The organism is Vibrio sp. Isolate30 (genome assembly GCF_022397975.1).
In the GTDB taxonomy this organism is placed as follows: domain Bacteria; phylum Pseudomonadota; class Gammaproteobacteria; order Enterobacterales; family Vibrionaceae; genus Vibrio; species Vibrio fortis.
Genome location: NZ_JAKEUS010000001.1, coordinates 749315 through 1210687 on the forward strand (window position 1 = coordinate 749315; position 461373 = coordinate 1210687).

Below are 461373 nucleotides of genomic sequence, written 5' to 3' on the forward strand. Positions count from 1 at the left end.
ATAAGTAATATTACTTTCTGGTGTGGTGGTTGAAATAAGACTATCCGTATCTGAAAAGCGAACTCGTTCATCATGATTGTTCATTACGTACTGCCTTGTATTTGTTATAAGAATTTATTGTTTTATAAGGCGCGTATTATCTTATAAGTGTCAAATTAATGCCTTATCAATAAATTGACGTCAGTCATTTTTTAACCAATTGAAAATTAATATGAGTTGATCTGGATCAATACGGAAAATATCTAAATAAAATATCCGTGAAGTTAATCGATAAATTGAGATTAATTGGCGTTAGAAATGGAACCAATATTCGATATTTTTAATCATGTTCGCGCTTTTCCGTTATGGGGATTTTGGAATAATGCACCACTTTGGAGCATGCTCTGCATCATAATTGGGAGTGTAATTGCTTGAACTGTATATAAATTAATCATACAAGTTAATTAATCCCCCTCTTTTGTATGTGGTCTATAAATTGCTTTGTTTTATATATATAAAATAAAACAAGGAATGTAGATGAACCTTACGGATCAGGAACGTCATTGGCTTAAATGGTTTGGCGCAACAGGTAAGATTGCGATGAGAAAGGCCTGTTTTCTAAATCGAACGCGAACTCGGGAATTAGAGCAGACGTTTGAAAGTATTGCAGAGACACGAGTACAGTTGCTCAATAATTGGGTAAAAAACCAATGGGATTTTCTTGAGGATGCCGCGCTATATGTTGCGAGCAGAACGGAGGAACAGACGACTGAAACTTTACAGCGACTGCTCAATCGCAGCCCAGATATCTCAGAGTTGGCAGTTGTTGATGAAAGAGGCATAACCCAAGCGTCTAGTTACAGCAATCATGTCGGATGTACCCTCACAGACCCTAAAGCACTTACTGAAGGCTTAAAAAAGCGTTACTTACATGGGCCATACATTGATGAACGCACGCTAGCCGTCGGCGCTTCAAGTTCTTCTTTTCATGATCAAGTTACCCTGATGTTCTATGTGCCATTTTCTCGCGAAGACGGCAAGCCTCTGTGTTTGTGTGGTCGAATTCCTAATGATGTGATTGGTGATATTATTCAGCGTGAAGCTGGACATATTTATAGTGAGTCGGGGGACAACTATATTTTTATGGTGCAATCGAACCATGACCCACGTATTGAGTCTGGAGTTGCACTGTCTCGCTCTCGGTTTGAAGACAATACCTTTTCTCATGGTGAAAACTTAAAGCAGGGGATTAACACGGATTGGGGCGTGGTGAAAGTTCAGCATCACACAGAGTTTGAAATTCGATTTACAGACCCAGCGACCAAGCAATTACACCCTGGCGTGAGGGAGACGATCAAAAACGGGAATAATGTATTTGTTGAGTACCCAGGTTATTCCGACTACAGACATATTCCTGTGATTGGTAAGGGCGTCACGTTTCAGCTCGACGGCTCACCGGATAAATTCGGCATGATGTGTGAGTCTGACTTGGAAGAAGTGTATCGAGACCGCAGCCTGAGCTACACCTTATCCAAACATTTTATCGGCAGCATGCTCTTCACTCTTTTCTTACCACTCTTGCTCACCCATATGTTTGATTTGTCACCTCTAATTCAAGTGGGCTTGATGTCGTTATGTATGCTGTTGAGCCTTGGTTTGTTTCGAGCGTTCAGTGCTAAACCTTTGGTCAATAAAATGAGTAAGATGACGATGGTGATGCAGACGCTTGCAGAAGGAGACGGCAATCTTAGCCGTAGACTCGACCCAACGACTTTTAGTAGCGATGAGTTAGGCAGTTTAGGACGTTGGACCAATAGTTTTATAGATAACCTCGATGGGATTATCAGTGAACTTATTCACGCAAGCAGTGAGGTTCGCCAAGTATCTGAATCGATGTTTAGGCGCAGCGTAGTGATGAATCAAGCCAGTGATGATGCCTCTCATTCTCTTCATAACATGTTGGAATTGAGTCAACATCAACAGAGCGAGATTACCAACGCGACGGTTTCCGCAACCCAGATGGATACGGTGATGAAGCACGCAGTGGAAAGCGCTGAAGAGGAGTACAAACAGGCTGCGCAAGGAATGGAGTCTGTGCGTCATATTGTTGAAAGTTCGGCAACCAGTGTTAATGAAGTGAACAATGAGATGAGTAAAGTCTCGGATATCATCAACATCATTACCGACATTACAGCTCAAACGAACCTGTTAGCGTTGAATGCTGCGATTGAATCAGCAAGGGCTGGTGAACATGGCCGGGGCTTCTCGGTTGTTGCATCAGAAGTAAGAACCTTAGCCGATCGTACTTCGCAAGCGGCCAATCACATTGGGGATCTTATGAAAGAGTTACATGCTAAATCGCGTAGCGCGGTCGCATCTATGGAACAGGGCGTAGAGAACGTGAGCAGAGGCAACTTGATGGTGGACTCTAGCGCGCGTAGTGAGCAGATGCAGGCCGCCGTCGCCGAATTGTTTGCGACCATGTCGAAGCTGGATGAGAACAGTCAAGAGAACGGTCACACCGCAGATAAAGCTCAACGTTCGATTTCGGATCTGCAAACCTCGACTCAGCAGTTGGCACGTCGCGTGACGCTTATGGGGAATGCACTAGGCCGTTTAGAACAACTCATCGGTCGATTCGAAGTAAGTAAAAAAGCGGCTTAACACAGCGGTTTAATATATTTATTCTTCGACAGAATGGGTCGATTCCCTCACACCTACAAGTTATATCACGAGCAGTGGTAATGGCTTGTAGGTGTCTTTCTTACTCACTTCTCGACAACACCATACCAAGCATTCTGCTCAGCGAGGCTTTTCAACTTGGCGAGCTCGTTCTGATTCTCTTCAATAAGCCACTCAATGAGGTCATCGATGACTGCACTCTTGGTATTTTGATGTAGGTAATATGTCCATGCGCTGTGTTGGATTTTTGCGTTTGGCGGGCAATACAAAAAACCACGCTCCAGCTCGGGGATGATCAACAGTAGATCCGTGACAGTCACTCCTTGTCCAGAGAGGCATGCATTTAACGCCAAATCAAGAGAGAGGAAGCTGGTGTTTCTGACAGGAGTCGTTGGAGGGCGCAATACATCAGACAGCCACATCTTCCAGTCGGTATGATCAAGAGTAGGGTGCAACCTTGGTAATGTTAGGATTGAGTCTAAATCTAGATCGTCGGTCACGAGAGTGTGCGAACAAACTGGTGCCATAAACTCTTCTCGCAATACGCGAATGCCGGGTTTATTGTCATAGTGGTTTTTCAGCTGGGTGTGAAAGACCAATAAATCATAATCGGTATAGTTAAGGGCTTCGTCCTCTTCAATGACGGGAATGATTACGATCTCGTAATCTGGATACCTTTCATTGAGTTGTCTGACTTTAGAAATCAGTACACGAGTGGCATAGCTTAACGCAGCCTTTATCACGATCCTTTTTTGCTTGGGTTCTTTCCAACTCGCTAATACGGATTCAATATTGCCGTAGCCCTCCCGCAGCGCAAGGTATAACTCATTGCCTTGTGGAGTCAGTTCAATAGCGCGATGCTTGCGGCGTACAAGCGAAACCTCTAATTCATCCTCTAACTGTTTAACCTGTCGGCTAACGGCGCTTTGCGTTACGTTGAGCTCATCCGCAGCGAGAGTAAAGCTCATCAGTCGAGCAACAGACTCAAATGCTCGGAGTCCATTGTGTGAATAGGGCAGGTTTGGATAAGGGGTCATAAATTACTCGCATGAGTTTTTGGAATGCTAGAGTGGCAGATATATCAATTGAAGGCTAGCCTCAAAAGCCTTAGGGTTTGTGGAAATCTTAAGAGGCTATCATGAAAAAAATACTCGCGCTTGCATTCCCACTCATCATTTCACAACTAATATCAATGGCATTGGTTCTTACTGACGTGTGGATGATGTCTCGAATTAGCGTATCTGCGCTGGCTGCAGGTGGTTTGGGTGCTTCGATCTATTTCTTCATCTTTCTTATCGCGAGCAGCACAGTAGGTTGTGTCGCGAACCTGATTGCAATCGCATATGGTCAGCGAGTTGCTCGCCCAGAGTTCGGCAACCAACAGATCCGCTTGGCGGTAAAAGGCGCGGTCATGCTTTCGTTTGTGATGAGCGCTGTATTGATGTCTGGCTTCTGGTTTGCACCACAAGTCCTTGAAATGGCAAAGCAACCGCAGGAGGTCATTACTCTCGCGATGGAATATGTCCATGCTCTTAAGTGGGTGATGCTGCCGTCATTATTACTGCTGGTGTTGCGTGGCTTAACCAGTGCGTTTGGTAACGTTCGATCTATTTTGATTATGTCTATCGCGACGGTAATTCTGAATGTACCGGTCAGCTATTTCATGACTTTCAAATTGGGCATGGGGTTGACGGGGCTAGGTTTAGGGACGGCGATTGCAGCGCTGGTGGTGATGATTGGTTATACGTTCTGGGTATTTCAGCGTGATGAGTTCAAACCGTTCGCCCCCTGGCTTAACTTGGATGAGTATTCGGTCAAGTTGATGGCTCCGCTACTATTGATGGGTTTACCTATCGCGGTAGCGGCGATTCTGGAGCATGGTCTTATTTATGGCGGCACTTTGATGGCAGGAACCATCAGTATTGCGTCATTGGCACTACATCAAATTCTACTTCAGTGTTTGAGTTTTACTTGGAACTTTAACTTTGGTTTCTCACAAGCCGCGGCTATTTTGGTCGGGCGTGACTTCGGCGCAGGCAATATTGAGGGCATTAAGAAGACGTCATTTCAAAGCTTCATTCTTGTCTCTTTATTGAGTTTAGTTCTGTGTGGTGTCTTTATTGCGTGGCCTGAAGCAATTGCGGCGCTGTTCCAGCTTGATGATGACACAGATGCGATGTCTACTCTACTTACCTCGGTGATTTGGGTGGTCGCACTTTGTTTTATTGTTGATGCTTGGCAGCTACTGGCTATTAACCTACTGCGTGGAATGAAGATTGTTTCCATGCCAACCGTGATGACAGCGATTGGTTACTGGGTGTTTGGCTTGCCAGCAGCATGGTATCTAATGCCTGACTATCAGCTTGCAGGCATTTGGGGTGGCATTGGAATTGGCCTTGGTGTCACGGGTATCCTATTGCTTATCCAACTCATGGTTGAGATTAGAAAGCAACGCAGCGTGGGTTGTTCAGCGCAATTGGCGCATTGATTTAATGAGAACAAAAAAAAGCCTCTACTGCTGTAGAGGCTTTACAGATATCAAACTAATTGTTTCTAGTCTTGGACACGAACCATAGCTTCTGGTTCACGTTTGTCTTTTGATCTGTAGAAAACATTCGCATCGATACTTGGATTCCATGTCCACTCGATTAGATGATTACTCACCCAACCATTGTCGTAAACATCGTTCCACTCGTAAATTGCGTTCATCTCGGCAAAGCTACAGGTATGGTCGTCTTCTACCAAACACGGTAAATCACTTGGATAGTCAGCCCAGCTCAGTTCTTCAACTTCGTTGCCAAAAGTAATGATCGCACCGCTTTGTGTGTAGGTATAAGTGACAGTCTCCCCATCATCTTCACTCATCCATGTGGTGCCAACGAAGCTGATCTCTCTCGCGAAAAGATCTTCAATGAACTCTTTACCTTCAGTCTCAGAGTAAAATGCTGGTGAGCTTGTCGCATCCTCTTCAGCATCTTCTCCTGCTCGTAATAGATTTAATTTGTCATTACTCATCCATAATGACCACGCCTCGTTTGAGTACTCTTCTCCTGGATAGTTGTATTCGCCGTCATTGTAGTAGTAATAACTTGCTTGGTACATTTGTTCGCCATTACTAGCGATATATGGAACAGCAGTGAGTTCGCGTTTCTCCATATAGATTGGGTACCAAATATGCTCCGTACTTAGCCTTGGCTCTGGTACGTAATACCATTTTTGTCCGTATGATAGCGTGTCACCTTCTAAAGCCATTTTTATCAGAGAGGCACTGGTTGGAGAGTTGAGCTCTTCGCTTTGATCAATATATTGAGTTCTTTTTACTAGCTCATAACCATAAACTGGATTTTCATTGAGATGTAATGATTGATTTGGTTCGATTTCTAAATCACGGTCGATAAAGGTACTCAATAAAACATCTTCAAAGTTTGCATCGGTAGACTTTGCAAACACTGCAATATTGTCACCTGCGTAAAGTAACGGCATACCTTCTGTGACAGTGGTATCGATATCAATTGCACATTCGTCCGCATCAGTACCATAGCTATCAATTTTACTGAAAATGTCGTAGTTACTAACTGAGTAACGACCGTCTTCGAATCGCTCGTTGATTAAAGCAAAGCTGTATTTCGCTTGCCCTTCATTGGTATAGCCGTATGTGCCTTCATAACCGAGTTGGTCATTCTTAACATATCCTAGAGATTCACAGCTTTGTGCGAACCAGATATCAACATCTAAGGGCTCGTTATATTCCATGCTGCGCTTGTTGTGGATGCTTTTAGATTCTGCCTCAATAGAGGTCAGCTCTCCGTTCACATAACCATAGGCGTGGTTTCCTGCCCAGTAGTTTGTGGCTGCTTCTTGGCCGTATAAGAAAGTAACGGGTTCTGAGGTTGCAATATCAGTTAGAGCATAACCTTCGCCTTGCGCTTTAGTAATGGCCGTTGTCGTCTCTTTTACGAATAGGTGAAGACGTGGCATGTGGCTATCTGATTTATCTTCATTTAATGTCATCTGCACGGTCACGCCATTGAGTGTCATCTGAACATCATCACCAGCCGTTTGCCATGTACCTGCTGTAACAAAGCTATCAGCACTTGGACAGCTTGCTCCTTCTTGCTCTGCTTCTGCGAAAGTACCATCAGCTTTTAATTGTGAACCATAACAATATACGACAGTCTTTCCGTTCTGGTTGCTATGACCATAGCGGTAAGAAGGCTTCGCCATCAACAGTGCGGCCAATGTGTTGGTTGGCTCTGGAACGAATGCAGGCTCTACTTCTGGAAGGTTGAGCGTAACATCCGCATCGAGAGCCCCATCGCTTGCAACGATAGCAACTTGGTAGCCTGTACCTGATTCTGACGGTGTGCCTGACAAGACCAGAACATCACCCGAAATGTTCGCATCTAGGCCAGATAGTGTGGTTGTCGCTTGATAGTTGAGCTCATCTTGTTCTGCGTCAGTGAACAATTCTTTCAGAGAATATGTCGATGCCGATAACTCGATATCTTCTTCCAGGTACAATGCGTTAAAGCGTTCTTGCAGTGCTGACTTTTCATCTGTGTTGATAACAGGAGCTGTGTTGGTTGGTGGATCAATAGGTGTCCAAGCCATAGGTAAAATTTCAGGAAGTTCAAGCTCTGTGGTTGCGATTAGCTCGCCATCGCTTGCTTCTAAGAGAATCTTATAACCAGTACCAGCTTCTACAGGAGTGCCTGTTAAGTGAATAACATCACCGATGACCTTGACCTCTAGGCCAGACGCGTTGGTAGTAGCGCTAACGGTTAGTTCATCGTTATCTTGGTCTACGAATAGGTCGATGATGTCGATCTGTTGGTCTGTTACTTCTGCTTGTTGAAGAGACAGTTTGTTGACTTCAGTTTGAATACTATCTTGGCGAGCGTGGTCTACCGTAGGTGCATTATTTACTGGAGGTGCTGGGAGTTGAACCTCTGGTAGTCTGAACTGAGCTTGCAGTTTGTTATTGTCTTCATCTATAGCCGAGATGTATAGTTTGAAACCATCTCCATCAACTTCTGGAGTGCCTGTCAAAGTGACGATGGTTGAATCATCGTTTAAATTTGAAGCTACACCTGCCAACGTAGTTTCTGCAATGATCGTTAGTTCATCGCCATCTTCGTCATAAAATAGCGTCGAAATATCAATAACTTCAGGGTTCATTTCTAATCCCTTTGTCAATGACAAGTTATCAAGTACTTCGAACTGAATGTAGCGCATAGTCACAGGGTCAGTGCTTGGTTTAGTATTCAGAGGTTCAATGGTTAATGAAACCACAGTTCTAACATTACCTACGACCTCACCTTTTGAGTTAATGTCATCGCTTTCAAGCACAATCGAATATTGGCCATTGGTGACTTTAGAACGCCCTGATTCATCGTTAACACTTTTTAGGGTTAGTGTGCCGTTTTCAATCGAGACAGAAATATGTTGTTCATCAAGCGCCTCTGCATTTGCAACTCGAACCGCTAGCGTTTGGCCTTGTTGGTCTTTATCGGAAAATAGGTTATTGACGTTTGTATTGAGGCTATGTTCAAAAGCGTGAACAGTGGTTAGAGATAATTCTGAAAGTTCTTCATTGAGTGCGTCTACTGTATCGCCATCGACCTTGGCTTGGTAGTTGCTCACAGGCGGCTCAACGACAACCTCGCCATCTTTTTCACTCACAGGGAGCACTGGTTTAAAATCTGGGTCGTCGATTTCGGTAGGACTTGCATTGTTAACCGTGTCGACAGCTTGTTCTGTCACTTCTAGAGCAACGCTATCGTAATCAACACCTTCATCTTCAGCGTTACTTTTGGTTTCGGTCAGCACTTGAGCCGTTTTGTGCATCTCTTTTGCAAGTTGCTGCTCTTCTGGTGTTGCGGCTGAATCGTGTTTCAACGCAACATAATCTGCATAAAGATCAATCGTACTTTCACTGTTGGTGGTAACCAAACCGTCCGTACCGTTGAGACCACTGAGCTTCTCAGCAACCAAAACTTCTGCTTCTTCCTGTGTGTTGCCTTTGTTCATTTCAGCGACAACGAGGTCAGTAAATGGGTTAGCAACGGTTTGGCCTGCAGGAGTTCGGAACACGATGTTTTTGTCCATAGGCTGGAACTCGTGATCCATGTCGACTGTATAGATACCAGAATCAACACCGAAGTTTGAATTGTCTTCATAAGGTTGGAGCACTTTAACTACGATAGGGTAGCTTGCAATGCTGCGTTGTTGATCTTGCGTAATCTTACCTTCTAGGTTGAGCTGACCATTTGCGTCGGTCAATAAAAGTTGCCCGTCGTGTGTTTTGATCTCTTCACCTGAATCACAGACACCGTTTGAATCGACATCAGAACAGACAAGGGCGTTTTTTAGGTATCCGTCCATCGTTGTGATTACGACACCACCCATTTGCGGGTTATTGCCTGATGAAGGTGAGGAGCTATCGCTACCGCATCCGCTCAATGTGAGCGCCGATAACAGAGAGGTTGTTAATAGGGTTTTGTTAAAATGCATATTTTCCAATTTATTCCATTAATTGAATTAGAAGACATTGGAATGCTATTCCCATTATATAAAAAACAGTGTTTTATAAATCGGTATGAATTGACGTGTCGCAAAGAAAAAAGCAATCAGTATACTTTGTAAGCAGTTTGTTGTTATCACCCTGTTTAGCTATATAACTTTATAGATAATACGTAATTTATTCATATAGTTATGTTCTATTTATACGGCGATTACCATTTAGCTATATTCAGGGGTTATCATTATTGTCTGCTTTGATAATTAGTGTGACCTGAATCAAGGCTTAAGCAGTTACACCATTTAGACCAACGTCGTACAGAAACCCTTGCCTAAGCTGATTACACTGTAGTGAGAATCCAAGGAAAGAGGTTGTACAAATGGAAGTAGGGTTGTTTTGGGCCGAGAAAGGGATGTTGGTGCTGGGTGCTCTCTTTGTACTGACGAGCGTGATGCAATATGGCAAGCGCAGTTCCGATTGGAAAGGGGTGATTACGATGTTTTACAAGCGTATCCCTATGAGTGTCTCTGAATACAAGTGGTACCGTTTAGGCATTGCACTGTTGGTGCTTGCTGTGATTTTGCGCTTTGCCTTACTCATTTTATGGCCTAGTTACCAGCTGTAGCTAAGTTCTATTACTCGTTTCTATTGAGAGATTTGACGCCGGATTTATCAAACCTTATCGGTGGGGTGGAGTATTTGGATAATCTTTGAGCATTTATTAAGAAACCCTTTGTTATTAAGGGTTTCTGACTGCATATCTTCACTTCTCAAACATTGAAAAAACTTGTATTTATCTAGTCAATAATCACCATATTAATAGATTGCCCCCGTACCTGATACTATAAGAATCTGTTACACTCGCTCATATTCGCTTCAATCATTGGTGGTACATTAATGTCGTTTCCAGTTCTTATATGTGATGATTCTGCCTTAGCCCGCAAACAGATGGCGCGCTCTCTGCCGCCTTCGTTAAATGCGGACATAACTTTCGCCGTGCACGGATTGAATGCGCTCGAAGAATTAGCGAGTAATCAGTTTAAATTAATGTTCCTTGACCTCACCATGCCAGAGTTGGATGGTTATGGAACATTAGAAGAGATGCAACGTTTGGGTGACACAACTCCTGTGGTGGTTGTGTCTGGCGATATTCAGCCAAAAGCCAAACAAAAGGTCATGGATCTTGGGGCAAAAGCCTTCTTACAAAAGCCGATTGATCAAGATGCTCTTAAGGCAATCCTGCGTGAGTTGGTCGATCCACCAAAACAGCCGCAATTAGTGACACCAGCCCCGCTAGAGCTTCCTATTCTGCGTAGACGCGATATCTATATGGAAGTCGCTAACGTGGCGATTGGTCGAGCTGCGGATGCGTTAGCGCGTCACTTTGATGTATTCGTTCATCTGCCATTGCCGAACGTGAATATCTTCGAAGTTAGCGAACTTCATATGGCATTGCGCGATCTGGCTGATAACGACCAGGTATCGGGTGTATGCCAAGGCTTTAGTGGTGAAGGTATAGCTGGTGAGGCGTTAGTTTTACTTAGTGATTCCAGCGTAAATGACCTGAAGAAACTGATGAAGGTACCGACAGACAGTGAAGAGCTCGAAGAGTTAGAGCTGCTGATGGATGTATCTAATATTCTGGTTGGCTCTTTCCTCAATGGACTAGGTGCGCAGTCGGAAGTGCGTTTCTTCCAAAGCTCACCTGTGCTGCTTGGTCAGCATATTCCGATTGATTCTGTTATCGCTAATACCAGTGGGTCGTTCAAAAAGACCATGACCTTCGAGGTGAGCTACAACATAGAGGGCACCTCGATTCGCTGTGATCTGCTGTTCATGTTTGTTGATGAATCATTGCCATTGCTTGATAACAAGCTTGCTTATTTAATGGAGGAGTTCTAATTATGCTTCAGTTACCTGCAGAGTTTGAACAGTTCCATTGGATGGTTGATATGGTTCAAAATGTCGACATGGGACTTGTCGTGATTGACCGTGATTTCAACGTGCAAGTTTGGAATGGATTTATGACACACCACAGCGGCAAGCAGTCACACGATGCGATCGGTAAGTCGATCTTCGAACTGTTCCCTGAGATACCGGAAGAGTGGTTTCGACTAAAAACCAAACCTGTTTACGATCTTGGTTGTCGCAGTTTTATTACATGGCAACAGCGTCCATACTTGTTTAAGTGTCGTAACGTACGCCCTGTAACGCAGCAAGCTGACTTTATGTATCAGAACGTCACGCTAAACCCAATGCGCTCTCCGACAGGCCAAGTAACATCACTGTTCCTTTCTATTCAAGATGCTACTGCAGAAGCGCTGGTGGCTCGTCAATAAGTGTCGTGGAACAGGCTAATAAAAGAAAAAGGCACGCGGTTATGCGTGCCTTTGTCGTTTTAGCGAATTCGATTAACTTTTAGAAATTTAAGTATGCGCCGCCATAAACTGAAGCCGCACCTTCACCACTTGGTAGCCATTGGTAGCTAATACCGGTATCTAAAACTAGCGGTGAACCCATCAAAGCAAAAGTAATACCTGTGCTTGCATAAGGCTGAATGCTGCTGTCTGTGGTGGTTTTGGACACGCTGTTCACGGCATCCCAACGAGTGACTTCTGAGTCGATGTAACTCGCACCACCCGAACCATATAGGTTAAACCCACCGAAACTCTGCTCCAATTTTAATCCAGCACTGTAAGAGTTGTACTTGGAAGCAAAACCGTCAGATTCTGACGTCACAGTGCTATCTAGCGTCGCGGTGTGACCAAAGCTGAAATCAAGCGACACCATAGGTGACAGGTAATAGTTATAGCCTAATTGAGCGAAGTAGGCTGTTTCAGAGTCTGAACCATCAGAAATCGCTGTTGCACCTAAATTGGTATAAAAAGAGCCAGGGCCATTCTGTGCTAAGGCTGTGCCACTGATACATAGAAGCGCGAGTAGAGGGAGAGTTTTCTTCATAACTAACATCCTTGTAAGCCATTCAATGCGCTCTTGTTTAGAATAAAGAGCATCTTCAATAAGCAACTTATACCTGATTTTAGACGGTTTGGCTCGCAACATTTGTCTACAGCGTGACAGCATTTGATCTTTGCAACACTCAATATTATCTCGTAGCGGTGTTTTTTTAGGCACTCAAACTAAAAAATCGAAAAATTATGATTTTCTGAGCTGAAATTGTTGATAGAAAAATGAGCCAAACCACACACTTTTCTCTCAGAAATACGAATAAAACGACAAAGTGGTAGTAGATGGGTGGAAAACGTTTGCGCAAATGTTGCGTGAGTTTGCGTCACGCTGTGCGCTTAAGTCGTTAATATCTAAGTAAATAGCTGAAAAATAGGGAAGGAGAGGGGAATCCGGATATGGAATCTTTGGAAGGATAGCATAAAAAAAAATGAAATATCAGACTTGCTGTTAATAAATCACGACCTATAATGCTGAAAACCGGAGCGTCTGCCAACGCTCCGGTTTTTTTGTGTCCGAAGAAAAGTAAACTCGTCTGCCAACGACTTTACAACGCACCATGCGAGTGACACATACATTTATGAATCAAGGAAAAACACCATGCGTATCGAACAAGAACTTAAGTTAGGCTTTAAAGATGTACTGTTTCGCCCGAAGCGTTCAACACTAAAAAGTCGTTCTCAAGTAAATTTAACCCGCGAGTTTACATTCAAGCATAGCGGTCGTCAATGGGCTGGTACTCCTGTTATTGCAGCAAACATGGATTCTGTTGCAAGTTTTGAAATGGCAGCGGCTCTTGCAGAGCACGAAGTAATGACAGCTGTACACAAACACTACACAGTAGAGCAGTGGGCTGACTTCGTTAAATCAGCAGACAAGAAGACGCTAAACAATGTTTTTGTATCAACAGGTACTTCTGACGCTGATTTCGAAAAAACAAAAGAGATCATGGCGCTATCTGAAGAGCTAATCTTCATCTGTATTGATATCGCAAACGGCTACTCAGAGCACCTAGTAGAGTACGTTCAAAAGGTACGCGCTGAATTCCCGAACAAAGTTATCTCTGCAGGTAACGTTGTAACAGGTGACATGTGTGAAGAGCTAATCCTAGCGGGTGCTGATATCGTTAAAGTTGGTATCGGCCCAGGTTCTGTATGTACGACACGTGTTAAAACAGGTGTTGGTTACCCTCAGCTTTCTGCAATCATCGAGTGTGGTGACGCAGCACACGGCCTAGGCGGCATGATCATCGGCGACGGTGGTTGTTCATGTGCAGGTGACGTTGCAAAAGCATTCGGCGGCGGCGCAGACTTCGTAATGCTAGGCGGCATGCTAGCGGGCCACGAAGAGTCAGGCGGTGAAGTAGTAGAGCAAGACGGTAAGAAGTTCATGAAATTTTACGGCATGTCTTCTCAGTCGGCTATGGACAAGCACTCAGGTGGTGTTGCTAAGTACCGTGCAGCTGAAGGTAAGACTGTTTTACTTCCATTCCGTGGTTCTGTTCACGGCACTATCTCTGACATCCTTGGTGGTGTACGTTCAACTTGTACATACGTAGGCGCAGCAAAGCTTAAAGAGCTAACTAAGCGTACGACTTTCATCCGTGTACAAGAGCAAGAGAACAACGTATTCGGTAAAGAGTAATCTGAACGAAATCAAATAGTTTGAAAATCAAGAGCCGCTTTTTAGCGGCTCTTTTTTGTCTCTACTGAAACTAGATCATTGTGATACAGCACAATCATGCATATGATTCAAAGCTTTATAAGTTGTCGTGCTTTGTAAGTAAGGATAAACATGCGTCGTCTGATCGGCTTAGTTCAAAAATATTGGTTGGCAATTACCTTGTTAGTCTTGGTTGCTGTCACCATTCTTTCTCTTCTTCCTGCTCCTAGCCTGCCGCCAGTGCCGGGTACAGATAAAACACATCACTTTATTGCTTATGCTGCATTAACGTTCTCTGTCGCACTGGCGAGGCCAAAGAACTGGTTGTTGATTGCGTTTTTCTTCGTTGTTTGGAGTGGAGCGATTGAAATACTCCAACCTTATGTGAATCGCTATGGAGAGTGGTTGGATTTAGCGGCTAACGCTGGTGGTGTAGCGTGTGGGATCTTGTTAGCTAAAGTTGTGAACTTAGCCTTTCCTATGGATGAGAAAAAGCGCGAAGAAACATACCAATAGCAGTGTGACCTCGTTGTAAGTGGACTAAGGTTTTAAATCCAATACAGGTAATTTTGGGACAACTAAAGGATTAGAAATGTCAAAAATACTGGTTTACGCCACCGCTGTTTTCTTTATCGTATATGGTGGACTGTTCCTTCTAATTCCCACGGGGATGGCGTATTGGATAACAGGAGTAGAGCTGAATCCAGCATCCGCTGTGATAGATGTTAGAGCGACCTATGGTGGTGCGCAGTTTGCAATTGGGCTGATGATGTTTCTTATCGTGAAGCTTAAAGATGATGTGGATCTTGGGTTGGTTTTCGTTGGTGTGGTTCTTTTGGCAATGGCATTTGGAAGAGTTGTTGGCTTATTGAATGATGGTGAGGCGAACTTAGTGATGTATTTATACTTGGTTGGTGAGCTGCTATTTGGTGCTCTAGCCTTAGTGCTGAGGAACAAAAACGCGATCAAATCCTAGATTGTGTAATGGATGATTCTTGATTGAGCGCTAATCTTTTTCTCTAACTTCTGAATACCTTGCGTGATCTCGCTAACAAATATCCCTACTACTTTTGTGTATTAATTAAAAGCCATTGATTTGAGTCAATGGCTTTTTCATACCATCCTTTATAGATATCCAAAATACTTCAGATTATTGACTATGAGCTTTTCACTCAGTGGGTTCGTAGGAGAAGTCTATGGATAGCAAATAATAGCGAGCAAGAGTTGTTAGTGTTTCGCTCGTAGTGGGTGGTATATGAAGTCATCAAAACCAAAATTCTCCGAAGGTCGTCGCCGTTTTCTGCGCGATACCGCCAGAACTGCCGCTGGAGTTGGAGCCGCAGCGACAGTGCTAGGACTGCAATCTATGCAAAGTAAAGCACGAGACACTACCGGCCTGCCAGTAAGGCCGCCTGGCGCTCTAGAAGGTGAAGCCTTTGAATCAGCCTGTGTAAGGTGTGGCTTATGTGTTCAAGCTTGTCCGTACGACACTTTAAAGCTAGCGACTTTGCTTTCGCCATTGCCATCAGGCACCCCTTATTTTAATGCTCGTGATATTCCTTGTGAGATGTGTGAAGACATACCTTGCGTTGTTGAATGCCCAACTGGCGCGTTAGATCCATTGCTTAAAGACATCGATGATGCGCGTATGGGGACAGCGGTATTAATCGACCATGAGAACTGCCTTAACTGGCGAGGTTTGCGTTGTGATGTGTGTTATCGAGTCTGTCCTTTAATAGATAAGGCGATCACGTTAGAGCACGTTCGCAATGATCGAACCGGTTACCATGCTAAGTTGATACCAACCGTTCACTCTGATGCTTGTACTGGTTGTGGTAAGTGTGAACAAGCGTGTGTTCTTGATGTATCTGCGATCAAAGTGATCCCGACCAACTTAGCCATGGGTAAGTTGGGTGAACACTATCAGTTAGGTTGGGAAGAGGTCGATAGAGATCTTAACAACGCACCAGTTGAAGATGTGATTCCAACTGATGCACTTGAGTCTCTGAACTCCTTGAAGAAGGGGAATCTATAATGGCTAAGAATCTGGCAAAGAATGCAGGCAAAGAAGCGACCGAGACTTTAGGCTGGTGGCGAGCACATCGGTTTCTTATTCTGAGACGGTTATGCCAAATCGCGGTTATGGTCTGTTTTGTCGCTGGCCCAACGTGGGGAATATTGCAAGGCAATCTATCATCGAGCCTGCTTTTAGGAACGGTGCCTTTGAGCGATCCCTTGATTGTGATGCAGACCATAGCAGCGGGTCATATTCCTGAGCTCACGGTGCTTGCGGGCGCGGGGATAGTGATTGCTTTCTATTTGATCGTTGCGCCACGCCTCTTCTGTGGTTGGGTCTGCCCAATGAACATTGTTACCGATGCAGCAGCTTGGCTTCGCAGAAAGATGGGCTTGAAAGCGAGTTATCGTTGGTCGCCACAAATCCGTTACTGGCTAATTGGTGTCTTGCTGGTAGGTAGTGCTGTAACTGGGACCGTTCTATGGGCTTGGCTTGATCCAGTTGCGACTCTGCATCGAGGTTTAGTATTTGGCATGGGCGCAGGGTGGATTCTAATTGCCTTGGTGTTTATCGTCGACTTGCTGCTTGTTGAACACGGTTGGTGTGGTCATTTATGTCCATTAGGTGCTATGTATGGTGTGATTGGCCGTAAGAGCGTGATTCGCGTAAAAGCGGTTCGCCGCGAAGACTGTGATAAGTGTATGGACTGTTTTTACGTTTGTCCTGAGCCAGAGATACTTCGTCAGCCTTTGAAAGAAGGAGATAGACGAGTGATGTCGCAGAACTGTATCAGCTGTGGTCGCTGTGTAGATGTTTGTGCTGAGAAAGTCTTTGAGTTTAAAAGCCGATTAGAAGATCAGTAACTGAAGATGTAAACACGTTTTAGATTCCTCAAACCACTTGAACTCTCAAGTGGTTTTTATTCATATCTATAAAAAATTCGTTTCACTTAATGTCTGATTTTCCACCTTAAAAATTGAGTAGTAACTCGAATAAAGTGAAAGTTATGTGGAGTATCAACATTTATTTATCATTGTTCTCAAAAATGAAACACATTCAAATTTTAAATGGTTGAACAAATGTAACAAGAAATTTATAAAGTAGTAACAGTTTGGCCAGGTGGTCTTTAATAGAAGCGACCAAAACAAATAATAGATGCTTCTGTCGGTATTGCTGCTTTGGAATTGCTTGATGAAAATAAGACATAAACTATTTGGCCTGACTGGCCTAGCGATCAGTGCGCTTGTCGTTATTGTATTGATTAATAAAATCAGTAACTTAAAACTAATAAAGCTAGAAAAAACATTGATTGAAGTGAAAGATTTAGAACTTTCACTTCAAGACATGAAAAGGATAGAACTTCAGTTCTTGAACTCATCAGAAACCAGCTTGTCTGCTCAGTTTTCGAAGGAGTATGATCATTTCAATACTCTCTCACAATCTTTGCTCGCCCACCTTGTTGAACTTGAGGTTGTGGTAGATGACATGCCAAAGCTGCTGAAAGAAATAACCCAATACCAACAAGGGTTTGAATCATTGGTCTCCATTTACGGGGCTGACGAAACCAAAGCTGCCAGCATCATCGCTCAGTCGGACTACCTCTACAACGACATCTATAAGATCTTTAAAGGTGTCGAGAAACAGTTCGAGCAAGAGATCGACTCTGCACAGTCCTCGATTAACCAGTTTATTTTGTTCTCGCTTTCCATCGTCGTTGTGGCTCTTGCTTTGTTGTCTTACGCCTTGATCAACAGCATTCAACGCAGTATCTCTAATCTAAATCGGATTACCAGCCAAGTTGCGCGTGACCATGACTTAACGCTACGAGCTACGGAATCGAACGATGAAATCGGTGATATTGCCAAGGGTACCAACAAGCTGATTGTGAGTATTGAGAGTCTGATTACTCAGGTACAAAGCAGTGTTGAGAACCTAGGTGCCGTTTCTATCCAGCTTAAATCCAACAGCCACCAAACAGAGCTTTCACTACAGCAGCAACAGCTTGAAACGGACAGTGTTGCAACAGCGATCACCGAGATGGGAGAAACCATCAAAGAGGTCGCGGCAACGACAGAGCATGCAGCAAGCAATACACAGAAAGGTTTCACAGTTGCTCAACAAGGCTTGGTGGAAATTGAAACCACAAAGCAGACGGTGGCAGAGCTGTCTAATGAGTTGGAATCAGCTGAGAATGAAATTGAACATCTGTCAGAGCTTTCTTCAAAGATTAGCTCTGTAATTGGTGTAATCCACGAAATTGCTGAGCAGACCAACCTTCTAGCATTGAATGCTGCCATTGAAGCGGCACGAGCTGGTGAACAAGGTCGTGGGTTTGCAGTCGTAGCTGACGAGGTCAGAACGCTCGCGAGTCGAACTCAGACGTCGACAGAAGAGATCTCTAGCATCATCACTTCAGTTCAGAGCCAGACTCAAGCAGTTGTGTCGACCATGAAAGGTTGTCGTACCAAAGGCACAGTCAGTGTTGAATCTTCACAAGTAGCTTATCAACAGATTGAAGCTGTAATGGATGAAATGCAGAAAATCTTGGACAGCAGCACTCAAATTGCAGCCGCTGTAGAAGAGCAGAGCATGGTGTGTAATGAAGTCGCGCAGAACATAGTGGTGATTCGAGACACGACAACCACCAACGTTGAAGGTGTATCAGATAATACACGTTCAACTGAGATCGTTAGCCAGCAAAGCTCCGACCTTCAAAGTGCGATTGAAGCGTTTAAAGTTCATCGATAACACAAACCATTATTGAATTGTGCTGAGCCTAGTCAGAAATTGGTCAAACTTCATGTCATGGACAACAAGTTTGCAGGTTTCATGCTAGGCTCATGTTTTTGTTCAATAAAGGTAAAGTTATGTCAGAAATGTATACCAAGCATGCAAGCAAGTATGCCGAAGTGGTTAAGGACAATATCTACAACGCGCTGTTAGAGCGCCCGTCTACTTTATCGTTATTGGATGATGTGAAAGGTCTAAAGGTACTCGATTTAGGTTGTGGTCCAGGTGAGTACGCTCAGTGGTTTATGGAACAGTCAGTCGCAGAGTTGACCTGTACCGATTTGTCTGAAGAGATGGTTAGCTTGGTGACAGAGCGTTTCGGCTCAAAGATAAACGCGTATTCTCAAGACCTTGCAATTGGGCTTCCCAATGAACTTGACCAGAGCATCGATGTAATTGTGTGCCCCTTAGTGCTGCATTACATTGAAGACCTCACTCCAGTATTTAAAGAAGTGCAAAGGGTTCTGAAGCCTGGCGGTTACATGGTCTTCTCAACTCATCACCCATTTGCTGACTTTGAATGCTCTATTAATGGTAACTACTTTAGTCGTGAGTTTATTCAAGAAGAGTGGAATACCATAGGCGAACCTGTGCAAGTGAGCTTTTATCGTCGTTCACTTACTGAGATCTGCAATGCGATTGCTGCATCAGGGTTAGTGATTTCAAGGATAACCGAAGGTGAGGTGGATGAGCGAGTGCGTGAATTGGATGAAGCTAGTTACAATCACCTGAAAAACAATCCAAACTTCATTTTTGTTCGTTGTGATAAGCCAGTTTAAATAAAACACTGGTTGTTAGCGAACTCACAGGTTTAACACCCAAAGCGGATTTCGTTTTGGGCGTTTTTGTATCTTATTTTGCGATTAACGGATAGAACGGACGCTGGTCGTCATCAACCAAAACGCAGTCAGTAGCTGTGTGATAAAGCATCCGACGAACAACCACTCAATACCAATCAGTGATGTTAAATACCCTGATCCTGCTAAACCAATCGGCATTAAGAGCTTAAACAATGAACCTGTAATGCCATTGACTCGGCCTAGAACGCTGACATCGAAGGCTTCTTGGCGATAGCTCCAGATACAGATGCTGCTATATAACCCTACAGCGGACACCCAAAAGAACCCTGCAATTAACGCTGTTTGATTCTCCATTGCCAGTGGAATAACAAACCCGATGGATTCGAGTGCGATAGAGATAATGAGAAGCCATCCTAGCCCCCATCTCTTGCGTAGTTTATCAGCGCTGAATGCACCAATGAGACCACCAAGGCCAGAAGCGACGATGAGGTAACTGACGCCAACCGCATTCAATCCTAAATCTGCTTTGGCATAGTAGATTGCCTGAATCCAGAACACGGCACCTGTTGTGTTGATGACCATGACAGCAAGGGTAATTAACCACATGTTATGTTCATTGCGTAGTGCGTGCCATCCCTCTTTTATGGCGCTGAAAGTACTTTGTTTGTCTTTGTTGATGGGTGTTTTTACGTCGAGTCTTTTAAGCTGCCAAAACGCCAGTAACATCAGAAGCGCAACGCCGATAAAGACGTTATGAATGGTCGCCAGCAACATAATGGCCCCTGAGAGCACAGGTCCAACGGTTTCCATAAAACTACCCAAGGAGCTCATTCGAGCTGTCGCCACATTCTGAGTTTCATGGGAAAGCGCGCTTTTCTGAATCGACATTCGCGCATTATGGTAGCCGTAGTTAAACGCCATCATCAAGAACGCACATGGAAACAGAACCCATAATGGCTCTGCAAGGAACTCAACCGCGAGGAACGAGATAAACACCGTCATAGCCTGACCAAGCAACATGGTCAGCGACCACTGCTTTTTATCACTGCGATCAACCCACACGCCAATAAACAGAGCCAGTAATAGATTGGGCAGAAACTCAACGGCTCTCATCCAACCCATCCATTCAGAAGACCGGGTGAGTTCATAAACTAACAGCGGCAATGCAAGCGTGTAAATTTGGCTGGCGAAGCTCACAAACAGAGCACTGCTAAACAGTGTAACGAAGGTTCTATTCTTCCAGATGGAGCTATGAGACTCGGCTAACGTATTCATCTAAATGTCCTTTTTATTTTTGGTAACACGGCTATTATTTGAAAATAAAAGATGAAGAAAAATAGAAATATAATTTTAGGACTTCACCTTTATGCGCTATTGGTTAGCTTTGGTATTTTTGCGAGATTTTGGATTTGAGATAGGTAAGTGGACAACGATTTCATTGGATGACATTACGAAAGCGTTGAACTGCACGCGTCGTAACGCTCAGCTAGTCATCAAAAGGCTGGTGGAAGAGTCAATAATCGATTGGAAGTCGGGTGTTGGCAGAGGTAACTTGCCTCAGCTTCTTCTCAAAGAGTCGGTACACACCACATTAATCGAACAAGCGAAGTTTTGGATGAATGAGGGGAAAGCCGATCAAGCATTGAACCTAATCAGAAACAAAGATCGTGATCAGTTTATTGCTGAGTTCGTTAGTCAATATCAACAGCAAGATAACGCTCAAGACATTCTCCAAATCCCATTTTATCGAGCGACGCACAGCTTGATACCTTATGAAATATCAAGGCGTACCGAGCAACATATCGCTGATTACCTCTACGCTAAGCTGCTTCGCTTTAATAGAGGCTCAGGCCAGTTGGAAGGCGATTTAGCGCAAACTTGGGAACATACTGGTGATACGCTTAAGCTTCGATTGCGTAAGTCACTCAAGTTTTGGGACGGCTCAGCACTTACTGCATTTGATGTGAAGGCGGCCTTTGAATCGATCATCTCGTCAAACTCGGTGAGTCGAGGTCTGTTCTTACTCATTGATGACTTTTCTGTGGTCGATGAGAGCACCTTGTTAATCCGATCTAAACGTTTGTCTCACTATCTGCCAAGGTTGATGGCGCATGGTGCGCTGTCGGTTTCCAAATTGAACAGCGACGGTTCGATAGTCGGAAGTGGAGCATTTCGATTAGCCGAGCAAACCGATTACCGAACGCTACTTACTGCATCTCCTCATTATCACGGCTATCGACCTTGGTTAGATGGTGTCGAGATCTGGAATATGGGTTTATCGGCAAAAGACTTTCAAATGCACTGCGATATAGTGCATGGCAGCTCTGCCCCGGATATTGCCGACGAATTCACACAAGTACAGCAGTGGGAAGAGGGCTGTATCTACGCATGTTTAAACAGTGAAAACAACGCATGGATGAAGTTGGCAAAACATCGTCGATACATCCAACAGTTGCTGCAATCTTTGCCGATGAACGGTGTGAAAGACACTATGATTTATCGACGAGCGTCAGGGATGACAAGCCTTGAACCCTTAAAATTAGGAAAAGCAGTGGACTTCTCTTCCGTAAATCAGGTACCGCTGGAGGTGTTAACTTATCAGCTGCCTGGGCATATTGAAGCCGCTGAAAATATCACTGAACTACTGTGTCAGCATGGTTTAAATTCCAACCTTACTGTGCTGCCATATCCTGAATTTGATCAAGTAGAGCGACAATCGAAAGCGGATATTATCGTTTCTGGTGAAGTGTTTGGTGAACACAAAGAGAGTTCATGGCTTGGGTGGTTGTTGTGTACCAACACTGTGACGGCTAGCCTGAATAAGCAGTCAAAGTTATGGTTCGAGCAGCAAGTGTTTGATAATTTGGCTCAACCTGATGAAAATCAGCGTGTTGAAGGGTATCAGCGAATTGAACGCGAACTGATTCGAAAAGCGATTTACATGCCTCTGTTTCAATGCGCACAGGACATGAGAATCTCTCGTAAAGTGAATGCGATGGATCTTCTCACTAATGGCTGGATCGACTTTAATCAAGTTGTCTTTGAAAACCGTTAGGCGAATTTCTGCGGTTAAATAGAATCAAAAAGAAAGGTGGTGGGTTTTGTCTATTCCTCAAGTTGGTTTTAGTCATCAACAATCGAATCAAGCCGAACTGCAGATTATGGAGCTATCCGATTTATATGAACAAGATAGGCTAGACCATAGCCCGGAGCGTGCTCACCGTATCAACTTCTTTGGGATCATATACATAGAACAGGGAACGGGAAACCACATGGTGGATTTTGAAGAGTATCCGTTTGTTCAAGGCTCGGTTCTCTTCGTGCAAAGAGAGCAGGTTCATAGCTTTGATTTTTCCAATCGCCCAAAGGGGAAAATCTTACTGTTTACCCAAGCGTTTCTCGATCAAGTGCATGCCAATATGAAGCTGCCAAACTATACGCCGACGCACCTCAATGAACAGCACTCGCCCTTGTTGCAGCTAGAAGCTCAAGATCAAACACCAACATTGATCTTTATTCGCCAAATGATCGAGGAAATCAACAGAGAAGGCAGCGAGCCTTTAATCGTGATGTATCTGTTCTCTGCCTTTGCTCTCTCTTTACATCGATTAAGACCTGAAATAAGGCAAGATAAACTGACTCAAGAGCAGAGCATTAGATTCGCACGCTTTTTTGAATTAATGCAAAGTCACTTTCACCAAATAAGAGATGCAAACTGGTACGCTCAGCAGATCAACACCACCTATAAGACACTCAATATCGTTTGTAAATTGGCGACGGGGTTGACCGCGAAACAGATGATCGACGCATTTACTATTATCGAGATCAAGCGTCGCTTGGTGGTGAGTCACACTCCATCCCAACAAATGGCGTACGACTTTGGATTTGAAGATGCCAGTAACTTTGTAAAATATTTTAAGAACTTAACAGGGCTTACTCCAAGTCAGTTTAGTCAAAAATACAGAACTCCCGTACTTTAGGTTCGACATTCACCATAATTTAGCCCATTTTCACTCTAACGCATTCAGAGTTGCCCAATTAAGCTGTTAATAACAAAAACGAGAGGGCAACAAAATGATTACATATCCAATTACTTCTTTCTTTTCTCGCACAGTACTTGCTGCGAGTATGATGAGCCTCGCTGCATGCGCAAATGATTCCATGGTGAAAACCGATGACCTTTCTAACAAAGATAAGGCCGTTGCGGTGATATCAAGTATTGAAACCGGCGATGCCAACGCAATTAGTTATATTAATCCTACCCAATACACGCAGCACAACTTAGCGGTTGGCGATGGTTTAGAGGGCTTTGGTGAAGTGATGAAGGCACTTCCTGCAGGTAGCGCAAAAGCCGATGTAAAACGCGCTTATCAAGACGGTGATTATGTTTTTCTACATACGGAATATAACTTCTTTGGTCCTAAAGTCGGTTTTGATGTGTTTCGTTTTGAAGACGGAAAGATTGTCGAACATTGGGATAACCTAGCCGAGCTAGCAACCCAACCAAATCCAAGTGGCCGAACTCAGCTAGATGGGCCAACAAAAGTAACCAATCTTGATAAGACAGAAGACAATAAAGCCATTGTTGCAGACTTTGTTAATACCATTTTAATGCAAGGCGACATGTCTAAAATCAACCAGTTTATCGACAACGAAGATGACGCTTATCTTCAACACAACACCATGGTCGCAGATGGCCTAAGCGGATTAGGAAAAGCGCTTGGAGAGTTAGCAAAAGCTGGTATGCCAATGGTTTACAAAAAGAATCACAAAATCTTGGGTGAGGGTAACTTTGTCCTTGCGATTAGCGAAGGCGTGTTTATGAATAAAGACGTCGCCTTCTATGACTTGTTCCGTCTTGATAACGGCAAGATCGTTGAGCATTGGGATGTGATCGAGAATATTCCGCCTCGCGAAGAGTGGAAAAACGACAATGGTAAATTCGGTTTCGAGCACGATTATGTGGTGGAAGTGGCTTCATTCAAGCTTAAAGACGGTGTCGATCCACAAGAGTTCGCAAAACTTGATAAAGCCGTTGCCGATGGTTACGTGTCAAAACAACCAGGATTTATTCAGCGTGAATCTGGACTAGTGGATGGTGATACATGGCGCGTGATTGTGCATTGGGAATCGCTGGATGATGCGGATGCATCGATGGAAAGCTTCATGAGTGCTTCTGCCGCTCAAGGTTTCCTAGCTGGCGCTGATACATCAACCATGAAGATGCAACGTTACGAAAACTAGCCGAAATAAATTAAAAAAGACCTTATATCCGTAACTGTCCGTAGTTATAGGATATAAGGTCTTTTTGTGTCCAGCATGCCTAACACGCGAACGTAGGCTATTTTCGAGCTTATATAGATCGTGATCTTTGAAATCAGTTTGGTGATCTTTGATTAATTAACCAAGCATTGTCCCATAATCAAAAACGAACAGCCTATTGCAACCGCCCAACAGATCGAGCGCATAACCCCAATATTGACCAAATACAAAATGTGGTAAGCCACTCGAAAACCGATATGGAGAATTGCAAACAACTGCACGCTCTCGTTGACAGTGTCAGTTGCTATGGCGAGAAGTATCGCAGGTGAAAATACGATGAGAGACTCAAACGCATTTTGGTGCGCGGCAAGTGCACGAGCTCCAAATCCCTGCAATTTCGCCTGCTGGTCGCGCGGATGATTATTGTCGTAACCACCGAGTCGGTTCATAGCGACAGCAACCGGGATTTTCGCTAGATAGGGAAGCAGAGCTGCGGCGATTAAACAGTAAATTAGCGTATTCAATGGATATCCTAAGATCTATTCGTTGGTCAATTTCCATGATGATATCAGCCAGTGTTATATAATGTTAATTGGTATCGTTTAAAGGAGTAGATTATGAGACCAATTAAGATTATTTCTTTAGTTAGCGTTCTAATGTGTGTTTCTCCAGTCGCCTTTTCGGAAAAACCAGAATGGGCGGGAAAAGGGAAACCAAACTTAGAAGAGATAAAGTCGTCCTCCGACCTTGAAAAGGCTGAGAAGCAAATAGAGGACCGCGATGAAGAACTCGAAGAGTTAATCGAAGAGAAAAAGAAAAAAGCTAAGAAAGTTAAAAATAAAAAAGATAAGAAAAAGCTAGAGAATGAGATAGAAGATTTAGAGGTTGAACAAGAGGAAGTTGAAGACCTAAAAGAGAAACTAAAAGATAAGAAATCTGGGCTCGACAAACAAAAAGAGAAGAAAGCAGAGCAAGTTCGCAAAGAGGAAGGCAAAGGCTCAGAGCAAGGCCAAGCCAAAAGAGAAGAGAACAGCCAAAAATGGTGGAAGTTCTGGGAATAGACACACACATAGACTTAATGAGTAAAACTAACGCTCCAAGATATTATCGCCAAAGCTGATGGTTTTATGCCCGAAAACGCTTTCGTTCACGCTTTGGTAAATAATAATCTGCAAAATTATTACCTCCCTCGTGATAGTGCTGTTAGTATGGCTGCAATAGTCGGGGGGCAACTACATCGTTTTGTATTTGCTGAGATCGAATTTCGAGACCCGTTGAACCTGATTCAGTTAGTACTGGCGTAGGGAACTATTGACACTAAAACCTATGCGGTACTTCGATTCGTTATGTCTATTTTTGCGATCTCTAGTGCCTATTCTTCTCAGTTTTAGTGCGGTTCTCCTGCGTCTTTTCGATGGTAGGAGCGACCATGACCCAGCATTCCAGCACAAAAATCGACACTCAATCTATTCCTTCAGACACACCTATTGTATTAACCATTGCGGGTTCAGACAGTGGCGGCGGCGCAGGTATTCAAGCTGATATTAAAGCGATGTCTGCAACAGGCAGCTTTGCTTGTTCAGTGATCACTGCGATCACGTCTCAGAACACTCAGGGCGTTTCTGCTATTTTCCCCATTCCTCTCGATCATGTCTCTAGCCAGCTTGATGCTGTTTTCAGTGATCTTAACGTTGCTGCAGTGAAAGTTGGGATGTTGGCCGATTCAAGCATCATCAAGGTGGTCGCGGATAAGGTTAAGCAGTTCCAACCGAAGCATCTGGTTATTGACCCAGTAATGGTAGCGACCAGTGGCGATCTACTGCTTGAGCAGTCAGCGATCAGCACTTTGAAAGAAGAGCTGATTCCACTTGCTGACATCATCACCCCAAATTTGCCGGAGGGTGCGGCACTGACAGGAAAACCTGTTCCTGAAAGCGAAGCTGACATGCAAAACATGGTTGAAGAGCTTCGAACATTAGGCGCGAAAGCGGTGTTGTTGAAAGGTGGGCATTTAGAGCAAGACGAAAACAGCAATGACCTACTGATTCTGCCTACAAGAACAACCCTCATCAGTGCAAAACGATTCCCAACCAAGAACACACACGGTACTGGCTGTACGCTCTCTTCGGCTATCGCGTCTTACCTTGCTCAAGGTAATGACCTTACTCAAGCCGTTGAGTTAGGTAAGCGCTATATCTCTGAGGCGATCGCGCATGCCGATCAATTGGACGTAGGTCAAGGTCACGGTCCAGTGAATCATTTTTACGCAGGCCATGCGGATGTGCGATAAGCCTCTTGGCGTTGAGTTGACCAACGCCAGCATTCGCTACCTCGATAACGAACGATCGACACTGCAAGGTCTTAACTTGTCGGTTGCGGCAGCGCAGTGGACGGTATTGCTTGGACGAAGCGGTTGCGGAAAAACCACAATTCTTCGTTATCTAGCTGGTTTACTGAGTCACAATATCGAGTGGCAGGGTGGGTTATACACCAGTGACGGTGAGCCATTGGAAGGTCGAATCGCGTATATGGCACAACAAGACCTTTTGTTGCCTTGGTTGTCGGTGATTGACAACGTTTGTCTTAGTCAACGCTTCTCAGGCAAAGGTTGGCGAGATATGGAGAGCATTTCACAAAGCAGTGAACAGATTCAGCAGCGCGCAATGTCGTTGCTTGAATCCGTTGGGCTTGCTGAATACGCCCACGCTATGCCGCAACAATTGTCTGGTGGTATGCGTCAGCGAGTGGCATTGGCGCGTACGCTGATGCAAGACAAACCGATCGTGTTGATGGATGAACCGTTTTCAGCGTTAGATGCGGTCACAAGACACAAACTGCAAACGTTAGCAGCTCATCTGCTGCAAGATAAGACCGTTGTCTTGATTACTCATGATCCACAAGAGGCGGTTCGACTCGCTCATCATCTTTATGTGCTGCAGGGAACACCTGCTTCAGCTCAAGCGTTGAAAGTGCCGACAACACTGCCACCTAGAATCATCGACGGCCAATGTGCCAGCATTCAGCAACAGATCTTGGAGCAGTTGGAGCAAGACTATGAATAGTTCTGAAACGCTAACCGAGCCGCAATCCTCTTCAGCTCACAACACAAAAACCTTAAGCCCATTGCTGCGTGTGGTGATCAGTACGTTAATCATACTCGGCCTGTGGCAACTGGTGGTTGTGGCGTTTGAAATGCCGAGCTTTATTCTGCCAGCGCCTGTGGAAGTGTTTAACAAGCTAATTGAACGCTATGACGTATTGCTCAAGCACACGTGGGTAACTGCACAAGAGATCCTACTTGGGCTTCTACTTGGCCTTTCAATGGGGCTGTTCTTTGCATTGCAAATGCTGCTGTTTGAGCCTTTAAAGCGTTGGTTGTTACCGATATTGATTGCCAGCCAAGCCGTGCCTGTGTTTGCTATCGCTCCGGTCTTGATGCTGTGGCTTGGTTACGGCATTGCTTCCAAGGTGGTGATGGCGGCGATCATCATCTTTTTCCCCGTGACGACTTGTTGCTACGACGGTTTGCGTAATACGCCTCGGGGTTACCTCGACTTAGCTCAAACGATGGGGGCGATTAAGTGGCAACGGCTTCGCCATATCCAACTGCCGGCTGCATTGCCGACCTTGGCGTCGGGTGTACGTGTGGCGGTGGTGATTGCACCTATCGGCGCGGTAGTCGGCGAGTGGGTCGGTTCGAGTGAAGGGCTTGGGTATCTAATGCTGCAAGCTAATGCACGAATGATCATTGATGAAATGTTCGCTGCGCTGTTTATCTTGGCTGTGCTCTCTATCTCTCTTTACTTCATCACTGACAAGTTACTGAAAAAGGCGATCCCTTGGGAGAACCAGCACTAAATATCAATCGAGCTAAAAGGCTAAACCAGTTTAAAAACGGCGAGGGTAGATAGGTGTAACGCTGACACTCTGCTCGCCAACACACTATAAAAATCGAGAAAGTTCAAAAGGAAAGGTTAACTGTGAAAAACACAAAATTGATGGGTGCGGCAGCACTGATTGCTTCATTGGTTTCTGGCCATGTTATGGCGGATGAGACAAAAGTCACACTGATGCTTGATTGGTTTGTAAACCCGAACCACGGCCCAATCGTGATTGCTCATGAGCGTGGTTACTTTGAAGAGCAAGGCTTAGAAGTTGAAATTCAAGAGCCAGCGGACCCAAGCACACCCGCTAAGCTTGTGGCCGCAGGGCGTGTTGATCTTGCTGTGACTTATCAGCCGAGCCTGACGATGGATGTGGCTGCGGGACTGCCGTTAGTGAGAGCATCTACGCTTATCGCGACACCATTGAACACGCTAATGGTTTTAGATAACGGCAAGAACGATTCGTTAGCTGATCTAAAAGGCAAGAAGATCGGTATCGCTATCGCAGGCAATGAAGAAGCGACGATCGGCACGATGTTAGCGCAAGAAAATGTTGCCTTTACTGACGTTCAAACCATCAATGTGGGTTGGGCACTCTCTTCATCTCTGGCTTCTGGCAAAGTAGATGCGATTTGGGGCGGTCTACGTAACTTTGAAACAAACCAGTTAGCACTTGAAGGTTACAAAGCAAAAGCCTTCTTCCCAGAAGAGCATGGTGTGCCAGCTTACGATGAGCTAATTTTTGTTGCGAATGCTAACAAACGTGATGAAGCGGCGATCAAAGCATTCAACAAAGCGCTTGAACAAGCGACGACCTACATTGTGAACCACCCAACTGAATCTTGGAAAGAGTTTGTAGCTTACTCACCAGACACACTAAACAACGAGCTTAACCAGCGTGCATGGAACGATACTCTCACTCGCTTCGCTCTTCGTCCATCCGCGGTTGACCTGAAACGCTACGATGATTACGCACAATTCATGTACGACAAAGGCATCATCAAATCACTGCCAAAAGCGGCTGACTACGTACCGACGTTCGAATAAGGAACATCATGAAATATCAAGATTTAATTGAGGCATGTCAGCAAGATTGGCAGGACTATACCGAGCATGAGTTTGTTCAAAGACTGGCACAAGGTAGTTTGCCTCAGCCTTGTTTTCTCCATTACTTGAAGCAAGATTTTCTGTTTCTAAAGCAGTATGCCCGTGCTTATGCGCTAGCTATTTACAAAGCGAACACATTGGCCGACATGCGTCGTGCTCTACCAAGTGTGCATGCGCTTTTAGATTCTGAGATTGGGCATCACGTGACTTACTGTGAAAAGTGGGGATTAACTGAATCTGACCTTGAGAATGAACCTGAAGATTTTGGCACCGTTGCGTATACGCGTTATGTACTCGATGCAGGTATGACTGGGGATCTGGTTGATCTCTACGCAGCGCTTGCACCGTGCTCTATCGGTTACGCGGTGATTGGTAAAGCTTTGTTGGAAGATTCAAAGACAGTGTTAGAGGGTAACCCTTACCGCAGCTGGATAGAATTGTACGGCGGTGAAGAGTTTCAAACCGGTGTCGCAGCGGGAGCGGAGTATTTCGACCAGTTGCTTGCTGAAATTGATATCAACAGCCAGCGTGGTCAAAAGCTGATCCACATTTTTAAAACTGCAACACGCATGGAAGTGGCGTTTTGGCAGCAAGGGCTGGATGCCAACAACTTAACGTTTCCAACGTCTAACTAGAGGTTTTTATGCTTATTGAACAGATCACGCGCTCGTTGCAAGCGTTACGAGAACAGAAGCCATTGGTCGTAAATGTGACCAACTATGTGGTAATGAACAACAGCGCAAATGCATTGTTGGCTTTAGGTGCTTCTCCGATCATGGCGCACTCAAAGCAAGAGATGGCAGAGATGATGTCTTTTGCTGGCGCACTGGTGATCAATATCGGCACGTTAGACAGCACTTGGACGCCACGTATGGAGTTTGCCGTAGAACAAGCGAATGCCAATGGCAAAACGGTTGTTCTGGATCCTGTAGGGTGCGGCGCAAGTCTGCTGCGAACTGAAACATCGCGCCGTATTGCACAATTAGCAGATAGCTTGATCATCCGTGCTAACGCCTCTGAGGTCATCGCATTGGCAGGTGAGCAAGCGCAAAGCAAAGGTGTTGATGCCTTAGACAGCAGCGAAGCGGCTCTGGGGGCTGCCAAGTTCCTCGTATCTGAATATAACGCTAGTGTGGTGATTTCTGGCGAGACTGATTATGTAGTGACTGCAGAATCAGTAACCCAGCTCAATAATGGCCACGCCATGATGCCTTTTGTGACGGGCATGGGTTGTACCCTATCTGCATTAACGGGGGCGTTTGCCGCGGTTGGTGATAAGAGCGGTTTGGCGGCAGCAGCGGTATTGGGGGTCGCTGGTGAAATTGCGGCTGAGCAGGCTCAAGGTCCGGGTAGTTTGCAGCTCAATATTCTTGATGCTCTATATCAACTAGATGAAGAGACACTAGCAGCCCGCCTAAAGTTAACGGCTTAGTTGGCTGATTGGAAGAACTCTGAAATCTAAAAACAATAACCCCGAGTTTTATCAACTCGGGGTTATTTTAATTGGTGGTAAATGACCTGTCGTAGTTAGGGCTCAAATTGAGCACTAGGCACTTCTGAATCGGTCAACTTGGCTCTTAAGGTGATGTGCTACCTCGGTTAAGTCGCTTGCTGCTTCTGAAATCTTAGCGACAGATTCTTGGTTGCTTTGGGCAATGGTATTGGCACCTTGGGCGTTATCACCTAGCGAGCGGGTTAGGCTATCTTGCTCATCGACTGATATTGCGATCTGGCTGTTGGCTTGGTTCAAATCTTGAATGTGTTGATTGATGACATGCAAGTTTTGAGACGCTTGCTGAGCCTGAGTCGATGCCTGAGATACCGTACCATGACTCTCCTTAATCGATTCTAGAGCGTCTTTAGCACCGCGCTGCAGTGAGGTAATTAGATCATTAATTTGGCTTGCTGACTCTTGAGTGCGTTGCGCTAGGGTACGAACTTCATCAGCAACCACGGCAAAGCCTCGACCTTGCTCGCCAGCTCGCGCTGCTTCTATCGCTGCATTGAGAGCAAGTAGATTAGTTTGCTCGGTAACACCTTGAATTACTTCCAGAATTGCACCAATGTTCATCGACTCTGCATGCAGGTCGCTTACTTTTTGGCTGCTGAGTTGCATCTGTTCGTCGGCTTGGCCAATCTCTTGTAAGGTCTTATCTACTTCGGTTAAACCCATAGCAACGTTAGAGGTAGCATGGCTCGCAACCTCAGACGCATGGTTAGCGCTAGACGCGATCTCTGAAGTGCTTGATGCAAGTTGGTTAACGGCGGAAGAGATATTGATGATCTCATCGTTGAGTCGTGCTGCGTTATTAGAGCCTGTTGTCGTCACACTATCGAGCGATTCTGACATTTCGCCAATGCGCAGGCTAGAAGCGTTCACTTGCTGAACGATATCGCGCAGAGACTCAATGGTAGTTTTCATGTTTTCGAGCAACTGGCCTATTTCGTTTTGGTCAGTGACTTTGACGTCAACGCTCAGGTTGCCTTGTGCCAGTTCATTGGTGATCTCTTTAACCTGTGCAATACCCTTGTTGATTGAACGCGTTACGAAAATCGCACTTGTTGTGCCGACTAATAGAGCAATACCAGTAAGTAACACTATGATTTGAATAGAGCGTTCCTCACTGAGTGCTAGCTCTGGGATAAGCGCGTTCTTTTGTTGTTCTAAGATGGACTGTGCATCGAGTACCACAATCGCAAGCGTATCACCTAGGCTAGTTAACTGAATTTGAAGCTGCGCGTTTTCCAACTTTTGCTGGTGCACTTGGTCAAATCCTGCAGCATAGGCTTCTCGCTGAGCGGTAAAACTGTCGATTAACTCTGCTTGGTAGTCGGACGATTCTAGAGAGCGAATGTCACCTTCAATGCCGGGTAGGGCGTACTCAAATAGATCTTGGCCTGTTTCGTAGGTTTTTGGGTTACCGTCGTTGGAGTAGCTTAAGACTGCGATTTTCGCCGCTAAGAAGTTCTCCATTAACATACCTGCGTATAGGCTCGCGTTAGAGTCATCGTTGTTATAAGACTCGTAAAGTAAGCTCTGAGCTGCTTTAAGCGCGTTCTCTTCTCTTTTTACCATCTCAACCGTGACGAGTTGGTGGATCAATTGCTGGCTTTGGCTCATTAATTGATACGCTTGGTCGAATGCAGTAATGCTTTGCTGCACTTGAGACAGTCGCTCTAAGCTGTCGACATGTTGAGTTTCACTAAGTAGAGATTGTAGCTGCTGATCGATCTCACTTTTATTGGCGAGGTAAGCTTGCTGGTATTGATCATCAAGCGTTGCAAGGTATCGCTCAGACGTGAGGCGCATCTGTAAAAAGTGGGTTTCAATATTGCTGGATTCTGCTGCTTGTCCACTCAATAGACTGTAATCTTTGAATCCGTTAGACAGGGTTTGGATCCCTTGAAAGCTAACAAAGCCCGAGATGATGAAAAAGAGTAAGCAGATCGCATAACCCAGTTTCACTCTTAAAGAGATAGATAGTTGACGCATATACATCCTTATAATCCGCGTTTCACTGTATTCTTGCCCGTAAGTACTCGCAGAGTATTTCACATTTACTATGTAAGAGCATGCAAAATGTAACATTTTTGTGTCACTTGTAGGCGTTTTGTTGTGTTTGGATGTTGCTGTCAGAGTTTTTGAGATGTTTTATGTGTGTCTAGTGACATATTGTCAGGCGTGTGGCGGTAGAGAGCGGACTATGATCTGGCAGCAAACATTTAAAGACGAGTATTTGATGTCTCTAGCGCACTCAAACGGTAAACTAGATGTTCAACAACAAAGCACCGCAATAAACGGTTTGTGCGTTTAAAGGATACCAAATCAATGAGCAACCCATACAAACTCTACCTTGTTACCGATGACCAACAAGACTTAGCCACTCTAGAACATGTGGTAGAGCAAGCCGTCGCGGGTGGCGTGACCATGGTTCAAGTAAGAGAAAAGCATGGTGACGTAAGAGCCTTCATTGAACGTGCACAGAGAGTCAAAGCTATTTTGAAAGGTACAGGTGTCCCTTTGATCATTAATGACCGAGTTGACGTGGCATTGGCGGTGGATGCAGATGGACTTCACTTGGGGCAATCGGATATGCCAGCGACGATTGCGCGCCAATTGATAGGTGAAAATAAGATACTTGGATTATCGATTGAGAATGAACAGCAGCTGGAAGAATCCAATCACCTGCCGATCGATTACATAGGCCTGAGTGCGATTTTTGCAACGCCAACCAAAACCAACACTAAAAAGCACTGGGGTGTGGAAGGACTAAAGAAGGCACTTGAAACAACCAGGTTGCCAATTGTCGGTATTGGTGGAATCAATGAAAACAATATTCCAGAGTTGATGGCGACGGGCGTTCATGGGCTAGCATTAGTGTCTGCGATTTGTCACGCGGATGACCCAAAGGCTTCATCTGAGCATCTACTTTCGTTAATGCGCTAATTCGAGGTCAATTGACTAGAAAACAACGCTTCAACAAGAGCAACCTGTTTTCTAGTCATATCTTAGTGAGATCTGAATTAGCTCAACTCAGCTTATTGAACGCAGAGAGCAATGGTGCCAACAATCATAAGAGCGATAGCAACGTACCAACCGATTTGTGTCTTGTTGTCCGCAACGAATATCTTGATGTAATTCACTTCTTCATGAGCCATTGCGATAAAGTCGGTGTAGTTAATCGACAATTCGCGACGTGTCTCACGTAGTTCATTTTGAAGCTTGTTGAAAGCCTCATCCATAAACCCTTTCATTTCACTTGCTGCTGGCTTACCCATTAGCAGAGTGTCCCAAATTGCCATGCGTGAAGCGTACTCACTATCACTAACACAGTTCAGTACACGCAAGTCATACTCGCGCTTGTCACGCTCTTTCCCCATTTTTAGTGGGCAAATATTCTTTAAAACGTTCACAAATAATTCCAAAGGTTCATTCAGGTAGAAACGAGCTCCAAAATGGGCTCATAAACTGGGGTGAATCGAAATTCAAAAATTGACCTGAGCAATGAACATGATTGACGTAACGCATTTAAGTATCTGAAGATTCCTTAACCAATCAGACGCCTTGCATAGTAATTTTGAGACCCAATCACATCAACTAGGGTGTTTTGTCTAGACGACAAAGATAATTGTTAGAAAAATTGGTAGTTTGTGTGTTTGGTGAGCGATCAATCAATATTCGGACTATATTTGTCATTATAAGGATTGACCTTCCCCTTGGGGTAACCTTTATAGTAATACTTCACGTTATATGGATTGGTTATGACATACTCACTTAAGACATTCTGGATTACGATCTTCAGCATCCTTGCGATGTTGTTGTCGACGGGTGTTTCTAGTGCGTCAACCATAGAAATGCAGATGATGGATAAAGAGACCATGGCTTGCCCGCATGCAAGTATGATGACTCCTGAAATCGCTGCAATGTGTTCGGTCTCGGACGCTCATCAATCCATGCACGACATGACTCAACATGAGCCTGGTCATTGTTCACATGGGGGTGATGGCTTTGCCAATTGTTGTGTCTCTATCTGCCTGAGTTGGTCCTATCCGCTCCAGTCAATGACTACCTTATCCACTTTTGCTTACTCGCTTGCTCCCTATCATGACGTGATCATCGGTAGCAAGGTTGCGCGTATTCAATTTATTCTTAGACCGCCTTCCGCTTAATTCACTATTCCACAATTTCATTACCTATCGGTCCGTTGTAACGACTGTCCCTAGGTGCGATCTATGCGTTTTTTAACGCCATAAAATGGATTTATTCTTGTGAATATTGAATCAAGATGGTTGGTGCTACCGATTTGCATCAGCTTATTGGCGATGCCTGCATTTGCTTTCGCGGCATCGTCGAATACGATGGTGACTTCGATCAGTGCGAGTCATTTAAATAATGGCAGCGACAATGAATCTCAACGAGTGTATGAGCGTGAGCTTTCACTGCTCATTGAGCAAGCACTGCTACGTGATAGCGGTCGCCAGCAGATCATTGCCCAATCTCAAGCTACTCGTCACGCGGGCATCGCGTCGGCGACGTTGAGCGATCCCAAACTTAAAGTGGGTTTTGGCGGTTTGCCCGTTGATAGCTTTAAGTTTGATGAAGACCCAATGACCAACATTTCTGTTGGATTGATGCAGCAGTTCGAGCGTGGTTCGACGTTAGACTTGAAAGAGCGTCAATCAAGTCAACAGGCTGATGGCATCCAATTTCAAGTTGCCGCTAGAGAAAGAGAAATCACTAATACCATCACCACTCTGTGGCTAGAGCTTGGTTATCAACAAACAGCGCGTGCAACCTTGTTGGAAAGTCGTCGATTGATGGCAGAGCTAGAGCGATTCATCGAGACCAATTACGGAATCGGTAACAGTGAAGCGCAAGATCTTCTTAATGCTCAGCTTAACGTGGTGAAGTTTGATGAAAAACTGCAAGCCAACCAACAGCAGCAACGCCGTATCATTGCACAGCTATCCGAATGGTTGGGTGATGAATGGTTGAATGCTTCTTTGGCTTCAAGCCAAACGCCTGCCAAAGAGTCGTCAACTAAGACTATTCAAGCCAATAACGCGTTGGGTTGGCAAGATCTAGAGACGCGGTTAACGCCTTACACGGGTAATTCTCAATTCTACCCATTGTTGCAATCGCATCCTATGGTGCGTGCGGCGGATAGCGCTATCACCGTTAACGAAACTCAAGTAGAGATCGCAGAGCAAGCTTACCTACCTCAGTTCGGTGTCGAGGTGATGTACGCCTATCGCCAAGCCAATAACATGCAAGGAAATCCTGCCTCTGATCTTGTAAGTGCGTACGTGACCATGGATATCCCACTGTTCACAGGTAATCGTCAAGACAAAGGTGTAGAAGCGGCCCAATATCAAGTGGGTTCAGCACGCGCTCAGAAAGAGACGATATTGAGCCAAATGAACGCCAAAGTAAACGCGCTTTTGGTAGATAGAGATAATCTGTCTCAGCGTATTGAGCGTTATCAAACAAGCTTTATTCCTCAAGCCGATGCCACCACACAGGCGGTCGAGCGTGGCTATCAAAATAATACCGCGCAGTTTAACGATGTGATCACTGCCATGACCAATGCGCTCAATATTCAGTTAGAACAACAGAGACTGATCACGGATCTCAACATCGTCAATAGCCAGTTAGCGGCGCTTGTGGGTGGGTCATACCACCAGCCTTCACAATCACAAAAGACAACGTCTCAGGCGCAATAAGGAATCTTCATGAAATCATTTAAAGTCGCAAGCATTGCACTAGTCGTTGGCGCTGCAATCGGTGTTGGTGCGAGTCAGTTTTTCTCAATGAACCACGCTGCAATGAGCAGTGAATCATCTACCAGTGGTGCAGATGAACCGCTCTATTGGGTGGCACCTATGGATCCGAACTATCAACGCGATCAACCGGGTAAATCACCGATGGGCATGGACTTAGTCCCAGTTTACGCCGATGACTTAGCAGGCAAGAAAGACAAGCCGGGTACGGTAACTATTGATCCTGCGGTTGAAAATAACCTTGGGGTGAAAAGTGAAACGGTGAAATTAGAGCCTCTGACCCCAAAGATCGAGACCGTTGGATACGTTGCGTTTGATGAGAGCCGTTTATGGCAGACCAATGTCCGTGTTTCTGGTTGGGTTCAAGAGTTATTTATTAATGCCGTGGGTGAGAAGGTATCAAAGGGGGAAGTGTTATTCACGCTCTATTCTCCTGAGCTAGTAAAGGCACAAGAAGAGCTGCTCAGTGCTTATAAAACCGGTCGAAAAGGGATGATTGGAGGTGCGAAAGAGCGATTGCTTTCACTCGGTGTTGATAAGTTGCAAATCAATCACATCGTGAAACGGGGTAAGGCCTCACAAACTATTGAAGTAAAAGCGCCTGCCGATGGTGTTATTGCGACCTTGAACATCCGAGAAGGGGGATACCTTTCCCCAGCCCAAGCGGTGATCAGTGCCGGCCCACTCGATGAAGTCTGGGTGGATGCCGAAGTATTTGAGCGCCAAGCGCATTGGATCTCTCAAGGTACAGCAGCTTCGATGACGCTAGATGCTGTACCGGGCGGTGAGTGGAGTGGTCGTGTGGATTACGTCTACCCAATTCTCGACCCTACAACACGTACTTTACGTGTACGCCTCAAGTTTCCAAATCTAGATGGTGAGCTAAAACCAAACATGTTCTCAAACATCACTCTTAAGCCTGAAAGCGAAGATGATGTGTTAACGGTAGCGCGCTCTTCTGTGATCCACTCAGGAGGCATGACGCGAGTGGTGCTTTCTGAAGGCGACGGAAAATATCGTTCTCATCGTATCCGAGTGGGTCGTGAAGCAGGTGATCGTGTTGAAGTGCTAGAAGGGCTAGAGCCGGGTATTGATGTGGTTACGTCTGCTCACTTCATGATTGATTCAGAATCGAGTCAAACAGCGGATCTGTCCCGTATCTCTTCAGTTAATGATGAACCAGACCAAATGGTTAGCTCTGTTTGGGCGAAGGGTACGATCACTAACTTGATGGTTGGACATCGCATGGCAACGATAGAACACCAACCTGTTCCTGAGTGGGATTGGCCGGGCATGGTGATGGACTTTACCTTCTCTGAAGACGTCGATTTATCGGGACTAGCGAACGGTCAAGCGATCGACTTTGAGATGGAGAAGACAGAATCAGGCCAATACCAAGTGACGGATGTGAGTCAGAGTGATGAAGTAATGGCGACAGAGGTTTGGGTTGAAGGCGATATCACGATGTTGATGGCAGACTTTGGGATGATCACGGTGAACCATCAAGCCGTTGATGAGTGGCAGTGGCAAGCGGGAGAGATGAACTTCACCACAAGCGACGACATTCCACTTGGCGATTATCAAGAGGGACAGAAAGTACGTTTTCTAGTGGTGAAATCGGGCACAGATTATGTATTGAAGCAAATTGAGTCGGCTGAGGATTAGTGATGATAAATGCAATTATTCGCTGGTCGATTAGCAATCGATTTTTGGTACTCGTCGCCACTATCGCGTTGACTTTGGGGGGGCTCTACAGTGTTAAGAACACACCTGTTGATGCGATTCCTGATCTCTCTGATGTACAGGTTATCATCAAAACTAGCTATCCGGGTCAAGCGCCTCAGGTAGTGGAAGATCAAGTAACCTACCCATTAACCACGGCAATGCTTGCGGTACCCGGCGCTGAAACGGTGAGAGGCTACTCGTTTTTTGGTGATTCTTACGTTTATATCATCTTCAATGACGATACTGACATGTATTGGGCGCGTTCAAGGGTGTTGGAATACCTGAGCCAAGTTGCGCCTAAGTTACCAGCCAGTGCCAAGCCAACACTTGGTCCAGATGCGACTGGTGTGGGTTGGATATATAGCTATGTTTTGCAAGATAAAACGGGTCAACACGATTTAGCTGAGCTGCGCAGCTTACAAGATTGGTTTTTGAAGTATGAACTTCAAACTGTGAATGGTGTGTCTGAAGTGGCGACCGTTGGCGGCATGGTGAAGCAGTATCAAGTGCAGATCGACCCTGCCAAATTGCGTGCTTACGACCTGACATTAAAGCAGGTGAATAGCGCTATTCAGAGCGGAAACCAAGAAACAGGCGCTTCAGTGATTGAGGTAGCAGAAGCGGAACACATGGTGCGTACATCGGGTTATCTAACGGGGATTGAAGACCTAAAAGCCTTGCCTTTAAAGGTGACGGCGAAAGGGACCCCTTTGCTGTTAGGTGACATTGCAGACGTTAACCTTGGTCCACAAATGCGCCGAGGCATTTCAGAGCTAAATGGGGAAGGTGAGGCTGTTGGCGGCGTCATTGTGATGCGTTTTGGCGAGAATGCCAGTGAGGTGATCTCTGAGGTAAAAGTTAAGCTGGAAGAGCTGCAACGAAGCCTGCCGGATGGTGTCGAGATTGTTGCAACCTATGACCGTTCAACTCTGATCGATTCTGCGGTTGAAAACCTTTGGCAGAAGCTTGCCGAAGAGTTCTTAGTGGTCGCGATTGTGTGTGCCTTGTTCTTGTTCCACATTCGCTCATCGTTAGTGATCGCGCTAAGTCTCCCGGTGGGTATCTTGTCGGCATTCATCGTGATGCACTGGCAGGGTATTAACGCAAACATCATGTCGCTTGGCGGCATCGCGATTGCAATAGGCGCTATGGTGGATGGTGCGATCGTGATGATTGAAAACGTGCATAAACATATCGAACGCACGCCACTTAATGACAACAATCGTTGGCAGGTGATCGGCAAAGCTGCGGAAGAGGTGGGTGCACCGCTGTTCTTCTCATTACTGATCATTACATTGAGTTTTGTGCCGGTGTTCGCCTTAGAAGGTCAAGAGGGCAAGATGTTCTCGCCTCTTGCGTTTACTAAAACCTACGCGATGGCAGCATCTGCTGGTTTGGCAATCACATTAGTCCCTGTGCTTATGGGTTACTTCATTCGCGGTAAGGTACTTCCTGAACATAAGAACCCGATCAATAAGGGTTTGGTTGGCTTGTATCGTCCGCTTCTGAATCTAAGCCTACGCTTCCCTAAAACGATTATCGTTGTGGCAGTTGCTTTGATGGCATCAGCGTATTACCCAACCAGCAAACTTGGTAGTGAGTTTATTCCTCCGCTCGATGAAGGGGATTTGATGTACATGCCAACGACCTATCCAGGGATCTCGATAGGTAAAGCGCGTGAGCTACTCCAGCAAACCAATAAGCTTATTAAAACCATTCCTGAAGTGGAAACGGTGTGGGGCAAGATAGGTCGTGCTGAGACAGCGACGGATCCGGCACCACTAACCATGATTGAGACGGTTATTCAGTTTAAGCCTAAAGATACATGGCGTGACGGCGTCACCTCTGAGTCTTTGCGTGATGAACTCAACAGTCTGATTCAGTTCCCCGGTTTAACCAATGCTTGGGTTATGCCAATCAAAACCCGAATTGACATGTTGGCTACAGGTATCAAGACACCGATCGGGATCAAGATTGCCGGCCCAGACCTTAAGGTGATTGAGAAAATCGGCGCGGATATAGAGCCGATCTTAAACGAATTGCCGGGAACAGCTTCAGTGTATGCGGAGCGTGTAGCGGGTGGTCGTTATGTGACCATCGATATTGATCGTCGTTCGGCTGCGCGATACGGCTTAAGTATTGCTGAGATCCAACAGGTTATTTCAACTGCTGTTGGCGGGATGAACGTTGGTGAAACCGTCGAGGGGCTTGAGCGCTACCCAATCAATGTGCGTTATCCACAAGCCTATCGTGATTCAGTGATTAAGTTGCAGAACCTACCTCTGATCACCGCGAATGGAGCGCGTATTGCTTTAGCCGATGTCGCCGATGTGCGCTACGAGGACGGCCCTCCAATGATCAAAACAGAAAACGCACGACCAAATGGGTGGGTGTTTGTTGATATTGAAGGACAAGACTTGGGGACTTATGTCGATAACGCTAAACGTGCGGTCGCAGAGCAACTAGAGCTTCCAGCTGGGTATTCACTGGCATGGTCTGGTCAGTATGAATACATGGAGCGAGCAAAAGAGCGCTTGAGCATTGTGGTGCCGATTACCATTGCCATCATCATGCTACTGCTTTACCTAAGCTTCCGCCGCGTTGGAGAGGTGATGGTGATTATGCTGACTCTGCCATTGGCGATGGTGGGGGGCGTTTGGTTGATGCACTACCTTGGCTATAACTTCTCAATAGCGGTAGGGGTTGGCTTTATCGCGTTAGCGGGGGTTGCCGTTGAGATTGGCGTGATCATGCTGGTTTACCTAAACCAAGCTTGGAACTTTAGAAAGCAAGATCATGAAACGACCCATACGCCATTACAACACCAAGACCTCTTGGATGCGATTCGTGAAGGGGCTGGGTTGCGAGTGCGCCCCGTGATGATGACAGTACTGACAGTCATTATCGGTTTGATTCCAATTATGTATGGCGAAGGAACAGGCTCAGAGGTGATGCAAAGAATTGCAGCTCCTATGATTGGTGGCATGGCATCGGCCTTACTGCTGACCTTACTGGTTATCCCAGCCATTTTCGTGCTTTGGAAACAACGAGAAATTAAGTAACTCTTTATTAAACGACTGAATTTAAATGGCCCAGTTATGTTCACCTGGGCCTTACTGAGACTAGGAATTATTATGAAAAAGACAATTATCGCTTTGGGCTTAGCTCTGTTTACAACTTCTGCTCTTGCTCAGATGGACCATTCTAAAATGGATCACGGCAAGATGGACCATGGCAGTATGAATCATGGTGAGATGGATCATTCAAATATGGATCACTCCAACATGATGGGAATGCAACGTACCTCAAGTGTCGGTATGCCGGCCAATGGTGCTAAACCCGATAAGGTGATTCACGTTATTCTTAGCGACGATAAAACCATCACCTTCAAGAAAGCTGTTGATATAGAGTCAAATGACGTAGTGCAGTTTGTTGTGATGAATACGGGAGAGCAACCTCATGAGTTCTCAATTGGCAGTAAGGAAGAGCTGCAAAGTCATCGCAAAATGATGTCAGCAATGGCTGGCATGGAGCACGATACCAAGAACTCGATCGTCGTTGAGCCAAAGAAAGCCCGTCAGTTTATGTGGCACTTCCACGGTGATAGTGACGTCGAGTTTGCTTGTAACTTCAAGGGTCACGCTGAAGCTGGGATGACAAAAACGATCAAGCTTTAACTTGATTCGAGTAGAACGTTACTCGATGTTAAATGGATTGGGTCGCGTAATAGCGGCCCTTTCTTTTGTTTATTTGTATATGGGGCAGGGACAATCGAAAGTCATGTCTAAATAAACGGATGGCATAAAATGGTAAGTAAGTAGTTTGGTATCCGGCAATATGGATTCCAGACGACTTTTTAATTACAACTGAGGGCCATCCATGATCATTCATTTCCGAATTCAAGATGTTGAAGAGCTTGCTGGATCCATCGACCTAGCAAGTTATTTGCAACTCGCGTTGAGAGAGGTTTCTACTCGCCCCTTAAAGCTCTGATTGAAGTGATACTTCGCTTATGGTGCTTTCCAGTATCACGCTATCCATTCTATTGAGAGGATGAGATCGAGCGCTGATAGATTTTAGGTGTGAGTCCAGAGACACGTTTAAAGGCTCTCGAAAAATGCGAAATATTGGTGTAGCCAAGCTGACTTGAAATGTAGGTGAGAGAGTGGCCTTGCTCCATCAATTCACAGGCTACCGAGTACATTAGATTCTCTTTGATCTTGCGAAAAGAGGTGTTCTCTTGCTTAAGTTTTCGTTGGAAGGTACGCACTGAAAAGTTGAGTAACTGTGCGGCGTCTTCGATCGAAAGATCTTGTTCTTTCATATACGGCTTGAGCAGCTCGTAAACACTGTCAGTAAAGCTGGTATGCCACTCAACCAGAGCGGGTTTTGGGCTTAAATCCTTACTAGTGAGTTGAATGGGCAGTTGTAAAATATCATTTGGGATCAGCACTGCCGTCTGCCCTTGCTCAACAAATAGCTGACAATGGCTGGTGGTTATGGTGCTAACCACGTCGCTCTCATGGCCCTGAAGCCGAATCTTCATAGGTTGCCAAGGGCGGTTTGAAAGTATGCTGATGAGTTCAATAATGTAAATGATGGCAAACGCTTCTCCCCATTGGAAACGCGGGGAATCCTCATCAAGTACTCGCCTGCAAAACCACACTTGGCCGTGTTCTTCAACCAGTGTTATCTGACTTCCCGGTGAGTCGCTAGAGAAGATTTTACTGATGTTCTGTAGTGCATCTCCGACAGTTTTGTAATCAACAAACTGATGCAAGACATGTGGGATGATGCGACGTCGAAAGGCTAAACCAAGTAGGTCGGTAAATTTAGAGACGCCCAGTTGAACCGAAGTGAGGTAGATAAGGCGTTTTATCGATTCAGAGGGCACAAAATCGCTGTCGGACTGAATCAAATCTGGTGGCAGTCCCGACTCCTCTAGTAGTTGGTGTAAATCTAAGCCGTGTTCAGAGAACATTTGCACCAGAATCTTTGCATAATTCGTTTGAATCACAGGAACTTGGTAACTCGAATCTACCATAACGAAACAATCCTTTGCGTCCAGATGCATTAATTAGACGTACTTATCAATTACAGAATGCTACTTGATAAATCTAACTCTAGTGTCTTGAGTTTTCCACGACAAGGATTATTTTTAAAGTACTAATTTTATTAATGTTACCTAGTTAAACGGGAGTGCTATGTCTGAAGCCAACGAACCAGAGGCGTCTTCAAACGACGAGCCAGTTAATCAACCAAACAAGAAAGATAAAGTAAGGAAGGTCACTAACTATTTATTGACCTTTGTGGCTGTGACGCTGGTGTTTAGCATCGTGTCTGACCGACTCATTCCTATCACCGATAATGCGCGTGTTAAAGGTTACATCGTCCCTATCAAACCCGAAGTATCGGGGAAAGTATTGGATATTCGCGTTCAGCCCAATCAATTAGTTGAGCAAGGTGATGTATTGGCTGTTTTGGATGACTCAGATTATCGAATCGCCGTGGCACAAGCTGAACAAAATCTAGAGATAGCGGGACAGAATGTAGGGGCGCAAACGGCTAACATCGCTTCAGCACAAGCGAGGTTAACCTCAGCAATCGTCGAAAGACAGAACACCGATCTACAAGCCAAGCGTGTGTTAGCGATGGCGGACAAAGGTGTAGTGTCTAAATCGGATGCAGATCAAGCAAGGGCGGCCTTGGCGACATCAAGAGCCGCAGTGGTGAATGCTGAAGCCGATTTAGAACGTGCTAAACAACAAATGGGTAAAGAGGGCAAAGAGAACAGCCAAGTGAAAGCTGCTCTGTTGGCGTTAGAGCAAGCACAACTTAACCTAGAGCGCACCGTGATAACCGCACCGACTCAAGGTGGGGTTTCCAACTTCAGTCTTTCTGAGGGATTTTATGCCTCTTCAGGACAACCGATTATGACTTTTGTTTCGACGCAGGATATTTGGGTTGAAGCTTACTACCGAGAGAACAGCTTAGGTAATGTCGCGGTAGGTGATGAAGTAGAAATCGCCCTCGACTTTGCACCGGGTAAAGTCGTCTCAGGGCGAGTCAGCAGTATCGACTGGGGTGTCGATTGGGGACAAAACGATCAGGCGGGCAAGCTTGCTCAAGCTAATCAACAAACAGGATGGTTGCGTCAAACCCAAATGCTGCCAATTACTATTGAGTTCGAGCGTGACGAAGTATCAGGCATGCTGAGAGTTGGCGGCCAAGCAGATGTGATTGTCTATAGTGGGGATAACTTTATCTTCAATTCGATCGGCAAGCTTTGGATTCGATTGATTAGCGTGCTTTCCTATGTTCGATAACGTCATCATAGATGAACAAGCTCAGCGACGGATTCTACGCTTTACAGTAGGCGTGATTCTTGCGGTTTTTCTGGCCGCATGGATCAACTGGCCACTTGCGTTTGTCGCTCCGGTGTTTACCGCTAAGTTTCTTATTGATAAACCAGATCTACACAAAGAGACGGTGTATGAGTTGCTGCTCGCTCTTCTCGCCACCATGGCCTTGGGGTTAGTGCTTTCTCGGGGGATAACACATTATCCGATCCCATTGCTGGTGTTAGTCGGCTTGGTGATGCTGTGGGGTTACTACTTATTTGTAGACCCCAAATGGAACCTGTTTGCGACGGTTTTATTGATCGCTGTGTTGATGCTGCCGTTCATGGCAATTGATAACCCAGGCGTGTCAGTGATGCTTGCTTCTGGACTAGCGACATCTGGGGTGGTTGCTGTAGCCATTTTTGCTTTGGTGCATATCTATATTCCCGAGCCTAAATCCGACTTTTCTGGCTTTGCTCCCGCGCCGTTGGACAGGAAGCAACGTTGGTATGCGGCATTTAGAGCCATGTTCATCTCGTATCCCGTCGTCTGTTTCTTTTTTATTTTTCAAATTTCAGAAGCATTGTTGACTATGATGTTTATTGCACTTCTCTCTTTGATGATCACGGCTGAAAAATCCGTCAAACTCAGCGCTTTTTTGGTGATCAGTAATGGGATAGGAGGGCTTCTGGCCATCGTTGCGTTCTCTATTTTAGCGATTGTGCCCAACATTGTTTTTTACTCGCTGTTTATTGGGCTGGTGGCGATTTTTATGGCGACAAAAATCTATACCGTGCCAGATAAAGCGCCCGTTTTTGCGACGGCATTCAGCACCTTGTTGGTGTTGATAGGCAGCACTTTGATGAGTTCTGGGGATATCGATAGCAACACTCTGACACGCATTGTTCAATTGGTATTAATTGGTGTTTACATGATTTTGGCTTCGCTGTTTCTTGAAACACGGAATTGGAAGTTCCTACAAAATCAGCCGTAATTTTTATTAACAAGGATGTCTAATGAAGTTAACTGAAGATTTTTCGAAACAAGCGATTGATGCAGCGATAAAGATCGCAGCGGTAGCAATACTTGTCTATTGGTGTTTCTCGATTCTAAAGCCGTTTGTGCTATTGGTGATATGGGGTGCAATCATTGCTACAGCTCTGTATCCCGTGGCTGTGGTGATTTCCAACAAAACGGGCATGTCGAAGGGGAAGGCGAGTGGCCTATTGAGCTTTATTGGTGTTCTGTTACTGCTAATTCCTCTCATTGCACTGTCGTCGGGCATCTATACCAGTGCTGCAGATTTGGTATCTGGATTGCAAGACGGTACTTTGTCTGTCCCTAAACCTAAATCATCCCTGCAAGATATCCCTTTTGTTGGCGAGAAGATCTACAGCGCTATGGTGTACGCTTCTACAAACATTGAAGGAGCATTTGTAAAGTATGCCGAGGAGATCAAGCAATTTGCGGCTAAAGCAGCCTCGATTCTTGGGTCTTTGGGTGGTGGTTTTGTGCAGTTTATTATCTCAACCATCATCGCTGGCGTTTTCATGAATAACGCTGAGAAATGTCAGATAGGTCTGACTCATTTGGTTGCACGATTAACGGATGGTCGCGGTGAAGAGTTAGTTAAGCTATCCAAAGTGACAGTAAGAAGTGTTGTTCAGGGGGTGATTGGGGTGGCTGTTATCCAATCGGTACTCTCTGCTATTGGTTTAGTTATTGCGGGTGTGCCTGCAGCGGCATTCTGGGCACTAGCTGTGCTTCTGGTCGCCATTATTCAATTGCCTCCAATTCTGGCTTTGCTGCCTGCGATTATCTACATGTTTAGCGTCGAGTCGACCATGGCGGCTGGTCTTTTCTTGGTTTGGTGTCTGCTCGTGAGCGGCAGTGATGCATTCCTTAAACCGGTTCTATTGAGTCGTGGTTCTCACATTCCGATGTTGGTGATTTTGCTCGGCGCTTTAGGTGGTATGGCGATGTCTGGCATCGTCGGTTTGTTTGTTGGTGCTGTGGTATTGAGTTTGACTTATGAGTTACTGATAGTTTGGCTCAACTTAGATCAAGAAACCCCAAAGGATAAAGAAGAACAACAAGAGGCGAACTAGATGAAGTCAGTTTCTAAGGACGATAACTTTTACTTTTTGTTCTTCGCTTTGTTGGTACTGTTTTTTGGTTGTGCCGTAATGCAGCAGTTTTATCCCCAAGGGCAAAAGACCATCTTGTTTCTGATTATCATCACCTTAGCGGTTTCTATCGCCGGGATTCATCAAGAGCGAGCACTGTATCGCTCTTGGTATGGTCTGCTTTTGTTAACGGCCGGGGTGTCGGGCATATTTTCATTTTTTGAAGACTACAATCTTTCAATTGTTACGCTATTAGCACTGGCTGCGTTTCTGTTCTCCCATATCTATTCTGCACTTAAACAGGTAATGCAGGCGTCGAATGTCACCAAAAATCACATTATCGGTTCAATCTGTATATATCTACTGATTGGTTTGGCGTGGGCAACAATCTATCTGTTGATCTTGGAGATCTTACCCAATGCGTTTAATGGGCTAGAAGATCGAGAATGGTTAAGTAATCTGTTTAATGCGATGTACTTTAGCTTTATTACGCTAACGACAGTAGGGTATGGGGATATTTCTCCAGTGCTTCCTGTTGCTCAGTTCTTTGTATTTATGGAATCGATTATTGGTAGCTTCTACTTGGCTATCATGGTGGCAAGTTTAGTGAGCATTCGATTGAATCAAGGGCAGGATAATCAGAGTTAGTTAGAAAGGCGACAATTCCTTCTCTTAACATAGTAAAAAGGCCGTTGAGAGCACCTTCGCTCTCAGCGGCCTTCATGTTTTTGAAACTAAGTTATGCCTTACCGTTGTTTAATGCTTCTAGCTCACTGATGGTTGTTTGGGAAACTAATTCGCCATTCATGTAGTAGCTCACGTCTTGACCTTCTTTGATGCCGGTAAGGGTCGCGCTTTCACCTGTGTTGTAGACGATGTCCATTTGAATGGTGTTTTCATCAATCTGAATCATTTCGCCTGTTTCAATCGTGCGATTGTTAGACAGCGGCGCAACAGGCGCCTCTTTTAGGCTTGGATCCAATTCGTCATTCATTTTGAAATGGGTATCTGTTTTGGTATCAAAGACGTGTGGTGCACCACTGATAGGGTTTTTACCCGTCCAGAATTCAAGAGAGTTGAACACCACGTAGTCGGCAGCAGTAGTGATACCGTAGACTGGAGCAAGTAAGAAGTTCACTCCCGCACGAGCGTAGCGGTTATCTACGACTTCTACGTTGAATTTCATCACTTTCCCTGTGACAGCATTGCTGCCGACACACCCCGTTAGCGCAGAAGCTAAAATAGTGAGTCCTACAATCTTTAGTGCCATCTTTTTCATCTTAGTACCTGTATTTTTTGATAAGTCTGTTTCGTTGGAACAGGTGTAGTATCGGCGATTTGTTTTGATGAGTTTTACCATTTAACGCCACTGGTTGGATAAACTTTCATCGCTTTAGGTTCTACGAGATTGTTAACCTGAATAGTGAAAAACGAAAAAGCGCTACCCTTCATCAGGTAGCGCTTTAGGAAATATCTGGTTGAGACGCTCGACGCGTTTAAGTCTATTTCATGACATATCGATAAGCCTTAATGGCGATCCAACGGAAACATTTGAATAAAGTGGCGCAGGCTTTGATAACAAACTGGGCTGTAGATGCGAGTAGCTCACCCGCAACGACAACGCATTTATGTAGGTCGGATTCTTTGTAGTCTGAGTATGTCATGGTGTTCTCTTATTTAGTTGGGAGACTCCTGTCTGCGATACAACCCTTGTGTATGTAATGTACAGATTTTAGCGGTTCAGGATTTACCATTTAATGCCATGAGTGCTTATTATCTCGTCACTTAAAGAGATATTTGGACTCATAAGGCGGACTCGATCCAAAAACAAAAGTGATTGATGTTATGCTCGACAGTCCGTTGAGAGTTAGAAGAGATTAAAAGGACAGAGAATGAGTAACCTTACACCTGAGCAAGAGGCGGCTTTGGCGACATTTAAAGAGAACCTGCATTTACCAAATGGTGGTTTTCACACTTTGATCACCGAGCTAGGTAAGGAGTACCAACTTCCTTTTCAAAAAGTCCGTTCTGTCGTTAAGCAAGCGCAAAAGAACGTTGAGCGTCGCATTAAGTCTGATTTTGAGACAATTGACGCTGATGCACTTATTCAAGCGAACTGGATTGCTGCAATTAGAGCAGAGCTCGAAGAGCTAGCTAAAGAGACAGAGTCTGTTATGGACAAGCTCAAGGCCAACCCAAAGTACTTAAATGTCAGTGCAGCGATTGAAGGTGTTATTTCAACCGAAGACGAACGTGATGAGTGGATCGAGCAGCTGATTCAAGTCTACGAAAAAGAAGTGCTCAAGCCGCTACTGGCGATGCTGCGTACGACTAAGTTGTATTGGACGCTAATGCTGGTGGACGAAACCTGTAAGATGACACCAGAGCAGCGCGAGAAGTTTGCGGATTACCCACAGCATATGGAAGCGGCTGAACACCTTTACGAGCTAGATAAAAAGCTTAGAGCGAAAGCCCTGACGGAATAGAGCTCTGGCCATAAATGTCTTTCCGTTCATGGCATTGAAACTATCGTCATGACATTGAAACTCTCGTCATAGCAAAGAAGCTCTCTTCATCGTAAAGGAACTATAAAAACGCCCAAGCATTTCTGCTTGGGCGTTTTGATTTCAAAGGTAATAGTTACCTAGGAATAGTACTACTTCATTGCCGCTGGCTCATTGAGCTTTTTTACGCCACCGCGAGAGGCGTTAACCAGTAACACACCTACCGACAATACAATCGAACCACACAGTAGGAATAGGGCACGACCAGTGATGTCATTTGGAATTAGAGCCATTGCTAGGATACCGAAACCTGCAGTACAGATTAACTTACCAAGCATTGAACGCTGTTTAGTGTCTAGGTTTTGCTGCTCTTGAGACTCTGCCACAACCGGAGTGTTCCAGTTCTCGAATAGCTTCTCAACTTCCGCTTCACGCTCAGGTGTACGACCTTTGTAAACCAGTGTTGTTGCTAGGAAGAAGCCACCAGTGAACACCACGTGTGCTGCTAAGCTCAGTGCCACTTTCAAGTCAGACCATTCGCGACCTGTTAGTGCGTGTTCTAGGTTAAACCAGTTTTGAACGTCTTCAGCTTGTAGAGAGATACCGAAGATGTAAGAAACGAAACCACCTACAATCAACGTTGCCCAACCAGCCCAGTCTGGAGTCTTACGAACCCACATACCTAGAAGTACAGGGATAAGCATAGGGAAGCCAATCAATGCACCCACGTTAAGTACGATATCGAACAGGCTTAGGTGACGCAGTGAGTTGATGAACAAGCCAATACCAATGATGATGAAGCCCATCATTACGGTTGTTGCTTTACTTACTACAACCAACTCTTTCTGTGTCGCTTGTGGGCGAACGATAGGGCTGTAGAAGTTCATTACAAAGATACCAGCGTTACGGTTTAGGCCAGAGTCCATAGAAGACATGGTTGCCGCGAACATTGCAGACATAAGAAGACCAACCATACCTGCTGGCATTACGTTTTGTACGAATGCTAGGTAAGCGGCGTCTGCTCCCACTGAACCGTATTGCTCAGCGAAGTCAGGCATGAATGCACTTACGTACCAAGCAGGTAAGAACCAAATTAGTGGGCCAACAATCATTAGTACACATGCAAGGCCAGCTGCTTTACGTGCGTTTTCACTGTCTTTTGCACATAGGTAACGGTAAGCGTTGATGCTGTTGTTCATTACACCAAACTGCTTGATGAAGATGAACACAACCCAAAGGATGAAGATGCTCATGTAGTTCAGGTTGTTACCAACCATGAAGTCGCCATCAAAGTTCGCAACAATATTACTTAGGCCACCACCGTGGAAGTAAGCCGCTACCGCACAGGTAATCGTTACTGCCATGATAACAAGCATCTGCATGAAGTCAGACGCTACAACCGCCCAAGAACCACCGGTTACAGCCATTAGCATCAATACTAGGCCGGTTACAACAATCGTTGCTTCCATTGGGATGTTGAATACAGCGGCAACAAAGATTGCGAGACCGTTCAACCAGATACCTGCTGAAATCAAGCTGTCAGGCATACCAGCCCAAGTGAAGAACTGCTCTGAAGTTTTACCAAAACGCTGACGAATTGCTTCGATTGCGGTAACTACGCGAAGCTGACGGAATTTTGGAGCAAAATAGATGTAGTTCATGAAGTAGCCAAATGCATTGGCTAAGAATAGGATTACAACGACGAAACCGTCGCTGAACGCGCGTCCTGCGGCACCTGTAAACGTCCATGCTGAAAACTGTGTCATGAAGGCGGTTGCACCAACCATCCACCACAACATTTTGCCGCCCCCTCTAAAGTAATCACTTGTCGAAGTTGTGAACTTACGGAACATCCAACCAATGGCTACAAGAAAGAAGAAGTAGGCAAGAACAACAAGAGTATCAATAGTCATTTTTTCAGCCTTTTAAGTGTGATCATTAACTGGCTCCTAGATTACTCTTTTATGATTATATTTGTACTACAATATGCTTTTATTGTGATCCAAACCAAGAGCTTTTCTATATATGAAAATTCTGACAAAGCTATGACATACGGGGCTTTCAAGCATTTTTGTAAAATTCAAGTTACGATAATGATTCCTTTAAAATGTAACCATTTGTAATACTATTAAGTTCTTTTTAAATCAGTGAGTTAGCTGTAAAGGCGCTGGTTTTAACCTTTGGGTGCCATAATCCGAATCGATTATTGGATGCTGTTTAACTTCTCAAGAATGATAAGTATAGTTCGTTCTGAAGCGTTACTGCGCTACGACGGTTCAGGCTAATTGTATTGATATCATCATACTATTAGTAGATGCAAAATTCGTGTTAGCACCATCCTAAACGAAAAAAGCGAGCCAATAGGCTCGCTTTGAACATAATCTGTCGTCAGATAAATTATTTTGCGACGTGATTCACTGCATCACGTACTAGAGCACCTAACTCGTCCCACTTACCTTCGTCGATAAGTTTTGTTGGAACCATCCAAGTACCGCCACACGCCAAAACTGAAGGAATAGATAGGTATTCATCAACGTTCTTCAAGCTAACACCACCAGTTGGCATGAATTTCACTGGGTAAACGGCTGTCAGTGCTTTAAGCATGCTTGTACCGCCTGAAGGTTCAGCAGGGAAGAACTTCAGTGTGCGTAGGCCCATTTCCATTGCTTGCTCAACTAGGCTTGGGTTGTTTACACCAGGAACGATAGCAACGCCTTTGTCGATACAGTATTGAACGGTGCGTGGGTTAAAGCCTGGGCTCACGATGAAGTCCACGCCCGCTTCGATAGATGCGTCAACTTGCTCGTTAGTCAGTACCGTACCAGAGCCGATCAGCATATCTGGGAACTCTTTGCGCATGATGCGAATCGCTTCGATTGCACACTCAGTACGTAGCGTGATTTCAGCACACGGCATGCCGTTTTCAACAAGTGCTTTACCTAGAGGGATAGCGTCTTCAGCACGGTTGATAGCGATTACAGGGATAACTTTCAGGTTAGCAAGTTGTTCATTTAATGTCGTCATGGATAATATCTCACGTCAAAATTGGCCGATAATCACTGAATTATCAGCATTTTAAAATCTATTGGTACGTCTCGTTCACTATTCTAATTGAGCATAGCATGACGCTAGATCAGCGTCATGCTTGTATCAAATTAAGAAGACAGAGACAGTGTAGGCATTGCTTCTTTAGGAATAATCGCACCTTGGTGCTGAATCACCGCACCGGCAACGCAGTGGCCTGCAAATGCTGCATCACGAGCATTACCACCACAGAAACGTTTTGCTAGGAAGCCAGCACTGAATGAATCGCCCGCCGCTGTGGTATCGATAACGTTATCCACTGGGTTTGGTGCAACATAATGCGCTGCATCGGCTTCAACGACGAGGCAGTCTTTGCTACCGCGTTTAATGATGATCTCTTTAACACCACTCTTTGTGGTGCGTTCAATACACTGCTCAATGCAAGTGTCACCGTAAAGCTCTTGTTCGTCATCGAACGTTAGCAATGCAATGTCTGTAAACTTAAGCATCTTCATGTACCAAGACTGCGCTTCTTGTTGGCTATTCCAAAGCTTAGGGCGGTAATTATTATCAAAAATCACTTGGCCATTTTGCTTTTTGTATTCTTCTAAGAAAGTCAGAAGTGCTGAACGGCCTTTTTCTGTAAGAATCGCCAGTGTAATACCGCTCAAGTAAAGCGCATCGTATGAAAATAGCTTGTCTAGAAGCGAAGATGCATCATCGCCATCAAGCAGGTATTTCGCCGCAGCGTCATTACGCCAGTAGTGGAAGCTACGCTCACCCGTTTCATCGGTTTCGATGTAGTAAAGGCCAGGCTGCTTTTCGTCAATCTGTTTTACTAGGCTGGTGTCGATGCCTTCAGCGTTCCACTTCTCAAGCATGTCTAGGCTAAATGGGTCATTACCCAGCGCCGTTACATAGCTGGTTTTGATATTTTGCTCTTGGGTTAAGCGAGATAGGTACAAAGCCGTGTTTAGTGTATCACCACCAAATGTTTGCTTAAGCCCATCATCTTTTTTCTGTAGCTCAACCATACATTCGCCAATGACCGCGATATTAAATGATTTCATGTGCTTACCTTAGCAACTGAGGTTGCGCTATTAATTATTTTAGGAAATCTTCGCGAGCAGGGTTGAAGATATCAAGAAGAATGCTGTCTTGCTCTAGAGCAACGGCACCGTGCATCATGTGTTTGCGAGCAAAGTATGCATCACCTTCTTTAAGTACTTTCTTCTCACCTTCAATTTCAGCTTCAAAACTACCTCGAACGACATAACCGATTTGGTCATGGATTTCGTGTGTATGAGGGTGACCAATTGCGCCTTTGTCAAAAGATAGGTGTACAGCCATTAGATCGTCTGTGTATGCCACGATCTTACGCTTGATGCCGTCGCCCAGATCTTCCCATGGTTGTTCGTTATTGATAAAGAATGCGTTCATTGTGTCTCTCCAAAGCGTATAAATTTTTTATATGTTCATTAAGTTGTGTTCATCATAAGGGATTAGGTTTAATTGTAATACAATATATCCAGAAATGTGTGATATTGATCAAGTGCTACTTTTTATAGCTCTGTAAAATCAATGACTTAACACAACTCTGATAAATGTTATTGGCTTTTTAGATCAAAGGTTTAGCGAGATTTATGTGATTCTGCTCATCATTTGGCGATGAATAGGTAGGATTAAACCTCATATTGTATTACTTTATATAAAGTTTAAGAATTAGATTGAAATTCAAATACAGAAACTCTTCATCGAGGGTGATAAAGAACATGACTACACAACCAATACTACTAACGGACGCGGAAATTGAAGCACTTCATTTAGAAGTTGGCCGTTCAAGTTTAATGGGTAAGACGATTGCAGCGAATCAAAAAGAGCTGGAAGCCTTCATGCGCCTACCTATTGACGTGCCAGGGCATGGCGAAGCGGGTGGTTACGAGCACAACCGTCATAAACAAAACTACACATACATGAACCTAGCTGGTCGTTTGTTCCTTATCACTAAAGAGCAGAAGTACGCTGATTTTGTTACTGAACTACTGGAAGTTTACGCAGACAAGTATCTAACGTTTGATTTCCATGTTCAGAAGAACACTAACCCAACGGGTCGTCTTTTCCACCAGATTCTAAACGAACATTGCTGGTTAATGTTTACTAGCTTGGCGTATTCGTGCGTTAAGTCTACTTTGACGCAAGATCAACGTGACAACATTGAGTCTCGTATCTTCGAACCTATGTTAGAGATGTTCACGGTGAAGTACGCACACGACTTCGACCGCATCCATAACCACGGTATCTGGGCTGTAGCGGCAGTTGGTATTTGTGGCCTAGCATTAGGTAAGCGTGAATACCTAGAGATGTCTGTATACGGTCTTGATCGTAACGACACAGGTGGTTTCTTAGCACAAATTTCTCAACTGTTCGCGCCTTCTGGCTACTACATGGAAGGTCCTTACTATCACCGTTATGCGATTCGCCCTACGTGTGTTTTCGCTGAGGTGATCCATCGCCATATGCCAGAAGTCGACATCTACAACTATAAAGGCGGCGTGATTGGCAACACAGTACAAGCAATGCTTTCAACGGCTTACCCTAATGGTGAATTCCCAGCACTGAACGATGCGTCTCGCACTATGGGCATCACGGACATGGGCGTACAAGTTGCTGTTAGCGTTTACAGCAAACACTACGCAGTTGACGGTAAGGTTGATGAAAACATCCTAGGTATGGCGAAGATTCAAGACGCAGTATGGATGCATGGCTGTGGTCTAGAACTTTCTAAAGCATACGAAGCGGCAAGCGCTGAAAAAGAAATCGGCATGCCTTTCTGGCCAAGTGTTGAGTTGAACGAAGGTCCAGAAGGTCACAACGGTGCTCAAGGCTTCATCCGTATGCAAGATAGCAAAGGCGATGTGTCTCAGCTAGTGATGAATTACGGTCAACACGGTATGGGTCACGGCAACTTCGATACGCTTGGTATTACCTTTTTCAACCGTGGTCAAGAGGTGCTACGCGAATACGGATTCTGTCGTTGGGTGAACGTTGAGCCAAAATTCGGCGGCCGTTACCTAGACGAAAACAAGTCTTACGCACGTCAGACTATCGCGCACAACGCGGTAACAATTGATGAGAAATGTCAGAACAACTTTGATGTTGAGCGCGCAGACTCTGTTCACGGCTTACCTCACTTCTTCAAAGTAGAAGACCAAAAAATCAATGGCATGAGTGCGTTCGCGAACGACCATTACGAAGGTTTTGACATGCAACGCAGTGTGTTCATGCTAAACCTTGAAGGTCTGGAATCTCCGCTACTATTAGATCTGTACCGCTTAGATTCAGAAGATGGCGAGCACCAATATGACTACTCTCATCAATACGAAGGTCAGATTGTTCGCACTAACTTCGATTACCAAACACACAAAGAGCTCCACACATTAGGCGACGACTTCGGTTATCAACACCTATGGAATGTAGCAAGTGGTGAAGCGAACGAGACAGCACTAGTGAGCTGGCTACAAAACAACACTTACTACACATGGTTAGGTACAAGCTCGAACGACAACGGTGAAGTTATCTTTACTCGTTCTGGCGCGAATGACCCAAGCTTCAACCTGCGTTCTGAGCCTGCGTTTATTCTGCGTAGCAAAGGCGAAACAACGCTGTTTGCTTCAGTTCTAGAAACGCACGGTTACTTCAACGAAGAGTTTGAGCAATCAGTGAACGCTCGTGGTCAAGTACAAGACATCAAAGTACTGGCGCACAACAACATCGGTTCTGTTGTTGAAATTGAAACGAATACCTCTTGTGTCACAGTGATGATCAGCAACCAACTGGGTGCAACTGACACTACTGAACACAAAGTCGAATTAAATGGCAAAACGTACAGCTGGACAGGTTTCTACTCTATAGAAGAGAACCTAATTGACTCAACTTCAGCTGGTCAGGAGAAATAAGAATGAGCTATCAACCACTTTTACTGAACTTTGAAGAAGCAGCAGAGCTTCGTAAAGAACTTGGCAAGGATAGCCTATTAGGAAAAGCACTTACTCGCGACATCAACCAAACTGACGCTTACATGGCGGAAGTGGGTATTGAAGTTCCGGGCCACGGTGAGGGCGGCGGTTACGAGCATAACCGTCACAAGCAAAACTACATTCATATGGATCTAGCGGGTCGTCTGTTCCTTATTACAGAAGAGACAAAGTACCGTGATTATATCGTCGATATGCTAACGGCTTACGCGAAGGTGTACCCATCGCTAGAGAGCAACACTAGCCGTGACTCAAACCCACCGGGTAAGATCTTCCACCAAACACTGAACGAAAACATGTGGATGCTGTACGCTTCGTGCGCATACAGCTGTGTTTACCACACGATTTCTGAAGATGAAAAAACGCTGATTGAAAACGACCTATTCAAGCAGATGATCGAGCTGTTCGTTGTAACATACGGCCACGACTTCGACATCGTACACAACCACGGTCTATGGGCAGTAGCGGCTGTAGGTATTTGTGGCTATGCAATCAACGATCAAGAATCGGTAGATAAAGCGCTTTACGGCCTCAAGCTAGACAAAGTGAGCGGCGGTTTCCTAGCACAGCTAGACCAACTGTTCTCGCCAGACGGCTACTACATGGAAGGTCCGTACTACCACCGTTTCTCGCTGCGTCCTATCTATTTGTTCGCAGAGGCAATCGAGCGTCGTCAACCTGAGCTTGGTATCTATGAATTCAACGACTCAGTCATCAAGACAACGTCTTACGCGGTATTTAAGACCGCATTCCCAGACGGCACGTTGCCAGCATTGAATGATTCATCGAAGACGATCTCTATCAACGATGAAGGCGTGATCATGGCAACATCTGTGTGCTACCACCGCTACGAGCAAACTGAAACACTACTGGGTATGGCTGATCACCAGCAAGACGTTTGGGTTCATATCTCAGGTAAAACACTATCAAACGCAGTTGAAGCGGCTGACGACATCAAGCCATTCAACTGGGGTAGCTTATTCGTGACTGATGGCCCTGAAGGTGAGAAAGGCGGCGTGAGCATTCTTCGTCACCGTGACGAGCAAGACGATGACACAATGGCTCTGATTTGGTTTGGTCAGCACGGCTCAGATCACCAGTACCACTCTGCACTTGACCACGGCCACTACGATGGTCTGCACCTAAGTGTATTCAACCGTGGTCACGAAGTGCTGCACGATTACGGCTTCGGTCGCTGGGTAAACGTTGAGCCTAAATTTGGCGGTCGTTACATCCCAGAGAACAAGTCTTACTGTAAGCAGACTGTGGCGCATAACACAGTAACGGTTGACCAAAAAACTCAAAACAACTTCGACACAGCACTGGCTGAGTCTAAGTTTGGTCAGAAGCACTTCTTTGTGGCAGACGACCAGTCTCTACAAGGCATGAGTGGCACAATCTCTGAGTACTACACAGGTGTAGATATGCAGCGCAGCGTAATTCTTGCTGAGCTTCCTGAGTTTGAAAAACCACTGGTGATTGATGTGTACCGCATTGAAGCTGATGCTGAGCACCAATACGACCTACCAGTTCACCACTCTGGTCAAATCATTCGTACTGATTTTGATTACAGCATTGAAAAAACGCTGAAACCACTTGGCGAAGACAACGGTTACCAACACCTATGGAACGTTGCTTCAGGTAAAGTGAACGGCAGCTCTTTGGTTAGCTGGTTGCACGACAGCAGCTACTACAGCTTAGTAACAAGTGCTAATGAAGGCAGTGAAGTGATTTTTGCGCGTACTGGCGCGAACGATCCAGACTTCAACCTGAAGAGCGAACCAGCACTTATCTTGCGTCAATCTGGTCAAAACCACGTGTTCGCTTCTGTACTAGAAACGCACGGTTACTTTAACGAGTCTATCGAAGCCTCTGTAGGCGCTCGTGGGCTTGTAGAATCTGTGTCTGTTGTGGGCCATAACAGTGTCGGGACTGTTGTTCGCATTCAGACCACCTCTGGCAACACTTACCACTACGGTATCTCTAACCAAGCTGAAGATGTTCAGCAAGCAACTCACACCGTTGAGTTCGCAGGTGAGACTTACTCATGGGAAGGTGCATTCGCGAAGCTGTAATTTTTCAGAAAGCGAGTGAGGTTCTAAACGGGTGTCTTCGGATGCCCGTTTTTTTATTCCAAGTTTTGTGAATGTGATGGAGTGTTGGAATAGTTCTTTAATTAAAGAGAGTAGGCGATATGTATTGAGAGTATTTGGAATAACAACCTAGTTAGCGGTAAGCCGCGATGTGAAATGCAAATGACTAGGTCTGTCTTGGTGTTGCTGCTACGAATGAAACGTGGCGATGTTTCTAGTGGAGGAGCGATTTGGCTCTAGAGGATTGTGAAATGTCCTAGCTTCTGTCCACTGTTCGAGATAATGGTCCCGATACTCTCTCTTTCATCAAATTCGAAGTCGATGAGATAACTTGTGTGTTGCAGCCTCGGTAAGATGTGGCGATGCAAAATGTCACTGTTTAATTGTCGTATCTCGGTGACCCAAGAGATGTTTTCTTTTAATAAGTCTATTTTGATTTTGAGCATTTATGGCCTTTAAATTTATTGAGCGATTTCTCGCGAGTTAGTTGGTACCAATGGATTTGTCGTGTTGTTCTTCTAGACATAATGTGCCTCGTGTTTATTACAATAATATGAGATTAACCAGATAGTTTTACGGCGATCAGTGGATCAGTTGTGCAAAACCAAATGGGATGTTTGGACAAAAATGACGCTATTGAATGACTATCGAAGTAAAGCTGACGCAGAGATGGTGTAACGATGTATCGTGAACTGTCTTTGTGGGAACTTGGACTGGGATGTTGCATTAACAGCTCATATTTTGAGCCAGATGGCGTAATATACGCCTCGTTTTTTATATTTCAAGCATTATTTCGAACATTTTCAAAATAAATACTGCGATTTTTCCTATGCAAATACGTTGAGTGCATGTTTCGCATAAATATTATTTGTTCTTCACAGAAAAGTCGCCAGTAATTTCTATACTGATCATTAGGTTATAGATAAATCTAATTCGATTGAGTGATTGAGTGATTGAGTGATTGAGGATTATTGAATGAAGTGGATTGGTGCTTTGCTAGCCGCAAGCTGTTCTTTCAGTGTGTGGGCTAATGTTGAACAGTTTGTACGTTATCAATATCAGGATCAAGTGAGTTACGGCCTACTAAAAGGGGATACGATCACTCCGGTAAAAGGGGATCTTTTCGCGGAACACAGTTTATCTGATAAATCCGTTGCGCTTGCTGATGTTGAAGTATTGCTTCCGACACAACCTGAGAAAGTGTTCGCAGTGGGCATGAATTTTCGCAGTCACGCGGCTTCTCATCCTGATCTTCCACCTCCTATGTTTCTCAAACTTCCATCTTCTTTGATCCTTTCAGGGCAACCTATTCATGCGCCATTTGATGCGCGTAACGTGCACTATGAAGGTGAGTTAGTGTTGGTGATTGGTAAGACGCTGCACAAAGCGGATCAAGAAGAGGCAGAAGCTGGGATATTTGGCGTGACGGTTGGTAACGACCTTACAGAGCGTTCATGGCAGGGCAGTGACCTTCAATGGCTTAGAGCGAAAGCGTCTGATGGTTTTGGGCCCATCGCCAAAACCATATCACGTGGGGTTGATTACAATAATGTTGAATTGACCACCAAGCTCAATGGAACGATTGTCCAACAAGAAAACACGACCTTTATGATTCATAGTCCTAAGAAAGTGGTGAGTTATCTCAGCCATTATTTCACTCTGAAACCGGGTGATTTGATCTTTATGGGGACGCCGGGTAAGACTAAGGCGCTTAAAGATGGCGATATGGTGTCTGTCAGTATTAAAGGCGTAGGAGAAGTCTCTAATACGATCTATTTTTAGCATTATACAATCAATTAGTTAGATTGAATTTACATTGTAAACCACACTGCGGGTTCCCCACCTAGCTTATACAGATTTTATCTATTGTTCGGCGAAATGAGATCTAAATAATTTGGGTTTTGTTTCGCTTATTTCTTTTCTCGAAAGTTGCCCTGCTCAAGCAAAAGTAAGATCACGCGGGCACTATTCTCTTTTGTAATACTCATATTTACATTTCTAAATGACAAAGTTGTTGTAGGGCATGTTTTGCGAGAATATTATTGATAATAATTCTCAGTTGCGTTACAAATTTGTTGTCAAGTTAATGACATTCTTTAACTAATCGTTATCTCGCAGTTGTACGGTGAATTACACGACCGTTCTTTTCGTGTGTTTGATAAGTAGCCGTCATAACAGCAAAGGAATAAAAATGAACAAAATACTTAACTCAGCTCGTAAGCTGGTGACTGGCTTAACTCTGGTTTTGGCGTCGTCTGTACTGATGACAGCTCATGCAAAAACAGTGACGGTAGAACACATTAAAGGCACTACAGAAGTCTCTGGTGTACCTCAGCGTGTTGTTGTTCTTGGTCACGGTAGCTTAGATGTATTAGATCAAATCGGTGTCGCTCCGGTGGGTGCTTCACATTCACTATTGCCAGATTATTTACAGTCTTACCTAAAAACGACCAAGAATACGGGCTCTTTAAGTGAACCTGACTTCGAAGCGATCTTCATGCTCAAGCCGGACCTGATCATTGCAGAAAATCGCATGCTTAAGGTGTACGAGCAACTCGCTCAAATTGCTCCAACCGTTATGTTCTATGTAGAGGGTGACAAATACTGGGCAGATACGCAGAAAAACTGGCGTACAATGGGTGAGATTTTTGAAAAGCAATCTGAAGTCGAAGCTCTGATTGAAAAGACTCAACAGCAGATTTCGGCAGTCAATGCGAAGGTCACTCAAGATGAAACAACGGCAATGATGCTCATGAACAACGGTAGCAATATTGCGATGTTCAACAAAGGCAGCCGTTTCTCTATTATTTTTGATGACTTTGGATTTGTTGAATCTAAGAGTGCGAAAGTAGCACCGATCAAAGGCAGCCACGGTAACCTTATCTCTTTTGAATACATCGCTGATGCGAAACCAGAAGTCATTTACGTACTTGACCGTGAGCAGGCGATTGGCCGATCTGAAGGTCGCGCTAAGCAATTGTTCGACAACGCGTTAGTGGCAGAAACTCCAGCCGCTAAGCTAGATAACATTGTGTTTATCGATTCTAGTGCGTGGTACTTGGCAGGTGGTGGTGTGACAGCAACTCAACGTATGCTGAATGACATCGACCGCACAGTTAAGCAATAAGTCTCCACTTAATTATCGGGCTTATAAGTGTTTTGCTTATAAGCCCTTTTGAATTTTATACCGGTTAACCCCAACCCTCCTTAGTATTACTTTTTATGTTTAAACCCATTGTTGCCGCCGTCTTTCTCGTCGTGCTGTGCGTTGCTTCTTTGATGATCGGTGTTGCTGATATCAGCTTCAGTGATTTTTTTAGCGGAAGTGACCACGCCAACTCTATTTATGTTGTAAGCCGAATTCCTCGATTACTCGCTATTGTTCTTGCTGGCGCGGGGTTGAGTGTATCAGGGCTAATCATGCAGCAAATTGTCCAGAACAAGTTTGCTGCGCCATCGACGATGGGCACCATTGATTGTGCAATGCTTGGCTATATTGTTGGTTTGGTTCTGTTAGGCAGTGCTGCGCAATGGCATTACTTGGGGTTCATTTTTACGTTCGCTGTGTTGGGTACTATGCTGTTGGTGCGCTTTCTACAGCATTTGAAGTTTAAGAATGCGGTATTAGTGCCGCTGATTGGCATTATGTACGGCAATGTTGTTTCTTCTCTCACCACTTTCATTGCTTATAAGTACGACTTAGTTCAAACGATGTCGGCGTGGACGATGGCGAACTTTGCAAGTGTTCTACAAGGTAGCTATGAGATTCTTTATCTAGCCGTACCTGCTTGTATCTTGGCATACATTTTTGCTAGCCAGTTTAGTGCGGCGAGCATTGGTGAGAGCTTTGCTCGCAATATCGGTTTGAACTACCAGAAAATCGTCTTTATCGGTGTCGCGCTGGTGGCGGTGTGTGCTTCATCGGTAGTGATGATCGTGGGGGTTATTCCCTTTCTTGGTCTGATTGTGCCAAACATTGTCTCGTTGATGATGGGGGACAATATGAAGAAGATTCTACCTTGGACGGCGTACTGGGGCGTGATCTTGGTATTGGCGTGTGACCTGCTCGCTAGGGTGATTATTTTCCCTTATGAAATTCCGATCTCTATGGTTATTAGTGTCTTCGGTGGTTTGATTTTCATTTTCCTAATCCTGAGAGACAAGTCCAATGCGTGATTCCATTAAAATGGCGCTATTAGCCGTTGTCTGTATTGTCATGGTCGTTGTGTTTATTGGGCAGGGGTTAACATGGGACAACTACGAGTTTTTCCTAAAGTTGCGTACACCGAAATTGTTGTCGATCGTATTGGCCGCAATTGCCATTTCGACATCATCTTTGGTTTTCCAAACGATTACCAACAACCGCATTCTGACGCCTTCGATTTTGGGTTTTGATAACCTGTACATGTTAGTCCAAGTCTCACTGCTGTTTGTATTCGGTAGCCTTAGCTTTTGGGTGGTCGATGCCGTCGCGAACTTTACACTTTCTGTGTGCATCATGGTGCTCTTCTCATTTGGTTTGTTCCATTTCTACTTCAAGAGTAAACGCAACAATGTGTTCACGCTGCTTCTCATCGGTATTGTTTGTGGTAGCGTTTTCGGTAGCTTGTCGAATTTTTTAGCGATGACCATCGATCCGAATGAGTTTTCGGTGTTGCAGAACGTGATGTTTGCAAGCTTCAACAATGTCAAAGGGGAGCTGGTTTACCTAAGTGTTATTCCGCTTGGCTTGTGTTTGTTTGCTTTGTGGTGGATGGCTCCGAAGCTTGATGTGTTATGGCTGGGTGTCGACAATGCAACCAGTTTGGGAGTGAATACCAAACGTCTAACACAGGGCATCTTGGTTATTGTGTCGATTATGGTGGCGGTCTCTACGGCGCTAGTCGGCCCTGTGCTGTTTTTTGGATTGATTACCGTCAGTTTGGCTCGTCAGATGTTTAAATCCTATCAACATCGAGTGCTGATTGTTGCGAGCAGCTTGCTTGCAGTCGCGTTGCTGGTTTCTGGACAATGGTTCGTTGAAAAAGTGATGAGTTTTGAAACCACGGTGAGCGTCATCATCAACCTAGTGGGTGGTTTGTATTTTATGTTCTTGTTGTTACGCACCAGAATTCAATAAAGGTAGTGAGAAGTGATTAAGTTAACAGGTTTAAGTAAGAAGTATGGCAAGACAACCGTTGTTGATGACGCCAGTGCACTGTTTCCAAAAGGAGAGGTGACTTCTATTATTGGCCCGAACGGTGCGGGGAAAAGTACGCTACTTTCTATGGCGAGTCGTCTTACAGACAGTGATGCCGGCGAAGTCCTAATTGGCGATAAACTCCTCGCTGAATGGGACACCAAAGAGCTTGCAAAGCATCTTGCTGTATTAAGACAGTCGAACAACATCAATATGCGATTTACTGTGCGTGAACTTGTCTGTTTCGGACGTTTCCCTCATTCACAAGGCAGAATGCAAGATAATGACCATAAGGTGGTGGACACGGCTCTAGAACATTTGGGTATTACCGATATCCAAGATAAGTATCTCGACCAATTGAGTGGTGGTCAGCGTCAGATGGCGTTTATCGCTATGGTAGTGGCGCAAGATACTGACTATGTCTTCTTAGATGAGCCGCTGAACAATCTTGATATCAAGCACTCCGTTGAGATTATGCAGACTCTGCGCCGTTTAGCGCATGAGTTTAATAAAGCGGTAGTGATTGTTATCCATGACATTAACTTTGCTTCGAGCTACTCGGATAACATTGTCGCAATGAAGCGTGGGCAGGTGATAAAAGCGGGCAAAGTAAGCGAAGTTGTCGACAAGGACATTATGGAGTCTATCTATGAGATTCCATTTGAGATCCGCGAATTTGATGGTGTGAAGATCTGCATGTATTACTCAGGCCGATAACGCCAGCGGTCAAAGGATTCAAAAAACGAGGTAGAGCGCCAGTGTTAGGCGCTCTTTTTGTTAGGAAAAAGTACTCTATCTATAAGTTGATAAGTGAGAGGTAAGTCTTTCTCGTGGTTTGCATTTGTCAGTTTGAAGCGTTCTAATGGATTAGATATGCAGCTTGTTTTATTTCTCTCGTCAAGAGAGCTATCAAGCGATACCAAATTCAGGATGAGTTCGAGAACTGTCAATGGACCTAAAAAAGTTTGATCAATTTTTAGAATTGTTAGATGCAGAGCAGCGAGTCATTATTCAGGCCCATGATTTCCCCGATCATGATGCGATCGCGTCGGCCTTTGCAATGGCGTATATACTGACGCAAAAAGGCTTTCGTCCTTTTCTTTCCTACCAAGGCTTTATTGACCGCGTCTCACTCCACAACTTGATCGGTTGGCTAGATATTCCGATCGTAAATTCGCACCAACTCGATTTAAAACCCAGCGATAAAATCATTGTGGTTGATGGTTGTATTGGGGAAGAGAACATCACCGATTTACCCGGTTTAGAAGTGGCGGTGATTGACCACCATGAGGTTAAGGTACCAAGTTATGTTTGGTACTCAGATGTGCGACCTAATTATGGTTCGACGGCAACGATCATGGTGGACTACTTCAATTACTACAATATTAAAATTCCGAAGAAGATCGCAACCGCGCTGCTTGTGGGTTTGACGTTTAATACTGATAGCTTTACGAAATCGATAGGTGAGATGGACATTAAGGCACTATTTCAATTGCAGAGACGTGCCGATATGGTGACTGTGAATGGAATATGTCGAAATCAAATTGAGTATAAAGAACTTCATTATTTTGACTCAATGCTTGCCACAATGAAGCGGGACAAAAACAGCGCTTTTGCAATTGCCCCTGAGGGTTGTCCTGAGAATATGCTTGGGGTATTGGGGGACTTTCTGCTGACCGTCGATGAAATCGATGTGGTTGTGTTGAGTGCGCGATCTTATCAAAGGACGTTTGTGTCACTTCGTTCTGAGTGTCAGGAGAATGATGTTGCTGAGGTGGTGCGAGAGGCGTTGAATGACCGGGGTATTGGTTATGGCGGAGGCCGAGCTCACAAGGCTGGTGGTGTCATTAACCAACGATTCAGAATGGCTGATGAGCTCGCCTACCTTTATGAATTGATTCGGCCTAGGCTGACACTCGGATAGTATTGAAACGATGATATCAAAATGCCCTATAAACTAATTGGATAGGGCATTTATGTTGATTGGAGTGACATTGCGCTTCTACCTAGTCATACATCAACTCTTTCGCTTTTTCTTCATCAAACTCGTTTAATGACTTCCTGGCAAGATGCCTAAACGGCAGCGCTTTGACTATCTCTTCGAAGGGCTGGATTGCGAACGCCCAGAAGATAGAGCCATCAAAACCGAAGATAATCAACGCACATAGCGGTATTGATATGATCCATTGACCGGTAAAATTAATTTTGAATACCTCAGTCGTTTTACCTAGCGCTCTCAATACATGTCCATGAACCGTGTTGTAGCCGCGAACAAAAGGCAAAAAGATGTAGAGCGGGGCGATAACGGTCAGAGCGTCATAAGTCGGCTCGTCTAAATCTGGATAGATATCACCAATAAAGAAGCTGAGTGCGACAAAGAAAAACATCGATAGGATGGAAATAATCACCGCAATATCGATGCTAGCATCAACGTTCTTTCTTAAGTCCGCCATTTGACGTGACCCAATCGCTTGACTGATGGTGATCGCAGAGGAGTGCGCCCAAGCGGTGATAAATTGTGTACCTGCGCGTATCCAAGGCATGACTAAGGTAATGGCTACATAGGCGTTAATGTTGAGCTGCGTATAGAGCAGCTGATAAATGGTCGCACCGATCGACAGCATGGTGACATTGGCTGCGACAGGGAATATCTCTTTGAAGTGGTTAATGACATTGCGTGAAAAGTTTGTGCCAAACGAATTGAATGACACTTCAACACAGTTCTCTAAACGGATGCATAGGTATAGATACACAGTGCGAATGATGATTGCCACCAGACTGCCAATTGCGGCACCTTGGACTCCTAACCCTTCAAAACTCGACCAGCCATGAATAAACAGATAACTCACAAGTGCGTTGATTGGTAGCTCAATCAGATAACCTCTAAATGGCACCTTTGTTTTGCCCAACCCGTTAAACAAAGCGATGATCACTTGTGTGATTGCCGTGAATAACACGATGTATTTGGAGAAACTGAGGTACACCGCAATTTCGTCATGTAGAGCAGTATCATCGGTTAACGCGCTGATCAGTGAATCGTCGAAAGCGGTTAAGGCCAAGAAAAACAGTAGAGCAGCGCCAAAGTTAATCAACATACCCGCAAGAAAAGAGCGTGACAACGTAGCCTGAACGCCAGAACCTACCGCACGGCTTAGCACCAATTGGGTACCGTTGGCGAGCGCCATTTGAATCCCAAGAATAAATGCGATTACAGTCGTCGCAATGCCCATAGCAGCAAGTGAAATTTCACCTAATGGAGAGACTAAAAGGGTGTCGATCATTAGCATAGATTGCATTAACAGGGCGTTAAGAGCTAATGGCCAAGCAAGAGATAGGTTCTTTTTGACGTAAGATTGAGAAAGCACTGTGACCTCGTAAGGAGCGTACTCATGACATAAACGCGTTATGCCATGAGCGTTTCAAGTCGGATATATCGGTAAAGTGACGTTGTTTACCAGTTATGCTATCGCGACCTGTTTAAGAGGTACTTTGGATAGCTTTTGGTTATCGTCATTTAACAGGCTTTGAGAAGCTATCCGTGCTCCCTCACTATTCCCTGACATAATGGAGTCATAAATCGCTTTGTGCTCCGCTAAACAGAAGCGTCCACCTTCTGCAGAATGATCAATAAATTGTCGGAAAATAGCTGACAAGATATTGCCAAACGGAATATAGAATTGGTTACCTGTAGACAGGAATATCGTGCGGTGGAACAGGTGGTCGTTTACCGTCCAACTTCCATAATCGAATCCTTCAGCCGCGAGGGTCATTTTTTGGAAGAGAATAGAAAGCTCTTTACGTTGTTCCACCGTCGCATTTCTAGCTGCAAGCGCACACGCTTCAGGCTCTATGGCTTTACGAAGGCCTAGGAATTGCGCCAGAAACGGTTTTGTGTCTTCCAGATCTTGAATCCAATCGAGGAGTTGTGGGTCTAAAAAGTGCCAGTTAGAACGAGGCATAATGCGTGTGCCTACTTTGGGTTTTGATTCTATAAGCCCTTTCGCTGACAACAATTTGGTTGATTCTCTCAACGCGGTACGACTTACGCCGAATATTTCACAAAGCTCCATTTCACTGGGTAATTTTTCTTCTTCTTTTAGTTCACCAGATAGGATTTTGCGGGCGACCTGTCTTGCAACTTGGACATGAATGCGGCGGCTAGAATCTTCCACCAGCGTGAATACGGACATGTAAACCACCTATTTAAAAAGGGTCAAAGCCAGAGTGAACTGGCCTTGGGTTGTCAGTGCTACGTCGTCGGTGTTCGAAAGGGCAGTCAGTATAAGATGTGATAAAGAGAGTTAGCTCAACCAAATTCACCATTTCAATATGCTGCTGACCACATTAAATACTCTATGCGAGTATTTAGACGCATCACTGCAAATCATTGAGATGTAATAAGGACATCTCGGTTATGGCCCTTAACTGGACCTGACGTTGTTGTATAAACGATTAGCGAGTTTTTAATAGACCCAATGAAATATCGCAATTTCGACCGAAACATATGCCGTTAACAAGACTGAGAATATAAAAACAAGCTTTAATTAATAATACAATAGCATGTATTTGAATCAAGCAGTACATGACCAAAATCCACCATATATGGCTATATACGGTGAGAAAGATACATATATGTGACATTAGTCGTACAAAATAAAGCGCTAGATAGAAGTGAGAATCATTATTAAGCTATTAGTTGATGGGCAATTTTGAGCGTATTATTTGCGTAATCTAATTTATGCTATTTGTTTTGTTTAAATCTGGGACGGAGCGCAGCAACGATATTTGGTAGTTGAATATATAAGTGATATAGTAAGGATTAAATAATACATAAATAACAACAAGTGAACTTATGGTCGGAACATTCAATTCAATCTCAGGCTCTAAACGTAGTCTGCACGTGCAGGTTGCTCGTGAAATCGCTCGCAGTATTTTATCAGGTGAGCTGGCTCAAGGCTCTATCATCCCTGGTGAAATGGCACTATGTGAGCAATTTGGTATTAGCCGTACAGCACTGCGTGAAGCGGTTAAATTGCTAACATCAAAAGGTCTATTGGAGTCTCGTCCAAAAGTTGGTACTCGTGTTGTTGATCGCGCTTACTGGAACTTTCTCGATCCTCAACTTATCGGTTGGATGGATGGTTTAGCTGACACAGACGAATTCTGCTTCCAGTTCTTAGGCCTTCGTCGTGCAATTGAACCTGAAGCATGTGCTTTAGCTGCGAAAAATGCATCAGCAGAACAGCGCATCGAGCTTTCAGAGACGTTCCAAGAAATGGTGGAAGTTTCAGAAGCTGAAGTATTTGACCAAGAGCGTTGGACGGATGTGGATATGCGATTCCATAGCCTAATCTTTAACGCAACTGGCAACGATTTTTATCTTCCGTTCGGTAATATCTTAACAACAATGTTTGTTAACTTTATTGTTCACTCTTCGGAAGAGGGTAGTACGTGTATCAATGAACACCGTCAGATCTACGATGCGATCATGGCTGGTAATAGTGAAAAAGCACGTGCTGCTTCTGCAAATCACTTGCAAGAGTCGAACCACAGACTACCTGTAGCAAGCTAATGCTATCCACTCTTTAGGATGTGAAGAATGAGAAAAGCCAGCAGATTTGCTGGCTTTATTGTATCGTGAGCAAAGATATTAGAAGCTGTAAGTGATACCTACACGGCTTCGTAGTTGACGGTCAGAACTATCTTGAACGTTACCGAACTCTACATATGGACGCCAGTTCCAATCAGACTCTTTATAGCCAACCTTAAAGTTGTAATCCCACTCGTAGTCAGCACCGCCGCCGCCAGTCCATTCATTGTTTGCAAAGTCTTCCGCATAGTTGGCTTCAAAACCAAATTGGAATGCATTCCAATTGTAATCTAGGTTACCTGTGATTTTACTGCGGTTTCTGTTGTCGTTAGAAGAGTCCGAAGTGTAATCACGGAATTCGTGGCGGTAGCGTAGTTTCGCTTTTAGTCCGGATTCAAACGAGTATTGAACACGTACTTGCGGTTTGTAAGTGACGCTGTCAGAACCGAAGGTGACAGGCATACTTGGTTGGATCATCCATTGATCATTCAGTTTGAATCGGTAGCCGTACTCAAATTCGTTATCTGCAGCTTCCCACTCAGAAAACGGCTTACCTTTTTGCTTCATCTCAGCACCAAAGAAGTGGTTATCGACTGAACCGCTCATCTTGATACGGCTTGCCCAGTCTTCCGAACCATGTTTGTACTCTTGGCGAGCATCAAGAGATGCAGCTGAAAGGCTGCCAGCAAATAGAGTTGCTGTAATAGCTAAAGCAATTTTATTTTTAGAAATCATAATGTTGTTCCACTGTAATTAAAAGTTATGAGGGGTGGGTATGTGTTGACCCACCCGTGGGGGATTTATGGTTTTGGGTAAAGCAGCTCGATATCACGTTGCGCCCAAACCTCTGCTAGGTTCTTTTTCACCGTGAATTCGCTAAAGTCAGTTTCTGTTGCGAGCTTGACCCATTCAGGCTTGTCCATTGCAACGCCTGCTTTTAGATAAAGCGGTGTCATGCGCTCAATGCGACGGCGCTTATCTTTTTGGGTATAAGGCCACTCTTTGTCTAGATCGTGGTAAGTCGCCATCAGTTGAATACCTGTCTCTAAAGAACCGCCTTTTTTATTGGTGTAGTTCCAAAGGTCGATATCGACTTTTTCTCCGATCTGAGCCATCCCGACAAGCGGATCTAAGCTGAAGTAGTGGTAGTGGTACGCGCGAGTACGTTCGATTTCATGTGGTTGAGAGCCGTCTTTCTCGAACTGAGTGTCGATGCGCATCTTGCCTTTCTGAACCATTTGTTTTGCTAGTGGTTCGTTACCAATGAAGTAGGCAATGCTGGCAACTTGGTAGTCATACCAAGTACCGTGGTTGTTCGCGGCGTAGGCTTCACCTTTAGGGCCTCCGGAAAGGTCGTCGACAATTAGCCAATCTAGGTAATCGCCATACCATTGTTTGATTTGTGCTTCATCGTTTTCTGTCCATGCAGGCGATTGAGAAAGCATGGCAATAGAATCAAGCATGCGATCAGCAAGAGAACGGGTATCAATGATGCCGCCACGACGGCCTTCCGCGACTCCCGGCACACCTTGGCCGTAATTCACGTTAGGGTTCATCTTGGTTTCTTCGTTAATGAACCAAGTTCTAATGTAATCAATACCTTGCTGAGCATATTTTTCGTCTTGGCTAAAGTAGTAGGCAATCGCTAATGCACGAACAGAGCGTGTGAAGTGGCCGATTCGTTTTGAATCTGTTTCGTCAGTTTTTGAGGCTGGATTGGTTTTGCCATCATGACGAATCCAAGGTAGGCCATCCTCTTTGTTTTCGTCTGGCCACCAGTATGGGCTGATACTCATGTAGTCGTTTTTGTTGCCGCTTGGTGGGGTCATTCCTTTGTCTGCAACACTGAAAGGGCCATCTTTCATCGCTAAGTCAGCTTCTTCCAATAGCCGTTCATAGGTGACTTTCATTGTGTCTGATGCTTTGTCAGATTGAAGAAGGGTACGATTTGCTTCTAACGTTGCTTCGTCTAGGAAAACGAAGTCGGCTGCAATGACATTTGAACCAAACGTAATTGCTCCAATACAAGCGGCTAAGTGTAGGGGACGTAGGGCTTTCATAAAGTGCCTTTTATTATTGAGTTAAGATAATACAAATATGCTATCCCAATAATTTCATGACGATCTGTGAAATGGATCTACTTGTGTTTATAAAATGGTAGGTAACAAACAGTTACATTCTGACATGATTGTGATAAGGCTATGTTTTATATGGTATTGCTGTATTCATTAGGATCGTTGTGCAATAAATGCACATTTAAGAATTGTGCTCTTAATCATGAAATTGGGAAGAGGGGGGTTTAATGTTTATTTGTAATACATTAATATTATTTTAGCTGGCGCGAGACGGTTACTGATGGTGATTCGTTGTCATTAAATTGATTCGTTCCAGTTATCGGATCTTAGGCATTGATTGAAGTGCCTTACCCCGGTATTTCTATTCTTGCTCCCAACTATACTAATGACGACTTCTATTGAACTGCGTTGAGATAGAAGAAGGTGGTGGCAATACTGCCTTTGCGCCCATGTTGATACAGGCAACATGGGCGTTTTTTTTGACCATCATTCCTAGATTTCCTCTAATAGTATTATTTATATGTCGTTTGTGATTGTGTTTTAGTCGCGAGTTGTAGAAACAGTAACCATGTGTCAATTGGATACTCTTTTCGATGAAAGTTCTATTTATAATATGGTTACTTTGTTCTTTATTGGTTTTATGAATCAATAAGTCTCTGTTATTTATTGTATTTATTCTTTTTTTGGTTTGTGTGTTTATTTGGTCGTCCAAGTGAATATTGATTTTGAAGTCGATCACTCATCTTGCTTTTCTAATGTGAAAACTAAGATTTGAATCACGCATTTGAGTTATTGTAGTACAAATGTGGTTGAGTGGTATCTATAGTCGACCTAACAAAAACACAAATAAAGGTCTCTACGATGGAACTCAATACACTGATAGTAGGAATTTACTTTCTATTCTTAATAGCGATAGGGTGGATGTTTAGAACATTCACTAGTACAACCAGCGACTACTTCCGAGGGGGAGGTAGTATGCTCTGGTGGATGGTGGGCGCAACCGCGTTTATGACTCAATTTAGCGCCTGGACCTTTACTGGTGCTGCAGGTAAAGCCTTTACCGACGGTTTCGCGGTCGCCATCATCTTTATTGCTAACGCATTTGGCTACCTGATGAACTACCTATACTTTGCTCCAAAATTCAGACAGTTACGTGTAGTAACGGTAATTGAAGCGATTCGTATGCGTTTTGGTAAGGTCAATGAGCAAGTGTTTACTTGGTCTGGTATGCCAAACAGTGTTATTTCAGCGGGCATCTGGTTGAATGGTCTTGCAATCATCGCATCAGGTATCTTTGGCTTTGATATGACAACAACCATCATTCTTACTGGTTTGGTTGTATTGGTGATGTCGGTAACAGGTGGTTCTTGGGCTGTTATCGCGTCTGATTTCATGCAGATGGTTATCATCATGGCGGTAACTGTGACCTGTGCTGTTGTGGCTATGTACCACGGTGGTGGTGTTACGAATATCGTTAACAACTTCCCGACTGACTCTTTCATCACGGGTGATAACCTCAACTACCTAAGCATCTTTAGCATCTGGGCGGTGTTTATCTTCCTGAAGCAGTTCAGCATCACTAACAACATGCTGAACTCATACCGTTACCTAGCAGCAAAAGACTCGAACAATGCACGTAAGGCTGCACTGCTTGCATGTATTCTGATGACACTAGGCCCAATCATCTGGTTTATGCCTTCTTGGTTCATTGCTGGTCAAGGTGTCGACCTAGCTTCTCAATACCCTGAAGCGGGCAGCAAAGCAGCCGACTTCGCTTACCTTTACTTCGTACAAGAATACATGCCGGTTGGTATGGTGGGTCTGTTAATCGCCGCTATGTTTGCAGCCACTATGTCTTCTATGGACTCTGGTCTAAACCGTAACTCTGGTATCTTTGTTAAGAACTTCTATGAACCAATTCTACGTCCAAACGCGAATGAAAAAGAGTTGGTGATTGTTTCTAAACTAACATCGACCTTCTTCGGTATCTCCATCATTCTTGTTGCTCTATTTATCAACTCGCTTAAAGGTCTGAGCCTGTTCGATACCATGATGTACGTTGGTGCTCTAATCGGCTTCCCGATGACAATCCCAGCGTTCTGTGGCTTCTTTATCCGTAAGACACCAGACTGGGCAGGTTGGGGCACATTAGTTGTTGGTGGTTTTGTTTCGTACTTTGTTGGCTTCGTGATTACAGCAGAGATGATTGAAGGTTGGTTCGGTCTTAATGAACTTACTGGTCGTGAATGGGCAGACCTTAAAGTTGCAATTGGTCTTATTGGACACATTGTATTTACCGCTGGTTTCTTTGTTCTTTCAACCTTGTTCTACAAGCCATTGCCAGAACATCGTGAAAAAGACGTTGATACTTTCTTCGGTAACTTGGCGACGCCGCTTGTTGCAGAAAGCACAGAGCAGAAGAAGCTGGATAATAAACAGCGTCGCATGCTAGGTACGCTGATCGCAGTAGCGGGTGTCGGTGTCATGACCATGTTTGTTCTACCAAACCCAATGTGGGGACGTTTAGTGTTTGTATTGTGTGGACTGATTGTATTCTCGGTTGGCCTGCTATTGGTGAAAGCCGTCGATGATAAGGTCGAGAGTGCTCAACAAGAAACAACCGCATAATAAAAGTTAATAAATTCAAAGCCGCTCGTGATGAGCGGCTTTTTTTATTGCTCGAAAAACGCTTTGGGGTTGGAACAAACATCACGTCTATGTGAGCGCGTCTAGGATTTAGCGAATTTTTTACTTAGTTCTGTTGAGGACTTAAATTTGCGACCTACACTTGATAAATAACTAGTTGATTTATATTGGGGTAATAATGAGTAGTAAACCGACCGTTTTAGTGATAGACGACACGCCCAGCAATTTAGATGTGCTCACCGGAATACTCAAAGATACCTATCAAGTGAAAGTCGCGATCAACGGCCATATTGGTATGAAAATCGCTAAGACTGTTCCCCAGCCCGATCTGATTTTGCTCGACATCATGATGCCAGAGATCGATGGTTTTGAGGTTTGTCGTCAGCTCAAAGCTCAACCCAACACAGCTCATATCCCTATCATATTTGTTACTGCGAAAATTGAACCGGAAGATGAAGTCAAAGGGCTCTCTTTAGGTGCCGTTGATTACCTAGCCAAACCTATTACCCCTGAAATTGCCCTGCAAAGAGTGAAAACGCATATCGCTTTGTACGACCAACAGCGCGCACTGTCTAGCCAAGTTAAAGAGAAAACTCGAGAGATCAATCTTGGTAAGTTAGAGACTCTCAGTATTTTGGGTCGGGCCGCTGAGTTTAAAGATAATGAAACGGGCATGCATGTCATGCGCATGAGCCATTATTGTGAAATATTGGCTAAAGCCTCCGGTATGACAGATGAAGACGCAGAGACGTTACGCGACGCAGCACCCATGCATGATATTGGCAAGATAGGCATTCCAGATAGCGTGTTACTTAAGCCCGGTAAACTCGATGCTGAAGAGTGGACCATCATGCAAAAACACGTTGAATATGGTGTCGAAATTCTTGGCACACAGAGCGACTCCAAGCTAATGAAAATGGCAATTCAAGTGGCGCAGTATCACCATGAAAAGTGGGACGGAAGTGGTTATCCAAATCGTATTGCAGGTGAAGATATACCATTGGTCGGAAGAATCGCTGCGGTAGCTGACGTGTTCGATGCCCTAACTGCCGAGAGACCCTATAAAAAAGCGTGGAGCGTCGATGAAGCTCTGAGTTTGTTCGAAGAGCAAAAGGGCAAGCATTTCGATCCTAGGATTGTCGAATTGTTATTTGAAAACCTGCCTCAGATCTTAGCGGTCAAAGACAAATTTAAAGATGAGTGAACGCTTCATGCTGAAGTTAAAAGCTACGGTTGTTTCAGTGTGTCTGTTGATTCAGCTACTGTTTGTGGTGAATGTCAGTGCGTCTGAGATTAGTGATGAGCAACTAAATCGTTGGTTAGACAATAAACCCACGATAACGTTTATAGCTCTTACCAACCATTACCCATACTCCTTTATTGACGATGATGGAAAGGTCTCTGGCATTATCAGAGATTGGACTCTCGACCTTGAAGAGAGGTTTGGTATTCATGCGCGGTTTATTAGCGTTAATTCTCGCAGTGACGCAAAAGCTGCGTTACTTGATGGTCGAGGCGACGTATTTCCCTTTCAACAGTTTGACCCCAGTGACGGTGGACGGTTTTTAGCGAGTGAACCGTACATTCCCTATCAGGTTGCCGTAATTGTCCCTATTGATAACAGAATATATGGCAACTTGGATCAAAACACGAAACGCCGCATAGCTATGGTTAATGAAAATATCGACCTACAAAGAGCGGGCGTACAACTAAGTTCTATTGAACGTGTGGACTTCGACAATGTGATTGATGCGGTACGTGCGTTAGGTGCCGGCAGTGTCGATGGCATTGTTGGGGAACCCATTACTACGATGGGGTTAGCAAACGAAGTGGGTGTTCATGATCTCGCGATTAACTATGTATTGGAGCATTGGAAAAAACTAGAAGCCTCAATGGTGGTGAGATCGGGAGAGTCTGAAGTTCTCACACTGTTAAACAAGCAGATTCAAACATTCTCCATTAGTAAAAAGAACCAAATCTTATCGAAGTGGTTAGACAGTTCGCCGTATCGACCGCCTTTAAAGGGAGTCTTTGGTTTTGGTAACCCACCTTATATGTATCCCGGTAGTACAGCCGTAGGGTTGGAGCATGACATAATGCAGCGTGCTTTTAATGACATGGGGTACAAGTTGGGTGATGTTGTCACGCTGCCACCCAGTGCAGCTCGCAAAGCGATAGAAAGCAATAACTCAATCTCTTTTGTGTCGGGTGTGCAAGTTGACGACCCAGACGCTCACTTCTTGAGTGACAGTGTTCTAGATGTTGAGTTTGTGCCTGTTTCATTGGCTCGACGTCAATTGAATCTGCAATCGAAAAGTGATCTTTCACTGGGAGCTCTTCTATTTGATGAGACTTCTCCAATAAAAAACTCGGTTGAAGTTCTAACGAGCAAATTGAATATTGACCGAATTGAAGATTACGAAAGCCTTGAATCGGCATTTGCCCAGTTGAGGGCGCAAAATGTCGACCTCTTAATGGTCGAAAAACGGGTTCTAAAATGGTTCATCACTAACACTCGCTTTATTGAGATGGCGGAGTTAAAGCTGCATGACAATTATAAGGTGACATACCCAATATATGTGGATTTTAAGACTCAAGAACTGAGAGATAGTTTTAATGCAGCGCTCTCAAATCTAAAGCAGACCGATGATGGTTTGCGCCAGATTATCGAAACCCATGTACAAAATGACCTGAGTCAGATACTAAAAAAGGCGAGTATTATTGCTCAAGCGTCCGCTTACTTTATTGTCAATGACCGCTTTGACGAACTGTTTGAGTTGTTTTGAAGTTTTCGATACCGATAGCTCATTTCAAGTGATTACGGCGCAAGCTGATAATAATAATCGACCGATTAAATCTTGGTATCTCGGTAACTTAGTCGATGACCACGGGGAGAGGAAAAATACGTCTCACTTTGCATCTGTCACCAAAACGGCAAATTACCGGACTAAAGGCGGAGCGATTAATTCAGGCTCGATGACTTTCTATTTTGATACTCAGTCGCCAGTACGTAAGCACGTTTACTTTCCTACCATAGAACAGTTCGACCAATTCGGTGATGCGGCAAAACGTTATATTGCCGATGTGTATCAAGCGAACAACTTGATTGGGGAAATACTCGATTTAAGCCAAGAAGAAAGACAGTGGATCAAAGACAACCCGAATGTGCGGATCGGAATTGATCCTAATTCACTTCCTTATGAGGCCGTATCGAGCGCCGGTGAATATATTGGGATGATTGATGACTACTTAAAACTCATCGAACAAAAAACAGGTCTAAACATTGAGCATGTTGATGTAGCGAATTGGTCAGAAACCAGAAGCTTAGTCGACCGTCAGCAAGTAGAGTTGGTTTCTGCAGCTAAAGAAAATGTTTCTTTAGGTGAAAATGTTAGAGCCGCACACCGCCTATTTTCGAGCCGATTAGCCATCGCTTCAAGACGGGATGTCAGTAGCTTAGTTTTAGAAGAAGCGTCAGGCTGGAAGATTGGTATTCTAAAAAATGCGGCCAATACCAGTGCGATAATGGAGAAATACCCTAACGTCGAATGGGTGTTGGTTGAGTCAACGGCCAATGGCCTTAATCAGCTCGATGACCAAACGTTAGATGGGATGATCGATACCGTTGATGTCCTAAATTATCTTATTGACTCATTCGGTCACCGAGAGGTCGGAATTATTGGTCGACTCGATTTTTATCTCTCACCAACTCTGCATGTGATTAAAAGTGAACCTCAGCTTTATTCAATCATCAATAAGGCGATCGAAAGCATCTCCGCAGATGAGCACCAAAAGATATCAACGAAATGGGCCGCTCCGAAAGCGATAGAAAGAGTCGACTATCAACTCGTCTATACCATCTCAGCTTTTTCTCTGGTGATTGTTTTTCTTATTGTCTTTTGGAATCGCAAGCTCGCAAAACAGATTCGGATTGCGAATGATGCGACCAACGCACTCAAGAAGGCACAGGCAGAGCTTTATAACATGTTGAATAGTTCTCCCATTGCAGCCGCTGTTGTATTTGAAGAACAAGTTCGTTACGCCAACGATACAGCAAAACACTTATTTGGGGTGGAGAATGTCGAACTCTCCTCAATAGACGTTTCATCTATTCATGATTCATTGGAGGTGCGCGACGAGATCCACAACGAACTAAGCGTGAATGGTAAGGTTGAGAACAAAGAGTTGGTGTTGAAAAAGTCTGATGGAACACGATTCGTTGCTCTAGTTAGTTACTACCTGTTTGAGTTAGACGGTGAAATTGCCACGCTGTTTTGGGCTTTTGATATTTCGGAAATGAAACGTCTTAACGAACAATTGGAAGAAGAGAAAGAGAGAGCGGATCTTGCAAGCCAAGCTAAATCTGAATTTCTAGCGAATATGAGCCACGAAATCAGAACACCAATGAACGCTATTATTGGTTTGTCTTATTTGGCCATTGGCGAAATCATTAACCCCGTGGCAAAAAACTATGTTGAGAAAGTCCACCGATCTGGTCAGTCGCTACTCACTATCATTAATGACATTCTGGACTTCTCTAAGATAGAGGCCGGTGAGCTTGGCATTGATAGCATACCGTTTAGCGCTATTCAGCCTTTGAATGAAGTTGTAGAGCTAATGGAATCGAAAGCGAGCGAAAAGCAACTGGCACTGCATACCGATTTTGATATTCCCAATGACCTAGCGCTGATTGGCGACCCCTTGAGACTATTCCAAGTAATACTGAACCTCGTAGGTAATGCGATTAAGTTTACTGAGCAGGGTCACGTCACTATTCAATGTCGTGTCATAAGCGAGTCTTTGGATACGACAACCCTGAGTGTCTCCGTTGTCGATACTGGTATCGGCATATCAAATGAGCATAAGAAACATCTCTTTGAAGCATTCAAACAAGCTGATAGCACCACGACCAGACGTTTTGGTGGTACTGGACTTGGGCTCAATATCAGCCAAAAACTGATTCAAGCAATGGGCAGTGAGATACATATCGATAGTGAGTTAGGGAAGGGGAGTTGTTTCTATTTCACTCTCGAACTGCCTAAAGCCTCACAAGCGGAAGTGGCCAAATTCAGAACCAAAGAAGCGGCCAAAACGCAAACCGTGTTCTTTAACGGTGAACGCGTGCTTTTGGCAGAAGATAATGAATTGAATCAAGACCTAGCGCTGGCGTTCCTAAAGAGAATGAACTTAACAGTCGACTTGGCAGAAAACGGCCAACAAGCGGTAGACTGCGTTAGAAACAATGACTACAAACTTATCTTGATGGACTTACAAATGCCTATCATGGATGGTTATGCCGCAACGCGTCACATTAAACAAATTAAGGGGGATATCCCAATCATTGCTATGTCTGCAAATGCATTCTCAGAGGCTAAGCAGCGGGCGATAGAAGCGGGTATCGATGATTTCCTTGATAAACCTATTATGATCGACAAAGCCGTGGCGAAGATCGCTGATTATCTTGGGGCAAGTATTGTTAACGATACTAGTCAAGAGAGTGAGCCGTTAATCACAAGCCAAAACTCTATCCCTAGTTTGGGAACAGAGGGGGAGATATTGTCATTGACTGTGATCGACCGTTCTACCCAAGGTGATGAGTTGTTAAAGCAGAAGCTACTCGCTCGCTTTAACGCTCAGGCTCAACCCATGCTGAAACATGCTCAAGCTTATCTCAATGATGGAGATTGGGAGGCTCTAGAACGAGAATTGCACTCACTGAAAAGCATGTGTGGCGCGATAGGCGGAGTTAAGGCTCAGAGCGCTTTGGCTGACTTTGAACGTAGAGCGAGAGAGCGGAGCTTAACTGGGGCTGATTTAGAGACTGCGGCAGCGAGAATCGCCGAGTTAATTGAAGCCCTTCGCCCTTATCTCAAACAAGAGCGCCAACCAAGCAACAATTTGCTTGATGACGGTTTAAGTCATGAATCAATAGCGATGACTTTAGAACAAAAACAGAAGCTGATTGAATTGATCTCTAATTACGATAGTGAAGCACTCGACTTAACAAATGAGTTATTGTCGAGCACCACGGAGTCTGGGTTAAAAGAAGTTCAACAAGCTCTTGAGCAATATGACTTTGATACGGCATTGGAACGTGCAAATCACATTAAAACATAGCCCGGTTTAGGGCAGTGCAGGGCTATGGGCAATGGAGATTGAGCTATGATGGTTGTTCTATGCTGCTGGCAAAGGTCTGTTTAATCAAGTCGATCACAGTATCGTATCGGCGTGGCAGTGTTCGGTTTCTCTTTTGAACCAAATAAAGCGCCTCTTCGACTTTTACTTTGGGTGGCACTACGTGCAATTTCTCTTTATTTGGGAAGTTATCTACTGCTCCCTCGGGGAGCACAGTAAAACCAAGCCCTTTGGATACAGGCAGCAGAATTTGATGAAGTTGATTGATGTATCCAGTTTTCGGTAACTCGTTAATATTTAGCTTTTTCAGTGCCTCATCTCCGCATGAGTCGAAATACAGAGAAAGGTAGTGCGTAGAGTCTGGGTGAGCAATCAGACCAAGCTGGTGGAGTTTCTCTGGGGTGATCTCGACATTCTCTAGGCTTTTATGAGTGATAAGGCACAAGGCTTCCTTACCAATCATTTCCGTTTGGTAGACTCTGTCATTGGGAAGTTGCGTTACGATGCCGACATCAATGGTTCCCTGTAACACATCATTAAAGATACGCTGATTGGGTGAAGCCTCGACATGAATGCTGAGCTCTGGGTGTTGGGATTGCAGTTCAAGAAAATCCGGATAGAGCTGCAGAGCAAGTGTACCAGAGCATGAGAGGTTACATTGACCAGCGAATGGGTTGTCAAATCGCAGAGATTCAAACAGCTCTTCTTGCTCTTTATTCAGCTTAAGTGCGTAGCGATAGATAATTCGACCTTGCTCGGTTAGCTCAAAGGTTTTGTTTTCACGAGAAAGTAGGGAGCAGTTACAGGCTTGCTCCAGTTTCTTTATGTGCTGGCTCACTCCTGGCTGAGTCATGTAGAGTTTCTCTGCCGTTTGAGTGAAGTGGCCGACTTCCACAAGTGTTTTAAAAGTGTTGAGCCAAAGCGGATTAATCATAACGAACCTTATATAACAGATTATTATCACAAGCTTTAATTAGCATAACTCAAAGTAGTCATGTTGGATAAATATATCGTCATGAATGTCGGCCATTAAAGGGTTGCAACTTTGTTGTCATTTTGTTGTAGTTGCCACCTAGTGCATAAAAGGTGGCAAAATGAACAGGAACGTTTGGATACTCTCTCTCTGTCAGGCTCTATTGATGACTGGCAATATTCTACTTATCTCGGTGATCGGTTTAATTGGAAAACAGATCGCTCCGAGTCAGAGTATGATCACCTTGCCTGTTGCATTGCAGTTTCTGGGCTTAATGGCGGCGACTATTCCTGCCTCTCTTATCTCTGGAAAATTAGGGCGCAAACGCGGCTTTAGCATCGGTAACCTAGTCGGTATTTCTGGAGCAAGTCTGGCAACCTTTGCGCTCTCTACTCAACACTTTTACCTGTTCTGCTTTGCGACTTTTTTACTCGGTATTGGTATCGGCTTCGGAACTTTGTATCGATTTGCTGCGATTGAAGTGTGCAGTGAAGAAGCGCGCCATAGAGCGATCTCTATTTCAATGGCCGGTGGGGTCTTGGCGGCGGTGTTGGGGCCAAATTTAGCTGTGATGTCACAACAGTGGTCACAAGATGGCCTTTATATCGGTGCTTTTGCATCTCTCATTGGGCTTAACGTGCTCGCACTGGTTATTCTACAGACGGTTCAATTCCCTAAGTTCAGCCTAGCAAACCAACATGTTAAAACTGATTCAGTGCGTACAATGATCAAAGCGCCTAATTTTATTGGTGCTGTGTTTGCCGCTATGGTCGCCTATGCGGTGATGAATATTTTAATGACAGCGACACCCTTGGCGATGATCGGGTGTGGTTTTGATTTTACCAAAGCAGCGGGCGTCATTGAGTGGCATGTATTGGGCATGTTCGTACCTGCTTTCTTTACTGGTGGACTCATTGAGAGGTTTGGCGCTAAGCGCATGATTTTGGCTGGGGCGGTACTGTTCTTGTTGTGCATTGCCATCAACATTCATGGCGAGTCGATCTGGCACTTTAGAGCGGCGTTGGTTTTACTTGGGATAGGTTGGAACTTTATGTTTATCGCGGCCACAGGGTTATTTAGCCAATCTTACCAAGCTAAGAATAAGTCTAAGGCGCAAGCCTTGAATGAGTTTGTTGTATTTAGTTGTGTGAGTATTACGGCACTGCTTTCTGGTTGGCTTGAGTCGACGGTCGGCTGGAAAATGCTCAACATCTACGTATTGCCGTTTGTTCTGTTGGTGATCATGGTGTTCGCATTTAGTGCGAAGAAAGCGAGCCGTCCATCAGTAACTCAGTAGCTGCTGGTCATCTCTTATAATCTCATCTTAATTGGAGTGCTCGAACGGTTTAGGACGAGCATTTTATTCTGAATCTCATATTGTTAAATGTTTGATAAATAATTAAAAAGTTCAAATTTTCTACATCTTTTATTGGGTTTGTCGATTTTAATCCCATGATCGACAGATTTTTTGCATAGCTTTATTCGATATTTACTTTTTTTTCATGAATCATATGTATAATTGCGCCGCTTTTATTCTAGGAGGCGTAATGAAAGTTGTAGAACGTCCAAAGTTAACGTTGTCTTTGTTGTTACCAAAATACTGGTGTGTTTGGTTTGGGTTTGGGTTCTTAGCTCTGCTAGTAAATCTTCTCCCTTATCGTGTATTGGTTTTTATTGGAGAGGGTGTTGGTCAACTGGCAAAGTTGATCATTAGTAAGCGTGCAAAGGTGGCTCGACGCAACTTTGAGTTAGCATTTCCAGAATTGTCTGAACAAGAGATTGAGAAGTTAGTTCGACGAAACTTTGATTACGCTGGTATGGCTTTAATTGAAACAGGCATGGCTTGGTTCTGGCCAGATTGGCGAGTGAAGCGCCATATGTGCGTTGCGGGAAAAGATCTTATTCTAGAACAAGAAGAGAATGGACGTGGTGTGCTGGTGGCATGCGGTCATTTTCTTAACCTAGAGATGACAGCGCGAATCTTCAGTTTGTTTGCCCCTGGTTACGGTGTATATCGACCGCACAGTAATGCGGCTTATGAGTTTATTCAACATCATGGAAGAACACGTAAAGGGCATAAAATGATCGATCGCTCCGATCTAAAAGGCATGCTCAAGGTGCTTAAATCAGGCAATCGACTGTGGTACTTACCGGACCATGATTACGGAGCAAATGCCTCTGTTTTTGTCCCGTTCTTTGGCGTCGACAAGGCTTCAACAACAGCGGGGACTGGCTTCTTAATTGATGCAACCAAGTGTGCCGTTATGTCAGGAGTAAGTGTGAGAAAAGGTGGAGTTTATGAGTTGCAGATCAGCGAGGACTTCAGCGATAAATTCCCACGTAAGCAGCCAGAAGTTGCAGCACAAGTCATGAACCAAGAAATTGAACGTCTAATTTTAAAAGACATCAGTGCTTGGATGTGGTTACACAGAAGGTATAAGACTCTGCCGGAAGATCATATCGGTCCCTGCCGTTATGCCTAGTCTGTTCGAATAGCACCGTTCTATTCATAATTTTCTTTAAGCCTTGGGTGTCAATCCGAGGCTTTGTTGTATTTGTGACCTATTACGATAACAAACGAACAAAGTACCGTCATTTGCGCAAAATGTGAGGTTCATATTTTGTCATAATTTCAATTATTGTATATATTCGCCTGCTAAAATTATAAATACCATAAAGCAACGAATAATGACTGCCAGCCTATCTTCTCAACGACGTGAAACACTTTTAAACGATACGGATCAACTTGTATCGACGACCGATCTAAAAGGCGTAATTACCTACAGCAATGAGGCGTTTTGTCGAATTGCAGAATATGAACAAGATGAACTATTGGGTCAGAACCATAATATTGTTCGTCACGATGAAATGCCTAAAGCAGCTTTTGCTGATATGTGGGTCAACCTTAAACAGGGTAAGGCCTGGCGCGGTATTGTTAAGAACAAAACCAAATCGGGTGGCTATTACTGGGTGGATGCGTATGTAACCCCAATTTATAACGATGGCGTTATCAGCGGCTACCAGTCGGTACGTGTAAAGCCTAAAGCACAGTGGGTGCAAGTGGCGGACAAAGCGTATCAAGGCCTATTGAAGGCTGAGAAAAATGGACGTCAATGGTCGTTGCAAATCAGTGACAGTGTCCGTTATGCCATTCTTTTAGGCTCACTTTCAGCTCCAGTTCTATCGAACATGATGGATCTTGGGCAGGCATCGCAATGGCTGTGCAGCTTACTCCCTGTTTCTGCGCTCGCATTACTGTTTAGACAAGAGCTGATCGACACGCCTCGCGAGCTGAAAAAGCTTCAATCTAAGTTTGATAGTGTTAGTCGCCTGGTGTATTCAGGTAATAGCCAGTTTTCGGTAGCAGATTTCCACTTGAAACTTGCGTCAGCCCGTATTCGCACTGTATTGGGTCGTATGACAGACTCAGCCAAACCGATTCAGGATTTAGCCGATAACTTAAGCGCAACGTCTTATCAAGTAACTGAAGCGCTTGATCAACAGACAAAAGATATTCTTGAAGTACGTGAAGCGACCTGTGAAGTCGAAGTGACTGCAGACGAAGTATCATCGACGACTCAAGAAGCGCACCAAATCGTAGAAATCACCTTCAAGACATGTGCGAGTGCTAAAGATAGCATCGAACAAACACACAGCAACCTGGATAGCTTGAATGTACAAGCAGAAAAGGCGACTCAAACGACTTATCAGCTAAGCGACCAAGCCCAAAACGTTAGCAAAATGATGGAAGAGATTGGCGGTATCGCAGAGCAAACCAACTTGCTGGCACTGAACGCAGCGATTGAAGCTGCACGAGCAGGCGAGCAAGGTCGTGGCTTTGCTGTCGTAGCAGATGAAGTGCGTGCTTTGTCTGGCCGCACTTCAAAAGCGACCGTTCAGATTAAAGAAAGCATTGAAACTATGCTTCACACTATTGAAGGCTGGCAGCGCGATATCTTGGATAATCAAGCACAAACCGCGAAGTGTGGTGAATCAGCACAGTTAAGTTCGGAGCGATTATCTGAAGTTGAAGCGTTAATGGAGCAGATGAACCAATTGATGCAGTCTGTCGAAAATGCAGCCAATCAGCAGCGTCAGCTTACCAGTGACGTAAACCTTCACATTCAGTCGATTGCGTCTACAGCGGAACAAAATCTAGCTGCGACGCATTCCGTTAAAGAGCATTCGAACGAACTTAAGAACCAAGTAGGGGAGTTCTACTTGCTTGCACAGCGTTTTGAAGAAAAGTAACCATCACCAAGATTGAGCTGTAAGATCACAAAGCCCCGCACTCGCGGGGCTTTTCTTTGGTACTTTAGTGTTTGAATTATCCATTCAGGCTTTTGTAGAGGTATTTCTCACAGGTGCGGTCGCTGATACGTTTGAGTACGTGAGAGATCAACGCAACTATAACTAAGCCAAACAGTAATCTCCCCCAGAAGATCGAGATGAAATCGGCACCTATCAACATGATGAGAATGGTGTCTTCAATCATACTGTGGACTAAGTTCAATAACATGATAGCAGTAAAGATATCTCGTGCTGGGATATGTCCTTTGTTGGCCTCATTAATCAATAAACCTCCGCCGAAAGAGATCCCTAGTGTCATACCAACGATGGTCATGTTGGTTGCTTCAGGGCTGATACCAAGGATTCGAAGAACAGGTCGCAACGCAATCGCAATCAGTTTTTCAATGCCCAATATCTTGAGCACTTTGAGTGTAAATAGAAGTATAGAAATGACGACAAAAATCATAAATAGGCTTTCTATTTGGCTCCAAGCCCATTCAAGGTGGCTTTGCTCATTGGTAAGGTCGGGAGCCCATATGACTTGCGCTGATTGCTCAAGAATCCCGCCCCATGTGTAAGTCTGGTGTAGGATCCACGCAAACAGCAAACCTCCACCAAGTCTGAGTACCATTGTCGCGAAAACGCTCACTCCGGCGCGTTTGGCCACAGCCGCTTCAATGGGCAATGAATGTGCAATCAACATTAATGAACCTAATACCGATACTTGTGCGACGCTGAGCTCGGCGTTGGTGTTCATAAACACCAATAACCCGGCATAAATGTTGGTAAGAAGTGTCGTAGCCCATACAAGCCCCATCTCACTTGGCAGACCAACAAAGCTCATTAAAGGGCTTAGCCATTCGCTCAATACAGTAATGCCACCCATCTCTTCAACGATTTTGATGATGATAATGATGGGGATCATCAATTTATACAGCGTCCAGGTCACATCAAAAATTTCGCGCCATAGCTCTGAGAAGAAATTGTGGAATTTTCTCATTGTTATATCCTTTTCATTACAACTGATAGAGAGAATGCTAAGGTATTCACGGGAAATATGTTTAATGAAATGAGTGGTTCTACGTATCCAGATTTCTTGTTTTATTTAAATGCTAACAAAAATTTCATAATTATGAGGTTTTGTGAAATATATGGAATTAGACCGAATTGATCGAAGTATCTTGGCTATTTTGCAAAAGAATAACCGTATCGCCAATGTCGATTTGGCAGAGGAGGTCGGCCTTTCCGCTCCAGCTTGTCTCAAGCGGGTCAAACGCCTTCGTAAAGAAAAGGTGATAGTTGGGGATGTCTCTCTGATTAACCCTGCGTTGGCAGGCAACAAGATGACCTTGATTGTCTCTGTGGAGATGGAACGTGATAGAGGTGATATCTACAGTGTATTTCGAAACTCTGTTGAGCAAGCACCAGAGGTGACTCAGTGCTACCAAATAACGGGTGGCTACGATTTTCTGATTGTCCTATCTGTGCCAGATATTCAAGCCTATGAACGCTTTATTGAACGGGTGCTTCATCAAGATAAAAACATCAGAAAATTTCACACCTCAGTGTCGACGAAAACCGTAAAGTTCAGCACAGAAGTGAATGTAGAAGAGATACAATAAAAAATGCCCCGCTAATTATAGCGGGGCATTTTGATATCGAGATGCAGAGATTAAGCTAGAAGCTCTTTCGCTGTGTTTACTACGTTTTCAGTAGTGAAACCGAACATCTTGAATAGCTCACCTGCAGGTGCAGATTCACCGAATGTTGTCATACCGATGATCTTGCCACCGAAACCAACGTACTTGTACCAGAAGTCAGCGATGCCAGCTTCTACAGCGATACGAGCTGTTACGTCAGATGGAAGTACAGATTCACGGTACTCAGCGTCTTGCTTGTCGAATGCGTCTGTAGCAGGCATTGAAACAACGCGTACTTTCTTGCCTTCAGCTGTTAGCTCAGCCGCAGCGTTAACTGCTAGCTCAACTTCAGAACCTGTAGCGATAAGGATTAGCTCTGGCTTGCCTTCACAATCTTTCAGGATGTAACCACCCTTCGCGATGTTCGCTACTTGCTCTTCGCTACGCTCTTGCTGTGCAAGGTTTTGACGAGAGAAGATTAGAGACGTTGGACCGTCTTTACGTTCGATAGCCAGTTTCCAAGCTACTGCAGACTCAACTTGGTCACATGGGCGCCATGTGCTCATGTTTGGAGTCAGACGTAGAGAAGCAATTTGCTCAACTGGTTGGTGAGTTGGACCATCTTCGCCAAGACCGATAGAGTCGTGCGTGTAAACTTGGATGTTCTGAACTTTCATCAGAGCAGCCATGCGCATTGCGTTACGAGCGTATTCCATGAACATTAGGAAAGTAGCGCCGTATGGTACGAAACCACCGTGTAGAGCGATACCGTTCATGATCGCCGTCATACCGAATTCACGTACACCGTAGTGGATGTAGTTACCCGCTGGATCTTCAGCAGAAACAGACTTCGAACCAGACCACATAGTTAGGTTAGAAGGTGCAAGGTCAGCAGAACCGCCTAGGAATTCAGGTAGCATAGCACCGAACGCTTCTAGTGCGTTTTGAGACGCTTTACGTGATGCAATGTTTGCTGGGTTAGCTTGAAGGTCAGCAATGATTTGGTTTGCTTTCTCTTCCCACTGTGCTGGAAGTTCACCGTTTACGCGGCGTTTGAATTCAGCTGCCAGCTCAGGGTGTGCTGCTTCATAAGCTGCAAGTTTCTCGTTCCACGCTGCTTCCTTAGCTGCGCCTGCTTCTTTCGCATCCCACTCTGAGTAGACTTCCGACGGAATTTCAAAAGGACCGTGCTCCCAACCAAGTTCTTTACGTGTAGCTGCAATTTCTTCAGCGCCTAGTGGTGCACCGTGACAATCGTGTGAACCAGATTTGTTTGGAGAACCAAAACCGATGATAGTCTTAGTACAGATTAGCGTAGGACGTGGATCTGCTTTCGCTGCAACGATAGCTGCGTTGATAGCTTCTGCATCGTGACCGTCTACTGCTGGGATTACGTGCCAGCCGTATGCTTCAAAACGCTTAGGCGTATCGTCAGAGAACCAACCTTCAACTTCACCATCGATAGAGATGCCGTTGTCATCCCAGAAAGCGATAAGCTTACCAAGACCTAGCGTACCCGCTAATGAACATGCTTCGTGAGAGATACCTTCCATCAGACAGCCGTCACCCATGAATGCATAAGTGAAGTGGTCAACGATGTCGTGGCCTTCTTTGTTGAATTGTGCTGCTAGAGTTTTCTCAGCCAGCGCCATACCAACAGCGTTCGTGATACCTTGGCCTAGTGGACCCGTTGTTGTTTCGATGCCCGGTGCGTAACCGTACTCTGGGTGACCTGGAGTCTTAGAGTGCAGTTGACGGAAGTTTTTAAGATCTTCGATTGATAGCTCGTAGCCTGCTAGGTGAAGCAGAGAGTAAATCAGCATTGAGCCGTGGCCGTTTGAAAGAACAAAACGGTCGCGGTCAGCCCACTCTGGGTTTGACGGGTTGTGGTTTAGGTGATCACGCCAAAGAACTTCAGCGATGTCAGCCATACCCATAGGTGCGCCTGGGTGGCCAGAGTTTGCTTGTTGTACGCCGTCCATGCTTAGAGCACGAATAGCATTAGCTAGATGTTTACGATCCATAATAACTACCAGTGTTTAAAATATTGCAATTGGAAATTGAAAGGGGAACGCAAACGTTCCCCTTTTTTAATTCTGTGTGATTACAGTTTAGCTGCGATCATGTCTTCTAGTTTGCCTTGGTCAACTGCGAAGTTGCGGATACCTTCTGCAACTTTCTCAACTGCCATTGCGTCTAGGTTGTGCTCCCATAGGAACTCAGCGTGAGTCATTGGAGCAGGGCGCTCTTTAGAGCCTTTAGAGTCAACTAGCTTCTCTACAACTTCACCTTCAGCTGCTTCTAGTTCAGCTAGAAGAGCAGGAGCGATAGTTAGACGGTCACAACCAGCAAGTTCTAGGATCTCGCCGATGTTACGGAAGCTTGCGCCCATAACGACAGTGTTGTAGCCGTGCTCTTTGTAGTAGTTGTAGATGTCAGTTACTGAGATTACGCCTGGATCTTCTGAAGCTTCGAAGTCACGACCTTCTTTCGCTTTGTACCAATCCATGATGCGACCAACGAATGGAGAGATAAGGAATACGCCAGCTTCAGCACATGCACGAGCTTGAGCGAAAGAGAATAGAAGCGTTAGGTTACAGTTGATGCCTTCTTTCTCTAGGATTTCAGCAGCGCGGATGCCTTCCCAAGTTGAAGCCAGTTTGATTAGGATGCGATCGTTAGTGATGCCTGCGTCGTTGTACATTTTTACAAGCTGACGAGCTTTAGCTACGCTGCCTTCAGTGTCGTAAGAAAGACGAGCATCTACTTCAGTAGAGATACGGCCTGGGATCGTTTTAAGGATTTCTTTACCGATGTTTACTGCAAGCATGTCACAAGTGTCTTGTACTTGTTGTGCTTTATCAGCGCTTTGTGCTTTAGCGTATTCGATTGAAGCATCGATAAGTGGCGCATACTCTTCGATTTGAGCTGCTTTAAGAATCAGAGAAGGGTTAGTTGTTGCGTCTTCTGGCTGGTACTTTTTGATTGCATCAATTTCACCAGTGTCTGCTACTACTGTCGTTAGTTTACGAAGTTGCTCTAATTTGTTGCTCATGTTGATCGTCCTATCTATCGCATAACATCTCGAGTGAAGTGAGATGTGGGCATTTGCAAGCTAGCTAATAAACTTCTCATCACCAAATCATTGGTTCAGTTGTTCATTAATTTTAAAATTTCGAGCTGACGAACATTTGCTTCGAACATATGTTCGTTGGCTGAGTAAATGATGAAGCCATATTTATCCGATCTCACGGTAAAGTCAATGGCAAATAGTACAGTAAAGTGACTTCAATCAAATATAATTTACTCCAATAAACACGGGGTCTGAAAGCAAACGTTTAATGCTCGTGTGTTAACCAGTTCAATTACACTTTGGTGATAACGAATGAGGTGAGCATTTGTTTTCTATCATTACATATGTTCATGGTGTAAACTATTGCGACAGTTGCTTTGTCATCGAGCAATTGCTGTTTATTTAGGTAAATAATTTGTTAAATACTTGTTGGGTGGTATATGAGTAAGAATATTCAAGATGTGTCGGAAGAAAATACTGATCTTCTCACCGAAGTGGCGGTTGCCTACTACCAAGACGGTGCGACACAGGAAGAGATATCGAAAAAGTTCTCAATCTCTCGTGCAAAGGTTGGTCGAATGCTCAAGCAAGCCCGAGACGAAGGTATCGTAGAAATTACGGTTAAGTACCACCCTGTATTCAGCGCCAAAATAGAACAACGCCTAATTGAACGTTTTGGGGTTAAACGTGCGCTTGTCGCGCTCGACCAACCGAATGAAGAGCAGCAGCGACAACAAGTAGCGGGTCTAGTGTCCAACTATCTAACCAGTACCCTAAAAAACGGTATGGTAGTGACCGTCGGTCAAGGCCGTAACGTATCGTCTGTCGCACATCATACCGGTGTAATTACTCCCCGTGACTGTAAGTTTGTATGTGGCATCGGTGGTATACACCCAAGAGGTGGTATGTTTAACGCAGACCACATTTGTCGTCAGCTAGCGAAAAAGTATGGCGGTTCATCGGAAACTCTGTATGCGCCCGCTTATGCGGAGAACAAGGCTCAGAAAACGGCCTTTATGGAAAACAGCACAGTTAAGCAAACCTTAGACCTTGCTCGTAAGGCAGATGTGGCGTTAGTGGGTATTGGTGACATGAGCGAGAACAGCTACATGGTTGACCTAGGCTGGTTTACAGCAGGGGAGGTTGTTCAATCTCGCTTGTTACAAGGTGTGGTTGGTGACTTTGCTGGCTATGACTTTTTTGATGTTCACGGAAAAGCAGCCAACACAGTAATGAGTGACCGTGTTATTGGTTTGGGTCTAGAAGAGTTTCGCCCTATTGCGGAGGTGATTGCTATCGCAGCCGAAAACAGTAAACCATTAGCACTGCTTGGTGCGCTTCGTACTGGGGTTGTGGATGTGATTGCGACCAGCGTAAGTAATGCACTAACCGTTCTCAACTTAGACGAACAGATGAAATATGTAGAAAAGGGTGAGGGTACTAACTAGATAGTGTGCTTATTCGCTTACCAGAGCGGCTCTTTGGGTTATACCTAATAAGGATGTAAAAAATGGAAGCACGCGCTTCCATTTTTTTATGCTTCACACTCTTCTTTTAATGAAGGAGCATATTGTTTGAGGTACTGGCTGAGCTCCTCATACGGTATCGGGCGCGAGAAGTAGTAGCCTTGCATTAAGTCACAGTGACAAGCCTTTAACACATCAAAGTGTTCTTTGGTCTCAACCCCTTCTGCCAGTACTACCATGCCAAAGTTTTTACCAATGGCGATGATGTTTTGAACCATAGTCAGAGATTGAGCATCGCAGTTAATGTTCTCAATAAAGCTCTTATCGATCTTCAATTCGTATATTGGTAGAGCTTTCAGCATACTCAGTGAAGAATATCCTGTTCCGAAATCATCCAGTGAGATCTTAATACCTCTGTCATTGAGTGACTCAAAGATAGGGCGTACCTGTTGCACGTCTTCAATGAATAAGTTCTCCGTGATCTCAAGCGTTAGATAGTCACTCGGGAACTGGTACTTTTCCAGTGTCGCTAGAAGATGTTCCGTAAATGAAGCATGCATAAACTGGCGCACTGAAATGTTGATCGATAGCCCTAGCTTGACCATCTCAATTCGGTGTAGATGCGCTATTTGTTGAACACTTGATTCAATGATAAACGCGCCTAATCTAGGCATTAATCCCGTCTTTTCAGCAATAGGGATGAATACGTCAGGCGGTACAAAACCAAGCTCGTCATCAATCCAACGTACTAAGGCTTCAACACCATTCACGTTACCATCTGCTCGCAGAAGCGGTTGGAACACCATAAAGAGCGTCTGTTTTTCAACGGCAACCCTTAACTTCTGTTCCACTTTCATCTTGTATAAGTGCGTTTCCTGCATTTCAGCTGTAAACATGCTGTATGAGTTCTGCTGCTGTTTCGCCTTGTACATCGAGATATCTGCTGAGCGAAGAAGGCTATCGAGATCTCTACCATGTTGCGGGAACTGCGCGATACCGATACTACAGCTCAATAAGAACTGTGCTTCGTCTACATCGTAAGGCTTGGACAACACCTCGATAATTCGTTCAGCTAAGCGGTGCAGTTCGCTCTCATTAGTGAGTGGCGTTAAGAATAAGAACTCATCACTTGAATCTCTGATCACTAGGCTAAGGCGCGATTGGAAGCGGCTCAGACGCAGGGCGATTTGTTTCAAGATCTTATCGCCGAAGTCATGACCATGAGTGTCGTTCACACTCTTGAAGTTATCTATATCGATAAACAGAAGTGTAAATGGATGCTTCTCGTCATCGAGCCAACGACTGATGTTCTGGCGCATATAGAAGCGATTCGGTAAAGAGGTCAGTGGGTCATGGTTTGCTTGGTAGATAAGCTGCGTGCGTGTTCGTAGCTCGCTCTTCGAGATAGACTTAACCAATATGTAAAAGCCGGCGTGTAACAATAAGAACACACCGATATAAATGCTAAATTCTTGCCAAAATACTTGGTCAACATAAGCGAGTTGCGTGCTAGCAATTACCCACAAATTATAGTCTTTGAGGTAGGTCGTAGTGACAATGCAATTCTGGCCAGAATCCTCAACGATGATCGAGTAGATGTCACCGCTATTTTTCGCGTCTTGAATATTGGTTTTGTAAGTTTTCGCAAAGCTATCAGCAATACGATTAACCATGTTTTCATCGACAGGTGTTGAGTAAGCTCTTAGTGAAACCACGTCTTTAGAATAGAACTGTCTGTATAGATCATCACGTAGCAAACTTAAACTGTTGTGATCTGCAGTGTTTACGTTCTTTTTAAACAAAATGGTGCTGTTGAGTTTTAACCCAGCCGTCATTACCGCGGCAACATCAGTGCCGTTGATGGATATCGATTTGCGGATTGGGATGATCAACGTACCTAATGAGTCTTGGAAATAGGTTCGACCCAATACCATTTTCTGGCTTTCAATGGCCTCTAGAAACGACTCACGTGTGTAATCGTAATCAAGCAGGTTACTTTGTTCTGTAAGCATTAAGTTGGAGCTAACGGCCAAATACTCACCTTGAGGGTTTATCAAACCAAAGGCCGCAATTGCAGGGTGTGTATCGAGCAGTTTATCCAAAATAGGACGAATTTGAATCGCAGCCGTGCGGGTAAAATCAGATTGCTGCACTAGTTGATGGCCGACGACCTCAAGCAGTGCTTCTTGGCTAGTCAGTAGTGAGTCGACAGAATTAGAGAATAGCTCAAGCTGCATGTGTTGCTGGCGAGTGAAGTCGTCACGATTGGTTTGCCACTTGATAATCCCAAATGCGGAAAAAAGTATCGTAGTCAGTAGTACGATCAATACGTACAACGTCCAGATATTTTTTTTGAATACAGCCATACAACGCCTTTGGGTCTAGATAACACTCATGTAACGGCCAGTTTTGAGAAACCTTGAATCGAAATTGCAAAAAAAGAACGCCGTATTTGTTGTGTTGTATAGTAACAAAACACATAGCGACGCAGTATCTTTTCGATCAAAGTTATTTGTTATCTAGACCAATTAGCCGTTGTTTTTATGACTTGGTCACTTCGATCGGTAGCTCTTCTTTGGCTCCCCACTCAGTCCACGAACCATCGTAAACACTCATAGGGTTTGTATGCCCTGCAATTTTAGCCGCCAGCAAAATAATGCAAGCGGTAACACCAGAGCCGCAGCTAAAGACTATAGGCATAGTTTGCTCTAGGTTTAGATTGCTAAAGATAGACTTCAGTTCTTGGTCTGATTTTAAGCGACCATTTTCCATAACTTGTGCAAAGGGTAGGCAGATTGAATTTGGAATGTGCCCACTTCTAAGGCCCGGCCTAGGCTCAGGTACCTTAGAATCGAAACGAGCTTGCGAACGTGCATCAAGAATATTCGCCTGTTGCGTTCTAGAGTATTCATTTACTTGAACGGCATCAATGAAGTAATGCTTGTCGAGCGAGCCTTCAAAGTCCCCTTGTGCATCGACGGCGGTGTAATCTGAAACGGTCTCAAATCCACACTCTACCCATGCTGGTAAACCACCATCTAGAATCAGCGTATTGTTGTGTCCCATAGCATGAAACATCCACCAAGCACGTGGCGAAGCAAACGTACCAGCATTGTCATAGACAACGACGGTGCTGGTGTTGTTGATGCCCAAGGCTCTAGCTCGCTCGTTGAAATGCTTCTCGGTAGGGAACATGTGCGGGAGCAAAGTATGCTTATTGCAAAAGTCTTTGTCATAGTCGAATTTAATCGTGCCAGGAATGTACTGGTCTGTGATTTTCTGTGCTTCTCCCGGGATCTGAAATTCGATACTGGCATCGAGAAGGATAATATCTTGCTGTTTTAGCAGTTCGTTCAACTGAGCGGGTGTGATCAGAGGTTGAGTCATGGTACTCCACTTCCTGTGTTGTGTGATTTAGATATCTAAGAACGATGATTTTTGGATACGCTAATGAGTCGCATCAGCAGCAATACAGCGCTGATATTTATAGCTTTGTTGTCCGGTTGTTTGATTCAATAATGCATCAACAATCACTACAGAATCAATGGGGCAATCAAGAGTCGCTGGTACCGACAATCGAAAGCTTGGCTCGCCATCAAGTTTTAAGGTCAGGTAACGGCGATGACCATCAAGAGATTGGGTCAACGTATTCGCCATAACGATTGCCCGTTTTTGTATGGGATCAGAGGAGGGGGCGGTCAACTGTATTAGCACCACTAACACCAGAATACCTGCGCCGAGAATAACAAACGCCAACTTTAGCTGTTTCATAGAGTGTTATTTTAACTCCTAGACTGTATGCAATTAGTTTTAAGATACGCCAGTTATCCTTATTTGTTAATCAAGCCTGTCGAGTTCGTGAGGTAACCAACAACAAAAAGCGAGCCCATATAGGCTCGCTTATCGTTGCTCAGTTATCTACCAGGTTACTTGCATAACATCTGATGAAACCACTTGTTGAAGCGGTGGTTGACCGTCATAGAACCAGATTTCAATAAGGATACTCTCCTCACTGATTGGGGCCGTAAATGAAGAACTGAACTGCCCATTATTTAGTGATCCAGCAATTAGTCGGCTTGAGTAATCTGGTTTAAATGTAGCATCACTGCGCTCAGAGTAGCGGCTGTAAACAGACACAAATGAACGGCTCGTCGAAATGTGGCTGATATCGATATCAAGGTCATGCTGCTCTACCGGGTTGTAGTCAAAGCCATCTGGTACGGTTAAATCAGACATCGTGCTTGCCACTGCCGGAGCGGGCGCTGCTGTTGAACCGCCACCTCCGCCGCCACCTCCACCACAACCAAAGATTAAAGTAGTACTGGCGATTAATGTCATCAATGAAGCTTGTTTAACCATGGCTCTACTTCCTTTTGTTAATGTTCCCTTTACAGCTGATGAATCAAAGTTATAGCGACTAGAGTGTGAGGATTTCATTTGCTTGTTCATCATGATTACTCCCCTGTGCTCAAGTCATAGCATTGACCAGCTTCAGGTGACTGGAACCAATCGGTAGCGTCTGCACCGCCAGATTCTGCGAACGTTTTGAATTGTGGATATGCAGTAACAATGTCTACACGTTCTTGTGGCCATTCCCATTCAGTGGTTGATGTGATCATTAGTGCCCAAGGATGGTTCTCCGCTGTTTTGAAGTACTTGCCTTCACTTGGACTACTGTCATCAACACCTAAACCCGTTTCAAATAGATTTGCGCTGTCAAAGGCCTCTGTTGGTGCTTGGTCAGCCAAATGTACTTCCCAACTGCGACCTGGGTGCAGAGGTAGGTTGGGACCGTGATAGTGCCCTGGTGTTGCAAAGATGAACGGGTCGTACGGCATGTCTGTCCAAGCGCTTGTATCAACGCCTTCACCATCCAGTGAAATGCCAATTTGGAACGCAAATTGTTCGTCATCTTTACAGCCATTCTGGGTACGATAGAAATCACAGCTGGTGGCAATTTTCTCAGTGAGATTCTCTGCGACAACAAAGATAGCTTCGCTACGACCACTTTCCATATTTAGAGAAGTAAAGACACCGTTCTCTTTCATATAGGAGTTGCCAGTGCTAACAGAACTCGGTGCAAGATTTGGTAGGCGTACGGCAAAGCCATTTAGGTAATCAGCGCCGACAGCGACTAAACGACCATCAATAGTGGATTTGACGACTTTGCCATCTTTTAAGATCTCTGTGATGCGATAGCGAAGCACGGCATCGTTCATGTCGTAATCCGCTTTATACGGCCAGTTATCTTCGTACGCTAGTGTTGCGTAACCAGAAGCGCTTGGGAAGTAGCGAGCAGTCGCTCCATCGTTAAGCACATCGACTTGAATATCGACAACCTCACCCGATGTTGAACCGCCATAATATTCAAGGTTGGTTTGTTGACTGAAACGGAATCGAGCCCAAGTAGTCCCCGTTAATGCGTTGACATCGACATTAAGGAACAGCTCATTTTCACCTGCAGACAGTTGGTAGTCAGAAAAGACTTTTTCGTTTTCGCCGTCAAAGCTGCCATCTTGGTTCCAATCAATCCAAGCTGACAGGTAACCTGTGGTTGAAGCTTCAATCATCACTTTAGAATCGAGGCCAGCCTCAAGTGCCGTAACAAATCCGATACCACCGTTGGTCCATTCATCATCGACACCGGTTGTTTCATCGGATTGAGGTGATACAAAGCCATCTTGTTCTCCGTCTGGTGCCTCTGTTCCGAGCCAAGTAATTCCATCAAGCTCATGACGAGGGCCATTGCTGTTCAGCAGTGTTAAGTAGCTGTCTGGTGCATCACCGAAATCGATATTTGAATCTTCGTCAATAACAGGAGCGTTGGCACAACGAGCACCGTCATTTTGACCAGAGCTAGGGCCATTAGAGACAAACTCTACAGCAGGGACTATGCCTGCAGCGATATTGGCTGCGTTATCTGGCGATAGATTAACACGGTAGATTTTGCCGTCTTGGTTACGTGACACATAGTAGTTACCATTGACATCGAAATAGCCAGCACCAAATGTACCCGTTTCGCCCGTATCACCGATCGAAGTTTCTGCGCCTGTGTTAGGGTCGAAGGAGTAGAGTACTCCTGAATTGTTATCGATACCGTAAAGCTTGCCATCACTTGGATGGAACGCAAAGTCTGTGAGTTTAACAGTGGCAATATTAGACACTTTCACAACGGGTAGGACTGCATTGGGATCCGACGCGAGTGGTGTTAAGTCGATAGTGAACAGTCCTTTACCAGTGCGGTACAGATAGTAGGTACTGTTATAAACATCCCCGACATAAAAGGTGTGGTCAGTCGGTAGGCCGCTTGTGTTGACGACTTCGGCTTGGAAATCTTCCCCAAGTCGAACAATTCTTTTATTAGTTGTGTCGTAGCCATAGATATAGCGGTCATCGAAGCTGAAACCGACACCATTAATATTGACGTCCATACCTGTGTCCGATTGCAACAACGTGGTAGAGCCTGTGACGAGATTGACCCCATATACTTGAACTGGCGTAGATTGAAATAGATATGCCTTACTTGGGCAAGTTTCAAAGGGGGCTGCTTGCACTATCATTGGTGCGCTTAGAAGCAAACTTAACGTTGGGATTCTCATATCAACATCCTTGTAATGGAAGATAATGTATGAGTATCAATTCTTATGCCAATCTTAAGTTATTGTTTTATAGGTGTTAAATTTTGATTTGGTTAATTTTCTCAAAATGAGAATTGAAATGGTAACGAGATGAGAGGCGATGTAGTGCGTGTTATCAAAATGAAAATACGCGGGAGTAGCTATAAAAAGAGCTTCAACTTAACAGTCGAAGCTCAATTGTGAAAATGATATGGGTGTTACTTAAAAACTGGGTTAGCCACACACTGTACAAGTGGGCATTTTCATCAGTTTCATTTCTCGCCAACTGTGGGACATAGCATCTAAGATAAGTAGCTTGCCTTCTTTTGGGGAGCCGAACTGCGCAATCACTTTAATGGCCTCTAACGCCTGCGCGGCACCGACCATACCAACCACTGGCGCCATAACACCGGCCTCAACACAGCTAAGTGCCGCATTACCAAATAGTGCACTCAAACATTGATAACACGGAGTGTTTTCGTCTTGGTAGGTGAATACGCTGATCTGTCCTTCCATACGAATGGCTGCACCAGATACCAAAGGTACCTTCGCTTGATAGCAGAGACGATTGAGTTGGTTTCGTGTTTCTACGTTATCACACGCATCCAATACCAAAGAATGAGATTGTACTAAGGCGATTAGTTCGTCATCTGACAGGCGTCGATCAATTGTCTCAACAGCCAAGTGAGGGTTTAATAACTTGAGTGACTCAGCCGCAGATTCAACCTTCTTCTTGCCGATGTCTGCATCAGTATGAAGAACTTGTCGTTGTAGGTTAGACAATTCCACCACGTCATCATCGATAAGCGTGAGTTTGCCAACACCTGCAGTAGCCAGATACTGAGACGCCGCACAGCCTAAACCGCCAGCGCCCAACACAAGTATGGAGCTTTGCTTGAGCGCTTCTTGTCCCTCAAAATCGAACTGTTTAAGGATGATCTGGCGGTTGTAGCGAAGCATTTCCACGTCAGACAAAATTTCCATTAACAAGCCTCGTTAGTAGAGTGTTGAATTGAACAGTTGGATTTGCACGGTTTCACCCGCCTCAACTCGGCCGCGTTCACGTTCAAGTACCACAAAGCAGTTTGCAAGGCTCATTGAGCGGAATGCACCTGAGCTTTGGTTGCCAGTTGTCTCGACAACAAACTGACCATTTTCAATGGTGTAGATTCCGCGTTGGTAGTCGGTGCGTCCTGGTGCTTTTTTAAATGCAGAGCGTGTTGTCGCAGGGATTGATTCAGGTGCTTTCCAAGCTGTATTGCCAGCCAATTTCGCAAGCATTGGTTGTACAAGTACGTACATGGTTAAAACTGCAGAGACTGGGTTACCCGGTAAGCCACAGAACCAAGCGTTCTCTAGTTCACCAAAGGCAAAAGGTTTGCCCGGTTTAATCGCCAGTTTCCAAAAGCCAATCTGCCCAAGCTCTTCAAGGATGTCTTTGGTGTAGTCAGCTTCACCAACACTTACACCACCTGAAGTGACTACGACGTCAGCGAGCTCTTGCGCTTTTTCGAATGTTTGTTTAAGCGTAGCAGGGCAATCAGGAATGATGCCTAAGTCGATTGCTTCACAGCCGAAAGCTTCAATCAGTGGCTTGATACCATAACGGTTGCTGTCGTAGATCTGGCCATCTTCTAATGGCTGACCCAAAGGCTTAAGTTCGTCGCCTGTAGAGAAAAAAGCCACTTTAGGTTTACGCAGCACTTGAATGTGGCTAATACCTAGAGAGGCGATCATTGGAATATCACGAGGAGTTAGGCGTTCGCCTTTACTCAGTACAACATCACCCTGTTTGATATCATCACCAGTAGGGCGAATGTTGTTATTTGGCTTGATGTCAGTTTGCTGAATTTCTATGCCGCCTTCGGTTTCACGCGTGTTTTCTTGCATGATCACCGCGTCACAACCTTCAGGTATCTTAGCGCCAGTCATGATACGAATGCAGGTGTTTTGTGGCCATTCACCTTCAAACGGTTGACCTGCAAATGATTTACCAGCGAGTGGAAGCGTGTAGCCATTTTCTAGATCCGCTAGACGCAGGGCATAACCATCCATTGCTGAGTTATCAAAAGGAGGAACAAAAATAGGTGAGAGAATATCTTCAGCAAGAACGTAGCCTAAAGCATCCGCCAGCGGTAGTGATAGTGTTTCTTGAATTGGTGTGATTGGTGATAGCAGCTTATCAAGTGCTTCTTCAATTGGCATCAAGCCGGGAGCGTCGCAACAGCCCATAATTGAATTCCTTTGATCGTTATTATTTTGATTTGTTTGTTGGTACAGCGGTATCAACGAAATTGATGCCACTTTAGCATAATTTGAGGCCCGTAAATAATGACCTCCCTTAAAATATGGGTGTAATTATTCAAAATTCCGAGTATCCTTGTCTGCCATCCAAAAGGGGTAATAGAAGAGGAAGTTCAATGTCAGGTCTTAGCGAATCAGCGAAGTTGGTTAAAGATGCGCTAGCGAGCCGCGGGTTAGAAACACCAATGAGCCCGAATCAGGTAAGCCGTGAAGAGAAAAAGGAACGAATCGAACACCATATGCGTGAGATTCTGACTCTTCTAGAACTTGATTTAACGGATGACAGCTTGGAAGAAACACCGCATCGTATTGCTAAAATGTATGTCGATGAAATCTTCTCTGGTTTGGATTACGCCAACTTCCCTAAAATCACCGTAATCGAAAACAAGATGAATGTTCGAGAAATGGTACGCGTGAAAGACATCACGGTAACCAGTACATGTGAGCATCACTTGGTGACGATCGATGGAAAAACGGCGGTTGCTTATATCCCTCGTGGAAAAATCATTGGTCTTTCTAAGATCAACCGCATTGTTCGTTTCTTTGCACAGCGTCCTCAAGTTCAGGAGCGCATGACGCAACAAATCTTAGTTGCACTGCAAACTTTGTTGGAAACTGATGATGTTGCAGTAACCATGGATGCTGTTCACTACTGTGTGAAGTCTCGTGGCGTCATGGATGCAACCAGTGAAACAACCACAACGGCTCTGGGTGGCATTTTCAAGTCAAACCCAGCAACCCGTCATGAGTTCTTGCACGGTTTACGCTAATCTACGATTGATTAGATAAGTTCGATTTCGCTTTTTAAATCGACAAGAAATATTCGAAGCCTCGCACTCTGCGGGGCTTTTTTGTATCTGATTAGCACCATTGCCTAACGCGACAGCAAGCATTACGGGGAGTCTTTTTTTGTACATATGTGGTTTTGTGCTGGCGATAGATCCCCGATTTAGTCGTCCCTCCTTCTTGGGGATGACGGTGCTCTTGCTATTTGGATCTTTGAGCAACAGGTCAAGGGATGGCAAGAAAACACACTCGTCATTCCCTAGAGCGAGGGATGAGCGTAATAGGGAATCTCTTACGACGGGATTGCAAAAAAAATGCGCTCTGCAACAGCAAAGCGCATTTCTCATTTGAGTGTGAAGCTATTAAGACAGGTTAAATAAACGCTTAAAGCTATGAATGAAACCCGATGGTTTATTCTGCGCCTGATAGATGTTCAAACCATCGTAGAAGCTACCCATGAACGCAACGCGAATCTCATCTTCAGTCTGCCTAACTATTCGGCATAGTAGTGAGGCTGTCGCCATTGCATGATCGTTCGCTAGGCTGTAATCCATACCCATACGCCCTTGGACAAACAGCCAAAGGTGAGTGATGAACTGCAGCTTTTTCGAACTTGAATGGTTGAACTTTTGACTATGCTCTTGCCCAACGGTTTCTTCGAGAACTTGCTGCATCGCTTCGTTGGCATCTTTGTCAGCACTAGATTCGTAGCTTGCGTCGATGTGGGTCTTTGTAAGCAATCCGAGTAGGGTCTGAATGCTGGAGTTGTCAGGCTTGTTTTCACATGCGTGCTTGAACAAAGACTGGTTACTCTGGATAAAGTCTTTTGATTCTTGCTCAAACCCAATTTTTAGCGCTTGAATCTGTTCGTAGCCTGCTTCTGATAAACAGTGTTCGAGTTTACTCATAGTGCTGATGTTATTCGTTGCTTTGCAGTTCTTCCCAAGTCACTTCAGCAGACTGGGTATCACTGTTAACAAAGGCTGAATTACCCGTAAGCATCACTGAAAGATCCATGGTGCGTTCTGTCATTTCCGCCAGCTGTTCAATGCCTTCGTTGCTAAGTCGAACAATTTGAGCATCCAAGTAGCCAAACTTACCGCGGTTCTGTTCCCACCAAACATTTGATTTGGTGTTGAAGCTGAATACTTTCACTGATTTTGATAATCGAGTGGCTTTCTTAACGCGCTCTGGATCCGGTTCACCTACGTCGATCCACTCTAAGATTTGGTCATCAAGAGACTTTTGCCATAGGTCTGGCTCTTCAATAGTCGATAAACCTTTGGTGAATTGAAGCTCTGGTGAAGCATTGATACAAAACGCCATGATACGTGCCATCATGCGTTGTTCAGTCTCAGAAGGGTGCTGTGCAATAGTAAGGTTGAACGAGTCGTAGTAATCTCGATTCATGTCAGTGAGAGAGATACGAAATTTGTAGATTGTAGGTTTAAGAGCCATTAGCACTGTCTTGTATTATAAATTGACCTCTATCTTACCTTAACTGAATGAATTTTGGGTAAAAAAATAGCCAGCGTCAGCTGGCTATTTCAGGAATGCTTTAAGCGATCAATTAGATTACTTTGATGCTGTCTGCTTGAGGACCTTTTTGACCTTGAGATACTACGAACTCAACTTTTTGGCCTTCAGCAAGAGTTTTGAAGCCGTCACCAACGATTGCAGAGAAGTGTGCGAATACGTCTGGACCGTTCTCTTGTTGGATGAAGCCGAAACCTTTAGTTTCGTTGAACCATTTTACTGTACCAGTAACTGTGTTAGACATGATGATATCCTAAATTATTTTTTATTTGAGCCTATTGCGGCACCGATAGCGTGGAAAAGTTTATTGCTATTGCGTACAACACAACGGGGGGTTACTAGTAATCCGACGATATGTTTATATACAAAGAACTTTCTTTCTAGCCGAAATCGAGTCTAAATCAAACAGGGTCGGTGTCAATGGGATCTTGTGCTAAAGGTTGCAGAACTTTGGAGGCAGTCAAACTTTCCATCCCTTAGATATCATGTAGTTACAATGGTATGGTGTTTTGTTGTACTTTTTGTGACAGATAGGTGTGATTTTTGGCAAAAAACTGGAGTCAAAGCACTAATTCAACAGTTATTAATATCAATAATGGATGTGAAATGTGAGGCGTAAAACAAAATAAAAACTAGACTCATTCGAATGACTAATCCCTTGTCTACAAAGGTTCCAAGGCCGATAGCACGTCAAAAAGACGACAATACCCAACCTTGGTTACTAACCTAATGAGTTACGCGATACAAATTCCCGTTGTCGGTACTAAAGTAGATATCACCCTCTGGCGTCACTTCAATATCACGAATTCTTTCTCCCATTTCTTCAAACAACCGCTCTTCTGCAATGGCTTGGCTTTTATTGTTGAGTGTCACAACATTAATATGGGCAAGCTTTAACGCACCAGATAGCAGCTTGCCATCAAGCTCAGGGAATTTTTCTCCTCTGTAAAGCACTAAACTACCCGGAGCGATAGAGGGAACATAGACTTTTACAGGCGACTCAATACCTTTTTTAGTCTCTGCTTCGCCAACCTTAATTGGGCCCCAATACTCTTTACCGTGGGATGTGACTGGCCAACCGTAGTTTGCGCCTTTTTTGATCAGATTGATTTCGTCACCACCTCGAGGCCCATGCTCAATGGACCAAAGCTTTTTGGTTTTTTTATCATAGAAAAGGCCTTGAGGGTTTCTATGGCCATAACTCCAAATCTCGTTAAGTACGTTTTTGTTTTTCACAAAAGGGTTGTTTTTAGGTACTTGGCCGTCAGGTGTTAGCCGTAATATTGAACCTGCATGGGTTTGCGTGTCTTGGCCGTTGTCTCGCTCACCGCGATCACCAATAGAGAAATAGAGACTGTTACTATCAAAAGTAATTCGGCTACCAAAGTGGCGACCCGTATCCGTCAAGGATTGAGAAACGAACACGTCTTGCCAATCGGTAATCTGCGTTCCGTTGTAGGTTGCGCTGGCCAGTGCTGTGACGGCATCACCTTGTTGCTTCTTACTGTAGGTGACGTAAATTTTGTCTTTTTCAAATGGAGAGAGGGCAATATCTAAGGCACCTCCTTGTCCTTTAGCCCATACGTCAGGCAGGCGAAAAAGAGTCTCTTGTTCACCAGTCTTTAGGTTAACTTGTTTGATCACGCCTTCGCGCTCCGTCACCAACATCGTATTGTCGTCAATGTACGCAAGCCCCCAAGGAATCAACAAACCATCGGTGATTTTCTCAACTTGAAGTGCTTGACTAGGTGATGCAATAGCTAGGCTTAAAGCAGCGGTAATACAATGACTTAATCTCATACAGTCTCTCCAACTCATCCCTTGTCTTTTAGTGTAGCGTTACTATTGCTCGTGAAAAGTGACTATTTCGAAAATAAATGTAAATAGTATTGTATGAATAAACCATGTGGCGTATGTTATTTCGTCTTTTCTCATAATGCATTTCAACTATAACCGACAAAGTTGGTAAGCATTGTTTCAGTCGCTCTTAGTTACACTCGTCAAAGTTAGGTTGTGAAGCCATGAAGTCCAGTTTTGAATTTAAAACTATCTTGCTCGCTTGTCTGATCATCAGCGTTGGTCAACTTAGCATGGGCTTGGTGTTTCCATCGCTACCTTGGATTGCCAAAGACTTCGATGTTTCACTGGAGCAAGCTCAATTGTTGGTGAGTGTCTACCTGCTTGGCTTTGGACCTTCACAGTTCTTATACGGACCGATTTCCGATGCGTTGGGACGCAAAAAGGTATTGTTAACGGGTCTTTTGATCGCCTTGATGGGGCTACTCGTGATCATTTTTCTTAGTTACTCGTTCACGAATATGGTCGTTGGCCGTTTCTTACAAGGTTTGGGAACTGGTTGTTGTGCTGTACTGGCTAGGGCAACAACGCGTGACAGATATTCAGGCTCGGAGCTACCAATCGCCATGTCTTATATTGCGATGGTAGCGTCAATTACACCTCTAATTGCGCCGGTCATTGGTGGTTTCATTAACTTCCATTTTGGCTGGAGCATGGTCTTTATTTCACTGCTTGGCTACGTCAGTTTGGTGTGGTTTGTGATTGCTTTTCGCTTTAAAGAAACGGTCAGTCAGTTTTCGAAAATCCCATCACCTAAACGCATGATCATTCAGTATAAGGAGTTACTAAGCTCAAGGTATTTCATTAGTTTTGCCAGTATCGGTTGGCTTAATTTTAGTTTGATGATTACCACTGTATCGGTTATGCCGTTTATCATGCAGAACCAAATTGGAATGACATCGGATCAATACGCAATGTGGGCCGTGATACCGGCATTGGGTATGTTAGGCGGCACCAGCTTGTGTAGCAGGATCCGACCTATCTTGGGCAGTAAGAAAACTCTACTAATCACACCTATTCTTCATATCTGTGCAGCGGTTTGGCTCTTTGTTTGTCCTTTGGAGCCTTTGTACCTAATGCTCGGGCAGTTACTGATGATTCTTGGAAACGGTATTGCACTGCCGTGTGCGCAAGCTCTAGTGATGCTTCCGTATAAAAAGAATGCAGGTGCGGCGGCAGCTATGTCCGGTGGAGGGCAGATGGTGGTTTCGTCGTTAGTGAGTATGGGATTGGTTCAGTTAGGTTTGGGAGAAGCATGGCACCTGTCGATTGTGATCGCGGTGTTTACTTTGATTACACTGTTTAATATCACTCGTGGCTTTAATAGCCCCGAAGCACAGCAGGCCAATGTTTAGCCTGCTGTATATGGATTGATTTTATTATTCACACACAACGGCCACTTTTTGACTAGCCAGTGTATCTGCTGGCACAGGGTGATCGATCAGTTTGATTGGTGATTCATATAACTCTGAGAGTGTTTTCTCACTTAGCAAGGTATCGGTACCACCTTCAAAGGCAATCTTTCCCTGCTTTAGAGCGACGATGTGGGTGGCATAACGCAGTGCTAGGTTAAGATCATGAAGGATCACTATGATTCCCACACCTTCATTTTTATTAAGCTCAGCCAGTAAACTCATGAGCTGAAATTGATGATGAACATCGAGAGCCGATGTCGGCTCATCGAGAATCAGCAATGGGGATTGTTGCGCGAGTAGCATCGATACCCAAGCACGCTGACGCTCACCACCAGAGAGTTCATCGGCTAGCGCACTTGAAAACTGATCGATATCGGTGCGTTTCATTGCTTGCTCAATGATCGTGGCATCTTCTTGATTCCAACGTCCAAAGGCGCCCCGCCAAGGGAACCGTCCTAATCGAACTAATTCAGAAACTGTGAGTCCAGCTGAAGTAGGAAGTTTTTGTGGCAAATAAGCAATGCGTTTGGCGAGCTCTTTACTTTTTAGCGAATTCAACGAGGTACTGTCGAGCTTCACTTCTCCTTGTTCTGCTTGCATTTGACCCGACAACAAATTCACCAACGTTGATTTTCCTGAACCGTTATGACCGAGCACCACAGTGAGTTTATCGGTAGGTATTGTTAAGTCAGGGACTTTCAAAATGGTTCGGTCGTCGCGGATCACTTCAATATTAGAGAGCTGGAACATAAATCGCCTTTGATGGAGTAGGTACTGAATGTCGCTGGTTATTTTTCAGGTTTAGTTGTCTTGCGCTTGTTGTCTGGGTGTCGAGGGCAGTCATCACACAGTTTACGAGACTCACATTTATAAACGAGGCAGCAACTGGTTCGAATCAATTTCAACATTCCCGTTTCAGGATCGATTCTAAGGCTGCTTAAGTGGCGAGTTGGAAGCTCACAAGCCTCTAACCATAATCTCGCTTGTTCAAGGATATATTCATTGCTGAACTCATTGTGGTGACGTTGAACTTTAATGAGTGCCGCTAAAAGGTGATCAGCCAACAAGTGCTGAGTAAAGCCCGGACGAATACGTGTCCAAGTGTTAATTTGCTCTCGGTAGAACTCAGCTAAAGCCAATAACGCTTTTCCCGCTTCTGGTATCAGTTCTTCTGGTTTTCCATGTTGGTGTGCATCAGTGCCGAAACGGTAGCCCGTGATAAAGCCTTTTATACGCGACTGACCAATATTTTGAATGTCAGGCAATGAGTGCAATGCGTAAATGGAGATAAAGGTAACGTAAATTGGTTGCCAGCTTAATAGGTCCCAAGTGCGGGTTAACCAATATGGATTTCCCGCTTCCGGATGGTTTTTTGCCAAGCTATCATAAACACGTTTAATCTCGATATGGCTGTCTGGATTGCTGATTACGATGCTTTTGCCGTAAATTGGTCCAAAACTGCCTTTTAAAAAAGGAGTGACTTCTTTGGAAAGCGAGAATACTTTTTTATGAAGGGGAGGCGCTTTTTTACGGGTAACAATATCGTGTATTTGAGCCAGCATAAGATTGGTATAAATGATAATCAATTTCGTTATCATAACCAAACGGTGAGCACTTCACCATACAAATTGGGGCATTAACATCGTTTGAAATGGAATTTATAGACCGAACAACAAACGGTGCGTGACCCGAATCGAGGTTAATGATACTAATATTTGTAAAACGAATGTTATCTATCCATCTATCATCCACTAAAGACGAAGAAGTATTAACGTTGAATAAGAACACCCCTGCATTTGAACGAATTAGTAAGGTTCTAGGCTTTATTCACAGCAACCTTAGCAGTCCGCTTTCGTTAGAAGAGATTGCAACCCAAAGCTGTTGGTCTCGTTGGCAGTTGCAGCGTGTTTTTCAGTCTGAGACGGGGATGACCGTTGCGAACTACGTTCGTGAACTTAAGTTAAGTCGAGCCGCTGAATTGTTGTTAGATGAAGATCAAAGAGTGATCGATATTGCTATCGCACTCGGATTCAATTCAGAAATCAGCTTTAGTCGCTCCTTCAAGCAAATGTTTGAGATTAGTCCTAGCCAATATCGAAAAAGCGGTAAAAGAGTGGGTTTGAAGAAGCCCATCGAGGTTTCGGATTTCTCTGCTGCTTTAGAACAAGAGAGTGGCGCTCGTTTTGTAGAAGTGAAAATTGATGAGCGTGATGCCTTTTTGATCAAAGGTATGAGTACCGAGATCAGCGGACTGTTTTCGCTTACTCAGGACTTTGCTCAGAAGGTTCCACAGTTGTGGGCTCACTTAGAACAGGAAGTGGTGTTACCAAAGGAACAAGACCTACGTTTTATGGGCGTGGTCGATATAACCCAAGCGAATTTCGATGGTACTAACCTAAAATATTGGGCAGGGGTGGTTTTGGATGAAGAGGTGTCTATGCCCACTTTGCCTAGTGTGGTTTCTGACAAACTCGAGATACTTACTGTACCTAAGCAGACCTATGCAGTGGTTAAGCATAAAGGGCCCATCCAAGGGTTACCAAAAACTCTGTCTTGGTTTGTTCTAAATTGGCTCCCATCTTCAGGCTATCGTGGAATTGATGGCTATGAGCTTGAAGTCTATCCAAAAGACTATCAATCACAGTCACAAGATGCCGAAATGGAGTATTGGATTCCAATAGTTCGAGCATAATCAACCTCTCCCTGTTTATGGGTAATACATGATTTGACCATATTGACAGAAGGGTCAATTGCTTTTTCCTAAGCAATTGACCCTTTTTTATAGATATTTGCACCAAATTGTTAATTATCGAGTCGTCAGATACATACAATGCAAATGAGATTTATTATTATTTAACTTAAGCATTGGTATCTGAGGGACTCATGAACACCCATACTCAATTCAAGTATTCCGCACTCGCTATCGCACTTGTAAGTGCGCTATCAACTCATGCATACGCAGAAGAGCCGAATAAAAACTCTGAGCAAGATGTAGAAACAGTAACGATCCTAGGTAAGGCGTATCGTAATACGGCGACGAAATCTGCACTAGAGCCAGAAGAAACGCCACAAGGCATTACTGTCATTGAAGGTGAACAACTTGAACAGCGTGGAGTGAAGTCTCTTAATCAGGCGCTTCGTTATGCGTCGGGTGTGGTTACTGAACATCGAGGTGGCTCAGTGACGATGTATGATGAGTTTTCTATTCGAGGATTTAGAACAAGTAACGCTAGTTACTACGATGGCTTGTCTCTACAAGGTCTAAATGGTTGGAACCTTCAGCCTCAAATTGATCCAATTGCGTTGCAACAAATAGAAGTATTTAAAGGACCGACATCTGTTCTTTATGGATCGATGCCACCTGGAGGCATGGTCAATATGATCGCAAAGGCTCCTCAACAAGAATCATTAACGAACGTGGGTGTTGCAACGGGGTCTCGTAACCTAATGGAAGCCTCGATTGATACAACGGGTCAGTTTGGTAACAGCGACTTTTCGTACCGACTTATTGCTCTCGCACGAAAACAAGATAGCCAAGTGGATAATGCAGAAGAAGAGCGTTACTTGATTGCTCCATCTGTCGACTGGCAAGCTACGGATAAGACGCTGATCAACTTCAATCTTTATTACCAGAACGATCCGAACATGGGTATCAACTCATCAATGCCTTTAGAAGTGTTGAAAGCAAGCGATTCGTCGGTATCGATGGGAGATAAAAACTGGAGTAAGTTTGAACGCGAAATCTTTATGGTTGGCTACAAGATAAACCATGAATTTAACAGCGATTGGTCGTTCCTCCAAAATGCACGTTATACCGACGCTTCTTTGTATCAAGAGAATACATATCACCAAGCTTATGATTCTAGCAATCCGAATCAGCTTGTTCGTGCGCTCTATTCTACAGATGAAAGCTTTAAAGGGTTTGTAATTGATAACCAGTTGAGTGGTGCTATTGCTGTTGGTGGCGTTGAGCACAATCTCTTGCTTGGTCTTGATTACCAAGACATGGATGGCAACGCAAACTATTCAACGTATACAACGTCAGGTGCTGGGTTCGGTAACTTTGATCCATTAAACCCAAATAATGATTTGTTAGATCGAAGTGATATCACTAAGACAGGCGAATACCTAGATGATACGACATCTAGCCAGCTCGGTGTTTATGTTCAAGACCAAGTTCGTATCAATAAACTGGTTCTGATTGGCGGCGCTCGATTTGACCATTATCAGTCAGAAAGTGACTACTACGCTCATGAATCTGATCACAAACATCTGACTTATCGTGTTGGTGGTTTGTATGAATTCGACAACGGCGTTTCTCCATTTGCTAGTTTCGCGACGAGTTTTGAGCCAGCTCCCGGTGTAGATAAGTCAGGTTCTGAGTTTGATCCAGAAACGGCTAAACAAGCGGAAGTTGGTATTAAATATCTAGCGAATGACATGTCAAAAGAGGCAACGGTGTCTCTATTCCATATCACGAAGCAAGACATGCTGATGGCTGATCCAACAAATGTCTACGGACCAAAAATTCAGATTGGTGAAGTTGTATCTAAAGGGGCAGAAGTCAGTGGTAAGTGGTATGCAAATGAAAATTTCGATCTATCAGCAGCTTATACTTTTGTTGATATGGAAATCACAGAAGATGCAAACAATGGTTTGAAAGGTACAACACCCATCTATGTTCCGGAACACTCAGCCAATGTATGGGCAAACTACAACGTGTTTAGCGGCCCACTGGATGGTACTCGCTTAAGTGCGGGGGCTCGCTATGTAGGTACGATGCAAATGAATTCAAGTAATACACAAGGCAAAGTACCGGCCTATACGCTAGTTGATTTAGCTATTGGTTACGATTTATCTGCCGCTAGCGACAGCTTAATTGGCGCGTATGCAAATCTTTCAGTGAGCAATCTATTCGATAAAGCATATTACGCTTGCTACGACCAATCAAACTGTTGGTTTGGCGCTGAACAGACTGTGGAATTGAGTGTTAATTACGAATTCTAAAAGGGTCACAAAACCCCAATAAACAAGCAGCCCGAGAAGGCTGCTTTTGTCGTTTAAAAAGAAACAACTAAAACCGATAGGGAATACTATGGATTTAATAAATAAAGGCTTACGACTTACCAAAGTGGGAATAGGTTTATCAATCATGGCTAGCATATGGTCAGGCCAAGTGTTTGCCGAGTTTCAGGTACAAGACAGTGAGGGTATAAAAACCTTGACGTCCGCGCCGCAGCGAATCGCTGCACTTAACTGGGATATTGCAGAACAGGTTATTGAGCTAGGAGTGACACCTATCGCGGTGCCTGATATCGCTGGGTATAACGAATGGGTTGTTCAGCCTCCTATTCCAGAAGGGGCCCAAGATGTGGGGACACGAACCGAACCCAATTTTTCCGTTCTTAAACAGTTAAAGCCGGATGTTATTTTGATCGCTTCACCGCAGAAAGATCTCGAATCTCGTTTATCGGAAATTGCGCCTGTTCTTTACTATCAAACTTACAGCGAAACTCATAATAACGCACACGCTGCGATCGATAACTTCAAGAAAATAAGTCATGTTCTTGGTAAGGAAGAAATAGCTGGTCAAAAACTGAAAGCGATGACTGAACGACTCGCAGAACTCAAAGGTTTACTGGATAAAGCATACCCAGCGGATAAACCGAAAGTAACGTCGTTTCGTTTCGCAAGCACCAACTCTGTATTTATCTACGGTGATAACTCGATCCCTCAGTATGCGCTGCAACAACTTGGCTTTGAAAATGCGATGCAATTACCAGCTAGCCAATGGGGTATTACTCAGAAAAGAATCACGGAACTTAAACACGTAAAAGATGGCATTGCACTGTATTTCGAACCTTTCCCTTACACTGCTAAGTTAAATCGTTCTCCTGTATGGAAAAGCATGCCATTTGTGAAGAATAACCAAGTAGGATCAGTGGCGCCGAGTTGGAGTTATGGCGGTGCAATGTCAATTCTCTATAACGCTGAGGCGATAGCTGAATCTATGCTGGAGTTGGCTGAGCAGTAATGAAATATAACGGGTTAATTGTTGTGGCTGTGCTGTCGTTAGCAGCCATTGTTCATTTATGGTTAGGGCAGAGCGATTTTGGGCCCGTACCGCAACTAATGAAAGAGATAGTGACAGCAGGAAGCTGGTCGGCTCTGCAACACTTATATTCAGAATCGTTTGAGTTTATGGGGTTTGTTGATGTCAATTTGCCTCGTTTGGTAATGGCGATATTGGTTGGCGCTTCTCTGGGTGCAGTCGGTAGCTTATTCCAGCAATTAACTCAGAATCGAATGATGTCACCATTGACGCTGGGGACATCTGCAGGCGCATGGCTTGGACTAGTGCTGCTCAATGTCTTTGCTCCAATGTTGGTAGGGCAATTTTCCGTGCTTTTTGCCCTATTGGGTGCATTGGCGGCGATGGGGTTGATTGTCGCGATTGTCGGCTTTAAGAATATGAATGGCTTACCCATTGTGCTAGCTGGTATGGCCGTGAATTTGCTACTTGGTGCGTTTGCGACGGCAATTATTCTTCTCAACGATCAATATGCACAGAACCTGTTTATTTGGGGCGCGGGTGATCTCGGCCAGAATGGTTGGGAGCAAGTTGAGTGGCTGCTTCCCAAATTGCTGCCTATGGTCGCAATAGTCCTGTTTGCACCACGCGTACTAACGCTGTTGTCTATCGGTACAGAAGGCGCTGCGGCTCGTGGTTTAAATATTGGAACCACCTTCTTTCTTTTAATGTTCATCGGAGTTTGGTTAGTTTCGGTGTCGATTACGACAGTGGGAGTGATCAGCTTTATTGGTCTTATTGCGCCAAACATTGCTCGTTATCTCGGGGCGATGAAAGCCAAGCATGAGTTGTACGCGAGTGGATTGTTAGGCGCCTTACTTCTGTGTATGACCGATAGTTTAGCTATCTTTGTTGGGCAGTGGTCTTTCGATCTTATTCCAACAGGTACTGCAACCGCTGTGATAGGCGCTCCGGCCTTGATTTTGATTGCAAGAAAGCAGTTAACTGCACAAGACCAAATGTTCTTCTCGATGCCAAAAGGTGCTAAAGAGACAAGTGCGCGCATCTACATAATGATTGGAGCAATCATGCTCGCCTTGATCGGGTTAAGCTCATTTTCACATCCACTCTCGACTGAACACTATTTCCAATTTCCTGATGCATTTGAATGGTCAATTCGATGGCCACGTATGTTGACGGCTATTTTTGCTGGTGGAGGTTTGGCGGTGGCAGGGGTAATTCTACAAAGATTAGTTTACAACCCGCTTGCGAGCCCAGATATTCTAGGGGTGTCGTCTGGCGCGGTATTGGCGTTGATTCTGAGTAGTTTATTGTTTGGTCACTCAATTCATACGTTAAGCCCTTGGGTTGCTTTTTCTGGTAGCTTGGGCGCGCTCGCTCTATTACTGTTTCTTGGTAAAAAGCATCAATATGCGCCTTCCATATTAATTTTAACGGGGATCTCGTTAACCGCGGTGTTGGAAGCTTTGGTGCAATTTTCATTAACCCGTGTGGGAGAGGGTAAATATACCTTGTTGGCTTGGCTCGCAGGCTCTACTTATCGTGTTAAACCCGAGTCGGCGTTGATTTTAGCTATCGTAATTTCTGCGATAGTGACTGTGGCTATACTGTTGAGTCGTTGGATAACGTTAATTGGTTCAGGGAGACAGTTCGCATCGGCTCGTGGTCTCAACATTTCAGCGGCATATTTAGTGTTGCTCTGCTTGGTTGCAGTGCTGTGTGGTGTAGTAACGACTACCATGGGGCCCGTTGCATTCGTTGGTCTATTGGGGCCGCACATCGCAGCAATCGTGGGAGCAAGAACGGTTAAAGAGCAAATTTTGCTTTCGATGTTCATTGGCGCAACACTCATGTTGTTTGCTGATTGGCTAGGGCAAATAGTTGTATTTCCAGCTCAATTGGCCGCAGGGACTCTGGTTTCTGTGATTGGCGGTAGTTACTTCATATTTCTGTTGTTAAAAGCGAGGCGTGATTGATGTGCACGTGATTGATTCTGTTGATTCCTGAGTAGTACTTCGGTATTGCTTTTACTATGTGAAATCACATGAATACATCGACTAAGTATCAAATTTACATCGAGATGTTTGAGAATGTTAATAAAATGTTTACTCTAAAAGTAAGCCCATGACATCGGATGTCTTACCTTATGACGAATCAAGATCGTGTAATTTGCACTATAGATGATAACAACATCGCGACAGTAACCCTCAATCGGCCGGATAAATTGAACGCTATCGACATGGATATGTTTATGGCGGTCAACCAACTTACTCGAGACTTGAAAAAGAATCGAACCCTTCGCGCTGTGATAGTAACAGCCAACGGGAGTGATTTTTGCTCGGGTCTCGATGTGAAATCACTGCTCACCAGTAAAACAGGTGCGCTAAAGCTGTTGTTCAAATGGTGGCCCACTCACCCAAATGCCGCACAACGCTTTTCCACTGGGTGGCGCGAGATACCATGCCCAGTGATTTTTGCGATTCACGGTAAGTGTTGGGGAGGAGGTTTACAGTTGGCTTGCGGTGGTGACTTCCGAATCGCGAGCTATGATTCCAATTTTTCTATTATGGAAGGGAAATGGGGATTGATCCCGGATATGGGAGGATCTCTCGCCTTTCGAGAAGTGATGCGCCAAGACCACACCTTAGAAATGGCAATGACGGCAAAGGTGATCGATAGCCAAACAGCGAAAAGTTATGGACTCGTTACTCACCTCTCGTCAGATCCTTACATGGAAGCGTACAACTTGGCACTCGAATGTGTTAACCGAAGTCCTGATGCCATTGCAGCCAACAAAAAGTTGTATCAGAAAACGTGGTGGACGAGTCCTGGTAAAGCACTCATGTTAGAGACTTGGTACCAAATAAAAGTGGGTATGAGTAAGAATATGAGGATTGCGGGTCAACGAGAACGAAATCGCGAAGAACCAAGAGCTTTTGAGGCGAGGCAGTTTAAGTAGGACTTGGCTAGTAATACGCGTTATTCCATTTGTTTATAGAGGTTTGAGATACCCTATAGCTAGTTTAATTTTTCACTAGCTAGATGAGCCTCCTTTGATGAAAAACCGTTTAAAAATCTCAGTAGCTGCAGCCGCAATTATGGCGAGCTTAAATGTTTCCGCTAGCGGTATCTTCCTTCAAGAAGCTGTGATCGCAAATGCAGGTACCACAGGAGCGGGGGATGGTGTCTACACCCGTTCTGCTGCCGCAATGTGGACAAACCCAGCGACCATGTCCTTTATGGGCGAGAGCAAGACGACTATCAATACCATGGTGTTCGACTTGGAAATGGAGTACACAGATAGAAATGACCCAACTGATAATGGACGTGGTCACTCTGTTCTCCCTTCTGCTGGTGCATTTCACGCTCACCAGATTACAGACAAGCTTCATTTAGGTATTGCACTCGGTGCGGCAGGCGGCTCAAGCTTAGATTACGGCAGTAACTGGGCTGGTGCTAACTTACTTGAAGATATCACGCTCACTGAGATGCAAATCAATCCTGCACTCAGCTACCAAGTGAATGATCAGCTGTCTGTTGGTGCGGGTGTACAACTGGGCTGGGCAGCGTTCCAACAAACCACATCAATGTTAACTGCTAAGCAAGACACTGATTGGGCTTATGGATATAACCTCGGCGTAATGTATACGCCAACCGAACAAGTTAAGCTTGGGATGAGCTATCGATCCAAGTTAGAGCATGAGTTTAACAATGATGTCAAAGGCCTCGGACCACTAGATTCAATGTCAACGGGCATCGCGTTACCAGAGATCGTTGATGTTAGTGCAAGTTATTCAGTTAACGAGCGCTTAGATCTATTAACTAGCGTTCAGTTACATCGCTGGAGTGCGTGGGATGAAACAGTTTTAGACTTCGGGACACAAATAGGAGGTCTACCAATTAAGCGCGATTGGGATGATGTTTGGAAGTTTGCCGTTGGTGCTGACTACCAACTGAACTCTGACTGGCGTCTAAAAGCAGGTTTCTCTTACGAAAGCTCTCCTCAAGATGATCCTACGATGCAGTGGGTTGATGTTCCTGTTGGCGAGCAATACCGCTACTCAGTAGGGGCTTCTACTTATTGGGATGACATCTTAATTGATGCTTTCTACGAATATGCAGATTTTGGTTCGGTTGATATGAATCGAGCGGGTGTAAATGGCACATTTGATGGCCGTATTCACTTTGTTGGCGTTAGTGCGACCTTCTAATGAAATCAAAAAGCAGATTGCTTGCAGCGGTACTCGTCCTTTTTGGTTCAGCACCACTGCATGCCGATGAAAAGCATCATGAAGACCCGACCAAGATCGTTACTAAAGCGGGCATAGCATACAATGAAGAACTCAAGTTTTCGGGATCTATCGGGCTTGATGAAGCTCGTATGATCAACGCTCGAATCAATGCTGATGGCGATGAGTGGCGAGTTGGTGGTTCATGGTTACTCCCATTGGGTATTGTGAACTTTAACTTCAGTCGCTCTGAGTATGATAATGACGCTTATAAGAATAATTACAGCATTGGTACCTTCGTACCGCTTAGTTATTTTGGTTTAGAACCCTATGGCTGGCAGTTGTTTCCTATGGCTGGCTACAGTTATAACGATGGTGAAGTCGCGTATTTTGATGACTCGAGCGTGGACAATGATTATGTCTTGATGCCAACATCGACCCATGGCGGATACCTAGGTGCGTTTGGCTTAAAACCGCTTAATAAACAGTGGTCGTTGTTAGCATTTGGTGGGGGCTCTATGGGTTCTGACGACTATTCTGGCTATTGGGCCGGAATTGGAGCGAGCTACAAAATCTCCGAAGCGCAGTCATTTAACCTGTTTAGTATCTTCGTTGAAGATGACTTTGGAGAGAACAATAGTGTAGGTGTCTCTTACACTTATGAATTCAATTAGACTCATAGGTAACTCCTTTATCTGGATTAAGGCTGGCTGATTAAGTCAGCCTTTTTTATGGCTCATTTTTACCTATTAAATACGAATGATTTTCATTTTATTGATCTGTCTGTAAGAAAGCACAAAAGAACATCGATAATATGATCGTATATTCAACTGTTTAGAGGTCTTTATGAAAACTGTCGCGATTTGGGGAGCTGCGAGTGGTTTAGGTGCTGCAATGGTCGAACAATTCCACCAAAGTGGTTTTAATGTGATCGCTATTGCTAGAAACCCGAGTAAAAATCCACGTTTAGGTGAGCTTCAAGTTCAGATGTTAATTTGCGATGCAACCCTACAAGACCAAGTGGATGCCACTGTTGAGGCGTTACCTCAAGACTGTTTGGTTTTATCGAGCATGGGCAGCTTTAGAGCTGACGTTCCGGTCGACTATATCGGACATCGTCATTTGATAGATGCTCTGCAAAAGCGTGAGATTAAGCGCTTTTTATTGGTGACATCCTTAGGGTGTGGCGATTCGTGGCGATTCTTATCGGAGCGTGCAAGGCAAGGCTTCGGTGCCGCGGTAAGGGAGAAGAGTCTCGCTGAGGCTTGGCTTATGTCAAGTGATTTGGATTTTACTATTCTACGACCGGGCGGGCTTATTGATGGCCAAATCACAAACCAAGGTGAAGTGTCTCAAGTGGGCGAAGTTCATGGCGTGATTTATCGTCAAGAAGTCGCGCGAATTGTTGAGAGTTTGCTAACCGACGACACTTGTATCGGCGAGATATACCAATGTGTTGACCCGACGGTGAAATATAGCTAATCAAAGGCGCTGACAAGCTAGTGGCTGGCATTAATGGATTTGGCGTTAGTTTCTTATCAAAGGATGCATGAACCTTAATCTAGATTAACTTCTGGCTTGCTATTAGCCGTTACTATTCGAGTCATTCACGACATCGTTCGTATTGAACAGTGAAGAGCAACCTTCGAATTTTTCGATGGTTGCTCTTTTTCGTTTATCGACACCGAAAACAGATCAAGAGGGTTCCAATTGAGTACTTTGTTCACCGAAAATCGCCTTGGCAATATGGTTCTAAAGAATCGATTCATGCGCAGCGCGACTTGGGAAAATATGGCGACAGAAGATGGTCATATGACGGATAAGCTCTATGCGATTTATGAAGAGCTTGCACAAGGGCAAGTAGGGTTGATTGTTACCGGTTACGCAAATATCGTTGCAGAAGAAAAACCGAATGCAGGAATGATGGGGATCTACGATGATTCGTTCATCGAAGAGTACCAAAAGCTTACTCAACTGGTGCAAAGCTATGGTTCTAAGATCGTTATGCAGCTTGCTTACGGTGGCACAAAAACAACTTATAACGTTGGTGAACGTGTCATCTTTGCACCGAGTGATGTTCCAGAAATGGGCACTAAAACACAGGGAACAGCAATGTCGAAACAGGACATTGACTACATTGTTGGCGCTTTCGCTTCTGCTAGCTTAAGAGCAAAACAATCAGGTTTCGATGGTGTAGAAATACATGCCGCGCACACCTATCTGATTAATCAGTTTTTAAGCCCTTACTACAATCAACGTCAAGATGAATACGGTGGCAACTTAGAAAATCGTATGCGCTTCTTGGTCGAGATTTTCGAAAAGACGCGCGAGTTGGTAGGTCAGGATTACCCGATTTTCGTTAAGTTAACGGCGACGGAATTTTTTGAAGGTGGCTTGACCTTTGAAGAGACAAGGCAGATATGCCAGCGCTTAGATCAATTGGGCGTAGATGGGATCATCATGTCTGGTAATGTTCATGGTAAAGCGAATACCATGGTTGGCGATAGCTATGATGGATATACCGTGCAAGAAGAAGGTTACTTCCATGAATACGGTGATATTGTCAGCCGTGAGATAAAAGCGCCCGTAATCACGGTGGGAGGGCTAACAGATATTGACGCCATTGAACATATCGCAAACAACACCGGTATTGAGTACTTTGCTTTGTCGCGTCCTTTGCTTTCTGAACCAAAACTTATTAAACGTTGGCAGGAAGGCGATCGTGCCCCCGTTGAATGCGAACGTTGCTCTAAATGCCGAACCAAACGTGGCAATTTCTGCGTTGTTAATAAAGATCGAAAAGTACAATTAGCCGCAATGTAATCCTATCTCTTAGCATAAAGCTACTAGCGATATAGATGCTCTAAATCTTTGAAAAACAGTCCGATTGGGCTGTTTTTCTGTATTCTTGTAGTTTCCCTCACAAAATAAGTCACTCTCGAGGCCATTTGATTCCTTAACTCGTGTTGTTTGTTAATTTATAAAGCTAATGCGGCGGTAGATGAACAGAGAATCGATATGCCAGGCACACTCTCCATTATTAAAGAGTTGAAAAAGCAACTTAAACTCCATGATATCCACTATCAAGACATTGCAATAAAGCTCGATTTAAGTGAAGGCTCAGTAAAAAGACTACTTGCAGACGGAAATAACATTAGCTTGGCGAGGTTGAGTGCGATTTGTGAGTTAATCAGTTTGGATATATGTGAGTTGGCTAAATTGGCTTCTAACGCAGAGAAAAACCTTCAGAGTTTAACGTTTGAACAGGAGCAACAGATCGTTTCAGATAAAGCGTTGTTGATGGTATCAGTGTGCGTGCTGAATGGATTTCAATTTAACGAGATCATCGAACGTTACAACATCAATAAGCAACTGTTAATGCAGAAATTGATTGAGTTGGACAGGCTAGGGGTGTTGGAGCTGATGCCTGACAATCGTATTAGGTTGTTATTATCGCCTAACTTCGATTGGATAGCTGGTGGTCCCATTCAGACCTTCTTTTTAACTCAAGTGTTGCCTGAATTCTTCCAAAGTCATTTCAGTCGACAAGATGAAAAGCTATTGATGTCGACGGGATTGATGTCACCGCACACAAATCAGAAGTTTCAGCTGCGTTTGCAAAAGTTAGTAGAGGAGTTTTATAGCGCTTGTAATGGTGATAATGAGCTAGAGATGAGTGACCGAAATGGTACGTCTTTAGTGATCGCATTGAGGCGTTGGCACTTTGATATGTTCGATAATATTGATCATATCAATTTGAAGTAACATTTTATAAGACCGAGAGTGTCATTATAAGTAACTTGATTGGTTTTGGTTTTAATATCTGATTAATGAATGCATTCTTAAATCTAGTGGTACGAGGAGTGGTTAATCGTGTTCTTCCCTCGAGAATATCGGACTCAGATTTAAGGACAAAACAATGAAAATTAAAAACAAAATTCTAGTGGCTATGATTGGGCTTATCTCAATGACAGGGTGTACTGCGACACAACAACTTTCACGAGTAAAGGTGCCAGTTCCTACTAAAAGTATCAACATCGCGCCGACAATGATTACATTAGCACGAGTGACTAAAGCGTTAACGCCAGTCGTGTTGACCCTTGCTCAACCCGTGGTAATTTCTCCTAGAATCATCATCAGTCAGTAACAATCAAAAAAGCCCAGCAATGATGCTGGGCTTTATCAATTTAGGTGTTTTTCACGCGATGCTATGCCTGTAAGTTAAAGTAGAATCGCGGTTTCAAGAACATGGTGTGCCTCACTGCTTAGATCTGGCATTTCGGTCATGATCTTTTTTAGCTTATCGTCAATTGATTCAGCTTCACTTAGTGCCTGGAAGTTGAGAATTGCTTGCATAGGCTGTTGCTCAACGTAACCCTTCAACATGCTAAGCTCAACCTTGTTCGCATTTTCAACTTTAGTTAGCGCCACTGTAATGGCTTCTATGCTTAAATTATTGTTTTTTAACATTTTAATTATTACAACATTGCTTTCAATGCGCGAACACTAACATAAAGATAAAGTTGCTATATTGATTGAGATTATGAAATAGCTTTGAACGGTTGAAACTTTCGGAGTTTGTGACTGTGTATACATATCGATAGGATATTAGTGATACAAAGCTAAACTAGCGATTCAGTGAGAGATATTAAAACGTTCACAAGTGAGGTGTTTGAGAATATTGGAGCGTGCAGCGGGAATCGAACCCGCATCATCAGCTTGGAAGGCTGAGGTAATAGCCATTATACGATGCACGCTTATCGTCTTATTGAGAAAGACTAAGCAGGCTTAAGAATTGGAGCGTGCAGCGGGAATCGAACCCGCATCATCAGCTTGGAAGGCTGAGGTAATAGCCATTATACGATGCACGCACATCGTCTTAACGAGATTGATAATGCCACATCTAACTGAAAACGAAACCTTTTTTTCCCTATTTTTATGCTAAGTGGTCGCATAATCACCGTTGCGCTATTTTTTTGTGCGTTATGGTCTTGTAAGGGGGCAATCTGCGTGAGGAAAGTCTCATTTGTCGCTAGGTTTTATTTCCGAATTGTTTAGCTGTTTATATGGCATTGATATGATTGATAACTATAAATAGGTATGTTGTGCGATATTGTTTTTGTAGTGCAAAAAAAAGTACTAAAATGAGTAACTAATTCACCCAAATGGCTCGTCAATTCGACTCACGTTTGTTACATTTGCCGCATATTTTTTCACCTCTATAACGTCCATGCCTTCCCAGTATCGAATTAACAAAATTGTTGAAATCGGCGACACTCTACATCGCAGTGGCTGTGCTCCTTATAAACTTGAAAAATACACGCAGCACTATGCAAAAAAGCATGGCGTGGATGTGATGATTCAAGCAACACCAACGGCGATTAACTACCAATTTCCTGATGACAATAATGCGGTTATTTTGAAGCGCCTTAAACCTGCTTCAATTAACTTGAGCCTGTTAGCGAATACGATCATTCGTATTAACCAACCAAGTAGTGAACCAGTTCCTGAGCCCGTTGGTTATTCGAAGTTCGTGACTGCTCTAGCGAATATGGGTATACCTCCAGCGTACCTTATGCTAGTTGGGAGCACTTTAGAGGCTGTTGGCTTTTCTGTATTATTGGGTCTTATGGTTTGGTTATGCCAACAAATTTGTCATGGGCGACGTGCTATTGCGGTGGAGTTTATTGCTGCTTTGATTACCGGTATTTTTGTGGCATTTCTTGCTAGTACCGGACTACCGATTCCCGTGTGGGCCTTGTGCATTGCTTCTATTGTTCTATTTGTCCCCGGACTATCGATTGCCAACTCATTAGAGTGTCTGGCGTTTAATGACTTAGTTTCGGGTACGAGTTTGCTGGGACAAAGTGCGTTAACCTTGATTAAACTGTTTGTCGGCATTGTTATGGGGCTGAATATTGGTGAGGCGTTGTGGGGGCAGGCTGCATCTATTTCATACACCAACGAGGTACCGACGTGGATGCACATATCAGGTTTGGTTTTGATCTCTGTTTCGATTGGCGTGATGTTTAATGCTCGTCCAACAGATATCTTGTTAGGTTTGCCTGTCGCTGTGCTGGGTATGTGGGGGCCTTTCTATCTAGGTTTTGACAGCGGTTGGGTTGTCGGTACTTGGGTTACTACAGTATTGATAACACTTTATGGTACTTGGATTGCTAAGAAGATGGATCTCACGGGCTCAATCTATATTGTTCAAGGTATTATCATCCTAGTTCCGGGTAGTCGTGTCTTGGTTAGTGCCAGTCAATCTGTATTTGAGCAATCTATATTGCCAATTCCAAGTATAGGTTTGTCAGCACTCTTCATGTTCTCTGCAATCGTTGCAGGCCAAATCACCGCATATTCAATTTACTCTCCAAAAGTAGAAAGATAATCCTCATTTATTCACGGCGCCTATTTTTTATAGTCGCCGTTATTCATTTCGTTGCTTCGTGTATCTCTAATCAGTGGTGATCTTTCATATTCCACTCTTAATTGAATCTGTTTAAAGGTTGATCGAATTTGTAAAATTAACCCTAAGTTATTAAATCTATTCACTTATTGGTTAGAGTTTGATAGTGTTCGCGAATTATTAAATAAAGATACATACAGGCTTAATATGAAACGAATGATGGCAGTGGCTTTCCTTGCTACTTTGGCAGGATGTCAGACGACATTACCTAATACAGCAACAGAGACACTATCAGAACCTCATGGTAATGGTGCGTTGGCAATCGCAACGGCAATTAACAAGCACCAAGTAAATTATCCATGTGAAACCTTCACTTTTGATTTGCATGAAAAAGTTGATGGCAAGCTAACAGAATCAGAGCCACAAACATTACGATTTTATGTTTATGAAGATTCTAACTATGCGTTATTCGACGATATTAAACCGGGTGAGTATGTTCTGACGGAAGCTCGTTGCAATATACGCCGCGGTTTTGTTGTTGATGGTAAATCATTTCTCACTATTGAGATGAATACAGAACATGTAATTAAACCAAACACTGTGACCATCTCTCCGAACTTTATATACGCGTCCCAGGATAAGAACGGCTATTTTAGCGTGCAAATCTCTAAGTTTGAGGCCAAGCACGCAGCGAAGTTTCAGAAGTTTATAGGCGACGAAATTAATAACGAAAATTGGTCGCTAGGTTACTTCGAAGGTTAATTAAGCGTATGACTATGGTCTTCTGTTTGAGACCATAGTCATTCTTTTATGCTTTAGTGTTAAGACTTCAACGCTAATGCTGAGCCAAACAATACTAAACCGGCTCCACATACCTGATTTAAGCGTTGTTTGAATTTACTTAACCAGTCCTGCAGTAGCGGTGACGTAAACAGAACTGCAACAAGCGCAAACCATACCATATGCAGGGCCATCATATAGATGCCGTAACCCATTGCGAATGCATTGTCGGTTGAACTACTGGAGATCAACTGACTAAAAATACTTAAGAAAAACAGCATTGTTTTTGGGTTTAACACGTTACAGAAAAATCCTTCCGCTATGTAACGCTGCCTCGTTTTCTCATTTCTAACCATGCTTGGCGATGTTTGTTCTTTGGCAAAAATCCCTTTCAATCCTAGGCAGATCAAGTATCCCGCACCTATAAAGCGAATAGAATGAAAAAGCGCTTCATTCTGTGAGACCAAGTAACTGATCCCCAACATTGAATAGCTAATATGAACACCAATCGCTAGGCTGATCCCGACAGCAGTCAGAATTCCTGCTCTTCTACCAAGATTAATACTGTTCTTTAATACCAAAACAAAGTCAGCACCTGGGCTTATGACGATTAATATACCTAAGATAGCTAAACTGATTAGTTCCATTTGGATTGACTCTTATGATGAATGAGCCACTATTGTATGCGTGGTTTTAGCTGACTATAATCGAAAAAAATTCTGATTATATGTGAGAAAAATTCACAGATGAGACACCTAAAAGCCTTTCAAGTATTCAATGTAGCTGCCAACGTTGGGAGCTACAGTGAAGCTGCGAAACAACTCAACATTACTCACGGTGCCGTTAGCAAGCAGATCAGAGTACTGGAAGAACATTTAGCGTGCTCATTGTTTTATAAGCAGGGGCGAGGTGTTGCTTTAACCTCAGAGGGTGAACTGCTTAGAGGTTATACTGAACAAGCATTTTCAACACTCCAAGCTGGAATTAACTTATTGAGTCAGCAGAGTAACAATGTTCTCGAAGTATCCTGTGAGCCAACATTGACCATGCGTTGGTTGATGCCGCGAATCTCAGTGTTTTTTGCCGCTTCTGGTATCGATGTGCGTCTGTCGACGGCTGGTGGCCCTATTACTCTTGGAGCATCAGGACTCTCGCTTGCCATTCGTCGAGATGATTTTGACACAAAGGCGGACTATCAAAAGCTGTTTTTGGTCGAAGAGTGGGTTGGCCCAGTGTTTTCTCCGCAATACTGGGAGGAAATCTCACAAACAAGTACAGATATAAAATGTTTACATAGTGAAACTCGACCAGAGGCCTGGAAAAACTGGTCGTCACATTTCGATCAATCAACGTCAGTTAATGAACAGGCAGAACTTAATCCATGCTTTAATCTATTAAAGAATGCTCTTAAGCCGTCATCGACCAATCACACAATGGGACACTTTTATTTCTGCTTACAAGCGGCTGTTGATGGATTGGGTGCCGCTATTGGATCCTATCCATTAATAGAAGACGATTTGAAGCGAGGAAATCTGATTGCGCCATTTGGTTTTGTGAAGTCAGGCTTCAATTATGTTTTGCTTGCAGAGCAAGGGAAGCTGCCCAGCAACGAAGCGCAATTTAGTGATTGGCTTAAAGATGAACTGGCCAAGTCAGTGCCGCAATGAGCTGAGCGGTAGTTAAACCGGTTTCTATGCTTGTTAAGCCCTTACCGCAATATCATGGGGTGGCATACCAAAGGTCTTCTTAAAAGCGTTGGTAAAATTAGACGGGTGTTGATAACCAGCCTCGTAAGCAGCTTCGGTGATGGAGACTAATCCTCGTTCTAAGTGCTGGCGTGCTATTTCAAGGCGCCTGAAGCGAATGTAGCCGTTGATGGTCATGTTGTACGATTGTTTAAAGCGTCTTTGAATGTTAGAGACACTCATAGAAAACTGTTTAGCTAGAAGTTCTAGGCTTAGATCTTGGTCCAAGTGAACTTCAATAAAACTGATCATTTCCTCAATACGTTCATCATTACTCCTGTTTTGCATGCTACCTTCATTTTTCGATAGGGTGATTTTCTTGCGATCATTTTGGCATACCTGACAACAAGATAGAGGGAGCTGAGAAAGTGAGTTTGCTAAAAGTTGCTGGGTGAGTGCTTCAATATGCAATTTTTGGTGGAAGTCGTCAGGGGTTGAGCTGGTGGTAAGTTGTTGAGCTAGATCCAGTATTTTGTCCGTGATGTTGAGGTGGTAATTAGCGGTGTGAGTTTTAATGAAATTACGACTGCTACATCCTTCGTTCATGCGAGCTTCGAGCCATTGTGGCTTTACTAATATATTGATCTTATTTAAATGATTGTTAGCTATCATGGCACGGCGGAAATTTGCAGGCTTTGCCAGATTGACGACCACCCCTTGTGGCTTTTCCGATGCATCAAGGCTGAATTCAAGATCATCGTAACCGAACGATAACTTACCCTCTAAGAGTATTGTAACCAATACGGCAGCGTGCGCTGTTGATACGATCTTGGTATCGATTAACTCAACACAGCGACCACCATGCACAAATATCTGGTCATTGTATTGATAAGAAAGAAAAGTGCCTTCTGCGAGTGAAGTCTGTGTGGGTTGGCCTTGTGTAACGATAATCTGTTTCTCTGTCTGCTCTAGCTTTTTGGTCAGAGTAACCTTGCCCATTTTAGTTCGTTTTGATGCTACTTCACCCATTTGACCTTTCCTCATAACACCTATGCGATTTTGCATAAGTGAATCGCCTGTCCATTTATAAACTCGACTCATATTATACATGAGAATTATTATCATTTATATCTAGGAACAGAATTTATGGAAAGCCCAATCCATTTGACCATTAAGCGCTCAACATTATGCCTCGCAATTGGCGCGGCTATCGCTAGCCCAGCCTTTGCCGACGATACAACATCAAACTTTGAAGAAGTGGTTGTGTGGGGTACTAAGGTATCGAGTAACTCTGAGTCTATGGTGTCTGAGGACATGTCACTCAAACAGGCGGACCATATGTCTGATCTACTGCGCGATATTCCTGGTGTTGATGTTGGGGGGACGCACTCTGTTAACCAACGTATTACTATTCGTGGCTTAAGCGAAACGGATCTCGATATTCGCTTAGATGGCGCGTCTCAACATGCGAACATGTTCCACCACATTGGTAACCTGACACTGAACCCAGATATTTTGAAGTCTGCTGATATTCAAGTAGGTAACAATTCGGTGACGCAAAATGGCTTGGGTGGTGCGGTTTACTTTGAAACGAAAGATGCGAAGGATTTACTGCGTTACGATGAGACCTTTGGCGCTCGCGTCTATGGTGGTTATGCGACTAATGATAGCCAACAGGGCTCACTAACGGTATATGGTACGCCAACAGACACCATTGATCTGATGGTATATGGCAACTATGTCACTCGCGATGACTTCGAAGATGGCGATGGTAATAAGACCTTTGGTGCTGCCGGTGATGTTTACAACATTCTTGGCAAAATTGGTTATGAGCCAAGTGATCTTCACCGCTTTGAATTAGCTTATGATATGTATCGTGACAGCGGTGATTACAGCCCACGCCCTGATATGTCTGGTGGAGCAAACGAAGGCTTGTCGAGCGATAAGCTTATCCCAACGGATTATGGCCGTGACACCGTCACACTGAGCTATGAGATGCGTGGAAGTACACACCAAGCAGACGTAACACTTTATAACACCATGACAGAGATCGTTCGTGACGAATCTGTGATGGCTCCAGCTTGGCCGGCTAATCGTCTATCGAAAAACAAAGCCAAAAGCCAGAATTTTGGTTTGACTGCAAAATTGCAATCTGACTTTAACATCGCAAGCTTCGACAATACTGCGACCTACGGTTTTGATTACATGGACAAGACATCAAGTGCTTATTACGGCAGTAGCAAGTTCATGGATGAGTCTGCGATTTCAACCGCTTTGTTTGTTGAAGACCAATTTTACTTTACAGATAGCTTCTCTATAACAGCAGGTCTTCGTTTTGATGACTATAAACGTAAAGCAGAAACGGGCACTGATGATTTTGATGATGTGACATGGGCGTTGGCAACTGAATGGGGCGTAACACAAGATTGGACGATATTTGCCAGTGCACGTTCACTGTTTAAAGGCCCTGAACTGCTAGAAAGCTTTATCGCTTACCAAGATGTGGCATACCTGTCTGAAGACATTAAAGCAGAAACTGGTTTGAATACGCAGGGTGGGGTTCGATTTAACAAATACATCGAAGATCATTTCTTAGGTGCCAATGTAACGGTATTTCAAACCGATATTGATGACTATATTGCTGAGGCTTATCAAAGACCGACGCAAACCTATCTTATCTACAATCTAGGCGACGTTGAAATTAAAGGTTTCGAGGCAAGTGTGTCTTACGGTTATGACATGTTTAACAGTAAGCTTTCTTACTCTCGCTCAGATACAACCAACAAAGAGACAGGTGGCTATGTACCAGGAGGGAATGGCCGAAGCATTGATATGGGGGATAGCATAGCGCTGACGTTGGATTATCAAGCGGATTCTCTGGAGACAATCTTTGGTTGGACGTCGATCCTTGTTAAGGATGAAACTAACGTCGCTGATGGTGCGCCAATCAAAGAAGGTTATGACGTACACAACTTGTATGCGCAATGGGTGCCAAATAGCGTTGAGGGTTTATCGGTTACGTTCGGTATAGATAATGTATTTGATGAGCTATACACCTCTCACGCTTCACGTTCAGGTACAGCTCGTGGTTTTGTGCTAGACGATTACGAGCCTGGTCGTAACTATAAACTGTCTGCAGCATACCAATTCTAGTAGTGTGCTCATTTGAGAGTCGAAGTGACGTGCATTTGCACAGCAACTAATATAAAGGATGCATACAGGAATGCTAACGTTCATTCTATATCGAGTTACTCCATAGGTATCGATATAGAATTAGCTTGGGCGCTAAACAAACGTTAGCTATCTTCGTAGCGAAATGGCCTCGGGCAATCAGCTCGGGGCCATTTTTTTAGCGATCGAGATACACGCGAGAACGCGTTTCGACCCATTTAAATAGGCGAGATAGGGCGAAACATAGTCCAAAATAGACTGCGCCTACAATCAGCCATATTTCAAAGATAAGTCCAGATGAGTTGGCCATCTCTGTACCTACAAAAGTCATCTCTTGAATTGAGATTAGCGAGACAATCGATGTGTCTTTGACGAGAGAAATCGCTTGTCCTGCCAAAGGTGGAGTTACAGCGGTGAGCACTTGTGGGCCAATCACAAAGCGGTATTTAGACAAGCTAGATAGCCCGAGCGAATCCGCTGCTTCCCATTGCCCTTTTGGAACGCTTTCTAAACCTGCGCGAATCACCTCTGCAATGTAGGCTGAAGAGAGTAAACCAATACAGATAACACCCGAAGCGAGGTTTTCCCACAGGTTTGATGGGCCGAACAACACACTTTGTAGAGTGTTTATCTCACCGTTGTGGTCTCGTAATAAGCTCTCTAACCCAAGTAAAGGAATGAGCTGATTAGAGATAAAGAAGTAGAAGATAAATACAAACACCAAAGGTGGAATATTACGTACCAATTGAATGAACAGCAGTGCGGGCGTTCGAAATACAGGAATAGATGAGTGACGTGCCACTCCGAGCACTATGCCTACAGAGAGTGCCAGTACCATACTCCATACACTGAGACGCAAGGTCGCGATCAAGCCCTGAAAGAAATACGGAATACTACCTTCGGAAGGGGGGACGAAGATGAGGTTAAACGCATTTTCCCAACGCCAATGATAGTTAATACCAACCGAAGAACGATAGTAAAGCCAACCACAGAAAAGGCCGACGAGGAGAAGTAGCACGCCATCGAGAAGAGTAAGACGTTGGTACCTAGCTTTGCTTTGTGGGCTAGGTTTGGTTGCTATGAGAGGGCTTGTGTCCGTCACTGATAACCTATGTGTAGATTCATACATGATAATTTTTGTTTCAAAGTAGGCTCTTAGAACCCACTTTGAAACTGAATTATGAAGCGGCCAGCCAAATAACTGACCGCTGATTTATTACTGACCTTGAGCTATCTGATCTTGCCAATCTAGAGTTGAGAACCAGTACTCGTAACGTTCTTGCAACCAACCATCTTCAGTACGCGCTTGAATCCACTTGTTGAAGAATTCTGCTTTGTCTGTTTCTCCTAGGCGAACAGCAAAGGCTTCGTTACCTTTTGAAAGACGCTCAGTAAAAGGGATAAATAGTGTATCGGAGTTCTTAATGCTTTCATGCTCTGGCTTAGGACTAGAAGCGATCACTGCGTGCGCGTTACCATTTAGGACTTCTTGGAATGCTTGAGCATCGTCATCAAACTGTAGAACTTTTGCTTTCGGGAAGGTTTCACGAGCAACTTGAACGGTGAATGCTCCGCGACGAGCGGCAATTTTCACGCGGCGTGAATCAAAATCAGAGATTTCTGAGAAGCCTTTAGCTAACTCTTTGTTCGCAGCGAGCTGAACACCAGAGTGAGAATAAGGTTCGGTGAAAAGAACACTTTTAGCGCGAGCTTCTGTGATCGACATTCCACCGATAATCACATCAAACTTTTTGGACAGCAAAGAAGGGATAATGCCATCCCATGCTGTTGGAACAAACTCAACTTTCCAACCTGAATCTTCGGCAAGACGCTTAGCGACATCAATTTCAAAGCCCACGAGATCGCCTTGCTTATTGCGCATTGCCCACGGAACGAAGGTCGACATACCAACGCGCAGTGAACCACGATCGTTTATTTTATCGAGGTTTGGTGTTTCAGAAGCCAGCGTAGGCAAACTGACGGCTAACGCCAAAAGCGCAGTAATGGCTGATTTAAATAGCTTCATGCTGATATTTCCTTATTGTGTGCGCCAATTAGCTCCGAGCTTATGCTCAAGCCAAGCAGCAATGGCAGAAAGTGAAAGTGTTAATGCAAGATAAATAAGCGCTACAGAGAACCAAATCTCAAACGGCATTGCTGTTTCAGAGACAATATTACGTGCCTCTGTCGTGAGGTCGAAAATCGCCATCACACTAACAATAGAAGAGTTCTTGATTAAAGAAATCACTTCATTGGTCAGCGGCGGCAAGGTTCTTTGTATAACTTGTGGCAGAATCACATCCCAAAAGGTAAAGGCTTTAGAGAGACCTAATGACTGAGCAGCTTCAAATTGGCCTTTGGCGATACTGTTTAAGCCTGCGCGGAAAATCTCAGCTGTATAGGCGCCCTGAAATAGCGCAAGAGCGAGAACGGCAGTGCTAAAGCGATCTAGCCCAATGACTGGGCCAAATACAAAGTAGAGGAGGTAGATCTGTACGAGCAGTGGTGTGTTACGGATTAGCTCTACATAACCACCTGCAATGGCTCGACCCACGATTGAATTCGAATTTCGCAGTAGCGCCGTCGTTAAGCCAATTATTAACGTTGCGACTAGAGCCAAGAGCGATATCTTTATGGTGACAAATAGCCCCTCAATAAGCTCTGCTGGCCACCACTCACCATCTTCATAAAATGCAATGTAGTCTGGTACACGCTCCCATTGCCAACGATAGCCCATGGCTTGTGCGCCAGAATCTAGAATCCAGCTGACCGCAGCGACGAGCACAAGGATTTGCAATAAGGCTGAGAGTGTTGGTTTTAAAATTCGGATGATCATCAATAGCTTAATATCTGGTTTAAGAAGGCTTGAGTACGTTGATGCTTCGGGTTTTCAAAGAGTTCTGTTGGTGTGTTGGACTCTACGATCTCACCCTCATCCATGAAAATAACTCGGTCAGCCACTTTCTTGGCGAATCCCATTTCATGGGTAACGCACACCATGGTGATGCCTTCTTCAGCAAGCTCAACCATCACATCGAGCACTTCGTTGATCATTTCAGGGTCGAGCGCTGATGTCGGTTCATCAAATAGCAGTAAGTCTGGTTTCATACATAGTGAGCGAGCAATGGCGACGCGTTGTTGTTGACCGCCAGACAGTTGAACAGGGTACTTATGTGCTTGTTCTGCTATGTGAACGCGTTCTAAATAGTGCATTGCTAATGCTTCTGCATCGGCAGGTTTCATTTTGAGCGTACGAATTGGTGACAAGGTCAGGTTTTCAAGCACGGTTAGGTGTGGAAACAGATGAAAGTGTTGGAAAACCATTCCAACTTGACCAGGTGTATTGAACTTACAAGGCAGAGTTTGGTTGACGACACTGAGCTCTCCGGAGTCAAAAGGCTCCAATTGGTTGATACAGCGAATCAAGGTCGACTTACCTGAACCTGAAGGGCCACAAACCACCACGATCTCACCCTGTTGGATACTCAAATCAATGTCTTTAAGGGCATGGTAATCACCATACCATTTGTTAAGTGACGTAAACTTAACCATCTTCGAAGTTGCGTTCAAATTGCAGTACATCTGTAGTTTCGGAATGAATTACCTTAACAATATAGAAATATGATTGCACATAATATTAGGAGCTTATGAGAATTTCGTTATATCGTTTGGACAAATAAAAAGCAGCGCCCAGAGAGGGAGCTGCTTTTTTATCTACGTAATAACTCAGTATTTGGTTCAGTTGGATCAAAAAAACGTTGTAGTGCTTTTTATCAACAAACTGGTTTTTCTAAATCAACCAATCATGAGCGTAGAATTAAGCGATTATAGAATCGCTGACTCTAGAATTTCACGAGTCTTTTCTGGAGTGATTGCTTGGTTTTCGCCTAGCTGCACGTATCCGTGAGATTTCAGTTGAGCAATAACGTTATCAATTGCGTTTTCTTTACTTGTTTCGTAGCCATCAAATTGAGTAGCGACATCTAGGCTGTGGTAAAACGCTTCAATTGCATCAATTGTACGCTCTGCGAGGTCTGCACTTGAGTCAAGGCCAAACACGTTACGGCCCATTTTTTCTAGCTTGCCACGTTTAACGTCGATTTGGTTACGTAGAAGTGAAGGTTGAACAATTGCCAGTGAGCGAGCATGGTCTACGTGCCAAAGTGCTGTAAATTCGTGGCCAATCATGTGTGTTGCCCAGTCTTGAGGTACACCTGTACCTATCAGGCCGTTCAATGCTTGGTTTGCTGTCCACATCAGATTTGCACGCCATGAGTCGTTGTCACGCTCATCGTATTGTTTGCCAAGAACAAGTAGGTTCTTTAATAGCGTTTCTGCATAGCCATCTTGAACCATCGCTTCTGTTGGCATGGTAATGTACTGCTCACAAACGTGTACCCATGCGTCAACCAGACCATTGATAAGTTGGCGCTCTGGTAAAGACTTCATTACATCTGGGTCCATAACAGCAAACTTGGGCTGAACCGCAGGGTTCATGAAAGCCAGCTTCTCTTGAGTTTCTTTGCGCGTAATTACAGCGCCCATATTAGATTCAGAGCCAGTTGCAGGAAGTGTAAGTACCGCGCCAATTGGTGTTGCCTCGGTCACTTTATGTTTGCCAGCTAGGATGTCCCAGCCGTCGCCGTCATATTTTGCTGCCGCAGCAACGTATTTAGAGCCATCAATTACAGAGCCACCACCAACGGCGATAATAAACTCTACGTTTTGCTCTTTGACGATAGCAACGGCTTTGTCGAGCGTTTCTTTAGTTGGGTTTGCTTCAACACCAGAGAACTCAATCCAAGAGTGATCTTTCAGTGACTCAACAACTTGGTCGTAAACACCATTCTTTTTGATGGAACCACCACCGTAGATAACCAATACTTTTTTAGAAGTATCAACCGCTTGGCTGATAGCATTGATTTGGCCTTTACCAAAGTGAATAACGGTCGGGTTAACGTAAGTAAATTGCATCATAGTTTCCTTGTGTAAAGCGGAATTTGTTATTTTGATTCATTGTATCATTTCTATATTTGCATATTAGTACACAGGTTGCGGTGTATGAAGCACAGATTCTCCAAATAAATTGCCTATTCCTACAATATTGTTATTCTCTAGATGTTCTTACTTCTCAACTTCTAGCAATCAGTACGGAAATTCACCACTCATGAATACACTTGCGCAATTACTACAATCTTACGTTGAATATAAAGGTTGGGATGATCTAGAAGGGATCAGAGAAACTGATATTGATGGTGTTTGGCTGTATCGAAGCAGTCGTGGTAACCATCGTCAGCCGTTTACCTATCAGTCTGGCATAATCATGTTGGGGCAGGGCAAAAAGAACATCTATATCGGAGACAGGCCAGTAACGTATGCCGCAGGCGATTATCTGGTTGTGGGAGTGCCGATGCCGTTGGAGTGCGAGGCACTGCCTGTCGATGATGAACCTTTGCTAGGGTTGTCGATTAACATTGATTCTCAGCGTCTGCATAGCTTGGTGAAAAAGCTTGAAGATCAAGGCTTTCTTGAAAGCTATTGTAATAAGCATAAACAGAACGCCAGTGGTTTAGAGTCGACACCCATGGAAGAGCCCATGTTGGAGAGCTTTACTCGTTTGGTGAAAATGCTGCATTGTGACATCGAAGCAAACATCTTAGGTGACGCTATCGTCACTGAGATAGTCTATCGCGCGCTCACTGGCTCGGAAGGTCGTGTTCTGTTTGACCTTGCGCACCATGATGGGCATTATGCGCGTGTCGCTAAGGCTTTGTCTAAAGTGCATCAAGAGTATGACCAAACCATTACCGTTCAATCTTTGGCGGAAGAAGCGAACATGAGTGTCTCTGCTTTCCATAGCGCTTTTCGTAGTGTGACTTTTGAATCGCCACTTCAATATCTTAAGAAAGTACGACTCAACAAGGCCAAAGAGCTGATTCAACTTGAAGGTGTGCGCATTAGTGATGCAGCCCGTCGTGTCGGCTATTCAAGCCCATCCCAATTCAGTCGTGAGTTCAAACGCCATTTCAATACAACACCAAGAGCGGTATAAATTCTGGTCTAATATTGACACAAGTTCATAAAACAAACGCCGAAGCATTGTAAAAATACACTGGCGAACAAACATATAGTAAGAGTGCTGATGTGATTGTATAAATCGTCACGCGATATTCCCAATCTCAATACCAAGTGAGAATTAGCCTAACTATGTTTGAGCAGATAAAAGATTTCATCAACCCAAGTAAGAATCCAGATCTTACTCAGGCACACGAGTATCAACGTAAACACTTGCCAACCTTGTGGCTGTTGGGAAAAACGGGCGCAGGAAAATCATCATTTATTCAAGCGGTCACAGGTGATTCCTCGGTAGAAGTCGGTAATGGGTTCGCTCCATGTACGATGACAGCAATGTCTTATGCATTCCCTCAAGACAAACCCGTAATGCGCTTTCTCGATACCCGAGGCTTGGGTGAAGCGGATTATGATCCAGCAGAAGACTTGAAAGAGATTGGTCAAGCGGGTAATGCGTTAGTCGTGGTAATGAAAGCCGATGAGCCGGAACAATCTGCTGTGCTAGGTGCGCTAAAACAGGTCAAAAAGCAAAAGAAAATTAAGCATTTGCTCCTGGTCCATACGGCGGTGCTCTCTTCTCAAGAAGCAGACCGCGCAAGGCAAGTTCAATTCAATACTCAACAAGTCGAAAAGGTTTGGGGTAAGGGTTTTGAATCTGTGGTGGTTGACTTCGAGACGGGTGGCGGCGATATCTATAACCACAATATCTTATTAGAAAAACTGACCAACATTCTTCCGGTCATTGGAATGATGGTGCAAGACAAAGAGCATGCTACCCAAGAAGAAGCGAACTTTGATCAAGTTGAAAACGAAGTGCTTTGGTATTCGGGAAGTGCAGCGGCAAGCGATCTGATTCCGGGAGTGGGCTTAGTGTCGGTGCCTGCTATTCAAGCTAAAATGCTCCACAGCTTAGCCAATCAATACGGGGTGGAATGGAACAAGAGAGTGTTCAGTGAGCTCATCGGTACTTTAGGTAGCAGTTTTGCACTGCAATATGGGGTAAAACTTGGCACTCGACAATTGGTGAAACTGATTCCAGTGTATGGGCAAACCGTTGGAGCCGTTGCAGCCGCAGCAATGAGTTTTGGTACCACTTATGGCCTGGGGCGAGCTGCATGTTACTACTTCTATCATAAAAACCGAGGTGAAGAAGTTTCCGAGCAAGAGATGCAAAAAATCTATAAAGAATCCCTGAGAAAGGGTAAGGCTGCGTCGGGTTATGAAGAAAATTAGAAATCTGTTTCGATTACTCGCTGCGTTGTCGAGTGGACGTTGGGGCATTGCTCTGATTTCTGCGATTTTCCCGAGTATCATCATGATGGGCTTTGGTCTGTTCTTGGCAATCAAATATGGTTACCTGCTGGAAATGTCCATCGCCATTGCCGTGAGTACTTTTCTGTTCACCATTCCGTTATACATTTCTAGTCGCTCGTCGCGTAATTCATCTAATAGTATTTCGTCAACATTCACTACAAATGAAGCCTCAGAAGAAATTATTACTCAGCCATCGAGTCACAACATCGACGATGCACTGGTTAAAGCTTCAAGTGATTGGTCTCAAGCGGAGATGTCGATATGGAATGATTCTAAACATTACGTTCGTCTGCAGTTAGTCGATGATATTGAGTGGGGAAATCTAGACCAAACCGGTATACAGGTACTGGAATTTGTCGCTAAAAAGTTTGATAAAAAGTCGCTCGACTTCTCAATTCCAGAAGGGCTTAAGCTGTTTGAGGAAGTCAGTCGTCGTTACAAACTGGTGGTGAAAGAACATATACCGGGCATTGAGTACCTTAAGGTTTCTTACATCAAAGCGGGTTATGAAGCTTATGATAAATATGGAGAACTTGGTCAGAAGATCTTCAAAGCAGCAATTTGGGGAAATCATCTTAAAAACCTGTATTTGAATCCATTGAAAGTCATCTCTGACTTAGGCCGTGAGCAAGCGACAGCATCTATGACTAAAGGCGTCGTGGATGACATGCAGTATGCCGCTAAACAAGCCTTGCTTGATGAAGTGGCAGCCGTCGCGATCGACTTGTACAGCGGGCGTTTCAGCATCGAAGACGAAGCGTTGCAAGCGTCTGATGTTTCAGAGCTCGACGAGAAGCGCTTTGCTCCTGAACTAGAACCAGTAAGAATTGTGCTGGTGGGGCAAACAAGCTCAGGTAAATCATCCGTTATCAACGCTCTTAAGGAGGAGATGGTCGCGGAAGTGGACGTTCTACCGTCAACGGACAGTTCGACGGTTTATAGCGCATTTGTTGATGACAACGACGTGAGAGTGGTTGACCTTCAAGGGCTGGACGGAACTCCGAAAACCGAAGCAGAGATGCTTAAGGAGATGACCCAAGCTGATGTGGTGTTGTGGGTACTTAAAGCTAACCAGTCGGCTCGTGAATTGGATAAGCAACTCAAAGACAAGCTTGATGCGTTTTATGATGATCCTAAGAATATCTCACGCAAGCAGCCAGTCGTGATCACCATTGTTAATCAAGTCGACCGGCTAAAGCCAGTGGAGGAGTGGCAGCCACCTTATGATTGTAGTAATCCGACTTCGGCAAAAGCTAAGATCATTGCTCAAGCGCTCGAATACAATCGAATACTATTGAAACCAGATGTTGTTTTACCTTTAGCTATCGCACCTGAAAAGGTCCAGTTTGGCTTAGAAGCTCTGAAACAGACGCTGATAGAGCGCATTGCAGACGCGAATAATGTGCAAAGAAATCGTCAACGCCTCGAAGCGATTAACAGAGGAACTTCTGTAAAAGGCCAGTTAAATAAAGCCATGAAAGCAGGTAAGAAGGTAGCCCCGAGTGCTTTGAAAGCTGCCTCGCCTAAATTGGCTGAGATGGCGATAAAACAAGTGATTAAGAAAAAATAATCGAAATAGACAGCACTTAACTCGCAATATCGTTTTGAGGTTACTTGTTATTTCAATAGTGTTTGCTAGTCATACTTATTTATAATTTAAAATTAATGGACTAGTATAATAGTTCGCGAGGTCGATAGAGTGATGGATATTATATAAGGTGATTCTCTTAATATTAATCAATGTAAATATCGATCACATTTATGATTTATTTGTCTTTATTTATAAGATAACTGCACTATATTTAAATTTCGGATCACTTTGATTTCAACGTAGGGATATCTTGTGAACTTGTATCTGAAATGGCAATCAACATCATGGTTAACCCTGTTAGCTTGGTATAACTTGGATCACCAACTCTCTTTCCACCTTTCTTCAGAGTAGTCACCCCTCTGGGCGTTGCACGCCAGTGGAGCCTGTGGGCTTTTCAAATTCTGTTAATTTTGTCATGAATAAATATCTTAGCTTATGCGTTAAATAGTTGTATTTTATGCATGCTGTTATTTATCTGTAGAACATCATTAACTAGAACATAGTCAATACGTTATTGATTGAAAATATTTCTATCTATTAATTTTTGTCGCAAGTATTACGAATGTAGTAGTTCGGTAAATATTGATGGCGACGATTTGTGACATCTAAAATAATAAACTTAAGTATTTTTACAAGTACTTTATTGAAGAATGAAATACTGAGTTTGTTGAAAGGTACTATTATGGAAAACTTCAAACATCTACCAGAACCGTTTCGTATCCGTGTTGTAGAGCCAGTAAAAAGAACCACCTATGCATACCGTGAGCAAGCTATTGTAGAAGCGGGCATGAACCCATTTCTACTCGATAGTGATGATGTGTTCATTGACCTGCTGACAGACAGCGGTACAGGTTCAATTACTCAACGAATGCAAGCGGCGATGCTAATGGGCGATGAAGCATACAGTGGCAGTCGCAGTTACTACGCACTGTCCAATGCGGTGAAAGATATCTTCGGCTATGAACTGACTATTCCTACTCATCAAGGGCGTGGTGCAGAGCAGATTTACATTCCGGTATTGATTAAAAAGCGCGAGATGGAAAAGGGCTTAGATCGAACCAAAATGGTCGCCTTGTCGAACTACTTCTTCGATACAACGCAAGGTCATACGCAAGTGAACTGTTGCGTAGCGAAAAACGTCTACACCAAAGAAGCGTTTGATACCTCAGTGAACGCTGACTTTAAAGGTAACTTTGATATTGAAAAGCTTGAACAAGCGATCTTGGAAGCGGGGGCTGCCAATGTTCCTTACATTGTGAGTACCATTACTTGTAACTCTGCTGGTGGCCAACCTGTTTCGATTGCTAACCTGAAAGCGGTGTATCAAATCGCGCAGAAGTACGATATCCCAGTAATCATGGACTCGGCACGTTACGCGGAAAATGCTTATTTCATTCAGCAACGTGAAGAGGGTTATCAAGATTGGACTATCGAACAAATCACCCATGAATCCTATAAATATGCAGATGGCTTAGCGATGTCTGCTAAGAAAGACGCGATGGTACAAATGGGCGGTTTGTTGTGCTTTAAAGACGACTCTTTCATGGATGTGTACACAGAGTGTCGAACTTTGTGTGTCGTACAAGAAGGGTTCCCAACCTATGGTGGCTTAGAGGGCGGTGCAATGGAGCGTCTTGCGGTTGGATTATACGACGGCATGCGTCAAGATTGGTTAGAGTATCGCATAGGTCAAGTTCAATACTTGGTTGATGGTTTAGAAGCGATTGGCGTTGTGTGTCAACAAGCGGGCGGTCATGCTGCGTTTGTTGATGCGGGAAAATTGCTCCCACACATTCCTGCGGGTCAGTTCCCCGCACATGCCTTAGCGTGTGAGTTGTACAAAGTGGCAGGAATTCGAGCCGTTGAGATTGGTTCATTGCTGCAAGGCCGTGATCCGGCAACAGGCGAACAACATCCATGTCCTGCTGAGTTATTACGTTTAACCATTCCACGTGCGACTTATACACAAACTCATATGGACTTCATTATTGAAGCGTTCGAAAAAGTAAAAGAGAACGCAAGCAAAGTAAAAGGGCTCGATTTTGTCTATGAACCACCTGTACTAAGACACTTTACCGCCCGCTTGAAAGAGGTGGAACCCCACGAGACTCAGCCAGAAAAAAAGAGTGAACAGGAACTCGAAGAAGCATTTTAGAAGAACAAAATCGATGAATAGTCACTAATGTATGAAGCGCATGGGTTTAGGCCTGTGCGCTTTATTGGTAAGTAGGCACCTCAAACATGCTGTTAGAAATGCCTAATTTAACTATTTGTTATATAAAGAAAATAATCATTGTTTGGGTTGCATATAAAGCAGTGGCGGCTTACTCTGCCTATTATTCGTGATGCAACAAGGACAGTACACAATGATCATTCAGACAGATAGGCTCCACATGGCACAAATCACAAACGAGGATTGGGCTCTGTTCGAGTCTCTGAATCGTGAGCCAGAGGTTATCCGACTGTGCTTTGACGAACCATCACCTGCCGATATTAAAGATGCTTTCGAATCACGACTGCCTGCGTGGGATAAAGATTCAGCACATTGGCTTTGTCTTACTATCACAAACAAAGACAATGACGAGAAGATCGGTGTAACTGGTTTTCGTATGGTCGATGGCGTTGCGGAAGTTGGTTATCTGATCTTACCGCAGTTTCATGGCTTCGGCTTTGGCACCGAATCTTTAAAGGCTCTCGTTAATTGGGCTAAGACAACGCAAGGGATTACATCATTTCAAGCCATTGTGACGGAAGGCAATATCGGCTCTGAAAAAGTGTTACTGAAAAGTGGTTTTTCACTCAAAGAAATCGTTCCAGACGCTTACACCATTGGTGGCAAGCGCTACGCTGATCATATTTACACCCTTTAAAATCAATGCCTAATCCTCAAAGCCGTGTTATTTCCTTAAGCATAACGCGCCTGTTTTGAGGTTTTTACTTTCTGACAAGGACTAAAGTATATGGACGTCATGGAACATGCCGTTATTTCTGAGTTTACTACACCATCTGAATTTACCGACCTCACCAGTATTAAGCAGGACATCAAGCAAGTGCCAAATGATGTCGAGGGAATCTGTCAGTATGTACAAGGAAACCTCATCCATGCTTATTGGTTAGAGCATTATGGTGTCGAGATGGACATTTCTATTCAGCGCACCGAAATGCAGACGCGATATGCGAAGGATTTGCTGTCGTTAGCCATGTCGAAATCTGGGCAAGCTGCACATGTTATCAAAGCGCCGAATCACAGAATGGTCAGTATTTGCCGAGACTTCTCCCTTTTGGTGTGTTCTATCTTCAGGATGAAAGGAGTTCCTGCTCGAATCCGAAGCGGCTTTGCTGCGTATTTAGGGCCGGATTATTTCGAAGATCATTGGGTTTGTGAATATTGGAATGGTCAACGTTGGGTATCGGTTGATGCACAGCTCGACGGTGTTCATCAACGCATTCTGAAGTTTGAATTTGACCCGTGTGATGTTCCATCGTCTCAATTCTTAATGGCGGGTCAGGCTTGGAAACTAGCCCGTGAAAATTCAGTGCCGGCCGATAAGTTCGGATTTGCTGATTTTAAAGGGTTAGCCTTTATTAAAGCGAGCCTGATTCGCGACCTATTCGCGCTGTCAAAATATGAAATGCACACATGGGATATTGGCTGGGGGATCTTACCTCACTTTATGGCTCCAGTTTCTAATAATGATGAACTTCACTTACTCGATGAACTTGCCAAAGTGAGTTGTTTTGGGGATGCGAAGCAGGCGCACAAGATGGTGGGTTCGTGTGAAGCGATCAGGCTTCCCGGTGATTGGAATACTGCAAAGTTTCCCACATTGACTGAGCTCTATGCTTCTCTTTAATTTCCAGTTCAATTGGTACAGAAGACATACTTAGTTCATTCGGGAATATCAGTTTAAAAAGGAACAATATGCCAAAACCAAGAATCCTAAAATCTCAAGTCATCGACATTGAGTGTGGTGAGAACGTAACTATCATTGAGCCAGCAAACATTTATGGTTGTGAACTTAAGAACGACGTGTTTGTCGGTCCGTTTGTCGAGATTCAAAAGAACACGGTGATTGGTGAGCGTACTAAAATCCAATCCCACTCCTTTATTTGCGAATATGTCACTATTGGGAGTGATTGCTTTATTGGTCATGGGGTGATGTTTGCCAATGACCTTTTCAAAGAAGGTCAACCTGATCCGAATCCCGAGAGTTGGGGACGAACGATGATCGCCAACAATGTGACAATAGGTTCTAACGCTACCGTGCTAGCGGTTAGTATTTGCGAAGGTGTGGTGATTGGCGCGGGCAGTGTGGTTACTAAAGACATCACTGAAAAAGGTATTTATGCAGGCAATCCTGCCAAAAAGTTAAGGGGTTTGCTTTAGTATTTAAAGGACAAAGAAGTTTCCAAAGGACAAAGATGCTGTTTATGATTCATAATAGATGACATCAAGAACGGTTTGTAGAACAGAGAGTTACATATGAATATCGTGAAAGTTTACAGCGGTAATCAGCAAGTGTACGCCAATTTGTATCAGGGTTATGCGGCTGAGTTTTCAAAGATTATCGGAGACAAGCCGGACGAATATGGCTTGTTTGAGATTTACCCTACGCTTGGTGATAGTGTGACGGGGTATCTACTCTACATTGATGGAGTTCCTGCTGCTTTAACCGCGATTGAGACTAAAGCGCCAAACGAATTCGAGATTTGTGATTTTTACGTGGTGCCTTATTTCCGAAAAAACAAAGTAGGGAAACGCTTCATTACCGAACTGTTTGAGCATCTAAAAGGCAGTTGGGAGATTAAGCAAGTACTGGGCGCAGACCATGCTGTTAAGTTCTGGAGAGAAGTGGTGAATGACTACACGTTAGGTAACTACGTTGAAGACCAGTATCAAGACGAGAAATGGGGCTTGGTTACGAGACAATGCTTTAATCACGATTAGTTGTAGAGGAAAGTGCGTTGAAGCTAACGAATAAACTCGTACGTTACCCACACATTGATGTTGATCGTGCGTTTGAAAAAGAAGATGAGTTATTGCAGAAAATTCAGGTTGGGGAGATTGGACAAGCCTTAATGCTATGGCAAGCCAAAACGCCAACGCTTGTTTTGCCCTCAGGTAAAAAATGGCCAGTGACGTTAGAGTCTAGAAAACAACTTGAGGCGCAAGGTTGGCAACTCTCTTCTAGAAAAACAGGCGGCGCTCCAGTCCCCCAGTTGCCGGGGATTATTAACCTATCACATATTTATCATTGGCCTAGTCATGAAGCGTACGACATCAAAAAAGCGTATCTACATCTATGTGATGTTTTAACGCTGTTTTTTAAAGAGTTGGGTGTCGATGTAGATGTGCACGCAACTCCAGGCTCTTATTGTGATGGAGACTACAACCTTAATATTAACGAACAAAAAATAGTGGGAACGGCTCAGCGTGTTTTGCTTAAACGTGGGGGCGGACAAATTGTACTTTCACAAGCCTGTATTTTGTTAGATGTCGACTTAGAGAGCAGTGTTGCGCCAGTAAATTTTTATAATCAAATTTGTGGTAACCCAACCGTTGTAGACCCGCACGTTCATACTCTTTTGTCTGATCATGTGACGCCTCTGCCCAGTGTAGATTCACTCTTTCAGCGTTTAAGCCAAGCCTTTATTAAGTACGCTTAGTACGAGTTTCTGACGCTGAAACAATGGAACAGGCAAAACAAAGCCACTCAGGTGAATCACTTGAGTGGCTTTTTCGTTTCAAACGTTACCCGAAACTAAATCGGATGAAGTATTACGCGATACCTTGCTCTTTTGCCATCTGTGTAGCGATCTTAGGAGCGTGCCATAAACATGGCAGTAATATGAATGACACAGGAACAGCAGTAATCACAATGAACGACTGCAGCGCAGAAATACCGCCAGAGCCTATCGAGATTAGCGTAATCGCTACAGCACCCATGATGATACCCCAGAAGGTGCGTACCGCTGCGTTTGGCTCTGTAGTGCCCGTCATAACCACACTGATGGTGTAGGTCATTGAGTCACCAGTCGTTACGATGAACGTGGTGGTCAGGATAAGGAACAGAATCGCAATCAGAGTTGGGAATGGTAGCTGCGCAGTAATAGCCAGTAATACCGCAGGCAAGTTGAAGCCTTCGAATGCACTAGAAATCACGCCTGGGTTTTCTAACTCAAAAGCTAAACCACTACCACCAACGATACTGAACCAGAAACAGGTTACCAGTGGAGCAACGATGCTGATAGAAACGATCATTTGGCGAATAGTACGGCCACGTGAGATACGAGCAATAAAGATTGCCATCATCGGGCCATAGCCTAAGAACCATCCCCAGAAGAATACTGTCCAGCCACCTAACCACGCTGTATCTTGGCGGTAAAGCGCCATCGGGATGAAGTTGTCAATCATTTCACCCATACCTTGCAAGTAGCCATCAACGATAAAGCTTGTTGGACCAACAACAAGAATGTAGCCGATTAGGCACACAGACAAGATAATGTTGTAACGGCTAACCAGTTGGATGCCTTTGTTGACGCCACTTAGTGCAGATAAGGTGTACATTGCGATGGCAAATAGGATAACGACGCTTTGAGTTGCAAAGTTGTCGGCGATACCAAAGAGTTCGCTCAGTGCGTAGCTAATTTGAAGCCCAAGAAAGCCGATAGGACCAATTGTACCCGCAGCCACAGCAACAATACTGCATGCATCAACTACGTTGCCAATCCACCCATTAATTGCCTTGTCACCAAGAACTGGATAAAGCAGAGTGCGAGGTTTTAGGGGAAGTCCTTTATCGTAATGCAGGTGCATTAATACAATAGAAGATAAACCGCCCAAGATTGCCCAAGCAAGAAATCCCCAGTGCATGAAAGACTGAGAAAGCGCGTTGAACGCCATTGCTTGTGGATCCGCTTCACCATACAAAGGCGGTGCAGAGACGAAGTGAGCAATAGGTTCTGCAGCAGCCCAGAACACGCCACCACCTGCTAGTAGGGTACAAAGAACAATCGACATCCATTTGAAGGTGGACATTTCTGGCAGGGCAAGCGTTCCTAAACGAACTTGGCCTGTGCGGCCCAGTGCTAATACTAAACCGAGAATAAAATTGAGCAGCAATAGCACTTGCCAATAAGCGCCAAACCACTGGGTTGAGTAGCTAAAACCGATGTTGACTAGTTCAGACAAGGCTGAAGTGTTGGTAAAAGCAAGAACGACAAAGAGAGTTAAAAAACTGCCGCTTAGCCAGAACACTGGATTTCCAAGCTCTAGTTTTTCGCCCAAAGATTGGGCTTTAGTGAAAGTAATAGAAGTAGATTCTGCGTTGATGTTTTCGTTGGCGACTTGCGTCAAGTTAGACATTATATCTTCGCTATATTTGGCCGTGAAGCCCGTGTATTTCCTGCACATCTCCCTTTGAAAATGTGAGGTTCGTCAAAAAAGTCGCAGATACTAACATATCTATCATCAGAAAGTCGGCGAATTCCAAAAAGAAATCCATTCCTCCTATAAATCTGTCCTTTTGGGTTACTTTATGCGCATTATATCCAGGTTCTCGTTGTGGTCTTTAGTCGTGAAAAGCGATTATTTTTTAGCTTTCCGAAATAAACTTAATATTAGTTGTCGGTGCAAAATAAGTGTCGAGTGATTGCAAAGTGTAAGCAAATAATTGCGAGTCATTTTATAAATAATGAATATTATGGGTGCGAAACTGGCTTTGTTACCTACAGTTGTTTTGCGAAGAGATTTAAGTGGTGAGAAATATGACACTTAAATTAAGCATCTTGAAACAATAACTTAAGGGACAGCTAACATGCACCTAAACCAAGGAAGAGTGGCCAAGAAGGTTTTTACACTCAGTACTCTCACCGCGTCATGCTTAATGGCGTTCAACAGCTACGCGGCTGTTGATTGTTCAACGTTAGAAGCGTGGGATTCTGCCACGGTATACACCGGTGGTGATCAGGTTTCACATGACGGCAGCGCATACTCAGCGAATTACTGGAATCAAAACAACAACCCGAGCCAATTTGAAGGTGACTATGCACAATGGAAAAAGATTGATGTGTGTAGCGGTGGCGGAGGTGGTGGTACGCCAAATGAAGCGCCAACTGCTTCATTAACAGCACCATCGACGTCTGATGTGATCGTTGAAGGTGACAATGTCGTGTTAAGTGCAACGGCACTCGATACTGATGGCAGTATTGCTTCAGTAGAGTTCTTTGTCGATGGCACTTCGGTTGCAGTAGTAACAGCGGCACCATTTGAAGCGGCTTGGGCTGCAACGTCAGGCAACCATCAGGTTTCTGTTGTTGCAACGGATAATGAAGGTGCGTCTAGTGTAGCAAGCGCGGTATCCATTTCTGTTGATTCATCGCAACCAGGCAATGAAGTGCCAACGGTGTCAGTTGCACTTTCAGCGGCTTCTGTTGATGTCGGTGGTGTGGTCACACTCACTGCTACTGCAGCAGACAGTGATGGCACGGTTGATAAAGTCGATTTTTACGTGGCTGGTTCTCTAGTCGGAACAGCTGCAACAAGCCCGTACACGCTTGATTACACAACCACTCAAGCGGGTACTTTGTCTGTTTATGCAAAAGCGACCGATGACCAAGGCGCAACGGCTGATTCAGCATTAACTTCTTTGAAGGTAAATGGTGCGCCAACGGTGAGTACTTGTCGTCCTGATGGTTTGTATCAAACACAAGGTGTCAATGTTCCTTACTGTACCATTTACGATGATGAAGGCCGTGAGAAAATGGGCGCTGATCACCCTCGTCGTGTGATTGGTTACTTCACTAGCTGGCGCGCAGGAGATGACCCACAAGCGGCTTACTTAGTTAACGATATTCCATGGGAACAGCTTACACATATTAACTACGCGTTCGTGAGCATTGGTTCAGATGGCAAAGTGAACGTTGGTGATGTAAATGATCCTAATAATGCTGCTGTCGGTAAAGAGTGGCCGGGAGTAGAGGTTGACCCTACATTAGGCTTTAAAGGTCACTTTGGCGCGCTCGCAACCGCGAAGAAAAAACACGGTGTTAAAACGCTAATCTCAATTGGTGGTTGGGCTGAAACGGGCGGTCACTTCGCAACCGATGGTAGTCGTGTTGCTGATGGTGGTTTCTATACCATGACGACCAATGCTGATGGCTCAATCAACCATCAAGGCATCGAAACCTTCGCAACGTCAGCGGTTGAAATGCTGCGTAAGTACCAATTCGATGGCCTAGATATTGATTATGAGTACCCAACGTCAATGGCTGGTGCAGGTAACCCATACGATAAAGAGTTCATGGAACCTCGTCGTCAGTACCTATGGGCTTCATACCAAGTATTGATGAAAGTATTGCGTGAGAAGCTTGATGTGGCCTCTGCTGAAGATGGCAATCACTACATGTTAACTATCGCGGCACCTTCTTCTGGCTACTTACTACGCGGTATGGAAACATTCGATGTTACTCAATATCTTGATTACGTGAACATCATGTCTTACGACCTTCACGGTGCTTGGAACGACCACGTTGGTCATAACGCTGCCTTGTTTGATACAGGTAAAGATTCAGAGCTAGCACAGTGGAACGTATACGATACAGCGGCTTATGGTGGTATTGGCTACCTGAACACGGATTGGGCTTACCATTACTTCCGCGGTTCAATGCCAGCAGGTCGCATTAACATCGGCGTGCCTTACTACACGCGTGGTTGGCAGGGTGTAACAGGTGGTGAAAATGGTCTTTGGGGCCGCGCTGCACTGCCTAATCAATCTGAATGTGCCGCTGGTACAGGTGAAGGTGAGAAGAACAACTGTGGTCACGGCGCGATTGGTATCGATAACATGTGGCACGATACCGACCCTAAAGGAAACGAAATGGGCGCAGGTTCAAACCCAATGTGGCATGCGAAGAACCTAGAGAAAGGCATTTGGGGTTCTTATGCGGATGCTTACAAGCTTGATCCTGTAAACGATCCAACGGATGTTCTAAGAGGCACTTACACGCGTAACTACGACAGCGTGGCGGTTGCACCTTGGCTATGGAATGCTGAAAAAGGCGTGTTCCTTTCTACGGAAGATAAAGAGTCTATCAACGTGAAAGCGGACTACGTTATCGATAAGGAAATCGGCGGCATCATGTTCTGGGAACTGGCTGGCGACTACAACTGTTATGTACTTGATGCAAGTGGCAACCGCACAACGGTTGATACTACAGAGCAAGCGTGTAACAGCGGTAATGGTGAATTCCACATGGGTAACACAATGACTAAAGCTATCTACGATAAGTTTAAGTCGGCAACGCCATATGGAAACAAAGTCGCAACTGGCGCAATTCCTACCGAAGCATTAGACATCGCAGTATCGGTCGGTGGCTTCAAAGTCGGTGATCAAAACTACCCAATTAATCCTAAGATCACCTTTACCAACAACACGGGTAAAGCACTGCCTGGCGGTACAGAGTTCCAGTTTGATATTCCAGTATCTGCACCAGATAACGCGAAAGATCAATCTGGTGGTGGTTTGACTGTGATTGCTTCGGGTCATACTCGTGCGGATAATATCGGTGGATTAGACGGAACTATGCACCGCGTAGCCTTCACATTACCAGCATGGAAAGAACTACCTGCTGGTGGTATGTATGAGTTGGATATGGTGTATTACTTGCCGATTTCAGGCCCTGCAAACTACTCCGTTAACGTAGGTGGTGTTGATTACGCGTTTAGCTTTGAGCAACCCGATCTACCTCTAGGTGATTTTAGTTCTGGTGGTGGTAACCCTGGCGACGGTGGCACAAACCCTGGTACTTGTGATACTACAGGCTTAACTGTGTATCCAGATCTGCCTCAGAAAGACTGGGCCGGAAACCCAAGCCACGCAAACACGGGTGATCAAGTGGTTCATAACGGAATCATTTACCAAGCTAACTGGTGGACAAGCTCAGAGCCAGGTAGCGATGGTAGCTGGACTGTTGTTTGCCAGTAAAATCATGACTGCACATTCTCAATATTGAGAAATAGTAATTGTGAAACAGATAGTTAAGTAAGTTAATTTCGCCATGCTGATATTATCAGTGTGGCGTTTTTGGTCTTGGTCACATATCAAGAAATCAAACGTTTGAAAGTCACTCCCTCAATACATACACCCTACCGTTTATGATATAAAACTGGCTGCTTATAACCTTGTAGAAAACGACACTATCTAAGTGAGGGAACATGGGGTAGCTTTAAAAGTTAGACGTAAATATATTCTTAATTTCTCGATAATACTCGCCACTGTGTCTTTGGTATTGTCAGCCATCCAATTTAATCGCACAAAAGAAGCGTTACTGGAATCAAATCAAGTTTTCTTTAATACCATTGTAAACGCGAGCTATGACATCGTAGACACAACGGTAAACGAGGCGATTAAGACCTATCTAAAAGGAGTTATTGATACTGCCCACTCCTATATTGAGAGTCACAATCAACTGCCGGAAGCCGAGGAGCTCGCGGAGCTTGCCAATGCTCTTAAAGTTGGACAGTCCGGTTACCTTTATTTGATTTCTCCTGACGGCGTTCATTTATATCATCCATTTTTGCAAGGTCAGGACAGGTCACATGTGGCGCACATTCAAGAGCAATTAAGACTCACAGAAGGTGTCTCACAGTATTATCATGCCAACCCACATGAGAAGGGACTCAGAGCCAAAGTCGCATACTCGAGAAAACTACCAAGTGGCAATACCTTGGTGGCAACGACCTATAAAGATGAATTGATGTTTTTGGTCGATCAGGTGCAACTAAAGGAAAAGCTAAGTAAGTATGCTTATGGTGAGAGCGGTTACATCTATATTGTTGGTCTCGATGGACAGCGTATTCTTCAGAATCGATTTGATGATCGAGCGTTTGAATCTGTGGTCGAGTCGACATCTCAGAGTTTTATTCAGCAAGTACTTAACAATCGAGAAGGGCATGTCAAATTCGACCTAGAGAATGAATTTGGTGTTGCAACCAAAAATATCTTTTACAAGTTTTATCCGTATTTGAACTGGGTCATCGTCGCTGGAATTTCTGAGCAAGAGCTGAAGAAAAACCACAGCTTGTTGTTTGTTAGCTTATTAACGCTCTTCACCAGTCTGATTGCGATCATCTTGGTGCTGGTTCTTTATCTCAAGAATCGACACCACAGAATGTTAGAACTGGCGAGTCTTGATTATCTAACGGGAATCAATAGCCGTAGAAGCTTTATGGAGCAATTCAAAGCGAGAGTACAAAAGGATCAGGAGTCTATTTCAAACCTTGGGGCCATTCTTCTTGATATCGACCATTTCAAACGTGTTAACGATGATTTTGGTCATGTACAAGGAGATAAAGTGATTCAAGCTGTTGCGCTTAAACTGAAAGGGTTTGAGACAGAGAATCGCTTGATTGCGCGTTATGGGGGAGAGGAATTTATCGTCGTAACCTTCGATTGTGATGAAGCACAACTCATGGCATTAGCAGAGGCGATACGGATAGATGTCGCAAAGGTTCAAGGCTTATGTCAGGAGATCACCATCAGTGCAGGTTGTTACCATGCACCAATAGAGCAAGGGATAGAAAAGATCATTGAGAAAGCGGACGCCGCACTTTACCAAGCCAAGGAAGCAGGTAGAAACAATACTCAGTGCTACTCAATTAACAAATCAGAATGTTTGAAAATGGCCTAGTGTTGTTTCAGTACCAGATCATCTTAGGGTTATAAAGGTGCTTATCTCGTTCTAAACGCGCTATATGAAAAAGCCCGAACAATGCGAATTGTTCGGGCTTCTTATCTGATTCTGGTGCTAAGCTTTAGCAGCTTTTAACGCTTCCGTTTTTTTTTCCTTTTGCATTTTAGCAAGGAAATAAATGTTTACGATTGCGATGAAGCCATTGGTCGCGACTACTGGCCAAGCATCAATCATTACACCGTAAGCAGTGAAGAGAGCACAACCAATAAAGTTAAGAACACGTAAGCGAACGATGTCTTTCATAGTTAATGAAATTGCAACCATGATAGATGCTGCGTAACCTAAAATTTCAACCATATTAAATTCCATTGTTGGACCCTCTTAGTTTTGCCGATACAGTGTCGGTACCAATCCTTCTCTTCATGAGATTATTGAGGAAGCTCCGTGCCTCGAATGGTCTGGTTTTGTTTAACTGGTGCTGACTATAGCAAGCCTTTTTTTGTGATAAAAGCCCCAAAATGAGCGAAAGTGAAGGTTAGCGATTACGCAAACGTTTAAAAGGTTTTTGGATAATATAATTACTGAATGTGTTGGTGTTGAATCTAATTGTAGAACATATATCGAAAAGGAAACCACAGATGAAAAATAAAAATCTAAGCGGCTTTTTGGTGGGGGCTATCCTAGCTGTCGGTTTAGCAGGATGTACCACTGAACCTGTACCATCAAGGCACGATTTCGGTGTGGTAACCAGTGGCGACTTTACGTTTATGGAGAACGGTGTCCAGACGTATTCATGGCACCCAAGTTCAGAACAAGTGTATCTTTCAAAAAACTACGACAAGACAGAAGTCACAGACATTGTTCGCTCAGCAATAGCAGATCATTTAGTACAAAAAGGTTATCGACAAGCAAATGTTGGTGCTCAGGGTGACGTTGTTATTGGCTTTGGTTTAGCGGAAGAGTCTGAATTGAGCGACCAAGCAATTTTGAATCGATTGAATCTATCGACTGGCGTTCCTTTTTATAACGACAAGGGCAAAAAAGCGGAAAAAGGGTCGCTATACATTGTATTTTTGTTGCCAAATAGCACAGTTATACAATGGCAAACTTTGGCACAGTCAGGTATTCAAAGCGGGTTAACTCATTCGGAGCTGGACCAGCGTATATCGGGCATTATTGATAAGTTATTTAGAGATATACCTAATCGTTAAAACCATCAGTTTGGTCAATAGTATTGACCCAATTTTTGAACGTAATTTGAGCTATCAATTGAAATTTGTAACTAAAGGTTCAATTGAGTAAAGCAAAGTAAAGTTTCGGCGTCTTTTCTCAGTATTTAGCTATACTGAACAAAACGTTAACTCAGGTTTGATCTAATGAAATTGTTCGCTAAATATTCACTTTCCCTTTTTGGTTTATTGGCTGCGAGTAATGCTGTAACAGCAGCACCAACGATTGTTCCTTCTCCACCTAGCCTAGGCGCGAAAGGTTATGTCTTAATGGATTTCAATTCAGGGGAAGTCTTGGTTGAAAACAATGCGCATACAAAATTAAACCCTGCGAGTTTAACCAAGCTGATGACCAGCTATGTGGCTGGTCAAGAGATGAAACGAGGCAACATCTCTGCAGATGATAAAGTACGCATCAGCGAAAATGCTTGGGCAAAGAACTTCCCAGATTCTTCTAAGATGTTCATCGAAGTCAACACCAATGTCGATATGATGGACCTTTACCGCGGCTTGATCATTCAATCAGGGAATGATGCTAGCGTTGCAATTGCTGAGCACGTTGCGGGCTCGGAAGGTGCCTTTGTCGACCTAATGAATTCTTGGGCCAGCTCACTTCAACTTAATAACACTCATTTCGCCAATGCTCATGGGCTTGATGCCGAAGAGCTATACTCAACACCCTATGATATCGCTCTACTAGGCCGTGCAATTATTCGCGACTTACCTGATGTATATGGTTTATACAGCGAACGCTCGTTCAGCTACAACGGCATCACTCAGCACAACCGCAATGGGTTGTTGCGTGATAGAAGCTTGAATGTCGATGGCATGAAGACCGGTTACACGTCAGGCGCAGGCTATAGTTTGGCGAGTTCGGCAACACAAGGCGAGATGCGTCTGATTGCGGTGGTTATGGGATCGAGCAGTATCAAAGGTCGAGAGTCGGATAGTAAACAGCTATTGAGTTACGGCTTTAGATTCTTCGATACGCTGAATCCACATCAAAGCGGCGACTTGATCTCAGAAGAGAAGCTGTGGTTTGGTACGCAAGACACACTAAAACTAGGGGTGGATCAAGACGCGTATATCACGTTACCAAAAGCAGACGGTAAGAAATTATCAGCATCGGTTGAACTCACTTCCGACTTGAAAGCGCCGATCGAGAAAGGCCAAACCTTAGGTGTGGTTCATTACACCGTTGATGGCGAAGATATTAAAACTCAGCCATTGGTTGCTCTGGAGTCGGTACAAGAAGGCAGCTTCTTCAAGCGAATCCTAGACCATATTAAGCTGTTCTTTGCTAACTTGTTCTAAGATTTGGTGTCTCGCAATCTCAAATGTTGCAACGCACTATTCTGCAAGCTTGCTAGTTAATGCTATTAGCAGATCTTAAATGATAAACGGGCGTTTTGTATTCCAAAGATAGAGTGCAAAACGCCCGTTTTCTATTGTATTAACTATTACACAGACTATTTATCGATAGCGTATTCTTCGAAGTAATCGGAAAGGAAATCGATCAAGGTTCGCAAGCGAACAGGAAGGTAGTCACTAGGGTGATAAAGCAAATACATAGGTAGCTTCTGATGACTCCATGGCTCTAAAACCTCTCGAAGTTCACCCCGCTGCACCCATTCTTTTCCCATCCAACACGGTAAAGCACAGATACCCATCCCGAGCTTGCTCATGTTAAGTAGCGTTTCAGGGTTGTCAGTTGAGAAGACTTCATTCACGCGCACTTTCGTTTCGGCTCCAGCAGAGTCTTTGAATCTCCAATCGTCAGATGGTTTCATTAGAGAGTACGTAAGGCACTGGTGATTGACCAAACCTGCGGGGTGCTGAGGTAAACCATGACGCTCGATGTAGTTGGGTGAAGCGTAATAGCGAACGTGGTTTTTAAACAGCAGCTTAGCTTTAAGATTTGAGTCACTAAGTTGCGAAGCTCGGATTGCAAGATCAATCGAGTGATCGTTGAGATTAACAAAACCATCATTCACACTCAGATTAATACGGATCTTAGGGTGTTGATCCATAAACACTTTGAGCGCGTGAGTTAGGATTTGGTTTGAAAAAGCCGAAGGCGCTGAAATCTTGATTTCCCCTTCAACGGATTGAGCTTCCCGAGTCAACTGAGCTTCGAAGCTACTCATTTCATCCAACAGTCGCAAACAGTATTGTTGATAGTCTCTTCCAACTGGGGTTAATGCGATCTTTCGACTATTACGTTGAAATAGGGTGAGCTTTAAGCTGTTCTCTAGCCAAGCAACCTTTTTGCTCACAGCACTCTGCGTGGTGTCGAGTTCTTCCGCTGCTAAAGTAAAGCTGTTGAGTCGGGCTGTGGCGACAAACACTTTTATACAATCGATCTTATCCATTCTAATATTCCATTTTGGAATTGAAGCCATCCCGATCTTAGCATTTAACTGACTAATTCAGAATGCTTTAATGTCCGTAATGATTTAGAAAAGAGCGGTAACTAGGATGGGTAATGTCATGAGTGTAGCGAGTATTGTATTAATCGTATTTTTTATGTTGGCGAGTTCTGTTAAGACGTTAGGGTGGCACAAAAAGGTGTTTGATACCCAGTTGGCATTTTTTAAAAGCTATGGCTTGAACAGACAAATCATGTTTTTGGTCGGAGTTGTAGAGTTTGTTGGGGCGATGTCGCTATTAGTAGGACTGGCTGGTTGGATGCCTATGTTTTCTTTGCACTTGGGGGCATTGTTACTGGCTGTAGTTTCAATCGGTGCAATATTCTTTCACATGCGCTTTGATACATGGCAGGCGGGTATACCTGCCATGGTGACTCTATCGCTATCTAGTTATGTGGCTTATCCGATAACAGCTTTGCTTCAACAGGGGTAGTTTCAACAAGATCAGTTTCAACATCATAAGTTTCGCCTACTAAAACTCACTTGGTACTTCGAATTCGATCCATTCTTTAGTCGTTGGATGTACCAGTTTTAAGTAGCCGGCATGCAGGTGGAGGCGGTCTCGTTTATAGCCGTACAGGTCGTCACCTGCAATCGGAGTTCCTAATCCATCTGGGTGTGCACAATGAACACGTAGCTGATGAGTGCGTCCAGTTCTTGGGTAAAGGTGAACCTTGGTTTTGCCTTCGCTTCGACGCACAACCTGCCAATGCGTTTCTGCTTTTTTCCCGTGTTGATGACAAACAAGCTGCCTTGGGCGATCGGTGATGTCACCACGTAAAGGGAGGCTGATATCACCACTTTCTCCAACGATCTCACCTTCAAGCAGGGCGGTGTAGCGCTTCTCGACGGTTCGCTCGATGAATTGTTTTTGGATATGACGGTTGGACTCTGCTGTAAGAGCAAGAATAAGCAACCCTGAAGTCGACATATCTAGACGATGAATGATAAGTGGCCCCGTTGCGTCGGGGTAATGTGCCTTGATTCGAGAGTAGACAGAGTCCTCAATGAATTTGCCAGGAACAGACAGAAACTCAGCGGGTTTATTTACCACAACAATTTCGTTGTCTTCATAAACAATATCAAACTGCTTACCAACGGCTGGATTCACGATCAAAGGGTTATCTTCCAGCTCAATACCTTCGAGCTGATATTCAAGTATTTCAAAGCTTCGACTCTGACAAACTGGGTATAAGTTGCCATGTTGACGAACTTCCTGACGGGGAGGGCGACCCCACCAAAACTCCGCAAGAGCAAGGGGTTTTAAGTTATGTTTAAACGCAAAGTTTAGAAGCTTTGGTAAGCAACAATCGCCTGAGCCTGTCAAAGCTTGTTTACCATTCAATAGTTCCAACAACGACTTTGTCTGATTGTTTCCGTTGAGAAACTGATAATGTGACAAGCGCTGCTCTTCGAGTTGCGCTGTTAGTTCTGCGTGTTGTTGGCGTTTATCGTGTAATGTGGCGTTTATCGTGGCTATGTTTGACTGCAGTTCAGCGATCGTTTGTTTCCATTGAATTCTAAGCGCCTTGAGATCACGCTTCTCTCGGCTACTCGCTACGCCTAACTGCTTGAGAAGGTCACTACCTTGAGCGCTGTCCAGCGAAGCATCGGAGGCTTGCTGTATAGAAGACTCATAGGTAGTACGAAGAGCGTCACGTTCGGCTTTGTTGTCTGCGATTTGCTTTTGGAAATTGGCAATGTCGTTTGCAGCGACCTCTTTAGATGACTCTAGCTTTGCGTGTAATTCAGCAAGATTATGATGCTGTTCAAAAGACGCGATCTGTTCTGCTTGCTCTGTTAATTTTTCGATTAAGTGACTGCACTCTTGAGTGAACTTCGCGTGATCAAAAGCTGAAGGTACGAAATGAATTGAAGAGAGCGGTTCTACGAGAGTGTCATCAAGAGTTAAACCGGAATGCGCGGCTAGATAACCAACTTCACCAGTAGATGGATCTTGAGTTAATAATACAGCATAGAGCTGACCAAATGAGCCTTTGTTAACATCGGCTTTCTGAAGGCGAGCTTGTAAATCGCGCATTGCCAATTCACACGTTTCGTGCGGCGTGTAGTAGTACGGAAACGTAAAACGAGCTGGTAGTGTGTAACGTGCAGCTGAATCTGAAGTCAGAGGCGTGAATTGCTCAAGACGCTGTGGCATGGGTGAACTCTTTGTCGATCGTTAGAGCTCGGTATTGTTGACGAAATAGGAACAAATGAGAAGCCAAAGCACCGTTAAAACGTACTTTGGCTTCATTATAGTGGCTAATTAGCCGTGTTTTTGCTCGATCTCATCCGCTTTTTGGAAACTTGAATGAGACTTAAGGCGCTCAGTGTAACCGACAAGGTTAGGGTAGGCGTGTGATGCACCAAAGTTATCCATCGCTTCTACGATAAAAGACATCATGAAGTCTGCACCGGTGAGCGTCTCTCCCACAAGGTAGCTTTTTCCTTCAAGCGATTGCTCTAAGTAAGCCATGATCTTGCTGTTTTCGTCTTCAGCATATTGCGCTAAGAAGTTAGTTTCACAGCCGTCTTTTGCAACAAAGATCTTAAGTAGCAATGGCAGAATGCCTGAGCTTTCAGCAAAGTGGAGCCACTGATTATACTCTAGGTGCTCTTTGGTTCCTCTTTGTGGTGCGAAACGCCCATTACCGTATGTTTCAATTAGATAATCAGTAATCGCGCCCGACTCAGTGATGATCATACCTTGATCTTCGATAACTGGTGATTTGCCGAGTGGGTGAATAGATTTCAGCTCTGGCGGTGCAAGGAATGAAACTGAATCACGCAAGTAGGGCTTAATTTGATATTCAACGCCTAGTTCTTCCAGTAGCCAGATAATTCGCTTAGAGCGTGATTTGTTTAGGTGATGTAGAGTGATCATGCTTTTGCCTATTTTGCTTGGTTCATTTTAATGACGAGTTTTCCGAAGTTCTCACCTTGTAATAGCCCCATGAAGGCTTGGGGTGCGTTTTCTAATCCTTCCACTACTTGTTCTTTGTACTGGATCTTGCCTTGCGCGAGCCACTCTGTCATTTGCGTTGCAAACTCGTTGTAACGATGTGCGTAGTCGTCAAAGATAATGAATCCTTGCATCTTAATACGTTTAACTAACAGCATTCCCATCAGCGCCGACATGCGGTCAGGGCCGTCTGGTAGTGATGTCGCGTTGTATTGCGAAATAAGACCACAAACAGGTACGCGTGCGCCTGTGTTGAGCAGTGGCATCACAGCATCGAAGACTTTTCCACCCACATTCTCGAAGTAGACATCAATGCCTTTATCGCACGCAGCTGCTAGCTGTTCAGCAAAGTTTTCTGCTTTGTGATCGATACATTCATCAAAACCAAGAACCTCTTTAGCATGACGACATTTTTCTTCTCCGCCAGCGACGCCAATAACACGGCAGCCTTTGAGTTTACCTATTTGACCCACAGTCGCACCTACTGGTCCTGTCGCTGCTGCAACTACAAGGGTGTCGCCTTCTTTTGGCTGACCGATATCGAGCAAGCCCATGTAAGCCGTGAAACCTGGCATACCCATAATGCCAAGTGCAAATGATGGGTGGCTAGGCGCCATACCAAGTTTTACTAAGCCTTCACCGTTAGAGACACCGTAATCTTGCCAACCGGTATACGTCAATACCCATTCACCCACTTGATAGTCTACATGCTGCGACTGCTCAACTTGGCAGACTGTTGCGCCGACCATTACGTCGTCAATCGCGACTGGTTCTGCATAGGATTTTGCGTCGTTCATTCGACCGCGCATATAAGGGTCAAGTGATAGGTAGATAGAACGCAGTAAAACCTCACCATCTTGAATGCTTGGCACCGTGGCGTTTTCTAGTCGAAAGTTATCTTGTGTAGGTGCGCCGACAGGGCGAGAGGCGAGTACGATTCTTCTGTTGTTATCAGTCATTGGATATCCTTAATGATCGCTGTTTGTATTAGACCAGTCGTCTAGTGTTTGTTTCTAAAAATCCCGCCTGTAATAGCGAGGCGGGAAAGTAGCGGTTATGTTGTCGTCATTCGAGCGGTTACGTTAGCGCGATGAGACGTTTTGTTTCGTCAAAAGCGCTGTCGAGAGTATCTGAACTTTGGCTTAACTTGCTCAAGAGGCTAGCGCCTAACCAGAGTGAGTATAGCGTTTTTGCAGCTTGCTGGTGGTCTAGTGAAGTGATAGAGCCTTCTTTAACACCATTCTCTATACAAGTTGCCATTTGTTGAACCACACAATCAGCGCCTTTTTGTAAAGCTTGACGCATTGAGTCAGAAAGGTCGGATACTTCTGCCGATAGTTTTACGACTAGGCATTTATGTGCGTTACAAACACCACTTTGCGTATCACGCCAACGAGAGAGATAGTCCAATAATCGCTCCGCATGGTTACCTTGTCCGCGCACTAAAATAGAGTCAACTCGTGTTAAGTAGTGATCAAAGTAGTGCTCAATTAAGGCTTCACCAAACGCTTCTTTGGACTTGAAGTAATGATAAAAAGAGCCCTTGGGAACATCAGCTGCTTTAAGCAGTTGGGAAAGCCCCACGGCAGTAAAGCCTTGGTTGACAATAAGCTCGTAACCGACATTCAAAATGTGCAGGCGTGTGTCGTTTGTTTTCTGATTCATGAGGTTACTATAAATAAAATTAGACCAGTCGTCTAGTTTTGCTTTAGGACGCACATTGTTTCGTCGTAAAGTGCAAGAAAGTTGGCAGCCGGATGCGTTACAAATTGATGATTAACGGGTGTAAAAAAGCCCTACCAAATATGGGCAGGGCTGTCTCTATTCGTTTTTCGATTACTTGATTGAAAGCAACTCAACGTCGAAGATCAGTGTTGCTGAAGGTGGGATTGGACCGGTGCCACCCTTGCCGTAACCCAGGGTACTAGGAATAAAAAGGCGAACTTTTTGGCCCTCAACCATGTACGTTAAACCTTCTTGCCAGCCTTTGATCACTTGCTTAAGTGCAAATGTGATCGGCTCACCGCGCTCTACTGAACTATCGAATACAGTACCGTCAATCAAAGTACCGTGGTAATGAACGGTTACTTGGCTGTTCTTCGTTGGGTGCTCTGTACCTGTACCTTCTTCAAGTACTAGATACTGCAGGCCGCTCTCTGTGATTACAACGCCCGCTTTTTTGCCATTTTCAATTAGGAACTGTTGGCCTTGTTCGAAGTTTTCAGAACCCGCTTTGTGATTAGTCCAAGTACGGTAGATCATGAAACCAGCCATGATGAATACGATAATTGGAATGACAAATTTAGACATAATGAAACCTACTTATATAAATACATTCTGTTGTTAAAACTCAACCATTAAGGCTGAGTCAAAAGGAAGTTGATGGTTTTGCCGATACCTTCTAGATTTTGGTGACCAGCCGTTAACACTTGGTATTTACCGTTAACGATGAAGGTTGGTACTGAGTTGATTTGGCCTTTTACAGAGATTTCTTCGGCTTTCTGTACGTATTCAAACAGTGCCACTTGCTGATCTTTATCTAATTGGTATGGGCTTACCAAACCGCGAGAAGTAAACGCCGTTTCTAGAGCTTCTTGGCGAGCTTCTGGTGTTGCGTCACCACCCATCTGTACAGCAGCGAATAGGTCTTCCATGAAGGCGTGATCTGGCGTGTCGTCAAGCTGCATTACGGCAGTGTAAAAGATCATTGCACTGATTTGAGCGCTCTCATTAAAGGTAACGTGTACCTTACCAATCTTTTGGTTAGTCAGTGATTCGATCTCAGGAATTGCGCTTTCCATAGTGCGACAGTGGCCGCAGTTAAGTGAAAAGATTTCTGTCACTGGAGATAGGTCGTATTCGGTTAGCGCAACAGGAAGTGCTTCGTATTGAACGCCGGCTTGCGGCTCATTGCTTTCACTACAACCTGCAAGGGCTACTGCAGCGATAAGAGCAACAAATAATTGGGTAAATGGCTTGAACATATAATTTACTCTAGCGTTAAAAAGTCGGTGAATTCTAACGATTTAGTGGGAATAGGAAAACAATTATAAAGTAATTAAATGCAAACAGGTCGATGTGTTGAGTAGCGAGTGGTCAATTCGTTGTTAAGTGTGATCTGAAACACTTTTTACTCTGTTTGCGCAGTACAGTCGCGACTGAACATGTTCTAGCTAGTTTGATTAAGGCTTATTCAAAAGTATCGAAAGTTTGAGCTAAAGTTATCGCTAGGCCGCCGATATAGTGTTTGGTAGAAGCAATACGTTTAAGTGGTGGATGGATTAATGAAGTATTTAGCACTAATTTGCAGTTTGGCATTGGTAGGGTGTGAATCAACCGACTCAATGGCAATGCTGGGCGGTAACATGTTGGAGACCGCACCACAAACAGATTACGACGTGATGTACCCAGAGTGGGGTGTTGTGCAAGAGACGCGCGTTGTGACCAATTACCGTCAAACACAGAACTCTTCGCAGAAAACGATTACCACCAACTATGGCGTAGGAGTTTCTACCGATGACCCGCTTGAAGTTTTTCTCAGACAAAATCGTATCGACTATCAAGTGCTGCCAGGTAATCACGTAATGGTGAAATTGAACCATCATGTGAACTTTAAAACAGGCTCTGCCATTCCGGCTCCCGTTAATGATCACTGGCTGGACACTTTAGGCAGCTACCTTTCGCAACGTTCTGATATTGATATCGTGATTGAGGGACATACTGACAACACGGGTAACGATATGGTTAATGACCCTCTGTCAGAACAGCGAGCGAAAGAAGTGAAAGCAAGATTGGAGCGTAACTACGTATCAAGTCAGTCTATTTATACGCGTGGTTTTGGTGAATATGTCCCAGCTTGTACCAACAACTCTTCTCAAGGAAAAGCGTGTAACCGCCGCGTGGAATTGATGTTGATCGTGGCTAAATAGCACGACCATTAACACTGCTGAGTCGGCATAAACTTAACAGATATAAAAAATCCCTCCACATTGGAGTATACAGTAAAAACCATGTCCATTCGCGTGTGAGTGAGTGGAAACCTTTTACTAACAACGCTTCTTGTGGGTGCCTAAAGCGTACATACTATGTATATTAGTATGTACGTTTTTTTGTCCCTGAAGGCTTAGCAAGGTGATGGCCTCACTACGTGAAAACCATCACCCAGCCAAAAGGGTATTTAGGGGAATGATGGTAAAGTAAAATAATAAAGCCACTCCTGACGCTCGCACAGCTCGCTACTCGCTAGGCATTTATGATTTTTCTTGACCATCGTCCAAGGTTCGAGCTCATTTTTGGACATAAATGCGTTAGAATAGCTACTCTATAACGCTTATTTCAGATTAGAAAAATTATCTTGAAATCTTAAATGCTTGTTAAGCTTCATTTCACCCATGCAGGTTTTTTGAACAAAATAGATGCATTCCTAATTCCGAGGCTGCGAACTAATACTGAAGATACATCTCTAATCAGGGGTAACGCTTTATTGTAAAAAAGAAGAGCCTTTTCAGCAGAAATACTTTCTTCTCCGTACCTCAGTGCGACAACATTTTGGGGGAATGAATCAATGACCGAAAAGTTTATATTTAGACTCTTACTCTCTGAGCATTCCAGTGTTTTTGAGAGTAACGACTTTAAGTTATGCGTTTCTTCAAACTGGCCAATGTTCTGCTTTAAGAAGACTTTCATTGTTTTTTCAATCGCTAAATGAGTATGCCAACAAGAGTTTGCGATTCTGTTTTTGTCATAAGATGTAAGATCCAATGAAGCCCTTTCAAGTTCATCAAGAATTGTTCTTGCTAGGTTAACCGTTTTTGAGTCTACTTTTAGTGCTGTTAAATTAATCGATATAGTTCTTATGCAAGCAACTACTTCCTCGATTCTCTGCTCTACTTTACATTTTTGATTTCGTGACAGAGAATCAAGAGAGATATTCCTACCTTGCAGCATAGCTTGCATATCTTCACTTTTATCTAGATGGTCTACAAACTTGATCCATGCAGTCTCACCTTCTTTTTCAACAATAGAAATAGTCGCTGGAAACTTTATTAAAATTGGTTGATTTCTAATTGTAATTGCGGCCGAAAAAACACTCTCATGGGGACTTGTCGCTAACTCCCCATATTTTTCGAAATACCAATCATGAACGACAGGTACAATACATTCAAAAAATGCATCACTTTTTAGAAACTCGGCCTTACTACTATAAGAGGTATCTTCTATAAAGTCCGATACGAACATACGTGAGGCGATGAGGAACCTATCATAGATAGGGATATTTTTTACATCTAGAATCTCATCGATAACATTCATAGCTTCTCTTATATACTGATTCATCTCAATATTTGACATACCATCTCCATGAAACTTAACACTTGCATAACACGTTTACTACTAAGCAATTATACTTAAAATTGACGCCTTAAAACGAGAAACACTCGACAACCTGAGATACCGAGTGTAGTAAATCGTGTTGATGCGTTTATTATATTTTTTCTTTCTCGAAAAGTAATATATTGTGTTTTTCCGATTCACTCAATGACATTACATAAAAAAGAAACTGGCTACATTCCAAATCTGATTTATCAACTATTTCCCTGAGTAAATTTAAGTTTAATAGCTGTCTGTCATTCAATTGTTTTCTTTTATCCTTAATTTTTTCTAATAACTCAAAATTTACATATGTGAAGTATTTGTTGAATAAACCAGATACTACATCTGATATTTGTATTAATCTAGACTCTTCTGAATTTACAAAGCTATAGTTAAGATTTATTAAATTGTGGTCACCAGCTTTCTTCAGAATTTCAAATTTTTCCTCGACGATACTTTCTATATCAAACTTATGAGAAGAGTACTTAAAACTAACCCCTCTATTATGATAAAAGGTATGAAAGCCACTAAGTAATAGATCCTCATCAAGGTCATAAGTTGTTTCTAACTTATCAATATCAGAACATATTGACAATAATCCAGAAAGGTCTCTAAACCCCCTTTGTGTCTGTTCATCTATCCCAGTTTTTAATATGTTATTATGCCTAATATTTTCTTTTATTATATTATTAATCTCTCTTATAAGCTTACTTTCAAATCCTTTCCTAATTTTAGGATAATTATATTTTTTAACTAATGAAATAAACGTAGATTTCTCTAGTCTCACTAACCTATATAACGCATCTTTATAGTAGTCTAGGTAATGTCTAGCATCGATTGTATGGTTAAATGAATTTGGCTTTTTATTAACAGCATAAAAGAAAACATCATCAATCAAATCAATAAATGACCAATACTCCATGTTTAAATTAAAATAATGAACATAACAACTACTCTCAAGAAGCCATTCTAAAAACACTGTTAATTTTTGTGATTTTAAAACCTGTTCAAAATTTCCTTTAGCAATATGCTTAAATTTTATCTCTTTAACACTATCTTGTAATGATAATTTTTCAATCAATGTATTAACACTTATGTCATTTATATCAGACTTGTGTGCTATACCCGCCAAGATGAAATTCATCGATGCTTTTTGATTCTCGTCATTATCAACATTGTATTTATCTGTCTCTAATGAGAGTGTTCTGACATTGTTAGATTCATCATAATAAAAAGTATAATTATTTTCTTCTGAATCAAATGTAATAGATAAAGGATCCATTTTTTCCTCTTATTTTAATGAAAATATAACGCCTGCATAACACGTTTGCTACTATGCAATTATACTTAATATTGACGTCTTAAAACAAGAAACACCCGACAACCTGAGATGCCGAGTGTAGTAAATCGTGTTGATGCATTTGTTATGTGATTTTGCTTACAGAGTTTTGAATACCTTTAGTATATTCGTCAAACTTAGATTTGATATCGCTATCTAAGATTTCACATACTAAGCTGCCCGCATGACTAAGATATAAGGCCATATTTGCCACGTAGAATACATCGCTATCACTAGGTTCAGACGCATGAACGACTAACTCAATATGATCTTTAGCTTCGTTTTTGCGAAAGTGGCGCTTAACAATAGCACTCAACGAGCTATGTGCTTCACAACACAAATACGCATACAAACCTTTATACTCATTTTCCATTCCTGCCAATTGAAATTTATCTAAAACCGAATAACGCTTTTTATTGAGACTTTCAGCTAATTTTGCATTTTCCTTTTGGATTCTAGGTATATCAGTATCAGCTAAATACTCTAGTGATGAAAAGTATGGATTACCATCCTTCGCTTGCTTCAATTGCTTTAGGCGAGAGTATCCATTGTCCAAATCAAGAACATCAATATAGTCTTCATTATTCCTCAAATTAATAAGGTCTACATAATGCTCCATAAACGATCTAAATAACACAAGAGCACCTGTATGAACGTAGTCTCTTGTAAGTATTTCAAATGATTGAGATAGCTCGATCAACGAGCAATATAAACCAACCGAATATGCATGATACTTATAGTTATTTTGCATTTCCAATTGAACTACATGCTCATTGGCAAACTCTATTGATTTTTTTAATACTTCAGAATTCATAATTTCCCTAATCACATAACATTTCAATATCGTTCAGCACGAATTGATGCCTTAAGAACATCTCAAGAATACTACCTAACTAACTGAAAAATTAAAACATAATCCAGTTTAGATCTAATTTATAATTAAATACCGTGCAAGCACACATTGCTTCCGATTCTAGGCACATTATCAGTCAAAAACTTCCCTTTAGTTCTCTATTATTCCATAGTTTAGAAATGGTTGAACAACATATTCGAGTGTAAGTGTGATTGAAGGTCAGTCTGTTGTGAATTAGAAAATTTAGTCATATAGCAGGAAGTTTGTCATGAGGAAAAGTAAGTCAAACACCAAACTAAATACCGAACAGAAAATCTTACGTAAATCATATTGGGGCAGAAATGTTCTACCTTAACAACTCTTTCAGATAGCTATTCCGCCTGTGAGAGTGACTAGGTGCCTCGGTGATTTGCTTCATGTCACCACTACTGCCAACTATATGGATTTCACTTTCAGCTCTCGTGATTGCCGTATAGAGCCATGCTCTATCTACTATTCTTCCGTTTTGCAGAGCGATGATGATGCGTGGAAACTGTGACCCTTGAGCTTTATGTAGGGTGATTGCGTAACCCAACTCCATGCAGTCGAGAACGGATTGTGTTATCTCGACCTTTTCACCTGTATCTAGCGTCACTTCACCGTAACTATCACCAGAAGGTTTGGCGTTGGTTAGTATACCAAGTGAGCCGTTCTGAATGCCTTTGTCGTAATGATTCTGCGTAAATAACACCGCATCATTCATGCGAAGTGGCAAAAAGAACTTATCACCATTGACTTCGAACTCAAGGCTAGTGCTATCTGGGTTAACGGCTTGTTGGGTGAGTTTATTGATTTCTGATACGAGTGCCTTGGTTGGAGCCATGACACGACTACTATCAGGGGATTCTTGGTAAAGCTCGCAACAGACTTTGGCAATGTCTGTTTTACTGGTTTCGTGAAAGTGTATTGCACCCGTGCTTAATTGGTCAGGCATCAGACCTTAATTAATTAGCTTTGAGTATTCGGGGATACCCGTTGAACCTTCTTGTCTCTTGACGATATCTAGCATGGTATTGGCGACCGTTTTTGCTTCAACGATATCTGCCAGCACTTTGCCGCAGCCAATCGGTGGAAGTTGATCGGGATCGCCAGCGAATATCAATCGTACAGAGGGGGGAATGTGATTCACAAGACGATACATGGTTGGCAAGTCAATCATGCTTGCCTCATCAATCACCAGTAGGTGATTGGGCTTATCGAAACTGGGTTCAATAGGGTCTTCACGCAGCAATTTGGCAATGGTTGAGGTAACAAAACCGATGGACTCATGAAGCCTCATTGCAGCGCGACCACTGAGTGCAACGGCGTGTATTTCAAATCCAAGTTGATGATATGCCTTGAGAGCCGTTCTGAGTACCGTTGTCTTGCCCGTTCCTGCACCGCCCGTAATACAGCTTACCGCATTATCCAGACACGTTGTGACGGCTTCGATTTGCTTAGGAGTTAATTCGTAGGGAAGCTCCGCAACCGCAGAGCAATACGCAGCATTGGCGTTTTCATCAAACAAGTCATTTCGCTTAATCAGTGTATTTAGCCGTTTGGCAACGACACTTTCCATCAGAAGTTGCGCCGTTGGATGATAGGCTCCTGTGTCGGGGTTTAAAATGTACTGAGCTTTATCATGACCTGATTGGAACGCCTGAGTGACCAGTGCTTTGTCTTTCAATAGTTTGTTGAGGTAAGGGCGCACATTGGCATGAGTGGTATAGGTGTGACCTTTTTCAATCTCCTTGCGAATCGCCATTTCCAGAGCAGCGCTGAGCCTTCTTGGGTCATCCTTCGCAACATCGCTCTTAAAATCCGTTACCTTGATAATATCTTCAATGGCACTGAACGAAAGACCAAAGCCCATCAAAGCATAAGGATTATCCTTAATTACCTCCATGGAGGCTTCACCGTGATGCTTGAGCAGTCGTTGCTGCACACTGGCGGGGATGTTGTGCTCGCTCATCCAGTTGCAATGTGCCAGATTTTTGTATTTGGCGTACCCCTTAAAGAGCGCTTCCACTGAATCGTCACTCAGAATCGATATTAGACGCTTTCTAGACTCTGAGGTGTCATTTCGCAGTGTGGCATGGAAGTCTTTACCCAAGAGCTGCCAGAGTGCTCTAGCTTTGCTTTCGCCAATACCCTTGAAGTCACTTTCTCTGGCGACAAAGCGTATCAGTTGCTCACCTGTTTCGGGCAGCGTGCATTCAATATGCTTGGGTGATTCATACGTGTGCTGCTGCATTACATAATCACCCATCTCCATATTTTCTATCTGGCGAGCGCCTTTGACTGACCAATGCTGACCCAGCGTTGGAAGCACAGGGATGCTATCTGGGTCGGCTTTGATGGTGACGTAATACTTCCCACTATTGGTTTTGTAAGAGTTTTTCGCCAGCGGCACACCGCTGAATATCACCATCTTGGTCGAGCGATAAGGGATGCTGGTGACGCGCATCTGGTCTTCATGCAAAGCGGCATTCATCGTGGCATCAACCCCATTTCGGATAAGGTTTCAGATAGCTCACCAAAGCGCTCAAGTCGCTTTTCAAGCTCATTGACTTTGGCTTTCAATTCAATGTTCTCAGCTTCTAATGACGACACCCGCTTTGAATCGAGAAGCTTTCGATTGGCTGTGTTGTCGTAGGTTTTAGGCTTACCCTCATTCTTCTTGGCAGTTTCCGTAAGAGGTGGAAGAACGCCTCTATCACGTAACTCACCCTCTAGGGCTTTGAGCGCTTTTTTGAGGGCAGGGTTTTGGTTTAAAGCCGATTTCCCACAGCCGATCCCCTTTGCCACCTCGATTCGATTAAGCTGACCTCTGAACACGATTTGTTTAAAGTCATCGTCCGTCTGTGTGGCTTTCCAGACCTCAAATGCCTCTAGGTTTTCCTGCGCTTTCTGCCGCCCACTTGCCATTAGTTATCAACCTCGCCCAACAGTTTGCGAAGTCCTGTGACAAAGCCTCTAGGGAATACTTCACTGTTGTATTCCATGTCTTTTACCTGACCCGCTTTACTGTATTGCCAGTTGTTTGCCTCCATACATTCATCTGAGGTGGCATACGCTAAGGCTTTTTTCTCAGATTCGGTGAGTACGCCTGATAGGGATGGCAGCACTTCCACGCTTGGTTCTGCTGTGGTATCAAACTGGCGCACAGGGCGTTTGTCGATGGTAATATTGGCGTATTGCTTGAGCAAATTAACCTCTTTGCGGTAACGGTTGCGCTCGGCAATAATTTGACCAAACAAGGCGCGTACCGCAGGGTCTGGGATACGCTCTAACAGTTTATTATCCGCTGGGATGGATTTAGACCGTGACGTGTTGGATAACGGTTTTTTGATGCTGGTATTGTACTTTGCTGCCCAAGCTTCGATGAGTGTTCGGTAGTGCTTGTTACGGGTAGCACGCAAAGCCTCATACGCCAATCCGCCATTTTCCGCAGAAACTCGACCAATTTGCGTGATGGAGAAGTCACGCTGACCTGATTCTGAATAGGCTTTCAGCGTGTCATTGAGCTTATCGAGGTTTTGCTGCGTGCGAGGTACTTTACCTTCTTTTAAGTCAGCTAGAATGACGTCAATATCGAGTTCCATTAGTCCTCCAATAAGTTCGGTAGTGCGATACTATCTAGGTGAATGGCTTTATCAGTCAGTGCATGTATACCCTGAGAGAACAGTTTGTTATCAGTCAGGTATTCACCCGCTTCGATGTAGCTCGCCACTTTGCGGTAGCCTTCAAGTTTGTCGTCAGGGTCGGCAATTTTCGCCATCTGACGCAGCATGGCATTGGCGGCGATGAGCTGTTGTTTGTCGTCCATTTCCATGAAAATTGGCTTAAAGCCTTTTTTCATCAGCACTCGACTGAGTTGGCGTGAACGCTTTTCTATGGCAGGCGTTTTACGAAGTTCATCCTGTAAATCAGGGTAGAATTCAGCGTCATCACAAAGCAGCGATAAGTGCAGTAACTCTGAGTCGGTTTCGATAAACTTCAAGGCATGGCTGACATCTTGCTCAGAGCCAACCGCAATCAGTTTGTCTTTGGTGTCGCCCTTGACTCTGGCTTCTTCAACACGAATGATTTTGTTGATAAGTTCAAAGCACGTTATCCAGTCTTCAGCGTATTCACTTGCCTCGACTCGTTGCTTTTCCCAACGGCGTTGTAGCGATTGCAGCTCATCGTACTTGATAAATGGCTTGCCTTGCTCTTCACAAAAGAACTGCTCGTCTTTCAGAGCTTCCAGCTCGCCCTCAATCTCCACAGCGAGGTTAGCCGCCTGATGTGCTTTGTAGCTCAGTTGATTGAAGTGGGCATTTAGAGCAGGAAGGTATCGTGCTTCGGTAATAAACCAGCGGCAGCTAATACAGTTTTCAGCGCCATGTGGCACGCTGGCATAAACGCGGCTGGCAGCGACTTTTGAATCCTTAATCAACTTTCCACCGTTCCAGCACCCGCCAAGGGTGCTGACTTCATCCGATTTTACAGTGTTGCCACCGACCAAACACAGACCACACGAACGCTCTTCCCAACCGATTGGATTGCGATTAATCAGTGCTGCCTGAACGCTATCATCACTGTGATACACCATCTTGCATTGGATTTGCTCCATTGAGGCATCTTTAAGGAAGTTGCGCACCGATTGCTTGGACTTGGCATCCAACTCACCATGTGCTTCGTCCATCTTCTCTGCCATCACCGATGGAGTGATTTTGTTGTAGTAGATGGTCATCAACAGGCGTGTATGCCCTGCTAAGAGCTTAGAAATCACAGGCAGTGGCAATTGCGTGTCCATCGTATACGCCGTGATGAGTGAGACTCGCAAACTGTGCAATGGAAAGGATGTGGCAACTTTAGCACCTTCTGGAGTACCTTCAGGGTAATCCACAACCAGTTTTAAACGTTCTCCGTTATCCAGTGTGTTGCCTTGCTCTGCGAGCTGGTTTTCTAGCGTCAATAGGAGTTGATACCAGAAAGTCGCTACATTTACGGTGCCTACAATTGGTTTGGATTTATCCTCACCCTTTGCTGACGCATCACGAAACAAAAAAGCAATTTCACCCATACTTTTTAGTTGTTTATCCGACTTCTTGTGCTTCGTGTGCTTGTTCAGCAGGGTGGTGCAATCGGTGGGCTTTGCAATCGGGTTGTATTTTTCTTGCCAGTTGCGCAGTTTTTCCAGCCAGTACAGCACTTCCTCGTGTTGCCAAGGGATGATGTAACCACGCTCTAGTTCGTCTTTGTTTTGGTCGGCGGTCTTGTTGGTGTTGATATACAAGCCTGTGGAATACAGCCCTGTCATGGTGTCGTGAATGCGGCGGAAGATACCTTTCCCAAATGGGCGTTTTGCGCTGCCAAGGGCAAAATCATGTTGGGTGTTTACTACCCATTGACCGTTTTCGTAGCGCCAAGTATCGGCTTCACCACTGTCTAGCATCCGCACCTGATAGGTACGTAGCGGTAGGTGGAGCTTCATGAAAATCACCATCGCTTTGACGGGCGACCAGATTTGGTGAATGATAATTTTATTACCTTTGCGGGTCACTTCTTTGGTACGCCACACACAATCAGGGTCGGATTTATCAATCAGTTCAGAGTCTACTTCAAACCAATCACCGCCTTTAGTTTGTCCTTGCCCTGTTTGCTGCTGCGTCCACGTCCAGTGCTTGAAATGACGGTAGTGGTAAGCAGGCAACAAGGTTTCACCTTTCTTAAGGTTATGCTCAATGACGGTCAGTTCAGTTTTATCAGGCAACGGGCAAAGGATTTGGCGCAAGTCCTGAATGTAGCGATACGGCAAAGGGTTACGCACGGTTTCCGTAGCATTAAGTTGTATTTTAATTTTACTGAGCGGGTTTTGAACTAAGGGAACAAGGTTGCCATGGTCATCTTCCTCGGAGAATACTTTTTCAATAACAAAGTCGATAAAGTCACAAGGAAAATTCACGCCTTTAGAGATAATTTCTGGGGTATTTTGTGTTTTCATTACAAGAATCTTCAACTCTTCGCTAGAGCATTGATGACCGCAGTAGCCCTTAAAAAACAAATCTATATTGCCGATGGCATAGGGTGCATATTCAGCAAGATAGGACTCAAAGAAACGATTTAGAGCCTCAAGTTTATTGCTAATACCTGTCGTTTGAGTTGCCATCCACTCAGCAGCCAACTCCTGCCATTGCTGCCACTCCGCACCAAGCGTGGTGAGTAACCAAGAAAAGGTTGAATCCGATAAGCGGCCGTCATTTTTTCTGCGTTTTCCCGACATTATTTACCTCTCAATTTTGGACGTTTGCCAGTGAAGTAACCCTGTGGGTCGATGTCATCAAAGCCATGCTCAACCAGTGCTTTCCAGTCGAGTGCTTTGACTTTGGTTTCAGGGTTTACCAGTTGCAGTGTCGCTTGGGTCAGTTCATCAGAGATTTCCTGCTGATTTTTTCCTGTGTAGGGGATTTGTGAATCTAGGTTCTTGTGGTGCATACAACGTTTAATCACCAAGGGGCTAACTCCTGAGCGCTCTAACCGTCTGCCGTAATTATGTCGATGCCCGTGTGGGTCTTGACCTTCTGCCTTGTTTGGCTCTAAACCAGTGCGCTTCAAGCCGTTGGCGTAGTTATCATGAAAAGCGTTGATGGTGTATGGGTTGCCTAACGCGCTGTGATGAAACGAAATAAACGCATAAGGGTGATGACAGTCGATGCTGGCGCGGTACTTTTGATAGGTTTTCCAAAGTGACATAAACACTTTTCCATAGTCGGTTGGAAACCACTGCACCCGTATATAATTATCGCGGTGGTCAACCACGCGACACTTCCAGCCAAGATGTGCGGTGCCTTTCATGCGCTGGCGAGGGATACGTGCATACTTCTCCTTTAGGTACGTCTCTCTATTCTGATTTTTGGAGCGGACTTCAGGGTCACTAGGCGCTTTACCGTCAATTTCGCTGTAAATTCGAACGATAGCCCTATCTGGGTTATAGGGGTCTTCAAACACGTCTGTCACCCAAAGCGTTAAAGCTTCACTTTCGCGTAACCCGCCACCGTGCATAAGAAGGAGTATTAACTTATCCCTGAGTGCCACTCGTGGGTCGCTTGCGCCACCGATGCCATTTATATAAAAATCTTCCCAATGCTTTTCAGGAAAGGCGATAGCATCATCCTCAGTTTTAGTGAGTGGTGTGCGTCCCTTAATGGTTCGCGCTTTACGGATGGTTTTATTGACGGTCTTATCTTCAATATGACCGAGGAAATCATTTTGGGTTTTTCTATACCATGCAGCGTAATTCAATCGCTGCTCATGAGGTGTGGCATCACGCAAGGGATTCATTGGTGCAGTGCCGTGCTTATCTGCCAACCAATCGGTGAATGCCGTCAGTCGGTGAATGTGCTTATTCACGTTACTGGTTGAACTTGGCACCCAATACAAACCTGATGGGTCAAGTCCATCTTCACCAATCGTTCCTGTATACAACCGCTTAGAAAAGGTCTGAAAGAGCAACTTCGGATCGTCAAACAATCCTCTATTTGCTTCCATATAATCCAGCAACAAGGACACCGCTTGAAGAAATCCATTCATGACGGAGTTACTCACACCGTCCGCCTCTAGCTTGAGTAGGTAGTCCGTGACCGTACTTAACTCTCCTTGCTCAGTTAGCAAGATAGGCAGTTGGCTTTTGATGCCCGTATTGTCCTCTACAATCGTCGCTCTGACTTTTACTGATGACAAATTATGCTTTCCTTATACATATTGTACACGATATTGACTGTATACCTACAATGTTGGTTGTGCAATAAAAAGGCAGATTTCTCTGCCTTAATACACAATATACACTCTTTAAGTTACTATATATAAAATGATGAGGGATTTTTGATTCTGGCTTTCAAGAACAACAGTTACTTGATTAGTTCTTAGCAATTAGTGAAAGAGCTAAGCGAAGTTCTTTTCAAGGTACGCAACGATGTCTGAAGACTCGTACATCCATTCTGTTTTGCCATCTTTCTCAATACGAAGACATGGTACTTTTACACGACCACCACCAGCTTCAAGCTCAGCGCGGTGTTGATCGTTGTTTTTCGCATCACGTAATTCAATTTTTACAGATTGACGCTTCATCGCTCGACGTACTTTTACGCAGAACGGACAAGCTTCGAATTGATACAGAGCGTAGCTCTTTGCTTGTTCATCAACTTTAGATTGATCTTCGGCTGAGCGTTTAACACCACGTGGCGTAAATACAAAGTTAAGGAGCAGAATGATGCGACCTAGAAACCAACGGATAAACTTCATAATTATCTCTATATTTTCACAATTAGGATTAGAATTCGCAGCATTATATACACAAGTCTAGAAAGATGCTCGTAACAATTGTGAAACTCTATTTCGTCCTTTCAATACTGTGCGACTTAGCGACATTAAGGCCTAGTCGCTTAGCAAGACGAGTTAGGTTAGCTCTGTCGGTTTTTAATGTTCTGCCTGCTTGAGCCCAGTTAAAGTTCGCCTGTTCCAGAACATCAGTAATGATGGTTCTTTGGAAATCCTCAGTGGCACCGCGCAAACCTTCCGATAGATCAATCTCAGGCGCTGCCATTGAACCTTGACCTTGCGTATTTGAAGCTGCCGAATGCAGTGCGAGTTCTTGATCTAATGGCCCACAGTCTTCTTTGGTTATTGTCACCAAGCGTTTATTTGTGCTTCTCGCAAGTGCTTTGAGGGCTGAGCGACTGATTACGTGTTCAAGCTCACGCACGTTACCTGGCCAGTTATAACGGTTCAGGAACACCAACACATCAGAGCGGAATTTGATTTGATTAATGCCAAGCTTGCGTCGAGCTTGCTCTAAGAAGAAGCCAGCTAGCAAGCTCGTGTCATCTCCACGCTCACGAAGCGCAGGCACAGCGATAGGGTAAACACTCAGTCGGTGGTACAAGTCGGCTCTAAAGTTACCATCTTCAACTTCTTGTTTTAAATCACGGTTTGTCGCTGCTAATACACGCACATCTATAGTTTGAATTTTGTCTTGACCAACAGGCTGAATCTCATTGTTTTGTAATGCACGTAATAGTTTACTCTGCGCTGCTAGAGGCAGTTCGCCAATCTCATCCAAAAATAGTGTGCCGCCATCGGCTAAAGCAAATTTACCGGAACGGTTTTTATCTGCACCAGTAAATGCCCCGCGTACGTGGCCGAACAGTTCACTTTCGACTAAATTTTCAGGTATAGCTGCGCAGTTAACGTATACCAAAGGCTTACGTTTGCGCGCCGATTGATGATGCAGCGTTCGTGCAACCAGCTCTTTACCAACGCCAGTTTCACCATGAATGAGAATATTGAACTCAGAAGGAGCAACGACAGCGATGTCGTTTTTGAGCGCCATCATGGTATCGCTTTTACCGATCAACTCGCCGCCTTCACGTTCCCACGCTTCTTCGTTAAGTTCTTCTAACAGCTGTTTTGACTGTTTCGCTTGGCTTTCCAATTGAGAGAAAGTGAGGGCCATTTGCATAGTTGAAGCCGCGATAGCTGCAAGCACTTCTAAGTTACGAGCAGGAATGTTGGCAAAAACATCGGGTGTAAGGCTATCTAAGGTGAGCACACCAAGTAGCTTGTCACCAAAGAGGAGTGGTAGCCCCATACAAGCGTGCATAGGAAGATCGCCATCGTGATCGATCAGCAAACCATCAAATGGATCGGGCAGAGTGCTGTCAGAGTCGAAACGAACAGGTGTCTTTGAGGCACAGATAGCATCGAAACGAGGGTGCTCTGAAATGATAAAGCGGCGACCGAAAGTATCACGGCTAAGGCCTTGCATTGCGATTGGCACCAGCGTGTCACCTTGGAGACTTAATAGCGCCACACAGTCACAGGTAATCGTCTTTCGAATTGCATCAATAAGGCGATTAAAGCGGTCTTGATCGTTAACACCACTGGCGAGGCCAATGGTCATTTCCATGAGGGTTGATGCGGAGATATCTTGCATAATTCACTCTAACTGTGTGTGTTTAAATACATGATAGAGTCTTAATGACACAAATAAAAGGTCTTTTTGACATTTTTATAAAGTGAGAATCTGCACAAAAGCTAATGATGGCGGGCGTGGAATAAGTTGGCACTGAATGTGCTAAAGAGATATCGAAATCTAATTATACCAATGATTTATTGATGCATTTTTGATCTCAATCAATCATGAGTTATTAATTGGTTTTCGTGATTTTTTGAGATAAAAACAAGTCAAAATAACTTAGATATCAAAAAATCGTAAAGTCATTCTTATTTTCTAAAGGCAGTCAAAGTGACACACATGTCATGAGGCTCAGTGTTCGGAGTAAATCCATGCTTAACAATGTACATATCGATATCATCAAGTCTACGATCCCACTACTTGAGAGTGCAGGCCCGGCGTTAACAACACACTTTTATCAGCGTATGTTTTCTCATAATCCAGAGTTGAAAGACATTTTCAATATGACTCATCAACAGACTGGACGCCAAGGTGTAGCCTTGTTTGAGGCGATTGCTGCTTACGCGAAGAACATTGAAAACTTAGCGGCGCTGCAAGGTGCGGTAGAGCGCATTGCTCAAAAACACACAAGCTTTAATATCCAGCCAGAGCATTATCAAATAGTTGGCCACCACCTAATTGAAACATTACGTGAACTAGCAACAGAAGCGTTCACCCCAGAAGTTGAAGAGGCGTGGACTGCCGCATACCTTTTCCTTGCTCAAATCTTCATTGATCGCGAAGGTGAGCTTTACCTACAACGCAAACTGGCCGTTGGTGGTTGGGAAGCAGCAAGAACCTTCGTTGTAGAGCAAAAGATTGTTGAATCCGATCTGGTTAAGAGTTTTGTATTCAAGCCAAAGGACAATGGCCCTGTGTTGGATTACGTTCCGGGTCAATACATCGGTATTGAAGTCAAACCTGATGGTGCGTCGAATAATGAAATTCGCCAATATTCGCTTTCAGATACACCGAACGGTGAGACTTACCGTATTTCGGTTAAACGTGAAGGTGAGGGCGGCCAGTTCTCAGGTCTCGTTTCAAATCACCTACATAATTCTGTAGAGGTGGGTGATGAAGTGAAGCTGTATGCGCCAGCGGGTGACTTCTTCTATCAAGAGCGTCAAAAACCGGTAACGTTGATCTCAGCAGGTGTGGGTGTTACTCCAATGCAATCGATGCTGGAATATCTAAGCAGACAGCAAAAAAATGAGCCTGTTTTGTATCTACACGCATGTGAGAAAGTAGAGCAGCACTCGTTTACTCAGCGTGTTTCTGACATTGTTGCAGACAAAGGCTGGTCAGCGAAAACGTGGTACATGAACAAGCCTGCAACGGATTGTGACAGTGTATTGGAAGGCCAGATGAACCTATCACAAGTGAGTGAAACAGCTGGATTTGAAGATAGCGACTTCTACATCTGTGGTCCGGTTGGTTTCATGAAGAATATTGTTGAACAGTTAGATGCTCTGAATATTGATCGCTCTCGTGTTCACTACGAGGTATTTGGACCTCACTCTCAGTTCTAGATTGAATCTCAGTAAATCGTTAAGAGGCCTCATTTTTATGAGGTCTTTTTTGTTTGTAAAAGGGCGTGTTTTGTAAAAAGAAAGTATTTAGATATCGATGTTTTATATATATGGTATGGAATACAGGTGGGTTTGAATTTATACTGCCAATTAACCGTATATCAAACTATTTATACTCGAGGCATCCTTTGACAATTGAAAGTCGCATGAAGTGGCACCACTCTATTGAAAGACGTTTGGTATTGATTTTTGTCTTTGCGATGGCTTTGATTTTCGCTGTCATGACTAGCCTATCACTCTATGCGGGTCTGCAAGAGAAGAAAGATACCGAGGAGAAGCGTGTTGAGAAATCGATGAGCGTTGCGCTAAACCTGTTAGGCGGTCAAATAGATGATATCGAACACTTAACCAAAGATTATGCCTATTGGGATGAGGCGTATAACTTCATAGAGAATCCTAATATCGCGTTTGTGAAGAGTTCGCTGGACATGGATTCACTCAAGGTGGCAGACCTTAATGGTTTAATAGTACATGACCAATTTGGAAAAGCACTTTATAGAATAAGCACATACGACTTTATTACAGACTCTCAACTTTGGAGTGAGTTTGATGATGGCACGTTGCTACAAGGCAAGAAGGTACAGAGGGGTAGTATTTTTCTAAAAGGAAGAATACTGGCTTTTGTTTCTCATGAGGTAAGCGACAATTCGGGCAGTTTACCAAGTAATGGGCGTATTACTGTGTTCCGAGAGATTGATCAACGAATGATGGATCAAATTAGCCGAGGTATCGGTGAGTCTTTTAATTTAGTGAACATGAGTCAACCGGATGCAATCACGACGATTGTGTATCGTGATGCTTGGCGTGTAGAAAAGTCAGAGATCATCTTTCATGACGATATAATTAAAGGCACGTATAGCCTTTTTCTCTCCGAAGAACTGACCTTGCCAGTGCTCGTTGAAATACAACTTGAGCGCGAACCATTCCAAATGTCGAGCCTATGGCGTTGGCTAATACCTCAAATATTGTTACTCGCCTTGCTGACATTCTTTCTGCTGATGTTGTTAAGAGCCACTATTACCCGACCAATAAAGGGCTTAGTTGCGTGGCTTAATCAGGTTAATGGGTCTCAATTAGCGGAGGATCTTAGGCCTTATTCTTACTCTCAACATGGTGAGATAGGAGTGCTCAGTGAAAAGTTCAGCGAGATATACAACAACCTTTATCAGCAACATCAGTTTAGTCAGCTCCTTCTGTATTCGATCAGTGATTTTATTTTCACGGTGGATGCACAAGGTAAAGTCGACTATTGCAATCCTGCCGCCGCCGAATGGTTGAACATAGATTCGAAAGAGCTCTACAAGCAAGATTTCGAACTCTTATTTGCTAGCGTAGATGATGACGCCCCCAGTGTTGCCAATTGGTTATACCGCGCCTTAGAAACTTACAGTGAATTCAGTGGCCAGCTAAACATTCGAAAACTCAGTGAACCCAATCAAATACACTTTCTTGAAATTCAGGTTAGCCCAATTTTATACAACGACACCGATCAAAAGGGTGCAATGATTATACTTAGGCTGAAAGATTGACGTTAATATCTGCACGGGACTACAAACGTAGTACGCACAGAGTGCTGCGACCTTGGTATTTAGGTATGTTTCTCTTTCTTAATCAGCTGCCTGGGCTTGAATAGTTCTGGCCAGTACATTTTCACATAACCACCAGATACCCAGATAACCAGAATCGTTGCCACGGTAAGTTCAAAGAAGCCAAAGTTGTGCAGCCAGTACCATTGTGGGAACTCAGAACCAAAGAAATCAGTCAGTCGATGCATTGCGACAGCGCTAATAACCGAAGGGAAGGTTACAGCTGCGATGGAGGGCTGAAATTTAAGACGCATTAATCGGATGTAGCATAGGTAAATTAGCAGCGTCATCGTGATGGCAATTCCAGCCAAAGCGCCGGTTAAAATTGGGTCTGGCGATGGGAAATTAACCAAGTAGGCTGCGAGCGACAAGTTAACAGGTGCTGCCATGATCGCCAGCGTTGGGCGAGCTCTTCTAGGGAGATTTCCCTCAAACACCAAGCGATATAACACCACTGGTAGCATGAAGAAATAGATACCAATACAAGTAGCGGCAAGTGTTTCAGAAAATACCGTGTGTCCAAACTGAGTACCCGCTAATGAACTGCTAATTAACCCTACTGGGTACAAGAACCAGCTTGGTACGATGTTGGACATTTTGAAGTTGATGATTTGGAAGCTAAAGAACAACACCATCATAGTAAAATGAAGCAATAGTGCACAGAACCAGATAGGATAGGCGATGATGGGGGATATCTCGGCGAGATAGTCGCACAGGATCAATAGTGCCATGCTCATCGGCGCCATCAAACTGCCACTTAGCGGGTGGCGGATGTCGTTAATGAAGGTATTAAAACTAGTGAGATAGCGAAGTAAAACAGGCAGTAGCAGCAATGCGCCAAGTGAAGCAAGATAGGGGCGAATGACTTCACCAACTCCTGGGATATATAAAGCCCATGCTTGTCCTAATCCTATAACACCAAGTGCTAAAGACGCCTGAGATGGTGGCACATTCTTTACTTGGGTTAATCTTTTCCAGTTCAACGACTTGCTCCAACTTGCTATCAAATAATAGATTGTTTGCTCTAATTTGAGCCTAAAATCGTGCCATCAATAGTTGTTGAGGGCACTCAATAAAATTTGAATGGATGATAGCAAGTTTAACGTTTGCTTTTTTGATTTTGATACGGAATCGGGACATTAAGCACGTTGAATGTGTGCTTTTGTTCTATGAGTTATTTGTTATTAACGTACTTCCTCTTGCTGAGGGAGATCTTGCTGTCTTAGCTTGTCGTTTTTGAGTGTTCGGTTAAGCAGTTGGCTATAGATTGGTTGGCCACCTAACATTTGTGCAATGATCACAGCACCTAAACAAGTGATGATCAGTGGTAAGATCAGGTAGTAGTTATTTGTCATTTCGATGACCAATAAAATGCCCGTAATCGGGGCTCGAACTGTAGCCGCGAATAACGCACCCATACCGGCAATCGCGAACATTCCTGGTTCGATGTGAAGACCCGGTAATAGTGCTGCAGCGGTAAGCCCAAAGGCATAGCCAAAGAGTGTCCCTAAAGCTAGCATTGGAGCAAAGATACCGCCGGGTGCACCTGAACCGAAACAGAGTAACGTCGTGAGTACACGACCTAAAAAGATCAGGAGTAATATGTTTGCGCTGTAGTTGCCATTGGTGACGTTAGGGATGATACCAATACCACCGCCAGTGAGTTCAGGAATGTAGAGAAGCAATAAGCCAAAACAGCCACCAAGTAATGTCCCCGTTGCCAAGTAGCGTTTTCGATCGTTCTTGTGTATTGCGACAAACATGTCTTGTGAAAGGGTGATCAGTTTATTGAAAACGACCCCAAAAAGCCCAAATAACACACCTAACAATAAGAACAACCATAGAGCATTCAGTTCGGGTGGCTGATATTGAGGCATAGTAATAACAGCCGATTGACCGTTGATTGAACGAAAGACAATATTGGCTGAAACGGCAGAAATGATCACAGCTTTAATCGAAATGAGTGAGTAGCGAAATTGAGGTCGCATCTCTTCAACAACAAACATAATCCCGGCTAACGGAGCATTGAATGCGGCTGCCAAACCGCCGGCGGCACCAGAGGCGAGCAAAGAGTGTCGACTGTCATCATCCTTAACTCGAAAGATGTCGGTAACCATTCGGCCGATACTTCCGCCCATTTGCACAGTCGGTCCTTCACGGCCTAACACCATACCTGAGCCTAATGCGCCCATACCGCCGAAGAATTTGACAGGTAGCACTCGCCACCATCGAACGGGACGCATTCCATCCATCGCACCTTCAATTTCGGGGATGCCTGATCCTGCAGCCTCTGGAGCAAAGCGATGCACAAGGAAATAACCAATAAAAGCAAAAGCCGCACTAATAAGAAAAGCCGCTAACCAAAGCGGTAAATAGCTACCTATTTCATCTTTCAGCCAGTCGGTACGTGTCTCTGTGATGAAATGAATCGCAACCTCGAAATAAGTACCAACAACCCCTGCGAGGACACCTACGATGCAGGAAAGAAACAGAACTGAGGCGGGCGTTTTATCTCTAGAGAGAAATTGGCTAATAGCCCCCCTTGGCATTTTTGCTAAAAGGGACTGCTTAATTTTCTCTCTGTTGGTCATTGAAGGTAGGTTCCTGAGCTGATGAGATGGGACTGCAGTAAATTATACGCTTCCGATGAATATGCTATAGCTGCAAAGATGCAAAGTTGAATTTCATTTATGAAAATAGTTTATTACATTAATGAGGTGTATGGACAATATAGTGGAATCGCTGTCACAATTTTGCTCGATTTATCTGAGGCAGCTTGAATTACCCCGAAAATGAACCATAGTAAAAGTGTAAAGCAACATAACGAACCGCAAGGAGAAGTGAGGTTTTACACACAATTTGGATGGATTCGAAAACAAAATTCTAATTCCTCGTTAAATGTTCAGGTCGATGACAAGACTTCCTGATTCGCGAACTCACGATTGAGTAACGAGGGTAAGGCGCGCTATCGAAGTGCGCCTTTAGTCTATCTGGAACCGCATAAATTCTTTCTATTACTCTATGTTGTCTCGTCATGTTCTGACTCGCATGTACGCGCTCCCTTTAAAACGACCTCAATTCCTTTTCTGGAGACATCAATACAATGCGGACAAACCTTTGATATTCGGTATATACTCCTAAAAAAAGGAGAATGAACTATGACGAACAGAGTTCCGACCAATATTATTACGGGCTTTCTCGGCGTGGGTAAAACGACCGCGATTTTAAACTTGTTGAAGAACAAACCAGAGAACGAAAACTGGGCAGTATTGGTTAACGAATTTGGCGAAATTGGTATTGATGGCGCGCTAATGACAGATCAAGGTGCGTTGATTAAAGAGGTACCTGGTGGGTGCATGTGCTGTACTGCTGGCGTTCCTATGTCTGTTGGTATCAATGCATTACTTCGTCAAAAGCCTGATCGTCTTCTTATCGAGCCGACTGGCTTAGGGCACCCTAAACAAGTGATTGCGACATTAACCTCAGAGCAATACACACCGTATGTGGATCTCAAGGCTACACTAGGTTTGGTTGACCCTCGTTATCTCTCAGATGAAAAGTACACATCAAATCAAAACTTCAACGACCAGTTGGATAGCGCAGATGTGATCATCGGTACCAAAGTGGATCTTGTGCACTCTGAAGATATCGACACCTTTAATGACTGGGTGACTAATCAAATTCCGGCTAAGGTATTCCATAAACTCATTCATGATGGTGAAGTGCCTCTTGAAGTATTGGATATTGAACGTGTTCGTGGTGGCGCATCGTTTGGAATTGAAGCGCATCATCATGACCATGCCGAGCAAGAGCCTCAGTTCGAACTTTCACCGGGCGAAGATTTCATTCGTAAAGAGAACAAAGGACAAGGCTATTTTAGCTGTGGTTGGCTATTTGGTGCCGAACACAAGTTTGATTTCGACCAACTGTTTTCTATGCTCTCTGCCCTACAAGCTGAAAGGGTAAAAGCCGTGGTGAATACCGACCAAGGCTGCTTTGCATTTAATGTTGCGAACCAAGTGGTATCGGTTCATGAAATCAGCTTAGACGGCTTTGAATCCCGCCTAGAAGTGATTGATTCGCAACTCATGCCGTGGGCAGATCTTGAACAGGTATTGCTCAAACTTTGTGGCTTGAAGTAATAAAAGAGGGCACTTGTTGGGCTTCAAACTCAATAAGTGCCATTTAGAGTGATAAAATTTGCGTTATATCACGATAAATGTGAGATAAATCACTCTAATTACTTTATAGTGCTCGGCTGAAATAAAAATGTAGGCTGTCTGCTTAAGGAACTCGTAACAATGTCATTTTCCTCTCAAGGTTTTGCTCCTGAACTCGTAAAAGCGCTGACTGAGTGTGGTTATGAAAAACTCACACCTATTCAACAAAAAGCGATCCCAATGGCGCGTAAAGGCCATGATATTTTTGCTACGGCACAAACGGGTACGGGCAAAACAGCTGCGTTTTCATTACCTGTCATTCAGCACCTGTTGAACAGCGGGAATAAAGCATCACGCGGTACAGCTCGTGCTTTAATCCTTGCTCCAACACGTGAGCTTGTTGCTCAAATCGCACAAAACATCAAAGACTACGTTAAGTACACAGAACTCAGCGTGGCTGCGGTTTATGGTGGCAACAAGATGTCATCACAGGTTCGTCAGTTAGATCTAGGTGTCGATATTCTTGTAGCGACACCAGGTCGTCTAGAAGAGCATCTGGAAGAGGGCAATGTCTCTATTTCTAATCTTGAGTTCTTAGTTTTTGATGAAGCTGACCGTATTCTTGATATGGGCTTTATCAATGCTGTCCGTAAGATCATGATGGATGTTGAAACGTCACCTCAAATTATGATGTTCTCAGCAACGACTTCAACGCAACTAAACCAACTTTCTGTTGATATTCTACGTAAGCCAAAGCGCATTAGCGTAGAGCGTGAAAACTCAACTGCAGCAACTGTGGGTCACGTGGTTTACCCAGTAGACCAAGAGCGTAAAACAGAGCTGCTATCAGAACTGATTGGTCGTAAAAACTGGCGCCAAGTTCTTGTGTTTGTGAACTACAAAGAGACAGCAAACGAGGTTGTAAAAGAGCTTAAACTTGATGGCATCAAAGCTGTACTTTGTCATGGCGATAAAGCACAAAGTGCGCGTCGTCGTGCTCTGGATGACTTTAAAGAAGGTAAAGCGCGTGTGATGGTAGCAACAGACGTTGCGGCTCGCGGTCTAGATATCGAAGACTTACCACACGTAATCAACTACGACATGCCATTCCTTGCAGAGGACTACGTTCACCGAATTGGTCGTACTGGTCGCGCCGGTAAACAAGGTCACGCAGTTTCATTTGTAAACCGAGAAGAAGAGCTGACGGTTGTACAGGTAGAGAAGCTAATCCAACAGCGTATTCGCCGCGTTGAGCAGCCTGGCTATGAGCCTAAAAAGCGTGATGCTTACATCGAGAAGCTAAACACCAAGTCGGCTTACAAGAACCGCCAAGGTCGCAAAAATAACGCGAACGAAGAAAAGCCAGACCAAGCGAATGCTGAGCGCCGTCTAGCAATGATGAAGCGTATCAAGAACCGCCGTAAGTAAATTGCGCTGGTGATACGAAAAGAGCCACTGTAATGTGGCTCTTTTACGTTTTAAGAGCTGTTAAATTTATAAAGAGCGATAGTGTATGTAAATATTAACGCTGCTTATGCCACCATCGATATTTCAATACGCTGATTCTAAATCAAAAACAGTCAGTTTTACTTAATACAAAGCAATAAGGTAACAATATGGATAGCGCGCTACTTTTGGCTTTCATCCCCACATTTTTCTTTGTCTCAATCACTCCTGGGATGTGCATGACATTAGCGCTCACACTCGGTATGAGTATTGGTTATCGTCGCACGTTATGGATGATGGCGGGCGAACTGGTTGGCGTGGGTGTGGTATCAGTCGCTGCGGTATTGGGTATTGCTTCTATCATGCTGAACTACCCATGGTTGTTTACTGGGTTTAAGTTCGTTGGTGCAGCGTATCTGTTTTACCTTGGTGTTCAAATGTGGCGCTCAAAGGGAAAATTGGCCATCAGCACAGACAGCCAAAGCCAAGCGACAGGTAATGATTGGGACTTGGTTGTGCAAGGTTTCGTCACTGCCATCGCGAATCCAAAAGGGTGGGCATTCATGATTTCTCTATTGCCGCCTTTCATCAACAGCTCTAAAGCGTTAGTGCCTCAGTTGTCTATTCTGGTCTCTATTATCTTGGTATCAGAATTTGTCTGTATGACGCTATACGCGACGGGCGGAAAGAGTTTGAAGCATCTATTGGGACAAGCAGACAATGTTCGCTTGATGAATCGTATTGCTGGAACCTTGATGATGGGTGTCGGCGTGTGGTTGTTTGTGAGTTGATATTGTAGATTTTATAATTAGAAAGGGCGATGGATTCATTATCCATCGCCCTTTTGCTTTTGGTAAGTGGTATAGCGTTAAACCGCGATTTCACCACCGTCTTCACGACGGATTACCACTGTTGCTGCTCTTGGGCGAACCTTGCCTTTTGTTTCGGCGGTTGCATCGTCAGACATTGGCCAGTTTGCTGGGTGCTGAATGTTCACAAACAGAGATTTGTAATCTGGGCTAATGGTAAAGCCTGTTACTTCACAACCATTTGGACCAACAAAGAAGCGCTTCAATTGGTTTTGGTTTTCAGCATTGATAACGGCAGGGTCACCATTGTCATCTGTTAGCTGAGATGGAACAACGGCTAACATTTGGTCGTTGGTGTACTGAGTGACTTCATCGGCACCGTTATCGGTTTGAATCCAAAGAATGCCACGACCATCAAAAGCTAAGCCATCAGGGCTCGCGAATTGGTTGATGTCGTTGAGACCAGAGCGGTTGATCTTTGGATCCGACACTGCTGGTGAACCGAACACAAATATATCCCATTGGAACGCATCCGCTGTTTTACCTTCATCCCAACGGATCACATGTCCAAACTTGTTGTTAATGCGAGGGTTGGCTGAGTTCGCTTCTTTACGCTTAGTGTTGTTGGTTAGCGTTAGGTAAGCCGTGCCAGTCATTGGGTCAACGGCACACCATTCAGGGCGATCCATCGGAGTTGCACCTACCAAGTCAGCAGCGCCCGCTGTGTTCACAATCAGCTCAGCTTGTGAGTTGAATGTGTCAGACAGTTTGCCACCTTTCGCAGTAATGCTGTCTAGCGTTAATGGAAGCCATGAGCCTGTGCCATCTTCATTGAATCGAGCCACATATAGCGTGCCTTTATCCATGTATTTGTCGCCAGCAACAAGTCGGTTTTCTGGTTTCGCATCTTTTGGATCCCATTTCGCATCAGATACGAACTTGTAGAGGTACTCGAAACGAGAGTCGTGACCAGAATAGAACACAATAGGTTGGCCTTCGGTCAGCTTGCCAAATGTACAACCTTCATGGCGGAAGCAGCCTAATGCTGTACGTTTTTTTGCACGTGAATTGGCGGTGTATGGGTCAATCTCAACGATGTAACCGTAGCCATGAGCTTCATTACGGTAGTCGTCTTTCGCAGACTTAGCATTAGGTGTTACGTCGAAGCGCGCAAACTCATCCAATCGCTCTTCTGAATTGCCAGCAAGTGTATCCCAGCCATAGCGTGTTTTGTCTGTTGAGATACCAATACGCTCTTGCGCGGTGGTCGTTTGACCTTTGTTAACAAAGTAGCCTGGCCAGTTCTCTTCACACGTTAGATATGTGCCCCAAGGTGTATAGCCGTTACCACAGTTGTTTAATGTTCCACGAGCTTGGCTGCCGTCAGGAGAGTATTTGGTTTTCACTAACTCTGTGTGAGCAACAGGACCAGAAAGATCCATGGTAGTCGCACCTGTGTAGCGGCGGTTGAGCGGGTCGTTATCGACCATAACCCACTGATTGCCATCAAGCTTAACGCGAACGACACTTACACCGTGCGCGTTGATCTCTTTGCGCACTTCATCGGTGCTGGTACGAGCGCCATCTTGATAGGTCGGTCCGTTAGGGTGCAGCGCCTTTTGGTCGATGTATTCGTGGTTGATAACCAACAGGCCATCATTATTGTTACCGTCTAGCGGGAAGAAATGCATGCCATCATGGTGCATGCCTAAGGCGTTTGCTTGGTCATCGCCAGTGTTCTTGCCATCTTCACGCCATGCCTTACCTTGTGCGTTCAGTGGTGTACCCCATGGGACAAGTACTTGTGCTACGTAACCTTTAGGTACAACGACGCTGTCAGTCAGAGATCCTTTTACAGATTCAAAAGCAAGCTGTGCGCTGCTCTTTACTGATGACGCCTGAGATGCAGCTGCAGCTGGTGCACTGTGGCCTGCTAAGCCGAAAGCACCAAATGCCGTCATTGCACTGATACCCAAACCACCTTTAAGAATGCTACGGCGAGACAGGCTCGCTTCCAATACTTCTTCGAAGGGTTTGTTATCACTATTGTTAAAGCGACGGCTATCGAATGTTTCCTTGCTCATGAACTTACTTCCTATTGAGGTTGAGATGGTTATTAGAGTAATAGTGTCAATACGAGGCTAATCCTGATGGAAGTAAGTGACATATTTTTATAAATTATATTAAGGTTTTGTTGCTGTAGCACGATTCTTACGCTTTTGGGCTCAATGCCTTATAAATCTCTTTGGAATTAGTGGGCAACTGTGTATAAATGCTTATATCCCCATGAGAAATGGGCGACATCATAAAGAGAGAATGCTATGAAATTAGATAAAATCGAAAACAAGAACCGTCGTCTACGTAAAAAACTATACCTAGGCGAATTCGCTATTTTGGGTTTTGAAGTGAGCTGTACTACATCTATTACTGACTTCGACCAGTACGATGTGTTCATCGATGAGTTTATTGATTTTATCGATGGTATCGGTTTGTGCTTTGGTGGTGGTGGTCTTGAGTTATTTGAAGGCTTTGTTTGCGCAACGGAACGCTACCGTTCAGTAACAGAAGCAGAACAGTTGCAAGTAGCGCAATGGCTTGAAGCTCGTGCAGAAGTGAGCAAAGTTGAAGTGAGCGAATTAGTAGACGCGAACTACCTATAACTTCGTACAGCTTTTAACATTCAATGGAATGTGGAAGCAAACAAGATTAATCAAGGCCCAGTGTTTATTCACTGGGCCTTTTTGTTAGTGATTTTGCATGTTCTATTTTACGAGTGAGGGAAAACCAACAAACTTGTGAGACTTTTATGAGAATTGAATGAAATCGCTGATAGATCTCATTGCCATCCTATTTATCAACACCTTGGTCGATGACCATTTTTGATAAAGGCATAACTCGCTCGATGAGTGAAAATAGGATGGAATCATTATGAATAAGCAAAAAGTTTTCGGACTCACATTTTCTGCGCTGGCACTATCTATGTCAGTTTCCACACTAAGCGCGGCTGAACTGGATATCTCTATAACTAATGCGACGAAAGGCATCTATTTTACTCCAATTCTTGTCGCCGCTCATGACTCTAGCTTGTTTATGTTTAGAACCGGTGAAACGGCCAGTGCTGAACTGGAAGCTATGGCGGAAGGTGGCGATATTTCGGGCCTGTCGAGTGTCATTACCAACGCTGGTGGTGTTGTATCGGAAAACCCAGCTAGCGGTATCCTAAACCCTGGAGTAACAGCGTCACTGACTATCGACACTGGTGATTTAAAGTATCTGTCTTTAAGTGCAATGCTTCTACCAACCAACGATGGCTTTGTCGGCCTTGATAGTTGGAAAATTCCAGATCAAGCCGGTACCTATAAAGTTTCACTCAATGGCTACGATGCCGGTACAGAAGCGAATGATGAACTCGCTGGAAGTATGCCAAACCCTCCATTCATCACATTCGGTAGTGGCGGTACTGGCGTAGAGACCGCTGTATCAAATAATAAAGTTCATATTCATCCGGGTAACATTGGTGATGACAATGCAACAGGCGGGATAAGTGATCTCGATAACAGTAGCCACCGCTGGTTAAACCCAGTTGCGACGATCACGATTGAAGTGAAATAGGAGGCAGTTATGAAATTACGTATTTTAGCCATTGCTGCTTCTGTGGGGGTGCTCGCAGGTTGTCCAAGCGATGACAATGAACACTATTATCGCTACGACGTGACAGTAACGAACTTGACACCAAGCCAACCAATGTCGCCCTTAGCGATATTAAGCCACAATGGGAACTTTGAGCTGTTTGCTATCGGCTCAAGTGCATCAACGGAACTTGAATATTTAGCGGAAGGCGGGAGTAATTCGCAACTCATCGATTTGATGAACAGCAACGACAATGTTTATCAGGGTGTGTCAGGTAATGGGTTGATTTTGCCGGGAGAGGGTGACACCGTCACATTAACCCTTAATTATAAACAAGCTAAGTACCTTTCATTAGCTTCAATGCTCGTAAACACCAATGATGCCTTTATCGGTGAAACGGGTATTAATATCAAAACCTTGTCTGTGGGTGAGTCTTTCACCATGAATATGGATGTGTGGGATTCCGGTACCGAAGCAAATAGTGAAACCGCAGCGACGATTCCAGGTCCAGCTGGTGGTGGCGAAGGTTTTAATGCCACTCGCGATGATTCAGACACTGTCTCTTTTCACTCAGGTGTAATCAGCCAAGACGATGGTTTAACCACATCGGCACTGAGCGCGAATCATCGTTTCTTAAACCCAGGTGCTCGACTGTCTATTACTCGAATAGAGTAGAATTTAGGGCGTGTTGATCTTTCGAGCTGATTTTTGCAGCGATTTGCTGGGTATTTCTACAAGGCAGAGGTTTTGATGTGTAGCTAGCCTACATGAAAAGCCGATAACGCAGTAGAAATGACCAGCAAACGTTGCCCGAAGGGTTCGGCTAAAAGCGTTTTACTCTTTGTTGAGGGGGATTTGCTTAGAATGACTAGGCTACTTCCCCCTCGCCGCGATTAAAACGCTTTTATCTCGAACAAAACTTAACCACGAAAGTTCAACACGCCCTAGCCAATCGAATGAAATAATTCCTGCCATGTTCCGGTCGAATAGAAATGGACGCTATCGGAACATGGTTGAATTATGGAATCAACAGCAAACAATATGACAGCCCAAATACTATTGGTGGAAGATGATAATGATCTCGCGGAGCTAGTGACTATGCATCTTCGATTTCAAGGGCAAGAAGTATGTAGAGTCGCCAGTATCGGAGAGGCGAGGTCGGTCTATAAAGAGAACCATTTTGATTTAGTGGTTTTGGATCGTGGCTTACCCGATGGTGATGGCGTGGAGTTTTGTCGTTCAGTGAGGAAAGAGAAAGATTGGACACCGATGCTGATGCTGACGGCGCGCGATAGCGAAATGGACAAGGTCTCGGGATTGGAAGCTGGTTTAGATGACTACATAACCAAGCCGTTTAGTGTTTTAGAGTTTCAAGCGCGGGTACGTAATGTGCTTCGAAGAATCAGTCACGAAGATCTGCCGCCTCAGCAAGCCTCAGAACATCAACACACGATGTCTTTTGGTCCATTGGTTATCGATACCGAACTTCATCAAGTGCTGCTAGATGGAAGAGAGGTTTCGTTGACGGCAATGGAGTTCTCCTTACTTTCCTTTTTGGCCACTAAACCCGGGCGTGTATACAGCAAAGATCAGCTCTTGGATCATGTATGGAACACTCACCACGCCGGATACCACCACACAGTGTGTAGTACGGTTAATCGTCTGCGTAGCAAATTAGTCACGCAAGATGGTGAACAAAATTACATTCAAACGGTGTGGGGTGTTGGATACAAGTTTCACTCTAAATGCTAGCAACGAGTTCGGATGCACAGTGCGTTTTTCTCGCTATGAACTAATTAGACAGGGTAAGGGGGAGGTTTCGTTATGAGCTTCAAGTCTCGATTGATGGCATTCACCAGCATTTGGTTCCTTTTGGCAAGTGTGGCTATTGGTTTTACTTACCATTGGCAAAAGCAGACGATTGAACAAAGGACTAAACAAAGCCTTCATAAAGATTTGGCTCGTCATATGCGCGACGACAACCCGCTCATGGTCGGAACAGATTACAACCCTGTTGCCCTTAAAAGCATTTTTCATACTTTGATGTTGATTGGACCAGATTTTGAGATCTACTTCTTAGATGCTCAAGGCAAAATTACCACTCATGCTGCTCCTGAAGGCACAGAGCTCACTGAGTATGTCGACTTAGCACCTATCCATCGCTTTTTAGCCAATGAGGCTTATCCAATCTTAGGAGAAGATCCTCGCACGCCGGCGGATCCGAAAGTCTTCTCCGTTGCAGCCATTCAAGAGTTGGGTTCAACGGTCGGTTATCTATATGTATTGATTGGGAGTAATCGCCACGCTGTGATTGCGAATGCCCAAGTCGACTCTTCTTATATCGCACTTGCAGCGCTAGTACTTATCTCGATTCTAGGCTTTGCAATTGGTGCTTATATGTTGGTGAAGCGCAGCTTACTGAACCCAATTGAGCAAGTCACAGATAAGCTACAACAACAAGCTGAGCACGACTTTAGACTAGAGCCTGATTTCACTAAACAGGTTCCTGAATTGGTTCCAGTGGCGAGATCTTATGAGTTGATGGCAAAGCACATACAGCAGCAATTTCTTCACCTAGAACACCAATCCTCGCAGCGTCGCCAAACATTAATTCAATTGAGTCACGATCTCAAAACGCCACTATCGAGTGTTTTGGGGTATTTAGAGACATGGCAGTTGCAAAACCCAGAGTCTGATCCGTTGATAGACGTCGCGTATCGCAACAGCAATAAGCTATTCGAACAACTCAACGCTTTGCTCGACACGGCGAAACAAGAGAACGAGCTACCGACTTACGAATATCAATCTATTGATTTCAATCGTTTGTTGACGTTATGCGAAGAGACGTTTAAGAGTCAGCTCATTGCAAAGCGTATTCAATTGAACGTAACAATAGCGGGTTCTGTATCGATTGTTGGCGAACAAAAATTAATAGAGCGATTGATGTTTAATTTAATGGAGAATGCGATTCGTCATGCCCCACATGATGGGGAGCTAAGCATTGTTGTGGAGCAAGGGGCGGAAGATAAGCGAACAAGAGTGACCATTCAAAATGAGGTTGATAACCATGCTATTAAAGGCTCTCTAGGAATAGGAACTCGCATAGTACAGTCGATTTTGATGCTTCATCACAGTGTTCTAGAAACAACAAAGGCAGATAATACCTTTAAACAAAGTTTTTATCTGCCTTCTGCAAACATCGTTAGTTCATAGTGAAGAGAACTTGGCTCAACCTAAACGAGATGTTTATTGCTCGCTGTTTTGTTCGTTCACTTTTGCATAGAAGTGAAGTAGCTCAGTGAGCTCTTTTACCCAACCGAATGCGTCTTTTGGCGCGTTCTTTAGGATCGATTCTACTTTTTCACAGTGAACCTCAATCGCAATTGCTTCTTCCAAATTAAAAGAGATGGAGTAGAAGTGCCAAAGTAGAAGGCGAGTCATACGGTCAATATTTTGCTGAGCGTTCTCTGATTCAGAAAACGCTAAGTTAACCTCTCCTAAGGCAATTGCAGTCATTCGTAGCATCGCGTCAAATTTAGCTGACTGCATGCGTTCTTCACTGGTCACTTCTTCTTGCTCAAAAGTAAACAGTTCATTCATCGCATCCTCTGGCACCAGACGATGGATCATTCTTAAACTGAACTCTTCAAGCTCATGACGTGGCATGGTGATCAGGCAGTTAAGTGTGTAATCGCGTTGCATGACATTCTCTCTTTGGAAAAAGGTGCGCCAGTTTAAATGAGAAACAGCACGATAAAAAGTGAATTATCACTGTATCCGTTTTTATGCGTGGCGCTTGGGTGGCTCATAATCCAGTGACGCATCTTTTTTAAGGAAGATATTACTTGCTAACAAGCTACCGCTACAAATCAATGCTAGGGAAACCCAGCTGTTCAATGTTGGCAACTCTTGAAAGATTGGGATGGCAAGTAGGGTAGCGATAACGGGCGTTGAGCTACCAAAAGCCGCAGAACGTTCAGCGCCGAGTGTCTGCACCGCGTATAAATAGGTAGCTGCAGCAATAATTCCAGCCCCAACGCCTTGAATAGCGCTGTGAGTGATTAGTTCATTGAAAGGCCACTCAGTGACTGACTGTTCATAAAGGTAACTAGGGAGCACTCCAGCGACAATTAGAGCAATTAATAGAATGCTCGACATGAAACTAATTAAGCCAGCGACAACTAGGGCGTTAAGGTTCGCAACTCGCGCTGAAATCGTGAATATTGCCCACATTAAACTGGCCAATAGAAACAGCAGTTGACCTAAGGTCTGCGAACTAATCAATGTGTCATTGGCATCGTCCCCATTGACAGAGAAACTTGAATACAAAAAGAGCGCGATACCCGAAATGACGAGCGATAAACCTATGATGCGATGATGGCTAAGCGGTTGTTTGAAAAAGAATACAGCAATCATGGTCACAAACAGTGGTAACGTCCCTGGTACAAGCGCACTGCCTTGAGCAACAGAAACATATTGCATCGCGGAACTTGTAACGATCAAGTAAGGAAGTCCGCACCCGATAAACATGCCTATAAGATAGATTTTGGGTACTGATGCGATCGCATTGCGCGCTTTGTATATCAGAGGAAAGAGAAACGCTGCGGGAATAAGGAAACGAGTCAGTGCGATATCTGCTGGGGTTAAAACTGAGTTAGCGCCTCCCTTCAGCGATAAAAAGAAACTAGCCCAAATCAGTAAAGTAACGGCAATTGAAGTGTACCCAAGCAACATTGTATTTTCCTATCCTTGTTTGATAGACACATTATGAAGCACGTGAACAGGCAAAAATTGGCAATATTTACTTTGAATTAGTTATCGATTAACTGATATCGTTAATTATTAGTTATTGTTTGATGATATTCACCAATATTGGAGTTAATACGATGGATCGTATCGATAAACACTTGTTAGAACTGTTACAGCGAGATGGTCGCTTAACGATTGCCGAACTGGCAGATTTAGTGGGTCTATCTCCATCCCCTTGCGCTCGTAGAATCAAGCGCCTAGAGCAAAATGGCATTATCGATAGCTATCGGGTGAGCCTATCCCGCAGTCATGTTGGCATCGCAATGAGTGTGTTTGTGGAAGTGAGTCTGAGTAATCACCAGGAGAAATCAATCAATGATTTTGAAAACGCCATTGTAGAAATGGAAGAGGTGATCAGTTGCCACGTTGTGTCTGGCGCGTATGACTATCTATTGGAAGTGGTTAGTGAAAACTTAAACGCGTACGAATCGTTTACTAGAAAGCTACAACGGTTAGAAAACGTAAAAGATATCCATACCCACTTAGCGATCAGACAGGTTAAAGGCAATACACCGTTACCCATTTATAATGGGTGAGCTTGCGATGTAGTTAGGAAAGGTGTGAACTGGAAGAAAAAGTACGAGGCTAGAAACGAAAAACGGAGCACATAAATGTACTCCGAATCCAAAATCAGTCGCTAATTTTAGTGATATTTGAAATTGGAAATTGAACAATCTCCAGTTTTCGTATCAATTCTGAATGAAAAAGCGTGTGAATGATAATCAACGCCGTCATTCCAAATTGTCTCACCAAATATCTTGCATAGCTCTAGCTCACTTACTGAACCGAACTCTTCCATGTGTTTTACTACTGATAAAAGCTTAGCTCTTATCTCCGCAGTCCATTCCGTGTTACTCAAGCAGTTTAAAGCCATCGATTTTTGCATATTACCTAGCCAATATATTACTTGTTATTAAGTTATATGAATGGCCATCATAGCAATTTTTGAGAGTTTGTAAATATTTTTTGTGATGAGTGTCGCAGATAACTTTGGATTTCGCCGTTGTTTTAACCGATGTTGTTGAAATGAATAAAACTAACGTTACAAGTTGTTGATAGTGTGAGTGTTTATAAATATTAAATAAATAGTCATTTCAGATCGACGTCATCTCCCAATGCCTGTTGTTTCGCCGCGAGAATAGAATTGGACTCATTGAGGTATCGCAGAGCGAGATTTCGAAACTTATCGCTGAGCTCTTGGTAGTCTGAAATGAGCGTTTGTGTATGAGCAACGTGAGTCTGGGCTGTCTCGTATTGAAACTCTTGATTGAGTGAGCGACAACTTTCAGCGGTTTTCGACCAGCCATCTTTTAGCTGCTCGATTTGCTCAATTTCAATATGTGTTAAATGTGCTTGTTTTAAAAGTAATTTATACGCTTGGCGAGCCGTTTCTATTTGCTGGCTGAGCTGTCGTTGAAAGTAAGGGTTGTTTTGTCGCCAAAAGGAGATGAGTTCTTGTTGTGAGAACTGTTTTGAAAGAAAGATGTGTGACTTGAATGTTCCCAGAACGAGGTTGAATTCTTTTGAGTAGTGATTGTAACGATTTTCTGCAGCTAATTGATTGTCCAACAACTGATCCCAGTCGTATTGGTTGCATTCAGCGGCGGGGACTCGAAAGGCTATTGTGGCGACCACGAATGCGATTGACCAGACTAGCGCATATCTCATACTGACATCCATCTTTCTAACATATTGAATAGAGTATAGATGAGCATCAGAGGGAGTTGTTGTACACTGAAGTTTATCGTCAGAGAGTGAGTAACAGTTATCATGAAAAAAGTAATTATAGCATTGGTGATATTGTGTCTTCTTGGTGGAGGAGGAGCCGCCTATTACTTTTTGGTAATGAAAAAAGACGATGTTGCTCCACTAGAAGAAGAAAAGACTCCTGTTGAACAGGTTTCAGAAGAACCGAAAGAAGAGTTAAAACCGATACTGGATCTTTCTGCTCTGCCTGAACAAACCGATTATTACGTTTCAGAGCGTAAAATTGCAGTGTATGACCAGCCTAATGTAGATGCATTGATTAAAGATTACCTCTATAAGGGAGATCACATAGAAGTCCTGGAGAAGTCAGATGGTTGGGGCCGTATTAGCGACTACATTGTGATGCGAGAGGGGGCTCCTGAAATGGCAGAATGGATTGAGATGTCTAAGGTGAGTGAAGATGAAGTCATCATTTCAGCTGATGAACATGTAGAGATCTTAGATTCGTACTTGGTCAAATCTGACGACTTAAAAACCTATCAAAAGTCATTTAGAGTGGCTGTTGATAGCCTCATTGAAAATGGAACCTGCGAGCCTGGAGATTTTGAAGAGCTCGGAGGATGGGTCAAGTCGGTTAAGTACTCGAATCGTAATGTTTATTTCATTTACTGTGGTGGATTAAAGCTCGAGGATAAAATCTATTTAGATGCAGACACCGGTGAAATATTTTCGCTTTAAAATAATCACTTAAATGAAATTTATTTGAAATAAATATAGTCAATTAGACATTGGTTTAGTTGTTAATAACAAAAAGCTCATCATTTATGATGGGCTTTTTTTATTTTTAAATATGTACTTATTACCTGGGTTAATAATTTGTAGTGAAGGTGTTTTATCCGATTAATCTATGTGGTTGAGATTGGATAACCAGTAATTATTGTAGTGAATATAAGAAAAATCCTACTTTGCACTTATTTTGCAATAGTCGATTAAACAACAGTATTTCCTATAAATACAAGAGCTTATATTTCGTGTTGATAAAACTATATGTAATAAATCTCTTTTAAATCAGTTGTTTGAGTAATTTTACAAGGTGATAACATTTCATCAGGGGTGGGATCTGGGTCAAATTTCAATCAATAAATATGAAATTAGTTTAGTTTGTAATAAAAGTTTTTATCTTGAGCATGTAGGGTTTAATTAAAGCGACAGTCATGGATTTAATAAGACGCGCTAAGCATTCTTCTTAATAGTATTGTTATTTGCTTGTATCGGATGGAGTTATCAATGAAAAAACTTGCTTTAATTACAGGTTCGAAAGGTGGAATAGGTTCAGCAATTTCTTCTAAGTTGGTCGAACAGGGCTATCGAGTGATTGCGACCTACTTTACTGGTAATCACCAGTGTGCCGTAGATTGGTTTAATGAAAAACAATTCACTTCAGATCAAGTTAGATTGTTTGAACTTGATGTGACTAACACTGAAGAATGCGCGCAGCGCCTAAGCAAGTTATTGGAAGAAGAAGGCACGATTGATGTTTTGGTAAATAATGCAGGCATCACACGAGACAGTGTTTTCAAGAAAATGGATGCCGCTGCTTGGCGAGACGTTATCGACACAAACTTGAACAGTCTGTTTAACGTTACTCAACCACTGTTTGCCCCAATGTGTGAAAAGGGTAATTGTCGAGTTATTAACATTTCTTCGGTTAACGGCTTAAAAGGGCAATTTGGTCAAGCAAACTACTCCGCAGCTAAAGCTGGAATGATTGGCTTCTCGAAAGCGCTAGCCGCAGAAGGAGCTCGAAGTGGTGTAACTGTAAATGTTATTGCTCCGGGATATACCGCCACACCGATGGTTGAGCAGATGAAATCAGAAGTCTTGGAATCTATCAAAGGCCAAATTCCTATGAAGCGTTTGGCGACACCAACTGAGATCGCCGATGCGGTTGGTTTTCTTGCAGGTGAATCGGGTGCGTACATTACAGGCGAGACACTGTCTGTAAATGGCGGCTTGTACATGAACTAAGGATCTGTGAGGAACAAAGCCATGGAAAAGATTTTTATTGTTGCGGCAAAGCGAACCCCAATTGGTTCGTTTACAGGTGCTCTAAAAGACACATCGGCAGGCCAATTGGCTGGTGTTGCAATTAAAGGTGCGTTGGAAGCTGCGCAGTTAGAACCATCAAATGTTGATGAAGTGATCGTGGGTAATGTGATCTCTGCAGGGCAGGGAATGGGCGTTGCTAGACAAGCTTCTATGTTTGCTGGTGTACCGAAAGAAGTGCCAGCTTACGGTGTGAACATGATTTGTGGTAGTGGCATGAAATCAGTGATGGATGCTGCAGCACACATTAAAGCGCAAGACGCAGAAGTTGTCGTCGCAGCCGGTGTAGAAGTCATGTCTCAAATCCCATTCGTTGTGCCTTCGTCTGTCCGTAATGGTCACAAGATGGGCAACATTTCGATGACCGACCTTCTGATTGGTGACGGCTTAACGGACGCATTTAATCAATATCACATGGGCGTTACAGCAGAAAACATCGCAAAAGAGCTCAACATTTCTCGTTTAGCGCAAGACAACTACGCATTAGAGAGCCAACAGAAGGCGGTGGCGGCAATTGAAGCTGGCAAGTTTGCTGCTCAAATTGTCCCAGTTGAAGTGAAACAGCGTCGTCAAACCGTCATGTTCGATACCGATGAGTATCCTAAGTCAGACGCAACATTTGAAGGGCTACAAAAATTAAGGCCTGCATTTGACCGTGAAGGCAGTGTAACCGCCGGAAACGCCTCAGGCATTAATGATGGTGCAAGTGCCGTTATTGTAGCTTCGGAGAGTGCTGTAAAAAGACTGGGGTTGACACCGCTTGTCGAGCTCGAAAGCTACGCACAATCAGGGCTTGATCCAAAAATCATGGGGCTTGGTCCTGTTGAAGCCGTGACCAAAACCTTGGCTAAAGCCAACACGCAGCTAAAAGATATCGAACTGTTTGAGCTTAACGAAGCCTTCGCAGCTCAAGCTCTGGGCGTGATGTATCAACTAGCCGAAGAGCATGACCTACCTTTAGAGGCGTTTAAACACAAAGTGAACGTCAATGGCGGTGCGATCGCGCTAGGCCATCCTCTTGGAGCATCTGGCAACCGAATCATTGTTTCCTTAGTCCATGAAATGCTATCGACTAACGCAAAATCTGGCGTGGCCTCATTGTGTGTCGGTGGTGGTATGGGTACCGCTGTTTTGTTGAAAAACGTCGACGAGTAACTTCAATAGTGGCGGGCTTGAAAAGGCTCACCACTGTTGTTCAACCTCTAGAAATGAGCAATACGAATTGTAATTCAATCTTTGAAATCTTTAGGAGTTATGTATGTACACGGATATTTTTAAATCAATGACAGACCAAACAGAAAAGCAATTTGAACCATACTTCAAGTTCAACAAGCTGATTGCTAAAAATGTAGAGGTTATGACTGAACTGCAAATGAATGCGATGAAGACTTATACAGATATGGGTTTAGCGCAAATGAAAGCGGTCACAGACATTAAAGATGTAAATGGTCTTGCTGCATTCAATAGCCAGCAACTGGCGGTGTTGAGCCAGCTATCACAGCAAATGATGAGCGACAGCAATAAATTCCAAGCTGCGGCGAAAGAATTTAAAGAAGATGTTGAATCGTTGACGACGGAAAACCTAAACACAACATCTGCCTAAATTAAATCGCCACTGAGTCATACGTGTAGTCTTCATGGACTGTATTTGTATGAAGTCAGTGGCGATTTTCCGATCATTGGAGTTAGATTATGTTCCAACACTTCTTTTCGGACTACCTTGTAAAACTTCAGCAAACAAACCAGCAATGGTGGGAGAACTTTGAACAAAGCAAGGAAGCCGCACAGTCACCCCTCAATAAAGCGATGCAAGAGATCAATTTCGAAGATGCATCAAAAATCTTTGAGCAAGCCATAAATCAGCCTGCAGATATGTTGAAATTGCAAACGCAATGGTGGGAACAACAACTGCAAATTTGGCAGAATACGGTCTTAATGGGCAATACCAGTACCATTGTTTCTGAAGAGCGTGATGACAAACGTTTTATCGATGACGCATGGAAAAATGACCCATTCTATAACTTCATCAAGCAGTCTTATTTACTATTTAGCAAAAGCTATTTGGAAACGATTGAATCGATGGAAGGCATTGATGAGAAGACAAGAGAGCGTGTTGCTTTCTTCTCGCGTCAGGCAATCAACGCACTTTCACCGACCAACTTCATTGCGACTAACCCTGAGTTAATGAAGATCACCTTAGAGCGCAATGGTGAAAACCTTGTGGATGGGTTGGAGCAATTACGAGCTGATATTGAATCTAGCGCTGATATTCTCAAGATACGTATGACCAACAACAATGCCTTTAGATTAGGGCAAGACGTTGCGAATACAGAAGGGGACGTGGTATTCAAAAATGAGCTGTTTGAGTTGATCCAATACTACCCAAAGACAGAGCAAGTCAATGCGACTCCAATGCTTATCGTTCCGCCATTTATCAACAAATACTATATTCTTGACCTTAGAGAAAAGAACTCGATGGTTCGTTGGTTGTTAGAGCAAGGGCACTCTGTTTTCATGATGTCTTGGCGCAACCCTAGTGAAGCGCAAAAAGACGTTGAGTTTGGTGATTACGTAACCGAAGGTGTCGTGAAAGCGGTCGCTGCCATTGAGGACATTACAGGTAGAGAGCAAATTAATGCTGCGGGCTACTGTATAGGTGGCACTGTGCTAGCTTCAACGGTCGCTTACTATGCGGCAAAACGTATGAAGAAGCGCATCAAGACCGCTACCTTCTTCACAACCTTGCTTGATTTCTCTCAGCCGGGCGAGGTCGGTGCTTACATCAATGACACCATCATTAGTGCGATTGAAAAGCAGAACGATATGAAAGGGTTCATGGACGGTCGATCTTTGAGTGTTACCTTTAGCCTACTCAGAGAAAACAGCCTCTATTGGAATTACTACATCGACAACTATTTGAAGGGTAGCAGCCCAATGGAGTTTGACCTGTTGTATTGGAACAGTGATAGCACCAATGTAGCGGCGAAATGCCATAACTTCTTGCTCAGAGAGCTCTATTTAGAGAACAAGCTCGTCCAAGATAAGGGTGTGAAAATTGGTGGTGTTTGGATTGATCTTAACAAGATTAAAATCCCTAGCTACTTTATCTCGACGAAAGATGACCATATTGCGTTATGGCAGGGCACTTATCGAGGTGCGCTCAATACAGGAGGCAATAAAACCTTTGTCTTAGGTGAGTCTGGCCATATTGCAGGAATTGTTAATCACCCGAGCAAAAACAAATATGGGTACTGGCTGAACGACAATCTAGATGACTCCGCTCAAGAGTGGTTAGCGAATGCTAAACACAACGAAGGCTCTTGGTGGGTTCATTGGAATAAATGGCTAGTCGGATTTGAAAGTGACGAGCCGAGAGAACCGTTTAATCAAGGGTCCGAGCTCAACCCTGTGATTGGTACGGCACCGGGTGATTATGTGAAACAAGTATTGCCAATAGTCGATGTAGATAAATAGCGATTTTGCTACTTTTCTAACAGAAATAAAAAAGCCACTGTAATCAGTGGCTTTTTAGTATCAACTAAATAGGCAAAAAGTTGATGTTAATTACTCGACTTCTTTATCTTTACCGAATGAAAGAATCCAGATAGAGATAGCAGCAACAACTGCGAAGCCTGAAAGAATGATGAATGGCATCGCGCTGTAACCAAGGATATGCCAAATTACTGATTCTAAAGTACTCATTGCTTATCCTCTTATTGCCAACCTTCAACACCGTGCATGTCAGGCAGTTTATGTGCGATACCTTTGTGGCAATCTACACATGTCTTTTCACCTGAAGCCAGTGCCGTTGAGTGCTGCTTAGCACTGCGTGAACTCTGCTCTGAGAAGTCCATAAACTCAAACTGGTGACAGTTACGACATTCTAGAGAGTCGTTCTTCTTCAAACGAGCCCACTCACGTTCAGCTAAGTGGTGACGACGCTCTCTGAATTTCTCTGGCGTGTCGATCGTTTTAGAAATAAAGTGTGCGTAGAGTTCTTTCGATGCTTGAACCTTACGAACGATCTTGTCAGTCCATTCATGTGGTACGTGACAGTCTGAACAGATTGCACGAACACCAGAACGGTTCGAGTAGTGAATCGTCTCTTGGATCTCTTCAACGATAGGAGCGTGACAACCTGAACAGAATTCTTCTGTGTTTGTTGCTTCCATTCCCGTGTTAAATGCACCCCAGAAAAGAAGACCGCCGGCAAAGCCCATGAACAGCAAAACACCTGCTGCAGCTTTACTTGGCGTCGATAGCCTTTTCCAAAACGTTTTTAATAGTTTCATAAATTCGCCTCTTCTCAGGTACGGATTAGCGAAGAGATTCTACGCGCTGGTATTCATTCTCAACCAATGGTTTTGCATTTGCTTGAGGCACGTGACACTGAAGACAGAAGTATCGACGAGGTGATACGTCAGCAAGAACAGCGTCTTCACGGTTCATGTAGTGAGTAACACTGATCTTAGTTGCACCCATCTCTTTCGCGTTTTTCCAGCTGTGACATGATAGACACTTGTTTGCATTCAGAGATACTTCGTAGCTACGTGTTGAGTGTGGAATCAACGGTGGCTGATAAACGAAGTCGCTTTCCAGTACTTGTTCACGAGGGAACTTTTTAAAGTCATCTGCAGGACGAGTCGATTCAAGTTCGCTAGCACCACGTAGTGATTCTACGCCACCGATACCACCTGGGTTTTCAAGCTCAGCTTGAGCAACACCAGCGATCATTGCACCAACAGATAACAGTGTGATGAGTAATTTTTTCATTATTTATTCTCCGCCGAATGGCTAAATTCTTATAGCGGGCTGCATAAAAGCTGCAGCCCTGACATTCTTAACTAATTAAGCGACTTTTGTGATTTTAACTGGACACTTCTTGAAGTCTGTTTGCTTCGATAGTGGGTCAGTTGCATCAAGGATCAGCTTGTTGATCAGAATGCGCGCATCAAAGAATGGTACGAATACCAAGCCTTGTGGCGGACGGTTACGGCCACGAGTTTCAACACGAACTCGCACTTCACCGCGCTTGTTAGAAATAAGAACTTCTTCACCACGACGAACGCCACGAGCTTTCGCATCAGCAGGGTGCATGTAACACACTGCATCTGGAACTGCTTTGTAAAGCTCAGGAACACGACGAGTCATAGTACCTGTGTGCCAGTGTTCAAGAACACGGCCTGTACATAGCCACATGTCGAATTCAGAATCTGGTGCTTCTGGTGGCGCTTCATATGGTGCAGAGATGATCAGTGCTTTGCCATCTGGCTTACCGTAGAAGTCCCAACCTGAACCTTCTTTCGCATATGGATCAGAACCTTCTTTGTAACGCCAAAGTGTCTCTTTGCCGTCAACAACAGGCCAACGTAGACCACGTACAGTGTGGTAAACATCGTATGGTGCTAAATCGTGTCCGTGGTCGCGACCAAAGGCAGCGTACTCTTCGAACAGACCTTTTTGGATGTAGAAACCAGCTGCTTGCGCATCATCATTCAGCTCTTGAGCTTCAGATAGTGGGTATTTGTTTACTTTACCGTTAGCGAAAAGCATGTCGTACATTGACTTACCACGCCATTGAGGCGCTAGAGCTAGCTGCTCTTCAGTCCAGATCTCTTCCATCTTGAAGCGCTTAGTGAACTCCATGATTTGCCATAGGTCTGACTTCGCGCCTTCTACAGCAGGAACCTGTTGGTACCAAGCTTGGGTACGACGCTCTGCGTTACCGTAAGCACCTTCTTTCTCGATCCACATTGCTGTTGGAAGAATCAGGTCAGCTGCTTGAGCTGTTGCTGTTGGGTATGGGTCAGAACAAACGATGAAGTTTTCTGGGTTACGGTAACCTGGTAGACGTTCATTGTTGATGTTTGGACCAGCTTGCATGTTGTTGTTACACATTACCCAGTAAGCGTTTAGCTTACCGTCGTTTAGCATGCGGTCTTGAAGAACAGCGTGGTAACCCGGTTTTGGTGGGATAACACCAGTAGGGATGTCCCAAATTTTCTCTGCGTACTCACGGTGCTTAGGATTCATTACTACCATATCTGCTGGTAGACGGTGAGCAAACGTACCTACTTCACGAGCAGTACCACATGCAGATGGTTGACCTGTTAGAGAGAACGGGCTGTTACCTGGAGTAGCAATCTTACCAACCAATAGGTGGATGTTGTAAACAAGGCTGTTCATCCATACACCACGAGTATGTTGGTTCATACCCATAGTCCATAGAGACATTACTTTCGTGTTTGGATCCGCGTATTGTTTTGCTAGTTCAATTAGCTTCTCAGGCTCGACGCCTGAAATTTCAGAAGCTTTTTCAACTGTGTAAGGCGCAACAGACTTCTTGTACTCTTCGAAAGAGATAGATGTCATTTTGCCAGAGTTTGGATTCGCAGCAGCTTGCTGTAGTGGATCTTCATCACGTAGGCCGTAACCGATGTCAGTATCAGCTTGCTTGAAGTTCGTATGTTTGTTTACGAAATCCCAGTTTACAGCGTCGTTTTCAATGATGTAGTTAGCGATGAAGTTTGCAATCGCAAGGTCAGATTGTGGGTTAAAGATATAACCTTGGTCTGCTAGCTCAAAAGAACGGTGGTAGTAAGTAGACAGTACGTTTACTTTAACATGTGGATGGCTTAAGCGACGGTCAGTAATACGAGTCCATAGGATAGGGTGCATCTCTGCCATGTTAGAACCCCACAGAACGAAAGAGTCTGCGTGTTCGAAGTCATCGTAACAACCCATTGGTTCATCAATACCGAACGTACGCATGAAACCTACTACAGCAGATGCCATACAGTGACGAGCGTTTGGATCGATGTTGTTAGAACGGAAACCTGCTTTCATCATTTTTGCAGCAGCGTAACCTTCCATTACTGTCCATTGACCAGAACCGAACATACCAACAGATGTTGGGCCTTTCTTAGCCAGTGCTTCTTTCCATTTCTCGGCCATTACGTCGAACGCTTGGTCCCAAGATACTGGTGCGAAATCACCATCTTTATGGAATTTACCATCTTTCATGCGAAGTAGAGGCGTGTTTAGACGATCCTTACCGTACATGATTTTTGAAAGGAAGTAGCCTTTGATACAGTTAAGGCCTTTGTTTACTGGTGCTTCTGGGTCGCCTTGAGTCGCAACCACTTTACCATTTTGGGTACCGACTAGTACCGAACAACCCGTACCACAAAAACGACAAGGCGCTTTATCCCACTTGATTTTTGTTTCATCTGAGCTTGCGATCAGGTTAGCTGCTGTTGCTGGTAGAGTTACACCCGCAACGGCTGCTGCTGATGCAGCCGCGTTTGCTTTCACAAACGCACGTCTTGTCATTTTCATACTTCACCCTCGATTTGAGAATTATTGCTTCCAGTGTCTGATTCTAATTCGTCTAGGCCTGTTTCAACTTGGTGGTAAACCAAAGCAGTGCCTAATACGTTCTGTATATTGTTAATTGCTTCAATAGTGTCAGTGACAAAACCTTGATTTTCTGTTTCTAACACTACGATGATCTTGCCTTCAGGGCTGTCGCCATAAATCTCAGCGTTGTCGAATTTCTCAATTTCTGCTTTGATTTCGGAGAGATGCTCTGGGCTCACATGCACGACTAAACTTGAGATATGTACTTCGTTTAGCGACATAAATTGCTCTCGTTATTTTTATTTATGCATTACTCACAAGGATAGCTGAAGTCGGGCAAACTGCTACGCAAGCACCACATCCGCTACACTCATCTAAATCGATTTTTGGTAGAGCCACACCACCAGCTCTTAGTTGAAACTGTATGGCCATTGGCTCACACATATCACCGCAACTACGGCATTCAACATTCTTTTGGGCTAAACACTTGTCTGAAATAGACGCTTTAGCTTGCCAAGGTGTTTCTTGTTCATTTTTAAAAATGGGTTCGGGACAAACATCGGCACATTGGTAACAGAAGGTGCATTCATCAATTGAGAAGTCGACAGTAGGAAAACCACCATCTCCCAAAACGATGATGCTCGTTTCACATTTATCGATGCACTTTCCACAGCGAGTACAGTCATCAGTAAACTGGCTTAGCTCTTTAATCCAGGGTAAGCGGATTTGGCTTAAGTCGACCTTTTTACGTGAAAACAGACGCCGTTTTGATAAATCTAGCACATGCTCACCTTAAATGTTGCTAAGATGTTGTAATTGTAGACCGTTTGCTCATTAACATCTTGTAATTTATCCTCACATACAGTGTAGTTTTAGAAACATTTGCATAAATACCCCCTAAGGGCTAATTAGGGTTGTATATTGTCTTAGATCAATAAATTACGCGTCGTTAGGTCACATATTGGTTGGAGCTATGAATTTCGATATGTGACAATAATCGCCGTTAAGCTACATTCGAACGATTGGGAATTTCTTTTGCTTATTAAACCCGTTTCATCACTTACCAGTACTATTGCTAAGTCGCTGCTTTTCATCTTACTTTTGTCGGTAGCGACAACAGGGTTCGCGATCTTCACTTTAGCATCGAGCCTCAATGATGCTGAGGCAGTCAATGTAGCGGGTTCTATGCGAATGCAGAGCTACCGTTTGGCTCATGATATTCAAGTACAATCAATCGACTACGATGAGCATATACGAGAGTTCGAAGCATCTCTGTACTCTGAGTCGATGGCAGCCTTAGTCGGTTGGGAAGTTCCGACGCACATCACAGAAGACTACTATTTGATCATTGGTCGATGGCATGAATTGAAACAGGTACTGAATAGCTCAGACAGACAGCACTACTTAGTACTGGTCGAAAACTTCGTTTCTGAAATTGATGGCTTCGTATTTAAGCTTCAAGAATTTTCTGAAAACAAGCTCATCAAATTGGCGTGGGCTGGTGGTATCGGACTGGGTGGGATTCTAGTCATATCTCTTTTTGTTGTTCATTTTGTCCGTAAACAAGTTGTTAAACCACTGCATGCCTTGGTAGCTGCGAGCCATAGAATCAAAAACAGCGACTTTGAAGTTCACTTGGAAGTCACAAATAACAATGAGCTTGGAATATTAACTAAGACCTTCAACTCGATGACTCGAGATCTGGGTGCACTTTATCGAAACCTAGAAGATGTCGTAGATGCGAAAACGAAAGAGTTGCAAAGCGCCAACCAATCACTGCAAGCGCTCTATAACTCATCTCAAGAGTTGCGTGTGACTCGAGTCTCGCCAGAAAACTTTAGAGCTATTCTTCAACATCTAGTGAGTTTGGAAGATATTGAGTCATTGAGGTTAGAGATCTTGGATACGTCAGGGCGCTCTTTTGTACTCGATGAAGGGTATGACGAGAATTCGCACTACGAAAAGTTCGAAATGAAGCTTGATGACAGTGAAATCACGCTAGGTTATTTGTATTGTTGCTATCACCATGGGCATTCAACAAAAGCGCTAATTGATAACTTTATTCGCCTACTGTCACGTGCGGTATACTATAACATTGCACAGAAACAGGCAGAGCAACTGATCATAATGGAAGAACGTGCGACGATTGCACGTGAACTTCATGACTCGCTAGCTCAGTCACTGTCTTATTTGAAAATTCAAGTTACTCTTTTAAAGCGAGTAATAGGCAAACTCCCAGAACATAAACACAGAGAGCAGTCAGAACAGATTGCGCTAGAGCTGGGGAATGGGCTTGCAGAAGCTTATACTCAATTGAGAGAGTTGTTGACGACCTTTAGGTTATCAATCAAAGAGGGTAATTTCGGAGATGCTTTGAGCACCATGCTTGAGCAACTCAGTGAAAGAACAGATGGCACGATTAATCTAACCAATAATCTGTCGTCGATTGAACTTGATGCGCATAGCCAAGTTCATTTGCTTCAATTGATCCGAGAAGCAACCGTAAATGCAATAAAGCACGCCAATGCCGATTTAATCGATGTATGTTGTAACGATGAAAATGGCGAAGTATTAGTCGTGATAAAGGATAACGGAGATGGTTTTGACCATAGTGCCTCTAAGGTGAATCACTATGGCATGAGTATAATGCAGGAGCGCGCGGCAAGGCTGAATGGCGAATTAACGATTGAAACAGCGAAAGGTAAGGGCTGTACAGTCATTCTAAAGTATAAAAGTTTGAAGGAAGTTAATCTTGACGATTTGTAAAGTAATGTTGGTCGATGACCACCCGTTGATGCGCCGTGGTATCAGCCAGCTACTCAGCTTTGAAGATGAGTTTGAAGTAGTCGGAGAAGCAAGCAACGGCACTGATGCAGTCGCAATGGCTCATGAACAAGATCCTGATCTAATCCTATTGGATCTTAACATGAAAGGTATGTCTGGTTTAGATACTCTTAAAGCACTGCGTACAGATGGTTCAAGTGCAAATATTGTGATTCTAACAGTGTCCGATAGCCCTGCTGATATTGAAGCAATCGTAAAAGCGGGTGCTGATGGCTACCTTCTAAAAGATACTGAGCCAGATGAATTGATCGACCTGTTGAAAAAAGCGCACAGCGGTGATAAAGCTTACAGCAGCGTGGTAGCCAATTATTTAAGCGATGCAGCGAGTCGTGAAGACATTTTTGACCAGCTAACTGAGCGTGAAATGCAGATTCTTCAAGAGGTTGCAAAAGGGTACCGCAACAAGCAAATCGCTGATCATCTATTTATTTCAGAATCGACCGTTAAGGTACATATGAAGAGCTTGCTTAAGAAGCTGCAAGTGGCTTCAAGAACAGCCGCAACGGTTCTTTACTTAGAACGCTACGGTGAGATGAAGTAAGTTCATTTCTCTTTTTAAGAGCGATAAATACAAAAACGCCAAACTCACAGAGTTTGGCGTTTTTTATTGGTGTTAACTAAAGGGACACGGAGTTATGCCGCCATTGGTACCAATACTAACGTACCGAAGATAACGGTAATCAGACCACAAATTACTGGCACTGAAGTACGTTTTACTACTTCAAATGGGCTAATTTTACCCATACCTGAAGTAGCTACAACTACGCCAGATACCGGAGAAATCGTACGACCTAAGTTAGATGCTTGAAGCATAGGAATGATTAGGAACGCAGGGTTTAGACCCATTTTCGCTGCTAATGAAGGTGCAAGCTCAACGAATGCGTAGAAAGGTGCATTACCTGAACCTGTAGCGATTGCAGCTGCGACCGTTAGGCCTGTTAGGATAAGCATTAGAGCAATACCACCAGCGCCTGCTGCTTCTGCTAGACCAATCAGGTTGTCGATTGCACCAATAGACATTAGGCCTTGTGCAAATACACCTGCAGCAACCAATAGCATTACCACGCCTTTAAACGCTTCTGCCATACCTTGGTAGCAAGAATCTAGATCTTCGAGGGTTTTTTCACCATCGAACTTCTTAACCACGTAATCAACCAATGCACCCACAAAAATAGAGCCGACAACAATAGTGTAGATATCAAGTTGTAAGCCAGGGATTGTGCGGCCGTTGAATAGGAATACACCAATGATTGGCAAGAATGGTAGAGCTGCGTAGAAAGCTGGCGCATTTGCTTCGATTTCAGATACGTCGATCTTTTCCATTGGCGTGTTCTCTTTCTGGTCGAGGTATTTGTTCCAGAAGAAAGCAGCTGCGGCCATCACGATGATTGCACAGATAGAAACAGGCAGAACGGTTTGAACTGCGAATACGTCTAGAGCTAAGCCTGACTTTTCTGCAGCAATCACAACGTCACCCGATGTTGGAGAAAGAATGATCGCGGCAGGAGAAGCACATACAGCGACAGCTGCAGGGCGAGAAATACCCATTGCCGTCATCATAGGGAATAGGGTAGCCATCAATAGTACGCCTAGACCTGTCGCAGAACTTACCGCAAGAGACATGAGACACGCTACGATGTAAGCCGCAACAAGCAGTGCGTAAGGTGATTTGATAACAGAAAGAGGTTTAGAGAACTGCTTAACAACGACATTGTTTGCGCCGATGTGAGTCATGTAAGAAGCGAAACCACATAGAAGCATGATCTGCATACCTAGACCGCCGCCACGGTACTGAAGCATGTATTTAACAAATTCAAGTGCATCGGTAACCATGTTACCTGTTGATGCTACTTTCGCAGGCAAAACCGTATGACCAATGAGACCAGTGATGAGAAGTAACGCGATACCAGCTGTAAGTAGTACGCCCGCTGCCTTATAGCCTTTAACAATGAAGTAGCCTACGGCAATAGTCACTACCAATCCAATTAAGAGTTCTAACATAGAAATCTCCACTAAGTTTTAAAAAATATAAGAAACTGTTTCAGAATATGTCACTGAATGTACAGAAAAGTGTTCTGTGGCACGAGGTCAAGTTGAAGTTCGCATGATCTAAAACAAATAATTTTTTCGATGTTAAATTCAGCAAATCATAGTGATTAAATAGTGTTGTTTAGATGTTAATAAAAGAAATTAGTAACCAACTAGAACATCGGTCGGATCACCTTGTATTGAATATGTTGCTCATAGGTTGGATTTGTAACTTGCAGGATGAGGAGTGTGATGCTTATGGGAGTTGTGGCTAGATGTGATGGTTAAATGAACAAAAAAGGGGCATAAGCCCCTTTTTCGATTTGTTTATTCGTACTTTGGTTTAACAGCGTTACTCTTCTGGCTCCACCAGTTTAGGTACTTCATTTTCGTAGTGGGGAAGGTCTTTACATGCAACCGATTTACACAGGTGCAGCATAGAATTAGGTGTGACTAACAAAATCTCATCTTTACCGATTGGAATATAAGGCATGAAGTCAGAAGACAAAACAGAGCCTTCACTGATCATCACTTTTTCATAGAAATCTAATTCACGGTCAGGGACTATCTGTTGATGCTGCTCTTCATCCAGAGAAATATGTTTACCAGTAATACTATAAGTGCCTGATGACGTAAAACCGACTTGTCTATCGGTAACATAAAGCAGGTCATAGCTATTATTTTGTTTAAATTCGATATTAATTGAAGAGGCATTATAGATAACGTCATTAGGAGGCATAATAACATTAACTGGGTTGGCTAGATAATGACCTTCTAGCTTAGAGCTAGTGAATATTGTAGCAAGCCACCCAAGAGCAATACCTAATATTGCTACGAATACAATTATCGCGTTATTTTTACTCACACTCTACTCCTGTAAACTCATTAGGAAAGCTAAGTGATTTACCTGTATGATCAATAATGATGTTTCTATCTTCATATTCGTACATAGTAACGTTATAAAGCTCTTTATATTTAATATGATCGCTTGTGATTCTGCAGGTTAGATAATGTGATGTAGTCACGAGTTTAGATACAGAAACTTTTTCAAAGTAGGTGAAGCCTAAATAGGATAGAACGGTGCTCATAATTAATACCAAAGTAATTGGGATTAACTTTATCGGAGTCGTTTTAGGCTGTTCTTCAGGCATTTCAACTTGAGCAACCTCTGGAGTTTCATCCAGCTTTACTTCCACTTTCCCTTCAACGACTCGTCCTGAAAATCGGTAGCCTTTACCACGTTCAGTAACAATTAACAGTCCTGCTTTATCTTCTAGTGCTTTTCGGCAAAGAGAGATGGTTTGCATCAAACTTCCATCTTCTACATAGATGCCTTTTGATTCCCAAACTTGCTCAATGAGAGCTTGGCGAGTGATTACTTGGTTGGGGTTTTTGAAAAAAAACTTGAGTAGTTCAACCTCGTTTGAACCCAAGGTGAAGGTTCGCCCCGTCTTAGGGTGGTGAATTTCGTACTCTTTTAGATCAACTTGTATTTCATCGTTGATAGTAAATTCAGCGGACATACTCTATCTCATTTAATAAATGCCTTTACTGAAATATAACAAAAGACAGCACATTTATAAACAAACCTCATTTGACACTTCTAAACCTCCAAGTTACCGATAAATCGCAATATTTTGTGTGATTGATGTTCTCTGATAAACATTTTTGAGCCTGTTTGAGGTTGTTTAAGGTGCCTAAAAAGGAGGCGTGTTGGATCATTTGGATGTGAAGCTGATTTAGTGGGTGTGATTGAGTGTTCAAGGCTCTTACGTAGTTTCTTCGGCGTCGCGAGTTGAATGATGAATGTATTCCTATCGGTTACGGATGGATGTGCCAAAACACAGCTTTTTTAACATCACGATTCGATTGATCACTCATTGCTGACCACAAATAGGAGAGCTGAACTCAGCTCAAAGTTAACCATGAACCGACGTTTCGGCACTGAGCACAAATATGCTTAAATGAGGAGATGCTTTGTCTATATTTAAAAAATCACACCTTTGTGGATTAATTGCAATCGCACTAGTTGGATGTCAATCTGACGAAAGCACCACACAAGAACCCGTGTCTGTTTTTGTTCCTTACAATGTACAAGAGTTACCTAAGCCAAATGATGGTTATGGCTACGATAATGACGGCACAATCTCAGGCAACGGTGAAAGAGGAGCCTTATTAGCTCTACACGGTGAAGAGTATTATCAAGATTACAACAATTCTTACTCAGCTTTAGATGGGTGGGGTTTGTGTGCGGAACCTATTTTAATTCCTTTGCAGAGCATTAATTCTGATAAGCGATTTCCGTTAGATTCGAATAGCCTACAGGGTAACGTGGTATTAATGGATGATTCTGGTAACGAAATTAATACACAGATATCAGCAGATGGAAGTAATATTAAAATAGAGTGTGAAGCAAGCTTAAAACCTAGCCAATTATATTATGTCGTTGTTACGGATGCTGTGAAAACAGAATTTGGTGAGCCGCTTCAAGCCGACGACAGTTTTACAGATATTCTTTATGGCTTGGTACCGCAAAATGCAAACCAAAATCAAGATCTTCAAGAGCAGATATTAAAAGCCATATCTTTATTTAAAGGCAAAGGCAATCCGGTGTATGCAGCACAATTTAAAACTCAAAGTGCATATTCAACCCTTGATGAGATGCGAAATAACCATGCTCGTGAGAAAACTAAATTTACTTCAGACTTAAAAATCATTGAAGATAATAGAAATAAATATGATCTCTATAAAAGTGTTCTAGAAATTCCATTCTATTTGCCTTTCACAGAGTCCCGTGAAGTGGAATGTACGTTGAGCGAGTTCGACCCAATTGAGTCTTGTCCACCATTGTATGAGTGGATGAAGACTGCGTCGGGTGGTTTTCCTACTGCAGCTGACCCACTACCTGAAGTAGTGGAAACTCAGTCAATCACGACTGATATTTATACCCCAGCGAATTGGGATGGTGTTAGCCAATTACCAACGGTTGTGTTCATCCACGGTGTAACAGCGGATAAATCTGCTGCTTCCTTAATGGCTCGTGATTATACGGAAAAAGGCTACGCTGTAGTTGCTATCGACATGCCATATCACGGTGAGCGTGTTCGTTACGCCAATGACATTGATTCTGATAATCAAGATGACATCGAAATAAGTGCGCGTGCGAACAAGTCGTTCTTCATCAATATCGATTCGCCATTGGCGCTGCGCTCTAACCTACAACAGTCAGTGTCAGATTTCTTGGGTTTGCGATATGCATTGAATGAAGCGTCTTGGGTCGACAAAGATCGAATCCACTTAGTTGGACACTCCTTGGGCGGCATCATGTCGGTGATGGTGAGTGAGTTTAGTCAAAATCGCCCTAAGTTTGCTTTTAATACTGTGAACTTTGTTGTGCCGGGACAAGGGTTAACCAACCTAGTTCTATCTTCTCAGACTTTAGGCCCAGAGATGTCTGAAGCAGTGAAGAAGTCGCCGGACGTACAGCGCAGCATTGCTGAAACCGTGATTCCTGATGTATGTACTTCAGAATCGACCAATCAAACCTGTATTGAAGCCTTGCGCGAGTTCGTTGCTGAGTCTGAAGAGAACGCGATTACAGTGAGTCAGTTAGAAGATGACATCTTTGATTTGATTGTGACTGATCTCAAGCAAGGCGTACAGATGACCATCGATGGTTCAGAGCCAGCAAGCTTTACATCAAGACAGGTAGCAAACCAACAACCAACGCTTCTCTTGGCCGCAGTGGGTAGCTGTGGTGAAACTTGTGACGTAGGTGAAGATTATGTACCAGACAGTGTTGTACCGAACTCTGCACCTGACAACATTCGTACCGGCACTGATCCACTTATCAAAGCTCTAGGTCTGACTCAAATTACTGGATCAACGTTGTTTCCTTTTGAAGGGGAGTACCAATCTCAAAGCCAAACCCGTGGTGTGATTCGCGCAACCACTGGTGGTCACGGAACTTACATGTTCCCGTATGAAGGTACGATGGACGAATCAGGTTTACCTGGGCTACCTGACAATGAGGAGCTTTCATATGTGTGGGATGCAACTAACACTCAACAGGTCGCGGTGGCGTCTATGGTCGTAACAGACGGTCATGCCATCGAAATTGACAACGATGTACACATCGAAACGGAGGTAGCGGACCATGAATAATCGAGTTCTGATTACCTCTACAGTTGCACTTTTGCCATGTGTTACACAGGCGGCGGGCTTTCAACTGAACGCACAATCTGCAACTGGCCTCGGTAGAGCTTTTGCTGGTGATGCTGTGATAGCGGACAGCGCGGCGGTGGTATCCAAAAACAGCGCAGCGATGGCATACATTGATGAGCCAATGCTATCGGTTGGTGCGGTCTATATCGACAGTGAGATTGACGTTTCTAATGTGAGCTACACGCCAATCGTTGGTGATACTGAAACGCTCGACGACCAGTCTCTTAGTCAAGGCACCTTGGTTCCCAACTTTCATTACGTACATCCACTTGGTAATAGCAAGTTCACCCTTGGCGCGACAGTACATTCCAACTTCGGAACAAATGTTGAGTTTGATGACTCATTTTCTGCAAGCGAGTTTGGAGGAAAAACCACACTTTCAAGTGTCAACCTAGGCTTGGCAGTGGCTTATGAGTTATCAGAAAAAATCAATATCGGTGGTGGTATCGATGTGATTTACGGTGAAGGCGAAATCTATCGCAAAGGCCTAGTCGACATTGATGCTGATGGAGTTGGGGTCGGTGTGAACCTTGGCGTTACCTATCAGGTCAATGACAACCATAGATTTGGTGTTGCCTATCGCTATAGCCCAGATATTGAAGTGGAAGGCACCATTACGAAAGGCGGTGTGCCTGCGGATAAGATGAATGTGCCGTTGCCAGACACTATTGAGTTTTCTGGATGGCACAAGCTCAACGAATCATGGGCGGCGCATTACAGTATTCAGTGGGTAAATTGGTCTGAATTCGATGCATTAACATCCGATTCTTATGAAAGCTCCATCAAAGAGTACCAATGGAAAGATGCAGGGCATGTTTCAGTCGGTGCGACTTACACCGCTTCGAGTAAGTTGACTCTGCGTACCGGTTACATGTACGACGCATCACCAACTGACAGCCTGACTTCTTTGTCGATTCCTGACGTAAATCGTCACTGGTTAACCGTTGGAGGTAGCTACGCAATGACACAAAACAGCAGCATCGATCTTGGTGTTGGCATTGTGATGGGCGAGACAGATTACGTCGATGAGAGCTTAACGACGATACCTGGATCTCAGAGCAACATTACTGCTGACGTTAGCGCAGACGCACTGCTAGTTGGTATGCAATACCAGTATCGCTTTTAACCTACCGTTCAAAGAACAACGGTTTCACATTTGAAATACAGCAGGGCTCAATCATGACGTTGAGCCCATTCTCCCAACAACTGGCTGTTATTAGCATTGAATTCAATAGCAGGAAGCTTGTTCAGTTAAAGATAGCTGATACCAATCGTAGTAAGTAACTGGTCATCCTAGCTGGTTAAAACTCTCGATAACATCGTTAGAAATTTTGATTGTAGAATAACTACTTATCGAAAATTTCTTCCTTGTTTTCAAGCGTTTTTCCTGCGCTATTTATGCTCATTTACTTACTGTGATTAGTATAACAATTAGCGCACTCGATATTGATAGCGCTCTATGGTTACTGGAATGAAATTGACCTTAATTAGTAAAACAATTGCCTTCGCACTTATTACATTCGGTGCACCTTCTGTGTTCGCAGAAAATACTGATCACGTACCAGTTACAGTGGAACAGGCAACGACTCAAACTTTTACTTCTTCAATTAATGAAGTTGGTAAAATTCGTGCCACTGACTCTGCTGCACTCACTTTTAGCGCATCAGAAAAGCTTCTCAAAATTCACTTTAAAGATGGTGATTTTGTAAAAAAAGGCGATGTAATCGCACAACTGGATGACACGACAGCTAAGGCTGATTTAGACAAGGCAAAAAGTTCACTGGCTTTAGCCAAATCTAAACTCAAGCGTGTGCAAGAGCTACTCAAAAAGCAGCCGGATTCAATGTCTCAACAAGATGTTGAAGAACTCAAAGAGCAAGCAAACTTGGCAGCCGCAGATTTCCGTCAACAAGAAGCACTAATGAACAATTATGTGTTGGTTGCGCCGTTTGATGGTCAGTTAACCAACTTTAGCCACTCTGTTGGCAGTCGAATCGACAGCTCTAACGTGTTGGTGAGTTTGATCAAACTTGATCCGGTTGAGGTTCAATACTCAATTGGACAGTCAGACTTAGGCTCTGCAAAGCTTGGTCAACAGGTATCGATTGAAGTGGATGCTTTTGCCGGAGAAACGTTTAAAGGGGTAGTGGATTATATTGCTCCAGCTGTTGATGAGAGTTCAGGTCGTGTCGAGATCCACGCTCATATTAAGAACCCCGATCATCGCCTTGTTCCGGGTATGTTTGCCAAATTAAACCAAGTGACTAGCGATGAGGCTCCGGAGTTAGTGGTATCTCAAAACGCAGTCCTTGCTAAAGACAATACTCGTTTTGTTTGGGTGGTGAACGGTGAGACGATTGAACAAAGAGTGGTTGAGCTTGGCGTTAACACTAATGATGGTCACGTTGTCATTGAAGATGGGCTGCTACTGGGTGAAAAGATTGTTGTCACTGGTCAACAGAATCTAAAAAAAAGCTCTTTGGTTAAAGTGATCAACACCGCACCAACGGAATCGGTATCGGAAACAACAACCTCTGTAGAGGTACATGGCGGGCCGAAAGCCTATTTAATTCATGAACCGGAAAACACATCATCGGTAGAAAATGGTTCAGATAGCAATTCTCCAGAAACCATTCAACCAGAAACGACAGAATCAGTGATTTTAGATTCAAAAAATGAAAACTCACCACAAAAAAGCACGGAAGCGAAGCAAGTAGGAGTCAACAATGAAGCTTCCTGAGATTTGTATTAAGCACCCAGTGTTTGCATCGGTGCTTAGCATCGCTATTGTATTGATTGGTCTACTATCTTTTCAGAAATTATCCATTCAATACTTCCCTGAACATAAAACACCATCGGCTACGGTTACAGCCGCGATCAATGGTGCTAGTGCAGAATTCATGTCACGTAATGTTGCAGACAAGCTGATAACAGCAGCTACTGGGCTTGATAGCGTGAAAACTATGACCACAGACTGCCAGGAGGGCACTTGTAGTCTAAAGATCATGTTTGAAGATGACGTTGACGAGGTTGAATACACTGGCTTAATGAACAACCTACGCAGTAGTGTTGAAGCAATTGGTGATTTTCCGCCGAGTATGACAGATCAACCAACGGTAACGGATGACTCTTCCGACACAAGCATGCCGAGTAACGTGATCACCTTTGTTAACTCAGGCAACATGTCAAAGCAGGAGATGTTTGATTACATCAGCCAACAAGTTGTACCTCAATTCAAGCACATTCAAGGTGTGGGTGGCGTGTGGGGACCATATGGTGGTAGCTCGAAAGCCGTACGTGTTTGGTTACAACCGGATCGTATGATGGCTCTCAACATCAGTGCGTCTGATGTCGTCGGCACACTTAGTTCTTACAACGCGACCTTTACGGCGGGTACGATTAAAGGGCAAGTTCGCGATTTCTCCATTAACCCTGTAAACCAAGTCACCAGCGTTGAAGATGTTCGTGATCTTGTAATTCGAGTCGACAATGGAAAGATCATCCGCGTTGGCGACATTGCCGATGTGAAAATGGGTGAGGAGAGCTTAACGCCAAGCATTCTCCGTGTAGATGATAAGCTGGCAATGTCTATTCAAGTTCTGCCACTTAAGAGCGAAAACCCAGTTACGGTAGCAGACCGAGTTAAGCTGCAGATCGAAGATATCCAGTCGCAGTTGCCAGAAGGCATTGAGATGAAGATGGTTTACAACCAAGCTGACTTCATCAAAGCAGCAATAGACCAAGGCTTTATGACGCTAGTAGAGGCCGTTGTTCTGGTATCGGCGGTTGTGGTTATCTTTTTGGGTTCTTTCCGAGTCGCTTCGATTCCAATTATCACGATTCCAGTGTGCGTTATTGGCGTATTTGCTGTGATGTGGGGACTAGGCTTTAGCATCAACGTTCTCACCATATTGGCGATCATTCTCGCAATTGGCTTGGTAGTGGATGATGCAATTGTGGTTGCAGAGAACTGTTATCGCCATATTGAAGAGGGCGAGACGCCACTGAATGCCGCGTTAAAAGGGTGCCGAGAGATCGTGTTCCCAGTGATTGCGATGACGCTAACTCTAGCTGTCGTTTATCTACCTATTGGTTTGATGGCTGGCCTAACAGCTGATTTGTTTAGACAATTTGCATTCACGTTGGCTGCGGCCGTGATTATCTCTGGTTTTGTGGCGTTGACCTTGTCGCCAATGATGAGTGCGTACCTAATGAAGCCGGTATCCACGCCTGCAAAATGGTACTCAGTTGTTGATTCCAAGCTGAATAAACTATCAGACTACTACAGTGCTGAGTTGAACAAATGGTTTGAACGCAAAGCTCTGATGACAGGAATTGCTTTAGTCATGGTGGCTTTGTCTGCGGTTGCCGTATGGAAAATGCCTCAAGTCTTACTACCAACTGAAGATACTGGCTTTGTAGAGGTGACATCAACGCCCCCAACAGGTGTTGGCCGTCAGTACCATCTAGACAATAACGCCCAGCTTAATCAGGTATTTAAAGACAACGACTCTGTGGAAGCGAACTTATCTTACATCGAAGGTACGCCAACGAACCACGTTTTGCTAAAGCCTTGGGGCGAGAGAGAGAAATCCGCAGATGAACTGGTTAATGAGTTCATTGCTAACGCTAAAAGCAGTGTGTCAGCTTACGGCATGTCTTTTAAAGTGCGTACTGCAGATAACCTTAATATCGCGACTAACATGGTTCTTGAGCTGACGACGGTGAATCGAGATACCGATGCGCTGTCTGAAACGGCACATAAAGTCGTTGAAGCTTTAGAAAGCTATGAAGGTGTGACCAACGTAAGCAACTCTATGTTACGTGACCAACTGCGCTATGACCTTTCAATCGATCGTAATGCTATTGTGTTGTCTGGTGTTGATTATGGCAATGTGACTAATGCACTCTCGACCTTCTTGGGTTCGGTGAAAGCGGCTGACTTGCAAGCAGACGACGGTTATACCTATCCGATTCAAGTACAAGTTAATCTCAATGCTTTAGGTGACTTTAAGGTATTAGATAAGCTATATGTCGATTCGGAATCTGGTCAGCGACTGCCATTGTCTCAGTTTGTATCGATCAAACAAGTGACCTCTGAATCGAACTTCAAAACCTTTATGGGGCAAGACAGTGCTGAAATTACCGCTGATTTAATGCCTGGTTTTACTCCGAGTGACGTAAAAGCATACGTTGACCAAACGGTACCAGAGCTGCTTGATGAGTCTCAGAGTTATGAATTCAATGGCGTGGTGAAAGATCTTATTGATTCGAGTGCAGGGGCACAGGTTCTATTCGTGTTGGCGCTTGTCTTTATCTTCCTAATCTTGGCGGCGCAGTTCGAAAGCTTTGTTGATCCGATGATCATTCTACTGACAGTACCACTGTGTATTGTGGGGGCTGTTTTGACTTTATCGGTATTTGGACAGAGCTTAAATATCTACTCTAAGATCGGTTTGCTAACCCTAGTCGGTTTGGTTACCAAGCACGGTATCTTGCTGGTGGAATTTGCGAACGAACAGCGCAAGAAGGGGGCGACAGCAAAACAAGCAGCGGTAGTGAGTGCACGTTCTCGACTCAGACCCATTCTAATGACGTCACTGACAATGATACTTGGTTCATTACCATTGGCACTGGCAGAAGGGCCAGGTTCATTGGGTCGCATTAATATCGGTTTAGTCCTAGTTGGTGGCTTAACCGTTGGTACTTTCTTCTCATTGTTCCTAGTACCCGTGGCTTATGTTGGAATGGCAAACCTAAAAAATGCCGACCTCCTTGCCAAGTTGAGAACGAAAGCGGCTTAACGACAAATTCTGACAAACAAGTCTGATAAATTTGGCGCAGGTGAGATTGAATTGTTCACAATTTCACCTGCGCCTTTTTCTACCAAATTCTTGGTTCAAAGCGCGATTTTGTTTCACTTTTGAGAATTTTGTTAATAACCATCTCTGTATTTCATAAATATGACACCCTGTCATAAAACTGTAGTAAAAGACCTGTAAGCAGTGATTCTCGATCACTCTCTCATTTATTTAATCTTTGAAAATTCACAGTCTGTTAACATATAAGACTGTGTTCTAAGTCTCGTTTAATGCTTAGTGTTATTGATAGAGTGCTCACTAAAGGTCGTTATTTACATCAGATGTATTATATGAATATTAAAAATAAACTATTTTCATTGGGTCTATTCTCAATACTAGGGATGGTGTCTCTACTATTCACTACTTCTCATTTTACTCGAACGGGTGAGCAACTCCACGAAGCTACGTTGATCACCAAAGAGTTAGAAGTCCGCTTGCTCAACCTACGTCGAAACGAGAAAGATTTTCTCCTTCGAAGCAACATCAAATACTTAGATAAGTTTGAAAACAACTATCGTCAGTTTCAGGGGTTAGAATCTCAATTGACGGCCGTGCTTGAAGACTTGAATCTGGCTAATACAGCTCAGCTAAGACAGGATATTGCCGATTATCATAAAAGTTTTACTGCGCTGGTTGCGGCATACCAGGTTTTAGGTTTGTCCGATGATCAGGGTTTATTGGGTCAGTTTCATGAAGACTTGGCGATTAGCTTTGCACGAGCTACAGACGAAGAAAGACTTGCGATGTATCAGTTCAATGAATTGGTTGAGCAGGGTAGCCTTGATCTGAATTTACTGTCGAATGCTCAAGCAAGCTTTTTAAATTCCGCTCAACAAGTTGTCGATCAAAAAATGAAAATTGGTCTTAAACATGATGAGGGATTGCTAGGAGAAGCGCGCGCAGCTTCGCACAAAGTAGAAACTCAGTTTAAAGAATTTTCTGGCCTGCTAAAAGACACGACGGCTGAACAGCTCGCTAAACTCAATCTCATCAACAATGCGCTGAGTGGTACGCTACTTGTAGTCATCATTGTTTTGAGTTGGTTGATTGTGCGTTCTATCGTCGGTCGTATTGAGTCGCTGCTGACTGTTATCCGTCGCATTGTCGATTCGAACGATGTCTCAATTCGTTCAGAGTTAAAAGGGCACGATGAGCTGGGTTCATTGGGTGAATACTTCAATCAGTTGTTGGATCAGTTAGAAAAACTGATCTCTGTATCTCAGAAGAAGTCTCAGCAGCTCACTTCAAGCACATCTAACATGCACAATGAGCTGGAAACGGTCATCAAGCAGTTTGATGTTCAAGCTAACCACACAGGCGAAATGACCGTTTCTGTGCAAGAGATGGTATCTACAATCGGTGAGATCTCAGAAAGCACAGCAATTGCCGCTGAAGGCGTACAAAAAGCCCGTCTTAATGCAGATAAAGGTCGTGAGGTTGTGGTTGAAACCATCAATAACATTACACAACTGTCTGAGCGTTTATCGAGTAGCCAAGACTCTATCAGTTCATTGAACCATCATGTTGATCAGATTGGTGATGCGGTGAACATTATCCAAGGTATTGCTGAGCAGACGAACCTGTTAGCACTGAACGCTGCGATTGAAGCAGCACGTGCAGGCGAGCAAGGTCGCGGTTTTGCGGTAGTAGCGGATGAGGTTCGAGCTTTGGCAAGTCGTACGCACCAATCAACAACGGAAATCACCAACGTTGTGTCAGCGATTCAAAGCCAGATGGAAGCGTCAATGGCGGAAATTGGCGAATGTAACTCGCAAGGCCAACGTACATTAAGTGATTCTGAGTCTTTAGATTCAAGTCTACAGCTCATCCTAAGTGATATGGAAGACATCCAAGGCAATTCAGAGCGTATCGCGTCTGCGATAGAAGAGCAGGGTGCGGTTATGGCGCAAGTGAGTGATTCAATTACTGAACTAAGTGCGATCTCGAACCAAAACACAGCTTCGGCTCAGCATTGTTTGGTTGAAGTGGATAAGGTTGCGGCTCAAGCGAGCGAAATGGACAGTGCGGTCGCACAATTCAAAACGTCATAAGCTTTGGTCGTTAAACAATGGATAGCTAGAACAATTGAGACCTGAATTTCTTACTTGTTAAAACAATAGGCAAAGGCGCACAGTTAAGTGCGCCTTTTTAGTTTTTCTTGAATACTGTCTTCGTCAGGTACCGTTATTGATCTATAGAACTGGCATTAAATCAGCGAAAAATAAACGAGTTAGAAATCGTAGTTAAGGTTCATGGAGCTGTAAATCTCGGTATTACTTTGGTCTGAGGCAACGGTTGTGTTGTAGATATACTCAGTATCGAATGTGAGGGCTAGATTCCCCATCAGGATGTTCTTTAAGTATCCCTTTAAATTGTAATTGGTGTTCTCTTCACCGTAAGCAATACTCGCATTTCCCCCAATAGAAAAGCTCTCCGTAAACTGAACCGTCCCTTCGAGCGAGCCGCTGGCAATCAGTTCGTAGTTCATCTGCGAGGGAAATTCCTCATCAAAAGATTGTCTTTCCGTTATACGATAACCCGGACCCATTGAGCCGTTTAGAGTGACGTGGTTTGTTTCATAGAAGTGTCTACCGAGACCTGTCATTGCAATCCACTGGTCGCGATAGGTACCGTACTGATCATGTTCGAATCGAATCCCGGCAACCGTATAGGTTCTTGAGTTGATGTCGTAGGTGATTCCATAGTTAGTTGTATATCGGTTGGTACCATCTTCGCCGTTTTCTGCGTCGGTGTAGTAGGTATCAAATTGAAACCTATGCCCCCATGTATCGCCTTTGTAGCCCAAAGAGATCCCCGAGTTAATGGAGAGTGACGTGCTGGTATTTTGTGAATAGATGAACCCCAGTTTGGTGAGTCTCGTGTAAGGGGATTCATCAATTTCCTCTTCAACCTCAATGGAGCTAAAGACTTTTGGGCTGGTAATAAGGGCAGTACTTACAAGTAATGCCATGTAATGATGTTTATTCATGGTTGATTTACAGCTAGATCAGTAGATAAAAGCAAATAACAAGTGGGCAACGAGCCTGACTTCAATTGAGCCTTTGATTCTACGTACCGAGGTCAATAAGCAACCTGATTTGAGGCTGAATGATATTCAACAATGATTGTTTAGGTGTTTTAGAAGTGAGTGGAAGTCGGAGTAAGGGGGGAAATGTCGACTGATGCTAAATAAAAAGGAAAGAGCTCACGAACAAATCGAGAGCTCATTATTTCCAAATTTCAGTCTACTACGCTTGACGCTGTCTTTTAGCAACCAAAGTGAAGCGGTAATCGTTCGAAGTGAAATAGTTACGACTGTATTCGAATACAGTGTCATCGGCTAGATAACCGCGCGTACGCTTTTCAATGATCGGTTGCGCTGGATCGATCCCGAGTTGCTCGGCAATATCAGCTGGTGGAAGAACCGGTACCAGTTCCTGTTCACTGCGATCGATCACCATACCTTTTGTTTTTTCAATGAAGTCATACTTTGATTTTTGCATCACCTGATAAGTGAGATCTGGAAACAAATCAACCGGTAGCCAGGTCTCTTCAACGGTAATGGGATTGTTGTCCATGTGGCGAACACGTTTCACATAGAAAACCATTTCCCCTTCGCTGATGTCTAAATGCTCAGACATGGCAAGTGAACACGGTTTTATTTCAAATGCGAGAACATTACTGTGAGTCACAACATCTAAGTGCGCCCATTTTTCTTGGAAGCTCGATTGCTGGTAGATGTCGTAATTGATCTTGTTCTCTTTGACATAAGTACCGCTGCCTTGAACACTTTCTAACTCATCGTTTTCAATCAATAGTTTTAATGCTTGTCTTACAGTAACGCGACTGACTGAAAATACTTCCCTGAGCTGCGCCTCGGTTGGCAGTGCTTCGCCAACTTTGTATTCACCAGACTTGATCTTGTCTCGGATTGCATCGGCGATTTTGCGATACATCGGAAGTCTTGCCATTTTTGCCTCATTAGTTCCCTAGGGAGACTAAACTTAAATAATTTGTTGTTAAATGCCGTAATTTGACGGTACCCAATAACCTCGAATCACATTAGGGTGATAAGCGTATGGGTATCTTTAGTGCTTATAATACAAATTAAATGGTACATCTCAAGCTTTCTTGGCCATTTGAATGATATCTTTAAAATACAAATTGAATACAAATTTGCATTCATGAGATCATGATCACGGATTATATGTCTCCAAGTTGTATTATTGTCATCGTCGACAGGGAGAACTGTCGCACTAATCCGTGACAATGGGACAGAAGGTTATGAAACTTACAACTCTAACTAACAAGTCGCTCGTAAATCTGCAAACAACGTTTAGCAGCCGAGAAGAAGCGATTAATGCACTTGCTGAACAACTGGATCAGCAAGGCAAACTACATGATAAACAGCAGTATCTTGATGCTGTATTTGCTCGCGAAGCGCAAGGCCCTACAGCATTGGGCGAAGGCCTTGCAGTACCTCATGGCAAGACTGATGCGGTTAAAGAGGCTGGTTTTGCAGTTGCTACACTTAAACAAGATATGAAATGGAAAGGCCTTGATGAAGATGAAGATGTGAATCTAATCTTCTTGATCGCGATTCCAAATGCAGAAGCGGGCTCTACCCACATGCATCTGCTTACTGAATTGACCACAACACTTGTTGATGATGATGTTCGCGAAGCCGTATTGAAAGCGACAACTGCTGAAGAGATTTTCACGCTATTAGATGGTGAAAATCAAACGGAAGATGAACAATACAACTTAGATACAAATGCGCCAGCAATTGTATGTGTTACTGCTTGTCCTGCGGGCATCGCTCATACCTATATGGCCGCTGAGTATTTGGAAAAAGCGGGTAAGAAGCTGGGTTACAACGTTTATGTTGAGAAGCAGGGCGCTAATGGCATTGAAGACCGCTTAACTGCTGACCAACTTAACAGTGCCGTTGCTTGTGTCTTCGCAGCCGAAGTCGCAATCAAAGAGCTTGATCGCTTTAACGGTATCCCACGAGTAGAAACTCCGGTAGCAGAGCCGATTAAACACGCTGAGCGCATTCTAAATGACGCGATTGATGAATCTAAAAATGGCAATGGCGCTGATCGCACAATGGCAACAGATGATAAGCCGAAGAAATTGCCACTTAAAACTGAGCTCAAGCAAGCGCTTCTTTCAGGTATCTCTTACGCTGTTCCCCTAATCGTTGCTGGTGGTACTGTTCTTGCTGTCGCTGTTCTTATCGCTCAAATTTTTGATCTGCAAGAGCTGTACGCAACCAAAGACTCTTGGTTATGGATGTACCGCAAATTAGGTGGTGGTCTACTAGGTACACTGATGGTACCTGTACTGGCGGCTTACACGGCATATTCTTTAGCTGACAAACCTGCGTTAGGCCCAGGCTTTGCTGCCGGTATCGCAGCAAACCTCATTGGCTCTGGCTTCCTTGGCGGTGTCGTTGGTGGTTTGATTGCTGGTTACGTAATGCGCTGGGTGAAAGAGAACGTTCGCCTTAGCCCTGCATTTAACGGCTTCTTGACCTTCTACCTATATCCAGTGATCGGCACGTTGGTCGCAGGTTCTCTGATGCTGTTTGTTATCGGTAAACCCGTTGCTATGTTGAACCAAGGTTTGACGGATTGGCTAAATGGTATGTCGGGCACCAATGCTCTGCTTCTTGGCGCAATCATTGGTCTATTCGTTTCTTTCGACCTTGGTGGTCCAGTAAACAAAGCGGCTTACGCATTCTGTTTGGGTGCAATGGCAAACGGCGTTTACGGTCCTTACGCAATCTTCGGTTCCGTTAAGATGGTTTCGGCGTTCACTGTAACTGCTTCTACAATGATTGCTCCACGTTTATTCAAAGACTTCGAGATTGAAACGGGTAAGTCGACTTGGCTTCTTGGTCTAGCGGGTATCACCGAAGGTGCAATCCCAATGGCGATTGAAGATCCAATCCGTGTTATCGGTTCGTTCCTACTCGGCTCTGTAGTGACGGGTGCAATGATTGGTGCTGCAGGTATCGGTCTATCAACACCGGGTGCTGGTATCTTCTCAATCTTCTTACTTCACGACGCTGGTTTAGGTGCTTTCTCTGCCGCAGCAATTTGGTTTGGCGCAGCACTTATCGGTACGATTATTTCAACAATTACTCTTCTAGTTTGGCGAGGCCACGCTGTAAAAAAGGGTAAGTTTGAAGTGCAAACCGCAGCACAAAACTAACTAAATTCTGAGTTAACTCCTTAACTCGCTCAATAAATATAACGAACAACACTGGCTGTCCTAATTTCTGTGCTCCTAACGTTTTATTCACACAGAATCTGGGCGTGGATTCTTGCACCCTAAATTTAGTGGCAGCCAGTTTTAATCCCTTGAAAATTTTAGATATTAGCGGTTTTGAGTGTCGAATCCGCATACTTAGGTAAATCACTATGACTACATCACGCGTTCATATTACTCCACACATGCACTGGGATCGTGAATGGTATTTCACAACGGAAGAGTCTCGTATTCTTCTAGTGAACAACATGGAAGAGATCATGCAGCGTCTTGAGAACGACCCTGAATATAAATATTACGTTCTCGACGGACAAACAGCAGTGTTGGAAGACTACTTCGCAATTAAGCCAGAAAACAAAGCTCGCGTGAAAGCATTGGCCGAAGCCGGTAAGCTAATTGTTGGTCCTTGGTACTCACAAACTGACACCATGCAAGTGTCTGGTGAGTCTATCGTTCGTAACATGATGTATGGACTACGTGATTGCCTAGAGCTCGGTGAGCCGATGAAGATTGGTTATCTACCAGATTCATTTTCAATGAGCTCACAATTGCCAATGATCTACAACGGTTTTGGTATTGATACTGCGATGTTCTGGCGTGGTTGTTCTGAGCGTCATGGTACTAATAAAACCGAATTCCTGTGGCAATCGAACGACGGTTCTGAGGTTATGGCACAAGTGCTTCCGCTAGGCTACGCGATTGGTAAATACTTGCCTCAAGATGAAGAAGGTTTGCGCGCTCGTTTAGATAAGTACTTCCCAGTACTAGAAAAGCCATCAGTCACCAAAGACATCTTGTTGCCAAACGGCCATGACCAGATGCCAATTCAAAAAGACATCTTTGAGGTGATGGATAAGCTGCGCGAAGTTTACCCAGATCGTGAGTTCATGATGAGCCGCTTCGAAGAGGTGTTCGATCGTATCCGCCAAGAGCGCGACAACCTAGATACTATCAAAGGTGAGTTTAACGATGGCAAATACATGCGTGTTCACCGTACCATCTCCTCAACGCGTATGGACATTAAACTGATCCACGCAGAAGTAGAAAATAAGATTGTGAACATCCTAGAACCACTAGCATCAATTGCATGGTCACTGGGCTTTGAGTACCACCACGGTCTAATCGAGAAGATGTGGAAAGAGAGCATGAAGAACCACGCTCATGACTCTATCGGTTGTTGCTGTTCAGACAAAGTACATGCTGAGATCTTAAATCGTTACATCCTAGCGGACGATATGGCATCAAACCTAATCAACTTCTATAAGCGTAAGATCGTAGATCATATGCCAACGCGCGAAGGCTGTGACAAGTTAGCATTCTTCAACCTGTCTCCTTATGAGCGTGAAGAGGTGATTAATACAACGATTACCATCCGTGCTAACGAATTCAATATCTTTGATGAAAATGGCAATCAAGTTGAGTACTACATCCAAGACCAACGTGTGATTGATCCAGGTAAGATCGACCGCCAAATCGTTCACTACGGCAACTACGATCCGTTCATCGAATACGACATTCAAATCAAACGCGCGGTTCCTGCAATGGGTTACACCACGCTACACATTGAGGCGAATGCGAAAGGCCACAATATCGTTGCTGAACAAAAAGACTACCTATTAGAGAACGAATTCTACCGTATCAATGTGAACGACAACGGCACGCTATCGGTTTTCGATAAAGAGACCGAGATGCTGTTTGACCAAGTTCTTCGCGTTGAAGACGGTTCAGACGATGGTGATGAGTACGATTACTCTCCATCTCGCCAAGAATGGCTGCTGTATTCAGATGAATTCAAAGCAGAAACCAGCATTAAACATGAAGGCTTCCAATCTGTAGCAACCATCAAACTGCGCATGAATGTGCCTGCAAACCTACAAGAGCGTGAAGAGCGCACTGGCCAAAATGGCTTTGTTGATGTGGATTGCCAAGTCGTATTGAAGCAAGGCTCTCGCCGTATCGAAGTTCGAATGGAGCTCGATAACCAAGCAGATGATCATCGTGTACGTGTTCTAGTACCCACTCCGTTCATCTCTGAAAATGTCGTTGCGGATAACCAGTTTGGTCTGATTACACGCCCAACGAACGATCCAGCAATGGCTGTCTGGGAAGAAGAAAAATGGAAAGAGGCTCCGGTACCTGTTTACCAACTGATGAACTTCGCTGCAGTCGAAAACAAGACTGGTGGTATGGCGTTGATGACAAACGGTCTGCGCGAGTTTGAAGTCATCTCAAGCAAAGGTAACGAAGAGCGTGACACATTTGCTCTGACTCTACTGCGTGGCGTTGGCGTGCTAGGTAAAGAAGAGCTATTACTTCGCCCTGGTCGTCCTTCTGGTATCAAGATTCCGACACCAGATTCTCAAACGCGCGGTAAGTTGGTTTGTGAGTTTGCTCTGTTTGGTTTCGCAGGTAATCACATTGACGCAAACATCATGGCAGAAGCTCGTGACAATGTAACGCCAATCGAATGTTACAACAAAATCCCATACAACGCGATGAAGCTAAATGTTGGCGAACAAGATAAGCCTCTGACTTACTCATTGTTGAACAAAGAGCAAAAGGGCGCGGTGTTGAGTGTACTAAAGAAAGCTGAAGACGAAGATGCGTTAATCCTCCGTGTATACAACCCAGCAGAGTTTGGCGAAGTAGCGGACAAGATTCAGTTTACTCAACCTGTAACGTCTTGGCTTGAAACGAGCATGGACGAGCAAGTTCGAGATACACATGTAGAAACACAGACCTTTGGCACTCTGAAGGCGTGTCAGGCGAAATCATTCCAAGTGAAATTCTAAACTAAGGTACTCCGCCCAAACGTTGGGCGGAGTAGGTGAACGACGATGAAAATTGTTATTGCTCCCGATTCATTCAAAGAATCCCTGTCCGCAAAGCAGGTGTGTGAAAGTATTGAAACTGGATTTAGCCAAATATTTCCCGAAGCTGAATATGTTCACTTACCGCTTGCTGACGGTGGTGAAGGGACGGTGGATGTCTTACTGCAAGGTCTCGATGGTGAAGTGCGTGAGTCTCAAGTCACTGATCCGCTGGGTAATGCTGTAAATGCGACATGGGCCATTCTTGACCATAAAGAGAAAGAAGGTGGTAAGACCGCATTGATTGAGTTTGCCGCAGCATCTGGCTTGGATCTTGTTCCTGTTGATCGCCGTGACCCAGCTGTATCAACAAGCTTTGGCACAGGAGAACTCATTCGTGAGGCGCTCGATTTAGGTGTTACTCAAATCATTCTTGGTTTAGGCGGTAGTGCAACCAATGACGCAGGAGCCGGGATCGCGCAAGCGTTAGGTGCAAAGTTGTACGACGCAGAGGGTGTTGAGGTACCACGCGGTGGTGCAGCATTGGAAAGTGTTGTTGGAATCGATATCAGTGAATTACACCCTCGCTGTAATGAGGTGGAGTTCATCGTGGCATGTGATGTTGCTAACCCTCTTTTAGGAGAAGAAGGCGCGAGCCATGTGTTTGGGCCGCAAAAGGGTGCATCGCCAGAGCTTGTTGACACGCTTGAATCAGCTATCACTGGCTTTTCTAAAGTATGTTCGACGCTCACCGGTGTTGATCACTCACATTCTGCAGGCTTTGGTGCAGCAGGTGGCACTCCATTGGGCCTGTCTTTAGTGTTTGATATTCAGATCAAGCAAGGGATTGAGATGGTTTTGGATGTGCTTGGCGCAGACGAAATACTCAAAGGTGCAGATCTTATTGTTACAGGGGAAGGTCAGATGGATAACCAAACCCTACAGGGTAAGACGCCATTTGGCATCGCAAATCGCGCAAAACGCAAGGGTATTCCGTCAATTGGAATCGCCGGTTCGCTTGGTCATGAGATTGATGAGCTATACAGCACAATCAACAGCACCTTTGGCACCGTGCGTTCACCTCAATCTTTAGAACAAGTTCTGTCAGAAGCGAGCAAAAACCTTACTCGTACTGCCCGTAATATTGCAGCCACGCTCAAGCTTGGCGGCCAGATTTTTAATGAGAAGTAATTATGTCTCTATTTAAACTCGACAACGTTATTCAAAACTACGCATGGGGCAGTAAAGACTCCATTAATCAACTGTTTGGTATTGTAAATCCCAACCAAGAGCCTCAAGCTGAGATCTGGATGGGCGCTCATCCGAACGGTTGCTCAAAAGTGGGTGGTACAGGCGAAGCACTTTCTAATGTGATTGATGAGAACAAGGTTGATGTGCTCGGTGGGTACACAGCAGCGCGATTTGGCGAGTTGCCTTTCTTATTCAAAGTACTAGCAGCAGAGACGCCGCTATCGATTCAAGTTCACCCTAACAAGCGCAAATCTGAAATGGGGTATGAGCGAGAGAACGCACTTGGTATTCCACTGAATGCCTCTAACCGTAACTATAAAGATCCGAACCACAAACCAGAACTGGTTTATGCGCTAACTTTCTATAAAGCGATGAACGGATTCCGACCGATTGAAGATATCATCTCACTGTTTGAAGAAGCGAATATACCTTCGTTGGCAATTGAGCTGAATGTTCTTAAAGCTAATGCGGATAGCGATGCGCTGAAGGCGTTCTTTACCGCTATTATGTCGTTAGAAGGTGAAAAGAAAGAAGCAGCTCTCAATGAATTGGAAGCTGCACATCAACGCTCGGCTAAAACGGTCATGGGGCGTGAAGCGATGCAGTACAGCAAAGATTTTAAACAGCACTATCCCGGTGATATTGGTTTGTTTGCTCCACTGATGCTCAACACCGTGGAGTTAGCACCGGGTGAAGCGATGTTCTTGTTTGCAGAGACACCTCATGCTTACGTTCAGGGTACTGGCCTAGAAATCATGGCGAATTCAGATAATGTTCTTCGTGCAGGTTTAACCCCGAAATACATTGATGTACCAGAACTGATTGATAACACGATCTTTGAACCAATCAAGCCAGAAAATATCCGTCTAAAACCTGTGTTGAAAGAAGGCAAAATGAGCTATCCAATTCCAGTGGACGATTTTGGTTTTGATATCTTGTCAGCGAGTGATGAAAGTAAATCACAATATCTACGTAGTGCAGAGATTCTATTCTGCGTAGAAGGGGAAGCAACGGTCACCTCGGAAGGGCAGAGCATTACGCTCAAGCCGGGCGAGTCGGTATTTGTGAGCAATAATTCAAGCGTTTACCAATATCAAGGGAATGGTATCTTGGCTCGTGCTTTTAATTAGTGCCCCCGCGCTAGTCGAAAGCAAAAAAGATATCAGAGCGTTATGAGTCATAGTTAACGCTCAATATTGGTTTAATGGTAACTATCGAACTGTTATAAGCAGTGACTAAGTTTGACCATACCCGCCGTCTTTGGCGGGTTTTTTCGTTGTGAGGCCGGAAACACAACGCTCTAAAACGATAAAACCCCGCTGTATAAGCGGGGTTCGAAAAGCAATAAATGCACAGGTGTTTAAGCAATGTGAGTCATTTTGTTGATGACAAATGTTTCAATTAAACCTTCTGTCGCTGCCATGTAGTCGGCAATATGTTGGCTAGCCAAATGTTGTTCAAGTAGCGCTTCAGACTCCCAGTTTTCGTGAAAAACGAAGTGAGCTGGATTGTCATTGTCTTGGTGTAGATCATAGTTGATGCAGCCTTCTTCAGAACGCGTAGGGGCGATCAACTTGATTAGTTCGGCTTTCACGAGGTCTATGTTGTCTTGTTTAGCGGCGATTGTTGCAATAATAGTGAGTTTGCTCATTCCTTTTTCCTCGGAGTTCTTCTCGGTAAGTGCACGTAATATAGATACAAAAAGACCAAGGTTAAAGATTGGCTATATCCAATGACTATGGAAACTTTAGTCCATAATAAGGGGTGTGAGGTGACAGAAAGAACTGTCTAAAAAGTAATAAAAAATGCCCGACTGTAGACGTCGGGCATGAGTGCGAGAGTGTAGGTTCCGGTATTAGTTGTGGATTTCAGCTTTAATCCAAACCATACGGTGATCAGACGAAATGTCTTTACCGTTGCCGTAATTGCCAACACGTTCATCGTTCATAAGAAGACGACCGTTCTCAAATGTTGCTGGCCAGTAAACACCAGAATCTGAAATAGTTAGGTTTTCCGATGGAACAACGTGATCAAGACGAAGGCCGCTCGTACTAGTTACTTGACCTGGGTATGGCGTATCCCAGTTCGCTTCTTTACATTCACCAAGAGCAAGACACTCTGGGCCACCAAGGCTAGAAGGTGCAAGTGGGCCGAATGTCGCTAAACGGTTAACTTTGTCGTGATCCATCAGCGCATTAATTGCCGTTAGGTCACCATCACCTTTGAGAGGATCTGCGTTAAGATCGCCCATTACGACGAATTTCGCGTCATCAGCTAAACCACCTGTCACACCCTTGTCATCGTACATGTAGCTTTGACCTTCGATGTAGTCAACCCAGAAGTTAACTTCGTCAGCATTTTGAACTTTGTTCTTACCTGTGTCGAAGATTGGTGGTGTTGGGTGAGACATAAGAAGGTGAATCGTCTCTGTTGTACCATCTTCTTGTGGAATCAAAATTGGCGCGTCGACGTGGTTTTTAGAAGAAAGACGAACTTCTGCCCACTCTTCAGCGGTATACCAATCATCACCACACTTCATACCTTCAGGGATCGGGTTCCAAGAGTCGTTACAATTAGTGATTGTTGGCATAGTCGCTGTAGGCATGTCTTTCCATTTGAACTTTTGGAATGTACGAATGTTGTTGTGGTCAATCTCATACATAGACATTAGAGCGAACGCATATTGTCCGTGGTAGTTACCAAAACCCCAAGCATCACCAGGTAGCTGACCTGCGTTACCATCATTATCAAGATCAAAACCAAATTCGTTAAGAAGACCGGTGTTGGTCGCGAAGTTTGCAAAATACTGGAATACGATAGGTTCTAATTGGATGCCGTCTTGATCAAAACTGTTAGAGTTTTGAGAAACCGCAAGGTAGTTCAAACGGAAACCGATAAGAGCGTCGTTGTTTTCAGCTGTACCGTCGTTATTAAACTCAGCCATCATGATTACAGCTGGGCGCTCAGTTTGGATGATTGCTGCGACATTACGAATTTGGATAACTTTAAGTGCTGTTGCGTTGTCTTCATCCGACAGCGTTTTGTCTTGCCAACCCTTAATCAACGCATCTTGTTGTGGCTTAGTCAGTTTCATTTCAGCGACAAGATCTTCGTAGGTGTAGCGATCGAACGACAGGTTAAATACTGCAATACGTCCTTTGCTGTCTACTGGTGTAGGTTGTGGGACTTCAGGCTGAGGAACTTCTGGGTAGTAGTTGTTCGTTGTTTCGTCACCGCAGCCGAATAAAAGGGTAGTAGAGATTGCTAGTGCTAGTGATGATTTTAACATTTTCATAAAATGACTCGCTTATGTTGTCCGTGGAACAGGAGGGCGCGCATTCTATGTTACAAAATGAGATTCCGTAAGTGACTTTGGTCACACTTGGAAATGTAAGCAAACGTTTTCTTACATTGATTGTGTGATATTTGACATTGGTCCATTTTTGATTAGAGTTTTTATTCAACCTTAATCATAGATTATTCCTTTGGGTACAAAAAAACCTAGGCGATGGTCACCTAGGTTTTTGATTTAAAATAATTTTATGTTGCAGAAACGTTACGCGTATTGTTCGACAGTTTGTGCCCAATTTCGCTTCTGTTGCTCAAAGTTCACTTTGATTTGCTGATATCGAACTTTAAGTAGCGAATGCTCATATTTCTTAACGACGTCATCACGCTTACTCTCAAGCAACTGCTTTTTAACTGCGTAATATTCATTCATGTTCGCAACGAGCGCGTCAAATTCCGCTTGTAGCTTTTCAGCAATTTGGATGTTGTCTGCGCGGTGCATGATTTTTTGCTGCGTGCGCTTTAACAGCATTGTCGCTTCCGCTTTTTCAATTCTTGCTTGTGGCGTTTTCTTTAACTTAGACGTTAAGCCACACAGTGATGCACCCTTAATAAGCCATTTAGTTGGATCGTATTGCCACCAGTAAATGCCGTTGCGGTAATCGTTCTCGAAAATATGATGGAAGTTGTGGTAACCCTCACCAAAAGTAAGAACTGCCAGAATGCCATTGTCACGTGCAGTGTTTTTATCTGTGAAAGGTTGGCTTCCCCAGATATGAGCAAGAGAGTTAATAAAGAAAGTGGTGTGGTGGTTTAATACTAAACGAACCGCGCCTACCATCAGAAGCATACCAATGACATCACCATAGATAACGCCAAGCGCGATAGGCACACCGAAATTCATTATCAGCGCTAGTAGGATGTAGTGTTTGTGTTGCCACATCACAATTTTGTCTTTTTTAAGATCGCGACAATTTTCGTAATCTTTATAAATTGATGTGTTGTAGTTGCGGATCATCCAACCAATATGAGAATACCAAAACCCACGTTTCGCTGAGTAAGGGTCTTTGTCATTGTTATCGACATGCTTGTGATGTACTCGGTGATCGGAAGACCAGTGAAGGGCACTGTTTTGAAGCGCAAATGCGCCACCCAGCGCAAAAAGAAATCGTAAGCTAGAATGTGCTTCAAAGGCTTTATGAGACCATAAACGATGGTAACCCGTTGTTATTGATAGATTACAGAAGCTAAAACAAACCGCTAACCAAATCCAATGCTCCATACCATAGCCGTTGTAATAACCATAAAGTGGCGCGGCAACTAATGCCAACAGCATACTAAAGGAGAAGATAAAAACGTTTAGCCAGATCAGAGGCGGCTTCTTATTTTGCGTTGTATTGCCAGTTGTCATCAGCATATTCCATTGAGCTTACAGTTGTGCGCTAGAATATCAGCGTACACGTGTAAGTCAAGAATCAAAGTGTAAGTACCTATTAGTTGTCAGGTTTTAATAGTATGTTTTGCTTTAATTTTGTAGGTAAGTAGTATTAAATGTAGAAGTTATAAATAAATGGAAGTGCTAAGGGCTAATAAATGGAAATTAGAGTAGCTGAATATAAAGATTACGAGCGTATCGCACAGTTACATGCAGAGAGTTGGAAAATTTACTACCGCGGAATTCTAGCTGACAAATATCTAGATCAGGACGTTCTAGAAGACAGATCAGTAATCTGGCAAACCCGTCTTATCAATCCTCCTTTTAATCAACACGTTTTACTCTTAGAAGAGGGTGGGTTGTTAGTTGGCTTTGTGTGTGCGTTTGGTAATCACAATTTCGATCGCGGCACCTTTATTGATGCGTTGCACGTGGACAACGCCTATCGTGGTCGTGGTGTCGGTAAACGTTTGTTGTCAGAGCTGTCAGAACGACTTGAGCAGTACTACTCAGACAGTGGTCTGTACCTAGAAGTAATGTCGAAAAATAAGCAAGCAATCGGTTTTTATGAATCTATTGGTGGCAAAGAAGAGCTTGAGCAGATTTGGGATGCACCTTGTGGCAGCCAAGTCAAAGAGAAAGTGTATTCTTGGCCATCGCCTGCGAACTTAGCTCAGCAATTACAAATGCCTGCGTAATAAAGCAAAACGATTATCAAGAGAAAGCCTCTAGCATTAACCGCTAGGGGCTTTTAGTTTGTGTGGTTTTTTAAACGACAGCGGCTTCGATATTTGGATGGGCAACGTTACACCATGAGATGCAGTTTCGACCGTTCTTTTTAGATTGATATAGAGCTCTATCGGCGTCTTCAATCAATTGTTCGACTGAACCAACCGCACGATCGATATGTTTCACTCCCACAGAAACCGTCACCTCAAGTGATATCTTTGAAGGAGAGGTAAGCAAGTTATCAGCCAGTTGTTGTGCTTGGGTTACATTTAGACCTTGAGCAATAATCAGAAATTCTTCACCACCATATCTAAAAAGGTTGCTCTTAACAGGCAGCTTCGCCTTAATCGCTTTCGCAAGCTCCTTGATAACCATATCTCCGGTTTGGTGACCATAAGTATCATTCACCGATTTGAAATGGTCGATATCAATCATAATCGTCGTCATCGATTGATTGCGGTTGATGTTTGGCTCGATAACTTGGTGTAGATAGAGTCGGTTATAACAACCTGTCAATGCATCTTGGTAGGAGAGCGCTTCAAAAAGGTTCGATTGTTTTCGTAGCTGTATAGCTTGCTTGCGCAGTTGTTCAGATTGAGAGAAACGTTTATGAACTTCTAATTCTCTTCTTAAGCATGCTGCAGCCACTAATACATAGGTTGCTAGGTAAATCGATATGATTTCCAGTTCGTGTGCGGGTTCAGCGGCGTAGAGCAGTGGGGATAAGCCGATAAGATAGCTAGCGAGTATGCAGCTCAGGGTGATTAAACTGTATCGCGCAGACAGTCGTGAGAAGGTGCCAATATAAATCATGACCAGAATAACACCGCCTTGATAGTCATAATTGCCAAACTCGATGGCTATTCTACCAACAACAACGAGAAACAGTGCGCTTGTTATCAGCGTTATACTCTCTAGCTGTTGAAGCAAATTTGGTCGATTATTTATGCAGTAATAAGCGGCTCCCGCCATCATTCCAGAAAGTATGATACGCAGTACAATAGGCATAATGCACTGATCGCCAAAATGAATGAAGTCGGTGATGATGAAAGCAAAAAATATGGTGATCGGCAGGTAGATGAAATTGACATACGGCAGGTATATTTCATTCTCAAAATAGGTTTTGAAACGCTGGTTTTGAAAACCGGGATATGAACGCATCTTAAAATTCGCTAAGGGATCACAAAATAGTGCGTCAGTATGTCTATGAAACTCAGTAATGTAAATTCTAGATTTTATTTATGTGACAAGATATTAGTTCTATCAATGATAGGTCGATTATGAAAAGTCACGCCCTAGTACTAAGACTAGGGCGTCAAAAGAAGGGAAACTGCTAACTTTAATTGCTAAAGAACAAACGAGAGTTAGCGCTTGTTTTTTAGATAACGCTTACGACGTTCTTCTTTCTTCTTGGCTTTTTCTTCTGCCTTACGCAGCGCTTCTTGCTCAACTTCAATCAGCTCTTGAGTAATCATTTCTGGAAGCTCTAGAGTGACTTGACCAAGCGTACCGTTACGAAGTTCGTGAAGAAGAATTTCTGAACATTTATGCAAATCAATGTGACCACCTGCACGAAGTGCACCACGCTTACGGCCGATCTCTTCCATCAATTCAATGTCAGACTCTGGCAGATCTTCGATTTGATAGCGTTCTTTTAAAAGGTGAGGGTATTGCTTTGCCAAATACTCAACGGTGTAAAATGCAACTTCGTCATATTCCATTGCCGTATCTTTTACTGCACCGGTAGCGGCAAGGCGGAATCCACTGTGTGGGTTTTCTACTTTAGGCCACAAAATTCCCGGAGTATCAGAAAGTACGACGCCGTTTTGCAGGTTAATACGTTGCTGACGACGAGTAACCGCAGGTTGGTTACCTGTTACGGCGATCGTACGACCCGCTAGACAGTTGATGATCGTTGACTTACCAACGTTTGGAATACCCATAATCATGGTACGAATGTTTTTGCCGATCTCTTCACGGTGAGGAGCTAGCTTACGTACGAGTTCCATGATGTGATTCACTTCTTCTTTAACGCTGGTGGTAATTGCGATCGCTTTTACTCCTTGTTCTTTCTCAAAGTGCTCAATCCACATTTGGGTTAATTCTGGATCGGCTAAGTCACGTTTATTAAGAACTTTAACGACTGGTTTACCTGCTTTGATCTCGGCAATCATCGGGTTTTCTGAACTAAATGGTATGCGCGCATCTAGCACTTCAATGATAACGTCAACTTTAGGGATAACTTCTTCGATTTCTTTGCGAGCTTTGTGCATGTGGCCAGGAAACCATTGAATAGACATAGAGATAAACCTTGATAAATATATTTGCTGCACATTGTAAGGGTTGGATGATACGTGTAAAGGTATATCTATCCTTGCCTTAGTTGAGCGGAGTGAAATTTCTTAAATTATAGATAATTTAATGGATGTTTTCGCAGCGTATGTCCGAGTCTAATTGTTACTGAGAAGAATAGAAGGCTGCGATGTCTTTTAAGTCTTGGTCGTTGAGCTTGCTCAGTTGGGCGCGCATCATTTCAGCATAGTTGCTTTGTCTCTCTCCATTTTGATACGCTTTCATCGCATTAACGAGATAGATTGGGTCTTGGCCAGAAAGACTAGGGTAGGCGTTGTTGGTAGATGGTCCTGTAGGACTATGACAAAAAATGCAGCTTGGTGATTTCATTTTACCTAGCTCAGGATCACCAAAATCGTTAGCCAGAACGGAATAAGAAAGAAGGGCTGTAACTAGAACAATGGATTTAGTGAACACGTTTATACTCCTGTGAAAACAAAAGTATAGAGCTTCCCCTTAGGGGAAGCTCAAGTCTTTATTCTGTTACAGGAAGTTAAAGTACTTTCTTTAGTTCACTTAAGAAACGTGAAATGTCTTCTGCATCGATATCACGATGAGTGACAAAGCGTACTGGGTTACTCGGCGTCATAGTAATCCCTTGATCAGCTAACTCTAACTCGATGCGATTAATATCAACCGACGCGTCCAATTTAGCAAAAACAATATTGGTTTGAACAAAGTCAGGGTTTACCGAGAAGCCCGGCAGTTTACTAAGACCAATCGCCAGATCTTTCGCATTTTTGTGGTCAGTTTTGAGCTGTTCAACGTTTTCTGTTAGCGCCATTTTACCAGCTGCCGCTAAGATACCTGCTTGACGCATACCGCCACCCACCATCTTTCTTAGACGACGTGCTTTAGCGATGTATTCTTTGCTACCTAGAAGCAGTGAGCCTACAGGAGCACCTAACCCTTTAGATAAACAGATGGTCATTGAGTCAAAGTGTTGAGCGATCTCTTTAACAGGGACATCCAAAGCTGCTGCTGCGTTATAAACGCGAGCACCATCTAAATGGAGTTTTAAGCCATGCTTAATAGTAAATGCACGTGCTTCTGCTAAATAAGAGAGAGGTAACACTTTGCCATTGATGGTGTTTTCCAAGCTTAGAAGAGTCGTACGTGCAAAGTGGCTATCGTCTGGTTTAATGGCGCTTTCGAGTTTGCCAAAGTCGAGAGTCCCGTCTGGGTTGTTCTCGATCGGTTGTGGTTGAATTGAACCGAGCACTGCGGCACCGCCAGCTTCGTATTTATAGTTATGAGCTTGCTGGCCGCACAAGTATTCATCACCACGACCACAGTGTGCCATCAACCCAAGTAGGTTGGCTTGAGTGCCTGATGAAGTAAACATAGCGGCTTCAAAACCTGCTTCCTTGGCTGCCCACTGCTCTAAATCGTTTACCGTCGGATCATCACCGTAGACATCATCGCCAACCTCGGCATTTGCCATTATTTCGCGCATTGCTTGACTTGGTTTTGTTACGGTATCAGAACGGAAATCCATATTGCTCTCCTATAGGTAGCCACAAAGCTGGGCTTTACTTAAACATGCGATAGTTTTGGTATCGGTAATTTGGTCGTTACGAATTTTTTGTTGTAGCTCTTCAATAGTGAGCTCTAACACTTCGATAATCTCGTCATCATCACAGCTAAAGCGAATCGTTAGGTTTAATTCTGAAGCAACAAAGAGGTGTTGAATCTCGTCGCAGAAGCCTGCTAGTGGCGTTACTTGACCCAAGCTTTGAAATTGACCAGCGCTGTAACCAGTCTCTTCTTCGAGTTCGCGCTTTGCACAATCTAAAGGTGTTTCACCTTGTTCCATGGTGCCAGCTGGTAGCTCCAACAGCCACTTTTTAAGGGATGGTCTAAATTGATTGATAAGAATGACCTTTCCGTTAGACGTGATGGGAAGTATGACTGCTGCGCCAGGGTGTTGAATCGTGGTGTGAGTTATTGAAGCCCCGGTGGGTAATTTAACATCCTCTTCTACTAGTGAGATGCTTTTCCATTTGTGGATTATTGTTTTCATGGAGTGATAGTCACTTTCCTTGCCAATTGCCGGACATATAAGACGTCGACCACCTTAACGCCAAATATGTCGAAAATAAAAGAAAAATTCTGAATGTGTTCCCAGAAACTCATCACACATTGTGACTCTATTCTCAAAATTGGAATCTTTGATTACACCAAAATTACCAACCTAACCATCTGATATAAATGCTACTCAACAATAAAATACACTTGTAACAAAGTGCTAACAAATGTATAAAAACATATCTACACTCTTAATTATCTTGAAAGTTTCCGGAGTTTTGCTGTGATGAACCCTTCTGTATCTTCCCATGCTGACAAAGCATTACTCTCCGAACGCATTAACAAGCTTGCTCAAGCCTTATCTGACGGTGTCTACGAGCGTGAAGACACCATAAAACTTTGTTTACTTGCTGCGCTTGCAGGCGAAAGTGTTTTCTTGCTTGGTCCTCCGGGTATCGCGAAAAGTTTAATCGCGAAACGTTTAATACAAGCTTTCGATAACAGTAGCTACTTCGAATATTTGATGACTCGCTTCTCAACCCCAGAAGAAGTCTTTGGTCCATTGAGTATTCAAGAATTGAAAGACAATGGTCGTTACGTGCGTTTAACCGAGGGTTACTTACCAACCGCACAAGTTGTTTTCCTTGATGAGATTTGGAAAGCGGGTCCGGCAATCCTTAATACACTATTGACTGTTGTTAACGAAAAGACCTTTAAAAATGGCAGCGATATCGAACGTGTTCCGATGCGACTGCTGGTTTCTGCGTCCAATGAACTACCAGATGAAGACAGCGGTCTAGAGGCACTTTATGACCGTATGCTGGTGCGCGTGTTCGTAAACCGTATTCAGAATAAGCAGAACTTTAAGTCAATGCTGACGACTGGTACACCTCAAGAAGCGACTATCCCACCGGGTCTTGCTATTACTGATATTGAATACCATCAATGGCAGAAAGAGCTTGATCGCCTAGAGCTCAACGACAACGCATTCGACAAGCTTTACGAGCTTAAAACCATGCTTGAAGAGACAGTCAAGAAGCAGGGTGGTGCGATGTCAGACTCTGAACTTTACGTGTCTGACCGTCGTTGGAAAAAAGCCGTTAAGCTGCTTAAAGCGAGTGCATTCTTCAGTGGTCGCGATACGGTGAATCCGCTTGATATCATGCTACTTCAAGATTGTTTATGGCATAGCCCGGAATCTCGTGATGTGGTTCGCAGTGTCGTTAACGACTTTGCGTTAAACCGAGCGTTTGACCAACAAGAATCCAAACACCAAATTGAGCTAGCACGTGAAGAGTTAGAAGAGATTCAAGAGGATGTAGAGTCAACTCTCTCTGTATCTCTTTCTATGGAAACGAGCAGCGGTCTACTGCGTAAAGACATTTACCAGCACGATATCAAGAACGCAAAAATGTATAGCGTAGGCAGTGCCTACAACCTAGTGAAGTTGGTACTACTGCAAAGCAACATGTCAGTATCTGAATCTGAAAAGGGTGACAGTCGCTGGGTTTACGTTGCGAAAGACGATTTCGATCGCGTGATCAAAGAAGGTCATGGTGACATTTATGGTTATGTAAATGAAAACAAAAACCTATGTCGCCTTAAGCTTGATTTAGATGCCTCCAATCAGCTCGTAATCAAAGACATTGCTAACCGCTCCGTGTTAGTGAGTGTTGTGACATCTGATGGTTTGGATAAAGAGCTATACGATAAATGGTTAACGGGTGCAGAGGCGGCGCTTAAGCAGCTTCAAGACGCAGAGTTCAACCTTAAAAAAGTACGCTCAGATTTTCATGGCGCACTACCACATAACTTTATTGACCCTGAATTACCGAAGGCGATGGAAGCAAGCTTGCAAGCCATCACTCAAGATCTTGAAACCACACAGGTTAAGAGCAGTAAGATCGTTCAGCGTATCAAGTTCATGAGCCAATACTTCGAGTAAGGGGACCCTATATGTTAGGAGCAGACGGATTAAATCTGGCTTTAATGGTGGCAGACTCTGGCATCATTGATACTGCAATGAATGACTTATTGGCCCGCTCGCAAGTCATGATGGCCGCGGAAAATAAAGGCGTAAAAACCTCAGTTAAGAACCATTTAGTCAAGTGGCGTGGCAAGGTGAAAAAGCGCGTCACCAAAGTCTGCGAGACCGATCGATTCCAACAAGAAATTGCTCTTTACCAAGAAGTGATTCACTGGAACGAAGAGCAATTTTTTGAAGAGATCGATTCGGTGATCAAAAAGCTTGAGTGGCACTCAGCGTTTTATCTGCAAGCTCGACGACTGCTTGAACATAATAAAGGCGTTTATAACGCCATGTTCCCTCACTATTTCTGTGACCAATGGTACCAAGCCCTTTCTGAAGCGATCAAGCAAGCGCAGGTGACAGAGCTTGAAGCGAGTAAAGAGAAAGTGTTAGCTGACCTTTACCAGCGCATGGAAACCATGAAAAACATGGACAAAGTGACGGAGTCGGGTGACGAAGGTAGTGTAGGGCGTTTGTGGGATATGGCGTCAGCCAAGCTGAGTAAAACCGACCTTACCGTAATGAAACGTCACGCAGAGTTTCTAAATAAGCACAAAGGTCTGCAAGAGATTGCTGAGAAGCTTGGTCGTATGGCGGGTTTAGAAGATGACCCGTATCTGCATAAAGCGCCAGTTGAAGAGCTTCAGATGGTCGAAGAAAAAGCCGATGAAGCGGTAGACGATATTGTCGGTATTCACGAAAGTGACGACCTAAATAAGATGCTGCCAAATGAGACCATGTTTTTGGCTTACCCAGAACTCGAAGTTATCTTCTACAAGCATTTAGCTGATAAGCGTTTATTGAGTTACCGCTCTCAAGGTAAATCTCGAACTTTAAGAAAAGTGAAAGCGCAAAAGCCAGATGCTAAGAATGTAGACATCGAGAAAGGGCCGTTTATCGTCTGTGTTGACGCCTCTGGCTCAATGAGCGGATTCCCAGAACAATCAGCTAAAGCTATGGCTTATGCTCTGATGCAAATTGCATTGGCAGAGGAGCGCGATTGTTACGTAATTCTGTTCTCTTCAGAGCAAATCACTTACGAGTTGACTCGTCAGGACGGATTGCGTGAAGCGAGTGACTTCTTAAGTTACTCATTTCACGGCGGTACCGATCTAGAGCCAGTATTGATGAAGTCGATTGATCTTATGATGGGCGATAAGTACAAGAACGCAGATTTGGTTGTGCTTTCTGACTTTATCGCACCTAAGCAATCTGATGAGATGATCGCGCAGGTTGAGAAATTGAAACAGCACAAGAACCGCTTCCACGCTGTGAGCCTTTCTAAGTACGGCAACCCTCAATTAATGAGTATGTTTGACCATTGTTGGTCGTATCATCCAAGCCTCGTTGGGCGTTTAATGAAAAAATGGTGATGTAAATTGCTGTACGATTTCTGTCTGAATAGGTGGAAGGTGCAGCAATTTGATTTAAATGTCAGCAAACGGAATTTAAATGCACATTTTTATTTGACTATCCTTCCTCAATCCGTAAAGTAAGCACCCGAACACAGCGGGGCAATATCCTAACGTGTTGAAATAAAAAGGCGCCTTGGCAGAGTGGCTATGCAGCGGATTGCAAATCCGTGGACCTCGGTTCGACTCCGGGAGGCGCCTCCATTCAAACCTTAAGTTTGAATACTATGCGACACTAGCTCAGCTGGTAGAGCGCAACCTTGCCAAGGTTGAGGTCACGCCTTAAGCCTTGAAGATAGGGAGCCTCGTGTTTCGCTCCAAATTTTGTAATGTTGATTGGCATCGACATTAAGATGGTGTTTACGAATCGTAACGGCATCGCAATAAAGAATTGCGTGCCCTGGTGGTGGAATTGGTAGACACAAGGGATTTAAAATCCCTCGGCGTTCGCGCTGTGCCGGGCATCGACATTAAGATGGTGTTTACGAATCGTAACGGCATCGCAATAAAGAATTGCGTGCCCTGGTGGTGGAATTGGTAGACACAAGGGATTTAAAATCCCTCGGCGTTCGCGCTGTGCCGGTTCAAGTCCGGCCCGGGGCACCATCTATTTCTCTTCTAAAGAGATATGTAGTTACCTTAGACTACAACAATAAATTTAAGGCGCCTTGGCAGAGTGGCTATGCAGCGGATTGCAAATCCGTGGACCTCGGTTCGACTCCGGGAGGCGCCTCCATTATTCATTAAAACCAGTCCTCGTGGCTGGTTTTTTTGTGCCTGAATTTTGAAACTTCATTTTAAACATCTCTATTTGACGCACTAAAGGCTGGGCTAACTCGATCACGTTTCTAATAGCGTGTTCTATACTACTTTGGTATTACACAAGTCACATATTTATGAATCATGCTCAACTTGTTTCATTAATGCGTTGAAACTCTCATAAAATCAGTTGCATAGATGAGACTATAAAACACTAACTCATTTCCTAGGTTTTATAAGAGGCTCATAATTATGCAATTTAGTCTAAAGAGGAAGATGGTTTCCTCTGTGGTTTTGGCGATTGCGGTGACATCTGCCATTTTACTTTTCATTGGCTACAAAACGTTCCAAACCAACAGCTGGCAAGCGATCGAGAGTGAAAGCCGAAATACACTCCATGCTCACGCCAAAGGCATTGGTGATTGGTTTCATGACAAGAAGCAAGCCGTCAATGGACTACAGCAACAAATTTCATTCAACCCTGATCTCGATATTGTGCCGCACCTACGTCAAACCTTGGTGTCTGGTGGATTTGGCCTAAGTTATTACGGCAATAAAGAAGGTGAGATGTTCCGTCATGATCCTTCTTTGAATAAACCTGGTTACGATCCGCGTGTTCGTGGTTGGTACAAAGAGACGCTCGCAGCGAACAAGGCAATCACGACTAAGCCTTACGTAAGCGTAACGATGCAGACGTTAGTTGTTACGCTGACAGATCCTGTGTTTGAAAATGGTCAAATCGTTGGGGTTGCAGCGTCTAACTTAGCATTGGATAAGTTGATTCAAGACGTATTGGCGATTCCGGTACCGGGTGATGGTCGTGCTATTTTGATCGATACTCAAGGCACAGTGGTTGCGCACAGTAACAAAGACTTCATTCTCAAGAAGATCACCGATATTGCACCAGAGCTCAATGTTGCGAGCTTAAACTCAGCAGCTGCAAACTTAACGACGCTTTACGCGGACGTAGATGGCGTGGAGAAAGTGATCATGGCGGAACCAATCAAGAATACCGATTGGATGCTTGTGATAGAGATGAACAAAGAGGTCTTGGAACAGCCATTATTTACTATGCTGGTCAACCAAGTTACGACAGGTTTAATCGTGCTTATCGTTATGGCAATCGCGACTTCTTGGTTTGTTGCTCGTCAACTTGTCGAATTAGGTCGCGTAGGTGAAGCACTGGCAGACATCGCAGAGGGTGAGGGTGATTTAACGCGCAGACTAACGGTTTCTAGTCATGATGAAGTGGGTCAATTGGCAGATAAGTTCAATACCTTTATCGACCGTCTCCACGAGATGATGAAAAACGTGAGTAACGTGTCTTCGGCGATGACGCATGGTGCAGAACACGCAAATCAAAGTGCAATGAAGCGTAGTGAGAGCGTTGGTAAGCAGCAAGATGAAATCACGATGGTTGCGACTGCTGTGACTGAAATGGCGACAGCAACGTCAGAGATTGCGTCGAACGCCGATAACACTGCTAAGAGCGCTACTCACTCCGTAGAGTTGAGTGAACAAGGCTTCCAGCAAATGGAGAAAAGCCAAGCTTCGATTAATGAGTTAGCGAATGAGTTGACTGGTGCGGTATCTATCATAAGCGAACTTGAAGAGCATGGTCAGCAGATTGCGACGATTCTGGCAACGATTCGTGAGATAGCAGAGCAGACCAACCTATTGGCACTTAATGCCGCGATTGAAGCGGCGCGCGCGGGTGAGCAAGGCAGAGGTTTTGCCGTCGTTGCTGATGAGGTTCGCGTATTGTCTCAAAGAACGCACGCTTCAACGGAAGAGATTGAAGATAAGATCAAACGACTTCAACAAGCGACTAGTGGCGCGGTTAGGGTGATGAACCAGAGCCATGATATGGCACGCACTAGCGTGAATGACGTTAACCTAGCGGGTGAGAGCCTAGAGCAGATTCGTGAAGCGATTCAGGTGATCAGCGATATGGCGACGCAAATTGCCTCAGCGGCTGAAGAGCAATCGCTAGTGACGGCTGAAATCAATACGAATACTGAATCGGTTCGTGAGGTGAGTGATGTGATGGCTGTGGATGCTTCCGATGCAGTGGTTCAAGCTGACCAACTCAATCAGCTAGCTAACGACCTGAAACAAGAACTGAACCGCTTTAAGCTGTAACCTCCGTAGGAAAATTCAATTCAAGCACAGGCTTTCGCGCCTGTGCTTTTTTTGTTCTTCAACGAACACTCCCTTCTGTTAAGCGACAATCGACAGGGTTAATCTTAAAACGCTCATAGTTCTCATCCTTTGTTATCTGACTGTCTTGAAGTAATCTAAATGCCAATCGTTACGTCTTTTAAAAGAAATGCATGAAAAAGTCTCAAGTATTAGCAGAGAAACTTAAGAATCAGATCGAACACAATATTTGGTTGAGTGGTGAGAAACTACCGTCGATCAGAAATGCTTGTAAGCGCTATAAACTGAGTATTGAGACAGTTCTCCAAGCATACCAACAGCTTGAAGCTGCGGGTTATATCTATGCTAAACCTAAATCTGGTTACTTTGTATTACCCCGCCGGAATGTACTCTCCAGTAAAAACCTAACCTCAAAAGCAATTACGCCATACCCTGTTCGAATCAGCGACCTGCTTTATGACGTGCTTCAAAAGGCGAAAGACCCCAGTATTATTCCACTTAGTTCTGCTTTCCCAGATCCGTCTTTGTTTCCTCACCAAGCCTTGTCGCGAAGCCTCGCTAGTGCCAGTCGTCAAATGCCGGACAATAGCATGCTGACCAACTTGCCTCCGGGTAATCAGACTCTAAGAAGACAAATTGCACAGCGCTATCAGGTGAATGGGCTCAATGTGCTTCCCGATGACATCGTCATCACCTCTGGGGCTATGGAAGCACTCAGTTTGTGTTTACAGTCTTTTACGGAGCCGGGTGATCTGGTTGCGATTGAGTATCCCGCTTTCTACGGTGTGCTTCAAACCATAGAGCGATTAAACCTAACCGCGGTAGAGATCCCAACCAATCCAGAGAATGGGATCGACCTTGATGTGCTCTCTTCAGTATTCTCATCAATGGATATCAAAGCGTGTTGGTTTATGACAGCGGCTCAAAACCCAGTAGGGTACTCAATGAGCACCGAAAACAAGCAGCGCCTTGCACAGCTGGTGAATCATCATAACGTACCGATGATCGAAGACGACGTATATCGAGAGTTGTTCGTGGGCAGTGAATCGAGCCTTCCTGCTAAAGCTTATGACCAGAATGACAATATTTTGTTGTGTGGCTCGTTTTCTAAGTCACTCTCACCCGGATTCCGAATTGGATGGGTTGTTGCCGGACAACAAGCACTTAAGATCCAACGCTTACAACATTTGGCGACACTATCCAGTAGTATCCCAATTCAATTGGCACTGTCTCATTATCTAACGTATTACAGCTACGATAACCACCTCAAGAAGCTACGAAAGGTACTCCATGAGCGGAAGCAGGATCATATCAGTTTGCTTAGCGACTGCTTGCCGCAGAACACGGTTATTCATCTCACGCAGGGTGGATACTTTATTTGGATTGAATTACCGAAAAGTGTTTGTGTTGAAACACTGTACGATAGGGCGCTCGAACACAATATTTCCGTTGCCCCTGGAATCATCTTTAGCGGTGATAAACGTTTTAATCATCACATCCGAATCAACTGCTCTTATGCCTGTGATGACAAGATATCAAAAGCGATCAAAACCTTAGGGGATCTGGTTGTTCAACTAAGTCATGGCAATCAAGAGTCGGCCTAATTTTGATACTGCAACTGTTACGAATTTACAATCTGTTCTAATTTTTAGTCACTGATCTGTTCTAGTTTGGTTCGATGGAACTGTGCTGAAATACGCTCCAACTTATGTATGAAAGTCATCATTATGATGTTTGGAGCTTTAATGTTTGATGTTGTTGAATTATCGCGCTTGCAGTTTGCGTTGACGGCAATGTTCCATTTCCTCTTCGTCCCTCTAACCATTGGTATGTCGTGCTTGTTAGCCATTATGGAGTCAATCTATGTGCTAACGGGAAACAAAATCTATCAAGATATGACACGCTTCTGGGGAAAACTCTTCGGGATAAATTTTGCGTTGGGAGTGACAACAGGCCTGACAATGGAGTTCCAGTTTGGCACTAACTGGTCTTACTATTCCCACTATGTTGGTGACATTTTCGGTGCGCCCCTCGCAATTGAAGCGTTGGTGGCTTTTTTTCTAGAGTCAACGTTTGTGGGACTGTTCTTCTTTGGCTGGGAGCGTTTGTCAGCGCGCCAACACCTAGTTGTCACATGGTTAGTTGCTCTGGGTTCGAGTTTCTCGGCGTTATGGATCTTGGTCGCGAATGGTTGGATGCAAAACCCGATAGGGTCGGAGTTTAACTATCAGACTATGCGAATGGAGATGACGAGTTTCGCTGAAGTGGTGCTCAACCCTGTCGCACAAGTGAAGTTTCTGCATACCGTATCGTCGGCTTATACCTGCGGCGCGATGTTTATCCTCGGCGTGAGCGCTTATTACTTGTTGAAAGGACGCGACGTTGAATTCGCCAAGCGATCATTCGCTGTTGCATCTTGTTTTGGTATGGCATCAATCATTTCGGTTCTGGTATTGGGTGATGAGTCAGGTTATGAGCTAGGCGATGTTCAAAAAGTAAAGCTAGCTGCAATTGAAGCTGAGTGGCACACCGAACCTGCACCGGCTGCATTCACACTTTTTGGCTTACCTAATCAAGAGAAAGGTGAAACCGATTATGCTGTGAAAATCCCTTATTTAATGGGAATCATCGCCACGCGCTCACTGGATGAACAAGTAACAGGGCTCCATGATCTCAGAGAGCAGCACGTTGATCGTATTCGTAATGGCATGATTGCGTATGATTTGCTGGAACGTTTACGTGCTGGCGATAGCTCAAATGCGACAGCAGAGGCGTTTGACGAAGTGAAACATGATCTCGGCTATGGTTTATTACTCAAGCGTTACACCGATACTGTCACTGACGCAACTGAGCATCAGATCCAAATGGCTGCAGACGACTCCATTCCAACAGTTTGGCCGCTTTTCTGGTCATTCCGTATCATGGTTGGATGCGGTGTTGTAATGCTGGTTGTTTTTGGTGCTGCATACCTTCAAACCTATCGTAAGAAATTCACAGCAAAACCTTGGGTTCTTAAAGCAGCGCTATGGTCGATCCCCTTTCCTTGGATCGCGATAGAGGCTGGGTGGTTTGTTGCTGAATATGGTCGTCAGCCATGGGCTGTAGGGGAGGTACTTCCAGTGACGATGGCTGCATCACAGCAATCAGCTGAAGATGTACTGCTTACCCTCGCGTTAATCATGGCGCTCTATACGGTCTTTATCATCGTTGAAACCTACTTGATGGTGAAAGTAGCGCGCAAAGGCCCAAGTAGTTTGAAGACTGGGCGTTATCACTATGAGCAAAGTGATCATTCAGTCGAAGCCAAGTTAGCCCTGCAAGCACAGCAATAAAGCGGAGTCGTTATGTTTGAATATGAAACGTTAAAAATGATTTGGTGGGTGTTGATCGGCGTATTGCTGATTGGCTTTATGATCACCGATGGCTTTGATATGGGTGTCGGTGCTTTGCTGCCTATCATTGGTAAAACCGACACAGAGCGACGCGTGATGATCAATTCCATTGCACCACACTGGGATGGCAACCAAGTGTGGCTGATAACGGCGGGTGGCGCACTGTTTGCTGCATGGCCTATGGTTTACGCGACAGTATTTTCGAGTCTATACATCGCTATGTATATGGTTCTGATTGGTTTGTGGTTACGTCCGTTAGCACTTGAATATCGCGCTAAAGTGGAAAGCCAGCAATGGAAAGATGTATGTGACTACGCTATAGCCTTTGCAGGAGTATATCCCCCTCTATTATTTGGAATTGCTTTTGGCAATTTGTTACAGGGAATACCTTTTTCTTTGAATAGCCTATTGATGGTGACTTATCACGGAAGTTTTTTAGATTTGCTTAACCCGTTTAGCCTGTTGAGTGGGATTGTTGCTGTGACAATGTCGCTACTACAAGGAAGTACTTGGCTGTTGTTGAAGACTAAACATGATATCTATGACAAGGCTCGTGCTGTCGGCCAAATGAGTGCTTGGGCGGTATTCGTTTTAATGGTGATCGGTGGTTTGGTAATCGGTGATCTTATGGGCTATCAGGTTGTGAGTGTGCTCAACCAAAATGGAGAATCGAACCCGCTGAATAAGGTTGTTATCGCTGGTACCGGAATGTGGTTGAGCAACTTCGAGACCTATACATGGATGTGGTTTGCACCTATTGGCAGTGTCGTATTTCCAGTTGTAACGTTCTTCTGTATCAGGCTATCGAAAGATCTAATGGCATTTATAAGCTCTAGTTTAACCAGTGCCTCAATCATATTAACGGCCGGTTTCACTATGTTTCCGTTTATTGTGCCATCGAGTTTCAATACTAATCACAGCCTGACGCTATGGGATGCGACTTCAAGCGAGCTGACGCTGAATATCATGACAGGTGTTGCCTTTGTTATGGTGCCAATCATTCTTGGTTATACGGCATTTAGCTACCGTACTATGCGTGGCAGGCTTGATAACAAGTATGTTGAACGAAACAGTCATTCACTCTACTAGGAGGCACTATGTGGTATTTTGTTTGGATTTTGGGTTTGATGTTGGCATCTGCATTCACTGTTTTAAATCTGGTTGGGTTAGAGAAGCAGGCCGAAAACAACAGTGGTTGATGAATTTGAGCGGGATATAGATTGTGTATTTAAATGAGAACGTAATAGAAATCGATATTTCTAAGGGTAAGGATTGAGCTATTTGTATTCTTCTTATGCTAAAAGTTCGATAAATAACCATTTGAATTAAAAAGATAAAATATATATTGATCTCACCGCTCAATCCGTTAAAGTACGTCTCGTTCTCGCGGCACAGGCCGATGAGAGATGGTGTTGCCATCGCATGATTGCGTTGCCCTGGTGGTGGAATTGGTAGACACAAGGGATTTAAAATCCCTCGGCGTTCGCGCTGTGCCGGTTCAAGTCCGGCCCGGGGCACCATCTACTTACTCGTAAGAGGGAACAGAGTCGAACTCTTAAAACTCGCACAATTTGGCGCCTTGGCAGAGTGGCTATGCAGCGGATTGCAAATCCGTGGACCTCGGTTCGACTCCGGGAGGCGCCTCCAAATTACAAAAGACCAGCCTAGCGCTGGTTTTTTTGTGTCTAAATTTTGTCTTTCTTCCCATCTTCAAATTTCTCCTAATTACTCCTTTCATTGGCATAATCCGTTCCGGAATCCGGTTTTGCTCGGCCATGTAAGCGTGTGTAACCAAAGCAAGCATAAAAATAAAACAGTGTTCATAATGATTGCTCTTGTGGATGAAGGAAAAGTTATGTTTAAAACTCTTATCAATATTTCACTTATTTCTATGTTAACTGGCTGTGTGCTTTACCCTACGACGCGAAACTACTACAAGCCCGTGATTGCGGAAGGGCAAGTTGAAGCGGCAAGTGCAGCGTGTGGTTATCACACGGCGAAATATGATGGGATAGAACAACAAAATGACAATATGTTGGTTGGTGTGTATCCGCATTTTGAGGCTGAAGGCAATACACTGACACTGACTTTTGCGACGGAATCTGAATACGATAATATTGAGTTAACTTTGGATAAGGTAACCAGTAATGATGTGGTTTTGACAGGTGAACCTGAAACGCTAACGCGCTCAACCGGTTATGTTGTAGATAATGTTCATCGTGTGTGGTTCACATCGAAGTCACTGCAGATGCAAGAGCAAGCCGATACATTGACGCTTTTCGTTTCCGATAATTATGGCAATGAATATCAGTTCAAGTTCGAATTCACTCGTAAGAAAGACATCTATTATTCGTCAATTAACTGCTAACAAAAAGTAGGCATCACTTAGGGAGCGACTTTACGAATTGTCGTTATCTCTGATCAAAGAAGTCTTTGTTACGAATATACTTACTCATTAAGTGATATGAGAAGGGGCGAATCACCCAGCTCAGCAGCGAACGCCCAAAGCGAATTAGGGTGGGGGTGTTCTCATAGATTCGACCGTTGTAAAGCCAGAGCATTCTGCCTGCATGCCAGTAGATAAGGGGAATGGGTGGCATGAAAGTCACGATGTCTAAATCACAGCAGACACGGTAGGTTTTCTTTTTAAGAGAGTAGCGCTGCTTGAATTGCCAGTTGCCAATTGCTGGTTGGCCAAACGTCACGACACGTTTAATGCTCTTAGGGTATTTGTGATTCAGGTAATCAGCGAAAACGCAGCCAATCGCTCCACCGGAAGAGTGGCCGGTGATGGTCACTCGCTTGCCTTTTTCGATGAGTGGCGCGAGTGTTGTTTCTAAACGTTCGAAGACTGAAGCGCCGAGTGTATCGTCGTTTCTACTGGGTTGGCTCTCTTGAAATAGAAGATGATAAAACCCTGCGTGGATACGGTAGCTGAGCCCAATGGATTTACAGCTTCTTGTCCATAACGCGAAGTTCAACAGCCAGTCACTGAGGCTATGAGAGCCTTTGAGTACGACAATCACTTCAGTTTCAGCTTCACTCCAAAGAACTCGGATTATGGTTTTACCAAATTGATTTTTGATGATTCGTTGTCCGTTTGGGTCAAACCCATAGCGTGTCTGCTTGAACACTCGTGGGTAGGCGAGATTGCATAAAACGGCATACCTTTCATACTGGTATCTTTTAAGTGGTTTCAAATTTGACTCCAATCGTCCCTTTACTTCTTACCTTAGTGGGCAATTGTGAAATATCCATGAAAATTAAAATGAAGAGATTAGCTTGAAAGGCTCTATGTGTTTATTTTGTTCAACATTAGTTCAAAGTGTCAGCGAACGAGTCAATAAAGTTGAGGCAACGGTTGACTCAGTTTTTATAGGCGCTATAGTACATCCCGTTCTCGCGCAGAGAGTGCAAGAACATGGCAAGATTGTTATGCGACACGGTTTAATACAATGTCCCTAAAAGAACAATCAAGCTCGAAGGCGCCTTGGCAGAGTGGCTATGCAGCGGATTGCAAATCCGTGGACCTCGGTTCGACTCCGGGAGGCGCCTCCATTTCACTACCTCATCAGATTGGTCAGCTATGCTGGCTTTTTTTATATCTAAATTTTGTGCTTCGAGCTGAACAAGTGTGAGATTAGGGTCAGCTTTTTCGACCAAAAGCGCCTAAAATAACTTTGTTATCAACAAGCTTGCGAGTGTTCATGAGAAGTACCGACGATTACATCATTTTTTATCACTTAATGGAGCAAGGCTCTTTTAGTGGGGCTGCAAAACAGATGCAGTTGACTAAGTCGGTGGTGAGTAAACGTATTGCTAAGCTAGAACAAGATCTTGGTGTGCAACTTCTCTATCGAACGACGCGCAGCATTAAGCTTAGTGAAGCGGGTCAGTCGTTTTATGAACAAGCAAAACGCGTTTATCAAGCTGTTGCCACAGCAGAAGAATCGATTGTTGGCTTAGGCCAGAGTTTATCCGGTAGTATCAAAATTACCGTGCCAACTATCTCTGGTGAGCTGATTTTACCGGCTGTGATTGCTGAATTTAACGAACGTTACCCCGACATCAACATAGACATGGATCTCGATAATCGTTTTGTTGATATCGTCAACGATCGCTTTGACCTTGCCATTCGAACCGGTGTGCTACCAGACTCGAGTCTGATTGCGCGTAAGCTGGTGGATGCGCACTGGGTAGTGTGTGCCTCTCCAAAGTATCTCGCCGTAAATGGCAAGCCTGATTCCCCTCAAGAGTTAGTGAAACACAACTGTTTGGCATACTCGTATCAAGAGACAGGGGCAAAAGAGTGGGCCTTTAAAACGGGTGATGAAGTCTACCAAGTGAAAGTAGATGGTAACCTGTGTACCAATAATTCATCTGCACTAAGAAATGTGGCGCTGTTAGGGCAAGGGATCATTTATGTACCTAGAGTCTTGATTCATGATGATTTGGAGCAGGGGCGTTTAATCCAACTTTTTCAAGGAGAAACGGCCAAGTGCTTAGGCATTTATGCGGTTTACCCTTATACACGTCAGCAACCTGAAAAGGTGAAGCGTTTTATTGAACACCTATACCAAGGTTTTCAAAAGCGTAGTCACCAGTTCTAGTCTAGGCATTGTTTAAGTCTCTAGGCAATGCCTCCTATTCAGGCAGTATTTAAATAGTTAGCCAAAATCACAGCAAGCCCTCAACCTTTTACATTGCACTTGGCGGAACGTCGCTGAGTGTTTACGCTCCCACCGATTAACATATAGCTTCTTCCGCTCTGTATCTCATGTTCAGTATCTCACTTAGCGTCTCGATTATTGGTCGTTGTAAGACATACATTTGCAATAACTGGATGTGTGACATGGCTGTTAATGTTTGGTTTTGAGATTGTTTCCATAAAGAAACAATCTGTTTCTTGCTCAAATTTTGAAGTTTGTTTTTGTTAACTTAATGAAAATATTAGCTTTATTATAACTAAGCTTAATTTTGAATAGTGTTGGCGAGATCAGCAGCATAGACGCTGTATAACAGGCTGCTTATAGTGGCTGGGCATAATAATTAGAGATATGGATATGAAACAAAAGCAGCTGATTGATCAATTCAAGGTAATCGTGGGTGATGACAATGTGTTAACCGACGATATCAAAACCAAGTATTACCGTTCGGGTTTTCGCTCTGGTGGTGGCTCTGCACTGGCCGTTGTCTTTCCAAATACCTTGGTAGAACAGTGGAAAGTGATTAAGCAATGTGTCGACGCCAACTGCATCATTATTATGCAGGCTGCTAAAACCGGCTTAACAGAAGGTTCTGCACCAAGCGGTAATGATTATGACCGCGATGTTGTCGTTATCAATATCACTAAAATGAAACAGATCCATCTCCTTGATGGGGGCAAGCAAGCAGTTTGTCTACCGGGTGCGAGCTTACACTCCTTAGAAAAATCACTAAAAACGGTTAACCGTGCACCTCACTCTGTTATCGGTTCTTCTTCTTTAGGTGCAACAGTGGTTGGCGGTATCGCGAACAACTCTGGTGGGGCTCTGGTGAAGCGTGGCCCTGCCTATACTGAGCTTGCGATATTTGCTCAAGTCGATAAAGACGGTAAACTTCATCTAGTTAATCATTTAGGCATTGATGGTCTTGGCGAGACGCCAGAAGAAATCTTGCAAAACATTCAAGATGGCAACTTCGACCCAAGTAAAGTCGTTCATGACGAACGTATGGCTTCTGATAAAGAGTATGACGAGCGCGTAAGAGACGTGACCTCTGACATTCCTTCACGATTCAATGCGGATGATCGCAGACTGTTTGAAGCCAGCGGCTGTGCGGGTAAGCTTGGCGTGTTCGCTGTACGTGTTGATAGCTACCCAGTACCTGAGAAAGAGCAGGTCTTTTATCTTGGCACAAATGATCCTGCTAAACTCACCAAGCTGCGCAAAGACTTTTTGACTCAGTTTGAGAACCTGCCTGAAATGGGCGAATACATGCACCGCGATATTTTTAATATGGCAGAGAAGTATGGCAAAGATGTATTCCTATCCATAGACCATCTTGGTACAGATAATTTACCAAAAATGTTTGCTCTAAAAGCCAAGGTTGAAAATACCTTAGAGCGAATCCCGTTTGTTAGTAAATATCTGCCAGATACGATCTTGTACTACGCGAGCAAGTTGTTCCCACAACATTTACCACAAAGATTGCTAGATTATCGTGACAAATACGAGCACCACTTGATCCTAAAAATGAGTGATGGCGGTATTGAGGAGGCTAAGAAATACCTTAAAGAGGTGTGGGCTGCAGAACCAGACCAAGATTACTTTGAGTGTACTGCAGAAGAGGGCAAAAAAGCTTACCTGAATCGTTTTGCAGCAGCAGGAGCGGCGATTCGTTACGAAACCATCCACCGCAACGAAGTAGAAGACATTGTCGCTCTCGATATCGCGTTACGACGTAACGACGAGGAGTGGTTAGAGACTCTTCCGCAAGAGGTGACAGATAATCTTGTGATGCCTCTCTATTATGGTCACTTTATGTGTTTTGTATTCCACCAAGATTACATCTTTAAGAAGGGAACAGACACAAAACGCATGAAGCGATTGATGTTAGAACACTTGAATAGTCGTGGCGCAAAATACCCAGCGGAACACAACGTAGGGCACTTGTACGAAGCGGAAAACTCACTACAGAAGTTCTACCATGAGCTCGATCCAACCAATACCTTTAACCCAGGTATCGGTAAAATGGACAAGTACCGCCGTAACTGTAACTGCTGTGCTTAACGAGCTTTAACCGAAACATTTTTTTGAACGCTAATAAACAAAGCCACTCCAACGAGCGGCTTTGTTGTTTTATAGCGTCTCTGTTCAAATATAAATGACTCAAAAGCTAAAATTGATAGGAAGAGTAAGGCTTAAGCGTGCACCTGTTATGCTCGTCGGGGGTTTAATTAATGGTTGAGCGCGGTAAACAAGGTCGACAGCTTCGTTATCTAATGAAAGGGTACCCGAACTTTTAACCAACACGACGTCAATCACATTACCTTGACGATCCATTGTAAATTTAATAACTGGCATGCCTTTCTTCTTCATGCGCTTTGCTTTTCTGGGGTAACGTTTTTCTCGCTCAAGGTGTGCATGAAGGGCTTGCTGCCAATTTATTTTGGCTGCTTTCCCCGCTTCAGAGAGTTGTCCAATCCGCAGAGCACTCGCTTGCTGCTGGCTATTTTCAGCCACTAAATTAGGTTGAGATTTTGCTGATTGTACTATTTGCTTTTGGTCTTTGAGATCATCACTTATTGGACGCGGTTTCTCAATCGGAACGGGTTCCACAATCTCCTTTTGGGGAGCGGGGGTGACTTTAGGTTTCGTCTTTTTGACAACGGGAGGCTCTGGACGACTTTTAGGTGGTACAGGCGTTTTCACAATCTGTTTTGGCTCCTCGGGTTTAGTCTTCGTATCTTTTTCCGGCTTAGCCTCTTGGTTTATTGCTGATGAAAGCGCGTTTGCTTTCTCAACCTCAACAAACTTTGGCTGCTCTTTCACAGGTTTTGGTTTGACGATTGGCTGTATCTCCGCAACCGTTGCAGCTTGGATCATCTGCTCTTGAACTATCTCAGGTTGATTTTCGCCTATCTCTGTATCTTCTACTTGCATTTTTGCCATCGCGAGAGGGGCAACAATCGTAACCTTAATGGGTGCAGCTTGCGGAGGCGGGGCAAAATCGTACTCAGGTGTCCATAGGTAATAAACAAGTGCAGATAAGTGAAGGGTAAGACTCAATACAAAACCGACGACAAACCAACGTCGACGAGGCTTACGTGATCTGACACTTAAGGTGGCAAAAATACTCATGCTTATTACCCCCGTGGCGTTTCTAAACCAACGAGCGCAATCTGGCTGTATCCGGCGCGTACAAGTGTGTTCATGACTTTCATGAGTTCGTCATACGTAATGCTTTTGTCAGCTCTTAGATAAATCCTCTGATTTTGGTCCTCGATAATTAGCGGAAGATCAAATGGTAGTTGTTCTAACGTTGAAGTCTTATCCTCACCTAATGTTAGCTCTAGCCCCTTACCAACGGTAAGGAACAAAGGTTCATCAGGTAAAGGTGTGGCTTCAGCAGAAGATGAAGGAAGATCGACGGGCACATTAACGGTCGCCAATGGTGCTGCTACCATCACAATGATGAGTAGAACGAGCATAACATCAACCAAAGGCGTCACGTTGATATCGTGGTTTTCCACCAGATCATCGCTGGCTGAAGATGTTTGAAATCCCATATCACACCACCTTCTTTAATTGTGATGGAGACTCTTCATTAGTATCGCGGTCACAATCTCGGCTAACAAGTACCATGGTCGCAACAGACACGTCTGTTAGGAGTGCTTTGTAGTGTCCAATACGTCGAGAAAAATAGTTATACATCATCACCGCAGGAATAGCGGCAACCAAACCGATCGCTGTTGCGAGTAGTGCTTCAGCTATACCAGGGGCCACAACTACAAGCGTCGTACTTTTGGCTTTCGCGATGCCGATAAACGCATTCATAATTCCCCAAACAGTACCAAATAGGCCGACGAATGGGCTAACTGAACCTATGGTTGCCAAAATGCCCGTCAGTGACGTCATGTCTCGGGTTAACTCCGCTTGAACTCGCTCAAGTCTTAATTGAACGCGTTCTTTAATGCCGCTATGAGTCGCAGTGCATTGACTGGACATATAGATTTCGTGTTGTGCAGCGGTCACAACGGAGACTTCTTGTCCAGTTTGGAGTGTGAGGGCGGATTCCGCATGCTGAAGAGTCTCCGCAGTCACTAAAGTTGCTAATAGCTGCTTAGTTCTTTTCGTAGCAAGAACCAGCTGTATCTGCTTAGTAATAAAGACTGCCCAGCTCAAAATGGAGGCGACTAACAAAGCGATCATTACCGACTTCACCACCCAATCTGCAGTATGGTACATTCCCATCGGCGAAAGATCGTGGGTGATCAATGGATTTGAAGGAGGGGCAATTTGTTGGTTTGAGACCACAGTATCGGAGATAGGTTGAATCGACGTATCACTCAAAGAATAATGGGAAAACGTCAGCATTAAAAACACTGACGCGATACGAAAAAAAAGCGTTGTCATTTGGTAGCACTCACTAGGGGTTGAATTAGGCTGGTGGAACAAATTTCCACGTTGTCGCTACCTATACCGAATGAGATTAAAAAAACCGTAAAGAAATTTTAATTATTTTAAAAACGCCTAGTGAACTTGATAGTGATTTCGTTTTGTTGGTAGGTGTAGAGCCAATCAACATTGCTTTTTATTCTTTTATGATTCCAAACCAATGAAGGGGTAACACCGAATAACTTGATATCTTTTAGCGCAGCAGAGAGTGCGTAATTTTGCTCTTTATCTCTACGCGTTTCGCTAAGAATGCTATTGAAGCCTTGGTAGTCACGATGTCTAAATGCTCCAAAAAGTGTTAGATCAACCCAAGGAATTAGATCTGAATTCAAGCCAATTTTACCGCCATAAAGCTCGTAAGCATGGACTTGTTCTTTGTTCTGTTTACCTGTCCAGTCTATGCCACCGAATAACAATAGGTCATGATTAAATTGGTACCAATAAGTAAGATACGAAGCCAACTGCCAGTCTGTTTGATAGCTGAGTACACTTGGGATGTAGTCTTGATAGTCGGCTTTGAACTCGAATTTAAGGGCACTGTTTTGGCTGGTTGTTCTAAGCCAGTCTAACTTGACGCCTGAGCTGAAATAAACAGAGCTGTTCGCGTAACGACTTAGTTCAAAAGAGGGGCCGATCGATACTTTGTTGAGGTGATCATGAAAACTGTACCCGAAGCCGATTCGAGAAGTATGTTCATTGTAATCACTGTTGTTCCCGTAGTTAGTGCCATAAGTTAGGCCTTGTAAATGAATACCGTGGTGTCGAGACAAAGAGAAACGTTTATTGATACTCGCCTCAAAATCGATCCCAGATGCTTTTTCTTTTTTAGGTGTGACACGGTCAAAGAGACACTGACCTGTGTTGGATGTCACTAGGCAGGTATAGGATTCAGAAGAGCTGTTTAAGTTATCATTAAAAGAACCGCCAATCGCCACAGAACCGTTCCAGCTGTCGCGAGCAATAAGCGCTTGGGTAAAGCTGTCGATGGTTCGAATCACACCAGCAGATCTCGGATTTTGTGAGGGTATTTTTGATTTGATTTGATTGAACAGATTGAGCGCATCTCGGTTTTGGTTACTTTCAAACAAGACTCGAGCTAGCTCTAACTGCGCGGGCATAAAATTGGGTTGTAAGGCTAATGCGTCTTCGAATGCGAGTTGGGCGTGTTCCAGATCACCTTTAGCTCGAGAGATTGCGCCGTCAGCGTATTTCAGTAACAGTGGGTCAGGCTGTTCAAGCTGTCGATAGATTTCCAGTAACTGGCTAGCTTGAACCCATTGACGATAACGAACAGCAAGATGAAGAGCTTTCGCGACTTGATTCAAATCGTTTGTGTCGATCTGGTATCCAGTTTGGGCTGGTTTTTGGGAGTTAGCTTCGCGCTGGTTCTCTTCTTCAAGTATTGCTTGTTCTTTGTTTTGAGCCGACAGGGCGTCTCGTTGTTCAATACGAAACTGCGTATCCGTGTCTTGAGACCAAGAAAGAGGTGAAGAAAAGGCGCAAGACAATAGTAGGCAATGTATAAGTGGAGTGGTGTTGGAGTTCATGTGGTGCTCATTAAAAAGAAGCAGACGAAGCTGCTTCTTAGCCATTGAAGGTGATTACTGTTTTGCACCGCCGAATGCAGTATCAAGATCAGAGTTGCCAGCAAAAGTCGCAATACCAGCAAGTGTTGCTGCATCTGCGCCAAAGAAGTGACCTTGAGAAATACCTTGAGTTGTCACACCTGCTTGGTTGGCTGTTGCCGTACCATTGAACGAAGCGCTTGCTGCATCAATCGTGCTATCCACATTGATAGATAGAGACGCATTAGCAATGTCGCCTGTTAGAGTTTGTTGAGCGAAATCAGCAGTAAACGTGCCTGCAAGCTGGTTACTACCGCTAAAGTGGTTAATACCAGTAATGTTGTACGTCGCGCTACCTGAAGTAGGCACAGTGGTACCAGTATTGTCGCCTACATAGTAAACAGTACGGTTGTTGTATTCTTTATCTTGTCTTCCTTCATACCACTCGCCAAACCAAACATCTTGGTTAGCCGCTTGCGCAAAGTTGTAAAATGATGAACTAAAGTGCTTACTGCCAGAAGTATGTACATTATTTCGCTCTTTACTACTGAAGATATTACCTGCTAGTCCATCGAAATCGACGCGCTTACCTGTTGAGCTGCCAATGCCGGCTTTACCTTTTGCGTGAAACAGTGGGACGTAAACTTCAGATTCGCCAACCTGACGTAGAGAGTCGTCGCTAATCGCGCCATCAAAACCTGCTTGAACAAGTGGGCTGAGGCCAATCATTGCAGCCGCGATCCATGAAAGTTGAACTGGTTTCATTTTGATTCCTTTTAATTAAATATGATAAGTAAAAAAGCAAACCCAACATCCGGTGCGCGCGACAGATGTCGTGCTTGCTTTCAACTATTACACCGTTTAAGAAAGAGAAAACCGTAATAGAGAATCGAATTTTTTAATAAAATTCTATCGGCTAATGAAATTGTAGTCGCCGCCGACGCGCTCTATCAGCGTAAAGTCATTTGGCCCATTTAAACTCCAGGCAAATTCGAAAAGCACTCGAGTGAGTTTGTTCTGGGTTGGGGGAGAAAGCACAGTCAGGGTTTCACGGGTACCTGCTGGAATTACATAAACATCAGACTTAGCGAGTTCACCGAAAGGGGTTCTTATGATGGGCTGTACGATATCTTTCAGGTCAGTCAAGGAAGTCACGGTAATAGTGATGTCTTTTTCGACGGCTTCAAACGTATAAGACCCCAAAGTGTAATACTCAGGCACTTCTCCAGTATCATTGGTTAGATCTATGCTCTTCTCGTCATCAAAAGGTAGAAGTAAAGGTTCGGTTTCATCTCTCAGAAAGACTTTTGCGTGCGGGCCATTTAACGAAGCAACGCGCACGTATGTAGGTCTGCCGGGTAAATCGGTGAACTCACCGTCACTTACTTCGACACTGACAGCAAATTGCCCGCTCACATCGGCCACAAAGCTTGTGGTTTCAGCACTAGGGTCAGCTATAGTTGCATTGCTCACTTGCGGTTTTGACACAAAATACCAATTAAAGGTGAGGGGGTCGCCGTCCGGGTCATAACTTTCACTGGCAGTGAAAGAAACCGTCATACCTTCAATGGCCAACATGGCTTGGGTATTATTAGCAGTTGGAGGTCGGTTTTGATGGTTTTCATTAAAGGTGACGGTTGTGGTCGCCTTAGTTGATAAGAAACCATCGGTGACGGTTAATTCCACCACATAGTCACCTGCCACATCAGCGGTTAAGTCGGGGTATTTGCCCTCATATTTACTGAGGCTAGGCTGACTCCCGTCTGGCTGGTCGATAATTTTCCATTGACGGTACAGTTCATCGCCGTCAGCATCCGTGGATGTGTCAAACAGTTTGACTGATTGCGATAGGGACGCGCTGTACGTTGGGGTAAGTGCGACGACCGGTGGCGAGTTGTCTTGGTCGGGTTTAGCCACTATTTTCACTTGATTTGGACGGCTGTTCACTTTGCCATCGTTGACCACCAACGAGAGATAATACGTACCAATTTGATCCGCAACGAAAGTCGGTTTGATGGCCTCCAAGCTGGAAAGTTGTGCTTCGCTTCCTGCGGGTTTTTCTGAGAATGACCACGAATAAGAGATGAGGTCGTTGTCATAATCAACACTACGAGAGCCGTCTAAGTGGACGATTTGATTAACTTTAACTTGTTGATTGATGCCAGCGATTGCGATCGGAGTTTGATTATTCGGGTCGCTTTTCGGTGATGAATCAGAAGCGCTTCCATTACACGCCGTAATGAAAGCGAAAGAGAGAATTATTGGAAACTTGTAAGTATAGCCATGCATTGCAATACACCGTCGAGATTAGAATGTTAAGTCATCGTTTTTTACCTTTCCTTGCTATACCGTTTAAGAAAGAGAAACCCGTAACCCAAAAATTAAAAAAAGCGCGAATTCTCGCGCTTTTCGTAGGTTTAGTTTGGAAGATACGTTTTTTAGCTTGGAAAGGTTGTGCTCTGGGTTTGGAAAATAGTGAACTTAGTTCGCCTCAGCACTTAAGTCGTAAGCAACGCCCATGTAGTTTGAGAAATCACTATCAAGGATGAACGAATATACAACGTTGGTTCGTGCGCCAGTCGTCGATTTTGCCCACATTTTCACGTAAGCCACATCCCCTGCATGTAGGACTTGGTTTAGTTCTATCCCTGTCATTTTCGGTGCATAATCTTCACCTCTGAAGTCCATTTCAGTAATTTCACTAATGGTGTAGTCCTTACCAACCGCCTCTAGAGTATAAGTTCCCACTAGAACGTATTCGGGTGCATCACCTGTGATGGTTATATCTAGGGTGATCGGCGCCGGTGTGTAAGGTAGGGGATGTACTGTTTTTTCATCTCCAAAGGTAAAGATGATTTCGCTGCTGCCTATGGCACTTGCGGTCAAGCGAACTATATCGGCTTCGCTGGTGAATTCACCGTCATTTACAGACAGCGAGAAGAGGTAATCACCCACTTGGTCTGGTGTAAAATCTGGTTTCGCGATTGTAGAGTCTGACAGTTCAGCCGTACTGTTTTCTGGCTTAGAAAGTAGTTTCCACGTGTACGTAATCGCATCTTCATTACCGTCGTAGCTACCACTGCCATCTAAGGTTGCTGTTTCTCTGATCTCTAAAGATCTTACGCCACCCGCATTAGCGACAGGAGCAATGTTTTCTGCTGAATATGACACAGTAACTTCTTGGCTAACGCTCTCATAACCATCATTCACGGTTAATTTCAGTTTGTAGTCACCGGCAGTGTTAGACAGAAGTACTGCTGTTGATGTTGCGCTGCCCGTGAGTTTCGTCGTCGCATTATCCGGTTTTGATAAAAGCGCCCATTGATAAGTCAAAACATCGCCATCGAGGTCAACGGCGTTGGACGGAATTTCGATAGATTTGGTTAGAGCAACACTTGGTGGTGTCGCAATATCGATGATTGGCGCCACGTTTTGTGATGCGTCAGTGACTTCAATGGTTTGCTTTGTGGTTCTTGAAGTGCCAGATATTGCACTTTCTAATTCAAATGTGTAATCACCAACAACATCTGGTGTGAAGTAAGGTGAAATGGCCTTGTTAGCGTTAAGTGCAACGTTACTGCCATCAGGTTTGCTTGTGAGCTTCCATTCAAACGTCATGTTTTCGTTGTAGGTATCTAAACCTTGGGTTGCATCTAAGCGCACTCGCTTGCCTAATTTGGCATGAGATTTTTCTACAGTTGCGTTGTTTGAAGAGCCTGAACTGTTATCGCTGCTCCCACTACCGCATGCGATAAGCGCTGGCATAGCGGCGGCAAGTAAGGTCCATTTTAGTTTTGAAGTCATCTGTTTTGTCCTAATCATGAGTGGCAAAGCTGTTTGAAATCAGCCATGCAAATGTCAATTTCATTGGGTATACCGAATCAAGATGAGAAACCCGTAAAGAAAAACGCCCCGAAAGGCGTTTTATTATGGTTTTGATTGATACGTTTGATTCCAAACGAGTCTGAAAGGCAATATCAGTGGTCTTTTTACTAAAACTTACCACTTAGTTTGAAGGTTAATGTTCGGCCTGGAGCGGGCATACCTGATACCGAACCTGTATCTAAGTAATAAACATCAGACAAATTGTTACCAATCAGTTCAGCACTCAGTTTCTTTGTGAAGGCATATTTGACGTAGGCATCATAAGTAATCACCTCAGTTCTTTTTATGATCTCATCTTCATGACTCGCTGAAACGTAGTTGGTACGTACGCCTGTTTCTAAGTCGGTATCAAAGAAACGAGTACCTAGTAAAATACTGCCTGTATATTCAGGTGCTGCATGGGCAGCAAGGAAGCTTCCTTCTGAAAATCCACCACGAACACAGGTTTCTTCAGATGGGGTATTGCCTAAAATTACATCCTTTATATAACCTTGGGCGGCTGAGTTTCTGTCACAAACTTCGTTTCGGAAGTTGTAAGCAATTGAGGCATCAGCAAAATAATCGCTGTTATCAAACTGCCCATTGATCTCAATACCGCTGGTTCGTTGGCTATCTAGGTTAGTGAAGTTATAACTGTCGCGGTCTCTGTCCATCACATCGTCAATGGTTTGATCAAAATAGGTCAGCTTAAAGCTCGCGTTATCGAAGTAATGAATGTAGGCCGTTTCGTACAGTTTGGCTCGTTCAGGTTGTAGTGGAGCACTCGCGACGGGGTTACTGCTGAATCCACTAGTACTTTCAAATAAGCTTGGGAAACGTAACGTCTCAGCGTAACGGGTGTAAATTCGGCTGTTATCGCTGATTAGCCATGTGGCTGTGACAGAAGGCATCCAACCGCTACCGCTTGTTTTGTATTGAGTGTTGTACTCTTCAGAAGTTTCAAGTGATTTGGCCTTGCAGCTGCCTTTGATGTAGTTTTCTTGTTGCATGGCAATACGACAAGCATTATTCGCCAGGTCGAGCTCGTTGTCGCTATTGGTTAACCAATTGGATGCATGGTGCTCGATGAAAGTGGTTTGATTTTGCGCCGCTTCAGTTTGGGTTTGTAGCTTTTGTTGCAATATAGCATCGAAATTGGCGAGCTCTGCTTGTCGTTCGTCTAGCTGGCTTTGGTACTCACTGGCTTGATCAGGGAACATAACGTTCAAGTTTTGTAGTCTATCTATCTCAGTATTGAGGTTTTGTTGCGTGAAAGTGACTCTCACCTCATGCTCAGCATTTGCTACATTTTGCGCGATCTCTTCCGGAGCATAGGTCTCTAACGTTTGATACGTTAATTGGTAACCGTCTTTCTTGTACTCTTTCAGAGAGCTAATGTCGCCGGAGTTTACTTGATGTTCGATATAGTAATCTGTCGCATTATAAGAGATGTAACGGACACCAGAATCTAACACGATGGATTCATGTGGACGCCATTCAATCTTTACAGCGCCGTTGTATTCTTCTCTTTCACCGGCACGGACGGCACCACCATAGAAATCGACAAGGTTGGCTAGGCCCTCTTTAGGGTTCAGTTCGTGCATCATGTAACTACCCGACAATGTCATATCAATCGAGTCTGTCAGTAGCATCTTGTTATTGAAATCGAACCCGTACCTTTGCTCATCTCGGTTAACGACGGATGTGTTTATGATGATGTCAGGCGTATCGCTTTTGTAGTTCACGAAGTTAGGGAAGCCATAACCAGTATTGCTGCGTGAATCTGTTTTTGTCAGCCATAAGTTGGTGCTTAGGTTTAGCAAATCGTGTTCCGGGTTAGCTCTAAATTTCAAGGTGTAGGCTTGCATTTTTGCGTTTGCAAGCGGCCACTGAGCGAGTCCATCAGAATTTCGGTAGTCTGAACGACTCGCCAAAATCTCACCGTGAGTACTTTCGGTGTATCGGATACTGGCGTGCAGTTTGTAGTAATCACTGAAATTGATTGTACCTTTTAACAGTGCTGACTCCATTTCAGCCGATGTGTTGGGTACTTCGTGGCCAGGGTAGTGGACCAACGCCATGTGTTCAGGCCTTAAGAGTGGATTTCGTCCCGCGACTTGGTCACTTGCGTTACCATCAAACGGCTGCGAATAAAAGTCAGCTTTGCTGGTACCTGAGTAGTAGTTGCCTCTATTTCGGTATGCGTATGCGGCTAACCAGTCAAATTTTGGTTCGATTCCAGCGAGCGCGAGGCGGTAGGCGATGTCTTCTCCATTGAAGGGATTATCTGTTTTGTTGTCTCTGGTTTGGAAGCGAAGTTCTGGATCGTCGTACAGTGGAACACCACCTAGCTCGGCATAAACAGGGACATCTTGCCAACGTTTTCCGGTATGCAGTCGAGCTTTGTTTGGCTCGATGGAGTTACTGCTGCTTTCGGCAACTAACTCAATACCAAATTGTTCACCTTCTTCAACGATATCTTGCGGTTGCAATGTCGTCACTTTCACGGCACCACCTGTTGAGGTATTGATCTCTGAGTTTAACTGAGCACCTTGATAGACGGTCATACTACCGATGAGGTTGGGGTCAATGTAGTTTCTGTTCGATGACCCACGGTAGCCGTTATACACTGAAATACCTTGTTCAGTACCATCGATAACAACAGGTACACGTCCAAAGCCTTGTACACCACGAACATTCGGGTCGATACTGCCACCGCCATTTCGTGCTTCGCCACTGTGTGTGTTGGCGACACCGGTAAACAAATCTGCCGCACTGGTACCTTTGAAACGTTCGATCTCTTCTTTGCCGAGATAAGCGGTCGCGATGTCTTTGTCGTACACGTCCATTTCACCATCAGTGTCTCTTTGATAGGCATCATCAAAATGGGTTCGAACATGTATAGCATCGAGTGTCATCGAGTCTGTAGTCGGTACGAGGTAGTAAACACCATCAGACTGTTTTTGTGCTTGCAGACCGGTATTGGTCAACAGCATAGAAAGCGCTTGTTCGTTGTCGTATTGGCCGACTAAACCTTGGCTGTAGAGCTCTGAAGAGAGTGAGGAATCTAGATAAAATTCGATACCCGATTCGACGGCAAAGTGGTTAAGAGCACTATCTAGGGTGCCTGCTGGAATATTATATTGATGGTCTTCTGCAGCGTGGGAAGCAAAAGGAAAACTCAATATAACGACACCGATTTTTAGCGTGGTAAATTTGGAGAGTAGCGAGCGCTGCTTGGTATTTGGCACCGTAATTTCCTTATCGGGATTTCTAACTGACTGTCAGATACACCGAACAAGAATAAGAAATCCGTAATAAAATTTTACTTGGCTGTGATAGTGACCCAAAGAGGAGTTCGGTAGTGGATTCTTACCGGTAGTATCTGGCTGATATTGTGTAAGGTTTTATCAATATCTTTGGTCGAGAACACACCGGTAAGTTTGAGTGCTGCGGCACTGGCATCGACGTTGATGATGCCGCGTCGATAACGCCCTAATTCGTTGATGAAGGTTTTGAGCTGTGTCGCTTCCGCCATGATTTTATGTTCCAACCAAAGCATGTCTGAATCTTGGGTTTGATTTGGCTGCGATACTGTGCGGCGATCGAAGTGGGCAGTTTGCCCTGCTAAAAGATGCGGTTTCCCCATCCCTAGCATAGGTTGGATTTCGACTTCACCTTCGTAAACAGAGACCTGAGTGGTGTCTGCGTGCTCGCGTATGCTGAATTGGGTACTGATAGGCAGTACCAAACCCTGTGAAGTCGAGACTGTTAACGGGCTACGATGATGCGTGTTAGTAATCATGACTTCGCCACGTTCAATGTGAATAGTCCGTTGATGATTGTTGAAATCAACGAACAATTTAGAATCGGTGTTGAGCGCCAATTCTGTGCCATCGAGCAGTCTCATTGAACGAATTTCGCCCGTTGCGGTAGAGTACTCAGTGCCTGTTGGCGTTGGTCTGTAAATCGCCATGCCTGAACCTAATGCGACGAACGAAAGCGCGCTTATGGATAAGAATTCGCGACGGCTGACTCTTGGCGGTTTACGCGTTAAGAGCTGCTTGCTGATTGTTCCTTTAGGAATGGCACAAAACTTACTTTGTAGCAGTTCTAGTTTTTGCCATGCCAAGGCGTTATTGGGGTGGGCAAGCCTCCAACACTCGAACGCGTCATGATCTTGTTGCGTGGCATCATCAGCCCAAAGGCGCGCCATCCAAATTGACGCTTGCTCTATGGTTTCAGGGGGTAATTGCTGCATTTTAACCCTCGTTGAGCATGGCTAACATGCAACCTTGAAGGCCTTTAGCCACATATTTTTCAACAGACGATACTGATACTTCAAGTTCGAAAGCGATCTCTTTGTAGCTTTTGCCTTCGAGTTGCCTCATAAGCAGTGCTTGGCGAGCTTTGATTGGAAGTTTGTGGAGTAGCGTATCAATCTCAACAAGTGCTTCAACCACGATGGTGTGGTGTTCCGGAGAGCTGGCGACAAGAGATGGTCCTTGCTCAATGAGTTCTAAATAAGCACTTTCCACACGACGCTTTCGATAAAGGTCAATTACTAATCCTTTAGCGATATGAGTCAGGTACTTTCTTGAATCTTTGTATTCAGGCAGCTTACCTCTGGTTAACAAGCGGAGATAAGTATCTTGAACTAGATCCGCCGTAGTGTCAGGGCATCCTAAGCGTCGTTTAATAAACACCGATAACCAGCTGTGATGCTCTTGGTACATTTGGTCCACGCTGTGTGAGGTGTTGTTGCTCGCTACGGTCATTCCCTAACACTCCCTACTAACCTTAATGATAATTATTATCATCAAGGGTGGTGAATATATCAGAAATTTTCTAATGTGCTACATGTTTTTTATAAATTGAGTGAATTTGAACACAATACCAACGTCTCAATGATTAAAAGAAGTGTTTGTATAGCCTTTATGCACAATGTGAAAAAAAGTAACGGTTTGTGAAAAGTTTTATGCCGTTATTAACTGCAATATCAGTAAGTTATGGCAATACAAAAGATTACATTTCATTACAAACCACTGGTCTAATATGTGCTAATTTTCAACTTTTGGCTAATCATAGCCATCCCAAATATTTGTATGATGTATGTTAGGTAGTGAAATGAAAGTTGATAACTTGTCAATTAGGCTGAGAATCGCTAAATATATTGCTAAAAACCTATTAAGTAATAGCGACTGTAAAATTACAAGTGATATTAAGCTGACTAGATTATATTGTAGACTTGGCGATTATAAACGTGCAATATTTCATGCGAAAAAAGTCTATGAGTTAGGTGAAAACCCTGAATATTATTATGTATTAAAAAATTTATATATACTAACTAATGACTTCGAGAGTAGTGACAACCTAAAACTAAATGCATCAAATAAACAATCTGAAGATATTATTCCTATCTTAGGATGTATTGATGATAGTGTATACGATTTTGATAAGATAAAATTTATTAAGGATTATGTTAAAAGCAAGGGCGCTACACCTCTGCTTATTTCGCTTTCCGGTAAAGGAAAAGAATTAAAAAATCTTTCTGAAACGGAAAAGGAACTATTATCTAATATAGACCTTTATAATAAAGAACGCCCTAAGTGGAGCAAGGAAAATAATCCTCCTGGTTATATAAAGAGTGTATATAAGAACTACGATAACGTTCGTTTTGATGAATTGTTTGACTATCGACCTCCCGTTATAAAAGCAACCAAAGTTTTGTTGGGTGACATGCAAAACTCTTACGTATCAGTTAAAAATGGTTTGAGAGAAACTGTGGGTCAACCCGATAATTACAAGAATAAGGTGTTGTGTTTCGGCACTTCAACTACGTACTCAGTTGGGACTAGTGACGAGGATACCATTGTAAGTTTAATACAGAAGGAACTAAATGATCACTATGGCGATATAAAAGTCGAGAACTATGGTGTTCATGGTATGAATTTGTTGTTGGCTATTAATAATATGATTCAAACCAATATTGAAAGTGGTGATGTGGTTATATTTTTTGACTATGATGAGTTCAATAGGTTTGATGATGAAGATATATATAAGCTAGATCTTAATAGCTTTGACAGAGGGGTGGACTTTTTTGTTGACCTAGCAAAACATCATTGCCATTTCTCACCTCAAGGAAATAAAACATTATCAAAATATATTGTCAATAGACTCTTGCTCGAGCGCTTTAATAATAGTTCCTTCGCGATTTCTAATATTCAACCTTCTCAAGAAATGTATCAAGTATTAGATAACCTGAAGTATTTCTTATATAAGAAAACTGCAGAAGCTCTTGAATCGTGCGAGATGAAAAGCTATTTATCTTTGCTGGAAAGCCATGTTCCTGATGCAGAGCTAAAAGTGGGTAGCGTAGCTGTAAACTGTAACCCTATTACTAAAGGTCACCTCCACTTGCTGGAACATGCATCTCGCAGTGTCGATAAGCTATTTATTTTTGTTATTGAAGAAGACAAATCGTTCTTTAAATTCGAAGATCGCCTTCATTTAGTCGTAGAAAGCACAAAGCACTTGGATAATGTCACTGTGCTGCGAGGAGGTAAGTTTATCTGCACGGAGTTAACTTACCCAGATTATTTTGATAAAGATACGACAGAAGCCAAAGCAGACGCTTCGATGGAAGCATGGTTCTTCTGTGAGTATATAGCTAAAACACTCAATATTACGAAGATCTTCCTAGGTGATGAACCTAAATGCATGATAACGAGACAGTACAACGAAAAAATGCAAGAGTTGCTACCAGAGTACGGTATTGAGGTTGATATCATCGATCGAATTGAAACGAATGGTGACGTTATCAGTGCTTCGAAAGTTCGTAAGTTATTAGAAGTAGGGGATTTCGACGGCATTGCACAAATAGTTCCGGAACCAACGCTTCTATTTTTGCAAGAAAACTATGGTAAATCTGCAGCTTAAGCCTGCCTAAGCCCAAAACTAAGAACTAAGAGAGTATTCCGTTCTTGCGGTATCACCTATTCGCCTGCAATAAGGAACAGAGCTGAACTTTTAAAAATCGTTCAATTTGGCCGCCTTGGCAGAGTGGCTATGCAGCGTATTGCAAATCCGTGGACCTTGGTTCGACTCCGGGAGGCGCTTTCAAATTTAGAAAGCCCGCTATTCGTAGCGGGCTTTTTCGATCGGACTGACCTAAATTATCCTCTTGCTCATTCGTAACTGCTCATAATGATCAGTTCTTTACCGTCGGACGTGAATGTTTTGTAGCCGTCACCTGAAACAGCTAACGCAGTCTTTACCAAGCTATTATAGTAGCCAGAGGCATCTGCACTGAAGCGTTCAGAACCGTCTGGGTTATAGATCCAAAAGTCTTTAGATGCGTAATACCCATCTATAATTCCGTGCACTTCATCATTCTCACCGATAGCGACGCCGTTCGGGTATGCATCGGCAGGGAGTGATTCGCGAACAGTCATTGTATCAATATCGATAGCAAGGAAGTTATATGGCCAGCCACTAGCTGCATAGACCGTAGAGCCGTCTTTGTTAACGGCGATGGCACGGCCATTTGATCCCGTACCATGAGGAACTTTCCCAATTGTTTTAATGTTTACCGTGTTACGGTAGTTGTTGTAGCTAATCTCATAACAAGCGAGAGTGTATGGTGATAACCCACTGTCAATACTACAGAAGCGATTACTGTATAGGCTTGCATCTACATACCCAGTGCCATAAGCATAAATAGAATCTTCCTCTGAAGTGAGCTCTTGACCTGTTTGCGGCTCATAAACTCTAGCGTGCGAGGAAAGTATTAAGGGCTTACCTGAAGGCTCAACAAGTGTAAACATATCTGCAAGTGTACTATGTCCCTGCCATACTTTAACGAGTGATTGATTGACTAAGTCGAACACGGCAATGCTATCGCCATCGATACCTGCATACAACCACAGGCCATCTTCACTTATCTGCATATGCCCGAACCGATGTGTACCACCTAGTTCTAGCCTTGTAATGTAATCAAGCGTATGGGTGTGATAAATACTTATTTCAGCTGACTCAACTTCACCGTGACTCGCATAGATATATGGTCTAACAGGGTCGGCAGCTAATTGGTAGAATTCGCCCATAATCGTGCTTCTTAATTCTGGATCGCTGCTTCCGATCCAAAGAGCGACTTTAATGCTCTCACTGTTAACTATGTTGCTTTCTTCAGCACTAACTATTATTTCAGTCTCGTAAAGAGTGTCATTAGTTAGTCCATCTACGTTGGCACTGACCACAAGCTTATCTGAGGTAGTACCGTATGGTGTCACACTCAGCCACTTTGCAGAGGTAGTCGCAGTCCAAGCTGTATTAGGTAGGTTGTAGCTATCTAGAACGTCGATCTGTGCACTAAGCTTCTCTTTGGTTGGGAACTTGGTGAGAGAAACCCCTCTGTCAGGTATCAGTAGAGCATGCCTTGAGGCCAAGACATTGACGTTGATGGTTTCGGTTATTTGGTGCCCGAGGACATTGGTGCTTACTTCAATGGTTCTGTGGTTTTCTCCTTCTGCTAGGTTGAGCGGAGAGATCAAATGGACATCAACTTGTTGCGCTGAGCCTGACACTTCAGCTAGAGAACTGATATTAAAATCTTCAGGTAAAGTTAAGCTAACAGGGTAACTCTGCTCTCCAGTATTTAAACTGATCTCTAAGCTTTTTGACAGTGGTTGCCAACCATCGGTTATATCAAAACCGATATTAGAGTTACTGAATGAAAATTCTGGAAGCAAGAGTTCTACAGTAGCATTGATGTCAGTTTTAGTTCCATCAAACTCATTATTTAGACTTAATGTAGCATTGTGTTGGCCTAAATCTAGTTGAGTAGCGTCAATCGATACAACGACAGTTGCGGTGCCATTACCTGACGTTTTGTTAAACTTCAACCAAGCTTGATCACTAGTCAAAGACCAATCGATGTTGGAACCGGAAATTAATAGCTGCTGAGTGACGGAGTTGAGTGAACCTAGCGTCGTATTTAGGTTAAATTCGGTAAGGTTTGATGACAATTTGTCGTGACGAGTTTCATCTAGAGGATACAGGTCGAGACTGTCTTTAATTCCGTCGTTGTCATCGTCAGTATCGGCGTTATTACCAATACCATCGTTATCAGTATCTATTTGCTCGTTCGGGTTTAATGGTAAACCATCTTTATCGTCGGAAACACCGTCATTGTCATCATCGGGATCTTGGTTGTTTCCAATACCATCCCCGTCGGTGTCAACTGACTCTGTATTGTCATTTGGAAACTGGTCGAGGTTATCAGGTATGCCATCATTATCTGTGTCAGGAGCTGTAAAGTCTGTTAATTCAAGTGTAACACCTTGCTCTATACGACGAACTATACCGATGTTTTCAACAAACCAAAGCTCGACATTTGACGGGATGTTAAAGCTATAACCATCGATAGTCGCATTAATGTCTAGATCGTACTTCACATGCGTAGCTTCAAAAGTGCCAAAAGGTACGGTAACAGTCTCTGTGCCGACGACTGCACTGTTGCCATAGATGGTTACATCGCGCACACCGTATGTTGGGTTAATGTTTGCAGTACCAGAAGCAGAAAAATTCTTCTGAGCGGCAATGGCGTTGTTAGATAGAAGTTCAATTGGTTGATTGAAGCGAAAATCAACAGTGAAAGTACCGACACCATATACATTGACATAGGGAGAGTAAAACCCTGCCAAAGATATACTGTCTTCATTGGTGATGAAGTACTCCTTGCCACCCGTTGGGTAATTAAGCACTTGAGCCGTAGCGCCTGCTACTTGTGTTGTCGTCGCATATGTCTGCTCGGTACTATTTGAGTAGTACCATTTAGTTTCACTTGATGTGGGCAACATACTGTTTGTTGACGATGGGGCTACTGCTGTATCACCACCTCCGCCACTACCGCCGCCACCACATGCAGCTAAGCCTAATGTACTGATCATGAGAAGCAAAAAGTGGAAGAGTTTTTTACAACTGAAACACCGTATAGCCAATGACGATGAATTAAATGTATTCAAAAGAAAATCTCCATTTTATCAATTTTCTATGATTCTATTTATTTCTTAAGTGGTTAAATCATTTTGAATCAATAAATTAGAGTGATAATTCAAAACAGGTTATGGTTGTTATGGTTCTTGTGAGGCTGGTCGCATATCGTGCAGGGTATATGCACCTAAAACATAGTATTGAAAATCTTGTAAACGGAGACAGTATGACCAAAAACAAAAAAAGCGAACCCAATGGTTCGCTTTTTGATTATTTAGAGTATATGTTCACAGATAACTAAGATGGAAACTTGCCAGCCATCTAAATCAACGACCTGGAATACTCTTTAAAAATAACCAAGTTGGAAACTGCACCGCTTAATGGCAAATGAAGCCAGCAGGTTTGGTTAACTAAGTTGGAAACTCTCTCTTCAATAGAATTCTCTCGTTTAGAGTGATTGTTCAGTTCGTAAAACCCGAACCGTACTTTGCGAACTGGAGATTGTCGAGTGAATGATAATGTTGTTTTGTCTCGTACTAGTAAAAGCAAACTTAGCGAACAATGCATAAATTTGTCATAGTGCGTTGTTTTGCTTACTTTCATCTATGTCACCATCACTCTGGGAGCCTTCTGCTTGACCTGATGAACAATAGTTTTCCATATATGTAGTTACTTTACTGAGAGGGCTGGGTGCTAAGTAGATTAGCATTGAGGATATAGCGATAACGATAGCTACTCTTAAGCTAAGTGGAAATTTGTCCCTCCATGTTAGGTCAAGTTCATTACAAAGCCATTTGCTATTGTGTTCAGAAAACAATTTGTAATGGGCAAACCAAGTTGCGAGTAAGACTGGTGATGGTTGTTTTATTTCTTTATGCAATTCTTGTGTTTGAATTAGGGACTTTCTGGCGCTTTCGACGGAAGTAAGGTCGTTTTCATCAACCTCTGAGTGGATGATTTCTAACTTTTTACTCAATTGTGTGAGTTCTACCCCAGCGGTGTAATATTGTTCCTTTATAGCTTCCCTTGGCTTTAGCAATAAGCCAACAAGCCCAACAATAAGGAGTGACGCAGCTAGCGTTTTAGAGTTGAACTCGGCAAATGCTAACCCAAGTATACCAAGGGAGAGCGAGAAAAAGCTTATAAGGCTTGGTATTTTTTCGCAGAAATCAAAGGAAGAAAAGTTAAGCTTTGCTCCATAGATCACATTGTAATATTCTCTAGCTATCTGCTTTTTTATGCTTTGCTCAGTCATCAGGATTAGGTTCTTCCTTTAAAGCTAATAAAATTATTTGGTTATGTTTTGGTAAAGACTAACTTACTTTGTTAATTGTAAGCTCTGACCCAATCCATCGTTGCCTTTTCTAGCATAGAAGACTCCTCACCCACAAGTGATTGCCAAAGTTCGATTTCTGACTTTGGGAGGATTTCTACGGCTCTCAATATAGCTCTTTTATCCCATCCACCAACTGTATTGTATTTTGCTTTCATCCCTCTAACCCAAGATACATCTTTGGAGGTTATTGCAGCAGTGGACTGTGCATTAATACTACCTTTTTCCATCAAAAACCTTTTTAAGGGTTTTACTTTTAAAGTTGCGATGTTGTTTGCTATATACCATTCAAACCAGTACTTAACGACACCTGTACGAATGACTTCTGATTTCAATAGCGCAGTTAGAGCATTTTTGGATTCAGCAACAAAGTCGTCGTCTGTTATAGAGCTTAGGTATAGGCAAACATCATTGATTGCTGGTGCAAAGAATTCAAATTTTTCGAATAGGATTGGAGCTAGAACCTTTGTTTTGAATGTTCGTGCTTTTCTTAATAATGCTCTCGCCATACCAAGATCAAGAGTTTTCCTCTCTATGATTGTTTGGGCGAGCTCTAGCAATTGCTCTTCATCGGAGACCGCAATCTCAGCTTGATCTTCTACATGGATTGCGACCTCACCAACTTGCCCCGAATAGGGTTCTAGTTCGTCTAGAGAATCGAGTACTTGGCTTCGTTGTAACTCGTAGTAACTATTTAACTTCTCTACAACAAAATCTGAGGATTTTCCTATCGTTGTTTTTTCAGACGATAATGTGAGTCGATGGGTTTCGTATAAGTACAGAGTCAAAGATTCTAGTACATTTAAGAGTTCCTCTTTTGAGTCAGAGAAAATTCTAAAGTCATCGACATATCTAGTGTGTTCAATGCCTTTGTTTTGCAGAAACAAATCAATGTCAGACAAAACAGCTTCAGCCATTATAATGCTAGGTGCTGGCCCAACGGGTACGCCTTGAGATGTGTTATTGTTCAATCCAGAAAGAAAGCGATGTATGTTGTTGGCTATTGATTCTAGGCTAGGATCAGCAAACGTGATCGCATGGATTAGCTTTTGTAGATAGAGCTGGTTATAGCAATCAGTAACATCTGTTGAAAGCAGATAATCATGCTCTTCTGCTAACTTTTCAGTTTGCTCAATAAAAGTCTTGTAGCCGCCGCCTTTGAAGAAAAAACTTCCTTCACTTAGCGATATGCGGTAGGCGCAAGCTATATTTTCTTCAATCGGAACTCTTACGGATTCAATCTTTTCTGCAATCAAATGAGTTAGGGCTACATAGACAAGAGTATCTAAAGGATCTAGTTGTTGTACAACTCTAAAACCTCCTTTGGGCTTATAAGATACAGCTGTTCTTGGAGCCGTTGACTGGTAACTTGACAGTGGAGTTTCAATAAGGGCTGTCTTAATGCTGTCCCAGGAATGCCATATGGCGACAAACTCGTCAGCTTTTGGGAAAAAATCTGAGTCATAATATGACTGAATATGCGTACGAGCGAATTCTAATGATTCGTTATCAAGGTATGTCATAACGTATGTTTCTTCTTACTGATTGTTTTTCTTAATGATGTTGGCAAAAACATATCTATTTCTTCATCACTAAAAGTGAGCTCTTCGTTCTTCTTCAGTGCCTTGGATGCCTTTTCATAAGCTTTCCCTACATTAGTACTTGGGGAACCTTTATAGAGGTCGTGTAAGCTTGCTTGTAAGACGTCTCGTTTCTTCCTTATCTCATCATCTTTGATAGCGTTAGAGTGTATATCTGTTATCAGTGAAAGATAAGATTCTCGAATATTCCAGAGCGTGCTTGCAGCATCAGAGTGTTTTTGCGAAAGACCGCCAAGATCATACTTTTTAACATACGCATTTATGATTGTTAGTAGTAGTGATACCAAAGCTGAAATATAACCAATAGGGGGGCTATTTCCAAAAACAGCGACAAAGACACCTGTTGTTGTTACAGCAGATAGAATAATCTGTAATAGCTTGATTTGGTTATGTTTGTTGTCCAGAATATCCGCACACTTTTCATGCGTCTTATGTGTCCAAACAACGCGACCGTAACACTCGCGAATTTGGTCAAGTAGTACAATATTTGGTTGATTGCTATGTTCTGTCACAATTATCTTCTCGATATACCTTGGATGTAAGGATGGTTCTTTAAGCGATTTGAAAGTCTATAGTCTTTAACTAATTGGAACTGCGATCCGATCTCGAGCTACGACGGTGTTATTTACAATTGCGTAACATTCAACATAGTGTTCTCCCTCAAACGTAGTAGATTCCTTACGACTTAGAGTTCCATCATCATCTAAGATTTGCCCTCTTAAACAATTCTTCTTAATCGCCTGATCTCCCTCATTTTTCACCTTCCATTTTAAATCGAAATCCACTGGGATATCATGGTATTCAACGCGAAAACTCAAATCATAACCTTTGTTTAGTGAAGAAGTAGAACCAAGCAGTTGTGATAATTTGTGTGTGATAGTTTCTTTTTTAACGTCACACTCGATAGTTATCTCGTACAACGGGTTGTTATGGTACATATCCTCAATAAACTGTTCTCCACTTGGGCGCGATGTAGCTTTCTGGACAGTTGACTGACTAGGAAATGGACGACCATAAAGCTTCTTCCATTCCTTCCTTTCTTCTGATTCCGTAGTCGCACTAATGGCAGCTTCGCAGGTCTCACGTGCAAGTTTAGCCGCTCTATGAAAGGACTGTTTTACGGGGATTTTAGAGAGGCTACCAAATGCACGATAGGAATTAGGCTCCCCTTCATTTTCAAGATAGGTAAAGAAATCTAAAGACAGTTGGTCAAAACTACCAAAACTGCACATATCATAATCAGAATTGTTTTGAAGAAAACGATAGCATAGTGTGTCAATCAGGAAGCCACTCATTGAAACATCGTTCCTGTTTTTCCACGCTCGTACCATCTTAGATAGATATCGGAGGTGTCCCTTTCTAGTTTCGTTTAGCTCTTTAAATGCATTCAATTCAGCGTTAGGGTTACATTTTCGCCAAGTGCCGCCGTCGTTAGAGTCAGGGTATTTATAACGACCATCACTTTCTAGAAATACAGGGCAGACTTCAAACTCGGCATAATCTTTAAACTTTACGACTACAACTTGGCCATCACCACGGATATCCGTGTTTTTATACACTTGACGAATCGCGTTTCGAACAACTTGTAGAAGATAAGAGGGATTGTTTTTGAAACGTTGTCGCTCACTGTCAGGAAGTACGTATAACATATCCAAGTCTGATATGCCGTTGATGCCACTCTTTCGACCATATGACCCGACTTGCTTCGAGTTGGCGGTTTTAGACTCACTATCTCGAAACTCACGGTTTAGAGCGCGAGTAATGCTCCGATATCGCTTTCCAATTTGCCCTTTGTTTTTTATCTGAAGGTTACTTAGTAAAGCTTCAAAGTTTGATGAAACGGTCATATATCCCTTACTGTTTGATAGCTACCTATTGAATAGGTGAATTGGTTCATATTAGTGAAATAGGTTGGTTCAAGTCAAAGAGGGATGTATAGATATGTTGTGAGCATCAATATAACAAGACTGGGAACATAACCACACTAAACCTCTTTGCTCATTTTTTAATATGCTCATGTCTTTAGAACTTGTTTATAGTTGACCTCCAGAGAGCCTCTAAGTTGTGTTTGTTAACTGTCAGCGCCAACTAAACTACAAAAGAGTTTCCACTAAAAAAGCGAACCAATTGGTTCGCCTTTGCCAGTAAGTACATTGTGTCACTAAGTTATGCTGCTATCTCATTTAGCTCGTAGTTACCTTCGTAGTTTTTCATTTCTTCCAGGACTTCATCTGCGGAAACAAAGAAGAACTCTTTCCTACCATTAACAAGGTTTACTCTTTGTTCGGCAAACCTTGTGTGCAAGAATCGCTCAAATGTTGGTGCATCTTCAGTAAATGCGAATGCGTGGACATCAAATAGTTCTGGTACTGAAGCATCACCTAGCTCTTTTACTCGGTCATTTGGGTCTGCACGTCGTGTCATTCCTATCTTGACGATGCTATCGCCAAACGACAATTTATTTGATATCACATACACATACCCAGCTCTTGTTTGCTGAGCTAGAGAAACTGCTCTTTTCTCTTTTTCACGAAGCTTTTCCAGTTCTTGCTTATGCAATTCATACAAAGCCTTTTGCTCTGAACTGCTGGACTCAAGTTTACTAAGTTCTTCAGCAACCAAGCGCTCCATAACTTGTCGTTCTTTCTCTGCTTTCTCCGCAGCAGCTTTTATTCGTTTTTCCTCACGTTCAGCTTCTCTTTGAATCTGAAGCTCTTGGCGTTCTTCATCCTTGAGTTCTTGCTTGAGCTGGGCGATCTCGTAACTCAACCTTAGTTCCTTAATTTTCAGCTGCAAATATTCATTTTTTAGGTGTGTTTTAACTAAGTCTGCTGAAGAATTAATCTCCTGAAAGGTTTTTTGAGTGCGCTCTATAAGTCGGTTGATATTGTTCCAATCGACCAAGGCTGAAGCCGCTTTAAACTCGTTATCTAGGCATCGTAATCTTAATTTGATTTCTCTGTTAAACAGCTTTTTAGCCTCTGACTTTTTACCATTAACAGCGACGTTTTTGCCCATAGAGCAGATACATGCCCGTTTATCGCTAACGAGTTGTTTTATTGCCAACTTAGTCTCAGAGTATCTGCTCTCAAGACTTACTAGGTCACGTGACTGGGATAGGTTGGTGTAAGATATTGAGTCAGTCGTGCCGACACCAAGGTAGTAATGAGAGAGTTGTTTTTCACCTTCTTTCAGGAGGAACAGCTCTTTTTTATAACTCTCTTGTAGAGCTTGGTAGTTCTTTGCAATATCTGAGAGTAGTTGCTCTTTCTCAGTTACTGGGGCATAAACTTTCTCAATATCTTCATCTTGCAGTTGTAGTTCTTTCAGTGAAGAACGAGATCTTATTAATAAAATCAGTGAGAGCACAGTAAACGCAGCTAAGGCGATAGTAACGAACATAGACACTCCTTAAATTGACTGTGGTAACTGGTTAGAAGCGGAAGCTGTTTCCACTGTTTCTCGTTTGCGAGCTTCTCTGATTAGGTGGCTCTCACGATATTCTTTGGCTTCTACGTCGAAGTACCAATCGCATTCAACACCAAGTTCTTCCATTGCTGTTGCAACTTCTTGAGGAGTCACTCTGAAGAACTCTTTGCGATGATTTTCAATGTTCACCCGTGCCTTATTAAACTTGCGGTGAAGCTCTTTCTCTATTTTCGGCGCATTCTCTACAAAGGTTAAGGCATGCACATCAAATTTGAATGGTACACTGGCATCACCTAGCTCGTTGACTCGATCCATAGGCTCTAATCGGCGCGTCATTCCGATTTTCAAGACACCTTCCCCAAAGCTACCGATGTTAGAGATTACATATATATAACCAGCTTTCGTAATTTGAGCTTGAGAGGTTGCGCGTTCAAACTTACTTTCTAGCTTGTCGATCTCTTTTTGCATTTTGGCGATCTTTTCTTCCATACCTAGAGCATCGGTACCGTGAAGTTCTTTCGCGAGTTTTTGTGCTTTCACAAGATCTGATTTTTTATAGTAAATCTCGTCTTCCAGCTCGTCCGTATCACCTCCAGTTTGCTTAGCCTGTTTAGCTTGCTCTCGCAGGAGTGCTTGTTGTTTCTTCTTTTCTTGTTTAATTTTCTCTTTGTGAAGCATCTCTTTATGCCAGATGGAGAGTTCTTCTACCTTTAAATTGAAGTATTCTTCTGAAATGGCGACGTTTGCTGTTTCACCGAGCTTCTCCAATTGTTGTTCTAATCTGTCTAGTTTATTTAAGGCGGTGTCGAAGCTCGAGTGGCGCATTTTCTTTCGAATCATATCGAACTCAGCATTAAATGCTTTGAGAAGAAGGCGTCGGTATGAAGTGACCATCTGCGCTCCTTTTGCTTTACTACCAAACCAATCCCAGTCTGAATAGGCACTTGTAGCTCGACCCGATTCAATAACCTGATACTGATGTTCAATGCAAGTGGCAATTTTATCTTTTAGTGACTGGCTGTCATCAAACTTGTAAGCGGGTGGAAAGAGGCCGACGTTAATGTATTTCATTTGCTCTTTGTTTTTAGTTGCTTCATCTTTAAGCCTTGAGTAGATAGGCCTTCCATACTCAATTTTTGTTTCAACGTCGCTAATTTGATTATTCAAATCTTGAACCAATTCCTCGACGGACTTTTCAGCTAGAGCTTTCTGCTTTTTATCAATATCTTTCAGAAGACTTTTATGCTTTTTCTTTGTAGAGCGAGTGGATAACAAGAAGGTAAGCGTCAGCAATGCTAGTACGATCCATACTAACTGGTAGGATTCAGCAGTTTCAGGCATTGATATTCCTTTTGTAAATGTTAAAGCGTGCAAATGCAATGATACCCATTGCATAATTATGGTTAATCATACTTTATATTATGAGAAGGATCTAAGGAACCTGTATGTGGCTCATTGTACAGGTTTAGGTCGGAAGGGAATTGTGCTTACGTTTTCATTTGGAAGCCTAGCAAAGCGTAAAAGTTGTTTATTCTCTAGGAAGTTGCACTAGCTTGGCTTTGATCATTCTTTCATCTGACTTCAACCAGTCCTCAACGAACACCTCAAACAGCGGGTCATCAATCAAGTCACAAGGTTTGGCGGTTACGTATTTATGACTTCGCGCTTCTGCTGAGACTAATCTCTCGTAACCTTCTAAGTCGCCGTTATCTAGGTACTTGGAAACTAATGCTGGTGGAGCAACAGCTCGCTCCACCAATACCGATTTCTCGGAGATCATCCAAAGTAGAATATCAGTGTCGTCTCGACCTTCTCGCATGTGGCTAAGATTGTTTTTGAGATTATCTATAAGATTTAAATGCTCATCGAACTGAAAGGACGGGTAGTACCTCCAGCCGTTCACATTGATACAAAGAGCGTCGTGCTGCTCTTCGGGTAATTCCTCATGAGAAATGAGTTCTAGGCCGTTGAGAAGCGAGACAATAGCTTTTAATCGCTTAGTTTCGAGCTTTTTCATCAGAACTCCTCACAGCGATCATTGCGTTGATCATCATACGGTTAATTTTCGTCGGTTGAGTCTTGGTCATTTTCCAATTTGTTACATTCAGCGATAACTTCTCGGTGACGTCTTTGTTTTCTTCTTTTTCTGCTTCAATACGCCTCATGTCTGAAAACCACACAAGCCATTCATTCAATGTTATAGATTTGCTCTCAACAGCGATTTGATTAAATGTGAGCATGTAATCACAGAACATGTTGAACACTTTCGCTTCATCGTCTCTTCTTAAGAGTGATGCAGGGCTAGCTGTGACATAGTTACGACTTTGCTCAAACAACTTTTCGGCTTTCATGTATTGTTTCATGCGTGCCTTGAGGAAAACTGGGCGCCTAGCAGGTACTTTGTAATCCCAAATTTGATAAGTTCTTTCAGTAAAGAACCACTTAACTGAGTTTTCTTGTTTGATGATCTTAATCAGGTTAAGGCGCGGTGCTAGGTAAGGATGAATGTCTCCATTTTCATCAAACTGCTCTCTCGGATAGAGCCTTGTATTATTAAGAGTCACAAACATCGCGATGTCATGTAAGTGAGGTTTGACTTCGTGTGCTTCGAAAATTTGTTTGAATGTACCGAGAAATTTCATAGTAATTGTTCCTAATTTTTGGATTTTGAGACGATTTCTTCTGCTTGCCCAATCGAAAGGGGGAGGCGTTTTCTGTTTTTGATTAATGAGTGTTGTGAGTCCACCTGTCTTTCGACGTCTGACACCGAAGTTGCCTTCTTTACGTGTTGCTTAATTTGTTTAGCCAGCTTTTTATCTGCCAGATTCCAATCAATAGATTGATGGTACTTAGCAGGCTCTCGTTTTGGTAAGTGCTGGTTTAGCCAGTCCTTGTCATATCGAAATAGCCACATGTAGCAACTGCTTGAATGTTTAATCTCTGTCCGAGTTAATGTTGGATTCTGGGAAATGATCTTCTGGAGTGTTTGACGATATTGATGTCGTTTTTGGCAGAACCAGAGTCGTTTTCTCCATGCGGATAATCCTGACATCGCATTTATTTGCTGTTCTACAGTACCAACGCTAACACCGCATAATTTGGCGATATCTCGTCTATGAATCCCGCGAAAAGCGAGTCTCAATATTTGGTCGACTAATGCATCGTTGAGTCTTTTAAATCGATGCTTGATTGTGACCCCATTGCGTTGCGCCATGGCTGCCAGAAAGCCAACCGAACATCCTGTCGCCTTGGCGACAGAACGAAGCGAGTTTCCTGAGGCCAACTCGGATAGACAGACACGAGGCTTATGAGATTCCCGACTACAATAGTTCGAGACCTGAGAAGTTTGTCGAAAGTAACACTTGGCGTTCTTCGCAAAGAAAGCACCAACCAATGCATGCTGTATGTAATGGTTGTAGTGCTCGTTTAGGAGAAGGCACCTTAAGAAATTGAATTTATATAGCTTCGAAGGCAGTAGCTTTGCACCAGTAAATAGAGGAGCCCAAAAGTCTTGTAGACGATTGACGGCTTCTGATTGCCTGATCTGTCCTTTCGGAGTTAACAAATGGGTCTTAATCATCCAAGATGAGTGAGAGGGTGTAGCAATATGCTCGTATCGACGTTCGCATTCATAGCGATGCCAACTACTGATGAATTGCGATAACCTCAACGCTCGTTCTAAACAAAGATCAGAACCATGGAAACATCTATCGTAAGGTGTTGGTGGTAGTTCGATGCGTTTGTTAAGGCCATCGGCATCTGTCGGTGCATATTGCAGCCAACAAGCATGCTTTGGACAAACGAACATACCGCAATACTGATGTACGGTACGCCAAATACCATGCCCCCATTTCAATGTGTCTTCCTCAAGGCATTGCGGACAGAACTTTAGTGCGCTGCTAAACCTTAACCGAGAAGAAGTAGTACGTGATAAGACCGCGATGTGACTGCCATCATTGCTCAACAGGTGCAATCTAAGTCTTGCTTTGCTTTTGTTATCTTGAAGGCAAGCGCCGACAACAGGGAAACAAGTACTGTTAAACAACAACCTTTCCGCATCTATTGAAGTCTGTTTGGCAACTTGTTCGAGCATGCAAGGAAGCTGGGGGTTAATGCGAACATCTGTGCGCCCTAGAAGAGCTCGGTTTTTTTCGCGTAGCGAGCGTCTTGGTGAGGCTGCGTGGTGTCGCGCAACAAGGCTATAAAAGGCTTCACCAGCTATTTCGTGCAGGTACATAGGTCTATAACTGTCCTGTAGCAACCAGCATGAGAATGTAGATCAGTGGTGGACTAAATCTGTTTGTTGAAGTCGATAAAAATAATCGTGTAGTCCTCATAGTGGGAGAAATTATGTGATCATTTACCATCCTCGTGTTCGAGAAGTACTGCTCCAGAGAGCCTTTCCCTAGAGTCACGAAAATCTCTTTGTACCAATCGCCACAAGCTTTCTTAAAAGCCAACGTTTCAGTTTGCTCTAGCGTAAATCCGATGTGTGCCAACGTATTTTGTTGCACTGATTCAAGGCATAGGGTGAGCGTTTGATCATTTAACGCCAACATAAGCTGTTCAACTTTTAGCATTGTTTCATCATAATACGCTCCCTGACTTGTCATGCTGGAACCACAGCTCGGACAGATTAATGCTGGGGTTTGCATTCGACTAAGATTCTTTACAGTGTAAGTGCATGAAGAACAGCTATTAATGAGCCTCGTTCCGTGTTTGTAGCAGTGAAAAACACCCTGTAGTTGGTGCTGTTGGTGAAAATATGAAATACCAACAGTATCTAAGTCTTCAGAAATACAGTCTTTGCAATAACGCCAAAAACGATTATGTACCGTTTGGGATTGTGTGAAGTCGATGTCATATGGCTTTCCTTTCAAAAACAATGGTAGCTCGCGTTTCTCTCGCTCGTTGAGGAAAGACTCGATGACGTTACCGTGCATATGCATTTGCCAAATCGAACGATTGTCATCATTAAGAATATTCATCAGTATGGCGTCTAGGTCAGACATGACTGTAACTGGCGACGCACTGAAATTAGCCAGCCCTACACGTTTTGCTGAAGTAGCAAAAGTGCCAAAAGGGGACATAGTATGAACTCGGCTAAGGAAGCTTCTTAGGTGTTCGTTCGGTAGCAGGTTCAAGATGTTATTCATACTTTCTAGCCTGCGCTAATAAGGCTTCAGGAGTTAAGCTCTCTAGCATTTCTTGGTCTTTCTCAGTAAGGTTTACGGCAGAACTAGAGCTTCTAGGGGATTGCTTACAGACTTGGTTGCCGTCAATATTTGAGCCACTTTCTGAAAACAAATCTTGTTGAACCGAGTGCAATTGAGATAAAGGATTGCAATCCTCATATTTATAAAACTGACCACGCTTTAGTGCCGTTAATGCCCCCGAGACCAAGAGAAATTGCTCTTTGAATACATGGTCTAGAGCAGCCATGCTTAGGTCTTGATTGTTTGGTGTTAGATAAGTCAGATAAGACAATGTGGCCTTTATTAGGCTGCTCGCGATAGCAGGGATCCCTGCTGATAAGTAGTGAACATGGCGCGTTAGAGTATCAATGTCAGTTGTCTGATTCTTAAGTAATTGTGTCGGGCACATTTGCTTAATGAAGCGTTTCCAAAACGAGCTTTCAACATCACATTGCTCTAAGATTAGCGACCCTGTCTTTCCAATTCGCCTAGCGGCCGTCATCTCTTTAGAAAACAGATTGAGTGTTGATAGTGTCCCGACGAGTAATAGTGGTACACCAACCTTGTTAAACAACTCTTCCACGAACTTTAGTGTGGCGTTCTCGTTGTTACCGACTTTCTCGTACTGTCTAGTTTCAGATAGGTTCTGAGCTTCATCTAGAACAATAATCCCAACACCATGGATGAGTAGCGCCTTACGAACCGCAATCATGAGCGCCGTAACTGTGCTTTTCTGATGTGACTCATAATAATTCTCACCAGTTACCAAATCGATGGACTCAAGAATCCTCCAGAGTAGTGCACGCTGCCCGCGAGCTGTTGGGATATCGATCTTAAGCCAGACAATCTGTTCGTAGATGAACCTTTGTCCTTGGTACTCTTGATGTGAAATGACTTGAGGAATGGCAGACAAGATGCTCTCTACCATCGCTGACTTTCCGCGACCTGATAGACCTGCTACCAAAAAACTCTGCTGATTTGCTGTTTGCTTTAGAGTGCGCTCTTGCCCTTCAGGTATTTCAAGAGAGTCGGCAAATTGCAATTGTTTAATATCGCCATACACCAAAGGGTTGCGATAGATATAGCCTCGCTCAATCATGCGAAATACGGTGTCATAAAGGCGTGGGGCTTCATCCTGAACAACATAGCACTCAGATAGGTTATCAATGAATGTTCTGGTGTAGTAACCATGATGCTCAGTAGGGAGCGAACTAACATCAATCACCATGTCAGGAGATAGTGTTGTTGCCTGGATAAATTGTTTAGGTAGCAATGGCATTCCAAGCGCTTCAATCAGAGGGTTTTTTGCCATCTGAGAGTTAGGGTGAGGTATATAATTAGCTATCATCTTGTTCATCATCAAAGTCAAAAAAATCAGGTGTTTCCAAGTGTTGGGTACTCTTTTTAGCAGTGGATCTAGCGTTATCCTCGGAACTTAACGTTGCTGCTATTTGTTCAGATTGTTTGCTGCGTTCAATAGAAGAGACGATACTCTTTCGTTCTTTGATACCTGTCTGGATAGACTTTGCTGACGATGTTTTTAAGAATCGAGCGTCAGCTTTTGCTTGTTTATCGATTTCATCCAGTTTGTTTAAGAACTCAATTTTGTTAGCGAATGAATGTTCTTCATGAAGGCTTTGTTTTTGTTTGGTTAATTCGATTTCATGAAGGGTCGATTGCCAAATTTGATTACGATATGCTTCAGAGCGGTCAGTGAGTTCTAAAGTAATTAGCTCATTAGATTCAGGGTCTTTACACCAAATAAAGTTCGTTGAATTTTGGTCGTATCGAACCTCTACTGTGTATCGGCCAAAGTTACGAGCTTTGTCTAACCACTGTTTATGAATGATTTTGTTAGCGCTGTAATACAGCCCCTTAAAGTAAACGCCCTCCATTCTCACAGTCGCTTTGTCAGCAGGTAGCAATGCGAAACGAAGCCGCTCTTCAGATATCTGAGCTGGCGGTATCATCATTTCTTCTAGCCCGTAGAGATATAAGTCTCTAGGAGAGAAACCAACATCATCACGAGACATCTCGAAGTTATGGTTGTTCTTCCTAAGGCGGTTGTTATTGGTATAAATGATTGTCCTTACGAGCTTTTCCATGAATGCCTCGAAGGACATCGACGCTTTTCTAGAAGCGTGTTGCTCTTCCTTGCTGGGTACTTTCATGACTTGACCAGGCACAAATCGAACAGCATTTTGATGAAAAATATCAAATGCTTTCTCTACAGTTCCTTTACAATCTCCGCGATGATACGGAGCGAAACTGGCGATTGATAAGCCAATTTCACCCTTAAGCATGCTTTCAATGTTACGGTCTGTATACTCGGAACCTCGATCCATGACTAACTGTGAGCAGACATGGTGGCACGGCCATTCGTTTTCAGTAATTTCAACGCCATAGCGTTTAGCAAACTGGACTTTGTTGGTAAAAGCATTGAAAAGGGCTTGTGATGCTCCCGTCCAATCTGGGCCGTGAAAACAAGCATGAGTGCCAACAAACATACCAGACCACGTATCTACAACTAGATAGATCACAGGGCGTCCCGTGGCTAACTGATTGGTTTTGTCGTAGGGGTAGCGTATGTATTGATCAACGACTGTTGCATCTATTTCATAGCGGCTTGTGGGGCCACGAACACCCTGTCGAGCGAGGCCCGCACGGCCTCGGAAGTCTTTTTGAAAATTGGTCGTGCCGACAGCCTTCCTTATCAATTCAAGTTGATCTACGTTTTGCTTAAAATGATATTTAAATGCATTTCGTGAAATGAGTTTGGCCCTTGGAACAGGCAAAGCTATCTCATGTGCTTCTTCAATCATTGGTTTAACACGTGCATACATGAACTTACGTGTAAACTGATCGTAAAGGTCACTCAGCCTAGCTTTGCCACCGTTTGGAATGGTTTTAGCAAATCGTCGAATATGTTTAATGTCTTGCTGAGTGACTCCACGATAAGGACTTCCATATCTGGTTTTCGGGCCACTTTTGCCTAACTCAGGGTCTTGGTCAAATGACGGTGCTTCAGGTAAAGACTGGTTCGTTCCGCAATTTCTCCACAGAGGGAGTAGAGCATTGACATGAGAACCGTAATACCAGTAACGATTTAAAATTTTTGCTACATAACTGCGGCTGCGACCTGATGTTTCTATCAATCGATGTAAGATTGAACAGCTATCGATAAAAAGATAGTTGTAACGTAGTTCGTCGTTATCGATTAACGGGGCAATAATGTTGAAGCTGCTATCTCTGCGTTGTAACCACTTTCTGCGCTTCTTATCCTTCAGTAACTCTTCGTCCGACATGTATAGGTAAGGGCTAAAGGAATGCTCTAGCACTTTCCATTTGCCCAGTTCTATTTGGCTCAACGTATCACTTAGCATAATCGTATGAGGCCTTTTAGGTCGTTCAACATTGAGCTGAGTGACAGCAATCAGGTCGAGGTCTTGGCAAATATCTACGATAAGATATTCAAGCCCTTTTTTGTCATCGACCAATTTTTGGTTAATTCTCATCGTGTTGCGTAATCATCATTACAGGGCGAAAAACTTCTATGCGCTCATTCAGGTCAACGTCTAGTTGACCTGAATACGCAAGATGTTGAAAGATCTCCAATGCAGCAAGTTCGGTTACATCGTGTACTAATGATGCGTGATTCAAATGCTGCTTTAGAGTCTTCTCTGGGGCGTTTATAAGGCTCTTGGTTAGAGTGTTTAACATCCCTTCGCACAGTGGGCCTTCGATTTGACTCTCGCGTATATGATGGTAGGTCTCTCTAAGCCATTGAAGGTTGTATGTTTTGTTGGGGTTTAAGTCTTCATCTGTTATTTGCGTTAGATGATGGTTATAACGCCCCCAGTACATCTCTTCAATTTTGAACTTTTGTTGGGTTCGTGTGACTTTTTGGGGAGACTCAAATTCAGTACTTAGAGCTGAGCTCGGTTTATAGTTATACGGCTGAATGCCAAGCTGGTCTCTCGTCGCATCATACAAGGTGACAACGAAATCCGTGGTCATGGTTGCAGCAGGAATATCTTTACCATCCCTTTCTTTGTATTTAGCAGGGTGCCGATAATTCAGATGTTTAGCCCACTTGAGAGTTTCATTTATCGGTAAGGGGTATTGTTCTTGTATATCCAAGACTTCAGGATCGTGCTCAAGATGAAGGAATAGAGCAAGCTCACCTAAGCTGAATAAGTGATGGCAGCGTTTCGTCTTGTGACTGAAAACAATATGAGATAGACCGACACTATTTGAACGGCGAACTGTAATATATGGCTCGTACTCGCCATTCTTAATCTTCTTTAAGTGTTTTTCTAATTTTCTGAGCTCATAGTTTGTTATGTATGGTTGCTTAACTATTTTCATATGCCTAATCCTCACTTACTAATATATTGTTAGCAGCCTTTCTAGGGTTTGTCTAACTGGTGTTGTGTCTAAGTTGCTGTAAATAAAGGATTTATTATAACTTATATAATTAGCTTAGAGCTTAGGGAGCTGAATTAGAATAGCTTGTAATTCAATGTGATATTTGAAGGGATACATGGAATTTGCAGTTTTTCATTAGGCTTATTTATTATTCCTTATATAAATCGATATAGAATCTAATTCCTTTATATTTCATTGCTTTAAGAACGGGTTGTTCACAGATCGTACACTTGGAATCCTGACTCAAAAAAAACTGATAAAACATGCAAATTTATTGGTCTGGTTGCTTATTTTCGACAGAGTTAGATATCTTTTTTAAAGAGGCTAATATTACAAACATGTGATGATTAGTTAGGCTTGGTTATGGTTAGCGCAGAAAGATTCATCAGTATGGCATGGGAACTAGAGCTCACCACCTGCTCATTGATAACTGACCAAACACCAGACGGTTACTTGGATGTGTGTAGAGACCAAGCTAAGAGTAGAGGTATAGATGTCTTTAATCTGAACTTTAATGAGTATGAATCCCCCCTAGCTGCTTTCGCAGCAGAAGAGAACCGAGAATTGGTTGCTACTTTGGAAGATTGTAGACGCAAGACACTTGTCATTTTTGAAGGAGCTGACGCGCTGGCACCTTTGGAGTGTAATGAGACGTTTTGGCTAAGATCTTTAGTGAACAATAGCAATGTTATTGGGCTTGTTGTTGTCTTCTTGGTTACGAATGAGGGGAAGGTAAGGTTGTTTCAGGATAGTGAGGGTGCATTCTATCGAGATTGTGTACGTTTAAACTAGATAACAACCCAATATGACTTACTTTTAATCATTTAGTTTGAAGCCTTTAGTTTGAAGCCTTGGACATTTTTCACATAGCCAGAATTGCTAAGTGTAAACAAAGCTTATTGAAGTTTGACTACATGCAAATATTCATCAGAACTCATATGTTATCATGGAGAAATAACGACAAATTAGGTAGTTGGCAGAATGAGTTATAATGAGTTTGTTGGCACGGCTGAGATAACAGATCAAGGCATACGTAAACATTTTACTAAATGGAAGAAAGTTCCTTTACAGTCGGTTATTGAATTAGTCGCAAACGGTTTTGATGCTAATGCTAAAACTGTCCATGTAGACATAGAATACAGTGAAATGGATGGCTTGGTGTCGGTATCGGTACTCGATGATGGCACTGGTATTGATATTGGCTCCTGTGATGAACACTTTTCTAGGTTTTACGAATCTTCCAAAAAAGACGATGATGATTTACAAGGAGCCCATGGTCGTGGACGTTTAGCGTTTCATCTTCTATGCAATGATGCTATTTGGTTTACCAAAAGAAGTGAGGGCAAGAACGCTAAGATCTCAATTCAAAACGGAACTTTAAGAGAGTTTAGAGCAGCAGAGTTGACAGAAAGAGAGCAGATTGCGGCGTTACAAAACTCTGAACATGGGACTTATGTTCAACTCTCTAACTTCACGACCAATTTGCCTACAATAGATGTTATTACCGCTAAGCTTCAGTGTGAGTTTGGCTGGCGATTAGCCCTCAATAAGAACAGAAAGTTATATCTCAATGGTGAGGAAGTTGAAGTCCCTGATAATCAATTGGTTAAGAAAAAATTCCAGATAGAGGATGAGTCTTTTGACGTTTCTTTTGTCCGCTGGTTTGATAAACCAGGTGTTGAGAAATCGTACAATTACTTAGTCAATTCTGATGGAAGAGTTGTATTTAGGCAGCTTAGCAGCTTTAACAAGAAAACTGATTTCTATTTAAGTACATACACATCCTCTAAATGGATTCGCACTTTTGATAAGTATTCTAGTAGTCTGAACTTTACCAATGAGCCTTTAGCTAACCCTAATAGCCCAATCTATAAGGAGCTTTTAAAAAGAATTTATCAGGTTAGTTCAGAGATCTATGAGCAGTTTCAGATAGAACAGGTTGAAATGCAGATAGCCCTATATGAAAACAAGGGCTTCTTTCCAGAGCATAGTAACCTCTCTGATGACGAACGAGCTTGGCGTCGAAAAAACATTAAAAGCGTTGTTCGAGAGATCTACGTAGCTGACCCAACTCTTTTTAGAAACTTAAAACCTAAACAAGCGAAAATCCTCATAGCTTTGTTAGATAAAGTTCTAGTTTCAAATGAAAATGATGATCTTCTGGATGTTTTAGAGTGTGTTCTAGGACTTGAGGGTGAAAAGCTAAGTACCTTGTCTAACCAGCTCTCGAAAACATCTTTGGAGAATGTGATTGCCACCATAGAAGTGCTTCAAAAACGTGATATGGCGGTTTATAAATTGAGAGAGTTGATGGTTAGGCATTATAAGGAAGTGCTTGAAACACCTGATTTGCAACAGATCATCGAAAAGAACACGTGGTTGTTCGGAAATCAATATTCATTAATTGGAGCCGAAGAGGCAGATTTTCAGAAAATAGCAGTAGAGTTGAGAAACCACGTTAAGGGAATTAATACTCTAGATGAGGAAGATTTCGAACACAAAGACCTTGAAGAAGGACTCAATGTTGAAGGTGTGAGGCGACAAGTAGACTTATTTCTTGCCCGTAAAATGATGGCATTCGACTCCTCCAATCGTCCTTATTTTAAATGCACGATCATTGAAATTAAAAAGCCTAGCGTAGCTCTGAATCGAAAGCATTTAAATCAGATAAAGGACTACGCAAGGATCATTGCTCAACATGTCGGTTTCTCAGACCAAAAGATGAAGTTTGAGTTGATTCTTGTGGGAAGAAAAATATCAGATAGTGATTACGACATCCCTTCTGCACTTGAAACCGCTGAAGAGAAAAATGAACCAGGGCTAGTATTTAGCCAAGATAAGGGGCGGATTAAAGGGTTTGTAAAAACGTGGGCAACTATTTTCGATGAGTTTGAATTATCGAACCACTATTTGCTGGAAAAACTCAAGCTAAAGAGAGATTCCCTAGAAGGCGAAACGTCAGTCTCGTTAGTCTCAACTCTTCAAGAGGAAGAATCCTGAGAATGAGCATGTGAGTGTTGAATAGTATGTATAATTTTCGATATATATTTGGCTTAAAGCTAATATTATCAGCAACTTAATGTAGTCTAAAGATGTTAAAACCAATTATAAAAGAAGATGGTGTAACCACCAGAGAACGATATTTAGCAAAGCTAACTTCATCCAAGTTCTTTGGGCTATGGTCTTATCCAAATGTTTATACAGATGAAGGGTTGTCTAAAAATGGGCAGGGTAAAGAGCTTTGTGACTTGTTAGTCGTCTCAGGCGATACTGCAATAATCTTTTCTGATAAAGACATTAAATTTAGTGTTGAGAAAGGGGAAGACGTTGCTTGGAAGCGTTGGTTTAAAAAAGCTGTGACCAAGTCTGCACAGCAGCTATATGGGGCGGAAAAGTGGCTATTGCAACATTCGACTAGGGTTTTCTTGGACAAACAGTGTACTAGCAAGTTCCCTTTAGAGCTAAGTTCTATAAAAAAAATACATTTAATTGCTGTTACGTGTAATACAGCTAGCTACATAAAGCGAAGTTTTAACAGTCGCAGTGGGTCTCTGATTCAACAGTATCATATGGATATTCATAAGTGCATGGAACAACCTTTTCATATAGGAGATTTATATCCTGATAAAAGATTTATTCATGTGTTAGATGAAGTAAGTCTTGATATTGTGCTGACTGAAATTGATACGATTACTGATTTCATACACTACTTAGATGAAAAAGTACGTGTAATCAGGAACAAGGAGCTATCTTGGGCAACTGGAGAAGAGGAAATAGTATGTGCGTACTTACGAAATCGTTATTCTTCGCAAGAAAACAATTTGGGGAAAATAGCACCACCAGTAGAGAGTGACAAAAAATTAGGAATGGCTTTATGTGATGGATTATGGGATGAGTTTAAGAGCTCGGATATCTATTCCGTTACCAAAAGCTACTTTAAACAAGGCAGCACACTGGATACTTTGTTAGAGCGTTTTTCTTCGCATATTCTTGAGGGTAATGTCGGTATTGCAGCAGACAAGCCTTTTAGCACACATGAACAAGCTGTTAGAGAGCTAGCTTTAGAACCTCGTATGTCTAGAGCAAAGTTATCACATGCTTTTTCAGATAAATTGATGGAAGTACCTCAGGACAAGAGAAGCTCTAGGCTAATTCGGTCAGATTATTTTGAAAAAAAATTATACGTTTTCCTGTTTTTGCCTAGAGATGATGAACAAAGTGATATTGAGTATAGAGATGAAAGGCAGCAGTTCAGTAACGCGTATGCTCTAGTAGCTAAACTAATACACCCTCACATCACTAAGGTTGTATTAATTGCTACTGATACATATGGCACAGTTAGAACATCTGAAGATATTTATTGTTTTAACTTCGATAGACCATTGGAAACGGAAGAAAAAATACTAGCTCGAAAGCTTCAAAAAGAAGAGGGGATTCTTAAAAAGGCAAAGACTGGATTCAACAGACCTAACTGGCTTAAGGCAATAAAGAAAAGCACACGCAAAGATAGCTCTAAGAACTACAAGAATGTAAAACCAAAGCGTAATGAACCTTGTGCATGTGGTTCAGGTAAGAAATACAAAAAGTGCTGTATGCCAGCTTGAAAAACATAAGGCGAATCAAGAACAAGAAAGGCGAACCATTTGGTTCGCCTTTTGTTATTCAAGTTAGTTTCCAACTTAGTTATCGGTTTCCAACTCGGTTATCACAGTTTCCAACTTGGTTATCTGTGATCAGTATACGAAATTAGTCTTCGTAGTTCTCGATGCTTGGGCAAGAACAGATTAGGTTACGGTCACCGTATACGTTGTCTACACGGTTTACAGTAGGCCAGTATTTCGCGTTCTTAGAAGCTTGAGATGGGAAGCAGCCTAGCTCGCGAGAGTATGGGCGGTCCCATGTTTCGCTTGATAAGTCCACTTGTGTATGTGGTGCATTCACTAATGGGTTGTTATCTAGTGGCCATTCCCCGTTCTTAACTGCTGTCATTTCGTTACGGATAGCGATCATTGCTTCACAGAAACGATCCAGCTCTTCAAGGTCTTCAGACTCAGTAGGCTCAACCATCAGCGTGCCAGCAACAGGGAACGACATAGTAGGCGCGTGGAAACCGTAGTCCATTAGGCGCTTAGCGATGTCTTCTTCACTAATACCTGTTTCTTCTTTAAGTGGACGAATATCAATAATACATTCGTGCGCAACGCGGCCGTTAGTACCACGGTAAAGAACAGGGTAGTGAGGACGCAGTTTTTCCATCACGTAGTTAGCGTTCAGGATTGCAACTTTAGTCGCTTCAGTCAGACCTGGTTCACCCATCATAGCGATATAAGCCCAAGAGATAGGTAGGATAGAAGCACTACCTAGATCCGCTGCTGATACCGCGTAGTCAGAACCTTGTACGCCATTTTCGATGTGACCCGGCAGGAAAGGCGCTAGGTGAGATTTAACACCAATTGGACCCATACCTGGACCGCCACCACCGTGTGGGATACAGAATGTTTTGTGTAGGTTCAAGTGAGATACGTCAGAACCGATGAAGCCAGGTGAAGTTAGACCTACTTGAGCATTCATGTTTGCGCCGTCTAGGTAAACCTGACCACCCGCTGCGTGTACTTGTTCACACACTTCCTTCACTTGCTCTTCGTAAACGCCGTGCGTAGAAGGATAAGTGATCATGATGCTTGATAGGTTGTCTTTGTGCTTCTCGATCTTCGCAGCTAGGTCAGTCATGTCGATGTTGCCATCTTCATCACACTTAACAACCACTACCTTCATAGAAACCATAGATGCCGTCGCAGGGTTAGTACCGTGCGCAGAGCTTGGGATCAGACAAACGTTACGGTGACCTTCACCGCGGCTTGCATGGTAACGTTGAATCGCGATTAGACCCGCGTATTCACCTGAAGCACCAGAGTTAGGCTGTAGAGAGAAATCGTCGTAGCCAGTGATTTCACATAGCTTCTCTTTCAGATCTTTTGCTAGTGCAGTGTAACCGGCTGCTTGCTCTAGAGGCGCGAATGGGTGAATTGAACCAAACTCAGGCCATGTTACTGGAATCATCTCAGCAGCAGCGTTCAGCTTCATTGTACAGCTGCCCAGTGGGATCATGCCGTGCGTTAGTGAGAAGTCTTTGTTCTCAAGCTGTTTTAGGTAACGCATCATCTGCGTTTCGCTGTGGTGCGTGTTGAATACTGGATGCGTTAGGTACTCAGATTCACGACGGCAGTTTTCTGGAATTGCAGCAAACTCATTAGCAGCAATGTCAGTAGAAAGTGCGTTGATGTCTTCTTTCACGTCGAAGATAGCGAATAAAGCGCTGATATCATCGATCGTTGTTGTTTCATCTAGGCTGATACCGATTTTACCTGGAAGTAGACGCAGGTTGATGTCTGCAGCTTGAGCACGTGCGTACAGTGCTTCGGTCTTCTCTTCAGAGTTGATTGTGATGGTATCGAAGAAGCTGTTGTTTGTTAGCTCGTAACCAGACTTAGTTAGACCAGCAGCTAGAATCGCTGTCATATGGTGAGTACGACGAGCAATAGTACGTAGGCCTTCTGCACCGTGGTAAACCGCGTAGAATGAAGCCATGTTTGCCAGAAGGGCTTGAGCAGTACAGATGTTTGATGTTGCTTTCTCGCGGCGGATGTGTTGCTCACGAGTTTGCATCGCCATACGCAGCGCTTGGTTGCCGTTGGTATCGATAGAAACACCGATCACACGGCCTGGCATTGTACGCTTGTGCTTATCGCGCGTTGCCATGAATGCAGCGTGTGGACCGCCGTAACCCATAGGAACACCAAAGCGTTGTGCGCTGCCGATTACTACGTCTGCACCCATTTCGCCGGCAGGCTTAAGTAGAGCAGAAGCCAGTAGGTCAGTCGCTACTGTAACTAGGGTTTTGTTTGCTTGCGCTTTAGCAATGATGTCTGTTAGGTCGCGAACTTCACCAGTTGTACCTGGGTATTGTATAAGCGCACCAAATACGTCTTGTTCAGGAAGTGTTTCTAGTGCGCCAACCATAACTTCGAAGCCAATGTACTCAGCACGAGTTTTTACAACTTCTAGTGTTTGTGGGTGAACATCGTCAGCAACGAAGAACACTTTGCTCTTGCTCTTACCCGCACGCTTACACAGAGTCATAGCTTCACCAGCCGCTGTCGCTTCATCAAGAAGAGACGCGTTCGCGATTTCCATGCCTGTTAGGTCCATGACCATTTGTTGGTAATTAAGCAGTGCTTCAAGGCGACCTTGAGAAATTTCTGGTTGGTAAGGCGTGTAAGCTGTGTACCAGCCTGGGTTTTCTAAAACGTTACGTAGAATAACGTTTGGCGTGAATGTGTTGTAGTAGCCTTGGCCAATGAAAGTGCGCTTAACTTGGTTTAGGTTAGCGATCTCTTTAAGCGAGCTCAGCATATCCATTTCGCTCAGTGGTGCAGCAAGCGTCATTGGTTTTTCTAGGCGAATTTGCGCAGGAACCGTTTCGTCGATCAGTGCATCAAGGCTAGATGAGTTGATCGCGTCCAGCATTTTTTGCTGGTCTGCTTTATTTGGACCGTTGTGGCGTGCAACGAACTCGTTTTGAGTACCCAAATCTTTAAGTAATTGGCTTTGAAGTAATTCAGTCATGATATCGTTCTACTTTCTCTATATAGGGACCGTGAGCAAGCCCCTAAAATTAAGCTGCTCCAAAGAGCAGCTTCATCGTATACGGGTTACCTAATTAATCTTCGTCGATTGAGTTTAGGTATTCTTCTGCATCTTTTAGGTTGTCTAGTTCAGACGCGTCAGCCATCTTCACTTTTACAATCCAACCACCTTCATAAGGTTCTTCGTTGATTAGCTCTGGGCTATCTTCTAGTTCTTCGTTGATTTCAACGATTTCACCAGTGATAGGCGCGTAGATGTCAGATGCTGCTTTTACAGACTCTACAAGAGAGAAGCTTTCACCAGCTTCAATTTCGTCTTCTGTTTCTGGTAGGTCAACGAATACAACGTCACCTAGCATCTCTTGAGCGTGCTCAGAAATACCGATAGTTACAGTACCGTCACCGTTGTCTTTAACCCACTCGTGGCTGTCTGCAAACTTAAGTGTATTGTCCATTGCTTGTTCTCCAAAAATTTATGAGGTGTTAATTTAAAAAATAAAAAGTGTTCTATTAACGGTAAAGCGGGAAGCGTTTGCACAATTCTTTAACTTGCTTGCGTACGCGTTGCTCAACTTCAGCGTTACCTTCAGGGCTTTCTACAAGGCCATCTAGTACATCGCCGATCCACTCACCGATGAGTTTGAATTCTTCAGCACCAAAACCACGACTGGTTCCAGCAGGTGTTCCTAAACGAATACCAGAAGTAATCATAGGCTTCTCTGTATCGAATGGGATACCGTTTTTGTTACATGTGATCCCTGCACGCTCTAATGCTTCTTCAGTTACGTTACCTTTCAAACCTTTAGGACGAAGGTCAACCAGCATTAGGTGTGTGTCTGTTCCGCCAGTCACAATGTCACAACCGCGAGTTTGCAACACTTCAGCAAGAACTTTTGCGTTGTTGATCACTGAATCGATATAAGTATTAAATTCTGGACCTAGAGCCTCACCAAACGCGACAGCTTTAGCAGCAATAACGTGCATTAGTGGACCACCTTGAAGACCTGGGAATACCGCAGAGTTGATCTTCTTGTTGATGTCTTCGTGGTTCGTCAGAATCATACCGCCACGTGGGCCACGCAGTGTTTTATGCGTTGTTGTTGTTACAACGTGAGCGTGAGGAAGTGGGCTAGGGTGTGCACCTGTCGCGATTAGACCAGCGATGTGTGCCATGTCGACCATGAGCAGCGCACCAACCTCGTCTGCGATTTCGCGGAACTTAGCAAAGTCGATAGTGCGTGGGATTGCGCTACCGCCAGCAATGATCATTTTTGGTTTGTGCTCAACAGCTAGTTCACGTACTGCATCGTAATCGATTTCTAGTGTGTCGCGGTTTACACCGTATTGAACGGCGTTAAACCATTTACCAGAAAGAGCAGGGCGTGCGCCGTGAGTTAAGTGGCCGCCTGCATCAAGAGACATGCCTAGAATAGTGTCACCTGGCTGTAGAAGCGCCAGTTTTACAGCGCCGTTAGCTTGTGCGCCTGAGTGAGGTTGAACGTTAGCGTATTCACAGTTAAACAGTTTTTTAGCACGCTCAATCGCGATCGCTTCTACTGTATCTACGTGTTCACAACCGCCGTAGTAGCGACGACCAGGGTAACCTTCAGCGTATTTGTTAGTAAGGCAAGTGCCTTGTGCTTGCATAACTGCTTTAGAAACAATGTTCTCAGAAGCAATTAGTTCGATCTGTTCGTTTTGACGTGCGTTTTCAGCCTGGATTCCAGCGAATACTGCGTCGTCAGTTGCCGATAGGTTAGTAGAGAAAAAACTGTCTAAGCTATGGTTTTGGTATGCGTTGTTCATTGTCGAGACCTTTCAATTAACTAATGGATATTGTTTTTATGTGTCCATTAGGTCTTGCGTTGGTTTCTGCATTGTAATCGTTTGCGTCAATATGGCACAAAAGCCTTAAATATTGATTGCAAGCGACCAAACGTAGGGTCAATGCAGTGCGAAATTGGTTCCCCTAAAAGTGGGGTAAAAACAGCTGCTTTAAATGTTAAATCTGTCATTTAATGCAAGCTGAAGTAGCATCTCTTCATCTAACAAGTCGATAACATAACGCCGTTAAATTCAATTTTCAATAAAAATTTCCAATAGGAAACAGATTTTCTTGTTTTGCTACTGGGAGCACGCTTTATTTTCTTGCGTGGTCTTTAATCAACAAAGCGCTTCGTGCAACAATGAATTCTATAGACAGGATGCAGAAATAATACGAGGGACCTATGTCAGAAGACATTTATGATGAGTACCCATCTTTGACTTTGGCAAAAGAGACGCCAGATCAGAATATTGAGCCATTAAGACTAGGGCAGCGCATAAAAGATATCCGCAGTAAGTTGGGTATTACATTAGAAGAAGCGAGTCAGAGAACCGGCCTTGCGCGCTCTACGCTCAGCAAGATCGAAAATGAGCAGATATCTCCGACCTTCCAAGCGATGCAAAAGCTAGCGATGGGCTTACAAATAGATATGCCGCAACTCTTTGAGCCACCAAGAAAAAAAGTTGCTACAGGCCGTCGTGATTTAACTAAGGCAGGGCAGGGTAAACCCCACCCAACTCCTACTTATGAACATGAGCTTCTGGCAACGGAATTATCGAATAAAAAGATGATGCCGTTCAAGAGCCGAGTAAGAGCAAGAGCCTTTGAAGAATATAACGACTGGGTACGTCATGATGGTGAAGAGTTCCTGATGGTGATCTCAGGCGACATCATGTTCTATTCAGAATTCTATGAGCCTATTCCAATGAGTGAAGGAGACAGCATGTACTATGATGCAAATATGGGTCACATGCTTATCTCTACCAGTACAGAAGATGCGTTGATTCTGTGGGTGACTGCAAAATAAATGTAAAGTTTTTAAATTTCTTATAGTGAAAGCAAACGTTTGCTTTTGTTGTAAACGTCTTTTAATTAGCGTGATATAGATGGTAAAAGCATCAATATCACGCTTTTTTGTGCCTGTCATATTTGTTTTAAAATTGTTAAATGTCACATTTTGGACTGTTTTGATCTTGTTAAGGGTGTAAAACTGATTCAGGCTTGTTTACTATAGTGAACACGGTTTACTCATGTTGATTGATGTTTACTGAAGTGAATTCTTGGAAGGTGACCTAGTGTGTCCATTTCACTATCTTTTGGTTTTCTATATAGAGCACTCTTCTTATATAGAAAGGCAAGCGATAGAGGCCATATCGCCACCTCCTTCTTTCTTACTGTTCTCATCTTGACTAATAGATAGAGAGCTACTCTACAAAGAGATAAAAGCGGCAGCGTCGATGTTGGATACCTGCAACGCTTCATGGAGAATAAAATGACTCAAGAACAAGCAACTCAAGACCTGTTAAAAACACCTCTGCATGCACTGCACGTAGAAGTTGGTGCAAAGATGGTTCCTTTCGCTGGCTACGATATGCCAGTTCAATACCCACTAGGCGTTAAGAAAGAGCACTTACACACACGTGACGCAGCAGGTCTTTTTGATGTTTCTCACATGGGCCAATTGCGTCTTCACGGTGAAAATGCAGCAGCGGCTCTAGAAACTCTAGTTCCAGTAGACATCATCGACCTACCTTCTGGTAAGCAACGTTATGCGTTCTTCACTAATGAGCAGGGCGGTATCATGGATGACCTTATGGTAGCCAACCTAGGTGACCACCTGTTCGTTGTTGTAAACGCCGCTTGTAAAACTCAAGATATTGACCACCTAACAGCACACCTTCCATGTGATGTAGAGCTTGAAGTGATCGAGGATCGAGCTCTACTTGCTCTACAAGGCCCTAAAGCATCAGAGGTGCTTGCTCGTTTCCAACCAAGCGTAGCGGACATGCTGTTCATGGACGTACAAAAAGTAGATATCGACGGTGTTGAGTGCATCGTAAGCCGCAGTGGTTACACGGGTGAAGATGGCTACGAAATCTCCGTACCAAATGACCACGCTGATGCGCTAGCTCGCAAACTGACAGCAGAAGCGGAAGTGGAGTGGATTGGTCTTGGCGCACGTGACTCGCTACGCCTAGAGTGTGGTCTGTGTCTATACGGTCACGATCTAGATACAACAACGACACCGGTAGAAGCAAGCCTACTATGGGGTATCCAGAAAGTTCGTCGCACAGACGGTGAGCGTGCTGGTGGTTTCCCAGGTGCAGACATCATTCTAGAGCAGATAGCAACCAAAGACGTTCAACGTAAGCGCGTTGGCCTTGTTGGTCAAACCAAAGCACCAGTGCGTGAAGGCGCAGAGCTGTTTGACGCTGAAGGAAACAAAATCGGTGTGGTAACAAGTGGTACTGCTGGCCCTAACGCCGGTAAGCCTGTTTCAATGGCTTATGTACGCACAGATCTTGCGGCAATTGGTACAGAGGTCTTTGCGGAAGTACGTGGTAAGAAGCTGGCAATGACAGTAGAGAAAATGCCATTTGTACCTCAACGCTACTACCGTGGCTAATCGTTAATATTTTTTAACCGATTGTTTTTCGCATTCCCCTTATTAGCCACTATTCATATGGTGGATGGTAAGGGGTTTTGCTTTTCTGTAACTTATTGATCATCTTGGGGATGCATCACATTTGATCCATTGATTACTTAATATTTCATCATTTAAGCCGCTATACTGAAGATTAGTCAATAAGAGTATCCTGAAGGTGTAGGAGAGTGGTCATGAAAAGCACACTATCGAAGAAGTGGATGTGGGTAGGAGCACTTCCTTTGATTGGAAGTTTTGCAGTGTGCGGTGATACAGTCACAGCAACAGAATCAAATGTAGATATCTCTCCCTTTATCGTAAATGGCACCAATGCCTCGACTTCAGATTTCCCATCAATCGCCAGTCTGTTCATAGACAGTTTTGAATATGACGGTGTCTACTATACTGACCCGTATTGCGGCGCAACAATTCTCGATCCTCAACATATACTGACCGCTGCACACTGTATTTATGGTGATCAGCGAGCTCAACTGTTTACGGTTGTTGTCCCTCAATTGCAAGACGTAAATCAGTATCCGTTTGGTACTGCAGAACGCTATCGAGTGTCTGAGATCTATTACCACAACAGCTTTGATAATAACTTAAGTCAGTTGCTACAGAATGATGTAGCTATTCTTAAATTAGCTGAGTCGATGAATGTTGATTCAATAAATGATGTGGTCAAACTTCCTAGTAATGAAGACTATCGAAGCCAAGTGACGACTCCAACGTTTGTTGCGATTGGACACGGGGATACGGTGTCAGGGTTTGACAGTACTAAATTACTGCAGCGCGTAGATTTAAATTTAATCACAAACGCGACATGTAGTAGCTTGTTTACTAACGGGGCGTCACTGACTGGTAATCAGGTATGTTTTAATGGCGATTACAGTCCGATCACTCGATTAAATGGTGGTACTTGTCAGGGAGATTCTGGCGGGCCGGTGTATTGGCGTGATGGTTCGGATTATATACAAGTCGGTATTACGAGCTTTGGTCCTAGTCAGTGCGGGTATACTGGTGGTGTGACTTCTGTGTTTACTGAGGTCAACGATTTCAATGCTTGGATTACCAGCGTGCTCGATGGTAATGAAACCCCAAAAGCAACATCTACCAATTTAAAACGCACCGCTTACTTAACTCAACATGGCAGTATTCAAACCGTCAGCAGTACCAGTGAAAGTAGTGGTGGTGCGTTGTCGACATTATTGTTGGGAGCTCTTCTTGCACTGGGTTTAAGAAGAACTCGCACTATTAGAGCCCTACAAGGTTCTCGAGGCTAACCCTGCCAATAACTCGTCAATTTCTGAGATCGCTTTATTTATGTGTAGCACACCTAATTGAGCGATCTTTTTCTCTTCTGATGTCAATGAATTAAAGCCTTTGTCTACATCTTCTTTACTCAAGCTGTGACTATGAAGTAATAACTCCTTATATGTAAGCAGCCTAAATTGAACTTTGACGATCTCGGCGGCTGGGTTTGATGTCTCTAGCAACTGTTGGATACAGGGAAATATAATTTTAAAGCGACTTGCAATGTTTCTTTTTGCATCGCTAGTGTTTGCATTTTGCAATTTATTTCTTCTTCCCGCGAATGGTTTAAGTTTGTTTATTTATTGCGCTAAATTTATAAAGTAACACAAGTTATTTGAAATATAACGTTTTTTAGGCGGTGCATCATATGCTACTGGGCGTTTATGTAAATAGTTTATGCCCAATTTGGTCTGCTTTTTGCTGAAAATAGGACATAAGTGTCTTTTAGGAGGTGGCTTATGACCAATGAACCTATTGTGTTGGCAATTATTGAACGCAGAAAACGAGCCAACCTTTCACAAGAAAAACTCGCGTCGATGGCTGGGATGAGCTTGAAAACGTACCAGAGAATCGAAAGGGGCGAGGCTGATATTAAGATGTCGCAGTATCGCTCTCTAACACGGTCACTAGCGATAACGGACTTAGAGGTCGTTATGGATACTTTAGAAGCGGGTCAAATAGCGGTTGAAGACGTTGCGGCTGTTTCGAGGCTACTAACTGACGAGCAGAGGAGGCTCTTGATCAAGTTGATCTTGTCGCTAGCTAGAGCGAATTAGATAGATGAGTTGAGATAGCGTCTGGGAAACGCATATCACTTTAATCCACTCTGCCTCGCAGTTGTTTGGTGTTACTACGTTGTTTTTTCTGTTCTAAGCGCCGCTTCTGAGATGCTTTTGTCGGCTTGGTTGCACGTCTTACCTTCGTTACTTTTGTTGCCTCAAGAATTAACGCTTTTAGCCTATTGAGCGCATCTTCTTTATTCTGCTCTTGTGTTCTGAATTGTTGCGCTTTAATCACAATGACGCCATCAGCAGTAATGCGACTGTCTTTTAAAGCCAGTAACCTCTCTTTATAAAAATCAGGCAGCGTAGAGTGTTTTATGTCGAAACGAAGGTGAATCGCACTGGATACCTTGTTTACATTTTGCCCGCCCGCACCTTGAGCACGAATTGCGGTCAGTTGAATCTCCCAAGTTTGAATAGAGACGTTATTCGATATTTGCAGCATAATCATTGATAAACATAAAAAATGTTGGCTCATGATACTCGTAATTGGTTATGGTATCAGTAGTTTTATTCAGAGTGGCAAAGCAATGACGATTGATCTAACGAAGTACGATGGCTTAATTTTCGATATGGACGGTACTCTCATTGATACCATGCCTGCACATATCAAAGCATGGGAGCAGACAGCCAAACATTTTGGGTTCGAGTTTGAAGCTTCTTGGCTACATAGCCTTGGTGGAATGCCGAGCTATAAAATTGCGGGTGAAGTGAATGCAAAGTACGGTTTGAGTCTAGATCCAAAAGCCGTATCTGCGTTTAAGATGGATGCGTTCGCTAATATTGAAGATAAAGGTAACGTTATCTCTTGCACACACGACTTGTTGATAGAACATTATGGACAAAAACGATTAGCGGTAGGAACGGGTAGCCAACGCAAGAGCGCAGAAAATTTGCTTACAGCGACAAGTATTTTGCCCAAGTTAGATAGCCTAGTTACAGCAACCGATGTTGAACGTCACAAGCCTAACCCCGACACGTTTTTGGATGCCTGCAAAGGAATGGGGCTCTCTCCGGAACAGTGCGTAGTATTTGAAGATACAGATTTGGGTAAACAGGCGGCACACGCGGCTAATATGGACTGCTTTATGGTCGTGGAGGGGCAGCAACTGATGTTCTTCCCAAGACCTCAGTAACAACTAATAGACTTAATTACTGAACGGTATTAAACACGGTATTAATATTCTGAAGTGGATGATAAAAAATGGCTCCTACTTATCGCTAATTCGTAGAGGCGGGTAGGAGCCATTTGTTTCTTCGGTTTGTACGTTAAGCGATTTGTTCCATCTCGCTATCTAGAAATAGGCAGATGTTGTTTCGTCCATTTGCTTTTGCTTCGTATAGGGCAAGGTCCGCGCATTTGTAGCTGAGTTTTGAGTCATGAGTCACGTTGGTCACGCCACCACTGACGGTCACTTGATCATCGAGCTCAAGTGATATGGCTACCCTCAATCGATTCAACACACAGTAAGCTTCATTTGGTTTAGTATGAGGCAGCACTATGCCAAACTCTTCACCGCCAATACGAGCCACAAAATCGGTTTCGCGACACTCTCTTTGTAATACGCCTGCGACGACTTGAATCACTTTATCGCCATAATCGTGTCCAAATTTGTCATTGATGCGTTTGAAGTGGTCGATGTCAACAATCGCTAAGCATGACTGTTCAAATTCAGGGTAACGAGCAACGCGATTACATTCATCACGCAGCTCTTCATCAAACTTACGACGATTCCAACATCCAGCAAGTGCGTCTTTTTCACTTAGGTTACGCAGTTTGTTCTCAAGCTCTTTGCGCTTACTGATATCAACAAACGAGGCAACGTAGAACTGAATAACATTGTTTGAGTCTTTGATCGTCTGAATTCTTAGAATTTCGGTAATCAGAGAGCCATCTTTGCGTCGGTTGATGACTTCGCCTTCCCACATTCCACGTTCGTTGATGATCGCCCACATGCGCATGTAGAACTCTTGGTTATTCTTTCCAGAAGCGAACATTGACGGCTGTTTGCCTTTCACCTCTTCAAGCGTGTAGCCACTCATTCGAGTAAATTCACGATTGACTTTAATAATTCGATTGTTTCGATCCGTGATAACTAACGCAGACATGCCATTCATTGCGGCTTTTGCGAGTTGGCTTTCGATGCTGTTCTTCTTGTGGTTGATATTCCAAGCGACGAAAACTCCAGACACAATTGAAATCAATATCGAGAGTGTTGCTATCTGGATGATGATCGCTGTGTACTCTTGTTGGTACTGCGCACTGATCTCTTTATTATCTACGTGCAGTACCATATGAACAGGCCCTTTTAACTGTTCGATGTTAGGGCTTATATCCCCATAGAAATACCAATCTTTGCCATCAAAGTAACTGCCACTTCTCTGCGTTGAAATTTCTTGCCATAGCTTTGGATGAATGATGGCATAGGTTTTGTCAGCTCGATCTTCAATAAGGTGGCCGAAGGCTTGTTCTGGCTCTGGGGACATCAATATATGACCCGAACCATTAATCAAGGTAGGCTGTGCAAGTGATGAACCAAAGGTGTAGTGCAGGCGATCGTATATCTCTACCATATTGAGGTTTACGATGAAGTAGCCAACAATGCTGTCTTCTATCGCGACTGGCGTCATGATTCGTAGGGCAGGGAGTAAAGGGTTAACCGGTTGACCGTTTTCATATTCTAGGTCGATACCAAACGAAGCAATCTCACCAATTTTCAGCTGTTGCAGTGTGGTGAAGTAGTCACGAGATGACTTGTTTTGAAGTTGACTTTCAGGGACAACGCTAGCTATACCATCTTGATAGTTGATGCGTATTGTCTCGTTACCTTTTAAGTCGAGATAACGAAGTTGCGAGTAGTACTTTTGACCATTCGCCAACATTAGCCATAAATCTTGTAGTGAATCAATATTATCAGCTGAGGGAAATTGGACAGCGCGTTTAAGAGTCGTTGATTCAGCGATGGTTGGAATGGTGTTAGACACTTCACGTATGATCAACCCCAGCTCGTGAAAACTGTACTCGATTTGATTTTGGCTGGCCTGTTTTATGTTTGTATCATATTGCGCTGCTATACGGTCGAACTCGGAGCTAATGTATAGAGCAGGAACTATTCCTAGGGCTAGGACAGTACAGAGAAATTGGCCTGAGAGTTTTTTTATACTTGCTTTCATTACATTCCCCAAAGAATCAGCGCAATACTATAGATTTAGTGGGGTTATTAATGTGATCTTTACCCAGAACTGGTTAGGTAAATCTTCCAGTTGAGAGGTATGTGTGCAATTTGTTGCTTTTGTGTGCAAATTGCAGGTTATCTTACATTCACTATGACGATAACCTGCGAACTCCCGAAAAAACTTTTATAAATACTAACTTAAGCCCGTAATGTCGCCATTTTCGTTGATGTCTAAAGACATAAAGGCTGGCTTGTCAGGTAGCCCAGGCATAGTCATCACATTTCCACACAACGCATAGACAAATCCTGCTCCTGCGCAAAGCTTAAGTTCTCTCACAGGAACATCAAACTGAGTTGGAGCGCCTTTAACGTGTGCTTCCGTTGATATCGATAGCGGAGTTTTCGCTAAACATACCGACAGGTGGTCGTATCCATGTTTTTTGAACTCTGCGAGCTGCGATTTAGCCTTTTCTGACAAGGTAAGGCTTGCTGCACCATAACCCACTTCAGCAACCGCCATTAACTTCTCTTCAAGCGATTGTTCTTGAGTATAAAGAGGCTTGAATTGAGCAGGTTTTTCACAAGCTGACACCACGGCTTTCGCTAAGTCAGTAGCGCCTTCTCCGCCTTGGCCAAACGCTTCACTAATTGCAACGGACACAGTCTCATCATAGCTTTGAATGAGTGCTTTTAATTGAGCTAGCTCGTCATCGGAATCTTGTGGGAATCGGTTGATAGCAACCACAATAGGAACACCGTATTTATTTACGTTGTTAATATGCCATTTCAGGTTTTCGAAACCAGCGATAAGAGCCTGGCTGTCATCGTTGAAGATAGAATCCGGAAGCGGTGTGCCTGGGCGTAGGTCATAAAGGCCAGAGTTTGCTTTTAAACCTCTAAGCGTTGCAACAACTACTGCGCAATCAGGTGACTGGTTCGCCGCTGTTGCTTTAATGTTGCATGCTTTCTCGAAACCCATATCAGAACCGAAACCGCCCTCAGTCACCACGTAATCCGCTAATCTCAGTGCAATCTTATCGGCAATGATTGAGGAGTTTCCATGAGCAATGTTGGCAAATGGCCCAGCATGAATCAGGGTAGGGACGCCTTCCAATGTTTGCATCAATGTTGGCTCAATAGCATCCTTCATTGTTACTGTCATTGCACCTGCAACTTGGAAGTCGTCTGCGGTTAAAGGTTCGCCATTTTTATTGTAAGCCAACACAATACGTCCAATGCGCTTACGTAAATCTTGTAGATCTTCCGCAAGTGCGAGGATCGCCATTAACTCGGATGCAGCCGATATGTCAAAGCCATCTTCACGCTGATAGCCATTGATGGTTTTACCGTCTTCGTTTTGTCCAACAGTAATCATTCGCAGTGCACGATCGTTATGGTCGAGGACCCGACGCCAAACAATACGTTGAGGATCGATATTCAGTGCCTTTAACCCTGAACGTTGTTCAAAAGCTTCAATACCTTCTCTTTGTTCATGGTAATAGCGAGCATCAATTGCCGCAGAAGCAAGGTTGTGTGCTGCAGTGACGGAATGAATGTCTCCAGTAAGGTGAAGGTTAAGCTGTTCCATTGGCGCAACTTGAGAGTAACCGCCACCAGCAGCGCCGCCTTTGACACCAAAAACGGGTCCCATTGAAGGTTGGCGAATACAAGCCATAACTGATTGATTAATTGCTGCTAACCCTTGGCTTAAACCAATAGTTGTTACTGTTTTCCCTTCTCCAAGTGGAGTAGGTGTAATCGCTGTAACTAGAACAAGCTTACCTTTTGGTTTTTCTTCGAGACGTTTTAGGCTGTCTAAAGAGACTTTCGCCTTATGTAACCCAAGTGGTTGGAATTCGTCAGTGGTTAAGCCTGCACCGAGAGCAATATCACTGATGTTTTTGAGTGAAGCAGAGCGGCAAATATCAATATCAGACAGCATATTAAATCCTTATGTTGAAACCGATAAGGTGGTACGAAAACGTTTGCGTGGCGATAGTACTGTATAAATCGACCATGTAAAGGCTAACCACACGAATTATGTGCTGGAAGATAACAGATTTAACCAGTCATTGCGCGAGATCAAATCTGGCGATGCCAACTCATCACCAAAATTTACACGATTGTGTGTGTTTTATTAGCCGCAAATAAAAAGGGTTGCATAGTGCAACCCTTAATAGAAACCGTTAGGTATTGTGATTAGCGATCCCAATACGCTTCTTCTAGGCTGTCTTCACGTTCAGGAAGAGAGCGACCAAGACGTGGAGAGTGTTGTGTCAGTACTTCGTAACTGACACGGTTAGCGTACTTGCAGATCTGTGAAAGTGACGAGTAGGTCATGTAAGGCTGGTCGTGTTTAGACGAGTTTGGTACGTTCATGTGGTGGTGACTATTCGCTGCCATATCATGAAGTAGTGCAGATAGTGCTGCGTCACCTGCGCCATTGGTGTTCTTAATTTCAAGAGGACCACCAAGGTAAGGACCGATGTGAGAATATACCTTAACAGGGTTCTTACAGTCGTCCTTGCGCATTGCACGGCTAAACTCGTACTTGTTAAATTCTGGGATGTTACCAGGAAGAAGAGGCAGCTCGGTTTCGCGTTTCGCTGTCTCATCAGTGTAACCAGCCATGTATAGGCCAACAGGACCAGCAGTACATAGAACCAAGTCAACCCATTCTAGAGCTTTATCTGCAGCTAGCAGCGGGTCTTTTTCGCCTGTAAGAGCCTGACCTTCCTCTTCGTTCATCGCAACGATAGAGATATTCTCTTTAATGTAATCTTGCCACCATTCAGCGTTGCCTTCGATTACCCATTTTGTGCCTAGCGTCAATACAACGGGAACATTGTTTGCCTTAGCGATCTCGATAGCTCGAGCTACTGCTTTCGGCATTGGGTCTTCTGGCTTACCGCGCATTAGGTATGAAGAAACAACCAGTGCAGAGGCTTTTTCAAATACTTCTTCAGGAATGCTATCCGGACGCAGGTTGTTCATTTCACCTTCGTTAATCGCGAATGTACGTTCGCCATCGTCCGAAATTAGGGTGTAACAACGACCGATAGAACCTTCTACTGTCTGTAGGTGGTTTAGGTTCATACGTGAAGAGGTACGGCATAGGTAACGGTAAGCAAAAGAGCCAACTTCGATGTTACGTGACATAACACCTAAGAGTACCGATTTACTGTCTGCTAGCACTGAGTAGTTGTGTAGCGTGTTACCAATGGTATCACCTGGATATTGGTGCGTGATTAGACCGCTTTCAACGAGCTCATCGTATAGGGCATCCGCTTTGCTTTCTTCCAAAACAAGAGAGTGACCTTTACTTAGTTCGTATTTAGCAAGGAATTCATCAGAAACACGAGCTTCGATATCTACAATTGTTTGACCAACACCAACAATAATCGGGCGATACAGTTTTGGTGTTTCCTTCATCTGGTTGATGAGTGGATCACGGGCGTGTGTAGGGAAGTAGTGCTTAGATTTGCGCTGTCCAGGAAATTTCATAAGAAAATTACAGTGAGAAAATTTTGCCGCATAATATCACAGATTTTTGTAGTTTCTTTCATTTTTATTACATTCAGACTCGCCTGTATATTGTGTATACAGGCGAGTGAACAAAACTAAGCCAGTGGTTTATTTTTGTTCAGCAGAAAGTGTCGTTGGGTCAATGTAAGCTTTAGTTCCCCATAGTGGAACCGTTGACAGGCTATGCTTGAAACTACCTTCTGTCTCTTTTGTTGTATAAGACAGGTACAGTAAGGTTTGGTTTTCTGCGTCGTAGATACGTCTTACCTTCATTGTCTTAAAGAAAATACTTTTTGATTGCTTGAAGACAACCTCACCAGAGGCGCTTTTATCAATTTTGGCGATCATCTCAGGCGTGATGTCACCTGTTTGACGACAAGAGATTGAGCTATCACTTGGGTCTGCAAGAGAGAAATCCGCCTCAATAGAAGCGATGTGACAGGTGACACCTGGGATCTTTTCATCATCTAGATGAGAGATCTTGATGTCTTTCAAGGTAAAGAAGCCAAGTGATACGTCACCCACCTCGTTATCTGAACAACCAGCCAACATGGTCATGATACCTAATGCTATTAGGGCTTTTTTCATAAGAAGTCCTTTTAATTTATAGAGTTCTAATTACTATAAGGAGTATTGAAAGCTTGAATACGAGTGTAGAGCTTTTCGCTCTATTCGAAAAGGCAGTATTGGGAGAACCTTAATTTATGAAGCATTTAAAGTACTTGTTGGTAGTTACGATGCTCTGTATGCTCTCTGCTTGTAGCTCGGCGCCTAAGGCGACCGTGTGCCTTCCAAATAATTGTGATATTTGGGGATACTAAAGTAGGTAGTAAAAGAATGAATAATGAAATACCTGAAATCGCACTGAAAAAGAATGCGTGGTTAGCAAGTCAAGTTGATGTGGCTTATCCTGCGAAAGAGAGCTTACTCGGAAGAGATGTGTATCAATCAAGACTCGCAAATAAAAGCTATCAACTGCTTCCTTCAGATCAAACTCCCGCCGATATCGAAGAAATTCATAAAGTCGATTTTCATAAACTGACCGTCTTATTCTCGCTCAATCAAGCGAGTGTCTATGAAAGTGAGTTTGATAAGACTCATATTCTTGAATTTTTGAGCCAAATTATCTTATCTGATGAACATCAGCTGTATATTGGTACCGTTGGTTCTGATGTAGTAGCAAGTGCAATTGTGACTTCAGTGGAAGGTGAGGTGCTTGTTTCAGATATCGTCAATCAAGCGGGCCAGAACACAATAGGCTTTGCACAACAGCTTGTGTCTTTGCTTGGCACTTCTATCGTATCGAACACCAAAGTTTGGGTCGAAAGCGAATAGAAAAGCTGATAGATAGGGTGGGAGTGCGCTCCCGCTTTTATTCATACCTCCTTTCATTTGCTCGTAGCTCCGTCCGATTACTCATTCCGGGCTTATAGTTTTTCATAAGTACGAAAGCGTTATTGCTTACCGACTAATATGAAAGATTTTTTAAACATTTTCTATCACAGCCTCATAATCGACATACGATTGTACTAATGTACTGTTACGCAATAGCCTTTACTTCACATTAATGTCATGTCTTTGTGTTTAAATTATCGACAAACCATCCCAATAAGACTGAGTTTTTAGCAAGGTTAGGATAATAATGCCTGTAAGCAATTTATAAATAGGGTTATTAAGGTGATCTGTCGCATATTTCGCGAAGTTAATTAAGTGGTTTTCAGGAAAATGCTACATCAGTCATGCCCGATAAACCTATATGCCTATAGGATGAAAGTCGAACTTTAGGTAAATGGTGTAACGATGAGATTAGAGCAGACAAAATGTGTGATATTTGATTGTGATGGAACACTGATAGACAGTGAAAAGCTTTGCTGCCAAGCGCTGGTGAATGTTTTTGCGCAATTCAATGTCTCTCTATCACTTGAAGATTGCTATGCGCATTTTCAAGGCGGTAAGCTTGCTGATATCTTAATGGATACCCAACAGCGCCTTGGTCTCACCATCTCTATTGATACATTGGAACCTCTATACCGCACCGAACTTGAAGCTCTTTTTCAACGATTCTTAAAGCCAATGGATGGTGCCAGTGAACTGATTCAATTTCTTAAAAGTCAGGGTGTTGAGTTCTGTATTGCCTCTAATGCACCAAAAGAGCGAGTTGAGTCATCCTTAGCGATGACAGGCATGCTCGACGATTTTAAAGGTAAAATATTTTCAGCGTTCGATGCTAACAGTTGGAAACCAGAGCCTGATTTGATCATGTACACAGCAATGAACATGGGCTTTTTACCTAACGAATGCATCTATGTTGACGATACCATCAAAGGTATTGAAGCTGGGGTGAGAGCGGGGATCCAGTCATTTCGCTTAAGACCTAACCTACCTAGCACCTTAGTAAGAACACCAAAGGCCGACTCCGAAGAGCCAGCCGCTATTGATATCTACAGCCTTGAAGAGATATCTGCTTGGCTTAGTGGCAAGCATTACTCAAGTGATACACCATACTCTGGTGTTTTGGTGGGGTAGTACTCGGTTGAATCCGAACGATTTTTGTAAATTGTTTGGTATGGAACCCACATGCAGCACAAGTAAATTTCTCTCCACAATTTGAAAGCAGATATTCCTCATGTTGGCAAAGCGGGCATGTGATGTCGTCAGTTGGTGCGTCTGTTTTATTCATTATGTCACCTGCAGCAAGTCAAAAAGCGATAACTTCGCTTCATTAGATTACCTCTAAGCCGATTTTTTAAACAGATTTCTTATTTAAGTTTTGTTCAATTGCGACTGAGCTCATGCTAATGATATTGCATTAGATTACCACTATACAGTTTGCTATACTGGAATGCAGTACCATAAACTGGATTCTAATGTGAAAGTTATCATTTTCGTAATTGCCCTTCTTTTGACTGGATGTGGCCCTCAAACTTCCGACACGGCTGAAGAATCAAGCCAGTCTATCCGCAGCGTTAAATTCACCACCGCTGTTTTTCAATCTCACACTCAAACACGTCAATTAAGCGGCATAGTACGCAGCGCGCAGACTTCGCCATTGAGCTTTAAGGTGAATGGAACCGTTAGCCAGCTTATGGTGGCAAAAGGGCAGCGTGTCGAAAAAGGGCAAGTGTTAGCGCAACTAGAAACAAGTGATTTGCTATTGGCCGTTCGCAAGGCTCAAGCTTCTTTAGGTGCAGCTCGGGTTGCCAAGCTGCAGGCTGAGGACAAGTATCAACGCTCGGCAAAGCTTAACCTGAAAGGGTTTGTCTCTGAATCTGAGTTGATTGCCATTCGAGCGGATCTTGATGCGAAACAACAGCAAGAAAATCTCGCCCAGACAGATTTGTCTAATGCGGAATTGAACCTTAAACGCGCGAAACTCTACGCACCATTTTCTGGCCAGATTAGCCAAGTACAGATCGATGAGTTTACAAAGATCAGCGCAGGTCAACAGATCATGGAACTCGTTAATGACTTTGCTTATGAGGTCGATTTCCTTGTTCCTGAGTCACTGATTAAAGAGGTAACTTATGGTGACAAGGCTCAGGTTCAGATCTCTGCGCTTAATGATGCGAAGTTGGTTGGTACAGTGTCTGAAATTGGTGCGGTGGTTGAGCGTGGAAATGCGTACTCAGTCACGTTGCAGCTCAGTGATTCAAACGTTGCATTGAGAAATGGTATGTCAGCGGATGTAGAGCTACTTATCGGTGGTGAGAGTCAAAACGTGGTGCTATTACCATTAGAAGCGTTTGATTTTAATGAACGCAGTCCTGACTTAAATGGCGACGATGCTACCATCTATATTGTTAACCCTTCAACGAGCACTCTTGAAAAGCGTTACGTTAAAACTAAGCGAGATATTAATGCTCAGGTCGTTGTATTAAACAATCTATCTGAGGGGGAAAGGATCGTTACCGCTGGGATCCCTTACCTTTATGAAGGGCAACAAGTGACCCTTTGGAACGGCTTGTAGGGAGTAGCAGTATGCATAAGATTACTGAACTCGCGCTTAAACATAACCGTTTTACTCAAGTCTTTTTGGTGATGTTGTTTGTGCTTGGTATTAGCACGTTCAAAAACGCACCAAGCAAAGAAGATCCTGAGATTCTAATTCGAAGTGCTGTCGTCATCGCACAGTTTCCAGGGATGTCACCCGACCGCATCGAAAAGTTCATCACTAAGCCATTAGAGCGAGAAATAAAACAAATTCCCGAGGTGACTGAGATAAAATCATGGTCGCGAACTGGCGCTGCGCAGATCACGGTGACTGTTCACGACAAATACTTCAATCTCCAACCGATATGGGACACGCTCCGTAATCGTATGGACAGCATGAAAGGGAGCTTACCTGATGGAACAGTTGGCCCTATGGTCAATGACGAGTTTGGGCAGGTTTATTCGGCTACGATCGCGCTTTCTGGAGACGGCTTCGACCATCACGAACTGCGCAAAACTGCTGAAGCAATTCAAGATCGGCTCAGTAGCGTTCAAACAGTATCGCAAGTTGAGCTCTATGGTGTGAATGAAGAGCGAATTTGGGTAAACGCAAAGCATGGCGCGTTGACTAACGAAAAGTTTCAATTCCGACAGATTGTTTCTGCACTGCAAGCTCGTAACGTGGTACTTCCGGGGGGCGTGATTGAAACCGATACGATGCAAGTTGAAATCGAACCAACCGGTAACTTTAATTCGGTTGAAGAGATCTTAGAGCTCGACCTTAATGAGCGAGAATCTGGCAACACTGTGTACTTGCGTGACTTGGCAGATGTAGAAGTAGGTTATGAAGACCCATTTAATACTCCAGTTTATTTCAACGGTAAAAAAGCCGTCGTTATTGCTGCGGCGATGGCTTCAGGTAGCCAAAGTGATGAGTTTGGGATCAAAGTAAAAGAGTTTATCGCTCAAGTAGAGAAGGACTTGCCTGTCGGTATGACCTTGGAGCTAGCAACATTCCAACCTGATAAGGTTAACGCTGCGGTTAGTTCTGCCACTACCAATTTGATGCAAACGGTCGCCGTAGTATTGGCTGTGGTGATGGCATTCCTAGGCCTAAGAATGGGTTTGATTATCGGTAGTATCGTCCCATTGACGATCTTGTTAACCGTCATCGGTATGTCGATATGGGGCGTTGAGCTACAACGAATGTCGATTGCTGCCATCATTATTTCTCTTGGTTTGCTGGTGGATAACGGTATCGTTATGGCTGAGTTTATCAAGAGCAAAGTCTCTCAAGGGGTTGAGCGTGTTGAAGCGGCTGTGTCGGCTTCTAAAGCAATGGCTGTTCCGCTCCTGACTTCTTCGTTAACCACTATTCTCGCATTCATGCCACTTCTACTGGCACAAGATGTGACCGGAGAATATTTACGCTCGTTGTCGCAAGTTATCACCATTGCGTTGTTGTCTTCTTGGTTCTTGTGCTTGTTTGCAACACCGGCATTGTGTGTCTGGTTCATTAAACCAAATACGCAGAAAGAAGATGCAAAGAATAACGAACCGGAGCTATCTAAGCTTCAACTGGCTTACCGCCGATTTGTGACTGTTATTCTAAACTTCCGCCTTAGTACGTTAGCGGTTGTTATTGCGGTATTCGCTATGTCCATCTATAGCTTTCGTTATGTGACCGTCCAGTTTATGCCTGGCTCTGAGCGCAATCAGTACCTAGTGTTTGTTGACTTGCCTGCTGGTACGAAAGTGGAAGAGTCAGATAGGGTATCGAAACGCCTAGAAACGTGGCTACTTGATAAGGAGCAGAACCCTGATGTCGTAAACACAGTGCGATATGTTGGTGATGGCGGGCCGCGCTTCTTCTTAGCATTATCTCCCGTTGATCGTGCGCCAAATCGTGTATTTATGGTGGTGAACACAACAGACTACACAGCAGCGTTGGATATGGTGAGGAAAACCAACCGATTCATTATGGAACAGCTTCCTGAAGCTAGCGGGCAGGCGAAGCGTATGTGGCTTGGTGGTAGTGAACTCGGGTTGGTTGAATATCAAGTCGTAGGCAAAGACATAGATGTGATTCAGAGTATCGCTAAGAAAATTGAGTTGGCGCTGCGTCAGATTCCGGGTGCAGTCGGTGTTGCCAACGATTGGGAAAACAACGTTCCTAAGTTGATCTTAGATATCGACCAAGCTCAAGCCATTCGTGCTGGGGTTAGCAGCCGAGACATAGCGACGAGCTTAGACAGCTATCTGCGTGGTAAAGAGGTGACCAGTTTTCGTAATGATGAAGACGTAATTCCTGTGATTGTCGGTGCAGCGGAAACAGAGAAAACGTTAGAGAAGTTGTTTACGACCCAGATAGTTTCATCGACTAACGGTCAAGCTCTGCCTTTAGTACAGTTTGCGTCAATTATTGCAACCAGTGAGCCTGCGGTGATACGCCGCTTTGATTTAGAACGTACGGTGACCATCAGCGTTAAGCATGAGACATTGCAAGCGAGTGAGCTTAACAAACTCGTGCAACCGACACTCGATGATATCGAATTGCCACCGGGGTATCGTATCGCATTGGGTGGCGAGCTTAAGGGGGCGAGCAAGGCAAATGGGGCACTCTTTGGTTATCTCCCTCAATGTTTTGCTGTCATGATCCTACTGCTTCTGTTGCAATTTAATTCGATTCGCCGACCATTGATTATCTTGTTGACGATCCCACTCTCCTTGATTGGGGCGGTATCGGGGTTGTTGATAACTGGTGCTTATTTTACCTTCCCAGCAATGCTCGGTATCTTCAGTCTGGCAGGCATTATTATCAATAATGGGATTGTGCTGATCGATTGTATTGAACAGAATCGAAAACTAGGGGAAGGAGTGAGAGACTCAATCATATCGGCATGCATGACGCGTTTGCGACCTATTGTGATGACAACGCTGACCACGATTCTCGGTTTAGTACCGTTGGCTCTATCGGGCGGAGAGTTCTGGTATTCGATGTCTATTGTGATGATCTTCGGAATGATCGTCGGAACAGTATTGACGCTTGGTGTGGTCCCAGTGCTGTATAGCTTGTTCTTTAAAGACCAAGTAGAGCCACAACTGGCGCCAGTTTCTGCTTAACCATCTAGTATTAGAAAAAACAGTAAATAAAAAAAGAAGGACTCCGCGGAGTCCTTCTTTGGTTTCTGATGAAACAATCTAATCCAAGCTATTGAGAGCCGTTAAAACGGGCTCTAAGTGCGGTATTTTGCCAACGTCTTAGACAGTGAAATAGATGCGCTAGTGAGATTAGAAACCCCATTAGAAGTGTTCTGAGCCACTTCCTTTATAACGTCCGATTGACTGCGAATGTCATTCAGTTCGGCGGCGATGCTATTTGCCACATTGCTTTGCTCATCGGCAGAAGACGCGATTTGTGCACTCATATCCATTAGAGCACGCGCTGAATCTGAGATTGAGTTTACATCGTCCCCGATATTAGAAATCAACTGACTACTTGTCTGAGCTTGATCAACCGTTTGCTCGGTGATCTTGGCGATGTTTTGGCTCTCTTGCTGTAAGCGCTCGATCATCGCTTGGATTTCTACTGTTGCAGATTGAGTGCGGCTTGCCAGTGTTCGAACTTCATCGGCAACCACCGCAAACCCACGGCCTTGTTCACCTGCGCGTGCAGCTTCAATGGCAGCGTTCAGAGCGAGTAGGTTAGTTTGCTCCGAAATCGCGTTGATGGTAGTAATCACCTCATTGATTTGGCTAGTGTTAACGTTAAGGCTCGTTACAGACGACGAAGCTTGCTCAATCAAAGAAGAAAGCGTGGTGATCTCTGCAATTGCTTGCTGCACTTTACCGTGGCTTTGGTTAATCGCTTGTGCATCATTTTCTGTTTGCTCGGTTGAGCGGGCTGCGATGTTAGATACTTCATTCGCTGATGCCGTCATTTCATCCATCGCAGTTGCCACAGAGTCAAGAGAAGCGTGCTGGCTGCTGATCTGCGTTTCACTGCGTTTAGCTTCCGCTTCGAATGAAGAAGAGGTTTCACTCAGTGTCGCAGCACTTTCATTTACGTTATTAACCAGTTCACTCAAGGTGTCCATCGAGCGATCTAGTGCACAACCAATCGTACCGAACTCGTCACGACCCGGGTGGAAGCCAAGACGAGAGCTTAGGTCACCGTCACCAATCTTTTCTGTTGTTGAATAGAGTACCCACAGAGCCCCACCAATGAAGGTTGCCACCCAGTAACAGAAAATACCAAAAGGAACACACCATAAGAAACTGAGTAAGAAAGTATTGAGTGCGCTTTGCTTCTGATCAGCAGCATCGGTTGCAGGTAAGGTAAGCGAGTAGTATTGGCCATCTTTACCTTGCTGAGTCGCCGTGACTGACCCGTTATTGTTAATGTATGTGTCTGTTGAGGTGGCACTCGACGAGCGACTTAACAGCGTTGACTCTGGCGAGTCGGAAACAGACAACATGCCTTTGAGTTGTTGTTCAGCTTGAGTCTTTGCGTTTTGTTCAATTTGATCGAGCTGATTGAGGTAGGTGTTCGTTGACAGGCTGCCAAGGGCAACTAAAAAGATAAGAAAAATGACCCACATTTTGTCGTTGATCGACATCTTAATAAACAGCTTGTCTATCGTTCGAAACTGTACTTCTTTCATGATAACTCCACGATAATTCCTTTTACCGTGGACTTTAAATAACCGCACGCAATAAATATGTGACGCGCGTCGAGTGTTTATGAAATCAAATGATAATCAATTTCTATAATTGAGACTTAGATCAATTACTTTTGATAAATTCATCAATTTAGCCAAGAGAAGGCAATAAACCACCTGAAATCATCATTTGGATTGCAATGATGATGATACCGACTGTCCCAGCCATAAACAGTGCCAATTTGCCGCCTGCGACTTGGTATACGACGCTGGTGGAACCGGGTGATTGCTGTTCTTGAGTAAAGCGTACTTTGTAGACCATGATCGTTGGCAGTAGAATTGCGAGTACAGCAAGAGCAATCGCTGCGTATCCAAGTGCCATGATAAAGCCTTGTGGGTAGAACAGAGCAAAACCAAGTGGTGGAACGAAAGTAACCAGTGCCGTTTTGATTCGTTTGCCTTGACCTAGTTTGTCATTGAGCGAATCGCCCATAAATTCAAACAAACCCAAGCTCACGCCGATAAAGGATGTTAACAGCGCCAGATCAGCGAAGACCCCAACAATCATACCTAGGTTTGACTGATGTACTGTTTCAGATAGTGACACCAAAAGCGCGCCTAGGCTCGAATCGTTCAGTAGTTGTTCTTGGCTAACAACACCCAGCGTAACGCCTTGCCAAAACACGTAAATGATAAGCGGTAATGCAGAACCAACAATCATTACCTTGCGCAATGAGCCAACATCACCGTCTAAGTAGCGCACGATAGAAGGGATACTGCCGTGAAAGCCGAATGATGTGAATACCACTGGAATCGCTGCCACAATCAAACCTTGCTGTAGAGGCATGCTTAATAAGTATTGCGATGTAACGTTTGGTGCAAGAAAACTAAGCACCAACACCATAGCAACCAGCTTTAATCCAAATAGAACACGATTAACTTTGTCTACACTGTGAGTGCCTATCGTTACAACTGTCGCAACGATGATAGTGAAAATCAGTGTCGTAATCTGGCTACTGATCTCTAAGCCCGTTAGTTGCATTACGCGTTGGTTGAATTGCGCACCACCGCCGGCAATGTATGCGGCACATAATGCGTAGAATAAGAACATAACAGCAAAGCTTGCTATCCATTTGCCTTTATTACCCAGAATATTGTGCGCCAACGTATGAAGCGTCGCGTCTGAGTCTGCAAATTGATGTAGCTCAACCATCAATAGCGCTGTGAATGCCATCAGGGCCCATAGACCGAGCATAAGGACCAGTGATGTAGAGAAGCCGATACCAGCAGAAGCGAGAGGAAGTGCGAGCATGCCTGCACCAATAGTGGTGCCTGCGATGATCAAAGTACTGCCGAAAACCTTTGATTTAGTCATTGTATATAATTCTTTACGTTATGGTGTTTTAACTTGGCATATGCACTGATTGAAAAGCTCATAGCCAGTAATAATATTGGATTGGCTGCATTTTGTGGGACTTTATCAATGAATGCAAGACTAAATGTAATTCTTTATATCCACTGTAAATTTATATTTACATCAAGGTTTGAAGAGTTCCATAAAGGCGCATAGCAATCGTTTATCTATGATCTGATTCATAGTTTGATAAAGAAAAGATTGAGTCGGTGCGACTTGACCAGTAATAGTGTGGGCGCGCGACCCAACTCGGAGATATGGATCCTATAGCGCGAATGCCGATTTAGAACAGAGGTGTGCTGCTCGAAATGAGCGCATTGAAAATAGTTGGGAAACACGGAGTGTCTTCATAAATCTGTCATATTTTACGCACAATATGGAGTCACTTAGTTGTAAGGGCAAAAGCCCATGATAAGGAATAGAAGGGCACATTATGAGTGACCAATCTTTTAATGACGAAAGTCTTGAACTGTTAGATGCTATGGAAATTGGCATTGACCTTTCTGATTACGAGCAGGCTGTTCAACAACTAGCTGAAGAGATGTTTAGCTCGTCAAACTAACCTCCGTCCTCATTAAAGTTAGCTAAGATTAGGGAGTACGTTTACTATGTTCTCCAATCGGTTCGACTTTAATGAGGTTCAATGAACTTTCTTGCACATCTTCATATCGCCAACCATTGCAGTAGCGACTTAGCAGGTAACTTACTTGGTGATTTCGTTAAAGGCGATCCTTCAAAGCACTATTCGCAATCTTTAGCTGACGGTATCCGACTGCATCGATTCGTCGACAGTTACACAGATGCTCATGCCATCTCCCGGCAGGCTAAATCCCTTTTTAAAAAAGAGACCCAACGATTTGCTCCAATCGCACTCGATGTATTTTGGGATCACTGTTTGGCGACAAATTGGTCTGAGTATTCTGACTCTTCACTTAAACAGTTTTGTGAAATATCACATAACAAGATCAGTCAAGATTCTGAGTCCCACTGGCCCGAGAACTTTGTCATGATTCATCAGAAAATGGCGGAGCAACGCTGGTTAGAGAGTTATGAATCCATGGATTCTATCGAAATGGTACTAGAGAGAATGTCTTTGCGAAGACCCAGACTTGCGGCACTGAAAGAGTGTTTTGGTGATCTTTCCAACAATTACGATAAGTTGCAGTGTCACTTTTATGAGCTCTATCCTGACGTGCTTGAACGTTCTTTGCAACATCGAAAACAGCAAATTGAAATGTTAGCAAATAAAAATTAATGACAAAGGTAAACAGTTCCATTTGGGTTTGCTACAATCCGCGCCTATTTCTTCTTTGAGCATCATTTTATGTCTGATACAAACCAAACTTTTGAACAATTGGGTCTTTCGGAGCAGTTGCTGTCTACACTACAGACGCTAAATTTTACAACACCGACAAGCGTGCAAGAGCAGGCAATCCCACTCGTATTAGAAGGCAAAGATGTACTGGCAGGTGCTCAAACGGGTACGGGTAAAACCGCGGCGTTTGGATTACCAATCATTCAACGTTTGTTGGCTAGCCAAGATAATGTGATTCCCAATCCTAAATTGGTAAGAGCTTTGGTACTGGTGCCAACACGTGAACTTGCACAACAAGTTTTCGACAACATTACCAGCTACGCTGAGGGTACGGATCTTAAAATCGTCGTTGCTTATGGCGGTACAAGCATGAAAGTGCAAACCGACAATCTAAAGGCAGGAGCAGATATTCTCATCGCGACACCTGGCCGTCTGATTGACCACATGTTTACTAAAAATATCATGTTAAGCCAGACAGAAGTGCTGGTACTTGATGAAGCAGACCGTATGCTTGATATGGGTTTCATGCCAGATATTAAACGCATCTTGAAGCGCATGAATGATGTTCGTCAAACCCTGTTCTTCTCTGCGACGTTCGACAATAAGATCAAATCTATTGCGCATCGCATGATGGAGTCACCTTGCGAGATCCAGGTAACGCCGACGAACAGTACTGCTGAAACGGTAAAACAGATGGTTTACCCAGTTGATAAAAAGCGTAAAAGCGAACTGCTGGCTTACCTGATTGGTTCTAAAAACTGGCAACAGGTATTGGTATTCACTAAGACTAAGCAAGGTACAGATGCGCTAGTTAAAGAGCTGAAATTAGATGGAATTAAAGCGGCTTCAATCAATGGTGATAAAAGCCAAGGTGCTCGTCAAAAAGCGCTTGATGATTTCAAGTCGGGCAAAGTACGCGCGCTGATTGCAACTGATGTTGCGGCGCGTGGTATTGATATTCAACAACTGGAACAAGTTGTGAACTACGATATGCCGTACAAAGCAGAAGACTATGTTCACCGCATTGGTCGAACAGGGCGCGCTGGTAATACAGGATTGGCCGTTTCTCTCTTGAGCAGAGACGAAGAGTACCTACTTGAAGCGATTGAGCGTTTGCTTGATAAACGCCTACCACAAGAGTGGTTACAAGGGTTTGAGCCGAGCTTAATTGAAGAGGTTGAGCCAGAACGTACAGGCCGCCGTGGTAAGAGTCGTTCTTCTGAAAAACGCAAAATGAAAGCGAAACTTAAAATCCACCAAAACCGTGGTAAGGCTCGCCGCTAATTGAGTTGTTCAATGAGCTCAACTAACTAAGGATTACTAAAAGGCGCTGTGGGTAAGTACCTACAGCGCCTTTTTATTGTTTAATGTGAAACTGAGTTACTTTCGAGTTACTCCGCGTTTCTTACTTCACCGTTACTGCATTTCCATACACAAGGCACTTCGTAAATCAGCTCTTCAAGACTTGTTGGGTTCAGAATCCACTCATCGTCAATTTTGTAGGTGTTGATCATCTGTTTATTGAACATCTGCCAGTGATTCATTAGAGCTTCGTCTGGCGTCGCAACCATATCACCCTCATTCCAAGTACTTTCCATGAAAGGCGTAAGGCAAACGGCTGCATTGGCATAAATGATCATCTGCCACTTAATTTCATAAATATTGATTGGGTGTTCTGGATACGCTGCGTTGTATTCATCTGCGAGCATGTTGATCTCATGTTCCACATCACCGACGTTATCAATGAAATAGTCGACCAAGTTATCTTCTTGTCGAACCGAGTCTGAAATCAGCTGCATCGGTCTACGAGAGTGGATCATATTGGTGAACAGTCGCATTGAGAACAGATACAGCGTGACACTCGGCGCTACATCTTTTGGCAATTCCTGCATGATCTTAGCGATGTAAGCTTGAAAATACGCATGCAAGGAATCGCTAATCGCGTGCCAGATTTTTTCTTTGCTACCAAAGTGATGACGGATCAAGCTGTGAGAAACGCCCGCCTTTTCACTGATGTTACGTAACGAAACACGTTCGTAGCCGTGGTCGCAGAACAACTCCGCCGCAATGGTCATGATCTGAAAACGTGTCTCTTCAGCATCTTTGGCACTTCGACGGCCTTGCTTCTTTTCAGTCAACGTCATTTTTTCTGTCATTGTCATTTCGCAAATTAGGATGATGTTCCAATTCTACACTGTTTTCACCGAAATAAAAAATACTGCACAGGTGGAAAGTAAAGCTTGTCAATTTCATTTATTTAAATATACTGCACACCTGTGTAGTAAATCATAATAATTAAATGGAGCCGCTTAATGCAGTCCAAATCATCTTTCAGAGCCAAACCGGTAAAGGCACTAGGAGCGGTTGTAGCAGCCGTACTCTTAGCGAGCTCTTTGACCGGATGTAACAAAGTACAATCCGAAGAAAATGAACTGGTTATCAAGCCAGTTAAGCTTTTAGAAATCCCAAAACAGACGGATATCGAACTCGATAGTTATATCGCTAAAGTCGATGCCACTGATCGAGCTGCGCTCTCTTTTCAAGTGGGCGGCCAGATCGAAAACTTTGCTGTCCGCATGGGACAAGATGTGAAAAAGGGCGAGACACTGGTTGTTTTAGACTCTACAGATTTCCGAATTGCACTCGATGCAGCGCAAGCTAAGTACGATCTTGCAAACAGCCAATACCAACAAGCTTCAGAACTTTATGCTAAGAAGTTGGTGAGCACCGATTACTACGACCAAGCAGTGAACAACTACACAGCTGCTGGTGTAGAGCTTGAGCAAGCGAAGACCAACTTAGGGTATACCAAGCTAGTCGCGCCTTTTGATGGTGTTGTGTCTATGGTCTTTGGCAAACAGCACCAAGTTATCGGTGAAAAACAGCCTGTTCTTAACATCTTGAATCATGGTGCTATGGACGTAACCTTTTCTGTACCCGTTGCCAAATTAGAAGATCGTAGCATTTCAGACTTTGTTCAATCCAATATGTGGGTAGTGATGGACAGCCACCGTGGTATCCGTATTCCTACACGCTTTAAAGAGATATCAACTCAACCGGATGAAGATACTAATAGTTACCAAGCGGTTGTTTCTATTCAAAAACCAGAAGAGCTGAATCTACTTTCAGGTATGACCGCTCAGGTTGAAGTCCAAAAGTCCTCCAATGAAAACGGCATCGGTATCGTCGATTCGGCATGGGTAAGTAAACAAGACACCCAAGGCGAATTATGGCGCTATGACCCGGTATCAAAAATGATTTCAAAAGTGACGGTAGCACTCAACGAAAATGGTCGTGTTGTTGGTGGTCTCATTGGCGGCGATCTGATTGTTGAAGCGGGCGTAGATGCTTTGGTAGATGGACAACAAGTGAAGGCTTGGACGCGTGAGGGTGGCATTTAATGAAATTCAATAAATTAGCGGTTGTTGTGACGTCAACACTTGCACTTGCTGCTTGTAACAACGAAACCATTCACCGAGAGCAGCCAACATTAACGGTATCGACGTTTGAAGTGAAAGCACCACTTAAAGAGCAGTACCGTAACTTCAATGGTCAAGTGATGGCTGCAGAATTGACACCTTTGGCATTTCGTATCGCTGGTGAGATCGATCAAGTGTTGGTAGAGGCTGGTGATGTGGTTAACAAAGGTCAGCTTTTGGCGACTATTGACGGTGATACTTACCGACAAGATGTGGTGGATGCGCAATCTCAATTTGGTCTCGCCAATAAGCAGCTAAAACGTGGCAAAGAGATGTTTGCGAGCAAGATGTTGTCAAAGTCTGAATTTGATCAACTGACGGCGAACTTTAAGCTTGCGTCTGCAAATTTGGCATCGGCTAAGCAAGCACTGGGTTACACCGAGCTACACGCTCCGTTCACAGGTACTGTTTCTGCTGTCGACAAAAAGCAGTTTGAAAACACCACGCCGGGTGAAACGATACTGAGCCTATATCAAAACGATAAGGTGTATGTGCGTATTCAGGTTTCAGACTCGATTTTAGCCGCAATTAGCCCAGACATGCGCTCTAGTACTTATCGTCCTAATGCGACATTTGGCGGTATCGATGGCTCTTACCCTTTGACTTATTTGGAGCACACTAGCGAGTTACACCCTCAGTCGAGAACGTACGAATTTTGGATGTCGATGCCACAACTTGAAACACCCGTTATGCCGGGTACTAGCGTTACGGTCAACGTTGATATGGCAAAGGCTGGTTTAAGCGACGTACAAGGTTATCAATTACCGATGACAACGCTTCAAGCGGGGGCGTCGAACAATGAGTTTTATGTTTGGAAACTTGAAGACGGCCAAGCCTATAAAAGCTTAGTTGAGGTGGAAAAAATCAGCGGCCAAGGTGCGCTAGTCGCACATGGTGTAGAGCAGGGCGAACAGTTGATTAACTCTAACTTACGCAAACTACGTGATGGTATGAAATTGTCAGGAAAAGCAGAATGAACATCGCAGAATATTCAATAAAAAACAAAGTTATTAGCTGGCTGTTTCTGGTTATTTTAGCTGTTGGTGGTGTTAGCTCTTTTAGCAACCTTTCGCGCTTAGAAGACCCTGCATTTACTATCAAAGATGCAATGATCATCTCTACTTACCCGGGCGCAAGCTCTATGGAAGTTGAGGAGGAACTGACTTACCCATTAGAGAAAGAAATTCGACAACTGCCGTATATCGACAAGATCACTTCTACGTCGTCAGATGGTATGTCTCAAATCATGGTAAGTATGAAGATGGACTACGGTCCTGATGAGCTTCCACAGATCTGGGATGAAATGCGACGCAAGATCAATGATCTCCAGCCAACACTGCCAAGTGGCGTGCAGTCTGTTCAGATTATTGATGACTTTGGTGACGTATTTGGCGTGATGCTTATGCTGACTGGTGACGGTTACGACTATGTTGAGTTAAAGCAGTACGCTGATTATCTCACCCGTGAGCTCGAATTGGTCGATGGGGTCGGTAAAGTCAGTATCGCTGGCGATCAGCAGGAACAACTGTTTGTCGAAATGTCATTAGAGCGCTTAGCTGCACTCAACCTAGATATGTCGACAGTGACATCATTGCTTGCTCAGCAGAACAGCGTTGTTTCTTCTGGTGAAGTGATGCTCAATGGTCAAAGCCTTGCGATTAAACCAAACGGTACGCTGAGCACAGTTGAAGAGCTTGAAAACCTGATTATCCACGGTCGTGATACAGGCAACCTAATCCGTCTGAAAGATGTGTCTACAGTAACAAGAGGGATTGCTGAAAAACCGGGTAATGTCCTGACATACAACGGTAAGCCTGCTATCAACATCGGTATTGCATTCTCTTCTGGCGTAAACGTGGTTGAGATTGGTCAAGCGTTAGATGCAGAACTCGAACGTCTTGAGTCTATCAAGCCTGCGGGTATTGAGTTGAACTATTTCTACAACCAAGCACAGGAAGTCGATAAATCAGTATCAGATTTCATCATCAGTTTGGTGGAAGCGGTTGCGATTGTAATCGTGGTTCTACTGTTTGCGATGGGCCTACGTAGCGGTTTGATCATCGGTTTAGTTCTACTGCTTACGGTGTTTGGTACTTTCATTTTGATGGACTACAACCAGGTAGAATTGCACCGAATTTCGTTAGGTGCGTTAATCATCGCGCTCGGCATGCTGGTGGATAACGCCATTGTCGTTGTCGAAGGTATTCTGGTTGGACTTAAGAAGGGCAAAACTAAGCTGCAAGCAGCAAAAGACATCGTGACACAAACGCAATGGCCACTATTGGGTGCGACTATTATTGCGATTACAGCGTTTGCTCCTATTGGTCTCTCAAAAGATGCGACTGGTGAGTTCATGGGTTCACTGTTCTGGGTATTGTGTTTCTCACTTTTCCTAAGTTGGATCACAGCTCTAACACTGACACCATTCTTAGCCGATTTAATGCTCAAGGAAGAGGACAAGACAGGTACAGACGAAGACCCATACAAAGGTATTCTGTTTGTTGTGTTTGGTGCGATGCTGAAATTTGCTCTGAGATTCCGTTGGCTGACTGTGGCGAGCATGGTTGCACTACTGGCGGTATCGGTGGTGGGCTTTGGCATGGTTAAACAACAGTTTTTCCCAGCGTCGAACACACCAATGTTTTACATTGATATGTGGATGCCTGAAGGTACCGATATCCGTGAAACCATCAAGCAAACAGAGGAAGTGGAGAGCTACATTCGTAAGCTGGACAATGTTGAGTTCGTGACCACGACTGCGGGTCAAGGTATGCAGCGTTTTGCCCTAACTTACCAACCAGAAAAGAGTTATGAAGCTTACGCTCAGCTTCAGATAAGAACGACTGATCGCGAAACCATGTTCACGACACTGGAAAAGCTGGATGAAAAACTGGCGATTGAGTTTGAACAACCAACATTCCAGTTCAAACTGATTGAATTCGGTCCATCACCAGCGTCTAAAATCGAAGCTCGCATTATTGGCCCGGATCCAGATCAATTGCGTACGATTGCGACTGACGTAGAAAATATCTTGCTCGCTGATCCTGGTGCTCGTAACGTACGACATGACTGGCGTGAACGCACTAAAGAGTTGGTACCACTATTCAATGAATCTAAAGCGCGTCGCTTAGGGATATCGAAAGCTGATCTGTCTCATACACTACAAATGGCGTTTGGCGGCTACAACATTGGCTTGTTGCGCGATGGCACTCATATGCTACCAATTGTTGCCCGTTTGCCTGAAGAAGAGCGTTTTGACTTCGAATCACTAAACAATGTGAAGATTTGGAGCCCATCATTACAGACTTACATTCCGGTTGAACAAGTTATTGATGGCGTAGAACTACAATGGTCAGAACCTTTAATTCAGCGTCAAAACCGCAAACGTACATTAACTGTATTGGCTGACCATGACGTATTGGGAGATGAAACACCAGCAAGTTTGTTCGCACGTGTACAACCGAAAATTGAAGCACTACCGCTTCCTTCTGGCTACAGCATTGAGTGGGGCGGTGAATACGAGTCTTCTAAGGATGCACAAGACTCACTGTTTGGTTCCCTGCCAATGGGTTATCTGTTGATGTTCATCATCACTATGTTGCTGTTTAACTCGGTACGTAAGCCTTTAGTTATCTGGTTTACTGTGCCTTTATCCATCATCGGTGTCTCTATAGGGTTATTGAGTACTAATATGCCATTTAGCTTTACGGCATTCTTAGGCTTGCTTAGCTTGAGTGGCATGATCTTGAAGAACGGGATTGTTCTACTAGACCAAATCAATAGTGAATTAGAGACAGGAAAAGACCCATACCTAGCGGTAGTCGACAGTGCAATCAGTCGTGTACGCCCGGTTTCAATGGCGGCATTGACCACCATTCTAGGTATGATTCCACTCGTATTTGATGCTTTCTTTGGCTCGATGGCAATCACCATCATGGCGGGCTTAGGCTTTGCGACGGTACTGACTTTAATCGTAGTACCAGTGATGTTTGCCATCTTATTTAGAATCAAACCGTCCACTGCGGGATATTAAGGATTGATATAAACGATTCGTTTTAGCCAAGCCCAGTCTATACATTGACTGGGCTTTTTTGATCTTGACTGTTTTAGAATGAAAGGGGGGATAAGGACTGATTGAACGTCTGGACTTAGATTGCTATTTGAACATCCAACTCAATTTGAGCAGGCATCGCTAGAAAGTACCCCTGATACATATCAAACCCCATTGTTTTCATTAGGTTTAGCTGTTCTTGAGTTTCAATGCCTTCGATAACGGTTTGTGCATTGATGGACTTAGCGAGAGCAATAACGTCATGAATAGGAGTAGCATTACCTTGTTCAAACTCTAGCATCAAAGAGCGATCTACTTTGATGATGTGCGGTGTGAGGTGTCGAACTCGCCCTTCATTTGAGGCTTGTGTACCGTAGTCGTCAACGGCTACTTTGAAGCCATTCTCTGCTAAAGAACATGCCGCGGCTTTGAGTCTTTCTTCGCTGTCTGCGTTGAGTTCAACCAATTCCATTACGATCTGTTCTGGCGACAAATTTAGTTCGACTAAACGCTTCGCTAGCAGACTGTCACTCACATTGGAGTTTGCGAATAGCTCACCGACATTAGGTAACACATTAAGGAAAAGCTGCAAATGACGAGAAGTTGATTGAGCGAAATTACGAACGTGGATAACACGACTTAAGCGCTCTACGTTGATTTTGTCGTCAATGGATGTTTCATCAGAGTGTAAGTAGTGATCGGGTCTTATTGCTTGGTTGTGTTCATCAGTAATCCGGACTAATGCTTCAACACCGACTTGTCGCATTTCTGCATTAAAAATGGGCTGATAAACACTTCTTAAAGTAAGGTTTTTGTACTTGGCAATAAATTGCATCTGATCATCAACAGAGATGCATTTAACGAATTCATTACGGTCAGATAAAATCATACTTAGTTAAAGATAATCCATTAAGGGGATAAATAAGTCCTTGTGTCACAATATTGACACGCGTGGTTAAATTGTCAATTAATAAAAGAAGCATTAACGCGATCCATAATAAATAAAAACAAATTAACATTATAAACTACTGAAAATTACATTTATCCGTTTTGGTTATGAATTGTATTTGTGTGATTTGTTGTGTAAATATCAAGCAAGTAATGTGTTATGCATCGCAATGCTAGAGTTAGGTTTAATATATTTCGATCGCATATTGCGGCACCAATCAAAATATCATTTCTTTGTTGATTTATGGCTCAATGTCTAATTTATGGAAATAAAAATAAATAGCACACACCAAAGGTTGAGCTATTACCGAAAAATAAAACTGAAATAAATCAACACCATATTTGCTTGTGATAAACAAACAAACTAATAACGATATGGTATCGTGGTGTATTTCTTCGATTTATGAACCAAGGTGAGTATTTAATCCTGTTGATTAAACTAAACCCATTGCATAACCGCATACAGTTGAATGTACTTGCGCACCAGTTGTTGATTATTTGAACGTTTTAATGGGTGGGCAAATTTGATGAAACAGGGGGTTATACCGAAGTTGGTGTTTAAGTCTGAGGAAAATTGTGAATCGCTTTCTTGCAAGGTGATACCTTGTTGGCTGTATTCTGTAATCTCATCTGGCAATTCACCCATCCACCAATGCAATAATTCACGGCTGTGTTTACTGCGGCTGATCCAATGGTCTGAAACAATAATCAGAAGATCATTCGGCTGGATGGCGTAGCCGTATTCACCAAGCCATAGATGTACATCTACTAGAAGTTTCTTTCGACAAGTTTTGCCTGCACTCACCATATGATGGCTGATTACCCAAACTGTACCAATCTCTGATGAGACCCGAAAATGCCGTGCCGTTTCATTAAGTGGCAGCATATCGAGTGGGTGAATCATACTCTCATGATCAAAGCTAAGCAGTGTGTGCTGCATTCTTCGTGAAAACGCCTTACCAATGTGATGCTCACTGATTCCTTGATTGTGGACAGTAGGGTAGTGATGTTCGCACAACTTCAAACAATCTTCTTGGAAAAGGTTGATGCTCTGTATCACGAGATCTAATAACAATGAATGTCCTTATACATGGCTACAATGTTGATTACTGAATAATAAGGTAATGACTGTGTAATTTGCCAACAACAATGGCTCAGTTCTTGATCGCTTTATCAAAATTAAGGTGTCTGTCGATTTTTATGTTGTAAGCACGCTGATGGCGTTTAACATTTATGAATTATCAATATTTAGAAATACTTACGAGGAAGCGATGACCATAGAGTTAGACGGTAAACAGAAGTCAGAAATGACGGACGTATTGCAACGATATTTGCAAGATGAACTTGACGTTGAGATTGGTCAATTCGACGCAGACTTTCTTGTTGATTTTATCAGCAAAAAATTTGGCGCGATCTATTACAACAAGGGAATTGAGGATGCACAGAAGGTGATGGAATGTAAGATGCTCGACATTAGTGATGAACTGTACGAGATCGAACAGGTAGTTGAGTTATAAGTAAATTCATCTTGTTCAAATTATTCGAACATGTTGTTTCAGTTTTAGTTATGTCATTTATGTAAAGCTAGGTAAATAATATGTTGCAACAACACAGAGTAATGTACGCTCTTCGTACTATACCGACTGTAACCATTTGGAATGAAACATGAGTAATAATGTAAAGAATTACAATCCAATAGCGAGACTTTTACACTGGGTATCAGCTCTAACCATTTTTGGATTATTTGGTGTTGGCCTATGGATGGTTGACCTCTCTTACTACAGTGAATGGTATAAGACGGCTCCAGATTGGCATCGCTCAATTGGTATTATTTTGGCGGCGGTGACTCTGTTCAGATTAGTCTGGAAAACAGTGACAGCGTCACCAAGTGTTGAAGGTAAAAGCTATGAAGTGGTAGCAGCAAAAGCAGCTCACGGCTTCATGTATCTAAATCTACTGGCTTTATTTGTGTCTGGCTACTTGATCTCCACATCGGATGGCCGTGGCATAGATGTATTTAACTGGTTCACTGTTCCAAGCATGGGAGAGTTGTTTGCAAACCAATCTGACTTGGCAGGAACCGTACACTACTATGCAGCTTGGGTGCTGATCGTATTAGCATCAGTTCATGCGCTGGCTGCAATTAAACACCACATTATCGACAAAGACGATACGCTACGAAAAATGATAGGAGCATCAAAATGAAAAAATCAATTATCGCTACAGGATTAGCCTTTGCTATGGCAATGCCTTTCGCTGCGAACGCTGCTGATTACGTGATTGATACAAAGGGCGCGCACGCGTCTGTTAACTTCAAAGTGAGCCACCTTGGTTACAGCTTTATTAAAGGACGTTTCAACACATTTTCTGGTGACTTCTCATTTGACGAAAGCAACGTAGAAGCGTCTAAAGTGAACGTTGTGGTAGACACAACAAGCCTTGACTCTAACCATGCTGAACGTGACAAACACATCCGTAGTGGCGATTTTATCGACGCGGGTAAATTCTCTGAAGCGACGTTCAACAGCACAAAAGTGGTTGATAATGGCGACGGTAAATTAGCAGTAACAGGCGATCTAACACTACACGGTGTGACTAAGCCAATCACTATCGATGCTGAGTTCATTGGCGCAGGTCAAGACCCATGGGGCGGTGAGCGTGCGGGTTTCATCGGTACAACACGTCTAGAGCTTGCTGACTTTGACATTAAAGTAATGGGCGCTTCTAGCTACGTTGATATGGAACTGCACGTTGAAGGCGTGAAGAAGTAAGTTTCATAGACTGAATTAATACACTAGAGCTTGGCTCAATAAAAATAGAAAGGCGCGAAGCCATTGCTTCGCGCCTTTTTCGTTATTAAGCCTTGAGTCTGTTTGTGGTGCACACTGTTCCCGTGCTATCGCAACCACTAGACGTCTTGTTAAGCCACACGCTGCTATTACGTGTTTGTATTTCCTGTTTGTGTTCCCAGAGTAACCAGCAATAAGTGATTAGCGTTTTTGGTTAGCTTATAGCTAGTCGCATGCTAACAGCTGGTTACGTGCTTATAGCCTCTTGCAATTAAGCAGTTTCAAGCTCGGTCTCTGGTACCACATTTAAACGGTCACCATAGATTGGGCGTAGTGCTTGCATTACTTCAGCGCGAGTCAGTACACCAACCATTTCACCATTTTCAAGAACTGGAAGCATATGCGGTTGGCTTACTTTCATCGCTTTAGCGCGCTCTTCTAAAGAAAGCGTTGTAAAGCGAGTTGCAATGCCCATGCTTGATGTTGGGTACAGCTGTTCTTTGTCGATGCAAAGGAATTCGGCAACATCAACGAGCTTGTCGTTTGCATCAATTGCCACAACATCGCGGCTCATTAGGTCAACAACCTTTTGACCAGCCGTTGGGATGTAATCTTGACACCAAAGATCTACCATAACGTCGTGAATTGAGAACACACCCACTAAGCGACCTTCTAAATCACACACAGGTGCACTGACTTGTTGTGCGTCTAGCAGAGTGTCGATCGCAACTGCAGTTGGCATTTCAACAGACAGAGTCGTTGGTGTGGTGTTCATGATTGTTTTGATGATTGTGTTCGTATTCATAGTAGATTCCTTAACTGACGTAATTTGTGTTGTTTGAGTTATTGCTGTTATTTTTGCCGCTTTAAGTTGCGGTCTGCGATAGATGCTCCAGTTAGCGAGACCAACCAATACTGAGCCACCAACGATGTTACCGAGCGTCACAGGCAGTAAGTTTGCGCTGACAAATTGCATAACGTTCAAGTCTGCGTATTGAGCCTGTGTCATACCGATTTGCGTCCAAAAGCTTTCAGGTGCGAAGTTTTGAATCACAATGCCTAGCGGCACCATGAACATGTTCGCAACACAGTGCTCAAAGCCACTGCTGACAAACATCGCAACAGGGAGTACCGTCATCATCGCTTTCGTCATTGCATTCGCTGAGCTGAACGTTAACCAAATCGCAAGACAAACCAATAGGTTACATAGCACGCCCAGTGCAAAAGCTTGTACAGGGCTATGGTGAAGCTTGTGCTGCGCAATGTTTAACGCGTTAAGTCCCCATTGACCGCCATCTAATTGGTAAAGACCCGCTGCGCTAACTATTGCGAGTAGGAACATCGCACCAATAAAGTTACCAACGTAAACCTTGCCCCAAATCGATAGCATCTTGCCGAAGGTAATCTGTTTGTTAGCCCAAGAGATGCTAGAAAGCACCGAACTGGTAAACAGTTCACCGCCACAAATGACGATAAGGATAAGCCCCATACTGAAGGCGAGACCGCCAGCTAAGCGACTGAGTCCCCATCCAGCATCAGCACTGCCTGTGGTTACTGTGATGTAAAATAGGAAAGCGAGTCCGATGAATGCACCAGCCATAATTGCAAGACTCATCGTCATGCTGCTGGTTTTGTTCGCTTTACTTAATGCAAATTTCTCTGCCTCGGCCATCATTTCTGTTGGCGAAAACAGTTGATGATTATCAGAAGTGCTGGTCGCCATACCCCCTCCTTGAACAATCCGTCATATGTAATTCCTAGTGTTAATACCTAAGTGAATGGTGAATGTTGCAACAGACATTTCGTTGCTGCCCATTCAGATTACGAGCGGTGAGGGTAGAGGTAAAATTGATAATATTTAGAAACCACATCAGAAATATTGATATAGCGAACGGAGCAGGTACAATGAAACCGATTGCTCACAGGCTTTATAAAAAAGAGCGTCGGAATACAGATAATTACAAGAAATTAAGGAAGAAAATTGCGTTATTCATTAAAGCAGCTTGCCGTCTTTGACGCCGTTGCAGATTCCGGAAGTGTAAGCCAAGCTGCAGACAAGCTTGCACTGACTCAGTCGGCTACCAGTATGTCCCTAGCGCAACTTGAAAAGATGCTAGGCAGGCCCTTGTTTGAAAGGCAAGGGAAACAAATGGCGTTAACTCATTGGGGAATGTGGTTAAGGCCGAAGGCAAAACGCCTATTGCAAGATGCTCAGCAGATAGAAATGGGCTTCTATGAGCAACATCTTCTTAGTGGTGAACTTCGCCTCGGTGCCAGTCAAACACCCGCGGAACACTTGGTTCCCGATCTCATCAGTATTATTGATAATGACTTTCCAGAGATGCGTATATCGCTCGGTGTGCAGAGTACGCAAGCCGTCATCGATGGTGTACTCGACTATCAATATGACTTAGGCATTATTGAAGGTCGTTGTGACGATAACCGCATTCATCAAGAAGTGTGGTGTACAGACCATCTGACGGTCGTTGCATCGGCACATCACCCGTTTGCTAAGCGTGAAAGGGTTAGCATGGCTCAACTAGAGCAAGCAAAATGGGTGTTGCGTGAACACGGCTCTGGTACTCGCAAAGTTTTTGATAGCTCTATTCACCATTTAATTGCGGATTTAGACGTATGGCGTGAATATGAACACGTACCTGTGCTAAGAAGCTTAGTTGCCAACGGCCCATACCTAACTTGTTTGCCATTTCTTGATGTCGAACGCTTCATCGAATCCGGTCAGCTAGTGACTTTGAATGTACCTGAATTGGAAATGGAGAGAACACTCTCATTTATTTGGCGCGCGGACATGGCTGAAAATCCGTTAGCCGAATGCATTAAGCGTGAAGGAAAACGCATGATGAAGAGTCGACCTTCCGTTTTGTAGCGATCATTTTATCAATTTGCTAATACCGATATCTGTTGAATAAGCGATATCGGTCTCCATCTCATGATAAAGCGACACTTTGATACATTATAAATGTGACATTGATCGTCCGTTTTCTTTGTTAGTTACCATACTATGCGTACTTGATTTCAAGTGAGGCTGAATTCTTTTACGACGACTCGTAACAAGAATTTAGGAAATAGTATGAGTACATTAGTCGCGATTTCGTTAACAACAGGTATTTTGTCAGGTCTTTGGGGCTGGATTGCTATCTCTTTTGGTTTGCTATCTTGGGCAGGCTTCTTGGGTTGCACCAGTTACTTTGCATCACCTACCGATGGTGTGAAAGGGTTGTTTAGCAGCCTACTTACCAATATGACAGGCGTATTCTGGGCAATGGTGATCATTCATGGCTCCACCTTTGCTGGTTTAGAAATCTTAGGCTACGTAATCACTGCAATTGTCGCTTTCTTCATGTGTATTCAAGCAAAACAGACCTGGTTAGCATACATTCCAGGAACCTTTATCGGTTCTTGCGCTACGTTTGCCGCTGCCGGTGATTGGCAACTTGTTGTGCCTTCGCTACTACTAGGTGGTGTGTTTGGTTACTTGATGAAGACAAGTGGTCTATGGCTTCACCAAAAATCATCTCAATCTTCTCAAAAGGCAGAACAACACGCCAACCACGTTGAAGCGTAAGTTATTGAAATAAATACTTGCAGGTTTCAATGGTGTTGTCGGATTGGATATGTCCCTGTGAAAGATAACCCCCAATTAATTTGTATAGCTTTTATACAGGCACACCGTGATGGTGTGCCTTTTTTCTATTTAGCGTATAGACTGGCAAACGGCATTTTTGCTAAGTGTTACCATTGGCCATGGTGATCACACGTTTAAGCGTCCAGCGAAGAAGTAGAGGGATACATTCAAGGCCACGGTTTTCACAGTGTGAGACAATCGCGAGAGCAAGGTCAGGCTTCGCATGCTTCTTCAATACACGGGCAACGACTTTCTTCGGCGGAATAGGATGATCATGAGGGATCTTGACCATGTCTCTAAAGAAGCCTTCAAACCCATTCATGTATAGATAGTGCTCGATGTCTTTCTCTGGTAACTCTGTGAGTCGGTGTCGTGGTTGGTCGTGATCAAGTTTAGCAAGCACAGTCGCCGCATACTTTTTACCCGCAGCATCACCGTCAGTCACTACGTGCCAATCTATGCCAAACTCTTTGGCTACCTTAATCAGAGCTTTCAATCCTGATTGTGCAAACTCAATGATCTGCACGCCTTCTGCAGCCAAGTTGTAACCACACTGATTTGCTAACTCATTGAATAGCCATACTTCGGTTTCTCCTTCAACCAATAACCAACACCGGGCGAACAAAGCGCCAGAGCGGTGAAATCGTATATGGAAGCCGATTCTACGTAGTTCATCTTTACTAAAGCGGGCGGTATTAAGTTGGGTAGCAATGGTTTTGTCTGACAGACGAACCAAACGACGAATGGAGTGCAAAGGTACCGCAGCAAGTAACTCGCCACTATTGGTGGTCAGAATCTTCTGCATAGGCAGTTTTTGTAAAAGGCTCCATGCTCTAGCGAGATGCGTTGGGTGTAAACGACCTTCGGGATCTTCTAAGATCAACAATGGGCGCGCACATCGTCTTAGCTCGTTAGGGCCTTTGGCATGAAGATAGGCATTGAGTAGCCCCATAAACAATAAGCGCGTCTGCTTGTTGTTGGTCTCTTCAACGAGTTCATGAATGCTCTTATCGTTTATACCCGTCGAATATAAAAGTCCGTCACGTGGCTTACGCGGATTCTTACGAGAAACACTTTTGAAAGAGAAGTAATGTTCTATCAAGCTTTGCATTGAGTCTAGGCTACTGCGCATTTCTCCTTTATTCACATGGCCTGGTATCGCCATCAAACGTCTGCAAGTGTTATCGATACGCTTCTCGATCCGAGTTTGGTGTCCGTTTCCGTTGCCATTCCCATTAAATGGGCGGTCGAAGTGACGTGCATCTCTTAAGCGAATAACAGGGTGCAATGACATTAGCTCTTGTGCGAGCTTCTCTGAGTGATGAAGCTTGAGTGGATTACCCTCTAGATCGAGAAACGCGTAGTGCGTGATTGTTTCGTATTGTTCGAGTGTCGCACTGATTCGATAATAGATGCGGTGTGTACCATGCTCATCTTGTACCCAAACCGGCTTGAGCTTGCGATAACGACCGGCGTTTAACTCAGACTTGTCGTTAGCTTTGAGAGACAAGACAATTTGAAGGTGCTGTGATTGTGGATGTGAGACGGAATAGTCTACGTGGAAGTCTGTCATCTCGAATTGATAAGGCACGCCATTGGCGGGGAGTACAACAGACAAAGCATCAAGCAGTGAAGACTTACCCCAAGTATTCTCACCGATTAATGTTGTGAGTTCATCGAATGCCAATGACATTCGTTTGATACCTCTGAATCCAGAAATCTCGATTCGTTCTAATTGCATAGGCTTACTCCTAACAAAAGATCTGCTAATGCTTTGAAAGCAAACAGATATCTACAATCATAATCGATATTTTTGTGCTAGGTGTATTCTGTTGTCACAAAACAGAGTCTAAAGTTTAAACGAACCGAATGTGATTATTGATCTATCACACGTATTTTTTTGCAGTGCTGTTTCATAAAATTCACGATTCTGTCATGATTCCCGACCTAGTATGAAGGGAAGAAGAGAGAGAACATATGACAAAAAAGAATAAACCAGCGAAACTGGTTTTGGCGCATATCAATGACACCCACTCATACTTTGAACCAACGTCATTACAACTATCACTAAAAGTGAATGAGCAAATCATAGAGCCTTATGTCAGTACAGGTGGCTTTGCTCGAATAGCGACTCGTTTTAAGCAGTTGAAAGATGATGCCACTCGACAAGGGATAGGCACACTGTTTTTGCATGCTGGAGACTGCTTCCAAGGCACTTTGTACTTTTCTTTGTTTAAGGGGAAAGCCAATGCCGACTTGCTGAATGCACTCAATATCGATGCGATGACTCTAGGAAATCATGAACTCGATATGGGTAATGAGCCTGTCGCAGAGTTCGCCAAACGAATCCAATTTCCTCTGTTGGCCGGTAACTGGAATTTATCGAATGAGGATATCAATAAAACTCATACACTGGCAGACAATAACCAAGTAAAAGCATTCCTTCCGAATACTCGCAGTGCGAGCTACATCGTCAAAGAGTTCGAGGGTGAGCCTGTGGCGGTTTTCGGTCTCAGTATCGATCAGATGGATTTGATTGCGAACCCAGACATAGACACACCGTTTGAGAACGCCATTAATACTGCTAGAGCAACCGTCGAGCAGATTCATAAAGAAGGTATCAATAAGATTATATTGCTCAGTCATTTAGGTTACGAGGGCGATCTAGAAATGGCTAGCAAGGTGGATGGTATCGGACTTATCGTAGGCGGTCATAGCCACAGGTTACAGGGTGACTTTTCTGACATCGGCTTGATAAAAGACGATGAGTACGGTGTAAAAATCAACGATACCTATGTTGTACAGGCGGGTTTTCATGCTATGTCACTTGGCCATTGTGAGATTGAATTCGATGAGTTAGGAAAAGTGGCGAGTTTCAGTGGCCGCAATGAACTGCTTTTAGGCCGTCGTTTATTTATAGATGCAAAACTTAGTGAGGTTGGGCAAGGCGATGCTCATGATCTGGCTTGCGAATATCTGAACAATCATTCTCATATCTCTGTCTGTAAAAAAGATCCCGATATTCAGTCGATCTTGACGGATAAATACCTTCCAAGAGTGCGTCAGCTGCAGCAGCAAATCATAGCGACCGCAGAAGATAAGTTGCGCCATGTTCGAATACCTGATGCAAAAGGTCCGAGCCAACTGGCTCCGCTTGTGGCCCAATCCTTCCATTATGCGATGAATGAACGCGGGTTGGATGTGGATTTTGCGATTCATAATGCGGGCGGGGTGCGGAATTCGCTCAATGCTGGTGACGTGTCTGTCGCTGATATTGCCGGAAAACTACTACCGTTTGCCGTACCGATAGGTACATATCAGATTAATGGTGAAACTATTGCCGCTATGTTAGAGGGAGCGATCAACAATGCGCTGGATAACGGTGTTGTTGGCACAGGCTCAGGCAGCTTTCCTTATACGCATAATCTAAGATTCTGTTACCACGCTGAAGCGCCGATTGGACATCGAATTCATCATCTTGAAATCTACCGTGATGGTGATTGGCAATCGGTTGAGCGCCATCAATTGTATCGCGGGTCATCCTCGGCCTACACAATGAAAGGCAAAGAAGGCTACGATGCTGTTTTGAATATGCACGGAGAGGGGAATGTTACGGCGTTGTCCATGGCGGATTGTTTTATAGAGTTTCTAAAAGCCAATCCAGAAGCGTTGAACAGTAGCAATGCTCAGAATTGTTTGATTTGTTATAAAAAAGCACATTAATACTTTGTTGGTATCTTTTTTGCTTAATGTTTCGCAGTTGCTCTATTTGGCAGGAGACGAAACATGTGGAAGAAAGATTGGTTGGATGCAGTAGCAGTAGTAGGTTGGGTGTCGGTTTGGTCGGCACTGGTTTACTTTGTACCTATTGCGGGATTGTAGGAAACAGTACCAAAGATTAATACAAGCTATGGTTGATACCTACACTTAACAACGAAAACAGACAAAAGGGGCTTTTTGCCTCTTTTTGTTTTTTTAGTGCAAATTTATATAGACGAAACACAAATTCGGGAATATTATCCACGCGTTTGGGGAGTAGTTAGCGCAAGTTTACGTATCGTCATCTCGTTAGGCCAAGAGCCTATCCGGTATGTAAAGGTGAAATCCCATATTTCACTTCAACGAGACCAACGCAATCACAATCAAGTGCCATTTCGGTCCTTGATCTGTTTTGTTTGCGGAAGGTCTTTGAACAGTTCTTCCGCCCGGAGGAATAATGAACTCAGCTCAATCTCTATTATCAACTCAGCAAGACGTAATATCCACTTCACCAGATGTGATGACTTACGTGGGATTCTTCTTACTCACCTTGGTTTTAGTGTCTGTCGATATCTATCAAACTCGTGGTGGTAATGTCACCATCAAGAAGGCGACGGTGTGGAGCATCTTTTGGTTTTTGCTAGCGTTCCTGTTTGCAGGTTCAATTTATCTGTTTTGGGAATTCTATGCGCCTCATAGCGACTACACAGCAGAGAAAGCAACGGTCTCGTTTATCACTGGCTATCTATTAGAGAAATCACTCAGCGTTGATAACCTATTCGTCTTCGCGATGATCTTTGGTCAGTATCAAGTGCCTGAACATTTACGTCCTAGAGCGCTGCTATGGGGTGTGATTGGCGCACTTGTGTTACGTGCGGTGATGATCGCGTTGGGTGCTCAACTGTTAGCACAGTACCATTGGGTACTTTACGTATTCGCAGCATTCCTTATCGCGACAGGTGTTAAATTGGCGCTCGACAAAGGTGAAGAAGAGAGCGTAAACACGTTACCTGAGAAGTTGCTGCGTAAAGTGATGCCAGTGACTGAAGAGTTCCATGGCGCTTCTTTGATGGTTAAGCAGGGCGTTAAATGGATGATCACCCCAATGATGTTGGTGATCGGTGCAATTGCGGTTATGGATGTAATGTTCGCACTGGATTCTATCCCTGCAATCTTCGCTGTAACACAAGAACCGTTTTTGGTTTTGGCAGCGAACGTATTTGCGTTATTAGGTCTTCGTTCTCTGTACTTTGTGCTACAAGGCATGATGGATAAGTTCATCTACCTGAAACCAGCACTGGCTTTCATCATGGTATTTATTGGTATCAAGATGCTGCTGGTGGAGAGCGAATATGCGATTCCGACTTACTGGTCACTGGGCGTTTTGATCACCACCATGACAGTAGCGGTTATTGCATCTATCTATGGAAACAAGTCAGACATAGAACAGACAAATTGAAGTCAAAATAACTTATCTAAATAGTGGTTATTTTCACGAGGCCAAGAGAACAAAGAATTTATTTATGTAAATTTTTTGTGACCTTGGCCTCTTTGTTTAGAGAGTTATTTGTACTAAATTCAACTTTTAAGCGCAATTTTGAATTTAAATTCATTTTGTGTGAGTGCGTATTCTATACGGTTGTTAATGGTTTGTTTTATTAGAAAAACTTATCCGAACTTCTAGTTTTTGTCATTTTTTAACCCGCAAATAATCGCCTATTATTCACACCAACAAGACGAAACACTTAAAAAATTTATAGAGAGGCAATCATGGCTCAAGCAATGCAAATGAATACTATCGCTGTTCCAAACTCTATGGATAAGAAGACCTACGCGGTTAACTTCAAAGGACTGATTGCACACATCATCGACATCCTATTCGTTGATAACACTCCTCGCAGCTACTACGCAAGCGACCTTTCTGGTCACATGCAAAAAGATATCGGTATCTACCGTTAATCTTGCGAGACAAGAATTGATGAAAGCCAGCTCATGTAGCTGGCTTTTTTGTATCTGAAAGGAAATTAATGACGACTCGGTCTTCTCTATAACTCGATGCCCTTAATGTACATGGGTTATAAAGATCAGGAAGGAGTCGTTATGAGTCGTATCTGCAAAAGCCATTGGTTAGGTATACCGCTCGCGCTGTGTTCTACATCTGTGCTTGCCGAGAATTGGGAGCATAAAGGTCAACCTGCACAAATCATCGAGCTCTTTACGTCAGAGGGTTGTTCTAGTTGCCCTCCGGCGGACAAATACCTAAGTAAACTAGAAACCCACCCAGGACTCTGGCAAGAAGTGATTCCGCTTGCTTACCACGTTGATTATTGGAACTACCTAGGTTGGAGTGATAAGTTTGCTAGCCAAGCCTTTAGTCAAAAGCAGCGCTTATATAAGGCGTACGGAGTTGTAAGTAGCGTTTATACACCGGGCTTTGTTGTTGATGGTAAAGAGTGGCGTGGTTATTTTAATTGGCTTGATCGTACATTGCCGTCGATGCAACAAGTTGATAAGCCGACTTTGAGTTTAAGTCGTGAGGACAGTACCTTCAGCGTGAATTATGACGGCGAGGGCGATTACGTCGCTCACATTGTTCTGCTTGCGATGAACCAAGTGACTCAAGTAAAAGCAGGGGAGAACCGAGGGAGAGAGCTCGAACACGACTTCGTCGTTGTCTACAACGGATTTCAACGTGGAGAGTCAAGTTGGCAATTTGACATCGATTTCAGCCCACTCGTTGTTAAACCCGATGCGGTGGCGGTGTGGCTTACTAAGCCTAATTCCTATCAACCAGAACAAACCGTTGCAGGTTGGTTTAATCAATAGCGCAATTTCACGCGGTAATCGCTCTATGGAACACGATTTAGTTTGTATATCGTGGAAATTGGGCTTGGATAAAGGTAAATAAAAGGAAATCAGTACGGAAAGGGGCTCAAATGCGCTAGTATAGCGCGCTCTAATTTACCATTGAGTCTCTTCCATTAATGACTGATACCACAACAGTAACCAACTTCTCAGAGCTTGGTTTAATCTCACCACTTGTTTCTCGCTTAACTGAGCTTGAGTACCAACAACCAACGCCTATTCAAGCACAGGTAATTCCGAGCGTTTTACAAGGCCGTGACCTTATTGCGGGCGCAAACACCGGCTCAGGTAAAACAGCCGCCTTTGCTTTGCCACTACTTCAGCAAGTTTATCAGGAAAGCCCTGTATCACGCGGTAAAGGTAATTATGTGTCGGGCCTGATTTTGGTGCCAACACGCGAACTGGCAAAACAAGTTGCTGACAGCGTTAAGTCATATGCAGTTCATTTCAATGGTGCAATTAAAACAGTATGTGTATTCGGTGGTGTATCAGTAAACCGTCAGATGCAAGCTCTACGTGGTGGCGCTGATATTCTTGTGGCGACACCAGGTCGACTGCTTGATTTGGTTTCGAGCAACGCAGTCAAGCTGGATCGTGTAAAAACGCTGATCCTTGATGAAGCAGACCGAATGCTGAGCCTTGGTTTTACTGAAGAGCTTGACGCCATTCGTAAGCTGTTACCGGCTCAAAAGCAGACTCTTTTGTTCTCTGCAACGTTTCCTGAACAAGTTCAAGTATTAACGGAAGAGCTACTTAACAACCCACTTGAAGTTCAACTTCAAAGCGCAAACGCGAGCACACTGGTTCAACGTGTGTTTGAAGTAGAGAAAGGGCGTAAGACGGCTTTGCTAGCGCATTTGATTAAAGAAAACCAATGGCGACAAGCTCTTATTTTTGTTAACTCAAAAAATGGTTGTGAGCATCTAGCGGATAAACTCTACAAGCGCGGTATTATCGCGGAAGTCTTCCACGGCGATAAAGGTCAGGGTTCTCGTACCCGTATTCTAGAAGACTTTAAACTGGGTGATATCGACGTTCTTATTGCAACAGATATAGCTGCTCGCGGACTCGACATCGAAAAGCTGCCAGTAGTTATTAACTTCGACCTACCGCGAAGCCCATCAGACTACATGCACCGTATCGGTCGAAGCGGTCGTGCAGGCGAGGTGGGTTTGGCTCTGTCTTTGATCGATCACGAGGATTACCATCACTTTAACATTATCGAGAAGAAAAACAAAATTCGTCTGGACCGAGAGCAAGTAGAGGGTTTTGAAGTCGATGCCGAAGCCGTTGCAGAACTGATCGCAGCGCTTAAACCCGTTGCTCCACCAGCCGGAACAGGTAAGAAGAAAAAGAAGAAGAAAGCGGCACAGAAGCAAGATGTGTGGCTGAAAAATAGTTAATCTTGATTGAGGTTTCAGATACTAAAAAGGCGCTCCATGAGCGCCTTTTCTCGTTCTTAGTAGAAGCGATTACTTCTTACGGCAGAACTCAGCGATCACGTACATTGACTGACCGCCGTTTGTTTTACCAGAAACCAGTTTAGGATCGTCACCAACGCTGATTCCGCGGATAACTGTACCTTGTTTGATTACTTGGTTTGTGCCTTTTACTGGAAGGTCTTTGATTACCGTTACGTCGTCACCTTTTTTCAGTTCAACGCCGTTGCAATCAAGAGGCTTGTCATCAGCAGACATGCCGATTTGTGCCCATACTGATGTCTCTTCTTCCATGTACATCATATCTAGTGCGTCTTGCGCCCAGCTTTCAGAGTTCAGGCGAGTTAGTTGACGCCATGCCGTCACTTGTACTGGTGGCTCTTGGCTCCACATGCTGTCTGTTAGACAACGCCAGTGGTTGATGTCTTTAGGATCGTCAATCTCACCAAGACACTTGTCACATACCATGATGCCGTGGTCTACCGTAACGTGGCTGTGTGGTGGTACCGCGTATGCAGTAAGAGAAGAATCAGAACCACATAGTTCACATTTAGATTGGCAGCGCTCTAGCATAGTTGCTTCAGAAGACATAATGGACTCACATTTATTAGGTGTTAATTTACGGGGCTATTATCCACTTTATTTAATAGAATGAAAGGCCTCGTACGGTATTCTGTCTTGATTAATTTTAGCTGAGATCAATCGAAGTGCTTAAATTTTATAAGCAAACGATTTTGTAACAGGCAGAACTAGGCGGATGTTAAACAAAAATGCCAGCGGTTAGGCTGGCATTTTGGGGTTAGGACTAGATAGGACGTTCGTTACTCTAAAACTGAAGCCGCATTTGATACCGCATCTAATTTATTATCAAGTAGGAAGTCCACAGCTTGAGTTTGCATTGCCGCGTGGTGAGCTGCATCCAAAGGTAATGGTTGCGTGTCGTCTTGTGGGATAACAAACGTGCTGTGTGCCGCTGTATTATTGAACTTCACAAAATCTTTAACGCCATCTGGTGTTACACTACTCGCGTCAACTACTTTTAAACCAAGTTTTGTTGCTAGTGGTGTTGTACCTGCAAATGGAGCGTTAGTAACTGTGTTTGGTACTGTTTGGTCTTCTTGTACTTGCGCCATATAAGTAGGCATAGGAGTAGTAGCAGATAATAAGTAATCAGCATTAGTATATGGGTCAATAGTGTCCAATACGGTTTGTGCAGCATAAGCAAACTGTTGGAAAGCAGCCGTAACATCAGCTAGTTGTTCAGCGGATGCATTGTTTTCAAAGGTTTCATAACAGACTTTGTCTGATAAGCCTGAACAGTTTTGAGTAGCAAAATTAGCGTATTGAGCATTCCCACCCAAAGCTACGTTGTGTTTAACTTGCGGGCCAAAATAAGTAGAACCTAGTAAAAGGTTAGAAATTTGACCGCCAGAGTTTTCAATAGCCGCAGAACTAAAGTTGTACAGAGCATCCGCTGTTGCACTACCTAACGTGCGATTAGATGAGGCGACTGCAGTAGTGCCCACAATACCACCCAACGAATGCCCCAAGAACTTAACTTGAGATCCTGTGGTTAGATCAAAACCTTTTAATGGTGAAGCACCTAATAAATTAGCTTGTGATGACACAGCAAGAGATGCACGTAATCCCATTACGTCGAGAGCACTTTGACGTACATTATCACGAGCTACTGGCAGGTTGGTGAGGTTCAAATATGCCAGTACGTTTTCGTTCGCAGAACGTAAATCGTCTAAGCTACGCGTACCATGAATCGGTAAATCGATAGCCAATACTGCCAAACCTGCTTGCGCTAAGTTATAAGCAAAGGCATAAGCATTTTCTTTTGCTGATGTAATACCGTGTTGGTAAATCACGACATTTGTAGGATCAGAACCATTTGGTGTAAACAACAGGAACTCGACAGTCTCTAAAGATTTAACTTGTGGTACTGGAGAATACTTAGTGATGACTCTTTCACTATCAAGTGGTGTGCTGTCTACTAGAGTTAAATCTAAGCCTATAAGTTTAAGTTGCTCAGTTTGGCTCGTAGCGAGTAGTGTAGGGTCAATGCCTGCAGCCATAAGTTGTGCAACCATGTTAGCTTGCTCCGCGCCATTGCTTAGTGCACCAGACACTTTAGCCAAGCTCGGCATTGCTGATTCGAATGGTTGAGAGTTCCAGTTGGCTGCCCCTTTTTCTAAGTAATGGGGTAGTTGAACAAAGCCTTCACTGACATCTACACTGGCCCCAGACGCAGCATACATTGTTTTTATAGCGCCTTTTGCTAGGGCAATGTCAGTGGCATCACCACCGCCAATGTACTTATCAAAGTCCGTATCTTCGTCTAGTGCAGTATTAAAGTCTTTCGTTGAAACAAACTGCATTCCATATGCCGTAGAAAGGTCTACATCATCAGCTTTTGCACTTCCTTTCCATACATCATTGAGTCCGGTACCACCTAGTCCCGTTGCCGTGGCGCCTTTAGTAGCGAATAGCGTGTCACCGACAGACTGAGTCGTAAACCAAGTTGAATAGATGATGTCCTGCGTATCAAGTGTAATCGCACCAGCGGTATTGGCGCCGGCAAAAATTTGTTCGACTCCACGTGTAACTTGTTGTGCTTGAGCCAAGCTACCTTCAGTGTAGGTGGTGGTCATTGATTTTAATGCAGCATAGCTTGCTGACATGCCAACAGGATCACCATTAACATCTGTCAACTCGTTAGACAGAGCCAATACGTATTCACTTGATGCATCGAGAGAGTCATTAAACACGATCGTAAACGAGTCCGAAGCTGCGCTAGATAATACGTTGAAATCAGTGCCTAGCGTCAGTACTTGTGTGACAGTAGGTGCTGTTGCAGATGTTAATGAACCGCTAAGTTTAAGTAAGTAGACACCTGCAGCAGCAACGCCGTCGGCTAAGCCTGCACCTTCAAAGTTCATGATGATTGGCATTGAGGTTGACCAACCATCCATCGTGTTCATTGCTGCTAGTGGGTTGGTTAGCGCATCGTTACCACTCGTTGGTAGTCCCAAAGTACCATCGGTGCTATCCATCAAAGCGAAGCTGGGTAGAGGTACTGAGGTATTTGCTCCAGACAGGTGGAACTTGATATTCGTCGCTTGAGCTAATGAATCCTGAATGTGTTGTTCGTATTGCGGTGTCGTTGAAGCACCTGAACTTGATGTATCGTCGCCACAACCAGCAAGAATAATAGCTGACGCCAATACCGAAACTTTAAATAACTTTTTCATAGCATCATTCCATTAGTTGAAGGTGTAGTTTAGTTGAACGGCAGATAGGTAAGCTGTACCTTCCGCGCTAAATGAAAGGTCTTGGCCTAATTTGTTGGTCTCGGTGAAGTCACCTTCTTTACTCTGAACAATCGCAAAACCAGCATCAAGAGTAAGATCTGGGTTGATCGCGTAAGTTAAGCCTGCGCTATACCAATAACGATCGCTATCAGGAATACTCAGTGTTGCTTCGCCAGCCTGTTCGTCGTAGGCAAAGCCAGCACGAAGTGTCCATTGAGAGTTTAAAGTGTATGTTGCACCCAAAGAGTAGCGATTGTTGTCGTCGTATTTTTCTGACTTTTGAAAACACTGCCCAGCAACACCGTCGTTACAGTCTGGACTTGTCGCTTTGAGTTCTTTAAAGCTGCTCCAGTGTGTTTGTTGCCAGCCGTAGTGGACTGCCCATTGATCATTCAACTGATGGAACGCAGAAATTTCGATAATCGAAGGTAGGGTGATTTGAAGTCGGCCTGTCGTTTTGGTAGCACTACCTTGTACGATCCCGCCTGTATAATCGGTGAACTCACCATCATCAAAGTCAAGGTCGACTTCAGAGCGGTAAGCTATCGAGAAACGGTTATTCTCGTTTAGTTCATATAGACCACCGATATTCCAACCGAAAGCAAATGTCTCACCTGTCATCTGAATTAATTTTTGAGATGCAGGGTTTCCTGTAATGTTCGAAATAGCGCCTTCATGACGGTTTAATTCGGCATGTGCGTAGACGATATTAACACCACCACCAACACTGATTTGCTCATTTACACGGTAAGCCAGATTAGGGTTAAGGTTGACTGATACTAGTGCGGTATCACCAGCGAGATCACCTGCATAAATATCATCTGGGTAATCTGTTGCAACACCATAGTTAGTAAACATACCGATGCCCCACGACCACTTATCGTTGATAGGGCTAATGTAGTATGCGGCAGGTACTACTTGAAGTGGTGCAACGTCATCCGATGATTGGCTTTGTCCACCAGAGCCTGGTACGTCGTTTTGAGTAACATTAACCTCTGGGTCAACGATAGACACTGCGCCTGAAAATTGTGCTGTATCAAAAAGGGTCATGGCGGCAGGGTTACGTGCTAATACACTGGCGTTATCTGCCACGGCACCTTCGCCTGAAAATGAACGTCCCAAACCTGATGCTGAGTGTTCTGCAACTTGGAATCCGGCAGCTAAAGAGTTACAAGCGACCAGCACTGACAGTGAAACGAGAGAGCGTTGTACTGTTTTCATTTAAACCCTCCTAGGGCATCTAATTCTTTCTTATACGTGAAAACAAACATGAGCGACCATGCTAAATGTTAAGCATATGTTAAGGTTATGTTTTACGAAAAGTCAAAGGAAGAACAAATATTTTGTGAAGTTATATTTATTAGATGCGGGACTCTAACATTGATTATATAAATACTATCAATGGATTATGTAAGGTAGGAGGTGTGACCAGAGTGTTTTTGAGCATTAACTGAACGATAAGGGATAAATTGTATATTTTTTAACATATCTGAATCTGTTTACCGAAATCACTGAACTCGGCATAATAGGTACCACTTGTTTAATCATTAATTTTGGATAACAGATTGCAGTTACTCGCAGTAGATTTCCTAGGGAAAACGCTTCGTCTTGAAGGCTCAATGGCTGGATGGCAACAGCTGTTTTGGGATAACACATTAGTCTCTCAACTTGATGCTACATCAGAAGCGGAACATTCACGCTCGCATCAATTTCAACTTCAAGCAGGAGAGCAAGTTCTGGCTTGCCAGTTGGATGTTAGAGTCCAATGGCAACCATTTGAAATGGAATACAGTGCCACAGTAAACGACGAAGTGATCACGCAGGGCGCGCGAAATACCAAAGATATTGAACAGCAAGTTCCAGAAGTCGCACCTAAGCCAGAGAAACGCTTTAGCCTGATCGGTTTAGTTTCACTGGGTTTGAAAGCACTAAAGAGTGCTAAGTTGATCAAAGTGGTTTTAGCCTCAGCGAGCTTAGCCGCGTACTCTTGGCTATTTTCAGTTCAGTTCGCATTGGCTTTAATAGCCTGTCTAATGTTTCATGAATATGGTCATATTCGAGCCATGAAGTACTTTGGTATGAAGACCAAAGGCATCTACCTGATCCCATTCTTAGGGGGGCTTGCGTTATCTGATGAGAAAATCAACACGCGATGGCAAGATGTGGTTATCTCGATTATGGGACCATTCTTTGGTTTGATCTTGTCTCTTATCTTTACAGTGTTGTATTGGGTGACAGGTGAGATGTTTTTCGCGGGACTTGCCGTGTTTAACGCTTTGTTGAATTTGTTCAACTTACTGCCAATATTGCCACTCGATGGTGGCCATGTGCTTAAAAGTATTAGCTTTTCGATGAACAGTTTGTTGGGTATTGCTTTATGCGCAGCAGCTGCTGTTGGCGGGATTATTTTAAGCTATCAACTTAACTTAACGTTATTTGGTTTTCTCTTGATTATGGGGAGTGTCGAAATTTTGATTGAGTGGCGTGGGCGCCACCATAGTCATCTTTTACCGCTTGATCGTTATGGTCAAATCATTTCTGCAGTTTGGTATGTGGGGTTAGTCAGCGGGTTGATTGGTGTTATTTGGTATTTCGCATCAACTGGGGATCAGTTATTGAGTTTGCCACTACAAATATTGGGTACCTAATCGAGCAAACTGCTTTTCTTAGTATTTAAATAGAAAGCCCTAGGTTTCAGAACTTAGGGCTTTCGTCTTTAGAATAGTGTTATATCTTACAACTTGGTCTTTGTGCGTTAGATTGAGGTAGGGTGGTGATCGTCGCACGTAGGTCTTGAATACGAGTGTTATGCGAAGGGTGAGTTGAGAGCAACTCCGGAGGCTGATTCCCACCTGACGCTTTTGCCATGTTCTGCCACAAGTTAACACTTTGGTTTGGATCAAACCCAGCATCTGCCATGTATCTAAGGCCTACGATATCTGCTTCAGACTCTTGTGTGCGCCCATAAGGCAGGATAACACCATATTGAACACCTAAACCAAGTGCAGCCATGGTCATGCCTTGATATTGAGCATATTCGGAAGCGCCAAGCGCGACGCTGGTAATAGATAACCCTGTATTGGCAAGTTGTGTTTGAGAGAGTCGTTCATTACTATGGTCGGCAATCACGTGGGCGATCTCATGGCCAATAACTGTTGCGAGTTGATCTTGATTAACCGCTACCTTTAATAGGCCTGTGTATACGCCTATTTTGCCGCCGGGTAGGGCGAACGCATTCACTTGATCGCTTTCGAACACAACAACTTCCCATTCGTCAAAGCCTTGCTTAGGGATATGTTGAGTGATGCTATTGGTCACGCATTGAACGTAAGCATTTGTTTTGGCATCTTGGCTGATTTTTTGCTGTTGCTTCATCTGTTCAAATGACTGAGCGCCGAGTTGCGACATATCTTGATCTGAGAACAACAAGATTTGATTTCGCCCAGTGGGAGAAGAGCTACATGCTGTGATGCCAGTAAGGGTGATAAGAGAAGCGAGCTTCATCCATGACGTCATACATTATCCTCTGTGTATTGCCGTTTTTATGCATGTTAACATCAACTTGCGTGATATCTAACACCTAAGCGATAACAATCACGACTTATCCATAATTATAACAACGTATAGGACCATGATATGTCAATCTGGAAAAAGCCCATAGACCTCGACATCATCAATGCGACATCTAAGAACACGCTCATTGAGCATCTCAATATTGTATACACAGAAGTAAACGACAACTCGTTGGTTGCAACAATGCCAGTTTGTCATTTTACTCACCAGCCTCTCGGCATGCTCCACGGTGGCGCATCTGTCGTTTTGGCCGAGACCTTAGGATCGTTAGCTGCAAACTTTTGTGTTTCAGATGGCTATTTTTGTGTGGGATTGGACATCAATGCTAACCACGTACGTTCGATGCGTGAGGGGCACGTAATAGGTAAAGCTGAGCCCATTCACTTAGGTGCATCTACGCAGGTATGGCAGATCAACATTACAGATGAACGCGAGCGTTTGGTCTGTTCGAGTCGTCTAACCATCGCGGTTAAAAAACACAAACGATAGTGATTTTAGTGAATTAGAGTATTTATGGTTATTACATTCAGTGGTGGAAAAATCATTGCCACGCCTCATGAACTGGTCGTTCGTTTGGACGGAGAGCACCGCGTTACATTGCAAGCACAAGTTGACGCGATTCAATTAATCGGAAAAGGGGCAAATGTTGTCTCTGCTAACGGCTCGGAGTGTAAATGGTCGATTAAGCTCGACGACGAACAACAACTAAGAGACATCGCCAATGAAATAGGTTGTGACATTCTTTAATTGTCCCTCGCTTTCGCGATAACTCACTGATAAGCATTTTAGGAGCTCCCAATAGAGCTCCTTTTTAATGGCGAACGTTCAAGACAATACCTTGCAAAATCACAAGGTAGCTGTTGATTTCCGCTATTAAAATAAGGAAACTGAAATTAATTCTAATTAGTTGAAATTTCCTCTTTATGAGCAGCCCAAGATTACGAGTCCAATTTGAAACTTTGTTTGAGTACTTTGATGGTAAAGACTCAGAAGTCCAATTAGATCATATTACTGATGTGCTTTGTTGTACGCGTCGTAATGCGCGTATGGTTCTAAACAAACTTGAAGAAGAAAACTGGATAGAATGGCAACCAGCTGCAGGTAGAGGTAAACAATCAAAACTGATCTTTAAGCAAAATCGGAACGATGTCAGTGAAACATTGGCGCGACGCTATCTTGAAGATGGGAAAATCGGGCAAGCACTTAACGTTTTAGATAGAGATGCTGCCAAGCTCACGCAAGTTATTCAGAACTATTTGGGTGTGCAATACCAAGAGGGCGAGCAGGTGATTCGTCTTCCGTATTACCGCCCGCTATCTATGCTTAACCCAGCAAAATCGATGCGCCGTTCAGAGCAGCATATCGCGCGTCAGGTATTCAGTGGTTTAACCAAGCTTGATGACAACGACCAGTTACAACCTGACCTCGCGCATTCTTGGCAAAAAGTACAAGATGACCATTGGCGTTTCTTTATTCGTCCGGGTGTCCGATTTCATAATGGTGAATTACTTCAAACCAGTCATATTGTTGAGACGCTTGACTCCTTAGAGAGCCTTAACATGTTCTCGCATATCAAGCGTGTCGAGTCGCCAGCTAACTGCGTGGTTGATGTTTACTTAACTCGTCCCGACAAATATTTTCCATTAGCACTGACAGAGTCGATCGCAAAAGTCACATTACCTGTGAGTTTACGTGGCGATGACTACGATATTCGTCCAATTGGTACGGGCCCATATCGAGTTGAGAAGAATGATGAACAACAATTGATACTTCATGCCTTTGATGGCTACTTTGGTTTTCGACCATTGATAGACAGAGTCGAAGTATGGGTGGTCGACGAGGCATACTCGTCTATGGTCTATCCAAGCCTATCAAAGCCGGTAATGGCTGATCGTGGCGACAGTGATGAAGTTGAGTTGGACCCGGGCTGTACCTATCTTTTGCTCAACCGACAAAAAGGTATCGCCAAGAACCCATTATGGGCGGAGTTCCTCTCTAATGCGTTGAATGCGGCTGATTTGTTTACTCACATCCCTAAAGAGACGGTCATCGACCTCGGTGTACTGCACGCGTATGGATTAAAACCGGGTTGGTACGATGTAAAACTCGCACCGCCTGTTTGTCCAAAGTCTTCAACGCAGCCAGTGATAAAGATTGCGTTTCAGCGTCAACATCCAATGTTTCCGACGTTGGGACATGCCATTGAAGCGGTTCTCAAAAAGTATGGTGTTGGAGTCGAGCTGTTTGGATATGACATGGATCCACCGCACGCCGATGATGTCGATATCTGGATCAATCCAATGGGGATCGCGAATAATCGTGATGACGCTTTAGTTGGTTGGTTGATGGATTACAGCTTTATTGAAGAGTCGAGCCCATTAGATGAATTTGATCAGTGGTGCGCTATGGTCGAACAGTGGCGCGCTGGTGAATACGAAACATTCCCAGCTCGTCAACTAGGTAAGAAATTGGTTCACAGTAATCAGTTGATCCCAATGTTTCACTGCTGGCTAGGTGTTAATAAAGATCAATGTGGTACCCTGCAAAATGCTAAGTGTAATGCGTTAGGTTGGTTCGACTTCAGTCAGGTTTGGAATAAGCCGGATCTCGGATAAAGGCGCATTATGTCCACTTTGTTTCTTACAGTTATTACGTTGATTGCCTTTGCTGCCAACTCGGTATTGTGTCGATGGGCACTTGCCGACAACAGTATCGACCCTCTGAGTTTCTCTTTGATTCGTATTGTCGCCGGCGCCATTACTTTGATACTGATTTACTGGGCTGTGAATCGTTCAAAACAGCAAACGGCTGGTGGACAACCATTGCAATCAAAAGAAATGAAACAATCAAACTGGAAAGGCAACCCGACCTCAATTGGTGCATTGCTCGTCTATATGTTTGGTTTTTCCTATGCGTATGTTGCGCTTGGAGCTGGATTAGGTGCCTTGATCTTGTTTGTGATGGTTCAGCTTACTATGGTGGTTGCACATTTAATACAGACAAAGAGAATGTCACTTATGGAGTGGCTAGGCTGTGGGATAGCCATTAGTGGCCTGGTCTTATTGTTGTGGCCAAATGACCAACAACACACTTTAGATCTCAAAGCCGTGGTACTTATGATGCTCGCAGGAATAGGTTGGGGTTGTTACACATTAGCAGGGCGTAAGGTGCACGATCCTCTTCAAGCGACAATGATCAACTTTAGCTATGCTGGTTTAGCTTCTCTTGTGTTACTCATCGTTGTCATATTCAGTGGAGCGATGTCAGACGCATTGTTTATGAACAACTCAGGTGTAACTTACGCACTGTTGTCTGGTGTGTTTGCCTCTGCGATGGGCTATACACTTTGGTATCAAGTCGTTAAGAAGCTGAGTACATTGACGGCATCGGTTGCTCAACTCAGCGTACCAATTATTGCGACTCTTGGCGGGGTCTTATTCTTATCCGAACCAATCACACTGCAGTATGTTATTGCATCCGGCATCATCTTTGTCGGAATCGCAGCAGTAATCTTGTCTCCTAAAGTTAGTAATTCGTAAAATTCATGGCTAAACCAAACAAGAAACAACCAAGCAAAACGGTACAGATTTTCTGTGCCAAGTGTAAGACACAACTCTTCAAATATCGAAAAGGTGGTAAAGGTGCCCTAGTGAAATGCTTTAAAGAGAGGATCGTTGAAGACTACACCACAAAGCCTTGTCATTGCCCCGGCTGTGAGATTGAGTTTGCCAGAGATACCTTAGTGAGAGGAACACCCGCCTTCAAGATGATTGGTGGGAAGGTCACAATGAAATAGGAACGAAAGAACAAAGGAGTACTAGCGAGTATTCCTTTGTTTTATCAGAGAGTCTTTTAGAAACTATTTTTAGATCTTTGGCTTATTGATTCGGCCTTGTAGCTTCATGATTATTAACGCAACGATCGCTCCAGAGGTATCGCACAACATGTCCTTCTGAGCGTCCCAAATATCACCTTGTGAACCCAAAAACGCGATGCCTTCATCACCACCAGCCAATTCCGCATACCACCACTCAATGATTTCATAACCTGCTGCCACACTCATGATCGCGAAGAGAGAAAACCACACCGCGATAATCGGTGATGATAGTTTCTTACGAATCATATATTCAGCTAGCGGGTAGGCGTATAAGCCAATTGAGAAATGAGCCACGCGATCGAAGTTGTTACGCTCAGAGCCAATCAAGTGATTAAACCAATCAAAAGGAACCTCTGCGAAAGTGTATTTCGCACCTATCGTGTGTAAGGCTAACCAGATGAACATCAATACGTAGGCGGTGTTAGAGAAGGTTAGCTTTCGAGAAAACCACCAGATACCCGCTAAGATACCTACAGCTGGAATAATCTCTGCAATCCACACCGCTCTAGATGAAGGTGCAATTGCGGAAAATATAAAGACAACAAGATAAGCGGCGGTCAGAATTAATAGAGATCGATTACCGCTGAGTGGAGCGGGCATAGGTTCAGTAGTCACTGTCATAAGTAATCCTCATCAATAATCAAGTATGTTGTCATAATATTGAACACTGTACAATTTATTTTCAATTTACAAAATGTGTTGAAAAGGCGGTTTAACGCCCAGTATCTAGACAAACGATTGCTAGAGTTTCACAAAAGTTTGATTTACGACAAAGCGCACCCTAAAATCGCCGTTCATTACACACATAACTAGAAAGAAAGTCATGAAACTGGAAACTGTCGATTATCTTGCTGACGATGCAGCAGAGCAATTTGTTCGCTCATTACGTGAAACTGGCTTCGGTGTTTTAAAAAATCACCCAATCCCTAAAGAACTCGTAGAATCTATCTATGAAAACTGGTACCAATTCTTCATGACAGAAGAGAAGAACGATTTTCAGTTTAATGTTGAGACACAAGACGGATACTTTCCACCTTCTGTTTCAGAAGTCGCTAAAGGACACAGCGTTAAAGACATTAAAGAGTATTTTCACGTTTATCCTTGGGGTCAAATCCCTGAGCAACTGAAAGAACAGATCCTAGATTACTATGATCGTGCGAATGCTTTCGCTCAAGAACTATTAGGTTGGGTTGAAGCGCACGCACCGCAAGAAGTACAAGAGAAATTCTCTGTTGCACTCTCTGAAATGATTAATGGTAGCGAGCAAACACTGCTACGTGTTCTACACTACCCACCAATGCAGGGTGATGAAGAGCCGGGTGCAATCCGTGCAGCAGCTCACGAAGATATCAACCTGCTAACGGTTCTCCCTGCGGCGAATGAGCCAGGCCTACAGGTGAAAACTCAAGACGATCAGTGGTTAGATGTACCGTGTGATTTTGGTAACCTAATCATTAACATTGGTGACATGCTTCAAGAAGCCTCAGGTGGTTATTTCCCATCTACAACACACCGCGTAATTAACCCAACGGGTGAGCGCCAAGAGAACTCTCGTATTTCTCTACCACTTTTCCTACACCCGAAACCTGAAGTGGTATTGTCTGAGAAGTACACAGCGAATGAATACCTGATGGAACGTCTACGCGAGCTAGGTGTTATCTAAGCAAGCCTGATTCCATAGGAAGACTAAAGCCAGCATTTCGCTGGCTTTTTTGTGTTTGAAGCAAAGTTAGGTATTCGACTAGCAATTCAATTTCAAAGAGTTATCGGCTTGATATTATTGGGGTGAATCGTTGAAACTTTTGTTTCAATCCTCGACAAATCATAATTGATGGCTTTCAATGTATATATGAACCAACCTGCATTATAAAACTGGCTCCATATTATGTTAGAACAACAAGACGTGAGTGCTCCTTTTCAAACTCACATGGAAAACCCATTGCTTTGGCCGATTATGGAGGTACTCAAAAAGCAACCTCGAGGCTGGAAGGTTCATACGCTTGCGACTCACCTTAATGATCTCGGTCTTGTACCCATCTTGGATCCGAAACCTGAAAAGGATCTGTTTAAAAAGAACTTCCTTATCATGAATGCGCTTTATCAATTACAAGAGACCTTGTTTCCAGAGAGTTGGTTACAAGTGCAGGCGATGGATATTGAATTGATGCACGGCCGTTATTACGCCAATGGACATGCTATCGATCCGGAAGACCCGCTACGTGACTATTATGTGCATTGGGAAAATTACGAAGCAGATGAAGGTGAGGTCAAACGACTATTGAATGAGTTTTGGACTCGTTATCGTAAGTTTGTCGGGGGTGAAGACATTGGTGATATGGACAGGAGCAAAGCGCTTTCGTTATTCGAGCTTCCAAACGATGCGACACCTACTGAGATTAGAAAGCGTTGGCGAAAACTCGCATTACGCTGGCACCCAGATAGGGAAGAAGGGAATAGCGCTCAATTTAGAGTCTTGTGTGAAGCGTGGAATGTCCTTAGATAAGTGACCGATAAAAAAATAGTGCGTTGGACGCACTATTTTTTATCTTTTTGTTCAGCTTAGTGAATCAAAGCGACTCGAGCGGACTGTTAGTTTGATGGCTTGAACTGAGATTTACGCATACGGTTCAACGCTGCCATGATATCGAGAGTTCTTGGTTTCGCTAGATCACCATAGTTCGGCATGTTCGCGTGCCAATCTTTATCCAACATCGCGTTAAACTCTTTCGCCGGGTTGTTCGACCAACCAGGAAGTTGCGCAAACTGGAACCAAGCCCAACCAATCGCGTTCACTTCTGACGCAGATTCTAGTTGTTCAAGTGCTGATAAGTCTGTGAACTCTTTACCAAAGCGCAGTGAATCTTTGCCTTTCGCGTTTACTCGGAATTTGCCGTCAGACAAGATGCTCATCAGAGATGCGCGGTTTAATGAACGAGGTACAAACATTTCTAGTGCTGTTTCACACTCGTTGTGGCGCTGCGTAGGGTGCTGCTCAATCACTTCTTTAGCTTTTTCGGTTACATCTACTGCCTGGTAGTCATGCATTTGGATTACCGTATCGGCAACATCTAGGTAATCGCCCGAGCCGCCCATAACAACAATTGTTGAAATGTTCATTTCGTCTCGTAGCTGACCAATACGGTCGACCAGAGGAGTAATTGGCTCGTCACCTTTCGCGACTAATGCCTGCATACGTTCATCGCGGATCATAAAGTTTGTTGCTGATGTATCTTCATCAATCAATAAGGTTTGAACACCCGCCTCAATTGACTCTTGTAGCCAAGCCGCTTGAGATGTCGAACCAGACGCATCTTGAGTCGTAAAGTCCGACGTGTCTTTTTGCATTGGTAGGTGATTGATGTAGTTCGAAAGGTTCAAGCTATGAACACAGCGGCCGTCTTCCGCGCGGATCTTCATCGTATCTAACGCAGTAACGATTCCTTCACGACCATCGCCTGGAATGTGGTTGTAGATAGAGCGTTCAACTGCATTAAGTAGCGTCGATTTACCGTGGAAGCCACCGCCGACAATCAAAGTAATACCTTTAGGAATACCTAGGCCTTTTACTTCACCGCGGTTTGGCGTTTTTAGCGTTACAGATAAAGATTCAGGTGCTTCGAACGCAACTGCATCTTTCATCGGTAGGTCGCAGTTACCTGCAATACGCGGTAGAACACTACCGTTAGAAACAAACGCAGCAAGGTTATGCTCATCCAGTTGAGAACGAAGGGCTTCTTGATCTTCGATGGTCTGACAGTGCTCAACTAGGGCATCAAAGTCTAACTCGCGCTCCAGTGTCGCTCGGCGGATAAACTTAGGCAGGTAGAAAGTAATAATGTTATTTGCTTTCTTAGCCAGAATGCTACGTCCATCAGCAGGGAGGTTGATACGGAAACGAATTTCAATACCGTGCTCTGTGAACAGTACCGCTGTACTATCAAGGACGGTTTGACCTGTTAGTGCGATAGAGATAGTCGATTCTTGTTTAGCAAATTCTGCAAAGCTACGCGCAATGAAGTCACGCGCTGCAATTTGGTATACATGTGATTTGCCTTTCAGCCACTCTAAACCTGTTAATGACCAAGCGCGTGTCGCACGAAAGCGAGAAGGGGACGCATATGGGTCACCTTGGATGTGGTCAATATGAAGTTCAAAGTCAGCAAAGTCGTATTGACCTTTGATTTGTTGATATGCACGGTAGTTTTGTTTTTCGAGCTTTTTTAGCTTTGCAGTCAACTGATCCATAACGAAAAATGCCTTAGTTGGAGAAAGATACAAATAGAAAGGCGGCGATTATAAAAATCACCACCTATAGAGTAAAGGGAAAGTGGGCGTAAATTGCAAAGTATCGGCAATTTACACCACCATTAATTCATTGTAAGCGCCAATTGGCGCCTAAATGCACCAATTAGGCGTAGCGACTGCTGTTTAGATAGTTTTGGTCGGCAAGGCTGTGCTCGAACTCTTGGCAGGTCATCGGCTTGCCATAAAGGTATCCTTGCCCAATATCGCAACCCTCTTGAATAATGAATTGTTCTTGCTCTTCGTTATCTATGCCTTCAATCGCTACTTTAAGGTCGAGCTTTTTGGCAATCTGCACAATCGATCGCACAATCTCAGTGTCATCTTGTGAGTTGTTTATCTGGTCGATAAAACTCTTATCTACTTTAATGGCATCAAAAGGGAATTTTTTGAGGTAGCCAAAAGAAGCATAGCCTGTTCCGAAATCATCAAGTGACAATGTCACGCCTAAATCATGAAGCGATTCTAAGGTATTCTTTGCAATGACTTCGTCAGCTATTAAACCGCTTTCTGTTACTTCTAATTCAAGAAAGCGAGCTGGAAGGTGATAGGTTTCAAGTAAATGAACGATTTGCTCATAAAACTGCACGTTCTTTAATTGTACCGCAGAAACGTTAATCGCCATCTTGAAGTCATCGACATACGCAGACCACTCTTTAGCTTTTTCGATGGCGGAGCGAAGAACAAAATTGCCGACTTCGAAGATCAATCCATTTTGTTCTGCCATATGGATGAGCGTTTCATTTGAAATATCACCAAGAACAGGGTGACGCCAGCGAAGTAGAGCTTCAGCACCTACCCATTTATGTGTAAGCGGGGAAACCTTCGGCTGAAAGTAGAGCATAAGATCGTCGTTACGCACTGCTTGTAAGAGGTAGCCCTCAATCTTATTGAGGTGTATCTGGTCGTCATTATAAGCTTGAGAATAGAAGCAGTATTTTTGCCCAGAATCTTTACAAGCAAGCATGGCCGCCGATGCTTTTTTAAGTGCTGCTTCTGCGTTGTCTTGAGTGTCGGTTATTGTCAGGCCGATAAAAGCATGCAGGTGAACATTGTCACCGCCTATCGTGAATTCTGAGTGACCGATCTCGACCAGTTGTTCACAAAGCGTGTCGAGATGAGCGTTAAGTTTGTCTGTGGTATAGGCAATCGCCAAGTCGACGGAAGTAGGCCTTCCGGTTAGCACTTCAATACCTTGGATCGTGGAAAGTCTACGGCGATATTCGACCAGAACATCATCAAACGCTTGGTAGCCGTAACGAGCTTGAATACGTCTGCCGTTAGTAAACCCGATATGAACAACAGCAAATGATCGGTTGTTCAGTTGTTTTTCATTCGTTATTTGAGCATTGAGCTTAGATTCGAAAGCGTGGCGGTTTAAGAACCCTGTGCCTAGATCGTGATTTTTTTGATAAGTGACTTTCTGCTCTGCCGCTTTTCGCTTATCGATTTCAAGGTTTAGGGAATAGTTTAAGCTGGCAAGATCTTGTGTCCGAGTATGGACTCTTGATTTAAGCTCTTTGTTCAACTTAGAGAGTTTTGCATTTTGATAGAGCGTTGTGAGTTGCGACTCAATCGAGAGTTTAAAGCTTTCAAGCAGTTGGATATACGTTGGAGTGTAGTGGTTCTCTTTGCTATCCAAAATACAGATCGTTCCGAATACATCGCCATTCGGCCAAAGCAAAGGGATACCACAATATGAAATCATTCCAATTTTCATATCAGGGTTGTTTTTCCAATTTGGATCTTGAGTTGCGTCGGGGACGATTAAGCGACGGTTTGTTCTCATGACTGTCTCGCAATACAGACCATGTCCAAGTTCTTCAGAGTCTCCTTCCTTATAAGGATTACCGTCAGAATGGCTGGTTGCGAAAACTTCAATTGATGCGGTGTGCACGCGCATAATCAGTGCGGCGGGTACGTGAGTGATATTAGCCAGTAAATCGACGATGTTTTGCCAACCGACCTTCATATCACTGGGTATATCTAAATCGAGCGTATTTATCTTTTTCATAAGACTCCATGTCGCTTTTACTCGACGAATCACATCCTGTGATCTCGTCTCCCTGTCGATGTAATATGCACCTAGAGATGTAATGAAACTGTTAATTTGAGTATAGGTAGATTACATAAAAAAGCCTCTCCAATTTGCGAGAGGCTTTTAAAACTGAATCCAAGTCTCATACCTGAGATAGAAAGGAATTATGGCTTGAGATTTATAAAATCTTCTGTATTCAATGGTTGGGTGTAATCAATTCCCGAATACTCAAATCCGTTGAGCTGCATGAACTCCTGTTTAAAGCCAGCATAGTCGCCCGTGAGTTTGAAGTTTTCTTCATCCATTGACTCAAGAAGCTCTGATACATGAGCTTGTGTTTCAGGCTCAAGTTCCCAATCATCCATTCGAATGAGGCGCTCACCATCAAGTGGGATTTTATCTTGGCCGTAGAGTTTGGTGCTGAACAGGCGCTGCATTTGTTGGATGCATGTTTCATGAGTCCCTTTTTCTTTCATCACGCGGTAAAGCGCCAATAAATAAGGACTCAAACCCGGAATAAAGACACTTGCTTTGGTCACGAGTGCTTTACACACCGTTGCGTACGCACCACCGCTAAAGTTAGCTAACTCAAGGTTCAGTGAGTGACTGGTTTGATGAAGGTCGATTTTAGCGCGTCCAAGCGTTCCATCTAGATAGATAGGGTGTGTTACATCTGGTCCAACATAAGAGAAGGCGATGGTTTTACAACCTTCAGCAATAGATTCGGCGTTGATTAGTTCGTCTACCCAATGACCCCAGTCTTCACCACCCATAACCTTGAGTGTGCTTTCGGCCTCGTCTTCTGTTGCCGGTTCAAGCGTAGTGGTATTCCAGCTATCGTCTTCCAGAGAGATGGTAGTGCCAGTGACACTTTGACCAATTGGTTTGATTGCAGAACGCCAGAACTCCTCGGTGTCAGCTTTAGGACGTACACCTGCTGCGAGGCTATAGATGATTAGGTCAACTTCACCCTCAAAGTAAGTTTCGATGGCCTCAACCACTTGTGAACGAGTTTCTTTGGAGAAGGCATCACCAACGATGTTTATCGCTTTGCGACCTTCACGTTTGGCTTCTTGTTTGAAGTAGATGTTGTTGTACCAACCTGCGCTCCCTAATGACTTTTCATTAGGTCCTCGCTCGAATGAAACACCAATGGTATCGGCTTCAGCGCCACCAAAGGTGAGGGCAATTCTAGCAGCGAGTCCGAAGCCTGAAGATGCTCCGATAATCAGAACACGCTTCGGGCCGTTTTTGATTTGAGGAGCATTTTTAACAAATTCAATTTGTTGCTTGACTGCTTGTTGGCAGCCTAGGGGGTGCGCATTTTTGGCAACGACACCCTTTATAACGGGTTTTATTATCATAAATAACCTTACACTTAACGCTGTTATGAACTCACGTTAACGTAAAGCTATGTAAAAAAGATTGAGCTAGACCATTAAAAGCTAAAGATACTGGTATAATTTCTCGGCAACAAACTCTGCAATCCAAGGTTGCGCTTCGGGCTTAGGATGCAGTCCGTCGTTCATCATCCATTCAGGTTTCATAATGATATACTCGAGAAAGAATGGCAGTAGTGGCACTTTCTGCTGATCAGATAGCGACGTAAATACGTACTCAAACTGGTCGTTGTAGCGCTTGCCGTAGTTAGGCGGAATACGTATCTGCATCATGACTGGCTTTGCACCTGAATCTCGAATCTGTTGGATGATTTTTTCGAGGTTCTGTTCGATCACCTTAGGCGGGAAACCACGAAGGCCATCGTTCGCGCCCAGTTCAATGAGTACTGTGTCTGGCGTATGTTCCGTTAATAATTGCGGTAAACGAGAAAGGCCATTGCCCGTTGTATCGCCAGAAATACTGCCGTTGATTACGGTAACTTCTTTGTCGTATTCGGATAAAGCGTCTGGAAGTAAGGTAGGCCAGCTCTGTTTGATATCCATGTTGTAACCAGCACTTAAACTGTCACCTAACACTAAGATTGTCTGGTTCTGCGCAAATGTAGTTGTGGAAAAAAGTATAAAAATTAAAAAGGAAATTAGTCGAGTCATGCATACATCCATAATAAAAGCTGAATCTGTTTCGAAGACAGTGTCTACTAATCAAGAACAATTGACAATCTTAGAGAAGGTTGACATCGATATTGTTGAAGGTGAAACCGTTGCTATCGTTGGTACGTCAGGTGCGGGAAAATCGACCCTAATGACACTGCTTGCAGGGCTCGATGTGCCTAGTTCTGGTGAAATTCATCTTCTAAACAAACCACTTTCTCAATTAGACGATGAAGAGCGAGCTCAGATTCGTAGTGAGTCGGTTGGATTTGTTTTTCAAAGCTTTCTACTAATCCCGAGTTTGTCCGCACTACAAAACGTAACCTTGCCGTGTTTACTGAAGGGCGAAGAGGAAGATATAGAGCGTGCAACCGCGTTACTGGAGTCGGTAGGGCTTAAAGATCGTGTCGACCATTTACCTTCACAACTTTCTGGTGGTGAACAACAACGTGTGGCACTCGCTCGTGCTTTTATGATTAAGCCTAAAATTCTGTTTGCTGATGAACCCACAGGTAATCTTGATCAGCAAACCGCTGCCAAGATTGTAGAGCTTTTATTTGAGCTTAATGCGTCTCACGGCACCACGTTGGTTCTTGTTACTCATGACCCTAAACTCGCTCAGCGCTGTCAGCGCACTTTGAAAATGCACCTTGGTCAAATCACGGAGGTGTAGAGTGAGCCATTCTAAAGGATTGAATAAAAGACTCTTCAGCTGGAGTATTGAAGAGATACGCCATGGCCAGCTATGGCCCGTTTCTATCGCCCTTACTCTTATTATCGCGTGTGTCTTTGCTTTGTCGGCTTTAGCTGAGCGCATGGAGCAAGTGATAGTAAAACAAGAAAAAGATGCGCTCACTGCTGATAGCGTGTTTATTTCAGCAAACCCACTTCCGGATTCACTGCTTGAATTGGTTGCGGATAAAAAACTGGAAAGGAGTGAACTGACTCGTTTCTCTACCATGGCTTTTAGTGACAACGGCATGCAGCTTGTTACGGTAAAAGCGGTGGAGAGCAATTATCCATTGCGCGGCGAAATGTTATTGGAAACAACCGATGCGCAGCAAACAAACGTTAAACCGGGCGAGTTATGGCTTGATGAACGAATTTTCTCTCAGTTAGAGGTTGCTATAGGTGACAATGTCACGATTGGTGATGCCGACCTAACGATTACAGGGCGGATCACTCAAGAACCAGGGCTCAGTTTCAACCCATTTCAACAAATGCCCGCTGTGCTGATTCATAGCAGTGACATCGATGCGACGGGCGCCATTCAACCAGGGAGTCGTGTCAGCTTTCGCTTATTCTTAAATGGCGATGATAATGATCTGCAAGCGATTCAAGACTCTATTGAACTAACGCCAAGTGACCGATGGCGCAATCAAGACAGTGCCAGTCGCACCAATGAAATGTTTAACAAAACGACTCAGTATCTGTCGTTGACGGTTGCTATCGTAGTCATCATGGCGGCAACTACCTTGGTTCTCACTTGTCAGCACTACGTGGCAAGTCGACAGAAAACAATCGCTATGCTCAAGAGTTTAGGGGCAAGCAAACAATGGGTCATTCACTGGTTATCGATTCAAGTTCTAATGCTAATGGTGATTGGTATTGTCTTTGGTATTGCGATAGGCATCGGCCTTGAGTTTTTGTTACGTATTCCGCTAGAAGATCTTCTTCCAAGTCCGCTTCCAAGCTATGGTTATCAACCGATCTTGCTGTCTGTGTTAACCAGCGTGTTAATTGGTGTTCCTGCTCTGGGCATTCCTCTTTTAGGATTGGTGAACACGTCTGCGATCAGTGTTATTCAGTCTAGTTATCAAGGACAGAACAGTAGTAAACGATATCTGCTGCTCTTGGTGCCGATAGTACCGATGTTAATGATGTATGGTAATAACCTACTGGTTTGGATCGTCCTAGGGGGAATCGTTGGACTGTTTGCGGTACTTGCGTTGGTTAGCATTCTTGTATTGAGACTGATCGCTAAACTCCGCGTATCCACAGCAATGCGTCTCGCAATTAGTCGCATCAATCGAACGCCACTCGCAACGGGTATCCAATTTGGCGCTCTCTCTTTGTCCTTGATGTTGCTTTCTATTATCTGGTTAGTTCGTAGTGACTTGCTGTCTGATTGGCAACAGACGCTGCCTGAGAACGCCCCGAATGCTTTTGCACTCAACATTGCTGAATACGAAAAAGAGGCGTACCTAGAGACGATTGACGCAAATAACGTTGAACGCACACAAGCTTTCCCAATCATTCGTGGACGACTGACAACGATTAATGGAGTCGAAGCGAGTGAGTACAGTGAAAATGCTGATCAAACAGATGCTTTGAGTCGAGAAATCAACTTTACGTGGGGTGAATCTCTTCCTGAGTACAATGACGTTGTTGCTGGTGAGTGGACGAATGAGAATGGTGTTTCTGTCGAATCTGACGTAGCCGATCAACTTGGCCTTCAAATTGGTGACGAACTCTCGTTTACGATTAACAGCCAACGCTTTGATGCGAAGGTAAATACCATTCGTGAAGTCGAGTGGCGTGAAATGAAGCCCAATTTCTATTTCATTTTTACACCGGATGTACTCAGCTCGATTCCATCGACATGGTTGGTGAGCTTTAGATTACAGGAACAACATGATGAGATGTTGAATCAACTGTCTCGTAATCACCCGACAGTCAGCTTGATGGATATCCGCAAGATGGGCAGTAAGATTCAAGAGTTGCTTAAACAGATCGTTTGGTCGATCACTGTGCTCGCTGGGCTTGGCGTTATCGCGGGTTTACTGTTGATCTTTACATTGTTGCGTTTGAGCTTGTCTCAGCGTCAGCAAGAGATTCGCCTATATAGAACGTTAGGCGCCAGCAAAAGTCGCATCCTCAATACAATTTGGTGTGAGTACGGCATTATGGCGCTTGTAGCGGGTAGTATTGCTGCACTTGGTGCAGAGCTAAGTGTGGCAAGCCTAATGACCTTTGGCTTTGAATTACCAGTAACGCTACATCCTGTTTTATGGGTGATGTTACCTGTGATTACCTTTGTGACGTTAGCAGCGGTCGTAAACAGTCTGATTAAGCGCCTCCTTGCACCAATGAAGAAGGACTTTAACTAGTACTTTGCTGCGATATGGTTAAGTCATAGCGTTGTTATAGAGAATAATCGCAATAGAAATCTATAAATAACTGGCTGCAAAGTGATCGCTAGTGTTGAAACTAACGTTATGGGTAAGCCAGTAGCTAATGAGTGCGTTCAAACGTTTCCGGTTGTACGCACTTTTTATTTTGTACAGCGGCCATCGGTTAGGTTACCCACAGGGCAATATCGTGGGGGATAAAAAGCTTAAATAAGGGGCTGTTTATACCTGCTAATAAGCTGTAATAATAAATTCATATTTTCGGATAATGTTGTTTAGTCCCTGTAAATAAAGGGTTTGCGCAACAAAGTTGTACCTTATCAACAGTTATCCACAAAATCGGTGGATAACTTTAGGGATAAGTTAATCAAGATGTCATATGAGCTATCTTCGAGCCTTTGTACTACCGTACTTAGGCCAATTTTGGCGTGTTTTGGGTCGACGTTTTTTTCATTCACACATATTGAGTCAAGCAATAAATTTTGTTTTTTTAGTTTGACTTCTGATGATGACAAACTAAGACCTTGATAAAAATGTGATTTAATTCACCGTCAATCCTACGTAGAATACTAAGCAGTTAATTTTAGGCTTTAGAGTCCAATGAACCAGAACAAAATGGATAAAAAACAACCGTCTATAGCTATTGTTGGTGGTGGTATTGCGGGCGCCACCAGTGCGATTCATTTCAGCGAGCGTGGATATGACGTAACCTTGTTGGAAAAAGGGCCAAGTCTGGTAAACGGGCCTCCGATCTGCCACCTGCATGCTGGTGGTAATTTGTATCGAGATATTTCTCAGGAGCAATGCCTTCAACTCCTTGCTCAATCAATTGATACTGTTCGTTTGTTTCCTCACACGCTCAATATTCGTCCAACTGTTATTGCAGTGCCTCATAGTGATGGTGGTCAACCTGAAGCTCTGTTACCACGTCTAGAGGTAATTAAGTCGGCTTACCAAGCTTTGGTTGATCAAGACCAAAGTAATCAAGTTCTGGGAAACCCAGACGAATACTACAAGCTTTATAACAAGCAAGACTTAGTTGCTTTATCAACTAAAAGACAACCCCAAAATCCAAGCACTCTGGATGAATGGTGTATTCCTTTTGCTAAGCATACTGATTTGGACACCTTGAAATATCCGGTAGCAGTAGTTCAAGAGTACGGACTGAGCGTATTTCGTTTGTCTGCAATGGCTCAGTTGTCGCTAGAAAAGCAGAGCAACTGCCACATTCTTACCAACAGTCGACTCATATCGGTAACTCAAGTAGAAGGCGAATGGGAGCTATGCTATTCCGATCATGCGGGGAATAAGCATAAATTTGCATCTCAGTACCTGATTAATGCGAGTGGCTTTGAAACGGGTGTGGTTGACGATTATGTCGGCTCTAAGCAAGAACGTCTTGTCGAGTTTAAAGCAGCCTATGTCACGGACTGGTCAGATTGTCGTGAACATAAAGAGGAGTGGCCTGAAGTCATATTCCATGGGCCACGTGGTACACCTCAAGGTATGGCGCAGCTCACTCCCTATGCAGATGGCGTTTTTCAACTGCATGGTATGACAGAGGGGATTACACTGTTCGAAGGTGGCTTAGTCTCTTCTTCGAAGCATTCATCTCAGCCGCAACTCCCGCAGAAACTGCTGAAAAAAATTGTGTCTGGTTGGACAGAAGCACAATTAGAGCAACGGACTCAAGCCGCCATCGAACATATGGCTCAATTTATCCCTAGCTTTAAGTCAGCGACCGTGGGCGGTAAACCTCTGTTTGGAGCTCAACAGATTCCCGGGACTGACCCTAGCTTACGCGCGTCTGATGTTTCTTTTTGTGGTGAAAAATACGCAAGACTAGAGGTTGTAAAAGCATCCTCAACGTTGGAAGCGGCTCAGAAGATCAATAGCCGTTGGTTTGACGGTGAAGCGCAACAAACAACCATTGAAGGCGCACATCCAGTGACAATGTCACTTAATATTGATGACGTTGAAACAAAAGCTATCACGCTTACGCAAGAGCGCGGATACCCAGCGGCATTGGCGATTGTGACTGGTGAGAATCGAGTGAATTAAACAGTAGGTCATTGATCAAAAAGAGAAAAAGGGTGGCTCTTATTGAAGGTCACCCTTTGTTTTACTTAGAGATAAAATGAACCAAACAATATAAGTCAGTAGCCAAAGAACCTTGCCCATTGGCACCACACATCTTGTAACCCCAAACGATCTCCCTTTACAAAACAAACTTGTTGCCCGGGTTTGGCCTGCGCAAGTCTAGGTAGGTCGATACGCGCAATACAGCCAAGCTTTGGATAACCACCAATGGTCTGCCTGTCGTTGAGAAGTATGATGGGTTGCCCATCTTTTGGTATTTGAATCGCGCCTAGAGCAATACCTTCCGACAACATTGTGATATCCGGTGATTCAACTGGATCGCCACTGAGTCGATAGCCCATGCGATTGGAGTTCTGACTAACCGTAAAAGGACTATTGTAGAAGGTCGATTTGGCAGCTTTGGTGAAAAGATTTGACTGGTAACCTTCAATAACTCTCAAAGTAAGTGGAAGGTTGTAGTCCGGAGTATAGCGAAAAGTCACACTTAAAGGCTTAAAATGCAATGGTATCGGATGTGTATGAAACTGAATGTCTTGGTTCGCCTGGCAAGGTTGGCCATCTTGGGTCAGTCCACCCACTTTTTCACGCACAACGGTTGATGTACTGGTTAAACTGACTGGTGCTTTAAAGCCACCTTTTACGGCTAAGTAAGCCCTAAGCCCATTTCTTGGTAGTCCAAAAGAGAGTATTTGGCCTTTATAAGCCACAAACGATGACCAATTGGGTATCGAAGCCTCATCCAGTTTCACCTGAAGATCACCACCTGCAATAGACAGTAAGCAATCTTGATTCACCTTAATTGCACACTGTCCCAGCGTTATTTCTAACGAGGGGCTATTAATAGGGTTCTGGAGCAAGTGGTTCGCCCAACTGTACGCGTAATCATCAACGGGTCCACCCTGTGTAAGCCCGAGATGTGAAAGACCATAACGTCCAAAATCTTGAATGAGCGAGAGTGGGCCAGACTTTAATATGGTGATAGAACCCTTATTCATCTAGACACCCTCCAAGTTCGATAAATTCGCTCTTATCAATGGCTTTAAATTGGACTTGATCTCCCACGTTAAACAAAGATGCGTTATTTAATTCCTCTACAGAGACATTGCTGTTAAACAGCTGTAAAGGACATCGACCAATAATATTCCAACCACCTGGGGACTGATCAGGATAAACCGCGGTCTTTCTGTCTGCGATTCCGACGCTACCTTTTGGGACTGAGAGTCTAGGCGTTTCGTGCCTAGGCATTTGGAGTGTTGGTACAACATCAGAAAGGAAAGCAAAGCCTGGCATAAACCCGACTGAACTCACTTGATAGATTGTACTGGTGTGAAGTTCGATAACTTGCTCCAATGATAGCCCTTGCTGTTCAAAACGGGAAAGATCGAGAGCGGTATCTTTACTGTAGTAGGTGGGTATGGTCACTATCGATTTTGATTGAGAATCTAAAGTGTTGAAATCAATGTTAGTGATCAGTGTATTCAATTGTTGAATGAGTTCTGATTCCTGAATTCGATAAGGCAGATAGTCGACAAGAATCGTATTATACGCAGGCGTGACGTTCATTAAATAAGGGGCGAATACTTGCCTTATTTGTTGAGAAATAGAAGCGACACAAACGGGAACGTTGAATGCCTTTTGTTTAGTGATGTTTTGTTGTGATTTTGTTGCTGATCTCATGTCGTTAGTAAGATCAATCTTGATCATAACACTGCATTCCGCGACCGGTTCGATCGTAATACTCATTGTTTTCTTCATAAGTTACCGTATTAATTGAAGAAATATTGATTCACTAGTGTTTATCTCAGTGCATTAATATCTTGGCTAATGCGCTTAATCAACGCGATAGATTGGGGATTGTCACCATGGACACAAATCGTATCCGCTTCAATTTCAAGTCGTTCCCCCTCGATGGTCGTCACTGAACCATAGTTCACTATCTGCATGACTTGGTTATAAATATCATCTTGATGTGTATAGACGGAACCGGCAACAGAACGGGGCGCTAACTGTCCATTGTTTAGATATGCACGATCCGCAAATGCTTCGAGTAGTAACGGAAGGTCATAGTTATCCGCGATATCGAGAAACTTCTGGTTGTTTGCTGTAGAAAGAATCATCAATGGAATGCCAAACCCTGCAACGGCTTCGGCAACGGCATTAAATATTTGCGAGTTAGCCATCATATCGTTGTACAAAGCACCATGTGGCTTTACGTAATGCAGGTGACTTCCATGGTGTTGACAAAGAGCTTTGAGAGCACCGACTTGATAACAAACCAACTCGGTAATTTCTTTCATAGAGTGAGGGATTGAACGACGTCCAAAGCCTACCAAGTCTTGATAACCTGGATGGGCACCTACCTGAGTATTGTAGTGGCTAGCGAGTTTTATGGTTTTTGACATTACATGTGGGTCTGAAGCATGGAAGCCACACGCTACGTTGGCCATATCAACCCATTCCATGACGGTTTCGTCATTTCCCATTGTCCAACTGCCAAAGCTTTCACCCATATCGCAGTTCAGTAGTACTTTTGTTGTCACAGACAAACTATCCTTGATATTTACTATCCCTAGACGTTCTACTAAATTCCTGATTTAAACAGTGATCACAATCAAAATTCTATTAACGTGGTGTGACTACGTTACTCCAACAATAAGTGTTTTAGCCTCTGATAAAGGTAATGGTTAGTGTTAATGGAAAAAGAGTAGGGTGACCAAGGCATCAGTGTTCTATTATTTGATCGTCAGCATGCACGCATCGGCCTTAGTTTTACCTACATCTTATGAATAACTTGTTGTAACATAAGGCCAATATTACATACATATAAAAACAGGGCTTAAAATGAACGTTTTAGTAACCGGCGGTATGGGCTACATCGGCAGCCATACGAGTATTCAGATGATCAAAGCAGGTATGACGCCTTTCATCTTTGATAATTTATATAATAGTAAGCCAAGCGTTCTTGAGCGTATTGAAAAGGTTTCAGGTGTTAAGCCAGTGTTTGTCGAAGGCGACATCCGTGACAAAGCTCTGTTAATCGAAACACTAAAACAAAACAATATTGAAGCGGTTATTCATTTTGCGGGTTTGAAAGCAGTTGGCGAGTCTGTAGAGAAGCCACTTGAATATTATGATAACAACGTAAATGGGACACTGGTTCTTGTTGATGCAATGCGTGAAGCAGGCGTGAAAACATTGGTATTCAGCTCTTCAGCGACAGTATATGGCGACCCAGTTAGCGTGCCTATTACCGAAGATTTCCCGACAAGTGCAACTAACCCATACGGCCGCAGTAAGCTAATGGTAGAAGAGTGTCTAACGGACTTCCAAAAAGCGAACCCTGACTGGAGTATTACTTTACTTCGTTACTTTAACCCTGTGGGCTCGCACCCAAGTGGTGAACTAGGCGAAGATCCACAAGGTATTCCAAACAACCTAATGCCGTTTGTTTCTCAGGTTGCTGTAGGTCGTCGCGAGTTTCTTTCTGTGTTTGGTAGTGATTACCCAACAAAAGACGGCACTGGCGTACGTGACTACATCCACGTAATGGATCTTTCTGACGGTCATATCGCTGCACTAGAAAAAGTGGGTAAAAAGGATGGTCTTCATATCTATAACTTAGGAACGGGTAACGGTTCTAGTGTTCTAGAGATGGTAAAAGCGTTTGAAGAAGCGAGTGGCAAACAAGTTCCTTATAAGCTAGTTGAACGTCGCCCAGGAGATATTGCTGAGTGTTGGGCAGATCCTGCGAAAGCTGAGCAAGAGCTGGAATGGAAAGCGACACGTACGCTATCCGAAATGACAGCAGACACATGGCGTTGGCAGTCGAACAATCCTAACGGTTTTCCTGGTTGATTTAATAAAATCAGGTCGATTTATTTGCCAAAAAGGTGCCTTAGGGCGCCTTTTTTGATCTGAATCGGAATAAAAGTAAATTTCTGGTTAAAAAGTATCTTTACGCATTCATTGTGTTACTATACGCGCAAAATATATCTTTAATGTTAATTTTGTTTGGAGTTAATCATGGAATTAGGCCTAATCGTTACTTTCATCATCGCTGCAGCCGTTATGGTTAAGAAAGAAATGGCAGAAAAGTAATTTCACTTTCCCCTTTTTATTACAATTTTAAGTGAAATATTGAAAAGCCAGCAGATATGCTGGCTTTTTTGTATTTTAAGCTTGGTAAAGCTTATTAGAATTCGTAGTTAGCAGAGATACCCCAGTTACGACCTGGTTGAGATTTAAAATCTTTGCTGAACTGAGAGTCATGATCGCTTCCTGACAGATCGCTGTATAGCCAGTATTTCTTATCAAGAGCATTAAACAAACCAGCACGAAGAGTTAGGTCGGTTATTGGACGGTAGTAAGCCGTTATATCAACCAGAGTATAACCTGCTGCGTCGGTATTATCTTCGCTATGCCACTCGTCTTTTGCGGCAACCATTTTCACGTTTAGTGCAGTACCGAAAGTTTCTCTTTCAAGGCCTAAACCTACTGTACCTGTTAGTGGTGCTACTGAATCAATTGATTTGCCCGTCGTTTTATCTTCGCCATCTGCATATGCTACAGCTAGGCGAGTGTATGTTCCAAACGGAGCGTTGATTAAACTATCTAAATTGATGGTAGAAGATAGCTCTGCACCGTAGATGGTCACTTCATCTAAGTTTTCTTTAGTGAGAACATCTTTACCGCCTTGTTCACCAGTCTTACTCTGGTTAATAAAGTCAGTGTAATCTGTGTAGAAAGTAGATAATTCAAAGCGAGCGTGTTCGTTTTTACCTCGTAGCCCTAATTCGTAAGAAAGGCTCTTTTCTGCTTTTAGGTTAGGGTTCGCTTCTATGATCGCACCTTGATCGTAGAAGTAGTACAAGTCGTAAACAGTTGGTGCTTTGAAACCTTGACCAATCTGACCAAATACCGACAAGTTGTCATTGATGTGATAAACAGACCCTAGTTTAGCTGTAAACGCGTCGTTTTCGTTCTTCTTATATTCAGTTGTAAAGCCTTCATCTGTAGATGGATCAGCAACGAAAGAGTCATAACGTAAACCAGCTGTTAGAATTAAACGATCTTCCATCAGGAACGCTTGGTCTTGAACAAATGCACCCCATTGAGTGATTTTTGCGTCTGGAATACCAGTGCTGCCTGGCGCAACTGTCCCTTGGTCGAACTTGTAGTCGGTGTTTGTTAGTTCGAAGTCATTTTTGAGATAGCTAAAGCCGTAAGTGAACTCGTGGTCAGAGCCGCTTATATTAACCAACTTAGACAATTGAGTATCAAACTGAAGGGTAACGTCAGAAGCATCACGTTCACGCATACGTCTGCCATTAAAAGGCGTGGTATCGTAGTTCTTACTTAAAGAGCTTGAGTCTTGGTAGCTTACGGACCAATCAAGAGAATCTGCAATAGAAGTATTGATTTCAACCTGTTGCTCTACCGTGGCGCGGAATCTCTTATTTGTATCTTCGTTGAAGTTATCTGTGTACGTGAACCCTGGCATGATTGTATAACCATTGTAATTGAGTTCATCTTCATCGTATTGTCGATTGTAATTCTCAATCGTTAAACCAAGTTTGTTAGTCTCAGATACATTGTAAAAAGCTTTACCTAGGAAGTTACTTAGTTCTGTATCTGCAGGGTTCGCTGCACCGCGATCTGGACCTTCAACATTGGAACCAGAAGAGTGGGTTTCTGTTTCGCTTCCTTGTGCATACGTCGCCATTACTAAAGTTTCTAGCTTTCCTTTACGCATTGCCCAAGATAGGGTGTTCTTAAACTGCTCGTCAGCAGATGTGTAGCTAGATTTAATGCCAAAGCGATGTTCATCACCGTCTGTACGTAACATGTCTTCAGGGTTCTTGGTTCGAAGCATAACTGCACCACCGATTGCATCAGAACCATAAAGGGTAGAAGCAGGCCCCTTATTTACTTCAATGACTTGTAACGTATCAATTTCGATAGCATTTGAATATTTTCTCTGCTCAGATGCACCTGGATTGTACGGTGTTGGCTGCTGCACACCATCGACCATCATCTTAACTCGGTCACCTTCAACACCACGGATGTTAAAGCCTGAAATACCGAATCGACCACTACCATTTGCATCGACGCCAGGTGTGTATTGTAAAGCTTGTTTTACATCTGAAGACATTTGATTATCAATATCTTTTGATGAAACGGTTTCAATTGAGCTAGAAACGTCTTCTTTGTTTTGTTCAGTTCGTGTTGCTGAAACAACAACTTCGTCAAAAAGTGAGTATTCTTCAGCGTGAAGAGCAGGGGAAACAGCTAGTATAATGGAAGCTGACAATAGTGATTTTTTATACATTTTTTTGAAACCTTAAAATCCATAGTAGGTTGCTTGGGCGCATGCCATTCTATTGGATCCAAATGAGAATTACTATTGTTATCATTGCGATTTATTGAGCTTTTTAATGTTTACATATCTATGCTCTTTGACTAAAATTCTTTTCTATCAATAATTTAAGCTCATTTTTGAACTTGAAATTAGTTCAATGAAAGTACGATTGATGTGATTTTTATCACAAAATACATGAGGAAGTAGCTTGTGCAGAGTCCGATTACCCTAGAAGCTTTACACATTTTGGATGCGATTAGTCGTCGTGGTAGCTTTGCGGCTGCGGCCAATGAACTTGACAGAGCACCCTCGTCGTTGAGCTATCAAATTCAAAAGCTTGAACAAGATCTCGATATCATGATCTTCGATCGTTCCGGGCATCGAGCGAATTTTACAGAGGCAGGGCAGCTCATATTAGAGCAAGGACGTTTGATTTTGGGCGCAACCGAGAGGCTAGTGAATGAAGCCAGTATCTTAGCGAATGGTTGGGAGCTTGATCTAACAATCGCGTTTGATGGAATTCTTCCTGTTGCTAACTTTTTTTCACTGATAGATGAACTTGGAAAGATCAGCAAGACTCGAGTGAAACTCCAAGAGGAGATTCTGGCAGGATGTTGGGAGTCGTTAATTGACGATAGAGCCGATTTGTTGGTTTGCCCTAAGATGGAAACTATTCCTAGTGATATGAAAAGTGAAGTCATCGGTAAGCTTGAAATGATGTGGGTCGCTGCCAGCGATCATTATGTACATAAACGTGCTGGAGAGTTCGATCAGAAGGCACGAGAAAGTTACAGGGTAATTGCTATTGCCGATACGGCGCGTGATAAGCCTGCTATTAGTGTTAACATCCTTGAGCGCCAACCAAGGATGACGGTGACTAATTTTGCAGCGAAGGTGGAAGCCATCACGGCAGGGTTAGGAATAGGAACGTTACCGACAGTTGTGGCACAACCTCTGATCGATAGTGGCTTGATTAAGCAAATTGCAGATACAGAAAAACAGAGCGTCGACATTGTTATCGCATGGCGCCGCAATAAGATGGGCGATGCCAAGTCTTGGTGTATCCAACACCTTAAAAAGACTTGGCCGCTCAAATAACCTAAGATTCGTTATATAACTGGTTAATCGTCGATTAAGGCTGAAGTGGTAATACCATATCAGCCGTACCATCTTCAAAACTGATATCGAGTTTGAATCCCATCTTTTGCGCAAGCATTAACATGCCTCGGTTGGTCGGCATTGTCATTCCTGAGATCTGTTTTGTATTTTTAGACTGACAATAATCGATGATTTTCTTCATTAAGACTTTGCCTAACCCAACGCCTTTTAAGTCTGAGCGTATTAATATGGCGAACTCTGCATCGGTATTTTCTGGGTTTATTAATGCTCTTGATACACCAATGATTGATTGAGCGCCTTGTTCTTCTTTAATCACGACAAAGGCGATCTCTCTGTCGAAATCAATCTGTGTTAGATTCGCGAGCGCTTCGTGGTTAAATTCCCCAACATCGCTAAAGAAACGTTTATAAAGATCTTCTTTCGATACTCTACTGATAAAGTCAGCATGGATAGGCTCATCTTCAGGCAGTATTGGCCGTAAAAGAGCAGTAGACCCATCTTTTAGTACAATGGTTTCTTCAAGTTCTACAGGGTAAGGGCGAATCGCCAACCTTTCCTGCGCATTACCTTTGTAGCGTTCAAGCGTGATGTCGGCATCAAGGATTGTAAACTTGTCTCCGTTTGCCAATACTGGATGTATATCCAGTTCCTTTATCTCAGGGCAGTCTACAACCATTTGGGATATTCGAACTAAGAGTTCAGACAATCCTTCAATATCGATAGGGTTAGGGAGTTTCTGTAAACGAATCTTTTCGCTCTTGATAGCACGAATAATCAAATAGCGAGCAAGCGTCATGTTGAGTGGCGGAAATGCAGCTGCCGCATCTAACGATTCATCCCATTCAGAACCACCCTGACCCAATAGGATGATAGGGCCGAATGTTTCATCAGTAGTGACTTTAATTCTAAGTTCTTGTCCACCGGCAAGTTTTGCCATTCCTTGGATCAACAAACCATGAATGTTGGCAGTTGGGTAGGAGAGTTGTGTTCGATCTAAAATAGCTTGTGCTGCATTAGCAACTTCATTGCTATTTCTTAGGTTCAACATAACGCCTTGTACATCTGACTTATGTGGAATGTCTGGTGAACGAAGTTTTACGGCGACTGGGTAGCCGATTGTTTCGGCGATATGTACTGCTTCACTCGGGTCAGATGCAATCCAAGTCGGCAGTACATCTAAGTTAAAGTGCTTAAAATATTGGCTATTTTGGTGTGTATCAAGAACTACTGTATTTTTATCCAGTAGTTGTGTGTCTATCCAATTTTTAGCATCAGCCAGATCATCGATATGAACTTTCTCTGCTGTTGTTGGAGTTTCCATTAGCTGTCTTTGATTTCGTCTGTACTCAACTAAGTGCATGAATGCGACGATTGAACTCTCTGGTGTGCGGTAGGTAGGAATCCCCGCATCGGTAAAGAGTTTTCGTGCAGGTTTGGCTGTAAGTTCACCAGACCAGTTCGTCAATATATTAAAGTGCTTATGCCTTGGGTGCTTTTTAATCGCTTCAATGATCTTCTCGGCAGTACGAGCCGAATGCGCAATGGCTGATGGGCTATGCATAATTAAAATAGCGTCGGCTTCATCTCCATCGAGTAGTGTGTTTATGGTATCGATGTAGCGTTGTTCTCCTGCATCTCCCACGATATCGATTGGGTTACTGTGAGACCAACTTTCAGGCAGTCGCTGATTCAGTTTTTGATAAGTACTTTCTGAAAGCTCGGCTAATTTGCCTCCACGCTCAAATAAGGTATCAACCGCCATGATTGCAGGGCCACCGCCATTCGTGACAATCGCTAGGCGCTCACCTCTAAGCGGTACTGAATGCGTCAATGTTTCTACAGCAGCAAACAGTTCATGCATGTTCTTTACGCGTAACATCCCGCTACGCCTAATCGCGGAATCATAAATAATGTCGAGTGTGTCGGTACCGCCGGTGTGAGCGATTGCGGCTGCTCTTCCTCGTTCTGTGCGGCCACCTTTTAAAACCAATATTCTTCGGTTTCGTGATGCTGCACGTGCGGCAGAGATAAATCGACGCGCGTCTTTAATGGTGTCTATATATAGAAGTATTGCTTCAGTATGAGTATCCGTACTTAGATAATCGAGTAATTCACAGAAGTCGATATCACTACCGTTACCGATTGAAATAAAAGCAGAAAATCCGATCTCTTTGTCATTAGCCCAATCTAAAATTGTGGTACATACAGCTGCAGATTGTGAAACAAAAGCGATTTTACCTGGTAACGCAGATACAGGAGAAAATGAGGCGTTAAGGTTTATCCAAGGAAGTATGATCCCCAAGCTGTTGGGGCCTAAAACTCGAATATTATGCTCTTTGGCGATACGCAAACATTCAAACTCAATCGTTGTACCTTCAGAGGTAACTTGGTGCATGTCAGATGAAAGTACAATCACCGAACGAATTCCTTTGTCTGCAATATCTTTAAAAATTTGTATATTGCGTGACGCATGGGTACAAAGGATAGCGAGATCTGGTGTAATAGGGAGCTGAGAAACATTTTTGTAGGACAGAACACCCGCGACCGAATCATACTTTGGAGTGACTGGCATGACAGCACCTTTAAAGTCACCATGAAGTAGGTTGTTCATTACGATATAGCCGGCTCTAGACTCTCGCTTTGATGCTCCAATGACGGCGATTGAACGAGGTTTAAGTAACGAGTCGAGTGGGTTCATAATACTTCCTTCAAATAAACACCTCATCATCCTAGCGTACTTTTAATAGCCAGGTTGATGGGAATTTCATCGAAATTAGATCATGTATGCGATATGCGATTAAGTTTGTGAAATAGGTCACCCACAAATTGTGTATAATATCAAAGTTAACTTGATTCTATACCGAGCTATCGGCATGATTTATAGTAGTTATTTATTAAGGACGTTGAGCTTTCCATGAAAAAAATTGCAATTGCGACTCTGCCACTTCTGCTGGCTGCATGTGTATCAGAAAACTACATTACGGATGTGACTTCAGAGAGTTATCAAGAAGAGTACAAAACTGCGCAAGTTGAAGCTCCGGTTGTGTCAAAATCAGACCAAATGGGCTCAGGCGTCAGCGAAGAAAATGTAACTGTGAACGTTGTTAAAACTGAACCTGTGAAACAGGAAGTAACTCAAACGACAACAGTAAAACCTGTTGCAACTGTGAAAGGTCCTTCGAAGAAGCAACAAATGAACCAGCGCTTTGGTTACACCGTTCAAGTTGTCGCTGTAGGCAGTCAAAGCAAAGTTGACTCTTTTGTAAATCAGCTTCCAACAACGTCTCAACCTGTTTGGGAAAACTACAAAGTAGTGAACGGTACTAAATGGTTCACGGTACTTTACGGTGATTACGCAACGAAAGCTGAAGCAAAACAAGCGATCTCAACGCTTCCGAAAACTTTCCAGAACTTGAAGCCGTTTGTTAAGAGCATCGACGAGATCAAGAACTCAGCGTACCCAACTTTGAATAAGCTGAACTAACCATAGAAAGAGGGAGCCTAGAGCTCCTTCTTTTTCTCTTATCGTTGTATTCGAGCAATAGTTGAACGCTTAAGCCTGATATCAACACTTTCATCTTCTAAATACTGAAACTCTCTCTCTATTTGTTTATCATTGAGTGAAATGAACCGAGTTCTCAAGGACCGAAAGAAATAATGAACACCACAAATATTCTTCTTTTATGCGGCGGCGGCTCATCTGAGCATGAAGTATCGTTAGTATCAGCTGGCTATCTTTTCGAACAACTAAATCGAATTGAAGATTTCAATGTCGTACGTGTTGAGATTAAAAGTGAAGGGTGGTGTCTTGATTCTGGTGAACTTGTCTACTTAGACATCAACAATCAAATGCTGTGCGGTGAGAAAGATCAAACTAAAATCGATTTCATTGCTCCATGTATCCATGGTTTTCCAGGTGAAACTGGGGATATCCAGTCTTTGTTTGAAATGGCAAAGATTCCGTACTTAGGCTGTGGTTCAGAAGCAAGTAATAACAGCTTCAATAAAATCACATCTAAACTTTGGTACGACGCTCTAGGCATCGCAAACACACCATACCTTTTCCTATCGGACAATAACGAGCAAAGCCATACTGCTGCGAAAGAAGCATTCGAAAAGTGGGGCAAAGTATTTGTCAAAGCGGCAAGACAAGGCTCTTCAGTCGGTTGTTACCAAGTGACCGAAAGTGAGCAGCTAGAGGAAGCCGTCAACAAAGCATTTACATTCTCTGATCAAGTGTTAGTAGAGAAAGCCGTTGTGCCTCGTGAATTAGAAGTCGCTGCATATGAGATGGACGGTGAACTTTACATCAGTAAACCTGGTGAAGTGATAGCGCCAAATGGGGCGTTTTATACGTATGAAGAGAAATATGGTGCAGATAGCCATTCGACAACGGAAGTTGAAGCATCGAATCTGACTCAAGAACAACTCGATCAGATTGATAACGATGCACGTAAAGTGTTTACTCAGATGAAATTACGCCATCTCTCGCGCATTGATTTCTTCCTAACAGAAGATAATGAAATTTACCTAAACGAGGTGAATACCTTCCCGGGAATGACACCTATCTCTATGTTCCCTAAGATGGTAGAACATAATGGCCACGCCTTCAGCTCATTCCTCGAAAACTGCGTTCGTACTAGCCTAAAATAGACTTACGTTTTCCGTGGTAGTGCTCATGACTGCCACGGAATAATCTCCTTAAATATAATTTTCCCTTCTTCTGACTTTGCTAAATGGCCAAGATATTGAGCAGGCATGACTGGGCTCATCCATCGACCAAAATCCTGTATTTCTCGTATGTTCATCCCTTGTTTTGCAAGTTCTTGTGTAGCCCCAACGCGAATAGAATTACCTGAAAAACTTAAGCTTCCTGATAATTCAAGTAAATCACTAGCACGCCTAACAATCCTATAAATAGAAGAGTCATCAAGAGGCTCACTGTGCACATGGCCATGACGATCAATAGAACGGAATAAAGGTTGTTCTTCAAAAGAGCCACTCATCTCAATCCAACGTTGAACATATTTAGTCGCAATGTCAGATAGTTGATAAGTTGAATCAGACAAGACAACGCAAGCAGAGCCTTCATTGATTGAAATGTGATTGGACTTTAATCCCTTTAGCTCTGAGCGTTTAAGCGCGCATTCAAACATGACATTGTAGATTGCAATATCACGAGCATCTTTAAATGATGCATTGGGTCTATCGAGTATTTTGTTGAGTTGAGTTAAATGATGGTAAGTCATCGCGTTCGTTTGTTTAGCATCACCCGATTTTGAGATCTGCAATTGAACCAAGGTCAACCGAATCTGTTTGTGTTTAATTGGGTTAGGGAAGCCCAATATCGTATGTAGAAGTGACAACGTTGCAGTGTAACGTTTGAGTGACGCAAATTTTCTGTCCTGCGCCTCGATCTCCAAAAAACGACGAATAGCGGTGACTGACGCTGGCAACGTATTTATATGATGTTTAAGGCAAAATGCTAAGTAACGGTTCCAATCTGAAAATATCCCTAGCAGAGAGTTTCGAGAATATTGATTGTCGGTCAACTCATCTATAACATCTACTGAAACCTCGTTATTGAGCTTATCAACAAAGAAATTAACTTGTGAAGGGTCGGTCAAAACCGGAACTTTTTTTCTCAAATTACCGTACCTGATCAGGTGTTTTTATCATATTATGCTTGATATCATTAATAGTACACTTATGATTAGTGTAGTGAAAACAGAAAGATGATTCATAGATATGGCTAATTCGATTTATCGAGGAGTTCATCTGCAATCAACAGATGCGACGAATACTATTTGGCGTGCAAAATTAAAAAACCACGCAATTCAAGGTAACTTGACCGCTTTGAAGAAGAGCATCGATTGGTGGATTGACACTGCATCTATCATTGATCCAAAAGAGTTCACTTCATTAAACAAACCTCGTGCAGGTTCTGGTGGCCAAGCGGAAAACTTTAATGGCTATCAAATCAAGAACGATACCGGCGAACCTAATGCCTGGTACTGTATGTTTAACGGTCGCCTTATTAAAGGGTCAAAAACCGCAATACAGCGCCATATCGAAGCTTATTTGGTGGCAAAGCAAAAAGCCCAGCAACAACAAAAGAAGTAAATAACTATGAGCTTAGTGTATTCCACAGAAACGGGTCGTATTAAACCTGAGGAAGAAAAAGTCGAGCGTCCTAAAGGCGATGGCATCGTTCGAATTCAACGAGAAACTAAAGGCCGCAAAGGCAAAGGCGTTTCTGTTGTAACAGGTTTAGACCTAGATGACGCGCCACTGAAATTAATGGCAGCGGAACTTAAAAAAGTTTGCGGTTGTGGCGGCTCTGTAAAAGACGGCAACATCGAAATTCAAGGCGATGCTCGCGATAAAATCAAAGCGCATCTTGAAAAGAAAGGTCTTAAAGTTAAATTAGCCGGTGGTTAATCTAGCTAATATTAAAGTTAAGAATCGAAGATTATTATCATTAGATATTAGCTATTTTATGGTAAATAAGCACTTTGGTTAAATAACTTCAATATCACGCAGTAAGACCAAGATTGAAATAAGGCAGGGTATCTAGAAAGAGCTCTGCCTTATTCATAATACCCGTAATTTAACATAATATACATAATGCGCAGTTGGATTGTGCTTATTGGGCATGGCGCTCTGGGCTTTCTGTTACGTTGAACCTTGTGACTGACAAGCTTTTACGAGCTGCGTCCATTGCTTGTTGGTCTGTTTTGTATGGCCCGTAGATTTTGGTTTGGTGGCTTTGGTACTCATTCACGTTTGCAACTGACATGAACCAGTCGCCAATTAAAAATTCTGAGTCAGCCAGTTCATTCACTTCTAGGAAGTTTAAGCCAACTACGTTCGACACCATGCATTGAACTTGATTGGAGTCTTCACGGTATCCAAGCATCTTCACATGATTTTTATCTGACTCTCGCATCAACAACATTTCATGTAGCCACTCTAAGCTGTCGAAGATCTTTTTGTATTGTGCCTTTGCATGTTCATCATTGGCATCTTCAAGTGATTCATCCACATCATTGTGTAACCAGTTAATGGATTGTTTGAGCTCAGCCGCTGTCATCATTTCATTGACCTCACAAGTTTAATTCCGAAGCGCTTTAACTCAAGGCCGCCGAAGTTATTGACCGTGAAGCTTGAACTATCTAACTCGTAGTTTCCCGATTTATAAGCCGATTGGTCATCTTGTAATGATAGCTTCATTTCAACTGGGAACTTGCCACCTAGATATGCGTAGCCGATTTGCTCTCTTATCGTTCTGGCTTGCTTACCATCTTTACCTGGCAATGTTCGTGTGATTGGTTGTTCATGTTCTGGGAAGATTTCTATTTTCAACATTTGCTTTCCTTACTTATGCGACAGCTTTAAATGGAAGTACATTAGACTTTGATGCTGTAGGCAGTTGATACCAGTCTGGTATCAACAACGGCTCTACAGTAATCACCTCTGAACGTTTTAGCGTCGGGCAGATTCGCGTAACGTCGAACGGTTGGCCTATGTCTAATCCTATTTTCTTGAGTCGTGCTTTGTGAACAAAGAAATTAGAGCGAGTTAAAATCCCTCTAATATCAGTTCCGTTTTGCCACATAACTGCATAACTTTGAGTGGCATTTGCGGCTTGTCTACTATTCACAACTCCTAACTCAAGTAACTGATCTGCTATGCTTTTATGTTCATCATGATTAATGTGTATGGTTTTCATAGCGTCCTCGATATTATTCAGATGGTTGTAAAAATCTTGTTCGGTTACCAGACCATAAAATTGAAGGTTGTACCTCTTTAATAAAGATTGCCTTAGGCTATGTTCTTCTCGTACAACACCATTTGATTCACAGTAACTTATTAATTTATCTATATATTCCAACTGTGACGACGTAACGCCTCGCTTCTTTCTTTTGTCTGCTTTCAAGTGCTCCTTAAGTTCGAATGCCTTACTGTATAGTTTTATCATCATCCAACTCGATGCTTCACCCCAGTTACATGTCATACCGTTCGGGTACAACTTTGGAAGCCTCGCACGACCAACTGATATTGAAGACATCCCACGTATAAAAGACGCTTCTTTCCCCTCGCCTACACTGTGATTCCTCGTCCAGTCAATCGATGTAATTTCAGCGCCATCACCAATAAGAGAAGATGATTTCCCTTCTTCAGTTTGCCTATGTGCGAGACGAGTGTTTTTTGTAAATGGAGGAAGATCATACTTAGCTAGAATGTGGTTATAGATTTCAACGCACTCATCAAGGCTTTTTAATCCAAACAAGTTATCCATTCTTTGCCAGCGTGAAGGATTGCCCTCCATACGAACCCGATACCCATCACAACGAATGGTCAATTTAGTACTAAATGAACCCTCGAGTCTTTTTTGGTTCACTGATGGAGGTAATTTCTCACCAGTCTCCATATCCAACCTTTCAATAACATGCGTCCCGACAAGTGGAAGTCCACCTTCGGGATGATCTTGTTGCATGAAAAGTTGGTCAATGAAGAACATACGAAAAACCTGTCAATACCTCTACACAATGAATTTATGTAACCCTACAGAATGAATTTAGGGTCGAATGTAAATATATAGGGTTATAATTGACTCTACAAGATAAAAATGAGGTTGATATTGTGTCTATAGGTGAAAATCTTAAACGGTTACGGCGTGATAAAGGCTGGACTCAAGGAGCTTTGGCAAAAGAATGTGGTATCAGATTAGGACAGATATCAAAGATTGAGCGTAATGAAACAGATCCTAAGTTAAGCACGATTTACGCGTTAACGAAGGCTTTGGAGTGCACTCCGAATGCTCTACTCAACGATAGTGCTGAGACCACATTAGATGCGAAAATGGAGATAGCCTTAGAAAGAGTTCAACGACTCCCAGATAACGATAAAGATCACTTATTAGCGACCATAGACAAGTACTGTATAGCAACAAGCCTACAAAGTATGATCGAGAATAATACTGTTCTTGGGGTTTCTGTATTTGACGGCAAGACGCCGGAAATGGAATGAGGAGTCCTAAAGTCAGGACTTAGTTGGGGTGTAACAGGAACCCCAACTTGAGAGAGTCAGTTTTGCGCGCTTTCGCTTGCCTCCCAAAACCTGCCTCTCTCTCATCATGAGCATGACTGGGGGGGGTTGGATAGTTAGCTTATATACCAAGAAGTGCCCTATTTTTTGGTTCCCCAAAATACTCAGAACGTTTCAAAATGAAACAAGAGTACACTATTAAAGATAGTGTACCTTGAAACTAGTGAATCAACGACTGACGCACTACGTTTGTCCACTCATTTTATCTCTACACGCAAGCGTATAGCAGAAAAAATTGAGTCTTATTTAAGGTAACTTATGAAAGAGCATATGATTGAAAACCTATGGCATTACACTACCGTGGACTCAGCTCACTCCATAATTCGTTCAAACTCTGTATGGGCAACAGCCACGGCCTTTCTAAATGATAAAAATGAACTCACTCAAGCTATCGAACTTTTCTTTGAAGAAATCAAACAACGTAATCCTAGAAATATAGACACTATAATCTACGAAAGCTTCACTTATCATTGTAAGTACCTGCATTACATATTTTCTATGTCGACATCACCTAATGTTCTCAGTCAATGGCGAGCTTACGGAGACGATGGTTATGGACTTGCTCTAAACTTGTCTTTTGACTTAACTGCAGACAACGACGTTACATTAATTCCATGCTTATATGAAAATCATGACATAGCTGTTAAGGATATTACAAACCGGCACTGGGAAGACATCTGTAAAATTACTGCAGACAACAGTAGAGCGATACTTTCAAAAATCTTTCCTGAACTATTAGCTATCAAAAATGAACACTTTTCTGAAGAACAAGAGGTTAGATTAATAAAATCAACTCATGCTAAAGATGCGAAAACAAGAGTAAGAGATAGGTTGATAATCCCTTATACCACTATACCTTTTAGAAGTTGTGATACTGTGGTTCTTGGTCCTAAAAGTTCTGAAAATAATGCAATGATATTAAAGGCAGTGTTTGGTATGACTTACGAGCAAGTTCAGAGATTTGATTGTGGTTATAAATAAAACGTCAAAAGAGTACGCATTATGCAAATTATATTACGGGCTTCACTCATCAAACGATTCTCACGATGAGCATTAAAAAAGGCCAGCAAGCTGGCCTTTCTAATTGAGCATATCCCTCGCCCACGTTTAATTTCATTCAGGCTTACAGCAAACCCTCAACATAATTCATCACCATAATRCGCAGTTGGCTTGTAAGAGCAATATAGTAATGTCCGGTTTGAGAAACTTTAAAATGTCCTCCTAAGCTTAAAACATTGTTTAGCTTTGAGGACTAAATTGCTGTTAATTACTATGAGTGATCACGAGATAAATCGATTCAAAGTTCTAACGGATGTACAAGAAAAACGCTTACGACAAGTTGACGCTGCGGACATTTTAAATGTCTCAACTCGACATGTCAGACGACTGTTGAGCCAGTTAGCAACTTATGGTGCGCAAAGCTTGGTACATGCAGCCCGCGGTCGCCCAAGCAACCGACGCTATGATGATAACTTTCGAGCTGAAGTATTATGGATTGTACGTGAACACTATTTCGATTTTTCACCCACATTTGCGCTAGAAAAACTCTCTGAGAACCATAATCTGATTGTTTCAAAAGAAACTCTGCGCCAATGGATGATCGTTGATGGACTTTGGACTCCATACTTTAAGCGCAAACCAAGAATCTACCAGCCTCGCTATCGACGTGATTGTTTAGGCGAGCTCGTTCAAATTGATGGCTCACACCATGATTGGTTTGAAGGCCGCAGCGATAAGTGTTGCTTTCTGGTTTTCAACGATGATGCAACTTGCCGGTTGATGAACCTGCGATTCAGTGAGACCAAATCCCATTTGTAATGCGTGTTTATCGGACTTCTCACAAACGTTCGCACTGGTGAAACTGACTGAATTAGATAATGCAAACCACTCCGCCAACTATCATTAAGGTACGTTGTAATGAAATGTATCATCCTATGCATTGACCTGTTGTATTTGTTTTTGGCGAAATCGTTCTAGTAAGGCTTATAACGTTTAGTCTAGCTCTGAATAAATGCTTTGAAGTTGAGACTTATCATTACACTGTAACTTATTCTGTATTAGCCATCTTTCGATGAAGTTGTAGAAGCTCCAACCGTTTATTTGAAAGATCATTCGCTACACTGTCACAGAATAATCAAACGAAATCTGAGACTGGCTATTTCCCAGAGAATGGTCGTGTTCAATATAACGAATCCTAAAGCTGTTTCCCAAGCTCAATGCATATACATACTGAGTTTAGAAGGTGCCTTCCATTTACCTAATTAACGTTTTTATACAACAACACAACCTAATTAATCTCCATCCTTTGTCTCCAGCTTGAGGAGCAGGAACTGAAACCTATTTGAAAATGGCTCATTAAAAACAATGAGTTAAACACAATAATCTGACAAAAATTCAATAAATTGAGAGCGCTGTCAGTATTCGTGACGCTAGATTTTATACAAACACCTCTCGTGATTATTATTACGTAATTTTATTACACACAATGCCGCGTTGATTTTTGGCTAGCAGACTATGCTTAACTAAGATGTTGATTAAAGACGCTTTTATCTAGTCGAGTGCGGATTTACGGCGATATATGGAGGTTAATGTGTTCGCTAGGTAGAAAGGATATTTTTAGTTATAGTGCACCAGTGTGATAAAAAAGAAGGGCTGATGCCCTACTCTTTAGTTTCTGATTCTTCACGGATTTGTTGAGCCACGATCTTAATGGCTTCTGCTGTGCTGACACCTTGAGTCATTAATTCTTGAATTCTCTCTACAGCTGCTTGCTGTTCTTCATGTGTCAGTGTTGGCAAATCGTTTAGCATGTTCAGCTCCTTTTACTTAGGAGCTGAACTATATAGAGACTATTAGTAACTAGCAAGGAAATTGATTGAAGCGCCCATCGCGTTTTCGTTAGTGTAGTTTGCACTAATATCGAGTTGGAATAGGTTTAGAGGAGATAGTCCAACACCGGCTGTAATCGTCCCTTCTGAATCAGAGTAAGCAAGGTTCTTATAGTACCCTCCTCTCAGTTTCAGTTGACGTAAGATATCTACTTCAGTACCAACGCGAATCATCTGCTCGTTATCATCAAAACTCGTGAACTTTTCAGCCTCGTTAATATCGTAGTCAACGCTAAGCGTAAAGTAGTCTGCAACAATACCAGCACCTACAGTATAAACTGGCTCAAGCTTGTACGAGTACTTGCCACCAATATAGTGGCCTGAACCTGCAACAGACTCTCTTGTTGTGTCTTTAGTTTCAATGTCACGAGCTAACAAGTTTGTCGCAGAAAATCCAACTCTAAACGGGCCAAAAAACCACAATGCGCCCGCGTCGATATTAAACTCTGTATTTCCATCATCATTCTCACGCACATCTGATAGATCGTAGTCACTAATCGTCGCTACATAATTATAAGTGTAGATACGTTGGATTTTTGGAGTTACACCAAATGACAGGTGTTGTCCCATAAATGTTTGGTACTTTGCTAAAGATATACCGATTTCCGTAACACCTACCGATACGGCTTCAACAGCTGAGCGTTGAAGGTTGTCGCTATCACTCCCGCTCGTATATACATCAGGAGTAACAAAACTTTCTGTGTACGCCTTAGCAAACGCGTTTGCAGCAACAAATTGGTTTGGAATTGCAAATGCGACGACACCGCCTAAATCAAAATTGGCTTGATTTCCATCGAGTTTATTTAGAGCCGTTGTAATATCTGAACCTGACGCATCTAACACAGCATCAATGTTCGATTTCATATCATCTGGGTCATTGTAGCTACCACCAAAACTAGGTGTAATCATACCTAAGTCGTCGTTACGACGATAAATAGCAACTAAAGCGGGGTTATAAAATGGAGCTGTTAAGAAGTTAGCTGATACAACACCAACACCACCCATAGCGTCTCCGCGCGCTTCGATGGCATAGTTTGCTGCTGTAGCAGGAAGGCTAGCTAAGGCTATTGACGTTGCGAGTAGTTTTATCGTTTTGTTCATGCTGATAGTTCTTTGTTAAGTCCTTTACATTGTTATCGGCATGATTGTAATTTACTTTAACTCCTCCTCGCTAGAAATATCATACGTTTTACTTATCGTTTGTGTCTGTTCGATGGTTATATCACCTTGCCAACGCGCGTGAGCCATAGAAACAGCTAGAACATAGCGATCACTTGGTATGTCTTCGCCTTTAAGTTGCATTGGGTAGTCAGACTCGTAGCTCTTACCCCAAACGCGTTCGTATTTCTCGTTCACGTAGTCGTAAAGTCCAACTTCCAAACGCGGTAATGGGCAATACGGATTTAACAGTTCTTTTTTATCGATACGCCAAGAATCTTTCGAAGCCCAACGAACTTGCTGTTTTAGTTTCACTTCACCAAAGATCACCCAAGTGCTCCAAGTCGCACCGTCTTCCACTTTTACGCTTAAACGATACAAGCCAGATTGAAGCGGAGAGGATAAGTTGTAACGTTTGTTATAGAGAAAAGCGTCACTATTCTCGACTTTCTTGGTGCTCTTAGTCATTTGGCTGTCGGAAGATAGCGTTTTATCAACCCACTTATCGAGCGATATATTTTGAATATTCTCACTCGACTCTAAGTCAATAACCAAACGGAACGTATCTCTACCTGGGCTTTGAATCATATGTCGCTTAATCACGACAGAACTGATCCAATCAGGTAACGTATTTTTCGTTAGAGTCTTACCACAATCTTTATTTAACGCCTGATTGAACAGTTCGTTAAGGTGCTGCTCTCGTACCTTAGACGTATTGCTTTGCCACACTTCCACTAACGAATCAAACATCGACGCTAGGTCATCATTTAAGATATGTTTGTGTACCTGTGTTAATGCATTACTACCCGTAAACCACTCGCTTGCCGAGCTTGGTAAACTGGTCATTGCCATCAATAGCAGTGGAAGTGCTTTTCGTTTCATTATTACGCTTTCATCTTGTAGCCAACGCCACGTAGAGTTTCGATTTCTAAGCCAGGCAGTTTTTGTCGAAGCTGAAGTACATGTGTATCTACCGTTCGCGTTGTTGGGAAGTGATTGTATCCCCAAACGTGGTCAAGCAGTTCATCACGTGTGAATACGCGACCTAGATTACTTGCTAAAAACAGCAGTAAATCAAACTCAGTACGAGTAAGCGTTACTTCTTGATCTTTAAAAAAGACTTCACGTGTTGCTTTATCGATAACAAGGTCTTGAGCGATAACTTTAGACGTATCTTGGTCTTCTGCATCAGGTAAGCGCAATTGAGCACGAATACGCGCGAACAACTCAGCTTCAGCAAATGGTTTTGTCAGATAATCGTTCGCGCCAGAATCCAAGCCAGCAACTTTGTCTTTTACTGTCACTAACGCCGTTAATAAAATAACTGGAATATCTTTTTTCTTTTTCCAACCAGGCAGCGAATCAACTGAGTCGCCATCTGGAAGTTGACGGTCTAGGATGACTAGGTCTGCCTGTTCCCAGTAACCTTCAACTTCAGAGATGAGTTCTGCATGCAAACATTCATATCCAGCTTGCTCTAGGCTAACTAAAAGACCATCAGCTAAGTTTTTATCATCTTCAACGAGAAGCAATGTCTGTTTCACAAGGTATCTCCAAAATAAATGTTGTTGGGGGCCCGATGAGAGTCATGTGTCCACCCATTTTCCCAACCATAGATTCAACTATCGTTAGGCCTAAACCAAGACCGCTTTTACTTACAAACGGTTTGCGTAACTGCCCCCAGTCTTTGCGGGTCAAGTCTCCATTATCTATCACTTTGAATGTCAGCTTCTTGTCAGAAGTCGTGAGATCGAGTGTAACTGGTGGAACTCCGTACTTAACCGCATTTCTTATTAAGTTATCAATACAAGTTCCTAACCAATAAACGTTTACTTTTGCAGCGATATCTTGGTTGATAACAAGTTTGATGTCAGGGCCAAACTCTTCTTCAATTTTAAATTCCAACCATTCCTGAACACTTGGTACCCACTCTGTGGCTAATGGTTGGTTGTCGGATTGCAGATAATCTTTACTCGCTTCTGCAAGTTGTCTCAAACGACGAGTGTCCTCACAAAGCCTTCTAAACTCGTCATAAACCGTTTCAGGAAGGTGTTCAAACTCTCTCCTAAAACCTTCTACCGTTAACGATAAACTTGCAATTGGAGTACGGAGTTCGTGTGTGAGAATTTGCAAAACCAACATACGACTCTTCATCTCTTGTTTACGTACATTCCAACGATAGATGGACCAACCAATCACCAAAAGAATGTTCGCGACGACAAGAATGATCATCGCAATTTGCAGTAACTCTGAGTGATCTTCAATTTCCCAACAGATATTACCGCGCTGCACAAAGCAGCTTTTGTCATCGTCTGATAGACGGTACGAGAGGCCCGCTAATTGAGCATTCTCCGTCCAAACCGGCTCTTGATACAAATAGTAACGGTCGCCACGTTTTAGCCAGAGTTCATCGAGTTCGACAAACATGCTTGCACCGGCCAGCAACGCGGTAATCGCTTCGCTGTTCATGTGTTTTAAGCGAGTTAGAAGTTCATCATGATCTTCATTTGGTCGCTCTTGAATGTGCATGAATCGCTTTAACGACTCGAACTTTTCTGGGTACTGCTCAACGTAACGCGCCGCGTATGAACCGCCACCGGGGTGGATCAATCCACTGCGACTAAACCAACGATCAGATAAGACCGTTCCTTTACACATGGCTCTCGTAAACACCAAAGGCTCGGTAATTAAAGGACTTAGAGGCAGTTTACCGCTACATGTTTTCGATAATTGATACAGTCTTTGAATGTCCTTCAGAGGATACTTTGCCGTTTGAGGAAGCATGGCTGAAGGCATAATTAAGCTGGTTGGATAGTCGGCCTGTAGAACTCGAATATCATAAGACTCTACCGCTGTTTCATGATCAAACAACTTGGTGAAGTGGTCGATACGCTCAGGCAACGAATCAGCGAAAGCAGTTGCTGAAGCGAAAAAGCTTAATGTAATAATTGATAGTGTTTGTTTAATCGTCACAAGCCAAGCGTTAATTCATACAGATAAATCAAATATATACCATTCGCTATCAAAGATAAATTTTTAACCGTCCTATTCCGATAACTGATATCAATTCTTCGGTGAAGATTAATATTAATGGAAAAGTCACAACCAAAAAAAGGGACTCAATTGAGTCCCTTTTGTGCAGTACTAGTTCTTATAAGTGCTCTAGAATGCTTAAGCAGCTCTCTTTCGCATCACCAAAAATGTGTTACTATCACCAAACTTTTAAAATTAGTGGATTTTGTGGTAAATGGCTCTAATCCCATACGCACGTGTATCAAGTGGTAAACAGCTTTCTGGTTTATCCATGAAGCACCAGAACGATCAAGAATACCTTCAGGGGTTAGCTGTAGAGCATCACACCACCCTTTCACCGTTAGTCTATGCTGACCATGGGGTTTCATCATTCAAGGGCAAGAACGCAAAGACTGGTGAACTATCACGACTACTGAAAGACATCGAAGCTAATGTTATACGTAGTGGTGATATCGTTGTAATGCGAGCACTTGATCGACTTAGTAGACAGAACCTTACTTCTGGTGAAATGCTCTATAACCAGATCATTAGTCGTGGTGTTCGTATCTTGACTACTATTGATAACTTTGTGTACAAAGCAGATGACCCAATGTCTGCGATTATGAAGACTCTCGCTCTGAACACCGCCAATGAAGAGTCAGCGAAGAAGTCTTATCTAACGAACAAGAATGCTAGTTTCCGTATTGACCAGTTCAAACGTAATGAACGTCCTGAAGGTGGTCATAGTTGGGACGTGGGTGTTGGTCGTCATCCATTCTGGATTGCACTAGATGAAAAGAAAGTTATCCAGCACCCCGTTAACTGGAACTTTGCACGTCAGATGGTTGATATGACTTTAGATGGTGTTGGTGTTACCCACATTCAACGGTTCGCACACTCGGTAGGTTTAGAACTGTCTTATACTGCTTGCGCCAAGATGTTCAATAGTAAAGCTATCTATGGAACGTTGGTCATTACACACCAAGACGAAACGCATGTACTTGAAGGCTATTATCCAGCACTAGCTACAGAAGAAGAGTTCTATAAGATCCGTGCTATTAAAGACGCACAAACTAAAACGTCTAACGCTGGTAGAAATAAGGTCTCTTTACTTGCTGGTATCAACAAATTCTATTGTGGTGATTGTGGTTCGTTCATGTGTATTGGTCGCAACGTCAAGCAACAGATCGAGTATTACCGTTGTGGTTGTAGAATAAAAAAGTGTTTTCCCTACCTGAAACAAGAACTACTTGATCGTTTGGTATTAAGATCTATTGCTTCTCGTAGTTGGGATGATGACAATTCATCTACTGTAGATACCAAAGCAATTGAATTAGAATTACAAGCAAAGACAGAAGAATACCAGTCAGAGCAAAGGTTTGTTATTCAGAACCGTGACCTTTTTGACGACTCGATGATCCAGTCTTTGAAAGATAAAAAGTCAGAACTCGATCAACTTGCTAATAAACTTGAAGACCTAAAATTATCTACTGCTAAGACTGAAGTATTCGATTTCGTAGATAAAGACGTTATCACCCTGTACCAAGAACATTGTGACAAGGTAGAAAGTTATATTAATGGTGACATTGATCTTAAGACTGAAGTCCGTGTTGTTATTTCAAAGCTGGTGGAACGTATTACCGTAGACCATAGACATTTGCTCAAAATTGAGTATCAAGACGGTTATGTCGATTACTATGTTCTTTTACGTAGACGTGATGAACGAAAGATCCACCAGCGGTTTTTTATTAAGTTGATGGTTGTTTCTGAAGAACAGTATCAAGTAATAATCGAAACTCAACCAGAACTAACACCAAACTTTACTACAGTTGATAGACTCGACGGTTATAGTGTGTATTTTGAAGAATGTCATTCATACACACCAGTAACACCGATTAATATATTGACACCAGAACAAGATTTCTTTGATCTATTAGTAGATGATGTCTATGAATGGAAACGTGCTTCTATCATGAACGCTGGTGCTACTGCTACGCAATGGCAGGAAAATAAAGATGCTGATGTATCTTTGTACGGTTGGAATAAAAGTAACGTTGAAATAACGACTCGCCACTACACGAAAAAGGTTATTACATGTATCTATAAAGGTGATGTTGATATAGGAAAGGTGTGTGCACTTTTTGATGCTAGATCCGCAACTGTAATATAGAAAAAAGGATAACCGCATGGTTATCCTTTTCTTATCCATACGTCATGATGCTGACAGCCGTTGCAATCCAATTACGAACGTTGGATGCAATAGTTCACTGATCCCCATCGTCATGTCGATGCTTGTCCCTTTTCGTGTCTTGGCGGTAAATCGAAAACGTTTCTTGTTTTCATGTTCGCTTGGTTCAGTTGGTTCAATTACTTCCAAATCCACTTCAACGAAATTATTTTGCACGTCTAATAAACTTGCTTCAGCAATCATTTCATCATGTGCTTGTTCTTTTAAGTGCTGTTTGAACGTTTTCATAACCAACCACCGCTTAGTTCTTTCAACGAATCACGACGTTCTTGTAAACGTTTAATTTCTTCATCATGCGTGAATACTTGCAACTCAAACAGAACTTGGTCTTCGCAACCCTTTTCAGCTTGTTCATACAATTCTTGGTAGCGGTCTTTACGCTCTTGTGAGTATTCGATTTGGTCGTAAATTGCGCTACGCTCACGGATAGCAGCGTAACGTTCGATGTCACGTGTCGTGTAATGTAGGGTCTCTTCTTGGTCTTCAGTCTTGGTAGAAATGAACTTCTCAGCGTTACAAATCGCAATGTAACAGGTCACGACAAAAGCGTCTGATTCAGGGGATTCCACCCATTCTTTGAATGTGGTTTCGCTTACTTTACGGATTGGGTGCACGTTCTCAAACCATGCGTTAAGTACCATAGAATGCAGTGTGCTCATGTCCACCGTTTGACTAAAATCGGTTTCGAAGTCATGACCGAGTTCACACTCGTCCCCTGTTTCATGATCCTGTTGACGCTTGATAAAGAAATCAATCTTAGCTTGAATTTCTTTGGTCTCTTCAACTTTCTTATCATGCGCTGATACAGCAAAGAAATTAACCATTTCACGGTAAATTAAACCAGCAAGTGAATAGTTTTTCTCTGTAGCATTAATGCATTCGATTACCATAGCATCAATAACCAATTTACGTTTCATTCGGTGCTGTTGTGCAATTCGACCTTTCAACATGTCGTGTAATTGCTTTGGTGTCATGCTAGGTCTGTAACGTAGGAAACCAGCTTCATTTTCTGCCAAGTCGTTAACTTCATTAGAGATAGTTAACAGTGCTTCATCTAGGTCTACGAACTTACGTGGTTCGTGTTTTGGTTTATCATAGTATTTCTTTAAAATGTTCATTAATTGATCATCCAACTTCTGTCTTGATTGTATAATTGGTATCTTTCTTCGTTTGTTTCTGCGCTGTGGTACTCACATGCGTACTGGTCAAACGCATCTTCTTTGTATTGTTCGTGGTCTAGAACATTGTCATCATTCCACCAGTTACCTTTCGAATAATAACCATCACATCCATCGTCGAAACTTACTCGATTTGGTCTTGGTGGTTGGGTAGACTGTGGTTGTAGAATCTTGTCCAATGCACTTTTAAGTTCTGGGTCGATTGAACTTGAACCATGATCTGGACTTGTGTTTCCCTGAACTTTTTTCTTAGTTTTATTAATAATTCCCATGAATTAACCTCGAATTCCCATCATCGAGTTGAACTGGTTTGCAACATCTTGAATCGTCGGTGCGTATCCATCTTGATAACCAGAATAGTAATCTGCACCCCATCCACCAGAACGCAGTACAATAGGAATGTCACGATCATCTGCATCGTATGTCTCTAGATGACTTGTATCTTCCATCCAATGAGCATGAAACACGCTATCGTTTAAACCAATGCTATGCATCATGATCGACATAACATGGTCATCATGTCCGTCTGACGCTCGATACAACTTTTTCTTTTCATCAAAGCAAAATCTCATCAGTTCCTTGAATAGCTCTGGTGAATTGATAATCAATTCCTCTTCTTCGAAAAGATGTTTGATCAGATTACAGCCGTGCTTTCTGCCAGCCTTGACCAGTTTGATTCCTTTATAACTCGCACCGTGTTTTGCGTAGACGTTTATGTAACGTTCATTACTTTCAAGGTACTTTAAGATCTCACCACCTGTAGGTTGGTTAACTTCAACAAACACGAAACCGTTGTTAAAGTATTTGGCAATGGTTGCTGTAACTTCTGCGGTTTGTTTTGGGTAAATGCTTTGCTCTGAAAATGTCGCAACAACTTCAACAGGTGTGACACTTTGATCAATGACAGTGATAACAGTACTATCAACCCCAACCGCTTCAGCAGGGTCGATCCCTAGTGTGTATCGGTGACCAACTTCAGGTTCCTTGAACTCTTTAAAGTTGAATACAGAACCATTATTCAATGTTACTGGAACAATTTCTGGGGAGTCGTTGACAACTGCATTATCAAAAACCTCAGTACCAACGATGCACTGTGTCGAACTTAGGAAAGATGTTTCGTGTTCTTGTTCAAACGCAATCCGTCCAATGGTTGATACTTCGTTACTCTTGAAGTGCTCACCGTAATCGAGTAGACCAGTTTCATCGTTGTACATTCGGTCTTGGTTGATGCGCCAGTCACCTTGATAAGGTTTAAATGCATTCTCACCAGCAACTGCACCATCCCACAAAGTCTTGAAAGTGTTATCGCCTTTGGGTGTACTACAGATGATGATCGATGACCGTTTACCAGAACTGACAACTGGTCTGATACTCTTATTCCAAGATGTCTCGATGTCCTCAAAATGGGCAAATTCATCTATAAACACTTTTGCATAAGAATCACCACGTAAAGCGTTTTTACCGCCTTGTCTAGCTACAATCTTTGCTCCATGTGCAAAGTGCATTTCACTTTCAGTTAACTTAGTAGGACTTGGCTGGAGCCAATCGGGTAACATCTCCAAGCATTCTTTGGTTCGATCAAAGATCTCAAGTGCTGATGCTTTACTAAATGACACAATCGCAACTGGTTTATCGTTGAAACAAAGGTAATGCGCTAGGTGCAGTGCTGCCATCGTACTTTTACCGAGCTGTCTGCTTAACATGAAAATGTTATTGCGATTGCTATCCATGCGTTTAAGCATTTCAACTTGATAACTTCTCAGGGGTACTACGATCTGACCGTGGTCAATGTTGGTGATGGTGCAATACTTAGCGAAATGCAGAACATCGTCACGAGCTTGAACCCATTCTTGAATGTGCTGGTCTGTGTAAAGTGCTCGACTATCTTCGCCACGAAATACACGACTTAAACTATGTCTCTTCTCACCATTCTTTGAATCTTCATCCTTGCACCATAATGACAACGAATTGTCATTGAATACTGCTTTTTTGATGCCCTTTAGTTTTTCAAACTCATCGAATGTTGGTGGTAAATCCGCATTATCAATGAACTTAATCTTACGAGGTGTGAAGTCTCGCTGTGGATTAAGTAATAACATTTCACGGTGGTTGTAATGTTTCGCACCTTGAATCGCTGAAGCTATTCCCAATTTATCTGGGTCAACGGTTTGACTGAAAATGTCTTTAATTGCTTCAAACATTGGTCACACTCTCCAATGCTTGCATCTTGTCTCTGATCACATAAACGTGTTGGCGTGTAATGTCATGATGTCTTGCTATGTCGCATGGTCTATAACCTTGTCGGATGTCATCGTAGACTTCTGCGTAATCGACTTTGCGTCGTTTGTGTCTTGTCTTGGGAGTATCTTTAGACACATTGATACGTTTCTTTATACCCATTGAAAAACCTCTTTGCCTATTTTCTATGGGTATTTAGTTGTATCTGAGATGACGGTTTATGACGCTATGTGACGGTATCTGTTAATAGAACCCTAGGGTGATGATGCAGCTTTAATTAACATCCCGTTAACACGCAAGAGTGAGCAATGTTTGCTCCCATCCATTAGCAAGTACTGATGAATAGCAGTAGTACCAGCCTAATCTTTCATTCATTGATTGATGATCATTTAAATCGTTTTCTAAACTAATTGGTGATCAACTTGGGTATGCTCCAAGTGCACACTTAAAGACATCGATAAAAACCTGCTTAAAGTGTTCAAATAGATGTTGAACCACACCTATAGTGAACACTATAATGTGAACACACCCAAAATGAACACTTTAGAGGATTTAGCAGTGATAAACGTTTACTTGAGAGCTTCAACAGATGAACAAGATGCGTCACGTGCAAAGACAGATGTTTTGAAGTTTGTCAACGAAATGAATGTTAATCGTCTCCCTGTTCAACTTCATGTTGAAAATGGATCAGGTGCTTCGCTAGACCGTCCTGTGTTAAGCGAACTATTAAACACTGCGCCTACTGGTTCAATTTTGGTTGTAGAAAAACTTGACCGTCTTACTCGCTTGGAGTGGTCGCAATGGGAAAGGTTGAAAGGTCAGCTAAAAGACAAGCAAATTAAAATTGTTTGTGTTGATCAGACAATGACGCACAGTGCATTCAATGCTGAAGATGATATGCAATCAGCCATCAACAAAGCATTGTCTAACTTCATCTTGGATCTAGCTGCTGCAATGGCACGTGATGACTACGAAACTCGTGCAAAGCGTCAACGTCAAGGTATTGAGAAAGCAAAGCTAGAGGGAAAATACAAAGGACGTGCAAAGGATGATGAACTTCGTGGAAAGATCCAGCGTTTGCTAGATACTAAAATGTCAATCAAAGGGATTGCTGACACTTTAGGATGCAGTAGAAACACCGTCTACAAAGTTCGTGATGGTCAGTAACAAAGAAAGGCTGACCTATTCGGTCACCCTTTTTTCATTTCACTTATGCTTCATCAAATGCATCTTCTATAAAAATGCAACTTAATACTCTTCGAACTTCAGTCGGTAAATTGTATGGCTTGAATGTACCTTGAAAGTCGAGGTTCTTATAGTCTTGTACTGCATCGAGAATGATCTCTTCAGCTGCTGTACGAAAGTCTAGGTGATCACCTAGCACTTTTTTCATGTCTAAATCGTCACTTGGTTTAACCAAAAACTCACCACGCATGTAGAACCCTGCATGTTTCAATGCGTTGTATACAGATCTGTCAGTTATGCGAGATTCTTTTCTAATGCGTTGTTTATCTTCTTCACTTAACGGGTTTGCTTCCCATTCAATCTTCAACCGATTGTTAACCATCTCAGGTTTAGCTTCTCGCAATTTGATTAAACGTTCCGCCCGTTCCATTGCTTGAGTTGGTTTTCCTTGCTCTTGTAGCAAGGGTTCGCAAATGTACATTGCAGATCCAGCAAGTAAGATTGCTTGGATGTAGTCAAAGTTGTCTTCTGCTTCAACGTATGATTTAGCAGCACGGTATAGCATGTGCGGTGCAATTTCGAGCTTGTTCATTTTAATCCCTTAATCAATGAAAAAGGTGACCAAATGGTCACCAAATAATTTTATAGTCCGGTGATAAACTGTACTGTTTCCTTAGCATAAAATCGTACAGTCTCTAATTCTAAATCTTGTATCTTAGTATCAAAGTCTTCAGCATGGTGATAAGCTTTCGAAAACTCATTAATTTTTGCTATAGCTTCGAATTTCTTATTCTTATCAAAGAAAATGCTGCTCGGATCAGTTTCTTCTCTAATCATCTTAATCATATCGCCTAGCCAGATTCCTTTAATGAATTGCTTAGGGTAAGAGAATCGCAAATATGCTTCCAATACAGGTCTAATTGATCTAGCCACTTCTATTTTATCGGATTCGTTTCCACTTTCTACAAAGTCATACAGTTTATTGTATTCTCTATGATAAGAATGAAGTACATAGGATTCATAACTATCTCTGTCGACCATTTTACTTGATATGTACTTTGGACTATCAGAGTTTAGCGGTTCTAAATCTCTATATGTTGGGGCAATTTCAAAGCACTTTGTATATTTCGAAAGGATCGAATGTTTATGAATGTCAGATAGGAAGAATGGGTCGTGACTAAAAACAAATGTTTGATAATCATTTTCAATAAGTTTAGCAATTTGAACTATAGTTGCATCTTTGCGATAACTGTCGAGTGAAGACATCGGGTCATCCAAAATAATGATCGACTTATCATCATTTGATTTTGAAAATCTCGATAAGAAAAATGCTAAAGCGAGTGCTGAACGATCCCCTAGGCTCAGAACGTGCTCAAAAATATGTTGATGCTGTCCCTCATCAAGTACAGAAAGTTCATTATTAATGAACGTTATAACGTATTTTAATCTTGTTTTACCACCAGCACCTCTGTTGTCTTTATCTAATTCTTTTATACGAATCATTGAATGAAAACTTTGCAAGATATCATTGATAGAGTCCTTGTGGCTTTTAATGCTTTCCTCTTGCTCTTTAGTGATTTCATCTCTCAATGATTTAATCTTTTTATCATTCTCTTTTTTGTCTGCTTCATGAGTCTTGAGATCTGCTAAATCAGTAACAACATCATTAGTAAACCTCAGTTTTGCCTCTTTGATTTCATCAATATTAGTTTGTAGCGCCTGCGTTGTACCCGTTGCTAGTCCATTTATAAAAAGATCAACCTTACTGTTAAAATCAACAACCTTTTCATTGTATGTTGCAAAATCTAATCGATTAAATATCTGACCGAGAAAATCATTAAATGTCGAAAGATCAACACTCTTCAATAAATCTTTCTTTTTCTCTTTAATCAGTCGTTGACATTCAGACAGTAAACTATCGGATAATTTTTTAAACTCAGAAAGATCGAAGTTCAACTTTTCAGCTTCAATTCTATCAGACCATTCGTTCAATATTTCTTGATTTGATTGTACGGTTTTTTCTAACTGCTCAATTTTTAAACCAACATCTCTTACAGTTAATTCAAAAGAATCACTTTCTAATTCGAAATTACTACTTGCTGTAAGATAAGACTCACTAATAAATTCTTGGTAAAGGTTGAATATAGGTGATGATGATAATGATTGAGCACAAAACGGACAATTATTTGTTTCTGTAACTAACTTTAGTCCTGACTCTATCCACAGCTTATCCTGTTCCTTTTGATTTTCTTCAATATGTCTCTTTACTTTTTCCTCTGCATCTTTGGAAATAGCAGCAATATTGACATCAAATACACTAGTGTCGAATTCCGATTGTTCTATCTTTAACTCAGTTAGTCTTCTACGCTTTTTGAAGTGTTCTTCACTTTTAAGGTCTTGAATCTTAGACTCTAAATCAGCAATCTTTTGATCAGGATCTTTTATCTCTTTAATCTTTCGTATTACTGCTGGTGTTTTACCAGGAAATTTTGCTGATAGCCTACTCGTAATCGGATTTATTAAAGATGTTATACCATCATTTGTAGATTTTAGTTGGTCAATATCTTTTTCTTTCTCAACAGAAACATTACCCAATGAAAACTCATAGTAATTTGCTAATTGTTTTCGATCTTTGCTATTTGAAATGTAAAGATTATTATCTATAAATGTTTGGTTAAAAACTTGGAAAGTAAAAGGTGACTGTAAAGAGTCCAATGTGATGTTTTGAGAAGTTACTTTTAACTGCAAACGTTGCTTATCTTGGGATTCTATCGGTTGTAATGCTTCAATGCTCGCTTTGTCTGAGCGATTAATAGATTCAAACAATTTACATAATGTTGATTTTCCCGTTCCATTTCTACCATAAATTAGATTCAACTTATCGAAAGATTGATTCAATCCCCCTTTATGTTGCCACTGTTTGATATTTTCGATTTTTATTATTTTTTCTAGCATTTTTACCCACTCTAGAATTGAAACTTAGCTTAGAGTGGGGATTTTACACTTATCAGGATATGCACAAAAGAACATATATCTAGAATTGCCAAATCACTAGCAATAATCTCCTATGGCGACCGCTTGCTCACCCTTTTACCTCACTCTTACAGCAAACCAATCAAACCAGATACGCTTGCACCAAGTAAACTTGCAACAGTGTTATTTTCCAGCAAGGATCTTAGTTTGCTTTTGGCTTCTTCATCGTTACTCGCAGCAACTTTCTCAACCAACTGCTGTACATTGATCGTAACGTTAATCGTATTATCATTACCAACTTGCATTTGCTCTGCTGAGATAGAACCAAAATTATAAGTGATACTTTGAACCATCTTTTCAGCCTCCTGAATGCTTAGGTTTTGATGCTTTATCTGATAGTGGGCTGCAATACCGTGAAATGCTTCATGAAAACCAGGATCGATAACTTTGTAATTTGAAACGCTTCCATTGCTCGCTCGTCTCCGAAGTAAATCGCCTGATTCAATCAAAATGTCAGAACGTTCAATGAAAGTCATTTTCTCTTGAACACTCGCTTTGATACCCTCCACCGTTTTTGAACCATCAGCTTTAATTAAATCAACGGTATCATTCATCATGTCAGCAAAAGACATACACACCTCTTAAGATACTAAACCAATATGCAAGTTAACACGTAATAACGTTTAAATAAACTGTTTAATAGTCAAGGTGTTAAGTCTAATGTCCTTTGCTTTATTTTCTCTTAATTTTGATTCGTGCTCCCCCGCTCGTTTTTGCAAAAAATGGGTTAGCTTTCTATGTAATCCTAACCATTTTTTATTTTGTTGAACGGGGGAGCACGTTTTTATTTTTAGAAAGTTATGTCAGAAACGTCATAACATGCTACCAATGCAGCTTCACGTTCTGCTTTAATCTTAGCCCTACGCAGCTTTTCCTTTTCAGCTTTAGCAGCTTTCTGTTCTGGTGTTGCATTGCGTTTACGTTGACGGTCACGCTCTTTACGTTCTTCAGTCGCATCACGTTTCTTGTCATAACCACGACGATTAGCTTTCAACTCTTCATCATGTGCCAACGCTTCAGCTTCAATCGCATAGGTACGCTTTAGGTCTTCGATCTCCCCACCTTCAAATTCTGGTCGTTCATGCCCACCACTGGTAACAGCTTTGAAGTATGCATTCGGTACTAATTCGTATTCATGCGGTACTACAATCGTTTTACCCTTTGAATCTTTCTTACTTTGCTTAGCTTCGATGTACGCTTTACGTTCATCAGGTGACATGCTTTTCAATTTGACTTGTTCTAGATCTACTCGGTCATAGAACATCTCGACCAGTCGCAGCGCATCACTTTTACTTGGAGCCATTGTCACCGTACCATTCTTATTTGTGTAACCGATCATCGAAAAAGTATCAGTAGCACCGTTAGTCATGGCTACATGTGCTTGCTTCATAGCTCCATAGGTAGAATTCTTAAGTTCTGGTAACGTCCCCTTTGCAGTATCAGATAAACTTTCCCTAGCAACAATTGCCAATACCTTTGCGAACTTCATAGGTGTGTCATTGGTCAACGTTAATGTCGTGTCGATGTAACTTGGGTCATGGATCATCGTCTCAGCAATACCCGTACACAAAGACTTATAACCAGCTTTACATGCTTTTGAAATACCATTGGACTTAGCCCACCATTCGGTAGGTAAACCACGAAATTCACGGGTGAACTCAATGTAATCGAACTTTCTATACGCATCATGCAACTTCGAACGTTTAATGAAGTAGAAATGTTCAACCAGTGGGTACAACGCATTGTATTCATCATGACTCAAAGGCTTCTTATGTTCTGCTTCATGACGCTTTGAGTAACGTTTGAACCCTTTATCGAAACCAGCTTTACACGATGCAGACCATTTAGCGGCTGTGGTTGGTGACAGTTCGTCACGGTCTTCAGGGTTCAATACTTCGTCACGGATATCTACTGGTGACAACTTCAACATGTTCTTATTGTCGGCAGAAACTAGATCACTTGCTATACTTGCAGGTTGTAAGTTGGTACTGGTTGCAGCTTCAAAATCGGAATAGGTCATGAACAAATCATATGAAAATCGCTTCATGAACTCTTTGTTGCTGTGTATGTTGGTTAAGTATTCGTCTATAACGTCTTGAGTTAATTCAAAGCATTTTCCATCGTTATTCGAATCTGGGTATGCAAATTCACGAAATGCAATGTACCTAATCGGATCACGCTCCAACTGCTTAAACCACTTCAACGCAGCCAAATTATCAATTGTACCAATGACAAAACGATGGCTCCCATCATCGTTTTGTTTGATGTACTCCCCGATCCCCTCAAAGGTTTTCTTCTCGACTTCGCCTAATAATTCAACACCCTTTTCATTCACGTATACTTTAGTTGTCTGTAGTGCCTCGAATGCATCTTCATACGCTTTCTTAATCGAATAATAACACCTCGGTTTTAACATCTGGTCTTTAGCCATGTTAGTAAAGATGTACGTGTCATTATCGGCTATACCTTTACTTTGCGTCTTATTCCTTAAGCGTCCAGCACTTTGAGTTACTGCTAATGGGTTAATTGTTACATCTGTTGCAATAACACCTTGACGCTTATTCTCATACAAGTTGATCCCTGCACTGATTGCTACAGTACCAGTAAGAAAATCAAAGTTTGTAGTTTTGCCAGTCTTAATTAATTGGTTAGCATCGTTCTTCATTGTTTTACCAATGGTTGAACTTGAATACTTCGATAATGCTTGGACGACTGCGGAGCTAACACCGTCTAATTTCTTACTAATGTAAACGGATTCGATTTCCTCTTGGTTGTTCTTGATGTAGAACGGTAGCTTTTCTTGCTCGATACTTCGATCAATGAAGTCATGGACGATTGACCGTGTTAGTTCACCCTCAACCACATAATACTTTCTGATCATCTTCGCTTCAGGGTCTTCATTGCGGTAACAATTCACCGTGTTGTCTAAACAGTGTCTGAAGATGTTGAAGGGGGTTGGTGTCGCTGTCATGCCAATGACTATGTGATCTTGATACAACTTGCTGACGCTTCGATGGTACTCCACCATGTGGTTGTAGCATGAACGAAAATGCATGTCAGCTTCGTGCATTTCGTCATAAATGAATACGCATTTAGGTGGTAATTTGTCGTCTTTAGCCAACTTATAAACCGCATCACATGACGCTACGATCAAACCATCAGAATCTTCAATTATGTCCTGCCTGTTACCGAATAGCTTCAGGACTTTTGTTGAATCTTTCCCTTGTTCCAAATCCTCTTTGCTTTGTACTGCAAGGTTGTTTCGATTCGGGATTAAGATCAGTGTGTAACCTAGTAATTTCCAGTGATAAAACAGTCCTTTGATTAGTCGTGTTTTACCTAGTGACATTTCACCATATAGGTTTAAGAATTTACCTTTCTTTAAGATGTTGAAGATGTCACCTAGTTTACTGGATAGGTGTTGTTGCTTGGTTAACTCTAGGTTTTCTATGTGCTTTGATGCACGGGTAAAAATTGGAGCTAATTGTTGCCCAATCTTTGGTTGCAAGGTGTTTATCATTATTGTTATGCCTTGTTATTCAGGAAAGACAGTGCGCTTTCCATGCTCTTTGATACTTTGATGTCTTCGATATTTGGTTTATTTGACGGTTTAGTCCAACCGTATTTCTTTGCTAAATGCACGATAGTTCCAGCTTTTACAGCATCGTGTGAAAACGACGGAGTGAAACTAACCAGTTCGCCACGGGTTAACGTTGTGTGATCTGATAAGTAACCCAAATGTTCATTAACGAATGCTTGGCATACTTGAACCCAATCACCACGATCACGGTTTTGACTAAAGAAAAACTTTGCAGCGGTCATCACCAGTTGATGTTGTCGCTTAACATCGATCCCTTTTAACTCTAGGTCTTTGAGTTTCGCAGCACGTTTCTTTTCAACTTCAACTTTGCAATGTTCATAGTAAAGCTCGTCACCTGCTTCAATACCTGCAACACCGTCGTCAATTAGCTTCTGTATGAACGTACACGGGGCTTTTAGGACTTTATGTAGTGGTAGGGGTTTACCATCTGCAAAACGCCATTCAAAGTTATCTGCGTTGATATTTGCACGGTATGAATAGCGGTTGGCATCGTGTGAACTCTTATCAAGTGGAATATCTTCACCGAGAATCTTTTGGATGTAAGCAAAGCACCGTACTTTGTTGTGTTCCCAGATCTTTTTCTGGACATTAGTTGCTAGTGGGATTGGTTGTGCAAGTGGGATTAAAACTTTCAAACGTGGACATGCTGGTAGTATTTCACCGCTAGGCTTTTTCTTTTCACGTTTGTTGTTAACGCTGGTGGATATTGCATGTGCAATACCATGTCGGTTAAAGCATCGGTGCACGTGGTCGATCAAGTCATCGCCATGACGTGTAGGATCATCGATGTCCACGTAGTAACACCATGTTTCTGTTATTGCGTCTTTGCCTTTTCGACCTGTTGAACTAATTCCACACATCAGGTCATTTGATACGACCAATTTTAAATTGTTCTCAGTCCACGGTACTGTTTTGGTCACCCATGTATCATGGTACTGAATGCAAACTTGGTCTTTTTCGATCCATCGGTCTTTTGATGATTCGACGTTAATTGAAAGGTTGATGCTTAGTGTCATGTTATTATTCCATATTGACACCCTCACATAATATTATTCTCACTGGGTAGTTGATGTTATTGGTTATAAATTAGGCGCAAAACGTTATCTGCGATCTCTTCGTTGGTCGGTGCTCTCCAACCTGCTTTCTTTGCTTGGCGACATACGTGTTCTTTGCTTTGACGAATGTTTCTAGCACATACAGTTAAACCATATTTTTCATAAATTTCTTTTTGAGTCATGATCTTTACTCCTTTTGGTTATTATCAACGCTCATTGATTATTTAGGTGAAAGAAAACGGGGTAACCACTCCCCGTTCTCAATGTTGGTGGTAACAACTCCACCTTGACACCTTGCAATGTTATTTATCGATCCCAGTTTCAAAATTTGATTCAATTTCTAGGATGTATTTCATTATTCTCACTCACTTAGTGAGCAAGGTTTTTCATAATAATTTTGGAACTCACCAACCTTTACTGGTGGTTGTTATTTGTTCAATATTGATGTCAAACGTTCAGTTTCATTTACATGTCCTCATGTAATGATTCTTTATAATTCTTGCAGCATTAAACCGCTTCATCTTTGCATCTGGACGTTTCCAGCCATGAACCTTTGCAAGGTAGCTAACACGCTTTTCATCTAAACCTGTTGCCATAGCTGCATAAGTACCCCCATATCTTCAAAGATGATCATGATCATGTCATTGGTCATTTCGTATTTATCAGGGATTACTAAAATTGGAGGCAAACAAAACCCGATTAAGGGCATGGTTTATAAAGTATTCAATCGCCTTGGGGTTGTTAACTGAGCGTTAACCATAATATGAGGTGGGGATCACGAGGTTGAAACGATGTTTCAATGTGGACATTATAACCCTAGAATTATAGGTTATAAACATTATTTTCGATTTACTTTTACTAATCTATTGACTGCATCCATCAGCCTTGATATGGCCGCTTTTGTAATATCATTGCTGGTGGATTGTTATTGATTCATCATTGATAGAACATTGATGAATCCATGTTGGCTTTTACAACAAACTCTCTTATTAGATACTATGTTTTATTTCGACCTTTATCGAAATATTAATTACCCCTATAAGATCTATTAGGACTAATTAATAAAAAGTTCCGCTCGTCCCCATGGGACGACAATCTGTGCTCATCCACTAGCTATTCAATAAAAAAGGGTACTGAACCAAATCAGTACCCTTTTAGTATCAATTACTTAACGAACCCACTATAAGTGAGAAATTATTTCAGAGCAACTAGTTTTAGCATCACCAAACAACATTTGTGTGTTGTCTTTGAAGAACAGTGGGTTCTGTACACCCGCATAACCCGTATTCATTGAACGCTTGAATACGATAACATTTTGCGCATTCCAAACCTCAAGTACAGGCATGCCTGCAATTGGACTGTTTGGATCTTCTAATGCTGCAGGGTTAACTGTGTCATTCGCACCAATAACCAAAACAGTATCGGTTTCAGTAAAGTCGTCATTGATTTCATCCATCTCTAGAACGATATCGTACGGTACTTTAGCTTCTGCAAGGAGTACGTTCATGTGACCCGGTAACCTACCTGCTACTGGGTGAATACCAAATCGAACTTCTACACCTTGAGCACGAAGTTTTTCAGTGATTTCATGTACTGGGTATTGCGCTTGCGCTACCGCCATGCCGTATCCAGGAGTGATGATTACAGACTTAGAGCCTTTCAACATCTCTGCGACTTCTTCAGCTGATGCTTCTCTGTGTTCACCCTGCTCTTCAGCATCACCAGAAACTGTTACTTCTTGACCAAAGCCACCAGCGATAACACTTACAAATGAGCGGTTCATCGCCTTACACATGATGTAAGACAGAATTGCACCTGATGAACCTACTAGAGCACCCGTTACGATCAGTAGGTCATTTGCTAGCATGAAGCCTGCCGCCGCCGCTGCCCAACCAGAGTATGAGTTAAGCATTGAAACCACTACCGGCATATCTGCACCGCCGATAGACGCAACAAGGTGGTAACCAAATGCAAAAGCGATCAACGTCATAACGATCAGAGCAAACATACTGCCGTCTGCTTTAACGAACATGATCATCAGCAATGTTGAAACTACAATCGCAGCAAGGTTCCACTTATGCTTGTGAGGAATGTTCAACGCTGATGATGAAATGACACCACGTAGTTTACCAAACGCGACAATTGAACCGGTAAAGGTTACAGCACCAATGAACACACCGAGGAAAACTTCCACAAGGTGAATCACATGCTCTGCGTGCGTCGCCGCTTCTGGCGCATCAATGTAGCTATTGTAACCAACCAGTACCGCTGCCATACCTACAAAGCTGTGTAGAATTGCAACCAGTTCTGGCATCTCTGTCATTTCCACTTTCTTCGCGTAGTGGATACCAATACCACCACCGATCACCATGGCAATAATGATCCACACTAGGCCTTCTGAATAAGGACCAAAGATCGTTGCAAACAGAGCGATTGCCATACCAGTAATACCGTAATAGTTACCAGCACGTGCAGATTCTTGCTTTGAAAGCCCAGCAAGACTCATGATAAAGAATACAGCAGCGACAATGTATGCTGCTTGTACTAATCCTTCAGACATCCGTTATACTCCTTAGTCTTTACGGAACATTTCAAGCATACGTTTGGTAACGGTAAAGCCACCGAATATGTTGATGCTTGCAATTAACACGGCGATAAATGACAAGAAGGTAACAACCCCACTGCCTTGACCGATTTGAAGTAACGCACCAACAACAATGATGCCTGAGATAGCATTAGTCACCGACATAAGTGGTGTATGTAGAGAATGGCTCACGTTCCAAACGACGTAGTAACCAACAATACAAGCCAGTACAAATACCGTGAAGTGCGACAGGAACGCAGCAGGAGCGACAGACGCGATCCATGCAAAAGCACCTACGGCGATTGCCATGCCCGCGATCTTCTTAGCTGGAGATTTTGGCTCTTCAACTTTTGGTTCAACGGGAGCCGCTTGAGGCTTCGCCTGCTGAGGTTGTGCTGAAACTTGAATCGGTGGTGCAGGCCATGTTACTTCACCCTCTTTCACTACCGTTACGCCGCGAAGAACAACGTCTTCAAAGTCGATATTGATGTTGCCATCTTTCTCTTTGCAAAGAAGTTTAAGTAGGTTCACAAGGTTCGTTGCGTATAGCTGAGAAGACTGAGTTGGAAGGCGACCTACCATATCGGTATAACCCACAACCTTAACGCCATTTGCCGTTGTGATGACTTGGTCAGCAACCGTATATTCACAGTTACCACCGTTAGCCGCAGCAAGGTCAACAATCACGCTACCCGGCTTCATACTATCTACCATCTCTTTCGTGATCAGCTTCGGTGCAGGACGACCAGGAATCAGTGCGGTTGTGATTATGATATCAACGTCTTTTGCTTGCGCTGCGTAGAGTTCTTCTGCTTTCTTATTGAATTCATCAGACATCTCTTTGGCATAGCCATCACCCGCGCCTGTATCTTCTTGGAAATCGACTTCTAAGAATTCAGCGCCCATTGATTCGACTTGTTCTTTTACTTCTGGACGAACGTCAAATGAGCGAACAATCGCACCTAGGCTACCAGCTGCACCGATTGCAGCTAGACCTGCAACACCCGCACCTGCAACCAATACTTTAGCCGGTGGCACTTTACCAGCAGCTGTGATTTGGCCAGTAAAGAAACGTCCAAACTCATGGGCCGCTTCAACGACAGCACGATAACCGGCAATATTGGCCATGGAACTCAATGCATCCAATGCTTGGGCACGCGAAATACGTGGCACCGAGTCCATTGCCATTACATTAATGTTCTTACTAGACAGCTGCTCCATTAATTCAGGGTTTTGTGCTGGCCAGATAAAACTGATCAGGCTTGCCCCTTCTTTAATAAGCGCAATTTCATCGAGATTTTCGTCAACAATAGGAGCGTTGACTTTAAGAATGATATCGGACTCCCAAGCTTGTTCCGCAGAGACTACTTTAGCGCCAGCTTCTTCATAAGCTGAGTCATCAAAACTTGCTAAAGCACCTGCTTGCGTCTCAACACAAACTTCAAATCCTAGTTTTAAAAGCTGTTCTACCGACTTTGGAGAAGCAGCGACTCGCGTTTCACCTGCGAGGGTTTCTTTTGGTACACCAATTTGCATAGCTATTCCTTGACTATTGGCACAATGACTTATTCGTTTGTATCTAACGACAACTAATACTTCAAGCGTTTTATTCAAAGAACAGAAAAAGTTATTACATATAACGGATTGGACGTAAATCCATCGATTTTGAGAGGCTAAAAGACAACCAATTCAGGCTAAGAGGTCAAACCACTTAAAATTAATCCCTTAAATAACAACCATCTAGCTGTTCTTTTTCCTTAAAAACTAAAAAGAGCCTTCAGCATATACACTGAAGGCTCTTAAAATTATGACCAACATCAAGTCTAACCCTAATTGGCTAGCTAAAAATGTTATCGCCCATTTGATCGATAAACATTTGAGATTTTTTCAGCATTAGTTCGTCGGCGTCATTTTTGTTTGAAACAACATCAGAACGAATGAAACGATGAGATTTTACTTCTCCATCAATTTCCTTCTCGATACGCCCAGCGACTCTATATTGACCGGACTCGGCCAATGCTTCTTGATAGATATTGAAACCTTTATACTCTACTGGTTCCACAACAGCGGCTTGTTCGGTTTTTTCTTTAGTTCCAAATAGCTTTGAAAAAAATCCCACGTTTTTATACTCCTAATTGAACAACCAAGGACTTTCTTAACGTATCACGACTAGGTGTTCTTCAACAGTGGCTTTTCATACCAATCCAGTTCAACATCATCGTCAAAATTGTGATGTGAGAAGATAACTGGAATATCTTGAGAGCGATTTTTTCGTCGATCATCTAAGATCATCGCTTCTGCATTTTTGACGGCGATCTCACTATTTCTTTTGTACAGAACGAGCTTTTCTTCAGGTAACGCGGCTAAAAAATCGATATCGTAACGGATATAGATAGGTTTTAATTGTCCAAGAGCCAAGCACGCAAGATCAGCTAACTGCTCTTGAGAATAACTTGAGACATACTCTTCTGTCGTCAGCACCTGACCGACAAGTGTTTCCATATAGTTATGAACGTCAACACTGATCTGCATATTTTATCTCTCCATGATTCACATTAGTGACTGAGTCAGTTCTACTTAACTTTTAGTTGTTTATACCAATAATATCAACAATAAACATACTCACTTTGTTGCATTATTCACAATCCATCACTATGTTTTTATCTAAAAATAGGTAAAAAGCTTGGCAATTGGAATTTAAGCCGTATCCTACATTACTAGTATTAGTTATAGAATCATCAGTTTAGATAGGCACTCTACATAAATGTCATCTTCGTTTGTCACGTCTAGTTTATTCCGTTTTTGTTTTCCGCTTCTCCTACTCAGCATACTGCTTGTTGGTATGAACAACGTCATCTTAATTACGGAATCAAACCATGGCTTCGCCAACAATCTCCCTTACATTCTTTTGTCTGTAGCGGGGATCTTGTGCTTTACCTTTAAACAAGGTCGTATGGCGATGGTCTCTATCGCGATGCTTATTGCGTATATTGTGATACAAACACGTCTTCAAAGCCCTCTAAACACAGGTACAACACTTTTAGAGCTTTCTCTGTTAGCAGCTTTGCTTCCTGTTTCTTGTTTGTTGGTCTATGCATTTCCCGATACAGCCTTATCAGTAAGAACAACAGGGTTCTACCTGCTCGCCATAGGCCTTTTTATCGCGTGGTCTCAACTGATCATTACTCACTTTTATGCTGGGGGTTTTGAATCATGGAGTGAGGGCATCCTGTTTAGCTTTACTTCTTTATCTAAACTGCCGTTTGTACTGTTAATGTACAGCATTGGGTTATCTGGTTTAACGGCCATCTTAGTATTGATGTACAACCGCCCTATTGACGTTGTTGTATACAGCTCTATTGTTATGGCGAGCTCAACGTTTATTTTCTTTGACGTACAATACATCTCTAGCACACTCTTCTCTTTATCAGGCGTGTTGATCATCATCTACATGATGTCTGCAAGCCATGCACTAGCATTTAATGACCAATTAACCAATATTCCTGGCCGTCATGCGCTTGAGAGTGACATGAAGCATCTAGGTCGTAAGTACGCTTTAGCCATGCTCGATATTGACCATTTCAAATCGTTTAATGATACATACGGTCACGATATCGGCGATGAAGTTCTCAAACTGGTTGCCAGTCGAATGAAGTTAGCGTCCGGCCGCCCTCGTATTTATCGTTATGGTGGCGAAGAATTTACGATCATCTACCGACGTAAACACGCTAAGCAGGTGGTTGGACACCTCAACGAATTAATTAGAGACATTGAAGCCTACGACATCGTAATACGCGACAATCATGCACGTCCTAACTGCGATGATACGGGAAGTAAAAACCGTGGCCGTGGGCCTGTAGCTTCAAAAATCGTTAATGTGACGGTCAGTATCGGTTTAGCAGACAGTAAGACGACTAAGAAGCCAGAAGAAGTGATGAAACTTGCAGACAATGCCTTGTACAAGGCCAAAAAAGCGGGTCGTAACCGATTATCTATTAGTAAAGATTAGATAATCGGTATCTAACATTGTTTAATCTTGATTGAAAAATACCACTAGGCTACCGCCCTTAAGGGTACTTCCGTAGTTTATGGTGAACCCTATCCCAACGTTATCGACCCAATCATTGAGTAAATCTGGGTCTAATAACCACCCCAAGCTTGCTTCATAATACGAGTGTGTACCAAGGGGATCTGAAGTATCTCCTCCTACATCAATTCTTTTCACACTGGAGTACATCGATGTGACATTGTCACGCCATGACACCAAATCATAGAAGACTTTGATTTCATTGGCGAGATACCAACCTTCTGGGTTCCCTACATCGCCGTTGTTGGCTTCACCCCAGCCATACCCATAAAAGTAATGCCAGCTTGAGCTTAATTTTATTCGCCCCCACTTATGCAGATCTTGATAAGTCAGTTTGATGTTAGGCTCTACTATGTAAGCCCAAGCATCAGTGTTAACGATAAAACCATCAAGTATGCTGCGATAAGGCTCTAATACGCCGCTACGGTATGTGTAGTCGTTATTATAGTAAGAAACATGGTTACCAATCGCCGTGCTTACGCTCCAGTTTTCATCGAGCTCATTGACGTTTGCAAACTCAAAATAGCCGGATATAACATACTCACTCAAGGCATCTGGGGCTTTGCCTGACGCTAAGTCGATGTCTTGATCTATACTCAGCGCAGATAAACGTAGTGTAAGCTCTTGTCGGTTATCTTCGATATAAGATGGCAAAGCGATAGTGTAAGGCAAACTAAGCGCAGCAATGTTTTTACGCCGACTAAGAGACTCGGTTGTACCTATATTTTCATTGTCGATTTTAAAGACTTTATTAGGATCAAAATTATGAAAACCGAAGGTAAATACGTCTGAGTCACTCAGCAAAACACTAGTAGCGAAGTTTTGCTCAAGCTCCTTTCTCGTAGCGTCATTTAAACTCGTTGCACAAGCCATGGCTGGAACGAACAAAACGAGAGATAAATACCGAAGTTCCAAAAATAAAATCCTTAATTAATAATCAATAAAAACAGCAACAACCAATAAAAATGGCGGCCGACTTTATCACTAGACTATCATTGACCTCCACTGTTTTTATTTATCGAAAACATAATTTTCAGAACATATACAGCTTGGTATTAAGGAGTCATAAGGGGTGTTATCGATTCACTTCTGCGATATCACGCATAACGTATGTATTTCGACCGCCTTCTTTAGCCAAGTAAAGCGCATTATCAACCGCCTGATAGCTTCCTTCGATTGATTCATCTCCTGTTGGGACAAACGTCAACACACCCTGTGACACTGTCACCCTATCTGACACGGTTGAATGTTCATGTTTCAGGTTTATCTTCTCAAGTGCTTCTTGAATACGCTGAGCTTGTTGTTCTGCAAAGTTTCTGTCCGTATCGCCCAATATCAGGATGAATTCTTCCCCTCCGTAGCGGCCAACATACTCACCAGCCCGTACAAAGAGCTTTTTCAGGGCTCCTGCCAAGGCTTGCAGGCAGTTGTCTCCTTGGATATGGCCGTAGTTGTCGTTGTATGGTTTAAAGAAGTCGACATCAAGAAGAATAATGGTCATGTACGCTTTTCTACGCCCATGCCACGCAATACTCTCTTCAAGTTTAGTATCCATATAACGGCGATTATAGAGCTTGGTTAGTCCATCTTCGTTGGCTTGTTGTTTCAACAGCAGATTAAGCTCTTCCAGTTTAGCGGTGCTCTGCTTCAACTCTCGTCTCATCGCGGCAATACGCTGCATGGCAATGAGTTTTGAATTCAATACCACTTTGTTTACGGGCTTGATCAAATAGTCATCCCCGCCGGCATCAATCGCCTTAGCGATCATTTCTGGTTCATCGTGACCGCTTAAAAAGATAATTGGGATCCAGTCAGGAAACTGGCGACGGATTTCTCTCGCGACTTCAAAGCCGTCCATATCTGGCATACTAATATCCAGCAGTACCAATTCGGGATCACACTGGGAATAGATTTCTAAGGCCTCTTTACCGCTGCCTACCGCTTCAACTTCATGACCTATCTGCTTTAGGCGTATAGCAAGCTGCATTCGATCTAATTGCACGTCATCTACGAGCAATATACGCATTGATGATCCCATTTCTGCCATTACGTCACCTTTATATTGTGTTGAACTATGAAAATAGCCTAAAACTGGCGCTAATTCATGCGGTCGTCTCTATATTATATTGACTTTTTTACAGATCTTTTTAGCATTGTTTCTTTTTGAAGAGAAATACTATGTCAGACGCTACAAACAACGAGCAACAAGAAATCGATTTAACCACTATCTCTCCAGAGCTACGTCAAGTTATCGAATTTGATGAAGTGCCAAAAGAGATGCACAACATGGTTACTTCTATTCACGAAGTGTCTGAAGAAGCAGTACGCGAAGCGTGGGATAGTCTTCCAGCAAGCGCACAGAACGTTCTAGACAACTTCGAACAATTCCACGCTCTAATCTCTGTAAGCCAGTCATTTGCTGGTATTAACGTTATGGAAGAGTTCCCAACTCTTAAACTGCCAGAAGGCATGACTGACGAAGAGAAAGAAGAGTACCGCGCTCAACTTCTTGACCAAGTTCTTCACAACTGTGTGAAAGACATGGTTAAACAGATCAAGAAAGCTCGTCGTGATGCAATCTTGAAGCGTGACTTTAAAGAAGTTTTCACTAAATAGTGAGTTCAAGGTTATCTATTGGTAACCTTTTGTTCTTTATAAGAAAATAAAAAGCCGCTTCTATTGAGCGGCTTTTTGCTATCCATCGCAAATGAGATGTGAATATATGGTACTAGTGTCACAAGTTTCTGTGCCACTAGAGACCACTCAACGGTTAATGTGTCACGGCTATATCACGTTGCGCCACACTCACCCCTTTAATTTGGGCAAACACACGTTGTCCAATTGTTAGGCTCAACTCATCCAGCGCCCATAAAGTGATGGTCGCCCACAAATAACAACCCGCTTCTAACTCAAGCTCTACAGCGACACTCTGCTTGTTGTGGCCATGCTGCTGTGTTTCTACTCTACGAATAACCGCGGGCAATATATTACGTATGGATGTACTTTGTGGTTGCTCTAATGACAACGATACATCATTGGCGCGAATCTGAAGCCTGACTGATGCGTCAATCGGATTATCAACTTGTTGAACCCAAAGTGACGTGGTTGCACCTAACGCAAGCTTAGACAGCGCATAGTCATCGTTATGTTCAACAATTTTCGCTTCAAACAGCGAGCTTTGCTCAGAGAATGATTGCCAAGGTCGCATTGCTCGTGACGCCCATACTTGTTCCGTTTGCCCTGAAGATAACACTTTCCCTTGGTCCAATATCACCAAATAGTTAGAGAGCCTTAGAATTTCATTGAGACTGTGCGTGACATAAACGATAGGGATTTTGACGCTCTCCGAGAGGTTTTCTAAAAAAGGCATCACTTCACGCTTACGTGGCAAATCTAACGAAGCTAATGGTTCATCCATTAATAAAATACTTGGCTTCGACAATAGCGCTCGACCGATTGCGACTCGCTGCTTCTCACCTCCTGACAACTTAGCAGGATAACGATCCAGTAACGCACGCAGTGAAAGAAGATCGACAACTTGCTCAAAATGTAACTGGTCAGGCGTTTTAACACCATATTTTAAGTTGCTCGACACTTTCATATGCGGAAACAGACGAGATTCTTGAAACACATAGCCCACTTTGCGCTGGTGGACTGGCAAGTTAATCCCTTTACTACTATCGAAGAGGGTTTTACCCGATACTTCAATCTGACCACTATCAGGGTTCTTAAGACCACTGATGGCGTTAATCAAAGAGGTTTTACCTGCACCGGAGCGCCCAAATATCGCTGTAATACCTTGGCTAGGTAGAGTCAGGTCAACATCAAACTCGGTTTCGCCAAGCTTTTGTTGATATTTCAGTATCAATTGACTCACTGGTTCCCCCCTAATTTATTGGCCGTCTTGCGATTTAACCACTCAGACAACATGAGAGAACTCAGAGCAATAGCGATAGAGATTGCACACAGGCGCGCCGCTTCCATTTCTGCCCCAGGGGTTTCAATAAATGTGTACATCGCTAAAGGGATCGTCTGAGTTTCACCTGGGATGTTAGATACGAAGCTAATTGTTGCGCCAAACTCACCTAAACTGCGAGCGAATGACAGCATGGTGCCAGTGATAATGCCTGGAACCATAAGTGGAAGGGTTATGGTAAAAAAGACCTTAAGAGGTGAAGCGCCCAGCGTTGCCGCCGCTTCTTCTAATTTGCTGTCGACATTCTCTAGACTTAAGCGAATAGATCGGACCATGAGCGGTAGCGCAACGACGATACAAGCAAGTGATGCGCCTTTCCAACTGAAACTAAACACCAATCCAAATGCATCATTAAGCCAAGATCCAATCACACCTTGTCTGCCCATCATTACCAATAGAAGATAACCAATCACAACGGGTGGTAGTACTAAAGGGAGATGGACAAGGCTTTCCAGTAAGCCTTTGCCTATAAACTGTTTCTTCGCGAGTAACCAAGCTAAGGCTATCCCAATTGGGACCAACCAAAGAATGGCAAAGCCCGCAACCTTGAGGCTTAACAGTAAAGCTTGATATTCGTAATCAGATAAATAAAACATTAATGCGTATTAAAACCATAGCGTTCGAGAACTGACTTAGAAAAGTCGCCTTGCATGAAGGTGTAAAAAGCTTGTGTCGAGACATTGTCACTCACTTTTGCTACAGGGTAACGTATTGGTGAATGCGACGACTCGGGAAACGTGTCGATGATGGAAACGTCTTTCGATAGCATTGCATCGGTTTTATAGACGATGCCTAGTCGGGCTTCCTGCCTCTCGACCAATGCAAGTGCCATACGTACGTTGTTGCTCGGAGCTAAGCGACGGCGCACGCTCTCCCATACCCCTAGCGTCTCTAAAGACTCTTTAGCATAGATGCCGGCAGGTACCGACATTGTGTTGCCAACCGCTAGACGTTCATTTACGAGCGCTTCCTGCCATACTTTTGCATCATCTAGTTTAAATGAAGCATAGTCCGCTTCATGTGAGTTAGGTTGAATCAAAACCAACTCATTTCCTGCCCAATTAGTGACATTGTCACTTGAAACGTGGCCTCTGTCGATTAAATGTGTCATCCATTTTTGGTTGGCCGCGATAAACACGTCTGCAGGCGCGCCTCTCTCTATCTGGCGAACCAATGACGATGTGCTCGCGTACACTGGCGTCACATCAATATCATTGTTCTTTTCAAACTCAGAAATCAGTTCATTGACCACATTGGTCATTGAAGATGCGGCATAAACTTTAATCGAGTCTTGTGCCGATACCTGAAAAGCAAAAAAAGTTAATGCTAACGTCAGCAATCGTTTTTTCATCACTCTCTCTTTCACGTGATTATTCGTTCATTTTATTTTTGATAGTACTGAATTCAGGCCACAATAAATCGAGCTTCATGTACTCTTCAATGGCATCAGCGATACGATCAATGCCTTCTTCTTTTAATGCGTGGTGATCAATCGTTGCTACCGTACTTGCACCCGCCCACTCACAGATCGATGATAAAGCGTCACTATTATCAAACAAACCGTGAAGATAAGTACCGAAGATAGTGTTTTCACTATTTACTGCACCATCAATAGCGCCAGAGTCTAACTGTATAGGCACATCTTTTTCTTTGATTTGGGTCTTACCTACATGAATTTCATACCCTTTTACTGCAGATGTGGAGCCGTTCAAGGTCAGCCGTCCACTCACATTGGTCAACGTCTTCTGCTGAGTCAAAACCGTTGTGGTATCCAGCAAGCCCAAACCAGTTGAAGAGCCTGGTTGACCTTCAACGCCGTCTGGGTCATCAATAGACTGTCCAAGCATTTGATATCCGCCACAGATACCAACGACCTTGCCACCAAGACGCAAGTGACGTTGGAGATCTTTATCCCAGCCCTGCTCTCGCATGTACTCGAGGTCGGCACGAACTGATTTTGTTCCGGGCAATATAATTAGGTCAGCTTTATCTAAGCGCTCACCCTTACCTACATAGCGCAAGTCGATGTCTGGGTTTAAACGCAAGGTATCAAAATCGGTATGATTACTAATTCGTGTAAATACTGGCACTACAACCTTTAATTTGGCATCACCATCCGACTCTTGCGCTGTTGTAATTGCGTCTTCAGCTTCTAAGTTAAATCCATGTAGATATGGCAAAACGCCAATCACAGGCTTTCCTGTTTTTTCTTCTAACCAATCTAAGCCGGACTCAAGTAGCTTGATGTCACCACGGAATCGGTTAATCACAAATCCAACAACACGCTTTTGTTCTGATTCTGACAATAGTGCCAAGGTTCCGTACAGGTGAGCAAATACACCACCTCGATCAATATCAGCAATAATAATGACAGGAACATCCGCTTCTTCAGCAAAGCCCATATTAGCGATGTCATTTTCACGCAGGTTGATTTCTGCCGGACTGCCTGCCCCTTCAATCATCACACTCTCATAATCTGACTGAAGTCGACCGAATGAATCGATCACCGTATTCATAGCGACTTTTTTGTAGTCGTGATAACCGGTGGCTTCCATGTTAGTCAATGCGCGCCCTTGGAGAATAACCTGCGCACCAGTATCGGAGTTAGGTTTAAGCAATACCGGATTCATATGAACAGTAGGTTTAACATTACACGCTTGAGCTTGAACCGCTTGAGCTCGTCCAATCTCGCCACCATCTTCAGTTACTGCGCTATTGAGTGCCATATTTTGTGGCTTAAATGGCGCAACCTTAACGCCGCGTCGAGCCAATACGCGGCATAAACCTGCCACCAATACACTTTTACCGGCATCTGATGTTGTACCCTGAACCATCAGGGCCTTAAGTGGTGTTAACATTGAAACTGATTTCCTTGATTCTTAGGCGCAAAATAACCACGCTTTTATCTCTATAGTAGCGTTATTGATAATAAGATGCTCATGAAAATGAATGGAAAATGAATACGTTACTCACGCTGAATTCAAACCCAGTATTGTTTAATAGCCTCATCGAAACAAAACGTTTCAACCAAACATAACCAATGAGGTATTTATTATGAAAAAAGCAGTCTTAGCAATCGCAGCATCAGTTATTCTTACTCCAGCAATCGCTCTAGCAGATGGCCACAAAGACAACAACGGCGGTATCTCTTACACAGGACCAGTTGAATCTACAACTATTGCAACACTGCTTGAAAATACAAGCATGTTCTCTGAACAAGAAGCGATTGTAGATGGCAAAATTGTTCGTCAAGTTCGTAACGATAAGTTCATCTTTTCAGACGGCCAAAGCGAAATTCAAATTGAGCTAGATGATGATATCAAGTTGGCTCAACCACTGACGGCTGAAACTCAAGTACGTATCTTTGGTGAGTATGAAGGTGGTAACACACCTGAGATCGAAGTTGACCATATCCAAATTCTATAATCTCGATCGAGTCTAATTAAAATGGCCTGCATATTGCAGGCTTTTTTGTATATACTGCCCTAAATACAAAAAATTGGAGTCACCATGCAGGGTTACGCAAAAAAAACGCTACTTATCGGATTAACTGCGCTGTGTTCATTTGCCGCATCAGCGAACAATTTCAACTACAACACTTTTGAAATCCGTATGGGAGCAAGCCCAAGTACATTTGGTGGTGAGTTCACGACACTATTTACCCAAAATGCACACTTTGTTGGTCGCGTAGATACAGGTTTCGAAAGTGACTGGGATGCGGCAGGCGGCATCGGCTTCAACGGTCCAATCGGTCAGTTTGCTGACATCTACGGTCAGATGCTGCTACATAACATTGAGCGCAATGACGACAACAGCTTTAAAACTGAAGTGAACGTCGGCGTGAAAGCGTGGCTAATGGCAAACATTGAAGTTAACGCCCGTCTCGGTCAACTGATCGACAATGATGGTACTAACTCTATTGTTGGTTTCGGTGCGCGTTTCCATTCCACAGACCAGCTATCTGTCGGTGTCGACATGCGTAACAACGGTACTTACGGCCACCAGGTATTAATGTCAGCGCGATTTGGTTTCTAATCACTGCCACACCGCACTATGTTTAACTCATTAATTTATTTAGATTTTTATCACTAAGTTACGAGAAAAACATAGACGATATAAATATTTAACGACCAATAGATAAAATTGCTTTACCGCAACATGGCGTACTGCTAATCTCTCACAAATTTTGCTGATAGATGGAGTACCGTAATGGGTGGTAACAGCATGTCGATAAAAAACAAACTGACCCTGATATTTGTTGTCATCATTTTTGCGATGACAATGATTCAAACATACGTCACAGGTAAACAACTGTTAAATGAGACGTACCGTTCAGTGCAACAATATTCGAATACACTAACGACTTCTAATGTATCGGGTATTGAGAAGTGGATTGAAGGCCGAATTAACGTAGTGAATGCTGCTAAAGACGCCTTCAAATACACAAGCTCACCAGAGAGCTACTTTACTCAAAGTACTAATGCTGGTCGTTTCCAAATCGCCTACGCAGGTCTTTCTGATGGCCGCTTTTTGCAAGGTGTTGATCTACCAGTGCCAGAAGGCTATGACCCACGCACTCGAGACTGGTATAAAACCCCTATGGCTCAAGGTCGCACTGTCGTGACAGAACCATACTTAGACGTTGCGACTAACGAACTGGTTGTGACGATCGCCTCTCCCTTTAATACCAATGGATACTCGGGCGTTATTGGCGCTGACTTAAACCTGACTGCGTTGGTCAACGACATTGTTAACGTTGAACAACCCGGTGTTTATGCGTTCCTTGTAGATGGTTCAGGAAAAATTGTTGCTCATAAAGATCGTTCACTGACTTTAAAGTCGGTATCAAACATCTCTAACAACCTCTCTGCACAAAAGATCAAATCGATCGCAAGTAGCCCTGAGTTCGAAGAACTGCTTATAGGCGGATCAGAATCTTTCCTTTCTGCACAAAAAGTTCCTCACACTGATTGGTATTTCACGATAGTGATTGATAAAACCAAATCTTTCGCATCCTATCGTTCACTACTACGCCAATCTGCAATCTTTGGTATGTTGCAATTGGTCGTGATCGCCTTCGTTGCAATGTTTGTGATTAAGAAAGCCCTAGCACCACTGACCACCCTCAGTACAGCAATGGAAGCGCTGTCCAAAGGCAACGGTGACCTTACACAACGCATTTCTGTGAACAGTAAAGATGAGATTGGAACGCTGGCGCTACACGTTAATGCCTTTATTGCCAAGCTCCAAGAAATTGTTCGTGACATAGCTCATTCGTCTAGTCAACTTAATGAGCAGTCTGAAGTGAGTACCAATGTTGCTCGTCAGACAAGCGACGGTTTAGCGGTTCAGCTTCATGAGATTTCACAAATCGCGACAGCCGTTCATGAGATGTCTGCAACAGCAGAAGAAGTGGCGAACAATGCGCAGATGACTGCCGATTCAGCAATCAGCTCAACGGAGAACTGCGAACAAGGTAAGCGCGTTATCATCCGCAACCAAGACTCAATCACGAGCTTAGCAGAGCAAGTGGAGAATGCATCAGGCATTATTCAGGAGCTGGAGAAGAATGCGTTAGACATCAATGCGATTCTATCGACCATTTCAGACATTGCAGAACAAACTAACCTACTCGCACTTAACGCCGCAATTGAGGCAGCTCGCGCTGGCGAACAAGGCCGTGGATTCGCCGTTGTTGCTGATGAGGTCCGTGTACTTTCTCAACGTACTCACAGTTCGACAGATGAGATCCGTGAAATGATCGAAACATTGCAGAAAAACAGTGTTTCTGCCGTTGAATCGATGGAGCGCAGTCAGAACCTAGCACAATCGAGTGTCGATGATGCAAATAATGCAACAGAAGCGCTAGAGCAAATTGCTGCATCAATTCAACAAATCTCAGATATGGCCTCTCATATATCGAATGCGGCCTCCGAACAACGCACAGTAACAGGCGAAGTGAGTAAGAATATCCAGCTGGTTAATGATGTATCTGACAAGATGTCGACTGAAGCGGATAACTCGCGTCATTTATCTGAAGAGCTACGTGGCATCGCGCAGCAGTTAAATACTCAAGTCCAGCTATTTAAGTACTAATCTAAGTACTAGTTATTTAAGTGCTAACCTAAGTACAAACTGCTATAACGAAAAAAACCCGATAAGTTCGACACTTATCGGGATTTTTGTTTGTATCAATGTTTAGAAGAACTCGTTCAGACTCAGCTATTATTTCACTTTAGCTTGAACGTATTTCTTGCTTACATCAACAACCGCAACATCTCTGAAGAAGCTACGGCCTAGCAATAATGGGTATTTTAGGTGCGTACGATCAGCTAATGTGAATTCCGTTTTATCTTTAAGATCACCAATTTGAATATTGGCAACGATCACAGCACGACGTTGTGTACCTTCCGCACTAGACTGCTTGATCTTAACCCAGCGCTCTACAGGCAGGCTCACTTCTTTGCTCTTGATGCCATCGTGTTCAATTTTGAACTTAACCCAATCTTTTCCATCGCGCTCAAATGGGACAATATCAATTGCGCTGATTGAAGAAGTTGTTGCGCCTGTATCAACACGTGCTCTAAATGACTCTTCTAACCCAGGAACGTATACCCACTCTTCTTCCCCAAGAATCAATTTACCATCAGCGGTTTTGATCATCTTTTCAGGTTCTTTAGGTGGTACTGGTTTCTTTTCTGGCTCGGCTGGTTTTACAACTTCTTCTGGCTCTTTTTCAGGTTCAGTTGCCGGCTCTTTAGAAGCCTCACCATCTTTTTCATCCGCTTTGCTTGAATCGTCAACAACAGGTTGTTCGATTTGTGGTTTCTGCTCTGGCTCGACAGGAACTTGACTCGTCGTAGAACAAGCAACAAGGCCACCACTTAACATCAGGGTTATAATTGCTTTCCAATTGTACATTCAGTCACCATTTTATTTTGATACATTAGCGATTGCGTTAGCTACATAAGGAATATGAGACTCTGAAAGACCTGCAATATTGATGCGACCATCACCAACACCATAAATGCCATACTCTTCACGTAGTTGATTCATTTGAGTTTCTTTAAAGCCTAGTACAGTAAACATACCTTTATGGCTTTCAATGAAGTCAAAGTGTGACGTGTTATGAGTATTTCGCAATTCATTGCATAATGTTTGGCGAAGATTTAACAAACGGCCTTGCATCTCACTCAATTCTTGCTTCCAAATGCGTGTTAGCTCTTGATTTTGAAGAATAGTTTTAACTAATGCTGCACCGTGATCTGGCGGCATAGTGTAAGTAGAACGCGCAAGAGTAAGAAGTTTACCTTTAGCATTACCAACATCTTGACTATTTTTGCCGACAACAATCGCTGCGCCCGTTCTCTCACGGTACAAACCGAAGTTTTTCGAGCATGATGTTGTAATTAGCATCTCTTCAACATTGTCAGCCATGAATTGAAGACCTTTCGCATCTTCTTCAAGACCATCACCAAAACCTTGATAAGCGATATCAACAAATGGAAGGAAACCATTCTTCTGTGAAAGCGCTGTGATTTCTTGCCAAGCTGCAAAATCGATATCTGCACCTGTTGGGTTATGACAACATCCATGTAGAAGGACGACATCATTAGGGCCCGCGTGCGACAGCTCTTCAAGCATTCTTGCTGTATCAACCTGTTTTGTCTCAGGACTAAAGTAAGAGTAGTGCTTAACTTTAAGTCCTGCCGCTTCCATCACTGGTTGATGGTTAACGTAACTTGGATTAGAGATCCAAACCGTAGTGTCTGGCTGTGCTACCTTCATTAGGTCGCCCAACATACGCAATGCACCACTCGCACCAGGTGTTTGAATTGCGGCTACGCGATCCATTGCTGAAGTTCCTTTCAACAATAGGTCAATCATACTTTGATTAAACTCTTCGCAACCCGCTAGGCCAACGTAAGCTTTGGTTTTTTGATTTTCAACGACGATATCTTGAGCCATTGAAACCGCCTTCATAATCGGCGTTTCACCTTGGTTATTGCGGTAAACGCCAATACCTAGGTCGACTTTATTTGGGCGTTCATCGCCACGATAAGCCACAGAAAGAGAGAGAATAGGATCTAAAGTTGGTTTTGGTAGATGTGAAAACATGAAAGTCACAACCCTTTGAAATTCAAGTAATGAGTTTTACGTTAACATTATCATAGTCAAATCAGAAACATTTTTTATTAGAAGCGCTTAGTTAGCATAAGTAATCTGATAGTCGTCGATTTATCGCACAGTTTAGATGTTCAAATAATGTGCACACTGTGCGGTTAGACTTCAAATGACTTCTTATCTATTGCGGTATATTTTGTTTAAACTGTCTTGGAGTCATTCCTGACCATGCCTTAAACCGAGTACTAAAGTTTGCTGCATTCGGATAGCCGACGATCTCGCCAATGTGCTGTATTGACCAATCACTTGAGCGCAGTAAGCGCGCCGCATATTCCATTCTCATGCGCATAAGGTGTGTCATAGGGCTGTGAGAATAGTAACGCCGACACAACCTATGAAAGTGCGGTTCAGAGCATGGAAATAGGTTCGCCAAATCCTGAATGCTCCATTCTTTATGCAATTGCTTTTGCGCATTGTCGAAGACTCGCTTTAATCGGATTTCATTGCGAGATTGCGGTTGTGGAATCGGAGCGTTAATCAACGCTTCAATTTGCGCAACACTATGAATAGCCACCGCACCACCAAGATCAATCGGAAGTGAGATGCTTCTCAGCAAGGTGTGTATACAAGAAGCAACAACCTCTGCCGCAGGCGTTAATGTATAACGAATTTCATTGTCGATGTTTAACCACTGTTTATCTGGAGATAGGAAAATCCAAGCTATCTGCCACGTTTCTTCCTCAATACCGAAACCATTTTCGATACCTGCAGGCACAGTGATGCATGAGCCTGGTTCGAGAATGTATCGACATGCGCCACTCTCTAACCACCCTTTACCGCGCACGGTAAATAACAGCATATGTTTCTGTTGGTTTTTGCGATAGACGGAAAAGAATTCGCGACAAGAAGCCGTGCCACACTGAACAATTCCAAGCTGCTCAAACGCTAATACATGGCTTTGGTCGACAAATTCTTGATGAGTACTCTCAGATATCTCATAACACTCTTGCTTTTCACTCATCGCTTACTATTCGCCGGTTGTTGCCACTTCCCTTCAATTACCAGTTCCCTTCAGATACTGAACTGATGCAGTGCCATATGTTCAGTTTTATTGGAACCAAGCATTTGGAGAGTTTGGCAAAAGTTAATGATTCAACCGAAAAATACAGTGAAACCAAATACCGATAAACTTCTCGCATACAAACAACTTAGGAAATGCGATGCGTTCTACATATCGTCATTTAGACAAAGAGTTCTGGCAAAAACTGATCCAGATAGGATTACCGGTATCACTGCAGACTATGATGTTTTCCCTGCTTGGCGTGGTTGATATATTCATGGTCAATCAACTTGGCGATGCAGCAACGGCCGCGGTGGGTGTTGGAAACCGAATTTTTTTCTTCAACCTAATAATGGTTTCTGGAATTAGTGGTGCAGTAAGTGTGCTAGCTTCGCAATATTTTGGGGCGGGTGATTTTAATGGTATTCGCCGCACACTAGCTCAATCGTGGGCGCTGTCTGTTTTAGCCATTATTCCGTTCGTTGGTATCTATATCTTGGCTCCTGAATCTGTTGTGTCTGTTGTGGCCTCAGACCCAGATTACGTTCAATTGGCAACGGATTACCTTTGGATAACAGGAGCCAGCCTAATTGGTACTGCTGTCGTCGTGCCACTCGAAAGCGCGTTGCGATCGGTGGGTGAAGCCAAATTACCAACTAAGATCAGTATCTTTGCTATTTTGGTCAACGTTGTGCTTAATGCACTGCTTATTTTTGGTTTATTCGGTTTCCCGGAGCTTGGCGTGGTCGGCGCTGCCATCGGCACCACTGTATCTAGGTTTGTACAGACTATTGCTTTGCTCCTTGTGGCGAAAAAACATTACGCAAATTTATTCCCAACCATAGATAATTGGCGCGATGCACTCCTTGCGAAACACAGGAAGAAATACCTGACTATCGCGATGCCGATGCTGATTCACGACACGGCTTGGGCTGGCGGGCTATTAATCTACAATGTCATCGTTGGTCAAATGGGCGTGGGTGAGCTAGCGATCATCTCTTTGCTATCCCCTGTAGAAAGCATTTTGATCTCAGCGTTTATGGGATTTGCTGTTGCAGCCTCTATCGTTCTGGGTAACGAAATAGGCGCTAAGAATTACCAAAGAGTCGAGAATACAGCTTGGGGTTATGTGTTAGTGAGTTGTGGGCTCGCAATGTTACTTGCACTGCTCTGTTTCATCGCAAAACCTATCATCGTCTACTTAGTCGATTTAACTCACTTAGAGCTAAAAGAAACCGCGGTAAATGTCACTTTGGTTATCGCTTTGGGTATGGTTCTAAGGGTATTCAATATGGTTGGGATTGGCGGCGTACTAAAAAGCGGTGGCGATATTAACTACAGCATTTTTATTGACCTGTTTGGCCAATGGGCGATTGGTATACCACTCGCCTTTTACACTGCACTTGTTTTAGGCTGGCCACTAGAATGGGTTATGTTGATCGTATTGGCTGAAGAGCTAATCAAAATTGCGCTAACAAGCCAGCGAATTAACTCGAAGAAATGGATTAACAATCTCATCGAAGAACAACCAAGCAGGACCACGTAATTTGAGATTTGTTTCGGAACTCACACCTAAGGGCTTCATTTGCAGTTTAGGCTGTAGATAAGCCCTTCTTTCTTTAGTATGAGGAAGCAATTAGATATCTGTAAAACGATGGATAATTTGGTTAGAGCTACCGCGCCAATCTAGACTTGGATCCGCCTTCTCTTGTTCGAAACGACCATCAATTAAAGTATCGATATAGTTCAACACCTCTTTCTGTTTCTCATCGAGTTCATCTAACTCATAGCCCGTCCACATCCAGATATCTTTACCTTGGCATTCGCTTTTTACGCGCTTAACCAACTTTAAGACATCCGCAACATTGGCTGGATGCAAAGGATCACCACCAGACAAGGACAAACCACGACGCTTGATCCTCTCATCATTCAGATCAGCAATAATGTGGTCCTCAAGCTCCTGAGTAAACAAGTGCCCAGAGTCCAATCGCTGCGTCGACTGATTATAACAACCACGGCACTGATGAACGCACCCAGAAACAAACAAGGTGCAGCGTGTGCCAGGGCCATTAACCACGTCGATTGGATGATATTGATGGTAATTCATAAAGTTGTCGCTATTGAGGATAAGAGAACTTGATTGAAACAACTAAACTCCCTCTTACTGTGAGAGGGAGTTTTTGCTTAACAGATAAGAAAGAGCGTTCAGTTACAGGTGCTTAACGCGACGCTTTACTTCTTCCTGCTTGCCAAAGTTGAATGGACGCGCATCAGGGCTTCCTAAGTAGCCACACACTCGGCGTGTTACTGACACTTTGGTTGAGTCATGGTTGCCACATTTAGGGCAAGTAAAGCCTTTACTTGTACAATCAAACTCACCGTTGTAACCACACTCGTAACACTCATCAATTGGAGTGTTAGTACCATAGTAAGGTACACGTGTGTAGCTGTAGTCCCAGACATTTTCGAGCGCTTCGATGTTCTTCTGCATGTTCGGGAATTCACCGTAACAGATAAAACCACCACTCGAGATCTCTGGGTAAGGCATCTCAAAATCGATCTTATCGTAAGGGTTAACCTTCTTCTGAACATCAAGGTGGAAACTGTTAGTGTAGTAACCGCGGTCGGTAACACCTTCAATCACACCAAACTCTTTGGTATCGATGCTACAGAAACGACTACATAGGTTTTCACTCGGTGTACCGTATAGACTAAACGCGTAACCTGTCTCTTTCGTCCAAGATTCCACTTCGCGCTTCATATATTGAACGAGTTCAAGCGCCTTGTTACGCATTTCAGTATCATCGTATAGGTGCGTTTCTGTACCGAATAGTGCAGTCATCGCTTCGTGAATACCGATGTAACCAAGAGAAACTGAAGCACGACCGTTTTTGAAGATATCTGCAATAGAGTCATCTGCTTTTAGACGAACGCCACATGCGCCTTCCATGTACAGGATTGGTGCTACGCGTGCTTTAACGTTCTCAAGACGGCTAATACGCGTCTCTAGCGCACGACGAGCCAGTTTCAGCTTTTCGTCTAGTAGAGCGTAGAACTTCGCCATATCACCTTTCGCGTTAATAGCAATGCGCGGTAGGTTCAAACTCACCACACCAAGGTTGTTACGCCCTTCGTGGATAAGCTCACCATTCTCTTCGTAAGTATTTAAGAAGCTGCGACAGCCCATCGGTGTTTTGAATGAACCGGTAACCTCAACCACTTTGTCGTAGTTAAGAATGTCTGGGTACATGCGCTTAGAAGCACACTCAAGTGCAAGCTGCTTAATGTCGTAGTTTGGATCGTCCGATTTGTGGTTCAGACCATCTTTGATTGCAAATACCAGTTTAGGGAATACTGCCGTCTTACGGTTCTTACCTAGACCTGCAATACGGTTTTTCAAAATCGATTGTTGGATCAATTTCGATCCCCAGCTTTCACCCAAGCCAAAACCAAAGGTTACGAACGGAGTTTGGCCGTTAGCGGTATGCAACGTATTTACTTCATACTCTAGCGATTGGAATGCGTCGTAACACTCTTTTTCTGTACGAGCGACAGCAAAGGCTTCTGGGTTATGAATATCCCACTCTTTAGCTAACTGTAGATGCTTTTCGTAGCTCGCCATTACATACGGCTCTAGTACTTCGTCAATACGGTTAATCGTAGTACCACCGTAAATGTGGCTCGCGACTTGTGCAATGATCTGTGCTGTTACCGCTGTTGCTGTCGAGATAGATTTAGGTGTATCAATCTCCGCATTGCCCATTTTGAAGCCGTGCGTCAACATACCTTTAAGGTCGATCAGCATGCAGTTAAACATTGGGAAAAATGGTGCGTAATCTAGATCGTGGTAGTGAATATCACCGCTTTCGTGCGCTTGAACGATGTCACGTGGCAAAATGTGTGTTTTCGCATAGTGTTTAGCCACGATACCAGCAAGAAGATCGCGCTGAGTCGGGATCACTTTACCGTCTTTATTCGCGTTTTCGTTGATAAGATCAACGTTGCTCTCTTCGATAAGACCTTCAATTTCACGCGTTAAGGCACTCTGCTTTTCACGTGCGATATCGCGATCATGGCGGTATTCAATGTATGCACGTGCAAGAGACTTGTACGGCCCCTGCATTAGCTCATTTTCAACCATGGTCTGAATCTCGGAGATATGAACTTCATCGTACTCTTCGAGCTTTAACTCAACGGCTAATGCCACATTCAATGCGTAAATGGCAATTTCCTTATCGGATTTTTCTGATGCTGCTTCCACTGCAGCTTGGATACGATCTCTGCTGAATGGAGCTCTTGAGCCATCACGCTTGATTACGATTGATTTCACCACTTCTCCTTACTCTCTGGGTATTCACAGACTTATCCACAAACACACTATATAGAGCGATTTATCGTTTAACTAACACTAGATATTGTGGCGTATTTAACGAGAACCACCAAACGCGAGTATTGATTTGGATCAATAAAAGCAGAGTGCTGACTAAGATCAATTCAATCTTATGACGTTATCTCTCAAGTCGAAAAGAAACAATGTAACAAATAAAAAAAGCCTAAAAACCCTTGAATTTTTGCCAAGTGTTGTAGGATAACGGCTCAGGGAAAATCAACATAAAATTCAGAGAAAAACACCGTGAATAGACTTCAAAAGTGGCTTATCACCAGTTGCTTGTTTAGTGGCTCCGTTTTAAGTGCACCTCTAAGCATATCAAGTTGGAATATTGAATGGTTATCAACCAATGAGGCTGTGAATAAAATGAGCGTCCTGCGTGATGAACAAGATTTTGATCAACTTGCTCACCACTTTGAACAACTCAATAGCGACATTATGGCATTTCAAGAGGTCGATGATATCGATGCGATTAGACGAGTCGTAGGTCCCGACTATCGTATTGTCATGTCAGATCGAGCATCGAGTCGATATAAAGCGAATCAATTCCAAGGTGTAAACCAATACACAGGCTTTGTAGTCCGACAAAATGTCGAAGTTATTAATAAACCCGACATCAAGTTAGAGACACGCTCTGGTAGCAAACTGAGGTTTGCAAGCTACATTGTTGCAGAGTACCAAGATAAACCCGTTCACCTACTTTCTGTGCACTTAAAAGCCGGATGCAGCGGTGCCTACAAGCGCAACAACAATTGTGACCGACTTAAGCAACAAGCCAAGTTATTAAACGACTGGATAGTAGAGCGAGAAGAGAAACAACAAGCCTATGCGGTATTGGGAGACTTCAATCATAATCTATCTTACCGTGGTGATTGGCTTTGGAGTGTACTGAGTGATAACAACCAAGCTCAGTTAGCAACACGCTCGACGCCTGCTGAGTGTAAAGTGCGTTCAAACCGAAACAAGAACAAAACCCACCAATTCCGTTCGTTGATTGATCACATCATTGTTAGTGGCGATCTCAACACCTCTTCAACAAAGCAGTACGTATTCCCATCACAAGACGTTCTTAAGTACTTCTTAAGTGACCACTGCCCTGTATCGACACGTTTAACTCACTAACGCATTCGACCGATACAAAAACGCCCGTATAGAGACAATCGATACGGGCGTTTTATTGCTTTTAAGCTGTCCAAAATAGAAATTACAGCCGCTTAAATACGCTGGCCTACATTTCTCGCAATCATCAGCACTTCATCGGCTGAATACAGATTAGAGATGGTTGTCTCTACCTCTGCACCAAGAGTCGACTTATACAGTTGCTGTGCGAAATTATCCGCTCTGGTGGTAACGAGTACGTGTTTAAGCGTTGAGCCTTGCTCTGCTAAAACCTCTTTAACCACTTTTAAAGAGTCAAGAATCAGTGTTCTACCAAGCCCTTTTCCTTGCTGCTCACTAGAAACAGCCAACTGTTCAAGCTCTAAGACAGCTTCTGGACGAAAGCCACTCTTTTGTACCCAGACAATGTAGCCATGAACTTCACCATCAAGCTCTAATACAAAATTGATGAATCGAGGCGATGCCATCAAGTTACACTGTAACCACTCTTTTGACTTAGTCTGACGTACAAACGCTTGTTGGTGCACTCTAGCCGCACCATCGAGGTCTGCACTTTGCATGAGCCTTACATTCATTAGATTACGCCTGTGCGTTAGGGCGCGTTTTACAGTGTAAAATTGCGTTTTCTAATAACTCCAGAGCAGACTTATCACTTTCAGGCAGGCAAGCATCTGATGTCGCAAGAGGCTCTACGCGATCACCCCATGTTATGTGTCCTGCACCCCAAGTTAAACCAGCACCAAATGCAGCCACAAGTATGTTCGCACCCGGTTTAACCGCACCTTGCTCAAGGGCTTCACACATTGCAATTGGAACCGTAGCAGCAGAAGTATTGCCGTAGTTTTGAATATTGACGAACGCCTTCTCGCGCTCAATACCCGCCATATCACACAATGTTTGAATGATTCGAATGTTCGCTTGGTGTGGAATGACCACATCAATGTTGTCTGTTGAGATGCCCGTGCGGCTCAGAACCGTATGAGCGGCGGCACCCATCCCCTTAACAGCACGCTTAAAGATCTCTTTGCCAACAAAATCAAAGTCCCAGTAACCGTTGTCTGCAGCGAAACGATCCATTGAAGTACCGAACTTAGGTACAGCAAGAATGTCGCGCCCTTCAGCGTCACAGCCGATTTGAGCTTGTTGTAGACCAACTGGTTTTTCAGTGCGTGACAAAACAGCTGCACCTGCACCATCACCAAACAGAACTGCGGTGTCTCGCTTAGTCCAGTCGATAAAGAATGAAAGTCGTTCTGCGCCAATTACAATCGCGTTTCGGTAATTGCCCGCTTGAATTAAGCGAGTTGCGGTTTCTAAACCATAAATAAAGCCAGTACACGCTGCGTTCAAATCAAATGCTGCGGCACTTTTAATGCCTAGATTTTGTTGAACCTTAGAAGCGGTATTTGGGATAAGAGAGTCTGGAGAGCAAGTTGCGACAATAACAATGTCGATATCTTCCGCTGTTAGGCCAGCACACGCCATCGCATGTTGAGCGGCAACAGTCGCTAAATCCGATGTATTTACATGGCTGATTCTTCTGTTTTCAATCCCTGTTCTTGTACGAATCCACTCGTCAGACGTATCGATAAAAGTACTGAGGTCATCATTGGAGAGCGTCGCTGGCGGTAGACACTTTCCCCACCCGGTAATTTCAGCGTAAAACTTTGTCATCATTTACCTATTTATTGTTTGTTTTTATTTGAGTATCGTAGTGTTGTTTCAAACAGTATAAGCACACAGTGGCTAGTTCGTAAATCGTGTTAGGCAAAGTGGAGCAATAAAAAGAGAAAGTTATGTCTACATTCAATACTCGTTGTCCTGCTTGTCAGGGTATTAACCGTGTCCCTTCTGAGCGTGTTTCAGAAAGCCCGACTTGTGGTAAGTGTAAAAGCCCATTATTAGATGGCGCGCCAGTGGAAGCGACAAGCGTGAACTTCTCAACGCTACTTAATAGTGATCAACCTGTCGTGGTCGACTTTTGGGCGACGTGGTGTAACCCATGTGTCGGATTTGCGCCGGTATTTAGTGATGTTGCCGCTGAACGAAACGGCAATGTACGTTTTGTGAAAATCAACACCGAAGAACAACAACAACTTGCGGCTCAATTTGCGATTCGCAGCATTCCAACCATCATGGTATTCAAGCAAGGTAAAGTGGTCGATACTATCAACGGTGCTCTACCGAAAGGTCAATTTGATCAGTGGCTTAATCAAGCTCTAACCAAATAAACACTAAGAGTCAGAACAGCCTCCACTGTTCTGACTCTTTTGCTTCTACTCTCTGTTCTATGCCCTATTCCCCATCCATTCTTTTAGCTGACGAGTATTCATCTAAAACGATTTTAATATAGAGATATAACAATCGTTAAGTTGCCGTTTGGCTCTCTTATGCAGTCGACACAGCCTCAGCTCGTTCATTAGAATCTTGGGCACATAAACCATGATCCTTTTTGATCCGTTCTGAGATCTTCTCCGCAATCATAATGGTTGGTGCATTCGTGTTTGCCCCGACGAGTGTAGGCATAATTGAAGCGTCAACTACTCTTAAGCGCTCCAAACCATAGACTTTTAGATTTTCATCCACAACAGCATTAGAATCAGAGGCTATGCCCATTTTGCATGTGCCTACCGGATGATATTGAGTGTCTGCGCGATTTCTAATGTCCTGCTCTATCGCTTTGTCATCTGTCTCATCCACTGGATAAAAGTTTGCCCCACGAACATCATCAAACGCTGCGCTTTCCATCATTTGATGTTGTTTCTTCCATCCTTTGATCATCACTTTCATATCATCAGGATGACTAAAGAATGCTGGGTCTATCTCTGGTGGATCGTAAGGGTTAGCACTTTGCAATGTGACTGAGCCTCGACTCTTAGGTCTTAACAAGGTTACATGTGAGCTAAAACCATGACTCATGTGAATTTTTCTTGCGTGATCGTCAACAACCGCCACCACAAACACAAATTCCAAATCAGGAACCGTCACATCATCACCTGAACAGAAAAAGCCAATACCTTCGGCGAAGTTACTGGTCATCTTGCCAGTTCGCTGCTTCAGCCACAAAGGCAGCGCTTTGGTCATCTCTGCGCTCATCTGCAGTGACACACCAAAAGTTTCATGCTTGTCGCTGCACTTATAGCTATGAATAAGGTCAATGTGATCTTGTAAGTTTTGCCCAACGCCCACCAATTCGTGTAAAACAGGCAAATCGTGCTTTATCAGCTCTTCACGTGAGCCAACTCCTGACAGCATAAGAATCTGCGGCGAGCCAAACGCACCAGCCGATAAGATCACCTCTTTGCGAGCACCAATCTCAAATGCATGTCCTTTCGACCCATATTCAATGCCTACTGCTGTTTTTCCTTCAAACAGTATTTTATGAACGGTCGCATTCGTAACCGTAAGGTTGGGTCTGGCTAAGTTGGGCGTTAAGTATGCTTTTGCGGCACTACAACGCTCACCATTGAGTTGCGTTACTTGTGTCGCCATCGCACCCAACTGTTCTGCCCCGTTAATATCAGGATTGCGTGGTACGCCAATGGACTCACAAGCATCTAAGTAACGCTCAATCATACGGCTCGGACTACGGAGGTTCGCTACGTTTAATGGTCCTCCTTGCCCATGGTAGTCGTTTTTATGCTGTTCGTTGTTCTCAGCTTTCTTAAAGTACGGGAGGCATTCTTTATAGCTCCAACCTGAATTGCCCAGCTCTTGCCATAAGTCATAATCATATTTATGACCTCGTGCATACATCATGGCATTGATCGAGCTTGAGCCACCTAAGGTTTTTCCACGAGGTTGATAGCCTTTACGCCCATTCAAGCCTTGTTGCGGCACTGTTTCAAAACCCCAGTTATGGATTTTTGTCGGCATAATAGCGGCAACGCCAACCGGAGTATGAATTAATGGGCTATTGTCTTTTCCACCAGCCTCTAACAGGCACACTTCAACATTGGGATCTTCAGAGAGACGTGATGCTAAGACACAGCCTGCAGAGCCGCCACCGACGATAACAAAATCATACTGCGTCATGGATGAACTCCTTCCCTTGAGTTGGGCTCAATTCGCGTTTGAGAATCTTACCCGTTGCTGTCATTGGTAGTGCTGTACGTATGTACACATGGCGTGGATACTTATAATCAGCGAGCTGGCTACGACACCAAGCTTGAATCTCTTTGGCATTGACGGAGGCTAGCTCTCGAACCACCACATGCGCATGAACCTCTTCTCCAAGCTTATCATCTGGTGACCCGACGACGGCTGCCATCTCTACATCTGGGTGACACATCAGCACTTCTTCAATCTCTCGTGGGTAAACGTTGTAGCCACCACGTATGATCATGTCTTTCACACGATCAACAATAAATAGGTTGCCATGCTCATCTAGCTTGCCGATATCACCTGTCAAAAACCACCCATCGCGAATACTCTCTTGTGTTGCCGCAGGTCTCTTATAATAGCCCTTCATAACACTTGGGCTTTTGATGCAAACCTCACCCAATTCACCAGTAGCGACTCTGTTTCCTTCAATATCCGTTACCTTAATGAGGTGACCACACAAGGGTTGACCAACACTACCCGCCACTCTATCGCCATCTATGTGATTAAAGGTCGCAACAGGTGCAGTTTCTGATAATCCGTAGCCTTCTAAAATAGGTAATTCAAACTGTTTTTCAAATTGGCGAATGATCTCAATGGGCATTGATGCGCCACCAGAGACACCAAGCCTTAGGCTATGTTTGACTTTATCAGATCGCTCCTGACACGCTTGTCCTGCTTTAAGGATAGCCATATACATGGTTGGCACACCGGCAAAGATACTCACTTTATGATCAATGATCTGTTCAATGACATCGGAAGGGTCAAAACGTTGAATCAACACAATCGTTGCACCCGTTAAAATGCTCGCATTCATCATCACGGTCTGTCCAAAACTATGAAACATCGGCAGTGTTGCAAGCGTAGTGTCGCTGTATTCCAATCTCATTAGGTACTGTGAAGACATCGCATTAGTCTGCATATTGGTGTGCGACAGTTCTGCTCCTTTCGGCTGACCCGTTGTTCCAGAGGTATAAAGTATAACCGCCGTATCGTCGCCAGCGTGCACCTGTGTCTCTTCTATACACGCATTAACATCGTTATCTAACCATTGCTGGAAAAGGGTGTCTGCCTCAGAAGCCACATCGTTCATCAGTACAAAGTGCTCACATCCCTCAACTCGGTCAAAGCCCGCCCTACCGAATTCAGCGATAGGGAGAGTTTGGTCGCCTTTATGGCATAGAAACACCTTGGCATCCGAGTCTTTCAGATGGTACTCAACTTCACGAGCCTTAAATAAGATATTAAGAGGAACCACAACACCACCGGCTTTGAGAATACCGTAGTAAGCAATGACAAATTCCGCAGTGTTTGGACAAGACAACGCCACTTTATCGCCGTGAGTTATTCCAATTTGTTTTAAGTTAAATGCGACTCTACCCGCCATCCTATTAAGCTCTTGATAACTCATTTGTTTGTCTTGCCATCGTAGTGCTGGCTTAGTTGGAAATATCGTTGCGCTTCGCTCTAGATTTACCGCTAAGTTGTGCATCATGCTCTCCTTGTTTTAGGTGACAATGTAACTATTTAAGCTCTAAATACATCACCACCAGCAAGATCCATTTCAAATTTAATCACCGTTATAGAATGTTTTTAGGACTCCATGTCTCCTTTGGCACTCATCTAACTTTTATGATTACAACATTTTGTTAACATCCAACACAGGTTGCATAAAGACAAAAATCGGTGATATTCGGACACAATGAGCTCGAATGTGGCCGTGGTAAGGTGAAACTTGGAGGATGAAGATGGAGCAATGCGCAGTTTATGAACCTGACATGCAAGCATTTGGTATCTTAGATATTCAACTGTTATTGCGCTATCTAGACACTCGAGTCGCTATACCTGAGTTGCTGGAAGGTAGCCATATAGATCCACTGCAACTTACTGCGCCCGATGCTCACGTCTCCTTAGCTCAGAAACTTGCCGTCTACAGCAATGCACTCGCTATCACTGAAGAGAAAGATCTTGGCCTTAATGTCGGACTGCAGGCACGTTTTAGTGATTTTGGCGTATTAGGTTATGCCGTGTTCAGTAGTAACACTTTGTTAGACTCTCTTGTGATGGGGTTTAAATACCTAAAGTTGGCAGGGCCTGTTTTGAAAAAGACGATGTCCGTGAACGAAAAGATTGGTTTCTTCCGAGCAGAGCAACTGGTAGATATCGAAGGTCTATTACCATTTTGTTGTGAGTATTGGTTCGCTGCCATCCAAAGCTTATGTGAAGAAGTGATGCAACGCCCCTTTCCGTCCAAAGTGATTCGTTTTCCCTACCCCGAACCAGAATACGGTCATCGTTATCAAGAGGTATTTCATTGTAAAGTCGAGTTCAACAGTCCCCAACTCGAGTGGGAGTTTGACTCTGAGTGCCTATACGCCCCTTTACCTACCGCCAATCCAATCACACTAAAAATGTGTCTGAATTCCTGTGACGATCTATTAAAGAAGATCAGTTCACCGAGTAACCTTCGTGAACAAGTGACTCAACGTTTCTTAGAAAACCCGGGCAACTATCCTTCAATTGAAGTCTTATCTAAGCAGTTAGGAATGTCGTCCCGAACATTACGGCGTCATTTAAAAACGAGCGGTACTAGCTATCAAGAAATCCTCGATCACGTGCGATTCCACTTAGCAAAACACTATTTAAACTCAACCCAATTCTCCATTGAGGAGATCTCTGAACGTATTGGTTTTTCCGACAGTGCTAATTTTCGACATGCATTTCGTAAATGGAGTGGCGTTGCGCCTCGCGCTTATCGCAACAGTATAATCAGTGAACCACCTATCGAGTAATCGTTCTATATAGTCCCATTCGTTCGAGGTTATTTTAATGATGTTGCGTTCATTAATTTGGAATAATCACAAACATTTAGTCTTGAATAACTGACAAAAATTCTCTTTTTCCACTCTATTTAATAAGGTTCTTTTGGCTAAATAGTTCGACAAAAATCTTTTATCTTTACGGTCATTTTTATTCGTTTTACCTGAAACTGTTTGTGCCCCATAGTCGCGGAAAATTCACTGTTCCACGACTATCTAGAGGCTCCTACATTGGACGACATCCAAACCAACACTCGCATTACCGTTCCGGTTATTGCACTCTCTTTCTACGCGATTGCATCAGGTTACTTGATGAGCTCTTTGCCATTAATGCTATCTGAATACGGTCTAGAGAGCTCATTGTCGAGTTGGTTGGCAAGTGCGTTTTATGCAGGTTTATTAGCGGGGACGTTATTGATTGAACGTGCGATAGCAAAAGTCGGTCACCAGAGAGCATTCGTACTCTGTCTAAGTGTGTTTATCGCAACAATACTGGTGCTGCCTTTACTGCCAAACGCAGGTGTCTGGCTAGCGGCTCGATTTGTTGCCGGTATCTCTGTTGCTGGTATTTTTGTTATCGTCGAGTCTTGGCTCATGAGCGGTGAAGAGTCTCAACGAGCAAAGCGTTTAGCTATCTACATGTGTTCGCTATACGGCGGCTCTGCGATTGGTCAGCTAGGCATCGGTTACTTAGGTATTACAGGTGGTGTACCTTTCATCGCGATGTTCACACTACTGTTCGGTGCGATCATTGTATTGCAATACGGACAAGCAACCGCGCCACAAATGCACGACGCTCAAACGCTGTCACTAAAACAGATCAGCAAACTGAGTCACAGCGCGCTGATTGGTTGTATTGTATCTGGCCTGACATTAGGTGCTATCTACGGTCTAATGCCGGTAGAGCTTGAGCAGCGTAACATTGCGCATGAAGACATTGGCGGTTTGATGGCATTGGTCATCATTGGCGGTATGGCAGTACAACCTGTTGTGACTTGGCTATCCAAATACGTTGGTCAAGTGTTACTAATGGCACTGTTCAGCTTAATGGGCGTGGCAAGCATCGCAATGCTGACACTTAACTCTGGTATTTACGTGCTAGGTATAAGCCTTTTCGCGTTGGGGATGGCGACATTTGCTCTGTACCCGATTGCGATTAACCTAGGCTGCCGCAACCTAGATCCGAGCTACTTAGTTTCAGTCACTCAAGTGATGCTACTTTGCTACAGTGTAGGTTCAGTTGCCGGACCGATCATTGCTGACAGCTTTATGGATTCTCAAGCAGGTTTGTTTACTTACTTGTTTGCTTCTTTGCTAGCTACAACGATCTACATGTTGATTGCAAGCCTTAAACGCTCTCACCTACAGATTGCTGGCGAGTAAGCTGCTTCCAACATAACGGGTGAATAAAGCAACGTTATCTGGCGCTATACCTTAGTGATCTCCACACACAAGGTATAGCGCCTTTTTCATATTCAAGCTTGGAAGTTGCGTTTTGCTGATGACCAGTCATTTACTATGATTGGTTTTAGCTCACCATATATTCGCTGACGGGAACCATGTCTTTAACGCGAATGACAACCACCGAAGTTGATACGTCTTCTGCACTGACTTCTGAGTCTATTGGCTGCACAATCACATCCGACGGATAAATATAAGTTTTGCTGATAATGTTGACCAGTTCAGCACGACACATTAACCGCTTCTTTTTAACATTACAGGTATAAAGCCAAGTCGCGACATCCGGTGTCTCATGGTTAATGTTGCTTGTAAACAACTCAAGCGGCTGACCAATCAGTAATTTATCTTCGACTCCAAACCACTCACGCGCCGCTGGGTTTGCATAGCAGATTTGCCCATCCTTATCGACGGTAATGATGATGTCGCCAATCGCGCCTACCAGCACCTGACTGAACTGATTTTGGCGAGCCATATTGATATACACTTTTTTGAAACGCGAATAGATAAGCTTCATCTCTTCTGGGAGCTCTTCCATGCTCAATTTATCATCTTGCTCTCGAGCGTAAGTAGACTCGTCAGTGATGTAGTCGATGAGATGACTCACAGGCTTAACCACTTTTCGGCTAAACACGATCCACAATAAAAGACTCACGATTGGAATACCAAAGACAAGCCCAAGCAGCACGAATCGCGGATCGATAAAGTCATAGCTTCGAGCGTCAAATGTAATCACAAAGTTTGCGGGCTGTACTCTTCCATCCGACATGGTTACTCGATACTCAGCTCGAAACCCGGTACCTTGCTCTTGTATCACCCTATCGACAGCTACATGGTAGCCTTGGTCGTAACTCACCTGCGTTAACCGCATTCCAGCAGCGGTATAATGGAAACTGAATGACCGTCCTATGCTCTTACTCATTCGTTTAAGCATATCCGCGTTGACTTCTTGGAGCACAGTAATCAGCCCAACAGGACGTCGCTGATACTCATCAAGCACAGACACTGACGCAAACATAAAGATGCGACCATCGACAAAATCAATTCCTAACTTACTTGATGACGAAAAGATCATCTGTTGATCCGGTTCATGCAGTTCACGAAATGCTTTGATGAAAGAAGCATTCATTTCGCTATCTAGATGAGTGATTCGTCCCATACGATCTTGAACGATAATCGAACTTGCTAAACTGGATTTTAGAAACTGCTCACTGATCGCAAATGTACGCTTTCGTTGTTCTTGAGATTGAACAAATCGTTGTAGAGATTCGTTTTCTAGTAATCGCTCAGTCGACGCTTTCAATAACCCAAATTCATTCGAGATATGCGTCATCGCTAAGTCTTGGTATTGGCGAACTAAGCCAGTTTTCCAATACTCTCTCTCAAGCTCAAGCGTAATGGTCGCGATAATGCACGCCACCCACGTGACAACTAGGCAATTAACGACAACGGTAAATCGCAATGAATGTCTGATGGAGGTAACTGAATTCACGTCAAACTGCGCTCTTGGCAATAGGTTTCTATCTCACGCCCTAACACCGCAAGTCCTTTGCTAATAAAGGCTATTCTCTGTTCACTATGAGTCATATCCCCTTGCGCAGCACTTTTCTCTAGCTCCTTAGCAACGCTGGAAAGTGGATCGTTACCAAGATATAACGCACTTCCTTTAATACGATGCGCAGTGTCTTTGACAAAATCTGCATCTTGTATAGCGCCAGCTGACTCTAACTCTGCAATATCCATTGGGTAGTTTTTAATAAACGTGGTCAGTATGTCCGTTGCAATATCATGATCATCGCCACTCATCGCTAGTACGTGGGAGATATCGAATTTTTGATAGTCTGGAAGAATAAACGCGTTAGACGCATCTATAGGCTGTTCAGAAGCTAATCCTAGCTTTTGGAGAAAATCTTGATCATCAAACTCAACCTTGTTGTGTTGTGGGCTGTCATTCTCGGGTGGTGCCTCTTGCCAGAAAGATTCATCAAAAGAGTGCTCATCACTGTCGCCCGCAAACATCTCGAAGTCTGACGCTTCAAACTCACCGGAGTTTTGCTGTGTTTGCTGTACGGCTAACTCAAACTGAGCCATTTCTCGCTCAAACCTTTCAATGTCAGTCAGTTCCTCATTAAAACTTTGCGGCACTGATTTTGATGGCATCCTTAGTTGATCTGATTGGTTTGACTGCTCAGGTTGTTCTGAGGAGCCTTTCAACTCAAATGTCTCAAACCTTCCCTTCTCGGTAGGTTCTCGCTCTCGTTGCTTAAGCGTAAAACGAGGAGCATCATCATCTATTGGGGAATCGGACTCTTCGACATCACTCCATGCAATACAATCGCTTTCTATCGATGGCGTATTTGAAGTCGTCGTTAGTGAAAAGTCCGGCTCTGATGACAACACATTAGCTTCGGATTCAATAGAATTGTCAGAATCAGAAGAGCTATGGCCAGAAAAGTTATGATCAGAAGACTCAAGTTCGTCAATCCATGAAAAGTCAGACTCGTTTGATGATTCTTGAATTAACGAAGACGCAGAGTCTAAAGCCATATCCTCGTTATGAAAGCTGTCTAATTCGTCGTCATCATCCTGGTTGTCAGGTTCAAAGCTGTTGGCGTCTAGCCATGCCACCAGCGAGTTATCTACTTCAGAGAAGTCAGACTCAGCGATTGGCTGCTTAGTGGAAACCAGCATGAGTTTGCTTTCAAGTATGTCCAATGGGCACGGCTTAGAGATATAGTCATCAAAGCCCGCTGACATGCAGCGTTTTGCAGCACCACTTAAAGCATCCGCGGTTATCGCAATCAAATGGGGTTTATTGTCAACAAACTCACTCGATATTTTCGATGCCAAGGTAAAGCCGTCCATTTCAGGCATATGGCAATCAGAAAGAATGACGTCGAACGTTGGATCATCAAGGAACTTGTTATAAGCAATCAGGCCATTTTCAGCAGTCTCAAAATTCACGCCCAAACGCTTTAGTTGGCCGCCAATTACCTTACGGTTCACTTCATTATCTTCCGCAAATAGCACTCGAAGATGCTCTAGTCGCATGTCAGTTGGCAGATCACCAAACGACACTTCTTGATCAACGACTTCAACTGAGCGGTCAACTTGCATCGGTAAGGTAATACTAAATAAGCTGCCATGACCTATGACTGATGAGACACGTATCTCACCACCCATTTCAGAGACGATCTCATTGCAAATACTCAAGCCTAAGCCCGTACCGCCAAAGCGACGTGTAATGTCACCATCTGCTTGTACAAACGGGTCAAACAAGGTGTCGAGCTTCTCTTTGGCGATACCAATTCCGCTATCTCGGACCTGAAAGCCAATTAAGTCGTATGACGCGCCGTTGTCATCCTGTTTATAATCTGCGGCAATCAACTGAGCACTCAACTCAACGAAGCCCTGCTGCGTGAACTTTACAGAGTTAGAGACAAGGTTGTTTAACACCTGCATAAGACGAGTTGAGTCACACTGGTAAGCTGCACCAATTTGCGAATCGACGCGACTATTGATTGAAAGATCCTTTGCCGTCGCTTTGTGCTTGAAGTTACCGACAACGCTGGTCATGAGAGAGTTAAGTTCGCAGTTAACGCTTTCTAATGTCAGCTTCCCAGCATCCATTTTCGAAAAATCGAGCACATCATTAAGCAGAGCCATTAAGTTGCGGGCTGACCCATTCAGAGTGTATAGAAGATCTTCTTGCTCTTTATCCAGTTTGGTAAACGATAAGGCTTCTGCCATACCCAATACCCCATTCATTGGAGTTCGAATTTCATGACTCATTCGTGCGAGGAAATCCGATTTTGCGAGTGTCAGCTCTTCCGCTTCTCGCTTGGCTTGCTCTGCATCTTTAAGTGCTTGTTCTAACGTCGCCTGAATCTCCTTTCGACGGCCTAGCTGATGTCGATAGAACATGAAGCACATTAGTAAGAACACAATCATCAAGCCACTGGCAATCACCACTTGTTGATAAAGCGCTTTTACCCTTTCCGACTCCTGACTAAAGACAATGTGCTCTTTCCATTTCTTTTGCAGATTTTGTTGGAAGCTCTCACCTAAGCTGTAGATACCCAGGTTAAGGAGGCTGACCCACTCACGCTCCATTTTAGGTAAAGCAATACGTGGCCAAAACTCAGTATCAATATCTTCTGCTTTGTGAAGGTTTAGAGTGAACAGCTTGTGCTTGTTCACGAGATAGGCACTGTTAAGTAGTTTGCCGACATAGGCATCTGCCCGACCTTCTGCGACCGCGCGCATCGCCTCTTCGGCAGTATCCAGATAGATAATTGGATTAACAGGCAGTAACTCAGCCAGCAGTTCATTCTCGTGTAGACCTCTCACCAACGCCAATCGCTTTCCCTTAAGCTGATTGATGGCATAGAAATCCCCTTCACTGGCGATGGCTAAGTGGGTACGGTCAATATCACTTGTGAAATCTAAACTCTTCGAGCGTTGGTCAGTTTTGTAGACACCGGGAAACATGTCGATCTCTCTGTTTCGAACCGCATCCATCGCTTCTTGAAATGAGTGATATGGCTTAGCAATAAAAGAGACACCAATACTCTGACTGATGTTGCTCATCACATCGACGATGTAACCCTCAATAAAAAACTCTTCCGCAATAAAGTATGGCTCTTCACCATCGACAATATAGGCATATTCCAAAACTGGACGTTCGACCAACTTACGCTCTTGGTCTTCATTGACATCTTCAAGGTAAGAACCGACCAATACATCAAATGACTGATTAGCATTGCCCGTAATTTGGAACCACAATTCATGAACACTTTCTGCAGGCAGATGACGGATCCCTTGGTTAACGAGCAACATCAATTCACTGTCCTCAAAACGAGTCATTGAGCGAATTGGGATACTGTTGTGCGTATCTTGTCTTGAGAACTGACCATTTAAGCCACGCTCGTTCAGTGCCGCTTCAGCCTCATTGGGAATCCAACTGTAGATGTAATTCAGTGAATCAGCTCTTGCGATAACATTGTCGGTCGAATTGGTGTGGATCTCGACGCCATAACCCGCGTTAAAGTCGATTGGTGTGATTGAATTAGGGAGAATAAACCCGACCTTACCATGTTCTCTCATCTCACCGACACGCTTCCACAACGCTGTTTTGGTTTCAATATACGGAAGACTGTATTTGACCCATTTAGTGAGATTCGGGTTATACGTTGTCGTCGTTAATATATCGACCTGACCATCAAGTAAGTCTGAATATAGGGTTTGGTATGGCGCGTATTTAAATTCGATCGAGTAGCCAAATTCCTCTCCCCACATTTCCCAATACAATTTCATAAAATCATGAAGTTGCGCGACATCATTTCTTTCCCGGTGGTAAGCCTCCGTGGCATCAACTTTCGGAATACCGATGGTAATAAGTGTGTCTAAATGCGTTGTACCTCTTATTACACGAGCGCTTTGAGCCAAGAAATCATCATCTGCTTTTAAGGGCATCGAGATACAGGTCAGCGCGGCAACTAAGGACAGCAACCATTGACTTGAGCCAAAAATGAAACAGTTTTTCAGCATTTATTAGACACAACCTTATCAAATTGGAATTGCGTACAGTATAAATGCAACTTTTAATGAGTTCTGTTCTTTAGGGAACAGACTTCCGTATAAAAATTATAAATAATAAAGAGGATGTAATTACCAGTGATCTCGCTATGCCATTCAACGTCTTAAATCACGCTCGCCCTGTACTCATTGTCGATGATAGCTCCATGTATCGAACTGCTGCGAAAGGCATGTTGCAAAAACTTGGCTATCAATCAGATCAGCTCCACTTTGCACAAGATGCAGCCGAAGCCATTCAGCGCTGTAAAGCTAACCACTATGGTCTGATCTTCTTCGATTACAACTTGGGTGACAAAGCCAACGGGTTTCAACTCATTGATGAGCTGCAAACCAAAGGCTTACTAGCTGCCGATTGCGTGAATATCATAGTGACGGGCGACGCTACTGCAGAGGTCGTGCGAGGTTTTATGGAGCTTAATCCGGATGGTTACTTACTCAAGCCTTTAAACTACGACACACTAAAAGAGCGTCTGCCTGGCTTTGTGCGTAAGAAGCACGAACTCTCCGAGCCAATGATTGAGTTTAATAAAGGCAATTACGACAACGTGATTACAATGGTAGATGAAACTTTCTACCAAGATGACGATATCATCGTGCTTTCTCAGCGATTAAAAGCAGAAGCTCTGCTCGCTAAGGCTATGTATGACGATGCTCGCAATGTACTCATCAACCTGCAAGGCAGCGGTGAAAATGGAAAAGTCGTTCTTAACCTAGCCGAAATTGCGCTTAAACAGCGTCAATACAAGCAAGGTTTGTTTCTGCTTAAGCCTCTACAAAAAGACCCATTCCACGCTGCCGCTGCGGCTCAATTAAGTGCAGAATTAAACGTTGCTCAAATACAGTTCGAAGCAGCAAGAGAAGATATTGACCGCGCAATTGCTATCTCGCCTAAAGTGATAGAGCGCCATCGCATTCGTGTTCACCTAGATATGGCCATGTTCAATTTGTCTGGTGCCATTTCTAGTACCAAAACCATGCTCTTAGAGTCGCGTCACTCTTTCAGAGAATCCATAGAAATGTACCAACTCGGTGCACAACTCATTCTAGACCAAGCTCAGTTCTCGCCACGCGATAAACGATTGGCGCACTTGAGTTCATTAGGGAAATGGGCTGAAGGATGGCGCGCTAAATTTCCTCGATTAGTTTATAAACCGATGGAGTTGCTTCTGTTTGCCCGAGGCAATGTATTAAAAAGCGATACGATGAAGGCGCGTCAGCTATTGGCTGAATATCATGAATATCTCAAAGAGAATGAAGATCACACTCCTTCATTGATTGAAAGAATTGAGCTATCTCGAGTTCATCTATTGGTTGGCAATGTGAAAACCTATCAGCAGTTAAGCGAACAAATCAACATTGAGTTGAAGAGTGATCCGTTTACGACAATAGACAAAACTCTACTCGCTTACTTGTCGCAATGGCGAAGCAAAGTACAGCGTATGCGTGACGCCTCCTTCAAGTTAAAACGTGACGCCGTCACCCTAATCGAACAGAAGAGCTATGAAAAAGCCTCTACGCTCCTCACTCGTGCGCTCGACACTCAGTTTACCGATCACGAAGTTCCGCAGCTTTTATTTGGCGTTTTGACGCGTGCGTGGCCACATAATTGGAGCAAGAATGACGTCATACATCTTGCGATTCGATGCCGAGATCAATTGCACGACACCCCATTCATCAAAAGCAAAGAGTTTGTAGCGCAGAGCCGCGTGCTTGCACAGCAACTCGATTACAAGGACTTAGCTACACCAGCTACAGAAACGGCATAATGGATATATGTAACATACTCATCATTGAAGATGACGCTTTTCAGTGCAAAATTCTCAACACCATGCTCTCTTCAATGTCGAATGCCAAAGTGGTCACCGCGAGTAATGGCAAAGAGGGCCTAGCGGCAATCGAAAAACAGAAACCGGATGTTATCTTCTGCGATCTTTATATGCCAGAAATGGACGGTGTGGAGTTTGTACGTGTCATGTCAGAAATGGACATTCAAACCACGGTTGTCTTCACGAGTAGCGCAGCTAGCGATGTACAAGCGGCTGTGATTGAGATGTCTCGCTCATATGGGCTTAAAAAGGTCGCGAACCTAATCAAACCGCTTAAGCGAGAGCAAGTATCGCAACTTCTTGACTGGGTGGCGAAAGACACTCTGCCAACGCGCTCAAAGCAGCGCCCAACATTCAACATTAGTGAGAACGATCTCAAACTAGCGCTACGTGGCGATCAATTTGAACCCTATTACCAAGCGCACTTTGAGGCCAAAACAGGCAAATTGATTGGCGCTGAGGCCTTAATCCGCTGGAATCATCCACAATTCGGCCTACTGACACCGATTCATTTTCTCGATCAGCTATTTAGCATGGGACTGAGCTATCAACTGACTTGCCACATGCTAAGAAAATCCGTTGAAACTGCAATGACTTGGCACAATCGTGGTTGGCCACTCAATATATCCGTGAATGTCACACCTACGGACTTAGTGCAGCCCGATTTTGCAAATCGCATCCTTCAAATCGTTGATGAAGTTCGCTTTCCACCACACCGGTTAACACTAGAGGTGACAGAAACCGAGCTTGCGTCTGACTTAGCAAAATCACTTGAGAACACCAGTCGATTGCGAATTCGAGGCGTAAACATTTCGATTGATGATTTTGGTACCGGGCACTCATCGTTGAGCCAACTAATATCTAGCCCATTTACCGAGCTGAAGATTGATCAAACCTTTGTTAGCCAGATGATGGAAAACAACAAGCATTTAGCTGCCGTAAGGTGTGTCATTTCGTTAAGCAAAAGCTTAGATCTACGAGTGGTCGCTGAAGGCGTTGAAAACCAATCTCAAGCACGAAGATTGGCTCAGTTAGGCTGTGATGTCTTACAGGGATATTATCTAGCTAAGCCCAAAAGCAGCAATCACTTCGCCCAGTTTTGCTCGAAGCACTTTAGTAAAGCGCGACACATTCAGACTGACCAAGCCGTCACCTAGAAAGGAAAAGAAGGTAACGCATCACAAAATTCATCACCAAGCCTGATTGATGGGACAGACAAGCAACATATATCACCTTGTCGTATGTACCGTGATGAACAGTCAGGCTAGACTGAATACATTCATTCCGTTTACACCGTTTATTTAGAGTACTGATTTGAAACACTTCCCTCTACAGATCGACTGGCCCTGCTCCTTGAGTGATTCTTTAAAACAAGCACTACTTTCTAGCGCAACCATCATGAGCGGCTTGAATGAATACAGCCAATATTCACGAACTAATGAAGGCGGTGTTTACTATGTCAGCCAAGGGATTCTATCGATCAGTTTTACATCGGAAAATACCAACTCGATGAACGCGACACTGGTTAGCAGTAATACTTGGATGGGTGGAGGCATCATGAACAGCGGTCTGCTACTCAAGGCTACCATTGATGAGATTTATCCAACGATAATTATCTGCTTCCCAAAAGAAAAGATCGATCGCCTGGCAGCGACCAATGATGAAGTCTATAAATGGCTATACCACTGTACGTTAGACGTTCAGAAATGTTGGCTACATGCACAGCTTTGCTCGTTGTATGATAGAGAGTGCCGCATCGTCTTTTCCTTACTCGATATCTCTAAGCGTCTGCCATCGGTGAAAGGGAGCTTATTGAAAATTGATATCTCTCAGAAGCAGCTAAGTCAAATCACGGGGATCTCTCGCCCTAGGCTTAACGAAGTGCTTAAACAGTTGGAAGCCGTCGGAGAGATCAGCTTAGAACGTGGCAGTATTCACCTTATCGACATACCAGCCCTCTCTTTACGTACCCACAAACTTGATAATGCCTTTAAAAGTTTAGCTTAGTTGCTTCCCCCTATCAGTGGCTAACCCTTCACTTTATCGTTGAGGCTTTTTCGATACTGACTCGGTGACAGGCCAAAGTGCTTTTTAAAGCGATGTGAGAAGTTATACGGGTCTTTGTAGCCCAATCGATGAGAGATCATCGTGATTGACCACTCTCGATACTTCAATAGACTTGCCGCTTTTTCCATTCTGAGTTGGATGAGCTTACTACGCGGTGACATGTGAAATAGTGCTTTGGTCACCCTATTGAGTTGCTCTTCGCTCACAAAGACTTGTTCAGCCATACCCGCTACGGTCCAAGGCAGATGCAAACTGCTTTCGATTTCATTGTAGAGAGCTTGAACTCGCGCCGTTGTGCTGGTGGACTTGGGTTCAAATCCGGTCAACATTCTCACAATTTCACTGACCATTAGTTTTCTGTAACTTGCTCGTCCGCCGATCTCGAAATAAATCAAGTTCATTACTGACCAGATCTGTTCACACTCACTGAACGGAACAATCGACGGACCTAAATCCGCGATGTGTTGCCACTGTTCGGTATCTGGCAACAGCATCCAAGCCATTTTCCAGTAGTTTTGTTGCGGGTCTAGCTCAAATCTAAATGCACTGCCGGCAGGAAGAACAACCAAAGTATAGGGAGAGATCTCTTGAACGTAATCAGACGTCGTTAAGATACCTCCTCCTTCCTGAGTAAAGATCAAGGTATGCACATTCACTCGTTCTCGTTCAACCCAGTATTGATCGTATAGCTTCGCCATTCCCCCCATGAATACGCCACTGCGTTTCATTTCGGGGATATCTTCAACGGTCAAAAATCGCTCTTTACAGGTTTCCGCAAGAAACACATCATCTTGCCAAACAGTTTTAGGCTTCATTTTATCAATGACGGATTTGCACAGGTTTTGTTGTTTTTTGAACATGTTTTTATTTCTCTCAAATCACTATAGTTCTGCCATCAATTGGAGAGCCTATGACCACAAACATTAACCCTAACTCAAATATCAACCACAAGCCAGAGCACCTTTTATCTCGTATAATCAAGCTCGGTTTGCCTGTCGCCTTACAAAGCGCCTTGGTTGCAATACTTGCTCTAGCCGACGTGCTAATGGTGAGTGATTTTGGTATGGAAGCCGCTGCCGCTGTGGGAATCGCATCAAAATGGCATTTTGTCGCTATTATGATTATGGCAGGTTTAGCGTCAGCAAACGGTACGCTAGTTGCTCAATATTGGGGCAAAGATGACCGTAAGAGCGCACGTACAGTGACATCTATTGCGATGACATTTGGTCTTAAAGTGTTGCTGCCTGTGACGCTCATTATCACCTTAGGTGCCAAGTTACTCATGACGTTGCAAACCAGCGATCAATCGGTGATCGACTTGGGCGCGACCTATCTTTGGTATGGGTTCCCTGTCCTTTTGCTGACTCACATCGTGATTGTGACAGAAGCAAGTATGCGCTCATCCGGTGACACAGTGACGCCATTAATTCTTGGTGCAGTTACAATCGCTTTAAACATCGCGTTAAACTTCGTTCTGATTCAAGGTGCGTTTGGCTTACCAGCAATGGGCGTTGCGGGTGCAGCTTTGGCAACAACGTTAGCGCGTTTAATTCAAGTAGGCATGATGTACGCATACATGAGATACAAACAGCATTGGCTACTAACAACAGAAAGCTCTATGCATCGCCCATCATTGTGGCTCTCATATCGACGCTTGGCATTGCCATTAACGCTTAATGCGGTTCTTTGGGCGGTAGGTACAATGGCGTATCAAATGATCTTTGGTCATATGGGAACAACAGAGCTCGCGGTTTTCTCAATGCTCGCGCCATTTGAGTCACTTTGTTACTCGGTGTTCTTCGGTATATCGGTCGCGTGCTCGGTGCTGCTTGGCCATTCACTTGGTCGTGACGAATTCGACCAAGCGATGCGCATGGGACTGACCTTCATTAAAGCTGTAATCAGTTTTGGTGTGCTCGTAGGAGCAGGTTTGTTCATGGGTAAGGAACATGTTCTTTCTTGGTTAAACCTAGACGAAGCTTCGCTATACCCTCTAGCATCGCCAGCAATCACGATCATGTGTTTTGCTGTGGTCATTCGTATGCTGAACATGGTGATCATCAACGGTATTATTCGCGCGGGTGGAGACAATCCTTTCTGTTTACGAATGGACTTTATTGCGATGTGGATGGTTGGTATTCCAGTCTGCTTTTACGGTGCGTTCATTGCAGGTTGGGACTTCAAGTACATTTACGGTTTGATGCTGGTAGAAGAAATCGTGAAACTCGCGATCTGTTCACATCGTTACATGAGCCGCCGCTGGATCAACAACCTGACTATCACGACAGAAGAGCCACAAGCAGCTTAATGTGATTCGAACAAGATAAGCGAAAACAAAACGCTAGCACCAACATTAAGGGCCTGATTATCAGGCCCTTTATTATTTGTTCTTGCTCATTCTGATATGACGATTAGATGCATTGGCTTCTGGTTTAACCGGAGCAACACGCTTTTCGTGCAACAAATGGCGGATTGCCAATATCGGGTGCTTTAACAACATACGCGGACCAGAGTAACGCATTACTAATCGCATCTGCTCTTTTGGTTCAGGCTTATAGCAGTGTATTGGGCATTTATTGCAGGTTGGTTTCGCTTCTCCATAAGGGCACCGGTCAAGGCGTGTCTCTGCATATTCAAGCAGCTCGGTACATTCCTGACACAAGCCCTTGGTTTTATGATGATCTTTACAGAAGATCTCGACCATGGCGACGACCGTTTTGAACTCCGTTGCCAGCCCACCTTTTAGAATATCTTTGCTTTGGTACATGAACTCTCACTTGCCAATCACTGAGCGACAAAGCCACACTCCACTGTGTCGAGAAACAAACAGATCTATTTCTCACTCATGTCCCTATCTCATTGCGTTAAATCGCCACTCAAGCATTGAGTTATTTATCTAAAATGATTATCCTCCAACGCCTTAACAAATTACAAGGTTATGCAGCCATGAATCGCAAGAAAAAGATCAACGATATTTTAAAAAAGAAACAGAAGAAGGCTAACGCTAAGCTGCATAAGAGCAACAAACCGCGCTACATCTCAAAAGCTGAGCGTGCGAAAATGGAAGAAGAAGAGAAAGCACAGCAAGCTGCTGCAGCTGCGGAAGAAAACACGACGGCTTCTGATGTAAACAGCGATAGCGAAACAGTCTCAGAGTAAAACTGAGATAGTGTCTCGAATCATAAATATGAAAAAGCAGCCCTCATGGCTGCTTTTTTGTTTGTGCTTGCGCTCGTGTAGCGTGCGCGATTTTTAGATTTAGCTTTTGAGCGGCTTTAACTCCCAACGTTTTAATGGCGCGTTTGAGTCAATCCCTGCTCTGCCCCAACGATCCAGAGAATCCACCACTAAAATGCGCTCTACTGGTACCAGAGACTTAAGTAGCGCTGTTGGTTTTCTTGAAGTCACTAGCCACAAAGACTCATCATCTTCAAACAGAGTTTTAAGCGCTTGCTTGTCTTGCTCTGACCATTCAAGCTCAGCTTTAAACTGTCTCTCTTCTACGAACAGCTGACTACCAGAAACAAAGTCTTCTAGGCTTTCAGTCAGCAAAACCACAGAATCCACTTCATTATCCAGCAATACCGCTTGTTGCTGATTAATCAGCTCTCGTACTTCCAACATGATACGTTGCAAATTACCATCTATTTTGTCTGCACGTTGCGGCCAAAGCTTTTTAAAATCATCAGCAACGATCGCCGCCATTCGCGTTAAGTTTGTTGGGTTCAACCACGCGTACTTAGATACTTGTCCATTAGACAACGTAAGCGCAGCGACACCTTGAGCACGAGGTGTGATCGCTTGGGCAGCGTCTACTTCCACCAAACGGATGTTAGCTTGTCTTGCATGCACAAACGTCGGATCTTCTGGCCACACAGAGCTCAACGTCACCACCACGGTTGCGTCAGGTCCGGATTTCATCACTTTCGTTTGGCCTTTAGTCGAAAACCAATTTGGTAGTCGCTCGATACCATAACGCTTAGGTGGAAGGTACTCGGTTGTTAGATCGGTTCCTTTTGTCAGTTCCGTCGCCAGTGCATAGGTCACTGGCGTACTTACCAGAATGTCCTTAGCGTAACTTGCTGCAGAGAAGAGGCTAATAGCGACTAAACTAGACACTAAACCTGCGTTCTTTAAAGTTCGATTAATCATTATGCTTTTCTCACTATTCGATACAGTGTCGCCATCAAGAAGAAACTCGCAGACACAATGATGATGGAAGCCCCAGAAGGCACCGGCAGTTTAAGTTCCATAGGTAATATGGTTCCAATTAGACACGCGATCGTCGCTAGCAATGCTGATAGCAGAACAAAGCTGCCCATACGTTTAGTAAGCAAACGCGCAGTTGCACCTGGGATCAGCAACAAGGCACCCACTAATACGGCACCGACAATTTTTACAGCCGCAATGGTCACCAACGTAATCATCATGACAAACAAATAGTCATAGAAACTGGTGTTGTAGCCACGTACTTTCGCAATATCTGGGCTAATGCATGTCAGCAGAATACGATTAAAGGTTGGGATAAGGAGTATGATAATTAATGCGCAACTTGCCGCTAAGATCGCTAAATCACGATCAGTCACAGTTAAGATCGATCCAAACAGTACATTCTCTAACATGTGGATATTGATCTTACGTGCGACGTACATCAGAAGCGCCGCGCCCACTGCTAGTGCCAGAGCAAGAAATACACCCACTAACGTATCGTAGGGAACGTTGGTTCGATTGCGCACAAAATGTAACAGCAATGCGAAGATCATGCAGAAGCTGAACAAGCCAATAAACGGATTTTCAGGTGGCTCGCCAAGTAAAACCCCGATAGCGATTCCCGTTAATGCCGCGTGACCCACCGCCTCAGAGAAAAATGCCAAGCGCTTGGCAATGACTAAAGTCCCTAAGCCGCCAAGTAGAGGCCCCAGTAACAAAGCCGCTACTAGCGCGTTCACCATGAAGGCATACATAAAGCTCTCAGATAGCAGCCCCGCTTCTACGCCGGATACCGCTAATTCACGTAACCAATCCATTACGCTACCTCCGACTGTTTAGTGTTGTTTGCACCACTGCTGTAGTGCTGGAACAAGCTTTCAATCTTGTTAGGGTGCAACACCTCTTGATGCGCGCCACTATCAACTAAGCAGCGATTAACCACATGAACGTTCGCTTGTAGTCTGCGAACCGCAGTCACATCGTGGTGAACCGCAAGAATTGTTCTCCCTTCATCTACACATTCGCGAATCAGTGATTCCAAGTAACGAACGCCTTGTTCATCCATACCTGTGGTAGGTTCATCCAATACCAGTAGGCTTGGGTTATCCAATAACGCTTGAGCGAACAGAACACGCTGTTGTTCTCCACCCGATAGCTGCCCCATTCGACGGTCACTGCGCGTGGCCATTCCAACGCGATCCAATTGCGCTAGTGCCGTTTTAAGTTGTTTGGATTTACGACGCCAAAACAAAGGTGTTCGGCTTTGGTTAAGCAGAACAAAGTCCATTACCGTTAGAGGAAGACTGGCTTCGAAAGCCGCTTTCTGGGGCACATAACCAATGCTCGGCTTCTCTGGCCAATGGATATCAATATCACCACTAAATGGTGTTAAACCTAGAACAGAGCGTAGTAAAGAAGTTTTACCGCCACCGTTTGGCCCCATGATCACATGACATTCACCTGCACCCAGTTCGAGTGAGATATCTTCGAGAATGACATTGTTATCGTACTCAAGCCCAAGTCGATTGATTGAAATTGAAGGGCCCTGCATTATGCATTCCCTTTTTGTGTTTGATTTTTCGCTGCAAATTTCATCGCTTCGATCAAAGTTTCTAAGTTCTGTTTCATTTCGATTTCGACTTTGTCATCTTCATACTCGCCATGAGTCATGTGTGAGAAGCGGTACAGCTGAACACCGGTTTCGGCTTCGATAGTATCGACAAAGCGGTTCGGCATATTCAGTTCGTAGAAAAGTACATCGATGCCTGATTGACGGATCTTCTCAATGGTTTCTTGAAGTTGGCTAGCGCTTGGCTCTACCCCGTGTGCTGGCTCAATCACCGCTGCAACATCGACGCCAAACTCTTGCAAGATGTAACCATAAGCATTGTGGGTTGTTGCTACTTTCATTCCAGACGTATCTAGTTCACCTAATGAGATCATCGCGTCACGCTTCATATAGCGAAACTGCTTCGCGTATTTACGAGCATTCTTGCGATAAAACTTGGCATTTTCCGGATCAAGCTTGGAGAGTTCACTCGCGATGGTGTAAACCTTTTGAATGGTTGTAGAAAGCCCAACGAAAGTGTGAGGATTCACAGCGCCTTGGCCTACTGATTGACCAAGAGCTGGCAATAACGGCACCTCTTTGTTCGCTTCTATTACCACTAAGTCGTTACGTTGTGACGCAGAAATTACCTTAAGAGCAAAGTCGTCGTGACCAATACCATTCACGACAATCGCATCCATTTGGCTTAGGCGTTTGAGATCATTGGGTTGCGGTAGATAGTTGTGAGGGTTAAAACCGGCATCGACCAAAGGAAGGATATTGACCTTGTCGCCGACTACCGCTTTTACGTAACTGTAGTAAGGTTGAAGCGTAATTCCGACCGTCAGCTTATTTTCATCAATTTTGTAGTCTGCCGCGTGAGCAAACATAGAGCTTAAAGACGCCCAAAGTAGGACAAACAGTGTAATAATTCGCATGCGCTCTCTCATATTTTAATGTGCACCATCTTTGTGGTGTTGATTTGCTATCACTTCAGACTCTGTCACTACTTGTTTCCAACCAGCGGTGGCCAATGATTCAACATCAAACTCAGTAGGGGCTGAAACTTTACCGTGTAAGTTGACCCAAATTTCTGGCGATATGGCATTGGCATTCATTAAGAAAGAGTCCGCAAAGCCCTTTTGCTCCGGAGCAGAAAAATAGTATCCAGATTCAAGAAGTATCCAGTTATGCTCACCTTTCCTTTTCCAGCTCTGATCTTGTGTAAAAGGAGCTATCCACTCTTCTTGAAGAAACTCAATATTTGGCCATTGCTCATCATTATCTAAATAAAGATCTCTGATCTCTTCATGTGCAAGCCTAAGTTCGGCGAGCATCGCGAGGTTTTCTTGTTCTACATCGGTAACAAGAATTTGGTGTTCAAATGCCGTCGTAACGTGCACTTCCGCTTGATGGTAAGGAATAGCTAGTGCCGCAAAGCCCAAGATAGTGGCAATGATAAGCGCTACCCATTTACCTTCCCTGCCACCAGTATCGGCTCTAATAGACTGAATGATCATTTCTCGTTGATCTCGACAACATCGACTTCAACAGGGAACTCATGACCTGAATCGAACACAATGTAAAAATCTGATTGTGGTTTTTTAAACTCAGCGATTGAACGCTTATCTGTCATCACTTTAGCGATCAGATTGTCTTCATAATCAAACATTTCTACTGAGTAATCGATCGCCTTGCTACCGTCAGAGTAACCGGCTTCGCACGCCACCATTTCGCTCTCAAACCAGCAGTTCATCAATGGAAAATGGGCTTGTACTGGTAACGCAGCAGCAGCCACAATCAGAGCCAAACATGGCTTAGCTAAACCGTTCAATTTTGTTTTTATTCTCATAACTCACTACCTAGCAAGGAAAACCCAGTGTCTTAACTGAGCGACAAAGGGCTCAAGTGAGCCCTAAATTAAAATCTGTGTTCTATATAACGATTATTGAAGCAGCGCTTCGAATGTTAGGTGGACATTTGAGCTTGCTTTGTCCGCTAATGGATTGTCTTTCAGCTCACCTTTGTAGTTCGCTTTCATTACGTAACGACCCGCTACATCTGGTGTAAATGTGATTTCGCCATTTTCGTCGCTCACCACATCAATCTGCTCTTGGTGGTTGCGATAAAGTGTACCTTCACGTGTAATTTCCGCAGTTACGCCTTGCTGAATCTCTCCGTTGTAAAAGAATTGGAAAGTTACTGGTTCGCCTTCGATGATATCTGCAGGGTGAGTAATTGGTTTCATCTCTAGCAGCTTGCCTTCAATCTCGAACGCTTTGTCAGTTGGCTTACCAACAGTAATGTAGCTTTCAGCACGGGTGTAGCTGATTTGCGTTACTACGTCACGCGCCTTTTCAGGAAGCAATGAATCACGCTCGGCTTTGTTTGCGCGCATCCATTTAACCGTATCGCGACGACCTGCTTTATATTGCGTGTAATAAGACGGTACGTTATTAACCGCTACTTTATGTGTGCCTTCTTCCTCAAAGTAAAAGTCGAAGATTGAACGACGCTTACCACGAATAACAAAATTAGGACGCTCTTTACGTCCATCTGGCATGGTTACTTGTGCACTTTCACTACCAGCAGGCTTATCGAATACAAATGTGCCGTGAGATGCAGTCACATCAAAAGTTAGCCAATCACCGCCCTCTTTAGAAACCGTAAAATGAGAAGGAAGGATCCAGCGTGGGTGTGCTTGAGCAGTTGTGGTAGCAGCAAGACCGAATGCCATTACGCCAGCGAGTGCTAACGCTTTGATCTTTGTTTGTTTCATCATGAATAAGTCCATTCTTTCTGTATAAATCGTTTGTATATCCGAGTGTTAAATCTAATTAACGGTGTACTTAATTAACCAGGTAATCGAGAGTAATTACGCCCGTTTCTTCGGTAGGCGTTAATTGGTAGCTCGCGTTTTCGTTACCCAATGTCACTTTTTGACGGAGGTAGTTACGTCCACCATGCTCACGAACCACTTCGATGTGAATCGTGTACTCGCCTTGCTCTAACCTTTCACCATTGTCGCTTGTACCGTCCCAAACAAAACGATACTGACCAGCAGGGCGCGTTGCTGACGTCACCGCATCAACTAACTCACGATCGTAACGGCCTACTTTTCGCCACCAGCTACGAAGGTCTTTTAGCCATTCATCTTTACCAACCCATAGTTCGATGGTCTTGACCGATTTACGAGAACTATCCTCTACCCAGACCGCAACGTAAGGTCTTGCGTACATAGTGGTATCGATTTTTGGCAACTCGAACTGAACATCTAGTTTGGCGGCGTCAGGTAGCGACTCGGCCATGCTGAAAGTTGGAATAAGAGAAAGCGCAATAAGAGCTTTGCTCAAGGTGATTTTTTTCATTATTTAACCTTAAAAAGTCCGTTTAACTTGTTCGTGGCACTACGAAATAACACTACGGAACAGCAACAAAATAGATAAACCAAGACAAGATAGATCCAAACAGCATCCACTTAATCGATGTATTGAGCGTCTTCTTTTTGGGAAGTAATAAACACACACCGGTGATAACAAAGAAGATCATTAGAAGTGCTGTGATATCGATAAACCACTTCCATACCTCACCGCTGTTACGCCCTTTGTGAAGATCATTGAGTAAGGCGATGATGCCGTAATCTGTGGTTTCGACTTCAACGGTCGCCATCACTAAGTCAGCAAACACTGAAGCGTTGTAGCCAGGGCCTTTGAAGTCCATAGAGACTTCACCCACGACCAACTCACCATCTTCAATTTCTGCATAGACGTCTAATCCAGAAGGAGTTCCAGACACGCCAGCTTGTTCAACTAAAAATGTCTGGAAGGCAGAAGTATTGGGTTCAAGTCGATCGTTTTGAATAGAAAACAGATGGCTTGGTAAGGTCAGATTGTGAGTTTGAATGTTTGGCTTGGAGGCTTCAAAAAGCTCAGGCCTATTGAGCGTGATACCTGTGACAGAAAAAAACAAAACAACCAATAACAATGCCATTGAGATATACACATGAAGGCGGCGAGCCCACATTTGAACCGCCCTACTTTTTAACCACATACCAAACTTACCTATAATATTTATGGGCGACAATTTAGTTGATAATCATTCTTATTGGCATTCAATTTACATTGTTTACGTTTGTAAGTGTTTTAATGCGTGAGTTGAGTAAATTTGAGACGGAAAGTGACAAAAAAACGCCACCAACCGAAGTTGATGGCGCTTAATCGAAAATAAAAAAGTTACACTATGAAGTGTTACCGCTAGATAGTGATATCGTTAGGCAGCATCGTTACTGCTCACTCTACGAAGCTGAGACAAGTACTTAATCCAGCCTTTAGCCGTTGTCGAGGACTCCAAATTCTCAGCTCTTTTAGCATGAATCAGAGCTTTTTCGAGGTCTTTAAGCTTGTACCAAGAACGAACTTTAGCCAGTGCCACATCTGCTTGTTTGTCCTTCTCTTTAACCTTATCTAATTCCACTAGTGCTTTGCTGTAATAGCCTTGTTGAACCATAAGTTGAGCTACGTTCCAGTGGTATTTGGGCTTCTGTTTCGCCGCTAGAGTCCAGATCTCGATAGCTTGATCCCATTCACGAGCTAACTGCCAATACGTCGCTTGCTCAGCCAACAATTGCGGATCGGTAGTAGCATTGCTTAATTTACTGATCTCTTTTGCTGCACGTTCTGGGATACCACGTTTAGCATAGAGTTGTGCCATTAAACGTCGATCAGCGTCCGTGATTTCTACACCTTGCAGCTCGGCAAGCGCTAATGTGTTGAGCGCGTCACGACTGCGCTCAAGAGTAAGTTGGATACTTGCCAATTGACGCCATCGGTTAGCTTTGTCTGGTTGAAGAATAATTAAGCTTTCTAGTGTTGGGATAGACTGCTTCCACTGTTTCAGCTGATATTGAGCGCCAAATTTAAGTGATAAAGGCGTAAGCTCTGGTTTTTTATTAAGCTGCTCGTATTCAGTAATTGCGGGGAGCACTTTATTCCAGTTCTGAAGTTGATATTCCGCTTGCGCAATACGCAACCAAAGTTGGTCTTTCTTTTCAGTCTCAGGCGCTGTTTTCACTAACTCGTAGTAATGAGGTAGCGCTTTACTGTACTCTTGCTCATTCAACAACAAATTAGCCAACATTTGCTGCGCAATCCAAGGTTGATCATCTAAGAGGAGCCCTGAATCAACAGCATATGTTAACTGTTTGATTGCTGACAATGTATTTCCATCCTGCCAATAATAAACACCTAGCCGATAAGATACATAAGCTTTGTCGTATTCTCTCGCAGTTTCGATTCTAACCAGAGTATCAATAGCCTCTTTAATCTTCTCGTCCTGTACTAACTGACTAGCCTTTTGCACTCGTATCGCGGTGTATTGACTAAGCTCTTTGGCTTCTAAG

At 43.5% G+C, this 461373-nt stretch carries 382 protein-coding genes, 10 tRNA genes, 2 pseudogenes and 1 riboswitch (2 of these 395 only partly in view); of the genes and pseudogenes, 194 read left to right on the forward strand and 200 right to left on the reverse strand.

The window, feature by feature from the left end; all coding sequences use genetic code 11:
* Nucleotides 1-84 carry the start of a PAS domain-containing methyl-accepting chemotaxis protein gene (locus tag L1D60_RS03315; protein ID WP_239839730.1) on the reverse strand. Its footprint begins 1464 nt before the window's first position, so the window shows 84 of its 1548 coding nt (coding positions 1-84); its start codon is at nucleotides 82-84; its stop codon lies beyond the left edge, outside the window.
* 432 nt (nucleotides 85-516) lie between these two features.
* Here L1D60_RS03315 and L1D60_RS03320 point away from each other — a divergent pair, with 432 nt between their 5' ends.
* Nucleotides 517-2643 (forward strand): methyl-accepting chemotaxis protein, encoded by a 2127-nt coding sequence (locus tag L1D60_RS03320; RefSeq protein ID WP_239839731.1) that lies wholly within the window; start codon nucleotides 517-519, stop codon nucleotides 2641-2643.
* Between the two features lie 104 nt (nucleotides 2644-2747).
* Here the strand turns inward: L1D60_RS03320 and L1D60_RS03325 are convergent, their stop codons facing one another.
* The gene (locus L1D60_RS03325; protein WP_239839732.1) at nucleotides 2748-3698 is read right to left on the reverse strand and encodes a LysR family transcriptional regulator; all 951 of its coding nucleotides are present in this window, start codon (nucleotides 3696-3698) and stop codon (nucleotides 2748-2750) included.
* Nucleotides 3699-3799: 101 nt separating this feature from the next.
* Here L1D60_RS03325 and L1D60_RS03330 point away from each other — a divergent pair, with 101 nt between their 5' ends.
* Nucleotides 3800-5149, forward strand: coding sequence for an MATE family efflux transporter (locus L1D60_RS03330; protein WP_239839733.1), 1350 nt, complete (start codon nucleotides 3800-3802; stop codon nucleotides 5147-5149).
* A 65-nt stretch (nucleotides 5150-5214) separates the two neighbouring features.
* Here the strand turns inward: L1D60_RS03330 and L1D60_RS03335 are convergent, their stop codons facing one another.
* Nucleotides 5215-9174, reverse strand: coding sequence for a hypothetical protein (locus L1D60_RS03335; RefSeq protein WP_239839734.1), 3960 nt, complete (start codon nucleotides 9172-9174; stop codon nucleotides 5215-5217).
* Nucleotides 9175-9560: 386 nt separating this feature from the next.
* Here L1D60_RS03335 and L1D60_RS03340 point away from each other — a divergent pair, with 386 nt between their 5' ends.
* The 3 genes from L1D60_RS03340 (at nucleotide 9561) to L1D60_RS03350 (ending at nucleotide 11520) form a co-directional block, all read left to right on the forward strand.
* A complete protein-coding gene (locus L1D60_RS03340; RefSeq protein WP_239839735.1) occupies nucleotides 9561-9806 on the forward strand; it encodes a hypothetical protein in 246 nt (81 codons plus the stop codon).
* 272 nt (nucleotides 9807-10078) lie between these two features.
* Nucleotides 10079-11083: a response regulator gene (locus tag L1D60_RS03345; RefSeq protein ID WP_239839736.1), complete on the forward strand. Its 1005-nt coding sequence runs from the start codon at nucleotides 10079-10081 to the stop codon at nucleotides 11081-11083.
* 2 nt (nucleotides 11084-11085) lie between these two features.
* Nucleotides 11086-11520, forward strand: a complete 435-nt coding sequence (locus L1D60_RS03350; protein ID WP_032552840.1) for a PAS domain-containing protein — start codon at nucleotides 11086-11088, stop codon at nucleotides 11518-11520.
* A 79-nt stretch (nucleotides 11521-11599) separates the two neighbouring features.
* Here the strand turns inward: L1D60_RS03350 and L1D60_RS03355 are convergent, their stop codons facing one another.
* The gene (locus tag L1D60_RS03355) at nucleotides 11600-12142 is read right to left on the reverse strand and encodes an outer membrane beta-barrel protein (protein WP_239839737.1); all 543 of its coding nucleotides are present in this window, start codon (nucleotides 12140-12142) and stop codon (nucleotides 11600-11602) included.
* Nucleotides 12143-12748: 606 nt separating this feature from the next.
* On the opposite strand from L1D60_RS03355, the gene L1D60_RS03360 reads away from it, so the two are divergent.
* From L1D60_RS03360 to L1D60_RS03390, 7 genes are all read left to right on the forward strand, one after another.
* On the forward strand, nucleotides 12749-13792 hold the full coding sequence (locus L1D60_RS03360; protein WP_032552837.1) for a GMP reductase: 1044 nt from the start codon (nucleotides 12749-12751) through the stop codon (nucleotides 13790-13792).
* A gap of 150 nt (nucleotides 13793-13942) precedes the next feature.
* Nucleotides 13943-14326, forward strand: coding sequence for a VanZ family protein (locus L1D60_RS03365; RefSeq protein ID WP_239839738.1), 384 nt, complete (start codon nucleotides 13943-13945; stop codon nucleotides 14324-14326).
* 76 nt (nucleotides 14327-14402) lie between these two features.
* The gene (locus tag L1D60_RS03370) at nucleotides 14403-14786 is read left to right on the forward strand and encodes a DUF4345 domain-containing protein (RefSeq protein ID WP_239839739.1); all 384 of its coding nucleotides are present in this window, start codon (nucleotides 14403-14405) and stop codon (nucleotides 14784-14786) included.
* Between the two features lie 279 nt (nucleotides 14787-15065).
* Complete coding sequence (gene napG, locus L1D60_RS03375) at nucleotides 15066-15845, forward strand: ferredoxin-type protein NapG (RefSeq protein ID WP_150870166.1); 780 nt, start codon at nucleotides 15066-15068, stop codon at nucleotides 15843-15845.
* Nucleotides 15845-16690 carry a quinol dehydrogenase ferredoxin subunit NapH gene (gene napH, locus L1D60_RS03380; protein WP_239839740.1) on the forward strand — a complete coding sequence of 282 codons (846 nt, stop codon included), beginning with the start codon at nucleotides 15845-15847 and terminating at the stop codon, nucleotides 16688-16690. Before napG ends, napH begins: the two co-directional genes overlap by 1 nt.
* A gap of 328 nt (nucleotides 16691-17018) precedes the next feature.
* Nucleotides 17019-18575 carry a methyl-accepting chemotaxis protein gene (locus L1D60_RS03385; protein ID WP_239839741.1) on the forward strand — a complete coding sequence of 519 codons (1557 nt, stop codon included), beginning with the start codon at nucleotides 17019-17021 and terminating at the stop codon, nucleotides 18573-18575.
* Between the two features lie 119 nt (nucleotides 18576-18694).
* On the forward strand, nucleotides 18695-19396 hold the full coding sequence (locus L1D60_RS03390) for a class I SAM-dependent methyltransferase (protein WP_239839742.1): 702 nt from the start codon (nucleotides 18695-18697) through the stop codon (nucleotides 19394-19396).
* 84 nt (nucleotides 19397-19480) lie between these two features.
* Here L1D60_RS03390 and L1D60_RS03395 read toward each other — a convergent pair whose 3' ends face one another.
* Nucleotides 19481-20692: an MFS transporter gene (locus tag L1D60_RS03395; RefSeq protein ID WP_239839743.1), complete on the reverse strand. Its 1212-nt coding sequence runs from the start codon at nucleotides 20690-20692 to the stop codon at nucleotides 19481-19483.
* A gap of 91 nt (nucleotides 20693-20783) precedes the next feature.
* Here L1D60_RS03395 and L1D60_RS03400 point away from each other — a divergent pair, with 91 nt between their 5' ends.
* From L1D60_RS03400 to L1D60_RS03410, 3 genes and pseudogenes are all read left to right on the forward strand, one after another.
* Entirely contained in the window at nucleotides 20784-22472 is a 1689-nt protein-coding gene (locus L1D60_RS03400; RefSeq protein ID WP_239839744.1) for an ABC transporter substrate-binding protein, read from the forward strand.
* Between the two features lie 46 nt (nucleotides 22473-22518).
* Nucleotides 22519-23397 carry a helix-turn-helix transcriptional regulator gene (locus L1D60_RS03405; RefSeq protein ID WP_239839745.1) on the forward strand — a complete coding sequence of 293 codons (879 nt, stop codon included), beginning with the start codon at nucleotides 22519-22521 and terminating at the stop codon, nucleotides 23395-23397.
* Between the two features lie 94 nt (nucleotides 23398-23491).
* Nucleotides 23492-24367 (forward strand): annotated as a pseudogene (locus tag L1D60_RS03410) (nuclear transport factor 2 family protein); the annotation flags it as partial.
* A 446-nt stretch (nucleotides 24368-24813) separates the two neighbouring features.
* On the opposite strand, the gene L1D60_RS03415 reads toward L1D60_RS03410, so the two are convergent.
* Complete coding sequence (locus L1D60_RS03415; RefSeq protein WP_239839746.1) at nucleotides 24814-25203, reverse strand: MAPEG family protein; 390 nt, start codon at nucleotides 25201-25203, stop codon at nucleotides 24814-24816.
* Nucleotides 25204-25296: 93 nt separating this feature from the next.
* Here L1D60_RS03415 and L1D60_RS03420 point away from each other — a divergent pair, with 93 nt between their 5' ends.
* The 7 genes from L1D60_RS03420 (at nucleotide 25297) to thiM (ending at nucleotide 31102) form a co-directional block, all read left to right on the forward strand.
* On the forward strand, nucleotides 25297-25740 hold the full coding sequence (locus L1D60_RS03420) for a hypothetical protein (RefSeq protein WP_239839747.1): 444 nt from the start codon (nucleotides 25297-25299) through the stop codon (nucleotides 25738-25740).
* Nucleotides 25741-25891: 151 nt separating this feature from the next.
* Nucleotides 25892-26003: riboswitch (TPP riboswitch) on the forward strand.
* A 105-nt stretch (nucleotides 26004-26108) separates the two neighbouring features.
* A complete protein-coding gene (gene thiD / locus L1D60_RS03425; protein WP_239839748.1) occupies nucleotides 26109-26969 on the forward strand; it encodes a bifunctional hydroxymethylpyrimidine kinase/phosphomethylpyrimidine kinase in 861 nt (286 codons plus the stop codon).
* Nucleotides 26959-27741 carry an ATP-binding cassette domain-containing protein gene (locus L1D60_RS03430; RefSeq protein WP_239839749.1) on the forward strand — a complete coding sequence of 261 codons (783 nt, stop codon included), beginning with the start codon at nucleotides 26959-26961 and terminating at the stop codon, nucleotides 27739-27741. Before thiD ends, L1D60_RS03430 begins: the two co-directional genes overlap by 11 nt.
* Nucleotides 27734-28537: an ABC transporter permease gene (locus tag L1D60_RS03435; protein ID WP_239839750.1), complete on the forward strand. Its 804-nt coding sequence runs from the start codon at nucleotides 27734-27736 to the stop codon at nucleotides 28535-28537. Before L1D60_RS03430 ends, L1D60_RS03435 begins: the two co-directional genes overlap by 8 nt.
* Before the next feature lie 122 nt (nucleotides 28538-28659).
* Nucleotides 28660-29610: an ABC transporter substrate-binding protein gene (locus L1D60_RS03440; protein WP_239839751.1), complete on the forward strand. Its 951-nt coding sequence runs from the start codon at nucleotides 28660-28662 to the stop codon at nucleotides 29608-29610.
* An 8-nt stretch (nucleotides 29611-29618) separates the two neighbouring features.
* Nucleotides 29619-30305 carry a thiaminase II gene (gene tenA, locus L1D60_RS03445; protein WP_239839752.1) on the forward strand — a complete coding sequence of 229 codons (687 nt, stop codon included), beginning with the start codon at nucleotides 29619-29621 and terminating at the stop codon, nucleotides 30303-30305.
* Between the two features lie 8 nt (nucleotides 30306-30313).
* Nucleotides 30314-31102, forward strand: a complete 789-nt coding sequence (gene thiM, locus L1D60_RS03450) for a hydroxyethylthiazole kinase (protein ID WP_239839753.1) — start codon at nucleotides 30314-30316, stop codon at nucleotides 31100-31102.
* A 114-nt stretch (nucleotides 31103-31216) separates the two neighbouring features.
* On the opposite strand, the gene L1D60_RS03455 is transcribed toward thiM, so the two are convergent.
* The gene (locus L1D60_RS03455) at nucleotides 31217-33163 is read right to left on the reverse strand and encodes a methyl-accepting chemotaxis protein (RefSeq protein ID WP_239839754.1); all 1947 of its coding nucleotides are present in this window, start codon (nucleotides 33161-33163) and stop codon (nucleotides 31217-31219) included.
* 336 nt (nucleotides 33164-33499) lie between these two features.
* Between L1D60_RS03455 and thiE the strand changes: the two genes are divergently transcribed.
* Nucleotides 33500-34117, forward strand: coding sequence for a thiamine phosphate synthase (gene thiE / locus L1D60_RS03460; protein ID WP_239839755.1), 618 nt, complete (start codon nucleotides 33500-33502; stop codon nucleotides 34115-34117).
* Between the two features lie 92 nt (nucleotides 34118-34209).
* Here the strand turns inward: thiE and L1D60_RS03465 are convergent, their stop codons facing one another.
* On the reverse strand, nucleotides 34210-34551 hold the full coding sequence (locus L1D60_RS03465) for a thiamine-phosphate diphosphorylase (RefSeq protein ID WP_239840443.1): 342 nt from the start codon (nucleotides 34549-34551) through the stop codon (nucleotides 34210-34212).
* 381 nt (nucleotides 34552-34932) lie between these two features.
* Between L1D60_RS03465 and L1D60_RS03470 the strand changes: the two genes are divergently transcribed.
* The 5 genes from L1D60_RS03470 (at nucleotide 34933) to L1D60_RS03490 (ending at nucleotide 42353) form a co-directional block, all read left to right on the forward strand.
* Nucleotides 34933-35340 carry a hypothetical protein gene (locus L1D60_RS03470; RefSeq protein ID WP_239839756.1) on the forward strand — a complete coding sequence of 136 codons (408 nt, stop codon included), beginning with the start codon at nucleotides 34933-34935 and terminating at the stop codon, nucleotides 35338-35340.
* A gap of 99 nt (nucleotides 35341-35439) precedes the next feature.
* Nucleotides 35440-36894, forward strand: a complete 1455-nt coding sequence (locus L1D60_RS03475; RefSeq protein WP_239839757.1) for a TolC family protein — start codon at nucleotides 35440-35442, stop codon at nucleotides 36892-36894.
* A 9-nt stretch (nucleotides 36895-36903) separates the two neighbouring features.
* Nucleotides 36904-38616 carry an efflux RND transporter periplasmic adaptor subunit gene (locus L1D60_RS03480; protein ID WP_239839758.1) on the forward strand — a complete coding sequence of 571 codons (1713 nt, stop codon included), beginning with the start codon at nucleotides 36904-36906 and terminating at the stop codon, nucleotides 38614-38616.
* A 2-nt stretch (nucleotides 38617-38618) separates the two neighbouring features.
* Nucleotides 38619-41738: an efflux RND transporter permease subunit gene (locus L1D60_RS03485; protein WP_239839759.1), complete on the forward strand. Its 3120-nt coding sequence runs from the start codon at nucleotides 38619-38621 to the stop codon at nucleotides 41736-41738.
* A 72-nt stretch (nucleotides 41739-41810) separates the two neighbouring features.
* Nucleotides 41811-42353 (forward strand): copper-binding protein, encoded by a 543-nt coding sequence (locus tag L1D60_RS03490; RefSeq protein ID WP_239839760.1) that lies wholly within the window; start codon nucleotides 41811-41813, stop codon nucleotides 42351-42353.
* Nucleotides 42354-42718: 365 nt separating this feature from the next.
* On the opposite strand, the gene L1D60_RS03495 is transcribed toward L1D60_RS03490, so the two are convergent.
* Nucleotides 42719-43720, reverse strand: a complete 1002-nt coding sequence (locus L1D60_RS03495) for an AraC family transcriptional regulator (protein ID WP_239839761.1) — start codon at nucleotides 43718-43720, stop codon at nucleotides 42719-42721.
* 160 nt (nucleotides 43721-43880) lie between these two features.
* Here L1D60_RS03495 and L1D60_RS03500 point away from each other — a divergent pair, with 160 nt between their 5' ends.
* The 4 genes from L1D60_RS03500 to L1D60_RS03515 are packed head-to-tail and all read left to right on the forward strand — an operon-like array spanning nucleotide 43881 to nucleotide 47791.
* Nucleotides 43881-45002, forward strand: a complete 1122-nt coding sequence (locus tag L1D60_RS03500) for an HlyD family secretion protein (RefSeq protein WP_239839762.1) — start codon at nucleotides 43881-43883, stop codon at nucleotides 45000-45002.
* On the forward strand, nucleotides 44992-46011 hold the full coding sequence (locus L1D60_RS03505; protein WP_239839763.1) for a DUF2955 domain-containing protein: 1020 nt from the start codon (nucleotides 44992-44994) through the stop codon (nucleotides 46009-46011). Before L1D60_RS03500 ends, L1D60_RS03505 begins: the two co-directional genes overlap by 11 nt.
* A gap of 22 nt (nucleotides 46012-46033) precedes the next feature.
* Nucleotides 46034-47125 carry an AI-2E family transporter gene (locus L1D60_RS03510; RefSeq protein WP_239839764.1) on the forward strand — a complete coding sequence of 364 codons (1092 nt, stop codon included), beginning with the start codon at nucleotides 46034-46036 and terminating at the stop codon, nucleotides 47123-47125.
* The gene (locus tag L1D60_RS03515) at nucleotides 47126-47791 is read left to right on the forward strand and encodes a potassium channel family protein (protein ID WP_239839765.1); all 666 of its coding nucleotides are present in this window, start codon (nucleotides 47126-47128) and stop codon (nucleotides 47789-47791) included.
* A gap of 91 nt (nucleotides 47792-47882) precedes the next feature.
* On the opposite strand, the gene L1D60_RS03520 is transcribed toward L1D60_RS03515, so the two are convergent.
* On the reverse strand, nucleotides 47883-48422 hold the full coding sequence (locus tag L1D60_RS03520; RefSeq protein WP_345772854.1) for a DUF3332 domain-containing protein: 540 nt from the start codon (nucleotides 48420-48422) through the stop codon (nucleotides 47883-47885).
* Between the two features lie 223 nt (nucleotides 48423-48645).
* Nucleotides 48646-48807 carry a hypothetical protein gene (locus tag L1D60_RS03525; protein WP_239839767.1) on the reverse strand — a complete coding sequence of 54 codons (162 nt, stop codon included), beginning with the start codon at nucleotides 48805-48807 and terminating at the stop codon, nucleotides 48646-48648.
* Between the two features lie 228 nt (nucleotides 48808-49035).
* Here L1D60_RS03525 and L1D60_RS03530 point away from each other — a divergent pair, with 228 nt between their 5' ends.
* Nucleotides 49036-49629, forward strand: coding sequence for a hypothetical protein (locus tag L1D60_RS03530; RefSeq protein ID WP_239839768.1), 594 nt, complete (start codon nucleotides 49036-49038; stop codon nucleotides 49627-49629).
* 170 nt (nucleotides 49630-49799) lie between these two features.
* Here L1D60_RS03530 and L1D60_RS03535 read toward each other — a convergent pair whose 3' ends face one another.
* From L1D60_RS03535 to L1D60_RS03550, 4 genes are all read right to left on the reverse strand, one after another.
* Nucleotides 49800-51560, reverse strand: coding sequence for a transporter (locus L1D60_RS03535; protein WP_239839769.1), 1761 nt, complete (start codon nucleotides 51558-51560; stop codon nucleotides 49800-49802).
* Between the two features lie 484 nt (nucleotides 51561-52044).
* Nucleotides 52045-52671, reverse strand: a complete 627-nt coding sequence (locus L1D60_RS03540) for a bifunctional 4-hydroxy-2-oxoglutarate aldolase/2-dehydro-3-deoxy-phosphogluconate aldolase (RefSeq protein ID WP_032552779.1) — start codon at nucleotides 52669-52671, stop codon at nucleotides 52045-52047.
* Between the two features lie 131 nt (nucleotides 52672-52802).
* Nucleotides 52803-53741, reverse strand: a complete 939-nt coding sequence (locus L1D60_RS03545) for a sugar kinase (protein ID WP_239839770.1) — start codon at nucleotides 53739-53741, stop codon at nucleotides 52803-52805.
* A 34-nt stretch (nucleotides 53742-53775) separates the two neighbouring features.
* The gene (locus tag L1D60_RS03550; RefSeq protein ID WP_239839771.1) at nucleotides 53776-54111 is read right to left on the reverse strand and encodes a cupin domain-containing protein; all 336 of its coding nucleotides are present in this window, start codon (nucleotides 54109-54111) and stop codon (nucleotides 53776-53778) included.
* Nucleotides 54112-54443: 332 nt separating this feature from the next.
* On the opposite strand from L1D60_RS03550, the gene L1D60_RS03555 reads away from it, so the two are divergent.
* Entirely contained in the window at nucleotides 54444-56627 is a 2184-nt protein-coding gene (locus L1D60_RS03555; protein ID WP_239839772.1) for a heparinase II/III family protein, read from the forward strand.
* Between the two features lie 2 nt (nucleotides 56628-56629).
* Nucleotides 56630-58780 carry a heparinase II/III family protein gene (locus L1D60_RS03560; protein WP_239839773.1) on the forward strand — a complete coding sequence of 717 codons (2151 nt, stop codon included), beginning with the start codon at nucleotides 56630-56632 and terminating at the stop codon, nucleotides 58778-58780.
* A 254-nt stretch (nucleotides 58781-59034) separates the two neighbouring features.
* Here the strand turns inward: L1D60_RS03560 and L1D60_RS03565 are convergent, their stop codons facing one another.
* Entirely contained in the window at nucleotides 59035-59244 is a 210-nt protein-coding gene (locus L1D60_RS03565; protein ID WP_239839774.1) for a hypothetical protein, read from the reverse strand.
* Nucleotides 59245-59773: 529 nt separating this feature from the next.
* Here L1D60_RS03565 and L1D60_RS03570 point away from each other — a divergent pair.
* The 6 genes from L1D60_RS03570 to L1D60_RS03595 all read left to right on the forward strand — a co-directional run bounded on the left by L1D60_RS03570 (nucleotide 59774) and on the right by L1D60_RS03595 (nucleotide 65901).
* Nucleotides 59774-60580: a fumarylacetoacetate hydrolase family protein gene (locus tag L1D60_RS03570; RefSeq protein ID WP_239839775.1), complete on the forward strand. Its 807-nt coding sequence runs from the start codon at nucleotides 59774-59776 to the stop codon at nucleotides 60578-60580.
* 409 nt (nucleotides 60581-60989) lie between these two features.
* Complete coding sequence (locus tag L1D60_RS03575; protein WP_239839776.1) at nucleotides 60990-61925, forward strand: ABC transporter substrate-binding protein; 936 nt, start codon at nucleotides 60990-60992, stop codon at nucleotides 61923-61925.
* A 95-nt stretch (nucleotides 61926-62020) separates the two neighbouring features.
* Nucleotides 62021-62974 (forward strand): iron chelate uptake ABC transporter family permease subunit, encoded by a 954-nt coding sequence (locus tag L1D60_RS03580; protein WP_239839777.1) that lies wholly within the window; start codon nucleotides 62021-62023, stop codon nucleotides 62972-62974.
* Nucleotides 62967-63917, forward strand: coding sequence for an iron chelate uptake ABC transporter family permease subunit (locus L1D60_RS03585; protein ID WP_239839778.1), 951 nt, complete (start codon nucleotides 62967-62969; stop codon nucleotides 63915-63917). The genes L1D60_RS03580 and L1D60_RS03585 overlap by 8 nt, the downstream gene beginning before the upstream one ends.
* Nucleotides 63918-63929: 12 nt before the next feature.
* Nucleotides 63930-64694 (forward strand): ATP-binding cassette domain-containing protein, encoded by a 765-nt coding sequence (locus tag L1D60_RS03590; RefSeq protein ID WP_239839779.1) that lies wholly within the window; start codon nucleotides 63930-63932, stop codon nucleotides 64692-64694.
* A 232-nt stretch (nucleotides 64695-64926) separates the two neighbouring features.
* A complete protein-coding gene (locus L1D60_RS03595) occupies nucleotides 64927-65901 on the forward strand; it encodes a DHH family phosphoesterase (protein ID WP_239839780.1) in 975 nt (324 codons plus the stop codon).
* A gap of 82 nt (nucleotides 65902-65983) precedes the next feature.
* Here L1D60_RS03595 and L1D60_RS03600 read toward each other — a convergent pair whose 3' ends face one another.
* Both L1D60_RS03600 and L1D60_RS03605 read right to left on the reverse strand, forming a co-directional pair.
* A complete protein-coding gene (locus L1D60_RS03600) occupies nucleotides 65984-67342 on the reverse strand; it encodes an MATE family efflux transporter (RefSeq protein ID WP_345772855.1) in 1359 nt (452 codons plus the stop codon).
* Between the two features lie 93 nt (nucleotides 67343-67435).
* Nucleotides 67436-68167 carry a FadR/GntR family transcriptional regulator gene (locus L1D60_RS03605; RefSeq protein ID WP_239839781.1) on the reverse strand — a complete coding sequence of 244 codons (732 nt, stop codon included), beginning with the start codon at nucleotides 68165-68167 and terminating at the stop codon, nucleotides 67436-67438.
* A 662-nt stretch (nucleotides 68168-68829) separates the two neighbouring features.
* Between L1D60_RS03605 and L1D60_RS03610 the strand changes: the two genes are divergently transcribed.
* Nucleotides 68830-69549, forward strand: a complete 720-nt coding sequence (locus L1D60_RS03610) for a FadR/GntR family transcriptional regulator (protein ID WP_239839782.1) — start codon at nucleotides 68830-68832, stop codon at nucleotides 69547-69549.
* A gap of 78 nt (nucleotides 69550-69627) precedes the next feature.
* Here the strand turns inward: L1D60_RS03610 and L1D60_RS03615 are convergent, their stop codons facing one another.
* Both L1D60_RS03615 and L1D60_RS03620 read right to left on the reverse strand, forming a co-directional pair.
* A complete protein-coding gene (locus L1D60_RS03615) occupies nucleotides 69628-70302 on the reverse strand; it encodes an oligogalacturonate-specific porin KdgM family protein (protein ID WP_239839783.1) in 675 nt (224 codons plus the stop codon).
* A 65-nt stretch (nucleotides 70303-70367) separates the two neighbouring features.
* A complete protein-coding gene (locus L1D60_RS03620; RefSeq protein ID WP_239839784.1) occupies nucleotides 70368-71627 on the reverse strand; it encodes an alginate lyase family protein in 1260 nt (419 codons plus the stop codon).
* A gap of 876 nt (nucleotides 71628-72503) precedes the next feature.
* Here L1D60_RS03620 and L1D60_RS03625 point away from each other — a divergent pair.
* The 3 genes and pseudogenes from L1D60_RS03625 to L1D60_RS03635 all read left to right on the forward strand — a co-directional run bounded on the left by L1D60_RS03625 (nucleotide 72504) and on the right by L1D60_RS03635 (nucleotide 80405).
* The gene (locus L1D60_RS03625) at nucleotides 72504-74270 is read left to right on the forward strand and encodes a transporter (protein WP_239839785.1); all 1767 of its coding nucleotides are present in this window, start codon (nucleotides 72504-72506) and stop codon (nucleotides 74268-74270) included.
* Nucleotides 74271-74466: 196 nt separating this feature from the next.
* Nucleotides 74467-75492: a two-component system response regulator gene (locus tag L1D60_RS03630; protein WP_239839786.1), complete on the forward strand. Its 1026-nt coding sequence runs from the start codon at nucleotides 74467-74469 to the stop codon at nucleotides 75490-75492.
* A pseudogene (locus L1D60_RS03635) lies at nucleotides 75485-80405 on the forward strand (transporter substrate-binding domain-containing protein). The gene L1D60_RS03630 and the pseudogene L1D60_RS03635 overlap by 8 nt, the downstream one beginning before the upstream one ends.
* Before the next feature lie 43 nt (nucleotides 80406-80448).
* Here the strand turns inward: L1D60_RS03635 and L1D60_RS03640 are convergent.
* Nucleotides 80449-81357, reverse strand: coding sequence for a LysR family transcriptional regulator (locus L1D60_RS03640; protein WP_239839787.1), 909 nt, complete (start codon nucleotides 81355-81357; stop codon nucleotides 80449-80451).
* Nucleotides 81358-81517: 160 nt separating this feature from the next.
* Here L1D60_RS03640 and L1D60_RS03645 point away from each other — a divergent pair, with 160 nt between their 5' ends.
* From L1D60_RS03645 to L1D60_RS03655, 3 genes are all read left to right on the forward strand, one after another.
* Complete coding sequence (locus L1D60_RS03645) at nucleotides 81518-82693, forward strand: MFS transporter (RefSeq protein ID WP_239839788.1); 1176 nt, start codon at nucleotides 81518-81520, stop codon at nucleotides 82691-82693.
* A 250-nt stretch (nucleotides 82694-82943) separates the two neighbouring features.
* The gene (gene lpxL, locus L1D60_RS03650) at nucleotides 82944-83879 is read left to right on the forward strand and encodes an LpxL/LpxP family Kdo(2)-lipid IV(A) lauroyl/palmitoleoyl acyltransferase (protein ID WP_239839789.1); all 936 of its coding nucleotides are present in this window, start codon (nucleotides 82944-82946) and stop codon (nucleotides 83877-83879) included.
* A 205-nt stretch (nucleotides 83880-84084) separates the two neighbouring features.
* Entirely contained in the window at nucleotides 84085-85647 is a 1563-nt protein-coding gene (locus L1D60_RS03655) for a PAS domain-containing methyl-accepting chemotaxis protein (protein ID WP_239839790.1), read from the forward strand.
* 76 nt (nucleotides 85648-85723) lie between these two features.
* On the opposite strand, the gene L1D60_RS03660 is transcribed toward L1D60_RS03655, so the two are convergent.
* Nucleotides 85724-86686, reverse strand: coding sequence for a hypothetical protein (locus tag L1D60_RS03660; protein ID WP_239839791.1), 963 nt, complete (start codon nucleotides 86684-86686; stop codon nucleotides 85724-85726).
* A gap of 151 nt (nucleotides 86687-86837) precedes the next feature.
* Here L1D60_RS03660 and L1D60_RS03665 point away from each other — a divergent pair, with 151 nt between their 5' ends.
* A complete protein-coding gene (locus L1D60_RS03665; RefSeq protein WP_239840447.1) occupies nucleotides 86838-87308 on the forward strand; it encodes an Lrp/AsnC family transcriptional regulator in 471 nt (156 codons plus the stop codon).
* A gap of 50 nt (nucleotides 87309-87358) precedes the next feature.
* Here L1D60_RS03665 and tkt read toward each other — a convergent pair whose 3' ends face one another.
* Both tkt and tal read right to left on the reverse strand, forming a co-directional pair.
* Complete coding sequence (tkt, locus tag L1D60_RS03670) at nucleotides 87359-89350, reverse strand: transketolase (protein WP_239839792.1); 1992 nt, start codon at nucleotides 89348-89350, stop codon at nucleotides 87359-87361.
* Between the two features lie 80 nt (nucleotides 89351-89430).
* A complete protein-coding gene (gene tal, locus L1D60_RS03675; RefSeq protein ID WP_032552749.1) occupies nucleotides 89431-90381 on the reverse strand; it encodes a transaldolase in 951 nt (316 codons plus the stop codon).
* A gap of 458 nt (nucleotides 90382-90839) precedes the next feature.
* Between tal and L1D60_RS03680 the strand changes: the two genes are divergently transcribed.
* Entirely contained in the window at nucleotides 90840-91847 is a 1008-nt protein-coding gene (locus L1D60_RS03680; RefSeq protein WP_239839793.1) for a sugar-binding transcriptional regulator, read from the forward strand.
* 86 nt (nucleotides 91848-91933) lie between these two features.
* Here L1D60_RS03680 and L1D60_RS03685 read toward each other — a convergent pair whose 3' ends face one another.
* The 7 genes from L1D60_RS03685 to moeA all read right to left on the reverse strand — a co-directional run bounded on the left by L1D60_RS03685 (nucleotide 91934) and on the right by moeA (nucleotide 100714).
* Nucleotides 91934-94231 carry an EAL domain-containing protein gene (locus tag L1D60_RS03685; RefSeq protein WP_239839794.1) on the reverse strand — a complete coding sequence of 766 codons (2298 nt, stop codon included), beginning with the start codon at nucleotides 94229-94231 and terminating at the stop codon, nucleotides 91934-91936.
* 175 nt (nucleotides 94232-94406) lie between these two features.
* The gene (locus tag L1D60_RS03690; RefSeq protein ID WP_239839795.1) at nucleotides 94407-95252 is read right to left on the reverse strand and encodes a sulfurtransferase; all 846 of its coding nucleotides are present in this window, start codon (nucleotides 95250-95252) and stop codon (nucleotides 94407-94409) included.
* Nucleotides 95253-95312: 60 nt separating this feature from the next.
* Nucleotides 95313-95636, reverse strand: coding sequence for a hypothetical protein (locus L1D60_RS03695; RefSeq protein WP_239839796.1), 324 nt, complete (start codon nucleotides 95634-95636; stop codon nucleotides 95313-95315).
* A 147-nt stretch (nucleotides 95637-95783) separates the two neighbouring features.
* The gene (locus tag L1D60_RS03700; protein WP_239839797.1) at nucleotides 95784-96224 is read right to left on the reverse strand and encodes a hypothetical protein; all 441 of its coding nucleotides are present in this window, start codon (nucleotides 96222-96224) and stop codon (nucleotides 95784-95786) included.
* 95 nt (nucleotides 96225-96319) lie between these two features.
* Entirely contained in the window at nucleotides 96320-98464 is a 2145-nt protein-coding gene (locus tag L1D60_RS03705; protein ID WP_239839798.1) for an LruC domain-containing protein, read from the reverse strand.
* A gap of 252 nt (nucleotides 98465-98716) precedes the next feature.
* Complete coding sequence (moeB, locus tag L1D60_RS03710; protein ID WP_239839799.1) at nucleotides 98717-99466, reverse strand: molybdopterin-synthase adenylyltransferase MoeB; 750 nt, start codon at nucleotides 99464-99466, stop codon at nucleotides 98717-98719.
* Between the two features lie 12 nt (nucleotides 99467-99478).
* Complete coding sequence (gene moeA / locus L1D60_RS03715; RefSeq protein ID WP_239839800.1) at nucleotides 99479-100714, reverse strand: molybdopterin molybdotransferase MoeA; 1236 nt, start codon at nucleotides 100712-100714, stop codon at nucleotides 99479-99481.
* A gap of 188 nt (nucleotides 100715-100902) precedes the next feature.
* Here moeA and folE point away from each other — a divergent pair, with 188 nt between their 5' ends.
* The gene (gene folE / locus L1D60_RS03720) at nucleotides 100903-101556 is read left to right on the forward strand and encodes a GTP cyclohydrolase I FolE (protein ID WP_239839801.1); all 654 of its coding nucleotides are present in this window, start codon (nucleotides 100903-100905) and stop codon (nucleotides 101554-101556) included.
* 378 nt (nucleotides 101557-101934) lie between these two features.
* Here the strand turns inward: folE and L1D60_RS03725 are convergent, their stop codons facing one another.
* From L1D60_RS03725 to L1D60_RS03740, 4 genes are all read right to left on the reverse strand, one after another.
* A complete protein-coding gene (locus L1D60_RS03725) occupies nucleotides 101935-102480 on the reverse strand; it encodes a hypothetical protein (RefSeq protein ID WP_239839802.1) in 546 nt (181 codons plus the stop codon).
* A gap of 10 nt (nucleotides 102481-102490) precedes the next feature.
* On the reverse strand, nucleotides 102491-103030 hold the full coding sequence (locus L1D60_RS03730) for a YaeQ family protein (RefSeq protein WP_239839803.1): 540 nt from the start codon (nucleotides 103028-103030) through the stop codon (nucleotides 102491-102493).
* A 112-nt stretch (nucleotides 103031-103142) separates the two neighbouring features.
* Nucleotides 103143-103352: a cold-shock protein gene (locus L1D60_RS03735; protein WP_032552737.1), complete on the reverse strand. Its 210-nt coding sequence runs from the start codon at nucleotides 103350-103352 to the stop codon at nucleotides 103143-103145.
* Between the two features lie 482 nt (nucleotides 103353-103834).
* Nucleotides 103835-104908 carry a PQQ-dependent sugar dehydrogenase gene (locus L1D60_RS03740; protein ID WP_239839804.1) on the reverse strand — a complete coding sequence of 358 codons (1074 nt, stop codon included), beginning with the start codon at nucleotides 104906-104908 and terminating at the stop codon, nucleotides 103835-103837.
* Between the two features lie 221 nt (nucleotides 104909-105129).
* Here L1D60_RS03740 and L1D60_RS03745 point away from each other — a divergent pair, with 221 nt between their 5' ends.
* Nucleotides 105130-106320, forward strand: coding sequence for a multidrug effflux MFS transporter (locus tag L1D60_RS03745; RefSeq protein WP_239839805.1), 1191 nt, complete (start codon nucleotides 105130-105132; stop codon nucleotides 106318-106320).
* A gap of 24 nt (nucleotides 106321-106344) precedes the next feature.
* On the opposite strand, the gene L1D60_RS03750 is transcribed toward L1D60_RS03745, so the two are convergent.
* Entirely contained in the window at nucleotides 106345-107130 is a 786-nt protein-coding gene (locus L1D60_RS03750) for an ABC transporter ATP-binding protein (RefSeq protein ID WP_239839806.1), read from the reverse strand.
* Nucleotides 107131-107168: 38 nt separating this feature from the next.
* Complete coding sequence (locus tag L1D60_RS03755) at nucleotides 107169-107942, reverse strand: siderophore ferric iron reductase (protein WP_239840448.1); 774 nt, start codon at nucleotides 107940-107942, stop codon at nucleotides 107169-107171.
* A 164-nt stretch (nucleotides 107943-108106) separates the two neighbouring features.
* Between L1D60_RS03755 and L1D60_RS03760 the strand changes: the two genes are divergently transcribed.
* The 11 genes from L1D60_RS03760 (at nucleotide 108107) to L1D60_RS03810 (ending at nucleotide 120808) form a co-directional block, all read left to right on the forward strand.
* Complete coding sequence (locus L1D60_RS03760; protein ID WP_239839807.1) at nucleotides 108107-109072, forward strand: AraC family transcriptional regulator; 966 nt, start codon at nucleotides 108107-108109, stop codon at nucleotides 109070-109072.
* A 191-nt stretch (nucleotides 109073-109263) separates the two neighbouring features.
* Nucleotides 109264-111387 carry a TonB-dependent siderophore receptor gene (locus L1D60_RS03765; RefSeq protein ID WP_239839808.1) on the forward strand — a complete coding sequence of 708 codons (2124 nt, stop codon included), beginning with the start codon at nucleotides 109264-109266 and terminating at the stop codon, nucleotides 111385-111387.
* 88 nt (nucleotides 111388-111475) lie between these two features.
* Nucleotides 111476-112414: an iron-siderophore ABC transporter substrate-binding protein gene (locus L1D60_RS03770; protein ID WP_239839809.1), complete on the forward strand. Its 939-nt coding sequence runs from the start codon at nucleotides 111476-111478 to the stop codon at nucleotides 112412-112414.
* Entirely contained in the window at nucleotides 112414-114408 is a 1995-nt protein-coding gene (gene fhuB, locus L1D60_RS03775) for a Fe(3+)-hydroxamate ABC transporter permease FhuB (protein ID WP_239839810.1), read from the forward strand. The genes L1D60_RS03770 and fhuB overlap by 1 nt, the downstream gene beginning before the upstream one ends.
* A 170-nt stretch (nucleotides 114409-114578) precedes the next feature.
* Nucleotides 114579-115391 carry a crotonase/enoyl-CoA hydratase family protein gene (locus tag L1D60_RS03780; protein ID WP_239839811.1) on the forward strand — a complete coding sequence of 271 codons (813 nt, stop codon included), beginning with the start codon at nucleotides 114579-114581 and terminating at the stop codon, nucleotides 115389-115391.
* Nucleotides 115392-115488: 97 nt separating this feature from the next.
* Nucleotides 115489-116643, forward strand: coding sequence for an outer membrane protein transport protein (locus L1D60_RS03785; RefSeq protein ID WP_239839812.1), 1155 nt, complete (start codon nucleotides 115489-115491; stop codon nucleotides 116641-116643).
* Nucleotides 116643-117335 carry a hypothetical protein gene (locus tag L1D60_RS03790; RefSeq protein ID WP_239839813.1) on the forward strand — a complete coding sequence of 231 codons (693 nt, stop codon included), beginning with the start codon at nucleotides 116643-116645 and terminating at the stop codon, nucleotides 117333-117335. The genes L1D60_RS03785 and L1D60_RS03790 overlap by 1 nt, the downstream gene beginning before the upstream one ends.
* A 172-nt stretch (nucleotides 117336-117507) precedes the next feature.
* Nucleotides 117508-118143 (forward strand): SDR family NAD(P)-dependent oxidoreductase, encoded by a 636-nt coding sequence (locus L1D60_RS03795; RefSeq protein ID WP_239839814.1) that lies wholly within the window; start codon nucleotides 117508-117510, stop codon nucleotides 118141-118143.
* Between the two features lie 228 nt (nucleotides 118144-118371).
* A complete protein-coding gene (locus tag L1D60_RS03800; RefSeq protein WP_239839815.1) occupies nucleotides 118372-119484 on the forward strand; it encodes an NADH:flavin oxidoreductase in 1113 nt (370 codons plus the stop codon).
* Between the two features lie 195 nt (nucleotides 119485-119679).
* Nucleotides 119680-120426, forward strand: a complete 747-nt coding sequence (locus L1D60_RS03805) for a helix-turn-helix transcriptional regulator (protein ID WP_239839816.1) — start codon at nucleotides 119680-119682, stop codon at nucleotides 120424-120426.
* A 154-nt stretch (nucleotides 120427-120580) separates the two neighbouring features.
* The gene (locus L1D60_RS03810) at nucleotides 120581-120808 is read left to right on the forward strand and encodes a hypothetical protein (RefSeq protein WP_239839817.1); all 228 of its coding nucleotides are present in this window, start codon (nucleotides 120581-120583) and stop codon (nucleotides 120806-120808) included.
* Nucleotides 120809-120882: 74 nt separating this feature from the next.
* Here the strand turns inward: L1D60_RS03810 and L1D60_RS03815 are convergent, their stop codons facing one another.
* The 3 genes from L1D60_RS03815 to L1D60_RS03825 form a co-directional block, all read right to left on the reverse strand.
* The gene (locus tag L1D60_RS03815) at nucleotides 120883-121131 is read right to left on the reverse strand and encodes a hypothetical protein (protein WP_239839818.1); all 249 of its coding nucleotides are present in this window, start codon (nucleotides 121129-121131) and stop codon (nucleotides 120883-120885) included.
* 212 nt (nucleotides 121132-121343) lie between these two features.
* Nucleotides 121344-121418: transfer RNA gene (locus L1D60_RS03820), tRNA-Gly, on the reverse strand.
* Between the two features lie 39 nt (nucleotides 121419-121457).
* Nucleotides 121458-121532, reverse strand: a tRNA-Gly gene (locus L1D60_RS03825).
* 359 nt (nucleotides 121533-121891) lie between these two features.
* Here L1D60_RS03825 and L1D60_RS03830 point away from each other — a divergent pair.
* Both L1D60_RS03830 and L1D60_RS03835 read left to right on the forward strand, forming a co-directional pair.
* Nucleotides 121892-123055, forward strand: coding sequence for a threonine/serine exporter family protein (locus L1D60_RS03830; RefSeq protein ID WP_239839819.1), 1164 nt, complete (start codon nucleotides 121892-121894; stop codon nucleotides 123053-123055).
* A 225-nt stretch (nucleotides 123056-123280) separates the two neighbouring features.
* Entirely contained in the window at nucleotides 123281-123835 is a 555-nt protein-coding gene (locus L1D60_RS03835; RefSeq protein WP_239839820.1) for a hypothetical protein, read from the forward strand.
* 59 nt (nucleotides 123836-123894) lie between these two features.
* Here L1D60_RS03835 and L1D60_RS03840 read toward each other — a convergent pair whose 3' ends face one another.
* Entirely contained in the window at nucleotides 123895-124500 is a 606-nt protein-coding gene (locus L1D60_RS03840) for a LysE family translocator (RefSeq protein ID WP_239839821.1), read from the reverse strand.
* 99 nt (nucleotides 124501-124599) lie between these two features.
* On the opposite strand from L1D60_RS03840, the gene L1D60_RS03845 reads away from it, so the two are divergent.
* Entirely contained in the window at nucleotides 124600-125520 is a 921-nt protein-coding gene (locus tag L1D60_RS03845; RefSeq protein WP_239839822.1) for a LysR family transcriptional regulator, read from the forward strand.
* 33 nt (nucleotides 125521-125553) lie between these two features.
* Here the strand turns inward: L1D60_RS03845 and L1D60_RS03850 are convergent, their stop codons facing one another.
* Nucleotides 125554-126663: an AraC family transcriptional regulator gene (locus L1D60_RS03850; RefSeq protein WP_239839823.1), complete on the reverse strand. Its 1110-nt coding sequence runs from the start codon at nucleotides 126661-126663 to the stop codon at nucleotides 125554-125556.
* A gap of 21 nt (nucleotides 126664-126684) precedes the next feature.
* On the opposite strand from L1D60_RS03850, the gene L1D60_RS03855 reads away from it, so the two are divergent.
* A complete protein-coding gene (locus L1D60_RS03855; RefSeq protein WP_239839824.1) occupies nucleotides 126685-128691 on the forward strand; it encodes a TonB-dependent siderophore receptor in 2007 nt (668 codons plus the stop codon).
* A gap of 196 nt (nucleotides 128692-128887) precedes the next feature.
* Here L1D60_RS03855 and L1D60_RS03860 read toward each other — a convergent pair whose 3' ends face one another.
* The 5 genes from L1D60_RS03860 to L1D60_RS03880 form a co-directional block, all read right to left on the reverse strand.
* Nucleotides 128888-129811, reverse strand: coding sequence for an amino acid ABC transporter permease (locus L1D60_RS03860; protein ID WP_239839825.1), 924 nt, complete (start codon nucleotides 129809-129811; stop codon nucleotides 128888-128890).
* Between the two features lie 114 nt (nucleotides 129812-129925).
* Nucleotides 129926-130735 (reverse strand): transporter substrate-binding domain-containing protein, encoded by an 810-nt coding sequence (locus L1D60_RS03865; RefSeq protein WP_239839826.1) that lies wholly within the window; start codon nucleotides 130733-130735, stop codon nucleotides 129926-129928.
* Nucleotides 130736-130747: 12 nt separating this feature from the next.
* Nucleotides 130748-131545: an amino acid ABC transporter permease gene (locus L1D60_RS03870; protein ID WP_239839827.1), complete on the reverse strand. Its 798-nt coding sequence runs from the start codon at nucleotides 131543-131545 to the stop codon at nucleotides 130748-130750.
* Nucleotides 131545-132261, reverse strand: a complete 717-nt coding sequence (locus tag L1D60_RS03875) for an amino acid ABC transporter ATP-binding protein (RefSeq protein ID WP_239839828.1) — start codon at nucleotides 132259-132261, stop codon at nucleotides 131545-131547. The genes L1D60_RS03870 and L1D60_RS03875 overlap by 1 nt, the downstream gene beginning before the upstream one ends.
* Before the next feature lie 273 nt (nucleotides 132262-132534).
* Entirely contained in the window at nucleotides 132535-133683 is a 1149-nt protein-coding gene (locus L1D60_RS03880) for an iron-containing alcohol dehydrogenase (protein ID WP_239839829.1), read from the reverse strand.
* Between the two features lie 193 nt (nucleotides 133684-133876).
* Between L1D60_RS03880 and L1D60_RS03885 the strand changes: the two genes are divergently transcribed.
* The 9 genes from L1D60_RS03885 (at nucleotide 133877) to L1D60_RS03925 (ending at nucleotide 143353) form a co-directional block, all read left to right on the forward strand.
* Nucleotides 133877-134761 carry an AraC family transcriptional regulator N-terminal domain-containing protein gene (locus L1D60_RS03885; protein ID WP_239839830.1) on the forward strand — a complete coding sequence of 295 codons (885 nt, stop codon included), beginning with the start codon at nucleotides 133877-133879 and terminating at the stop codon, nucleotides 134759-134761.
* 155 nt (nucleotides 134762-134916) lie between these two features.
* Entirely contained in the window at nucleotides 134917-136014 is a 1098-nt protein-coding gene (locus L1D60_RS03890; protein ID WP_239839831.1) for a GTPase, read from the forward strand.
* Nucleotides 136001-137665: a GTPase gene (locus tag L1D60_RS03895; protein WP_239839832.1), complete on the forward strand. Its 1665-nt coding sequence runs from the start codon at nucleotides 136001-136003 to the stop codon at nucleotides 137663-137665. Before L1D60_RS03890 ends, L1D60_RS03895 begins: the two co-directional genes overlap by 14 nt.
* Nucleotides 137666-138368: 703 nt before the next feature.
* Nucleotides 138369-139841, forward strand: coding sequence for a tryptophanase (gene tnaA, locus L1D60_RS03900; protein WP_239839833.1), 1473 nt, complete (start codon nucleotides 138369-138371; stop codon nucleotides 139839-139841).
* Nucleotides 139842-140052: 211 nt separating this feature from the next.
* The gene (locus L1D60_RS03905) at nucleotides 140053-140556 is read left to right on the forward strand and encodes a GNAT family N-acetyltransferase (protein WP_239839834.1); all 504 of its coding nucleotides are present in this window, start codon (nucleotides 140053-140055) and stop codon (nucleotides 140554-140556) included.
* 90 nt (nucleotides 140557-140646) lie between these two features.
* Nucleotides 140647-141540: a transglutaminase-like domain-containing protein gene (locus L1D60_RS03910; RefSeq protein WP_239839835.1), complete on the forward strand. Its 894-nt coding sequence runs from the start codon at nucleotides 140647-140649 to the stop codon at nucleotides 141538-141540.
* Nucleotides 141541-141608: 68 nt separating this feature from the next.
* Nucleotides 141609-142073: an acyltransferase gene (locus L1D60_RS03915; RefSeq protein WP_239839836.1), complete on the forward strand. Its 465-nt coding sequence runs from the start codon at nucleotides 141609-141611 to the stop codon at nucleotides 142071-142073.
* A 96-nt stretch (nucleotides 142074-142169) separates the two neighbouring features.
* Nucleotides 142170-142634, forward strand: a complete 465-nt coding sequence (locus tag L1D60_RS03920; RefSeq protein ID WP_239839837.1) for a GNAT family N-acetyltransferase — start codon at nucleotides 142170-142172, stop codon at nucleotides 142632-142634.
* 17 nt (nucleotides 142635-142651) lie between these two features.
* The gene (locus L1D60_RS03925) at nucleotides 142652-143353 is read left to right on the forward strand and encodes a lipoate--protein ligase (RefSeq protein ID WP_239839838.1); all 702 of its coding nucleotides are present in this window, start codon (nucleotides 142652-142654) and stop codon (nucleotides 143351-143353) included.
* A gap of 112 nt (nucleotides 143354-143465) precedes the next feature.
* Here L1D60_RS03925 and L1D60_RS03930 read toward each other — a convergent pair whose 3' ends face one another.
* Complete coding sequence (locus L1D60_RS03930; protein WP_239839839.1) at nucleotides 143466-145052, reverse strand: BCCT family transporter; 1587 nt, start codon at nucleotides 145050-145052, stop codon at nucleotides 143466-143468.
* Nucleotides 145053-145503: 451 nt separating this feature from the next.
* On the opposite strand from L1D60_RS03930, the gene L1D60_RS03935 reads away from it, so the two are divergent.
* Nucleotides 145504-148671, forward strand: a complete 3168-nt coding sequence (locus tag L1D60_RS03935) for a glycosyl hydrolase family 18 protein (protein WP_239839840.1) — start codon at nucleotides 145504-145506, stop codon at nucleotides 148669-148671.
* 220 nt (nucleotides 148672-148891) lie between these two features.
* Nucleotides 148892-150376 (forward strand): sensor domain-containing diguanylate cyclase, encoded by a 1485-nt coding sequence (locus L1D60_RS03940; RefSeq protein ID WP_239839841.1) that lies wholly within the window; start codon nucleotides 148892-148894, stop codon nucleotides 150374-150376.
* Between the two features lie 117 nt (nucleotides 150377-150493).
* Here L1D60_RS03940 and L1D60_RS03945 read toward each other — a convergent pair whose 3' ends face one another.
* The gene (locus tag L1D60_RS03945) at nucleotides 150494-150748 is read right to left on the reverse strand and encodes a YgjV family protein (protein WP_239839842.1); all 255 of its coding nucleotides are present in this window, start codon (nucleotides 150746-150748) and stop codon (nucleotides 150494-150496) included.
* A 269-nt stretch (nucleotides 150749-151017) separates the two neighbouring features.
* On the opposite strand from L1D60_RS03945, the gene L1D60_RS03950 reads away from it, so the two are divergent.
* Both L1D60_RS03950 and L1D60_RS03955 read left to right on the forward strand, forming a co-directional pair.
* Complete coding sequence (locus tag L1D60_RS03950) at nucleotides 151018-151590, forward strand: DUF4136 domain-containing protein (RefSeq protein WP_239839843.1); 573 nt, start codon at nucleotides 151018-151020, stop codon at nucleotides 151588-151590.
* A 165-nt stretch (nucleotides 151591-151755) separates the two neighbouring features.
* The gene (locus L1D60_RS03955; protein WP_239839844.1) at nucleotides 151756-152922 is read left to right on the forward strand and encodes a D-alanyl-D-alanine carboxypeptidase family protein; all 1167 of its coding nucleotides are present in this window, start codon (nucleotides 151756-151758) and stop codon (nucleotides 152920-152922) included.
* 155 nt (nucleotides 152923-153077) lie between these two features.
* Here the strand turns inward: L1D60_RS03955 and L1D60_RS03960 are convergent, their stop codons facing one another.
* Complete coding sequence (locus tag L1D60_RS03960; protein ID WP_239839845.1) at nucleotides 153078-153980, reverse strand: LysR family transcriptional regulator; 903 nt, start codon at nucleotides 153978-153980, stop codon at nucleotides 153078-153080.
* Nucleotides 153981-154098: 118 nt separating this feature from the next.
* Here L1D60_RS03960 and L1D60_RS03965 point away from each other — a divergent pair, with 118 nt between their 5' ends.
* Complete coding sequence (locus tag L1D60_RS03965) at nucleotides 154099-154470, forward strand: DoxX family protein (protein WP_239839846.1); 372 nt, start codon at nucleotides 154099-154101, stop codon at nucleotides 154468-154470.
* 39 nt (nucleotides 154471-154509) lie between these two features.
* On the opposite strand, the gene L1D60_RS03970 is transcribed toward L1D60_RS03965, so the two are convergent.
* The 6 genes from L1D60_RS03970 to L1D60_RS03995 form a co-directional block, all read right to left on the reverse strand.
* Nucleotides 154510-156198: an RluA family pseudouridine synthase gene (locus L1D60_RS03970; protein WP_239839847.1), complete on the reverse strand. Its 1689-nt coding sequence runs from the start codon at nucleotides 156196-156198 to the stop codon at nucleotides 154510-154512.
* Between the two features lie 108 nt (nucleotides 156199-156306).
* On the reverse strand, nucleotides 156307-156924 hold the full coding sequence (locus L1D60_RS03975; RefSeq protein ID WP_239839848.1) for a glutathione S-transferase family protein: 618 nt from the start codon (nucleotides 156922-156924) through the stop codon (nucleotides 156307-156309).
* A gap of 8 nt (nucleotides 156925-156932) precedes the next feature.
* On the reverse strand, nucleotides 156933-157961 hold the full coding sequence (locus tag L1D60_RS03980) for an NADP-dependent oxidoreductase (RefSeq protein ID WP_239839849.1): 1029 nt from the start codon (nucleotides 157959-157961) through the stop codon (nucleotides 156933-156935).
* Between the two features lie 118 nt (nucleotides 157962-158079).
* On the reverse strand, nucleotides 158080-158667 hold the full coding sequence (locus L1D60_RS03985; protein WP_239839850.1) for a TetR/AcrR family transcriptional regulator: 588 nt from the start codon (nucleotides 158665-158667) through the stop codon (nucleotides 158080-158082).
* A 171-nt stretch (nucleotides 158668-158838) separates the two neighbouring features.
* Nucleotides 158839-159312 (reverse strand): FKBP-type peptidyl-prolyl cis-trans isomerase, encoded by a 474-nt coding sequence (locus tag L1D60_RS03990; protein ID WP_239839851.1) that lies wholly within the window; start codon nucleotides 159310-159312, stop codon nucleotides 158839-158841.
* A gap of 47 nt (nucleotides 159313-159359) precedes the next feature.
* Entirely contained in the window at nucleotides 159360-159986 is a 627-nt protein-coding gene (locus tag L1D60_RS03995; protein ID WP_239839852.1) for a thiol:disulfide interchange protein DsbA/DsbL, read from the reverse strand.
* A gap of 300 nt (nucleotides 159987-160286) precedes the next feature.
* On the opposite strand from L1D60_RS03995, the gene L1D60_RS04000 reads away from it, so the two are divergent.
* Nucleotides 160287-160931 (forward strand): OmpA family protein, encoded by a 645-nt coding sequence (locus L1D60_RS04000; protein WP_239839853.1) that lies wholly within the window; start codon nucleotides 160287-160289, stop codon nucleotides 160929-160931.
* Between the two features lie 451 nt (nucleotides 160932-161382).
* On the opposite strand, the gene L1D60_RS04005 is transcribed toward L1D60_RS04000, so the two are convergent.
* The 11 genes from L1D60_RS04005 to norR all read right to left on the reverse strand — a co-directional run bounded on the left by L1D60_RS04005 (nucleotide 161383) and on the right by norR (nucleotide 174561).
* Nucleotides 161383-162351: a HEPN domain-containing protein gene (locus tag L1D60_RS04005; protein WP_210450326.1), complete on the reverse strand. Its 969-nt coding sequence runs from the start codon at nucleotides 162349-162351 to the stop codon at nucleotides 161383-161385.
* 133 nt (nucleotides 162352-162484) lie between these two features.
* Nucleotides 162485-163654 (reverse strand): DUF3800 domain-containing protein, encoded by a 1170-nt coding sequence (locus tag L1D60_RS04010; protein ID WP_239839854.1) that lies wholly within the window; start codon nucleotides 163652-163654, stop codon nucleotides 162485-162487.
* Between the two features lie 142 nt (nucleotides 163655-163796).
* A complete protein-coding gene (locus tag L1D60_RS04015; RefSeq protein WP_210450330.1) occupies nucleotides 163797-164525 on the reverse strand; it encodes a DUF5677 domain-containing protein in 729 nt (242 codons plus the stop codon).
* Nucleotides 164526-164910: 385 nt separating this feature from the next.
* Nucleotides 164911-165537 (reverse strand): ATP-dependent RecD-like DNA helicase, encoded by a 627-nt coding sequence (locus L1D60_RS04020; RefSeq protein ID WP_239839855.1) that lies wholly within the window; start codon nucleotides 165535-165537, stop codon nucleotides 164911-164913.
* 6 nt (nucleotides 165538-165543) lie between these two features.
* Nucleotides 165544-167076 carry an AAA family ATPase gene (locus tag L1D60_RS04025; protein WP_239839856.1) on the reverse strand — a complete coding sequence of 511 codons (1533 nt, stop codon included), beginning with the start codon at nucleotides 167074-167076 and terminating at the stop codon, nucleotides 165544-165546.
* Nucleotides 167073-167510: a VPA1267 family protein gene (locus tag L1D60_RS04030; RefSeq protein ID WP_210449898.1), complete on the reverse strand. Its 438-nt coding sequence runs from the start codon at nucleotides 167508-167510 to the stop codon at nucleotides 167073-167075. The genes L1D60_RS04025 and L1D60_RS04030 overlap by 4 nt, the downstream gene beginning before the upstream one ends.
* Nucleotides 167510-168187: a gamma-mobile-trio protein GmtX gene (gene gmtX / locus L1D60_RS04035; protein ID WP_210449896.1), complete on the reverse strand. Its 678-nt coding sequence runs from the start codon at nucleotides 168185-168187 to the stop codon at nucleotides 167510-167512. Before gmtX ends, L1D60_RS04030 begins: the two co-directional genes overlap by 1 nt.
* The gene (locus L1D60_RS04040) at nucleotides 168187-170853 is read right to left on the reverse strand and encodes an integrase family protein (RefSeq protein WP_210449893.1); all 2667 of its coding nucleotides are present in this window, start codon (nucleotides 170851-170853) and stop codon (nucleotides 168187-168189) included. The genes gmtX and L1D60_RS04040 overlap by 1 nt, the downstream gene beginning before the upstream one ends.
* The gene (gene gmtY / locus L1D60_RS04045) at nucleotides 170853-172310 is read right to left on the reverse strand and encodes a gamma-mobile-trio recombinase GmtY (RefSeq protein ID WP_210449892.1); all 1458 of its coding nucleotides are present in this window, start codon (nucleotides 172308-172310) and stop codon (nucleotides 170853-170855) included. The genes L1D60_RS04040 and gmtY overlap by 1 nt, the downstream gene beginning before the upstream one ends.
* A gap of 201 nt (nucleotides 172311-172511) precedes the next feature.
* Entirely contained in the window at nucleotides 172512-172871 is a 360-nt protein-coding gene (locus L1D60_RS04050; protein ID WP_032552686.1) for a glutaredoxin, read from the reverse strand.
* Between the two features lie 88 nt (nucleotides 172872-172959).
* Entirely contained in the window at nucleotides 172960-174561 is a 1602-nt protein-coding gene (norR, locus tag L1D60_RS04055; protein WP_239839857.1) for a nitric oxide reductase transcriptional regulator NorR, read from the reverse strand.
* A 353-nt stretch (nucleotides 174562-174914) separates the two neighbouring features.
* Here norR and hmpA point away from each other — a divergent pair, with 353 nt between their 5' ends.
* Together hmpA and L1D60_RS04065 are read left to right on the forward strand one after the other, a co-directional pair.
* On the forward strand, nucleotides 174915-176111 hold the full coding sequence (hmpA, locus tag L1D60_RS04060) for an NO-inducible flavohemoprotein (RefSeq protein WP_239839858.1): 1197 nt from the start codon (nucleotides 174915-174917) through the stop codon (nucleotides 176109-176111).
* A gap of 110 nt (nucleotides 176112-176221) precedes the next feature.
* The gene (locus L1D60_RS04065) at nucleotides 176222-177700 is read left to right on the forward strand and encodes a CHASE4 domain-containing protein (RefSeq protein ID WP_239839859.1); all 1479 of its coding nucleotides are present in this window, start codon (nucleotides 176222-176224) and stop codon (nucleotides 177698-177700) included.
* Nucleotides 177701-177759: 59 nt separating this feature from the next.
* On the opposite strand, the gene L1D60_RS04070 is transcribed toward L1D60_RS04065, so the two are convergent.
* Both L1D60_RS04070 and clcA read right to left on the reverse strand, forming a co-directional pair.
* Entirely contained in the window at nucleotides 177760-178740 is a 981-nt protein-coding gene (locus L1D60_RS04070; RefSeq protein ID WP_239839860.1) for a TDT family transporter, read from the reverse strand.
* A gap of 201 nt (nucleotides 178741-178941) precedes the next feature.
* Entirely contained in the window at nucleotides 178942-180348 is a 1407-nt protein-coding gene (gene clcA, locus L1D60_RS04075) for a H(+)/Cl(-) exchange transporter ClcA (protein WP_239839861.1), read from the reverse strand.
* A 567-nt stretch (nucleotides 180349-180915) separates the two neighbouring features.
* Here clcA and L1D60_RS04080 point away from each other — a divergent pair.
* The 3 genes from L1D60_RS04080 to L1D60_RS04090 all read left to right on the forward strand — a co-directional run bounded on the left by L1D60_RS04080 (nucleotide 180916) and on the right by L1D60_RS04090 (nucleotide 184154).
* Nucleotides 180916-181899, forward strand: a complete 984-nt coding sequence (locus L1D60_RS04080) for a GTP-binding protein (protein WP_239839862.1) — start codon at nucleotides 180916-180918, stop codon at nucleotides 181897-181899.
* 159 nt (nucleotides 181900-182058) lie between these two features.
* Nucleotides 182059-183345 (forward strand): DEAD/DEAH box helicase, encoded by a 1287-nt coding sequence (locus L1D60_RS04085; RefSeq protein ID WP_032552679.1) that lies wholly within the window; start codon nucleotides 182059-182061, stop codon nucleotides 183343-183345.
* A gap of 188 nt (nucleotides 183346-183533) precedes the next feature.
* Nucleotides 183534-184154 carry a LysE family translocator gene (locus L1D60_RS04090; RefSeq protein ID WP_239839863.1) on the forward strand — a complete coding sequence of 207 codons (621 nt, stop codon included), beginning with the start codon at nucleotides 183534-183536 and terminating at the stop codon, nucleotides 184152-184154.
* 77 nt (nucleotides 184155-184231) lie between these two features.
* Here L1D60_RS04090 and L1D60_RS04095 read toward each other — a convergent pair whose 3' ends face one another.
* Nucleotides 184232-186256, reverse strand: a complete 2025-nt coding sequence (locus L1D60_RS04095) for a PhoX family phosphatase (protein ID WP_239839864.1) — start codon at nucleotides 186254-186256, stop codon at nucleotides 184232-184234.
* Between the two features lie 237 nt (nucleotides 186257-186493).
* Between L1D60_RS04095 and L1D60_RS04100 the strand changes: the two genes are divergently transcribed.
* The 5 genes from L1D60_RS04100 to L1D60_RS04120 all read left to right on the forward strand — a co-directional run bounded on the left by L1D60_RS04100 (nucleotide 186494) and on the right by L1D60_RS04120 (nucleotide 191015).
* The gene (locus L1D60_RS04100) at nucleotides 186494-186832 is read left to right on the forward strand and encodes a 50S ribosome-binding protein YggL (RefSeq protein ID WP_032552676.1); all 339 of its coding nucleotides are present in this window, start codon (nucleotides 186494-186496) and stop codon (nucleotides 186830-186832) included.
* 319 nt (nucleotides 186833-187151) lie between these two features.
* Nucleotides 187152-187784, forward strand: coding sequence for a spondin domain-containing protein (locus tag L1D60_RS04105; RefSeq protein ID WP_239840449.1), 633 nt, complete (start codon nucleotides 187152-187154; stop codon nucleotides 187782-187784).
* 9 nt (nucleotides 187785-187793) lie between these two features.
* Nucleotides 187794-188477, forward strand: coding sequence for a spondin domain-containing protein (locus tag L1D60_RS04110; protein ID WP_239839865.1), 684 nt, complete (start codon nucleotides 187794-187796; stop codon nucleotides 188475-188477).
* Nucleotides 188478-188822: 345 nt separating this feature from the next.
* Nucleotides 188823-189554, forward strand: coding sequence for a response regulator transcription factor (locus tag L1D60_RS04115; RefSeq protein ID WP_239839866.1), 732 nt, complete (start codon nucleotides 188823-188825; stop codon nucleotides 189552-189554).
* Between the two features lie 72 nt (nucleotides 189555-189626).
* Nucleotides 189627-191015, forward strand: coding sequence for a HAMP domain-containing sensor histidine kinase (locus tag L1D60_RS04120; RefSeq protein ID WP_239839867.1), 1389 nt, complete (start codon nucleotides 189627-189629; stop codon nucleotides 191013-191015).
* A gap of 33 nt (nucleotides 191016-191048) precedes the next feature.
* On the opposite strand, the gene L1D60_RS04125 is transcribed toward L1D60_RS04120, so the two are convergent.
* Together L1D60_RS04125 and L1D60_RS04130 are read right to left on the reverse strand one after the other, a co-directional pair.
* Nucleotides 191049-191504 (reverse strand): exoribonuclease R, encoded by a 456-nt coding sequence (locus L1D60_RS04125; RefSeq protein ID WP_239839868.1) that lies wholly within the window; start codon nucleotides 191502-191504, stop codon nucleotides 191049-191051.
* Between the two features lie 81 nt (nucleotides 191505-191585).
* Complete coding sequence (locus L1D60_RS04130; protein WP_239839869.1) at nucleotides 191586-192536, reverse strand: DMT family transporter; 951 nt, start codon at nucleotides 192534-192536, stop codon at nucleotides 191586-191588.
* Nucleotides 192537-192688: 152 nt separating this feature from the next.
* Between L1D60_RS04130 and L1D60_RS04135 the strand changes: the two genes are divergently transcribed.
* On the forward strand, nucleotides 192689-193147 hold the full coding sequence (locus L1D60_RS04135; RefSeq protein WP_239839870.1) for an Lrp/AsnC family transcriptional regulator: 459 nt from the start codon (nucleotides 192689-192691) through the stop codon (nucleotides 193145-193147).
* Between the two features lie 107 nt (nucleotides 193148-193254).
* Here the strand turns inward: L1D60_RS04135 and L1D60_RS04140 are convergent, their stop codons facing one another.
* Both L1D60_RS04140 and L1D60_RS04145 read right to left on the reverse strand, forming a co-directional pair.
* On the reverse strand, nucleotides 193255-193497 hold the full coding sequence (locus L1D60_RS04140; RefSeq protein WP_084181908.1) for a hypothetical protein: 243 nt from the start codon (nucleotides 193495-193497) through the stop codon (nucleotides 193255-193257).
* A 203-nt stretch (nucleotides 193498-193700) separates the two neighbouring features.
* Nucleotides 193701-194279 carry a hypothetical protein gene (locus tag L1D60_RS04145; protein WP_239839871.1) on the reverse strand — a complete coding sequence of 193 codons (579 nt, stop codon included), beginning with the start codon at nucleotides 194277-194279 and terminating at the stop codon, nucleotides 193701-193703.
* 102 nt (nucleotides 194280-194381) lie between these two features.
* Between L1D60_RS04145 and L1D60_RS04150 the strand changes: the two genes are divergently transcribed.
* The 5 genes from L1D60_RS04150 (at nucleotide 194382) to phaC (ending at nucleotide 199898) form a co-directional block, all read left to right on the forward strand.
* Nucleotides 194382-195056, forward strand: coding sequence for a hypothetical protein (locus tag L1D60_RS04150; RefSeq protein ID WP_239839872.1), 675 nt, complete (start codon nucleotides 194382-194384; stop codon nucleotides 195054-195056).
* Between the two features lie 549 nt (nucleotides 195057-195605).
* Nucleotides 195606-196346 carry an SDR family oxidoreductase gene (locus tag L1D60_RS04155; RefSeq protein WP_239839873.1) on the forward strand — a complete coding sequence of 247 codons (741 nt, stop codon included), beginning with the start codon at nucleotides 195606-195608 and terminating at the stop codon, nucleotides 196344-196346.
* Nucleotides 196347-196367: 21 nt separating this feature from the next.
* Nucleotides 196368-197579: an acetyl-CoA C-acetyltransferase gene (locus L1D60_RS04160; protein WP_239839874.1), complete on the forward strand. Its 1212-nt coding sequence runs from the start codon at nucleotides 196368-196370 to the stop codon at nucleotides 197577-197579.
* Nucleotides 197580-197682: 103 nt separating this feature from the next.
* The gene (locus L1D60_RS04165) at nucleotides 197683-198027 is read left to right on the forward strand and encodes a phasin family protein (RefSeq protein WP_032552664.1); all 345 of its coding nucleotides are present in this window, start codon (nucleotides 197683-197685) and stop codon (nucleotides 198025-198027) included.
* Nucleotides 198028-198116: 89 nt separating this feature from the next.
* Complete coding sequence (gene phaC / locus L1D60_RS04170) at nucleotides 198117-199898, forward strand: class I poly(R)-hydroxyalkanoic acid synthase (protein ID WP_239839875.1); 1782 nt, start codon at nucleotides 198117-198119, stop codon at nucleotides 199896-199898.
* 90 nt (nucleotides 199899-199988) lie between these two features.
* Here phaC and L1D60_RS04175 read toward each other — a convergent pair whose 3' ends face one another.
* From L1D60_RS04175 to napF, 6 genes are all read right to left on the reverse strand, one after another.
* Nucleotides 199989-200126: a TIGR02808 family protein gene (locus tag L1D60_RS04175; RefSeq protein ID WP_239839876.1), complete on the reverse strand. Its 138-nt coding sequence runs from the start codon at nucleotides 200124-200126 to the stop codon at nucleotides 199989-199991.
* Between the two features lie 11 nt (nucleotides 200127-200137).
* Complete coding sequence (locus tag L1D60_RS04180; protein WP_239839877.1) at nucleotides 200138-200716, reverse strand: NapC/NirT family cytochrome c; 579 nt, start codon at nucleotides 200714-200716, stop codon at nucleotides 200138-200140.
* 25 nt (nucleotides 200717-200741) lie between these two features.
* Nucleotides 200742-201197, reverse strand: a complete 456-nt coding sequence (locus L1D60_RS04185) for a nitrate reductase cytochrome c-type subunit (RefSeq protein WP_239839878.1) — start codon at nucleotides 201195-201197, stop codon at nucleotides 200742-200744.
* A 75-nt stretch (nucleotides 201198-201272) separates the two neighbouring features.
* Nucleotides 201273-203762, reverse strand: coding sequence for a periplasmic nitrate reductase subunit alpha (gene napA / locus L1D60_RS04190; protein ID WP_239839879.1), 2490 nt, complete (start codon nucleotides 203760-203762; stop codon nucleotides 201273-201275).
* Nucleotides 203759-204064, reverse strand: coding sequence for a chaperone NapD (locus L1D60_RS04195; protein WP_239839880.1), 306 nt, complete (start codon nucleotides 204062-204064; stop codon nucleotides 203759-203761). Before L1D60_RS04195 ends, napA begins: the two co-directional genes overlap by 4 nt.
* 22 nt (nucleotides 204065-204086) lie before the next feature.
* Nucleotides 204087-204566 (reverse strand): ferredoxin-type protein NapF, encoded by a 480-nt coding sequence (gene napF / locus L1D60_RS04200; protein WP_239839881.1) that lies wholly within the window; start codon nucleotides 204564-204566, stop codon nucleotides 204087-204089.
* 252 nt (nucleotides 204567-204818) lie between these two features.
* Here napF and narQ point away from each other — a divergent pair, with 252 nt between their 5' ends.
* Both narQ and L1D60_RS04210 read left to right on the forward strand, forming a co-directional pair.
* The gene (gene narQ / locus L1D60_RS04205) at nucleotides 204819-206549 is read left to right on the forward strand and encodes a nitrate/nitrite two-component system sensor histidine kinase NarQ (protein ID WP_239839882.1); all 1731 of its coding nucleotides are present in this window, start codon (nucleotides 204819-204821) and stop codon (nucleotides 206547-206549) included.
* Nucleotides 206536-207168, forward strand: coding sequence for a response regulator (locus L1D60_RS04210; RefSeq protein WP_239839883.1), 633 nt, complete (start codon nucleotides 206536-206538; stop codon nucleotides 207166-207168). The genes narQ and L1D60_RS04210 overlap by 14 nt, the downstream gene beginning before the upstream one ends.
* A 92-nt stretch (nucleotides 207169-207260) precedes the next feature.
* Here the strand turns inward: L1D60_RS04210 and dcuC are convergent, their stop codons facing one another.
* From dcuC to L1D60_RS04225, 3 genes are all read right to left on the reverse strand, one after another.
* Nucleotides 207261-208628, reverse strand: a complete 1368-nt coding sequence (gene dcuC, locus L1D60_RS04215) for an anaerobic C4-dicarboxylate transporter DcuC (protein ID WP_032552655.1) — start codon at nucleotides 208626-208628, stop codon at nucleotides 207261-207263.
* A 379-nt stretch (nucleotides 208629-209007) separates the two neighbouring features.
* Nucleotides 209008-209520, reverse strand: a complete 513-nt coding sequence (locus L1D60_RS04220) for a hypothetical protein (protein ID WP_239839884.1) — start codon at nucleotides 209518-209520, stop codon at nucleotides 209008-209010.
* On the reverse strand, nucleotides 209513-210178 hold the full coding sequence (locus L1D60_RS04225) for a winged helix-turn-helix domain-containing protein (protein ID WP_239839885.1): 666 nt from the start codon (nucleotides 210176-210178) through the stop codon (nucleotides 209513-209515). Before L1D60_RS04225 ends, L1D60_RS04220 begins: the two co-directional genes overlap by 8 nt.
* A 454-nt stretch (nucleotides 210179-210632) precedes the next feature.
* Between L1D60_RS04225 and L1D60_RS04230 the strand changes: the two genes are divergently transcribed.
* The 5 genes from L1D60_RS04230 to L1D60_RS04250 all read left to right on the forward strand — a co-directional run bounded on the left by L1D60_RS04230 (nucleotide 210633) and on the right by L1D60_RS04250 (nucleotide 220791).
* Entirely contained in the window at nucleotides 210633-212819 is a 2187-nt protein-coding gene (locus L1D60_RS04230; RefSeq protein ID WP_239839886.1) for an alpha/beta fold hydrolase, read from the forward strand.
* Nucleotides 212812-214005, forward strand: a complete 1194-nt coding sequence (locus L1D60_RS04235) for an outer membrane protein transport protein (protein WP_239839887.1) — start codon at nucleotides 212812-212814, stop codon at nucleotides 214003-214005. Before L1D60_RS04230 ends, L1D60_RS04235 begins: the two co-directional genes overlap by 8 nt.
* A 345-nt stretch (nucleotides 214006-214350) precedes the next feature.
* On the forward strand, nucleotides 214351-215619 hold the full coding sequence (locus L1D60_RS04240; RefSeq protein WP_239839888.1) for an efflux RND transporter periplasmic adaptor subunit: 1269 nt from the start codon (nucleotides 214351-214353) through the stop codon (nucleotides 215617-215619).
* A complete protein-coding gene (locus tag L1D60_RS04245) occupies nucleotides 215606-218683 on the forward strand; it encodes an efflux RND transporter permease subunit (RefSeq protein ID WP_239839889.1) in 3078 nt (1025 codons plus the stop codon). Before L1D60_RS04240 ends, L1D60_RS04245 begins: the two co-directional genes overlap by 14 nt.
* Before the next feature lie 398 nt (nucleotides 218684-219081).
* The gene (locus tag L1D60_RS04250; RefSeq protein WP_239840450.1) at nucleotides 219082-220791 is read left to right on the forward strand and encodes a methyl-accepting chemotaxis protein; all 1710 of its coding nucleotides are present in this window, start codon (nucleotides 219082-219084) and stop codon (nucleotides 220789-220791) included.
* A 179-nt stretch (nucleotides 220792-220970) separates the two neighbouring features.
* On the opposite strand, the gene L1D60_RS04255 is transcribed toward L1D60_RS04250, so the two are convergent.
* Both L1D60_RS04255 and L1D60_RS04260 read right to left on the reverse strand, forming a co-directional pair.
* Complete coding sequence (locus L1D60_RS04255; protein ID WP_239840451.1) at nucleotides 220971-221711, reverse strand: DUF481 domain-containing protein; 741 nt, start codon at nucleotides 221709-221711, stop codon at nucleotides 220971-220973.
* Between the two features lie 277 nt (nucleotides 221712-221988).
* A complete protein-coding gene (locus L1D60_RS04260; protein ID WP_239839890.1) occupies nucleotides 221989-222711 on the reverse strand; it encodes a GntR family transcriptional regulator in 723 nt (240 codons plus the stop codon).
* A 313-nt stretch (nucleotides 222712-223024) separates the two neighbouring features.
* Between L1D60_RS04260 and mngA the strand changes: the two genes are divergently transcribed.
* The 4 genes from mngA to manA all read left to right on the forward strand — a co-directional run bounded on the left by mngA (nucleotide 223025) and on the right by manA (nucleotide 230207).
* The gene (mngA, locus tag L1D60_RS04265; RefSeq protein WP_239839891.1) at nucleotides 223025-224959 is read left to right on the forward strand and encodes a PTS 2-O-a-mannosyl-D-glycerate transporter subunit IIABC; all 1935 of its coding nucleotides are present in this window, start codon (nucleotides 223025-223027) and stop codon (nucleotides 224957-224959) included.
* Between the two features lie 209 nt (nucleotides 224960-225168).
* Nucleotides 225169-227808, forward strand: coding sequence for a mannosylglycerate hydrolase (gene mngB, locus L1D60_RS04270; RefSeq protein WP_239839892.1), 2640 nt, complete (start codon nucleotides 225169-225171; stop codon nucleotides 227806-227808).
* 45 nt (nucleotides 227809-227853) lie between these two features.
* On the forward strand, nucleotides 227854-229017 hold the full coding sequence (locus tag L1D60_RS04275; protein ID WP_239839893.1) for a glycerate kinase: 1164 nt from the start codon (nucleotides 227854-227856) through the stop codon (nucleotides 229015-229017).
* A 2-nt stretch (nucleotides 229018-229019) separates the two neighbouring features.
* Nucleotides 229020-230207, forward strand: a complete 1188-nt coding sequence (gene manA, locus L1D60_RS04280; RefSeq protein ID WP_239839894.1) for a mannose-6-phosphate isomerase, class I — start codon at nucleotides 229020-229022, stop codon at nucleotides 230205-230207.
* A gap of 230 nt (nucleotides 230208-230437) precedes the next feature.
* Here manA and L1D60_RS04285 read toward each other — a convergent pair whose 3' ends face one another.
* The 3 genes from L1D60_RS04285 to L1D60_RS04295 form a co-directional block, all read right to left on the reverse strand.
* Complete coding sequence (locus tag L1D60_RS04285; protein WP_239839895.1) at nucleotides 230438-230728, reverse strand: putative quinol monooxygenase; 291 nt, start codon at nucleotides 230726-230728, stop codon at nucleotides 230438-230440.
* 204 nt (nucleotides 230729-230932) lie between these two features.
* Nucleotides 230933-232372, reverse strand: coding sequence for an endonuclease/exonuclease/phosphatase family protein (locus L1D60_RS04290; protein ID WP_239839896.1), 1440 nt, complete (start codon nucleotides 232370-232372; stop codon nucleotides 230933-230935).
* 261 nt (nucleotides 232373-232633) lie between these two features.
* Nucleotides 232634-233776, reverse strand: a complete 1143-nt coding sequence (locus tag L1D60_RS04295) for a fatty acid desaturase (protein ID WP_239839897.1) — start codon at nucleotides 233774-233776, stop codon at nucleotides 232634-232636.
* Between the two features lie 182 nt (nucleotides 233777-233958).
* Between L1D60_RS04295 and L1D60_RS04300 the strand changes: the two genes are divergently transcribed.
* The gene (locus L1D60_RS04300) at nucleotides 233959-234498 is read left to right on the forward strand and encodes a GNAT family N-acetyltransferase (RefSeq protein ID WP_239839898.1); all 540 of its coding nucleotides are present in this window, start codon (nucleotides 233959-233961) and stop codon (nucleotides 234496-234498) included.
* Between the two features lie 70 nt (nucleotides 234499-234568).
* Here L1D60_RS04300 and L1D60_RS04305 read toward each other — a convergent pair whose 3' ends face one another.
* The 5 genes from L1D60_RS04305 to L1D60_RS04325 form a co-directional block, all read right to left on the reverse strand.
* The gene (locus tag L1D60_RS04305; RefSeq protein ID WP_239840452.1) at nucleotides 234569-235627 is read right to left on the reverse strand and encodes a GGDEF domain-containing protein; all 1059 of its coding nucleotides are present in this window, start codon (nucleotides 235625-235627) and stop codon (nucleotides 234569-234571) included.
* Nucleotides 235628-235893: 266 nt separating this feature from the next.
* Nucleotides 235894-236829: a ribosome biogenesis GTPase YlqF gene (gene ylqF / locus L1D60_RS04310; RefSeq protein ID WP_239839899.1), complete on the reverse strand. Its 936-nt coding sequence runs from the start codon at nucleotides 236827-236829 to the stop codon at nucleotides 235894-235896.
* A 157-nt stretch (nucleotides 236830-236986) separates the two neighbouring features.
* Complete coding sequence (locus L1D60_RS04315) at nucleotides 236987-237298, reverse strand: cytochrome c (protein WP_239839900.1); 312 nt, start codon at nucleotides 237296-237298, stop codon at nucleotides 236987-236989.
* A gap of 76 nt (nucleotides 237299-237374) precedes the next feature.
* The gene (gene ltaE / locus L1D60_RS04320; RefSeq protein WP_239839901.1) at nucleotides 237375-238379 is read right to left on the reverse strand and encodes a low-specificity L-threonine aldolase; all 1005 of its coding nucleotides are present in this window, start codon (nucleotides 238377-238379) and stop codon (nucleotides 237375-237377) included.
* A 9-nt stretch (nucleotides 238380-238388) separates the two neighbouring features.
* The gene (locus L1D60_RS04325; protein ID WP_239839902.1) at nucleotides 238389-238904 is read right to left on the reverse strand and encodes an NUDIX hydrolase; all 516 of its coding nucleotides are present in this window, start codon (nucleotides 238902-238904) and stop codon (nucleotides 238389-238391) included.
* A 291-nt stretch (nucleotides 238905-239195) separates the two neighbouring features.
* On the opposite strand from L1D60_RS04325, the gene L1D60_RS04330 reads away from it, so the two are divergent.
* The 14 genes from L1D60_RS04330 to L1D60_RS04395 all read left to right on the forward strand — a co-directional run bounded on the left by L1D60_RS04330 (nucleotide 239196) and on the right by L1D60_RS04395 (nucleotide 251029).
* Nucleotides 239196-240854 carry an ATPase RavA domain-containing protein gene (locus L1D60_RS04330; RefSeq protein ID WP_239840453.1) on the forward strand — a complete coding sequence of 553 codons (1659 nt, stop codon included), beginning with the start codon at nucleotides 239196-239198 and terminating at the stop codon, nucleotides 240852-240854.
* 11 nt (nucleotides 240855-240865) lie between these two features.
* Complete coding sequence (viaA, locus tag L1D60_RS04335; protein WP_239839903.1) at nucleotides 240866-242311, forward strand: ATPase RavA stimulator ViaA; 1446 nt, start codon at nucleotides 240866-240868, stop codon at nucleotides 242309-242311.
* 169 nt (nucleotides 242312-242480) lie between these two features.
* Nucleotides 242481-242554, forward strand: a tRNA-Cys gene (locus tag L1D60_RS04340).
* 25 nt (nucleotides 242555-242579) lie between these two features.
* Nucleotides 242580-242670, forward strand: a tRNA-Gly gene (locus tag L1D60_RS04345).
* 199 nt (nucleotides 242671-242869) lie between these two features.
* Nucleotides 242870-242956, forward strand: a tRNA-Leu gene (locus tag L1D60_RS04350).
* A gap of 56 nt (nucleotides 242957-243012) precedes the next feature.
* Nucleotides 243013-243086: transfer RNA gene (locus L1D60_RS04355), tRNA-Cys, on the forward strand.
* A gap of 299 nt (nucleotides 243087-243385) precedes the next feature.
* Nucleotides 243386-245251 carry a methyl-accepting chemotaxis protein gene (locus L1D60_RS04360; protein WP_239840454.1) on the forward strand — a complete coding sequence of 622 codons (1866 nt, stop codon included), beginning with the start codon at nucleotides 243386-243388 and terminating at the stop codon, nucleotides 245249-245251.
* Between the two features lie 191 nt (nucleotides 245252-245442).
* Nucleotides 245443-246873, forward strand: coding sequence for a PLP-dependent aminotransferase family protein (locus L1D60_RS04365; RefSeq protein WP_239839904.1), 1431 nt, complete (start codon nucleotides 245443-245445; stop codon nucleotides 246871-246873).
* A 141-nt stretch (nucleotides 246874-247014) separates the two neighbouring features.
* Nucleotides 247015-248601: a cytochrome ubiquinol oxidase subunit I gene (locus L1D60_RS04370; protein WP_239839905.1), complete on the forward strand. Its 1587-nt coding sequence runs from the start codon at nucleotides 247015-247017 to the stop codon at nucleotides 248599-248601.
* A 12-nt stretch (nucleotides 248602-248613) separates the two neighbouring features.
* The gene (gene cydB / locus L1D60_RS04375) at nucleotides 248614-249750 is read left to right on the forward strand and encodes a cytochrome d ubiquinol oxidase subunit II (RefSeq protein WP_239839906.1); all 1137 of its coding nucleotides are present in this window, start codon (nucleotides 248614-248616) and stop codon (nucleotides 249748-249750) included.
* An 8-nt stretch (nucleotides 249751-249758) separates the two neighbouring features.
* Nucleotides 249759-249860: a cytochrome bd-I oxidase subunit CydX gene (cydX, locus tag L1D60_RS04380; protein WP_239839907.1), complete on the forward strand. Its 102-nt coding sequence runs from the start codon at nucleotides 249759-249761 to the stop codon at nucleotides 249858-249860.
* Between the two features lie 234 nt (nucleotides 249861-250094).
* Nucleotides 250095-250181: transfer RNA gene (locus L1D60_RS04385), tRNA-Leu, on the forward strand.
* Between the two features lie 53 nt (nucleotides 250182-250234).
* Nucleotides 250235-250308: transfer RNA gene (locus L1D60_RS04390), tRNA-Cys, on the forward strand.
* Nucleotides 250309-250516: 208 nt separating this feature from the next.
* Entirely contained in the window at nucleotides 250517-251029 is a 513-nt protein-coding gene (locus L1D60_RS04395; RefSeq protein ID WP_239839908.1) for a hypothetical protein, read from the forward strand.
* A 43-nt stretch (nucleotides 251030-251072) separates the two neighbouring features.
* Here L1D60_RS04395 and L1D60_RS04400 read toward each other — a convergent pair whose 3' ends face one another.
* Nucleotides 251073-251861 carry a lipase gene (locus L1D60_RS04400; protein WP_239839909.1) on the reverse strand — a complete coding sequence of 263 codons (789 nt, stop codon included), beginning with the start codon at nucleotides 251859-251861 and terminating at the stop codon, nucleotides 251073-251075.
* Nucleotides 251862-252145: 284 nt separating this feature from the next.
* Between L1D60_RS04400 and L1D60_RS04405 the strand changes: the two genes are divergently transcribed.
* The 3 genes from L1D60_RS04405 (at nucleotide 252146) to dld (ending at nucleotide 255431) form a co-directional block, all read left to right on the forward strand.
* Nucleotides 252146-252219, forward strand: a tRNA-Cys gene (locus L1D60_RS04405).
* Between the two features lie 149 nt (nucleotides 252220-252368).
* Nucleotides 252369-253271: a LysR family transcriptional regulator gene (locus tag L1D60_RS04410; RefSeq protein ID WP_239839910.1), complete on the forward strand. Its 903-nt coding sequence runs from the start codon at nucleotides 252369-252371 to the stop codon at nucleotides 253269-253271.
* Between the two features lie 453 nt (nucleotides 253272-253724).
* Nucleotides 253725-255431 carry a D-lactate dehydrogenase gene (dld, locus tag L1D60_RS04415; protein ID WP_239839911.1) on the forward strand — a complete coding sequence of 569 codons (1707 nt, stop codon included), beginning with the start codon at nucleotides 253725-253727 and terminating at the stop codon, nucleotides 255429-255431.
* A gap of 99 nt (nucleotides 255432-255530) precedes the next feature.
* Here dld and L1D60_RS04420 read toward each other — a convergent pair whose 3' ends face one another.
* The 10 genes from L1D60_RS04420 to L1D60_RS04465 all read right to left on the reverse strand — a co-directional run bounded on the left by L1D60_RS04420 (nucleotide 255531) and on the right by L1D60_RS04465 (nucleotide 268026).
* A complete protein-coding gene (locus L1D60_RS04420) occupies nucleotides 255531-256502 on the reverse strand; it encodes a TonB family protein (protein WP_239839912.1) in 972 nt (323 codons plus the stop codon).
* Nucleotides 256503-256507: 5 nt separating this feature from the next.
* Nucleotides 256508-256930 (reverse strand): biopolymer transporter ExbD, encoded by a 423-nt coding sequence (locus L1D60_RS04425; RefSeq protein ID WP_239839913.1) that lies wholly within the window; start codon nucleotides 256928-256930, stop codon nucleotides 256508-256510.
* Between the two features lies 1 nt (nucleotide 256931).
* Complete coding sequence (gene exbB, locus L1D60_RS04430) at nucleotides 256932-257777, reverse strand: tonB-system energizer ExbB (RefSeq protein WP_239839914.1); 846 nt, start codon at nucleotides 257775-257777, stop codon at nucleotides 256932-256934.
* 107 nt (nucleotides 257778-257884) lie between these two features.
* Entirely contained in the window at nucleotides 257885-259366 is a 1482-nt protein-coding gene (locus L1D60_RS04435; RefSeq protein WP_239839915.1) for a surface lipoprotein assembly modifier, read from the reverse strand.
* Nucleotides 259367-259420: 54 nt separating this feature from the next.
* Nucleotides 259421-260149, reverse strand: a complete 729-nt coding sequence (locus L1D60_RS04440; protein ID WP_239839916.1) for a Slam-dependent surface lipoprotein — start codon at nucleotides 260147-260149, stop codon at nucleotides 259421-259423.
* 144 nt (nucleotides 260150-260293) lie between these two features.
* Nucleotides 260294-261673 carry a PKD domain-containing protein gene (locus tag L1D60_RS04445; protein ID WP_239839917.1) on the reverse strand — a complete coding sequence of 460 codons (1380 nt, stop codon included), beginning with the start codon at nucleotides 261671-261673 and terminating at the stop codon, nucleotides 260294-260296.
* 192 nt (nucleotides 261674-261865) lie between these two features.
* Entirely contained in the window at nucleotides 261866-263188 is a 1323-nt protein-coding gene (locus L1D60_RS04450; RefSeq protein ID WP_239839918.1) for an Ig-like domain-containing protein, read from the reverse strand.
* A 188-nt stretch (nucleotides 263189-263376) separates the two neighbouring features.
* Nucleotides 263377-266499 carry a TonB-dependent receptor gene (locus tag L1D60_RS04455; protein ID WP_239839919.1) on the reverse strand — a complete coding sequence of 1041 codons (3123 nt, stop codon included), beginning with the start codon at nucleotides 266497-266499 and terminating at the stop codon, nucleotides 263377-263379.
* 74 nt (nucleotides 266500-266573) lie between these two features.
* Nucleotides 266574-267509: a FecR domain-containing protein gene (locus tag L1D60_RS04460; protein WP_239839920.1), complete on the reverse strand. Its 936-nt coding sequence runs from the start codon at nucleotides 267507-267509 to the stop codon at nucleotides 266574-266576.
* 1 nt (nucleotide 267510) lies between these two features.
* Entirely contained in the window at nucleotides 267511-268026 is a 516-nt protein-coding gene (locus tag L1D60_RS04465) for a sigma-70 family RNA polymerase sigma factor (RefSeq protein WP_239839921.1), read from the reverse strand.
* 349 nt (nucleotides 268027-268375) lie between these two features.
* Between L1D60_RS04465 and L1D60_RS04470 the strand changes: the two genes are divergently transcribed.
* Both L1D60_RS04470 and L1D60_RS04475 read left to right on the forward strand, forming a co-directional pair.
* On the forward strand, nucleotides 268376-270187 hold the full coding sequence (locus L1D60_RS04470) for a citrate lyase ligase (protein WP_239839922.1): 1812 nt from the start codon (nucleotides 268376-268378) through the stop codon (nucleotides 270185-270187).
* A gap of 108 nt (nucleotides 270188-270295) precedes the next feature.
* A tRNA-Cys gene (locus L1D60_RS04475) sits at nucleotides 270296-270367 on the forward strand.
* Nucleotides 270368-270435: 68 nt separating this feature from the next.
* On the opposite strand, the gene L1D60_RS04480 is transcribed toward L1D60_RS04475, so the two are convergent.
* The 14 genes from L1D60_RS04480 to L1D60_RS04545 form a co-directional block, all read right to left on the reverse strand.
* Nucleotides 270436-273198 carry a hypothetical protein gene (locus L1D60_RS04480; RefSeq protein ID WP_239839923.1) on the reverse strand — a complete coding sequence of 921 codons (2763 nt, stop codon included), beginning with the start codon at nucleotides 273196-273198 and terminating at the stop codon, nucleotides 270436-270438.
* A 617-nt stretch (nucleotides 273199-273815) separates the two neighbouring features.
* Entirely contained in the window at nucleotides 273816-274496 is a 681-nt protein-coding gene (locus L1D60_RS04485) for an SLATT domain-containing protein (protein WP_009696745.1), read from the reverse strand.
* Between the two features lie 71 nt (nucleotides 274497-274567).
* Entirely contained in the window at nucleotides 274568-276097 is a 1530-nt protein-coding gene (locus L1D60_RS04490; protein ID WP_239839924.1) for an RNA-directed DNA polymerase, read from the reverse strand.
* Entirely contained in the window at nucleotides 276094-276687 is a 594-nt protein-coding gene (locus tag L1D60_RS04495) for an SLATT domain-containing protein (RefSeq protein ID WP_009696743.1), read from the reverse strand. The genes L1D60_RS04490 and L1D60_RS04495 overlap by 4 nt, the downstream gene beginning before the upstream one ends.
* A 66-nt stretch (nucleotides 276688-276753) precedes the next feature.
* On the reverse strand, nucleotides 276754-278022 hold the full coding sequence (locus L1D60_RS04500) for a nucleotidyltransferase (RefSeq protein WP_239839925.1): 1269 nt from the start codon (nucleotides 278020-278022) through the stop codon (nucleotides 276754-276756).
* A gap of 319 nt (nucleotides 278023-278341) precedes the next feature.
* Nucleotides 278342-279577 carry a GIY-YIG nuclease family protein gene (locus tag L1D60_RS04505; RefSeq protein WP_009696741.1) on the reverse strand — a complete coding sequence of 412 codons (1236 nt, stop codon included), beginning with the start codon at nucleotides 279575-279577 and terminating at the stop codon, nucleotides 278342-278344.
* A 9-nt stretch (nucleotides 279578-279586) separates the two neighbouring features.
* The gene (locus tag L1D60_RS04510) at nucleotides 279587-280945 is read right to left on the reverse strand and encodes a DUF4041 domain-containing protein (protein ID WP_239839926.1); all 1359 of its coding nucleotides are present in this window, start codon (nucleotides 280943-280945) and stop codon (nucleotides 279587-279589) included.
* Nucleotides 280946-281132: 187 nt separating this feature from the next.
* Nucleotides 281133-281621, reverse strand: coding sequence for a hypothetical protein (locus L1D60_RS04515; protein ID WP_239839927.1), 489 nt, complete (start codon nucleotides 281619-281621; stop codon nucleotides 281133-281135).
* Nucleotides 281602-282246, reverse strand: a complete 645-nt coding sequence (locus tag L1D60_RS04520) for a hypothetical protein (RefSeq protein ID WP_239839928.1) — start codon at nucleotides 282244-282246, stop codon at nucleotides 281602-281604. The genes L1D60_RS04515 and L1D60_RS04520 overlap by 20 nt, the downstream gene beginning before the upstream one ends.
* A gap of 11 nt (nucleotides 282247-282257) precedes the next feature.
* On the reverse strand, nucleotides 282258-283841 hold the full coding sequence (locus L1D60_RS04525) for a TnsD family Tn7-like transposition protein (protein WP_239839929.1): 1584 nt from the start codon (nucleotides 283839-283841) through the stop codon (nucleotides 282258-282260).
* Between the two features lie 4 nt (nucleotides 283842-283845).
* Nucleotides 283846-284760: a TniQ family protein gene (locus L1D60_RS04530; protein ID WP_239839930.1), complete on the reverse strand. Its 915-nt coding sequence runs from the start codon at nucleotides 284758-284760 to the stop codon at nucleotides 283846-283848.
* On the reverse strand, nucleotides 284753-286147 hold the full coding sequence (locus tag L1D60_RS04535; protein WP_239839931.1) for an ATP-binding protein: 1395 nt from the start codon (nucleotides 286145-286147) through the stop codon (nucleotides 284753-284755). The genes L1D60_RS04530 and L1D60_RS04535 overlap by 8 nt, the downstream gene beginning before the upstream one ends.
* Entirely contained in the window at nucleotides 286137-288314 is a 2178-nt protein-coding gene (locus L1D60_RS04540; protein ID WP_239839932.1) for a Mu transposase C-terminal domain-containing protein, read from the reverse strand. Before L1D60_RS04540 ends, L1D60_RS04535 begins: the two co-directional genes overlap by 11 nt.
* Complete coding sequence (locus tag L1D60_RS04545) at nucleotides 288304-289167, reverse strand: TnsA endonuclease N-terminal domain-containing protein (RefSeq protein ID WP_239839933.1); 864 nt, start codon at nucleotides 289165-289167, stop codon at nucleotides 288304-288306. Before L1D60_RS04545 ends, L1D60_RS04540 begins: the two co-directional genes overlap by 11 nt.
* Before the next feature lie 450 nt (nucleotides 289168-289617).
* On the opposite strand from L1D60_RS04545, the gene L1D60_RS04550 reads away from it, so the two are divergent.
* From L1D60_RS04550 to L1D60_RS04560, 3 genes are all read left to right on the forward strand, one after another.
* Nucleotides 289618-290019: a hypothetical protein gene (locus L1D60_RS04550; RefSeq protein WP_239839934.1), complete on the forward strand. Its 402-nt coding sequence runs from the start codon at nucleotides 289618-289620 to the stop codon at nucleotides 290017-290019.
* Between the two features lie 189 nt (nucleotides 290020-290208).
* Nucleotides 290209-292227: an ATP-binding protein gene (locus L1D60_RS04555; protein ID WP_239839935.1), complete on the forward strand. Its 2019-nt coding sequence runs from the start codon at nucleotides 290209-290211 to the stop codon at nucleotides 292225-292227.
* Nucleotides 292228-292319: 92 nt separating this feature from the next.
* Complete coding sequence (locus L1D60_RS04560) at nucleotides 292320-293831, forward strand: SEC-C metal-binding domain-containing protein (protein ID WP_239839936.1); 1512 nt, start codon at nucleotides 292320-292322, stop codon at nucleotides 293829-293831.
* A gap of 142 nt (nucleotides 293832-293973) precedes the next feature.
* Here L1D60_RS04560 and gcvP read toward each other — a convergent pair whose 3' ends face one another.
* The 3 genes from gcvP to L1D60_RS04575 all read right to left on the reverse strand — a co-directional run bounded on the left by gcvP (nucleotide 293974) and on the right by L1D60_RS04575 (nucleotide 298679).
* Nucleotides 293974-296853: an aminomethyl-transferring glycine dehydrogenase gene (gcvP, locus tag L1D60_RS04565; protein ID WP_239839937.1), complete on the reverse strand. Its 2880-nt coding sequence runs from the start codon at nucleotides 296851-296853 to the stop codon at nucleotides 293974-293976.
* Nucleotides 296854-296947: 94 nt separating this feature from the next.
* On the reverse strand, nucleotides 296948-297328 hold the full coding sequence (gene gcvH / locus L1D60_RS04570; RefSeq protein ID WP_239839938.1) for a glycine cleavage system protein GcvH: 381 nt from the start codon (nucleotides 297326-297328) through the stop codon (nucleotides 296948-296950).
* Nucleotides 297329-297383: 55 nt separating this feature from the next.
* Nucleotides 297384-298679, reverse strand: a complete 1296-nt coding sequence (locus tag L1D60_RS04575) for a serine hydroxymethyltransferase (protein ID WP_239839939.1) — start codon at nucleotides 298677-298679, stop codon at nucleotides 297384-297386.
* Nucleotides 298680-299101: 422 nt separating this feature from the next.
* On the opposite strand from L1D60_RS04575, the gene L1D60_RS04580 reads away from it, so the two are divergent.
* From L1D60_RS04580 to L1D60_RS04595, 4 genes are all read left to right on the forward strand, one after another.
* Complete coding sequence (locus L1D60_RS04580) at nucleotides 299102-299725, forward strand: XRE family transcriptional regulator (RefSeq protein WP_032552608.1); 624 nt, start codon at nucleotides 299102-299104, stop codon at nucleotides 299723-299725.
* A 465-nt stretch (nucleotides 299726-300190) separates the two neighbouring features.
* Nucleotides 300191-301324 carry a glycine cleavage system aminomethyltransferase GcvT gene (gcvT, locus tag L1D60_RS04585; RefSeq protein WP_239839940.1) on the forward strand — a complete coding sequence of 378 codons (1134 nt, stop codon included), beginning with the start codon at nucleotides 300191-300193 and terminating at the stop codon, nucleotides 301322-301324.
* 212 nt (nucleotides 301325-301536) lie between these two features.
* Complete coding sequence (locus L1D60_RS04590) at nucleotides 301537-302625, forward strand: serine protease (protein ID WP_239839941.1); 1089 nt, start codon at nucleotides 301537-301539, stop codon at nucleotides 302623-302625.
* Between the two features lie 489 nt (nucleotides 302626-303114).
* Nucleotides 303115-303432: a helix-turn-helix transcriptional regulator gene (locus L1D60_RS04595; RefSeq protein ID WP_239839942.1), complete on the forward strand. Its 318-nt coding sequence runs from the start codon at nucleotides 303115-303117 to the stop codon at nucleotides 303430-303432.
* A gap of 40 nt (nucleotides 303433-303472) precedes the next feature.
* Here the strand turns inward: L1D60_RS04595 and arfB are convergent, their stop codons facing one another.
* On the reverse strand, nucleotides 303473-303883 hold the full coding sequence (gene arfB / locus L1D60_RS04600) for an alternative ribosome rescue aminoacyl-tRNA hydrolase ArfB (RefSeq protein ID WP_239840455.1): 411 nt from the start codon (nucleotides 303881-303883) through the stop codon (nucleotides 303473-303475).
* Nucleotides 303884-303968: 85 nt separating this feature from the next.
* Here arfB and L1D60_RS04605 point away from each other — a divergent pair, with 85 nt between their 5' ends.
* The gene (locus L1D60_RS04605; protein ID WP_239840456.1) at nucleotides 303969-304574 is read left to right on the forward strand and encodes a beta-phosphoglucomutase family hydrolase; all 606 of its coding nucleotides are present in this window, start codon (nucleotides 303969-303971) and stop codon (nucleotides 304572-304574) included.
* Nucleotides 304575-304707: 133 nt separating this feature from the next.
* Here the strand turns inward: L1D60_RS04605 and L1D60_RS04610 are convergent, their stop codons facing one another.
* The 4 genes from L1D60_RS04610 to L1D60_RS04625 form a co-directional block, all read right to left on the reverse strand.
* Nucleotides 304708-306612, reverse strand: a complete 1905-nt coding sequence (locus L1D60_RS04610; RefSeq protein ID WP_239839943.1) for a diguanylate cyclase — start codon at nucleotides 306610-306612, stop codon at nucleotides 304708-304710.
* A 195-nt stretch (nucleotides 306613-306807) separates the two neighbouring features.
* Nucleotides 306808-308556 (reverse strand): formate--tetrahydrofolate ligase, encoded by a 1749-nt coding sequence (locus L1D60_RS04615; RefSeq protein WP_239839944.1) that lies wholly within the window; start codon nucleotides 308554-308556, stop codon nucleotides 306808-306810.
* Nucleotides 308557-308813: 257 nt separating this feature from the next.
* On the reverse strand, nucleotides 308814-310118 hold the full coding sequence (locus L1D60_RS04620) for an inosine/guanosine kinase (protein ID WP_239839945.1): 1305 nt from the start codon (nucleotides 310116-310118) through the stop codon (nucleotides 308814-308816).
* A gap of 129 nt (nucleotides 310119-310247) precedes the next feature.
* Complete coding sequence (locus tag L1D60_RS04625) at nucleotides 310248-310727, reverse strand: CreA family protein (protein ID WP_239839946.1); 480 nt, start codon at nucleotides 310725-310727, stop codon at nucleotides 310248-310250.
* 249 nt (nucleotides 310728-310976) lie between these two features.
* Between L1D60_RS04625 and L1D60_RS04630 the strand changes: the two genes are divergently transcribed.
* The 4 genes from L1D60_RS04630 (at nucleotide 310977) to L1D60_RS04645 (ending at nucleotide 317192) form a co-directional block, all read left to right on the forward strand.
* Nucleotides 310977-311474, forward strand: a complete 498-nt coding sequence (locus tag L1D60_RS04630; protein ID WP_239839947.1) for a hypothetical protein — start codon at nucleotides 310977-310979, stop codon at nucleotides 311472-311474.
* Between the two features lie 465 nt (nucleotides 311475-311939).
* Nucleotides 311940-312665, forward strand: coding sequence for an HAD-IA family hydrolase (locus tag L1D60_RS04635; RefSeq protein WP_239839948.1), 726 nt, complete (start codon nucleotides 311940-311942; stop codon nucleotides 312663-312665).
* Between the two features lie 343 nt (nucleotides 312666-313008).
* Nucleotides 313009-314106, forward strand: a complete 1098-nt coding sequence (locus L1D60_RS04640; RefSeq protein WP_239839949.1) for an efflux RND transporter periplasmic adaptor subunit — start codon at nucleotides 313009-313011, stop codon at nucleotides 314104-314106.
* Between the two features lie 11 nt (nucleotides 314107-314117).
* On the forward strand, nucleotides 314118-317192 hold the full coding sequence (locus L1D60_RS04645) for an efflux RND transporter permease subunit (protein ID WP_239839950.1): 3075 nt from the start codon (nucleotides 314118-314120) through the stop codon (nucleotides 317190-317192).
* Nucleotides 317193-317305: 113 nt separating this feature from the next.
* Here L1D60_RS04645 and L1D60_RS04650 read toward each other — a convergent pair whose 3' ends face one another.
* Nucleotides 317306-318733, reverse strand: a complete 1428-nt coding sequence (locus L1D60_RS04650; protein ID WP_239839951.1) for a methyl-accepting chemotaxis protein — start codon at nucleotides 318731-318733, stop codon at nucleotides 317306-317308.
* Nucleotides 318734-318881: 148 nt separating this feature from the next.
* Entirely contained in the window at nucleotides 318882-320105 is a 1224-nt protein-coding gene (locus L1D60_RS04655) for an aromatic amino acid transport family protein (protein ID WP_239839952.1), read from the reverse strand.
* Nucleotides 320106-320577: 472 nt separating this feature from the next.
* On the opposite strand from L1D60_RS04655, the gene L1D60_RS23525 reads away from it, so the two are divergent.
* From L1D60_RS23525 to L1D60_RS04665, 3 genes are all read left to right on the forward strand, one after another.
* Nucleotides 320578-320706, forward strand: a complete 129-nt coding sequence (locus tag L1D60_RS23525; RefSeq protein WP_261904296.1) for a hypothetical protein — start codon at nucleotides 320578-320580, stop codon at nucleotides 320704-320706.
* Between the two features lie 81 nt (nucleotides 320707-320787).
* The gene (locus tag L1D60_RS04660) at nucleotides 320788-321399 is read left to right on the forward strand and encodes an ACP phosphodiesterase (RefSeq protein ID WP_239839953.1); all 612 of its coding nucleotides are present in this window, start codon (nucleotides 320788-320790) and stop codon (nucleotides 321397-321399) included.
* 69 nt (nucleotides 321400-321468) lie between these two features.
* On the forward strand, nucleotides 321469-322743 hold the full coding sequence (locus L1D60_RS04665) for a DEAD/DEAH box helicase (RefSeq protein WP_239839954.1): 1275 nt from the start codon (nucleotides 321469-321471) through the stop codon (nucleotides 322741-322743).
* A 107-nt stretch (nucleotides 322744-322850) separates the two neighbouring features.
* Here L1D60_RS04665 and L1D60_RS04670 read toward each other — a convergent pair whose 3' ends face one another.
* Nucleotides 322851-323603, reverse strand: a complete 753-nt coding sequence (locus tag L1D60_RS04670) for a TetR/AcrR family transcriptional regulator (protein WP_239840457.1) — start codon at nucleotides 323601-323603, stop codon at nucleotides 322851-322853.
* Nucleotides 323604-323771: 168 nt separating this feature from the next.
* On the opposite strand from L1D60_RS04670, the gene L1D60_RS04675 reads away from it, so the two are divergent.
* The 3 genes from L1D60_RS04675 to L1D60_RS04685 are packed head-to-tail and all read left to right on the forward strand — an operon-like array spanning nucleotide 323772 to nucleotide 328971.
* Complete coding sequence (locus L1D60_RS04675; protein WP_239839955.1) at nucleotides 323772-324860, forward strand: efflux RND transporter periplasmic adaptor subunit; 1089 nt, start codon at nucleotides 323772-323774, stop codon at nucleotides 324858-324860.
* Nucleotides 324860-325915, forward strand: coding sequence for an efflux RND transporter periplasmic adaptor subunit (locus tag L1D60_RS04680; protein ID WP_239839956.1), 1056 nt, complete (start codon nucleotides 324860-324862; stop codon nucleotides 325913-325915). The genes L1D60_RS04675 and L1D60_RS04680 overlap by 1 nt, the downstream gene beginning before the upstream one ends.
* Entirely contained in the window at nucleotides 325912-328971 is a 3060-nt protein-coding gene (locus L1D60_RS04685) for an efflux RND transporter permease subunit (protein ID WP_239839957.1), read from the forward strand. The genes L1D60_RS04680 and L1D60_RS04685 overlap by 4 nt, the downstream gene beginning before the upstream one ends.
* A gap of 115 nt (nucleotides 328972-329086) precedes the next feature.
* On the opposite strand, the gene L1D60_RS04690 is transcribed toward L1D60_RS04685, so the two are convergent.
* Complete coding sequence (locus tag L1D60_RS04690) at nucleotides 329087-329824, reverse strand: EAL domain-containing protein (protein WP_239840458.1); 738 nt, start codon at nucleotides 329822-329824, stop codon at nucleotides 329087-329089.
* A gap of 552 nt (nucleotides 329825-330376) precedes the next feature.
* The gene (locus L1D60_RS04695; protein ID WP_239839958.1) at nucleotides 330377-331012 is read right to left on the reverse strand and encodes a hypothetical protein; all 636 of its coding nucleotides are present in this window, start codon (nucleotides 331010-331012) and stop codon (nucleotides 330377-330379) included.
* A gap of 196 nt (nucleotides 331013-331208) precedes the next feature.
* On the opposite strand from L1D60_RS04695, the gene L1D60_RS04700 reads away from it, so the two are divergent.
* From L1D60_RS04700 to L1D60_RS04710, 3 genes are all read left to right on the forward strand, one after another.
* Nucleotides 331209-331454: a DUF2164 domain-containing protein gene (locus tag L1D60_RS04700; RefSeq protein WP_239839959.1), complete on the forward strand. Its 246-nt coding sequence runs from the start codon at nucleotides 331209-331211 to the stop codon at nucleotides 331452-331454.
* A 148-nt stretch (nucleotides 331455-331602) separates the two neighbouring features.
* Nucleotides 331603-332142 carry a cytochrome b gene (locus L1D60_RS04705; RefSeq protein WP_239839960.1) on the forward strand — a complete coding sequence of 180 codons (540 nt, stop codon included), beginning with the start codon at nucleotides 331603-331605 and terminating at the stop codon, nucleotides 332140-332142.
* Entirely contained in the window at nucleotides 332139-332708 is a 570-nt protein-coding gene (locus tag L1D60_RS04710; protein ID WP_239839961.1) for a YceI family protein, read from the forward strand. Before L1D60_RS04705 ends, L1D60_RS04710 begins: the two co-directional genes overlap by 4 nt.
* Before the next feature lie 289 nt (nucleotides 332709-332997).
* On the opposite strand, the gene focA is transcribed toward L1D60_RS04710, so the two are convergent.
* A complete protein-coding gene (focA, locus tag L1D60_RS04715; RefSeq protein ID WP_239839962.1) occupies nucleotides 332998-334449 on the reverse strand; it encodes a formate transporter FocA in 1452 nt (483 codons plus the stop codon).
* A 258-nt stretch (nucleotides 334450-334707) separates the two neighbouring features.
* On the opposite strand from focA, the gene L1D60_RS04720 reads away from it, so the two are divergent.
* Nucleotides 334708-335613 (forward strand): LysR substrate-binding domain-containing protein, encoded by a 906-nt coding sequence (locus tag L1D60_RS04720; RefSeq protein WP_239839963.1) that lies wholly within the window; start codon nucleotides 334708-334710, stop codon nucleotides 335611-335613.
* A gap of 204 nt (nucleotides 335614-335817) precedes the next feature.
* Complete coding sequence (locus L1D60_RS04725; protein ID WP_239839964.1) at nucleotides 335818-336312, forward strand: DUF1097 domain-containing protein; 495 nt, start codon at nucleotides 335818-335820, stop codon at nucleotides 336310-336312.
* A gap of 160 nt (nucleotides 336313-336472) precedes the next feature.
* On the opposite strand, the gene L1D60_RS04730 is transcribed toward L1D60_RS04725, so the two are convergent.
* Nucleotides 336473-338113, reverse strand: a complete 1641-nt coding sequence (locus tag L1D60_RS04730) for an ATP-dependent endonuclease (RefSeq protein ID WP_239839965.1) — start codon at nucleotides 338111-338113, stop codon at nucleotides 336473-336475.
* A gap of 236 nt (nucleotides 338114-338349) precedes the next feature.
* Here L1D60_RS04730 and L1D60_RS04735 point away from each other — a divergent pair, with 236 nt between their 5' ends.
* The 5 genes from L1D60_RS04735 (at nucleotide 338350) to L1D60_RS04755 (ending at nucleotide 344399) form a co-directional block, all read left to right on the forward strand.
* Nucleotides 338350-340095, forward strand: coding sequence for a bifunctional UDP-sugar hydrolase/5'-nucleotidase (locus L1D60_RS04735; RefSeq protein ID WP_239839966.1), 1746 nt, complete (start codon nucleotides 338350-338352; stop codon nucleotides 340093-340095).
* A 493-nt stretch (nucleotides 340096-340588) separates the two neighbouring features.
* Entirely contained in the window at nucleotides 340589-341590 is a 1002-nt protein-coding gene (locus L1D60_RS04740; protein WP_239839967.1) for a TerC/Alx family metal homeostasis membrane protein, read from the forward strand.
* Nucleotides 341591-341901: 311 nt separating this feature from the next.
* Nucleotides 341902-342090 carry a hypothetical protein gene (locus L1D60_RS04745; protein WP_032552577.1) on the forward strand — a complete coding sequence of 63 codons (189 nt, stop codon included), beginning with the start codon at nucleotides 341902-341904 and terminating at the stop codon, nucleotides 342088-342090.
* A gap of 141 nt (nucleotides 342091-342231) precedes the next feature.
* Complete coding sequence (locus L1D60_RS04750; protein WP_239839968.1) at nucleotides 342232-342957, forward strand: DUF1223 domain-containing protein; 726 nt, start codon at nucleotides 342232-342234, stop codon at nucleotides 342955-342957.
* 158 nt (nucleotides 342958-343115) lie between these two features.
* Nucleotides 343116-344399 (forward strand): DEAD/DEAH box helicase, encoded by a 1284-nt coding sequence (locus L1D60_RS04755; RefSeq protein WP_239839969.1) that lies wholly within the window; start codon nucleotides 343116-343118, stop codon nucleotides 344397-344399.
* 69 nt (nucleotides 344400-344468) lie between these two features.
* On the opposite strand, the gene L1D60_RS04760 is transcribed toward L1D60_RS04755, so the two are convergent.
* The 3 genes from L1D60_RS04760 to L1D60_RS04770 all read right to left on the reverse strand — a co-directional run bounded on the left by L1D60_RS04760 (nucleotide 344469) and on the right by L1D60_RS04770 (nucleotide 348973).
* On the reverse strand, nucleotides 344469-345026 hold the full coding sequence (locus L1D60_RS04760) for a PhnA domain-containing protein (protein ID WP_239839970.1): 558 nt from the start codon (nucleotides 345024-345026) through the stop codon (nucleotides 344469-344471).
* 230 nt (nucleotides 345027-345256) lie between these two features.
* Nucleotides 345257-347692, reverse strand: a complete 2436-nt coding sequence (locus L1D60_RS04765; RefSeq protein WP_239839971.1) for a VolA/Pla-1 family phospholipase — start codon at nucleotides 347690-347692, stop codon at nucleotides 345257-345259.
* Between the two features lie 12 nt (nucleotides 347693-347704).
* Nucleotides 347705-348973 carry a porin gene (locus tag L1D60_RS04770; RefSeq protein WP_239839972.1) on the reverse strand — a complete coding sequence of 423 codons (1269 nt, stop codon included), beginning with the start codon at nucleotides 348971-348973 and terminating at the stop codon, nucleotides 347705-347707.
* Nucleotides 348974-349317: 344 nt separating this feature from the next.
* On the opposite strand from L1D60_RS04770, the gene L1D60_RS04775 reads away from it, so the two are divergent.
* A complete protein-coding gene (locus tag L1D60_RS04775) occupies nucleotides 349318-350400 on the forward strand; it encodes a site-2 protease family protein (protein ID WP_239839973.1) in 1083 nt (360 codons plus the stop codon).
* A 79-nt stretch (nucleotides 350401-350479) separates the two neighbouring features.
* Here L1D60_RS04775 and L1D60_RS04780 read toward each other — a convergent pair whose 3' ends face one another.
* Entirely contained in the window at nucleotides 350480-351268 is a 789-nt protein-coding gene (locus tag L1D60_RS04780) for a M48 family metallopeptidase (protein WP_239839974.1), read from the reverse strand.
* A gap of 120 nt (nucleotides 351269-351388) precedes the next feature.
* Here L1D60_RS04780 and L1D60_RS04785 point away from each other — a divergent pair, with 120 nt between their 5' ends.
* The 5 genes from L1D60_RS04785 to L1D60_RS04805 all read left to right on the forward strand — a co-directional run bounded on the left by L1D60_RS04785 (nucleotide 351389) and on the right by L1D60_RS04805 (nucleotide 355121).
* The gene (locus tag L1D60_RS04785; RefSeq protein WP_032552569.1) at nucleotides 351389-351814 is read left to right on the forward strand and encodes a hotdog fold thioesterase; all 426 of its coding nucleotides are present in this window, start codon (nucleotides 351389-351391) and stop codon (nucleotides 351812-351814) included.
* A 24-nt stretch (nucleotides 351815-351838) separates the two neighbouring features.
* Entirely contained in the window at nucleotides 351839-352072 is a 234-nt protein-coding gene (locus L1D60_RS04790; RefSeq protein WP_032552568.1) for a DUF3389 domain-containing protein, read from the forward strand.
* Between the two features lie 176 nt (nucleotides 352073-352248).
* A complete protein-coding gene (locus L1D60_RS04795; RefSeq protein WP_239839975.1) occupies nucleotides 352249-353940 on the forward strand; it encodes an SgrR family transcriptional regulator in 1692 nt (563 codons plus the stop codon).
* A 9-nt stretch (nucleotides 353941-353949) separates the two neighbouring features.
* Nucleotides 353950-354864, forward strand: a complete 915-nt coding sequence (locus L1D60_RS04800; protein WP_239839976.1) for a DMT family transporter — start codon at nucleotides 353950-353952, stop codon at nucleotides 354862-354864.
* A gap of 5 nt (nucleotides 354865-354869) precedes the next feature.
* Nucleotides 354870-355121: a hypothetical protein gene (locus tag L1D60_RS04805; RefSeq protein ID WP_239839977.1), complete on the forward strand. Its 252-nt coding sequence runs from the start codon at nucleotides 354870-354872 to the stop codon at nucleotides 355119-355121.
* A 69-nt stretch (nucleotides 355122-355190) separates the two neighbouring features.
* Here the strand turns inward: L1D60_RS04805 and L1D60_RS04810 are convergent, their stop codons facing one another.
* The gene (locus L1D60_RS04810; protein WP_239839978.1) at nucleotides 355191-355823 is read right to left on the reverse strand and encodes a DUF2238 domain-containing protein; all 633 of its coding nucleotides are present in this window, start codon (nucleotides 355821-355823) and stop codon (nucleotides 355191-355193) included.
* Between the two features lie 202 nt (nucleotides 355824-356025).
* Here L1D60_RS04810 and L1D60_RS04815 point away from each other — a divergent pair, with 202 nt between their 5' ends.
* Both L1D60_RS04815 and L1D60_RS04820 read left to right on the forward strand, forming a co-directional pair.
* Nucleotides 356026-356865 carry a 2OG-Fe(II) oxygenase family protein gene (locus L1D60_RS04815; protein WP_239839979.1) on the forward strand — a complete coding sequence of 280 codons (840 nt, stop codon included), beginning with the start codon at nucleotides 356026-356028 and terminating at the stop codon, nucleotides 356863-356865.
* 222 nt (nucleotides 356866-357087) lie between these two features.
* The gene (locus L1D60_RS04820; RefSeq protein ID WP_239839980.1) at nucleotides 357088-357705 is read left to right on the forward strand and encodes a DNA-J related domain-containing protein; all 618 of its coding nucleotides are present in this window, start codon (nucleotides 357088-357090) and stop codon (nucleotides 357703-357705) included.
* 86 nt (nucleotides 357706-357791) lie between these two features.
* Here L1D60_RS04820 and L1D60_RS04825 read toward each other — a convergent pair whose 3' ends face one another.
* From L1D60_RS04825 to L1D60_RS04840, 4 genes are all read right to left on the reverse strand, one after another.
* Complete coding sequence (locus L1D60_RS04825) at nucleotides 357792-359447, reverse strand: ABC-ATPase domain-containing protein (protein ID WP_239839981.1); 1656 nt, start codon at nucleotides 359445-359447, stop codon at nucleotides 357792-357794.
* 163 nt (nucleotides 359448-359610) lie between these two features.
* A complete protein-coding gene (locus tag L1D60_RS04830) occupies nucleotides 359611-361518 on the reverse strand; it encodes a GGDEF and EAL domain-containing protein (protein WP_239839982.1) in 1908 nt (635 codons plus the stop codon).
* A 188-nt stretch (nucleotides 361519-361706) separates the two neighbouring features.
* Nucleotides 361707-362906 (reverse strand): enoyl-ACP reductase FabV, encoded by a 1200-nt coding sequence (fabV, locus tag L1D60_RS04835; RefSeq protein WP_239839983.1) that lies wholly within the window; start codon nucleotides 362904-362906, stop codon nucleotides 361707-361709.
* An 81-nt stretch (nucleotides 362907-362987) separates the two neighbouring features.
* Entirely contained in the window at nucleotides 362988-363593 is a 606-nt protein-coding gene (locus tag L1D60_RS04840) for an arylesterase (RefSeq protein WP_239839984.1), read from the reverse strand.
* Between L1D60_RS04840 and L1D60_RS04845 the strand changes: the two genes are divergently transcribed.
* From L1D60_RS04845 to L1D60_RS04855, 3 genes are all read left to right on the forward strand, one after another.
* Nucleotides 363592-364266: an ABC transporter ATP-binding protein gene (locus tag L1D60_RS04845; RefSeq protein ID WP_239839985.1), complete on the forward strand. Its 675-nt coding sequence runs from the start codon at nucleotides 363592-363594 to the stop codon at nucleotides 364264-364266. The two genes, L1D60_RS04840 and L1D60_RS04845, sit on opposite strands and share 2 nt — an antisense overlap.
* Before the next feature lies 1 nt (nucleotide 364267).
* Nucleotides 364268-366703 carry an ABC transporter permease gene (locus L1D60_RS04850; RefSeq protein ID WP_239839986.1) on the forward strand — a complete coding sequence of 812 codons (2436 nt, stop codon included), beginning with the start codon at nucleotides 364268-364270 and terminating at the stop codon, nucleotides 366701-366703.
* Between the two features lie 621 nt (nucleotides 366704-367324).
* On the forward strand, nucleotides 367325-368785 hold the full coding sequence (locus tag L1D60_RS04855; protein WP_239839987.1) for an FAD-dependent oxidoreductase: 1461 nt from the start codon (nucleotides 367325-367327) through the stop codon (nucleotides 368783-368785).
* A gap of 95 nt (nucleotides 368786-368880) precedes the next feature.
* On the opposite strand, the gene L1D60_RS04860 is transcribed toward L1D60_RS04855, so the two are convergent.
* The 3 genes from L1D60_RS04860 to L1D60_RS04870 are packed head-to-tail and all read right to left on the reverse strand — an operon-like array spanning nucleotide 368881 to nucleotide 371364.
* Nucleotides 368881-369819, reverse strand: a complete 939-nt coding sequence (locus L1D60_RS04860) for a biotin-dependent carboxyltransferase family protein (protein WP_239839988.1) — start codon at nucleotides 369817-369819, stop codon at nucleotides 368881-368883.
* Nucleotides 369812-370567: a carboxyltransferase domain-containing protein gene (locus tag L1D60_RS04865; RefSeq protein ID WP_239839989.1), complete on the reverse strand. Its 756-nt coding sequence runs from the start codon at nucleotides 370565-370567 to the stop codon at nucleotides 369812-369814. The genes L1D60_RS04860 and L1D60_RS04865 overlap by 8 nt, the downstream gene beginning before the upstream one ends.
* Nucleotides 370568-370620: 53 nt before the next feature.
* The gene (locus L1D60_RS04870; protein WP_239839990.1) at nucleotides 370621-371364 is read right to left on the reverse strand and encodes a 5-oxoprolinase subunit PxpA; all 744 of its coding nucleotides are present in this window, start codon (nucleotides 371362-371364) and stop codon (nucleotides 370621-370623) included.
* A 301-nt stretch (nucleotides 371365-371665) separates the two neighbouring features.
* Here L1D60_RS04870 and galE point away from each other — a divergent pair, with 301 nt between their 5' ends.
* Complete coding sequence (galE, locus tag L1D60_RS04875; protein WP_239839991.1) at nucleotides 371666-372679, forward strand: UDP-glucose 4-epimerase GalE; 1014 nt, start codon at nucleotides 371666-371668, stop codon at nucleotides 372677-372679.
* 337 nt (nucleotides 372680-373016) lie between these two features.
* Here galE and L1D60_RS04880 read toward each other — a convergent pair whose 3' ends face one another.
* Complete coding sequence (locus tag L1D60_RS04880) at nucleotides 373017-375152, reverse strand: TonB-dependent hemoglobin/transferrin/lactoferrin family receptor (RefSeq protein WP_239839992.1); 2136 nt, start codon at nucleotides 375150-375152, stop codon at nucleotides 373017-373019.
* Between the two features lie 240 nt (nucleotides 375153-375392).
* Between L1D60_RS04880 and L1D60_RS04885 the strand changes: the two genes are divergently transcribed.
* Complete coding sequence (locus L1D60_RS04885; RefSeq protein ID WP_239839993.1) at nucleotides 375393-376280, forward strand: LysR family transcriptional regulator; 888 nt, start codon at nucleotides 375393-375395, stop codon at nucleotides 376278-376280.
* Nucleotides 376281-376314: 34 nt separating this feature from the next.
* Here L1D60_RS04885 and L1D60_RS04890 read toward each other — a convergent pair whose 3' ends face one another.
* Nucleotides 376315-378999 carry a bifunctional acetate--CoA ligase family protein/GNAT family N-acetyltransferase gene (locus L1D60_RS04890; protein WP_239839994.1) on the reverse strand — a complete coding sequence of 895 codons (2685 nt, stop codon included), beginning with the start codon at nucleotides 378997-378999 and terminating at the stop codon, nucleotides 376315-376317.
* Nucleotides 379000-379215: 216 nt separating this feature from the next.
* Between L1D60_RS04890 and L1D60_RS04895 the strand changes: the two genes are divergently transcribed.
* Both L1D60_RS04895 and L1D60_RS04900 read left to right on the forward strand, forming a co-directional pair.
* Entirely contained in the window at nucleotides 379216-379785 is a 570-nt protein-coding gene (locus tag L1D60_RS04895) for an SPOR domain-containing protein (RefSeq protein ID WP_239839995.1), read from the forward strand.
* 173 nt (nucleotides 379786-379958) lie between these two features.
* Complete coding sequence (locus tag L1D60_RS04900) at nucleotides 379959-380954, forward strand: D-alanine--D-alanine ligase (protein WP_239839996.1); 996 nt, start codon at nucleotides 379959-379961, stop codon at nucleotides 380952-380954.
* Nucleotides 380955-380977: 23 nt separating this feature from the next.
* On the opposite strand, the gene L1D60_RS04905 is transcribed toward L1D60_RS04900, so the two are convergent.
* Nucleotides 380978-381949 carry a tyrosine-type recombinase/integrase gene (locus L1D60_RS04905; protein WP_239839997.1) on the reverse strand — a complete coding sequence of 324 codons (972 nt, stop codon included), beginning with the start codon at nucleotides 381947-381949 and terminating at the stop codon, nucleotides 380978-380980.
* Between the two features lie 100 nt (nucleotides 381950-382049).
* Here L1D60_RS04905 and L1D60_RS04910 point away from each other — a divergent pair, with 100 nt between their 5' ends.
* Together L1D60_RS04910 and yciH are read left to right on the forward strand one after the other, a co-directional pair.
* A complete protein-coding gene (locus tag L1D60_RS04910; RefSeq protein WP_152470588.1) occupies nucleotides 382050-382424 on the forward strand; it encodes a DUF3319 domain-containing protein in 375 nt (124 codons plus the stop codon).
* A gap of 6 nt (nucleotides 382425-382430) precedes the next feature.
* Nucleotides 382431-382742, forward strand: coding sequence for a stress response translation initiation inhibitor YciH (gene yciH, locus L1D60_RS04915; protein WP_032552543.1), 312 nt, complete (start codon nucleotides 382431-382433; stop codon nucleotides 382740-382742).
* Between the two features lie 205 nt (nucleotides 382743-382947).
* On the opposite strand, the gene L1D60_RS04920 is transcribed toward yciH, so the two are convergent.
* The 3 genes from L1D60_RS04920 to L1D60_RS04930 are packed head-to-tail and all read right to left on the reverse strand — an operon-like array spanning nucleotide 382948 to nucleotide 384825.
* Complete coding sequence (locus tag L1D60_RS04920) at nucleotides 382948-383397, reverse strand: hypothetical protein (RefSeq protein WP_239839998.1); 450 nt, start codon at nucleotides 383395-383397, stop codon at nucleotides 382948-382950.
* A complete protein-coding gene (locus L1D60_RS04925; RefSeq protein WP_239839999.1) occupies nucleotides 383394-383669 on the reverse strand; it encodes a G5P family DNA-binding protein in 276 nt (91 codons plus the stop codon). Before L1D60_RS04925 ends, L1D60_RS04920 begins: the two co-directional genes overlap by 4 nt.
* A gap of 13 nt (nucleotides 383670-383682) precedes the next feature.
* Nucleotides 383683-384825 (reverse strand): phage/plasmid replication protein, II/X family, encoded by a 1143-nt coding sequence (locus L1D60_RS04930; protein WP_239840000.1) that lies wholly within the window; start codon nucleotides 384823-384825, stop codon nucleotides 383683-383685.
* A gap of 89 nt (nucleotides 384826-384914) precedes the next feature.
* On the opposite strand from L1D60_RS04930, the gene L1D60_RS04935 reads away from it, so the two are divergent.
* The 3 genes from L1D60_RS04935 (at nucleotide 384915) to L1D60_RS04945 (ending at nucleotide 387230) form a co-directional block, all read left to right on the forward strand.
* Nucleotides 384915-385334, forward strand: coding sequence for a helix-turn-helix transcriptional regulator (locus L1D60_RS04935; protein ID WP_239840001.1), 420 nt, complete (start codon nucleotides 384915-384917; stop codon nucleotides 385332-385334).
* Nucleotides 385335-385670: 336 nt separating this feature from the next.
* Nucleotides 385671-386393, forward strand: coding sequence for a DUF2971 domain-containing protein (locus L1D60_RS04940; protein ID WP_239840002.1), 723 nt, complete (start codon nucleotides 385671-385673; stop codon nucleotides 386391-386393).
* 276 nt (nucleotides 386394-386669) lie between these two features.
* Nucleotides 386670-387230: a helix-turn-helix domain-containing protein gene (locus tag L1D60_RS04945; protein ID WP_239840003.1), complete on the forward strand. Its 561-nt coding sequence runs from the start codon at nucleotides 386670-386672 to the stop codon at nucleotides 387228-387230.
* 842 nt (nucleotides 387231-388072) lie between these two features.
* Here the strand turns inward: L1D60_RS04945 and L1D60_RS04950 are convergent.
* From L1D60_RS04950 to vxrA, 5 genes are read right to left on the reverse strand one after another with little or no spacing between them, the layout of a single operon-like run.
* Nucleotides 388073-388222, reverse strand: coding sequence for a YoaH family protein (locus tag L1D60_RS04950; protein ID WP_239840004.1), 150 nt, complete (start codon nucleotides 388220-388222; stop codon nucleotides 388073-388075).
* Nucleotides 388223-388264: 42 nt separating this feature from the next.
* On the reverse strand, nucleotides 388265-389401 hold the full coding sequence (locus L1D60_RS04955; protein ID WP_239840005.1) for a conjugal transfer protein TraF: 1137 nt from the start codon (nucleotides 389399-389401) through the stop codon (nucleotides 388265-388267).
* Between the two features lie 51 nt (nucleotides 389402-389452).
* Nucleotides 389453-390340 carry a DUF2861 family protein gene (locus L1D60_RS04960; RefSeq protein ID WP_239840006.1) on the reverse strand — a complete coding sequence of 296 codons (888 nt, stop codon included), beginning with the start codon at nucleotides 390338-390340 and terminating at the stop codon, nucleotides 389453-389455.
* 2 nt (nucleotides 390341-390342) lie between these two features.
* Nucleotides 390343-391002 carry a response regulator transcription factor VxrB gene (vxrB, locus tag L1D60_RS04965; protein WP_239840007.1) on the reverse strand — a complete coding sequence of 220 codons (660 nt, stop codon included), beginning with the start codon at nucleotides 391000-391002 and terminating at the stop codon, nucleotides 390343-390345.
* On the reverse strand, nucleotides 390977-392446 hold the full coding sequence (gene vxrA, locus L1D60_RS04970) for a sensor histidine kinase VxrA (protein ID WP_239840459.1): 1470 nt from the start codon (nucleotides 392444-392446) through the stop codon (nucleotides 390977-390979). Before vxrA ends, vxrB begins: the two co-directional genes overlap by 26 nt.
* Before the next feature lie 259 nt (nucleotides 392447-392705).
* On the opposite strand from vxrA, the gene L1D60_RS04975 reads away from it, so the two are divergent.
* Nucleotides 392706-394640, forward strand: a complete 1935-nt coding sequence (locus tag L1D60_RS04975; protein WP_239840008.1) for a recombinase family protein — start codon at nucleotides 392706-392708, stop codon at nucleotides 394638-394640.
* 42 nt (nucleotides 394641-394682) lie between these two features.
* Here L1D60_RS04975 and L1D60_RS04980 read toward each other — a convergent pair whose 3' ends face one another.
* The 5 genes from L1D60_RS04980 to L1D60_RS05000 are packed head-to-tail and all read right to left on the reverse strand — an operon-like array spanning nucleotide 394683 to nucleotide 398296.
* Nucleotides 394683-394946: a hypothetical protein gene (locus L1D60_RS04980; RefSeq protein ID WP_239840009.1), complete on the reverse strand. Its 264-nt coding sequence runs from the start codon at nucleotides 394944-394946 to the stop codon at nucleotides 394683-394685.
* Nucleotides 394943-395836, reverse strand: coding sequence for a hypothetical protein (locus L1D60_RS04985; protein ID WP_239840010.1), 894 nt, complete (start codon nucleotides 395834-395836; stop codon nucleotides 394943-394945). Before L1D60_RS04985 ends, L1D60_RS04980 begins: the two co-directional genes overlap by 4 nt.
* Entirely contained in the window at nucleotides 395836-396168 is a 333-nt protein-coding gene (locus tag L1D60_RS04990) for a hypothetical protein (RefSeq protein WP_239840011.1), read from the reverse strand. Before L1D60_RS04990 ends, L1D60_RS04985 begins: the two co-directional genes overlap by 1 nt.
* 3 nt (nucleotides 396169-396171) lie before the next feature.
* Nucleotides 396172-398097 (reverse strand): terminase family protein, encoded by a 1926-nt coding sequence (locus tag L1D60_RS04995; RefSeq protein ID WP_239840012.1) that lies wholly within the window; start codon nucleotides 398095-398097, stop codon nucleotides 396172-396174.
* Nucleotides 398090-398296, reverse strand: coding sequence for a hypothetical protein (locus L1D60_RS05000; protein WP_239840013.1), 207 nt, complete (start codon nucleotides 398294-398296; stop codon nucleotides 398090-398092). The genes L1D60_RS04995 and L1D60_RS05000 overlap by 8 nt, the downstream gene beginning before the upstream one ends.
* A 396-nt stretch (nucleotides 398297-398692) precedes the next feature.
* Between L1D60_RS05000 and L1D60_RS05005 the strand changes: the two genes are divergently transcribed.
* Nucleotides 398693-399301 (forward strand): recombinase family protein, encoded by a 609-nt coding sequence (locus L1D60_RS05005; RefSeq protein WP_239840014.1) that lies wholly within the window; start codon nucleotides 398693-398695, stop codon nucleotides 399299-399301.
* Between the two features lie 43 nt (nucleotides 399302-399344).
* Here L1D60_RS05005 and L1D60_RS05010 read toward each other — a convergent pair whose 3' ends face one another.
* The 10 genes from L1D60_RS05010 to L1D60_RS05055 form a co-directional block, all read right to left on the reverse strand.
* Nucleotides 399345-399911 carry a hypothetical protein gene (locus L1D60_RS05010; RefSeq protein WP_239840015.1) on the reverse strand — a complete coding sequence of 189 codons (567 nt, stop codon included), beginning with the start codon at nucleotides 399909-399911 and terminating at the stop codon, nucleotides 399345-399347.
* A 50-nt stretch (nucleotides 399912-399961) separates the two neighbouring features.
* A complete protein-coding gene (locus L1D60_RS05015) occupies nucleotides 399962-402274 on the reverse strand; it encodes an AAA family ATPase (RefSeq protein WP_239840016.1) in 2313 nt (770 codons plus the stop codon).
* A 146-nt stretch (nucleotides 402275-402420) separates the two neighbouring features.
* Entirely contained in the window at nucleotides 402421-402924 is a 504-nt protein-coding gene (locus L1D60_RS05020; protein ID WP_222726252.1) for a hypothetical protein, read from the reverse strand.
* A 218-nt stretch (nucleotides 402925-403142) separates the two neighbouring features.
* Nucleotides 403143-405872, reverse strand: coding sequence for a DEAD/DEAH box helicase family protein (locus tag L1D60_RS05025; RefSeq protein ID WP_239840017.1), 2730 nt, complete (start codon nucleotides 405870-405872; stop codon nucleotides 403143-403145).
* 5 nt (nucleotides 405873-405877) lie between these two features.
* Complete coding sequence (locus L1D60_RS05030) at nucleotides 405878-406969, reverse strand: hypothetical protein (RefSeq protein WP_239840018.1); 1092 nt, start codon at nucleotides 406967-406969, stop codon at nucleotides 405878-405880.
* Nucleotides 406970-407025: 56 nt separating this feature from the next.
* On the reverse strand, nucleotides 407026-407190 hold the full coding sequence (locus L1D60_RS05035) for a hypothetical protein (protein ID WP_181359913.1): 165 nt from the start codon (nucleotides 407188-407190) through the stop codon (nucleotides 407026-407028).
* 998 nt (nucleotides 407191-408188) lie between these two features.
* A complete protein-coding gene (gene pntB, locus L1D60_RS05040) occupies nucleotides 408189-409568 on the reverse strand; it encodes a Re/Si-specific NAD(P)(+) transhydrogenase subunit beta (RefSeq protein ID WP_239840019.1) in 1380 nt (459 codons plus the stop codon).
* A 12-nt stretch (nucleotides 409569-409580) separates the two neighbouring features.
* Nucleotides 409581-411128 carry a Re/Si-specific NAD(P)(+) transhydrogenase subunit alpha gene (gene pntA, locus L1D60_RS05045; protein ID WP_239840020.1) on the reverse strand — a complete coding sequence of 516 codons (1548 nt, stop codon included), beginning with the start codon at nucleotides 411126-411128 and terminating at the stop codon, nucleotides 409581-409583.
* A 301-nt stretch (nucleotides 411129-411429) separates the two neighbouring features.
* Complete coding sequence (locus L1D60_RS05050; RefSeq protein ID WP_239840021.1) at nucleotides 411430-411711, reverse strand: HlyU family transcriptional regulator; 282 nt, start codon at nucleotides 411709-411711, stop codon at nucleotides 411430-411432.
* A 50-nt stretch (nucleotides 411712-411761) separates the two neighbouring features.
* Nucleotides 411762-412124, reverse strand: coding sequence for a late competence development ComFB family protein (locus L1D60_RS05055; protein ID WP_032552521.1), 363 nt, complete (start codon nucleotides 412122-412124; stop codon nucleotides 411762-411764).
* Between the two features lie 232 nt (nucleotides 412125-412356).
* Here L1D60_RS05055 and L1D60_RS05060 point away from each other — a divergent pair, with 232 nt between their 5' ends.
* Entirely contained in the window at nucleotides 412357-413601 is a 1245-nt protein-coding gene (locus tag L1D60_RS05060) for a GGDEF domain-containing protein (protein WP_239840022.1), read from the forward strand.
* A gap of 21 nt (nucleotides 413602-413622) precedes the next feature.
* Here the strand turns inward: L1D60_RS05060 and L1D60_RS05065 are convergent, their stop codons facing one another.
* Both L1D60_RS05065 and L1D60_RS05070 read right to left on the reverse strand, forming a co-directional pair.
* Nucleotides 413623-414594: a Solitary outer membrane autotransporter beta-barrel domain gene (locus tag L1D60_RS05065; RefSeq protein ID WP_275665581.1), complete on the reverse strand. Its 972-nt coding sequence runs from the start codon at nucleotides 414592-414594 to the stop codon at nucleotides 413623-413625.
* 160 nt (nucleotides 414595-414754) lie between these two features.
* Complete coding sequence (locus tag L1D60_RS05070) at nucleotides 414755-415726, reverse strand: diguanylate cyclase (RefSeq protein ID WP_239840023.1); 972 nt, start codon at nucleotides 415724-415726, stop codon at nucleotides 414755-414757.
* Between the two features lie 131 nt (nucleotides 415727-415857).
* Here L1D60_RS05070 and L1D60_RS05075 point away from each other — a divergent pair, with 131 nt between their 5' ends.
* Complete coding sequence (locus L1D60_RS05075) at nucleotides 415858-416295, forward strand: DUF3069 domain-containing protein (RefSeq protein ID WP_150869563.1); 438 nt, start codon at nucleotides 415858-415860, stop codon at nucleotides 416293-416295.
* A 154-nt stretch (nucleotides 416296-416449) separates the two neighbouring features.
* Here L1D60_RS05075 and modC read toward each other — a convergent pair whose 3' ends face one another.
* The 4 genes from modC to L1D60_RS05095 are packed head-to-tail and all read right to left on the reverse strand — an operon-like array spanning nucleotide 416450 to nucleotide 420513.
* A complete protein-coding gene (modC, locus tag L1D60_RS05080) occupies nucleotides 416450-417556 on the reverse strand; it encodes a molybdenum ABC transporter ATP-binding protein ModC (protein ID WP_239840024.1) in 1107 nt (368 codons plus the stop codon).
* A complete protein-coding gene (modB, locus tag L1D60_RS05085; protein WP_239840025.1) occupies nucleotides 417553-418251 on the reverse strand; it encodes a molybdate ABC transporter permease subunit in 699 nt (232 codons plus the stop codon). The genes modC and modB overlap by 4 nt, the downstream gene beginning before the upstream one ends.
* Nucleotides 418251-419006 (reverse strand): molybdate ABC transporter substrate-binding protein, encoded by a 756-nt coding sequence (gene modA / locus L1D60_RS05090; protein WP_239840026.1) that lies wholly within the window; start codon nucleotides 419004-419006, stop codon nucleotides 418251-418253. The genes modB and modA overlap by 1 nt, the downstream gene beginning before the upstream one ends.
* Before the next feature lie 19 nt (nucleotides 419007-419025).
* Complete coding sequence (locus tag L1D60_RS05095; protein ID WP_239840027.1) at nucleotides 419026-420513, reverse strand: cobyric acid synthase; 1488 nt, start codon at nucleotides 420511-420513, stop codon at nucleotides 419026-419028.
* A gap of 196 nt (nucleotides 420514-420709) precedes the next feature.
* Here L1D60_RS05095 and L1D60_RS05100 point away from each other — a divergent pair, with 196 nt between their 5' ends.
* The 3 genes from L1D60_RS05100 to L1D60_RS05110 all read left to right on the forward strand — a co-directional run bounded on the left by L1D60_RS05100 (nucleotide 420710) and on the right by L1D60_RS05110 (nucleotide 423751).
* Nucleotides 420710-421081, forward strand: a complete 372-nt coding sequence (locus L1D60_RS05100; RefSeq protein ID WP_239840028.1) for a NirD/YgiW/YdeI family stress tolerance protein — start codon at nucleotides 420710-420712, stop codon at nucleotides 421079-421081.
* Between the two features lie 84 nt (nucleotides 421082-421165).
* On the forward strand, nucleotides 421166-421690 hold the full coding sequence (locus tag L1D60_RS05105; RefSeq protein WP_239840029.1) for a hypothetical protein: 525 nt from the start codon (nucleotides 421166-421168) through the stop codon (nucleotides 421688-421690).
* A 174-nt stretch (nucleotides 421691-421864) separates the two neighbouring features.
* Nucleotides 421865-423751 (forward strand): methyl-accepting chemotaxis protein, encoded by a 1887-nt coding sequence (locus L1D60_RS05110; RefSeq protein WP_239840030.1) that lies wholly within the window; start codon nucleotides 421865-421867, stop codon nucleotides 423749-423751.
* A gap of 129 nt (nucleotides 423752-423880) precedes the next feature.
* Here L1D60_RS05110 and L1D60_RS05115 read toward each other — a convergent pair whose 3' ends face one another.
* The 3 genes from L1D60_RS05115 to L1D60_RS05125 all read right to left on the reverse strand — a co-directional run bounded on the left by L1D60_RS05115 (nucleotide 423881) and on the right by L1D60_RS05125 (nucleotide 426800).
* Complete coding sequence (locus L1D60_RS05115) at nucleotides 423881-424576, reverse strand: ATP-dependent zinc protease (protein WP_239840031.1); 696 nt, start codon at nucleotides 424574-424576, stop codon at nucleotides 423881-423883.
* Between the two features lie 12 nt (nucleotides 424577-424588).
* Nucleotides 424589-425773: an amino acid aminotransferase gene (locus tag L1D60_RS05120; RefSeq protein WP_239840032.1), complete on the reverse strand. Its 1185-nt coding sequence runs from the start codon at nucleotides 425771-425773 to the stop codon at nucleotides 424589-424591.
* A gap of 187 nt (nucleotides 425774-425960) precedes the next feature.
* Nucleotides 425961-426800, reverse strand: coding sequence for an AraC family transcriptional regulator (locus L1D60_RS05125; protein WP_239840033.1), 840 nt, complete (start codon nucleotides 426798-426800; stop codon nucleotides 425961-425963).
* A 199-nt stretch (nucleotides 426801-426999) separates the two neighbouring features.
* On the opposite strand from L1D60_RS05125, the gene L1D60_RS05130 reads away from it, so the two are divergent.
* Nucleotides 427000-428385, forward strand: a complete 1386-nt coding sequence (locus tag L1D60_RS05130) for an MATE family efflux transporter (RefSeq protein WP_239840034.1) — start codon at nucleotides 427000-427002, stop codon at nucleotides 428383-428385.
* A 90-nt stretch (nucleotides 428386-428475) separates the two neighbouring features.
* Here L1D60_RS05130 and nrdG read toward each other — a convergent pair whose 3' ends face one another.
* Nucleotides 428476-428946: an anaerobic ribonucleoside-triphosphate reductase-activating protein gene (gene nrdG, locus L1D60_RS05135; RefSeq protein ID WP_239840461.1), complete on the reverse strand. Its 471-nt coding sequence runs from the start codon at nucleotides 428944-428946 to the stop codon at nucleotides 428476-428478.
* A 102-nt stretch (nucleotides 428947-429048) separates the two neighbouring features.
* Nucleotides 429049-431169 carry an anaerobic ribonucleoside-triphosphate reductase gene (nrdD, locus tag L1D60_RS05140; protein WP_239840035.1) on the reverse strand — a complete coding sequence of 707 codons (2121 nt, stop codon included), beginning with the start codon at nucleotides 431167-431169 and terminating at the stop codon, nucleotides 429049-429051.
* Between the two features lie 303 nt (nucleotides 431170-431472).
* Between nrdD and L1D60_RS05145 the strand changes: the two genes are divergently transcribed.
* Entirely contained in the window at nucleotides 431473-432351 is an 879-nt protein-coding gene (locus L1D60_RS05145) for an endonuclease/exonuclease/phosphatase family protein (protein ID WP_239840036.1), read from the forward strand.
* 92 nt (nucleotides 432352-432443) lie between these two features.
* On the opposite strand, the gene L1D60_RS05150 is transcribed toward L1D60_RS05145, so the two are convergent.
* Together L1D60_RS05150 and L1D60_RS05155 are read right to left on the reverse strand one after the other, a co-directional pair.
* On the reverse strand, nucleotides 432444-432908 hold the full coding sequence (locus L1D60_RS05150; RefSeq protein WP_239840462.1) for a GNAT family N-acetyltransferase: 465 nt from the start codon (nucleotides 432906-432908) through the stop codon (nucleotides 432444-432446).
* Nucleotides 432909-432927: 19 nt separating this feature from the next.
* Nucleotides 432928-434022, reverse strand: coding sequence for a ketoacyl-ACP synthase III (locus tag L1D60_RS05155; protein WP_239840037.1), 1095 nt, complete (start codon nucleotides 434020-434022; stop codon nucleotides 432928-432930).
* Between the two features lie 122 nt (nucleotides 434023-434144).
* On the opposite strand from L1D60_RS05155, the gene trxC reads away from it, so the two are divergent.
* A complete protein-coding gene (trxC, locus tag L1D60_RS05160) occupies nucleotides 434145-434579 on the forward strand; it encodes a thioredoxin TrxC (RefSeq protein ID WP_239840038.1) in 435 nt (144 codons plus the stop codon).
* A gap of 157 nt (nucleotides 434580-434736) precedes the next feature.
* Here the strand turns inward: trxC and L1D60_RS05165 are convergent, their stop codons facing one another.
* On the reverse strand, nucleotides 434737-436383 hold the full coding sequence (locus L1D60_RS05165; protein WP_239840039.1) for a GMC family oxidoreductase N-terminal domain-containing protein: 1647 nt from the start codon (nucleotides 436381-436383) through the stop codon (nucleotides 434737-434739).
* Complete coding sequence (locus tag L1D60_RS05170; protein ID WP_239840040.1) at nucleotides 436370-437941, reverse strand: long-chain fatty acid--CoA ligase; 1572 nt, start codon at nucleotides 437939-437941, stop codon at nucleotides 436370-436372. The genes L1D60_RS05165 and L1D60_RS05170 overlap by 14 nt, the downstream gene beginning before the upstream one ends.
* 256 nt (nucleotides 437942-438197) lie before the next feature.
* On the opposite strand from L1D60_RS05170, the gene L1D60_RS05175 reads away from it, so the two are divergent.
* On the forward strand, nucleotides 438198-439241 hold the full coding sequence (locus L1D60_RS05175; RefSeq protein WP_239840041.1) for an AraC family transcriptional regulator: 1044 nt from the start codon (nucleotides 438198-438200) through the stop codon (nucleotides 439239-439241).
* Between the two features lie 258 nt (nucleotides 439242-439499).
* Nucleotides 439500-440651: an MFS transporter gene (locus tag L1D60_RS05180; protein WP_239840463.1), complete on the forward strand. Its 1152-nt coding sequence runs from the start codon at nucleotides 439500-439502 to the stop codon at nucleotides 440649-440651.
* Between the two features lie 145 nt (nucleotides 440652-440796).
* Here L1D60_RS05180 and L1D60_RS23585 read toward each other — a convergent pair whose 3' ends face one another.
* Nucleotides 440797-442218 carry a PAS domain-containing protein gene (locus tag L1D60_RS23585; protein WP_239840042.1) on the reverse strand — a complete coding sequence of 474 codons (1422 nt, stop codon included), beginning with the start codon at nucleotides 442216-442218 and terminating at the stop codon, nucleotides 440797-440799.
* Nucleotides 442215-446276, reverse strand: a complete 4062-nt coding sequence (locus L1D60_RS05190) for a transporter substrate-binding domain-containing protein (protein ID WP_239840043.1) — start codon at nucleotides 446274-446276, stop codon at nucleotides 442215-442217. Before L1D60_RS05190 ends, L1D60_RS23585 begins: the two co-directional genes overlap by 4 nt.
* 137 nt (nucleotides 446277-446413) lie before the next feature.
* Between L1D60_RS05190 and L1D60_RS05195 the strand changes: the two genes are divergently transcribed.
* From L1D60_RS05195 to L1D60_RS05205, 3 genes are all read left to right on the forward strand, one after another.
* The gene (locus tag L1D60_RS05195) at nucleotides 446414-448090 is read left to right on the forward strand and encodes a response regulator (protein ID WP_239840044.1); all 1677 of its coding nucleotides are present in this window, start codon (nucleotides 446414-446416) and stop codon (nucleotides 448088-448090) included.
* Nucleotides 448090-449307 (forward strand): EAL domain-containing response regulator, encoded by a 1218-nt coding sequence (locus L1D60_RS05200; protein WP_239840045.1) that lies wholly within the window; start codon nucleotides 448090-448092, stop codon nucleotides 449305-449307. The genes L1D60_RS05195 and L1D60_RS05200 overlap by 1 nt, the downstream gene beginning before the upstream one ends.
* A 196-nt stretch (nucleotides 449308-449503) precedes the next feature.
* A complete protein-coding gene (locus L1D60_RS05205; protein ID WP_239840046.1) occupies nucleotides 449504-450157 on the forward strand; it encodes a Crp/Fnr family transcriptional regulator in 654 nt (217 codons plus the stop codon).
* Nucleotides 450158-450177: 20 nt separating this feature from the next.
* Here L1D60_RS05205 and L1D60_RS05210 read toward each other — a convergent pair whose 3' ends face one another.
* Complete coding sequence (locus tag L1D60_RS05210; RefSeq protein WP_239840047.1) at nucleotides 450178-451077, reverse strand: AraC family transcriptional regulator; 900 nt, start codon at nucleotides 451075-451077, stop codon at nucleotides 450178-450180.
* Between the two features lie 50 nt (nucleotides 451078-451127).
* Here L1D60_RS05210 and L1D60_RS05215 point away from each other — a divergent pair, with 50 nt between their 5' ends.
* Nucleotides 451128-452525: an MATE family efflux transporter gene (locus tag L1D60_RS05215; RefSeq protein WP_239840048.1), complete on the forward strand. Its 1398-nt coding sequence runs from the start codon at nucleotides 451128-451130 to the stop codon at nucleotides 452523-452525.
* A 72-nt stretch (nucleotides 452526-452597) separates the two neighbouring features.
* Here L1D60_RS05215 and L1D60_RS05220 read toward each other — a convergent pair whose 3' ends face one another.
* Nucleotides 452598-452984 carry a nitrous oxide-stimulated promoter family protein gene (locus L1D60_RS05220; RefSeq protein ID WP_239840049.1) on the reverse strand — a complete coding sequence of 129 codons (387 nt, stop codon included), beginning with the start codon at nucleotides 452982-452984 and terminating at the stop codon, nucleotides 452598-452600.
* 179 nt (nucleotides 452985-453163) lie between these two features.
* Here L1D60_RS05220 and L1D60_RS05225 point away from each other — a divergent pair, with 179 nt between their 5' ends.
* Nucleotides 453164-453376, forward strand: coding sequence for a DUF2986 domain-containing protein (locus L1D60_RS05225; RefSeq protein WP_239840050.1), 213 nt, complete (start codon nucleotides 453164-453166; stop codon nucleotides 453374-453376).
* Nucleotides 453377-453475: 99 nt separating this feature from the next.
* On the opposite strand, the gene L1D60_RS05230 is transcribed toward L1D60_RS05225, so the two are convergent.
* The 10 genes from L1D60_RS05230 to L1D60_RS05275 form a co-directional block, all read right to left on the reverse strand.
* Nucleotides 453476-454369, reverse strand: coding sequence for an ABC transporter substrate-binding protein (locus L1D60_RS05230; protein ID WP_239840051.1), 894 nt, complete (start codon nucleotides 454367-454369; stop codon nucleotides 453476-453478).
* A complete protein-coding gene (locus L1D60_RS05235; RefSeq protein ID WP_239840052.1) occupies nucleotides 454369-455244 on the reverse strand; it encodes a metal ABC transporter permease in 876 nt (291 codons plus the stop codon). Before L1D60_RS05235 ends, L1D60_RS05230 begins: the two co-directional genes overlap by 1 nt.
* Complete coding sequence (locus L1D60_RS05240) at nucleotides 455244-455978, reverse strand: metal ABC transporter ATP-binding protein (RefSeq protein WP_239840053.1); 735 nt, start codon at nucleotides 455976-455978, stop codon at nucleotides 455244-455246. Before L1D60_RS05240 ends, L1D60_RS05235 begins: the two co-directional genes overlap by 1 nt.
* Nucleotides 455978-456913 (reverse strand): zinc ABC transporter substrate-binding protein, encoded by a 936-nt coding sequence (locus tag L1D60_RS05245; RefSeq protein WP_239840054.1) that lies wholly within the window; start codon nucleotides 456911-456913, stop codon nucleotides 455978-455980. The genes L1D60_RS05240 and L1D60_RS05245 overlap by 1 nt, the downstream gene beginning before the upstream one ends.
* Nucleotides 456914-456928: 15 nt before the next feature.
* Nucleotides 456929-457495 carry a hypothetical protein gene (locus L1D60_RS05250; protein WP_239840055.1) on the reverse strand — a complete coding sequence of 189 codons (567 nt, stop codon included), beginning with the start codon at nucleotides 457493-457495 and terminating at the stop codon, nucleotides 456929-456931.
* Nucleotides 457492-457827, reverse strand: coding sequence for a hypothetical protein (locus tag L1D60_RS05255; RefSeq protein WP_239840056.1), 336 nt, complete (start codon nucleotides 457825-457827; stop codon nucleotides 457492-457494). The genes L1D60_RS05250 and L1D60_RS05255 overlap by 4 nt, the downstream gene beginning before the upstream one ends.
* 93 nt (nucleotides 457828-457920) lie before the next feature.
* On the reverse strand, nucleotides 457921-458757 hold the full coding sequence (locus tag L1D60_RS05260) for a DUF4198 domain-containing protein (RefSeq protein ID WP_239840057.1): 837 nt from the start codon (nucleotides 458755-458757) through the stop codon (nucleotides 457921-457923).
* A 67-nt stretch (nucleotides 458758-458824) separates the two neighbouring features.
* Entirely contained in the window at nucleotides 458825-459343 is a 519-nt protein-coding gene (locus tag L1D60_RS05265; RefSeq protein WP_239840058.1) for a DUF2271 domain-containing protein, read from the reverse strand.
* 52 nt (nucleotides 459344-459395) lie between these two features.
* Nucleotides 459396-460025, reverse strand: a complete 630-nt coding sequence (locus tag L1D60_RS05270; protein ID WP_239840059.1) for a PepSY-associated TM helix domain-containing protein — start codon at nucleotides 460023-460025, stop codon at nucleotides 459396-459398.
* A gap of 219 nt (nucleotides 460026-460244) precedes the next feature.
* A protein-coding gene (locus tag L1D60_RS05275; protein ID WP_239840060.1) for a hypothetical protein crosses the window boundary here: on the reverse strand, nucleotides 460245-461373 show its 3' portion. It continues 50 nt past the right edge of the window; the window shows 1129 of its 1179 coding nt (coding positions 51-1179); its start codon lies beyond the right edge, outside the window; the stop codon is at nucleotides 460245-460247.

Excerpts from the sequence above, each read along its gene's own strand:
- L1D60_RS03980 (WP_239839849.1), bottom strand. The coding sequence starts at position 157,961 with ATGACTGATAACAACAGAAGAATCGTACTCGCCTCTCGCCCTGTCGGC.
- L1D60_RS04590 (WP_239839941.1), top strand. The coding sequence starts at position 301,537 with ATGAAAAGCACACTATCGAAGAAGTGGATGTGGGTAGGAGCACTTCCT.
- L1D60_RS04195 (WP_239839880.1), bottom strand. The coding sequence starts at position 204,064 with ATGTCGCTAAACGAAGTACATATCTCAAGTTTAGTCGTGCATGTGAGC.
- L1D60_RS03840 (WP_239839821.1), bottom strand. The coding sequence starts at position 124,500 with ATGGAACTAATCAGTTTAGCTATCTTAGGTATATTAATCGTCATAAGC.
- L1D60_RS04795 (WP_239839975.1), top strand. The coding sequence starts at position 352,249 with ATGAGCAGCCCAAGATTACGAGTCCAATTTGAAACTTTGTTTGAGTAC.
- L1D60_RS04065 (WP_239839859.1), top strand. The coding sequence starts at position 176,222 with ATGGTATGGAATACAGGTGGGTTTGAATTTATACTGCCAATTAACCGT.
- L1D60_RS04240 (WP_239839888.1), top strand. The coding sequence starts at position 214,351 with ATGAAATTGACCTTAATTAGTAAAACAATTGCCTTCGCACTTATTACA.
- L1D60_RS04845 (WP_239839985.1), top strand. The coding sequence starts at position 363,592 with ATGCATACATCCATAATAAAAGCTGAATCTGTTTCGAAGACAGTGTCT.
- L1D60_RS05060 (WP_239840022.1), top strand. The coding sequence starts at position 412,357 with ATGTCATCTTCGTTTGTCACGTCTAGTTTATTCCGTTTTTGTTTTCCG.
- L1D60_RS05150 (WP_239840462.1), bottom strand. The coding sequence starts at position 432,908 with ATGCAAAGTGCAGACCTCGATGGTGCGGCTAGAGTGCACCAACAAGCG.
- L1D60_RS04985 (WP_239840010.1), bottom strand. The coding sequence starts at position 395,836 with ATGAACATTTTAAAGAAATACTATGATAAACCAAAACACGAACCACGT.
- L1D60_RS04250 (WP_239840450.1), top strand. The coding sequence starts at position 219,082 with ATGGTGTCTCTACTATTCACTACTTCTCATTTTACTCGAACGGGTGAG.
- L1D60_RS04780 (WP_239839974.1), bottom strand. The coding sequence starts at position 351,268 with ATGACGTCATGGATGAAGCTCGCTTCTCTTATCACCCTTACTGGCATC.
- L1D60_RS04330 (WP_239840453.1), top strand. The coding sequence starts at position 239,196 with ATGAACCCTTCTGTATCTTCCCATGCTGACAAAGCATTACTCTCCGAA.
- L1D60_RS03520 (WP_345772854.1), bottom strand. The coding sequence starts at position 48,422 with ATGAAAAAGATGGCACTAAAGATTGTAGGACTCACTATTTTAGCTTCT.
- gcvH (WP_239839938.1), bottom strand. The coding sequence starts at position 297,328 with ATGGACAATACACTTAAGTTTGCAGACAGCCACGAGTGGGTTAAAGAC.
- L1D60_RS04420 (WP_239839912.1), bottom strand. The coding sequence starts at position 256,502 with ATGAGTATTTTTGCCACCTTAAGTGTCAGATCACGTAAGCCTCGTCGA.
- L1D60_RS03845 (WP_239839822.1), top strand. The coding sequence starts at position 124,600 with ATGAGACACCTAAAAGCCTTTCAAGTATTCAATGTAGCTGCCAACGTT.
- L1D60_RS03700 (WP_239839797.1), bottom strand. The coding sequence starts at position 96,224 with ATGGTTAAACAAGCTTCATTGATGACATTAATCGCCAGTACTACTTTA.
- L1D60_RS04645 (WP_239839950.1), top strand. The coding sequence starts at position 314,118 with ATGCATAAGATTACTGAACTCGCGCTTAAACATAACCGTTTTACTCAA.
- L1D60_RS03795 (WP_239839814.1), top strand. The coding sequence starts at position 117,508 with ATGAAAACTGTCGCGATTTGGGGAGCTGCGAGTGGTTTAGGTGCTGCA.
- L1D60_RS03595 (WP_239839780.1), top strand. The coding sequence starts at position 64,927 with ATGGACCTAAAAAAGTTTGATCAATTTTTAGAATTGTTAGATGCAGAG.
- L1D60_RS04820 (WP_239839980.1), top strand. The coding sequence starts at position 357,088 with ATGTTAGAACAACAAGACGTGAGTGCTCCTTTTCAAACTCACATGGAA.
- folE (WP_239839801.1), top strand. The coding sequence starts at position 100,903 with ATGTCAGGTCTTAGCGAATCAGCGAAGTTGGTTAAAGATGCGCTAGCG.
- L1D60_RS04575 (WP_239839939.1), bottom strand. The coding sequence starts at position 298,679 with ATGAACAACGCATACCAAAACCATAGCTTAGACAGTTTTTTCTCTACT.
- thiE (WP_239839755.1), top strand. The coding sequence starts at position 33,500 with ATGAGCAACCCATACAAACTCTACCTTGTTACCGATGACCAACAAGAC.
- L1D60_RS03785 (WP_239839812.1), top strand. The coding sequence starts at position 115,489 with ATGAAAAACCGTTTAAAAATCTCAGTAGCTGCAGCCGCAATTATGGCG.
- L1D60_RS04360 (WP_239840454.1), top strand. The coding sequence starts at position 243,386 with ATGGTTTCCTCTGTGGTTTTGGCGATTGCGGTGACATCTGCCATTTTA.
- L1D60_RS04760 (WP_239839970.1), bottom strand. The coding sequence starts at position 345,026 with ATGTCTTCTGAAGCAACTATGCTAGAGCGCTGCCAATCTAAATGTGAA.
- L1D60_RS04085 (WP_032552679.1), top strand. The coding sequence starts at position 182,059 with ATGTCATTTTCCTCTCAAGGTTTTGCTCCTGAACTCGTAAAAGCGCTG.
- L1D60_RS03435 (WP_239839750.1), top strand. The coding sequence starts at position 27,734 with ATGAATAGTTCTGAAACGCTAACCGAGCCGCAATCCTCTTCAGCTCAC.
- L1D60_RS03455 (WP_239839754.1), bottom strand. The coding sequence starts at position 33,163 with ATGCGTCAACTATCTATCTCTTTAAGAGTGAAACTGGGTTATGCGATC.
- L1D60_RS03605 (WP_239839781.1), bottom strand. The coding sequence starts at position 68,167 with ATGTCCGTATTCACGCTGGTGGAAGATTCTAGCCGCCGCATTCATGTC.
- napH (WP_239839740.1), top strand. The coding sequence starts at position 15,845 with ATGGCTAAGAATCTGGCAAAGAATGCAGGCAAAGAAGCGACCGAGACT.
- L1D60_RS04750 (WP_239839968.1), top strand. The coding sequence starts at position 342,232 with ATGAGTCGTATCTGCAAAAGCCATTGGTTAGGTATACCGCTCGCGCTG.
- L1D60_RS04080 (WP_239839862.1), top strand. The coding sequence starts at position 180,916 with ATGACGAACAGAGTTCCGACCAATATTATTACGGGCTTTCTCGGCGTG.
- L1D60_RS03750 (WP_239839806.1), bottom strand. The coding sequence starts at position 107,130 with ATGTTCCAGCTCTCTAATATTGAAGTGATCCGCGACGACCGAACCATT.
- L1D60_RS03630 (WP_239839786.1), top strand. The coding sequence starts at position 74,467 with ATGAGTAGTAAACCGACCGTTTTAGTGATAGACGACACGCCCAGCAAT.
- L1D60_RS05250 (WP_239840055.1), bottom strand. The coding sequence starts at position 457,495 with ATGATCATTCAGTCTATTAGAGCCGATACTGGTGGCAGGGAAGGTAAA.
- L1D60_RS04450 (WP_239839918.1), bottom strand. The coding sequence starts at position 263,188 with ATGACTTCAAAACTAAAATGGACCTTACTTGCCGCCGCTATGCCAGCG.
- L1D60_RS03895 (WP_239839832.1), top strand. The coding sequence starts at position 136,001 with ATGAAGAAAATTAGAAATCTGTTTCGATTACTCGCTGCGTTGTCGAGT.
- exbB (WP_239839914.1), bottom strand. The coding sequence starts at position 257,777 with ATGACAACGCTTTTTTTTCGTATCGCGTCAGTGTTTTTAATGCTGACG.
- L1D60_RS05020 (WP_222726252.1), bottom strand. The coding sequence starts at position 402,924 with ATGTCTTTTGCTGACATGATGAATGATACCGTTGATTTAATTAAAGCT.
- L1D60_RS04025 (WP_239839856.1), bottom strand. The coding sequence starts at position 167,076 with ATGAATGCCGCTTTGCATGAAGACCAGATGCGCGTCACCAGCATCCCT.
- L1D60_RS05200 (WP_239840045.1), top strand. The coding sequence starts at position 448,090 with ATGGATATATGTAACATACTCATCATTGAAGATGACGCTTTTCAGTGC.
- L1D60_RS04125 (WP_239839868.1), bottom strand. The coding sequence starts at position 191,504 with ATGCAACGCGATTACACACTTAACTGCCTGATCACCATGCCACGTCAT.
- L1D60_RS04700 (WP_239839959.1), top strand. The coding sequence starts at position 331,209 with ATGACCATAGAGTTAGACGGTAAACAGAAGTCAGAAATGACGGACGTA.
- L1D60_RS03855 (WP_239839824.1), top strand. The coding sequence starts at position 126,685 with ATGGAAAGCCCAATCCATTTGACCATTAAGCGCTCAACATTATGCCTC.
- L1D60_RS03995 (WP_239839852.1), bottom strand. The coding sequence starts at position 159,986 with ATGTTCAAGCCATTTACCCAATTATTTGTTGCTCTTATCGCTGCAGTA.
- napA (WP_239839879.1), bottom strand. The coding sequence starts at position 203,762 with ATGAAAATGACAAGACGTGCGTTTGTGAAAGCAAACGCGGCTGCATCA.
- L1D60_RS03830 (WP_239839819.1), top strand. The coding sequence starts at position 121,892 with ATGCCTTCCCAGTATCGAATTAACAAAATTGTTGAAATCGGCGACACT.
- L1D60_RS03915 (WP_239839836.1), top strand. The coding sequence starts at position 141,609 with ATGCCAAAACCAAGAATCCTAAAATCTCAAGTCATCGACATTGAGTGT.
- L1D60_RS04725 (WP_239839964.1), top strand. The coding sequence starts at position 335,818 with ATGAGTACATTAGTCGCGATTTCGTTAACAACAGGTATTTTGTCAGGT.
- L1D60_RS04255 (WP_239840451.1), bottom strand. The coding sequence starts at position 221,711 with ATGGCATTACTTGTAAGTACTGCCCTTATTACCAGCCCAAAAGTCTTT.
- L1D60_RS05175 (WP_239840041.1), top strand. The coding sequence starts at position 438,198 with ATGGAGCAATGCGCAGTTTATGAACCTGACATGCAAGCATTTGGTATC.
- L1D60_RS04530 (WP_239839930.1), bottom strand. The coding sequence starts at position 284,760 with ATGAATAACATCTTGAACCTGCTACCGAACGAACACCTAAGAAGCTTC.
- L1D60_RS04960 (WP_239840006.1), bottom strand. The coding sequence starts at position 390,340 with ATGAAACGAAAAGCACTTCCACTGCTATTGATGGCAATGACCAGTTTA.
- L1D60_RS04675 (WP_239839955.1), top strand. The coding sequence starts at position 323,772 with ATGCAGTCCAAATCATCTTTCAGAGCCAAACCGGTAAAGGCACTAGGA.
- L1D60_RS05110 (WP_239840030.1), top strand. The coding sequence starts at position 421,865 with ATGGGTGGTAACAGCATGTCGATAAAAAACAAACTGACCCTGATATTT.
- L1D60_RS04825 (WP_239839981.1), bottom strand. The coding sequence starts at position 359,447 with ATGGATCAGTTGACTGCAAAGCTAAAAAAGCTCGAAAAACAAAACTAC.
- L1D60_RS04840 (WP_239839984.1), bottom strand. The coding sequence starts at position 363,593 with ATGACTCGACTAATTTCCTTTTTAATTTTTATACTTTTTTCCACAACT.
- L1D60_RS04630 (WP_239839947.1), top strand. The coding sequence starts at position 310,977 with ATGAATAATGAAATACCTGAAATCGCACTGAAAAAGAATGCGTGGTTA.
- L1D60_RS04800 (WP_239839976.1), top strand. The coding sequence starts at position 353,950 with ATGTCCACTTTGTTTCTTACAGTTATTACGTTGATTGCCTTTGCTGCC.
- L1D60_RS04145 (WP_239839871.1), bottom strand. The coding sequence starts at position 194,279 with ATGAGATATGCGCTAGTCTGGTCAATCGCATTCGTGGTCGCCACAATA.
- L1D60_RS04805 (WP_239839977.1), top strand. The coding sequence starts at position 354,870 with ATGGCTAAACCAAACAAGAAACAACCAAGCAAAACGGTACAGATTTTC.
- L1D60_RS05075 (WP_150869563.1), top strand. The coding sequence starts at position 415,858 with ATGTCAGACGCTACAAACAACGAGCAACAAGAAATCGATTTAACCACT.
- L1D60_RS03495 (WP_239839761.1), bottom strand. The coding sequence starts at position 43,720 with ATGGTAGATTCGAGTTACCAAGTTCCTGTGATTCAAACGAATTATGCA.
- L1D60_RS04665 (WP_239839954.1), top strand. The coding sequence starts at position 321,469 with ATGTCTGATACAAACCAAACTTTTGAACAATTGGGTCTTTCGGAGCAG.
- L1D60_RS04815 (WP_239839979.1), top strand. The coding sequence starts at position 356,026 with ATGAAACTGGAAACTGTCGATTATCTTGCTGACGATGCAGCAGAGCAA.
- L1D60_RS04100 (WP_032552676.1), top strand. The coding sequence starts at position 186,494 with ATGAAATTAGATAAAATCGAAAACAAGAACCGTCGTCTACGTAAAAAA.
- L1D60_RS03955 (WP_239839844.1), top strand. The coding sequence starts at position 151,756 with ATGAAATTGTTCGCTAAATATTCACTTTCCCTTTTTGGTTTATTGGCT.
- L1D60_RS04155 (WP_239839873.1), top strand. The coding sequence starts at position 195,606 with ATGAAAAAACTTGCTTTAATTACAGGTTCGAAAGGTGGAATAGGTTCA.
- gcvT (WP_239839940.1), top strand. The coding sequence starts at position 300,191 with ATGACTCAAGAACAAGCAACTCAAGACCTGTTAAAAACACCTCTGCAT.
- L1D60_RS03765 (WP_239839808.1), top strand. The coding sequence starts at position 109,264 with ATGAACACCCATACTCAATTCAAGTATTCCGCACTCGCTATCGCACTT.
- L1D60_RS04325 (WP_239839902.1), bottom strand. The coding sequence starts at position 238,904 with ATGAAAACAATAATCCACAAATGGAAAAGCATCTCACTAGTAGAAGAG.
- L1D60_RS03755 (WP_239840448.1), bottom strand. The coding sequence starts at position 107,942 with ATGCTGGCTCAAATACACGATATTGTTACCCGTAAAAAAGCGCCTCCC.
- L1D60_RS04525 (WP_239839929.1), bottom strand. The coding sequence starts at position 283,841 with ATGTACCTGCACGAAATAGCTGGTGAAGCCTTTTATAGCCTTGTTGCG.
- L1D60_RS04245 (WP_239839889.1), top strand. The coding sequence starts at position 215,606 with ATGAAGCTTCCTGAGATTTGTATTAAGCACCCAGTGTTTGCATCGGTG.
- L1D60_RS05235 (WP_239840052.1), bottom strand. The coding sequence starts at position 455,244 with ATGGATTGGTTACGTGAATTAGCGGTATCCGGCGTAGAAGCGGGGCTG.
- L1D60_RS04930 (WP_239840000.1), bottom strand. The coding sequence starts at position 384,825 with ATGTTCTTCATTGACCAACTTTTCATGCAACAAGATCATCCCGAAGGT.
- L1D60_RS03320 (WP_239839731.1), top strand. The coding sequence starts at position 517 with ATGAACCTTACGGATCAGGAACGTCATTGGCTTAAATGGTTTGGCGCA.
- L1D60_RS03530 (WP_239839768.1), top strand. The coding sequence starts at position 49,036 with ATGAGTAACCTTACACCTGAGCAAGAGGCGGCTTTGGCGACATTTAAA.
- moeB (WP_239839799.1), bottom strand. The coding sequence starts at position 99,466 with ATGGAAATTTTGTCTGACGTGGAAATGCTTCGCTACAACCGCCAGATC.
- L1D60_RS05220 (WP_239840049.1), bottom strand. The coding sequence starts at position 452,984 with ATGTACCAAAGCAAAGATATTCTAAAAGGTGGGCTGGCAACGGAGTTC.
- L1D60_RS03625 (WP_239839785.1), top strand. The coding sequence starts at position 72,504 with ATGGAACTCAATACACTGATAGTAGGAATTTACTTTCTATTCTTAATA.
- L1D60_RS04295 (WP_239839897.1), bottom strand. The coding sequence starts at position 233,776 with ATGACAACTGGCAATACAACGCAAAATAAGAAGCCGCCTCTGATCTGG.
- L1D60_RS05215 (WP_239840048.1), top strand. The coding sequence starts at position 451,128 with ATGACCACAAACATTAACCCTAACTCAAATATCAACCACAAGCCAGAG.
- nrdG (WP_239840461.1), bottom strand. The coding sequence starts at position 428,946 with ATGAATTACCATCAATATCATCCAATCGACGTGGTTAATGGCCCTGGC.
- L1D60_RS03935 (WP_239839840.1), top strand. The coding sequence starts at position 145,504 with ATGCACCTAAACCAAGGAAGAGTGGCCAAGAAGGTTTTTACACTCAGT.
- L1D60_RS05070 (WP_239840023.1), bottom strand. The coding sequence starts at position 415,726 with ATGGCAGAAATGGGATCATCAATGCGTATATTGCTCGTAGATGACGTG.
- L1D60_RS03580 (WP_239839777.1), top strand. The coding sequence starts at position 62,021 with ATGTTTAAACCCATTGTTGCCGCCGTCTTTCTCGTCGTGCTGTGCGTT.
- L1D60_RS04030 (WP_210449898.1), bottom strand. The coding sequence starts at position 167,510 with ATGGCAAGTGGGCGGCAGAAAGCGCAGGAAAACCTAGAGGCATTTGAG.
- L1D60_RS04410 (WP_239839910.1), top strand. The coding sequence starts at position 252,369 with ATGAGAAGTACCGACGATTACATCATTTTTTATCACTTAATGGAGCAA.
- thiD (WP_239839748.1), top strand. The coding sequence starts at position 26,109 with ATGACCCAGCATTCCAGCACAAAAATCGACACTCAATCTATTCCTTCA.
- L1D60_RS04670 (WP_239840457.1), bottom strand. The coding sequence starts at position 323,603 with ATGACGTTGACTGAAAAGAAGCAAGGCCGTCGAAGTGCCAAAGATGCT.
- L1D60_RS03615 (WP_239839783.1), bottom strand. The coding sequence starts at position 70,302 with ATGATTTCTAAAAATAAAATTGCTTTAGCTATTACAGCAACTCTATTT.
- L1D60_RS04610 (WP_239839943.1), bottom strand. The coding sequence starts at position 306,612 with ATGAAAGCAAGTATAAAAAAACTCTCAGGCCAATTTCTCTGTACTGTC.
- L1D60_RS04370 (WP_239839905.1), top strand. The coding sequence starts at position 247,015 with ATGTTTGATGTTGTTGAATTATCGCGCTTGCAGTTTGCGTTGACGGCA.
- L1D60_RS05030 (WP_239840018.1), bottom strand. The coding sequence starts at position 406,969 with ATGACACTAAGCATCAACCTTTCAATTAACGTCGAATCATCAAAAGAC.
- L1D60_RS04020 (WP_239839855.1), bottom strand. The coding sequence starts at position 165,537 with ATGCCTGACCAATTAAGCACGGGTGCAATACACTTTCACGAAACCAGT.
- L1D60_RS03805 (WP_239839816.1), top strand. The coding sequence starts at position 119,680 with ATGCCAGGCACACTCTCCATTATTAAAGAGTTGAAAAAGCAACTTAAA.
- L1D60_RS04040 (WP_210449893.1), bottom strand. The coding sequence starts at position 170,853 with ATGTCGGGAAAACGCAGAAAAAATGACGGCCGCTTATCGGATTCAACC.
- gcvP (WP_239839937.1), bottom strand. The coding sequence starts at position 296,853 with ATGACTGAATTACTTCAAAGCCAATTACTTAAAGATTTGGGTACTCAA.
- L1D60_RS03890 (WP_239839831.1), top strand. The coding sequence starts at position 134,917 with ATGTTTGAGCAGATAAAAGATTTCATCAACCCAAGTAAGAATCCAGAT.
- L1D60_RS04095 (WP_239839864.1), bottom strand. The coding sequence starts at position 186,256 with ATGAGCAAGGAAACATTCGATAGCCGTCGCTTTAACAATAGTGATAAC.
- L1D60_RS04520 (WP_239839928.1), bottom strand. The coding sequence starts at position 282,246 with ATGAAATTTCTCGGTACATTCAAACAAATTTTCGAAGCACACGAAGTC.
- L1D60_RS03960 (WP_239839845.1), bottom strand. The coding sequence starts at position 153,980 with ATGGATAAGATCGATTGTATAAAAGTGTTTGTCGCCACAGCCCGACTC.
- L1D60_RS03680 (WP_239839793.1), top strand. The coding sequence starts at position 90,840 with ATGAGTAAGAATATTCAAGATGTGTCGGAAGAAAATACTGATCTTCTC.
- L1D60_RS04470 (WP_239839922.1), top strand. The coding sequence starts at position 268,376 with ATGAAAGTTGATAACTTGTCAATTAGGCTGAGAATCGCTAAATATATT.
- L1D60_RS23525 (WP_261904296.1), top strand. The coding sequence starts at position 320,578 with ATGAGTGACCAATCTTTTAATGACGAAAGTCTTGAACTGTTAGATGCT.
- L1D60_RS05240 (WP_239840053.1), bottom strand. The coding sequence starts at position 455,978 with ATGCAGGGCCCTTCAATTTCAATCAATCGACTTGGGCTTGAGTACGAT.
- L1D60_RS04785 (WP_032552569.1), top strand. The coding sequence starts at position 351,389 with ATGTCAATCTGGAAAAAGCCCATAGACCTCGACATCATCAATGCGACA.
- L1D60_RS03430 (WP_239839749.1), top strand. The coding sequence starts at position 26,959 with ATGTGCGATAAGCCTCTTGGCGTTGAGTTGACCAACGCCAGCATTCGC.
- L1D60_RS04225 (WP_239839885.1), bottom strand. The coding sequence starts at position 210,178 with ATGTCCGCTGAATTTACTATCAACGATGAAATACAAGTTGATCTAAAA.
- L1D60_RS05195 (WP_239840044.1), top strand. The coding sequence starts at position 446,414 with ATGCCATTCAACGTCTTAAATCACGCTCGCCCTGTACTCATTGTCGAT.
- L1D60_RS04685 (WP_239839957.1), top strand. The coding sequence starts at position 325,912 with ATGAACATCGCAGAATATTCAATAAAAAACAAAGTTATTAGCTGGCTG.
- L1D60_RS04625 (WP_239839946.1), bottom strand. The coding sequence starts at position 310,727 with ATGAAAAAAGCCCTAATAGCATTAGGTATCATGACCATGTTGGCTGGT.
- L1D60_RS03465 (WP_239840443.1), bottom strand. The coding sequence starts at position 34,551 with ATGGGGAAAGAGCGTGACAAGCGCGAGTATGACTTGCGTGTACTGAAC.
- tkt (WP_239839792.1), bottom strand. The coding sequence starts at position 89,350 with ATGGATCGTAAACATCTAGCTAATGCTATTCGTGCTCTAAGCATGGAC.
- L1D60_RS04460 (WP_239839920.1), bottom strand. The coding sequence starts at position 267,509 with ATGCAGCAATTACCCCCTGAAACCATAGAGCAAGCGTCAATTTGGATG.
- L1D60_RS04855 (WP_239839987.1), top strand. The coding sequence starts at position 367,325 with ATGAACCAGAACAAAATGGATAAAAAACAACCGTCTATAGCTATTGTT.
- L1D60_RS03660 (WP_239839791.1), bottom strand. The coding sequence starts at position 86,686 with ATGAGAAAATTCCACAATTTCTTCTCAGAGCTATGGCGCGAAATTTTT.
- L1D60_RS04550 (WP_239839934.1), top strand. The coding sequence starts at position 289,618 with ATGGCATGGGAACTAGAGCTCACCACCTGCTCATTGATAACTGACCAA.
- L1D60_RS04500 (WP_239839925.1), bottom strand. The coding sequence starts at position 278,022 with ATGACCGTTTCATCAAACTTTGAAGCTTTACTAAGTAACCTTCAGATA.
- L1D60_RS04185 (WP_239839878.1), bottom strand. The coding sequence starts at position 201,197 with ATGAAAAAATTACTCATCACACTGTTATCTGTTGGTGCAATGATCGCT.
- L1D60_RS04555 (WP_239839935.1), top strand. The coding sequence starts at position 290,209 with ATGAGTTATAATGAGTTTGTTGGCACGGCTGAGATAACAGATCAAGGC.
- L1D60_RS04160 (WP_239839874.1), top strand. The coding sequence starts at position 196,368 with ATGGAAAAGATTTTTATTGTTGCGGCAAAGCGAACCCCAATTGGTTCG.
- L1D60_RS03470 (WP_239839756.1), top strand. The coding sequence starts at position 34,933 with ATGACATACTCACTTAAGACATTCTGGATTACGATCTTCAGCATCCTT.
- L1D60_RS03810 (WP_239839817.1), top strand. The coding sequence starts at position 120,581 with ATGAAAATTAAAAACAAAATTCTAGTGGCTATGATTGGGCTTATCTCA.
- L1D60_RS05100 (WP_239840028.1), top strand. The coding sequence starts at position 420,710 with ATGAAAAAAGCAGTCTTAGCAATCGCAGCATCAGTTATTCTTACTCCA.
- L1D60_RS03385 (WP_239839741.1), top strand. The coding sequence starts at position 17,019 with ATGAAAATAAGACATAAACTATTTGGCCTGACTGGCCTAGCGATCAGT.
- L1D60_RS04140 (WP_084181908.1), bottom strand. The coding sequence starts at position 193,497 with ATGCAAAAATCGATGGCTTTAAACTGCTTGAGTAACACGGAATGGACT.
- L1D60_RS04540 (WP_239839932.1), bottom strand. The coding sequence starts at position 288,314 with ATGAGAATTAACCAAAAATTGGTCGATGACAAAAAAGGGCTTGAATAT.
- L1D60_RS03875 (WP_239839828.1), bottom strand. The coding sequence starts at position 132,261 with ATGGTTAAGTTTACGTCACTTAACAAATGGTATGGTGATTACCATGCC.
- L1D60_RS04920 (WP_239839998.1), bottom strand. The coding sequence starts at position 383,397 with ATGATGACAGCGGCTGAGCTCAAACAATCCATTAACTGGTTACACAAT.
- L1D60_RS03575 (WP_239839776.1), top strand. The coding sequence starts at position 60,990 with ATGAACAAAATACTTAACTCAGCTCGTAAGCTGGTGACTGGCTTAACT.
- L1D60_RS03740 (WP_239839804.1), bottom strand. The coding sequence starts at position 104,908 with ATGAGATTAAGTCATTGTATTACCGCTGCTTTAAGCCTAGCTATTGCA.
- L1D60_RS05105 (WP_239840029.1), top strand. The coding sequence starts at position 421,166 with ATGCAGGGTTACGCAAAAAAAACGCTACTTATCGGATTAACTGCGCTG.
- L1D60_RS03515 (WP_239839765.1), top strand. The coding sequence starts at position 47,126 with ATGAAGTCAGTTTCTAAGGACGATAACTTTTACTTTTTGTTCTTCGCT.
- L1D60_RS04545 (WP_239839933.1), bottom strand. The coding sequence starts at position 289,167 with ATGAAAATAGTTAAGCAACCATACATAACAAACTATGAGCTCAGAAAA.
- L1D60_RS03975 (WP_239839848.1), bottom strand. The coding sequence starts at position 156,924 with ATGATCACTCTACATCACCTAAACAAATCACGCTCTAAGCGAATTATC.
- L1D60_RS04435 (WP_239839915.1), bottom strand. The coding sequence starts at position 259,366 with ATGAACTCCAACACCACTCCACTTATACATTGCCTACTATTGTCTTGC.
- L1D60_RS05265 (WP_239840058.1), bottom strand. The coding sequence starts at position 459,343 with ATGAAAAAAATCACCTTGAGCAAAGCTCTTATTGCGCTTTCTCTTATT.
- L1D60_RS04275 (WP_239839893.1), top strand. The coding sequence starts at position 227,854 with ATGAAAATTGTTATTGCTCCCGATTCATTCAAAGAATCCCTGTCCGCA.
- cydB (WP_239839906.1), top strand. The coding sequence starts at position 248,614 with ATGTTTGAATATGAAACGTTAAAAATGATTTGGTGGGTGTTGATCGGC.
- L1D60_RS04110 (WP_239839865.1), top strand. The coding sequence starts at position 187,794 with ATGAAATTACGTATTTTAGCCATTGCTGCTTCTGTGGGGGTGCTCGCA.
- L1D60_RS05230 (WP_239840051.1), bottom strand. The coding sequence starts at position 454,369 with ATGATTAATCGAACTTTAAAGAACGCAGGTTTAGTGTCTAGTTTAGTC.
- L1D60_RS03565 (WP_239839774.1), bottom strand. The coding sequence starts at position 59,244 with ATGCTCAAAATCAAAATAGACTTATTAAAAGAAAACATCTCTTGGGTC.
- L1D60_RS04580 (WP_032552608.1), top strand. The coding sequence starts at position 299,102 with ATGTCAGAAGACATTTATGATGAGTACCCATCTTTGACTTTGGCAAAA.
- L1D60_RS04290 (WP_239839896.1), bottom strand. The coding sequence starts at position 232,372 with ATGAAAATGTTAAAATCATCACTAGCACTAGCAATCTCTACTACCCTT.
- L1D60_RS04830 (WP_239839982.1), bottom strand. The coding sequence starts at position 361,518 with ATGAAAAAGATAAATACGCTCGATTTAGATATACCCAGTGATATGAAG.
- L1D60_RS03535 (WP_239839769.1), bottom strand. The coding sequence starts at position 51,560 with ATGACTATTGATACTCTTGTTGTTCTTGCCTACTTCTTCTTTCTTGTA.
- L1D60_RS03330 (WP_239839733.1), top strand. The coding sequence starts at position 3,800 with ATGAAAAAAATACTCGCGCTTGCATTCCCACTCATCATTTCACAACTA.
- lpxL (WP_239839789.1), top strand. The coding sequence starts at position 82,944 with ATGAAAGTTGTAGAACGTCCAAAGTTAACGTTGTCTTTGTTGTTACCA.
- L1D60_RS04260 (WP_239839890.1), bottom strand. The coding sequence starts at position 222,711 with ATGGCAAGACTTCCGATGTATCGCAAAATCGCCGATGCAATCCGAGAC.
- L1D60_RS04285 (WP_239839895.1), bottom strand. The coding sequence starts at position 230,728 with ATGAGCAAACTCACTATTATTGCAACAATCGCCGCTAAACAAGACAAC.
- gmtX (WP_210449896.1), bottom strand. The coding sequence starts at position 168,187 with ATGGAACTCGATATTGACGTCATTCTAGCTGACTTAAAAGAAGGTAAA.
- L1D60_RS04485 (WP_009696745.1), bottom strand. The coding sequence starts at position 274,496 with ATGACTGAGCAAAGCATAAAAAAGCAGATAGCTAGAGAATATTACAAT.
- L1D60_RS03500 (WP_239839762.1), top strand. The coding sequence starts at position 43,881 with ATGTCTGAAGCCAACGAACCAGAGGCGTCTTCAAACGACGAGCCAGTT.
- L1D60_RS05170 (WP_239840040.1), bottom strand. The coding sequence starts at position 437,941 with ATGCACAACTTAGCGGTAAATCTAGAGCGAAGCGCAACGATATTTCCA.
- L1D60_RS04130 (WP_239839869.1), bottom strand. The coding sequence starts at position 192,536 with ATGTTGCTTGGGTACACTTCAATTGCCGTTACTTTACTGATTTGGGCT.
- L1D60_RS04755 (WP_239839969.1), top strand. The coding sequence starts at position 343,116 with ATGACTGATACCACAACAGTAACCAACTTCTCAGAGCTTGGTTTAATC.
- L1D60_RS03620 (WP_239839784.1), bottom strand. The coding sequence starts at position 71,627 with ATGAAAGCCCTACGTCCCCTACACTTAGCCGCTTGTATTGGAGCAATT.
- L1D60_RS03965 (WP_239839846.1), top strand. The coding sequence starts at position 154,099 with ATGAGTGTAGCGAGTATTGTATTAATCGTATTTTTTATGTTGGCGAGT.
- L1D60_RS04005 (WP_210450326.1), bottom strand. The coding sequence starts at position 162,351 with ATGTCAAATATTGAGATGAATCAGTATATAAGAGAAGCTATGAATGTT.
- modA (WP_239840026.1), bottom strand. The coding sequence starts at position 419,006 with ATGAAAAAACGATTGCTGACGTTAGCATTAACTTTTTTTGCTTTTCAG.
- L1D60_RS05155 (WP_239840037.1), bottom strand. The coding sequence starts at position 434,022 with ATGACAAAGTTTTACGCTGAAATTACCGGGTGGGGAAAGTGTCTACCG.
- arfB (WP_239840455.1), bottom strand. The coding sequence starts at position 303,883 with ATGCTGCAAATATCGAATAACGTCTCTATTCAAACTTGGGAGATTCAA.
- L1D60_RS03395 (WP_239839743.1), bottom strand. The coding sequence starts at position 20,692 with ATGAATACGTTAGCCGAGTCTCATAGCTCCATCTGGAAGAATAGAACC.
- L1D60_RS04650 (WP_239839951.1), bottom strand. The coding sequence starts at position 318,733 with ATGAAAGAAGTACAGTTTCGAACGATAGACAAGCTGTTTATTAAGATG.
- L1D60_RS04730 (WP_239839965.1), bottom strand. The coding sequence starts at position 338,113 with ATGCAATTAGAACGAATCGAGATTTCTGGATTCAGAGGTATCAAACGA.
- L1D60_RS04890 (WP_239839994.1), bottom strand. The coding sequence starts at position 378,999 with ATGAACCCACTCGACTCGTTACTTAAACCTCGTTCAATCGCCGTCATT.
- L1D60_RS03690 (WP_239839795.1), bottom strand. The coding sequence starts at position 95,252 with ATGACTCAACCTCTGATCACACCCGCTCAGTTGAACGAACTGCTAAAA.
- L1D60_RS05035 (WP_181359913.1), bottom strand. The coding sequence starts at position 407,190 with ATGACTCAAAAAGAAATTTATGAAAAATATGGTTTAACTGTATGTGCT.
- phaC (WP_239839875.1), top strand. The coding sequence starts at position 198,117 with ATGTTCCAACACTTCTTTTCGGACTACCTTGTAAAACTTCAGCAAACA.
- mngA (WP_239839891.1), top strand. The coding sequence starts at position 223,025 with ATGAAACTTACAACTCTAACTAACAAGTCGCTCGTAAATCTGCAAACA.
- L1D60_RS05095 (WP_239840027.1), bottom strand. The coding sequence starts at position 420,513 with ATGTTAACACCACTTAAGGCCCTGATGGTTCAGGGTACAACATCAGAT.
- L1D60_RS03555 (WP_239839772.1), top strand. The coding sequence starts at position 54,444 with ATGACTACACAACCAATACTACTAACGGACGCGGAAATTGAAGCACTT.
- tal (WP_032552749.1), bottom strand. The coding sequence starts at position 90,381 with ATGAGCAACAAATTAGAGCAACTTCGTAAACTAACGACAGTAGTAGCA.
- trxC (WP_239840038.1), top strand. The coding sequence starts at position 434,145 with ATGTCTACATTCAATACTCGTTGTCCTGCTTGTCAGGGTATTAACCGT.
- L1D60_RS05055 (WP_032552521.1), bottom strand. The coding sequence starts at position 412,124 with ATGCAGATCAGTGTTGACGTTCATAACTATATGGAAACACTTGTCGGT.
- ylqF (WP_239839899.1), bottom strand. The coding sequence starts at position 236,829 with ATGTCTATTCAATGGTTTCCTGGCCACATGCACAAAGCTCGCAAAGAA.
- L1D60_RS05245 (WP_239840054.1), bottom strand. The coding sequence starts at position 456,913 with ATGCGAATTATTACACTGTTTGTCCTACTTTGGGCGTCTTTAAGCTCT.
- L1D60_RS03365 (WP_239839738.1), top strand. The coding sequence starts at position 13,943 with ATGCGTCGTCTGATCGGCTTAGTTCAAAAATATTGGTTGGCAATTACC.
- hmpA (WP_239839858.1), top strand. The coding sequence starts at position 174,915 with ATGCTTAACAATGTACATATCGATATCATCAAGTCTACGATCCCACTA.
- tenA (WP_239839752.1), top strand. The coding sequence starts at position 29,619 with ATGAAATATCAAGATTTAATTGAGGCATGTCAGCAAGATTGGCAGGAC.
- L1D60_RS03920 (WP_239839837.1), top strand. The coding sequence starts at position 142,170 with ATGAATATCGTGAAAGTTTACAGCGGTAATCAGCAAGTGTACGCCAAT.
- L1D60_RS04595 (WP_239839942.1), top strand. The coding sequence starts at position 303,115 with ATGACCAATGAACCTATTGTGTTGGCAATTATTGAACGCAGAAAACGA.
- L1D60_RS03390 (WP_239839742.1), top strand. The coding sequence starts at position 18,695 with ATGTCAGAAATGTATACCAAGCATGCAAGCAAGTATGCCGAAGTGGTT.
- L1D60_RS03355 (WP_239839737.1), bottom strand. The coding sequence starts at position 12,142 with ATGAAGAAAACTCTCCCTCTACTCGCGCTTCTATGTATCAGTGGCACA.
- norR (WP_239839857.1), bottom strand. The coding sequence starts at position 174,561 with ATGCAAGATATCTCCGCATCAACCCTCATGGAAATGACCATTGGCCTC.
- L1D60_RS04620 (WP_239839945.1), bottom strand. The coding sequence starts at position 310,118 with ATGAAATTTCCTGGACAGCGCAAATCTAAGCACTACTTCCCTACACAC.
- L1D60_RS04680 (WP_239839956.1), top strand. The coding sequence starts at position 324,860 with ATGAAATTCAATAAATTAGCGGTTGTTGTGACGTCAACACTTGCACTT.
- L1D60_RS04655 (WP_239839952.1), bottom strand. The coding sequence starts at position 320,105 with ATGACTAAATCAAAGGTTTTCGGCAGTACTTTGATCATCGCAGGCACC.
- L1D60_RS03970 (WP_239839847.1), bottom strand. The coding sequence starts at position 156,198 with ATGCCACAGCGTCTTGAGCAATTCACGCCTCTGACTTCAGATTCAGCT.
- L1D60_RS04745 (WP_032552577.1), top strand. The coding sequence starts at position 341,902 with ATGGCTCAAGCAATGCAAATGAATACTATCGCTGTTCCAAACTCTATG.
- pntA (WP_239840020.1), bottom strand. The coding sequence starts at position 411,128 with ATGCAAATTGGTGTACCAAAAGAAACCCTCGCAGGTGAAACGCGAGTC.
- L1D60_RS03610 (WP_239839782.1), top strand. The coding sequence starts at position 68,830 with ATGGTCGGAACATTCAATTCAATCTCAGGCTCTAAACGTAGTCTGCAC.
- L1D60_RS03870 (WP_239839827.1), bottom strand. The coding sequence starts at position 131,545 with ATGATCATCCGAATTTTAAAACCAACACTCTCAGCCTTATTGCAAATC.
- L1D60_RS05115 (WP_239840031.1), bottom strand. The coding sequence starts at position 424,576 with ATGTACAATTGGAAAGCAATTATAACCCTGATGTTAAGTGGTGGCCTT.
- L1D60_RS05210 (WP_239840047.1), bottom strand. The coding sequence starts at position 451,077 with ATGTTCAAAAAACAACAAAACCTGTGCAAATCCGTCATTGATAAAATG.
- L1D60_RS03945 (WP_239839842.1), bottom strand. The coding sequence starts at position 150,748 with ATGGAATTTAATATGGTTGAAATTTTAGGTTACGCAGCATCTATCATG.
- L1D60_RS04135 (WP_239839870.1), top strand. The coding sequence starts at position 192,689 with ATGGATCGTATCGATAAACACTTGTTAGAACTGTTACAGCGAGATGGT.
- L1D60_RS05130 (WP_239840034.1), top strand. The coding sequence starts at position 427,000 with ATGCGTTCTACATATCGTCATTTAGACAAAGAGTTCTGGCAAAAACTG.
- L1D60_RS03400 (WP_239839744.1), top strand. The coding sequence starts at position 20,784 with ATGCGCTATTGGTTAGCTTTGGTATTTTTGCGAGATTTTGGATTTGAG.
- L1D60_RS05125 (WP_239840033.1), bottom strand. The coding sequence starts at position 426,800 with ATGAGTGAAAAGCAAGAGTGTTATGAGATATCTGAGAGTACTCATCAA.
- L1D60_RS04615 (WP_239839944.1), bottom strand. The coding sequence starts at position 308,556 with ATGCTGTCTGATATTGATATTTGCCGCTCTGCTTCACTCAAAAACATC.
- L1D60_RS03420 (WP_239839747.1), top strand. The coding sequence starts at position 25,297 with ATGAGACCAATTAAGATTATTTCTTTAGTTAGCGTTCTAATGTGTGTT.
- L1D60_RS04425 (WP_239839913.1), bottom strand. The coding sequence starts at position 256,930 with ATGGGATTTCAAACATCTTCAGCCAGCGATGATCTGGTGGAAAACCAC.
- L1D60_RS04000 (WP_239839853.1), top strand. The coding sequence starts at position 160,287 with ATGAAGTATTTAGCACTAATTTGCAGTTTGGCATTGGTAGGGTGTGAA.
- L1D60_RS04865 (WP_239839989.1), bottom strand. The coding sequence starts at position 370,567 with ATGAGTATTACGATCGAACCGGTCGCGGAATGCAGTGTTATGATCAAG.
- L1D60_RS03880 (WP_239839829.1), bottom strand. The coding sequence starts at position 133,683 with ATGCAATTTACTTACGTTAACCCGACCGTTATTCACTTTGGTAAAGGC.
- L1D60_RS03780 (WP_239839811.1), top strand. The coding sequence starts at position 114,579 with ATGACGAATCAAGATCGTGTAATTTGCACTATAGATGATAACAACATC.
- L1D60_RS03560 (WP_239839773.1), top strand. The coding sequence starts at position 56,630 with ATGAGCTATCAACCACTTTTACTGAACTTTGAAGAAGCAGCAGAGCTT.
- L1D60_RS04950 (WP_239840004.1), bottom strand. The coding sequence starts at position 388,222 with ATGCTAAACGATTTGCCAACACTGACACATGAAGAACAGCAAGCAGCT.
- L1D60_RS04735 (WP_239839966.1), top strand. The coding sequence starts at position 338,350 with ATGACAAAAAAGAATAAACCAGCGAAACTGGTTTTGGCGCATATCAAT.
- L1D60_RS03815 (WP_239839818.1), bottom strand. The coding sequence starts at position 121,131 with ATGTTAAAAAACAATAATTTAAGCATAGAAGCCATTACAGTGGCGCTA.
- L1D60_RS04740 (WP_239839967.1), top strand. The coding sequence starts at position 340,589 with ATGAACTCAGCTCAATCTCTATTATCAACTCAGCAAGACGTAATATCC.
- L1D60_RS03485 (WP_239839759.1), top strand. The coding sequence starts at position 38,619 with ATGATAAATGCAATTATTCGCTGGTCGATTAGCAATCGATTTTTGGTA.
- L1D60_RS03950 (WP_239839843.1), top strand. The coding sequence starts at position 151,018 with ATGAAAAATAAAAATCTAAGCGGCTTTTTGGTGGGGGCTATCCTAGCT.
- L1D60_RS03345 (WP_239839736.1), top strand. The coding sequence starts at position 10,079 with ATGTCGTTTCCAGTTCTTATATGTGATGATTCTGCCTTAGCCCGCAAA.
- L1D60_RS04940 (WP_239840002.1), top strand. The coding sequence starts at position 385,671 with ATGAAAGAGCATATGATTGAAAACCTATGGCATTACACTACCGTGGAC.
- L1D60_RS04605 (WP_239840456.1), top strand. The coding sequence starts at position 303,969 with ATGACGATTGATCTAACGAAGTACGATGGCTTAATTTTCGATATGGAC.
- cydX (WP_239839907.1), top strand. The coding sequence starts at position 249,759 with ATGTGGTATTTTGTTTGGATTTTGGGTTTGATGTTGGCATCTGCATTC.
- yciH (WP_032552543.1), top strand. The coding sequence starts at position 382,431 with ATGAGCTTAGTGTATTCCACAGAAACGGGTCGTATTAAACCTGAGGAA.
- L1D60_RS05010 (WP_239840015.1), bottom strand. The coding sequence starts at position 399,911 with ATGAACAAGCTCGAAATTGCACCGCACATGCTATACCGTGCTGCTAAA.
- L1D60_RS03505 (WP_239839763.1), top strand. The coding sequence starts at position 44,992 with ATGTTCGATAACGTCATCATAGATGAACAAGCTCAGCGACGGATTCTA.
- L1D60_RS04105 (WP_239840449.1), top strand. The coding sequence starts at position 187,152 with ATGTCAGTTTCCACACTAAGCGCGGCTGAACTGGATATCTCTATAACT.
- L1D60_RS04995 (WP_239840012.1), bottom strand. The coding sequence starts at position 398,097 with ATGTTTGAAGCAATTAAAGACATTTTCAGTCAAACCGTTGACCCAGAT.
- L1D60_RS03790 (WP_239839813.1), top strand. The coding sequence starts at position 116,643 with ATGAAATCAAAAAGCAGATTGCTTGCAGCGGTACTCGTCCTTTTTGGT.
- L1D60_RS04635 (WP_239839948.1), top strand. The coding sequence starts at position 311,940 with ATGAGATTAGAGCAGACAAAATGTGTGATATTTGATTGTGATGGAACA.
- L1D60_RS03360 (WP_032552837.1), top strand. The coding sequence starts at position 12,749 with ATGCGTATCGAACAAGAACTTAAGTTAGGCTTTAAAGATGTACTGTTT.
- L1D60_RS03695 (WP_239839796.1), bottom strand. The coding sequence starts at position 95,636 with ATGAAACAGCTAAAGTTGGCGTTTGTTATTCTCGGCGCAGGTATTCTG.
- galE (WP_239839991.1), top strand. The coding sequence starts at position 371,666 with ATGAACGTTTTAGTAACCGGCGGTATGGGCTACATCGGCAGCCATACG.
- L1D60_RS03905 (WP_239839834.1), top strand. The coding sequence starts at position 140,053 with ATGATCATTCAGACAGATAGGCTCCACATGGCACAAATCACAAACGAG.
- L1D60_RS04975 (WP_239840008.1), top strand. The coding sequence starts at position 392,706 with ATGGCTCTAATCCCATACGCACGTGTATCAAGTGGTAAACAGCTTTCT.
- L1D60_RS04120 (WP_239839867.1), top strand. The coding sequence starts at position 189,627 with ATGAGCTTCAAGTCTCGATTGATGGCATTCACCAGCATTTGGTTCCTT.
- thiM (WP_239839753.1), top strand. The coding sequence starts at position 30,314 with ATGCTTATTGAACAGATCACGCGCTCGTTGCAAGCGTTACGAGAACAG.
- L1D60_RS04165 (WP_032552664.1), top strand. The coding sequence starts at position 197,683 with ATGTACACGGATATTTTTAAATCAATGACAGACCAAACAGAAAAGCAA.
- L1D60_RS03325 (WP_239839732.1), bottom strand. The coding sequence starts at position 3,698 with ATGACCCCTTATCCAAACCTGCCCTATTCACACAATGGACTCCGAGCA.
- L1D60_RS04690 (WP_239840458.1), bottom strand. The coding sequence starts at position 329,824 with ATGCAATTTATTGCCAAGTACAAAAACCTTACTTTAAGAAGTGTTTAT.
- L1D60_RS04710 (WP_239839961.1), top strand. The coding sequence starts at position 332,139 with ATGAAAAAATCAATTATCGCTACAGGATTAGCCTTTGCTATGGCAATG.
- L1D60_RS04480 (WP_239839923.1), bottom strand. The coding sequence starts at position 273,198 with ATGATCAGTACATTAGGCTTAGCTGCATGTGGTGGCGGCGGTAGTGGC.
- L1D60_RS04925 (WP_239839999.1), bottom strand. The coding sequence starts at position 383,669 with ATGTTGAAAATAGAAATCTTCCCAGAACATGAACAACCAATCACACGA.
- manA (WP_239839894.1), top strand. The coding sequence starts at position 229,020 with ATGTCTCTATTTAAACTCGACAACGTTATTCAAAACTACGCATGGGGC.
- fabV (WP_239839983.1), bottom strand. The coding sequence starts at position 362,906 with ATGATAATAAAACCCGTTATAAAGGGTGTCGTTGCCAAAAATGCGCAC.
- L1D60_RS03835 (WP_239839820.1), top strand. The coding sequence starts at position 123,281 with ATGAAACGAATGATGGCAGTGGCTTTCCTTGCTACTTTGGCAGGATGT.
- L1D60_RS03480 (WP_239839758.1), top strand. The coding sequence starts at position 36,904 with ATGAAATCATTTAAAGTCGCAAGCATTGCACTAGTCGTTGGCGCTGCA.
- L1D60_RS03550 (WP_239839771.1), bottom strand. The coding sequence starts at position 54,111 with ATGAACGCATTCTTTATCAATAACGAACAACCATGGGAAGATCTGGGC.
- L1D60_RS03645 (WP_239839788.1), top strand. The coding sequence starts at position 81,518 with ATGAACAGGAACGTTTGGATACTCTCTCTCTGTCAGGCTCTATTGATG.
- L1D60_RS04990 (WP_239840011.1), bottom strand. The coding sequence starts at position 396,168 with ATGGGAATTATTAATAAAACTAAGAAAAAAGTTCAGGGAAACACAAGT.
- L1D60_RS05225 (WP_239840050.1), top strand. The coding sequence starts at position 453,164 with ATGAATCGCAAGAAAAAGATCAACGATATTTTAAAAAAGAAACAGAAG.
- L1D60_RS04560 (WP_239839936.1), top strand. The coding sequence starts at position 292,320 with ATGTTAAAACCAATTATAAAAGAAGATGGTGTAACCACCAGAGAACGA.
- L1D60_RS04510 (WP_239839926.1), bottom strand. The coding sequence starts at position 280,945 with ATGCCTGAAACTGCTGAATCCTACCAGTTAGTATGGATCGTACTAGCA.
- L1D60_RS04015 (WP_210450330.1), bottom strand. The coding sequence starts at position 164,525 with ATGAATTCTGAAGTATTAAAAAAATCAATAGAGTTTGCCAATGAGCAT.
- L1D60_RS03730 (WP_239839803.1), bottom strand. The coding sequence starts at position 103,030 with ATGGCTCTTAAACCTACAATCTACAAATTTCGTATCTCTCTCACTGAC.
- L1D60_RS04235 (WP_239839887.1), top strand. The coding sequence starts at position 212,812 with ATGAATAATCGAGTTCTGATTACCTCTACAGTTGCACTTTTGCCATGT.
- L1D60_RS03640 (WP_239839787.1), bottom strand. The coding sequence starts at position 81,357 with ATGATTAATCCGCTTTGGCTCAACACTTTTAAAACACTTGTGGAAGTC.
- L1D60_RS03910 (WP_239839835.1), top strand. The coding sequence starts at position 140,647 with ATGGACGTCATGGAACATGCCGTTATTTCTGAGTTTACTACACCATCT.
- moeA (WP_239839800.1), bottom strand. The coding sequence starts at position 100,714 with ATGGGCTGTTGCGACGCTCCCGGCTTGATGCCAATTGAAGAAGCACTT.
- L1D60_RS04505 (WP_009696741.1), bottom strand. The coding sequence starts at position 279,577 with ATGTTCGTTACTATCGCCTTAGCTGCGTTTACTGTGCTCTCACTGATT.
- L1D60_RS05120 (WP_239840032.1), bottom strand. The coding sequence starts at position 425,773 with ATGTTTTCACATCTACCAAAACCAACTTTAGATCCTATTCTCTCTCTT.
- clcA (WP_239839861.1), bottom strand. The coding sequence starts at position 180,348 with ATGACCAACAGAGAGAAAATTAAGCAGTCCCTTTTAGCAAAAATGCCA.
- L1D60_RS03990 (WP_239839851.1), bottom strand. The coding sequence starts at position 159,312 with ATGTCTAAATTTGTCATTCCAATTATCGTATTCATCATGGCTGGTTTC.
- mngB (WP_239839892.1), top strand. The coding sequence starts at position 225,169 with ATGACTACATCACGCGTTCATATTACTCCACACATGCACTGGGATCGT.
- L1D60_RS05260 (WP_239840057.1), bottom strand. The coding sequence starts at position 458,757 with ATGATGAAACAAACAAAGATCAAAGCGTTAGCACTCGCTGGCGTAATG.
- L1D60_RS03930 (WP_239839839.1), bottom strand. The coding sequence starts at position 145,052 with ATGTCTAACTTGACGCAAGTCGCCAACGAAAACATCAACGCAGAATCT.
- pntB (WP_239840019.1), bottom strand. The coding sequence starts at position 409,568 with ATGTCTGAAGGATTAGTACAAGCAGCATACATTGTCGCTGCTGTATTC.
- L1D60_RS04705 (WP_239839960.1), top strand. The coding sequence starts at position 331,603 with ATGAGTAATAATGTAAAGAATTACAATCCAATAGCGAGACTTTTACAC.
- L1D60_RS03340 (WP_239839735.1), top strand. The coding sequence starts at position 9,561 with ATGGAAGTAGGGTTGTTTTGGGCCGAGAAAGGGATGTTGGTGCTGGGT.
- L1D60_RS04180 (WP_239839877.1), bottom strand. The coding sequence starts at position 200,716 with ATGAAACTATTAAAAACGTTTTGGAAAAGGCTATCGACGCCAAGTAAA.
- L1D60_RS03760 (WP_239839807.1), top strand. The coding sequence starts at position 108,107 with ATGTTATCTATCCATCTATCATCCACTAAAGACGAAGAAGTATTAACG.
- ltaE (WP_239839901.1), bottom strand. The coding sequence starts at position 238,379 with ATGGATTTCCGTTCTGATACCGTAACAAAACCAAGTCAAGCAATGCGC.
- napG (WP_150870166.1), top strand. The coding sequence starts at position 15,066 with ATGAAGTCATCAAAACCAAAATTCTCCGAAGGTCGTCGCCGTTTTCTG.
- viaA (WP_239839903.1), top strand. The coding sequence starts at position 240,866 with ATGTTAGGAGCAGACGGATTAAATCTGGCTTTAATGGTGGCAGACTCT.
- L1D60_RS04790 (WP_032552568.1), top strand. The coding sequence starts at position 351,839 with ATGGTTATTACATTCAGTGGTGGAAAAATCATTGCCACGCCTCATGAA.
- L1D60_RS03335 (WP_239839734.1), bottom strand. The coding sequence starts at position 9,174 with ATGCATTTTAACAAAACCCTATTAACAACCTCTCTGTTATCGGCGCTC.
- L1D60_RS04535 (WP_239839931.1), bottom strand. The coding sequence starts at position 286,147 with ATGATAGCTAATTATATACCTCACCCTAACTCTCAGATGGCAAAAAAC.
- L1D60_RS04955 (WP_239840005.1), bottom strand. The coding sequence starts at position 389,401 with ATGAACAAAACGATAAAACTACTCGCAACGTCAATAGCCTTAGCTAGC.
- L1D60_RS04515 (WP_239839927.1), bottom strand. The coding sequence starts at position 281,621 with ATGAAAAAGCTCGAAACTAAGCGATTAAAAGCTATTGTCTCGCTTCTC.
- L1D60_RS04880 (WP_239839992.1), bottom strand. The coding sequence starts at position 375,152 with ATGTATAAAAAATCACTATTGTCAGCTTCCATTATACTAGCTGTTTCC.
- L1D60_RS03735 (WP_032552737.1), bottom strand. The coding sequence starts at position 103,352 with ATGTCTAACACAGTTACTGGTACAGTAAAATGGTTCAACGAAACTAAA.
- dld (WP_239839911.1), top strand. The coding sequence starts at position 253,725 with ATGAAACAAAAGCAGCTGATTGATCAATTCAAGGTAATCGTGGGTGAT.
- L1D60_RS03685 (WP_239839794.1), bottom strand. The coding sequence starts at position 94,231 with ATGGCTGTATTCAAAAAAAATATCTGGACGTTGTACGTATTGATCGTA.
- L1D60_RS04910 (WP_152470588.1), top strand. The coding sequence starts at position 382,050 with ATGGCTAATTCGATTTATCGAGGAGTTCATCTGCAATCAACAGATGCG.
- L1D60_RS04860 (WP_239839988.1), bottom strand. The coding sequence starts at position 369,819 with ATGAATAAGGGTTCTATCACCATATTAAAGTCTGGCCCACTCTCGCTC.
- L1D60_RS03545 (WP_239839770.1), bottom strand. The coding sequence starts at position 53,741 with ATGAAATCATTTAATATCGCGGTCATTGGCGAATGTATGGTTGAGCTA.
- L1D60_RS05025 (WP_239840017.1), bottom strand. The coding sequence starts at position 405,872 with ATGATAAACACCTTGCAACCAAAGATTGGGCAACAATTAGCTCCAATT.
- L1D60_RS04490 (WP_239839924.1), bottom strand. The coding sequence starts at position 276,097 with ATGACATACCTTGATAACGAATCATTAGAATTCGCTCGTACGCATATT.
- fhuB (WP_239839810.1), top strand. The coding sequence starts at position 112,414 with ATGAAATATAACGGGTTAATTGTTGTGGCTGTGCTGTCGTTAGCAGCC.
- L1D60_RS03525 (WP_239839767.1), bottom strand. The coding sequence starts at position 48,807 with ATGACATACTCAGACTACAAAGAATCCGACCTACATAAATGCGTTGTC.
- focA (WP_239839962.1), bottom strand. The coding sequence starts at position 334,449 with ATGGCGACCAGCACTTCTGATAATCATCAACTGTTTTCGCCAACAGAA.
- L1D60_RS04900 (WP_239839996.1), top strand. The coding sequence starts at position 379,959 with ATGAACACCACAAATATTCTTCTTTTATGCGGCGGCGGCTCATCTGAG.
- L1D60_RS03745 (WP_239839805.1), top strand. The coding sequence starts at position 105,130 with ATGAAGTCCAGTTTTGAATTTAAAACTATCTTGCTCGCTTGTCTGATC.
- L1D60_RS03725 (WP_239839802.1), bottom strand. The coding sequence starts at position 102,480 with ATGAGTAAACTCGAACACTGTTTATCAGAAGCAGGCTACGAACAGATT.
- L1D60_RS04150 (WP_239839872.1), top strand. The coding sequence starts at position 194,382 with ATGAAAAAAGTAATTATAGCATTGGTGATATTGTGTCTTCTTGGTGGA.
- tnaA (WP_239839833.1), top strand. The coding sequence starts at position 138,369 with ATGGAAAACTTCAAACATCTACCAGAACCGTTTCGTATCCGTGTTGTA.
- L1D60_RS03510 (WP_239839764.1), top strand. The coding sequence starts at position 46,034 with ATGAAGTTAACTGAAGATTTTTCGAAACAAGCGATTGATGCAGCGATA.
- modB (WP_239840025.1), bottom strand. The coding sequence starts at position 418,251 with ATGTTTTATTTATCTGATTACGAATATCAAGCTTTACTGTTAAGCCTC.
- L1D60_RS04980 (WP_239840009.1), bottom strand. The coding sequence starts at position 394,946 with ATGAAAACGTTCAAACAGCACTTAAAAGAACAAGCACATGATGAAATG.
- L1D60_RS03705 (WP_239839798.1), bottom strand. The coding sequence starts at position 98,464 with ATGAGAATCCCAACGTTAAGTTTGCTTCTAAGCGCACCAATGATAGTG.
- L1D60_RS04175 (WP_239839876.1), bottom strand. The coding sequence starts at position 200,126 with ATGAGTACTTTAGAATCAGTAATTTGGCATATCCTTGGTTACAGCGCG.
- L1D60_RS04810 (WP_239839978.1), bottom strand. The coding sequence starts at position 355,823 with ATGACAGTGACTACTGAACCTATGCCCGCTCCACTCAGCGGTAATCGA.
- L1D60_RS04365 (WP_239839904.1), top strand. The coding sequence starts at position 245,443 with ATGAAAAAGTCTCAAGTATTAGCAGAGAAACTTAAGAATCAGATCGAA.
- L1D60_RS03655 (WP_239839790.1), top strand. The coding sequence starts at position 84,085 with ATGACTGCCAGCCTATCTTCTCAACGACGTGAAACACTTTTAAACGAT.
- L1D60_RS05015 (WP_239840016.1), bottom strand. The coding sequence starts at position 402,274 with ATGCTAGAAAAAATAATAAAAATCGAAAATATCAAACAGTGGCAACAT.
- L1D60_RS05000 (WP_239840013.1), bottom strand. The coding sequence starts at position 398,296 with ATGGGTATAAAGAAACGTATCAATGTGTCTAAAGATACTCCCAAGACA.
- dcuC (WP_032552655.1), bottom strand. The coding sequence starts at position 208,628 with ATGTTAGAACTCTTAATTGGATTGGTAGTGACTATTGCCGTAGGCTAC.
- L1D60_RS03985 (WP_239839850.1), bottom strand. The coding sequence starts at position 158,667 with ATGAATCAGAAAACAAACGACACACGCCTGCACATTTTGAATGTCGGT.
- L1D60_RS04440 (WP_239839916.1), bottom strand. The coding sequence starts at position 260,149 with ATGAAACCAGTTCAACTTTCATGGATCGCGGCTGCAATGATTGGCCTC.
- L1D60_RS03885 (WP_239839830.1), top strand. The coding sequence starts at position 133,877 with ATGAATACACTTGCGCAATTACTACAATCTTACGTTGAATATAAAGGT.
- L1D60_RS05190 (WP_239840043.1), bottom strand. The coding sequence starts at position 446,276 with ATGCTGAAAAACTGTTTCATTTTTGGCTCAAGTCAATGGTTGCTGTCC.
- L1D60_RS04895 (WP_239839995.1), top strand. The coding sequence starts at position 379,216 with ATGAAAAAAATTGCAATTGCGACTCTGCCACTTCTGCTGGCTGCATGT.
- L1D60_RS03350 (WP_032552840.1), top strand. The coding sequence starts at position 11,086 with ATGCTTCAGTTACCTGCAGAGTTTGAACAGTTCCATTGGATGGTTGAT.
- L1D60_RS03570 (WP_239839775.1), top strand. The coding sequence starts at position 59,774 with ATGAAGTGGATTGGTGCTTTGCTAGCCGCAAGCTGTTCTTTCAGTGTG.
- L1D60_RS03850 (WP_239839823.1), bottom strand. The coding sequence starts at position 126,663 with ATGATAATAATTCTCATGTATAATATGAGTCGAGTTTATAAATGGACA.
- L1D60_RS03540 (WP_032552779.1), bottom strand. The coding sequence starts at position 52,671 with ATGACGACATTAAATGAACAACTTGCTAACCTGAAAGTTATCCCTGTA.
- L1D60_RS04395 (WP_239839908.1), top strand. The coding sequence starts at position 250,517 with ATGTTTAAAACTCTTATCAATATTTCACTTATTTCTATGTTAACTGGC.
- L1D60_RS04115 (WP_239839866.1), top strand. The coding sequence starts at position 188,823 with ATGGAATCAACAGCAAACAATATGACAGCCCAAATACTATTGGTGGAA.
- L1D60_RS04090 (WP_239839863.1), top strand. The coding sequence starts at position 183,534 with ATGGATAGCGCGCTACTTTTGGCTTTCATCCCCACATTTTTCTTTGTC.
- L1D60_RS03490 (WP_239839760.1), top strand. The coding sequence starts at position 41,811 with ATGAAAAAGACAATTATCGCTTTGGGCTTAGCTCTGTTTACAACTTCT.
- L1D60_RS03770 (WP_239839809.1), top strand. The coding sequence starts at position 111,476 with ATGGATTTAATAAATAAAGGCTTACGACTTACCAAAGTGGGAATAGGT.
- L1D60_RS05270 (WP_239840059.1), bottom strand. The coding sequence starts at position 460,025 with ATGTGGTTAAAAAGTAGGGCGGTTCAAATGTGGGCTCGCCGCCTTCAT.
- L1D60_RS04300 (WP_239839898.1), top strand. The coding sequence starts at position 233,959 with ATGGAAATTAGAGTAGCTGAATATAAAGATTACGAGCGTATCGCACAG.
- L1D60_RS05255 (WP_239840056.1), bottom strand. The coding sequence starts at position 457,827 with ATGAGAATAAAAACAAAATTGAACGGTTTAGCTAAGCCATGTTTGGCT.
- L1D60_RS03865 (WP_239839826.1), bottom strand. The coding sequence starts at position 130,735 with ATGAAGCTATTTAAATCAGCCATTACTGCGCTTTTGGCGTTAGCCGTC.
- L1D60_RS03585 (WP_239839778.1), top strand. The coding sequence starts at position 62,967 with ATGCGTGATTCCATTAAAATGGCGCTATTAGCCGTTGTCTGTATTGTC.
- L1D60_RS05165 (WP_239840039.1), bottom strand. The coding sequence starts at position 436,383 with ATGACGCAGTATGATTTTGTTATCGTCGGTGGCGGCTCTGCAGGCTGT.
- L1D60_RS03370 (WP_239839739.1), top strand. The coding sequence starts at position 14,403 with ATGTCAAAAATACTGGTTTACGCCACCGCTGTTTTCTTTATCGTATAT.
- L1D60_RS04465 (WP_239839921.1), bottom strand. The coding sequence starts at position 268,026 with ATGACCGTAGCGAGCAACAACACCTCACACAGCGTGGACCAAATGTAC.
- L1D60_RS04445 (WP_239839917.1), bottom strand. The coding sequence starts at position 261,673 with ATGCATGGCTATACTTACAAGTTTCCAATAATTCTCTCTTTCGCTTTC.
- L1D60_RS04770 (WP_239839972.1), bottom strand. The coding sequence starts at position 348,973 with ATGAAAACAGTACAACGCTCTCTCGTTTCACTGTCAGTGCTGGTCGCT.
- L1D60_RS04660 (WP_239839953.1), top strand. The coding sequence starts at position 320,788 with ATGAACTTTCTTGCACATCTTCATATCGCCAACCATTGCAGTAGCGAC.
- L1D60_RS04765 (WP_239839971.1), bottom strand. The coding sequence starts at position 347,692 with ATGAAAAAGTTATTTAAAGTTTCGGTATTGGCGTCAGCTATTATTCTT.
- L1D60_RS04050 (WP_032552686.1), bottom strand. The coding sequence starts at position 172,871 with ATGAAGTTTATCCGTTGGTTTCTAGGTCGCATCATTCTGCTCCTTAAC.
- L1D60_RS04010 (WP_239839854.1), bottom strand. The coding sequence starts at position 163,654 with ATGGATCCTTTATCTATTACATTTGATTCAGAAGAAAATAATTATACT.
- L1D60_RS03665 (WP_239840447.1), top strand. The coding sequence starts at position 86,838 with ATGGAATTAGACCGAATTGATCGAAGTATCTTGGCTATTTTGCAAAAG.